The sequence below is a fragment of the Sporosarcina sp. AD_1 genome, from assembly GCF_057373025.1.
On the sequence record NZ_JBPVIR010000001.1, the window covers coordinates 1 to 461,373 of the forward strand.

Sequence of the window (461,373 nt, forward strand, 5' to 3'; positions counted from 1 at the left end):
AGCACATCCTTAACCAATGGATGTGCTTTTTGATTTATTTTGTGAAATCTATTTTCTTCTGCAATGAGTAGACAATCATTCCGCCAACAGTCATGGATAATAGCTCGCCGATCCCTACAGTTAGCCAAGTCGGCCAGAACGGTGCACCGTACATGACAGTTAATTGTCCAGCTACGGTGAACATAGAAAAAGCGAAAATAAGAGCAGTCACTGCAAATTTGATAACCATATTCTTGATTTTCTTCGTCGCTGCCCGGCTGATCAGCAAAACAAGAAACGTTGCAATACCGCCGATGGGCACATCAAGAATCCATGTTGGCGACATGAAGTTTGCCAAAATGACACCAAGAGTGACCGCAACGATATACCGTTTATGCAGTAGTGCTAGATAATTGAACATTTCCGAAAGACGGAGCTGAACGGCACCAAAGCTGATGACCGAGAGCAGAAGTGTGACAGCGACGTATAAAGCTGCGACAATCGCAGTTTTGGACACCTCACTGACAGTGGATTGAGGGGTTTCCTTGAAGGAAGTCGTATTCATCATGATTTCTCCTTTGTAAAATGGCAGTCTTGCCATTTTAGTCATAACTACGGCCAAAGGAAGTCAGATCTGATATCTGAACGAAGTGCCGCAGTGCAAGCCGAAAAAGCTTACTTGGGTAGTATAACAGAAATCAGGATTGATGAATACGGCTATTTCGCAATCCACCCGCCATCGATCGGTACGACAGCACCATGCATATAATCGGACGCCTTACTTGCCAAGAACAGAGTAAGATTCGCGACTTCCCATGGTTGTGCCCAGCGGCCGGCTGGCGTCTCCTCAGCCACCCACTTTGCCATCGCTCCGTCCCCTTCGAAATCTGCTGCATTCATCGGCGTTTGGATCGCACCAGGCGCAATCGCATTCGCACGGATGCCAGACCGACAATAATCATAATCCAATTGCTTTGTGTAACCAACAATCGCATGCTTGGAAGCCGTATAGGCAGCACCGCCTCCCCCAGCGACTAAACCGGCGATTGAAGCCATATTGATCACCGTGCCTGAAGACTGTTGCAGCATGAAAGGGAGTACACAATTCGTCACCAGGTATGTCCCTTTGACATTGGTATCCATGATACGATCCCACAGTTCCTCGTCTGTCTCAAGCGTCTTCGAAAAACCGTCCAGCACGCCCGCTGTATTCAATAACACATCAATGCCTTGAAAACGGGATACCGCCATGTCAACCGCTTCTTTGATTTCCTCTTTGTTTCGCACATCCCCTTTTTGATAATAAAAACGGGAAGGATACGCTTGTTGAATCATTTCCATGCCTGTCGTCTCTAGATCTATTCCAAAAACTTTCGCCCCATTTTCTAAAAAAGCAAGTGCCTGTGCCTGTCCAATTCCAGAACCAGCACCAGTAATAAATATCGTCTTTCCGACAAACTCCTCGAATTTCATGATGTGCCTCCTTTGTGTGGACATTTTTATAAAGCCTATTTATTTTATCAGCGGATTTCTAGATGCGGTATCAAAATTGATTATTGCTCGAATGTAGAGGCTTGCCGGTATTGAACCCTACAATAGAGGGGGTCAGTGCCAATCAACCGGATCGAGCACTCTCAAAGCCGGTGTAACATCCGATAATCCGGTAAGAACCTCATATTCATCCGCTCAACGCCAATTACTTACGTTGAACACCATTAACTCGCCCTGAACGCCATTAACTCAGGTTGAACGCCATTATCTCGCCTTGAACGCTAATAAGCAGGAACGAACGCCAGATCCATTGAAAAAACGCAGGAGGTTTACCTGCGTTTTTTCATACTATTAATATTGGATCGCTCTGCGATTAATGGCTCAAACCACTTTCCAGTCTTCCGCCAGCAGATCGCAGACTGTCGGAGTGAACATTGTGTAGCCTTCCCCTTCTACGTTGATGACAAAATAGGGGTTTAATTTGAATCCGTCGAGTTCTTTCTCGCCAACTAATTTTACGTAAAGCTCTGCGCCGCCCCAGCCTTCTCGGATTACTTTTTCTCCCGCTTTTAAGCGAGGCAAAATTTCTTCAAATGTCATGGTCATCATCCTTTATTTATAGTTCCACTCCAAAGTATATCGGTTTGACGAAACGTTGACAAATAGTGAGGAAGATTGATCAAAGGAAAGAGGACGGCATAAAAGAGGAGACATAACGGGTCAGATATAAAGACAGTCGCAGGAATAAGTTAGTCGGGAAATGGGTATCCGTTGACTATGGAAGTATTCGTTTGAGAGGAAGTGTGTTGGATGGATGAAAAGCTGCGAAGAGAGGTAACACCTGAAGAAGCGGTCGATTCGATTGAAAATGCAGTGGGAACTTATCCCGGTCAGCGGCGTGCGCATACGAAAGGAATTGCTTTCGATGCAATTTTTCAACCGAACGGGGCGGCTTCGCACCTGACAACCGCCAAGCATTTGCAAGAAGAAACGGTAGAGGCGGTTGTCCGCTTTTCCCATTTTTGGCCGACTCCGAATCCACATGAACTGCTCGTACCCATTAAAGGGATGGCGGTTCGTTTCCTTTTGCCGGGGAACGCCTTTACTAATTTATCGATGGCCAATGTCCCTGTTTTTCTTACCAAAACACCCGAAGCTTTCATACGGCTTGTACAGGTGATAGCTAAGGAGCCGTTATCCTTAACGGAAAAGCTGGAAGTTCTAATTAAAAAGCCAGAGTTTGCAACCATTCCAAAGCTGCTGAGGAGCTTAACGCCTCCAGCCAGTTTTGCGACAGAAACGTATCATGCCCTGCACTCCTTCTATTTGGTCTCACCTGAAGGAACAAAGCAAGCAGTGCGATTTTCGTGGGTACCATTAGAACCGTTCGATGCAAAACATTCTTATGGTTCACGAGCCGACCTGGAATCTGAATTGATCAAACGGATGGAAACAGCGACTCCAGTTCGTTTCCGCCTTTTTATTCAGTTAGCCCAACCGGAAGATCCCATAGACGATCCAAGTACTATGTGGCCGGCTGACAGGGAAACGATCGAAATTGGCATGCTCACATTGAACTCGGTGAGGGAGGACGGAGCGGAATCGCTCGTTTTTGATCCGACCGTCCTGACCGAGGGCATCGAATGTTCTGATGATCCTGTTTTGCATTTCCGTTCACCAGTCTATGACCTATCGGCTGCCAGACGTTTACGCCATATGTAGGAGTGCCCCATTATCTTTTCTTTCGTTTCGTCAAAGCAAGGGACAAAACAATTCCAGCCGTCACGATGGCAGCCACCGTCACTTTTTTCTTGTCGGTCGTTCCGATGAACGAAACCCGTTCAGGCAAAATTTCATAGACACCCAATGGCTTAATGGAGAAGGCACCGCCGCCCCCTTCTCCGCCTTGGCCGTCACCACCTCCGCCAAAGGCATATTTTACTTTTGCGACTGGAATCACTTTTTTAAATCCAAGTTCAATCGGTTCGCCATACACAAGCGTAACATCCTTACTTGCCGCAAACTTTTTAAATATCGTTTTCACTGGTGTTTCAATGTATTTAGTAGTCGTCTTTTCCCGCGTCATGAGAAACGCCCCCTTCCTCATGATTGTATTCGCTTCGCCGCTAGGTAATTCCTTTGGAGTTGGCCATTCTTGCAAAGAGCAAGCTGATTCGTTTAATGAATTCCTTGGATTTAGTCTAATTCATCCTAACAGCTAACCTCTCAATCGCTTCACTTTTGAAATCCATTTCATTTCAATCCAAACGGCAGTCAGGCAAATAACAGTGAACGCACACCATAAATTCAAGCGGGCATCCAGCTTCACAGTGAGTGTGCCTGCGCCAACTCCTAGAATAAACAGCATGATGCCGATTGATAAATTGCGGCATTCCTCTCTTGCTTTTTTATCTTTTTGGGATATGACTTTATAAAGGTTGTTCATAAAATTTTTCGTATTACCCGTCATGATGCCATTATTCACCGCGGTTGTCCTGATTGTCCGGAACAAGGTGAGGACATAGCCTGCAAGTAATCCGAGGAAGAGTACCATCCAAGCGTCGGTAAGAGCGGTCTGAAAAAATGCCAGCAGCAATAAAAGAACCGCTTCTGTCATTAGAAACACGCGATATTGCTGCAAACCGAGATAGGAATACTTCGAGGAAATCGCTTCGCCTCCGAAAACCCCCAGCGCGAAGCCCGCCAGCACAGATAAATGGCTCAAAGATTCCTGCCACTCTCCTGAGAACAGTTTCGCGCCAAGCATAATCATATTTCCAGTCTGTGCACTCGCAAACGTACCGTTCCGCACGTCAAATGTATAAGCATCGATAAACCCCATTAAAAATGTAGAGATGATGGTCAAGCTTATTTTAATTTGCTCAGGCTGTCCAGAATCCGTATTCATAATAAGAGACCCTCCCCTGCCAAATGGTCCTCTTCTTGCTCTACCCCGTATGTTGGAATCTATTCCCGCAACTACTTAAAACAGAAAAAAACGCCCATTTACATGGACGTTTTAATTATCAACCTTGATTATACGCGACGGCAATCCTAGCACCGACAACTGCATTGTTTTTAACAAGCGCAATATTAGCGACAAGACTTTTCCCTTCCGTCAATTCTTTCACTTTTGCCAAAAGGAATGGCGTCGTGTCTTTCCCCTTCACGCCATTTGACTCCGCTTCTTTAAGCGCTTGTGCGATAATGCCGTCAATTAGCTCAGGTTCAAGCTCATCCTGTGCAGGGATTGGATTGGCAATGACTGCGCCGCCTTGCAAGCCCAATTCCCATTTAACGCGTAATGTGTCAGCAACCGTTTGTTCGTCGTCTGCCCGGAAGTTGATTGGGAAGCCGCTTTTTCTTGTATAAAATGCAGGAAGCTCATCTGTTTGGTAGCCAATGACTGGAACCCCTTTTGTCTCAAGGTATTCAAGCGTCAAGCCAATATCGAGTATTGATTTGGCTCCGGCACAGACAACTGCGACATTCGTATGTGCCAGCTCTTCCAAGTCAGCGGAAATATCCATTGTCGTTTCTGCACCGCGATGGACGCCGCCAATGCCGCCTGTTACAAAAATGCGGATGCCGGCCAGGTCGGCACAAATCATCGTAGCAGCCACCGTTGTCGCACCTAGCTGCTTTGTTGCAAGGAGGTAGCCAAGGTCGCGGCGGGATGCTTTCGCTACGTTTTTACTGTTGCCGAACATCTCAAGCTCTTCATCGGAAAGTCCAATTTTAATCATGCCATCAATTAAAGCGATAGTTGCAGGAACGGCGCCATTATCTCGGATGATCTGCTCGACTTCCCGTGCTGTCTGAACGTTTTGCGGATACGGCATGCCGTGTGAAATGATCGTAGATTCCAGCGCTACAATCGGTTTTCCTGCTTCCATTGCTTGTTTGACTTCTTCTGAGTATGAGAGATATTGATTCATTTGTATTCCTCCATTTCAATTTCTAGTTGTGATACAGTCAATTCCGGCCTGACTGTTGACGGGGATTCCAATGTTTTTGCTGCATTTACCCGGCCTGCATGGACAGCTTTGTCATTTGGCCAGCCAGTCACGACACCATGCAGCAATCCGGAGATGAAAGCGTCGCCTGCCCCTGTCACATCCTCCACATGCACCCCCTGGATGGCTTCTGCATGCAGGATCTGTTTGTTCTTTCGATCTGCCGCCATCACACCGTCAGATCCACGCGTGACGACAACATGGTCGGCACCTCGATCCAACAAGGCGAGAACCGCTTTTTCCCAGTCTTCCATCGTGTTGATTTGAATGCCTGTGTACGATTCGGCTTCGTCTTCATTACAAATGAACCATGTCACCCCTTCGAGTGTATCCGGCATGTTCGCCATTTTAGGCGAGGAAACCGGTACGATGGCCAAAGGAATTTCATGCCGAACGGCTAGCTGCCGTACGAATTCGGCAGTTGCTTTAGAGCAGTTCAAATCCATGACGACGAGGGAAGCCTGTGCGATATGCCGTTCATTCAAACTTATATATTCCGGTGTGAGGCTTTCATACACATCCATCGTCGCCAACGCAATGACGAGCTCACCATGCGGATCCAGCACTGCGGAATAGGAACCGGTCGATTCCGCGGGTAGCTGGTGGACAGCAGACAAATCCATAAAAGGTTCTGAGTACGTTGTGATTAATTCCCAATCCGCATCTTGACCTGCTACCGTCATCAATTTGACAGCATGGCCCAACCTTCCTAAATTCTCCGCAATATTGCGCGCCACCCCGCCAATTGCGACAGTCGCGGTCGTTGGATTGGAGGTTCCCAGCTGCGCCTCATTCTTCAAATGAAATTTTCGGTCTACGTTCGCGCCGCCGATGCAAACAATTTTCTGCATTTCCGGAATGACATAGGCCCTGCCTGTAATGATGCCTTTTTTCATTAAACCAGAGATCAGATTGGCGACCGCAGGGCGGGACAATCCCATCTCATCTGCAATTTCCTGCTGAGACAAAAATGGATTTTTCCGGATCAACTCGAGGACGAGCTGCTCTTTTTCATTCAACTTTCCGGCCTCCTTGCTTTATCACATAATAAACTTTTGTTTACATTTTAAACTTTTGTTATGAACTATGCAACCCTTATCTTAGCTTTTACGCAAATTCCCTTTTGGATACATTCATTGAATGCACGACAAAAAGAGCCCTTCAAAAGGACTCCTGCTTTATTTCTTATCAAAAAAACGTTTCCCGAATTTTTCAACCCATCCGGGAGCCAGCCCATATAGCCTGCTAGTCCAACCCATATAACCCGGCAAATTAATTTCTCTGACCGGCTTAGTCATCACTTTCACAACCGCTTCGGCCACCTTTTCGGTCGACAATAAATGAGCACCGACCGAATCCCGATATGTTCCGGTTGCATCCGCATGATCCAGAAATGGCGTATCAATTGGCCCTGGATGGATGGCGGAAACCTTTACGCCATGAGGCGCAACCTCCATTCGAAGAGCGTTGACGTACCCAATGAGAGCATGTTTCGATGCAGCATACACCGAGGCTTTCGGCGTTGCCACCTTGCCCGCCTGGGAGCCGATAAAGATGATATGGCCATCTTTTCTTTCCAGCATGACGGGCAACAGACGTTTTGTGAGCTTCATCGGTGCCAGAACGTTCACTTCGAGCATCATTTCAATCTGGTTGTCGGTCAGTTCTTGCGCTAGCGCAAAGGTGCCAACACCCGCCGAATGGATGACAATGTCTGGAGTGCCGGCTTGGTCAATCAGTTTATCGAGATCTCCCGCATTCGCCATATCAGCAGAAACGACGATTGCTCCTTCTTTCTGCAATTCAAGAAGGGCCTCTTTGGAACGCCCCGTGGCGATCAATTGATATTGCTCCGGCATAGCGAGGAGCCTTGTCGCCACTTCTCTTCCCACTCCGCTTGTTGCTCCTGTCAGGAGGACGGTTTTACGCTTGCTCATAGAATAGGACGCCGCTTTCTTCCGTTTCCCGGATCTTCCCTTTAGACAGCAAATAATCGACTTGGCCGATTGTTTCGGACAACGTTAATCCAAGTTCCTTCTCATAGACGGCCGGGAAAAGTTCCTTCGTCAACTCAAAAATAGTCTTCCTTCCACCACTCATCATCCCATGCACTTTATGTGCCCGTTCTTTTTGCTTCGTGAGCCGTGATTCAATTAGCGGCTGGATGTCATGCACTTCATTTCCATGGCCGCTGTAGATGATGTCAACCGGCAACTCATGGATGCGCTGCAGCGAGGCATTATATTGCAAGAGTGACCTCGGACGCGTATCATTCGGGTTTGCTGGCGGCTCGATTAATGGGTTCGAGGACACCTTTTCCAGCACTACATCCCCGCCAATCATCATACGCTCCTTCTCATTCCAGAAGACGAGATGGCTTTGCGCATGGCCGAGTGCTTCCATAACCGTCCATCCAGGATGGCCGGGAAGTTCATCCCCTTCGCCAAGCGTGCGGTTCAAAGTCCGATCGCCCATTAATGCAAGCGGCCGCTTCATCTTTTCCACCCAAGGTAAATACTGTTCAGGCACCCCTTCCTCGAGGAGGCATTGTAAATAAAACCGATCATGATAGTCCAGGAATTCTTGATCTCTCTTCAGCCAGAGATCATTATACGGGTGGCCGATCACTTCCGCACGGTCAAATGCGTCCATCCATCCTGCATGATCAGGATGATGATGCGTCAAAATGACTTGCTCCACGTCTTCGAATGAGTATCCCGCTTCCTTCAGTCCCCTTTTCAGCGCTTCATAAGCTTCCGGCGTTTTCGGCCCTGCGTCAACGAGTGATAATGTATCCCCTTTTATTAGAAATGCGTTCACATCTCCGACAGCAAATGGTGTAGGCAGTACAATTTTATGTATCATCTTAGAAACTCCTTTTATTTGTCAGAATGAATGATTGTTCAGTCCATTGTACAATGTTTCCCTGATGCCGTCACTATTCGGAATCCTTCCCACCTTGAAACCATTCAATCGATCGTTCGTAGTATGATATAATGAGCGCAACAGAAGGATGGAAGGGGTAAGTCATATGGGTATTTTTAATTTTTTTAAGAGCCAATTCATTGAAGTGATTGAATGGACTGACCATAACACCAACACAATGGTCTATCGATTTCCCGTACAAAATAATGAAATCAAAATGGGAGCCAGCCTGATTGTGCGTGAATCGCAAGTGGCGATTTTTGTCAATGAAGGAGAAATCGCTGACGTCTTTCATCCAGGTCACCATGTTCTCTATACACAAAATATGCCTGTGTTGACGAAGTTGAAATCATGGAAAACAGGTTTCAATTCTCCTTTCAAGGCGGAGGTATATTTTATTAATACAAAGCAATTCATCGATCAGAAATGGGGCACGTCCAATCCTATTATGATGCGTGATCGTGATTTCGGCATGATTCGCCTTCGCGGCTACGGCATTTATTCGTACAGAGTAGCAGAGCCTGTCGTCTTTTTACGTGAATTGTTTGGAACAAATGGTTCTTATGACACGCAAAGCATCGAGAGCCATCTGAAAAAGATGATCCTATCCGGTCTAACGGATCTGTTTGCGGAATCGCAAATCCCTGCGCTGGATCTGGCCATGCATTACGACGAGCTGAGCGAAAACGGCCGGCAGAAAATGCAAGAGCGCTTCAGCCAATTCGGATTCGAAATTACGTCTCTCTATATTGAAAATCTGTCCTTGCCGAAAGAAGTCGAAGAGGCGATGGATAAGCGGACGACGATGGGTGTACTCGGCAATATGGCGCAGTACCAGCAATACCAGGCAGCAGAAGCGATCCGGGACATTGCACAAAATGAGGGAGGCGGCCTCGCAGGTGCAGGGGCCAGCCTCGGCGCTGGAGCGGCACTAGGCAATGTCATGGCTGGGGCCTTCTCAGCGCCAACTCAGCCTGCTCCGACGCCTGCTGTAGAAGAACAGAAAATGGCTTGTCCGCACTGTCAATCTCAAATCCGGGCGACCGCAAAATTCTGTCCGGAATGCGGCCAATCGGTGCAACCTCCAAAGGTGCCATGCATTAAATGCCATGCGGAAATCAATGCAAATTCGAAATTCTGCGGAGAATGCGGCGCCAAGCAGGTGACAGAAAACAATTGCCCTTCTTGCGGAGCAGCAAACACTCCTTCCGCCAAGTTTTGCGGCGAATGCGGCAAAGGTTTAAGCAATTAACAAGCGGGTGGTGATCGTATGACGGAAGGACAGATGGATGTCTTGGAATCAAAGAAGCAAGAGGAAACGGAAGTATTGACTTGCGACAGCTGCGGCGGTAATACCGTATTTGATCCGGCGACCGGCAGCATGAAGTGTCCTTTTTGTGGAACAGAAAATGTGATAGAAGCGACTCACCATAATGATGTGGAACTTGATTTCAATGAAGGGCTGGAGCAGGAGGATATTAGCTGGAATAAAGAAAAGCGAGTATTCCGCTGTGATAGCTGCGGCGCGGAGACCGTGCTGGACCGGGATGCCGATGCTGACTTCTGCTCGTTTTGCGGTTCCAGCCATATCGCGAAGAGTGAGAATCGACCGGGAATCAAACCTTCTCTCGTCGTTCCTTTCAAAGTGCCGCAGGAAGAAGCAGTTGCTAAATTTAAGACGTGGATCGGCAAACGATATTTTGCCCCATCCAAACTGAAGAATTCCTACGAGCTTGATCGATTGAGCGGGGCGTACATCCCCTACTGGACCTTCGACTCCCAAACCGATTCTGCCTACACCGTCCGGATTGGCACCTATTATTATGTGACCGAGACGAGAACCGTCTATGAGGACGGCAAGCCGAAACAAGTGACGGAGCAGGTAAGGAAGATCAGATGGCGAACCCAGCATGGCCGCTACGCTGAGTTTTTTGATGACGTACTCGTGAAAGCGTCCCGTAATGTCGCCTCCGGGCTGATCAACAAAGTGGAACCGTTCCAGTTGGCCCATCTTGTGGATTATAAAACGGAATACGTTTCCGGTTTCTTGGCTGAACGCTATTCAATACCTCTGAAAGTCGGCTGGCAAGACGCCAGATCCATCATCGACAGTCGGATCCGGAGCGGAATCTTAAGCAAGGAACGCGGAGATGAAGTTCAAATTGTGAGCGTCTCAACTAGCTATCGGCGCATTACCTATAAACACGTTTTGCTGCCACTATGGATTTCTTCTTTCCGGTTTAACCAAAAAGTGTACCGTTTTCTTGTCAATGGACAAACAGGAAAAGTGAGCGGTCAAGCACCGGTGAGCTTCTGGAAGGTGTCCTTTGCTGTAATTGCTGCACTGGCTGTACTTGCCGTAGTCTTGTACTTCTTTGATGCATTTTAACTTGTTGACTTTATTCTGAATATATGACATAATCGTTCCAATATTTAGAGCGTTGAGGAAGATCAGTAGGATGGGTGAAGGATTTCAGAGAGCAACGTCATCGGCTGCAAACGTTGCATCCCACTCCCTGTTCGAACCTGCTTCCGAGCTGCTATGGAAACATAGCCGTTCCTTCCGCGTTAAGGAAGGATGAGTTGTGCCGCAAGCGGCGGCAAATGAAGGTGGTACCGCGGAAACTGACGTTTTCGTCCTCTCTATGGAGGATGAAGGCGTTTTTTTATTTGACACGGAAAGGGTGTTGGAGAAATGAATTCGATCGTATTTGTGGGTGCCGGTTCCATGGCCGAAGCTATTGTGGCAGGCATTGTCGAACATGATGTTATGAAAGCGGATCAGGTGTATGTGATGAATAAATCGGACGACGAACGGCTGAAAGAGATGAATGAAAAATACGGCGTCGCGATCGTCTGCCCGGAAAGACGGGCGCTCAGGGAAACGGATATGATTGTGCTGGCAACAAAACCGAAAGACATTCAACAGGCCATGCAGGAAATAGAACCATTAATACATGACGGGACCGCTATTCTCTCCGTTATCGCTGGTGTATCTATAGAAACTATAGAAAACGGTTTAGGCAGCCGGCCGATTGCGCGCTCAATGCCTAACACGTCTGCGACAATCGGAAAGTCAGCGAGTGGTGTTGCCTTCAATCGATTCGTAGATGAATCGATTCGCGCACATATTTTGCACCTGCTTGGCTCCATTGGCATTGTTAAGGAAGTGGAAGAGGATGAACTGCATGCGGTGACTGCCCTATCCGGTAGCGGACCCGCCTATATTTATTATATGGTGGAAGCACTGGAAGAAGCGGCGGTGGCAAACGGCTTATCGAAGGAAGTGGCGCGGGAATTAATTGTCCAAACGGTTGAAGGGGCTGCCGCCATGCTGAAACAGACTGGCGGTGAGCCGGCAGCGCTTCGAAAGAATGTCACGAGCCCGGGTGGCACGACGGAAGCGGGTTTACGGACACTCGAGGAAAGGATGTTCAAGGAAGCGGTCGCAGCCTGCATCAGCCGGGCAGAGGCCAGATCGCGTGAGCTTGGCACCATGTTTTGACATTAGACATTTGGTATACTGAAAGCGAAACGATCCTGCTAGTCAGCAAGGCATTCAAGGAGGTTTTTTCATGGCTTTATTGTTTGAACCCTATACAATCAGGAATGTAACGTTTAAGAACCGGATTGTCATGGCGCCAATGTGTATGTATTCTTCGGATCAAGAAGACGGCAAAGTAATGGATTGGCACAAAATCCACTACGGCTCGCGTGCTGTCGGGCAAATCGGTCTACTCATCGTCGAAGCAACAGCTGTCCTGCCAGAAGGGCGCATCTCCCCACAGGACCTCGGTATTTGGAGTGATGACCATGTCGAAGGGTTAGCCGAATTAGTCGGACTGATGAAGCAGCACGGGTCGGCAACCGGCATCCAGCTGGCACACGCAGGCCGCAAAGCGACCGTAGACGGCACCATTTACGCACCAAGTGCAATAGCGTTCAGTGATCAATACAAAACACCTGCTGAAATGACAATAGAAGAAATTGAAAAGACGATAACCGCTTTCAAGGACGCGGCCATCCGGTCTAAAAATGCGGGATTCGATGTTATTGAAATCCATGCAGCGCACGGCTATCTTATCAATGAATTCCTCTCACCCCTCTCGAACCATCGGACAGATGAATACGGAGGATCGAGCGAGAAACGGTATCAGTTCCTGCGGGAAATAATTGATCAAATCCGTTCAGTTTGGGATGGCCCATTATTCGTCCGCATCTCGGCACATGATTATGCAGAAGGCGGCATGACACCGCTAGACTATATTGAAATGGCAAGATGGATGAAAACGCAGGAAGTCGACCTGATTGACGTCAGTTCAGGTGCAGTCGTACCTGCAAAAATCGAAGCATTCCCTGGGTATCAAGTGCCCTACGCAGAATTGCTGCGCAAGGAAGTGGATATTCCGACCGGTGCAGTCGGCTTGATCACATCAGCTGTCCAAGCGGAGGAAATCTTGAAAAACGGACGAGCGGACATGGTCCTTCTTGCACGCGAGCTACTTCGGGATCCGTATTGGCCTTACCGTGCAGCAAAAGAACTTGGCGTTGAAATTGAAGTTCCAAAGCAATATGATCGCGGCTGGGTATTTTAATTTATAGGAGTTGCTATAATCGGGTGGAGATAAGGAACGCTTTCTCCACCCGATTTTTTGATAGTCTTACTGATCAAAATTATGCTAGTACTATATTGTAGTACTTACTAGAAACGAAAACGCGAGAAAAAAACTGCCTCCCGGCGGGACAGCAGTTGATTTCTTACAATTCGGTTATGCGACCGTCTTGTAAGGCGTATTTAGAAAAGTCGTTGGCAATGAACAGGTTCGGGAAAACGGCCTGGCCTTGTTCAAGCAGAAGAGCCACGTCGCCAGGAAGGAAGCGTGCGCTAATATGGTTGGCGATCAAAGTGCTCGCTTCAGCCAATCTCGCAACAGTTGCAGCTTCCACGATTGTGGAATGTCCATATTCTGATGCCAGCTTGCCAGTTTCGCTGTCAAATGTCGCCTCATGGATGACAAGATCAGCTTGGCTGGCAAGTTGGATCGATGCCTCACAGAAGCTCGTGTCTCCCAGAATGGCGAGGATGAATCCCTTCTGCGGTTCGCCCGTAACTTCTTTACTGCGGACGATTGTACCGTCCTCTAAGGTTATGTCTTCACCTTGTTTCAATTTTTGCAGTAAAGGACCTTTGGGAACACCTGAAGCGACTGCCTTGTCAATGAGCAGCTTGCCAAGGAGCGGCTTTTGTTCAATCCGGAAGCCATAGCTCGGAATTACATGCTGTAACTGATTTGTCGTCACGATAAAGTGATCGTTTTCAAACAGAATGCCTTCTTTGATTTCATGGACACGCAATGTATAAGTCAAATGGGTCTTGGTCAACCGCATCGTAGCCAGGAGCCATTCGTTCAAACCTGGTGGCCCATAAATATCGAGAGGTTCATCGCCGCCTAAGAAGGATCGGGAGCCCAGGAAACCCGGCAGCCCAAAAATATGGTCACCGTGAAGATGGGTGATGAATATCTTGTTGATTTTTCTTGGTTTGATTGTCGTATGAAGCAATTGATGCTGCGTTGCTTCGCCGCAATCCACCATCCAATATCCCTCTTCCTCTGCAGCCAGATTAATGACCAGCGAAGAGGTATTCCGTTGTTTAGAGGGCATGCCCGCCCCTGTTCCTAAAAAGATGACTTCCACTGCTGTTCCCTACCTTTCACCCAATCCGCGCCTCACTTTATCAGGACCAAATTTTTGTTTCAGCTCTTGCAATAATTGTTCCATTCTCGCATCCTTCGCATGATATTCGAAAGTATCAAAAGAGAGCTGTTCATGCAATTCACTGCGTGGAATGACCTGGGCTACCGTGATGCCTAACAGGCGGATCGGATCCCCGTTCCAGTTTCGGCTAAAGAGAGCGGCTGCTTCCTTGTAAATAGCTTCCGCTGTATACAACGGGTTCAAAACCGTCCGGCTCCTCGATTGATTTCGCCAATCCGCTGTCCGGATTTGAATCGAAATGGAGGTACCGGCAAGCTGCTTTCTTTCCAATCGCTCTGCAACACGCTGCGCCAGCCGCTTAAACACTTCCAAACAAGCTTGCTCGTCTGTTTCGTCAATCGGCAGAGTCGTAGAACTCCCGACACTTTTCCGTTCATCTGCAGCATCGGGATCGACTGGACGTGAATCAATACCGTTCGCCCGATTCCTCAAGCGCATCCCATTTTTACCAAGCTCGGTTTTTATCAGTAATTCTTCTGCATTGGCAAGATCTCCAATTGTCGTTATGCCGATTGCTTTTAATCTAGCTTCTGTACTTTGCCCTACTCCATGCATTTGGATGACCGGAAGTGGCCATAGTTTGGCCGGAACTTCCCGTTTGCGCAAAACGGTAATCCCCATCGGTTTTTTCATGTCTGAAGCAGTTTTCGCCAGGAATTTATTCGGTGCAATTCCAATGGAACACGGTAAATCCAGCTCACGTAAAATGCGCTGTTGCATTTGTTCGGCTATTGAGACAGCGTGCGTCAAGCCGCCAATGTCCGTGATGTCCAAATATGCTTCATCGATGGACACCGGCTCAACCAGTTCCGTGTACGAGCGCAAAATTGCGAATACCGCCTGTGATGCTGTAGAGTATTTCTCCCGATCCGGTGGCACGATGACAAGATCTGGGCATAGACGTCTTGCCTCGCCAACCGTCATCGTTGTATAAATGCCGAGTGCCCTCGCTTCATAGGAACACGTGACGAGTATGCCGCGCCGTTCTTTTGGATTCCCGGCGACTGCCATCGGAATCCCCTTTAAAGACGGATCGTGCGCCTGTTCGACTGAAGCAAAGAAACTATTCATATCCAAATGCAAGATCACTTTTGCCTGCGAGTTTCCGGCGCTGTTCATCGAATCACCCCGCTGCAAGAAAATGAAACCGGGCAATGGACTGCCCGGTAATGATTATTGTTCCTGTATAGCTTGGGAGTGGACGTAATCCCCAATTTCATCCATCCCGGCCAATGTCTTGGAAAGAATGACCGGATCCACAATAGTTATCATCCGTTCATCCAAGTTGGCGACTGATGTGAAATATGGTGTTCGCGAATAGGCCATCAAGCCCGAAGTTGTCAGGCTGCTCTCCGGAATTTCCATGATTTCTTTTGCATCCAGAACGACTAGACCGACATACAAGTCTTCTGTTTGTACGACGACAATCCGTACCTCCTGCATATTAGCAGCTGATTTGCCGTATAAAATTTTTTCGAAATCGAGTATAGGCACGAGTTCACCGCGGATTTTCATCAATCCGAGCATATACTCCGGAAGATGAGGAATCGGATTAATCTTTTCCATTTTTTCGATGGAAACGACAGAGTCAACTGCGATGGCATACTCTTCATTTCCACATTGTACGATGACTGCTTTAAATTCCGCCATTCTTACTCCCCCTTCGCAGCCCCTGCTGCCACCTTCACAATTTCTACGAGCAATTCTGTCAGCTTGTTTAATTCTTCTACAGGCATCCGCTCGTTCTTCGTATGAATCTCTTCATATCCTACCGACAGGGTAACCGTTGGCACGCCAGCCCCGTTGAATACGTTGCCATCACTGCCGCCACCGCTCGTCAGTAACTCGGGCGTCCGTCCTACATTCTTAATTGCTTGGATTGCCGTTTGTACAACTTCTGCATCTTCTGTAAAACGGAATCCCGGATACATAAGCTTTACTTCTGTCGTTGCATTTCCGCCCATCGCAGCCGCTGTCTGTTCAAATGTTTCCACCATATGAGCCGTTTGTTGCTTCAGCTTCTCTTCATCGATAGAACGGGCTTCCGCCAAAATATGCACTTCATCACAGACGATATTCGTCGCCTGGCCACCCTCGAAACGGCCAATATTTGCTGTAGTTTCAGAATCGATGCGGCCCAATGTCATTTTTGCAATAGACTTTGCAGCGATATTGATGGCCGAGACGCCTTTTTCCGGTGCAACTCCAGCATGTGCTGTCTTGCCTTGAATCGTTGTCCACAATTTAGATTGAAATGGCGCAGCCGTCACGATGCCGCCAACTTTGCCATCACTATCAACCGCATATCCGTATTTCGCTTTTAACAAAGATGGATCCAGTTCCTTCGCTCCGACTAGACCGCTCTCCTCTCCAGCTGTAATGATGAACTGGATGTCTCCATGCTCGACCTTTTCTTCTTTCAACACTTTGGCCATCTCAAACAACGCGGCTAGACCCGCTTTGTCATCAGCGCCCAGGATAGTTGTTCCGTCGGAGTAAATGTATCCATCCTCCTTGAGAACAGGTTTGATTCCTTGCCCAGGCACGACTGTGTCCATATGGCATGTGAAATAAATTGGATCGGCGCCTTCAACGGTGCCTTGTAAATTGGCGATCAAGTTGCCTGCACCATGACCTGTGCGGGAAGCAGAATCGTCTTCCATTACTTCAAAGCCGAGCTGCTCCATTTTCGCTTTCAGTACTCGAGCAATGGTACCTTCGTGCTTCGTTTCGGAGTCGATTTGAACCAGCTCGAAAAATTCGTCAAGCAGTCTCTTTTCATTCATTGCTAACAGTCCTTTCTATCGTTACAATGGAATATTTCCATGTTTCTTGTTAGGTCTCGTTTCCTTTTTGTTGCGCATCATATCGAGCGCCTGCAATAGCTTAATACGTGTTTCGCGTGGATCGATGACATCATCGACCATTCCGTGCGAAGCCGCCACATAAGGATTGGCAAATTTCGTGCGGTATTCCTCGATTTTTTCTGCGCGGGTCGCTTCCGGATTGTCGCTGTTCGCGATATCACGGGCAAAAATAATGTTAGCGGCCCCTTCCGCCCCCATTACAGCGATTTCAGCATTCGGCCATGCGTACACGACATCGGCGCCAATTGCTTTGGAGTTCAATGCGACATAAGCACCCCCGAACGCTTTTCGCAAAATGACTGTAATCTTAGGTACGGTCGCTTCCGAATACGCATACAAGATTTTAGCGCCGTGCCGGATAATGCCTCCGTGCTCCTGTTTGATACCCGGGAAGAAACCGGTCACATCTTCAAACGTAATAATAGGAATGTTGAAAGAATCACATGTGCGAATAAATCGGGCAATCTTGTCAGATGAGTCGATATCCAGTCCGCCCGCCATCACTTTAGGCTGATTACAAACAAGTCCCACCGTTTCTCCTTTCATCCGGGCGAAGCCGACGACAGCATTTCGAGCGAATTCCGGCTGAACCTCCAAAAAGGTATTCGGATCAACAACGAGCTCAATGACTTTCCGCACGTCATAAGGGCGAATGGTTTCAAACGGAACGACATCTGCCAAATCCGCGCGGTAATCATCCCCTTCGCCAGTCTGCTGTAGGGGCGTTTTCTCCTCATTATTTTGAGGCAAGTAGGAGAGCAGCCGGCGGACGTCTTGTAACACGGCCTGTTCATCTGGCCCGCGGAAATGGGCGTTGCCGCTAATTGTATTATGTACTTTAGAACCGCCCAGATCTTCTGATGTAATTTTTTCTCCTGTAACCGTCTCAATTACTTTCGGTCCAGTAATAAACATCTGGCTCGTCTTGTCCGTCATGAAAACAAAGTCCGTAATGGCAGGTGAATAGACCGCTCCTCCCGCACAAGGCCCAAGAATGACCGAGATTTGCGGGATGACTCCTGAATAGATCGCGTTTCTGTAGAAGATTTCCCCATAGCCATCCAGAGATACAACACCTTCCTGGATCCGCGCGCCTCCTGAATCGTTCAAGCCGATGAAAGGCGCTCCATTCTTCGCTGCCAAGTCCATGACATTTGCAATTTTCATCGCATGCATTTCTCCAAGCGCTCCGCCAAACACCGTGAAGTCCTGGGAGAATAAATAAACTGGCCGTCCATCAATCTTACCGTAGCCTGTTACGACACCATCGCCAGGTCCAGCCTGCTTGTCCATGCCAAAATCGCGGGTCCGGTGCACGACAAAGGGATTCAATTCAACAAAGGTGCCTTCATCAAGCAGCAGATCGATCCGTTCGCGTGCGGTCAGCTTTCCTTTTTCATGCTGCTTGGCGATGCGATCGTCGCCTCCGCCTAATTCAATTTCACGTTTTTTATCATATAATTCATTGATTTTATCGTAGATATCCATATTACTTGTCCCCTTTGCCACTTTTATCACATAGTTCGTACAGAACACCTAAAGAAGATTTTGGATGCATGAAAGCGACTTCTGCACCGCCAGCACCCGGTTTCGGTTCCTCCGACAGCAATTGCACGCCTTTCTCCTTCAATTCGGCCATTCGGCTTCGAATATCGGATACGCCAAACGCCACGTGATGGATACCTTCTCCCCGCTTGGAAATAAATTTGGCGACCGCGCCATCTTCCCTGGTCGGTTCCAATAATTCTATCTTAATGTTGCCTGCATCGAGAAAGGCGACTTTCACCTGCTGGCTCGGCACTTCTTCTATCCCCAGTAATTCTAAACCTAATGTATGTATATAATAGTCCAGCGCCTCATCCATGCTTCTGACGGCAATTCCGATATGATCGACTTTTTTCATTGTCATTCCTCCCTCTTCCTATTGTAACGTTTCGTGAATAAATCCGCTACATGTTGAGTTCTCCTCCTTTTCTGTTAAAATGGAGGTATAGTACAGTGTAAGGAGACTTGCCCGATGAGTAATAAAAAGGTGCAAAAGATTGTCGTCTACCTAATGATCGCAGCCATGGTGGCTTCAAGTATCTTATTTGGCCTCAGCATGATTTTATAACGTTTAAAGAAAAAGAAGTCCAGCCCGCCACGAATGGCCAGGTTGGACTTCTTTTATTATACTTCCTCGCAGAATTCCTCAAATTTGCTTTGCAAATTCATGACAACAGACATCGGATCATGTCCTTCAATCTCATAACGGCCTACTTCCGCTACCAATTCACCGTCTTTTAACAATGCAAAAGAAGGCGAGGATGGAATGTGATCTTCTCCGAAATGCATACGGGCTTGTGCCGTTGCATCCTTGTCCTGACCAGCAAAAACTGTCACCAAATGATCTGGACGCTTATCATAATGGATAGCATGTGCGGCAGCCGGACGGGCAATGCCTCCTGCACATCCACAAACAGAGTTCACCATAACGAGTGTCGTGCCTGGACGTTTGAATGCGGCATCCACTTCTTCAACTGTCTTCAATTGCTCATACCCGCTAGTTTCCATTTCAGACCGTGCTTGGTTCACTATATCATCCATGTAGAAATTAAAATTCATTGTCATGCATCTTTTCCCCTTTCAGCTTATAGGCTTATCATAGCAGTTGCATTTCTTTCTTGCAAAAGGAGTGTTTGGATGTGGAGTTAGTGGTGGAAATCAAACATCCCAGTAAAATATTATAAAAAATTGAAACTTTATTTCAAATCCATCGTATAAACTAGTATACTTGCAAACTCGCAAGTAAATATTTTTTGGGGGTTAGTTACATGAGAAAGTTGGCAACATGGGCACTAGCGTTCGTTTTCATACTATCGTTCGCATTGCCTCAAAACACGGTATCTGCAGCAAGCAATGTAAAGCTTGTCGTTGATGGCGTTGAAGTGGATGGCTATGAACAAGCGTTCATGTCACATGGAGATGTTTTAATTCCAATTGAAAACCTGTTTACGGAAGCAGGCTACAAAGTGTCTAAGGACAAGTCCGGCAAGCTATCTGTAACGAATACTTATTTGACTGTTGATTTTAATGCTTCAGCAGGTTCAATTGAAGTGAACGGAAAGAAAGCGGATACAACATTTCCACTTACATTGAAAAACTATGGTAATTACGTTTCTGGAGAGTTTTTATCCACTTTGGAAGGTTTTGAAGTAGAAGTTTCCGAAGACGAACAAACTGTATCAGTTACAACGAACCGCGTAAAAGATCTTGATAAATTCCTTGAAAAGATGATGAATGCGGATCTGAAAAGCTATTCGGCTAAAATGAAGCTAGATCAGAAAATGGAGTCAACAGAAGAGCCGAAATCCATGAATATGATCATGGATATGGATATGGACGTTACACAGGAACCAGTTGCCATCCATATGAAACAGAAAATGACTGCGGATGTTGATGGAAAGAAAGAAGAAATTACTAGCGAAGCATACATGACAGAAGAAGAATTCTATCAGTATGACGGAAACAAATGGATTAATTATGGCAAAGACATGGGGCTAGGTCTTGAAGCGGGTGCTACTCTTGATCCAACCGCTCAATTGGAAATGGCTAAGATGTTCATGAAAGGTGTTCACGTTTTCGAATATGATGATGTTTATGTCATGGTTCAAACGTTGACAACGGAAGATTTAAAAGATTTGATGGACGAAGCTCTATCGTTGATCGGCACTTCTCTTGGCGGGCTGGAAATTCCAGTGGAAGCAGTTTCTGAAGAAGCGGCTGAAGTGACTGCTGAAGAGGCAAAAGTAGAAGCGACTGAAGAAGCAGTAACCGTGGAAGAGAATAAAGAAACGACAGAAGCAAAAGAAGATGCAAAAGCATCCGAGACGGCTGAAGAAGCAGTAACTGTGGAAGAGAATAAAGAAACAACAGAAGAAAACGAGCCGGCAACTGAAGAAACTGTTCTAGATGGCGATCTTTTTGGCGCATTAGGCATGGAAATCGAGGAAATGTACTTTGTTACAACAATTGACAAGAAGACATTATTCCCTCAAGACATGAAAGGCACTACAAAAATTTCTATGACAATCGATGATGTTACAGTGAAAATTGTTCAAACGTTGACAGGTACGATGAGCAACTTTAACGCTGTAAAAGCGATTGTAATTCCTGAAGAAGTGAAAAAGGAAGCGATTTCTTTCGAGGACTACATGAAAGAACTGGAAGCTGAATTAGAAAAGGAATTGCAAGCTGCTGAATAAGTAAGTAAAGCGGAGAAGGGTCAATCCCCTCTCCGCTTTTCCTTTGGCTGAAACAGTTCCTCAACAGCCCCTGCCACGGTCCATCTTCCTTCCAACAAACCATGTTCCAACTGGAGTACCTGCTCTTTTCTTCCCGCCTCAGCAAAGAACTGGTCCAGCAGATGATCTTGGATGGTGGCGTGGAACCAATCCTTTGTTTGTTCCTGCCGCCTGCGACTCCAAACACCGCTCTCTGTCATCTCTTCTTGGAAACGCAGGATGGTCGTCCACACGTCATCCAACCCTGTCTTTTTCAACGAAGACACTGGCATAGCTGTTGTTGTCCATCCGGGTGATGCGGGTTGAAGGAAATGAAGAATTTGACGGTATTCCCGTACTGTTTTCTTTGCCAGCCGCTCGTTTTCGCCGTCCGCTTTATGCACGATGATCCCGTCAGCCAGTTCCATAATCCCCTTTTTCATTCCTTGCAATTCATCCCCTGCGCCTGTCAGGACGAGCAAGAGGAAAAAATCGACCATGCCACGAACAACTGTCTCACTTTGGCCGACACCGACTGTTTCGACTAAAATGACATCGTAGCCGGCTGCCTCGCATAACAGCATCGTCTCCCTCGTCTTCTTATGGACGCCGCCCAGCGTACCGGACGAAGGCGATGGACGGATGAAGGCATTAGGATGCTTCGCTAGTAGCTCCATACGCGTTTTGTCACCAAGTATGCTGCCGCCAGTGATCGTGGAGCTCGGATCAATTGCAAGTACAGCGACTTTATGGCCAGCCTCTGCCAGTTTCAGTCCGAATGCTTCAATGAACGTGCTTTTACCTGCTCCTGGAACGCCGGTAATGCCGATTCGGATGCTGCGTCCTGTTTGTGGAAGCAATTCTTTCAGCAATTCCTGGCCGGCCTGCTTGTCTTCTGCATGCGTGCTTTCCAGCAGCGTTATAGCCTTTGCGAGATGCAGCCGGGAGCCGGATGTGAGTTGTTCCGCCAGCTCCCCCTTTTCCAGCAGCCGCTTCTTTTTGACAAACCGTTTTCTTGGACCGGATACCATGCCGTCATGGACCGACTTGATGCCGTCCATAATGTGCAACGCACCGTCTTTGTTGTCGTTCACTCCATCACTTCCTCGTAACCGAGCTGGCGATAAATATCCTCAATCACTTTCTGTGCCGCCACTGGAATAACTGTCCCCGGTCCAAAAATTGCCGAAGCCCCATTGGCCCGTAAAAATTCATAGTCCTGAGCCGGGATGACGCCACCCACAACAATAAGAATGTCTTCTCGTCCTACTTTTGCCAGTTCATTACTCAATGCAGGGACCAGTGTTTTATGGCCTGCTGCAAGGGAGCTGACCCCGATGACATGAACGTCATTCTCAGCCGCTTGGCGAGCCGTCTCTTCCGGAGTTTGGAACAGTGGTCCGATATCAACATCAAAGCCCAGATCGGCGAATGAGGAAGCGATAACTTTCGCGCCACGATCATGTCCGTCCTGCCCCATTTTGGCAATGAGGATGCGAGGACGGCGACCTTCATTCTCCAAAAATTCCTCAGTCATTTCCTTCACTTCTTCAATTTCTTCCTGATTGGAGAAGTTTGAGCTGTAGACACCACTGACGGATCTGATGATTGCTTTATGGCGTCCGGAAACTTTTTCGATCGCATCCGATATTTCGCCGATCGTTGCACGCACTCTCGCTGCTTCTACAGACAATGCAAGAAGATTTCCTTCTCCGCTTCGAGCAGCTTCTGTCAGGTTTTGCAAAGCAAGCGCCACTGCTTCGTCGTCACGCAACTTTTTCATCCGATTAATGCGATCAATCTGTTTTTGGCGTACAAGTGTATTGTCGATGTCCAGAATATCGATCGGTTCTTCTTTTTCAAGACGATATTTATTGACCCCAATAATTGTTTCAGCTTTTGAATCAATTTTAGCCTGACGCTTTGCTGCAGCCTCTTCGATTTTCATCTTCGGAAGCCCCGTTTCAATTGCCTTCGCCATGCCGCCTAAGTCTTCGATCTCTTCAATCAAGTCCCATGCTTTTTCCATTAATTCAGCAGTAAGCGATTCAACATAAAAGGAGCCGCCCCAAGGATCGATCGTTTTTGTCATAAAGGTCTCTTCTTGCAGGAATAATTGCGTATTCCGCGCAATCCGTGCCGAGAAATCTGTCGGCAATGCGATGGCTTCATCGAGCGCATTCGTATGCAAAGATTGCGTGTGCCCCATTGCAGCGGCATTCGCCTCGATTAATGTTCTAGTTACATTATTGAATGGGTCTTGTTCCGTTAAGCTCCAGCCGGATGTCTGGGAATGCGTTCGCAAGGCAAGCGACTTCGGGTTTTTCGGTTCGAAAGATTGCATCATTTGCGCCCAAATCCTTCTTGCCGCCCTCATCTTTGCAATCTCCATGAAATAATTCATGCCAATTGCCCAGAAAAACGACAACCGTGGAGCGAACGAATCGATATCGATGCCTGCCGCAAGTCCCGTGCGGACATATTCCAAGCCATCCGCAAGGGTATAGGCAAGCTCAATATCAGCAGTAGCGCCCGCTTCCTGCATATGATAGCCGGAGATTGAAATGGAGTTGAATTTCGGCATGTTCTTGGATGTATATTCAAAAATATCCGCAATGATCCGCATTGACATGTCTGGCGGGAAAATATACGTGTTCCGCACCATATACTCTTTCAATATGTCATTTTGGATGGTGCCCGCCAGCTGTTCAGGCTTCACGCCCTGTTCCTCGGCGGCCACGATATAAAAGGCCATAACTGGCAGAACAGCGCCATTCATCGTCATGGAAACAGACATCTGATCTAGCGGGATCCCATCAAACAGAATTTTCATATCCTCTACGGAATCAATCGCCACTCCGGCTTTTCCAACATCACCTGTTACACGGGGATGGTCGGAATCATAGCCACGGTGAGTCGCCAGGTCAAAGGCAACCGACAGACCTTTCTGGCCCATTGCCAAATTGCGTCGATAAAATGCGTTGCTTTCTTCAGCAGTTGAAAACCCGGCGTATTGGCGCACAGTCCAAGGCCTCGCAACATACATGGTTGGGTAAGGGCCGCGTGTATTCGGTGCAATTCCAGGCAAATCGTTCAGATGGGATGCGCCTGCCGTATCGTGTTCCGAATAAAACGGTTTGATTTCAATCCCTTCATTCGTCATGAACCGCTTATCAGTCGATCCGCTCGTCTCCTTGGCATCTTGCAGGATACGTTTCACATCGACCTTTTGATAATCAGGCTTCACCATTACCCATTCCACCTTTCCATCGTTCCATAATACTTTTCAATTTCTCGATGCGGTTCTGCTTGGCATGAACAAAACCATTTAGCCCTAACGACTTCCATTTTGATTCGATTTTGGCATCATATGCTCCGGCCACATCCACTAGGATGCCTGCTGGCCAGGTCGCAAGCAACGGTTCCATAATTTCTTCAGTTGAATCGGCAGGCGCACAGATAACCACATACTCGGGCTTGTTCTCATTCACCCATCCAAGCGCTTCCTGTACATCTGTGAATACAGGACTCCATTCACTTTCAATTCCTCCAGACGCCAGAAAACCGCTGACAAAATCAGTGCGGGGCTTAACTGTTTTCAGCGTCCCGAAATTCAAGAGTGCAGTTTTCGGCTGTTCCTCCATAAACTGCGCTCGGAGCATCTCATAAGGAATGGCTAACCTATTCCATTTTTTCATATACTGGCAATCCTCAAGGGGGTTCTTCTGAAGATCCGCATAGACATTTGTGCCGATCAGTGATTTAGTCGTCTGTTCCACTTCTTCCTGTCGTTTCTTCCAAAGCATTTTAAATTCGCCTGAAGACTGATATGCCTCTGCCCCACCCATTTCTTCAATTTCAAGGAATCGTTTCCATGCTTTCTCAACGAGTGTTTCAGTTAACGATTCAATGAAATAGGAACCGGCTGCCGGGTCGTTCACTTTATTGACATTCGTTTCCTCTTTTAATACGAGTTGTATGTTTTGCGCATAACGAAGTGAATTGGGTGTGGGACCAGTCAAGATATCATGCGGATATACAGTGATCACATCTGCGCCACCTAGAATGGCTGAAAAGGCTTCATTTCCTGCGCGCAATAAATTCACATTCGGATCGATTTTCGAAAACGAGCGTAAGGAAGTTTCCGCGATAACCGGAACAGCTACCGCCTGTTCTCCATGTGCATCTGCAAACGCTTGCCATAGTAGACGGAATGCACGAAGTTTTGCGATCTCCATAAAGAAATGAGTATCGATCGAGAACTTCACAAAAAACTCTTCACAGAATACAGAGTAAGCTTCCGCTGTCTCTGCATGCAAAGCAGCGATGGAAAGGGCAAGCGCCAATTCTGTAACTGCGTCTGCGCCTTCATGGTGTACAACCGTTAAATCGGCACCTTTCGTACGCAAGCCCGAATAACCGACGGGAAGCGTCCACTGCTCCGCCTGGACAACTCCCTTCACTTTCGATCGAATTTCATGGTTTACAAAATCGAACACCCGTAAGATCGGATCATCTTTTTGCAACGAAAAGAAAAAGACCGGAAAGTCCACAAGCAATTCAGCGAGCGCATTTAACTCTTCGTCATTCCATTGAACTGCTGGAAAGCCACAGTAGACAATCGCTTCATTTCCTCTTCGCAGAGAGCTTTTTAAACGTTCCACAAACTCTGCGCCGGTTTTGGCCAAAGTCGGCTGTGCCACAGTCCATCCCGGCTCCGGCTTCGTTGCGCGAATGGTTTGTGAAGCTTTAGCCGGGACAGCTTCTGTATAAAGTGGTTGCAAGTCAATTCCTTCCCACGTTTTTGTAATTAATTTTTCAAAAGGCTTGCCTTTCAAAGATTCGGTGGCAAGCTTTTTCCAAGCATCAAATTCGGGCGTATCGAAGGTTCCGTTTTTCATTGTATGTATGGACATAAGGGCGTTTCCCTCCTAATCGATATCTCTACCATCTATCTACTAGTGTACCTGACATCTCTTTCCTTTTAAAGCATAAACACATTGGAGCCAAGCTTACGTTTTTTATTAAACTCTTTAAAACTATTCATTCTACATGCAATTTCCTAAGCGCCCCGAAAATCACTTACCTGTAGAAAAATCCCCATGCTTGCATAGCGGCATGGGGATGAAAAAATTAATAAATGGAAGTGTTTTCTTTTGTTACGTTCTCCAATATTTCCTTCACTCGAGCGAGGAATCTTCCAGCTACAAGCCCATCCAGAACACGATGATCGAGGGATAGGCAAAGGTTTACCATATCACGAACCCCAATCATGCCGCCTTCCATAACGACAGGCCGTTTTACAATGGATTCCACCTGCAGGATGGCTGCCTGCGGATAATTGATGATTCCCATGGATTGGACAGAGCCAAACGATCCTGTATTGTTTACCGTAAACGTTCCGCCCTGCATCTCGTCGGATTTCAATTTGCCTGAACGCACTTTCGATGCCAGGTCATTGATTTCACGGCCAATTCCTTTGATCGTCAACTCGTCTGCATGTTTGATGACTGGAACGAACAATGCATCTTCGGTTGCGACAGCAATTGAAATATTAATATCCTTTTTCTGAACGATCTTATCGCCTGCCCACATTGCATTCATCATCGGGAATTCCTTCAGCGCTTGTGCGACTGCTTTGACAAAGAATGCAAAATACGTGAGGTTAAAGCCTTCCTTCTGTTTGAAGTCGGCTTTCAACGAATCCCGGTAGTTAACCAAGCTCGTTACATCCACCTCAATCATCGTCCAGGCATGCGGTGCTTCGTGTTTGGAACGCAGCATATTATTCGCGATGGCGCGGCGAACACCACTGACCGGTATTTCAATATCTCCTGCTGCAACAGGCACCGATTCTTGCGTACGCGCAGGAGCAGCTGACCTATCCTGTCTTGCCGGCTCGGCGACAACTTCGGCAGAGCTGGAGGAGGAAGAGCTTGAAGATTCAGCTGCTGCGGTAGGAATCTCACCGCTTTCGATCAGTTTCATCAAATCTTTCCGCGTAATGCGTCCTTCTTTTCCTGAACCTTCGACTAGCGAGAGGTCGATGTCATTCTCCTGTGCCAACCGAAGTACTGCAGGCGAATAGCGGCCCGCCGCCTTCCCTTTTTCACGCTTTATAGGGGCAGATGGTTTTTGTGAACCAGCTGCAGGCATCTCTTTCGAGGACTCTTCTTTTACAGTCTGCGGTTCAGCTGATTGGGAGGCCTCGCCGCCCGCCACTTCTATTGTACAGACGACGACACCCACTTCGACAGTCTCACCTTCTTGAACGATGATTTCCTTGATCGTCCCTTCAAAAGAAGATGGGATTTCAGCTGTCACTTTATCGGTATTTACTTCAGCGAGCGGGTCATACTTGTTCACTCGATCGCCCGGCTTCACAAGCCATTTCTCTATTGTACCCTCGGTGACACTCTCACCAAGTTTCGGCATTTCTATATTTTCAATAGCCATTTCTGTCAACCTCCTTCCGAATTAAAACTCTGCCAATTCTCTTGCAGCCTTTTCGACTTTATCCGGATTGACCATGAAGAACTTCTCCATTGTCGGCGCATATGGCATCGCTGGAATATCAGGGCCGGCAAGCCGTTTAATTGGTGCATCCAGTTCAAATAGGCAATGTTCGGCAATGATGGCCGATACTTCGCTCATGATGCTACCTTCCAAGTTATCCTCCGTGACAAGCAACACTTTGCCTGTTTTGGATGCCGCTTCAATGATCGCTTCTTTATCCAATGGATAGATCGTACGCAAATCGAGGATATGGGCAGAAATTCCGTCCTCTGCCAAACGTTCCGCCGCTTGGAGTGCGAAATGCACACATAGGCCGTATGTGATGATTGTAATATCATCACCTTCCCGTTTGACATCCGCTTTTCCGATTGGAAGGACGTATTCTTCTTCAGGCACTTCGCCTTTAATTAAACGGTAGGCACGCTTATGTTCAAAGAAAAGCACCGGATCATCGTCACGGATTGCCGCTTTCAGCAATCCTTTCGCATCGTAAGGTGTGGAAGGGATGACAATTTTCAATCCAGGTGTACTAGCAAACATGGACTCAACCGATTGTGAATGGTAGAGCGCACCATGAATCCCACCGCCGAACGGTGCCCGGATGACGATTGGGCAAGACCAGTCATTGTTTGAACGGTATCTGATTTTCGCCGCTTCTGAGACGATTTGGTTGACCGCAGGCATAATGAAATCGGCGAATTGCATTTCGGCGATCGGCCGCATGCCGTACATAGCCGCCCCGATGCCTACTCCAGCGATGGCAGATTCCGCAAGCGGAGTATCCAGCGCACGGTATTCACCAAACTGGTCGTACAGACCTGTCGTCGCTTTGAAAACGCCGCCTTTACGTCCGACGTCCTCACCAAGGACAAATACGTTTTCGTCGCGCTCCATCTCTTCTTTCATTGCTTGGGTGATTGCATCGATATAGGAAAGCACTGCCATCACTCGTCGCCCCCTTCCTCTTTGTAAACATGGCGTAACGCATATTCCGGCTCAGCATACGGGGCTTTTTCCGCATAGTCGGTTGCCTCGTTCACAATAGCTGAAATCCGCTCTTCCAGTTCTTTTTCAGATGCCTCATCTAAGATGCCAGCCTCTTTTAAGTACGCTGAGAATTTAGGAATCGGATCAAGCTTCCGCTCTTGCTCAAGTTCTTCTGCGTCGCGATATAAGCGATGATCATCATCCGAGGAGTGGGCAGTCAGGCGGTAGCAGACTGCTTCAATTAAACTTGGGCCTTCTCCAGAACGGGCACGGTCTGCTGCTTCTTTTACAACTTTAAAGACATCAAGCGGATCCGTTCCATCTACAGTGACCCCCGGCATACCATAACCGACTGCACGATCCGAAACGTTCTCACAGGCCAATTGCTTTTCAAGCGGTACAGAAATCGCATATTTGTTATTTTCAACCATAACGATGGTAGGCAATTTATGGACACCCGCAAAGTTCATACCTTCATGGAAGTCCCCTTGGTTGGAGGAACCTTCGCCTAGCGTGACGAACGTAACAAAATCCTCTTTTTTCATTTTTGCTGCGAGTGCTACTCCCACTGCATGCGGAAGCTGCGTTGTAACTGGAGAGGAACCGGTAAGAATCCGATTTTTCCGCTGGCCGAAATGACCGGGCATCTGGCGTCCGCCTGAGTTCGGGTCTTCAGCTTTTGCAAAAGCCGACAGCATAAGTTCACGAGGCGTCATGCCAAAATGAAGGACAACCCCCATATCACGGTAATACGGAGCAATCCAATCTTTCTCCTTATTCAGAGCAAATGCAGCACCAACTTGTGCGGCTTCCTGCCCTTGACACGAGATAACAAATGGAATTTTGCCTGCACGGTTCAAAAGCCACATTCTTTCATCAAGGCGACGGGCCATGACCATCGTTTCATACATTTGAAGCACGTCTTCATTCGTCAATCCAAGTTCTTCATGACGCGAATGAGCCATTTTCAATTCCCCCTTTTCCTAATGGGCTTCCGCTGCTTTCGGAACGCCCTTCCATTTACATATGAATTGCTTTGCCGTCTACAGCGAGTGCCGCTTCACCCATCACTTCCGATAAAGATGGATGCGGGTGGACTGTGGAAGCGACCTCCCATGGAGTTGCGTCTAATACCATAGCTAGCCCTGCTTCAGAGATTAAATCGGTAACATGAGATCCAATCATGTGAATGCCCAATATATCATTGGTCTTTTGATTCGCAATGATTTTCACAAATCCGTCTGCATTCCCGTTGACGAGCGCTTTTCCGATGGCTGCGAACGGGAATTTGCCGACTTTCACGTCATAGCCTTGTTCCTTTGCCTGTTTTTCCGTCAAACCGACACTCGATGCTTCCGGGCTGGAGTAAATGCAGCGAGCAATCTTAGTATAGTCAAGCGGTTCGACCGTCTGCCCTGCAATATGCTCAACAGCCGCAATACCTTCATGGGAAGCGACATGAGCCAGTTGAAGACCGCCGATGACGTCGCCAATTGCATAAATATGGCTTTCTTTCGTCTGGAAGGTAGGTTTCGTTTGAATAAACCCTTTCTCCAATTGAATCTCCGTATTCTCTAGTCCAATCCCTTCCACATTCGCCTGTCTGCCAACAGAAACAAGCATCCGCTCCGCAGTGAATTCTTTTGTTTCTCCATTCATTTCAGCTGAAATGGTAACGGAATCAGCGGTTTTCTTTAATGTGTCAGGTAGCACTTTTGCACCTACCGCAAATGTGACGCCTTTTTTGGATAGGATTTTTTTCATTTCTTTTGAGATGTCTTCGTCTTCTGTCGGGATGATGCGGTCTGCATATTCGATGACGGTGACATCGACTCCAAAATCATGAAGCATAGATGCCCACTCGATACCGATGACGCCTCCCCCAACGATCAGAATGGATTTTGGCAATGTTTCCATTGCGAGCGCACCGTCAGAAGACATGATTTGTTGTTCATCCAGTTCAAGACCCGGCAATGTACGCGGCCGGGATCCTGTCGCGATGATCAAGTTTTTCAGGATCAACATCTCGTTTTCCTCACCGCTGTTCATTTCCACAGAAATGGTTCCCGGCATTGGCGAGAAGATGGATGGGCCAAGCATTCTGCCTGTGCCTTCAAACACATCAATTTTCCCTTTTTTCATTAGCGACTTAACGCCGTTATGCAGCTGATTGACGATTTCATCCTTACGGGCCTGCACACGTGCAAAATTCAAAGAGGTTCCGCTCGTCTCCACTCCGAAATGGGAAGCTTCGTTTTTGGCCAACTGGTACACTTCGGCACTTTTCAGAAGTGCTTTACTCGGGATGCAGCCTTTATGCAGGCAGGTGCCTCCAAGTGCCCCTTTTTCCACTAGTGCTGTTTTCAGCCCCAATTGCGCTGAACGGATAGCTGCCACGTAGCCGCCCGTTCCTCCGCCAAGTATTACCACGTCATATTCCTGTGCCATTGAACATGGCCTCCTTCATCACTACCCTTCAAGAAGGGTAGGTTTTTGCTTGTTCTTCCTGCATCAGGACGCGTAATGCGCCTTCAGCGAGTGCTTGAAGTTCATCTTCACCTGGGAAAACCACTACATCGGATATCCAGTCGACGCGATCCGCGATGGATTGGACAAACGCTTTTCCATAAGCAAGCCCGCCCGTCAGGAGGATGGCATCCACTTTTCCGCTCAATACGGCGGCCGCACTGCCGATTTCTTTCGCGACCTGATAGGCCATTGCCTCATAGATCAGTTTTGCCCGCTCGTCTCCCGCTTCGATCCGTTTCTCGACCGCTACAGCATCATTCGTCCCAAGATAGCCGACGAGCCCTCCCTTGCCGACGAGATTTGCCATTAGCTCTTGCCGGTAATAAATGCCTGAGTAGCAAAGATCGATCAGATCGCCTGCTGGAACCGTTCCGGCACGTTCCGGGCTAAATGGGCCATCCCCGTGCAAGCCATTATTCACATCGACCACCTGGCCGTGTTCATGTACGCCGACCGTAATGCCGCCACCCATATGAGTGACGACCAGGCGGAGTTCATCATATTTCTTGCCAATTTGCTTTGCGTATCGGCGGGCGACCGCTTTTTGATTCAACGCATGGAAAATCGATTTCCGTTCAATGAGAGCGAAGCCTGAAATCCGGGCGAGGGGCTGAAGCTCATCGACGACTACCGGGTCCACTATGAAAGCTGGAACGTTCAGATCCGTCGCAATCTCGTTCGCCAAAATGCCCCCAAGATTCGATGCATGCTGTCCGGAAACCCCTTTGCGTAAATCTTTGAGCATGGAGTCATTCACGGAGTAGGTACCGCCTGCGATCGGTCGCAGCAAGCCCCCTCTTCCGCAAATGGCGGCAAAGCCCTCAAGATGGAATCCATGCTCTTCAAGAGAGGACACGATCGCCTTTTTCCTGAAATCAAATTGATCGATAATCGAAGGATATCGAGAAAGCTCCTCTGTGGAATGGCGTATTGTGCTTTCCATCACTTGTGCATCATTTTCAAATACGCCGATTTTCGTCGATGTGGATCCCGGATTGATGACCAGAATCTGAAAAATGTCTTTCGGCATTTTCAACCCTACCTTCGATATGAGAACTGTCTATTATTTTTTGCGGCTTAGTACGCTCTTTTCATTTTGCAAAAATTGACTGCGAGACTTAGCGACCCGTGCAATGCGTTCCTCCGCAAGACGGTCTGCTGCTACATATGTCGGAATGCTGTCACGCTTGGAGATAGCGAAAATCTGCTCGATTGTATCGTAAATTCCCGCAACGCGTTTTAACGCACGCTCTCTATTATAACCGGCCAATTCATCTGCGACATTAATGACGCCGCCTGAGTTAATGACGTAATCCGGTGCGTACACAATGCCCATTTCATGGATAATGTCTCCGTGTTCCGGGTTTTTCAATTGATTGTTCGCAGATCCTGCAATTACTTTCGCTTTCAATTGTGGAATCGTCTCATCGTTAATGACGGCACCGAGTGCACATGGGGCAAAAATATCTGCGTCTTGTGAATAAATTTCATTCGTATCAACCGCAGCTGCGCCGAACGCATCTACAGCACGTTGAACAGCCTCTTTGTTAATATCAGTGACAATTAACTTTGCGCCTTCCTCATGCAAATATTCGCAAAGTGCATACGCAACGTTTCCGACACCTTGGACCGCAACCGTTTTCCCTTCTAGGGAGTCGCTTCCAAATGCTTCTTTCGCAGCCGCTTTCATCCCTTTGTATACTCCGAAAGCTGTGACTGGAGATGGATTGCCTGAAGAACCGGCATCGGAAACGCCCGTAACATAGTCAGTTTCCAAGTGGATCAAATCCATATCCTCTTCTGTCGTTCCTACATCCTCTGCTGTGATGTAACGGCCATTCAAACCTTCGATATAACGTCCAAACGCACGAAACAATTCAGGGTTCTTATCTTTTTTCGGATCACCGATAATGACCGTTTTACCGCCACCGAGATCAAGGCCAGCAGCCGCATTTTTGTAAGTCATCCCGCGAGCGAGGCGAAGCGCATCCTCAATTGCTTCTTCTTCAGATGCATATGTCCACATGCGTGTGCCGCCAAGTGCCGGTCCGAGTGTCGTGTCGTGGATCGCAATGATTGCTTTTAGTCCAGATGCTTCGTCTTGGCAGATGACAAGTTGTTCATAATCGTATTTCTCCATATATTTGAATAGTTCCATGATAATTCCTCCAGTTATCTGTTTAATGTTGTGATACAAGTATTGCTAAAGCGAGTGAATACAATTTGCTTTCCATGCGATCCGATCGTGAAGTAAGCACGACAGGCGCCTTGGCTCCTTGGATGACCGCCCCTACTTTCGCATTTGCGAAGTACATGAGGGACTTATACAGAATATTTCCAGCTTCTATACTAGGAACTAGCAGAATATCCGCGTTGCCCGCCGTCTCTCCTTCAATCCCTTTATGCTCTGCAGCTTCACGTGATACAGCATTGTCAAGCGCAAGCGGGCCATCAATGATGCAGCCATTGATCTGCCCTCTGTGATTCATGGCGACAAGCGCAGCTGCATCCAAGGTTGGCTGCATGGCCGGATTCACTGTTTCAACCGCAGCAAGGGGAGCGACGATCGGCTTTCTGATGCCGCACGCGTGAGCGGCCTGAACAGCATTGCGGACTATTTGAGCCTTTTCCGAAAGATCTGGGGCGATATTCATCGCCGCATCCGTTACAAATAATAGCCGTTCATAACCAGGAACCTCAAAAGCGGCTACGTGGGACAGGATCGTCTCCTTACGCAAACCGTAATCTCGATTCAACACTTCCTTAAGAATGGTTGCGGTCGGCAAATTCCCTTTCATGAGAACATCCGCTTGGCCGCTGGACACCGATTGAACTGCCAGTTTTGCCGCCATTCGCTGATCTGAAGCGTCTTCAATTTCAATGAAGCCATTGTCCAAAAGACGTGGATCAACTTTAGCTAGGACCGATCGGATTTCCTCCTTGTCACCGAATAAGCGGAACGATGCAAGATTCCTCTCCAATGCCATTTTGACAGCCCCAAGTACATGGGTATCTGCAGCGCTGGCGACCGAAACGACCGGCCGGGTATCCGAAGCAGCCGCTTTATCAATAAGTGAATCGAGTGACGCCATTATTATCACTCCCTATCAAATCAATTTATATTTCTCCAACTTATAATAAAGGGAACGGAGCGATATGCCTAAACGGTTCGCAGTAAGCGATTTGTTGCCATCGTTCTCCTGCATCGCCTTTTCAAGCACAGCTCGTTCATAATCATCCATAATGGAGGCAAGAGTGCTTTTCTCGAGTGATACTTCCTCTTCAATTTTGGCATCATTTGAGAAGAGTGATTTCCGAATGTCCTCTTCCTTAATGGCTGCTGTGCCGGGCTGCATGTAAATCATCGCCCTGCTGAGCACATTCTCTAACTCTCGCACATTGCCCGGCCAATCATATTGAGCAAGCCGCTCCAGTGCTTCGGCTGTAATTAACTCTACATTCATGCCGAATTCCTGATTCAATTTGCCAAGCAGATGATTGGCCACTTCCGGAATATCGCCCTTTCTCGTTCTTAGAGGCGGAATGTGGATCGATAATCGGTTCAGATGATAATATAGCTCTTCGTTAAACTTGCCATCATGCATCGCTTTTTCTAGGTTTTTCGAACTGGCGGTGATGATACGGGCATGCAGTTCATATTGATCGGATAGATGCTGGTCCGTTCTGTTCACGATATAATCAAGCAGCCGTTTTTGAGTTTTTGACGGCAAATCAGATATTTCATCTAGAAACAGCGTGCCTTTACCAGTTTCCGCAAGCAGTCCAGCCCTTCCTCTTTCATGATCTTCACCGAACAATTCCTTTTCGATGATTGCCGGGTCGATGATGCTGCAATTCACCCGGATAAAATTATGGGTTTTGCGATCGCTGCCCGAATGGATAGCGTGTGCAAAAAGTTCCTTACCTGTCCCCGGTTCGCCTCGGAGCAGAACTGGGACCGAGGATTTAGCGGCGGCAACTTTAGCTTGTTCAATCGCAAGCTCAATATCCGGAGAACTTCCATTGATGTCTGAAAAGGTATATGTAGATTCAAGTTTCCTGATAATAGAGCGAGCCCAATCGAGCTCACGCATAAGACTTCTCATTTCTGTTATATCATGAATGACTCCCACACTGCCCATCACATGCTGGTCGACAATAATCGGAGCCACGTTGACAATGACATCCCGATTGGATTCTCCAATACGCATGTTGACACCGCGCACAGGCTTCTTCGTCTTCAGCACTTTCATATGGATGCTTTCGCCTTCATTAATATCGACAGTAGCGGGTTTTCCGACCACTTCGTCTTCGGATAGTCCGGTAATCCTTGTATACGCAGGATTTACCAAGATGCCGTTGCCTTTGTCATCTACGACTGAAATGGCATCATCGCTCGAATGGATTATTGCTTCCAACATGGTTTTCACTTGTTTCAGATCAGTTATTTCTTCAGCCAGCTTCAAGACTTCAGAAACATCTTTAAAAACAGCGAATGCGCCGATTTTTTCCCCATCTGAAGTGAAAAGAGGGAACCTGGAGCTCACTATTTTCAACCCATTCGGTAGTTGAAGTTCCTCATTTAATTCGACTTTCCCCGAATTGAAAACCCTTACAAGTTTACTTTCAGGAATAATATCCTCGATCGGGATGCCAATAATTCGTATACCCTGGACGCCCAACATTCTGCAAGCGCTTTCATTGATAAAATCAATTTTCCCTTTTGCATTAATGCCGATCATCCCTTCTTCAACGGAATCGAAGATGAGCTGCTGCTTATGGATCTCAGTTTGAACTTGTTGAATAAAATGATTTTTCTCGTTCAATAAATGAACAATTAAATTAGCCACTGAACCAGGCACAAGCATGGTTCCCGGTGGTTTGTGTTCCATTAGTTCCGCAAAAACGGCAGGGTCTCCTGTAACATCGAATACGATGTGCACGGGTTCCTTTAAAAACGGTTCCCATTGTTTCCCTGTTCGGACGCCAAGCTCCTTGGCAAGTTGCAAGCCGGGAGCATTTTCATTCTGGTCCACGATTGCGAAAACTTGCATGAAATCTAATTTGCTAATGAGATGCAATAATGCGGAGCCGCCATTCCCTGCTCCAATAATAAGAACCTTTTGCAAGGATATTCAATCTCCTTTAACAAGAATGCAATCTTTTGCAAATCCATTTTTATCATACACCATAACTCCTTTCTTGACAATAATTGATGACACGGTAAAATTAAAATCGATAAGGAGTTGTTAACAATGGCCCGTTTGGCGGCGTTTATCGTCCTTCTCATACCAGGTCTGATGGCAGCTTTTGGCATCAAGCTGATGAGGGATTCTTTGTTCGGAATCTTATTCAGTCCGTTCCCGTTTATCTGGCTGCAGTTTTTGATCGGCTTTCTCTTGTTTGCTGCCGGCCTCGGCTTCTTCGCCGGGTTTTTGCTCCGACGTGACCGAAGAAAAGGACGGGTTCAGGAAAAGTTTCAAGAAAAGCGTTGACTGGTTGAAAGGTATTACATAAGCTCTACTGTGAAATTTAAAAAAGCAGCCGGATATCAATCCGACTGCTTTTTTACGCGTTATTCCACTTTTGGCCGACAAAACGTTCCGGATAATCTGTAATCCAGCCGGCAATTCGTCCATCCTCTTGCAGGGATACTTCTTTGCCAGTCACTCCATACATTCTAAGAATTTTTCCTGAGTCAGTAAGCATTTCTTGAAAAGGATGTTTCCAAAGCCTTTTATGGAAATGAAAGCTATCCACTTCAAAGCCATTCAGAAGTTCAGGCGCAAGTTGACGCTTTTTCAGCAACAAAGCCGTTTCCATCTTCGGCTCCAACGCTTTGACCTGTTGGAGTATTCCGTAATCAAACGAGGAAAAATGTACTTGATCCAGCAAAGCAGCCATTTCCAAAATATCCCGGAGTGATTCGGGATTCTCTACAACAGTCTCCTTCAATTCAATGTTCAATACTAGTTGATGCAGTAAACAGAATGAAACTGTTTCCCTTAGTGTAGGGATTCGACTACCCATGAAGAGTCTCCAAAACCTTTTTCCGATCCGGATCTGCTGCAGTTCACTAGAAGTCACCGACGAAATAGACAGCCGCCTTCCGGCCACTCGCTGTAAACCTGGATCATGCAGAACGACCGGCATGCCATCGCTCGTGATCTGGACATCGATTTCCAGACCATCCGCACCCAGGTGAACAGCCTCCTTAAATGCCGTCATGGTATTTTCAAAACGATGGGCGGAAGCACCGCGATGAGCAAACACGAGGGGTCTAGACATTGAGCACATTGTCAAAGACTTCGAAGACACCCTTTGCCGTCTTTGCCAGCGTCGTCGATTTATGCCCAATCTGAATCACTACACCTGGATAGGCTTCTTTGGACACTTCAATCTTTGGTGGAATCGCATTTCTAATTTTCCGCATACCTAGTTGGATTTCTTTATCGAGCTCCAACATTTTTTCATGTCCCGTTTCGATTGACTGCTGCATCTTCTGCAGCGCTTCGGCTTGTTGACCTGCCAGTTGGCCAGCCGTCGCTTCGAACTTCCCAGTATGCTCCTCTAGCTTACGTGTGGTTGCCTGAACTTCCTTCAACTCTTGGGCCAAATGCTGAATTTCCTTATAAATCAAATCCTTATCCACCCCTTTGGCATGAAGATGAGTCGTACGCTCATGCTGATTACCAGCATATGCACACTCAATGGTATACATGGCTTCAATGTGGCCGCCGATAATTTTTCCCCGGTTCGTATCCACATGTACCCGCTCTGCTACCACTTCACACCCAAGCATGTATAGACCGACATGGACATTTGAAGCGAATATTTTGCAATTGTTTGCATGTTTCAGAAAGATATCTCCCTTCGCCTCAATGACAGACATACCTCCACCGAAAACACCGCCTTTTATGTAAAGATCACCTTCGGAAGAACAAATTTCTTTTGAATTTGTGACACCTTCCTTACCTTCGATTGAAATATCTCCCGTTGCATTGACTGAATATCCTGCCAAGACCGTGCCGAGAATACGGACCGCACCATCGAATGTAATAGATCCCGTTTCCGGTCCGACATCTCCATTTATCACAAGCTGGGCTCCTACGCTAATGACTCCATGATGAAATTCCAATGCACCGCTATGCGATGCACGTAACACGATTTTATTTCCTTCCTCCACTTCAAAGATGGATTTACTATCGTATTCCAAGCGGGCATCACTGCCCCTAGGAGCTGGAATCTCGTTGCCAAGGATATCCATTCCAGGCGTCCCTTCTTGCGGGAGTATTTTTTCACCAAGCCAGTCGCCTTGATTAATATGTGTAACAAAATTCATTTCATAATAGTCCGCGGATCCGTCCTCTCGAATAACCGGTTTCCGTTCCGGACGATCCATATACGTAATTTCTGCGTCGGCTCCTTGGACAGGCGCTTTGCCGATTGCAATGGAGATGGGCGCCCCTGGTATGAATGGTATGGAATCGAGTGATACCCTTCCAAATCTTATCCCGAGATCATTTATTTTCTCTTCTGCTAGACGGAGCAGTTCCTGTTCTCTGCTTTCAAATTCATCCATTGTCACATTCAAATAGAGCTGTGCCTTCATACGATCGGGCTGGACTTCTATCTCCATCAATGGAATATAAGTGCCGATTACATGTTCTTTTCCTACTTCTGTAAGCGCTTTCTTCAAGATAGGGAATGATTGGATCTTAATTCTTGGATGTTGTTGGATGATCCGATCGAAGGATTTTATCGGGAATCCCCCTTTTTTTAAACGTAAAAAGACATTCACTTCATCTACAACATACAAGTCGAAGTATTCGTTCTCTTGCAGCAACATTCCTCACCTCCAACGTTTATAATTCATTATAATCGATTTACCCGACTATTTGGATAGTTAAAAGGATACAAAGCAATAAAAGGAAATCCTATGCGTTTTTCTAACATTTATCTCAATATTTATTACAAAAAAATAAAACCAACGAAAGTGCACACTCGTCGGCTTAGAAAAAAATTATAAATATATTCATAATTGCTGTTAGCTGGCCATATGCTCGATACGAATCTTATCTGCAATCATGGCAATGAATTCACTGTTTGTAGGTTTGCTTTTTAAATGGTGTACTGTATATCCAAAGGTTTTAGAAATAACATCATAATTCCCACGGTTCCAGGCAACTTCAATTGCATGCCGGATTGCACGTTCCACTCTTGATGGAGTTGTTTTATACTTTTCAGCGATGTCTGGATACAGGACTTTTGTAACAGATCCAAGCAAATCCACGTCCATATATACCATTTGGATTGCTTCTCGAAGGAACGCGTAACCTTTAATATGGGCAGGGACGCCAATTTCCTTAATGATGGACGTAATCGTCGTATCAAGCATTTTTTGATTAATTGGCCCTTCTTCTGAACTTGTATTTTCCTGACTCGCTTGTTTTGCAGGTTTTTGCGTGCCTGCCACTTGAAATATTTGATTCACAAGCCGATCGAGTTCAAATGGTTTTAACATGAAATAGGAGGCTCCCAAACTGGCTGCATGTGACATGACGTCTTCCTGGCCAAATGCCGTCAGCATGATGACATGCATATCACTGTATTCTGCATCCGTTTTCAGCGTTTCAAGCACAGCGATGCCATCCAGATGCGGCATGATAATATCGAGTAATAATATATCCGGGACTTCCTCTTGTAACATTGATAAACAGACCTTGCCGTTGTGCGCAGTCCATATAATTTCAAATTCAGCCTGGTTTTCAAGAAATGTTTTCATAGTCCGAACCAGTTCCTTATTGTCATCCGCAATTGCAATTTTTACTTTCTCCATTCCAATCCCCCTAAATAATGTCCATATTGATTTTATCGTCCTGTGCTTAGGAAATTTTCGACAAAAGGTTGAAGAATCCTCTCGTGAACTTAAAAATGCATCTTATGTATTATGATTTCCCTAAAATTCGACCAACTTCAACGTTTTTCCGCCAACAAGAAAATGCTGTCATTATGTAAAGCGGCAGGAAGGAAAACGCATTTTCCTTCCTTTGCCTGTCGCCTTACAGCTTAAATGCAACGAACTGGATAGCTGAATTCGCCTAAAGCCGCGTTTACTTTTCACCATTCCTCATTGTGACAAGGAAAAGACCTGCTCCTTTTTTGGGTTCATCCACAAACATATGGGTAACGGCCCCGACAAATTTTCCATTTTGAATGACCGGGCTCCCGCTCATGCCCTGCAAAATGCCTCCTGTTTCAGCAAGCAATTTTGAATCAGTCAATATGAAATGGAACTGCTCTTCCTCGATTTTTGTGATCTTGATGGTGAATTTCCCTACTTCTGTCCCTTTGACGGTTGTATAGATCTCAGCTTCCCCTAGCTGTAGCTCAGACGGTTGCATAATTTCTAAAGGAGCGGCTAACACTTTCTTTGAGGCATCATTCCACGTACCAAATATGCCGTAAATTCCGTTTGTCTTGATTTTTCCTAAATAATCCCCATCTTTAACGATGGAAGATATTTTATAGCCAGGTACTCCTGGCACGCTCTTCTTTATTTGTTCGATTTCGGAAAGATAGATCGCTCCATCTTTAAAGGAAGGTGGTGATTTCAATGAGCTATCGACGATTTGATGGCCTAACGCCCCGTATGTCCCTTTTTGGGGGTCGACATACGTTAAGGTCCCTGTCCCTTCCGTACGGTCTTTCAAAAACGGGAAGAGGCGCTTTAGGGCATTTGAATCGGCATTCACTTCGCTCTCTTCGCCATGGCGGACAATGAGCAAGCGGATCTGTTCTTGTTTAACCTTCGGTAAGATGCTTTCAACATCTTGCACTGTTTTGATTTCTTTATCGCCTAGCTGACGGATGGAGTCGCCGGCTTTCAACCAAATTTCGTCATTGATCAGCACGTCACCCGTTATAAACACGCCGGACAAATCCATTTGGATGCCGATGGACTCTCCCATCGGAATGACTGAACCGCTATCCGCAGCAGCTTTATCATAATGGAATGGCAATAAAAATAACAGTGCGGCAAACGAAACAGTCAGCTTGAGTCGTCTATTCCATCCCATAGTTCACCTCCTCATTTAAGATACTTATGGTATGTCCGTTCGCCGGGATGTTATAAGAGGGTAATTCAAGCAAAACGACATGATTTACGCATGGCCATTGTAATTATCCATAATAGGATGAGGTAAAAGTACATACACTATCCACATGATTTATTCATCCTTACGATTAAATGCGGCAATGTCAACGATTTGCGGACAAAAGAAAAAACGCACATAAGAGTATGCACGTTTTCTTATCGGTTCCATCCAATTTAAGGACGGAATGCTTTTTTTCGATTGTCTGCCAAAGACAGCAATTCATCCGCATGCTGCAAGGTCAATTCAGTGATTTCCGCACCCGATAACATTCTGGACAACTCTTTTATCCGATCCATTCCTGTAATTTCAGAAATGGCGGTTATCGTACGGTCATCCTTCACTACTTTTTTAATGAGATAATGGTGGTCCGCCATTGCAGCGACTTGCGGTAAATGCGATATGCACAGTACCTGCGAATGTGTCGCGATCATAGCGATCTTTTCAGCAATAGCTTGCGCTACCCGTCCGCTTACACCTGTATCCACTTCATCAAAAATAATCGATATGATTCCTTGATGTTTGGAGAAGATCGTTTTCAGAGCCAGCATGATTCTGGACAATTCTCCACCTGATGCGACTTTAACGAGCGGTTTCATCGGTTCGCCGACGTTCGTTGAGATAAAGAATGCGACATCGTCAAAACCGTTCATATCAAAAGTGCCGGGCTGTTGGGTCACCCTCACTTCAAAAGTAGCTTTTTCCATATGGAGCTCTTTCAACTGTTGCAAAATTGCGGTTTCCAACTGTTTTGCCGCATCTTTCCTGATTAAGGAAAGTTCCATAGCTTCGACTTCTAGGTCTTGGACTAGCTGCTCGAGCTTTTCCTTTCCTTTTTCCAGCCGTTCATCCCGATTTATTAATTGATCCAGTTCATCTGCAATTTTGTCTCGATACAGCAAGATCTCTTCAACAGTACTGCCATATTTACGTTTCAGCGTAAGAAGCTGCGCCAGCCGGCTTTCCACAAAATCCAAACGGCCTGGATCAAACTCCATCTGGTCGATTAAATTCTTTAGATCATGAGCAGTATCCTGCAAAGTGTAGAAGCTGGTCGCTACCGATTCTGCATGTGCAGCCAGCGTCTTATCAACCGAGGCTGCATCTTCCAAATCGCTCATGGCAGAACCTACCCAGTCTAAGGCATGCGTGTCTCCGCTAATCGATTCATAAGCAGTATTCAACCGTTCAAAAAGACGGTGAAAGTGCTGTAATTTGTTCTGTTCAGCCTCTAACTCTTCTTCTTCTCCAATCACAAGACCAGCTGAATCAATTTCATTCAATTGGAAGGAATAGAGGTCAATCCGCTGGGCTACCTGCTGTTCGTTCTCTCTAGCTGCCTCCAGCTTCTTCTTCAGCTTCACATAAGCAGAATACAACTCCGAATAATTGACATATGCCTTTTTCAACGCGTCCCCCGCAAAATGGTCTAGCAAATGGATATGGCGCTTTTCCATCATCAATTCCTGATTGTCATGCTGGCCATGAATATCAATTAACTGGGCGCCGATTTCCCGGAGTATGCCGATTGTGACCAGCTTGCCGTTAACTCGGCAAGTTGATTTCCCATTGGCATTCAAATCGCGGCGTAAAATGAGCATGCCCTCGTCAGATTCGATACCAGCCTCCAGCAATTTATCAAAAACAGGATGATTCGGGTCATCCATTATGAACAATCCTTCGAGCTCGGCTTTCGGTGCCCCGTGGCGAATGAACTCTTGTGAGCCTCTTCCTCCAGCAAGTAATTGAACAGCATCTATAATGATCGATTTGCCAGCCCCGGTTTCACCTGTCAATACAGTGAGGCCTTCCTCAAATGTCACTTCAAGATGATCGATGATGGCAAAATTCCGGATCGATAATTCCCGTAACACCACTTGTCCCCCCTTTTGCAGCTGTCATACAAATTAATACTGACCGTAACAGTACCAAACGCTTTTGTGAAGCAGAGCATTTTGCAGCTTCTCCAAAAGCCGAACAACGATGGCCGCGTAAACAAACGGAGTTCTCGTCCTTGAAGCTAAAGCTGTTAAATACCCATTTTCCAAAAAAAGGAAAGTTTGTTTGTTCAGCCAAACAGGCAGTCCATCCAGTTGTGTTCAAATCATGGAAAGCAATCTTTCCTTCACTTCCTGCGTCACCGTTTCGTCCCTGCAAATGATCATGCACGTATCATCGCCGCATATGGTGCCTAGCATTTCATCCCAGGATAAATTGTCGACCAGCGATCCTACAGCATGTGCATTGCCCGGCAAGGTTTTCAAAACAATGAAATACCCTGCACTGTCGATGCTGACAAAAGCATCCGCCAACATCCGGCGGAGCTTATCTTCGGTATTGAATTTATGGACCTGCGGCAAACTGTATTTATAGCGACCATCCGGCAAAGGCACTTTAATAAGATGCAGCTCCTTAATGTCACGCGATACTGTCGCCTGTGTGACATCGACGCCTGCACTTTTCAGTTTATCGACCAGTTGGTCCTGCGTTTCCACTTCATTGTTCGTTATTATATCTCGAATGCGGATATGCCGTTGTCCTTTGTTCATACTCATCACTCCGATAACCATAGTAAGTACGGCTTTCTTTCATAAGACGAAAAACGCGCAAGTTTGCGCGTTACGTCAATTCATCATGTGCGGTTGCGATCAACGCCTTGAAATTTTCTTCTTCAAAACGGGTTGACGGGTGTTCTTCCGAACGTAAGTGAAAAAGGAATTCAATATTCCCTTCCCCGCCCGTTACCGGTGAATATGACATTCCGCAAAGAGAGAACCCTTCTTGCATCGCGAGATCAGCAACTTTTCTCAATACATCCAGATGGATCGTGCGATCTTTGACAATTCCTTTTTTCCCGACGTTTTCTTTTCCAGCCTCAAATTGAGGTTTGACAAGAGCAATGACATCGCCATTGGGTTCGAGAATTTGCTTGAGAGGAGGGAAAATCAAACCAAGGGAAATAAACGACACATCAATGGTTGCGAACTGGGGACGCCCCATCTGAAACTGATCCGGGGTCGCATGCCTGAAATTGGTCCGCTCCATAACCGTCACACGGGCATCCTGCCTGATTTTCCACGCCAGCTGATTCGTCCCGACATCGAGGGCATAGCAATGTGCAGCACCATTTTGCAGTGCACAATCCGTGAAACCTCCCGTTGATGAACCGATGTCCAATAGGATTTTGCCTTCGACCGATACGTCGAACTCCTCTAAAGCTTTCTCCAGTTTCAATCCGCCACGGCTGACATATTTCAGAGCAGATCCTTTCACGATCAAGGGAGCGTCAACCCGAATTTTTTCTCCCGGTTTATCCATCCGGGTCTCGCCTGAAAAGACGAGACCTGCCATGATGGACCGCTTTGCTTTCTCACGGGTTTCCGCTAACTCGCGTTCGACTAGCAGGATATCGACCCGTTCCTTCCGTGAGCCTGTCATACGATTTCCCTTTCCGTCTTCTGTTCAAGTATGAACTCTTCCATCATACGGGCCAGATTGTCGGATGTCATGCCGATTTCCTCAAGAAGTTTATCTACATTGCCATGTTCAATAAATTGATCTGGTATACCCATTCGTCTAATTGGTGCCGGATCCTTTAGCGTATCATGCGCATATTCGATGACAGCGCTTCCGAACCCGCCTGCCAATACAGCTTCCTCCAAGGTAATGATTGGTTTACCTGCCGCGAATAAATAATCCAGCATCGCCGTATCCAGCGGTTTGATAAACCGTGCATTTACCACTTGGACATTCATGCCTTTAGCAGCCAGTTGCTCCGCTGCATCCAGAGCCATCGGGATCGTTGTACCGAATGTCAGAATCGTTCCATCTGTACCGACACGCAAAACTTCCCATGTACCGATTGGAATGGTTTTAAGTTCTTCATCCATCTGAATGCCAATTCCATTACCGCGTGGATATCTCATAGCGATTGGACCCTGATCATATTCCAATGCAGTTTTAACCATATGCTGTCCTTCATTCTCATCTTTAGGCATCATGAGCACCAAATTTGGCATATGACGTAAAAACGCGATATCAAATACACCTTGATGCGTTTCGCCATCCGCGCCGACAAGGCCGGCCCGGTCGATGCCGATAAATACATTTAAGTTCTGTCTTGTAATATCATGCAGCATCTGATCATACGCCCGCTGCAGGAAAGTAGAATAGATCGCGAGGAATGGCTTCATTCCTTGTGTCGCAAGGCCAGCTGCCATCGTGGCGGCATGTTGTTCCGCAATACCTACATCAAAGAAGCGATCTGGAAATTCAGTTGCGAACCCTTCCAGTTTCGAACCGACCGGCATCGCTGGAGTAATGGCAACGACACGTTCATCTTTCCGGGCAATCTTTCTGACCGTTTCAGAAACGAGGCTGCTCCATGCAGGGCCGGCAGACACGGATTTAACAAAATCTCCCGTATCGATTTTGTACGGGCCTGTGCCATGCCACGCGCCGATTTTATCGTCCTCTGCTGGACGGTAGCCTTTCCCTTTCTTCGTAATTACATGAAGAAGGACAGGACCTTCCATCTTTTTCGCATATTGCAAATTCCGTTCCAAATCATTGAAATCATGTCCATCAACAGGGCCTAAATAAGTAAAGCCGAGTTCCTCGAAAAACACTCCGGAAACGAGAAGATATTTCAAGCTGTCTTTGACCCGTTCCGCAGCTGACGCAACTTTCCCACCAACGGCCGGGATTTTTTTCAAGATATATTCCAGCTCGTCCTTTACTGAATTATACTTGCCAGCTGTACGGAGCTTCCCTAATACTGCATGAAGGGCACCGACATTCGGTGCGATGGACATTTCATTATCGTTCAAAATGACAGTCATGTTCGTCTGTGTATGGCCGATATGGTTCAATGCCTCAAGTGCCATCCCGCCAGTCAATGCGCCGTCTCCGATAATAGGAATAACAAAATTCTTCCCTTTTTGGATATCCCGAGCGGCCGCCATACCCATCGCGGCAGAAAGGGACGTCGAACTATGCCCCGTTTCCCAGACATCATGCTCGCTCTCCAGCATCTTTGGAAAACCGCTGAGCCCTTTGTACTGACGCAGCGTATTAAAATCACCGGCTCTGCCGGTTAAAATTTTGTGGACATATGCCTGATGCCCTACGTCCCATATGAATTTATCTTCCGGGCTATCGAACATTTTATGAAGCGCGATTGTCAACTCGACAACGCCAAGATTCGGTCCGATATGACCACCGGTTACAGACAAATTCTCGATGAGGAATTTTCTGATCGAAGCAGCAAGCTCCGCCAATTGGTCCTTATCGAGATTTTTAACGAAAGATGGATTTTTAATCTGAGTGAGATCCATCATTATCACGCACCTTCATTAATTGATTGCCACGATTCCAACAGCGCTTTCTTCATTATACCAAGAAGGTTCCCCAATACAACATATTGGTCCGAAGGGATGAGATAAATTCAAACCTTTTCCGCTTCATGCATTACGATCGACAATATAATCAGCGAAAAGACCTAAAAGCGGCTGATCATCAGCGAGGAATGCAATTGATTCCAAAGCGGATTGATGATGTTTCCGCAAACGCTCTTGTGCTCCTTCGAGCCCCAGCAAGGCGGGATACGTCGATTTCTCCCTTTCAGCATCGCTGCCAGCAGTCTTTCCAAGCTGCTCGGTCGTAGAAGTGATATCTAAAATATCGTCTTTTATTTGAAATGCGAGACCGATATTTTTCGCATAATCCTTCAATTTCACAATTTGTTCTTCATTCGCTTTAGCTAAGATGGCACCGGCTTCTATACAAAATGATAGGAGCGCGCCAGTCTTGTGGAGATGAACCATTTCTAATTGTTCAAGCGATAAGGTACGGTGTTCACCTTCAATATCAAGCACTTGTCCACCCACCATACCGCTTGGTCCGGAGGCATCCGCTAGGAGGGTAATAATGCGCAACGCATCTTGCGGATCGGTCTCTTTCAACGTTGCTAATTGTTTAAAGGCCAATGTCTGCAGTGCGTCGCCTGCCAAAACGGCAACCGCTTCGCCGTAAACTTTATGGTTCGTCGGCTTCCCACGTCTGAAGTCATCATCGTCCATACTCGGCAAATCATCGTGGATCAGCGAATAGGTATGGATCATTTCCACAGCACAGGCTACGGCCACAGCATCTTTAGAAGACGCCTGCAGATCCTCCAATGTTGCGAGAACGAGCATTGGCCGGATCCGTTTGCCACCCGCTTGGATGGAATAAGCCATGGAATCTTTCAGTGAGGAAGGGATTCCCGCTTCCTCCAACATGCCTTCCATAGCCTGATCGATTATTGGCATCTTTTCATCTATGAACCGTTTTAGTCTCTCATTCATTGGCTTCGGCCCCTTTTTCCGGATTGAACGGTCTTTGCTGCCCTTCAGGATCAATTACCGAAATCAATTGTTTTTCCGCATCTTGCAATTTGCCATGGCAGTATTGCGAAAGCTCCATTCCTTTTTTATATAGAGATATCGCATCCTCCAAGGGCACATCACCAGTTTCCAATCGCTGGACGATCTCTTCCAATTTGAGCATTGCTTCCTCAAAACGAAGATTGTCGTTTTCCATTTAGTTCTCCCCCTCGTCATTCAATCGTACCGATTTTACATCTGCTTCTACCACGCCATCTTGGAGCCGGATTTGGACCGGATCGCCTGCTTGAAGCTGAGCCGCTTTTTTGACGACTTGCCCTTCCTGGTAAGTGACAGAGAAACCACGTTCCATGACCTGGAGTGGATTCAACGCTTTTAACATCCGTATGGACGATGCGAAACGCTCCTGTCGGGTTTGAAGAAAGCGATTTGCCGCCAGTTTCATTCTTTCCGTATGCCGGTCGATATTTCGCCGTTCCTCGCTGATCTTCTGAGCAGGTGAATAAAATGCGAGGATCCTGTCCAATCGCTGATGTTCCATCTTCCGTTTCATAGTGATTTCTCTTCCACTTCGATAGAGTCTGTCCTCTAAGACACTTAATTTCTCAGTGAACGGACGATAGAGCCTCTCCGGAAATTGCAATGGATAAGAAGTTTCACAGACAGACAGGCGCCTTCTTTCATGTTTGATCTGATTTGATAGCGATAGATAAAGGGACCGTTTTCTCTCTAAAATCCGTTCGAAGAGCTCTTCTTTGGAAGGGACAGCCATTTCTGCTGCCGCAGTAGGTGTCGGAGCTCGACGATCCGCAACAAAATCAGCGATGGTCGTATCCGTTTCATGCCCGACAGCGCTAATAATTGGAATTTTACAGGAGAATATGGATCTTGCCACAATTTCTTCATTAAAAGCCCATAAATCCTCAATGGAACCGCCGCCGCGGCCGACGATCAAGACATCAATGGAACCGAAAGATTCCGCTTGGGCAATCGCTTTTACAACAGAAGGGGCTGCTTGCGGTCCTTGAACAACTGCTGGGAACAGAACAATTTCGGCTAGTGGGTACCGACGGGCTATCGTTGAACAAATATCCCGGATAGCTGCACCGGACTGGGCAGTCACGACACCGACCTTTTTAGGCAAAGGAGGCAATGGCTGTTTCCAGCGAGGATCAAACAATCCTTCCTTCCCAAGACTTTCCTTCAACTGTTCAAATGCCAAATAGAGGGCGCCAATGCCATCCGGCTGCATCGTCTGGACATACAATTGGTATTGGCCACTCGCTTCATAGACATTGACGTCGCCTGTCAACAGGACGTTCATTCCTTCTTCAGGTTTGAATTTTAATTGGGATGCATTGGATCGGAACATTGCCGATTGAATCCGGCTCTTGTCATCTTTCAAAGTGAAATAGATATGACCGCTCGGATGAACTTTGACATTCGATAACTCGCCTTTGACGAAAACATTCCGCAAATGAGGATCGGCGTCAAATTTTCTTTTTATGTATTTGGTTAACGCGTTGACAGATAAGTATGGAAGACCGGTCATATCATTTTTCACCTCCAAAAAAGAATGGACAAGGGAATGGCTTCCGCATTTCGAGCGGAAAGCGTCCGCCTTCCGCTGGCTTTTGCTGCATTAGGCTTGGCTTGCGCAAGCCTTCTCAGCGCTTTGCAATGTATTTTTCAATAGCATTGTAATGGTCATAGGACCTACTCCGCCAGGGACGGGCGTAATAGCTGATGCCACATTTTTCACTTGTTCATAATCTACATCTCCGCAAAGCTTACCGTTCTCATCACGGTTCATCCCGACGTCAATGACGACCGCATCTTTTTTGACATGCTCAGCCGTAATGAATTTTGGAATCCCAATGGCGACCACTAGAATATCGGCTTGTTTGGTAAAGCTGGCTAAATCTTTTGTCCGGGAATGGCAATAGGTGACGGTTGCATTTTTTTGAAGCAGCAGCTGTCCCATTGGTTTGCCAACAATATTGCTTCGTCCAATGACTACGGCATGCTTCCCTTCGAGATCGACGCCGGAACGTTCCAATAAAGCCATGATGCCATGTGGGGTGCAGGGCAGGAATGTCTCTTGTCCAATCATCATCTTTCCGACATTTACCGGATGAAATCCATCCACATCCTTCGCCGGAGTAATCGAACCGATGATCAAATCTTCATCTATATGTTTCGGCAGCGGTAACTGCACAAGAATACCATGAATGGTTTCGTCCTGATTCAATTCTTCTACTTTTCCTAACAGCTCGTCCGTCGAGACTGTTTCGGGAAGTTCGATGAGGACTGACTTCATTCCGACTTCAATGCTCGACTTTTCCTTATTTTTCACATAGGTTTGCGAGGCAGGATTATCACCTACCAAAATGACCGCGAGTCCTGGCTGACACCCTTTATGCACCAGTTTGCCGACACTCTGCTTTACCTCTTCCCTAATCTCCTTGCCGATTACACGTCCATCAATCACTTTGCCAGTCATCACTGATTCCTCCAGACAATATTATTCTTGTTCTTCGAATTTCGAAAGAACACCGTTTACAAATCGTCCTGATTTTTCATCTCCGTACAGCTTACAAAGCTCGATTGCCTCGTTTAATACGACTTTATGCGGCACGTCTCCGCCAAACAGCAATTCAAAAGCTGCCAATCGCAATACAGTCCGCTCAATTTTCGGCAACCGGTCCAACGACCATTTTTCTAATTTGCCAATCAACTGTTCGTCAATTTCCGACAAATGCTCCACAGTGCCGCGCACCAACTTCTCATAAAATGGATCGATCGGCCGTTCTACTACATAAGCAATCGCTTCATCCGCGGTCAATTCGGTATTATCCAACTGAAAAAGCGTCTGTACCGCTTTTTCCCTGGCTTCTCTTCGTTTCATTCAGTTTTCTCCTCCACTACTGTATATCTCGGGCTTAATCATAGCATATCCTGCGAGTATTTATATAGCATAACAAGTTGAAAAGCATCATCCGAAGACGATGCTTTTCTCTGCCCGGATTTCCATAGGACTGTTCGAAGCGCAGTCATGGATGTGATGAGTGCATCCCATCGTCCGGCATGCACTATTTTGTGTCCGATGCCACGTCGAAGTCGATGCCAGTAATGTGGACATTCACTTCTTTCGTTTCGAGCGAAGTCATATGGTAAATGGCATGACGAACTTGTTTTTGAATGTTTGTCGCGACTTCCGGTATAGAATGGCCGTATTCGACGACACAATAGATATCAACTTTCAGTTCTTCGTCTGACCAATCTGTTTTAACCCCTTTGCCATGGATCACTTTGCCAAATTTTTCAGCAACGCCTGTGGCAAAGTTGCCTTTTGTCATTGCTACACCATCCACTTCATTTGTCGCAATGCCGACGATAACTTCCAGCACTTCAGGCGCAAGTTGCACACGGCCAAGCGCCGCATGACCGTCCGGATCTTTTCCGACAAATGATGGGTTTGTCTTTTCTGCCATACCAAATCTCCTCCTCGGATATCATGCTATGCCAAGGAGTGCCGAAGAAATCGGCATCTCCCTTATTTCATCACATCATATTTTTCAAGAAACTTCGTATCAAAATCTCCTGACTTAAAGACCTCGTGGTCCATTAAGTTCGAGTGGAACGGAATCGTCGTATTGACGCCTTCAATAATAAATTCTCCAAGCGCACGTTTCATGCGTGCAACCGCTTCTTCCCTCGTATCACCATGCACAATGAGTTTAGCGACCATGGAATCGTAAAACGGCGGGATGGAGTAGCCTGGGTACATCGCGCTGTCTACGCGTACGCCGAAGCCGCCAGGAGCCATATACATCGTCACTTTCCCCGGCGATGGCATGAAGTTTTTCTCTGGATTCTCCGCATTGATCCGGCATTCAATAGCCCATCCGTTAATCTTAATATCCTCTTGCTTGTATGCCAGCTTTTCACCTGCCGCCACGAGCAATTGTTGTTTAATGAGGTCAATGCCGGTGATCATTTCAGTGACCGGGTGCTCCACTTGGATCCTCGTGTTCATTTCCATGAAATAGAACTTCTTATTAATATGATCAAAAATGAATTCCACTGTTCCTGCACCGCGATAATTAACGGCTTCAGCCGCTTTCACTGCAGCTTCTCCCATCTCTTGGCGCAATTCAGGTGTTAGAGCCGGTGATGGAGCTTCTTCCAAAAGTTTCTGCATGCGACGCTGGATAGAGCAATCCCGTTCACCCAAGTGAATCGTATTGCCATGCTTGTCGGCAAGCACCTGCACTTCGACATGGCGGAACTCCTCAATGAACTTTTCCAAGTAGACACCTGGATTGCCAAACGCGGCGGCTGCCTCTTTTTGAGTGATCTTAATTCCTTTTACAAGTTCCTCTTCATTTCTTGCGACGCGGATCCCTTTACCGCCGCCGCCTGCTGTCGCTTTAATAATGACCGGAAATCCGATTTGTTTCGCGACTTCTAATCCTTCGACTTCATCAGCAACAATACCGTCCGATCCAGGTACAATCGGAACTCCCGCTTGGCGCATCGTTTCTCTTGCCACGTCTTTTGTACCCATTTTTGAGATTGCCGCAGCAGTAGGTCCGATGAATTCGATATTCACTTCTTCGCAGAGCTCCGCAAAGCTCGCATTCTCCGCGAGAAAGCCGTAGCCCGGGTGAATGCCGTCACATCCCGTTAATTTAGCAACGCTGATGATGTTGGAAAAGTTTAAGTAGCTGTCTTTGGATAGCTTTGGTCCGATGCAATACGCTTCGTCCGCAAGTTCAACGTGAAGGGCTTCCTGATCTGCTTCCGAATAGACCGCCACTGTTTTAATTCCCATTTCCCTGCATGCCCGAATAATCCGTACTGCGATTTCACCACGATTTGCAATTAGCACTTTTTTCATTTGAAACTCCTCCTCAATTCTCTTTGACGAGGAAGAGAGGTTGTCCATATTCGACGAGCTGCCCATCTTCCACAAGAACCTCCACGATTTCTCCGGAAACTTCTGCTTCAATTTCATTGAACAGTTTCATCGCTTCAACGATGCAAACGACAGTATCCGGTTTCACTTGATCGCCTTTTTGAGCATATGGAGGTGCGTCTGGCGAAGAGGCTTTGTAGAAGGTTCCTACCATTGGTGAAGTAATTTTGTGCAATGAAGCATCCTCTTGCACTTTCTCAACTGGTGCTGCAGCCGACTGTTGCTCTTTGCTTTCTGATTGAGGTGCAGCAACAGGCACTGCCGCCGGCTGCTCCACTACTGGCTGCTGAATTGGCGCTTGCTCAATTTGTTTAACTTGCGGCGCCACAGTTACTTGTTGAATGCCAGCCTTTTCAAGTTTAATTTTTGTTCCTTCAGATTCGAATGTAAATTTTTCAATGGATGATTGATCGATCAATTTAATTATTTCACGAATTTCTTGGATTTTTAACATGACCCGATTCTCCTGACTACAATATATTTAGAATCCCTTCCCCTTTATTTTAGACGTTTTTACGAAAGAATGAAATAGATAAAGGTTATTATGTCCGATAGAAACAAAAAAAGACCCTTATAATGGGCCTTTTAACGAAACATTGCCATTTATTCTTACCAAAGTTTGAGAATTAGGGCAATCTTCTCTCGTGTAAACAGCTGTTGTACTCAGCCTTTATATTTTATTAATCCTCAAATGCTCAGTTTCCAGTGAAGTCTACTTTTACCTGGCGAGTGTCATCCCAGTTCGCCCATATATACTTTGTGATTTCATCTGCCAATTCTTTCGAATGGCCTTCTTGGGCCAACACTGTCACAGCCACCTTGCCATTATCTTTACGGACGAACACTTCCGGATAGCCCAGCGCTTTGATTTGCATTTCCATTAATGCTTCTGCTGACGTTTGTTTCGTCAGATCCTCCAGCGCATTAAATGCTTCATTTTTCTCCTCGACCGTATAATCCGAAGAAAGTGTCTTTGCCTCTAATTGTTCCTTCAACTTGCTTCGCTCGTCCAGGACTTGCATCCGCATTTCTTCAAATAGGACAGACTCGGCAAAGACTGGCTTCGTTGCGTCTTTCGTATTGGTCAATGTGATGGCATCAGAATCTTTATCTCCAAAAATCGCGAGCCCGTCAAACTGCATCGGCGCTTCTCTGTTTAAATAATAGATGGAGATGACCGCTACCAGGCTGAGTAATGTTAAAAACCATACTGTTCGTTTATTCGCTTTCAAGTTGAGTCCCCCTTTTCTTCATTTCTTCGATGACAATTCGATGTTCAGGCAGCTGCAGTACCGACGAAAGGATTTGCTTCATTCTGCTTTTCATCCTCATATCATCTGCCCCCTCCGCCACAACTAATATCCCTTGCAGCGGATTGCCTGTCTTATTGGAACGGCCGGACAGTGAAAAATAGTCCGAAAGCGGGTCGGCAGGCTTTACGCCCTTTTCATAATGAGGATAGATGATCACTTCCCCAATCCCTTCAATACTCATCAACGCCTTTTCAAGTTCTGCATATTCCCGGCTCTCCTCCCCCTTTCCTTTCTCCCCCCCAAACGATCCTAGTGTCGTGTTGATGAATATGATGACAAGAACAACAATGGAACCTAGCAATAAAGGAAATGTTTTTCTTTTTGTTTTCTGCATTTCATCACCATTTCATTTCTTTGAGCCGGATATGGGTAGTCATCTATGTTTAACAGTATGCTTGGTCACCACAGGCTATGACCAAAAATTGTGGAGAACGAATGAATTATCCAAATGCCCATTGCAATTTTCATGATAGCCAGAAAATCGTCTTCCAGATCATCCGGGATCAATAAAGGCAGCACGACAGATAGAACCGACAACAGCAATATTCCACTCATAAACTGTACGATGGCAACCACTCATTTCACGCTTGTCATCAATTTGATAATGATAATCGAAAAGATTGCTGTATAGATGAAAGCAAAGGCAACCAAAAAGGAAATCGCACATAGCACAAAGAGCGTCTTCCCGATATCATCAAGCGTCCCAGTAATATCTTCATTGGCAAACGGTTCAATTAAAGCTGCTGTCCATCGATAAAGGAAGCCTGTCACCAACGTCTTAAGTGTCGGCAGAAGAGCGACCGTCCAGATGGTCATGATCAGCCAACCTCCGATGAAGACGCTGGCGCCCGAAGTATAGCGTCCCATCGCCCCGAGGCTGTCGGTCATAAGCGATCCAATGAGAGGGATATTTTGTTTAATTAATTCTTTGATCGGCTCACTGGTGACGCCGGATAGCGCCCATGACATCGTCCCGCCTGTCGTAATGAAAATCGCATAGGCTGCTACAATTGCCGAGACGGCTCCGAGCAGGCCTGTTCGCAGCAAGTCCGACATCTTGGTAAAAGGCATAGAGGGCTGAAGCCTGGATAGGATGTCAAACAAGAGTGCCGCCGCAAGTACCGGAATCAGAATCTTTTCCGAAAGTATGACGATGCCGTTCGCAAACAGCAGCATGGCAGGCTGGAAATTAAGCAAACCAAATGTTCCGCCGGATGCCACGATACTTGCTGTAAGAAGCGGATAAACAGATATGAATGTCATAGCTACTGTATGGGTAATCTCCCGGATGGCGATAAACTGATCAAATGCCGGCTGCAGTACAACAGCAATGACGACGATAAACAGAAGCAACCTCGTCCACTTGGAAAAGGCGGGAAATAGAAAATTAAGCAACAGGACGATAAAGGTAACGAGCAAGACGATAACAAATGAGGAAAGCACTGTGCTTACGATAGATAAAAAAAATGACAGCATAGGATTTTCTTCCGTTCATTTAGTAATGAGTGATGAGAGTGTTTCGATCATTGCTTTTAAATGAGGAATCCATAATGTCAAAATGACAATTTTCATTGCCAGCTGCGATAAGGAGGCGATCGATCCGTATCCTTCCTCTCTTATATGCATCGCTACCAATTCTGACAGAATAAATAGCAAGGCACTGCCGACAAGCAATTTGACATAAGGGCCCGGCATAATACCGAATAATCCAATGATGGTTTGACCAAAAGGCAACAGGAACATGCTGAAAATGTAGAGCAGAAGGATGAAAAAAATGGCGGCATACAAAATCGGTTTCAATCCCGGCGCAACATAAGCAATAATGATCAGAACAACATAAACGACGATCATCTGGAATAATGTGAACATTTACATCGCCAACGAAAGCCATTGGAAAAACTCAGCGATTTCTGCAAAAAAGATCCGCAGGAAACGGAGCATTTCAACCGCAATGTATATGTAAGCAAGAAAGAAAAGGAAAAACGAAAATTCCTTTTTTCCTGTTTGCTCAAAAAATACATGTAGAAAACCGATGACGAGACCAATGCCCGCAATCCTCAATAAATCGCTCAATTCCAAACGGTTTCCCCCTCCTGCTTTAACGTATGAGGCGTGAGGTGGAAATATGAGGCCCTCTTTCACGCAAAAGGTTCCTATTCGAATAAATAAAAAAAAACACTTCACACTCCCTGTGTCAGGAATGCAAAGTGTTTTGGTTCTAAATTATGCTCTTGAAACGTATTCGCCTTCTTCAGTATTGATGATCAATTTATCACCTGTGTTAACGAAGAATGGAACTTGAACGACGAGACCCGTTTCCATTTTTGCAGGTTTAGAACCGCCGCTCGCAGTGTCGCCTTTAATGCCTGGTTCTGTTTCAGCGACTTCCAATACAACCGTTGATGGAAGTTCAACACCAAGCACTTCATCTTTGTACGAGATGATGTGCACTTCCATGTTTTCTTTCAAATATTTCAATTCTTCTTCGATCTGGTTGGATGGCAGCTCGATTTGCTCGTACGATTCGTTGTCCATGAATACATGGTCATCCCCGTTTGCATATAGGTATTGCATACGGCGGTTGTCGATTTGTGCTTTCTCAACTTTTTCGCCCGCACGGAACGTTTTTTCGTTCACGTTTCCAGAGCGCAGATTACGCAATTTGGAACGTACGAACGCAGCCCCCTTACCTGGCTTAACGTGTTGGAAATCAATAACGCGCCAAATGTCGCCGTCCACTTCAATTGTCAAACCTGTTTTAAATTCGTTTACTGAAATCATGCTGTTTCCTCCATTTTGAACATTATAGGATAATTAATTCTTTCGGTGAATGCGTCAAGCGTTCATTTCCAGTTTCCGTCATGATGATATCATCCTCAATACGGACGCCTCCAATGCCTGGCAAGTAAATGCCTGGTTCAACCGTTACAGCCATATTTGGTACGAGCACCGTTTCCGAACGGAAGGACAACGCTGGCCCTTCATGCACTTCAAGGCCAATACCGTGTCCTGTGGAATGACCGAATGCATCGCCATAACCTTTTGACTTAATATAGTCGCGAGCCACGGCATCCGCTTCAATACCTGTCATACCCGGTTTGATCTGTTCCAAAGCCAACTGCTGGGCAACACGTGTCACCTCATAAATTTCCTTCAATTGCGCAGACGGTTCACCAACTGCCACCGTCCGTGTGATATCAGAAATATAGCCATTATACAATGCACCATAGTCAAGTGTCACTAAGTCACCCGACTCAATCACTTTATCCGAGGCGACGCCATGTGGCAAGGCCCCCCGGACACCAGAAGCGACGATCGTAGAGAATGAAGAAGATTCCGCTCCTTGTTTCCGCATGAACATTTCCAGTTCATTGGACACTTCCAGTTCCGTCACGCCCGGCTTAATGAATGTGCAAATATGAGCGAAAGCATCATCTGCAATTTTCGCCGCCTGCTTGAGGATTTCGATCTCCTCAGGCGTTTTCACCATCCGAAGTGTCTCGATCATACCAGAAACCGGACGTAGGTCTGCATTCACTTTCTCTTTATACAACTCATACATACCGAACGAAACATCGTCTTTCTCGAACCCGAGAGTTTGAATATTCATTGATTTCACTTGCTCCGCAACTTCTTCAATGATCGTTTTCTCATGTTTAACGATGCGGAAGCCTGATACTTGCTTGGCTGCCTGTTCCGTATAACGGAAATCGGTAATAAAAACGGCATCCTCTTTTGAAATGACTGCAACACCTGCAGTCCCGGTAAATCCAGTAATGTATCGACGGTTGTATGGATTCGTAACAAGTAATGCGTCCAACTCTTTTTCTTTCAGCAAATCTCTCAATTTCGCCAGTTTCATAGTTTGACCCCTTTTCCTCGGAGAAGGAACGCCTGGAGGGCAAGTTCGTAGCCATCTGTGCCAAAGCCCGATAGTTGGCCAATGCAAACAGGGGCGATGACGGACGTTTGTCGAAATGCTTCCCGGCTATGTATGTTTGAAATATGGACCTCAATGACCGGCACAGTAACCGATGCCACAGCGTCACGCAGCGCGATGCTGTAATGGGTAAATGCACCTGGATTAAAAATGATGCCATCGACGCTTTCATCCTCCGCATCGTGAATACGGTCAATCAACGCGCCCTCTGAATTCGACTGGAAAAACTGGACTTCCACTAGAGAATCGGCCGCAACATCCCGCAGCTTGCGTTCCACATCCTCCAGGGTTTCCGCCCCATAGATCCCCGGCTCTCTTTTCCCCAGCCGATTCAGATTCGGTCCATTCAGAACTAGTACTTTCACCGACGCACCATTCCCCTCATCTTTTTCTTTCCCATTTTATCATATCGTTCCATTGTCGCAACCTATTTCGTCGCTTCTTTCGGAAGTTTCTTCATAAAGACCGCAGTCCCTGTGATAAAACGGATGGCCACTGCCACAATCGCTAAAAAAGGATAGGATATTGATCGGAACCCTTCCATCAACGTCGATGGCACGAGAATGCTCCATTCAATGGCAAGTGCTAGGATAATGCTGACAATGAGCGAAGTAATGGTGGGCGGAATCGAACTTGTTAAGGAAATCAAGTAATAGAAGATGATTGTAACGATAAATAAAATAATAAATAACAACGTCCACTTCCAAAGGGCGCTTGATGAACCAAACAGTTCCCAGCGATCTGCCCACCCGACAGGCGACCATTCAATAAAATGAAAAAAGTGCAGTCCTCGCAATGCGACTAACATGCCTACTGATGCGACTAAAGATGTCCATACCATTGTTTTTGTTTTCATTAACCATCCCTCCTATTGGAAAGTGTCGGGACAATCAAGAAATTTTAAACCTATTCTGTGGAGTCCTTGGCGCATTTTTAGTACAATAGAGAAATAATTAAAGATGGGACAAGATCTAAAGCAGTGTACCCGTCAATTAAGAAGAAGGTGTGGGGAGTCCTATGAGCAAAAAGCAAGCACCTGCGTACGGTGGCCAAGCCTTGATAGAGGGTGTCATGTTCGGCAGCCGTGATCATACTGTAACAGCAATTCGCAGGAAAGATAGTTCCCTTGATTATTTTTATCTGCCGAAAAAACAGAAGCCACTCGCGCAAAAACTAAAAAAAATCCCATTTCTCCGTGGCATCGTTGCTTTGATTGAGTCAGCTGGAATTGGTTCACGACATTTAACTTTCGCCAGTGAACGGTATGATGTGATGCCTGGCGAGGAAGTTGAACAAGCACCGGAGGAAACATCCAAACTGACTATGATCCTCGGGGTCGCCGCAGTTGGAGTCCTTTCGTTTTTATTCGGTAAATTCGCATTCACACTCGTTCCGGTCTTTTTGGCGCAGTTATTCGAATCCATTGCTCCAGGCAAGACCGCGCAAATATTGTTGGAGAGTTTCTTTAAATTAATCCTGCTGCTCGGCTATGTCTCGTTAATTTCGATGACCCCTCTCATTAAACGTGTTTTCAAATACCACGGAGCGGAACACAAAGTCATCAATGCATACGAGAACGGACTGCCCTTAACGGTTGAAAACGTACAAGCCCAGTCGCGGCTTCATTACCGATGCGGCAGCAGCTTTTTGTTATTCACGGTCATCGTAGGAATGTTCATTTATTTCCTTGTGCCGGCCGATCCATTTTGGCTGCGGATCGTCAATCGAATTTTACTGATCCCTGTTGTCCTCGGCGTGTCGTTTGAAGTATTACAGTTCACCAACTCATTGCGGAATATTCCGGTCCTCAAATACTTAGGCTATCCGGGATTATGGCTGCAATTGCTGACAACGAAAGAACCGGAAGACGATCAAGTGGAAGTCGCCATCGCTTCTTTCAACAGGCTGCTCGACATTGAAGAACATGGCATCGAAAATGTGGAAGTGGTCCAGCCGGTTGCGGGGTCTTCTTCATCTTCTGCAATCCAAGCAAATTAATGGAAGCTGTAGGTTCACCTGAAAAGGGGACCTGCAGTTTTTTATTGGTGTTGAATAGAAGTAAACTTCCTAAGTCAGTAGATAGGTAGTGCTGGCTGCGAGTTTTGGTATTGTCCTGCTTATAGTTATTGTATTTTCTTTTGCATTTCTTCTCCAAGTGTTCGTTTATCCGTTGGTACCGCTCAATTACCTTCCATAACCTCTCGTATCCTCTGGCGAACTGCTCGTTTAATTTTTCAATCTCTCGTATCTCCTCGCCTACCGCTCGATTATCTCGCCTAACCTCTCGTATCCTCCGGTGAACCGCTCGTTTAATTTTTCATTCTCTCGTATCTCCTCGCCTACCGCTCGATTATCTCGCCTAACCTCTCGTATCCTCCAGTGAACCGCTCGTTTAATTTTTCATTCTCTCGTATCTTCTCGTCTACCGCTCGATTATCTCGCCTAACCTCTCGTATCCTCCGGTGAACCGCTCGTTTTATTTTTCATTCTCTCGTATCTTCTCGCCTACCGCTCGATTATCTCGCCTAACCTCTCGTATCCTCCGGTGAACCGCTCGTTTAATTTTTCATTCTCTCGTATCTCCTCGCCTACCGCTCGATTATCTCGCCTAACCTCTCGTATCCTCTGGCGAACCGCTCGTTTAATTTTTCATTCTCTCGTATCTCCTCGCCTACCGCTCGTTTCTTCCACGGGACATCTCGTTTGTCACCCGCAACCCCTCGTATTGCCAGGCACCACTCGACTCGTGAACGTAAAAAAATCAGGTGAAGAAAAACTGTTCGTTTTTCTCCACCTGATTTATGCTATTTTACAAACCGCATTTCAATTGCGCGTTACAATTTGTGCATGTATTGCAACCACCGATTTCTTCTACTGTCCCTTGTCGGCAAACCGGGCATGTGTTCCCGACTTCTGAACCGATTGTGACGTTAGTAGAACGCAAATCTTGGATTGTGTTAATGAGGACGACTTTTCGTTGCTCAACGATTTCCTCTTCCATCGGCGTTGTTTCCATTACGTTCTCTTCCGCTTTCAGCGTGAGCACCTGGGAATCCCGACTGCCGTCGACGTAAACCGTTCCACCCTTTGCTCCGCCTTTATAAAGACGCTCATAGACACTTTCAACTTGTTTCACGCTGTATCCTCTAGGTGCGTTCACCGTTTTAGAGATGGAGCTGTCGATCCAGCGCTGGATGATGCACTGAACATCAGCATGCGCTTCGGGTGAAAGGCTCATGGAAGAAACGAACCAATTCGGCAAGTGATCCGGATCTGCTTCCGGATTCCGTTTCAAATATTCTTCCACAATGTTCGCTTTCACTTCGATGAATTTGCCGAGACGTCCACTGCGATAGTACGTGAAGGAGAAATATGGCTCCAGCCCTGTCGATACGCCGACCATTGTGCCTGTGGAACCTGTTGGTGCCACTGTCAGCAAATGCGAATTCCGGATACCATGCTCCAGCACGGATTGACGGATGTCTTCCGGCATCTTCTTCATAAAGCCAGTAGAAATATAAGCTTCACGCAACGCTTTTGTTTCCTTCTCATCTTTGCCAATCAAGAATGGGAAGCTTCCCTTCTCTTTAGCCAATTCGATGGATTCACGATACGCAGTCGTCGCAATCGTTTCAAACACTTTATCGACAAGCTCATTACCTTCTGGAGAACCGTATTCCTTTTCACAATAAATTAACAGATCGGCAAGACCCATGACACCAAGGCCAACACGGCGCTCTCCAAGTGCCTGGACTTTATTTTCTTCCAAGAAGTAAGGGGTAGAGTCGATGACGTTGTCCTGCATGCGGACGCCGACACGGACAGTCTCTTTTAATTTTTCATAGTCTACCGTCTTTGTTTCTTTATCTGTCATTTCCGCTAAGTTGACCGCTGCCAAGTTACAGACAGAATATGGGGCAAGTGGCTGTTCCCCGCAAGGGTTCGTCGCGACAACTTGTTGACCATATGCTTTTGCGTTCGTTTCTTTGTTGGCATTGTCAATAAAGAAGATGCCAGGTTCTGCAGAATACGTCGCACAGATATTGATCAAATCCCAAAGGGCACGGGCTTTGATTGTCCGGTAGACACGCACTTCATGGCCTTGTCTTTCCCATTCCCGGACATCTCCGACCTTATGCCATTCCTCATTGTACACTTCCATCTCTTCAGGGGAATAATTTTCCACTGCCGGGAAGCGCAATTCAAAATCAGCATCTTCTTCGACAGCTTTCATAAAGTCGTCTGTCAATGTTACGGAGATATTGGCACCTGTTAAAAATTCTGGATTATGAACTGTATACGTACCGCCATCGCGGAGTTTCATTTCCGCATCACGCAAAATCGCTTCATTGAAGCCGCCCATGCCAGGGATTGTCCGGTAGTTCAAGATTCCTTGATACATCGCTTCTTCCTGTGCTGTCAGCGGTTTGAACTTCAACTTCTCGTTCGCAAGCTTTTTGATCAATTCCTCTTCCGTATTTTCCAGGAGATACCGAAGGATTCGTGGATTTTGCATCTTCGAGATAATAAACTCGCAAATATCCGGATGCCAATCAGCAAGCATGATCATTTGAGCACCGCGTCTTGAACCGCCCTGCTCCACCAAATGCGTCAATTTCGCAATATCGTCAAGCCAGGAGACGGAACCGGAAGATTTCCCGTTCACTCCCCGCGCAAGCGTATTGCGCGGTCGCAGCGTCGAACCATTCGTTCCTACTCCGCCGCCGCGGCTCATGATTTCCATTACTTGTTTACGGTGATCCGAGATTCCTTCTCTGGAATCCGGAACGAATGGCATGACATAGCAATTGAAAAAGGTAACTTCTGTATCAGAACCTGCACCATATAAAACACGGCCAGCAGGAACAAAATTCAAGTTAGACAATTGTTTGTAGAACATGTCGAAAGATGCCTTCCGTTGTTCTTCCGTTTGTTCGACGGATGCTAGTCCAGTTGCGTTTCGTTTGGCAATCTGCTCGTAAAACACTTCCAGTGGCTTCTCGATGACATCCAGTGGACGCGTCACAATGCCCTTTTCCTGTTCTTCCGGGTCATCGATTGAAGAACGGTACTCAGTTTCAATCCAAATATCCGCCTTGCCCGCTTTTTTATCCAAGCCCACGACAAAGCCTAAGCCCCGCGCTGGAAATTTCGGGTCTTCCTTCACTGTGAGGACAACAAAGTCACCCACTTTTAACGTTTTCTTTTCTGTATCCTTAAAAGAATATCTATCTATCATGACAAGCCGCGAAACACCGCTATGCTCGATTTTCATATCATCCGTGATCGGGTGGACTTGCGGGAATCTCGCAATATCCGCGTTCAACTGTGCCTTGTCCAATTTCGGCTCGTCGTGCTTTGAAACAATGACCATGCTTGCGTCCTCCTTCGAATTAATCCACTAAAACACAACATGTTGTATTATGTATATAACCTAATCTACTACATCTTGAAACTACGATCAACGAAGAAAAATATTCTCACAACTAGAAAGCCGATAACGTCGGTATTCGTCGAAAAAAAATGAAACGAAAGTCCGATTTTTACTTTCGATATGTCCAGGAATCCGCCAAATATTTCGTTCGTTCGATCTCCTTGACATACTCCAGTTGTTCAGCCGTTAGTTCCAGCGGTACAAGCGTCATATCAAGTGCCTTCTCAAAACCCGTTGCAAAGGCAGATATGCACTCAGCCACTGAGATCGGACGATTTGTCAGCCGGTCAATGGCGACCGCCTTTTCCGGCAATCCTTTTCGCATACGTTCCCGCGCCTCTTCCGACTCGAATTTAAATAACGAGACGAGCTTCTCTTCATCCAAGCTGAGCAAAATGGCGCCGTGCTGGAGAATTACACCTTTTTGACGGGTCTGCGCACTTCCTGCCACCTTCTTACCTTCCACAACGAGCTCGTACCAGCTTGGTGCATCAAAGCATACGGCACTTTTCGGTTTACGCAGCCGTTCATTCTGCTCCTCCGTAACCGGTACAGAAAATTCCGCTTGCAGACCAAGATTCCGGAATCCTTCCAACAGGCCGCCCGAGATGACCCGGTATGCTTCCGTTACCGTCTCAGGCATGTCCTCGTAATCCTCCCTTACGATGACACTGTAGGTCAGTTCATGTTCATGAAGGACGCCTCTTCCGCCTGTCGGCCGTCTGACGAAGCCAAGATTATGCCTCTTTACGGCTTCCATATCAATTTCCTTTTCCACTCGCTGGAAATATCCAATTGACAAGGTGGCAGGCTGCCATTCATAAAAACGCAGAACCGGTCCAATTTCCCCTCTGCTATGCCAATCTAGAAGCGCTTCATCGAGCGCCATGTTAAAAGATGGCGAACACTTTCCGGAATTAATGAAATGCCAAACCTCTTTTTCCATACCGATTCCCCTTCCAATCAACAATGTTGCCGACCTAGAAGCGGAAAATGCCCATGCTAATAAGCAGCGGCATCCCTTGTCCAGGTCGGCGAAATATTCTTTTATGCTTGCCGATTCATTACAACGAATTTCATTTTATCATTCTCATTGAACATGTGCTACTTAATCTTTATAATGGACTTATAGAAAGAAAGGGGAAAATCGAAGTGGATTTATATATCTTAGGGGCGGTCGTCCTTCTCCTCATCCTCTACATCGTCATCACGATGTTACGCCTGCGAAAAGCGGTCACAAACTTGACGCAAGAGGATTTTATCAACGGATACCGGAAAGCGCAGCTTATCGATGTGCGGGAACCAAAGGAGTTTGAAGCGGGCCATATTCTCGGAGCGAGAAATATCCCATACTCCCAGTTCCGGCAGCGTTATAAAGAAATCCGTGCGGATAAGCCCGTCTACTTGTACGATCAAAACGGCGGCAAAAGTGCAAGAGCCGCTCTTTTCTTGAAAAAGAAAGAGTATACACAGCTCTTCCACCTCCAAGGCGGATTCCGTACGTGGACAGGCAAAATCAGAAGCAAATGATGGCAAAGTTCTTCCTTCGGGAGGAACTTTTTCTATTGCAATAAATTCCCCCATGCCTGCATCCCTCCTGACAGCCTCCTTAGAATCCATGACACGTATCACATCCAGACGGGTTGCAGGCAGTGTTCGAGCTTCCTCGCGCCTCCTAGCGTGCATCCGGTCTTCCTTAGGGTGAGCAGCAGGCCGTTCTTTATTTCATTAGCGGCCGCCTCTTAGAAAAGCCTTCAGGAACTCTCAACACAAAAAACTGCACGCCTGAATGTTTGCTTGATACAAACATTCGGCGTGCAGCCAAAATTTAATACGGATTACGCGTTAACCAGTTCCTCTTCTTTTTTCTTAAAGCGAAGAACTGGATGACGTGCCGCTTTTGTTTCATCCAAACGGTTAACGACCGTTGTATGAGGCGCCTCTTGGACAATTTCCGGCGTTTCTTCTACTTCCTTGGCAATTTGGATCATTGCATCGATGAAGGAATCGAGCGTTTCTTTCGATTCAGTCTCGGTTGGTTCAATCATCATGCCTTCCTCCACATTAAGCGGGAAGTAGATCGTTGGCGGATGGAACCCGAAATCAAGCAGGCGTTTTGCCATATCGAGTGTACGTACACCGAGTTTCTTTTGTCGGCGGCCTGATAGAACAAATTCATGCTTGCAATGTTGCGGATATGGCAGATCAAAATACGGCTCCAATCTGCGCATCATATAGTTTGCATTCAATACTGCATACTCCGTAACTGCCTTCAATCCATCCGGCCCCATGGAGCGGATATACGTGTAGGCACGTAAATAAATGCCGAAGTTTCCGTAGAACGGTTTCACACGGCCGATTGATTGCGGACGGTCATACTCGAATGTATAGCTGTCCCCTTCTTTAACGAGAACCGGCTTCGGCAAGAACGGAGCCAAATCCGCTTTCACGCCGACTGGGCCAGAGCCCGGTCCACCACCGCCATGCGGGCCTGTGAACGTCTTATGCAAATTCAAATGAACAGCGTCAAAGCCCATATCGCCCGGGCGTGCTTTCGCCATAACGGCGTTTAAGTTAGCACCGTCATAGTATAGCTTCCCGCCGACACCATGAACGATTTCAGCCATTGTTAAAATATCCTCTTCAAAGAGTCCGAGTGTATTCGGATTCGTCAGCATGAGGGCAGCTGTGTCAGGTCCAACTTTGGATTTTAGATCGTCGATATCGACCAGGCCGTTGTCATTTGACTTAACTGTAATCGTATCGAATCCTGCAACCGTTGCGGAAGCAGGGTTTGTGCCATGGGCAGAATCCGGCACAAGCACTTTTGTCCGGTTGAAATCGCCGTTTGACTCGTGGAATGCCCGGATCATCATGAGCGCAGTCCATTCACCATGTGCACCAGCAGCCGGCTGAAGCGTCACTTCGTCCATACCTGTAATTTCAGAAAGGTGTTCCTGCAAGTCATACATGATTTCCATTGCACCTTGAACAGTAGCTTCATCCTGCAACGGATGGATATTCGCGAAACCAGATAGGCGGGCAACCGCTTCGTTAATTTTCGGATTGTACTTCATCGTACAAGATCCAAGCGGATAGAATCCTGTATCTACTCCGTGATTCCGATTGGAGAGCGCAGTATAGTGTCGCATAATATCAAGCTCGGATACTTCCGGCAGTTCTGCCTCTTCAGAGCGGATATAAGTTTCAGGCAACAAGTTTGTCAAATCGACTTCCGGTACATCCAATTCAGGGAGGCTATAGCCGATCCGTCCCTCTTTTGATATTTCAAAAATCAGCGGTTGATTTTCATTACGCATGAAGGGCCTCCATTTCCTGCACGAGCGCATCAATTTCTTCTTTTGTCCGTTGTTCTGTCACAGCGATCAATGTGTGATTCGCGAGTTCCGGATATGTGGAACTAAGGTCATATCCGCCAATCATTCCTTTATGGAATAATTGCTCGTTCACTTCAGCTACCGGCTTTTTCACATCCACTACGATTTCGTTAAAGTGGACGTTGCCAAATTTAACATCAAAGCCTGCTTTCTCGAATGCCTCTTTTGCATATCTTGTTTTGGCAATGTTTTGATATGCCATTTCCTTAACGCCCACTTTTCCAAGTGCCGTCATCGCAACAGATGCTGCAAGTGCATTCAGGGCTTGGTTTGAGCAAATATTAGATGTCGCTTTATCACGGCGGATATGCTGCTCACGAGCTTGAAGCGTAAGAACATAACCTCTTCTTCCATCTTCATCTGTCGTCTCGCCGACAAGACGTCCAGGTACTTTTCGCATAAGCTTTGTCGTCGTCGCAAAATATCCGCAGTGCGGTCCGCCGAATTGTTCTGGAATGCCAAACGGCTGGGCATCGCCAACTGTAATATCCGCACCAAGTTTGCCTGGAGGCGTCAAGACGCCAAGCGCCAGCGGGTTGGACGAAACAATGAATAGGCCGCCTTGATCATGTGCAATTTTTCCGATCTTCTCGATATCTTCTACTTGGCCGAAGAAGTTTGGATATTGGACTAGAACCGCTGCAGTATCACCATCGATTAACTGTTCTAACTTTTCCATGTCCGTGACGCCATCTTTGTGTGGAATCGTGACGACTTCAATGAATTGGCCAGCTGCATACGCTTGCACTACATCCCTTGATTCTGGATGGACTGTTTCGGAAACAAGCAGCTTTTTACGGCGTGTATGACCAGCCGCAAGCGTTCCTGCTTCTGCAAGCGCAGTTCCACCGTCATACATGGAGGAGTTGGCGAGATCCATGCCTGTCAATTCACAGATCATTGTCTGGAATTCAAAGATCGCCTGTAGTTCACCTTGGGAAATCTCCGGCTGATACGGCGTATAGGCAGTATAGAACTCAGAACGGGAAATAACATGGTCGACAATGATCGGCTTATAATGATCATAGACACCAGCACCTAGGAACGATGTATAGTGGCGGGAATCAGCATTTTTGCTCGCCAAATGAGACAATTCTTTCATCAGAGCCGTTTCCGATTTTGCAGGTTTAATATCTAATTCACCTTTGAATCGTACTTTTTCTGGAATATCTTCAAACAATTCATCAACAGTTGCGATGCCGATGGCCGCTAGCATTTCATCGCGATCCGTTTCCGTCATCGGAATATAACGATGCTTCATATCCACAAATCCCCTCTTCAATTAATTATCGTTTATAAAATGGTGTTGCAATGACAACCGCTTTCAGACGTTTCGAACGGATTTCGACTTCCACTTCATTTCCTGCTTCTGCCTGTGACGAATCAACAAGGGCAAACCCGATGTTCTTTTTCAATGTCGGTGACTGCGTGCCTGTCGTCACTTCGCCGATCTCCTCGTCTCCAACAAACACTTTGTAACCAGTGCGCGGAATCCCTTTGTCAATCATTTCAATGCCGACAAGTTTCCTCGGAACACCTTGTTCCTTCTGGGAAGCTAGCGCCTCTTTGCCGATGAAGTCGGATTCTTTATTGAGTTTTACGACAAACCCAAGTCCCGCTTCGAGTGGAGAAATATCTTTGGATAACTCTTGTCCATAGAGTGGAAGTCCGGATTCAAAACGCAATGTATCACGAGCTCCTAAACCTGCCGGGAGAACTCCTTCCTCTTTTCCTGCTTCGAGAATGGCCGACCATAACGCGACTACTGTGTCTGGCGAACCGTACAGTTCAAATCCGTCTTCCCCTGTATAACCGGTTCTAGAGACGAGCACCTCATGTCCCGCCACGTTTACGCCTTCCTTGAAGCGGAAAAATTTAATCTCTTCCAATGGCTGGTCAGTCAACTTCTGAAGAACCTCTTGTGCTTTTGGTCCTTGAAGAGCCAACAAACCATACTCATTTGATTTATCCTCTATTATGACATCCTCTGAGGCATGCTTTTTCATCCATTCCACATCTTTATCGATATTGGACGCATTGACGACTAAAAGATAATCATTTTCTCCTCTTTTATAGATTAGGAGATCATCCACTGTACCGCCATTTTCATAACACATAGCTGTATACTGGGCTTGCCCGTCCTTCAACTTGGAGACATCATTTGTTACAAGTTTCTGCAGAAATGCAAGCGCCCCTTCTCCTGAGACAAAAACTTCTCCCATATGGGATACATCAAACAGACCGGCTTGCGTTCGCACCGCTTCATGTTCGGCTTTGATTCCAGAGAATTGAACTGGCAGCTCCCAGCCTCCAAAATCAATCGTTTTGCCTCCGTATTCCGCGTAAGTATCGAAAAGGGCCGTGCGTTTCAACGATTCAACCATGCCAATTTCCCCCTAGTCTAATAGTAAAGTAGAGCTCCGAACAAATCGGTTCTCCCCGATGTTCGGTTGTGCAAGCAATCCGCAGCAAGACAATCGCGCTGACAATTGCCAGCCCGCTGCCCACGAAAAAAAGACAGAAGTCCCCTATAGAAAAGGAACCTCTGTCCGTGTACCTGAAAGTTTGACCTTGCGGCTTTCCTCGTTGGTGGCCGATCGAATCGGCACTCTCCAGAGATGCGTCATGAACGGGTCTTTTTACCTGAGAGATTCATAACTTCCGTTACTTGCTCCTTCGGCGACGCCTAATACGTGCTCTCCCCGCTCAGTCATCCGCGATATTCAATTGCTTGCACAAAATGTGTAAGATTCCGACGAATCAGTACCCTATTGCCTTATATCTTAACATTTCAAATCTGCATACGCAATCATTTTTAGCATCTCGTAATTTTCACGAACGTTAAATTAATCTTCTTCATAAACGTTCGTGTTTGAGGGTTTCCTGTCGATTCAAGCCCCAAGAAGAAAGCAGATAGCCTATCAATATATCCCGTTCATTCCTCGGGTTCCTTGAGCCTGCCAATCTGAAACGCTATGTAGTCGGCTATTTCATAGATGGAGCGGCCCGCTGTCTCCACTCTGAAATGAGCACTCTTTAAATAATGTGGCTTGCGTTTGAAATACAGGCTCTCCAGTTCTTGACGGGTTGAGCGCTGGACGATGGGGCGATTTTTATCCGTTGAGATACGGCGCCATATTTCATAGAATGGTGCATTTAGGAAGAAGACCAGGCCCGTGTCCCTCATAATCCGCCGATTCTCCTCCCTCATCGCAACGCCTCCGCCTGTTGCAATAATGCAATACTGATCCGGAAAGCGTCGCAAGAAGTCCGTCTCCATCTCTCGGAATCGCTCTTCACCATATGTCTCAAATATTTGCGGAATCGTCATCCCTGTATCGTTGACGATTTCCGCATCCATGTCGAAAAAAGGCATATCCACCATATTGCTTAATCGTTTGCCAATGGCACTTTTACCACTGCCCATGTATCCGACCAAGTAGACTTTCTTCATTTTCATCCACCCTATTTAATGTCTTGATCAATTCCTTTTCGTAGTATTGTTCAAGAGAATCGTAAGTTTTATATAAATTACTATGCCATGAAACGAGGGTAAAAAGAAAGAGGCTGACAAAAAATAATAAAATTAATGCAGCCGCGAACAGGGAGCCATTCTCATTCCGGATATAACCCAATCGCAAATCTCCTTTCCTTTATTTTTTTATCCAACGTAACGATCGTCAACCGGACCATTTCCCCTTCCTGGGTAAATTGGATGGAACGGCTGTTGGTGAATAGCGGGATATGTCCTTGGAAGTCAACTGTTCTACGGATGACCGTTCCGCTTCGGCTGATCGTTTGCACGCCTCTCTCGTTTACATACGTCAAAGCCCGGCCGTCCGCAGACAAACTGATTGATTCTACATGAGCGAGCGATGTTTGCAATTCCGCCGTAAAAAGCTCCCACTCCGTCGATGCAGCCGTCCCATATTGATGCTCAATCGTCTGCTTCCAATAAAAGAACAGGACGAGCAAATGCAAAAAAGTGAATGCTATGATCAATTGAAATAACGAATCCAATAAGGTATAGCCCGATTCCCGCCTTAGGAGCCGTAGCATGAGCTGATTTCCTCATCCTTACTCAAATAGCTGACACAAACGGATGTGCCATGGATGCTCCACTCAAAAGCCGTCTTTTCTACTTCCTCAACTCCCGACAATGTGCCATAGGCAGAATGGATGATTGCTCCCTGGAATGCCGTCCTGGCCGCAAGCATGGATTTCTTCTTCTCTCCTAATTCCACCGTCATGTTCGTCGCGAACGGCAGCAGTGTGCCGAAAATGATTGTTGTCAGAAGCAGGACAAGCAACGCTTCCGGCCAAGAATATCCTTTATCGTTCATATAATATGATCCTCCCATACTGTAATTGGAAGCGCAGCTCGACCGTACGCTTCGTCATATTCACTGTTATGGTTCCTGACTCCCGAATTTGCCCGTTCCCGTTGAATTCAAGACGCCGCATGGCCCCCGTACTGCTAATGCGCATGCCAGCGGGAAAATCCATCCGATCCATCTCCCCTTCGAGATTGGATGTGATAATGTATGTGGAACCATTATTTTTCAAAGTCAGTTCAGTTGGATAGCCGCTCGCCAAGGAATGCGCCTGCATCTTATAGACCGAGGCGATGAAAGCCTGCAGAGCCTCTTCCTCCGCCCGGCAAGACAACCACTTTTCACCAAAAGGAAGGGCGAGCACCGTCAGAATAACGACGATGCTCAGCACCAGCAGAAGTTCCAAAAAAGTAAAGCCCGCTTCCTTAGTCCGCATCTGCATCCCCTGCTTGACCGGGCAGAGGATCTGGCATTACTTCGCCTTCAGAGGAAATATTCAACTTCCTGCCGTCCGGGCATTGGAGGTCTCCGGTTACATACCCTTCTTCCTTCAAGGAGTCCAAGGTTGGGAACTCCTTCTTGTCCATTTTATAGGCCTGCACTTGTCCCTGTACCATTTTGACATACGCATCGCATCCTTTTTCATCGATGGAACGCGAGTGTTTCGTAACGTTCGGAATGGCAATTAATATCAAAACAGAGATGATCAACAGGACGATCATCATTTCTATCAACGTGAATCCCTTTTCATTTCGAACCATAATCTATTCCTCCTCACATCGTTTCGATCATTCCATACACTGGCAACAAAATCGCCAGGTAGGCGAGCAAAATGCAAATGGCTAGCAGCGTAAATAAGAGGGGTTGGATAACGGCCAGCCATTTTGAGATGTCCGATTCTAGCGTTTCGAATGCGTGGGCACTGTAGAGGATTAATTCCTCCGCAAGATGACCCGTGTCAGAACCATGCTTGGCGAAGGATGCCAGTTTACTTTCAAGCCCGTCTGTCAAAAGCACAGCCTGTTCGAACGGGATCCCTTGTATAAGATGCTGTTTTAACTTGCCGGCCATTTCCGCAATCAATCCGTCTAATCTCTGGTTTTCCAACATGGCCAACGCCTCCTGGATCGGCAGGCCGCTCCGCAGAAGCGACCCGATCTCTCCGGTTAATTCGGAAGTCTTCGTTTTCAGCAGAAATGAACCAATCACCGGGATCCTTACCAGTTTCCGTATTTTCTCCCCTGGTGTCAGTTGGGCATACCACTTTTTAACGATGAAAAGTCCAACAGCCACCACGGCAAAGGAAAGGAGCAACACATCTGGAATTTTGCCGACTATGACTGGCAAGAGTGTAGAGAGACTCGTTTCTGCTTGTCGCGTTTGAGCTAAGGCTTGAAAGTTTGGAAGGAAAAATTGTCTGAACAGAAGAAGGAGGAAAGCCATAAAGATGAAAAGAAAAACCGGATAAATTAAAATCCGTTTTAATCTTTTATCCCGTTTTTCCTTCAACTCCAGTCGTCTGGCCAGTTCTCTAAGAGAGATAATTAATGTTCCATCCACTTCCGACACCGCAACAGGCAAAAGCACAGTTCGTTTAAAGCCGATCGCTTCCAGCACCTGGGTCACGGTCAGTCCAGAACGAAATGCATTCTCTGCTACAGTCAATATCGGTTCATAATTTTGGACATAATGAGGAAGCAGAATGACGATACTGTCGTGGATTGTATATCCCTGATCCAATAATTCCGCCAAACGCCTTAAAAAGGCTGCTTGGTTCACGAGCGCCGTCTCTTTTGTACGAAATCTCCATTTCATTAGGACCGTTTCACGAATGGTTTGCCTGGTTCGTAATTCAGAAAAACATTTTCGCTTTCTGCGGGTCTCACCATCCTTCCTCCTTTCGCTACATATTCCTTGATTCGTTCCAACTGTTCAGCGTCCATGATGTCAAATCGGGCGGACAAAGAATGCTCCGCTGTTTCAATTAAACGCTGCGAGGAAATGCAAACGACCGTTTGTCTTAATTCTTCGAGTGAAACACCGAAATCCAACATTCGATAGAAGCAGCCGACGGCATCTTTGGCATGGACTGACGTTACGACTAAATGGCCGGTCAATGCCGCTTGAACAGCTGTTTTTGCTGTCTCAGCATCACGAATTTCACCAATCATGATGACATCAGGCGAATGACGGAGTATGGCGCGCAAACCAGCAGCATACGTCATACCCGCCTGTTCGTTTACTTGGATTTGCAACAAATGGGAATGATTGTTTTCGACCGGGTCCTCTAATGTGATGACATGGCGATGCAATACATTGACACAATGTGCCAGAAGGGAATAAATAGTTGTCGTTTTCCCGCTACCCGTGGGACCGGTCACCATAACGAGGCCTTGCTCATTTGAAACCGCATTTCGCAACTGGTCTGCCCATTTTCGTTCTAGACACAAACAGTCAATCGGAACGATGCGATCATGCTTCTGAAGGCGGATAACGACACTTTCTTTGAAATGGATGGATGGAATGGTTGATATTCGGAACGAGAAATTTTCATTGTTGAATTGTTTGTGGAATGAACCGCTTTGAGGTTTTCGCCGATTACTAATATCGAGCGAAGAGAGGTATTTGTAAAAAGAAATCATACGGGCCGCCAATTGGAGGGGGAGTGTGCCGGTCCGCTTTAGTTTCACACCAAGTTTGAATGCTACTTCATATTCATCATCATGGGGGATGAGATGAATATCTGTCACGTCTTGTCCAATGGCAGTTTCCAACAGCAGAAAGCACTTCTTTTCAATCATATTTTGCTGATTATCCATTCAACACCCCTCTTTCATTGACGAAAGATCGCTTTCCGTCTCACAACCAGTATACATGTCTTCCAAGGATTAGGGAATGGTATTCGGCAAACTCGAATTATCAAGGGCTCAAATCGTCCAAAACGAAGTTTTCAGAGGCTCTTTTGGCGCAAATCCCGATTTTCGCATGACATAGCAGAATACACCATTTTGTCACAATGCCATTCGATATAAGTTTACATTTGCAGAGCGTATCCTTTATAATGATGGTGAGATCATTGTATTGTTTTACGTTAAGGAGGGACGCACGTATGGATAACATGTTCAAACTATGTGGTTTCTGGACAGGGGTATTCGCAGTTATGTTCTTTGTAGGCGGCATGTTGCCTGCATCGCTCATCTTCGTCGCTAGTACGATTTTCTTCCTGTTGCTTGGATACTTGAATCTTACTGAGCGTATGTATATGTACATGTTCGGCGCTTACTTGATGATTTTCATGGTCGGATTCAGCTATTATGCTACTTTCATTCACGTACCAGGTGCCGGCCACGAATGAGCGCGTAAAAAAACAGCCAATTGGCTGTTTTTTTTATTTCTCACTCTACCTTACTCGAAACCATGCAGGAATGGATTGGCATCTTCCTCTTCACCCGGCGACGTATACGAGCCGTGTCCAGGAAACAGGAAACAATCCGGATCCAGTGTCAGGATTTTCGAATGAATGGAATCCAGGAGCGTTTTTGTATCGCCACCCGGGAGATCGGTGCGCCCTATGCTCCGCTGAAACAGTGTATCCCCGACAATGGCAAAGCGTTCCTCCGGGAATGAATAGAGCACACTGCCAGGCGAATGGCCAGGCACATGGCGGATTTCCATCGTAAACGATCCGACCCGTAGCTCTCCCTCTTCATTAAGCAAGTGATCCGCTGGTCGATTAACAATACGCGGAAGACCCGGATAGCGCGCAGAACCGTTTAGTGTTGGATCATTCATCCATGCCGCCTCTGCTTTATGAAGGTACACGGGAATGTTATAACGTTCTCTTATTTCATCCACTGCGCCAATATGGTCGAAATGGGCATGTGTCAGCAAAATCGCAATCGGTGTCAGCTTGGCGTCTTGAAGGATTTTTACAATTTTCTCTGCTTCTTCACCTGGATCGAACAGCAAGCATTCCTTTTTATCATTTTCAATAATATAGCAATTCGTCTGAATAGGACCTAACGGATACGTATGTACTTTCATGAATAAATTCCTCCTCTTAAAATCATATTACTCAAGTTAGGGACCGAGTTCAAACAATCGTCATGAATTAACCTCGACAAAAATCATAATAGCCAGTACAATAGAAAGGGAATATTGTGCTAATCGGCATTCATTTTTTCTTGTTTGAAAGGAGTGTCTACTACATGAACATTTTAATGGTTATTTTTGGTCTTGTTGCTATTTTGGCAGTGGTCGGTACAGTCCAAGGCTTCAAAGAACGCAATATTTTAAGCATTGTTTTCAATTTGGCCGCAGTTGTCATCTTCGGTGCCTTCACCGTTGCGACAATCGTTTACCAAGGTTATCCGCCGAAACTTCACTAATCATCCGAACGATCTGACGGGTACGAAAAAACATCCTTCTTCGCTGAAGGATGTTTTTTATTGTTCCAACCACTTATTCAATTCCTTCTTCTCAAGATCCAATACATCCTCTCCCTCATAGCCGGTCAGGCAGTAGGTCCCTGCAGGAGAACAGTGAAGAGGGCCGTCCGGTACATCTTCCATCAATACATCGACTTGACCCCCTCGCATATCCGCCAACTGGAAGGGAGCGGTCATTTCATCCAGCTTTCCACCTGCCGTCGGGACCTTCATTCGCACTTCGTTGGCAGACAGCCAATCCATCTCCGGCATGACAAGACCTGAAAAACTGGATACCGCAGGCATTTCGGCTTTCCCCATCAGCTTGCCCTCTCCATTTCTCATTTCCAGCAAGACCTTCTCCCCCTCATCCGGCTGCATCGTCAGGAGTGAATCAAAATATGTTTCAAATTGGACCACGCCCGAAATTCCCATAGCGGAAGTTTCTTCCGTTTTAACATGATAGGCATAAACTGCTCCATTTTCACTCAGAGTCAAGAGCTGTTCTGTCCCGAGCCACTTTGGGAATGGATCCTCCAGTGATAACGAAGTCATTTCTTCTTTGTGTCCATCATAATAAAACAGGTCAAATGACCAATCGTCATGAAAAGCAGTTAATAGAACAAGATTTTCATCGATATCGTTCCATTCAATCGACAATTCCTTTGAATCAATCATCAACTGATGAAGGACGGTTCCATCCAGCGAAATAATCTTGACGGCTGCCGAATCAGAATCATCGCTCGTATGTATGAGAAGGTACTTTTTGGAGGGATGGACAAGAACGTCATTGATAAACGAATCTTCACGGTCAATCAACTCACTCTTCCCTGTCAACCGGTTAAAACTTTTGATCGCATATGTATTCTCTTCTTGCTCTACATAGACAATTTCCGTATCCGACAGCCAGTCCACAACATACTGGAAATGCTCAGGCTGGACATGCAATGTCTGCAAGGTGTCTTCTGCCGTTTGATCCGTCTCGTTTGGCAGTTCCGTCTCTGGATACGTTTGCACACCAGGGGGTACTTCCTTACTCGTGCATCCCGTTAGGACGAGTCCAAGAATAATAAGCGGGATGATTTTTTTTATCAAGACTCTTTACCCTCCCTTCCTCGAATTGGTAAAAAAAATCTGCACGGCAGGAGTCCGTGCAGATCGTAGACAATACTTACTTATCGTTCAACCGCTTCTTCTCTTGGCCATCTTCTGTAAAGCGCAGCAAGTCTCCATTAATGATCAAATCGGAATACCCGAGTTCAGTCGTAGCCCGCTTGACATAAGGCTCACATATCGATTCATCCGTCGGTTCTCCAGTCTTGACATCATAGCAAACTTCATGCGTATAAATCGCATCGTCAGTTACAAAACGGCCATCACGGAAAATGACGAACGGTTCATGGTCTTTCGAGAAAACGTCTGCCCCCATTTGCATATCTTCTTTTGTATCAATGCCAAGCAGATGCAGAATGGTTGGCCGTAAATCCAATTGACCCGACAGCTCATCCATGACTTTTCCTTTGCCATAGCCAGGAATATGGATGAACATCGGCACTTTTTGCAATTCAGCGTTGTCAAATGGTGTAATCTCTTTGTCCAAGTACATACCCATCGCTTTATTATGGTTTTCTGAAATACCATAGTGGTCACCATACATGATAATGATCGAGTTATCATAAAGTCCGCTCTTCTTCAAATCATCGAAGAACGTCTTCACTGCTTCATCCATGTAACGAACCGATTGGAAGTACTTGTTTAATGTGTTCGAATTCGAATCGTATGCCGGGATCAGCATATCCTCTTCATCCAAATCAAATGGATGGTGATTCGTCAATGTAATCATTCTTGTCGCGAAAGGCTGCGGCATATCTTTCATAATTTCAACCGATTGATCGAAGAACGGGATATCTTTCATCCCCCAGTTAACCGCTTGACCTTCCCCGATCTGATAACTTTCGACGTCATAGAATTTTTGAATACCTAAGGCCTGGTACATAATATCACGGTTCCAGAAACTGCGGTTGTTCGCATGCATAACACTCGTGAAATAGCCATTTTGGCCAAGTCGTTCGGATAATGAATTAAACGTGTTACCGCTGTTCGTAAAGAAAACGGCTCCCCCATTCCGGCCATAAAGGGAGTTTTCCAAAATAAATTCGGAGTCTGATGTTTTTCCAAGACCTGTTTGGTGATAGAAGTTGTCAAAATAGAACGTATCCGGATCCTTCGTCAATTCATTGAGGAAAGGTGTTACGACATGCCCGTTCATTTCATTGTTAATGACAAAGTTCTGCAAGGATTCGAGCGAAACGATAATGACATTGCGCCCTTTTGCAACACCGAACATGTCAGGGTTCGGTTCGGCATAATTAGCATTAATATAGTTAGCTACTTCTGTCAGTTCACTGCCATCCGCTAAAGCGCGTTCCGCATGTGTTTTTGATTGAATAAACAAATCATACAGATGATAGTTATACGTACCAATATTTTTCACCAACAGCTCGCGATCAAAGCTTCTTGTCAACAGCTGCGGCCGTTGTGCTTCAGACAGGCCGAGGTTAACCATCAGCACGGTAGCGGCTACAACAAAATACAATTTCCTACCGATTTTGCGTCCAGAAGACAGAGATACTGTGTCCCGCACCTTCAAAAACTTAATAGCCAAGACGACAATGATCACATCACTAAAGAAAAAGATGTCCGTCCAATGAAGATTCGCTGTAACGGAGGAAGACAAATCACCGAAGTTGCTCGTTTGAAACAATAATGGCAATGTTATGAAATCACTAAAGAAACGATAAAATACAGCATTAGCGAACATGAGGATCGAGGTGATCAAGCTGACCGAAAAGATGTAGATGTTCCGGCGCTTCCTGCTCTTCATGAAAAGCGCAATTCCGTAAATGAATAGTAGGAAACTGAGCGGATTCATGAAAAGTATGAACTCTTGCATAACATTGTCAATCGACATATTAAAGCTTGTATGGTAACCAATATAGGTTGTAATCCACGTTGCAACGATAGCAATAAGGAGTACGGAATGTTTGGGCCAGGTTGCTTTTTTCATTCTTTCTCTTCCTTTCTAGCCTTGTGAAGTCTAATGTACTCATCCAACCATTTGTACTAGCACTGTCTATATAGACGGAATACATGTCAAAAAGTTTCACTTTTGAACAAGAAACTTCCAAATGTTTTACGGAAATATATCATTTGTCCCGTAATTCAGCCCGTAAAATCAGTATAGCTTTCAAGTAATCTTCCTTCATAATCAGCCCGTTATCATGCAGTTCTTTCAGTTCGGCCATCATCATTTCCAGGTCAGACTGCGAATCCCCTGTATAAATGAATGTGCCGAATCGTTTCAGAAATTGTAATACGTCATAATAGCTTTTCATATTCATTCACGACCTCACACAACTGATAATGCCTTCTTCGGTAATAATGGTATCGACAGGAATATCGTGAGGTTCCACTGGAATGCGCTTTCCTGTCTGGCATGCGAAAGCCAATGAAACAAGATCTCCTGTAAACTTTTGCAAATAGCGGTCATAGTAACCGCCGCCAAATCCGATTCGGTATCCCTGGTCGGAGAATACGACACCCGGCACAATTTGGAGATCTATATACGAACGATCGACTGCAATTGTCTGCTCGACGATCGGTTCCTTCAAATTCATGTAAACAGTCTCTAAACAATCAAACGATGTAATTTCCCTGAAGTCCATCTCTCTTGTAGATGGCAAGCATCTTGGCACAACAATTCGTTTCCCCAAGCGCCATCCCTCTTCTATGATCGGTCTCGTATCCACTTCCGGAAAACGAGAAAGTGTCACACCAATCGTATGGGCACGTGCAAAATACTCTGATTCAATGAACCTTTTGCAAATGGCAGAAGACTTGTTTTCGTGCACAGTCCGCTCCATCTCTTTTAAGAAGCTCATGATCTCTTTTCGAGCAACCGATTTACCCATTATCTTATTCCCCCATTTCGAAATAAAAAACCAAAACCCGTGAAGGTTTTGGCATGAGCATTATTTCGTTTCACGGTGCAAAGTTTGTTTCTTGTCACGTGAGCAATATTTTTTCATTTCAAGGCGTTCCGGATTGTTACGCTTGTTTTTCTTCGAAATATAATTACGCTCTCCACATTCAGTGCAAGCAAGTGTAATATTTACGCGCATTGTTGTCCCTCCCACTCATTGCAATATACATTTAATCTTTTATGAGCATGATTTATACGACTTTTCAATTGTAACATATTTGCTGTATTTGTCCAGAGGAAAGTTAGAAATTTCATTAGCCTTTTGGTTGTGGTACTATGGGGGAAAAGGTTTATTTTACCGGAGGAATACTAGTGGACAACCTAATATTGCTTTTGTTGATCGTCGGTATCATATGTGTATTGCTTTCCTTCTTTTTCGGACGCTCCTCCCAAAGAGATGCTGAGGAAATTGAAAACATCTCCATCAGCTTGCATCAGGAAACAAACCAGCTGAAAAAAAGGCTGAAAGCGGTGGAAGAGGAATTGATGATCGGTGGCGTCACACACGCCAATTCGGGCATTGGCCCCAAAACAAAATCCAGTACAAAACCCGTTCATGAAATCATTGTCAATCAAATTCTTTCACTCTACTCCCAAGGATATTCGATTGCAGACATTTCAAAACGCTCTTCCCTTTCTTCTGAAGAAGTTGCCGAAGTGCTGCGCATGAGAGGGGTTAGATAAATGCTTCGGGAAATTTTCAGGTCGGCAGGCATCGGCTGCCTCCTTGCAGGCGGGATCCTGTATTTTGCCGGACCCACTGTCACAGACAGCCCTCAAGCCAATGATGCGGGCAAAGTAAAAGCACTGGAACAGGAGTTGGAAGCTGTAAAGAAGGAGCTTGCTACCGCTCAGAGAACCTCGTCAGCAGACAAGCAGGCAAGCGGGCAAAAGGACACGGCTACTAAGGATGCAGCCACCTCTTCTTCAGATGGCCAAATGACAAAAACTATTCTTACCATTGAGCCTGGAGCTGTTTCCACTAAGATTTCATCACGCTTAGAACGGGCTGGCATTATCGAGAGTGCTGCGGAGTTTGATCGCTACTTGCAAGAAAAAGGGCTATCCGGCCGTATTCAGGTCGGCGAGTATGAGGTCGATTCCACAATGGATCTAAAGACGATCGCTTCCATCATCACGAAGGCAAAATAAGAAAAAAGCGTCGGACGTTTTTACCGTTCGACGCTTTCCTTATTTTCTTCCTTTTTTTCCTTCTGGCGGTCAATCTTTAAATCAGAAGTAACAGGGAGTTCCTCCTTCATCCTCTTCTTCTTAAGATCGAAATAGATATCCAAAGCTTCCCGGGCAATCTCATTGCTCGTATGAGGATATTTGCTTCGATTGGTCGAGATATTCGGAATGACAATCGAAAAAGCGACTTCCGGCGCTTCGACAGGCGCATAGCCGATATGGGTCAAGTTAACAGTCTTCGTGCCATATTTACTACGGTCTGAGCCATCATAGTAAGCAGACTGGGCTGTTCCCGTCTTACCTGCCACTGTGTAGTCCGCACCCGCAAACAAATTCGGTGCTGTTCCCCGAGGACTGTACGTATATAGCATCCCTTTTTTTACTTGTTCGATCTCTGCGTCTGTATTCGGAATTCTGTTGAGGACAGTTGCTCCGGACTCCTGGATTAACGAACCGAAAGTTTCACCATCCGGCGACGGCTCACGTACCTCTTTCAACACTTTTGGCGCAACCCGGTATCCGCCATTGGCTACTGTGGATACATATTGGGCTAATTGCAGAGGCGTATAGGTATCGAACTGGCCGATTGCAAAGTCAAGCAATTTACCCGAAATGGTTTCTGTGCCTGGATAACCTGCATATTCACCTGGCAAATCGATGCCGGTTTTTACACCAAGCCCGAACGAAGCATACGATTGGCGAAGCCGATCGAAGCCTTCGATGTTAATCGGGAGCCCTTTATGCGGACGGTAGACCGCATCCCCGAGTGCCATAGCAATTTTAAACATGTATACGTTGGAAGATTTTCCGAGCGCTTCGATGTCATTGATGGCAACTCTGCCATTTTGGTTGAACAAGGAGCGTTTTACCTGGGAGCCTATATAGATAGGTTCATCTATTTTGACTTCCCCGATTTTAAGCACGTTTTGGCTATATCCCGTCAGAACCGTCGCCAGCTTGACAGTAGAACCGACTTCGTAAGCAGATGTAAAGGTTCCAAATGCGTAATCCCGGACTTCCCATTTACCGGTTTCTTTATCTTGCACTAATTGCTTCCCAACAAGCGCAAGTACTTCCCCATTATTTGGATCCAACATGACGAGAAACGCACGATCCAACAAGCCGGATGTACTCATCTTTTTCAAATTCAATAGTTTGTCTGTGATGAGTTGTTCGAGTGCTTCCTGCAAGTCACTGTCCATGGATAGAACAAGATCTTTGCCGGGCTCTCCTTCTCGGACGGTCTTCGTTTCAACAACACGGCCCGTCCGGTCTTTCACGTTTTTGACAATCGTCTTTTGGCCTTTCAGCAACTCCTCGTAATATTGCTCTAAATAACTGATCCCAACCCGGTCATTCCGTGAATAATCCCTCGCCAGGAAATAATCGAGGCGGTTACGCGGAATTCCGCGAATCGGTGTAGTCGTCGACCCAATGATCGTGTTATCGGATAATTTCACACGTTCCCAATCTGTTGTCGTATTAACTCCGGGCAGTTCACTAAGCCTTTCCGAAACCGATGCAAATTCTCGCTCGGTCACGTTGCCGCTTTTAATGATTTGTGGTGAGTATGCGTAACCCGACATCATTTCTCGATAGATCGCCAGCACTTCCAGTTCATCTTTCGAGAAGGACTCCAATTCATCATCGGTAATTCGTTCACGCGTCAATTGGTTCACAATTTTTTGGATCTCTTTATCCGACATTTGTTCATTCTTTTTACGAATTTTAGCTACTTCTTTTGCTGGAACTTTCTCAGCCGCTTCTTCGGGATGGAGCAGAATCCAATAGTCCCGCTTATCCCCGATGGTGACCCGCTTCGTGTCTTGCTCAATCAGCTTGGCAAGTTTTTTGGCGATCTCGAGCATTTCAGCCGAAGTGGTGGACGTCGTCTTCGTATATGTAATGGCATTTTTCGGTTCATTATCAACGAGCACCTTGCCTGTCCTGTCGTAAATCCGGCCACGCGGCACACTCGTATTGACCGCAATATCCTCCGTCCGTTCGAGCAACCGTTTATAATCCTCGCCTTTGACAATTTGTAAATATCCGAGACGGAGAATGAGTAAAGAAAACAGAATGAAAATAGAAAAAAACAAGAAGTTCATTCTGAACGCGATATGCTTGCGCTGCCGTATTTTCGCCTGATCCGTTTTGCGCATCGGCTTTTTCACCAGTCTCCCCCCAATCGTTCTTTTCATTAAAACCTATTGCATTATATCATTCAAAATGAAAAAAGCATACATCTTGACGAACAAGATGTATGCCAGGTTGCTATAATCTATCACTTTTCGAAACGCTTCGCAACTTCATCCCAGTTGACAACGTTCCAGAACGCCGAGATATAGTCAGGACGTCTGTTTTGGTAGTTTAGGTAGTATGCATGCTCCCAAACGTCCAAGCCTAGTAGAGGCGTCTTGCCTTCCATCAATGGATTGTCTTGGTTTGGAGTCGAGACAACTTCAAGCTCGCCATTGTTAAGTACAAGCCATGCCCATCCTGAACCAAAGCGTGTAGTAGCTGCTTTTGCAAATTCTTCTTTGAACGCATCAAAGCTGCCGAATTTCTTATCGATCGCTTCTGCTAGCGCTCCAGTTGGTTGACCGCCGCCATTTGGCGAAAGGATTTGCCAGAAGAGAGTATGGTTTGCATGACCGCCGCCATTGTTGCGGACTGCAGTGCGAATAGCCTCAGGAATTGCATCCATATCGGAAATTAGCTCTTCAACTGATTTGGAAGCCAAATCGTCATGTCCTTCCAATGCATTATTCACATTCGTAACGTACGTATTATGGTGTTTTGTGTGGTGGATGTTCATCGTTTCTTTGTCGATGTGTGGTTCCAACGCATCGTATGCGTATGGCAGTTCTGGTAATTGGTAAGCCATTTGTCCATTCCTCCTCAATAGATTCAATAATTATCCTACGTATTTAACAGTATCAAAATTAAGAAATCCAATCAATTGAAATGAACTATTTGGCAACGAATAGAATAAATATGGCAATCATCACAAGCATGATACCACCTTTTGCTAGAACAGAAGTCAAGAAACCGACAAGTGAACCGATACCTGTCAAAAGCGATTGCTTTAATCCTGCGCGCGATACTATCAACTCCGCCAGAACAGCTCCGATAAATGGACCGAGCAAAATCCCTGCAACCGGAATGACAAACGGACCGGCAAGCAGTCCGATTGTACTTCCCCACATACCGGCTTTGGATCCTCCAAACCTCTTGACACCGACCAGATTGGCCAATGTGTCCGCAGAGAAAAGAAGGACCACAAAGAGGATTTGAATGAGCCAAAACAGCCAATTCATTTCTTCAAAGGAAACAATCCAGCCATACAGCAGAAATCCACCAACTATGAATATAACAGACGGAATGATCGGATAGATCAATCCGGCGAACGCCACTAGAAAAAAGATGATCGCGACAATCCAGCCGATCCATTCCATACAAATCGCTCCTTTTTTATGCCCGCTTGCCTAGTACAGCTTCCGCTATGTTTACCGCATGGTCGCCAATCCGCTCCAAATTGGATACGATATCGACAAAAACGATACCCGCCTGTGCGGAGCAATGACCGCCATTCAAACGGACGATATGGTTTTTGCGGAACTTTCTTTCCATCTTATCGATCAAATCCTCTTGCTCTGCCACTGCCCGAGCAAGCTCCGTGTCATTCAAGTCGAGTGACTTTACGGCTTTTCCTACTGTTTCAATTGTCAAAGTGAACATCTCTGTCAAATCCTCCAAAGCATCCTCTGTCAGTTTGACGCGATTCATTTCCCTGAAATCGATCAGTTCAATAATATTTTCGAAGTGGTCTCCGATCCGTTCAATATCCCGTACCGTATCCATCAGCATGACATGTCGTGCAGACTCAATAGGCGAAATATTAACCGCTGAAATCTCCACTAGATAGTCTGTGATCTTTCTGTCCAGATTGTTGATCGCATCTTCAATCTGATACGCGGTTTCGGCATGCTTTTTATTGCTTGTCTTCAAATATTCAAACGTCTCTCCCAGGCCCTGTACTGCAAAATCGCCCATGCGGATAATTTCTTCCTTCGCTTGTCCGATTGCGACAGCTGGAGATTGCGTAATGAAATTTGGATCCAAGTGTTTCGGTTTATATTCGATCGTAACATCTTTTCCTGGGATGAGCTTTGTGACGAAATAAGCCCAGGCGCCGATCAAAGGAAACTGGAGAACCGTATTGGCCACGTTAAACGAACCATGCGCAAATGCGATTTGCATTTTGCTTTCCAAATTCAATACGCCGCTGATCCACTCGACATACATTGTGAACGGATACAGTAAAATCATGAAAACAATCGTTCCGACGACATTGAAAAGGACATGAGTCGCCGCTGCGCGCCGTGCCGCAACAGAAGCACCAAGGGCTGCAAGAATGGCTGTAATGGTTGTCCCGATGTTATCACCGAATAAAATCGGCAACGCCCCTTTTAAGTCAACCAAATTCTCCGCATATAATCCTTGAAGAATACCGACAGTCGCACTTGAACTTTGGACGACAAGTGTAAAAACGGTTCCCGCTACGACGCCGAGCAATGGGTGATCACTCATGGATAACGTAATATCCGTAAATGCCTCCAATGATCGGAGCGGTTTCATACCATTACTCATCAGTTCCAAGCCTAAAAAGAGTCCACCAAAACCGAAGATGACTTCCCCTAAGCTTTTAACAGAACTTTTCTTAATGAAGAAAATGAGAAATGCACCGAAGGCCATAATTGGAAGCGCATATGCCCCAACATCCAGACCGATGATGAATGCCGTTACGGTCGTCCCGATGTTGGCACCCATGATGACACCGATCGCCTGTCTCAGCGTCATGAATCCTGCGCTGACAAGCCCAACCGTAATGACGGTTGTTCCCGAGCTTGATTGGATCAGAACAGTGACGATAATTCCGCTCAGTACGCCCATGAATGGATTGGTCGTAAATCGGTCCAAGATGGAACGAAGTCTGTCCCCTGCGGCTTTTTGAAGCCCATCCCCCATATATTTAATAGCAAAAAGGAATATCCCCAGTCCACCAACGAATTGGAAGATCATTTCTTGCCAATTTACCTCCATTAACACGTCAACCTCCATCATCCTGAATATGTATCGACTCCATTATGTTGATAGTATTAACGAATTGTAAATAGAACGAGCAAAATCTTTACATAGCCTTTACAATTCGTTCGACAAAAGACATCAATCTGTCGAATTTACTACCCATCATTTGACCCGCTTGCTTATGGTAGACTATCTATAGATAAAGGAGGAGCACAATTGAAATTCCATCAACTGTTTCTAGCCGCTTTAAAAGAACCAAAAAAACTTGCGGCTTTCAGACTATTGCCGATTGGCAAGGTCATTCAATATGTTTTTCTGTTCATTGGCATTTACACTGTTATATCATTTACTAGATTTATTTTTGGAGATGTAAGTCTTTTCGAGGCTTCACCTGAACTGATGGAGTATAGCCGAACGATCGGATGGCTTCTCTATCCGATTGCGTTTATTCTCCAATTCGTCATTACGACATTTTATATTTTCGTCAGAATAAGCCTTTTCGGTTTAGCCGGGCTGTTAATTGCCATGCTTATGCAGCGCAAAGCGGAATATCGCCATATTTGGCGGACCGCGGCAGTTTCAGTTACTGTTCCGCTTCTTGTCACGCTGGTGCTGGATTCATTTCCGGCATGGCAGCTTAACGAACTTTACCTGGCGTCAATCGTCCACTTGTTATATATTGCGCTTGCCGTGAAATACTATCCAAAAGTAAGGAAGTGAATATTCTCCGGCTGCCGCGCATATATTTCCCGCAGGGGGGATATATGATGAGAACTTTATTTGCGGCCATTATCCTATTTCTTATTTTTCACATTCTTAAAGAGGACCTGACGGACGGCACGATTCCGCTTGCTTCTTTCTTTGCAGATGAAATACCTTGTGAAGAGGACAAGCAGGCTGTCATCCAGGTCAAGACGATTGATGGGGATACAATTGAATCACTGTTCGCCTTATATCCGGATCCAAACCTTTCGTTTGTAGAGCGTTTATCCGTGTTCTATTCCCTCAATCCTTACTTGCAAAACCAGGAATTGATTGGCGGACTGTCAGTTAAGTTGCCGGTGTCGACGAATTCCGTCAATCTATGTGAATAAAGCAATCCCAAGTACTGTTCCTTTCTTTTTATCAGGTTGATTGATAAAATGAGTAGGTAGATACGAGTTTTTAAGGAGAGAACATAAATGAGTGAAATGATACACAGATCGAAAACACGTCCCGTCAAAGTCGGCAATCTGACAATCGGCGGAAGCAACGAGCTATTCATTCAAAGTATGGCGACAACAAAAACACATGATGTGGATGCAACAGTCGCGGAAATCCTGCGCCTCGAGGAAGCCGGATGTCAAGTTGTACGGGTCGCTTGTCCTGATGAACGGGCTGCTTATGCAATCGGAGAGATTAAGAAACGTATCAACATCCCGTTAGTAGTAGATATCCATTTTGACTATAAATTAGCTTTGATTGCGATTGAACAAGGGGCAGATAAAATCCGGATCAATCCAGGAAATATCGGCCGCCAGGAAAAAGTGGAGGCAGTCGTTAAGGCAGCCAAAGAAAAAGGGATTCCGATCCGAATTGGAGTCAATGCTGGTTCCTTGGAAAAACACATTTTGAAAAAGTACGGCTATCCAACAGCGGATGGCATGGTAGAAAGTGCTCTGCACCATATCAAGATTTTAGAAGACCTTGATTTCCATGATATTATCGTTTCCCTGAAAGCGTCAGATGTCAATTTGGCGGTGGAAGCGTATAAAAAAGCCGCTGCCGCTTTTGATTATCCATTGCATTTAGGCATCACGGAATCTGGAACTTTGTTCGCAGGTTCCATTAAGAGTGCTGCCGGTCTTGGAACATTGCTTTCAGCCGGTATCGGGAATACACTACGCGTATCACTTAGTGCTGATCCCGTACAAGAAGTAAAAGTGGCGCGGGAATTGCTGAAGGTGTTCGGCCTTTCATCCAACGCTGCAACTCTAATTTCCTGCCCGACATGCGGCCGTATTGAAATCGACTTGATTTCCATTGCCAATGAAGTGGAAGAATACATTTCAACTATTAAAGCCCCTATTAAAGTGGCAGTGCTTGGCTGTGCCGTTAACGGACCGGGTGAAGCTCGTGAGGCAGACATCGGCATTGCAGGCGCACGCGGAGAAGGACTCTTGTTCATGAAAGGGAAAACAGTCCGTAAAGTGCCGGAAGAGACAATGGTCGAAGAATTGAAAATTGAAATCGATAAAATCGCAGCAGAATACTTCGAAAAGAAACGCCAAGAGGAATTACAGCTTCAAGGCGGATCCGTTGAATGAGGCGATTCCGTCTAGGCATCGACATCGATGGAACGGTCACCTGCCCGACATCGCTGCTGCCTCATATTAATGAACGGTTTGGGTGCAATCTGGTGCTCGATCAAATTAAAGAGTACGACCTGACAAAAGCGTTCGATGTCGAGGAAGCCGAGTTCTACGCGTGGTATCGGCAGGCGGAGGAACATATTTACCGAACCTCCCCTGCCCAGCAATATGCGAAAGAAATCTTATCCGACTGGCAGGAGTCATTCGAACTGTTCTATATTTCCGCGCGCGGCGAAAATGTCATGGATTGTACAGTAGAATGGTTTCAGCGAGAAGAAATTCCGTATGACCATATCGAGCTAATTGGCAGCCATCATAAGATTGAGGCCGCCAAACAATTCGGCGTCCATTGCTTTTTTGAAGATAAGCATGATAACGCGGTCGCTCTTCATGAAGAGCTTAACATCCCTGTGTTTTTATTTGATACACCATATAACCGCTCTCCAATACCCGAAGGCGTCATTCGGGTCACCAACTGGAACGAAGCGGATCAATGGCTGAAACGCCTCTTTCCGATTGAACAAACAATATAAGAAAAAGGGCATGAATCCTCCAAAGTTAGGAGGGTTCATGCCCTTTTATTAATTATGAAATGCAAATCGGACATTTGCCGTAGATTTCAAATTTATGGCCTTCCACTTCATAACCTGACAGCTCGTCAGTTACGATTTCCATGGGACAATGGGAAATGCTTCTCGTTTTTCCGCATTCCGTGCAAATGAAATGGTGATGATGGTTCTTTGCATCACATTGCATTCTAAAATGCCGTTCTCCATTCAGTTCGGTCTCTTCCAAAATCTTAAGCTCGGAAAATGTCGCCAAATTACGGTAGATTGTATCATAACTGATTCCGGGATTGTCCTGAGCCATAAAATTACGAACTTCCATGGCCGACATGTATTTATCATGCGCTGCAAAATATTCAAGCAACGTCTCCCTGTTTTTTGTCCGTTTAAATTGATGTTCGGATAAGATTCTCCACGCTTCATCAAGTGTCATACCACATCCGCCTCCCCTTTTGTTCCGACCATTTTCCGCCACGTCTTTTTAAAGAATAAAACGAGCAATAAAATGATGACCGATGTTATTACGATTGTACCCCCAGGCGCGATATCCAAATAATATGCGGCAACCAAACCAATCAGGACAGACAATTCGCCTATGCCGATCGAATAGAGCATAGCCCCTCTAAAGCTCTTTGCCAATTGGATTGCTGCTGCAACCGGCAATGTCATCAAGGAGGATACAAGCAAGATCCCGACAATCCTCATGGACGCCCCAATGACAAGGGCTACGATGATCATAAAGACCGTTTGGATCAGTTTCCCCTGCACACCGGAAACTTTCGCATATTCCCGGTCGAACGACAAGGCAAACAATTCCTTGTAAAAGAAATAGACAAAGCCGATGACACAAAGCGCAATTATCGCGACAATCCCTAAGTCTTGCCGGCTTACTGCAGAGACTGAACCGAACAAATAGCCGACAAGATCCGTCCCAAACCCTTTCGCTAGGGAAATAAAGATTGCACCAAATCCGATACCTGCTGACAGAATGATCGGGATGGCCAGTTCCTCGAAATGACGATAAGCCCCCCGCAGACGCTCTATTAATAAGGAGCCGCCGACTGCTGCCGCCATTCCAAGATAAATAGGATTCAGCGCCGACAAGAACAACACCTGCTGGCTCAAATACAGGCTTCCCGCTATCCCGGCGAGGGCCACGTGGCTCAATGCATCCGCAATAAGCGCCAGGCGTCTGACGACAATAAACAAGCCGAGCAAAGGCGCGATGATACCAATGATAATGCCCGATAAAAATGCATTTTGAAGAAATTCATAATTAAAAATGGCCTCGATCATCTTTCCGCCTCCCGATCACTTTGATGGACTCTTCGGACCGGATGTCCATACCAGTTGGAGATGTCCATATCGTCCATCTTCTTATAATCAGACTGTACTCCATGGAAATGGATCGACCGATTCAAGCATGCAACATGCGAGGCCAGATCGGTGACAATATCAATTTCATGTGTCACCAGAAGGATAGCAATTCCATGTTCACGGTTGAGCGTTTGAAGCATAGAATAGAAAGACGCGATATTTTGCTGGTCGATCCCTACCGTCGGTTCATCCATAATGAGGAGATCTGGTTTTCCGACAAGCGCTCTGGCAATGAAGACCCGTTGCTGCTGGCCGCCGGAAAGCTCTCCAATTGGTCGGGAATGATATGGATCCATCTTGACAATTTTCAAAGCTTCCATTGCCTGTTGATCTTCCCTTTTTGTAAAACGTTTGAATAAGCCGGTCTTACGGGTCAAACCGCTTCGGACCACTTCCAAGACAGTGGCCGGAAAGCCCGAATTAAACGCGTTTGACTTTTGAGATACGTATCCGATCCGCTCACGCTGACGAAAGGATGACATATCTTCGCCAAACAGTTTGATCGAACCTCTGCTTGGTTTTATCAAACCTAAAATAAGCTTGATCAACGTCGACTTTCCCGAACCATTCGGTCCAATTAAAGCCCAAAACTCCCCTTCCTTGACTTCCAATGATATATGTTCAAGGACTTCCGTATGGTCGTATGTAAAACTGACATCCTTGCATTCAATAATTGTATTCTTCATAGACAAATCCCTCTCTATCAAAACAGGCGGTATCGCGTGAACCAGCCATAAAACTATCCACAAATGAATAGTAACCGTTACGATTTGTTGCCTATGTAGTATAGCGGAATTTTGGTCTTCTGACAACATATTGAGAAGGAATGGTGTAATTTGGAGTTACTTCAGTTTATCAATCAATTGAAAACGTGCAGCGTGGAAGAAGCGCAACAATTAGCCAGTACGCACGGCATTGCACTGAATGCAGAGGAAATCCAAGCGTTGCGTCCCTTATTGGATGAAATTTCGTTTCACTGGCTGTTTTCCGGCGTACCGGAAAGCTTCATCATGAAAGTAAAGAAAGCCGTCGGGGAGAAAAAAGGAGAAGAATTATTTAGAAGTTATTTGGATTTGATGTAACCGGCTTAGAGGAGTAGAGCAGAATCTTTTTGTGGATTCTCCTCTACTTCTTTCTAATGAATGATAACCGGTCATTTAGTTATGTTCGAGAGTTGCTTCAAACAGTTTGCAATTCACTTTGGAATGTTTTTGTACGGAGCATTTCAATCTCTTTTTCATATGGAGCCTTTTTATTTTTGGCATCTGTCCCTATGAATGGAGTTTCCAATATTTTTGGAACCGATTGAAACTCTGGATGATGGACGATATAGCATAATGGCTCAAACCCGATATGGCCGAAGCCAATGTTCTCGTGGCGATCCTTCATAGCTCCGCATTCGTTTTTACTATCATTGACATGGATAACCGAGATTCGGTCTTTGCCAATGATCCGGTCGAATTCATCCAGAACTCCATCGAAATCATGTACGATATCGTATCCCGCGTCGTGCACATGGCATGTATCGAAGCAGACAGACAAACGCTCATTGTTTGAGACGCCATCGATAATCCGCGCGAGCTCCTCAAAATTCCTGCCGCACTCGCTTCCTTTTCCAGCCATTGTTTCCAAGGCGATCCGCACAGTTGAATCATCGGACAATACTTCATTCAATCCCTCAATGATCTTAGCAATTCCAGCTTCAGCACCGGCCCCTACATGGGCACCTGGATGAAGAACAATCTGATCGACTCCAAGGGCCGCTGTCCGCTCAATTTCCATCTGCAGAAAATCCACTCCCAGACGAAAAGTTTCCGGCTTGGTCGTATTGCCGATATTGATTATATACGGTGCGTGGACGACGATATTTGACATTCCATTTTCTTGCATATGGAGCTGCCCTGCCTCAATATTCAATTCCTCTATCGGTTTTCTTCTCGTATTTTGCGGAGCACCTGTATATATCATAAACGTGCTCGCTCCATAACTTGCAGCTTCCTTGCTTGAACCGAGCAGCATCTCTTTGCCGCTCATCGATACGTGGGATCCTAACAGGATTGGTTGCTGTGTCATTTTTTACGTTTCAATCTCCTTTCCCTCTTTTTGAAGCTCTCCATCTCTCTGGCCATTTTCTTTTTATAGCCCGGCTTCACTTTATCCGGCTTTCTGACATAGGAAGCAGCTTTCCGATCAAGGTCGTCCGTTTCTTTGACACGTCTTTTTCTTGCATGGCGCTCCTTCACTTCTTGCCATTCGCCGTTCTTAATATCTTCATGGACAAATGGAATGCCCAACTTTTCAATTTGCACAATTTTATCATCTTCAGAAGGCTCGTATAACGTAATAGCGATTCCTTCCAATCCAGCACGCGCCGTCCGGCCTACCCGGTGAATGAAAAACTCCAGATCCTCCGGCAATTCATAGTTAATGACATGGCTGACACCGGGAATATCAATTCCTCTGGCCGCCAAATCGGTCGCAACAATATATTGGAATTCCAAATCGCGCACTTGCTTCATCATGCGGGTTCTTTCACGCGGCGTCAGATCGCCATGGATACGGCCAGCTTTAATGCCATGTCCTGCGAGGTAATCAGCTATCTCATCCGCATGCTGTTTTGTATTCGTAAATACAATAGCTAAATACGGATTGATACCGTTCAAAACTTGTAGCAGCTTTTTCTTTCGGTCCATCGAACGAACCGGAACGAGCGAATAATGCATGCCTTCTGTTAAAGGTTTCCGTTTGCCAATTTGAATATGAACCGGAGAATCCATATATTTCGCAAGGAAGGGCTTCAGCTTTTCAGGAATAGTAGCTGAAAATACGTACATTTCCAGATTAGCTGGCATCCGTGCTGCAAACTGATCGATATCTTCAATAAAGCCCATGTCAAATGCCAAATCGGCTTCATCAATGACGAGAATGGAAGCCGTATGGACTCCTAGTGCTCCGTTTTCCGCCATATCCCGAATCCGTCCTGGCGTTCCAACGACAACATGTGGGGCCGACTTCAATTTCCCGATTGTTCTCTGCTTGTCCGTTCCACCGATCAGCAAGGCACTTCGTATTTCCGTTCCTTCCGTCAGTTTGTTCAACTCAGTGAACAACTGCGTCGCGAGCTCTCGTGTAGGTGCCGTAATGACAGCTTGGAGCTGATCGGTATCTATGTCCATTCTCTCGACAATCGGAATGAGGAAGCTATGCGATTTTCCTGTTCCGGTATGTGCTTGGCCAATTGCCTTCGACCCTTTGAGAATGAGTGGTATCATCTCTTTTTGTATTGGTGTCGGTTCGATAAAACCGAGACGGGAAATGGCATCCCGTAAGAATGGTTTAAATTGATAATCTGTATATTTAGACATTGTATGCCTCCTAACATACTCTTATTGTAGCATGATTCCGTTCCGCCGTAAGTGAATTTCGCATACTATATAGCGTGAAGGTCAAAACCAATGAAAAGAAAGGGGTTCATAATGAGATATCAATCCTTCTATCCATTCATGCGGCAACAGCAGTCATCCCCAATTGCCATGAGACCATCCGGGTTTGGCCCACAATTCCAGCCCGGAAATCAGCCAATGCCTCGACAGCCTTTCCCAGGCCCAGGCATGGGGAATCAATTTGGCGCCGCTGGTCAAGGAGCACCTGGTCAAAACTCATCCAAAATGGAGATGTACATGCAGACTGCAAATCGTTTCATGAATACGGCTCAACAATACGCTCCGCTGATCCAGCAATTTGCTCCCATGATTCAAAATTTGCCGGCGATGTGGAAATTATATAAAGGGTTCCAATCGATTCCATCAGCCGGCACTGCAGCGCAAGGCGCAGCAAACGCAGCAGCTGCAGCTGCTCCAAGGGCGGCGGCCCGAGCTGCTGCCGGGGTTTCCACACCTCGCATTTTCCAGCCTCCAACGATATAAGTTTGAAACTCCGTTCAACTCCAACTATAATGGACATAGAGCCCATTAGAGGAGTGAGTTTCGATGAAAGTATTAAAGATTTCCCCGAGGGGCTATTGCTACGGGGTTGTCGATGCAATGGTAATTGCAAGAAATGCAGCGCTCGACAAAACATTACCAAGGCCCATTTATATCTTGGGCATGATTGTTCATAATAAACACGTTACTGATGCCTTCGAAGAGGATGGAATTATCACACTCGACGGCAAAGACCGCCTTGATATCCTGAACAAAGTGGAAACGGGCACCGTTATTTTCACAGCACACGGTGTCTCTCCCGAAGTTCGTGAACTGGCGCGCAGGAAAGGACTTGTCTCGATTGATGCCACTTGTCCGGATGTCTCTGTCACCCATCATTTGATAGAAGAAAAAGTAGCTGAAGGTTACGAGATCATTTATATCGGAAAAAAATATCATCCTGAACCTGAAGGCGCAATCGGAATTGCTCCTCATGCCGTTCATTTAATTGAAACGGTAGAAGATGTTGAGAAGATGATGATTGACAACAAGAAGCTGCTCGTGACAAATCAAACGACTATGAGTCAGTGGGACGTTGCCCATATTATGGAGGCTTTGAAGGAAAAGTATCCGCACATTGAAGTTCATAAAGAAATTTGCCTTGCTACCCAAGTAAGGCAGGAAGCTGTCGCTGAGCAAGCAGGCGAAGCGGACCTCCTAATAGTTGTCGGCGATCCAAAAAGCAATAACTCAAACCGCTTGACACAGGTGTCTGTGGAAATCGCCAACACACCGGCTTATCGTGTTTCTGATGTATCCGAAATTAAAATTGATTGGTTACAGGGTGTCGAAACGGTGGCCGTTACTGCCGGGGCTTCCACCCCGACCATTGTAGTCCGCGAAGTGATAGCGTTTCTGGAGCAGTTTAATCCAGAAGATCCTTTGACACACAATCCGGAACGCAAATTCCAACTGGAAAAGATACTTCCGAAAATCAAAAATCCGACTCCTGTGAATCGAATCGAGCCTTACGCAAAACTGTAATGCCGAACATTTGGAGAAGTGAAAGCTGCCATTCCTCATAGAGGAGGCAGCTTTTTTTGCATCCCCAAACTATCTTTTAAACGAATCGAAAAGGTTCCGTATCGATATCAGAAGGGATGAAAGAGACATCAAAATTTTTCTCCGCACATACCTTTTGCATATAGTCCGCCACCCCGGTAATCATTACTTTTTCTACGTGATGACCTGGATCGACAATTGCCAAATCTATATTTTCTGCATCTTGGGCAGTATGGAAATCCATATCTCCAGTTACGAAAACATCTGCGCCTCTCCGCTTCGCAGAATGGATATACTTGGGCCCGCTTCCGCCAAGAACTGCGACTTTCCGAATCGGCTTGTCCATATCCCCGACAATTCGGACGGACGGGACATCGAGCGTCCGCTTCACATGGTCAGCGAATTGACCGAGTGACATGCTTTCCTGCAGTTCGCCGACTCTTCCTAATCCCAATTCATTTGTCCGTTGATCGAGCACAAAAAAGTCATATGCCGGCTCTTCATAAGGATGGACGTCAAGCATCGCCTTCAACACTTTCGTACGAAGAGTTCCGGGCATCACTACCTCTATACGTTCTTCGGCCACTTCCTCCAGTTTCCCGATTTCCCCGATAAACGGATTCGCTCCTTCGGCAGGAATAAATCGTCCGGTTCCTGTCGTTGTGAAACTGCATCCGGCATAATCGCCAATCGCCCCTGCCCCAGCTTTGGCCAATGCATCCCGGAGACGACCTGCATGATCAACCGGACAAAAGACAGCCAGCTTGTACAAAGGGTCGTGAATCGTTGGCTCCATAACAATCGTATTTCTCAGTTCTAAGCGAGCCGCCAGCAAATCATTTACTCCACCAGGTGCGACGTCCAAATTAGTGTGCGCCGCATACACAGCAATGTCGTTCTTTATGCATTTTTCTATCAATCGTCCTTGCGGCGTATCCGTCCACAAAAACTTCATCGGCTTGAAAATAGGCGGATGGTGGGCGATGATTAAATTAGCCCCCTTCTCAATTGCCTCTGACACGACGGCTTCATTTACATCCAGCGTCACTAAGACTTTTTCGACTGGTCTATTCAACTGCCCGATATGCAGGCCGACAGGATCCCAATCTTCCGCATACCGTTTTGGCGCCCATTGTTCAAAAAGGGTGATGATCTCATGACCGTTCACTTTCTTCAATTCGACAACACCTTCCCTACCATTTCAATTTTCGATTGCAATTTGGCCTTCTTTGTGAAAGCTTCTTCAGAATGCCCCGCATTTTCGATAGCACGAAGAACCCGCTTCCACTCCTCCAGCTCCCTCGTCCACTTTTCAATAAATACAGGCGATTTTTCCGCCAGTAAAAAAGGACCGACAAGCAGTTCCAACTCAGAAAACGTCGCCCGTCCCCGTTCTAGGACAAGGATTTCATATATCTTTTCATCTTCTTTCAAAATGCGCTCATCCACGAGTGTCCAGCCGTTGTCCATACACCACGAACGAATTGCGATGGCATGAATATTTGGCTGTACAATGATGCGTTTGACGCCTTCCAGCCTTTCTTTTCCTTCCTCCAATATTCCGGCAATCAACGTACCGCCCATTCCGGCTATCGTAATTGTCTCAACTTTATCTTCATTTCGCAAAGCAGCCAAGCCATTCGCAAGCCGAACCGTAATGGCATTTGAAAGACCTTCCTTTGCAACATTCGCCACTGCTGATTCATACGGCCCTTTGGCCACTTCTCCTGCAACAGCACGCTCAATGGCACCCGTCTTAACAAGGTGGCACGGTAAATAGGCATGGTCGCTGCCAATGTCAGCTAATACGCTTCCTTTTTCAATAAATGAAGCCACTGTTGCTAATCGCTCCGATAATTTTAATGGATTCAAAAAACCTCCACCTTTCCTTTTCCATTGTATATGATGTCGTTTTCCGTTGCATCTCCTGCAATTAAAAAGAGCCACCGGATATGCTGCTGCACATCGGGTGACTCCTTTTCTCATTTAAGCGTTAAGATGTAGTCTGCCAACTGGTCAATTTGCTCATCGGAAATTTGACCACCGAAAGCAGGCATGCCGCCTTGACCGTTCTTAATGATTTCGTGAATCTTTTCCTTTGATTCGGATAGACCATGAAGGCTAGGTCCCGCTCCGCCAGTCAAGTCTCCACCGTGGCAAGCGATACATTTTTGTTGAGTGAATCCTTCTGGATCAAACTCCTCAGCATTAGACGCTGTTTCTTCCGTTTTTCCTTCTTCATCCGCCCCAGCGATTTCCTTCTTCTGATCGACCCCGTAAAGAGACATGAAGAAAATGAGTCCTAATCCAAGCGCGAATATCAGGATAAATGGTACTACAGGATTGTTTTTCAATGAATTACCCTCCTTCACCAGGATCTATTCTGTAAATTATACAGTGCACAACTATTATTGTACTGTATCCGGTGAAAAACTGAAAGAGTTATCCACGCAGAATTCGCTCTTTGTGACAATTTCGACAAACTTTCGACTGTTTTCTAACCCGTCAGGAAATGACACCGATTTGGCGTGCTATGACCATCCGCTGAATTTCTGAAGTACCTTCCCCAATTTCAAGAAGCTTAGCATCCCTCATGTAACGCTCCACCTCATACTCCTTCATATAACCATAGCCGCCATGAATCTGGATTGCTTCGTCTGCCACTTCCATTGCAATTTCCGAAGCATACAATTTGCACATGGCCGCTTCCTTCGTGAACGGCCTTCCTTGGTCCTTCAACCAGGCCGCTTTATAGACCATATTGCGGGCAAGTTCAATTTTAAGCGCCATATCGGCAAGCTTGAATTGGGTCACCTGGAATTCCGCCAGCGCTTTGCCAAATTGCTTCCGTTCTTTCGCATATTTCAAAGCTTTGTCATAGGCAGCTTGCGCAATTCCGACTGCCATCGCACCGATGCCAATCCTGCCACCATCCAATGTCACTAAAAATTGGCGGAATCCCTCGCCTCTCTTGCCTAGAAGATTCTCCTTCGGTACCCGAACGTTTTCCAGTACGAGTTCCGTCGTATTTGAGGCATGAAGCCCCATCTTTTCATAGTTATCAATTACTTTAAATCCTTCCGCGTCGGTCGGGACGATAATGGCGCTGATCTCTTTCTTTCCATTTTCCATTCCAGTAACCGCCGTCAGCGCCAAATGCTTAGCATGACTAGCGTTTGTAATATACACTTTGGATCCATTAATAATGAAATCGTCCCCATCTTCCACTGCAGCCGTTTGCGTTCCCCCCGCATCCGAGCCTGCATTGGGTTCGGTTAATCCGAATGCGCCGAATGACTCCCCAGTACAGATCGGCGTCAAGTATTTCTCTTTTTGTTCTTCCGTTCCGAATAAATGAAGCGGAGCCCCTCCAAGTGAAATATGGGCCGAGTATGTAATCCCCGTTGACGCACACGCCCGGCTTAATTCTTCTGTCACGATAGCAAAACTGATCGTATCCGCTCCCGCACCCCCATAGTCTTCTGGAAACGGCAATCCCATCATTCCCATTTCCCCCAGCTGCTTAAAAATCGATAATGGAAACGCCTTCGTCCGATCCCTTTCAATCGCACCAGGTGCGACCACTTCGTCTGCGAATTCCTTCATCGTCCGACGAATCATCAGTTGCTCATCAGTCAAATCAAAATTCATCTGTTCCATCCCCCTTGTTGTGAACGCTTACATTCATAGTATAACGAATAGAGTAACAACTTCACAACCAATCTGGTATTTTTTCATAGCTAATCGAACAGCGAAGGGTTCGATTTGCCGTATTTCTGCGTTCTGTGCAGAAATTAAGGCATCCCCCTGTTATATATCGATTAAAGCTTGCTTCAAACGCTTTGCTTTTTGTCGCAAAAGCCGTTCTTCGTGTCGGCTTTCGCTGCGCTTCGTCCAGGGTCTTCAGCTCGCACTGTTCCCGCAGGAGTTGCCAGCCTCCGCTCCAATCAACGGATGTTCTGCTAACAAGGAACTAATGTTAAGAAAAATTAAAATGAGTAATACCCTTTTACAGAGAGTACAAGTGACTTCATGTAGTTACTCATCCATAAAAAAATTGTATCTAATGCAGGGAGCGCAACAAAGACTCCTATGGGTTAGCTTGAACTGAAGACCCTGCTGGAAAAGCCGCCGCGTAGTATGTCTTTTCCTAGCCAAAGCGAATGCGTAGCGAGCTACGGACGTATAATTTATGCCAAGGCGCAGGAATTATAAATATCGAACCCTTCGCTGTTTGATTGCCTGAATCCAAGTCCTTGGAAAGCGAAGTTGCTCTTCTGGCCTGCTTGATTATTGATTTCTATTCATCTTGGAGTGACTTTGTCTACGCCCTGAATCGACATCATATGTCGAGGAGTTTAGTGAAAAATTCAACCTTGAAATCAATGTAATATAGGGGAAGAACAGAGGAAAATATTTAGTATGAATCAGTAGCAGAGGAGTGGAACAGCGCAGTAATGATGCAGGGACAGGATCTTTTACAAATAGATATCTTACAGGAGACATTTGAGGTATTATTAGCAAACTCTTATGTAAACAAGGCATGCCGGCATGAGGAGAATCGACTAACGTGAGAAATAATCGGCTTCCCATAGAACTACATGGAAAGGAAAAGGAAGCCGATAATAAGGAGCAGCCCGACCGAACCGGAAATCGTGAAATAAAGTAGTTTTAACAATCTGCCGGCAAATAGCCAAAGCATGCAGTTCAAAACTAGCAATCCCAGCAACAATAATGTTTCATCCTCAAAAAACAGGAGCCAAACTTTTAATGACAAGCCTAATAGCAAAAAGGCAGAAAGTATGTATAGGAGCGATGACAGCCCTGTATTGGCGCCTGCTTTTGAAATTGAAAGAATCAAAAAAATAGATGCCAGTATCGCTGCTGCGGAGATGGAGACAATAGGAAAATCTCTGAGAACAAACATTCCTCCGAAAGCTAGAACTGCTATAAAACACAGCCCCGCTAATCTAATCCATTTCGTGTTCTTTTCACGTTCCAGAATTCCTTTGGAGCTCTTTGTGTCTTCCTGTTCCTCGCCTTCTCCGCGCGCGTATAACGTGATGAGAAAATCACAATAATGTTCGGGCAGCAATTTGTTTTGCTTCCAATATTGAATTTCTGTTATGATAATACGCTTCCGCTGAGCGTTCATTTCCAAATCCCCCTTCAATTACACTTTCAAACAGGAGCTTGCTTTCTATCTCTCTACGATATAATAAAAGACAAAAATCGCCAGAAAGGCCAAATGCGGCAGTCGTTTCCTGAGCATTTGACCGACAGGAGGGATCATCCCCTCCTTTCCTTCTCATGGTGCCGGCTAAAGCTGCCACTGCAAGCATGTCGCCTATTCTAGCGATTTTCATAATTCCGGGTTATGGAGAACCTATACAGCCCATCCTGCCGCCAATGAACAATGTCCGGACAAGACGTCCGTCATTATTCGAGGAAGTCTTTCAAGCGTTTGCTTCTGGAAGGATGGCGAAGCTTGCGCAACGCTTTCGCCTCAATTTGACGAATCCGTTCACGCGTCACCCCAAAGACTTTACCAACCTCTTCTAAAGTGCGAGTCCGTCCGTCATCTAATCCAAAACGCAAACGAAGTACGTTTTCCTCTCTGTCAGTCAAAGTATCCAGGACATCTTCCAACTGTTCCTTTAACAGCTCATATGCAGCATGATCAGACGGAGATTGTGCTTCCGAATCTTCGATGAAGTCACCGAGGTGAGAATCATCCTCTTCCCCGATTGGCGTTTCAAGCGAAACGGGTTCTTGAGCGATTTTCAAGATTTCACGAACTTTGTCAGCAGACAAATCCATCTCTTCGCCGATTTCCTCCGGAGATGGCTCCCGTCCGAGATCTTGTAGCAGTTGACGCTGGACACGGATCAACTTGTTGATCGTTTCCACCATGTGAACTGGAATACGGATTGTACGCGCCTGATCGGCAATTGCACGAGTGATCGCCTGACGAATCCACCATGTCGCATACGTACTGAATTTAAAGCCTTTTGTATGGTCAAATTTCTCGACAGCTTTAATAAGACCCATATTTCCTTCTTGAATCAAATCTAGGAACAGCATGCCGCGTCCTACATACCGTTTTGCAATACTGACGACGAGCCGCAAGTTGGCTTCTGCCAGTTTCTTTTTTGCGTTCTCACCCTTTTCAACGATTTCGATGAGTTCTGCATCCGGCTGGTCCATTGAAGCAAGCTTTTCTTCCGCTTCCACACCTTCCTGAATGGCGACGGCCAGTTTGACCTCTTCGTTTCCAGTTAGTAGATCGACACGGCCGATTTCTTTTAAATACATGCGGACCGGGTCATTAATTTTAACGCCCGGCGGCACACTTAGATCGTTCAGATCGAATTGTTCGTCGTCCGCGACACCTTTTTCCACTTCTTCTTCCTCATCGTCTTTACGATCCATTTCGATGCCTTGCGCTTCGATTTGATCAAGAAATTCCTCGAATTGATCTGGCTCCATTTCAAAGACGGATAGTTTATCCGTCACTTCCTCCAACGTCAACTCACCATTCTTCTTACCTGTTTCCAATAAACTTGCTTTCACTTCATCCAACGTCATATCGTTTTCCATCTCTCCAGCTCGCTCTTTTTTTTCCATAATACCCGTTCCTCCTTAATACACCGGAATCTGGCCTACAATGCCGATAATGATTTCCGGAGCTGTATAATTTCCCTGGCCAGCTCCAGCGCCCGGGTATGATCATTCATTTTTTCCGCTTCTTTTGATTGGTGCAGCATTTCATCTATTTTTCGGATTACCCGTTGTTTTTCCAGATGTTGAATACAATCTGTGACTTCCTGATCTGCATGGTCGGGATCGCGTTCCATCATTGCTGCTTCCATCACAATTTTACGCATTTCCCTGTCTTCCAATGATTCAGCGAACCGATTAAAATCCGGAGTGCTATATTGTTCATAAAAACCGGCCAGCCTCACGAATACGGCATTGTATTCATCACGGATGAAAAGCTCGCTGCCTTCCGCTCGCAGCCGATCAAATATGACTCCGTCGTTCAGCAGGTGTGCTAGCAAAATCCGTTCTGCTCGATCAGCGCCTGACACTTTCTTGGACTTTGGCATCGGCATCTGCTGCATACCGCCGGTAGATTGCTCCTGTTTTTCTTCCTTCGCCATTTTACCGACTTTTTTCATTAGCTGCTCGTTCAATGCCTGCTCAGAAACACCAGTTTCAGTTGCCATTTGCCGGACGAGGAGATCTCTCTCGATCGGTGATACCTTGGCAGCCAGTTCGTCCAAAACTTCGTGGATATATTGCAAGACGTCATTTTCATGTGTCAGGTTCTTTCCACGTTTGGCATACGCTAAAATAAACGACATATACGTATGGGGATTTCCAAGGATCTTTTCACGGAACGCTTCGCCACCGTGTGTTGAAATATATTCATCAGGATCCATCTTCCCAGGAAGCAGTGCTATTTGGACGGAAAGCCCCTTCTGCGCAGCCAGGTTGGCAAACCGCTTGGCTGCCTCCCATCCTGCATTGTCTCCATCACAGCAAATCATTAGCTGGTTGGCAATGCGTTTCAGTTTCAGAAGATGCATTTCCGACAGAGACGTACCCATGACCGCGACACTGTTCATCACGCCGGCCCGTTCTGCAGCTATTGTATCCATGAAACCTTCAAATAGTATTACTTTACCCGTTTTCCGAACATTAAGACGAGCTCGATGAAAATTATATAGTAATTTGCTCTTTTCAAAGATAGGAGTTTCCGGACTGTTCAAGTATTTGGCCTCATCTTTTGAATTGGAGAGGATCCTGCCGGAAAAACCGACGACATTCCCATTATCGTCATGTAACGGGAACATAATACGTCCTCGAAACCTGTCAAAATAGCCTGTCCCATCATTTTTCATAATACATAGGCCGGCTTGCTCCATTTCCTTCATATCAAATTTCTTACGGATAAGGAGATTCGTCAAAGTCTCCCTGTCTTCCAGCGACCACCCGATTCCATACTGTTCGATATGCTCCCGTGAAAATCCTCTTTCCTGCAAATATTGTAATGCTTTTTCCCCCTCTACAGTATTAAGTAATATATGACTATAGAAGTTTGCTGCAAGTGCGAGGGCTTCCTTCATCGAATGATGCTCATTTTTTGAAGAGCTTGCAGCATGTACTGACTGGACATCTACTTCAATGCCTGCCCGGTCAGCCAGCTTGGATACTGCTTCGGTGAAAGAAGTGTTCTCAATGTCCATGACGAATGTGATAGCATTTCCGCTCGCTCCGCAGCCGAAACAATGAAACAGATTCTTGTCTTCGGAAACTGAGAATGAAGGAGTGCTTTCACCATGGAATGGACAAAGCCCAAACCAATTTCTCCCTCTCTTCGTCAGTTGGACGTACTCGCCGATCAAATCAACAATATCAGTCTTTGAGCGTACTTCCTCGATCGTTTCCTCTGGTATTTTAGTCATTTCCATCACCGTTTCCCTCTATCTACTTGATTTCGAGATAGATTTCAAAAATCCTGCTTATTCGACAAAAAAATATTATGTTTTCCATAGGTTTGGCGTAGACTCTAAAAAATCAATCCATCAAAAACGGTTAATTTGCCGCCATGTTAAAGGAGACCGGGGAAAACCGGCCTTCAGATGGATAACTATATCATTTTTGAAAGACAGCCGCAAAACAATATTGTACACAATCCACAAAAGAAGAACCAACCATTTTGCCTAGGCGGTCCTTCTTCTTAGTATTCATTCAATTTACTCGCCTTTATTCGCGCAATCATGCAAAATCACATTCGCGGTCTCTTCCACTGCACGATTTGTTACATCAATGACCTTACAGCCGATTTTGGCTACGACTTTATTGAAATGATCGATTTCTCGTTTAATCCGTTCGATTTGGGCATAATTTGCGTCATCTTTCAAACCAAGAGTAATCAGTCGCTCTTTCCGAATCGAATTCAATTTTTCGGGTGAAATGACGAGTCCGTAGCATTTAGATGGGTCAATCCGGTATAATTCTTCAGGCGGATCCACTTCAGGCACCAAAGGGACATTTGCCACTTTGAACGTCCTATGAGCCAAATATTGAGAAAGAGGCGTTTTGGATGTTCGCGATACGCCAACTAGAACGATATCCGCTTTCAAGATGCCCCGCGGATCTCTTCCATCGTCATATTTCACCGCAAATTCGATAGCCTCTATTTTTTTGAAATAGTCCTCATCCAATTGACGGACGAGCCCGGGTTCTTCAAATGGCCTTTCGCTAAGTTCCTCCTCGATCTTGTCGACTATCGGACCGAGCAAATCAATGCACTTTAAGCCATTTTCCCTGCACTCTTGTTTAAGCCGCTGCCTCATGCAGCTTTTCACCAATGTGTAAATGATAATGGCATTTTGTTTTTTGGCCAAATAGGCGATTTCGCGTAACTGTGATTCATCTTCCACGTGTGAAAACCGCTTCATCGAAACCGTTTCAAGATCATGCCTGAACTGGCTTGCTGCCGCCTTGGCGACAAGATCTGCCGTCTCGCCGACCGAATCGGAAACGATGAACAAAGTTAGTTTACTCATTGGATCACTCCTAGTTCCCCATCATTATAAATCATGGTCGTCGGCCAAGGACAAGAAGGCGGCGGTAATATTTGTCTTCGTGATCCTTCCCACTACTTCAAGGCCCAGCTCTCTCTCCACAATGACAGGCAATGAATCTATTTGTTGTTCAATCATCTTTTTCGCCGCATAGAGCAGCGTGTCCTGCTTTTTGCAGTATGTAATGTTCGGCATTCTTGTCATGATGACATGCACCGGAATCTTATCTAATTCTTTATTTCCTAAGCTTGTACGCAGCAAATCTTTCCGCGATAGAACACCTGTTAAATGGGAATCCCTATCAATTACGAAAAGCGTTCCGACATCCTCTAAGAACATTTGGCAGATGGCATCGTATACGGAAATGTTTTCGGCGACAACGACAGGCATGGATTGGAAATCGCCTACTTTCATGCCAATCATCCCATCGCCGACAGATTGGGCAGGCTTTTTACCAGAATAGAAATAACCGACTCTCGGCCTTGCGTCCAAGTATCCTGCCATCGTCAAAATGGCCAGGTCTGGACGGATGGTTGCCCGTGCCAAGTTCAGCCTTTCTGCAATCTGCTCCCCAGTGATCGGCCCATCCGATTGGACGATCTCGAGTATCTCGTTCTGGCGCTTATTCAGTTCCAATATGAATCACCGCCCTACGCGTTCATTTGTATATACCTGACTAGTATAGCATTTCCCCAACAGAATTCCTATCACTCCGAGTGAAAACGGAGTGCGTGAAAGAAAAACGATGAAACGATTGCCTGTCTGCACAAACCGTGCTACACTTGTACTCATAATCCATAGGTGAAGAAAGGTCAATAAGTAATGCCACACGAAGCGAACGGGGATGGTGAAAGCCCGTAATCGGCATGAAACGGCAGCCTGGAGCCAAGAACGTGATCGAAAGAGGGCTTTTTTGAGCCAATCGGGGTGGAACCGCGGGTCTACGCACTCGTCCCCGGACAATTACTGTCCGGGGATGGGTGCGTTTTTTGCGTTTTACCAAACATCCCAAAGGCATGAATACTTTTTTTGTTCACAGGCTCCTGCCAGCCAGCCTTCCCATTCATAATCGCTGAATGGATTGAAGCGGGACAGTTTAAGATGTACCGCAGGAGGTTGAAAGGCATAAATAAGAATTGGAGGGATTTGCAATGCTATCAATGGATCAAATTGTCAACTTAGCAAAACAGAGAGGATTCGTCTTCCCAGGGTCTGAAATTTATGGTGGTCTCGCGAATACATGGGATTACGGCCCGCTTGGGATTGAACTGAAAAACAATGTCAAGAAGGCATGGTGGCAAAAGTTTGTCCAAGAATCCAAATACAATGTTGGATTGGACGCGGCCATCCTGATGAATCCTAAAGTGTGGGAAGCGTCCGGCCATATCGGGAATTTCAATGACCCGATGATTGACTGCAAGAAATGTAAAACACGCCACCGTGCGGATAAGTTAATTGAAGACGCACTTGACGCAAAAGGCATTGAGATGGTTGTCGATGGCCTTCCATTTGAAAAGATGGAAGAGTTGATTGCTGAACATCATATCGTCTGTCCAACATGCGGTGAGATGGATTATACAGGCATCCGCCAATTCAACTTAATGTTCAAAACATCTCAAGGCGTGACGGATTCGTCTGCTAATGAAATCTTCCTCCGCCCGGAAACGGCGCAAGGGATTTTCGTCAATTTCAAAAACGTACAGCGGTCTATGCGAAAGAAAATGCCGTTCGGGATTGCCCAGATCGGTAAAAGTTTCCGTAATGAAATCACACCGGGCAACTTCACGTTCCGGACTCGTGAATTCGAACAAATGGAACTGGAATTCTTCTGCAAGCCTGGCGAAGATATGAACTGGTATGAATACTGGCGTGAATTCTGTAAGACATGGTTGCTTGACCTCGGGCTAAGCGACGAAAACGTCAGACTGCGCGAGCATAGCGAAGATGAACTCTCCCACTACTCCAAAGGCACAGTAGATATTGAATTCAAGTTCCCGTTCGGCTGGGGCGAGCTATGGGGTATCGCGAACCGTACAGACTTCGATTTGAAGCGCCATATGGAGCATTCAGGCGAGGATTTCCATTATCAGGATCCCGTCACAAACGAAAAATACGTGCCATATTGCATCGAACCTTCCGTGGGTGCGGATCGTGTGACACTTGCATTCCTTTGCAACGCGTACGATGAAGAACAGCTTGAGGGCGACGACGTGCGGACAGTGCTGCGCTTCCATCCGGCTCTGGCACCTGTCAAAGCGGCTGTTCTCCCACTATCAAAAAAGCTCGCGGAAAGTGCGGAAGAAGTTTACGCAGAACTCAGCAAACATTTTGCAGTTCAATACGATGACTCCCAATCCATCGGAAGACGGTACCGCCGCCAAGATGAAATCGGTACACCATTCTGCATCACATACGATTTTGATTCGGAAGAAGATCGCCAAGTAACAGTGCGTCATCGAGATTCCATGGAACAAGTGCGTATGCCGATCAGCGAAGTGAAAGATTATATCGAGGAACGCTTGAAGTTCTAATCAAATACAATCAGCCTATGCGGTTATCGGTATTCATTAGAATCCAATCGCGGCTATAAACTTTTAACAAAAACAACCGGAAACGGAAGGTTACTCACCCTCCGTCTCCGGTTGTTCTTTTTTTTCAGGCAGGACGCCCGGCATCCGCTCCAACTGGTCCAAAAAATTTCTCGACTTCAACCGGATGCCGACCTGCTCGTCATAGATCGTTCTCACAATCTTTTTCATAAACTGCTTTGTCGTCTTTTTCAGCTTCAGCGATCCAACCTGCTCAATCGGGACCGTGTAAAATGTGCGGATCAGACGCAGTTGCGTCGGAGAAAGCCGAACGATATACGGATCGATATGAAAACAGCGGTGGCAGAGAAACCCGATTTCCTGAAAGGAAAAAGCAAATTCCCCTTCCGTCGCCCCGCAATTGGCGCATTGATGTACGGTTGGATAGACACCTGCTACGGGCAGCATTTTCCACTCTACAAAAAGAGAAATCGCTTCCGGGTCATATTCCTCATTGATCGCATGCAGCGCTTCATACAGCAGGCCGTAGACATTACGCGTGGCCTCGCGGTCTTCTGTCAATTTATCGATAAGCTCCACGATATAGCTGGCGTATGCAGTCGCCTCCAGATCCTCTCGGATGAACCGCATCGAATCGATCGTTTCCCCTTGCTCCAGCGAACCCATCCCTTTTCCGGTCCTAATTAGAAAAGAGCCATGCGTGAAATTCTGGGTAATGGCGGACAAACGGCTGGCAGGCTTTTTCGCGCCGCGGGCCATGGCAGTCAATTTCCCCGCTTCCTTCGTAAAAATAGTCACGATTTTATTGGCCTCGCCATATGGAATGCTTTTCAGAATGATTCCTTCCCACTTGTTCAGCAAGGCCATCACTCCTTTATGGTTTAATACTCATCTTCCCGGAAACCGAATTCACGCAGTTGTCCCGGCTTATTCCGCCAATCCTTCTGAACTTTGACCCAAAGCTCCAAAAAGACTTTCGAGCCGAGCAGCATTTCAATGTCATGCCGCGCTTTCGTGCCAATTTCTTTAAGCAAAGCACCCTTTTTCCCGATGACGATCCCTTTTTGAGAATCCCGGTCGACGACAATGGTCGCCATTACATTGACCATGCCCTTGGCTTCGTCCCGTTCAATCTTTTCAATCGCAACCGCTACGGAATGAGGCACTTCCTCACGGGTCAGATGAAGCACTTTCTCGCGAATCAATTCAGAAATGATGAACCGCTCAGGGTGATCCGTCACTTGATCATCCGGATAATATTTCGGACCTTCTGGCAAATATTTTTCGAGTGTTTCCATAAGCCGTTCCACATTGTTTCCGTTTAAAGCGGATAAAGGCACAATCTCTGCAAATTCGTACTCCGATGTGTACGTTGTAATAATTGTTAACAGTTCATCGGGATGAACTAAATCAATCTTATTGATGACGAGAAAAACCGGTGTTTTTGTTGTGCGAAGCAGTTCAATGATAAACCGGTCTCCAGATCCAATCGGCTCATCCGCATTCACCATAAACATGATGATGTCCACTTCTTTCAGTGTGTTGCGAGCAGATTTCACCATGAAATCGCCTAGCTTGTGCTTCGGCTTATGGATTCCTGGCGTATCAATGAAAATCATTTGAGACGTATCCATCGTGACGACCCCTTGCACTTTGTTACGGGTAGTCTGTGGTTTATCGCTCATAATGGCAATCTTTTGCCCGACAACACGATTTAGAAAAGTGGATTTCCCGACATTTGGACGGCCGATGATTGAAATGAAACCGGACTTGAACGCTTTATCGGCTTGCGGCATATTCGAGATCCCCTTTCGAAAAAGCACCAGGCAATAGCTCGGCCACTGTTGTTTCAAGAACGTCACCGTTCATATTTGTCAAATAGACCGGCATATCAGGACCACAAAACTCCGCAATGACTTGGCGGCAAGCACCGCAAGGCGATACCGGGCCTTCTGTATCTCCGACCACAGCTAACGCTTTAAACGATTTGACTCCTTCTGAAACAGCCTTGAAAAATGCGGTCCGTTCCGCACAATTGGTCATGCTGTATGCGGAGTTCTCAATATTGCAGCCATGATATACAGTGCCATCTTCCGCCAGCAAAGCAGCCCCTACCGGGAATTTCGAATAAGGCACATACGCTTTGTCCCTCGCTCTTTTCGATTCTGCCATTAATTGTTCCTTGTCCATACTCCAACACCTCTGTCCTAATTATGAAAACCATTTCGGGATAAAAAGAATGCAACCTATAATGGCACTGGCCACAGCATAAACTAATACCGCGCCAGCCGCCAAGTCCTTCGCTTGTTTCGCCAGGGGATGGTACTCTTTCGTCACGAGATCGACGGTTCGCTCGATGGCAGTATTCATCAATTCAAGCGCCAGCATTCCGCCAATCAGCATAACGACAAGGATCCATTCTGTGTGTGATAATCCAGTAAAGAGACCGCAAATGACTACAGCCAAACCGGCCGCGACATGGAACTTCAGGTTGCGTTCTTTCCTAACACCTGTTATGACGCCTGTCCACGCATATTGGAACGACTTAACGATAGTTCCGAGCATGTCTGCTCACCGCTCTAAGCCGAAAGATGATAAAATCTCTTTTTGCCGGCCGAACATCACTTTTTCCTCTGCCTCATTCAGATGATCATACCCAAGCAGATGCAGGAATCCATGAAGCGCTAGAAATCCAATTTCACGTGTCTCGTCATGTCCGTACTCGGCCGCCTGCCTTTTGGCCGTTTCCACAGAGATGACAATATCACCTAATACAACTGGCATATCGTCTTGTGCGACAATCGCCACTTCTCCTTCGCCCATTTCCTCCAAAGCGAATGAAATCACATCTGTAGGCGTATCTTTGCCTCGGTATTCCGCATTCACCTCACGAATGCTCTCATCATCCATGAATGTGACAGATACCTCGGGATGACCTGACAGCTGTTCCATTTCCGCCGCATGATTCAATAAGTTTCGGATCAAGTCCTCAATATCTTGTCCAACGGTTCCCGTCTCATCTTCAAAATAAAATTCAAGCATATTTTCGCCTTCCTTTGTAATCATTCCGGATATTCGATCCGGCTATGAAAAATGCCATTCAACGTTTCACAAATAACCGTTTCCACTTTCTTCAGTTCCTTCACGGATAAGTCACATTCATCGAATTGGCCATCATTCAATTTGTCATTAATTATTGCTTTGACGAGTGCCGCTATCTTCTGCGGTGTAGGCTCTTTCATTGACCGAACGGCCGCTTCCACACTGTCAGCTATCGAAATGATAGCAATTTCTTTCGTCTGTGGTTTCGGTCCTGGATACCGGAATTCATCTTCCGAAGCCGTCTCGTCCATCTCTTTTGCTTTGACATAAAAATATTTCAAGAAGCTCGTCCCATGGTGCTGGCGTGCAATATCCACAATCTCCTGCGGCATTTTATTCTTCTCTAAAATCTTCGCCCCGTCAACTGCATGGGAAATAATGATATCACGACTTTTTTCAGGGGGCAATGAATCATGCGGATTTTGGCCGCCATGCTGATTTTCGATGAAAAAACCAGGTCGAACCGTTTTCCCAATATCGTGATAGTAACTCCCAACCCTGGCTAGCAGTCCATGAGCCCCTACTGACTCACAAGCAGCATCCGCAAGATTAGCGACCATGACACTGTGATGGTACGTTCCCGGCGTTTCGGTCAGTACCTTTTTAAGCAGCGGGTGGTTCGGATTGGAGAGTTCAATAAGCCGCATATCAGACAGCAGACCGAACGCAGTTTCAAAGAACGGCATTAACCCGATCGTCAATGCGCCGGAAAGAATTCCCGATGCCACCGCTGCAATGAAATAGAAAAGCCACTCGGATAGATTATAGGTTGACTGGGTCATCATTAGATAAAAGCCGATAAAGGCCATATTGGTTATAGAAACCCCTAGACTTGTCCGTAAAATGCTAGACCTTCTCCCGTCCTTGCCGAGGAAATAAAGGCTAATCAAGCCGCTCAGAAGTATGTAGAGCGCTATTTCCATCTGCATGATGGCAGCGAATCCTTCTTGGAGCATAATCCCTGCTGTAGCTGCTGTAATAACCGTGACCATTAAAGCAAGCCGCTCATTGGTCAGCAGCTTAACGAGCATTGGAGCAAGCGCTGTTGGAAACAGAAAGGCGATTTGCACATCAAACTCCTTGTCGATCATCCCGATTAACTTCATCAAGAGCACGAGAAAAAGATAAATGGAATAAATAATCAAAAGCGACTTCTTCTTTACATTGTTTTTCCCATTCCACGTATAAAAATGCAAATAGATGATCGAGGAAACAAAGATGACAAATAAAGCTAAGCCGATTAATGGCTTAGTCGAGGATTGATTGGTCAATAGCCCTGTCAATTCAAGCTGGCGATAAATTTCCTGATCGATGAATTGGCCTTCCCTGACAATCACTTGTCCTTGCAGAATCCGGGTCGGCTCGACTGCACTCATTTCCTGCTCCCGCCGTTTTTCCGTCAGTTCTTCATTCACTTTCTCAGTCTCTGTCACGAGAGAACGAGCTAATGTAATCATCGTTTGCAGTTCTCCGGGCGGAATGGCGTCTGATAACCTGATTTTTCTCTCCACTTCATATCTGATTGTGGCGAGATCAGTCGTGCGGATTGGTTTCTCCAATTCTCCGCCGATAATGCCAACGATCGCCTTCTGCATGCTGCGAAGTGTGCTGACGTCCTGCTTCAGCAAGCTGAGCAGCGCTTCATCGGTTAAACGCAGGCTCGGTTCCTCTTCCTCCAGCTTCTGCAATTTGCTTCGGATTTCTTTTAGCCTGTCCTTTTGGCTGATGATCGACTTGTCCTCATGATCGACCGATAAATTTTCGGCTTCCTTCACTTGGATGAGGAAATCAAACAATTGACCAGCGATTGCCTGCCTTGTTTTTGCCACTTCATCAGAAAATTGATAGACGGGCGTCACTTCCTTGGCAATCCGTTGTCTCTCCTGCTCCGTTTTTTCCGCGTCCTCCACTGTCTTCAATGATCGAAGGGTCTTTGGAGAAACCTGGAAGGCAGATAACTCGTACGTTTCCTGCTTCACTTCCCCAAACATGAAAGTGAAAAGAAGTAGCGCTGATAACGATACGACAAGGATAGAAAAATATTTAAATTTCAGAGAGTTGAACATCTTCCCGATTGACCGGAACACAGAATCCTCTCCTCCCTTCTCTCTATCTATCAATTGATTTGGTTAGATAAAAAGCAGTCATCGGGATGACTGCTCTCATAACGGAGATATACTTTCTCATTTACAGTGCAGCCGGCAAGCGGCCGGTACCTGACTAGAAGTTTGATAATAAAACCTGTTGTATAGGCAAGTGCAGGCCGCCAATCCAGACTGTGCTGATTTATTCGTTTTCGTATGCTTCGATAATCTTTGCGACAATCGGATGCCGGACAATGTCGCCTTGTTCTAAAAACTGAAAATGAATCTCAGGTACCTTTTTCAATATGGTCTCCGCAGCGATCAATCCCGATTCAGCGCCTCTTGGCAAGTCGATCTGCGTTTTGTCGCCTGTAATTACCATTTTAGACCCAAATCCAAGCCGAGTCAAAAACATTTTCATTTGAGCTTTTGTCGTATTTTGAGCTTCGTCTAAAATGACAAACGCGTCGTCTAACGTTCGGCCCCTCATATAGGCCAACGGTGCGACTTCGATCACACCGCGTTCAATGAACCGTTCCGTCTGCTCTGCACCTAATACATCGTGCAGGGCATCGTATAGAGGGCGGAGATAAGGATCTACCTTCTCCTTTAAATCACCTGGAAGGAACCCGAGGCTCTCGCCCGCCTCGACAGCAGGACGCGTTAATATGATCCTTTTTACAGATCCGTTCTTTAATGCCTGCACTGCAAGGACCACTGCCAGATAGGTTTTACCTGTGCCCGCTGGCCCAATACAAAAGACAAGGTCCCTCTTGCGGATCGCCTGTACATATTCACGCTGGCCAATCGTTTTGGCTCTAATCGCTTTCCCTTTTGCGCTGCGGGAAATTTCCTCATCATATAACTCTGCAAAATATTCAATCGTCCCGTTTTTCGCCATCTCGATGGCGGAAGAAACGTCACGTAAATTTATATTGATACCTTTCCGGATCACTTTCAAAAGCTGTTCAAGCAAATACTTGCCTTGAAGGATTTTTTCTTCATCACCTGAAAGGGAGATCGTATCTCCTCTCGTCATGATGGAAACATCCATATTTTCTTCAATCAGTTTCATATTCTGGTCAGAAATACCGAGCAGCATAATGACATCGTTCGGTTCTTCGACATGAAGTTGAATCAGTTGTTCGCTCAATTTTTCAGTCTCCTTGGGATATCGGTCTTTTTACAGCGATATTGTCGTTTACTAAAAACAATATAGTCCCACTAACTTTATCATCTTGGAATGATACATGTAAAATATTTTCATCTTTTATTGTCAGACTGGGAGATGATTCTGACAGTATTTTATGTTTCAACAATGGCAAAAGAATGGTTTCTTCCATTCCTTCTTCAAGTTCCAACTGATAGGCCATATCTTCGCGCTGCCTGTCGGTTTTCAAAACGGATTGAAAGGAGTACTTGTTGTCCTTAATCTTGACCGGCCAGCGCCATTTGAATTCCACTGTTTCCTCTCCGAGCATTTGAAGGTCAATCTGCCGCGGAATCGTAAATGTGTATTCCGACCAGTAGTCGGCAAAAACGAAGCCGTCTGCCCCGACTAGCGATCTTTTATCCCCCTGTTCCAGTATGCCTGTTGCCAGAATGTCACCCTTTTTCACCGTTTGATGGATATGGGCAGCTCTCTCACCGCGGCTTAATTGAAAATTAGTGATGACACCGCCTGTACGAGCAACGAGATCGGCAGGAGGACCTTCCTCCAATGCCCTCTCATCCGTTTTTGGGGATAGCATAGGGATTACAGTCAGCCGCGTTCCAGACCGGCTGAAACGGACCCAGGAGAGCTCAGGATCGTCCGCCATCAGCAGCTGCCTGATTTCCCCCTCATCCGGCAAGCGGGAGAGTGGCTTCATCGTGACGATCGACGATGCGAGCAGTTTCGATTCAATCCGTTCTGCCACTTCCGGCCGATCTGATTCAACATCAATGCGCCATAAAAACAAGGATGCGACCAGGGGAATGACACATGCGACGAGAAAGCGATACGAAGAAAACAATCGGCTCTCCACGGTCTCATTGCCGATCGGAATAAATTTCGCTTTCACCCCGAACCGGCGGCGGTTTTTACGTATGAAGCTTATCCCTTTCGGATCCGTAATGAAGTGAACGGCTGCCCCTTCATGGGAAATAGACATGATCTTAATTCCCGAAGCAGCCAGTTTCCCAAGGAATTTGGAATAGTCCGTTTTCCCCTTCAAAGTGACCGCATACCGTTTACGAATCATACGCGCCATCCTTGCCTTTCCCCGGCTGGATCAACATTTTTTCCAGTGTTTCAAATGTGATGACAGCCACTTCTTCGGCCAGTGTTTCAATAACAATTTCTTGTCCCGTCATGTCGATGACAAAGTTTTCGCTGCGTATCGTACATGCGGTTCCGCTTAATTTCACCAGATCATATGGTCCGGTAATGCGGATGGAAGAGTAATTATCGATCAGGACAGATGTATCCATCTTGAATAGTTTTCGCATACACAAAACCCCCTATCCTAATCGTATGTTCAGGATAGAGGGCTGATGATTACCGTTTTGCTTTGGGCGGGCCTAAAATTTCAGAAAATATGATTCCTTTTAAAAGATCCTGTTCGCTCTTTGGAATCATATGCTCCGGTTCCATCACAGTCAATTCCTGTGCTTTGCGGCCGCCATGTGCCGACAACCGGCCAGATCGCTCCTCGCGTTTCGGCGTTTCTTTCCGCGTGGAAAACGCTGCTGGCTGAGCCGGTTTGGCTGATGGTTTTGGTTGGACTGCTACAGGCTGTGAGGCTGGCCTTTTAGTCTCCATACGAGTCTGTGGAGATTCCACTGTCGTCTGTCGGCTGGGCGGCTCGTCCGGCGGATTTTGGAATTCCCGCTGTAGATCTTGATACATCTCCTGGGACATTTCCTTCAATTTCTTGAAAGGATCCGAACCTTGCTTCTGGGCCGTAAAAGGTTTCGCTTTATTCGGCTCCTGTCTTTCCGGCTTAGCATTCGCACTGTCCGGCTTCTTTCCCTTTAGCAGCATACTGATCAAAGCAAAAATGATTAAAGGAATTAGACCTTCCAACGTCTGCACATCCCCTTTCTGCGAGATGACATGTCATCTATTACTCTTTCGGCGCATTCGGGTTTTGCTGGTCTCCGCCAATTTTGCTAATGGAATCGCGCATGCCGGTATCCGCTTGGATGTTCTTATAGTTCATATAGTCCATAATTCCGATATTTCCCGTACGGAGTGCTTCGGCCATTGCAAGCGGAACTTCCGCTTCGGCGCCGACCACTTTCGCACGCATCTCTTGGACTTTCGCTTTCATTTCCTGTTCGTTCGCTACAGCCATCGCACGTCTTTCTTCCGCTTTCGCTTGCGCGATGTTCTTATCTGCCATCGCTTGTTCCGTTTGAAGCTCAGCGCCGATGTTCTTGCCGATATCAACGTCCGCGATATCAATCGAGAGAATTTCAAAAGCAGTACCAGAGTCTAAACCTTTCGCCAAAACGGTTTGGGAAATCAAATCCGGGTTCTCCAACACTTTCGCGTGATCGATTGATGAACCGATTGTCGAAACGATACCTTCACCAACACGGGCAACTACCGTATCTTCTCCGGCACCCCCGACGAGTCGGTCGATATTCGCACGCACCGTAATACGGGCTTTCGCTTTTACTTCAATACCGTTCATCGCAACACCTGCGATGAATGGTGTTTCAATTACTTTTGGGTTAACTGACATTTGAACCGCTTCCAAAACATCACGGCCCGCCAAATCGATCGCTGCTGCGCGCTCGAAAGTCAATTCAATGTTCGCCCGGTGTGCGGCAATTAACGCGTTCACGACACGGTCCACATTACCGCCCGCCAAGTAATGGCTTTCCAGTTGATTGATGCTAACATTCAAACCTGCTTTATGTGCCTTGATCAACGGATTGACGACACGGCTCGGAATGACTCGGCGCAGACGCATCCCGATTAATGTGAAAATACTTACCCGTACACCAGCCGCCATTGCGGAAATCCACAATGCGACAGGAACCATCGTAAAGAATATTGAGAGTACAATGATAGCTACTACTACAATAGCGATGGTTACAAACATACCTCCGCCAGCTAATAAACCTGCCATAATTAATTATCCCCCTTTTTTTGGTATTCCCTGACAACGATGCGGGAACCTTCCACCTTCACTATCATAACATCTTTCCCTTTCTCGATGTAGCTTCCTTCCGACACGACATCAATCCGCTCACCATCCAGGTTGACCGTACCTGATGGACGGAGCGGTGTAATTGCCACAGCAACCTTTCCGATCAGTTCGGTACGATTGACGTTGGAGACATAACCGCTCTCCGTATCGGTCGCATCCATCAAGACCATCTTATTGAGCAGATGGAGCTTCCTGCCAAAAAACTTCATAATGATCACCATCCCTATGACTGCAATAGCAATCGCGATCAACACGGAGATCGCCATATACATCGGATTGCCACCCGCCAAAATGATACTTACGACTACTGCGACCGCCCCGAGTACACCTGCGATGCCACCTGCCAGGAAGAACTCCGCTATGATGAGCCCCACCCCGATAATAAACAGTATGAGCGCTTCATAACCGGCGAGGCCTGCTACGAGATGGCCAAAGAAGAACAACCCAAGCGAAACGAGAGCCATCGTGCCCGGCACGCCAAATCCAGGTGAGTACAGTTCCAGCACAAGACCGAGTCCTGCGATCGACAAAAGGATTGGCACGACAACCGGATTGGTAATAATGCGGGCAACCGATTCGGCGAATGTGACATCCGTTGAAACGACCTCAGCATTTTCTAGGCCCAACTCACGCAAAAGCGCGTCAAATGAACTGACTGTCCCTTCACTATAGCCGACTTCCTTTGCTTGGGAAGCGGTCAAAGTAAGCAGCTTGCCTTTCGCCGCATTATACTCAGGAAGATCGAAATCGGGATCTGCCATTGCCTGGGCAAAATCAGAGTCCCGGTTGGACGATTCTGCAGCACTAATCATTTCAGCCACCCAAAAACTTTGTGTTTTCACGTCAGCCGCATTGCCAGCGGTGCCCTCAACAGCCTGGGCAGCACCGATTTTCCCTGTAGGCGACATATAGATTTTGTCCGCATGCAAGGCGATATACGCACCAGCCGAGATGGCCCTATCATTGATATACGCAATTACTTCCATTTCATTACGCTGGTCATCAATGAGTTTGCCAATTTGACCAGCCGCATCGATGAAGCCGCCAAGTGTATTGATTTCCAGAATAACCGTCCTGGCACCCGCTTCATCCGCTTCTTTGAACGAACGTTTCAGAAATGCGTGCAAGCCTTTCTCCACCTCATTCGTAATCGGCACTTTGTATACTTTCACGGCATTTGCATCCGATTGACCAAGCGGGATGGAAATGGCCGAAAGAAATAAAACGAGCAGAAGTAGAGCCCTGACACTTTTCCTCAACTCTCCTCACTCCTTTCACTACTTCCATTATACCTCTTCTACGTCACAACATGACCGGAAGTTTCATTTCAATAAAATAAATTATGAGAAAAGACACAAATAAACCGGAACATCCAAAAGGACATTCCGGTTTACGTATAGATTCAAAGTTTCAATAGTAAGTCAAGGTAGTATTAGTATTTACGCTTACGAGCAGCTTCGGATTTTTTCTTCCGCTTTACGCTTGGTTTCTCGTAATATTCACGCTTTCTTACCTCTTGTATAGTTCCACTTTTGGATACCGTACGTTTGAAGCGGCGAAGAGCATCTTCAAGCGATTCATTTTTACGAACGACAGTTTTCGTCATATCTCTTGTCCCTCCCTCCGAGCACACTTCGACACAAGGCAGTTGTCCTTGTACTAAAAAAGTATATCGCACAATTAGAATATGGTCAATAAAAAACTTTCCATTTCCTTCGGCAAAATTTAAAAGATTTTAAGTAAGAAAACGCCGAAAGCTTGAAGGCTTGTTCACATTACTTATTTTCATTATTAAAATGATCAGTTGAATGCGACAGAATTTATAAAATGTTGAGCCTGCTCAGTAATCGCTGTCAGATTTCAATCCGTTCATGATTTGCACGCCTGAGCTCGCACCGATCCGTGTAGCCCCTGCATCGATCATTTGCTTCATATCCTCGTAGCTGCGGACTCCTCCAGAAGCCTTCACACCCATTTCAGGTCCAACGACGCCGCGCATCAGCTTGATATCTTCAGCTGTTGCCCCGCCTGTCGAGAAGCCTGTCGATGTTTTAACAAAGTCTGCACCTGCTGCAACGGATAGCTCGCATGCTTTCCGTTTTTCATTGTCTGTCAGTAGAGAAGTCTCAATAATTACTTTAACGATCGCTTTCCCCTTCGCCGCTTCCACGACAGACTCGATATCTTGGCGAACCTGTCCGTCATCACCGCTTTTTAAAGCGCCGATATTGATAACCATGTCGATCTCCTGAGCGCCTTTTTGAATAGCATCTGTCGTTTCAAACGCTTTCACTTCGGAAGTGCTCGCTCCAAGCGGAAAGCCGATGACCGTACAGACTTTGACATCTGAGCCCTTCAATAATTCGGCTGCTGTTTCGACCCAAGTCGGATTGACACATACCGAAGCAAAGGAGTATTGCTTTGCTTCTTCACAAAGCGTAACAATTTGATCCTTCGTTGTGTCAGCCTTCAATAATGTGTGATCTATATAAGCAGCATAATTTGTCGTATTCAAATTGAATACCTCCCTTAAGTAATGCATAGCCCTTTCACTATAGCAAACAACGCATCCGCTTGCACGTGAAAAACTGTTTTACCCCTTAGTGTATATACAGTCAAGAATAACGTTAGATAAATTCGTATTAAAGAATGGAAACAAAATGTTCATATTACTAACTTAGTGATATGTGACAAGTTGATTTCCATTCCGAACGGACGCTTTCCGCGGGCACGGCTTCAGACGCTTCCTTCGCTCTGCTCCGTGCAGGGTCTTCAGCACGTGCTGTTCCCGCTGGAGTCGCCGTTCTCCACTCCAATCAACAGATATTCTACTTACAAGATATTTTATGGAATACCAAGGAGAGCTCCTTTATTTGCTCAAGCGTAAAGAAGTGTTTAAAGACAGAGAGTGTAATCGTAGACTCCTATGCGAATAACTTGAGTAGAAGACACCACAGGATAAGACGTTACGAAGAACGGCTTTCGCTACAAAAAGCAAAGCGTTTGAAGCAAATCAAACCCTTCTCTCTGTAATTTGCTCAAGACATGACCGTGGAAAGCCCTTCAATACACGTAAAAGGACTTCCAGTCGCATTTTGGGAAACTATTCGCATATGAATTAGTGTCCCTGTCTTTGTTGTTATATCAATGTTTGGACTGTTTCTCCAAAAGAATTCGCACTATATTTGGTAAATTAAACGTTTGTAAAACGGCTGAATGAGATGGTTACCGTAAAAACAACTTATTTTGGTATATGTGAATATTTCGAAAGGAAGAAGAGGTTTGCGTGTTAAAATAGATTATGAGTAGTAAAATTATACAACCAACGGAACAGGTTGAAGAACAAAAATAAGTAAGGGGAATTCCCACTATCGGTGGAGGGAGAGTGTGCATGCTTAAAATCTATATTTTTAGCGTAACATTATTGATTATTAATTCCATTTTAACAAAGTTCATAAGAAACAAATACAACATTATTGACCCGCAAAGGGTTAGATATGTGAGCAATACCCACCAGTGGGTAGAAATACCATTAATGGTGTTAGGGGTCATTTTCATTGTTCTTTTTTGGATTATTGAGCGTTCAGTATTGTTCTATTTAGCAATCGCTATTTTTGCCGTTGTATCTCTATTCCGTGCTTTTGAGGAATATAAACACGAACGAGAAGAAAAAGAATATTTTATTACTTTAATACATTTCGGAATCTGGAGCATATTCATGGGTGTTTTACTGCTTTATTATATCAGTACATTCGACTAACAGTGCTGATTGAAGAGTTTAATGGTAAGTATTTCTAACTGTTCGCGTTGATTCATCTGATTCTTCGTCATCATATCCATCACCTCATCATTATTATGGAGACTCTGTTGATTGGAGCGGAGGCTGGCGACTCCTGCGGGAACAGCGCGAGCTGAAGACCCTGGACGAAGCGCAGCGAAGGAAGCGGCTGAAGCCGTGCCCGCGGAAAGCGTCCAGCCGTAGCGGAAATCAACTTTTTCTATTATTACTTCCATTGTGAAAGAAAAAGACTGTAGGCAAACTCTGTGATTTCTCTAGTTTGTCTACAGTCTGTGCACAGTCACAAATGAACTGTGCGTTTTTATTTTGTTTTATATGTTGTAGGCAAACACCGGCCGTTCTTGGTGTTCGTCTACAGCATGACTGTTTATTCAACTATCAAACAAGAGCTTCTTCGGTGTCGATGACCCGGATGAATTGCCCTTCGTTGTATGGATAGCCTGCTTTCGCAATTTTCACTTTGACGATTTTCCCAACCATTGATTCATCTGCAGGGAAGACAACTTTTAAATAGTTATCCGTATACCCTTCGTATAAACCGCTGGCCGGGTCAAGTTTGTAGATTTCCTCTGGAATGACTTCCAATACTTCGCCTTCGAATTCCGAAGCATATTCCTTCGCCAATTGATCGTTCAGTTCTATGAGGCGGTGAACTCGCTCATTCTTTACCTCTTCATCAATTTGGTCTTCCATCCGTGCAGCTGGAGTGCCTGTCCGTTTGGAATAAGGGAATACATGCAGTTCAGAGAATCGATTTTCCCGGATAAAATTGTACGTCTCCATGAATTCTTCTTCGGTTTCGCCAGGGAAGCCGACAATAACGTCCGACGTGATTGCCAAATGCGGCAATGCCTCGCGCAGACGATCTAGCCGCTCCGCAAAGAACTCCATTGTATATTTCCGTCTCATCCGCTTCAATACCGTGTTGGAACCGGATTGGATCGGGATATGGAGGTGACGGACAATGATAGACGATTCTTTTAGGACTTGAATGACTTCATCCGTCAACTGGCTCGCTTCGATCGAGCTGATCCGGAGGCGTTTCAAGCCTTTTACTTGCGTTTCCAAATCACGCAGCAGCCGGGCCAGATTGTACTCCTTCAGATCCTCCCCATAACCGCCTGTGTGGATACCTGTCAAAACGATTTCCAAATATCCCGCATCCACCAATTGCTGTGCCTGGCGGATGACTTCTTCCGGATCTCTGGATCTCATGAGACCACGAGCCCAAGGAATAATACAGAATGTGCAGAAGTTATTGCAGCCTTCCTGTATTTTCAGTGAGGCGCGGGTCCGGTCTGTGAAAGCCGGTACATCGAGTTCTTCGTATACCCGGTTTTTCATGATATTGCGAACAGCATTGATCGGCTGGCGCTCAACACGGTATTCATCAATTAACCCCAAGAGCTTTGTGCGGTCTTGCGTACCGACTACAATGTCGACGCCAGGGATGGCCATAATTTCAGCCGGAGATGTTTGAGCATAGCAGCCTGTTACACAGATGACTGCATCCGGGTTCTTCCGGATCGCGCGCCGGATGACTTGCCGGCTCTTTTTATCCCCTGTATTTGTTACTGTACAAGTATTAATGACATATACATCAGCATTTTTTTCGAAATCGGTTCTTTCGTATCCAGCTTCTTTGAACAGTTGCCAGATTGCTTCCGTTTCGTAATGATTGACTTTGCAGCCTAATGTATGGAAAGCGACTGAAGACATCAGCTGCTCACCTCTTTCATTCAAATTCGTAAGACATGGCGGACAATACATATAACGGTGCTGTCTCCGTCCGCAAAATGCGCGGGCCGAGTGAAACGGATAGGAAACCCGCACTCTTTAGCAATTCCGCTTCTTTTCTTGATATTCCGCCTTCCGGACCAAAAACAACAAGTACCGATTGTTTATGATACACGTTTTTCAAGCGGTCTGCAATCCTATTGGGCTCATTGCTTTTGGCATCTTCCTCATCTGAAACAAGTAACACATCGTAGTGGGATGCCTCAGCAACCAAATTTTTAAAGGTGACGGGTTCTTTCACTTCCGGGATGACCGTCCGGTGGCATTGCTCTGCCGCTTCTTTTGCGATTTTCTGAAGCCGCTCCACTTTTTTGCCGCCTTTTTTCGCATCCCACTTGACGATGGACCGTTCGGCTTCGAATGGCAGAAGTGCTATCATCCCGAGCTCCGTTCCTTTTTGGACGATATAATCAAGCTTATCCCCCTTAGGCAAGCCACAAGCGATTGTGACGGCAACGGGCATTTCCCGATTCGGAAGAAGGCTGTCTGGATTGCGTCTTATCCGCACACTTTCAGGAGTTATCTCCAATATGCTCGAAACATAGGCTTCGTTTTCAGAAACAGCAATGATCGAATCTCCAGCAGACATACGCATGACGCGGCTAATATGTTTCGCGTCTTCCCCTTCAATCCATGACTCGTCGTTCTGGTCAAATGGAGTAGTTAAAAAATACCGCTGCACTCTGTCACTCGCCTTTCTTCCGGGCAATGATCGCAACCCAGTCTTCCATCAGGACGGTTTCCACGATCTCAAACCCCTTGTCGACGAGATCATCCCGTACCAGATCTCTCTTTTGGGCGATAATGCCGGAAACAATGAAAAGACCATCATTTGGCAATAAAGAATACGCATCTCCTGTAAATGTCAGGATGACCTCCGCCAGAATGTTGGCAACGATAATATCCGCAGGCTCTTTAACTGTATCCAGCAGATTGCCGTGAGCGACTTCCACAACATCGGACACATGATTCAATTCGATGTTTTCTTTGGCTGCCTGAACCGCCACTACATCCAAATCAAGGGCGTGAACATGCGATGCGCCTAGCATCGCAGCCCCGATGGCTAACACGCCGGAACCGGTTCCGACATCAACAACTTTGCAGCCTTTGGTTACATATTTCTCCAATGCTTGCAGGCAAAGGACTGTTGTCGGATGAGTCCCTGTACCGAATGCCATACCCGGGTCCAACTCTATGATCAGTTCATCCGTTTCAACAGGTTCATATTCTTCCCACGTCGGGACTATCGTGAATCGATTTGAGATTTTGACTGGATGATAATACTTTTTCCATGCAGTTGCCCAGTCCTCTTCATCCACTTCATTTGTTTGAATGGTGTTGTCGCCAATGTCGATGCCGAACTGCCTTAAATTCTCGATGGATTCCTTTATTTCTCCAACTGTTTCAATCAAGAAACTATTTACAGGCAAATAGGCTTTTACGATGACACCTTCAGCCGGAAAATCCTCTCGATTCAAGTCATAGATTTCGCCAAAACGGTTTTCGTGGACTCGATCTGGTTCATTTGAATCCTCGATAACCACACCGCTTGCCCCGGCTTCGTGCAGAATATTAGCAACCGCTTCAGTTGCCTCATGTGTCGTATGGATGGAAATCTCTGACCATTTCAACTTCGTTCAACCCTTTCAATCGCCTTTTATTGTCCGCTTGATTTTATCAAAAAGTGAGCTCGAATACTCGTCTGGGGAATTGCCGTCAATTGAAGCGAACTCACGCATCAATTCTTTTTGTTTTTCAGTCATCTTTTTAGGCGTGACAACTTTCACGATGACGTGCTGATCTCCCGTACCATGTCCGTGGACATTTTTGACACCTTTGCCACGCAGACGGAAATTAGTCCCCGTTTGTGTGCCAGCTGGAATTTTCAATTTCACGTTACCGTGAATGGTTGGCACTTCTATATCATCGCCTAATGCCACTTGAGGGAATGTTAGCGGAAGCTCCAAGTAAATGTCATCCTCTTCTCGGACAAATTTATCATGTGGCTTCACACGGAAAACAATATAGAGATCTCCAGCTGGCCCTCCGTTTACTCCTGCCTCGCCCTGTCCAGATACACGAAGCCGCTGTCCATCATCCACGCCAGCAGGAATGGTCACTTTGATTTTCTTCCGTTTTGTCACACGGCCTGAACCATGGCAAGTTTCACATTTCTCAGGAATGATCTTTCCTGTCCCTTGACAGTGTGTACATGTCCTCCGGTTCACCATTTGGCCGAGCGGCGTGTTTTGGGTGACAGAAATCTGCCCTGATCCTCCACAGTGCGTACACGTTTTTACTGAAGTACCTTTTTTCGCCCCTGTGCCGTGACATGTTTCACATTCTTCCTCACGCGGCAATTCGACTTCTGTCTCTTTCCCGAATACAGCTTCCATGAAATCGATTGTCATGGTGTATTGCAAATCATCGCCTTTGCGAGGTGCATTCGGGTCACGCCGTCTTGTGCTGCCGCCAAAGAATGTGCTGAAGATGTCCTCGAAGCCGAAGCCATCTGCTCCTCCACCGCCGAAGCCGCCAAAACCTTGGTTTGGATCCGCATGGCCGAATTGGTCATATTGCGCCCGTTTTGTATCATCGCTCAGCGTTTCGAAAGCTTCTGTCACTTCTTTGAACTTTTCTTCGGCTCCCGCCTCTTTATTTAAATCCGGATGGTATTGCTTTGAAAGTTTTCGATACGCTTTCCGGATCTCTTCTTTTGTTGCAGATTTAGAAACACCCAATACTTCATAATAATCTCTCTTACTCATCATTCCACTCTCCCACATATCTTTGTCATGCCGAATATACGAATTAATTATATGCTTCTTGAATAGTACATCGTCCGACGAATTCCCTATATTGTACCATGCAAAGATGTTATCCGTTACCCTAAAGCGAATGGTTTCCGTATGCTAACAAACGAAAAAGTCAAAGCCGGAAGCTCGGACTTTGACTTTCCCGTCATCTATCATCTCAATTTTTCTTGTCGTCATCCACTTCTTCGAAATCCGCATCGACGACACCGTCATCCTGCGGTTGGCCAGCTGCCTCTGCGCCGCCTTGCGCTTGTGCCGCTTGCTCATAAAGCTTGACGGATAACTGTTGGACCAATTCTTCCAACTGTTGTTTCTTCGTACGGATCTCATCGAGATTGCCGCTTTCAACTGCTTTTTTCAACTCGTCCTTCGCTTCTTCAGCTTTTTTCACTTCGTCCTCGGCTACTTTTCCTTCCAAGTCTTTCAGTGTTTTTTCTGCCATGAATACGAGTTGATCTGCTTCGTTCTTCAAGTCGACCTCTTCTTTGCGGCGTTTGTCTTCTTCCGCATTCGCTTCCGCGTCTTTCACCATCCGTTCGATTTCCTCATCGGATAGGCCAGAGCTGGATTGAATTGTAATATTTTGTTCTTTTTGCGTACCTAGGTCTTTTGCTTTTACCGTAACGATACCGTTTTTATCGATATCAAACGTCACTTCGATTTGCGGAATGCCGCGTGGTGCCGGTGGAATATCCGTCAATTGGAAACGGCCAAGTGTTTTATTGTCTGCAGCCATAGGACGCTCCCCTTGAAGCACGTGAATGTCAACAGCCGGCTGGTTGTCAGCAGCAGTAGAGAATACTTGTGATTTGCTTGTCGGGATTGTCGTATTGCGGTCGATCAATTTCGTGAACACGCCGCCCATTGTTTCGATTCCGAGTGACAATGGCGTTACATCCAAAAGGACGACATCCTTTACATCACCTCTGATGATAGAACCTTGGACTGCAGCTCCCATTGCAACCACTTCGTCTGGGTTAACGCCTTTGAATGGCTCTTTACCTGTTTCTTTCTTGATCGCTTCTTGTACCGCAGGGATACGAGTAGAACCGCCGACAAGGATAACACGGTCGATTTCAGATGGCGAAAGGCCGGCATCTTTCATCGCTTGACGAGTCGGAACCATGGAACGTTCTACTAGATGTGCAGTCAACTCATCGAATTTCGCACGTGACAAGGATAGTTCCAAGTGAAGCGGACCAGCTTCTCCCGCAGTAATGAAAGGCAATGAGATTTGCGTGTTTGTTACGCCAGAAAGATCTTTTTTCGCTTTTTCAGCTGCATCTTTCAAACGTTGCATTGCCATTTTGTCTTTGGAAAGATCGATTCCATTATCTTTACGGAACTCTTGTACAAGATAGTCAATGATGACGTCGTCGAAGTCATCTCCACCAAGCTTGTTATCTCCTGCTGTCGAACGAACTTGGAATACGCCGTCTCCAAGTTCAAGGATGGACACGTCGAATGTACCGCCACCAAGGTCATAAACGAGGATCGTTTCGTCTTCCTCTGTTTTATCAAGACCGTAAGCAAGCGCCGCAGCAGTCGGCTCGTTGATGATACGCTCTACTTCTAGCCCTGCGATGGTACCCGCGTCTTTTGTTGCTTGACGCTGTGCATCATTGAAGTAAGCCGGTACAGTGATGACTGCCTTCGTGACTTTTTCACCGAGATAATCCTCAGCATACCCTTTCAAATATTGAAGGATCATAGCTGATACTTCTTGTGGTGTGTAGTCCTTGCCTTCCGCATGCTCTTTATAGTCAGTTCCCATATGGCGCTTTACAGACATGATCGTATTCGGGTTGGTGATCGATTGGCGCTTTGCCACTTCCCCTACTTGGCGTTCTCCGTTTTTGAACGCAACAACCGATGGAGTCGTGCGATTGCCTTCGGGATTCGGAATGACTTTCGCTTCGCCACCTTCGTATACTGCTACTACAGAGTTTGTAGTTCCTAAGTCAATACCAATGATTTTGCTCATAATCAAATTCCTCCTAAAATAATCCGACATTGCGATAGTGTAATGAACTCTAAATTTCTTATGTTATTCGTTCACTTGGACCATAGAGGGCCGCAGAACGCGATCTTTCAACATATACCCTTTTTGGAGTTCCTGAAGCACGATTCCGGATGCTTTCTCCTCATCGTTTCCAGTCATGACAGCTTGATGGAAATTCGGGTCGAACTCTTGATCCGCAGCCTGTATTTCCTCTAGCCCCTCTGCTTTCAGAGCATCCAGCAGATTCCGATAGATCATGTCCATTCCCGTCATAAGAGACTGTGTCTCTTCCGATTTCACTTCGATATTAAGAGCTCTTTCAAAATTATCGAGAACAGGCAGAAGATTCGTCATCAAGCTTTGAGCCCGGTACTTTTGCAGAGACTCTTTGTCCAAGTTCGCCCGTCTTTTAAAGTTTTCAAAGTCAGCAAGCAAGCGAAGCTGCTTATTTTCTTCCTCTTCCAGCTTGGACGTCAGCTCTTCGATGATTGCTTCCTTTTCGTCTTTCTCTTCCACTGGCGCTTCGCTAACTTCAGGTGACTCTAAATCTTGGTCAGCTTGCGTTTCTTGAGCTATTTCGTTTTCAATTGAAGCGGCGGCCTGCTCATCAGCCAGAACCTCTTCCTTCTTTTCTTCGTTCATCATCCATTCCTCCTATCCGATCCGCCGCCAATCATCAGATTCGCAAGCGCTATAGACAAATCACCGCTCACTATATCGAGCAGCGTGATTACCCTGCTGTAATCCATCCGTTTAGGACCTACGATGGCAATTGCGCCTTCCACATTATCGCCAGCAGAATAGTTGGCCGTGATGACACTGCAATCGCCCATCGCATCATGATTGTTCTCAGATCCGATTCGGACATGGATCCCTTTAGTCTCGTCTTGGAAGAACGCGAGTGCAGGAGCTCCATTTTCCATCAGCTCAAAGAACATTTTCATCTTGTCGATGTCATGGAATTCAGGCTGCTTCAGCATGTTCATTTTGCCGCCGAAGAACAGGCGCTCCTCAGGCTTTATGGCCGTCGCTTTTTGGAAAGAAGCGAACAATTCGCCAGCTTTATTGATATGCTGCTCCAGTACGGATTTCGCCGCTGATGCGAGCTTCATCTGCAAATGCATGAGCGGAGTTCCTGTCAACCGTTCGTTCAATATATTGACCATCTTCTCGATGTCGGATGCGGTTAAACCCTCCGGCACATCGAAAACCCGGTTTTCCACATGGCCACTATCTGTGACGATGATCGCAACCGCTTTGGTTTCGTCCAACGGAACTATGGAAAACCGTTTCACGGAATGCGTCGTTACATCAGGCCCGAGTAAAATAGCCGTGTAATTGGTCAATTCAGATAGGATGACCGCAGAATTGCGGATCAATTCCTCTGTTTCCAACACACGATTTTGAAAGATAGAACGGAGTTGAATACTATCTTCCACATTCAATTTTTCCGGTTGCAACAGATGATCGACGTAAAACCGATACCCTTTTTCAGATGGCACTCGGCCGGACGAAGTATGGGTTTTTTCCAAATAGCCCAGTTCTTCCAAATCCGCCATGTCGTTACGGATGGTAGCCGGACTGAAAGGAGCTTCGGGTTTTTTTGATAACTGCCTTGATCCGACAGGTTGTGCGGATTCGATGAAATCGTTAACCGTCAGTTGCAAGATTAGCAATTGCCTGTTTGTCAACATGTTCATCACTCCTGTTAGCACTCTTTAAATGCGAGTGCTAATTCTACTCATAATTTAACAAATCTCTTCTAACGTGTCAACGAATTGGCATTCTTCATTTCAAAAAACGCTGAAACACTTCGTTTCCTCTGTAAATACCTAGCTGTGACAATTTATAAGTACTTTTTTCGCGGGTAAGTAAACCTTCCTCTATCAGCTTTCCAAGTTCCATTCCGTACACATCTTCCAAGCGCTTCCCGAATTTCTTTTGAAAAGCATCTTCCGAAACACCAGTCATCATCCGGAGTCCTAAAAACATCTCTTCTTCCATCGCTTCGCGAACAGTTACTTGATGGGATTCTAACAATGGCCGCTGTCCAGCATCCACTTTTTCCATATATTTTTTCAACGGTCCAATATTGGCATAACGGCTGCCTGCTAAAAAGCCATGTGCACCCGCCCCGACTCCCGCATATTCATCGTTTTGCCAATAAATCATATTATGGATGGATTCTTGGCCAGGCATTGCAAAATTGCTTATTTCATATTGCTTTCTTTCAGCCTGTTTCATGCGTTCCATTAGCATGCCAAACATTTCTGCTTCCAGGTCTTCCCCTGGCAATGGTAGTTTTCCCTTGTTCATCAAATTATAAAATACGGTTTTCGGTTCAATGATAAGCGAGTAACCAGAGTAATGGGGAAGGTCGATCGAGAGGGCGCGGTCCAATGTATGTTCCCACTGCTGAATCGTTTGTCCAGGCAGACCGTAGATCAAGTCAATGCTGATATTTTCAAAACCGACTTTTCTCGCCTTATCAATCACCTTCTCTGCATCATGCGATCCATGAGTCCGGCCTATTTTTCGAAGCAATTCATCGTCAAAGGATTGAACGCCGATGCTGAGACGCGTTACACCGCCTTCCTTTAACACTCTTAACTTTTCTTCTGTCAATTCATCTGGGTTTGCTTCTGTCGAAAATTCACTTAAGTTTTCCACGTCTATATACGTACGGATGATCTCCAATAAACGTTTCAATTGCCTCTCGGATAATGCGGTCGGAGTCCCTCCACCAAGGAAGACCGTTTCCGCCTGATCAAAAGAGGCACCTTCCCGTTTCAAAATCGACAGCTCGTTTCCAATCGATTCTATGTATTCATCAACCGGCTGGTTGTTAAAAAAGACTTTATTAAAATCACAGTAATGGCAAATCTGATGACAAAACGGAATATGAATATAGATTCCCCTCATCGAACTGCCTCCTTTCATGGCAAGCCTTTCGGCTGTTGCGCTCCTCATTTTATCATTTCTTTAGCCTGAAAGGATACTATCCCGCATTTGGGGACAGGTTGTCTTTCTCAGTGAATGGCCTTCATGCCTTCTAACAGGAATTTCGCATCTTCATTGAGATAATATTTGACGTCCGGCCTAAGCAAAAGATCCGTATTATTTTTAGCCGAAATGCGAAGACCCCTCAGATCAAATTTTGATGCATAGACATTAATCGCCTGAATGATGTTCATTTCTATCCGATTCAATGGCTTCACTTGATTTTCATTTTCTGCCAGCATATCAAGCAATGCTCTGGAGTTGCCCCGCAGTAAATGTTTATACTGTAGCAACAGCTCTAAGTTGTCCTCAATATACTTTCTTGCAGATATAAGATCCAGCTTCTCTGTCGCCTCGTTGATTACTCTTATTAATTCCCGAAAGCCCATTCGTCATACTCCTTAGTACAAAGTGTCTATTTTCATTTGAAATATTATAGACTTAAATACTATGCAAGAAAAGAGAAACGCACTTGGAAACGGGTTGGAAAGCCAAGCGGTTATACTGCTCCCGCTTAAAGATTCCAGAGCCATGTAATGAAAAACGAGGCCCCGAAGGACCTCGCTTACTCAGTTATTGGCTTAATCCTCATCCATTTTCAAGACGGCCATAAAGGCTTCTTGAGGAACTTCCACGGAGCCGACTTGTTTCATTCGTTTCTTACCTTCTTTTTGCTTCTCTAACAATTTTCGTTTACGTGAAATATCTCCGCCATAACATTTCGCCAAAACGTTTTTCCCGATTGATTTGATGGTCGATCGAGCAACTATCTTTTGGCCGACAGCGGCTTGCACCGGTACTTCGAACTGCTGGCGTGGAATCAGAGACTTCAGCTTCTCGACAATCGCTTTTCCTCGTTCATAGCTGAAATCACGATGCACAATAAAGCTAAGCGCATCGACTTGTTCTCCATTGAGAAGAATGTCCATCTTTACAAGCTTTGATTGCTTGTAGCCAATTAATTCATAGTCAAGGGAGGCGTATCCTTTTGTGCCTGATTTCAATTGATCGAAAAAGTCATAAACAATCTCAGCCAACGGCAGTTCATAAATGATATTGACACGGGACGCGTCCAGATAATCCATCGTGACGAAGTTTCCCCGCTTATTTTGGCAAAGCTCCATGACCGACCCGACGTAATCATTCGGCACCATGATGGAAGCTTTTACGTACGGTTCTTCCACATAATCAATCTTTTGCGCATTCGGCATCATAGAAGGATTGTCCACTTTCACTTCGGAACCGTCCGTCATGACGACATTGTAAATAACACTTGGTGCAGTGGTAATCAAATCAATTTTAAATTCCCGCTCAATCCGCTCCTGGATGATCTCCATATGGAGAAGTCCAAGGAAACCACAGCGGTAGCCGAAACCGAGCGCTTGGGATGTTTCCGCTTCGAATTCGAGGGCAGAATCATTCAGCTCCAATTTTTCAAGCGCTTCCCGTAAATCGACGTACCGGTTTGAATCAATTGGGTACAATCCACAGAATACCATCGGATTCATCTTTCGATAACCTGGCAGCGGCTCGCTCGCCGGTCTCTTGGCATTCGTTACTGTATCGCCTACTCGTGTATCGCCGACATTTTTAATCGATGCCGATAAGAAACCTACGTCACCAACAGTCAATTCATCGCGAAGCGAGATGTTTGGTGTAAAAACACCCGTCTCAATGACTTCAAATTCTTTGCCCGTTGCCATCATCCGGATTTTATCTCCGGGACGCACAGTTCCTTCGACAATACGAATATTGACGATGACTCCTTTGTACTGGTCATAATGGGAATCAAAGATCAACGCTTTGAGCGGCGCTTCTGGATCGCCGGATGGAGCTGGTACTTTCTCGACAATTTGTTCTAGAATGTCTTCGATTCCGATACCCGCTTTTGCTGAGGCGAGCACCGCTTCAGAAGCATCCAGTCCGATAACATCTTCAATTTCCTGTTTTACCCGATCCGGATCTGCTGCCGGCAAATCGATTTTATTTATAACCGGCAATATTTCAAGATCGTTATCAAGGGCTAAGTAAACGTTCGCCAGTGTCTGTGCTTCAATGCCTTGCGCAGCGTCGACGACGAGGATAGCCCCTTCACAAGCTGCAAGGCTTCGGGATACTTCATATGTAAAGTCCACATGTCCCGGAGTATCGATCAAATGGAAAGTATAATCTTCACCATTTTTTGCGGTATACGTCAATTGAACCGCATTCAGTTTAATAGTAATTCCGCGTTCCCGCTCTAAATCCATCGAGTCCAACGTCTGGGACTTCAATTCACGGGAGCTGAGCGTTTCCGTCTTCTCTAAGATCCGATCGGCCAACGTCGATTTCCCGTGATCTATATGAGCGATGATGGAAAAGTTTCTTATATTCTTTTGGCGTGCCAATCTCTCATCATGATTCATTGTGCAGTTCACTCCTATTTAAGCTATTTGCATTATAGCAAATAACTACGCAACATGTTATAAATTCTTATCAAATCACAATAGAAGTTGATTTATTATTCCATGCCAAGACGTTTGATTAGGAAATAACGCGGAATTAGGTCCTTTTTAACAGTGGTGATGATTACTACAACTACACAAAAAAGAGACGGAGAAAACACATTCCTCTCCGTCTTTCTTGCTATTCGGCCTGTGTCGAATCCATGACGTGCCCGATTGCTTCCGCAAGGACCGCAATGGTTCGATTTAATTCATCCTCTGTATTACCGATGCCTCCTAATTCAACCAATATGATAGATGGATCAAGATCTTGATTGTATTTCCCATCGACACCCGGGCCGCCCTTCGGAATAATATCTTTCGTAATCCCCGGCACCAGTTTATCCATTTCACGTTTGACCAATAAGACTTTCTCCATATTCTGCTTATACTGCGGATGATCGGTCCCAAGGACAAACGCCACTTTCGCGTATCGCTGCCCCTCATATTCTAATGTCGTCTTTTCCTGTCCGACCGAATCCCGATGAAGATCGATAACAAGATCGTATGGTTGTTGTTCTATCGCCTTTTTTACATGCGGCCTGATTTCAGCATACGACCTGCTATAAGGGATTCCTTTTTTACGCATTTCCTTGCTGTTATCAATATCAATCGTGTTTGCTTCAATCCCGTTAATGGCTAATTGGCTCTTCAGCTTTGCACCCAGCTTCATGACATTCTCCGTCTGATGAGATGTAGAAACGATCCCATCAGCCGCTTTCGTCATCGGTTCATATGCTTCATGGGAATGAGTAAAATACAATAATACATTCGCTGCTTTTGTTTCTTCTTTTTCCGGTTCGACTTCCTCCGTGACATTTGACGCGTACACGATGAACGCATTGTCTTTTATGATTTTTGTCGAAGTCACGGACGTCCCTTCAGGAAGAAATTGCATGACGATCGGGAAAAGGAAGAGAATGGCTATGGCGGCAATCCAGATTTGCATCGATTTTTTCAATTGGCATCCCCCCGTGCTCCATCTATATGCCCGGGGGAATCTATCAATGACTAGATTTCAATTTATCAATCCAATTGAAAAGCGCTCCAGATAAAGCATCGGCATAGAGGTAAACCCATGCATCTATTTCCTTTGGTGAAATGAAGGTATTCAATTCACGGTTCGATAATACTTCTTCGAATAAATGAATTCGATCTTCATGCGGCCAGGACGACCAATCACCGAATATCGGAATGAGCTTGGAACGGTCCGCGTCTTTGTTCACTTCGTATAACCAATTCGATACCGTTAATTTTGAGGATGGCCGAGATTCATCTTCAATTTTAGAAGCGATATAACTAAACATCGTATCGATTGCATCCGCAATTAATACAGGACCATCCACTACCGTCGGAATTCCGATGGCAACGACAGGGATGCCCAGCGTCTCTTTAGACACTTCCTTGCGGCTGTTCCCAACGCCTGAGCCCGGATGGATGCCGGTATCCGTCATTTGAATTGTTCTACAAAGCCTTGAACTATCCTTTGCGGCCAATGCATCGATAACGATCAGCAAATCTGGCTGAATCTTATCAATGACGGCTCCGACAAATTCAGCCGTCTCCAGGCCGGTTTGAATTGTGACGCCAGGAGCGTATACATACACTTCTGCCCCTTCATTAGAGAAGTATTTCGGCACAATTTCCTTCATCCGATCCATCGTAAGCGGTCCAACTGCATCGGGCGTTACTTCCCGATTGCCCAGACCGATAAACAGGATTTTCCCATTCGCAGGAAGACGGACCTCCTCTAGCATACCGTCCAATTGCTTCATGAGAAGCTGGGTCATTTCTTCTATCCCTTCACTATCGTCGTAACGCAAAGTGGGCATAGTAAGCGTAACGTAGGAACCTGCTTTTTTTCCGATCCGCTCTTCCGCTCCAGGCAAAATCTTCACTTTCGTGACAATGACCCTGCCTTGTCTCGTTTCATCAAACAGGACGTCCTTCGTCTCTTCCAGCGTCTCTTTTTCTTCCTTGGTCTGATGGCGCACCATCTCATCATCTTCTACAACTAAATCTGTCCGGTAAAAATCATACTTTCCCATTTTGTCATCACCTCTGATTCAGTTTGCACGACGTGTCAAGGAAATATTCTTTGCATATTTTTATTGCGTTATTGCAGGCTGTTTGCTAAAATGTTAATGTTGTAAAGAGAATCCGGATCACTTTGGAAACACTCTTGTCTTACCTGAAATTGGAGGTGAATGGAATGCCAAACATTAAAGGTGCTATCAAGCGCGTAAAACAAAGCGCTGCTGCGAATGAGCAAAACTCTCAAGTGAAAGCTGCAATGCGTACAGCTGTACGTAAAGCTGATACTGCGCTTATCAATAAAGAAGAGAACGCTCCTGAACTTTTGAAGGACGCGGTTAAAAAATTGGACTCTGCTGCACGCAAAGGTCTTATCCACAAGAACACTGCAGCTCGTCAAAAAGCTCGACTAACGAAAAAAGCGTTGTAATAACCAGTCCGGGGAAGTGCCGGGCAACCGAAAGACAAGCTGTTTACGTCGCAATCATTGCTTCGTAGACAGCTTGTTTTTTTCTATGATCTTTTAAGCAGGTTCCGTTCTACAATCGCATCGGTTCCATGAAAAACAATTCCAATATCCGTTCGCGCTTGCCGCTTGAAGATTTAAGCTTGTAGTCAATTTCAGCAAGCTTCGATAACAGCTCCAGCAGCCTGTCCATCGTCGGCATTTGCCGATTTTCCATCATCAGCTTCACTCGATATGGATGTACATTCAACGTCTTCGCGATTTGCTGTCCATGGTATCCTTTGCGCTGCAAGGAAGAAACATGAACCATTAATCTGATCTGTCCGGCCAAAAGGGAAGTGAGCATAATCGGTTCTTCTCCATTTCGCAACAGATCATGATAGATCGAAATAGCTTCTTTCACTTTTCCAGCCAGGTACGCATCTGTTAAACGAAAAACATCCATTTCAGGCGTCCTAGGCACCAGCTTTTCAATAATATCCTCTGTCACTTCCCCTTGGTTGCCCATAAACAAAGCGATTTTTAATAGTTCGTTTGACAGCATGAGCATATCATCACCGGCCCAGTCGACTAAGAGCTGGGATGTTTCTGCTGAAATTTGAACTCCAAAAGATCCTGCTTCCTGCTGAATCCACGTAGTCAAGTCGCGTCCTGTCAACCGAGCCGCTTCGATTACTTCCGCTTTCTGCAATATCGTTTTCGTCACGCGCAGCCGCCCATCCAGTTTCTCATACGGTGCCACAAACACGACGATCGCGGTAGGCGAAGGATTCGAAAGCCAACTTTGAAGATATTCCAGATTATGTACCACTTTTTCCTTTGATTTATCTGACGCTTTCAAAAAGGAAGCGTTGTTCGCGATAATTAATTTTCGATCTTCCAGGAAAGGGAGCGTATCCGCCTCTTCCAGAACAATTTCCACAGGGGTCTCATCCAAATCGTATCGGATAATGGACGATTCCTCGATATCAGGCATCGCTTTCACAATCCGTTTAATCGTCGAGTCAAATATATGCTGCTCCACTCCGGTTAACAAATAAACGGATGCCAGCTGCCCTGACTCGATTTTTTTCCATTGTGCATTTGCCATGATCCCACCTCCATCTGTACCCCATTATAACGCAAACCTGTCCCTCTATGAACAATTTGTGTCGTTTGTTCAAATCAAGTCATATAAAACGGATAGTTATGGATTTTTCCATTCTTATCATCTATACTAGAAAGGAATCAGGAGGTGTAGCAATGCATGATTTCGAAAAGGACGTTCAGTCCAAACGCAATGATTTAATTGACTCAGGAGTCGGATTCGTCGTAGCTTTCATAGGATTCTCCGCAATTTTCGTTATTGCTACAATCGTCGACTTCGTCGCACGCTAATACATGCGAAAAAAACGGACAACTGCGGCCAAAAGTGGCCACGGTTGTCCGTTTTGATTAGTGCATCGCTGAAATGACGTAGTCCCCTCCCCGGACTGTCACCGTGATGGAGCCCTTCTCCGCAGTAGACAGGACAGCTACCCCATATGAACGAAATATCTCCAACACTTCTGGATGCGGATGCCCGTATCGATTGTTCCTGCCGGCTGAAATGATCGCCGTTTCTGGAGATAGCAATGCGATAAACTCATCTGTGCTGGATGTCCGGCTCCCATGATGGCCCGCCTTCAGCAAAACCCGGCCAAAATCCCTCCCCTTGTATTTCCGGATAAAATGCTCCTCCCCTTCTACCTCCATATCTCCCGTAAAGAGAAAAGCGAGTTCTTCAGTCCTTAACAGAAGTACAAGAGAGCTATCATTGCCCTTGTAACGACCTTTTTCAGGACTCAGATACTCGAAACGCACCCTCCCCTTTGCCCATTCCGTCCCTTCCGAAGCGGAAACAATCGGAATACGTCTGTCCAACGCCATACCGATGATGGGTGCCATTGTCTGCTCCCATTCGCTGCCTGGAGGTATATGGATTTCCTTAACCTTCAGTTCCTCGATCAATTCGTCAGCTCCTTCAATATGGTCGCTGTCTGCATGAGTTAAAATCAATTTATCCACTTTCGTTATCCCCTGCCCTTTCAAAAAAGGAACTACAATATTCCTTCCGACCTCAAAAGATTTTTCAGGCGTTTTCCATGTTGGATCGCCAAAGGATACCGTTCCTCCTGTGTCAATAACATACACCGACCTTCTATAAGGAAGCTGAAGCACGATACTATCACCTTGTCCGACATCCAGATAGGTGATCTTACTGTCAGGATCCAGATAGGGCTTCCACTGGATCAACAGTACAGGGAAAATGATTAATCCAAAACTCCTCTTCCAGTGCCACTTCTTCTCCAAGGCAATGAAAAACACCAAGATACAAACGACAGCAAAGCATGCCAAAAGTGGGTCCGGTCTGCCGGGTGTCCATAGCTGAAAAGGCAACCCTGCTACATACAGTGTAATGGAGCCGATACCAAGTCTAAGTGGTGTATAAAAGGTAAACAAAAATGTTGCAACAGGAGGCACAGCCAAAGAAGTTACAAAGAGCAGCAAATTCATTGGCAGGATTACGACTGAATACAAGGGCACGTAAAAGAGATTAACAAGAAAGGAGGAGATAGAAATTTCATAGAAATGATACAGCAAGATAGGATACAAGGCGATCTGTGTAATGGAAGTGACTAAAAAGGAGGCCACCCATGCAGATTTCCCTTGTAAAAGTATTCCTGATGAATACACCAGCGAAATGGCCGCCGCGTAGCTTAATTGAAAACCAGGTTGAAAGATAACGTGGGGAGCCAGCAAAATGAACAAGGCTGCACTGGCAGCCAACGCATCGTCCATCCGGATCTTCAGTCTTCCGCTTGCCGCAAGCAGCAATAGAACCGTAACGGAAACAGCTCGCCAAACAGAAGGCGCTCCGCCCGCCAGCACAGCATAACAAGGCAGCAGCACAATCAAAAGGGTATCGACGGTTTCCACACGCACTGAGAGGCGAATCAGCAGATGGCGTATCAAGAAAGTCATTAACCCTACATGCAAACCGGATATAGCGAATAGATGGGTAATGCCCAAAGTGCGATAAGCAGCAGACAACTCGTCGTCCATACCGCTGCGATCCCCGATCAGAAGTGCTTCCGCTTCGGTTTGAAGTGGGGCAGGAAAAGCTGTCTGTATATGCAATTTGGCACGGTATCTCCATTCTGACAATTTTACCAGTGGACCTTTCGCCGTCTGGCTCTCCATGATCTGGTCCACTTCAAATATGTCGGCTGCTCCGTTCATTCTTAAATAACGCTGCATATCGAAAGAATAGGGATGGGACGCAGGAGGTGGTTCGGTATAACTCCCGCTGCCTGTAAAGATATATAGGGGAATATGAGCACGAAGAAAACGCACTTTTTCCTGCTCGTTCTGAAAAGCATAAGTTACATAAATACGATTGCCTGCAGTTGTTTTGGCAATGCCTTTCACTTTGCCACCGTCAATTTTGACGGAATCCGACCAAACAAAAGAGATCATATCGGATCGGTATTCAGTTTTCTTTGGAATGGAAATGGAAATGAAATAATAGGAAGAAATAGCTGCAAGAAAAGCGAGGAGCAAAGTGAGAATGCTGCGTTTCCCGAAGAGGAGTGCGGGTATCAGGCAGGCATTCAGCCAGAGCAGTTGAGATTGGCCGTATGCCGCAAATGCGGAAACGGCCACTGGTATTGCAAGATAAATAAGTCGAACGTCTAAAAGCTTCCGCCAAATAAGTCATCAGCCCTTTTCTTCAAAGGGACAAGTTCTTCATGGTCCAGGCCGCAAGAATCCATCTTTTGCAGCAATTCTTCGATCAACATCCTCTTCTCATCATAAGCGAAGTCGATGGAACGTTCATCGAAGGGAATATGCTTGATCGACACGCCTGACTGATTGAATAGCTGTATGGCATATTCATCATTTTTGTAATCCTTGGCATAATACACATGCTTAATGCCGGCTTGGATAATAGCTTTGGAACATTGCAAACAAGGGAAATGCGTCACATAAAGTGATGATCCGCCGACCGGACTGCCGTATTTGGCACATTGCAGAAGGGCGTTCATCTCCGCATGGATTGTCCTAACACAATGATTGCCTACGACATAACAGCCATGGTCGATGCAATGATCTCCTCCGGAAATAGAACCGTTATAGCCTCCTGCTATAATCCGGTTGTCCCGCACAATGGTTGCGCCAACTGCAAGTCGGGTGCAAGTGCTTCTAACAGCAAGCAAATGGCATTGAGCCATGAAGAATTGATCCCACGTAATACGCTCCATATGTATGCCTCCGATCATTTTTCAATACTTACTTTACTGAAATGAACGATTCCAATTTTTCAAATGTCTTCTGGCCAATGCCGGACACTTTCATTAAGGAATCCTTAGTCGGAAAAGATCCGTGCTCTTCCCGGTATTGAAGAATTGCCGCGGCTTTTGACGGGCCGATGCCTGGAATGGTCATCAATTCCTGTTCGGTAGCTGTATTGATGTTGACAGTTCCATCGTCTTCAGAACCAGCAGCTTCCAGCACAAGCGATTCGGCGGAAAAACCGTCTACCGTCTCACCTATTGCAGGAACGTAAATGACCAATTCGTCTTTCAGCTTCATCGCGTGGTTCAATAGCCTGGAATCTGCATCTTGCAAATATCCGCCAGCTGCTTCGATTGCATCAATCAGCCGGCTTTCATCCGTCAAGGAGTAGACGCCCGGGTATCTGACCGCTCCTTTAACATCCACCATAACAGGCGACGGCTGAACAGGATCGATCGTTTCCAATTCGTTCACTTCATCTATTTCTAGCGTTTCTATCAGTTGAGAGATTGGGAGTGTACCGTCGGCTAGCTGATCATCAGTAGCCTGTCCTCGGGGTAAGAACAATAGAACGGTAACAATTGCGACAGCAAGTAAGGGGGTTAAAAGTTTACGCCATTTGCCGGATACGATCGATAAAAACGGAATCTTCCCCTTTCATCTCGGCATCCATATGGAGTCATCTTAACTATATAGGATTCCTGTTTAAAACGGAAGTCCCTATTTCCTTACTTGAAAAAAGATGCGCTCACTCTCCTCATGCGGCGGCTCATCTTCCCAATCTGCAAAAATCCGTTCAATTGTAAAGCCAGCTTCATTCAACATCTCGACATAAGTGTATGTATCAAACGTCCTTTGATAATGAACTTCATCAAAACGGCGATACATGCCACTTTCGTTCCGGACGAAAAATGCCAGCTCCGAATAGACGGAATGCTCCTCGTCCCCTTCTTCGGTTTGCCATATGTATGCAATTCTGCCGTTATCAAAAACGAAGGGAGCCTCCATGAAAACGTCATCCGTCTTATATGTTGAATGGACATCGAATAGCAGGACGCCGCCTACTGCAAGCAAATCATAAATCTTGCGAAAAGTTTGGGCGACATCCTCTTTCTCCTTCACATAATTCAATGAATCTATTGCGATGACAGCCCCGTCAAATGTACCTGGTATATCCATTTTCTCCATGGGCTGCTCGATGAAAGAAATATCAAGATTCAGCGAGCTCGCCCGCTCAGACGCGACTGCGAGCATATCGGCCGAAAGATCGAGCCCTGTCACAGCGGCGCCTTTTTTCGCAAATTTGACCGTTAACAGTCCCGTGCCGCATCCGATATCAAGCAGCCGTTTACCTTGCAGAGGGCCCATTGCCTCCTCTACCAGGTCGACATATTGGTCATACGGGATATCATCCATCAATTCATCATAGACGGACGCAAAATGTGTGTAGCTGTCATTCATGCTGATCCGCCAGATCGAGCATCGGGGCATCTCCCCATAGTTTTTCCAAGTTATAATAACCTCTCTCATCACGGTGGAATACATGAACGACTACGTCACCTAAATCCACTAAGACCCAACGGCCGTTGTCCATACCTTCCACCCGTTTTACGTCATGGCCGTTCTCGGATGCTTTCTCCGAAACTTCACGGGCAATCGCTTGCACTTGCCGCTCGGAATTGGCATGCGTAATAATAAATTGGTCGGCGATCAAAGAAATTCCTTCCATGTTCAATACGACGATGTCTTCGCCTTTCTTGTCGTCTACTGCTTTATATGCTATTTCAAGTAATGTCGGCATAATGTTTGTCCTCTTTTCTTAACGATCTCTAATTTTACGGCGGATCATCCGCCCTTGTTGTTTAATCTTGTTTTTGGACGTGCTCGTTATAGCACTCAAGCGAATCAGGATAAATCGTCGACTGCTGCGCAATAAGATATTGCAGCGAATGAGAAATACTTGCTTTCATCGCATCATCCAAGGAAAGCTGCGCGATAAGGCGCAAATCCTCCACACCAGCAAAATCCCGGCCAGGCTCGATCAAATCGGCAATATAGATAAGTTTCTCGAGGTCTGACATCCCTCTGCGTCCAGTCGTATGATACATGATCGCATTCAAAATATCTTCATCCGTAATTCCGAATTCCTTTTTGGCAATGACAGTTCCTGCCGGAGCGTGCCAAAGCTCATGTGGATAGGAAAGGTAACGCCTGTCAATTCCGTTGTCTTCAATAATTGATCGCAGCTTGTCCCGCTCCACCGCTTTTGCAATATCATGGCAGAGGGCCGCAATCTCCACTTTTTCCTGGTCGATGGAGTAAAGGCTTGCGAGAGCTGTTGCAGTTTCTGCCACTCGGAATACATGCGCGGCACGTCTAGAGGGAAGTCTCTTTTCGACTTCTCGTTTCAATTCCTCAATCAACATACAAACCCTCCTGTCTGATATACGTTTCTACAGATTTCGGGAGAAGGAATTCAACTGTTCTACCCGTACGGAAACGATCCCTGATCACAGTAGAAGAGAGATCGATTTGGGGGATCTCCACCATCTGGACAGGAAATGTAGTTGTTCCTATAGTACCCGGTCTTCCAACACCGACAAACGTTACAATCTTTACTAATTCCTCAATGCGATGCCAGGATGGCAGCATATCGATCATATCGCCGCCAATAATGAAATAAAACTTGACATCCGGCTCTTGAGTGCGCAAGGCTTCGATCGTTTCATACGTATAGGAAACCCCGCCACGGTCCACTTCAAATGAAGAGGCAGTCAAACCAGCCGCACTATCAATCGCCAGTTCGACCATTCGCAGACGCTGCTCAGGTGAAGCATCAGAAGGATTAAGCTTGTGTGGAGGGATGGAAGTAGGCATCAGGCGCACTTCATCCAATTCCAAAGCATGCTTCACTTCGTTTGCAATGATAAGATGCCCAATATGGGGCGGATTGAACGTCCCTCCAAGAATTCCGATCCGTTTCATGCTATTTCTCCTTACGGAAGCTCGATCCGTTTCTTTTCTTTCGATTCCTTATAGAGGACTAAGATTTTACCGATGATCTGTACAACCTCGATGCCTGCCGCCTCAATTTTTTCCGCAACCTCGTTCTTATCTTCTTCACAATTTTGCAGAATGCTCACTTTTATTAGTTCTCTTGCTTCCAGTGCCTCTTCAATCTGTTTAATGATTGCATCCGTCAATCCACCTTTTCCAATTTGAAAAATCGGCTGTAAGTGGTGTGCCTCACTGCGAAGATAGCTTTTTTGTTTTCCAGTTAACATTATATTCCTCCGAGCTTTTTAGTAATAATATCAATCATTTGCTTCGTATCAGGCTGAACTCCTGTCCATGACTGAAACGAACGCGCCCCTTGATGAACGAACATGCCAACGCCATTCATTGTATGCCCGCCCGCTTCACGGGCCAGTTTCAAAAATTCCGTTTCCAACGGGTTATAAATAATATCACAGACAATGGTGCTTGCTCTGATTTCTGAAGGGTTAATCGGAGTGCCGCCTGCCGAGAAGTTCATTCCAACGGAAGTCGTTTGAATAACAAGACCGAATCGGGTCAGCTGCTTTTCTGCTTCTTCTATCGAAATGGGTTCAGCATGCAATTCTTCCGCCAGACGTTCCGCTTTATCAAGCGTGCGGTTCGCACAAGAAATCGGCCCATAGCCTTCGGATACAAGTGCATAACCGATGCCTCTTGCTGCACCGCCTGCCCCAATTAATAATACGTCTTTCCCTTTTCCAGAATCACCGAACTGTTCCTCTAAGGAACGGACAAAACCGATGCCGTCCGTGTTCATCCCAAACAGCGAACCATCTTCCATCACCCTTACCGTATTGACAGCATTCATTTGTCTCGCAAACGGATCGATCTCATCAAGATGCTCGATAATTGCGCTCTTATGGGGAACTGTTACATTCCAACCACTGCAGCCGAGTTCCCTCAAGCCTTCCACCGCTTGTCTCAAACGATCACTTGTCACATGAACCGGAATATAGGCTGCATCGATACCCTTGTCAGAGAACCATCGTCCATGCATCTCTGGAGACATGGACTGGGCAATCGGATCTCCAATAACCGCAAACCACTTTTTCATATGCATCCTCCTATATGAGCGAAGGCCGTAATTCAACATTTACACCACGTGGTGCATGTACCGCAATTTTCACGTCAGGATGTTGAACTGTAATCCAACCAAGGCCGGAAATGACTATGTCAGTCTTCGGTTTCTTAATGGAAAACTCATGCCGCACCAGAGGCGGCAGCGCATCGATGGATTCCTCGGTCGGAGGTGAAAGCAATCCGCCGAGATGGTCCGCAAATAACTGATCGGCATTTTCAAGTTTGGTCCGGTGAATCGGAAGACTGTTTGACACGTGAACCGTAAAGGAGGAACGGTCGCCACGGATAAAATCGAACCGTGCCAATCCGCCGATATACAGAGTCTGCTCAGCATTTAATTGAAAGACTTTTGGTTTTAGTTCCTTTTTCGGAGTGATCGCCTTTAAATCATTCGGCCCTAGATAATGCGCCATCTGGTGGTCATTAATAATGCCCGGTGTATCATATATCGCTTTACCGTCGTCCAGCGGAATCTCAACAAGATCCAAAGTAGTTCCAGGAAAATGGGAAGTCGTAATGACATCACCCATGCCGGTTGCATTTTTAATGATCCTGTTAATAAAAGTGGATTTTCCGACATTCGTACAGCCTACAACATATACATCCTTGCCACCCCGGATTTCTTCGATGGCAGCGAGCGCCTCTTCCATGCCTGTCCCTTTATATGCGGAAACAAGTAAAATCTCTGCAGGCTTCAGCCCGAGTTTTCTCGATTCCTCACGCATCCAGTTCTTCAGCTTGCCCTCTTTCACCGACTTTGGCAGGACATCTGATTTATTGCCGACCAATATGATATCCTTATTGCCGACAAACCGATGTAGACCCGGAATCCAACTGCCATTGAAATCAAAAATATCGACCACTTTCACTACGATGCCGTCCTTTTGGCCAATTCCGTTTAAAATGGCCAGAAAATCATCGCCCGATAGCGAAACTGGTTGCAGTTCATTGTAATTTCGCAATCTGAAGCATCGCTGACATAACACTGTCTCTTTTTCCAATGAAGCCGGCGGTGTATAGCCATCCGCTTTCGGATTTTCCGTCTGGATCGGCACACCGCATCCTATACATACTAGTTGTTCCAAGCTTATTCCTCCCAATCCAGCATTCCACGCCGCTTAAGGCCCTTCATAATCCGCCTCTCGACTTTCCGATTAAATCTTGTCACGAAGCCGTCCGATTTTGCGACTGGTATAACAAGAATCGTACGGACGCCAAAACGATTTCCTCCCAGTATATCCGTCAACAGCTGGTCTCCTATCATGACGACTTCTTCCTTTGGCAGACCCATTAGGCGAAGCGCCTTGCCGAACCCTTTGCCCAACGGTTTTTTCGCCTCAAAAATAAAAGGAATCCCGGCAGGCTGACAGAATGTACTGACACGAGGTTCATGATTATTTGATACAACAATCACTTTCAGTCCTGCATCCCGCATCATTTTCATCCATTCGATGACTTCAGGAGTCGCTTCGGGACGGTCCCATTCGACTAAGGTATTATCCAAGTCCGTCATGATTCCTTTAATGCCCTGTGCTATTAATGTGTCCGGTGTAATCTGATATATGTCTTTTACATATTCTCCCGGTAAAAATTGTTTGTACAAAAAATATCCACTCCATCTGACGATTTCAAAATGATTATAACATATCCATCCTTTTTGCATGCGTCTCATCTTCCCCTGCAGCAGGGTGAATTGTTCATGTCTACAGTGCTATCCGTCGTCCTGTTCGCATATGCTGTCATACAAAGACACAGGAGGTGGACCGATGAGCGGATTCGTCATGGCGCTTGTCCAACTGTGGCTTGAAATTCCGGCAGTAGTCGGATATATCCGTGGGCAGGCATTCCGTCGTCCGCTGTCTAAAGCGGAGGAGGCCGAGTGCTTACAACGTCTTGCAGAAGGAGACGAAAGCGCTCGGGATGAACTGATCGAGAGAAACATGCGCCTCGTTGCACACGTCGTAAAAAAATTCCATCCAAAACACGAACAACTGGACGATTACATTTCCATTGGAACCATTGGACTCATGAAGGCGGTCAACAGTTTCACACCGGACCGAAAAACAAAACTGGCTACGTACGCGGCCCGTTGCATTGAAAATGAAATACTGATGTTCTTGCGCACACAAAAGAAGGTTCAAAAGGATGTTTCCCTTTTTGATCCGATCGGCACAGACAAAGACGGCCAATCCTTACAAATTGCCGATCTGCTTCAAACGGATGATGAAGCCCCAATTGAAACAGTGGAACAACAGGAACAAAGGGATCGTCTTTATCGGCATCTCGGCAAGCTTGACAGCCGGGAACTTGAAATTATCCAGAGGCGATACGGACTGCTCGATGATCAACCGATGACCCAAAAAGAAATCGCCGAACAATTGAACATTTCGAGAAGCTACGTTTCAAGAATAGAGAAACGTGCGATCGTGAAACTATACCAGTTATTCAAACATGAATATAATGAATAAACTACACAATATCCCACACCATATCCTGCACTGTGAAACGAGAGGAAAAGGCGTTCCAACCGCGTGTTCAATCCGCGAAAGGAACGCCTTTTTCCTATTGCAAATCCAGACATCATATGTTTTCTCCGTCTTGCAGTGGGCAGCTGGATCATTCAATCAGTCTGTGCTGACTTCACGCATAATAACAACTGCAATGACCGCTGTTGCAACGAAAGCTCCAGTCATCAAGAAAAACATAAGAAAATCACTCCTCGCTTGTACAGGTTCTTCACTCCATCATACCATACCCGTCTTACAATTTCGATATCGCTTTCCGAACAATTTCCGACGAATGTTTGGCAGCCGTCGGTAAAAATTCATCAAACGAGATGGATGATTCTTTTCCTGCAATATCTGAGAGTGCACGAATCACAACAAACGGCATATTGAACTGATGGCAAACTTGCGCAACAGCCGCCGCTTCCATTTCTGCAGCAATCATATTCGGGAACGCTTCCCTCACTTGTTCCACCCGTGCAGGATCGCTCATGAACACGTCGCCTGAAGCAATAAGCCCGATGGCATACGTATGTCCGCCCACTTCCACGACCGCCTCTTTAGCGATCGCAGCTAGTTTTTCATCCGACATAAAAGCGGCCGGCATGCCAGGAACTTGACCAATCTCATAGCCGAAAGCGGTGGCATCGACATCATGGTGTCGGACTTCATCCGAGATGACAACGCTGCCCACGTCCAGCGTTTCCGAAAAACCGCCTGCCGAACCGGTATTAATGACGACGTCCGGCTGATGCAGCTGAATCAGCAATGTAGTCGCTATAGCCGCATTCACCTTACCTATGCCGCTTTTGACAAGCACGACGTCCTTCCCATCCAACTTACCTTCAATAAATTCACAATTCGCTACAGCGGCTGATGTTTTGGAAGTTATCGCTTCCCGCAGAATTTCCACTTCCTGCTCCATCGCTCCGATGATTGCTATTTTCATGCCATTCCCTCCACTCAGTAGTCAAAATCCAATGTGCTTAACTTATCCATTTTAACAGGTTGCCAGCCTTGTCCGTCAACCCATTCAAGATAAACTCTATACATTTGGGATTTATCTCGAGTAGAAACGATGCCGATCGACTTTTGTGGTCCGCCGCCGTTTTTGATTTTCCAAAAAATCATGGAATCCTCCGAAAGGCCAGTCGCATAAGCAAGTGCTTTCTTTTTCTCATTCCAGTCGACTGATTCTCCGTCATAGGATGACACATGTTCTCCGCTTTGTGCAGTACCGATTGGTGCCCATGATTCGTTGACAACCGTTTCTGTCACCACTTTTTCATCGGTCGGTGTCACGGACACCAGTTTCCCTTCTGCCTCTTCGTCCGTCACAGTCGTTTCCTGATCAGATTCAGTCTGTCCATCGGTATCTGAGGCGTCGTTGCCCGATTCCGTTTCGCCAGCCGTATCATTTTCATCCACACTGTTCTGCTCGGAACCGTCTTCCGGCTGCTCTTCTTCCATGCCAGGACCCTCAGACTCATCTCCAGCTGCTCCGCTCGTCTCAACGGTTTCTGGATCCTTTTCTTTCGTTTCATCCTTGCCCCCTATGATGATAGAGGCTCCTACTATGATAATGAGTACGACAACAAGGCCAATTAAGCCATTTAATATCAAATTGGATCGACTTTTATTCCGTTTGCGATTCACCCTCGAAAAATTGGGATCTTGATTTGGCATAAAATCCTCCCCTTTCCTTCTCAAAAGGATACTACTCTATTTGACTCTTTTTCAATCGAATAGGTTTCATTTAATTAAATTTCAATGATTGCAACAGCTCCGAAACACTTTCCAGAAAGCTTTCAGTAAGAAACGCGCTGCCCGGAGATGAAAGATGAAGACAATTGCCTGGTGCAAACAACCCTCTCCACTCGAACAAGGCCTAGGCCTTTCAATTAGAAAGAGCGATGGGACGTGTATCAAATGTCTCATCGCTCTTCCATTAAGCTTTAGCAAGCTGATTATTTAATTTCTACAATCGTGACGGACATTTCTCCGCCCGGCGTCATGATTTTGACTTCGTCGCCTTTCTTTTTGCCGATCAGGCCTTTTGCAATTGGCGAGTCGTTCGAGATAAGACCTTCAATAGGATTCGCTTCCGCAGAGCCGACAATGGTGTATGTTTCTTCATCGCCATCTGGCAATTCCTTGAATGTAACCGTTTTCCCAATCTGTACTTCGTCATTGTTCAATTCATCTTCTGTGATGATTACCGCATTGCGGATCATTGATTCCAAAGTCGAAATTTTACCTTCCACGAATGCTTGGTCTTCTTTAGCAGAATCGTATTCCGAGTTTTCAGATAGGTCGCCATAACTACGGGCAATCTTAATCCGCTCCACTACTTCTTTACGTTTTACAGTTTTCAAGTATTCTAATTCTTCTTCCAGCTTCTTTTTACCTGATACTGTCATTGGGTATTTTTTTTCAGAAACCATTTCACAACACTCCTCATAATCCTGTTCATAAAAACACTATGCCGCTCCTACGAGAGGTATGCGACATAGGATTCGTTTCTATTGAATTCTGAACCCATCATATTACAATTTGGTTCCAGATTCAAGAATTGTTTTTATTTTCGTCACCATTAGGTCAATGGCAACTTCGTTATGCCCGCCTTCCGGAATGATAAGATCCGCATACCGTTTGGTCGGTTCAATGAATTGATTGTGCATGGGCCGTATAACGGTCAAATACTGGTCGATGACGGAATCGATCGTTCTTCCCCGTTCCTGAATATCCCGCATCAGCCTCCGGATGATCCGCAAGTCGGCATCCGTGTCGACAAACAGCTTAATATCCATCAATTCCCGGAGCCTTGGATCTTCTAGCACTAGAATACCTTCCAGGATGATGACATCCTTTGGCGAAATTTCTATCGTTTCATTTGAACGGGTATGCAGCGCATAATCATACACCGGCTTAGATATGGATGTCCGCTCTAGCAGCATTCCGACATGTTCGATCAAAAGATCGGTATCGAATGCGAGAGGATGGTCGTAATTGGTCTTCAATCGCTCCTCGAATTCCAAATGCGACTGGTCCTTATAATAATAATCCTGTTCAATAACGACGACAGAATGTTCCTTGAATACGTTGTAAATGCGGTTTGTAACGCTCGTCTTGCCGGACCCTGAACCACCGGCGATTCCGATGACAAGGGGTTTTGTTCCGTTCATGCATGTTCCTCCTTAGTCAGGAATGTTTCTATTTTTTTATTGCGATCAATATGCCATCACCGACCGGCAGAAGCGTCGTTTCGTAGTCCGGATGGGACATAATCCATTTAGTGAATTCCTTCAAGTTTCGGATCATCGTCCGATTCCGTTTCGGCAGCTCCCCGTCCGGTGTCAATACAGCTCCATGCATGAACATATTGTCACAATAGATGATGCCGCCCGGCTTTACAAATGCCGCGTATTTTTCAAAGAACCTTTTATACTGACCCTTTGCCGCGTCAATGAAAAGCGCGTCATATTCCGTGTCCGGCAGTTTGTCTTCTTCCAGAAGGAGCGCATCCCCTTCAATAATGCGGATACGGTCCGAAACGGTGCTCCGTTGGATGAATTCAACTGCCATACTGTAACGATCAGCATCCCGTTCAATCGTCGTAATCGATGTGCCTCGCAAAGCCATTGCCATCCGGATAGCGGAATAGCCGATTGCACTTCCTATCTCTAGAATGGCATGTGGACGCTGTATGCGAAGCAGGCCGATAAATGTATCAATCCCGCTGCGATTCATGATCGGCACATTTTGCTCGCGGGCAAGGCTTTCCATTTCCGGAATTAACTGATCTTCCACATCGCTTAAATCTGCAATGTATTGATTATAGTCGCTCATGCTTTTCACTTCCATTCATACGACTTTCCCTTATTCTTCAGACAAATATTGAGCCCGTTTCTTTAAATGCTCGTCATATGTCTTGGAAAAATGGTTAGTTCCTTCTTTATCAGCAAGGAAATAAAGATAGTCTGTCTCTGCAGGTTCCACGACCGCTTCGATGGAGGATTTTCCTGCTCCAGCGATTGGCCCTGGCGGCAAGCCTTGGTTTTGGTACGTATTATATGGATCTTGCACTTCCAAGTCAGAATAGAGGACACGATCTTTATGCACGCCTAGCGAATACAGCACGGTTGGATCGGTCTGCAAAGGCATTTTGGCATCCAAACGATTATAAAAGACACTTGCAATCGTTTCCCGATCCGCCTTCGCAGTCGCTTCCTTCTCGAGCAAGGAAGCGAACGTCAACAGCCAATGGACGGATTTCTCATTAGAATCCAAATAGCCGTAATACGGCGTGATGGCTGCTGATGTGGCGTCCAGCATGCTCGTGACGATTGTTTCCAGTGAAGGCTTTTCCTCATAGAACGGATAGGTTGCGGGGAATAAGTAGCCTTCAAGCGGATGCTTGATTTGCTCGCCGCGAATTTCTTCCGTCAATAAGTTTGGATATTTGCCCATAAAGTACTCGATGGTCTTCTCGTCATCGATATACGCCATAAATTCTTTTTCGGAAATACCGGTCTTTTTCTCGACAATTTTACCGATTTGATCTAACGTCAATCCTTCCGGTACCGTCATCGTAAACACAGGTGTGCGGTACACTTTACCTGTTTTCAAGCTTTGAATCAACTCATCCAGCGTCATGGCTTTTGTCAAACCATATGTGCCTGCCTGGAATTGAGATTCATTCTTGAACTTCGCATAATACTTGAAGACTCGGGCATCTTTAATAATCCCCTTCTCTTCTAACTTTTTGGATATTGTATTTAATCCGGAGCCAATTGGAACTTCCACTTCAATTACCTTTTCCGAATCGGGATCGACGGGCTGTAGTGAATCCACTATGTACTTGTATACCGCCCGGCCTCCAATCAGTCCGACCAATAAAACGATCAAAGCGATGGCAAAGACGATACGCCTTACTATTTTCACTTCTTTTTTCTGCTCTCTCATCCGATCGAGCATGATGTCCTTTTTCGATTCCTTCTTTGATTCATTTTCCATCCAGAACGTCACCTCTTTCCTGTACGAATACTCGTTGCCAAGACGTTGAAGCCGACTCCGTTAAACGCATGAAAAACGGAATGGTCTGCACCATTCCGTCCCGTGCACATATAATTATTCTTCGTCTTCCTCCGCAAGAAACGTATTCAACATTTCTTCGATCATATCCCATTCTTCATCCGTTTCGATTGGCATCAATTCACCATCTTCATCATTTTCCGAAGGGATGAAAGCGGACGCATGGATTTCTATTTCTTCATCATCATCGATGTCCTCGTTCTCACCTAAAATATGATAGAGCACATACGATTTTCCGAAATCTTCCGAGTCGAATGTGAAAATAACTTCACATACGTGCTCTTCTCCGTGCTCATCTACGATTGTCATTGTTTCTTGTCCATGTTCCATTCCATCACCTCATCTATTTTTTGAATCAAGATACCCTTGAAGTATCATGACCGCCGCCATCTTGTCGATGACGTCTTTCCTTTTCTTCCTGCTGACGTCTGCATCGATCAACATCCGTTCCGCAGCCATTGTAGTTAATCTTTCATCCCACAGGACAACAGGCAAGCCAAATTCCTCTTTCAGCAATTCTGCATACTTTTCGGAAGCTTCCCCTCGCGGGCCTACTGAATTGTTCATATTTTTTGGATAGCCGACTACGAAAGCGTCGACATCGTATTCAGTGACAAGCTTTTTGATTCTTTCCACACCAAATTGGCCGGCGTTTTCATCGATTTTAACTGTCTCGATGCCTTGGGCTGTCCATCCAAGAGCATCACTGATGGCCACTCCGACCGTTTTGGATCCGACGTCCAAACCCATCGTCCTCAAATTGGGCGCCCTCCGTTTTCCCGGATATAAAATTTCACAAGTTCTTCGAGAATTTCATCGCGCTCCAACTTACGGATCAAATTCCTTGCTTCGTCATGGCGAGGAATGTAAGCCGGGTCGCCTGAAAGAAGGTAGCCGACAATTTGATTGATAGGATTGTACCCTTTGTCGTCCAGCGCCTTGTGCACACGGAGCATGACTTGTTTCACTTCCTGCTCCATCGATTCCTCAGGGAAGTTGAATTTCATCGTCTTGTCGTATGAATCCATAATCGACACCCCGCTTTCCATTCATCCGTTACTAAAAATCGGATAAGTTTCCTTTATCCATTATACATGACATGCCTTTTCCGAATCAATCGCGTCCTTCGGCGATTGACCTGGAAATGCATAATCGATCAGTTGACGGATTTGACATAATCATACACGGATTGAAGGGCTTCATCAAGTTTAGAAGCATCCTTCGCACCCGCCATCGCCATATCTGGACGTCCGCCGCCTTTTCCTCCGCATAATGAAGCTACATGATTGACGATTTTGCCGGCATGTAAGTTCCCAGATTTTAAATCGTCTGTTACACCTGCCGCCAGCATGACTTTGCCCTCCGAAGCGCCACCAAGAACGATGACACCTTTGACGACTTTTTGTTTCAGTTCGTCAATCATCTGGCGCAAACCGTTATTGTCTTTCACATCTACGCGTGCAGAAATGACCGTGACATCATCGATTTGTTCTGCGTTTGCCAGAATATCAGTCAACTGGCTGTTGCCAAGCTTCGCAGACAAAGATTCATTCTCGCGCTGAAGCTCTTTCAGATCGGCCAAAGTTGCGACGACTTTCGTAACGATGTCTTTCGGATTCGCTTTTAGCAAAGCAGACGCATTCGTCAGCAAAGCCTCTTCTGCTTTGAATGAAACATAAGCGTTTTTGCCCGTCAAAGCTTCAATTCTGCGCGTGCCTGCTCCGATGCCGCCTTCCGACTCAATTTTGAAGAGACCAATTTCAGCCGTTGTTGCCACGTGGCAGCCGCCGCAAAGTTCTAGTGAATAGTTTCCGACCGAAACGACGCGGACGATATCGCCATATTTTTCTCCGAAAAGAGCCATGGCACCCATCTGCTTCGCTTCATCGATCGACTTTTGAGAAATATCGACATTGATATCTTCCCAAATTTTTTCATTCACTTTCCGTTCAATCGTTTCCAGCTCCTCTTTCGTTATTTGCCCGAAATGAGAGAAATCAAACCGGAGACGGTCCGGACCGACATACGATCCTGCTTGGTTAACATGCTCACCCAGCACTTCTTTCAGCGCTTTGTGAAGCAAATGCGTTGCCGTATGGTTTTTAATTGTCAGCTTACGGTCTTCTTCGTTGACCGTTGCCTTGGCAGCTGCTCCTGCTTGCACTTCGCCTGAACGGACCGTTGCTGTGTGCAAATGTTGTCCATTCGGCGCTTTTTGTACGTCCATTACATCGACAATGAACGAATCATCGGAAAGATTTCCTTTGTCAGCGATTTGTCCGCCGCTTTCCGCATAAAACGGCGTGCGGTCGAGAATGAACTGGATCTCTTGTCCTTCGGAAGCATGTTCCACAAGGCGGCCCTCATGCAGCAGTGCAACGATGGTTGCATCACATTCAAGCTGGCCATATCCAATGAATTCGCTTTTCTCATGGATATTCCCAAGAACCTCTGACTGTACATGCATGCTGTCCACATCCTGGCGGGCAGCACGGGCACGGTTCCGTTGATTTTCCATTTCCTGATCAAATCCGGCACGGTCAACAGAGACTCCTGCTTCTTCTGCATACTCCTCTGTCAATTCAAACGGGAAGCCGTACGTGTCATACAGTTTAAACGCATCTACACCGGAAACGACCGGATGATCGGATGTTTTCGCCTTTTCAATAATGCCTGATAGGATCGAGAGTCCTTCGTTCAATGTTTCGTGGAAGCGCACTTCCTCGTTTTTAATAACCTTCATGATAAACTCTTGTTTTTCCTTCACTTGCGGGTAGAAGTCTTCCATGATTTCTCCTACAACCGGGACAAGTTCATACATGAACGGCTTTTGGATTCCTAGTTGTTTTGCATAGCGGACGGCACGGCGCAATAAACGGCGGAGGACATAACCACGTCCTTCATTGGAAGGAAGCGCTCCGTCACCAATTGCAAAAGCGACTGTTCGAATATGGTCCGCAATGACTTTAAACGCTGTATCTTTCACAGCATCGGAACCGTATGCTTCGCCAGACAACTTCTCAACGGAATGGATGATCGGCATGAACAGATCTGTATCGAAGTTGGTCGGAACATCTTGAATGACAGATGCCATCCGTTCCAAGCCCATGCCGGTATCGATATTTTTCTTTGGAAGCGGCGTGTACGTATGGTCCGGATTATGGTTGAATTCAGAAAAGACCAAATTCCAGATCTCTAAATATCTCTCGTTTTCTCCCCCTGGGTACAGTTCAGGATCAGAGAAATCATCGCCATAGGATGGTCCACGATCATAAAAGATCTCGGAGTTCGGGCCGCTCGGGCCTTCACCAATATCCCAGAAGTTTCCTTCCAGACGAATGATCCGTTCTTCCGGAATGCCGATTTTGTCTTTCCAGATCATATATGCCTCTTCATCTTCCGGGTGGACTGTAACGGAAAGCAAATCCGGATTAAATCCGATCCACTTGTCGTCCGTCAGGAATTCCCAAGCACGGATAATCGCTTCTTCCTTGAAGTAATCTCCGATGGAGAAGTTGCCAAGCATTTCGAAGAACGTGTGATGACGAGCCGTCTTTCCGACGTTCTCGATATCATTTGTTCGAATTGATTTTTGAGCGTTAACAATCCGTGGGTTGTCAGGAATAACCCGTCCATCGAAGTATTTCTTTAACGTAGCAACTCCGCTGTTAATCCAGAGCAAAGAAGGATCGTCAATTGGAACGAGGGGAGCGGATGGCTCTTCACTATGCCCATGCTCTTTAAAGTAATCCAAAAACATTTTACGAATTTGCGCAGCTGTCAATTTTTTCATCTTGCTAACCTCCATTCAATTTTTCCAAAGGGGTGCGCCGAAAAATAAAAAAACTCCGCCCCTCAAAGGGACGAAGTGAATTTTCGCGGTACCACCCTAATTTACCGAATAGAATATATCCGGTATCTCAGAAGCCTTAACGCGGCAAACGGCAATGATTAGTTGCACTCCAGAGTAGCGTTCCGACCTATTCGCCATGAGAACCTTTTCAGCCACGAGGTTCCTCTCTTTTCAAGCGATATAAGCGTACTGTCTCCTTCAACGCATTACGTATGATACTCGAATTATAGGGAATTATTGTTGGCCTGTCAATCCGTCGCCTCCATAAAGTTATAAGGCGTCATTCCTTGCATGCCAATCATCGGATCAATTGACAAGACATTGTCCTTCGTCAATTGCATATTGTCCTGACTCTCTGCCTCGACCTCTTCCGGACTATTTCCGCCAATCGGCTCTGTTGCAGGTTCTTTCTCCGCATGAGAAGGCAAGGACTCTTCAGTCCTGTCTACAGTTGCATCCGCTACAAGAGGTGCTTCCGTAATGTCCTCTCCTGTCGGCAGTTCACCGAGCTGAAGCCTCTGTTTCAGGGTCGTCTGGCGTGCCAGTTCATCCGTCCTGCTAATTCCTTCCCTGAATTCCGACGGTTCTCCGCAAAGTATCAAGAAATTTTTAGCACGGGTAATTCCGGTGTAAAGCAAGTTGCGCCGCAGCATTTTCCGGTAACTTCTGACGACTGGCATGATGACAGTCGGGAATTCGCTGCCCTGTGACTTATGGATAGAACAGCAATAAGCCAATGTAATTTGATTCAAATCATTTCGTTCGTATGTGACTTCGATACCGTCGTACGAGACGACGAGCATTTCTTTCTTGTCGACCGTTTCCTTTGCCTTCAAAATGGCAATGACCTCGCCCATATCTCCGTTGAATACATTGCTTTCCGGTTGATTGACAAGCTGAAGCACTTTGTCTCCGATCCTGTAGGTCACATCTCCAAAAACGACTTCCTTCCGATCGGGACCCGGCGGATTGACCATCTCTTGGATCATTTTATTCAAACCATCAATGCCCGCTGTGCCTTTATACATCGGCGCAAGCACCTGGATGTCTTTAATGGAATGGCCCTTTGCTAATGCATTCTTCAGCACTTGCTCCACGACATTCATAATCTGATCCCCATTCGAGCGGATAAACGAACGGTCTGATGTCTTTTTGATTAGATTGTCATTCCATTCAGAGCGCTTGATCATGTGGGCCATTTCAATAATCGTGGAACCCGCGCTTTGCCGGTAAATCTCTTTCAATTCAACGACCGGAATTTTTCCAGACTCCAGCATATCCTTCAGGACTTGTCCCGGTCCTACAGGCGGCAACTGATCCTGGTCACCTACAAACAAGATTTGGATTTCATCGTCCAGCGCTTTCAGCAACTGATGAGCAAGCCATGTATCGACCATCGACATCTCGTCGATGATCAACAGCCTGCCTTCGACTTCCCTGCCTTCCGCCTCATCTTTTTCCTGTCCAGTGAAGCCGAGAAGACGATGGATCGTCATCGCGGGAAGTCCAGTCGATTCGGACATCCGTTTTGCTGCCCGTCCTGTGGGGGCTGCCAATACAATCGGGAAAGGTTCCTGCTTTTTGGCATATTCCTTTGGATCCAGGGAAAGTCCGTGCAATTCCGCATATACTTCGACTAGTCCCCTAATGACTGTCGTTTTTCCGGTACCCGGCCCGCCAGTCAAAATCATGACAGACGAGTGAAGGGCCGTTTGAATTGCAGCTGCTTGCGTTTCGGCATACGTCACGCCGAGCCGTTCCTCCGCTTCTCCGATCGCTTTCCTAACTTCGGAAGCGGGAAACGCATCCGCTTTCTCGCTTTTCAACAACCGATCCAGTTTCGAGGCAATGCCAAGCTCAGAAAAGTAGAGGGAAGGGATGTACAGTTTCCGTTCCTCGGCGCACAGCTTGGATTCTTCCACCAGCTCAATAATTGACTGGGAAATGCGGTCATATGGAATCTCCTCGGGCTGACTTGCTTCCAGCATGCGCTTTACTTCAGGTAATACATCATCCGCAAGCAAATAAACATGGCCCGCTGATTGGACCGCTTGATTCATATAGTGCAAAATAGCCGCTTTCACACGGGACGGATGCTGCCCGGTCATGCCAAGCTGCCTGCCGAGCTCATCCGCCCGCTGAAAGCCGATTCCTTCTATTTCTTCAATAAGACGATACGGATTTTCAGTTAATCGCTCAATCGATTCCTCGCGATATGTTTGATAAATCCGCATGGCGAGCTGGGGGCCGAAACCCCACTCATTCAGCTGGACGATTGTCCTCTCGAGACCTAAGTTCTGCTGAAGCACGGAAGTTAGCGTTTCTTTCCGTTCATCCGATAGCTTCGGTATAGCGTCAAGCACAGAGGGATTTTCCACTATTTTTCGAATGGCGTCTTTTCCAAGCGTCTTAACAATCGTATCCGCAGTCTTTCTGCCAATGCCAGGAAAGAGATCCCCTGACAGATAATGAACAAGACCATCCTCCGTCTCAGGCATCTCCTTCGAAAAGGTCATGACATCGAACTGCTCGCCGTATGTATTGTGTTTGACAAGCCGTCCTGTGAAGCGGTATTCCTCATTTTCCGTCAGCTGTGGAAAGTTACCTTTGATTACAATTTCTTTGTCACCATACCCACAATTCGTCTTGCTGATTTTCAGCTTGGCTATCGTAAACAGATTGGTGGGATTATGGAAGATCGTAACGACCGGACGTCCGACCAAAAAAACTTCCTCTTTCCTCTCGTTGCCGAATAACTCTTCCATATCATTCACCGCCTTACCTGTAATCTATTACTTATCAGCATCGCCTTGCTTGATCATGTCATAAATATATTTCGATTGGACATGGTCTGGCTCGATCGTGAAGGCACGTTCCAAATGGTAAAGTGCATCTTCTTTCTGATCGGTCGACACCGCATAAACCATCCCTAAATTATAATGTGCATCTGGATGTTCCGGATCTTTCTCGACCAATTCACGCAGCACTTTTTCGGCTTCCTTAAATAATTCCAATTTAGCTAGAAGAATTCCGTACGAAAGCTGAATTTCCAAATCTTCTGGAGCGAGTTCAAGCGCACGCTGCATATAAGGCAGCGCCAACTTTTCATTGCCCCCCTGCTCCAGGCTTTTGCCGAGCATGAAATAGGCGTCCGCCTGCTCCATGCCGCTCCGCACTGCCTTTTCATACAATTTGGCCGCTTCTTCAAATCGCCCATTATTGTAATAAAGATTGGCGAGCCCATAATAGGCTGTGACCGCCTCCTCGTCCAGCGTCAATGCTTTTTGGAAAAAACGCTCCGCCCGTTCCACATCGCCGACAGCTGTGAAGACATTTCCTAAATTGATATAGCCAACTGGATTGTCAGGCTCCTGCTCAGCTGCCTTCACAAATGCTTCAATTGCTTTCTCATATTCACCTTGCTGTAAGGATTGAATTCCCATTTCGTTATATTCCATCGTGTTATCTGCCCCTCACCCGACATAATCCAGTTCTTTTCCATCTTTGATGACCGTGTCAATTGTCCCTCCGCCTAGACATTCCTCACCGTCATAAAAAACAACGGCTTGGCCCGGCGTAATTGCTCTGACCGGAACATCGAACACAACGTTTGCGCGGTCTCCTTCCAGGAGTTCAACCTTCACTTTCGTGTCCGGCTGACGATAACGGAATTTGGCTGTACATTCGAATGTTTGCGGCATTTTTCGAGCAGTTGTGAAGCTGGTGTTTACCGCAGTCAAGCTATCCGAATACAATGCATCGTTATGAAAGCCCTGGCCAACGAGAAGTACATTATTTTTCAAGTCTTTCCCTAGAACGAACCAAGGGTCGCCCGCTCCTCCGATGCCAAGTCCGTGGCGTTGGCCGATTGTATAATACATCAGACCATCATGCTTGCCGACGGTCTCCCCTTCCATCGTTTTCATAGCTCCAGGCTGTGCCGGCAAATACTGGCCGAGAAACTCTTTGAAATTGCGTTCCCCAATGAAACAGATTCCTGTGGAGTCTTTCTTCTTAGCAGTCGTCAAACCGGCCCGTTCTGCTATTTGGCGCACTTCGCTCTTATCCAGATTGCCGATCGGGAACATGACTTTACTCAATTGTTCCTGAGTCAGCTGATTGAGGAAATACGTCTGGTCCTTATTATTATCCTTGCCTCGCAGCATCGCAACGCCATCTTCCGTTTCCACGACTTGCGCATAGTGGCCAGTCGCAAGAAAATCCGCCCCCAGGCTCATCGCATGGTCAAGAAATGCTTTGAATTTAATTTCTTTATTGCACATGACATCTGGGTTCGGCGTTCGGCCTGCTTTGTACTCTTCAAGGAAATAAGTGAATACTTTATCCCAATACTGCTTTTCAAAATTTACCGCATAATAGGGAATGCCGATTTCATTGCAGACACTAATGACATCCTCATAATCTTCTGTCGCTGTACAAACCCCGAATTCATCTGTGTCATCCCAGTTTTTCATGAAGATACCGATGACGTCATATCCTTGTTCTTTCAGCAACAGCGCGGCTACTGATGAGTCGACGCCGCCAGACATGCCGACGACGACGCGTGTGTTTTCTACTGCTTTCGTAGTTCTCATATATTGTTTCATCCTTTATCTTTTCAATTCACGAGACGTTGTATAACCCGAGCCACCCTTTCAGCCGCGTCTGCGACCTTCTGTTCATCCAAACCATAGCCGAAACTGAAACGGACTGAATTCCGCAATTTCGAAGACTCTTTTCCGCAAATCGCAGTCAGTACATGGGATGGGTCCAAGGAGCCTGCTGTACAAGCTGAACCGCTTGAGACAGCAACACCTTCCATATCCAAATTGACGAGCAATGATTCGATATCCGTACCTGGGAAACTGATATTTACAATATGGGGCAATCTTTCAGCACTTCCAGCATTCACCTCATAAGCAATAGAATGCTTGTCCAGAACAGAGAGTAGTGTGGAGGCATACGCTTCATATGTCTGCCGGTTCGCCTCCATGCCAGCTTGTGCAATTTCTACAGCTTTTGCAAATCCAGCCATCGCCGTCACATTTTCCGTACCGGCCCTACGTTTTCGTTCCTGCTCTCCTCCATATAGAAGAGGCGTTGTATTCATGCCTTTTCGCTGATAAAGGAGACCGATCCCTTTTGGACCATTTAATTTATGTGCAGAGGCGGATAGCAAATCAACGCCTAATTCATTCACATCAATAGGTAGAATGCCAAATGCCTGCACCGCGTCTGTATGGAATACCGCCTGATGGTCTTTAAGAAGTGTTCCGATTTCCCGGATTGGCTGGATTGTGCCAATTTCATTGTTGCCGAGCATGATCGTTACGAGTATCGTCCGATCGGTCAGTGCTTGTTCCACTTGCCAGGCCTGGACACGGCCATCTTCATCCACTGGCAGATAGGTCACGTCATAGCCTTGTTTTTCAAGCATCTGGCACGTATGAAGAACGGCATGATGCTCGATATTCGTTGTAATAATATGGTTTCCTTTTTCTTTCATGGCGGTTGCAGTGCCAACGATTGCAATATTATCCGCCTCCGTGCCGCCGGATGTAAAGATGATCTCTACCGGGTCCGCATGAATGGCGCGTGCAATCGTTTTTCTGGCATCATCGACTACTTTTCGGGCTTTCCGACCATAGTGATGAATGCTAGATGGATTTCCGAAGACCGCGCTCATCGTATCCATATACGTCTTCGCCACCTCAGGATGGACAGGTGTTGTGGCGGCATGGTCAAGATAGATTGTATCCATTTGAAAAACTCCTTTTAAATGTAAAACATATACCCTTCAGGTTCTGGCGCTCTATCCGAGTCAATTAAATCTTCAATCGTTGTCGTATCGAGGACTCCCCGGATCGCCTCGCCGATGCGATGCCATAATTCCTGCTGCGGCACATCATCCTCATCCATGTCCTCAATGAGTTGAATTGGGCCCTCTAATACTCGGATGACATCCCCCGCAGTAATCTCATTTGGCGCTTTTGCCAATTTATAACCGCCATATGCTCCCCGGACGCTTTTCACTACCCCGCTATTCCGCAAAGGCGGAATCAACTGCTCCAAGTAGGCTTCAGATAGATTATGTTCTTCCGCTATTTTTCGTAAAGGCAGTGGGCCTTCCCCATAGTTTCTGCCGAGTTCAACGACAATCGTCAATCCATATCGGCCTTTTGTAGATATTCTCATGTATCCAACAGTCCTTTTTCTCGAATTGCTTCAAACATTATAGCATACAACAGGGCGCTCTTCCTCCATATGACTTCATTCGGAACCTCATGTTATAATAGAAGGAACAGATGTACGAGGAGTGATCGTTTTGCATAATGAACCGTTGGCGTATCGGATGCGCCCGCGAACGATAGATGAAATAGCCGGACAACAACATATTATCGGTGAGAAGACCTCGCTCTATCGGATGGTGAAAAACGGCCATGTCCCCTCGATGCTTTTATACGGTGAGCCGGGCATCGGAAAGACATCGCTAGCACATGCGATTGCCGGGACTAGCGAATTGCCGTTTATCGCCTTGAATGCGACCGTTTCAGGAAAAAAAGATGTAGAAGATGTCGTTGCGGAGGCCCGCATTACCGGCAAAGTTCTGTTATTTCTGGATGAAATTCATCGTTTCAATAAATTGCAGCAGGATACATTGCTTCCCCACGTAGAAAGCGGCTCAATTGTACTCATCGGGGCAACAACGGAAAATCCTTTTCATGATGTGAACCCTGCCATCCGTTCAAGATGCGGAGAAATCCTTCAATTGAAACGGCTGGAAGCCGCGGATCTAGAAAAATTATTGAATCGGGCCCTTCAAGATGAAGACCGGGGACTGGGCAAGTTGAATATCGCAATCGAAGAAAGCCAGGTGAAGCGGATTGCCGAAGGGGTCAACGGAGATGCCCGAAAAGCACTGACCGTCTTGGAATCTGTCGTGTCCGCGAGTGATGAAGAAGATGGACAAGTGGTGATCGAAGATTGGCTGATTGATAACTTGATTGGCAGAATTGGCTTAGTTGGAGATAAAAAAGGGTCTCACCATTATAACTTGTTATCGGCTCTCCAAAAATCCGTTCGGGGCAGCGATGTCAATGCCGCAGTCTATTATTTGGCCCATCTCCTTGAAACGGGAGATCTCGTCGCCGTTTCCCGAAGGCTGCTCGTTATGGCTTATGAGGATATCGGCCTGGCAGATCCGAATGTCGGACCGCATGTGCTCGCCGCCACGGAAGCGGCCGTCCGGCTCGGTATGCCGGAAGCGAGGATTCCTCTATCAAATGCCGTAATCGAGATGTGCCTTGCGTCCAAATCGAATTCTGCCTACCTGGCAATCGACGCAGCGACGAAAGCGTTGCACGAAGGACAGACCGGCGATATTCCGCCACATTTACGGGACGCACACTATGCGGGGGCTGCAGCACTCGGGCATGTCGGCTATCAATACCCGCATGACCACCCGATCGGTTCCTTTGGCGGATGGGTCAACCAGCAGTACTTGCCGGATTCAATCGCTCAAATGGAATTTTACAAACCCGTCATTGCCGGCGAAGAGAAAAAGATGGCAGGCATTTATGATAAGTTGAAAGAGTTCCGGAAGAAATGATGGTTTGGGTTGTGATTAAGCACTCTCTGTTCTAACGTAATCAGAGAGTGCTTTTTTGATGAGATTTCCACTATTTTATGGGAATCTTCAATTTTTGTTGAACGCACATGCACACGGCTGTTCAGATGTCCCGATTTCATTCGATAGTTGCGAAGCTACAGAAATAGCTGTGCCTGTCGATGAGTGCGTATCAGACCGGTAGGCGTGGATGTTCCTGTTTATGCGCGGGTAACGGACCAGTATGCGCGGCTGTTCTCGTTTATGCGCGGGTGGCTGACCAGTATGCGCGGCTGTTCTCGTTTATGCGCGGGTGGCTGACCAGTATGCGCGGCTATTTTCGTTTATGCGCGGAGGCCAGACCTGTATGCGCGGGGGTACTGGACAATCAAAAACGCGAACAGTCCGACAGTAGCTTGTCGACCTGTTCGCGCCAAATTTTTCTTAGGATTGTCTTCAATTCTTTAGCTTAATGCTCCTTTGAAATCAAAGTATATGCTGATCCATCTTCAAAACGAGTTCTGCGATTTCCGGTTTGCTTACTTGATCATTCGCTCCTACGCTAACTCCCTTATGCTTTAATTCATCGGTGATGAGGGAAGAGAAAATGATGACGGGCAGCATGGCCAATTGATGGTTCTCGCGAATTCTGCGTGTGAAATGGTGGCCATCCATTTGAGGCATCTCGATATCCGTAATGACCAGCTGAATGACATCGGCTACATTTTTTCCGCTGGCTGCGACACTTTCCAAATAAGCCAAGGCATCTTTGCCATTCTCAAAAAAATCGATATTGGTATAGCCTGCTTCCGTCAACGTATCATTCAATAACTTACGTAACAACGGCGAATCTTCCGCTACTAAAATCTGCTTATCGATCCGTTCCCGCTTGCCCAGCTTTTTCACTTCTTCGACTCGGATGCCGCTGTCCGGGTTGATTTCTAAAACGATTTTTTCGAAGTCTAGCAATAAAAGCATATCATCGTTCCGTTTGATGACGCCGATGACTTGAGCCGCATCACCTGAGTAGAGATCCGCAGGCTTCTCAATTTGGTTCCAGGACACCCTGTGGATTTGCGTCACTTCGTGGACATGGAAAACGACTTGTTGTTTATTGAAAGCCGCCACAATATATTTTCCTTCCTTCTTACCGATTGTTTCCGGCAATCCCATTACCCGTTCCATACTAATGACCGGCAGGACATCTCCCCGCAATTGAATGATTCCTTCAATAGCCGGATGGGAGTGAGGAATTGGGGTGATCGGTGTCGGCATGATGATTTCCTTCACCTTAATTACATTTATGCCGTACCGGTTATGGCCCATTTCAAATTCAACAATTTCCAACTCGTTCGTGCCGCTCTCTAGCAAAATCCCTTCATGTTGGCTCATTCTTTCTTCAACCCTCTCACCGTCTGATCAGTTGTCTGCCAGACTCGTACTCTATTTACTTCTTAGTATACATGGTTCCTATGTACCATGCCATAGGAAACGACTAAAATAAGCAAAATTATTCGTTTTTAACTCTTACATTAATCGTAAGTGGGAAGATATTTTCGAGTAGTAGTAATAAGGGCTTCTCATTCACTATTTCCTAAATAAAAAACGGATCCTCGCATGGGGATCCGCTTTCCTGACTAGCTATTCACCCGCTCGATCGGGATGTCCTTAATCATATCGTTAATGACCCAGCTGGCACATATGAGGCCTGCGGCAGACGGCACGAATGCATTGGAGCTTGGCGGCATTTTTGCTTTTCGGATTTCAGCGTCCGGTTTTCCGACTTTATCGACTACATCTTCTCGGACGACAATTGGACTTTCATCCGAAAACACAACAGGAACGCCTTTTTTAATCCCTTCTTTGCGTAAACGAAGACGGATCACCTTGGCAATTGGATCGGTATGGGTTTTCGAAATATCAGCGATTTTGAATCGGGTTGGATCCAATTTATTCGCTGCTCCCATACTAGAAATGATCTTTACGCCTCGAGCGATACATTCCTTGATTAAATGGATTTTGTAACTGATCGTATCGGAGGCATCAATGACGTAATCAGGAGCATGATTAAAAAATTCCTCATACGTTTCTTCGGTATAAAACATATGCAATGGAATGACTTCACACTCTTTGTTAATATCGGCGATGCGTTCTGTCATTACTTCCACTTTAGAACGGCCAATCGTTGAAAGTGTGGCGACCAACTGACGATTTACATTTGTAATATCAACTACGTCTTTATCTATGAGGATAATGCGCCCAACTCCGCTGCGCGCGCAAGCTTCTGCAGCGAATGATCCTACTCCCCCGACTCCCAGAATGGCGACAGTCTTTCCTTTGATGCGGTCTAGTCCCTCTTTGCCAATAGCCAGTTCATTTCTTGAAAATTGGTGTAACAAGTTGAATCCTTCCTTCCTCTGCAGGCCTAAAAGTAAAAACCCCCTCCGCGATTAGGCAAGAGGGGATCGATTATTCAATAGTGACGAATCCCGAATGTGCCGTCAAAGTGGAATCGTTTTGAACCCGCACTCAGCAGGTGGGTGCCCAATCCACACCATCTGACGTCCCTCTAAAGGGCGTGCCATCAAGCCTGGAATTTAGGCTCCCTACGATAATTATGTTCGGTCAAAACTGATGTTCAAATGACGAACACTTCAGGATTCGTATTACCTGTATACTATCACACTTCTTAAAATCATTCAACGATTTTGCTTTTTTCTGTTAATGCCAGATTACAAGTTTTACGCATTTTCTTTTTGTCTGATGCCAATACCCAATTCAACCAGTTGTGCTTCATCCACCGGGCTTGGCGCATCTGTGAGCAAGCAGCTAGCACTTGCCGTCTTAGGAAACGCAATCGTATCACGCAAGTTCGAGGAACCTGACAATAACATGACGATCCGGTCCAGCCCAAAAGCAATTCCTCCGTGAGGCGGTGTTCCGTAATCGAACGCATCCAATAGGAATCCGAATTGCTCTCTCGCTTGTTCTTGACTGAAGCCAAGAGCTTTGAACATCTTTTCCTGTACATCACGCTGGTAGATCCGCAACGAACCTCCACCGAGCTCATATCCATTCAGCACCAGGTCATAGGCTTGCGCTTTCACTGATGCAGGATTTGATTCCAAACCTTGTACGTCCGTAGGCATCGTGAACGGATGGTGGGCTGCATAATAACGGCCATCTTCTTCGTCATATTCAAATAGCGGCCATTCTGTAACCCATAGGAAATTGAATTTCGTTTCGTCAATCAATCCAAGATCCTTTCCTAATTTAGAACGGAGGGCTCCTAGGGCATCTGCGACGACATTTTTCTTATCAGCAACGAACAATAAGAGGTCACCGTCTTCTGCAGAAGCCGCTTGAATTAATCCGCTTGCCGCTTCTCCTTCGAAGAATTTGGCAATCGGTCCTTTCAATCCTTCCGCATCCACTTTCAGCCAAGCCAATCCTTTTGCACCGTAGCGGGCAGCGAATTCGCCAAGCGCATCGATGTCTTTCCGTGAAAATTGATCTGCTCTTCCTTTGACGTTAATCAACTTCACTTGGCCACCGCCTTCAACAGCTGACGCAAACACTTTGAAGGAAGAATCCTTGACCAGCTCCGATACGTCGGTCAATTCCATTTCAAAGCGTGTATCCGGCTTATCTGAACCATAACGGGCCATTGCCTCATCGTATGGCAGGCGCTTAAATGGCGTCTCGATGTCGATTCCTTTTACATCCTTCATTACTTTCTTCATCAGGCGTTCATTCAACTCGATAATGTCATCGATGGACATGAAACTCATTTCCATATCGATTTGCGTGAATTCCGGCTGACGGTCCGCACGAAGGTCTTCATCCCGGAAACAGCGGGCAATTTGGTAGTACCGGTCAAAACCGGAAACCATGAGCATTTGTTTGAATAATTGCGGTGATTGAGGCAGCGCATAAAACTCGCCGTCATGTACCCGGCTTGGCACGAGATAATCCCTTGCCCCTTCCGGTGTCGATTTGGTAAGAATCGGCGTTTCTACTTCAATAAACCCTTCTTCGTCCAGGAAGTTGCGGACCGTCTTAGAAATATCCGAACGCATTTTGAATACATTTGCCAGCTGTGGGCGCCGTAAATCCAGATAACGGTGTTTCAACCGGACCTCTTCATTGACATCCGTCTCATCTTCAATGATAAAAGGTGGTGTTTTTGCTTCATTGATAATGACGACCTTTTCGGCCTGTACTTCAATGGCTCCCGTTTTCAATTTAGGATTTTTCTGGTTCTCTTCGCGTTCCACCACAGAACCGACCAATTCGACAACGTATTCATTGCGGAGCGTCTCAGCGATAGCGAGTGCTTCCTTTGAAATATCCGGATTAAAGACGACTTGGACAAGACCTGTCCGATCCCGCATATCTACGAAAATCAAACCGCCTAAATCACGTCTCTTTTGCACCCATCCTTGTAGTGTCACTGTTTGCCCGATTGTCTGCTCATTCAATTCTCCACAATAATGTGTCCGTCGCATATCCATCAACCTTCCTTATTTCAACAGTTCTTTTATCTTCCCGGCAATTGCCGTTGCTGCAACTTGTTCTTGTGTTCCGTCACCCATATTCTTCAATTGAACGACGCCCTGTGTCACTTCGTCCTCGGCGATGATGCAAACCAGCTTTGCTTCATGGCGATCGGCCGATTTCATTTGCGCTTTCATTTTACGATCCATGAAGTCCATATCGGCCTTCACTCCTTCGCTCCGCAATTGCTGGAGCAGCTGGAAGCCTTTCCGATGAGCCTCTTCGCCAAGTGTGACCACATAGACATCCAAGGAAGGTTCATCTTCAAATGACTTTTCTTCTGCGTCCAATGCGAGCAAGAGACGTTCAATACTCATCGCAAACCCGATTCCCGGAGCATTTGGCCCGCCGATTTCCTCGGATAGTCCGTTGTAACGGCCGCCACCGCAAAGCGTTGTGATCGCACCGAATCCTTTTGAGGTGCTCATAATCTCAAACGCAGTGTGATTGTAGTAATCAAGTCCCCGGACGAGATTTGGATCGATTTCGTATTCAATTCCCGCATCTTCAAGGAATGATTGCACTTGGTTGAAATAGTGCTTAGATGGCTCATTCAAATAGTCCGGCAAGGATGGAGCGGATGCCATCAGCGGGTGATCCCGGTCTACTTTACAGTCGAGAATACGAAGTGGATTCTTCTCAAGCCGTGACTGGCAGTCTTTACAGAACTCGCCGATGTGCGGCCGGAAGTGTGCTACCAGCGCTTCGCGATGTGCCGTTCTGGACTCCGCATCACCAAGTGAATTCAATACAAGTTTTAAATCGGACAATCCTGCCCGCTTATACACTTCCATCGCGAGCGAGATGACTTCTGCATCGATTGCCGGATCGTCACTTCCGATCGCTTCGACGCCAAATTGAACAAATTGCCGGTATCGGCCAGCTTGCTGCCTCTCATAACGGAACATCGGTCCGCTGTAGTAGAGCTTTACAGGCTGATCGGGATATCCGAACATCTTGTTTTCGACGAATGATCGAACGACAGGTGCCGTACCTTCTGGACGGAGAGTCATGGAACGATCTCCTCGGTCTGTGAATGTATACATTTCTTTTTGCACGATATCGGTAGTATCCCCAACCGTTCTTAAAAACAATTCCGTTTGCTCGAATATCGGCGTCCGGATTTCTTTGTAACGGTACAGTTCGCAAATGTCACGCATGATAGCTTCAACGCGCTGCCATTTCCAGGATTGGGCAGGGAGTATATCCTGCGTTCCTCTTGGCACTTTAAAGTTCATATGACTTCCCCTTTCTTTTCAACATTTTTTCTTTTGTAAGCAATAAAAAAAGCCCTCATCCCTGTTAATGCAGGGACGAGAGCTTTTGAAGCTTCCGCGGTTCCACCCAAATTGACGCTATTAGCGCCCACTCGTGTCCGGATAACGGCCGGTTCCGTCCACGCCTACTAGATGTCACTCTTTCGACGCAGAACCTCGATGGTGTTGTTCGTTTTAACTGGTCTGTAGGGTGGATTTCAGCCACGTCCGCCCCTCTCTTGTCAGCCGCTAGAGAAAACTACTTGCCATGTCATCGGTCTAATGATTTTTTCGATTACTGACTATGTTAATCATTCAATAGCGGCGTGTCAACCCTTTTCCTCTACAATACTTCAAATTTGCAAAGGGAAAGGACAACGTGATTTGATGGAAAGAGAAATTCATATGGTTTTTTTGCTGAAAAAATTCTACAATATGAAGAAAGGATTGGAAAGGAGAATCATCAGTTGATCAGACGACGCATTGGAATCTTCGCTATCATTTTTTCCATTCTGCTTGGCACCACCTTGACAGGCGTCTATGCAAAAGGCAATTCTGCTGTCATTCAGGCTGACTCGATCAATGTCCGTTCTGGCCCGGGCCTCTCCTACCCGGTCATCGGATCTTTGAAAAAAGGAAAGGAAGTGGCCTATCTTTCCACTTCTGACGATTGGCTTGAAATAGATTGGAATGGACAAACCGGATGGATCGCTTCATGGCTGACCTCCCAAAATCATGCTGTTTCAGAAACACCAAAAACCATCGTTTCTAAAGTGGATTCACTGAATATCCGGACCTCCCCTTCCATCGGATCCTCCATCGTGGGCCGAATGAATGCCGGGGAAGAAGCGATCAAAACGGGGACTGATGGAGAATGGACAGCCATTACATTCCGCGGGATGGAAGGCTGGGTCCATCATGAATACATAACAGAAATTGATTCAGCACAAACACCAGAGCCATCTCCTGCAGTTGAAAAATCGGATGGCTTGAATGTTTTTACGGTCACTGTGGATGCGTTACATGTACGGAAGAAAGCCGACCAGTCTTCCAAAAAAGTAGGCATGGTCCATAAGGGAGAAACCTTCGCTGTTAAAGAAATCGATGGCAATTGGGTGAAGATTAATTTCTCCAAGAAAAAAGAGGGCTGGGTCTACTCCTTCCATGGCACCTTCTCCGGCGAAAGCCGTAAACAGGACACCGCCAAGACGAAACGTGACCAAGTTACAGCGCTGACAAACGGGACCAATATCCGGTCAGAAGCAACGACCTCCTCAGACGTTGTACTCCGGGCAAATGCAGGTGAGAAGTTCCAAGTGCTGCGTGATGAGGGCGATTGGTATAAGATCGAGCTCCCGGATGGCGGAGAAGCGTATATTGCCAAATGGGTCGTTTCGGACGATCGCGTCCCTGTCTTCAAGCTGGACGAGCCAAAGAAAAAGCAAGAGAGAGAACCTGGCACCTTAAAAGGCCTGACCATTGCGATTGACGCGGGGCATGGTGGAAATGACCGCGGAACAACCGGAGCTCGGGGAACGGACGAGAAAGTGTTAACCCTGCTAACCGCAGAATTATTGGAATCCAAATTGAAAGCCGCTGGCGCAGAGGTTATCATGACCCGTGACACGGATACGTATGTTTCCCTTCGTAAACGAGTCGCTGTCGGCCATCAGCATGCAGTAGATGCATTCGTAAGTTTGCATTACGATGCCAATCCGGATAGCTCCATTACTGGATTCACAACGTATTATACAAAGAAGACTCAAAAAGGTCTGGCCGAATCAATTAATAAAGGACTCGGCTCGACTGTCACACTTCGCAACCGAGGTGTGCAACCCGCCAATTATCTAGTTCTGCGGGAAAATATGCAGGACGCCATCTTAATCGAGCTTGGATTCTTATCCAATCCTTCGGAAGAACGAATCCTGACAACGGATGTTTTCCGTGAACAGGCGTCATATGGCATTTATCAAGGATTACTCGATTACTTTGATTCAAAATGATTATAAAAAAGGCAGGCACACCGAGTTTATATTCGGTGCCTGCCTTTTATTTTGATTCGATCATAAGGGTCACGGGACCGTCGTTCAATAAGTAGACGTCCATCATGGCGCCAAATACGCCTGTGGAAACTTCGAGTCCTTCCGCCTTCAGGCATTCATTGAAATACTCCCAAAGCGGCTTGGCCTGTTCCGGACGGGCCGCTTCAATAAAGCTCGGACGGCGGCCTTTACGCACATCTCCGTAAAGCGTGAACTGAGAAACAGAAAGAATGTCCCCGCCCACTTCATCAATGGAACGGTTCATCTTCCCTTCTTCGTCCTCCCATAGCCGTAGCCCTGCAATTTTCTTTGCAATGTACTCGGCATCTTCCTTGGTATCCTCATGCGTAATTCCGACAAGGAGGACATATCCTTTTTCAATCGATCCGGTTACTTCCCCATCTACCCGGACGGAAGCAGGGCCGGAACGCTGCAGCAATACTTTCATGAAAGACCCTCCTTTAATGAATAATACGCTGGACAGAATAAATATCACGGATTTGTTTAATCCGATCAACAATCCGTTGTAAGTGGGCAATATCTGTAATTTTAATGGTCATATTAATTCGCGCAATCTTATCACGGTCCGCTTTGCCGCTTACCGCGACCATCGGTGTCTTCGTATCGGCGACCACCATCATAACTTCATTCAATAAACCTTGACGATCGAATGCCGTCACTTCTATATCGACCTGGAACTCTTTCTTCGTGCTCGTCGGGCTGACGGCCCACTCCACATCAATCAGGCGATCTTCTTCCTCGGCTGTGTGCACATTCGGGCAATCGGCGCGATGGACCGAAACACCTCTCCCCTTCGTGATGAAACCGACAATTTCATCACCTGGGATCGGATTACAGCATTTTGAAAGACGTATCAGCAAGTTATCGATTCCTTTGACGATGACGCCCGACTCGGTTTCGATTGGCTGTGCCGTTTTCATATCAGATACGATTTTATCAATCGTATCCTGGCGTTCCCTTTGTCTCCGCAGTTTTTCCGCCAATCGGTTTACGACCTGCTGAGCTGTGATTCCGCCTGAACCGACCGCAGCATACATATCTTCCTCTGAAGTAAAGCTGAATTTTTCAATAGCACGCTGGATATTATCTGTCGTTAACACGTCTTTTTGTTCATATTCTTGCGTTTTGATCTCCCGCTCGACAAGTTCACGGCCTTTCGTGATATTCTCCTCGCGCAGCTGCTTTTTGAAAAATTGCCTAATTTTATTGCGTGCCTGCGACGTATTGGCAATTTTCAGCCAGTCCCGGCTCGGTCCGAATGACTGCTTGGACGTCAAAATTTCAACGATATCTCCAGTAAACAGCTCCGTATCAAGCGGCACCATCTTGCCATTCACTTTCGCTCCAATTGTCCGGTTTCCGACTTCAGAGTGGACCCGGTATGCAAAATCGATTGGCACGGAGCCCTTCGGTATTTCAATAACATCCCCATCAGGCGTGAACACGTACACCATATCCGAGAATAAATCGAACTTTAAAGACTCCATAAATTCTTCCGCATTGGAAGATTCGTTTTGGAACTCGAGAATTTCCCGGAACCACGTCAGTTTTTTATCGATATTTGTCGGCTTTTCGGTGACCGTTTTTCCTTCCTTGTATGCCCAGTGTGCAGCGACCCCGTATTCGGCAATTTTGTGCATCTCTTCTGTCCGGATTTGCACTTCAAGTGGATCTCCTTGCGGGCCGACGACAGTCGTATGGATCGATTGGTACAAATTCTGTTTCGGCATGGCGATATAATCCTTGAAACGCCCTGGCATCGGCTTCCATAGCGTATGGATAATGCCAAGCACTGCATAGCAATCTTTAATACTTTTAACCATGATCCGTACGGCTAACAGGTCATAGATCTCGTTAAATTCTTTCTTTTGCAGCACCATCTTGCGATAAATGGAATATAAATGCTTCGGCCTGCCGGAAATATCGGCTTCGATTCCCATTTCGCCGATTTCCTTATGAATCAGTTCCATGACATTTTTTAAGTAATTTTCACGTTCTACGCGCTTTCGTTTCATCAAATTGACAATCCGATAATACTGCTGCGGATTCAAGTACCGAAGTGCAGTGTCTTCTAGTTCCCACTTGATGGTGGAAATTCCGAGCCGATGTGCAAGCGGGGCGAAAATATCCAGCGTTTCCGCAGCCACCCGCCGCTGCTTCTCTTCAGGTACATGCTTCAATGTCCGCATGTTATGAAGACGGTCAGCAAGCTTGATGAGGATGACCCGGATATCTCTCGCCATCGCGATGAACATCTTGCGGTGATTCTCTGCCTGTTTCTCTTCGTTGGACTTGAATTTCAGTTTTTCCAATTTGGTAACGCCATCTACAAGGAGCGCCACTTCTTCTCCGAAATCACGGATGATGTCTTCACGGCTCACATTCGTGTCTTCGACGACATCGTGAAGAAAGCCGGCAGCGACCGTGGAGGGATCCATCTGTAATTGTGCCAGGATGCCAGCAACTTGGATCGGATGGAGGATATACGGCTCCCCGGAGCTTCTATATTGTCCTTCATGTGCGGATTTCGCAGCTTCATAAGCCTTCTTGACGAACGCAACATGTTGTTCATTCATATAAGAACCGATCAATTCAAAAATTTCTTCAGCTGACATGTCACGATTTTTCGCCATCATGTAACTCCTTTCGTGCTTTTCCGCTAAAAAATAATCGTATTACTATTGTATGTATAAACCGCGCTGAATGTAAAGAGCGGAATCTTCATTTCTGTTTCTGGCTTGCATTTAATAAATGACGAGGCATTATGTAAAGACGGGGCTAGCCTCATTTTAAGTATAATAAAGATCCTCCGCCCGCAAGCGAAGGATCTATTTGTCAATATGTGATAAGCGACTGGATTTCGTAGCCTTTCAGCTTTTCCCGGCCGTTCAAATACGTTAGTTCGATAATGAAAGCGCATCCAGCAACGACGCCTCCTAGTTTCTCAACAAGTTCAACTGTCGCACCGACTGTTCCGCCTGTCGCTAGAAGATCGTCGACGATCAGTACACGCTGTCCCGGTTTGATCGCATCCTTATGGATCGTCAATGAGTCTTTGCCATACTCCAGATCGTACTCCACTGCTATCGTTTCACGCGGCAGCTTGCCAGGCTTGCGGACAGGGGCAAATCCGACTTCCAGTGCGTAGGCAACCGGACAGCCGATAATGAAACCGCGCGCTTCAGGGCCCACAATGATATCCGTTCCTACCTGTTTAGCAAATTCGACTATTTGATCAGTGGCGTATTTATAAGCCTCACCGTTATCCATAATTGTTGTAATATCCTTAAAGCTGATGCCTTCCTTCGGATAATCCGGCACGATTGTCACATAACTTTTCAAATCCATTACTTTTCCTCCCAATAGACGTAATCAGTCTAAGCATCCGTTGTTCAAAAAGGAGGAGAAAAGGTAGTTCCACGTTTCCGAAATCGAGGATAAGCTCCCGCTTAATCGTAAACTGTCTATATCAAATACCTAACTTTTCACTATACTTTTTGAACATGCTGCAAAGAATCAAACCATTGTTTCAATTCCATATACGGAGCGTATAACAACATGCGTTCCATCTCAATTTGACGCTCTCTTTCCTTATAAGCGGGCGCTTCATTGAGATTCCGTTTGCTCGACGGCTCGCATACGAAAACGACACCATCCTCTATCTTAACAAATCCTAGTTCAAAAAACACCTTTGTCATGAAATAAATCGTCTCGATTTTCCATCCTTTATGTTTAGATAGCTGGGGAGCTTGTTCTTTTAAATGAAAGCTGCCTCTTTTTTTCAGGAAGCTGTAATACCATCCGAAATGTGATCGGTCTGGTATCCCTTCAAAGTACTTCGATTCCGTGACGTGGAAATGGGCGTAAATTCGTTTTGGATTCAGTTCATTCAGTAACGTCTCCACCGGTTCTGTCCCTTCCGGTAAATCGAGCAGGACCAAGTTGTCCATGTCCTGTATGTCATCTCGGCCGAAACAATAAATCGTTTCTTCCGGCATATACGGCTGGTATGAATGTGCGGTAGACTCATGGAAAGCGATGAAAGCAGTCGCCTTCTTCGGTACAGCCGGCAGCCAGCGGGATACTTCCCGCATTCCGCGGAGATCAAAGACTTGCCGCTCATCACAACGCACATCCCCTAGCAACAGTTGGGGCTTTTTCCTGCCGTTCCATTCGTTCACCTGGAGATCGCCTGTCAGTGATAGCTTTACAGCCGGGCTCATGTCGTCCGCCAATGCGCCAAGCCCAAAACCAATGGCATCCAGCTTGAGGCCGCTCTCTTCCACTTCCATTTTCAAATGATCCTTTGAGGCACCAATTTTCCGGATGCTCGTCGCCGAAACGTCTTCCAATAAAAAAACAGGCTTCTCAAACGACATGCCGAATGGCCGGAGCGTTTCCATCGAATCAATGATATCTACTTCGATTTCATCCAGTTTAATTGGCACGTCAATATGCAGTTTTGGCATAAGCAGCTCGTCCGACAGCATCCGTTTGCCTTGTTCATTTAATCTCTCGCGAAGAGTCTCCACGTCCTCTGCAGGCAACGTCATGCCGGCAGCCATTTGGTGGCCTCCAAAATGAGGCAGCAAATCGGCACATTTGGATAACTCTTTATATAAGTCAAACCCTTCAATACTTCGGGCTGATCCTTTCGCCATGCCTGTCTCATGATCGACCGACAGGATAATGGAAGGGCGATAATATTTTTCTGTCATCCGAGATGCCACAATACCGACGACGCCAGGATTCCAACCTTCTCCGTCCAGTACGATGACATAAGGCAGCATATCGCCATACAACGTTTCCATCATCTCTTCTGCCTGTTCGGTAATCAACGAAACGAGCGCTTGCCTTTCCTTGTTTAACGCGTCCAACTCTTCAGCCAGCGCAATCGCTTCCATCATATCATCAGACTTCAGCAGTTGGACTGCCGTCGCCGCACTGCCGAGCCGTCCCGGTGCATTCAACCGCGGGCCTATCCCAAAACCAATTGTTTCTTCGGTAATGGCCGCCTGTTCAGTTGAAGAGACTTTCGATAGCGCCTGGATGGCAGGACGTCCGGTATGGCGCATTCGCCGGATGCCTTCTTTAACAATGTACCGGTTTTCATCACGCAACGGCACCAAATCAGCTACCGTTCCAATCGCCGCAATCTCCAGCAGATCAGCGGGGATCTCTCCTAACAAGGCGGTCGCCACTTTAAAAGCAACTCCCACTCCTGCCAGCTCCCCAAATGGATAGTTTCCTTCCGGGTGCCGTGGATGAATGATGGCATCCGCCTCTGGGAGCTGTTCACCGATTTCGTGGTGATCCGTCACGATAATATCCATGCCTAACGATTTGGCGAAAGCGATCTGTTCAATGCCGGAAATCCCATTATCCACTGTGATAATAAGGTTTGCACCCGCTTCGGAAAGTTCCTGAAACAGTTCTTTGTTCGGCCCGTAGCCATGTTTGAAACGATCAGGTATAGCAAAGGCTACATCTCCGCCAAGTCTTTCGATTGCTGTTGTCATTACCGTGACACTTGTCACGCCATCCGCGTCATAATCCCCGTACACGACGATTTTTTCTTGATTGGCAATCGCTGTCTGAATACGTTCCACTGCTTTATCCATATCATAAAGGAGAAATGGATCATGTAAACTATCTTGATTCATATGTAAAAATGATTGGACTTCCTTCGCTTCTGTCAATCCACGGGAGGCGAGAATTTTCGCATGGATGGACGGAATGCCAAGCTCGTCTATCAGTGCATTCACAATCTTGTCATCAGGACGGCGAACTTTCCAGTTTTTCATCGACTCAATCAAAACTCTCACTTCCTTCTGATCCTATTATATCGAAAGGTTGGAGGCACATAAAGGAATACTATATCTTGACAATAAAATGCCTCAAAAAAAAGATGATGGGAATGACTCGCATCCCATCATCACTGCTATCAAATCGTTTCATTATCATTTACCGTCGATACTTCCTTTTGCAGGGCAGCGATTTCATTTTGCTGCATGGCGATTTGAATTTCTTTGGCATTCGTCTCTTTTAATTGTTCATTTAGTTTGCGTTGAAGGGAGACAGACTTGATCATGGCGATCATGCTGCTGATGGCGGCTCCCAACAAAGCAGAAAACAAGATTACAAGTATAAGTGGCAAATGTCCTGTGCCGACGACATAGTTCACTTCAACGGCATTGACATTCACAACAGCGAAAACTGCGATAATAATTGCAAAAACGATACCAAAAATTAATCCCCATTGTGTCTTCATCTAAACGTCCCCCTCGGCATAGAAAAACAGGATATACCTTTTCGTATACCCTGTTCTTCCGAAACATAACGTATTACACAACCGGCTCGTCTGAACCCCATTGTTTTTTGTCTTTTTTCACTTGCAATTTTCCAGCTTTTTTCATTTCCTTCACCTTCAGATCGTACCAGATCTGTGCTGAAATATAGATGGAGGAATACGTCCCTGCAAACAGACCGATCAAAAGAGCGATCGAGAATGGACGGATTGACTCGGCACCTAAGAAGATCAAGGCTACGACAACGATGACGACTGTCAGTACCGTATTAACCGAACGTCCAAGTGTCTGACGCAACGATTTATTTACAATATCCGCTAAATGGTCTGCATTGTCGATATGGCCGACACGGTTCAAGTTCTCACGGATTCGGTCAAACGTAACAATCGTATCGTTAATCGAATAACCGACGATAGTGAGAACTGCTGCGATGAAGGTGATGTCCACTTCCAAACGCGACAAGCTGAAGACGGCGACCATGAAGAATGCATCATGCAGCAAGCCGACGATGGCTGAAACACCCATGCGCCATTCGAATCGAAGCGCCACATAGACGACAATCCCAAGAGCTGCATACAACAATGCTTTCAAAGCATTTCTCACAAGTTCCTTCCCTACTGTGTCTGAGACGGTCGAAACATTCGGTTCATGACCGTATTTCGCCTTGAGATCAGCTTTAATTTTATTAACTTCTTCTTGCTTAAATTCCTGTTTAAACCGGGCAACCCCGATTTCTTTCTTGTCACCGGAAATGACGATATCATCTGTTGAATGGCCAATGCCCTCAAGTGACTTGGACACTTCTTCCGTCGTCAGTGATTTATCCGATAAGATTTCTACACGGGTACCACTCGAGAAATCGATTCCCAAATTCAATTTGAAAATGCCAAGCGCCACGATACCGGCTACAATTAGAACGATGGAGATGGTGTAAAAACGTTTTCGAGCATGAACGAAATCGAAGCGATCGAATTTCGTTGTCAAGTCAAGCGTGTCCACTTCTTCCTCAGGCGCATGCACACGTTTCTTCGAAATGCCAAACAAACCAGTTTTGCCGTCGAGCATTCCGCTGTTTACGAGTAGGCCTAACAAGAGACGGGAGCCCCAAACCGCAGTAAGGAAGCTGACTGCAATGCTGATAATCAACATTGTTGCAAACCCTTTAACCGAGCTTGTCCCGAATATGAAGAGAACAACTGCTGCAAGCAATGTGGTGATATTGGCATCCAAGATGGCTGTGAACGATGACTTTGAACCAGCATGGAATGCCGTTTTCACTGATTTGCCTACGCGCAGTTCCTCACGGATCCGTTCATACGTCAGGATGTTCGCATCCACTGCCATACCGACACCGAGCATGAGGGCCGCGATGCCTGGTAGTGTGAGAACACCGTTAATTAACGTGAAGACAAGCAAAATCAGATAGATATATACTGACAATGTCGCGACAGCTACAAAGCCTGGCAGACGGTAATAGAACAGCATGAAGATGAAGATTAACGCAATACCGACAATACCGGCAAAAATCGTCTTATCCAATGCCTGCTCCCCGAACTGGGCTCCGACAGAAGTCGAATATTTCTCTTCTAAATGAACTGGCAATGCGCCTGCATTCAAAATACCTGCTAAATTTTTCGTTTCATCGGTTGTGAAGCTACCGGAGATTTCAACGTTTGAAGAATTGATTGTCTGTTTAACGTAAGGAGCTGAAATGAATTTCGGCTTTTCCTTTTTCGCTTCTTCGCGGAAAGAATCCTTTCCTTCTTCAAAATCAAGCCAGATAACCATTACATTATCAGGAGCCATTTGAGCTACTCGAGATGTGATTTCACCGAACTTGTCCGGATCCTTCATTTCCAATGTAACGACTGGATTGCCTGTCTCTCCAAAATTGGCTTTTGCCTTTCCTTGCTTCAAATCCGTTCCATCGAGCAACAAATTATCGTTTGCATCACGGAAAGTAAGATTCGCTTGCGTAGAAAGTAATTTCCGAGCCGATTCCTGGTCTTCGACACCAGCCAATTGGACACGGATCCGATTACCGGATTCAATCTGAATGCTCGGCTCGCTGACACCGAGTACGTCAACACGGTTGCGCAACGCTCGTTGTGTATCATTGACGACTTCTTCGGTTATTTTCTGGCCTTTCTTGAGCGGTTCAACTTGATAAAGCACTTCAAATCCGCCCTGCAGATCAAGACCTAAGTTAACATCTTTTAAAATCGAGTTGGTCGTAGAACCGATTAACGAACCGAGTAATACGAGCAACAATAAGAACGATACAATACGTCCTCTTTTCTTCATAATGAATTTCCCCCTCTGTACACAGTTAAATGATCATCAGCTGCATACAGTTAATGAATATGGTCATACTCCAACTTGCCTACTACATACTTAACAGACGTTGACAGGATCCTTCAATCCACGCCCCCTTCCAAAATAAAATCAAATGGCTGTTCGGATGGATCAGTCAACTATCCGCATATCCTATTAAAATTACAGAAGATGTATAATTAAAAATGCAACACACCAATTATGAGACAGCAAAGCCCCATTGTCAAATGGTTGGACGGATTTACCCCATCAATTTCCCTTGTTTTTCGGAGCTAATAACAGCTGCAATTCATCGCTGTTTAAATCAGAAAACCAATTGGATTCCCTCTGTTCCTCAATCTGCGTATAGGTCATAAATTCCGCTGGCGTCAGTTTCAGAATATCGTTGATCACTTCATGAATCCGCATCGATCCTACGTCCTTTTTCCTCCATCTCTTGCGGATGCAATAGGTCCAAATATCTTCTTCCTTCACCGTATCATATCCATATAGATGGAATTCATTGCGCTTGCTTTCAATTGCAGGCAGTGCATGTTCGAAAATATCTTTGTGTTCCATTATCGTCATCCCCCATTCATTTTCGGGCTAGTCGTAAACGGTCATTTCTCCGCATAGGTTTAGTGTATACGAAACGATCGGAATTGAGAAGGAGATGTTTGGTAAATGTCTACATTCATTCGCGGCACAGCCATTCTAATGGTCGCAGTCTTTACAACGAAGCTGCTTGGATTCGTATATCGCATCCAATTTATGCGGGTGGCGGGAGAGGAAGCAGTAGGAATTTATATGACCGCTTATCCCGCTTTCATCTTTTTTCTATCACTCGTCCAATTGGGCGTACCGATTGCTATAGCCAAAGTAATAGCGGAACTGAAGGCGAAAGGTGAAACAGCCAAATTGCCAGCTGTCATGAAAACCGCCACTTTCATCACCATATTGACGGCTGTAGTGTTCATACCGGCTTCCATCTTGTTCGTACCTTATTTATCCGAAACACTTTTAGGCAATAGCGCCACGTCATCGGCCCTCTATGTCGGCATTGCCATCATTCCCATCGCCGCGATCGGCGGGCTCATCCGTGGGTATTTTCAAGGGATTGTCCGCATCGAAGAAACCGCTTGGTCGCAAATCATTGAACAGATTTGCCGAATTGCACTGATCACCTGGATGCTGCCGACATTCCTCATCGAAGGAAACAGCCCGATGAACGCAGCCTACGCCATGGGCATTACCTTGCTTGCAGAAGGCTTGTCCGTGCTTTACTTATTTTATAAATACCATAAGCACAAAAGAAAAGAACCAATTGCCAATAAGGAAGTTCACCGGTATCCGATGGAGCCTCTTCTTTCGATCGCGCTCCCTTCTTCAGGCAGCCGATTATTTGGTACGTTCACCTGGTTTTTGGAGCCGATCATTTTCTTGCGTGCCCTTTCCATGGCGGGCGTTGGTGCCGTAGCGGCTACCTCGCTGTACGGGGTCATCTCCGGCGTTCTCATCCCGTTGCTCTTGTTTCCGTCATTCATCCCTTATGCGCTCTCTGTTGTCCTTGTACCGGCTGTCAGCGGTGCCGCAGCTACAAGCAATAAGAGCAAGCTGAAAGAACGGGTTCATCTCGCCCTCCGCCTTTCTGCTTTGACGGGAGCTTTCGCGGCCGCCGTTTTTTATGTACACGGACATGCGATGGCAGTCAAGCTGTTTCGCGTTTCCGACGGGGCGCAGTATATGTCTCTGCTGGCACCCATTTTCTTTTTCTACTATATCCAAAGTCCGTTATACTCCATTTTGCAGGCGACGGGCGACGCAAAAGCCGGCATGATGAATTCCGTTTATGGCGGCATTGCCAAACTCGGAGTCATGTTCGTCCTCGCTTCCCAACCCGGCCTGCAAGAAACCGGGGCTGTACTAGCCATCGGATTTGGTGTATTAGTGACATCGTTTCTTCATGTGGCGACATTGCGTAAAAACAAGGCAGCAGCGGCAGGTTTTACGATGTTTGCCCTTCCCTATGTCTCCTTTATCGCAACCGCTGTGCTCAGGCCGATTTTCATTCCGGTGGGCAAGTACGGGCTGATAGCAGAATGTCTTATTACAACCGCCTTCTTACTGGTCGTTCTGCTTATATTAGGGCAAGTGAAAAAGAACGACTTCCTCATGCTAAAAAGGCTGGTCAAAAATCACTGAAACTCTTCTTTCAGCTGAAAGTGGAGTTTTCCTTTTTCGTATGAGCAATAAAAGATATGCCTGTAGTCCTCAACACCTTGTGATTTCAGCTCCTTCAGCATCCAGTCTTCCGTTTTTCCCATTTGAGTGAGGTGGCGCTGTTGAATGACACCATCCGAAATGAGGGCGAGGACTGGCTCTGTTTGATCTGTTGTAAAGACGGATAGATTGCCCGAGGGTTCCAGAAAGGCATGGGTGACATCTTGAATCGAACCGACTTGCTGTTCTCGAAGCTGTTGGAATAAATCATCCAAATTATAGCGTTGCTTGCGCATTTCACTTTCAAGTATCTTTCCATCCTCAATGATCATCGTTGGGTCGCCGTCCACTAAATCCCTGAATTTTTTACTTTTCAAAGAAATGAAAGATGTAATCAGCTGGATGAGGAGCAAGATAATTATGGGGACGATGGACTCGATTAATGGCTGGTCGGGTGATTCCAATGCGAAGGCAGCCACTTCGGCCATGATGACAAAAACGACGATGTCGATGACGCTTAATTCACCAACCTCCCGTTTCCCCATCAATCGCATGATGATTAATATCAGAATGTATAAAAATACAGTCCGAAATCCGGTTTGGAACAAGTTGCTCATGGGCCTCCTCCTTTCCAAGAAAGGATACCCTTCACACGCTTGCACCTATACAACAAAAGTCCAGAATCAAAAAGAGATGCTCACCTAAGCGGTTAAACCGCAAGGCAGCATCTCTGTTTTTTTAGGATTGGCTCGACTCGATCACTCGTCCAACTGCTTGTTTATCAAATTGAAGAGTTGTCCCATCTTGCACTTTCAAAAATACAGATGATTCATCAACCGCGTCGATTGTTCCATGAAGACCGCCGATCGTGATGACCTTATCTCCACGTTTTAATGATTCTTGCATAGAACGCGTCTGCTTCTGTCTCTTTTGTGCAGGACGGATGAGCAAAAACCACATAATTGCGAACATGACTACGAGCATAATAATGCTACTATACTGACCACCCAAAAAATATCCCCCCTCTACTCAATATTTATTATACAAGATTCAAAAGTTTTTTGCATTTGGTTTGTTAAATCCGTATTGTTCAAAAAACTCTTCACGGAAGTCGCCTAAGCGGTCGTTCCGTATCGCCTCACGCACTTTCTCCATTAAATTCAGGAGGAAGTAGAGGTTATGATAGGACGTCAAACGAAGGCCAAAGGTTTCATTTGCGCGAATCAGATGGCGAATGTACGCCCGGCTATAATTTTTGCAAGCATAGCAATCGCAGTTCGGATCAAGCGGACCGAAATCACGTTCATACTTTGCATTTTTGACGACAAGACGTCCTTCACTTGTCATCAAAGTGCCGTTGCGGGCAATCCGTGTAGGCAGCACGCAGTCAAACATGTCCACGCCGCGGATCGCCCCGTCAATTAATGAATCGGGAGACCCGACACCCATTAAATATCTCGGTTTGTCAACTGGCAACAGAGGTGTTGTGAACTCCAGCACGCGGTTCATGATGTCTTTCGGTTCCCCGACAGACAAACCTCCGATCGCATACCCCGGAAAATCAAGGGAGACGAGATCCTTCGCACTCTGCTTGCGGAGCTCTTCAAATTCCCCGCCCTGCACAATGCCGAACAGTCCTTGATCCTCAGGGCGCGCATGGGCCTGAAGACACCGTTCTGCCCATCTGGACGTCCGCTCCACGCTGGACTTCATATATTCGTAGGTTGCAGGATACGGTGGACACTCATCAAATGCCATCATAATATCCGATCCGAGCGCGTTTTGGATTTCCATCGCGCCTTCTGGACTCAGGAACAGCTTGCTGCCATTCAGGTGATGCCTGAAATGCACGCCTTCTTCCTCTATCTTACGGAAATCACTTAAAGAAAATACTTGAAATCCTCCAGAATCAGTTAAAATAGGCCGGTCCCAGTTCATGAATTTATGGAGACCGCCCGCCTCCCGGATGACCTCGTGGCCCGGACGAAGCCAAAGGTGGTACGTGTTGCTCAGAATGATGCCCGCTCCGATCTGCTTCAATTCTTCGGGCGACATGGTCTTGACAGTGGCCAATGTGCCGACCGGCATGAAGGCCGGCGTTTCAAATGAACCATGTGGCGTATGGACGATACCAAGCCGCGCGCCTGTTTGTTTACAAGTTTTAATATGTTCGTACGTAATGGCTGCCATGAAATTAATCCTTTCTTTTTGGCGTTCTGATGAACATCGCATCCCCGAAACTGAAGAATCGGTATCGTTGTTCAACCGCCTCATTATAAGCTGCTAAAATATGCTCCCGAGAAGAAAGAGCGGAAACGAGCATGATCAATGTTGATTTCGGCAAGTGAAAGTTTGTCAACAATCCATCCAAAATACTGAATTTATATCCAGGATAGATGAAAATGGAGGTCCAGCCGCTGGAAGCCACAATTTTCCCGTTATTGGCGCTTGCGATCGTTTCCAATGTACGCGCGGATGTCGTTCCGATGGCAAACACACGGCCTCCATTTTCTTTTGCAGAGTTGATAGCGTCCGCGGCTTCCTCCGTGACATTGTAGTATTCGGAATGCATCGTATGATCCTCAATCGTATCCGAGCTGACCGGACGGAATGTCCCAAGCCCGACATGCAGGGTGATAAAGGCAATCCCGACACCTTTTTCTTTGATCCGCTGTAATATCTCTTCAGTGAAATGAAGGCCGGCTGTCGGTGCCGCAGCAGAACCTCTCTCCTTCGCAAATACCGTCTGATAACGGGATTGGTCTTCAAGAGTTTCTGTAATATATGGAGGCAAGGGCATTTGGCCGAGGGCATCCAAAATCTCATAAAAGATCCCTTCGTAGACGAACTTGAAAATCCGCCCTCCCTGTTCCAACACTTCCACACATTCCGCTTTCAATCTTCCATCACCAAAGGATACGACCGTTCCCGGTTTGACTCGCTTGGCAGGTTTGACAAGCGTTTCCCACTGATCCTCTCCTGTTTCCTTCAATAACAAGAGCTCAATGGAAGCGCCTGTATCCTCTTTCGTGCCGATCAAGCGGGCCGGCAACACCTTTGTATTGTTAAGGACGATTAGATCGCCCTCCTCGAGTTCATCTACAATATCCCGAAAGATCTTATGTTCCACTTCACCGGTCTCGCGATCGAACAGCATCAGCCGGCTTGCCGTTCGATCGGCAAGCGGCGTTTGAGCGATCAATTCTTCCGGAAGTTCAAAATCAAAATCATTTACATCCATTCGTCCAGTTACTCCCTTATGATAAATTAAGTGCTATCCAGGTCTTTATTCATTCTCCCCGTAAGCATAACCGAAATGCTCATAGGCTAAGCGTGTAGCGATTCTTCCACGGGGTGTCCGCTGCAAAAAGCCGATCTGCAAAAGATAAGGCTCATAGACATCCTCAATTGTTATGGATTCCTCGCCGATGCTCGCCGAAATTGTATCCAATCCGACCGGGCCTCCACGGAACCGCTCAATCATGCTTTTGAGCAGTTTATGGTCGATATGGTCGAGACCATGTGAATCGACCTGCAGCATTTCCAGCGCTTCTTTGACGATAATTTCATCAATCGTGCCATTTCCACGCACTTGCGCATAATCCCGTACACGCCGCAAAAGCCGGTTGGCGATTCGGGGGGTGCCACGGGAACGCCTCGCAATTTCTTCTGCGGCGCTTTCCATGATTTCCACGTCAAACAGACCCGCGCTGCGCTGGATGATTTCTTGCAGAGGTTTCACTTCATAATATTCCAGCCGCAGCGGCACGCCAAAGCGATCTCGCAGCGGAGCCGATAAGGAGCCGGCTCTCGTCGTTGCGCCGATCAATGTGAACGGAGGCAGATCGAGCCGGATTGACTTGGCAGCCGGCCCTTTGCCGACAACGATATCAAGGCAAAAATCCTCCATTGCCGGATAAAGGACTTCTTCAATAGCCCGATTCAACCGATGGATCTCATCAATGAAAAGGACATCGCCCGGTTCCAGGGATGACACGACTGCCGCCAGATCACCAGGACGTTCGATGGCAGGACCACTCGTCATCCTGACATTCACACCCATTTCATTCGCAATAACGGCTGCAAGGGTCGTCTTGCCAAGTCCCGGCGGCCCATAAAGCAGAACATGATCCAAACTCTCATTACGCCCTTTGGCTGCCTCGATGAATATGCTCAGATTTTCTTTCACCTGAGCCTGTCCAATATATTGTGACAATGTCTGCGGCCTGAGCGACTGCTCAAATCCTTCATCAAAATGGGAATGTTCACTGGATACAACCCGCTCCATCCAAGCCCCCTCCTTTCAACTCTATTTCTGTTTCAATAAAAGCTGCAAAGCCAGTTTCATATAACCTTCCGTGTCGCGCTCCTCTTTTTGAAGATGCGGTTTCACTTTCGACAGTTCTCTAGCGGAATACCCAAGTGCTTCGAGCGCCAGCAGCGCCTCTTCCAAATCATCGTTTTCAGCCATCGATAACAGGGATGGCTCGTCCCCGGGCATATCAATCTCGAGAAATAGATCATGCAATTTCCCTTTCAAATCCAGAATCATCTGGCGTGCCGTCTTCTTGCCTACCCCTGGGAATTTGGTTAGGAAACTCTCGTCCTCCCGTTCGATCGCCCCGACGACTTGCGAAGGAATGCCGCTCGCCAAAATAGCCAATGCGCCTTTCGGGCCAATGCCGGACACAGTTATCAATTTTTTGAACAGCTCCCGCTGCTCCAACGTCTTGAAACCTAACAGCCATTGCATATCTTCCCTGACATGCATATAGGTGAAAACTTGCTGCATCTCTTCCGTCTGATGGAACACATAAGGGTTCGGTGTCATAATCTGATAACCGATTCCGCCTTGTTCCAGCGTTATGTATTCCGGCGTCACACGCGTAACCTTGCCTTTTATATAATCGTACAAAGAACTCTCCCCCTACATCAATATTACGATTATAGCATACGAACGGGTTTTCTACCTATCCAAGAGCAATAGATTGCATGTAAGAGAAATGAAAGTATTATCTGTCATCCGTGTTTTTTATTTGGCGTGATTACGTCCACGTATCTGCGCATAAACCTGTAACCACCCGTGCCTATGCAGATTGCGTCTATGCATTAATTTTCATTAACCGAGCATACCGTCTATTCTTCTAAACAAGACAGTTACTCATTTGTGCATGACATACGATACCCGAGTATAACCACCACGCATCCAAGCATAACTAACACGCACTCGAGCATAACCAACACGCAACCGCGCATTGACCCACCACACCCGAGCATAACTAACACGCACTCGCGCATTAAACCACTACACCCGAGCATAACCAATACGCACCCGCGCATAAAGCATCCCCACGCACCCTTTAGCATCTTAACTAATCAAGTAAAATAACAAAAAAAGCCGCTACAAGAGCGGCCATCCAGTTATCTTTTCCCTATCGTTTTCATCTAAATCGAACCATCGAATCCTGTTCCAATCAAAAGGAATCATATCACCGAAAAGGTAGTGTAGATCATGGACTCCCCAAATTACTTCATTCTTTTTTCCACGTCATACCATAGCTTCGGCCAAGCGAATAAAGCGGCTTCCGTAAACGGGATCAGTTGCCTTGCCAGCTTTTGCTGATTGTGTTCAGGCAGCGTCAAGAGATGAAGCCATTCCCTGAGTATTTCATTAGGATACAATAGCATCGCTTTTGCACTTCGGTTCATCTTGTCAAGCGCCTGTTGTTCCTCAAATAGAAAATCGACATTGTAGGAGACATGCGGTAAAACCCGATGGCTCCATAACGCCAGCTCGGTATCCGGATGTGAGGTGCAAGCCAGATCGAAATCAATTAAACGAATAACCCCATTTTCATCCCTAAGAATATTATGGTGCACTACGTCTCCATGCAGTAAGGTGTGTTGCCCGATTGCTTCTTTGGCGTGTTGCTTGACAATCGGCAGCGCTTCCTTTGCATAAAAAATGATTTCCTGTACTCGGCGGACACCAATCAGTTGTTGAAAAAAAGCTCGATGATCGAGGAACCGATTAAGCCGGTCGGTCCATTTCATCATTAACGGATAGGTATGCAAATAGGGAGACGCTTTCCAATTATTATGCCGGTCTGTCTGGTGGAGTTCCCGCAATGCAGTTAAAGAATCTGTTCGATCCGACCGGCGTTTGTAGCTGACCGGCCTCGCATTTTCCAGCCATGGCTGTTTTAGCAACAACTGATCCTCCGTCGGCAGTAAAGGCACGATATGAGGAAAATTTAATTTCTCCAATTCTTCATGGACATATTTCACTTTGACTGCAGTGGACATGGAACGATATTGCTTCAACGAATATTTCGTTCCGCCTTCTTCCACTTTCCACACATTATCTTTGATCTGCTTGACATTGGACTCCAGCGTCATACGCCGGTCAGTAAGCTCCGTACGAGTTGTAACCGTAATGTGGTCCAGCTATCGGCATCGGATGACACGGTCCATAACATGGTGCCGGCATGCCCCAGCAAGGATGCTGGTACATTGGTGAAACATGCATAGGCTGTTGTCCGCAGCCACAGTCACAGCCTTGACTGCAACCGAATTGGTAAGGCTGCGGGTGCATTGGATAGATGTGATATGGTTGGTTTTGAGCAGGCGAAATCATTTGAGGCACATATCCCTGTTCAGGCGGACAGTGGACGGATTCCTCCCATTGCTGCTGCATCATCGGTGATTCCTTCTCTTCTTTTTCAAACATCGGGGACTCCACCATTTTCCATCCACCCGACATCGGATATTGCGGCGGGAACGCACCTGGTGCCTGCCCCGGACAGATTGGAGACTCTTCCTTGCATTCTTCATTCATCTCAGGCATGTATGGCATTTGCATTTGCGGCATTTGCATTTGTGGCATCTGCATTTGAGGTTGCTGCATCGGATACATATGTGGATGGCAATCGACATCAAAACAAGGCATGCATCCACATGGTATTGTAAAGATCGGTTGAATGTATTGCGGCATCGGATATGGCATTGGCATTGGCATTGGATACGGCATCGCCACCGGCGGCATCTGTGGTGTTTGGACTGTTGGTGATTCCTCTTCCGGAGTCGGCATGGACGGCGGCATTGGCGGCATTGGTGGCATCTGTGGTGTTGGCGGTATCGGTGTCATGGTCGGCGGCTTTGAAACAGGCGGCTTCACGCTAGGCGGCCTTTCAGAGCTAGGTGGCTTAGTCGGGCTAGGCGGTTTCGTTGCACTCGGCGGCTTCATCATTGGCGGCTTCGGTACTTCTGGTGATTCCTCTGCAGTCGGCAGCGGAATAGGAGGCGCCGGAGTCGTCGGTTTAGATGGCTGGACCGGTTTTTGCTGAGGCTTTACCGCTTCCCCTTTTGTTTTAGGTAATGTCGTTCCAGGTTTTGCTTGGTGTTCATGTTTCGCAGGCAAAAAGATCTTCATTCCAGGCACAATATAATCCGGGTTCGCCAAATGGGCGTTCACCCGTTTCAACTCTTCAAAGGGAATCCCATACTGCCTTGCGATTTTCCATAATGTATCCCCTTTTACCACTACATGGACTTCCACTAAAAAAATCCCCCTTCCATCAATCCATCGTATGAACGAACGCCCGTATTTGTGACCTTTAATTTCGTTAAGGCATCCTTACTCCCATGTATACTGCCGGAGAACTGCCAATATACATAAAAAGCCACGTTCAAAATTTTGAACGTGGCGTTTATTATGCATATGTGAAGTATGTGCCGAATGACCGAACCGAGCAATGCAGAGCGGCTAGTTCCTCCATTGCGCCTTTCATCATTGGATGTTCTTCCGATTCCATGACATCAATGATAAAAAAGTAATTCCCCAGTCCTGTCTTTAATGGCCGGGATTCAATTTTACTTAAATTCAATTTACGCCAGGCGAAAACTGATAGAATTTGATGCAGCACCCCTGACCGATCATCTTCCGGCAACTTCACCATCAGCGTCGTCTTTGGCTGTCCGGAGTGGCCGTCCAGTTCAAGCTGGCCTTTACGCAATGACAGGACAACGAACCGGGTATGATTAAAATGAAAATCATGAATGCTTTCCTCAGCAATATGCAAATCATATTTTTCGGCAGCCAATCGGTTCCCGATGGCGGCAATCCTTTGTTCGGGATGCTCTGCTACATATTTCGCGGCAGCCGCTGTAGAGGTTGTTTGGATAAGCGGAACACGCCGGTAATGGTATTGCAAGTATTTATGGCACTGTGCGAGAGCGTGTGGGTGAGAGTGGACAGATTCCACTGTTCCGCTGCCATTCTTATGTAATTTATTCACCATTAAATGTTGTTCGATCGGAGTCGATATTTCCGCATTGATAAACAGTTCGCTCCCATGGAATAAATAATCAATCGTTAACGGTACCGAACCCTCAAGTGCATTTTCGAGCGGGACGATTGCGTAGGCGACATGCCCTGCTGAAACAGCTTCTATGCAGTCTGGAATCGTCGGATGCGGCACGAGGCCTGCCTCTTCGAATAATTGTGTCGCCGCCACATGCGTGAACGATGCCTCGGGCCCTAAATAAGCGACTGATGGAGTAAATATGTTCTTAGCCATGATAAACCTCCTAGCCAATTCAAAGTGCGCCTGAACTGATTAAATGAACGGAATCGATAAAATTTGGCGCTTTCATGCGCTGCATGAATTCATCCAGCTTTATTGGCATTTCCGTTACATCCAGCGATAACGTAATATTTGCACGGCCCTGTACCGGAATCGTCTGGTGGATCGTCAGAACATTGCACCTTGCATCTGAAATGATTTGAAGAATGGTCGCAAGAGACCCCTGACGATCTTCCAGTTGAATGAAGATCGTTAGGATGCGCTCTCTGGCGATGGATTCGAATGGGAATACCGTATCCCGATATTTATAATAAGCACTCCGGGACAGGCCGACCCGTTTTGTCGCTTCTTGGATCGTCCGTTCTTCCCCGCTCGCAAGCAATCGTTTTGCCTCGAGCATCTTTTGCATCGATTCCGTTAAAACGTCTTCCCGCACAAGATAAAATTGTCCTTTTCCAAGCGGATTCATAGCACGCCTCCCCCAAACGGACCGTAATTACAGGTCTTCTCTCTTATTCGATGAATTCAAATTCAAAATCAAGGATTCGGACAATATCGCCATCCTGTGCACCACGCTCACGAAGCGCATCGTCGACTCCCATGCCGCGCATTTGTCTTGCAAACTTCCGGACAGATTGATCGAAATTGAAATCCGTCATCTTGAACAGGCGTTCAAGCGTATAACCCGACAGCACATATGCGCCGTCATCATCCCGAGTGATTTTGAAGTCAGGCGTTTCGCTCTCATGCTTGTACATGACCGAATGCTCCTCTTCATCATGCTCTTCGTACATCGGGAATTCCGGTGTCGTCTCGAGCAAGTCAGCTACCGCAAACAACAAATCATCCAGCCCTTGGCGGGTGATCGCTGAGATCGGGAATATCCGGATGGAGTCATCGTTCAGCTTTTCTTTGAACAGCTGTAAGTTCTCTTCCGAATCCGGCATGTCCATCTTATTCGCCACGATGACCTGCGGTCGCTCCATCAACCGCAAATTGTATTGCTCCAGCTCCGCATTAATTGTTGTGTAATCTTCATACGGATCTCGTCCTTCCAGTCCGGACATATCAATCACATGAATGATGACGCGCGTCCGTTCGATATGGCGAAGGAACTGATGTCCTAACCCGACACCTTCATGCGCCCCTTCAATTAAACCAGGCAAATCCGCAAGCACAAAGGTCCGGTTGTCCACCGTTTCAACCATACCCAGATTCGGGACGAGCGTTGTAAAATGATAATCGGCAATTTTCGGCTTTGCTGCAGAGACAACCGACAGCAACGTCGATTTGCCGACACTAGGAAATCCGACCAGGCCTGCGTCTGCCAAAACTTTCAGTTCCAGCACGATTTCCCTTTCCACGCCCGGCTCTCCTTTTTCCGACAGTTCAGGCGCCGAATTCTGTGGTGTCGCAAACCGGGAATTTCCACGTCCTCCGCGTCCGCCTTTTGCAATAACAGCCGTTTGTCCGTGCTCAACGAGATCGGCGATGACTTCGTCTGTCTCGGCATTCTTGACGACTGTGCCAGGAGGAACCTTGACAACCATATCTTCTCCTCCGCGGCCATGCTTGTTCTTACTGCCGCCATGCTCTCCACGCGGCGCTTTGAAATGGCGCTGATAACGGAAATCCATCAACGTCCGCAATCCTTCGTCGACGATGAAAACAACATCGCCTCCTTTGCCTCCGTCACCGCCGGCAGGGCCGCCGTATGCGACGTACTTTTCACGACGGAACGCAACCATCCCGTCTCCGCCATCCCCGCCTTTGACATATACTTTTACATGATCGACAAACATAGTTCTTCCTCCTATCGTCCACTGATCGTGAACGTCCATTGGCCATCATCGGCCGTTTCCGTAATCTCAATATTTAAATTGCCTGTAATAGCCGGACATACAACAGGCACTGTTTCTTCCAGTTCCATTTGGATGCTCCACTCCGAATCAGTTGCTGATACGTGAATGATCAACTCATGGTCATCCAAAGGATTCAAAACGGCCGCGATTGATTGAACTACTGTTTCCAAATAGTCTGCCACCGCACGATCGTCCACTGCCCGATCAGCAGCTGCTACAATATCACACTCAATCCGTTTCGAGAATTCAGTATGGACCCAATCAAACGTATTCAGCCATTTCTCTACCGAAGGCATGCGCAGCCGTTCCAGCATAGCCATGGAGCGTTGCCGTTCCGTCGCTCCTAAAATCGCCTTCCGCGCTTCTTCCTTATTATCCAAATCGATATATAATAGTATTAGCTGAAGCTCATTCAAAAAATCATGTCTGGCAAATTTCAGCGCTTCCGTCACTGTTATTTGTTTGGTATCCATTTTTTCACCGCCAACTGTGTCATACTTTAAAGTATAACATTTCATCAGTTGGAAATACATGAAGGAAACGCTGATGAATCCAAAAAAGGACTGCATATTAACTATGCAGTCCTGTTTGTTGATATCCATTAAGCTTCTTTAGGATAAACGCTCACTTTCTTCTTGTCGCGGCCAAAACGTTCAAAACGAACAACGCCGTCAACTTTTGCGAAAAGTGTATCGTCACCGCCGCGGCCAACGTTTTCACCTGGGTGAATTTTTGTTCCGCGCTGGCGATAAAGGATTGAGCCGCCTGTTACGAATTGTCCGTCAGCGCGCTTTGCGCCAAGACGTTTCGATTCAGAGTCACGACCGTTCTTTGTAGAACCTACCCCTTTTTTCGATGCAAAAAACTGGAGATCCAAACGTAGCATGTGATCCACCTCCTGTCATTTGAAAGTAATCTGTATATGGTTCCCATAATCTTGTTCAATCGTCTGCAATGAAACAATCATCGCCCTGACAATCAGTTGGATTTCAGTATCCTTTTCCGTAACCGGAAAGTCTACTTTCATATATCCGCCATCCGATCCCTGCTTAATTTCAGGCGTGATTCCAGTCAATGCGATAATAGCGTTGACGGATCCGAACGAAACGGCTGAAGCCCCTGCACAAACAAGGTCTTTTCCATGTTCAGCATAGTCGGCGTGGCCTTTCATTTCAAAAGAGCTGATGCGGCCCGATGGCTGTTCAGTGATAATGACTTTGATCATGCCGGCTTACAGATTGATGCCTTCGATGACAACTTTCGTGTATGGCTGACGATGACCTTGCTTCTTGTGGTAGTTCTTTTTCGGCTTGTATTTGAAGACAGTGATCTTCTTACCGCGGCCATGCTTAACGATTTTACCAGTAACCGTTGCACCTTCCACGAATGGAGCGCCAACTTTCACGTCTTCTCCACCAACGAATAGAACTTTGTCGAATGTTACAGTTTCCTCAGCTTCGCCGACTACTTTTTCGATGTAGACTTCTTGGCCTTGTTCGACTTTGATTTGTTTTCCACCAGTTTCAATGATTGCGTACATACTTGCACCTCCTCTATAGACTCAGACTCGCCCTCCAAGGTGATCCAAACGGATGCTTGTACCTTATCAGCGCGGTTGTAGCACGGGTGCTACAAACAATAACATTAAAATATTACCACGCCACGCTTACCGCGTCAACTGTTTTTCAATTAACCGTTCATAAGCATACTCGTATTTGCGATATCGGTAAGATGATATATTCTGAAACAATAGAAAAGCAGCTAAGCACATATAGAGGAGCGTATCTGGAAAACCATTTAGCAAAACTAGCAAGCTGGCCGCCAATAAAAGAATAGAACCCATTAAAAAAAGAGACTTCGATTGTTGTCTCTTTTCTTTCCGCTCCAGCAGCGTACTCAGCGCCTGTCCTCCATCCAAAGGAAGTATAGGGAGCAAGTTTAGCATAAGGATGGCCAGCTGAATTTTCTTTAACTCGGCAGAACCCGGTACATTATTAAAACTTACGATCATCAGCAGCAGAGCCGTTGCAATGGGACCTCCCAGCGCTACACCAATCCTCGCCTTTTTGGAATAAAGATAGCGTTTCGGTATGGAAAGCTCGCCGCCATAAGGAAGAATGGTACAGGAACGGACACGCATTCCCGCCCATTTTGCGGCAAGAACATGTCCAGCCTCGTGAACTAAAAGAGACAGAAAAATGAGGGCATAAAGAGATAAACCGCCTGTCAGAGCCAAAAAGGCAAAAAACGGCAACAGGATGGGGTGGAGCTTAATTCGCATCGGCCGGTTCCGAGAAATACGTGGCCAGCATGTCGGCATCCAAATTTATTCCTTCCCGCTTCACTTGCAAATACATCGTCTCTTCATTCATCAGAGCGAGTGTTTCTCCTTTCTTTACAGTCGTATAGGGCAACTTCGAGATACTTCCAACAAATCCATACGTCACCTCGTCACCATCATCATAAAGAACCGTCACTGTTTTACCCGATTGTCTGGTAGACCCCGTAAAAACGACCAGGCCATCCCCTCGGGCAAGAACAGGCATTGGCTGAGAATACGAGACGATAACTCCTTTGTCATACGGCTGCATTGATTCATACGAGGCAAAAGGGACATCTACGTCCTGTTTTCCCGTCACTGCAATTGTTTCCGTTTTATCGTCTCCCAGTATCGAAGCGACCCATTTCTTCATCACAATAAAATCTTTTCCTGTCGTTACATATTGTGTAACGGGTTTCTTCACCAGCCCAACCTCTTCTAATTTCGCGACGCCGATAACTCCGATCGTCAGAACAATTGCTGCCATCCATTTTGTTTTCCATTTCATCCGCCGCACCGCCTTTTTCCCAGTATATGACGAGGACAGGCAGAATATTATGGGCGAATGCCAAGAGAATTGAAAGAAAGTTCAGTCGTTCATTTCATTTACAGTGGCGCCAGCCAAATAAAAACACACCTGTTGGCATTTTTTCATACCAAGAGGTGTGCAGGCGTCATTTTGCAAATAATGATTTCAATTTCCTAAAAAAGCCGGGTTTCCCTGTATCCAACGACATGAGCGGAACCGATTCACCCAATATGCGTCTCGCAATATTGCGGTAACCGATCGCTGCCGGATTGGAAGGATCCATTACGACAGGCTCTCCTTTGTTGGAAGAAGAGATGACGTTTTCATCGTCCAACACGATCCCAAGCAAATCAATCGATAGGTGGGTCGTAATTTCGTTGACATCGAGAGCATCGCCCCGATTGACGAGCTGGCTCTTGATCCGGTTGATAATGAGCTTTGGCGGATCGATCGGCTCCGCTTCCAACAGGCCGATAATCCGGTCTGCATCCCGAACAGCTGAGATTTCAGGTGTCGTGACAACAATGGCACGATCCGCGCCAGCCACCGCATTTTTATAGCCCTGTTCAATACCGGCCGGGCAATCGATTAAAACGTAATCATAGTCACGCTTTAATTCTGTGACCAGCTCTTTCATCTCTTCAGGGGATATGGCATTTTTATCAGTCGTTTGGGCGGCCGGCAATAAAAAGAGGCCATCCTCGAAACGCTTGTCTTTAACTAATGCTTGGTGTACTTTACAACGGCCTTTGATCACATCGACGAGATCATATATGATACGATTTTCAAGGCCTAGGATGACATCCAGATTCCGTAGACCGATATCTGTATCAACAAGGCATACCTTTTTGCCTTGCAGGGCCAATGCAGTTCCAAGGTTCGCAGAAGTCGTCGTCTTTCCGACTCCGCCTTTACCAGATGTTATTACTATTGCTTCCCCCACATCAGCTTCCTCCTTTGAAAGTTGACAGATTTGGCCGGAGAATCCGAAGTTCCTGCAAACGATCAATGGCGATGAAGCCATTTGAATGAATGTAGGCGCATTCCATTTCCGGTTGTTCCGATAAAATTGTCAATTCGTCAGTCATCGTTTCCATCTTATCAGCAATGATTAAATGCGTAGCCTCAAGCCATGATGCAGCGATTACACAATCTTCGTTGCCTCCTGCACCGGCATGAGCCATCCCTTTCAGGCGGCCGAGCACATAAATGCTTCCTGCAGCGACCACCTTGCCATTCGGATTGACATCTCCGATGACAACGAGATCACCTTCCGCTTCAATCACTTGCCCAGAGCGGACGATACCGATATACGTTTCGGACTGGCGTTCAACGATTTTCTGATTGCACTCGTCCATTGAGATAACATCACTTTGAATTTTAGAGACTCGCAGATGAGGCGACTCATGCACAATCGCCATGATCTCCCGCAGCTCTTCCTCATTGCAGAATCGGTGTCCCGTGTGGACCTTAACCTCTGCTACGCCTTCCAGGCTGTTTTCGCTCACTTTTCTGCGGAGTTCCGCAATCATATCCGAATACGAGCATTTATCATCAAGTCGGAGGACAAGGCCGTCTTTTGTCCCTTTTATCGTTACAAATTGCTGTTTCGTCGTCATTTGCGTCCCCCACAATTTCTTGAGTTATGATCCGGCCTGATTTTGCATTCCTCTTCCGGTCATCACTTTTTTGAACAACCAGCCGAACATTCCAATAAAGATGGCATTGGCAATCATCGTCGGTACCAGGCGTCTTACGATGAATTCATCCAGATGGATGGAAGTCAAAGCAATCAGACTGGCAAAGAAGTAAGAAAGCAATTCAAGTAACACGATGAGTATCACCGATAAGAACATCACGGTAACAATATGACGATGTACTTGGCGTATTAGCAACGCACCGAGATAACAGACCAGCGGATATAAAAAAGTATATACTCCAATAATATCAATGTGATACATATCATACAAGAGTCCAAGTATTAAACCTAACAGGATGGCCCGCTTCTGATTGTAATAGACAGCGAGAAAAATGAGGTAGACGATGACGAAACGGGGTACAAGTATATATTCCATGCCCCCTATGTCGATCGGGGAAAACAAACTAAAAACAGGCTCCAGGAAAAAGAGACAGACCGCAAGCAGAGGGATGATGAACCGGCTCATGATTCATCCTCCCCCTGGTCTTCCGTCGGACTCTCCGTATCTGTACCCTTTTTATATACTTCCATCTTCCGTTTGGCAATGACAACATGATCGAGCATGGAGAAATCCGCAGCCGGGCGGATATAAGCCAATTTCGTCAAGCCGTAATCATCTGTCGACACTTCTGTCACTTCCCCGATATAAAGCCCTTTCGGGAAAATACCGCCTAACCCTGAAGATTCTACTTTCATGCCCACTTTAACATCAAAACTCGAATCAATCCGTTTCATGATTAATTCTCTGCGGTCCGGGTCATACCCTTCAATCAAACCAAAAACGGATGTTTCACCCGGGATGACTGCAGCCACACGGAAATTACGGTTTTCTGTCGAAAGAAGTTCGACAGTGGCATTCGTTTTCGTCACATTGACTACTTTTCCGACCAGCCCTTTCGCTGTTATTACCGCCATGTCCAATTCCACTCCGCTTGTCGAACCACGGTCGACAATGACTTTCTCCTCCCATTGATCGGGATTTCGCGAGATGACCGTCGCCTGGATCGGATCAAATGCCCGCAAGTCTTCTGTCTTACCAATCAATTCTCTCAAGCGTTTGTTTTCTGCTTTGACATCAGCCAGCTCCACTTGGTTCGAAGCGTACTCTTGCAGTCTCGCTTTCAGTTGCTTGTTTTCCTCATATGTATTCAATATCCCGTCAATCTTTTCGATTGTGCCCGTAATATAGTGCGCCGGCTTCGAAAATAAGGATTGTCCGAAGCCGACGACATCTTTCACTATCTGTTCAGGGATCGTAGCATTTCTGCGATCCTTCAGGGAGAATGAAATCAATGCCACAAGCACGATGACGCCAACGAGCAATAATATCAATCGTTTATTTGAAAAAAATCGCGGCATTGGCCCAAATCCTCCCTACTTATTTCGCTTGCATCTTTTTAATGACGTCGAAGTTATCGAGCGCCTTGCCCGTACCGATCGCAACGCAATCAAGCGGATCTTCCGCAATGAAAACAGGCATATTCGTCTCGTCCGAAATCACCTTGTCCAAGTTTTGCAGCAACGCACCGCCGCCAGTCAAAACAATTCCGCGTTCCATGACGTCCGCAGACAATTCAGGTGGAGTTGCTTCCAATGTCTTTTTGACGCCTTCAATAATTTGAGTAATGGATTCACGAAGCGCTTCTACAATCTCGTCCGATGTGACTTCGAGTGTTTTCGGCAAACCTGTCAATAAATCGCGGCCTCTGATTTCCATCTTATCCGCTTTATTCGTCACACGTGCCGATCCAATTTCGATTTTGATCGCTTCCGCAGTCCGTTCACCAATTGTCAAATTGTACGTTTTGCGTATGTAACTGATGATGGCTCCATCCATGGAGTCACCGCCAACACGGATCGATTCACTCGTTACGATGCCGCCTAATGAAATAACAGCTACCTCTGTCGTACCGCCACCTATATCGACGACCATACTTCCTGTAGGTTCCCAAACTGGCAAATTTGCTCCGATTGCTGCTGCAAATGGCTCTTCAATCGTAAATGCATCTTTTGCACCAGCTTGTCTTGCCGCGTCAATAACAGCACGCTGTTCGACAGATGTGATGCCATAAGGAACACAAACCATGACATTTGGCTTTTTCCATGCGCTTCCTGCCGCTTTTGTTGCTTCTTTCATGTAATGCTCGATCATCGCTGTCGTAATTTCAAAATCTGCGATAACCCCGTCTTTCATTGGACGCGTTGCCACAATGGACCCCGGTGTACGCCCGATCATGTTTTTCGCCGCGCTTCCGACTGCTACGATTTCATTTGTCACTGTATTTTTCGCTACTACGGAAGGCTCCCGAAGTACAATACCTTTACCTTTAATGAAAACTAATGTATTAGCTGTGCCAAGGTCAATCCCGACATCTCTTGAACCTAATCCAAACAAATCTGTTCTTCCTTTCTTCTCGACCGTTAAAAATGGTCTTCTTAAAATCATACAACACATTATAACGGATAGAAGAACAAATTCACAGTGTCACATATACCCTTTCTCTTTTAGGCTGATAAAACGATGGTCCCCAATGATGACATGATCCAGTAAATCAATGCCTACAATAGACCCTGCTTCGACTAATCGTTTTGTCACTTCGATGTCCTCCGGAGAAGGCGCCGGGTGGCCTGATGGGTGATTATGCGCGACAATGATCGAGGCGGCTGACCGCTTGACCGCTTCCCTGAAAATCTCCCGTGGATGCACAATCGAGGAGTTTAGGCTACCAATAAATACCGTCTGTTTATGAAGCACTTCATTTTTTACATTTAAGAATAACACGACAAAATGTTCCTGCTGCAACGAAGACATGTCCGTCATCAAATAGGCTGCAGCGTCCTCCGGCGAACGGATCGTATATCGTCCTTCCGTATGTTTCTGGTACAGCCTTTTACCTATTTCCACAGCAGCTAAAATCTGCACGGCCTTAGCCTGCCCAACTCCTTTGACAGACATCATTTCCTCAATGGTGGCTTCTCTAAGATCTTGTATTTTATCAAAAGACGTTAAAATTCGATTGGCAAGCATCAGCACCGATTCCTCTTTCGTCCCAGTTCGCAGCAAGATAGCAATCAGCTCCTGGTTCGACAAACTGCTCGCCCCTTGCCGGATCAGCCTTTCACGAGGTCTATCCGATACATGGACATCACGAATCATCATTTGCCCCCTCAGCTTCGTCAATTCAGGCGTCGCCTCCTTGCAGGGAAAGGATGTTCATCTCTCGCATGCGGCTGGCCAATTTAGCGATCGGCAAGCCGACAACATTATAATAATCCCCCTCGATTTTATCGACCAACAGAGCGCCGGCCGTCTGGATACCATACGCCCCTGCCTTGTCCATCGGATCTCCTGATTCAACATACCAGTCAATCAAATCATCATCCAAGTCCTTGAAAAACACCTTAGTTTCCTCGCATAAAAGGCTACTTTGGCCTCCCTGCAAAATGGCTACCCCGGTATAGACCGAATGGGCTTTGCCAGAGAACTCCCACATAAACCGTTTTGCTTCTTGTGCATCAATAGGCTTATGATAGATCGCATCTTCAAAAACGACGATTGTATCAGCACCGATGACTACAGCTTCTTGCACCTTCTCTGCAACTGCTTCCGCTTTAGTCAGTGCCAGCGTCTTGACGAAGCCCTCGAAATCCCTCCCTTGCAACTCCAGGTCTTCCTCGACATCACTTGGCATCACTTCAAACGGAATGCCCGCCATCTCCAGTAATTCCTTTCGTCTTGGGGAAGAGGAAGCCAAGACAATTCGTTGTTCGCTATGAAATTTCATTCATGAAAACCTCCTTTTCCCTATCATACTCGAGAAAAGGTTCATTGAAAATTGTCCAGAAAGCGCGATATCTTCATTTTCCGGCCCTAATTGGCTTCAAAATGAAATTTTCGCACACCCGTCTTTGATAGAATAATGAGATAATAAATACAGCCGAATGACTTGCAGATCGCTTGTAAATGCAGTAACGGCGGTAATTTGCTTTGCAAACTCAGCTCCGATTCCCCCACTTGGATCACTGCTTGAGGAAGCAGCCAAATCTTTAATTTTGGCTACATCCGTTTCGGCCAAAATGTCCTTCAATTTACCTGCACCTGATGCAGAACAAGCTCCTGCCTCTACTGTAAAAGGTTTTCGATACGTCTCTTGTGCAGCATCTGCATCTATCTCCTGTTCGGTTAACCCGATCGCACTCCAAACGAAATATTGATCTTGCGCTTTAACAACCGACGCTTCGGAGAGATCGGGCCGTCCCGCAATGAAGGCAGAAGCGGATTGGTCTGTCGAAAAGACTCCATGTTGCTTGGCGTACAACTGTAGCGACGCACCTGGTGCAGGATTATCTGCTGGCGCTTCGACAGCAGGTGGGCCTGAAGCAGGCACCTCCTTACTGACAGCGGCTGTTTTGTCCTTCATTTTATCCCCTGTCCCGACCAAAATGAATCCGACAATGGCAACCGCTGCGACGCCGATCACGACGCCATGAAGCACTGCCATCAGAACTGTTATCTTTGAATACTTCCTTCTGAAGTTCATGCCTGTCCACCCCGTTTTTAGTAACTGTACCAAAGGGAACGTGAAAAAGAACAAGACGTATGTCGCCTTGCTCTTAAAAACTTATCGACTTATTGAAATAAATTGCCGTACCAATCGACAAAAGCGGCTCCCCAAAAATAGGAAACAAGAGCCGCAAACGCAATGGACGGACCAAATGGCACAGGCGTTTTGCGCCCTTTCCCTGTTCTTTTCAAGTGGATGATACCAGCAATGGATCCCACCAAGGAAGCGAGAAAGAGCGTAAGCAAGGTATCGACGGTCCCGATGGCGAACCCGATGGCAAGAAATAATTTAATATCTCCACCGCCCATGCCGCCTTTCGACAAGACAGCGATGAGCAATAATACCGCAAAACCAATTGCGCCCCCGAGCACGCTGTCCCACCACGGATCAAGCGGGATGAAAAAACGCAGAACCAAAAAAAACATAGCGGCCGGCAGGACCACTTTATCCGGGATAATCATATACGCAAAATCCGAAACGGTGATGATGACAAGCATGGAGGAGAGCAAAATTGCCACAATTAGCTCAGCGCTCCAGCCAAAATGATAGAAGGAGTATGCAAATAGAAGCCCTGTCACCAGCTCCATCACCGGGTAGACCGCGCTGATCCGGTTCCCGCAAGTACGGCATTTGCCGCCCAACACGACATAAGAAAAAACCGGTATCAAGTCCAGCGCTTTCAACTGCCTGCCGCATGAACCGCAATGGGAGGGCGGCGAGACAATCGACTCTTTCTTCGGCACGCGCAAACCGACGACGTTGAAGAAAGAACCAAAGACCAGGCCATATACGAAAAACAGCACAACGTATACTGCTGTCACTGATCGCTCTCCTCCTCATCCTGTACGCTCGAATTGAACGGAGTCGGATCGTCCTTGGCAGCAGGCTTCGGTGCGTCGACTTTTGGCGCTTCATCCAAGAGAGCTGTCAGATCAGGACGATAAAATGCTCTGAAAGAAACGGCCAACTCCAGTGTCCGTGGCTCTTTCGAAGTAGTCTGCAGCTCCTCAGGAGCAGTAAATTCCATTGAATCCATTACAAAAATTCGATCCATCTCCTCAATTTCTTCAATAAAACGGTCGACTTGGGCGTAGTTGCCCGCTTGTAATTTCACTTCAACCAAAAGTGATTGGATGGAAGCCGTATCTTCAGATGGCGGATCCAGCACAAGCGGTTCACGGTTGAAGTTGACTTCCTCAACAACCGTCCCGGATTTCACTTCCGCTTCGCCAATTTGAAGCAGCACCTTGTCATCCAGGGGAAGAACAGGCACTTTCGCCTGCAGCGGCCTCGAACTTGCATAGCCAGCCGTCTCTACTTTCGCCTGTTGCTTTTCCAGAGCAATCAAGACATTCCGTTCATTGGAAACAGTGTTTGCTGCAAGTGCATTCGCTTCCTTCGCTGGCACATAAAGGCGGAAATAAGAGAACAGGGACAACGCCAACAGGAAAACGGCGGATAGGATAACTAAAGCCATTTCCTTTTGCCGTTTAGACAAATTACTCATCCGCATTCTCCCCTTCCTGCTCTGCCTCCTGCACAGACTCCATTTCTGCCATTCGGCTATCTTCGAATTCAATCAAATAAGTCGCTTGATAACGCGGAATTTCGGAAGACATCTTAGGAGATCCGTCTGCTGACTCTAACTGTTCAGCGGTAACCGATTCGATCGAAGCATCCACGATCGCCTCACTCGAAAGTAGGCGCGTGAGATAGTAAGACGCAGCTTGTTTATCATCAAACTGGACAGTCACCTCTGCAAAATGTGGCTGTGTAAACGTGAACGTCACAAAAAAGCCCCGTTCCGGCAACAACGCAACCATGTCACGGAGAAGCGGCAACGTCTCATACCGATGCCCTTCCAAAAAGCGAACCGACCGTTCTAAATCAGCAACAGCCGTTTTCGTCCCGCCTGCCTGTTCCGACGCTTCACCGCCTTGAAGAGCTGCCTGGTCCTGCTGAATGGCAATGATCTGCTGATCCAATTTTTCAGTATCAGCAGCAAGCCTCCCCGACAGGACAAAGAAAACGACCCAAATAAGGAGGGAAACACCAAGCAGGCTGATCGCAAGGATCAAAAGTCTGGAGCGTTCCTTCTCTTTTTCAGGCAATAGATTAATATCGATCAGCATCACGTCACCTCTTTCAGCGCAAGGCCGACAGTCCGGTTAAAAGAAGGATCAAGCGCTTGGCCATCAGGCAAACGAAGCGGTTCCCCGGCTAACAGATGCGCCTTGACGGAAAAACGGTCCTGTGCAAGAGCAAGAAGCTCGTCCATCCCCTCAAAATCGCCATTCACAAGGAGATGCGTAATAGATGCAGCGCCGTTCAACATGTTGTATCGATAGAAGTTCATCAGTTTTTCAAGCTCCATGACAACAGACATCGGCGTGACAGTCGAAGAGGCCGCAGCGGCTATACCAGAAACCGTCAAATCAGCCGCCTGGTCCAAATCGACCGGCCGCATGAACAGCGGATAATGATCATGGAAAATCGAAACAGTCAACCGCCCGGCATGCAAATCGGCAAGCATGACATGCTCCGTCCCATCATACGCAAACAACCGATGCGCCAGCCGGTACAAAGCGAGCGGACTAATATCACAAGCGACCGGATCCAGCTTCACCGCTTTCAGAACGTCTTCATACCCGTTCAAAATACTTTCCTTGGACGCAATCAAAATCGCCTCATGCCCTTGCACAGCAGGCGTATACGGGACGACGTCAAACACCGGATCATCAAAAGGCAAATAAATCGTCGAACCGATTTCAATGAAGAAATGGCCCTTCAATTCATCCAGCTCCACATCATCCGGATAAGAAACTTTCCGGATCAACACATATGTATCAGGGGCCAAAAAACGGACATCCCGTTTCGCGATGCCCCAATCTTTCAAAACCCCTTCCAGAAGAACGGTCAATGTCTCCGCATCAACAATCTTCCCATCGACAATCGTATTCGGCGGCAGCACAATTTCCTCAGCCGCTTCCACAACAAGCGGATCGAGGGACTTCAAACGGACATACCGTACCGCATCGTCCTCAATCGTAAGCGAAGCCGTCCGCGAACGGCGCGAAAAAATGGACATCCCGTCAACTCCTGGTGAAATTTGATTGCAAATAGTTTTATAGTATGAGTATAGCAAATGGGTGTAGGGCGTGGAAGGGACAACTTAGTATTTAGGAAAGTCATTTTGAAGATTAATGATTTAAAAAGAGCCATGTAATACATTTGCATTCTATTCATATTTATAATTATGAGAAATCCCCAAAAACAAAAAGAAGGAGGTGAAGCCCCCTTCATTAAGATCCTGGAGTTGTTGATGCTGTACCATTGACAGTTTTTTCATTTCCACTATCGTTTATATTTTTTACAGTAGCTTTCGTAAAAGTAATTGTCTTATCGGACTTCCCTTTTACATACTCGGCAGTTGCCGTAATACTTATATCACTACCTTTTTCAGCATTAAATACCTCTCCTGATGTTGGTAAGGTACCTAAATCTTTCATATAGCCTTGTTTTTGTAATTCATCTAATGTAATACTAGATTTAGTATCGTTTTCAGCAAAATACAACTGAGCAGCAGAAATTGCATTTAAAGCATCCGCCTTAGCAGCTTTAATTCTAGAATTTTCAATAATACTACCAATCGACGGCACCGCAATCGCCGCAATAATCCCCAAAATAACAATAACGGCTAATAGTTCGACAAGCGTTAAACCCTTTTCGTTCTTCAGTCTTTTCTGCAAAAACTTTTTCATGTAAATTCCTCCTCTAGTTCCAACCTTTTGTATAAGACAAGCATACCAAACTCCCAGACAGAATGGAACTATAATCCTATATTTCTTTCTAACTGTTTATCTTTTCGTCATAAATTATCAATCTGTGTAAATATGCTGAACATCGGGAGTAGTATTGAAAGGACTATAGTCCCAACTAAACCTGCTAGTAAGACAATCATGAGTGGTTCAATCAATGCTTTCAGTCGATCGGTTGCCGCATCAACTTCTTTTTCGTAGAAATCTGCCACTTTTGCCAGCATCGTGTCGAGAGAACCGGTTTGTTCTCCAATTGCAATCATATGGGGAATTAATGGTGGGAATGCCCAGTGTCCGAGCATCGGCTCCGTGAGCGAGCCGCCCCGTTGCAATGATTCCCTTGATTCCGAAACAACACGGGAAACGACTTCATTTTCGACGATCCGTTCCGTCATCGAGAGTGATTGCAAAATGGGAACAGAACTCGAAAACAAAGAGCTGAGCGTCCGTGTCAATGTTGCGAGCGCGGATTTTTTGACGATATCGCCAAAGATCGGCATTCGCAGCAGCATCGTATCGAGCATGAATTTCCCATTCCGGTTCGATCTCATCATCAAAATAGTCACAACAATGGCCGCCACGAATAAAAAGAATACGTACCAATAATCGACCATGAAATCGCTCGCCTGTAAAACGAATTTCGTCAGCCATGGCAATTCTCCGCCTACACTGTCAAACAGGTCGACGAACATAGGCACCACAAATGTCAGTAAGAAAATTACAACGCCTATTGCCACAATGCCAACAACAATGGGATACGAAAGCGCTGATAACACCTTTTGCTTCAAACGATGTGCTTTCTCATAATGATCAGCGAGACGGTCGAGAGAATCGTCAACGGTTCCGGACATTTCTCCCGCTTCAATCATATTGATGACGAGTGGTTCAAATGCCTTTGGATGCTTGGCAAGCGCTGCGGATAATGAACCGCCCCCTCTCAGGTCATCCCCTATCGCAATCAATATCTTTTGAAACTGTTTTCCTTCCACTTGGAGGGATAAAATGCGGATGGATTCTACAATTGTAACCCCGGCCCTCAATAATGTGGAGAACTGGCGCAGAAACATGATGAACTGCGTCCGTTTGACAGGCCTGCCAAGATGAATCTCTTTCGTCAGCGCCGTCTCCGCAATTTCTTGCAGGTTTTTCACCCGTATCCCTTGGTTTTTAAGCTTTAATGCAGCTTCCCGCTTGTTTCCCGCCGTAATAACCCCAGTCCGGATCGATCGAGCGTCACGACCTTCATATTTAAAACGCGCCATTACGATTCATCACCTTCGAGATACGGCATCGCCATGTCATACGCAATGATCCCCTGATCGAGCAATTGTCTGACCGAAGAAGACATCATATGCATGCCCATGGCCCGGTTCGTTTGAATAACGTTTGGGATTTGATGGACTTTTTCGGATCGAATCAGGTTTGCGATTGCGGGATTGTTGATCATCAGTTCCGTCGCTGCCCTTCTTCCTGATTTATCAACTGTCGGAAATAAACGCTGCGATAGAACTGCCGTCAATACGCCGGCTAGCTGGACGCGGATCTGCGCCTGCTGGCCATGTGGAAACACATCAATGATCCGATCGATTGTGGAAGCAGCACTCCAAGTATGAAGTGTCGCCAGCACAAGATGCCCTGTTTCCGCTGCGGTAATTGCCGTTGATATCGTCTCTAAATCCCGCATCTCACCGACTAGAATGACGTCTGGATCCTGCCGGAGCGATGCTCGCAGCCCGGCAGCAAATGAATCGGTGTCAAAGCCTACCTCACGCTGATCAATAATTGATGCACTATGCGCGTGCACATACTCAATTGGATCTTCCAGTGTAATAATATGCTTACGCATCGTTTCATTAATGTAACGAAGCATTGAGGCTAGAGTCGTTGACTTCCCAGAACCGGTCGGCCCCGTGACAAGGATAAGTCCTTGAGGCGTGCCGGCGAGTGATTTGAGCACGCCAGGAAGTTGAAGTTCCTCAATTGTCGGGATTTTCGTCGGTATGGTCCGGAAGGCGATTGACACCGCCCCTCTTTGCTGAAACGCATTGACACGAAATCGAGAAACTCCTGAAACCTCGTACGAGTAATCAATCTGCCCGCTCGTTTTGAACGTTTCAAACAATTTACTGGGTATCGTCGTCTTGGCGACAAGTTCTGTAAAATCGCTATCCAATTCGTCTGTTCCATACCTTTTTAAATCGCCATGGATTCTAAATACAGGCGGCATCCCAATAGTCAAATGAATATCAGATGCTTTCAATTCAAAGGCTTTTGTCAATAGTTCATCAATTCTGTCTTTCATATTTGATACCCCTATTCAATCAAAGCTACACGCAAAACTTCTTCTGTCGTCGTGATGCCTTGCTGTACTTTATCCAGTCCATCGTCAATCAAGAAGATCGTGCCGCTCTGAATGGCGATTTCACGAAGCTTGGAAGGTGTTCCGCCGTTATTGATCACCTCGCGCATTTCATCCGTCAAGACAAGCACTTCATGAATGGCAATGCGACCGCGATATCCCGTCATGTTGCATGACGCACAACCAGGTCCCCGTACAATCGTTTCAATGGACTTGCCTCGTTTTGCAAAAATTTCCTTTTCCCGATTGGATGCGGGCATCGGCGCTCCGCAATCACGGCAAACGCGACGGATGAGCCGTTGCGCAACAATCGCGTTGACAGATGACGTGACAAGGAAAGGTTCGACACCCATATCGAGCAGCCTTGTGACCGATGCAATCGAGTCATTTGTATGAATCGTGCTAAGTACAAGATGCCCCGTGAGCGATGCCCGAATGGCAATTTCAACTGTCTCTCGGTCCCGGATTTCACCGACCATGACAATATCCGGATCTTGCCGGAGGATTGACCGGAGCCCAGCCGCAAAAGTCAGTCCTACCTGCGGATTCACCTGAATTTGGTTGATTCCTTCAAGCTGATACTCTACCGGATCTTCTACCGTAATCAGATTTACTTCCTCTTGGTTCAACCGGTTAAGTGCAGCATATAAAGTGGATGATTTCCCCGAGCCCGTCGGACCAGAAATCAACACAATGCCATTCGGCCGCTCAATTTGGTGTAAAAAACGTTCTAAATTCGTTTCACTGAATCCCAGTTTTGATAGATCATTTAAGGAGCTGCTTAAATCCAGAATACGCATAACAATCTTTTCCCCAAATACTGTAGGAAGCGTCGATACACGTAAATCAATCGGCCTAAAATCGATATTCACTTTAATTCGACCGTCTTGCGGAACCCGTTGCTCAGTAATATCAAGCCGGGACATGATTTTAATCCGCGCTGTCAGCATCGATTGCATATGCTTCGGCAAATAGCGCTCCGTATGAAGCAACCCATCAATACGAAAGCGGATCGCCACTTGATGTTCCTGCGGATCGATATGAATATCACTTGCTTTTTGGGTGATGGCAGATGAAAGCAATTGATTTACAAGCCGCACAATCGGCGAGTCCAGGTCGGTCAGTTCATCCTGCTGCTCACGCGTATCTTCGGGCTGGTCAATTAAAAAGTCTTCTAGTAAATCATCCTCGTAATACTTGGTGATTGTCCGCAAGATATCGTCTTTTGATGCAATTGCCGGTTCAATATGAAAACCTGTTGAAAGGCGCAAGTCATCAATGGATAAATAGTCCATTGGATCAGCCATTGCCACAAACAGCTTGTCTCCTTCAGCCTTTAGAGGAACGATTAAATTCCGTTTAGAAAACTCTTTCGGAACGATATTGAAGAGCTTTGGATCGAACGGATATCTGAACAAGTTGATGTGCGGGATCCCCAATTGAAACTCCAAAACTTCTATTAATTGTTGCTCGGTAATATAACCCCGTTGCAATAGTGAATCTCCAAGCTTCTGGTCGCGGGGTTTCTCTGCTAACGCCGTCTGAAGCTGTTCTTCCGTAATCAGGCCGGATTCCACAAGCAAATCCCCGAGCCGTTTTCGAGTTGTCGCCATACTTTATCTCCTCTCGATCACTTGTTGACCGGCATACCGCCCTTGTCATAAATGATGCCTTCCTGACTATCCGACTGTTGTCCATCCGATCCGGCGGAAGGAGTTACGGTGCTTGTTTGCCCTGAAGTCACTTCTTCCTGACTGCCACCGGTTTGTGTAGAAGGTGATTCAGAAGTCATTTCATTGCCACCTGGAACTGTTACTGTGTCAGAATCAGTTGTATCCACTGAGCTCCCAGTCTCTTTTTCATCTACTAGGGGGTGCAGTTCGACTCTAGGAAGAGGGGCGTAAAAATCTTTGGACACCGGTTCCATCTCCATTAAAACACCTTCTTGCTTCAACGCTCGCTGAACAATTGCTTCCAGTCCATCTTTACCTGGTTCCTTCTCAATAACCTGACCTGTTTGGATAAAAGCACTGAATTGCTTGATGATCCGCGGCTTGTAGGTATCAACCCGCTCTACGTAAGGTTCATACTCGTACACTAACGGCAACCCCTCAATGGAAAGCCGCAACTCATTTGCGTTCACTTCCGTACGCAAGATATAATCTGCTTTATTAGGATTCCGAAATGAAAATCCGATACCCAACCGGCGATTCACTGCGGCTTCAAATCCAGCTTCAATTGTAGGAGGAAGCGACGAGCTAATGGCCCGTTCCTCAATCGCAAAATTCGTTTGCAAAACCGCTTGATACAAGGTTGAAGAAAGAATCGTCAGCTCAGAGTCAGATAACGGGGCCACCGCCGCTTCCCCAAGTTCTTCCATCAAATCAAAAACTTGATGCCTTTTAATCTCCGCCCCGTCAAGATTCCGTATGGCTTCAACTAGAATGGGAGAAAGATGGTCCATCGAATGACTAGCCGACGCTACAATCGTCTGCTTCCGGTCAGCCTTTGTCATATAATCCGTTATGTACACAACATGCGGAAAAGTGGCACTCTGCATTTCTTCCATAATTCCCTGTGAAATCATTTCAATCGATTCCTTCGAAAACGAAATAGATTCGAATTGTTGCTCCAACACAGTCTCTAAACCATCTGCTGAAACAATCGAGTACAAGGGGTTTTCCTCACCAGGCTGCGCTTCCACTACAGATTTCTCTACATTAAAAGCTACTATTTCCTTCGGCACTTGAACTGTCTCATCTAAATACACGATCGACAGCTCCATCTCATCGTGAAGTGCGGTTACATCGGTTGCCAACTTGGCTTTCGCTTCACTGGCTGTTAAGCCGGAGATGTCGTATGGGCCGATGAAGGTGTGTGGTGGGAATGTTTTTGTAAATCGTAAATCGGAAGCAAAGACGGATGTTGAAATTAAAACAATAACCAAAGACACTACAACCGATAATATTATCGCTCTCTTTTTCAATTAGTTTCACCTTTTTCAATATCAAATAATAAGTCTCTGTAGTTAGTAATCAACCTGGATTAACGGAGGATCCCATTGCCCAACTTCATTTACACCATCCGTGCTATTCCCAGCTTTCACACCGCATTTTTGTTCCCATTCTAAATCAGAAATCTTTTCCTCACCTCTGTTTTTATTGATCTTACCTTTTACATATACATGACTGGATGATGGAATATTTACTCCATTTTGGACATTATAATCTCCACCAACGCAAACTAATGAATTCTCGCCTAGCCATAGATTAGTAGCAGAGAATTTATCTAAAGTGATAATTTTAAGGTTTTTATTGTCCTGTATATTACCAGAAGAAAAATCATCTTTACTAAATATTGTAATCCCTATATTCCCATAGATGTTATTAGAAGCAGTAAATTTACCGTTTGTCCAAATACTAATATCAGTATTTGATTGAATTACTTCTTTAGAATGAAAATCATCTTGACTAAAGATTTCAATACCATTATTTCCATACACTCTTTGTAATGTAATCTTTTTATTTGACTGCATGAATACATTCTTATTATCTTGTACAATGTCTGCTTTAATGTCATCTCTTGCTTTTATTACAAGGGATCCTGTTGTTTCATGAATCGAAGCAGAAGTAAATTTTTTATTCGATTCAATTATTACATTATTATTTCCTTTAAGTTGCCCAGAACTGAAATCATCCTTTGATAATATTGTTAGACCATTTTGAGTGCCATCGATCGAGCCGGACGTAAATTTCCCATGCGTATAAATTTGTACTCCTTCTTTATTATCTTTAAAATTGCCTATTGTAATATCATTTCCGGCAGTTAGTATGACCTTACCTTTGTTCTCTCCAACGTTTCCTACGACTACTAATTTGTTATTCGTGAGAATATCTATCTGCTTCTGATTACCATATAAATTACTGGATAAATTGATATCATCCATTCCGTGAATTGTTATATTACCTTTATTTCCTTGAACGTTAGAGGTATTAATTTTTTTATTACTACTAATAACAATAATATTGTTTTCATATAAATTATTTGTAGTAATATCATCCTCTGAGTTTATTTCAACTATACCTCCATTACTTTGAATAATACCCACGGATACTTTTCCAACCTTCTCTACCTTAAAACCATTCTTATTATTTTGTAATATGCCATTTGAAGAATCAAATTCACTTGTTATTTTTATGGGTGCAACATTATTTGAGGGAATATCTCTTATACTTAAAGCAGGCATTATAAAATCATTTTTCTCATTATTTGAATCTCCATCTTCTAGATCTATAAGCGGAGGTATTAGAAAATTCAAGGTTACTTCCAAGGCAGAATTTTTACCGTTTTGATATTTCCCTTCCACAAAGCCAGAGCCTTCAATGTAATTCTCCGCTTCATTCCAATCAAAAACAAATTCACTTTTCATAAAATCAACGTTTTTCGGCATTTCATCTTTTGTTCTTTCTAACACTTTGATAATATCTTCAGCAATATTATTTCTATATGTCTGAGCAAGTATAACAATATCCGCATTAGGTTCCTCTAAAGCAATCTTGAATTCTTCAATATTTTGCTTCCATATTTTCTCTCTCTCTTGAATAAACGTATTAGTATACAATGTAGAATAAAAGTCTACGCCCATTTCTGCAGCAACAACTGAAAGCTGATTATCATCCACAAGGTGTTCTTGCTTAGCATTACTTATAGAACCTCTCACAAAAACAGCAGTAACCGTCATAATCAAAACGACCAAAAAGAGGACAATGAGTAACGTATATCCACTTTGATTTTTAAGAAGTTTCATCTCACATGCCTCCTATCGCTTAGTCCTTTCATCAATACGGGAAATAGTAGTTTGCACTTTTATAGATGGTCCATTATTGTTATCACTATCTACTCTCACTGTTAAAAGGTAGGAAGGAGAGTATTGTGCTTCAGCTTCGTTCTTACTTTGTTTTGTATATATTTTTTCAGGTTGTCCTGACAACACATAGTTAAAGCCAGGGTTCGAATAAACCGAAATGATCTTCCCATTCCAGCAATCCTGGACTTCCCACGAACCACTGCTTTCTTGTTTTTTTATTTGATAACAGTCATATTTCCTATGTATGCGCTGAATATCTGTAATTATATAATTCGCATCTTGCTGCATTTGCAGTTTTTTCGTTTCTGTCACATTATATTTGATGCTGATCGAGACAGTAGTCCAGATGAGCAAGATAACAAGGGAAGATAAAAGGAGTGTTGCCAGCACTTCTACTAAAGTCATTCCATCCTGTTTTTTCAACACACCTTTCACCCCCTACCTATCTCCGATCATTCCCGCACATAACCGAACGTTTCGCTGACTGGCTTGTTTTCGTGCCCCAGCCTAAAAAATTTGATATGCACTTGGTATAAGGCGACTTGATCAGTCGCCTCTCCTTCTTTTTTCAAATCAGGATTCATTGTATATTCAAGTATCACTTTATAATCTTCTTCACTATCATCAGGTATAACACATATATCTGTCATTCCTTCGCATTCAGCCGGAATTCCCCTATCTTTTATTTCATCCAACTTACTCCGAGCCAAATTCATCGTCTCCAGCTTGCTTCCCGTCTTCTCATTAAAATTCGTCATCTGCGGAAATACCGTCATGAAGCCGACGAAGACGATTCCTAAAATAACAAGGGAGGCCAATATCTCCACTAGCGTCAAACCTCGTTCATTGTTGTGTACTCGTAAACGCTTCATGGAATTGCCCTCCCTTTGTTATCTCTTCCACTATTATTGTTGTTTAATCCTACAGATTACAGTTTCTTTACATTCCTATCAATCTTGTTACTTACAGCATACAAAACTTATCAAAACTTATCAACTTTTCTCGAATGCTAGTAAAAAAGATATAAAAAAAAGACCGGTTCCCCGGTCCTGGTTATACGACGGTATTGAACTGATTTTCTTCGTAGACGCCGACGCGGTTCCGGCCGGCCTGCTTTCCGCCGATGTAAAGTGCACGGTCGGCCTTGCGCAATAGGTCTTTTGCGTCGTTCGCATCAATTGGGATGGAGGCGACACCTGCGCTGATTGTCATTTGTACTTGGATTGCTTGCCTATCTGCCGTGAGATCCGGAATGATTCGGAAATCGGTTGCCATTACTTCGATCCGAATCGATTCTGCGATTTTGTAGGCCTGCTGTTTATCGACATCCGGCAGCAGCATGACAAATTCCTCTCCTCCGTAACGGGTGAGAGTCGCACCTTCCGCTACATGGCTTTTGAGCAGTTCCGCAAACGCGCAAAGCAGATCATTTCCACTTTGATGGCCAAAGGAATCATTAATTGATTTGAAATGGTCAATATCCAAAATGATAACGGACAACTGGCTAATATCTTTTGTATGAAACCGGATCATTTCCTCATCCATTTTCCGTTCCAAGTATCTGAAATTATGAAGTCCGGTTAAGCCGCATCGTTCACTCTTTTCCACTGTTTTCTCAAAATACATAGCTTTGTCGATAGATGCTATTAAGTATCCGGCCAGCACACCTATCATTTTAGTATGCAGCTCCGTGAATATGTAGCGGCTGCTTGCGGTGAGAATTAAAAAGCCTTCTGTCTTCGATCCTCGAAGTATCGGGGTGGTCATAACGGATTGAATGACCGGTGCAAAATGAAACTGTTCCAATTTGCTCATCATTTTTCGATTCGAATAAACACAGGTCGCCTCCGTGTCCAGTCCGTTCCCTGCAATGAGCCATTCTGGACAAGTGAACAGCTCCGCTTTCTCCACAATTTGACCATCCTCCACTACCCGCAGCATGACCAGCTTATCTTCTCTTAAATCAATAATATACGCATTCTCATAGGGGATAACTGTTTTGAGCTTACTAATAAATGTGTCCATCACATCTGCCACCCGCAGATTTTTAGCCAGTTGATGGCCGATCGCTGTGGCAGAGGTTAGTACGTCATGCAACCCTTCCGATTGCACATAGCGCCTTGTGATCAGCAATACCAGAATAAATGGAATGCCGATCAGCAAAAATGATTTATTATCCAAGAGTTCTGTCAGGAAACATAATGTAATGGCGAAAGGAAGAAGCAGTATCGTAATGACATAGTCTTTCATTGCAGAATCCCAAAAATCGATCGCCTTATATTTCACAAATTTAAAATAAGCCAGTAGCAGCAAGTTATTCATGACGGAATACGTTGACGCATACAAGAATCCGAACAACGCCAGCCTGCCGACAGATGGCTCGCCCACCGTTCCGCCTACTGCGTAATATACTGCCGCACTTGTAATTGAAACGATGGCAAAAATGACCGAGTTACCTGCGAATCTCATTATTTTAGATGTTGAGGAACGGTCCGAAAATAAGAGAAGAAAGACACCAAACTGGATAAAAAGAAATTCAACTGCTAAACCATAGTGGAAAAACACATAAAATAATACCCACCGGTCCAGACTCAATGAAACACTGTTCAAACGAACTGGCAGCATCATAATGAGTGCATACACAACTAAATTAAACCCAATATCGAACCAATTTAACTTTTCAAGCGGGAAGTAATGGATGCTGACATACAATACAGACGGGAAAAGCAACAACCACAACGTTAATATGACTCTCTTTTGCATCGCAGAATATTGCATTCCCATCCTCCTTTCGTCATCTCACATATTGTGCCACTCGGTCCCGGCCCGCCTGCTTCGCGCCAATGTACAGAGCACGGTCCGCATTCCGCAACAGAGTCATCGCTTCGTCCGCGTCATCCGGAGCTGCAGATACGCCAATACTTGAAGTAATGAATACATCAACTTGCCGTTTATCTTCACTTAAATCAGGAATGATCGCAAATGGCGTAGCTTTGATTTGCTGCCGTAATGCTTCTGCAAAAATATAAGCCTCATCCTTCTGTTTATTTGGAAGCAAGACTAAAAATTCTTCGCCCCCGTACCTGCCGACCGTCGCGCCTTCCGGTTTAACCTGATCTAACAGCTGCGCAAAACTCGCAAGAATATCATTTCCACTTTGATGCCCATACGTGTCATTGACTTGTTTAAAATGGTCGATGTCCACCATGACGAGGGAGAGTGAACTAAGATCCCCTCTGTCAAGCTTTTTCATGTCGCCGGACAACTTATCTTCCAGATATTTATAGTTATAGAGCTTCGTCAATGCGCATTTCTCACTCTTCGCCAGAGCTTCTTGCATATATCTCGCTTTGTCGAGCGACACGATAAAGTAAGAGCCTAGCAAATCTAAAATCTTCAGCTGATATTCCTTAAATGCCTTTCTTCTTCTTGAGCCGAGCAGAAGAATGAATTCCACTTCATCATGGTGGGAAATCGGTACACATAAAATACTTTCCAAATCGAGCGGTGCGAAGTGCAGTGCGATATCTTCCCACTCGGATCTTCGCCGGTATATAACAGGCTCTGTTTTGGAGAGGACACTTCCAGCGATTCCTTGGCCAATTTGGAACGATTCAAATCCATTGTCTATGAAGCGATCGTCTTCCAAAACCCTCACTTGCTCCAACCATTGTCCATGACTTTTGAACAAGTACACATGATCCGACTGAAACAGGACACTTACTTTTTGGATGAATTGATCCCGGACTTGCTGGACATTTGATATGCCGGCCAATTCGTTTCCGATCTCACCCGCCCTTTTCAAGTCACTGTTCACACGCTCCGATTTACTATATTGACGGATGATCGTCACTGTCGCCAGATACGGAATGCCAATCAGAGCAAACGCACTTTCCCCAATGACCTCAAGTAAAAAGTACAGCGTTAAGGAAATTGGAAGCAGAAGAACGACGCTTCCATATTCAAAGGCAATATCACGTAACGTAAAAACTGATGAACTCCTGCTATACTTGAAATAGATTTTAAGTATCGATAAATTAGCAACTGTATAAAACAGCCGGTAGACAGCGAGGCTGACGAGGGCGATTCCAAAATGCCTCGTACCGATATCACCGCCGATAAAAAAGAATCCGAAAGCCGCAACAGCCGAAGTGATCATGACCATCGATGAATTAATGAAATACCTCTTTATGAACGGCAATGAACTTTTTTGCACGGTCAATGTAGCGAAAAGCGCCAGCTGGCTAATGAACATTTCAACGAACAGTCCATACTCCAGAAATACGGCCATCGTCACCCACATCGTCAATGAAATAGGTTTACCATTGAATTTCACAATGAAAGAAGAAGTCAATAATGCCATGACCGTGTAAAGAATGAGCCGGAGCCAATCGAATGACTGCGGAGAAAAATTTGCCCATGCCAAATAGAGTCCAGAAGGAACAATGAGCAGCCAACAAAAGAAATAAATAAGTATATGATCTCTCTTCTGGGACATTTCTCATTTCCTCCTTACCTAGTTGCACGAGCCCTTAATTTATTTTACATGATTCCCAATTCATTACACAAAATGAACTTCCATCCTCATTTTAACTTATAGTAGTCCAAAAGACTAGTGATAAGATACAGTGAGCCTGCAACTATTTTCTTCCTAGTATTTCCTCTTGTTAGTATTATAGAATCAGTTTCCAATTTTGTCACCCTTTTTGTACTATACCGACAACTTTCCATCAGCTGTTCTGCCGAAGCGGCTTGTGGATGCGGAAAGGAGATAAACGTAAAAGACTCCGCCACGGGAATCAGTTCATCCAGGGTCTTTTGAATATCTTTGGTTTGCAGCATTCCAACTACAAAATCAACTTTTTCTCCAGGGAACTCTGTCCGGATCGTATCAGCCAGCGCTTTAGCTGCAGCCGGATTATGCGCACCATCCAGAAATACCCCCTCGCTAATTTCCTGAAACCTGAACGGAAGCTGTGCTTTGGCAATGGCGGCTGCGACGGATGACTGCTCCAGTTTAATTCCCGCCTGCAACAGCGCTTCCAACGCAATCGCCGCGTTCCTTGCCTGGTGTGGACCTTTCATCCTCCTCGTTTGCCATTCGAATGAAGCAGAGCCCACGAAACGTTCCGTTTCCCCTGTCTCCACTGTAAAGTCCACTCCGAAGCAACTCCAAGGGCTATCCAGTTCCCCTGCTCTCTGTCTGATCACAATTTCTGCATCAACCGGCAAACTTCCCGTTACGACAGGCACCCGCTCCTTCATAATGCCCGCTTTATGGCCCGCAATTTCGGTAAGTGTCGTTCCGAGGAACCCTTCATGGTCCAGCGCGATCGGCGTAATGACAGAAACGAGCGGCGTCACTACGTTTGTGCTGTCCAGCTCCCCTCCCATCCCGCATTCCAGCAAGACATAATCGGGTGCATTTTGTTGAAACACCAAGAATGCGGCAACTGTCAGCAGCTCAAAATCTGTGACTAAGTCGCTTAGACCCTTTTCCTTCATGCAACGAAATGCTTCGTCCAGCTCCGTTCTGCTTACCGGCAGACCGTCTAATCTGATTTGGTCATGCAGATCGACAAGCGCCGGAGAAGAGAATACTCCAGTCCGAAAGCCGTGCTCTTGTAATACGGCTTCCATGAAGGCGACTGTGGAACCTTTCCCATTTGTCCCAGCCACATGAATGATTTTCAACCCTTTTTCCGGATTTCCGACACGCCTCAACGCCTCTTTCACATGATCTAGCCCCGGTTTTATCTCTCTATCACTACGAATGTCCCATCGCTCTTTATATTCATCCAATTTTGGAATCAATTGAATCCCTCCGTGTGTTAAAATCAGCATAGGGTAAGTATATCATGGCCGGAGGGGTCCTTTATGAGAAGTTGTTGGGTAATTTACAATGGCAGTTTAACTAGCGATAAATTCCTAGATCAGGCAGTACTCGTCGCGGAAGCGGCAGAACGGGCAGGCATTCGAGCAACAATGAAAAAGAACTACGAAGTGATGATTGATCTCTCAGCGCTACCCAAGGATCGACCAGATTTTGTTGTTTTCCTCGATAAAGACATTCTGCTCGCGTCTTATTTGAAGCAGAACGGTATCCCCGTCTTCAATGATCCGGATGTCATCGAAACGTGTGACAACAAGGCAAAACAATATATTAAACTGGCAAAGGCAGGCATCCCGATGCCTAAAACGATCATTGCACCAAAAGTGTATCCGAATTTCACCATACAGAACTCCGGATACTATGAAAATGTGCTCGAACAATTCGGCCTTCCGCTCATTATGAAAGAGGGACATGGATCGTTCGGGATGAAAGTATATTTAATAGAATCAGAAGAAGATTTTTATGCGAAAGTCGATGAATTGAGAGGGATTGATTATGTATTCCAACAGTTCATTGCCTCGAGCCGTGGGCGTGACATAAGGGTCAATATTGTCGGCGGTGAAATCGTGGCGGCCATGTATCGTTCGTCTGAAACCGATTTCCGAGCGAATATTACAAATGGCGGCGTGGCAAGCGTTATCGAACTAACGGACGTGCAAAAGAAGATTGCAATGCAAGCTGCCGAGGCAGTTGGTGCAGAGTTCGCTGGAGTAGACTTATTATTTGGCGACGACGAAAGCCCTTTAGTCTGCGAAGTGAACGCTGCAGCACATATCCGCAATATTTATAATGTCACGGGAATCAATGTTGCAGATAAGATGATCGAATACATTGTAGGGAAGCTGTCATGAAAGGCTGTCTTTATTATTCATCCCCCGAGGCAGAACGAAATAAGGGATTTATTGATGACTTAATTCATTCAGCCAATCAATTGCATATGGAATTGACTCTCCTTGTTGATGAAGAACATCCTGACGAGGAGACCGATTTTATTATGTTTCGCGATCGAAATTCCGAGCTTTCTGCGAAATGGGAAGCAGAAGGGTTTCGGCTGTTCAACCGGTCGGAAGTGAACCGGATTGCCAATGATAAACTCAAAACCTTTGAGCTTGCGTCATTGCTTGGGATTTCTGCAGTCCCTACGAAAAAAACGGGCTCGGCCGATGAGCTTTCGTCCTTCCCCATCGTCTTGAAAACACGTGATGGTCATGGGGGCCATGAGGTATCTCTTTGTCAGTCAAAAGAAGAGGCGGAGGTCTTTTTCAATATATTTGCCGGTCGGCACATCATTGCCCAGCCCTTTGTCGAATCGAACAGCACGGATATCCGGGTGTTCATGCTCGGGAATGAAGTGCTAGGTGCCGTAAAACGTATGGGACAGGATTCGTTCAAATCAAACTATACATTAGGCGGCTCCGTGGAACGATACGCTCTTTCCGCATCACAGGAAAAGGAAGTGCAAACTATCGCGAAGGCTTTAAAAAGCGATTATATTGGCATCGACTTTCTTCTGTTACCGGATGGCCACTGGCTGCTCAACGAAGTGGAAGATCCGGTCGGAGCCAGATCGTTATATGTGACACAAGACCTCTCCCCTGCTGCGGAGTTGATGAAATATGTGAAAAGAAAATTGGAAGGTGAGGTGATCGGTTGAACCCTGTAGTGACCATCTTTCTGATGATCTTAATTGTTACCCCTCTCGCCGTCTATGCCAGCTTTAAAGCAATCCAGGCACTGCGGCATTCGAAATCGGGATGGAAGACAATGATTCTTGGTTTGCATCTAACTATGGTCGGTGGGATTTTCCTATTGGATGGGAAATTCTCTTTGTATGGAACTCCTTATATTCTCGTAGTCCTCGGTTTTTTAATATCCATGTATGGGTTTTCGAGAAGGGATAAGGAGACATAAAAGTTTAACAGGCTCGGTCATTAAATTACACGCACAGTTACGCCTGTGCGTTTTTTATTTTCCATATGTTCTTCTTGAATGTTGTATGCTAATCAACTTGCCAGCGTCTTCTATTCACAAATTGAAGTACTACAAAATTCACCCACGAAATAATCGGGATAGCAATTATCAAAACAAGTGAATCCGTATTATCTACGCCGAAAATACGCGCCTCTTCATTCATACTGTACAGAATGAACATGGATGAAAGTAAGATGATCATATTTACAAACACAGCTGTTACCATACTCCATCTTTTATGGTTCGTCTTTTTCAGGATAACAACTGACCCTATTGTTGAGAGCACTAGAGAAAAGAATATTATTACATAAACCAGATGAATCCCCCCTGTTTTATTCATTCATCTTCTTGTCATCTACTGACATACCTAAACCATTGAACCCTTAAAGGTGTATTTCCATAGTATACCAAGCATCATGTATTTTTATCAAAGCAAGTTGGAAGCTACCTATAAGCCAACAAAAAGAACACTTTTAATACAACAAAAAAAGCTGGCGGTCTCTTCTAAATAGAAGGCCGCCAGCTAGTATTACATTTCTTTCAACTCTTCAATCCGGCGCTCGACTGCCGCCTTCTTCTCTAAGTAATCTTTTTCTTTCTCGCGTTCTTCCGCAACTACCGCTTCCGGTGCTTTGGAAATGAATCGCTCATTGGACAGCTTGCCTTGAACGCGTTTCACTTCGCTGTCCCACTTCGCCAATTCCTTCGTGAGACGTGCAATTTCTTCTTCGACATTGATCAAGCCTTCTAGCGGCAAGAACAGTTCTGCTCCTGTAATGACAGCGGACATCGATTTGCCTGGTGCTGAAATGCCAATGCCGATTTCAAGTGTTTCCGGGTTGCAGAAACGTTCGATGTAATTCCGGTTCGCTTCCAGCACGTCTACAATCGCCTGATCTTTAGCTGCGATGTACAAGGAAACTTTCTTGCTCATCGGCGTGTTTACTTCCGCACGGATATTACGCACCGCATGGATCAGATCGACGAGCAGTTTCATTGCGGACGCTTTGTCTGTATCCGTTAGTGACGTATCAACAACCGGCCAAGCAGCTGTCGTGATTGATTCGCCTTCATGCGGTAGGTTTTGCCAGATCTCTTCCGTAATGAACGGCATAAGTGGATGCAATAGACGCATCGTGTTATCGAGCACATAAGCGAGCACTGAACGTGTCATCTTCTTCGCTGCTTCATCTTCACTGTATAACGGCAATTTCGCCATCTCGATGTACCAGTCGCAGAAATCGTCCCAGATGAAATTGTAAAGGGCACGGCCGACTTCACCGAACTCATACTTGTCAGCGAGTTTCGTTACTTGCTCTATCGTTTCGTTCAAACGTGTCAAAATCCAAGCATCTGCTACGGATTTCTCACCAGACAAATCGATTTCCTCATATGTCATGCCATCCATGTTCATCAAAGCAAAACGGGAGGCATTCCAGATTTTATTCGCAAAGTTCCAGATCGCTTCTACTTTCTCTGTCGAGAAACGAAGGTCTTGGCCTGGTGATGAACCCGTTGCCAGGAAGTAGCGCAATGCATCTGCTCCGTACTGATCGATGACATCCATCGGGTCCACGCCGTTGCCGAGCGACTTGGACATCTTCCGTCCATCTTCTGCACGCACAAGGCCATGAATGAGCACGTCTTTGAATGGACGTTGCCCCGTAAATTCGATCCCCTGGAAAATCATGCGGGATACCCAGAAATAGATGATATCGTAGCCCGTGACGAGCGTATCAGTTGGATAGTAGCGCTTGAATTCTTCGTTTTCGGCATCCGGCCAGCCCATTGTCGAGAACGGCCATAGCGCGGAAGAGAACCAAGTGTCCAGAACGTCATTGTCCTGGTTCCAGTTTTCGATATCCGCAGGTTCTTCATGTCCTACATACACTTCGCCTGTTTCTTTATGATACCAAGCCGGAATCCGGTGGCCCCACCAAAGCTGACGAGAGATACACCAGTCATGCAGGTTTTCCATCCAATTCAAATACGTTTTTTCGAAACGTTCCGGTACAAAATTGACTTTGCCTTCGCCATGCTGAAGATCGATCGCTTCTTTCGCGAGAGGCCCCATTTTAACGAACCATTGTGTGGATAAATATGGTTCCACGACAGCGCCGCTCCGCTCTGAATGGCCGACTGCATGTAAATGTTCTTCAATTTTAAAGAGGACACCCATATCCTGCAAATCCTTAACGATCTGTTTGCGGCATTCGAAACGATCCATGCCTTCGTATTTGCCAGCCAGTTGATTCATCGAGCCGTCTTCGTTCATGACGAGTACGCGAGGCAAGTTGTGGCGGTTCCCGATTTCAAAGTCGTTCGGGTCATGGGCAGGCGTAATTTTTACCGCACCGCTTCCGAATTCCATGTCGACATAATCATCAGCAACAATCGGAATTTCACGGCCGACGATTGGCAATTTGACCGTTTTTCCGATCAAATGCTTGTAACGCTCATCTTCTGGATGAACCGCAACCGCCGTATCCCCAAGCATTGTTTCAGGACGAGTCGTCGCTATTTCGATGCTTCCGGTTCCGTCCGCTAGTGGGTAGCGCATATGATAGAATGCACCCTGCACATCCTTATGGATTACTTCAATATCAGAGATGGCTGTTTTGGTTGCCGGATCCCAGTTGATAATATATTCGCCGCGATAGATAAGTCCTTTTTCATACAATTTGACAAAGACTTCACGAACTGCGCGAGATAGACCTTCATCAAGCGTAAACCGTTCACGGGAATAATCGAGTGCTAGACCAAGCTTTGACCATTGCGCACGGATGTGGCTGGCATATTCCTCTTTCCATTTCCATGTTTCTTCAAGGAATTTTTCCCTACCTAAGTCATATCTTGTTTTGCCATCAGCACGAAGTTTTTCTTCTACTTTCGCTTGTGTCGCAATCCCTGCATGGTCCATGCCTGGCAGCCATAGTGCGTCGTAGCCCTGCATCCGTTTCATACGAATCAGAATATCTTGCAACGTCGTGTCCCATGCGTGGCCCAAATGCAATTTACCTGTTACGTTCGGCGGTGGGATAACGATCGTATATGGTTCTTTCCCACTTTCCGGCTGCGCTTCAAAATACTTGCCTTTAAGCCACCACTCGTATCGGCCCGATTCAATCGACTGCGGATCGTACTTCGTTGGCATTGTATTATTTTCAGTTGTCATACCAATTCCTCCTTCAATTCAACCATTACTCTACAGGATGCATATGAGCGGAAAAGATGCGGGAGGTTTTCCGGAAAATAAAAAAACCCCTATCGCCAAAAAGGACGAAGGAGTTATATTCGCGGTACCACCTTTATTCATGCAAACTAACGTCTGCACCTCAACATCTTGTAACGGCTTCTAACCGGCTTCCGCTACTTCAATGTTCACGGAAACTGCTCCCGGGTGACATTCGACAAAACCATTCATAAGCTCTTTCACCAGGCGAGCCCTCTCTAAAATGAACCGTCATGTGTACTATCCCGTTCCACGCATCAATATGCAGTTGACACTATTGTACCGGAATGGAATAGGAAACGTCAACCACTTTACGAAAGGAAGATTGTGATGAGAAGAGGGTATAATCCTTATTTATTGCCACCATGGCTGCGGAAAACACGTTTTTATTGCAAGGGTATTATTATACCGATTTGCTGCTTTCAATTGATCCGATTATTAATTATCCCGACAACCGGTGACTTTCTCTTGCTCTGTCTGTTATGCGGAATCGCATTTCTGTTATACAAAAACATCATTTGAACGGAAGGTCGTTGTGGTCCATTCATCTTGAAGACTCGCGATGTATGATAGCATGTCGTCTCCCCCTGTGAACGAACTGCTGTCATACGTTGCGACGTGCGCTTCGAGAGCAGTCTGTTCTTCCTGGCGCGGGGCTTTTGCCGTAACTGCCACTGCCACCTTCTCTTCCGGCTCGGCAGCCATTGCCTCGACCGTGTCTTCAGCCACCGGTTTAGTTTCTGCTAACGGCGTCGTTGCCTCATCAACTGTATCTTCCTTCTTTACAGCCGCCGCTGCAGCCGTCTCACTCGGCTTTTCATTCTGCTTTGTCGCGTCCGCCTCAACTTTTCCTTCGCTCACTTCAGCTTGACTGATTTGTTTGGATACGGCTTGCTCTTCGGTTTTTGCCTCCGCGTGAACAACAGCTTCTTCCTTTTGTGCAGCCGCTTTTTCCTTCTGCTCATCAGCAACAACCGGCTCCTTCTTTGCGACCTCATTTACCGCTGCTTCAGGTTCCTTTTCCTTACCCTCCGCCATTTTATTACTGTCTTCTCCGTATACACAATCCACATCCCAAGTGATTTGAAGAACCCCTTCTTCATCGACGGTTGTCTTCACATCCTTCGCATGGACGTGCATCGGGTGGCCAACTTCAGGCGGTAGATCGATGTTCAACGGCACCGCATATTCAAAGTACCCTTGCTTGCCTTCCAGTTCGACATCGTCAATAAATACCGCCGCTTCAGGAAGTCCTTCCCCACGCTCCCCTTCTAGAAAATTGATTTTCGCAGCGATATGGTAGATGCCCGTCAACCTCACAGCGTCATCCGTTCTCTTTTCAGTAAAACCGGCCTTCACTTTCACCGACTGGGCATCTTGAGGAACGCCGATATGTCCCGGGAAATAAAACGATTCTTCCATCTTCCATTGTAAATTCCTCAACGAATTCCCTCCCTTGCTTCTTCTCATTTGCCATCATATGCATGGAAGCCTTGGAGTAGACTGCTTAGGCAGGAATTCAATAAAAAAACACTATGATTCGTAAATAACGGAATCATAGTGCAAAAATTTCATTGTCATTTTGATAACTTCTCAAACACTGTATGGAAAGCCTTCACTGTCTGCTCAATATGCTTTTCCGTATGTGCTGTGGATAGGAACATACCTTCGAATTGGGATGGTGGCAAGAAGATCCCTTCTTCGGCCATCAAACGGAAATACTCTGCAAAGAGATTTAAATCCGACGTTTTTGCTTTGTCATAATTGATGACATCTTCGTTTGTGAAGAAGTATCCGATCATCGACCCTGCACGGTTGACTGTGTGCGGGATATTGTATTTCGTAGCCGCTTCACGGAAACCTGCTTCCAATTGATCGCCCAGCTTCATGAAATGTTCATACGACGCAGGCGTCAACTTTTTCAATGTCTCAATACCAGCTGTCATGGCAAGTGGATTTCCGGATAATGTTCCGGCTTGGTATACAGTTCCTGCTGGCGCGATGTGCTCCATGATCTCCCGTTTACCGCCATATGCGCCGACTGGAAGCCCGCCACCGATTACTTTTCCAAGACAAGTCAAATCTGGCGTGATGCCAAAATAGCCTTGCGCACAGTTGTAACCGACGCGGAAGCCTGTCATGACTTCATCGAAAATCAACAGCGTGCCATTTTTCTCGGTCAATTCACGCAAACCTTCCAAGAAGCCAGGCTGTGGAGGAACGACCCCCATATTACCGGCTACAGGTTCCACGATGACACCAGCCAGATCATCCCCGAATTGCTCAAAGACCGCTTTTACACTTTCCAAGTCGTTGTAGGCAACGGTAATTGTATTTTTTGCGATACCTTCCGGAACACCTGGGCTATCCGGCAAGCCAAGTGTCGCGACACCTGAACCCGCTTTAATGAGCAAGGAATCCCCATGGCCATGGTAGCAGCCTTCAAATTTCAGGATTTTGTTGCGTCCTGTGTATCCGCGCGCCAATCGCAACGCACTCATTGTTGCTTCCGTACCGGATGAAACCATGCGGACCATTTCAATGGACGGCACTCGGTCGATCACAATTTTCGCCAGTTCATTCTCAAGCAATGTCGGAGCACCGAAGCTCGTCCCGGTTTCCGCGACTCGTTTGATTCCTTCGACTACATCTGGATCAGTATGTCCTAAGATAAGCGGGCCCCATGAAAGGACATAGTCGATATATTCGTTGCCATCGATATCCTTAATGATGGCACCTTTCCCGCTTTCCATGAAAATCGGGTCCATATTGACTGACTTGAATGCACGTACCGGCGAGTTTACCCCGCCTGGCAATAAGTTGACCGCTTCGGCAAATGCCTCTCTGGATTTCTCATATTGTCTGCTCACTCAATTCTCCTCCAACCAGCGCGCTGCGTCTTTGGCATGGTATGTCATGATGATATCCGCTCCAGCACGCTTCATACTTGTCAATGTTTCAAGAACGATTTGCTTTTCGTCAATCCAGCCGTTTTGTGCCGCTGCTTTCACCATTGCGTACTCGCCACTCACATTGTAAGCAACAACCGGCAAGAGGACATTATTTTTCACATCGCGAATAATATCCATATAGGACAGCGCCGGCTTCACAATAAGGAAATCTGCGCCTTCCATCACGTCCGACTCCGCTTCACGCAAAGCTTCCATCCGGTTCGCATAATCCATTTGATACGTCTTGCGGTCACCGAATTGAGGTGCGGATTCCGCTGCATCCCGGAACGGACCGTAATAAGCGGAAGCATATTTCACTGCATACGACATGATCGGTATATCTTCGAAGCCAGCTTCGTCCAACCCTTTTCGGATCGCCGCAACAAACCCGTCCATCATGTTTGATGGTGCAATAATATCAGCACCAGCCTTCGCTTGGCTTACCGCTGTCTTCGCAAGAAGATCCAATGAAGGATCGTTCAGCACTTTCTCTCCTTCAATGACACCGCAATGCCCATGGTCGGTATATTCGCATAAGCAAGTATCCGCAACGACAATCAATTCAGGATGACGTTCTTTTACAAAGCGAGTCGCTTTCTGGACAATTCCATGATCATGATACGCACCGGATCCGACTGCATCTTTTTCAGCCGGGATACCGAATAGGATGATCGATGGGATACCGAGTGAGACGACTTCATCCACTTCCGCAGCCAGCTGATCCAATGAAAACTGGTAAACGCCAGGCATAGAGGAAATCGCCTTTTTAATGCCTTCGCCTTCCGCTACGAAAATTGGATAAATGAAGTCTTCTTTTTTCAAGCTTGTTTCTCGCACCATTGAACGGAGTCCCGCCGAATTACGCAGCCGGCGGTTTCTTCTGAATTGCAAGTTGGTCATCTTTGCTCATCCTTTCGTCTCGCCAAAGCGTTGACGAGTTCCATTAATGTATAAATTTCGGGAGTGGCATGAACAGGTGCTCCTTCATCCAGAAGTGCCTGCTCCGTCACATGTCCAATCGCACCAATCGTAAAACCTTCCCAGCCGACAGCTGTCGCTACATTTTCTGCAAACACATGAACAGCAGAAGGACTGGCGAATAAAACGGAGACAGATGTACCCGTTCGAATCAACCTGATAATGGTCTCAACCGATTCGATAGCACTCTCTGTGCGATAGACCGTCCATTCCTCTACTGCAAAAGGCAGCTCCTCGCGTATCAAGGAACCTGCCAAAGACCCCCGAAGAAACAGAACTTTCATTTGCCTGTCTCCCGAGGGGCGAAATTGCTGGACAAACGTGTCCGCACTAAAAACAGTTGGAATGAAACCGACTGTAAAACCTAACCGTTCCAGTGCAGCCGCGGTCTGGGTCCCGACTGCAGCAATATTGAGGGTAAACTGGTCAGCCGATAAATGAAAACGTTCCATTTTTGCATGGAACGACCGGACAGCGGATTGACTTGTAAAAATGAGCCAATCGAATTGATTGCACTCCCGCATCCGGCTTTCATCTGTTGCCTCTACAATTTCCTCCACCCGAATGAGCGGCGCCGCTATCGGCTGTCCTCCATACTGCTCCACCACATCAAAAACTTCGGGTGATTTCTTTGTTCCGGTAAAGATGACGGTTTCTCCAGCAAGCGGTTTACCGTCAGTCATTCATTTCCGCCTTCACTTTCTCAATGACAGCAGCGGCCCCTTCTTCTTTCAGTTTGGCAGCTACCGCTTTTCCTACTTCTATAGCACTCTCGCCGCTGAACGTCTCTTTGAAGATCTCCTTCGCGTCTGGAGAAGCGATAAATCCAGTCAACTTCACTTCATTGCCATCTAGTTTTGCAAAACCGGCAATCGGCACTTGGCAGGAACCATCCATTTCACTAAGGAATGTACGCTCAGCCTCTACTTCTTTCCACGTTTTATCATCCGTCAGTTTCGATAGCTCTGCAAGAAGCTCTTCATCATCACTTCGGCATTCGATCGCAAGTGCTCCTTGCCCGACTGCTGGGATGCAATCCTCAAGTGCCATGTACTCCGTCACAACTTCATCGTTCCAGCCCATTCGCTTCAAGCCTGCTGCGGCCAATAGGATCGCATCATATTCGCCGTCTTGCATTTTTTTCAGGCGCGTATCAATATTTCCTCGAATCCACTTGATTTCGATATCTGGACGCATTAAAAGCAACTGGGAGCTTCGTCGTAAACTTGACGTTCCGACAACCGCTCCAGCCGGCAGGTCCATGAATTTGACATGGCCTTTTGAGATATACGCGTCACGTGCATCTTCACGAGGAGGGATGCAGCCGATCGTGAGTCCCTCTGGCAGAACCGCCGGCATATCCTTCATACTATGTACCGCAAAATCAATTTCCTTGTTATACAAGGCTTGCTCGATCTCTTTAACGAACAGTCCTTTTCCGCCAACTTTAGAAAGCATGACGTCGAGGATCTGATCGCCTTTCGTAACAATTTCCTTCACTTCAAATTCAAAGGGCGCCCCCGCTGCTTTCATCTGTTCAATAAACCAGTTTGTCTGCGTCAATGCGAGCTTGCTTCTTCTGGAACCTACGATGATTTTTCTCAATGAAACACATTCCTTTCCATAGAAAGCCCAATCCGTCTTCTTGACTGAAGCTAAATCCAAAAATGAAATTGTGATAGTTTACTGCCTAAGAAAAAATTGATGATGACGAAAAGAAAAGCGAAGACGTTCGCCCAAGCAAAATCGTTCGCTGTCAGTTTTCCACTCTTTTGCAAAAATAATACCAAACTATAAAGCAAAATGAGAAAGAATGAGCCGATGATCTTGATATCCAAGAATGTCCAATGATCGAGCGCCACGGTTGCCCATTGCATGCCTAAAATTAAACTGATCAGCAACAAAGGAATCCCCGTAAAAATGGCCGCTTTCATCCCAATCGCCGATTGATGCAAAGATGGAAACCTGGCAAATTGCTTTGTCCATTTCTTCTTTTTCAAAACCTTATAAACTAGCAAATATAAAATGGCGAATACGAGGGATATGGCAAACGCTGCATATGAAAGAATCGCGAATGTCACATGGATAAAAAGCAATTCAGAAATGAGCGATTCACCAATCGGAGACTGCTCAATCTGAAATGGCGCAAACGTATAAATCGTCATAAAGATAAACCCGATGACATTCAGGAAAAACACCGCAAATCCAACTTTATAAACGATATGCAGAATGATGGATAGCGTAATGAGCAACCACGAGAAAAAATAGATCCCTTCAAACAGGGAAAGGATCGGGAACCGTTTCGTTTCAATCATATGGAAAATCAAATAACCGGTTTGCAATACGTATACAAGCGAGAGTATCCAAAACGCACTGCGGTGAGCGACCGTATCTTTATTCAAATAATCAATGAAATAAAATACGAGGCTCACCGCGTACAGGATGACTACCACTTCATGGAACCTGGCCATGGTCATTTCAGCCATGATGCAATCTCTGCCTTTCAAACGGTGAAAGAGCGGACGGAATCGGAAGCCCCTTTTTAAGCCAAAGGGTGCATCCGACTCTTCCGATCAATATGACAATTCCGGAGCGCTGCCGATTTTCACCGGTTGAACGCTGTCTTTCGATTCCGTAGTTCCGGCTGGGATTGCAGATTCCTTCTCGGCAATGCCGAAAATTTGTTGGAATAGCGCCAGCTTTTCCATCGCATCCGGATCGGTCGCCAACTCTTTCGCCTGTAGGATCGGTTCTTTTAATAATTGATTGACAATGGATTTTGTATGTTTGTTCAGGAGTTTCTTCTCCCGGTCAGTCAAATTCGGCATTTTATTTTCGATGCTTGTCATCGCATCCGCTTGAATTTGGAGCGCTTTATTCCGCAATGTAGAAATGATTGGCACCACGCCAAGTGTCGCCACCCATTCTTTAAACATGACGATTTCCTGCTCAATCATGATGCCGATTTCATCAGCAGCACGCTTACGCTCGGCAAGGTTCGCTTCCACGATGCCCTGCATATCATCAATGTCATATAAGAAGACGCTTGGAAGTTCGCCAATGCGAGGATCCAAGTCACGCGGCACTGCGATGTCGACCATAAACAAAGGCTTCCCTTTACGAAGCTTCTCCACCATTTGCATAAGTTCCAAGTCGATGACAAAATCCGTAGCACCTGTCGAGCTGATCAAAATATCAGCTTCGAGTAAAGTGCATTGCAGCTCCTGCATCGATTTGGCGCTTCCACCGAATTGTGCAGCAAGGTTTTCTGCCTTGGACAACGTCCGGTTGACGACAGTCACTTGGCCTACACCATTACCATACAAGTTTTTAATGGCGAGCTCACCCATTTTGCCTGCGCCGAGGATGACGATATGTTTATCGTTCAACGTACCGAAAATCTTTTTGCCCAGTTCTACGGCAGCATAAGAAACGGAAACCGCATTTTCACCAATTGCCGTTTCCGAATGTGCCCGCTTCGCAAGCGTAATCGCCTGCTTGAACAATTCATTGAAGATCGTACCGGTCGTGCCGATTTCCTGTGCCAATAAAAAGCTGGAGCGGACTTGGCCTAAAATTTGTGTCTCTCCGAGAACCATCGAATCGATGCCTGCCGCCACACGCATCAAATGTTCATACGCTCCGTCATTTTCGAAAATGAGCAAGTGTGGTGACAACTCATCCATGGAGAGACCGAACCAATCCGCAAGGAACCGTTTAACGTAGTAACGCCCTGTGTGCAGCTGATCCGCTACAGCGTAAATTTCCGTCCGGTTGCAAGTCGAAATGATAATATTCTCCAATATGCTTTTTTCTTGCTGCAATTGTCGCATCGCCTCAGGCAGCTCTGCTTCAACGAAAGAAACCTTCTCCCGTATTTCAACAGGCGCCGTACGGTGATTGACACCAACTACGATTGTATGCATTGGGTCCTTCACACCTCTCACGTTCTTATTCAACGGTACTTATTATAACATATTTAAGTTGGAATGGCGGTTTGAATTGTGAACAACCTATGAAATCAAACGGTTCATAAGCTGTTTTTATAATGATTATTATATAATAAACAAGTCCGGAACAGTTTTCCCGTCCGGACTTTTCCATGGTTGGAAAAATAACTTACTACATCCTGCTTTCGATTTCCCTCCAGGCTTCTTCCATACCAATTCCTTTTTCGGAGGAGAAGACGATGAGCGGGTCTTCCGGGCGAAGGTTTAATGCATCTTTGATGACTTTTTTATGCTTCATCCATTTGCCCTTTGGAATTTTATCGGCTTTCGTCGCGATGATGATAGCCGGCAGGTTATAATGCACGATAAAATCATACATCAGCCGGTCATCTTCTGAAGGTGCATGGCGTAAATCAACAATCTGGATGACGGCACGCAATTGTTCGCGCCCTGTCAAATATCGTTCGATCATTTTCCCCCATGCTTCCCGTTCAGTTTTGGAAACCTTCGCATAGCCATACCCTGGTACGTCGACAAAAAATAGTTGTTCCTCGATTTTATAAAAGTTCAACGTTTGGGTCTTGCCCGGTTTGGAAGATGTTCGGGCTAAGCTTTTTCTTCCAATCATTTTATTAATAAATGACGATTTGCCGACATTTGAACGGCCAGCTAATGCAAATTCCGGATAACCATTATCCGGATATTGTTCTGGTTTAACAGCACTCATTATCATTTCCACGTTATTGACTTTCATTGCAATTTTGCCTCCAATGCGATTTCGAGTACTTCTTCCGCATCCGAAACGAGCTTGAACGTCAATTCTTTTCGCACACTTTCAGGAATATCTTCTATATCGCGTTCATTATCCATCGGTAAAATGATGGTTGTCAATCCAGCGCGATGGGCACCTAATGTCTTCTCTTTCACTCCGCCAATCGGCAACACACGGCCACGCAGTGTGATTTCACCCGTCATCCCGACTTCCCGCCGGACAGGACGCTTCGTCAAGGCAGAAACTAAAGCGGTAGCAATAGCAATACCCGCTGAAGGTCCATCCTTCGGCACAGCACCTTCCGGAACGTGGATATGGATATCTTTCGTTTCATGGAATGCCTCGACAATGTTGAATTCCTCGGCTTTTGACCGAACATAGGACATCGCGGTCTGAGCTGATTCCTTCATGACATCGCCCAATTTACCTGTCAGTAGTAACCTACCTTTTCCAGGTGACAATGAAACCTCGATTTGCAGCGTATCTCCCCCGACTGTCGTATAGGCAAGACCTGTCGCAACACCGACTTGATTGACTTCCTCTGCTTTACCGTGCTTAAATTTTTTCTTTCCTAACAATAATTCGACCGTCTTCGGATTAACGGTAATACTTTTCCGTTCCCCTGTGACGATCATTTTAGCCGCCTTCCGGCAAACCCGGGCAATCTCCCTCTCCAAATTCCGGACGCCGGCTTCCCTTGTATAATGACGGACGATGTCCAAAATTGCTTCATCAGAAAAACGCACCTGAGATTTAGTCAGGCCATGTTCTTTCAGCTGCTTTGGAATCAAATGATTTTTGGCAATCGACCGTTTCTCAAGCTCCGTATAGCCAGCTATTGAGATAATCTCCATGCGGTCGCGCAATGGTCCCGGAATTGAGCTCAGATCATTGGATGTAGCGATGAATAAGACATTTGATAGGTCATACGGCTCTTCAATGTAATGATCACTGAATGTGCTGTTCTGTTCAGGGTCCAGCACTTCCAGCATGGCAGACGAAGGATCACCGCGGAAATCATTCGACATTTTATCGATTTCATCCAAAAGGAAAACTGGATTGATCGTTCCCGCTTTTTTCATCCCTTGAATGATGCGGCCCGGCATTGCCCCGACATACGTACGGCGATGTCCCCTGATTTCAGATTCATCGCGAACTCCGCCAAGTGAAATGCGGACGAACTTCCTGCCGAGTGATTCTGCGATCGAACGGGCCAAGGAAGTCTTCCCGACACCAGGAGGTCCATCAAGACAAAGGATCGGTCCGCGAAGCGAGTTCGTCATTTGGCGGACAGCCAAATATTCCAAAATACGTTCCTTCACTTTTTCCAAGCCTTCATGATCTCGGTTCAAAATTTCCTCTGACCGGTTAATGTCAAGCTGGTCTTTTGATGCGTTTGACCAAGGCAATGTCACAAGCCATTCGATATAGTTTCGAATTACACCGCTTTCCGCAGCTGCGGAAGGGAGCTTTTCATAGCGATCGAGTTCACGCAATGCTGCTTCTTTTGCACCTTCCGGCATGGCAGCTCCGTCAATTCGCTCCTTCAGTTCTGCGATTTCAAGCCCTTTTCCATCCTTATCGCCCAATTCCGTTTGAATGGCCTTCATCTGCTCACGCAAATAAAATTCCTTTTGCGTTCGTTCCATCGCTTCCCTGACCCGCTCGTTGATCTTTTTCTCCAAGTTCATAACTTCCTGCTCATTATGCAGCTTGCTGATCATCCACTCAAGCCGTTCTTTCACGTCCAGCATTTCAAGAACTTCCTGCTTCGCAGTAATATTAATCGGCATATGGGAAGCGAGCGTATCAGCCAAACGCCCTGGTTCTTCGATCTGTTCAAACGTAGCCAATGTTTCTTTTGATACACGTTTGGATATTTTGGCAAATTTCTTAAAATAGGAAAGAAGCGTCCGCATCAGCGCTTCACTCTCCGCATCTTTCACTTGTACGTCAGGAATACTTTCCACGTCCACTACAGGATACAGATCCGCTTCCCGATAGTTCGACCACGCTGCCCGTTCCATTCCTTCAATCAACACACGATGCGTACCATTCGGCAATTGGGTCAATGATTTTACAGTGGCCAATGTGCCAATTTGATAAATATCTTCTGCCTCTGGATTTTCTATTGTAATATCGCGCTGCGTCACAAGGAAAATGAGATTATCTTGGGCAATGGCATGTTCGATCGCAAAAACGGAGCGCTCTCTCCCGACGTCAATATGTAAAATCATCGACGGGTATACCAGCATCCCGCGAAGTGGCAATAAAGGTATGTTCGTTTTCAATGGCATACGGAAGTCACCTCCATAAGTTATGTATGTCCAACTTCAATCAATCCTATAAGGTGGAAAAAGCCGACAACCGACGAGCGAGTGAATCGCATCTTCGGAGTCAGCTATTTCCTCCATGCATCAAGCTGTCTTCTCTTGATCCAAATCCAGTTGGGATCCGTCCGCACGGTATAAGAGTGGGTTGGATTTACCAAGAACCGCGTCTTTTGTAATAACGCACTCCGTCACTTCCTCAAGGGACGGCAGCTCATACATGATATCCAACATGATATTTTCTATGATGGAACGCAATCCACGAGCACCCGTTTTACGCTCAATCGCTTCTTTTGCAATCTCAATTAATGCGTCGTCTTCAAAACGGAGCTGCACTCCATCCATTTCGACCATTTTTTGATACTGCTTCACGATAGCGTTCTTCGGAACAGTTAAAATTTGATACAATGTATCTTCATTCAACGGCTCAAGTGTCGCGATGACCGGAAGACGTCCGATGAATTCCGGAATGAGTCCAAATTTCTGAAGGTCTTCAGGAATTAATTGAGAAAGCACAGTGCCTTCTTTCTTCTCTTCCTTCTCCTCATTGGAACCGAATCCGATTACTTTACGTCCCGTCCGGCGTTTAATAATTTCTTCAATTCCATCAAACGCACCACCTACTATAAATAAAATGTTGGTTGTGTCGATTTGAAGGAATTCCTGGTGAGGATGTTTCCGGCCGCCTTGTGGAGGAACGCTGGCAACTGTACCTTCCAGAATTTTAAGCAATGCTTGCTGCACGCCTTCTCCTGAAACATCGCGGGTGATCGACGCGTTTTCCGCTTTTCTCGCAACTTTGTCGATCTCATCGATATAAATGATCCCTTTTTCTGCACGCTCGATATCAAAATCGGCTGCTTGGATCAGTTTTAGAAGGATGTTCTCGACATCTTCCCCAACATATCCCGCTTCCGTCAATGAAGTCGCGTCCGCAATGGCGAAAGGCACATTCAAAATACGAGCCAACGTTTGGGCAAGCAACGTCTTCCCGCTACCCGTTGGTCCAATCAAGACAATATTCGATTTGGAAATTTCCACATCGTCGATCTTGCTGTTGGAGTTTACGCGTTTATAGTGGTTATAAACGGCAACAGCCAATGATTTTTTGGCACGATCCTGGCCAATGATATATTCATCAAGGATGCTTTGGATCTCGCGTGGCTTCGGAACATCTTTCAGCTCGAAGTCTTCGTCCAGACCCACTTCTTCTTCCACGATTTCCGCACATAATTCCACACATTCATCACAAATATAAACACCCTGGCCAGCTACAAGCTTACGTACCTGGTCCTGTGTTTTCCCACAAAATGAACAGCTTAAATTATCTTTTTCATCATTAAATTTGAACATCATGCTCACCCCTATCAAGTGACAATCTTACAAGATTCCCCCGTATTTATCAACTAATTAGAATTACGCGCCGGAACCGTTTGATCCTATGAAAAACAAGGTACGGACTTCCGTACCTTGTTATATTCAGCTAAACATTCGGTTATTATTCAGTAATTTTAGCGTTGTCGACAAGAAGCTCAACCGTTTTATTGAAACGTAGGTCGTTTTCAAGAACGTCCGTGCCGCCTAGTGTCTTTTTAATTTGATCGATTTCCATGCCGAATTGCTCGGACATTTTTTGAAGCTCAGCGTTGATTTCTTCTTCTGTCACTTCAACGTTTTCTGCTTTCGCGATCGCTTCAAGTGTCAAAGAAACGCGTACGCGGCTTAATGCGTCGTCCTTCATTTGAGAACGTAGAGCAGCTTCGTCTTGACCAGAGAACTGATAGTATAGGTCAAGGTTCATGCCTTGCATTTGCAGGCGGCGGCCAAAGTCTTCCATCATGCGGTCGATTTCGGACTCGATCATCACTTCAGGAATATCGACTTCCGTGTTATTTGCTGCCGCTTCAACTAGCTCATCACGAAGAGCTGTTTCAGCTGCGCCTTTTTTCTCTTCAGCAGTCTTTTCTTTCAATTTCGTACGCAATTCATCAAGAGAAGATACTTCTTCGTCGATTTCTTTTGCAAGCTCATCGTCCAAAGCAGGGATTTCTTTTGTTTTGATTTCGTTTACTTTCACTTTGAATACTGCAGGTTGGCCAGCCAATTCAGCTGCATGGTATTCTTCAGGGAATGTCAATTCAACGTCTTTTTCTTCGCCGACTTTCATGCCGACCATTTGCTCTTCAAAGCCAGGGATGAAAGATCCAGAACCGATTTCAAGATCATACCCTTCCGCTTTTCCGCCTTCAAACGGCTCTCCACCAGTGAAACCTTCGAAGTCGAGGTTGACTGTGTCACCGTTTTCGATAACGCCTTCTTCTTTCACTACCATTTCAGCGAAAGCTTGCTGGCGGTCTTTCAATTGAGCTTCGATTTCTTCATCTGTTACTTCAGTATCTTGGCGTTTCACTTCAAGGCCTTTGTAGTCGCCAAGTTTCACTTCTGGTTTCAATTGAACGTGAGCTTTGTAGACAAGCGTCTCGCCTTTGCCGATTTTCTCAACTTCGATTTCCGGTTGTGCAATCGGTTCTACATCCGCTTCATCAAGTGCGTTTGAATAAGTTTCAGGTAGAACGAAATCAAGAGCATCATTATATAGAGACTCTACTCCATACATTTTTTCAAACATTTTACGTGGCATTTTCCCTTTACGGAAACCTGGTGCTTGAACTTTTGTTACGACTTTGGCAAATGCTTTATCAAGAGCCGCATCAAATTGTTCTGCAGAAACTTCAACGGTTAACGTACCTTTATTTCCTTCTTGCTTTTCCCATTTAACTGACATTACAACTACCTCCGAATCATTATGAACAATATATTCCATCACGTATATACGTCATTTACAACCATTACAGTATATCATAGTCTTCCTATCTTTCAACAGATTTAATATCAAGTGCTTTCCTCACATTCATCGATCAAATTCAGTATCGATGTATTGAATGAAATCGATTAGTTCATCCTCGGGCAGCTGTTGTCCTGACATCAGGCTTTCTATGTATAATCCATACGCTTCCATCACTTCGTCAGCCGTATAGTTCCCCCAACTGAATGGATAGGTGACAATCCCATATTTCCGCATAATGGACTTAACCATTTCAAGTTTGGACGGATCTTTCTCAAATGTCCTCTCCGCAAGCTGCATAACTTCTCCGGTCAATTGATCTTCATTTGGTAAAGGAAGCTGATTCGGGCGAACCGTCATTTCCATACCGAACTTCCGAATTTCCACCGCATCGTTATACCCTGCTTGTTTTAATAAAATCAAAGCAAATGTCTTCACAATCGGTGATAGTTCATCGGAACCAATAATCTTGATCAACACGGGAAGCATAGCATCCAGCTCACCATTTTCAAGCGAGGCAAGCATCGCCTGTTGCATATCCGTACCGATTTTAATAAACTCTTCGAATGAGAAACGCACATTAGAAGCATATCCTTCATCTTGGCTGTACCGATCAGAAAGACGCTCATTCAGTTCTCGCAAATAATTGAATTTCTTCAGCATCCGTTCCGGGATAATCTGTTCTTCAAAGAGCGTATCGATCGTCTCCCTCACTTCATCATAATGTTGCAACTGGATGCTGATAGCCAAATATAATTCCATTGCCGCAATATAATCCGCTGTTCCACTATAGAGGAGGCGGGAAGCATACTCCTTGGCACGAGAGAAGTCTTTCGTCTCATAGAGTGCGATTGCATATGGGCCAAGAAACTCCGAACTATCGGGATTATAATTAATTGCCTGGTCAAAAGCTTCCACCGCTTTTTCAAATTGTTCCTGATCAACTGCCAGTCTCCCGGCTTCCACGAGCTTTTCGTAAGCACCTGGAAAAACAATAACGTTGTCCTTCTTCAGAAGCCTTCCATACTTTCGACGCAATCGCTCACCTTCTTTCTCTTCATTCACTATACCATATAGTATTTTCCAATTAAAATTGTATTATAACCAAAAAGATAACATCATTTTTTTCGGAATATTAAATTTCCCTTAATTTCCAATACAAGAAAAGACTTTTTCATGTTACACTTATGTCACAAATTAAGACATACTGCCCACCCGGGAGTGGAGAAGGTTGGTATCTAAATGACCCATTTAAGACTCGTTGTCAACAATGAAAAAAGCAGTGTAAAATCCGTCTACAAACCAATTTACTTTCCAAAAGATCGACCCCTCCTTATGAGAGCGGAACTGCTGGAACGACTTTCCGAGTACATAGAGCCGCAATTTATGGATCTGTATATCAACGCGGCGATGGAATGCTTTGCGGATGTGTTAGAGATGGAAGAGAAATATAATACATCCAACCGTTAATTACCTTCTATTACATATCTTTTGGGGACGAACGCCATTTTTTTATTCTGATATTTTCTACAACCTTGCCTATGCGCAAGGTTGTTTTTTCATTTAAAATGCCGCCAACCTGAACATTCCAGGCTGGCGGCATTTTCATTCGATTGACAAGGGGTAGTGCATGTACCAAAAGGATTTGTATAAGAATCTGCTTTCTTCTACTCTCTCCCTTTGTCTTTTTCTTTATCCTTCCCTCTGTCTTTCTCTTTCTCTTTTTCTCGTTTCTTCTTTTCTTTTTCTTGTTTCTTCTCTTTCTTCTCTTTCTTCTCTCTCTGCTTCTCTTTCTTTTTCTGTTCCTTCTCCTTTTTCTTCTCCCACTTCTTATTCTCTCGCTCTTGCTTCTGCTTTTTCTCCTTCAACTTGCCTTTCTGTTTCTCCAGCTCTTTTTTATTTTTCCCGATTAACGGCAAATCAAATTTCTTTGTATGCAATTCACTGGTTGACCTGGACAGGACTTGTCCGAAAATAGCCGGCACTGTGAAACTGCTCGTCGATGTTAAATAGTGTTCGGAATCGGTTTGATCATAGCCTAGCCAAACAGCACCTACGATGTCAGGTGTATAGCCAACGAACCAATGATCCTTAGAGCCATCCACACCTGCAAATGGCAGCTGGGTGGTCCCCGTCTTTCCTGCTACGTCGACACCTGTAATTTGCGCCTTCTTGCCCGTCCCATTTTCCACGGCACCTTGCAGCATATAGGTCATTTGCTGGGCAACTGCCGCATCTGTAACGTCTGTTTTCTTCTCTTGCCACTTCCCAAGGACTTTTCCTTCCGAATCTTTGACTTCTACAATTGCATGGGCCTCCATCATGACCCCATCATTCGCAAACGTGGAGAAAGCCTGTGCCATGCGCAGAGGCGACGTCCCTTTGTGCAAGCCACCTAAAGCGAGGCCGAGATTGTGATCATCTTTTTCCAGAGGAATGCCGAATCTCTCTACGCTGTTTACACCTTTTTCAATCCCGATTTGGTGCAAGAGCCAGACGGGAGGGATATTATACGAATGAACGACGGCATCATACATCGTCACCCGCCCTCTATACTGCTTATCAAAGTTTTTCGGAGAATAACCGTTGATGTTGATTGGTTCGTCAACGAGCAAATCCGATAGTTGATAGCCCTGCTCCAGCGCGGCGGTGTAAACCGCAAGTGGTTTCAAAGACGAGCCCGGCTGTCTAATGAGCTGGGTTGCATAGTTAAAGCGGCCATACGTATATTCCCCTCTGCCCCCAATTAATGCAAGAATCCCACCCGTTTTAGGATCCAAGAAAACGGATGCACTTTGCATGAGCTGATCCGGCTTGCTTTCAGGAAAATAACGATCATCCTGATAAACTTCTTCTAGTGCTTCTTGGATAACAGGATTTAATGTAGTAGTGATATGTAGTCCGCCAGATAATACTTCATTTTTCGTCAGATGATACTTGTTGACTGCCTCATCAACAATACGGTCTATATAATAAGGATACTTCCCTGTGTAATCCAACGTGTCTGAATCAGCTAACACAATCTTTTGACCAATCGCTTCTTCATATTCAGCTTGGCTAATGTACTCTTCGCCTTTCATTAACGATAGAACAAGATTACGCCGTTCCACGGATTTCTCCATATTTTTGTGAGGAGACAATTGAGATGGCGCTTTAATAATTCCCGCTAACGTAGCGCATTCGCTTAACGTTAATTCACTTACATCTTTTCCAAAATACACTTGCGCAGCACGTTGAACACCCCATGCTCCCTCTCCAAAGTAAATTTGGTTCAGATAGCGCTCCATAATTTCATCTTTTGAATAGGTTCTCTCAATCTTTTTAGTAAGAATCATTTCTTTGAATTTACGAGAATACGTCCGCTCGTTAGTTAAAAATGCATTTTTCGTAAGCTGTTGCGTAATCGTACTTCCGCCCGCCACGACCTTCCCTTTTAACAGGTTTTGAGTAAAGGCTCTCGCAATCCCGACATAGTTAATACCGCTATGTTTGTAAAATCTTTGATCCTCAACAGAAATGACGGCTTCCACGAGCTCTTTTGGAATTTGGTCCAGAGAAACTCCTTCAATAGTAGAATTCGATAATTTACTAACGATTTCACCGTTCTGATCATAAATAAAAGTAGCCCGCGGTTCGGGTTCGTCAAGTTTACTTACATCACTACTAGAAATTAATACATTCAAAATAACCAGTCCACAAACGACCAGGACGAGCATTCCGAAAAGTGCGATGCGCAATGGCCTTTTCAGCCTAGACCATTTCTTCCCTGCTTGTAATTGTTTCTGTTGTTCTTTATGTTCCATTCTTTTCAAATGAATTCCACCTTCTTCATTGCCAATTGAACTTTCAAAGTTTAACATGGCGGAATGAATAAACCCAACTGAAAGACAACAGGGTAATTTTAACAACGCCAGCCGTTAACAGAGTAGCTTTTTCTCACACAAAAAAAGCACCTCCCTGTTCTATTGCCGGAGGCGCTAAGAAATATGCATGGTTTGCTTGCTAACTTGCGATTTTTTGATTATTACTATTTCCAGAGCATCGACTATTCTTGATAATCGAGTATCTCGACATAATAAGCCATCGTTTTAGGTGGATTTGATTCTCTAACATAATCGCAATACACACGTACTTTTTGGTTCAGCTTCAGCTGTCTAAAATTTATCGCATTCTTGTACTCCTTATTTTTTAGGACTTTTAATTGATTCGCACCATGTCCTTGCAAAGGGCCCAAAACGATTTTCTTAAAACCACTGGGTTCTTCTGACAGCCCGACGGAATGAAGATGCTTAGAAACTACATAACCCTCGATTACCATATAGTCTTCTGGAAGTTCCGCCAAATCAAAAGTTATGCGTTTCTGAAGAGAAATGGTGTTCAAGACCACAAAGGCTGCTAGTACTAATGAACAAGCGAATAACCATCTTTTATAAGGAAAGGGCTTAGTCAAATTCATTAATACCTCCTCTGCACAAAAGGCTTTACTATAATTATAAGACAATTGATTAGTAGGATGTCAGATTTTTCATACCCATAATGCCTGTCTGAAACATAATGTAGCATATGGTGTGTACACATAGACCCCCTTTCCAACTTTGAATAAGTTATGAGAAAGGAGGTGAGAAAATTTGAGTGAAAATAAAACAAAAAATAAGGAACTAGAAGAATTCTATCAAGCGGTAGATGATTTAAATGAAGCAGCAAGCGATTTCTTCCGGATCCCCGTATTTTTTAGCCATCAAAACCTATTTACACTTGGACCAGCCCAACCTCCATTATCACAGGAGCAACGGTTTATTATTCGTATGTTCAACGAAATCAAAGAGGTCCTTCTTTTCCCAAGAACACTCCCCAATACAGACCAATATCCTGACACGACTGTTGAAAATGTGCGTCGAATCGTGAACTCTAGTTATGGAACAATTGCCGCCCTATTAAAACCAACACGGCGGACGGCTCAATTAGAGACATATTCTCCATTCATGCAAATCGAACCTTCTATGTCTTATCAACGTGGACTACCCTTGCTTCTCGTAAAACAAAGTACTATTAAAGCCGGAGGCATTTGGGGTGATGCAGGGCCACTTGCACCTTACACGCCACTCATCTGGTTTTCAGAAACAACAACTGTAGAAGAATTCTTTGAAAGTGTTGCGTGGAAAGAAGCATTACAAAACTGGGCGGGACAAGTTAGAAGCGGCTATTTCATTCAGACCAATCCTAAATTTAAATATACTTGTGATGAATAATTAATACTAATGAATGTATTGAAGAAATTTCTATAAACATTACTGAAGGCCACTTGTCGCCAAGTGGTCTTTATATTTTTTTCCATCTTAGAAGCCGTGGATTTCCGTTTCAGGCAGACGCATTCAGCAGGCGCGGCTTCCATCTCCTCGTAGCTTCGTTCCAGCGGGACTTTCTGCTCGCGCTATTCCCACTGGCGTCGCTGCCTTCCACTCCAATCCACTTCAATTTCTACGAATTTATTATCCTGTGCCTTTACAGGTGGAAAAGAAGCGCATCCTGTTCGTATCGAAACAGAAAGTGCATCTTTTCAAGTTTAAAGACTTTTTATCTAAAAACCGCCTGATGACAAGGCATGCAGATACCATCTGTTTTGGCTGCTGTGCTCGGCAAAATAGTTGCGTTGCATTCTTCCATCTTGCATGGTATTCATTCCGCCATTTTAATGAACCTCCGTTTTATGTACCAATATACAGTTTATTTTCCGAGAAGATTGCCGAGTACCCAAGTTGGTACAGATTAAAATATGCTGCAAATGGATCTCCACTCATTTTATAACGGTGCCATTGAAGATAATATGAAATCCAGTAATCACAAGCAATCGAATAATACGCCTCGTCCAAAATCTCAATCGGTTCATCGTACTCCTTCTGTTCGCTGATGATATCAGAAATCGTCTCATATAATTCAGAGTCGTAATGCTCACGAATTTCATCTATTTCCTCAGAAGATATAATTCTAACCTCGTCAATTTCGAGCAGATTATCTGGTAAATCCTCTCCACCTGATTCCACGGAATACTCCATCAATAAATTCTGTAAGCCTTGAATAAACTGCCTTCCATAATTCAACAATACTTCATCAGATACATATTTAGCCTTACCAGTAAAATATCCCGGTACTATAGGTCCACTAAAATCCTTTGGATCTAGCATTTCATAAATCTGTATTATCTTCTGCAAATATGCGTGCCCATCGTCAAGAGGCTCAAAAGTTGCCTCGACGCCTGCTCCATCCGGCATATACATTTGAAAATACCCATAAAATTGAACTTCCTCAATATCTGTTTCACCAGCATCCTCTTCATTCATCAATTGAAGCAAATACCTTGCATAAGACTGTTTATCCATATGTATATCTCCTCTTTGACTTATCGAATGCAGCTTAGCAACATAACATGGAACTTATTCATTCTCAACGTGAGAAAAACACTTATTAATATTGTTTCTATCAAATATTTTTCAATTAATGAATCAGCACAGTTACCTAAATCCATCTTCGGGTTCACCAACCGCAAATCCTAATACTTTCGTAGCTTCCAATTTAAATGTTTCGATCCAAGAATTCCATGCATCGTCACTCATCTGCGCATAAAATGCTAATCCACTTGGTTCTAGTGATGCTGTTATAAAAACCTTATCATCTTCCTGTCCGAACCAATAAGGAATTCCATTTTTATATCCGATCCAGCCTGGCATGCTCATATATACAGTCGTTACTTGATTCCATACTTCTTCAGGTAGGTAATACCATATATTTAAATTACAATTTTGAGCGTTTATACTACCCATTTATGCACCACCTTCTATTTAGTTCAATATCTTCTTCAAGAATATTAATAAAAATCGCAGTAGACGATCCAATCCTGTTTTTCTTGATTGTAGAAGAAATAAAAACTGCCACTATCAACAATGTTGAAGCGAGCTTTTTCATCTGAACTTATTTGAAAGACAAATGAGTAATCATCCCCAAAACTGATTCCGCCTTGGGTAAAAGATGGATACCCTCCAACTTTATGAGTGGAGTATATTTTTTCTACGACGTCATCATAGTATTCAATTTCCTCGTTTAATTCGAGCTTCAATATTGCATTTTCTATTTCTGGAGCAATGCTATCGGAATCCTCCCAAGATGGTGTGTCATTATTAATTAGTATAGGAGCCAGTGGGAAGCTCTTTATATTATTAGATTGTTTATCGACCTTATGTAATTCATCCAATACTTGATAACAATTTATCTTAAAATATTGAGCTAGATTATCCATCTGTAAATTGTTGAATACATCGAAATCCATATAAATGGTTATTAAATGATAACCCGTTAACTCCTTTGGAACGTAGGGTAAATTGTGTAGAAACAGAGTACAAATAGGGTCGAAACTAGATGGTATGTTTTCACCTACGTTCCCCCATAATACTTTGCCAATCCAACTTTCCCCTAATTCCTCTGTTGGCCGGAATCCCCCGGTATGAAAGATAGTGGCTTGTTTAAATAATGCTTCTTTTATTTGTTGGACATTCAAGTTATTCAACTCCTCATGTGTTGGTCTCCATAAAAACTGGGGCATCAAGTCTTCACTAGAGATAGATACAGTTGGATTAATGGTAAGTAGAAATTTCTCCAGTAATCCAACCTTTAATAAATTCTTCCAATGAAGAAGCAACCCACATTCTGCTGTCATCTTCGTGATTCCACACATATATATCCTCTTCTTGAATACTTCCATTTACTAATTTATAACCAAATAAGTCACCACAGCCGCTATCCGAAAAAAATAACAAGTCGTCAAACGGCTTATACAAATCTTCATTATCACCTAAATCTCTAAAAAACAAATTATCCCTTACTATTTGTGCAGTTGACCATATTAATGGACAACCAAAACAGTCAAAAACTCCATTCGTTTCACTCAATAATGTGATTAACTTTTGAGGCACTTTCACATTTAGTTCCCCTGAAATGCGAATTATTTCAGCATTAGTTGCTGGAGGCTTGAAGAAGTATTCTTTTGACACCGAACTTATATAGCCCTTCCACATCAAGTTAACACCTTCCTTCTTCACCAATTTATAATGCATTACAACTAAAGGCTAAAGATATCACCTATCACTCTGCGTTATTTTTCATCAGGATGTCTACGAACAACTAAAAGCCTTCAAACTATAGCTGTATAGTTGTAGGCTTTTACTTATTAAAGATTCATTTATCATACAGTAGCTACATCACGAGCGATTCCAATAAGATACCATTCTCCATCTCTTTCTTGGTAGATGAACCGCAGGGATTGGAACAAATGCTCATTTTCACCTGGTGAATAGTATTCTACGTACTTGGCATTAGGGTAATATTCATGAATGGTATTAAGAACACCTGCATAATTCTCTGCTGGTTCATTAAATGTAACAATACTATAATCTACATCATCCCTTCCCCATCTCCGTAAGAGGAATTGATGAACAAATTCAACTAAGGACATTTCAAATTTCGTTTCTGCTTCATCTAATCCCCATGAATACTTTGTATCGCTTATTTCACTTATCTCCTTCTTTGATAAGTTAACATACTTCCCCCCATATCCATCGGGATAACCAAAATCCGCATAAAAAGCAAAGGTAATTCCATGTTCCGGATCAACCTTTTCAGCTATCTTTTTATAGTTAGACTCCTTTAACAGCGAAAATATTTCTTCCGACAATGCTAATAATTCTTTTTCAGTATCTTTTTCAGAGCTAACTTTTTCTACAGTTGAAGCAACCAATTGCTTTTCGTCTCCATTACAGCCATACAGCATCAGTAAACAAAACAGTATAAAAAAAAGAACTCTACTATTTTTCATAAATCCTCCTGTTAACCTTTTGATTCGAACTTCATATTAATCATTTGTTTACCTCAGTATTTATCTAATTTATACTAATTAAATATGGAGGATAATGATGGATACTTTAAATAAGCTGAAAATCCTTGGGCGGAAACTAAAAAGTAATTTATTTGTTCTTTATCTATCTTACAAGGATCTTCGAACTCCTTTGTTCCCCAAGATATTCGCAATTTGTGTAGTAGCCTATGCTTTCAGTCCAATTGATTTAATTCCTGATTTTATACCTATTTTAGGGTATCTTGATGATCTTATTATTGTCCCTCTGGGAATCTCATTAGCTCTTAAATAAATTCCTGCAAAATTTTAGACGAAAATAGAGTTAGAGCTGAAGAAATTAAAAAAGACGGCAAACCAAAAAATTGGTTTGTTGGTGCTCTTTTTATCATTATCTGGATCTTAATTGCTTTTTGGGTTGTAAAACTATTATATAGCTGGTTATATCAGAGCAATTACATAAAGAGTTAAGTTTAAACCAACTTGCCACCTTAGTTTCAATTAGAACAGTGAGCCATCTACAAGCCCAATGTTCTTAAATAAAGCACCCGTACAAACCTTGATCAACGCCCCGTTTGTTGAAGGAAGAAATAATATAACCTAATAACTCCCCCATTTATTCACTTCTTTTAAGAGGGATTTTCATTCTCAATTTTTCGATGTTTTCATTTTTATTGCGAATGTATGGTTCAAGAATCAAATAATCAGGAATAACGTCAATCGATTCATATTGAACACTTGTATCCAATGTTATCTTCCCATCAATTACTTCACAGACTTTATCCCCCCCACCTTCAGCACTTATTTCTTTTAACTCATTTCCTTTATCATCGAATAAACAAAAACGTATGATTTGATTTAATTTTTCAGCTTTGACAGGTTCCGTTAAGTCAAAGTTTATTTCTGTTGTCGCAGGAGTAAAAGTAACTCTTTTCATTGTAATTTTGTAGTCTTTCGAATTGGTTTGTTTAGTACAAGAAAGGATTTATCACCCTCTGTTTTAGAAACGGGGATGTTGAAATTCCAACTCCCTTTTTTATCATTAAACTCCTTTAAAACAATAGCCAAATTAAATGAGTCTTTTTTCAATTCATTAGGAATAATTAGCTTAAAGACCCCTGCATAATCAGTGTCATTAATATACTCCCCTTGGCTACTCGCTCCACCATAAAAATCTTCTCCGTCAAGTTTAAAAGACGCATTTCCAAAAGGATTTTCATTATCATAATTCGTTACGATAAACCCTAATGAAAGCCTACTACCATCGTAAATAAGCTCTGTAATCATTAAGGAGGAATCACCATCGTAACTGTTTCATTCGTTTCTTGGGAATACCCATGTACTTGATAAATTACATTTGTCCATCAGATTTTTTAAAGAGTATAAAACCTGTATCGCCTTTGATAAAGGTGACAGGGTCAATCACATTTTTGTAGGCGATCATTTTCTCAGGGAGCAAGATGTTGATGACTATTTCTTCAGCAATAGAAAATGATGATTGAAAGTCCTTATTTATTTCTGCTTGGTGTTGCAATTGATTGAATTAATAATGCACTATGCTTCAAAAATCCCACTGTATTCAATAACCATAGTTAAGTTCGATGCTGTTTGTTGAACTGATGCTAATGCTCACCTGCCTTTAGTGATTCATCGGATTATAGTAATAACTAGTTCATAACTTACCTTGTAAAAGCATACAAGAATAGCAAGAAAATAAAATAGCGTTTGACAGAGGTGATGATATAAAAAATTGGATACTAATAGTATTATTTTTAATTCCCGCCTTAGTATTTAGCGTTTTATTTTTTGTAGATTCTCCTTACTCTCAAACCAAAACAGAACTATCAATATTAGAAGCAATTAAACTTGCTTACCCTTCTGCATTGGAATGGGAGGAAAATGCACAATTATTACAAGCAATAAATATTGACCTAGACGATAAGACAGAGAAATCAATTGGAAGCAACGGGAAGAGAAAATACTGGAACGTTTGGTTCGCAGTACCGGATACTAACAAGTTTTTCGTGGTAACCATTTATAAAGGAAAAATTGAAAGAGTTGAAGATCTAACAGTGGAAGGTACTACACCTTATCCGCAAAAAGAGTTTGTTTTATTAGAAGATATAAAATATGACTCGCCCTATTTACTCGAAAAAGCACTGAAATTGGGAGTTATTAATCCTGGTAAAGACTGGGCCAAAGGATACAATTTCATGCTTAGAAAAGACCCCGAAACCGGTATTACCCTGATGTTAGTAATAGGTTGGAATAAAGAACTCGATCAAATGGTTGCTGTTTATTTTAATGCAAAAAGTGGAGAACGTCTTGTTACCTCTAATTACAAGAGCGGATAGTTATGGTGATGAAATTTTTTTGTTTTTGTTTAGAGCGTTTTGTTTCCAATTAGTACTGAAAGGTAAAACATACTCGCATTTAATTACTATAGTTTCTAGCTTTAGATTATTAATCAGCAAGTTCGATCTAATAAGTCTGTCCAACAATTACTTTCCATTTTGATTTTTGTTTTATTATGGGGAACTTTACCTGTTTCTCACCATTTATATCCTCATATGAAATAGTACCTTCAAATTCAGTTGGACTAATAGCGATAATTTCAATGATTTCTGTTTTTGAGATGTCTGGTTCTATATCTAAGTATTCTTTTAATTGAACCTTTTTGTCAGAAAATCTTATGTCATCCGATAGTTCGACTAAAGTAGTCACATCATAATCTTCCAAGGCATTTAAATAATTTTTTAAATGTTGCTCTACTTCCATTTCAGGAGTAAGAGCTGCTATCTTTGAGCATCCTACTAACAATAAAAGAAGTAGGAGTCCAGCTAATTTTTTTATCATTTTCCCACTTCGTTTTTCAAAAATTCTTTTATATTTACTATGATACCATATATTTGGATTAGCAAGCAGACCTCAATTTTATTTGAGATCTGCTTGCTTTCTGCTATTTAATTCTTACGACATTGAGGATGCTGTAAAACTTCCATTCTCATTCAGAAGTTAATATCTCTCTACGGCATGGACATTGCTCCCCAATACGATAGATAGTACAATTAATTATTTTCCAACTCTATTGTCTACAATCAGAATACGTCCTATCTTGCCTATACTTATTCACTCAAAAGCAGGAGGTCATGATAAGAAGATAATAATTTCATGACGTCTCTCGCTTAGGGCTATGGTTGCTTCTTCGCAAGCAAAGAAAGGGAATACTCCATATAAAATTACTCCCTATCGAATGGATCGAACTCAAACTTATCCCCTTCTCGGACCTCGAAATTAGCTGGGAAACATACTCATTTGGGATTATAAAATACACTTCAATTTCAAAAGAGTAGATATAGGATAGTAGATATTTCACCTGTAAGTTTAATTACTTGTCAGCCCACTAAAATACCCGTTTTCGTACATTCCCTCTTTCCACAGTATATTTCCATTCTTATCAAATGCCTCAATCTTAAATGGGTCAAGTTCACCAGGATCTGGGTTCTCCAATGCATCAAAGGTTATATACCAACATCTCAAGCCGTCATCAGTTTCAATGATCGTTGCTTCTTTCTCTATTGTTTTTTGTTTAACAAGAACAGATGCAATTTGTTCATTTGTAATAATTCCGCCAAACAGTGCAATAGGTATTGTTGGGTTATTAATCATTACCCGATTAAAACCGTCTTTTGGATTTATCTCGCCGTTACCAGTACGAACCCAATATTTACTATTTTTCTTTTTATATCCAACACGAAACCCTGATTCATCTTGATAAAGCACAATTTGATTACCGTCCTTTTGCTCTTTATATAAGATCTTAGATGACTCTGGAAGTGGGACACTTTTTAAAAATTCCTTGTCAATATTATTATTAGTACAGGCTGTAATTAGAAGTAACATTATTAAAAATACAAGCATTTTCTTCATTAACAATCCCCCTCCTAAATAAACGATTTTTTTGATTATACTCCTTAACTATTGTTCTCCTCCTCTTCTATTTCATTGTCCATACTTGTCGAACGCTGCGCTTTGCATTGCCTAGCTTCTTCTGCATAATGAAGTGTGTTATGTACCTCTTTTATAATCAAATTGAGTAGACTAAATTACAAAACAATCCTAAAGTCTATAACGGCTTTCTGCATAATAAAAACATTTTTGAACGAAATGAAGAAACAGTGCGTCTAATTATGGAAGGAGGCAAAAATGATGGAATCTGAAATTGTGCAGCGTGCTATTCGCGGCGATCATCAAGCGATACTTTCACTTATTGAAATGGATGAAGAGATTTTATATCGCATGGCTTTTACATATATGAAAAATGAACAAGACACTTTAGACGTAATGCAGGAGCTTATTTACAAGGCACTAAAAAAAATGCATACCGTGAAACAGCAAGAATATGCCAGAACATGGCTCGTCCGAGTGTTAATCAATTGTTGTAAAGATCATTTAAGAAAACGACAACCAACCGTTCCAATTAAGGAACATCACTTATCTGGATGGGTCATCTATTCTGATTTGGAGCGACTACTGGAACAATTATCTTTGTCGGAGCAGCAACTCGTCTATATGAAATATTTTCAGCAACTAAAAAACAAAGAAATTGCTGAGCTGAATCAAATTCCGGAAGGTACTGTAAAGTCTAAGCTACACCATATATTAAAGAAGCTTAGAAATTGCGCTGGAGAAAAGGAGGACTGGCTATGAGTAAACTACCATCGATTGACGTTCCACAGGAGAAACTTCAACAAATTCGAATGGATACTTTACGTAAAGTTCAGCGAGAAAAAAGAACAAAGAAGCGCATTGTACCAGTTGCCATAGTTGCTTTGTTTTGCTTAACTATTCTATTTTCAATTCGTGTTTCTCCTACTTTTGCTAGTTATGTTGGAAAAATACCTGGCTTTCAAGCACTTGTATCAGCAGTTAGAAGCGACGCTGGGATAAAAGACATTGTGGACAATCAATACTTTGAAGAGATCAATGTAACAGAGTCTAAAAATGGCCTATCGTTAACATTGCAAGGCGTGATTGCAGATCATTCGGGCTTTGTACTTTTCTACGACGCAGTTGCTTTATTTGATATGTCGAAACTCTACTTGAATGATGTTCAATTGTTCCAAGGAGACAATGAAATACCAGGGCCAAATAGTTTTACCCGCCATGCAGATAATCAAAAAAACATTTCTTCTTTAATAGAATACAACTTTGTAGAGCCTATCGTTTATACTTCCAAGGATTTTAAGGCCGTTTTTCATTTTGAGGATGTAGATAAGGGAAATATCGAAATAACGATACCGTTTACACTACAAAACGAAATAGCTACGGAAAAAGTTATTGATGTGAATCGTACGATAGATATCGAAGGTCAGAAATTTATGATTACACAAATTCGCCGTTCTCCATTAAAAACGGCCATAGATATTGAAATAGAAGAAGCGAATACAATGCAAATATTAGCTCTCGATGATATTACAGTTATGACGGATAGTGGAGAGCGAAGAGGTAGCTTTATAAACGGCGGAGCAACACAAGGAGATATTCGCAACGGCAAGATTACGCTCAATGTGCAAAGTAATTATTTTCATAATTCAGACTCCCTCACGATTAATATTGGTTCTGTTCAGGCAGTTCCAAAGGGAGAGGATTTTATAGAAGTTGATTTTGGCACAAAAGAAGTACTCACGAAACCTGATTATTTCGATTGGGACATTTCTGTAACATCGCATGATGTATCAGTTGCTGTAAAAAAAGGAGATAATGGAGGTAACCTATTATGGCTACATTATGCTGTAAAAGAAGATGGTACGACGTTGGAATATACAGGTAGCACGTTTTCACGAGATGAGAAGTACGTAATTGAAACGGCTCAATTTCAAGATTATGATGGCAAAGCAAAAATATATTTCAACTATTATTTCAATCCTATTGGAGAAAACATCGAACTCAATATTCCTTTGGAATGAGAAGCATAATTTAGTACGAACTGTATTCGACTCTTATAATTAAGAACGATAGAATGGAGTCACCAACAACAGAATCCCATTGCCCGCCCCCATGAACATTCATTCCTTTGGTATAATTGAAATTAATATCATTCAAGAAGGCAGCCAATTCCATCGTGACGAATGATCTCATTTTCTATCGTTTCTAAACGTATTCTCCAAAAATAAATAATGACCACAAACGCTGTCATATCAACGTTTGTGGTCATTATTTTTGTTTCCTTATCGTGTTCAGTTTTCACTGAAATACGTCCCAGGCAGGATTCGAACCTGCGACCGCACGCTTAGAAGGCGTGTGCTCTATCCAGCTGAGCTACTGAGACATGCTCTTGGTACTCCAACGTTTCCCAAGGACAAATTTTATTATAAGCAGGTTGTGCAATAAAGTCAACGGTATTCTTAAAAATTCTTTATTCGCAATGTATCGACCAATTCGTTGTGTGGATTGACAAATGAAATAGTTGTGTCTTGCTCCCATTCTATGATGGCGTAGGTCGGTTCTTTACCGCCTCTAGGCAGCAATGGACTGCCGGGATTGAGGAATAGAATGCCGTCTTTCATTTCTGCTCCATAGAGATGGGTATGGCCGAAGAGGACAATATCCGCCTGCTGTTCGACTGCTTCGTAGTAAAGGGGCAGCAGGGATCGATGGCAGTCGTGCTGATGGCCGTGGACGACGAGAATCTGTTTATTCCCGACACGCTGAACGACTTGATCAGGAAATTGACGTTCCCGGTCGCAATTGCCTCTCACGGTGCTGATTGTCTCCCATACTTCTGCGTCGTGCGTCAGTTCGCTGTCACCGCAGTGAAAGATGGCGTCGGCAGGCATAGCGGAAACGGCTTGCACCGTTTCCAAATCGCCATGCGTATCACTTAGTACGATGATTCTCATGCCTGTCCTTCTAACCATTCCGGCAAAAATGTTTTCAGCTTGGCTAACGCGGCACCGCGATGTGAGATCGCGCCTTTTTCTTCAGGTGCCATCTGTGCCATTGTGCGCTCTTTCTCTGGGTAATAAAAGACGGGGTCATACCCAAAACCGTTGGCGCCTCTTCTTTCATCCAAAATGAGCCCTTCGCAGCTGCCGGAGAATGTTCTCGTTTCGATTCCCGGTCCCGCCACTGCCAGCACACAACGAAAACGCGCTGTCCGATTCGCTTCAGAAACGTTTTCTAACTCACTTAACAGTTTATCGATATTGGCCTCGTCTTTTTTAGCGGGACCCGCGTAACGAGCCGAGTAGACGCCAGGAGCGCCGTCCAATGCATCGACTTCCAAGCCGCTGTCGTCTGCAATGACAGGTATTTGCAATAAGCGGGATACTGTTTCTGCTTTTAAGATTGCGTTTTCTTCAAATGTCGTGCCTGTCTCTTCTACGTCAATGTCTTGTTCCAGATCATTCAGCGTCAGAACCTTCACACCGAATGGCCCTAACAGTGCTTCAAAATCTTTCGCTTTGCCGGCATTGTTTGTTGCAATCAGAACTTGTTTCATTCCATTTCCACTTCTTTCTTTCCTATCAAGTGACCTGCTTCACCTAACACTTGTTTCTGCTGTTCAAACAGCCCCCGGATTCCCTGTTCAGCCAAATCCAACAGGCCGTTCATTTCGTCACGGGAAAACGTCGATTCCTCTCCAGTGCCTTGAATTTCAACAAACTGCCCACTGCCTGTCATGACGACATTCATGTCGACCGCCGCCGAGGAATCTTCTATATAATCAAGATCCACAATCAATGTGCCTTCTTCTGTTTTACCTACACTTGTTGCCGCCAAGAAATCGATAATCGGGAAAGCCTTGAGTTCTTTCTCTTTCGCTAGCTTTGATACTGCTAAGACCATTGCGACGAACGCACCTGTAATCGAAGCCGTACGGGTTCCCCCATCTGCTTGGATGACGTCACAGTCAATCCAGACCGTCCTTTCGCCAAGTGCTTCCAAATTGGTGACAGCGCGCATGGCTCTGCCGATCAACCGCTGGATCTCCATCGTTCTCCCGCCGACCTTGCCACGGGCTGACTCTCGCTGCGTCCTTTGCCCTGTAGCGCGCGGAAGCATGGAATACTCAGCAGTTACCCATCCTTTGCCGCTCCCTCTTAAAAAGGGCGGTACGCGCTCCTCGATCGATGCAGTGCAAATTACTTTTGTATTGCCAACCGTTATGAGGACAGAGCCTTCCGGGTGCAATAAATAATCGGTTTCAATGGAAACCGGGCGGATCATTTCTTCTGTTCTTCCGTCATGTCTCATGCCGGTCACCTCCACGTAATCAGTACAGCCATCATCTTACCATAGTCCGTTTCCTCAAATCAAAAAACCGGATATCCTTTTTCAGGATACCCGGGCGGTCATAATTTTATCTGCTTTACAATCGGTTCCTTAATCTCCAGCCAGTCTGATACGATGGAGCGGAATTCATGTACCTCTCCTGTCGTATAAAAAACAGGCGTGGCCAGGGAGGCAACATCGCTTGTGAGCCCGTTTGTCATCAAAGCTCTTTCCACGTCGTGCACGGTCTCGATGGCAGAGGAAACAATCGTTACATCGCTTCGCAGCTGCGCTTTAATATGGTCATGCAAGAGTGGGTAATGGGTGCATCCCAGTATCGCTGTATCGAACGCTACCTCTTGGAGCGGCTTCAGCGTCTGATGAATGATCCCGCTGACTTCATTCGTCTTATATCTGCCGCTTTCGACAATTGGTACGAATTCCGGACAAGCTAATTGAAAAACAGAAGCACGGGACGATAACAGATGAATTGCTTCTGTATACGCCCCGCTATTTACTGTTCCCACCGTTCCAAGAACGACAATCTCACCGGTCGCTGATGCTTGCAATGCAGCACGGGCGCCCGGTTCGATTACGCCGATAATCGGAAACGGAAATGTATCTTTTAAAATATCCAAAGCGACTGCAGTCGCCGTATTGCAGGCAACCACAAGCATCTTAATATCCATCTTCGAGAGCGCTGACGCCATTTCGACAGTAAACTGGATGACTTCTTCAGCTGATCGCGGACCGTATGGACAACGTGCATCATCGCCTATATATACGATCGGTTCATTAGGCAGCCGGTTTAGTAACTCCTTGACAACTGTCAAGCCACCGACACCTGAATCGATCACTCCGATTGGTGCTTCCACACGAACCCCTCAATCCTTCTGCATTTCTTGGTGTAATTTTGTCAACATACGAGAGAATTCCTGCAACTCTTCATCATTAAAATCAGTTAACACGGAATGTAAATAGTCTCTGCGCTTTTCGATCACTTCTTCGATGATGCGTTCGCCTTCACTCAGTAAATGAATCCTGACGACACGACGATCCTGTTCGTCACGAACTCTCTTAACCAGATTATTGTTCTCCATGCGATCTACTAAATCAGTAGTGGTACTGAACGCCAAATACATTTTTGTCGATAAATCGCCAATTGTCATATCACCATGTTCAAAAAGCCATTGCAAGGCGATGAATTGAGGAGGTGTAATCGTATAATTGCTAAGTATTTTGCGACCTTGTTGTTTAATGATCCCTGCAATATACCGCAGTTCTTTCTCCATGCGTGCGATATTGTCATTGCTGTCGGGATGTGACTGTTGTTGTTCCAACACGTTAACCAGCTCCCACAAAACAAATACTGTGTACTTATTGTCACCTTTTTTCTTTCATAACGCAACAGTTTTACAGAATAACGACATAGACAATATTTTCATAGTACCCTTTTGGTTAGACAATGCTGGCAGCTATTTCGTGACAACCACCAATCCTTCGTGCTTAATTCAGTTTCAACTCCCCTAATCGCAACAATTCGACAATCGCTTGAGCTCTGCCTGAAACCCCGAGTTTTTGAATCGTATTCGAGATGTGGTTCCTTACAGTCTTTTCGCTTATGCCGAGCCGTCCTGCGATCTCTTTTGTCGTATGATCATCTACCAAAAGATCAAATATCTCTCTCTCCCTTGCTGTCAGCAAAGAACGGTTGTTCATTTCTCCTGTCAAGACGCGCCCCTCCTATCCAACGTTCACTTTACAATATGTCAGGAGGGATTATGCTGTGCCGGCTAGATGGCGACTTTCTTTTGGAACTGCGACTTTTGTGCGTCGGTCCAAGGAACAGCTCTGCCTGTTTCCCGGTTTACTTGAACAATCGAACCCCGTCCCGTAAACACAACATCCCCTTTTTCATTTTTCGACATATAATGAAGGTCGACGGAGCTGTTTCCAATGGACGCCGCTTTCACATAGATGGTAAGGGTTTCATCGAAAAACACTTGTTTTCTATAGTCACATTGAAGATCGGCAACGACAGGAATGGTCGTCCCCTGTGGATCCAGCCAATCTTCCATCTGGCCGATTGTTTTTAAAAATTCGATGCGGGCATATTCAAAATAGGCAAATGTCACCGTGTTATTCAAATGTCCGTACATATCCGTTTCCGAAAAACGCACCGTCACAGGAACCGAAAACTCAAACCCCGCTTCCCATGTTGCATAGTCCCCGATATAGCTTGGTATCATGATCATCTCTCCCTTTATCAAAATGAATGAACATTCATTCTTTTATTATAGCAAATTCGGAAGAAAATTTGAAGTTAACCAGTAAAAGGGTGCCGAAACCAAAAAAGAACCTCCCAGGGGTCGTTACCCGCCGGGAGGCTCTTGCGCAAATCTTAGTCTACCATATGGTCGCTTCCAAAGAAGTTCTTGAACATTTGTACGGTAGTTGCACGGTTCATCGCTGCGATGGACGTTGTCAAAGGAATTCCTTTCGGACAAGCGACGACACAGTTTTGCGAGTTACCGCATTCACCGATACCGCCATCGGCCATAAGTGTTTCCAGACGCTCGTCACGGTTCATCGCACCAGTTGGGTGAGAGTTGAACAAGCGAACCTGGGAAATCAAAGCTGGACCGATGAAGTTCGTTTTATCATTGACGTTCGGGCACGCTTCAAGGCATACACCGCAAGTCATACATTTAGAAAGCTCATACGCCCATTGACGCTTGCGTTCCGGCATACGCGGACCGTCGCCAAGATCATATGTGCCGTCAATCGGAATCCACGCCTTAACCCGCTTAAGGGAATCAAACATGAACTCACGATCGACAATCAAGTCACGGACAACCGGGAATGTGCGCATTGGCTCCAAGCGAATCGGCTGCGTCAATTGGTCGATTAATGCTGTACAAGATTGACGCGGACGGCCATTGATGACCATCGAACAAGCACCACAAACTTCTTCCAGACAGTTCATGTCCCAGTTTACAGGCGTCGTTTTCTTGCCTTCTGCATTCACCGGATTTCTCCGGATTTCCATCAAAGCCGAAATGACGTTCATATTCGGCCGATAGTCTATTTCAAAGCTTTCCCAATAAGGTTTGGAATCAGGAGTATCTTGGCGTTGAATTTCAAAACGGACCGTTTTTTTAGCAGTTGCCTCTTGTACGGCAGTAGTTTGCTCACTCACTTCCGTCAATCTCCTTTCTTCGCGGAATAATCGCGTTTACGCGGTGGAATCAATGATACATCGACTTCCTCGTAAGAGATAATCGGTGCAGACTTGCCATCGAATTCCGCAATCGTCGTCTTCAAGAAGTTTTCATCGTCACGGTTCGGGAACTCAGGTTTATAGTGGGCCCCACGGCTTTCGTTACGATTCAATGCTCCTAGCGTAATGACGCGAGCCAAGTATAGCATATTCTTCAATTGACGAGTAAATGTCGCGCCTTGGTTAGACCATTTTTGCGTATCTGTAATATTGATGTTTTCATACCGCTCCAAAAGCTCTTGAAGCTTGTAATCCGTTTCTTGAAGGTTTTTATTGTAACGAACAACCGTAACGTTATCTGTCATGACTTCACCAAGTTCACGGTGAAGAACGTACGCATTTTCCGTACCATCCATCTTCAAGGTTGCATCCCACTTCTGCTGCTCGTCTTTGATAGCTGTATCGAAAATGGAGGAAGGAAGCTCTTCAGCCGTCCGTTTTACGCCTCTCATATACTTGACAGCTTCCGGACCTGCAACCATACCGCCATAGATGGCAGAAAGAAGCGAGTTAGCGCCGAGACGGTTCGCACCGTGTTGTGAATAATCACATTCACCCGCCGCAAATAGGCCAGGAATGCTTGTGTGCTGTTCGTAGTCGACCCATAGTCCACCCATTGAATAGTGAACGGCAGGGAAGATTTTCATTGGAACTTTACGAGGGTCTTCCCCTGTAAATTTCTCATAGATTTCGATGATGCCGCCAAGCTTAATATCCAACTCATGCGGATCTTTATGGGAAAGGTCAAGGTATACCATGTTTTCCCCGTTCACACCCAATTTTTGATTCACGCAGACATCAAAAATTTCACGTGTTGCGATATCACGTGGTACAAGGTTTCCGTAATCCGGATATTTTTCTTCAAGGAAGTACCAAGGTTTACCGTCTTTATACGTCCAGATCCGTCCGCCTTCACCACGAGCCGATTCACTCATGAGGCGAAGCTTATCGTCTCCAGGAATTGCAGTTGGGTGGATTTGGATGAATTCACCGTTCGCATATTTAGCACCTTGCTGATAGACGATGGATGCCGCAGAACCTGTATTGATGACAGAGTTCGTTGATTTTCCGAAGATGATCCCCGGTCCGCCAGTGGCCATAATAACGGCGTCACCTTTGAACGCTTTGATCTCCATCGTTTTCATATTTTGTGCTTTGATACCGCGGCAAACCCCTTCGTCATCCATTATGATTCCGAGGAATTCCCAGTGCTCATACTTTTGAACCAAGCCTGCCACTTCAAAGCGGCGTACTTGCTCGTCAAGCGCATAAAGAAGCTGCTGTCCTGTCGTAGCGCCAGCGAAAGCCGTACGGTGATGCAATGTACCACCAAAACGGCGGAAATCCAATAATCCTTCCGGAGTACGGTTGAAAGTTACTCCCATCCGGTCCATCAAACGGATAATTCCCGGTGCCGCTTCAGTCATTGCTTGTACTGGCGGCTGGTTAGCCAAGAAGTCTCCTCCATATACAGTGTCGTCAAAGTGGATGGCTGGTGAATCGCCTTCCCCTTTCGTGTTCACTGCCCCGTTAATGCCGCCTTGTGCACAAACGGAGTGGGAGCGTTTAACCGGAACGAGCGAGAATAAGTCGACTGAGACTCCATCTTCTGCTGCTTTGATGGTAGCCATCAAGCCCGCGAGACCGCCTCCGACGACAATCAATCTGCCTTTAGCCATTATTGTTTCACTCCTCAAATTTTACATAGTCACGTAGTTCTTATATGCCAGCTCTGCCGGATCAAACGAATGCAAGCAACGCTTGTACGCCGATAACGGAAAGAACCAAGAATGCAATGATCGTAATATAAGATACGATGGTTTGGGAACGTGGAGATTGTGCAATTCCCCATGTAACGCAGAATGACCAAAGGCCATTTGCCAAGTGGAAAGTTGCAGAAACCACACCAAGAATGTAGAACACTAGCATGAACGGGCTTGACAGGATGTTAGCCATCATATCAAAGTTCACTTCTGCTCCAAGAGCTTTTTGGATTCGTGTTTCATAAATATGCCATGCAATGAAAATGACGAGGAATACACCCGTCACACGTTGAAGAAGGAACATCCAGTTACGGAACGTCCCATAGCGCTGTACATTGTTTTTCGCAGTGAAAGCTATGTAGACACCGTAGAACGCGTGGAACATTAATGGAATATAAATGACAAACCATTCCAAGAAAAGAACGAAAGGCAAGTTCCCCATAAAATTGGACGCGTTATTGAATGCTTCTTCACCGCGAGTTGCAAAGTGGTTGACTACCAAGTGCTGGGTAACGAATAACCCAACCGGAATGATTCCGAGCAATGAATGCAGTCGGCGCAAGTAAAAATCTGATTCTCTCGACAAGTCTTTTACCCTCCCTTATTTATGAGCCAGCAAATCAATTGCAGAACTGATCGTCCCATGAGCCTTTGACGGCATGGCTCTTCATGGTACAATATATAACATGTACATTGTACTCCTCACTTTTGAGCAGGTCAAGGCGATCTGGACTTTTATATACCCCTTACTTACTGGAATCACACAACCAGATTTTTCTTCCGAAAGGATTGCATGACAAGTGGAAAAACCTACATATGAATCACCGACACGTCTCGGATACGAAATATTGCGCGATCATGTATTACCGACGATCTTAGGAAAGCACGAAGATGACATCTTATATTGGTCGGGCAAGGATGTCGCCCGGAAGTTCCCGATCTTTGAAACGGATGAGCTACCCTCCTTTTTCACAGAAGCAGGATGGGGTCAGCTTACATTGGAAAAAGAAGACAAGGATGAGATGCAGTTCGTATTAGGTCCGATCGAACGGTTCGTCATCGAAAATCGGTCTTATCAATTGGAAGCAGGTTTTATTGCAGAACAGCTTCAAAAACTAAATGGCTTTCTTACTGAGTGCTATGGACAGAAAGAAATCCAGCAGGACCGTGTCCGTTTTATTGCCAAGTGGGATGTCAAAACAATAGTAGAAACTTGATTATCGCATTCCCCAGACTCGATCTTGTGGATAAAGCCGACCATCGCTTTGTCTGCAAGGCGACAGTCTGGCATTCTTTCCCTTCCCCGCGCATACTCTACAGGCAAGTTTGTGCTTCTTTTATACAGAACTTCCTACTTATCTTTCCTTTCTTCTTGGAAATGCTCCATCACCTGTTTCGCAACAGAAACCGGAAGACCCGCCTCTTTCAGTTCATCTACACTGGCTGCTTTTATCTTCTTCATAGAACCGAAATGCTTCAACAACTGTTTTTTTCGCTTGTCGCCGACGCCAGGAATCGAATCAAGAGAAGAAGCTAACGATCCCGCGTCCCGCCGCTGCCGATGAAACGTAATTGCAAACCGATGCACTTCGTCCTGTATCCGCTGAAGCAAATAAAAAGCTTCGCTCGTCTTCTTTAATGGTACAATCTCGATCGGATTGCCATAAAGCAACTCCGCCGTCTGGTGCTTGTCATCTTTCGCCAACCCTGCAATCGGGATTGATAATCCGAGTTCGTCCTCAATGATTTCCCGCGCAATTTCCATCTGGCCTTTTCCTCCATCAATGATGATCAAGTCAGGCAAAGGCAGATTCTCTTTCAACACACGGATATAGCGCCTTCGGACCACTTCCCGCATCGCTCCATAATCATCATGCGCAGCAGCTGTTTTGGTCTTATATTTGCGATAATCCTTACGGTTCGGCTTGCCGTCAACAAAAGACACCATGGCCGAAACAGCATCGACACCGCCTGTATGCGAGTTATCGAATGCTTCAATTCGGAACGGAGTTGCGATGTTCATGGCCTCGCCCAGTTCGTCACAGGCCCCGATTGTGCGCTGTTCCTGCCGTTCAATCAATTGGAATTTTTCCTGCAATGATATTTTCGCATTTTTCGCGGCGAGCTTCACAAGATCTTTCTTCTTCCCGCGCTGCGGAATATAGCTGTTCGTTTGGAGCAGCTGCTTCACAATTTCCAAATCGACTCCGTCCGGCAATAAAATCTCCTTCGGAAGTAAATGGCCCGTCTTTCCGTAAAATTGACCTATATACGTGAGGAATTCATCTTCAGGATCCTGGTAAAGTGGAAAAATGGAGACATCCCGTTCAATCAGTTTCCCTTGCCGTACGAAAAAGACTTGGACGCACATCCACCCTTTTTCTACCGCATAACCGAAAATATCCCGATCCGTGAAATCATTCATTGTCATTGTCTGCTTCTCCATGACAGCCTCGATGTTGGCAATCTGATCGCGGTATTCCTTCGCCCGCTCAAACTCCAGGTTTTCTGCCGCTACCTGCATTTTTTCGGTCAGTTCCTTTTTCACTGTCTTATAGCCGCCATTCAAAAAACGGGTAATGTTGTCGGTCATCTCTTTATACGTCTCGACAGCAACTTCATTGACACATGGGGCCAGACATTGGCCTAAGTGGTAATAAAGGCAAACCCGGTCCGGCAATGTATGGCATTTCCGGTATGGATAAAGCCGGTCGAGCAGCTTTTTTGTTTCATGGGCAGCCGTTGCATTCGGATACGGGCCAAAATATTTTCCTTTATCCTTTTTCAGCAGCCGGGTGACAATGAGTTTAGGATGCCGTTCGGATGTTAGCTTTAAATACGGATAAGTCTTGTCATCCTTCAGCATGATATTGTATTTCGGATCATATTGTTTGATCAAATTCAATTCGAGGATAAGGGCTTCGATATTGGATGATGTGACAATATACTCGAAATCCTCGATTTCACCGACAAGCCGTTGGGTCTTCGCATCGTGGCTGCCTGTAAAGTAGCTTCGCACCCTGTTTTTCAGGATTTTGGCTTTCCCTACATAAATAATCGTCCCCTGCCTATCTTTCATTAAATAGCAGCCTGGCAGATCGGGCAGGAGAGCGAGTTTTTGTTCAATTAAATCATTCATCTATATCACCTATCAAAAAACCGGGTTCCTGTATAGGTTCCCGGTTCTCGTAGTCAATTACGCGTGTTTTTCGATCATTTCAGCTAGTTGTTCTTTCGGTTGGAAACCGACAGCTTTATCTACGATTTCGCCATCTTTGAAAAGAACAAGTGTAGGAATGGACATGATGCCGAACTCACCAGCAGTCGCTTGGTTTTCGTCAACGTCCACTTTTACGATTTTAGCTTTGCCATCCAAATCGCCATCAAGTTCTTCAAGAACTGGAGCGATCATTTTGCAAGGCCCACACCAAGTAGCCCAGAAATCGACCAATACGAGTCCTTCTTTAGTTTGATCTTTAAAGTCTGAATCTGTAGCATGTACGATAGCCATTTTGTAATTCCTCCTTTTGAAAAATACAACTCTTCATGAATTATAGCATGCCCCTAGAAAGGGGGCTAAATTTATGCTTGACCATAAAAGTAGGCTCCCGCAGCGATGGGGAGCCGGCCTTCATTAATTCGTTTTAACCTTCTTTATTTCTTCAATCATCATCGGAATGACTTCAAATAGATCGCCTACAATTCCGTAGTCTGCCACTTTGAAAATGTTGGCTTCCGGATCTTTATTAATTGCCACGATCACTTTGGAATTGGACATGCCCGCCATATGCTGGATGGCACCGGAAATGCCTGCCGCGATATATAAATCAGGCGTGACGACTTTTCCTGTCTGGCCAATTTGCAAGGAATAGTCACAGTAATCTGCGTCACACGCCCCGCGGGATGCACCTACAGCGCCTCCAAGCAAGTTCGCTAATTCCTCAAGCGGCTTGAAACCATCTGCGCTTTTCACGCCACGGCCACCTGCAACGACGACTTTCGCTTCAGATAAGTCAACACCTTCCGTGGACTTGCGAACCACATCTTTAATAATAGTACGTAGATTCGTAATGTCGACAGAAACAGAAGTGGCCTCACCAGTGCGGCCTGCGTCTTTCTCTAATGGCGCAATATTATTCGGGCGAATTGTGAAGAACAGAAGATCTTCTTTGTTTTTCACTTTTTCAAATGCTTTGCCGGAATAGATCGGGCGAACGAATAGTGCGTCATCCCCTTCTCCTTCAATAGCCGTCACATCTGAAATCAAACCAGTTCCCAGTTTACTTGCGATTTTAGGGGAAAGATCCTTCCCGTTCGCTGTATGGCCAAAGATAACCGCCTCTGGTTTTTCTTGCTCATATACAGCCATAAATGCTTGGCCGTACCCATCGGATGTGTAATGCTTCAAATGAGGATGTTCTACCGTTACAACACGGTCTGCGCCGTATTGGATCATTTCTTCCGCTAACGATTGTACAGAATCTCCAACGAGCAGCCCGACGACTTCTCCGCCGCCCGAAACTGTTTTTGCCGCTGCGATCGCCTCGAACGATACATTACGCAAAGCTCCTTCGCGTGCTTCGCCCAGTACCAATACTTTTTTAGACATAATGAGTCCCTCCTATTACAATATAAAAATCGATTTATAGCACTTTCGCTTCTTTGTTCAATAGGTCTACTAGTTCCTTCACCTGGTCTGCCAAATCCCCTTCAAGTACACGACCGGCTTCTTTTGCAGGCGGCAGGAAGATCTCGACAGTTTCTGTTTTAGCTTCCACATCGTCTTCATCAATATCCAAATCATCCAATTCCAGTTCCTCAAGCGGTTTTTTCTTCGCTTTCATGATTCCTGGCAATGAAGGATAACGTGGCTCGTTCAACCCTTGTTGCGCTGTCACTAGAAGTGGAAGTGACGTTTCGATCGTTTCGGAATCACCTTCCACGTCGCGGACGATTTTCGCGGATGTGCCGTCGATTTCCAAATTCGTAATCGTTGTTACATAATTAATGCCCAACAACTCTGCAACACGCGGTCCGACCTGGCCAGAGCCTCCGTCAATCGCTACGTTCCCAGCCAAGATCAAATCTGCATCTTTGTCTTTTAAATATTCCGCAACGATTTTTGCGACTGTATATTCATCCATCTCGTCCAAATCGTCTTCGGTATTAATAAGGACTGCTTTGTCTGCACCCATGGCGAGTGCCGTGCGGAGTTGCTTTTCAGCCTCTTCATCACCAATTGTGATGACAGTTACTTCACCGCCGTGCTCGTCACGGAGCTGAATCGCTTCTTCGATTGCATACTCATCATAAGGATTGATGATGAATTCAGCACCGTCGTCAACGATCTTTCCGTTTGCTACCGCGATTTTCTCTTCCGTATCAAAAGTACGTTTCACTAACGCATAAATGTTCATGCTAGTAACCTCCTCTATTAATTCCCTTTAAATTCAGGTTCTCTTTTTTCAATAAACGCTTGTATTCCCTCTTTGGCATCTTCCGAAACAAAGACTTCTCCGAATGAATCCGCTTCTGCCTTTACCCCTTCATGGTAGGATTCGGATTTCGTATATTGAAGCATCCGAAGGGCGGCTCTCATGGCAACCGGGCTCTTCTTCGCTATTTTCTTCGCTAGTTCCATCGTCTTATCATACAGCTCATCTTCTGCATAGGCATGATTCGCCAATCCAAGCCGAACTGCTTCTTCCCCGCTAATCGGTTCACTCGTCAACAGCATTTCAGCTGCCTTCGCCATACCGACATAGCGCGGCAGTCGCTGCGTTCCTGCGAATCCGGGAATTAACCCGAGCTGCAATTCAGGAAGACCAAGCTTCGCCTTTTCTGTAACAAGGCGGATGTGACAGCTCATCGCCAGCTCAAGCCCGCCACCTAGAGCAGCCCCATGAATGGACGCGATGACCGGTTTCGGATACGTTTCAATACGCTCGAACACTTCTTGCCCCTGTGCGGATAAAACCGTGAATTCCTGGCCTGATTCTACCGTTGTGAATTCCTTAATATCTGCACCGGCCGAGAAAAATCTGCCCTCTCCGCGCAATACAACTACCCGAACGGACTGATCATCTTTGATCTGTTCCAGTGCTTCGCCTATTTCTTTAATGACCGTACTCGCCAAAGCATTCGCCGGCGGCCGATCAATTGTCAGAACGGCAACCCCGTCTTCCCTCGAAACCCCAATATACTCCATTCAACACCAATCCCTTCCTACTACAATGTGAAAATTGCATGATCAAACAGATTCATTCGTTGATGATTACGCTTTCATTCCATTCAAGAGCAAACGATGCACTTCGGGAGCAAGTTTCATCAAATCGTATTTTTGATCGTTCATTACCCAGGATGTAATGGTTTCGTCAATTGTGCCGAAAACCATCTGGCGGCCGAGCCGTGTGTCCAGCCGTTCATCAAACTCGCCGTTTTCGATCCCTTCCTTCAAAATGGAATCGAGCAGGCCTAAGTATTCCTTGAGCACTTCATTAATACGGAAACGCAAGTCTTTATTCGACTGTCGTAATTCCAACTGTGTCACAATGGCAAGGTGGCGATCGTCATGAAGAACTTTGAAATGATTTTCAATCATCTTGAACAGTTTTTCTGTTGCTGAGATTTCTTTTTTCAATATTTCTTCAAGCTTATGTACGAAAATCCCCATTTTTTCACGGAATACCGAGATTAAGATATCCTCTTTATTTTTGAAATAAAGATAGATCGTCCCATCGGCGACACCAGCCTCTTTGGCGATTTTCGATACTTGTGCCTGGTGATACCCGTTTTCGGCTATGACGACGACTGCTGCATCTACGATTTGTTTGTATTTTGGTTTATCCCGCTTCATTATCATCACCACCATCATAAAAAGAAAATATGAATGATGATTCATTCATATTTTCATATTAATCGTTTATTCAATTGTCGTCAAGCGTTATACTGATGCTTCCATCTTCATTTCTGATTTTTTCTTTTCTTCATCCACTAAAGCGCGTCGTAAAATCTTGCCGACTGCCGTTTTCGGCAATTCCTTCCGAAACTCGTACTGCCTCGGAACCTTATAAGACGCCAATTGTTGTCTGCAAAATGCGTCCAATTGTTCCTCTGTTGCTTCTTTGCCTTCCTTCAGAACAATATAGGCTTTCACTGTTTCACCACGGTACGGATCAGGCACACCTGCGACTACACACTCCTGAACTGCTTCGTGCTCGTATAGCACTTCCTCGATTTCTCTCGGATAAATATTGAAACCACTGGCGATGATCATATCTTTTTTGCGATCCACCACGTAAAAATAACCTTTAGCATCCATGTAGCCGAGATCGCCCGTCAACAACCAGCCATCACGAAATGTCGCTGCCGTTTCCTCCGGTCGATTCCAATAGCCTTTCATCACTTGCGGGCCTTTTACTGCAATTTCTCCGACTTCACCAACAGGGAGCGGTTCCGAACTATCCGGTCCAAGAATGCAAACATCCGTATCCGGCCAAGGTACGCCGATGGAGCCTTTTATTCGTTCGCCGTCCCACACAAAATTTGCGATGGCGACCGGTGAGGTTTCTGTCAATCCATATCCTTCGACGAGCTTTCCGCCTGTCAACCGTTCAAATTTGTCCTGCACTTCTACCGGCAAAGCGGCGGATCCGCTGATGCAAGCTTTAATGGAAGATAAATCGAAGCTGGCCAGTTTCGGATGGTTCAACAAGCCGATATAAATCGTCGGCGCTCCAGGAAACAAAGTGGGCTTCTGCTTATCGATCGTTTTCAACGCAGTATCAAAATCGAATTTTGGCAGCAGTACCATCTTATTCCCCAGCATAACAGAAAGAATTAAGACTGTCGTCATACCATACACATGGAAGAATGGCAAGATTCCCATGACCGTTTCTTTTCCATCCTCACATTGATAGAGCCATTCACGGCACATCTGTGTATTTGATATTAAATTGGCATGCGTCAGCATAACTCCTTTCGGCGGTCCTGTCGTTCCCCCGGTATATTGGAGCAGCGCAATGTCGGTATCATAATTGAATTCGTACGTGATCGAGTCCGCACTGCCGACTTTCATGATTTCAGTGAAGAGATGGTTCATCCCCCTATGTTCCACTTTCACTGTCAAGCCATGCTCCTTCTTCTGGATGAAAGGATATATCACATTTTTCGGGAAGGGCAAGTAGTCTTTGATGCCGGTAATGATCACGTGCTCAAGTTCTGTTTCTTTGAGTACCTTAGAAATCCGCGGGAACAGAAGATCTAAGGATATAATCGCTTTCGCTCCCGAATCGGCCATTTGATAGGCGATTTCCCGTTCCGTATAGAGCGGATTGGTCTGCACGACAATTCCACCCGTGTACAAAATGCCGTAATAGGCAATCGCACTTTGTGGACAATTGGGCAGCATAATAGCCACTCGATCCCCTTTTTCAATTCCAATTGACCGTAAATAGTTGGCGAATTTAAGCGCCGATTCATGAAATTCTCGATACGTGATATTTCTCCCCATGAAATGCATAGCCGTTTTGTCCGGAAACCTTTGAGCCGAATTCGTCAAAAACTGTTGGATCGGAACTTGATCATACTCAATCGTCTTCGAAATGCCAGCCGGATACAAATCCAGCCAAGGCCGTGCTGTCATCATGAATCCCCCCTTATCAATACTTAGAAAATTCCTTATTTAATCAATTATATCTATAAATGAATCCGCTTTCAAATAGAATATTAGATTTTCTGCTAAATAATACCTTGTTCTAAAGTCTTATTCGATAAGATTTCATGCTTGGCATTCAGTGGCGAGGAAAAAAATGCTGCTTTTCAACATACGATGAAGTGTGAAAGACTTTGTATGGCAAGCGATTAGAGCGAGAAAGTGTGAATTGCTCGTTTACGATCAAAACAACTGCTTGATGGTCAAAGGCATTCAGCGCGACCTGAAGCAGGAGAAGACATAGGAATTACCGCGCTTAGATTAACGGTTGAACCACTCGTTTATTCATTTGAACCACTCGTATAATCAAAAGACCGCTCGTATATTTTCCTGAACCACTCCTATATTCTCTGGACCGCTCGTATCCTCTCCTGAACCACTCGTATATTCCCAGGACCGCTCGTATCCTCTCCCGAACCGCTCGTAAAATTCCAAGCGAAGAATAACCTCAATGATCAAATCAATTGCTTGATGGTCAAAAGATTCAGCGCGACCTGAAGCAGGAGAAGACATAGGAATTCCCGCGCTTAGATTAACGGTTGAACCACTCGTATAATTAAAAGACCGCTCGTATATTTTCCTGAACCACTCCTATATTCTCTGGACCGCTCGTATCCTCTCCCGAACCACTCGTATATTCCCGAGACCGCTCGTATCCTCTCCCGAACCGCTCGTAAAATTCCAAGCGAAGAATAACTTCAATGATCAAATCAATTGCTTGATGGTCAAAGGCATTCAGCGCGACCTGAAGCAGGCGAAGACATGGAATTTCCCACGCTTAGATTAATCGGTTGAATCGCTAGTATTTATTCGAACCGCACGCAAGTTTTTACCCGCTTCGTTCTATCGAAAAAATCCCCTCGAACGTCACATACTCCCTGTCACGCACAACCACAAAAAAATGCAGGCAAACTCAAGTCATGCATGAGTTTGCCTGCTGGTTAAGCTCTATCTGTGATAGATCAAGGTGTATGTTTCATCATCCAGTAAACGCCGATTAGGATAAATAGGACGCAGACGACGAGTAATATTTTTGATAGTTTTTCCACATTCAACGACTCCTATGAAATACTCGCACCGATGACGAACGAGAGACCTACGGAAATGGTTAATGAAATAAATCCGACGGACCGGTTGTCCTCTTCGATTTCCTTATCAATATTGAATTTAGGCGTAAGGAACTCGAAAAGGAAGTACGCAAAAATCAGCAAGACGAATCCGTACAAACCCCAGCCGATCATTTGCGGCAGTGTATTGTGCTGCTCTATGGAATAGCGGAATATGTTGGCGACACCAAATATTTTCCCGCCGGTTGCCATGGCGACAGCCATATTGCCCTTTCTGATTTCTTCCCAGTTCCTGTATTTCGTTACTAGCTCGAATAACGCCATGGAAACGATGAGGCAAAGCACTACTACGCTGAAGTAGCCTGCTGTTTCAACTAAAGGATGACTCCAAAATCCTGTTTTCGACATCAATATGGCTCCTTTATTGTTTCAATCATCCCATCCTATACGGACAAGAGAGAGAAAGGTTTCAAAAATGCAGCGAAATAGTACTTATTTCAACTGAACGACCGTCACCCCGTGACCTCCCTCACCTGCTTCGCCAAATCGATAGCTCTTTACGCGTGGGTGATTTTTCAGGTAGGTTTGGATTCCTTGACGCAATGCGCCGGTTCCTTTCCCGTGGATGATCGATACTTGATGGTAATTTGACAGCAATGCGTCATCCAAATACTTTTCAGTCCGATGGATGGCATCTTCATAGCGCTCCCCGCGCAAGTCCAGTTCGAGTTTCACGTAGGAATCTCTTCCTTTTACGGAAGCGGATACGACCGGTTCCTTCTCTTTCTCCGGTTTGCTGTACTCCAGGACGGATTGGTCCAGACGCATTTTTAGTATGCCGATTTGCACAACCCATTCCTTGTCGGATACTTTTTCAACAAGCGTTCCTTTTTGCCCATACGTGACTACTTTCACTTCGTCGCCAGGCTGCAATGGACGCGGTGCCGCTTTCGCTTTCACTTTCTTCTTTTCCTCAGCAGGCATGGCGCCTTCCAGCCGTTTACGCGCTTCGATCAGTTCATGTTCCTTAACGCTTGCTCCGGCATTCAAACGGAGAGCACGCAATTCTGAGATGACTGATTCGGATTCTGACCGAGCCTCTTCTACGATCTTTTTCGCTTTTTCTTTCGCTTGTTCAACTAGCCGGTCTTTCAGTTGATCGTATTCGGCAAGCTTGCTTTCGAGTTCCCGCTTCAACTGTTCCGTTTCCAACAATAGCTCATGCGTCCGCTCGGCATCTTTCTCCGACTGAACCCTGCTGGATTCGAGAGAAGCGATCATCGAGTCCACTTCGCCGCGATCTGTGCCCGTAAATCCTTTGGCACGCTTGATGATATGTTCACCAAGACCGAGCCGTTTTGATATTTCAAACGCATTGCTTCGTCCCGGTACGCCGATAAGCAATCGGTAGGTCGGGCTTAGCGTATCGATGTCGAATTCCACACTTGCGTTCGCGACGCCCGGCCGATTGTAGCCGTATGCTTTAAGTTCCGGATAATGTGTTGTTGCCATGACTCTCGCGCCGGTCCCATGGACTTCATCCAGTATGGAAATGGCGAGGGCCGCTCCCTCTTGCGGATCGGTCCCTGATCCTAACTCATCAAAGATCAGCAATGATTGCGAATCAAATTTTTTCAGGATATCAACGATGTTCACCATATGAGAAGAGAAGGTACTTAAGCTCTGTTCAATGGACTGCTCGTCTCCGATATCAGCGTAGACCGAATTAAACACTGCGATTTCAGAACCGTCCAATACAGGAATCGGCAAGCCAGCTTGTGCCATCAAGGTGCAGAGCCCGACCGTTTTCAGTGTCACGGTCTTTCCGCCTGTATTCGGTCCAGTAATGACGATTGTCGTAATATCCTTCCCAAATTCAATTGTGTTGGCCACTGCTTCATCCGCGGGAATCAATGGATGGCGTGCTTTGGCGAGTCGAATATAGCCTTCCTGGTTAACAGCAGGCTTCGTGCATTTATTAGCCGTTCCGTACTTCGCTTTAGCCAAAATGACGTCTATTTCTGCCAGCACATCGACGAGAACGAACAGCTCATGGGCAATTTCTTGCACTTTTGCAGACAAGGCTATTAAGATTTTTTCAATCTCATCCTGTTCCTTTGATTTCAACGTACGAATTTCATTGTTCGCCTGTACGACGGCATCCGGTTCGATGAATAGCGTCTGGCCAGAAGAGGACATGTCATGGACGACTCCTCCAAAATGGGATCGGTATTCCGATTTTACCGGAATGACATACCGATCGTTTCGTATCGTGACGATCGAATCGGAAAGCATTTTGGCGGCATTGCGCCCCCTTGTGTAGCTCTCCAGTTTTTCACGCACCCGGCCTTCTTGGATGCGCAGGCTTTGCCGGATGGACCGCAGTGTACTGGACGCACTATCGAGAACATGCCCGTTGTCATCAATGGCATGATTAATTTCATGCTCAAGACCCGTAAGGATTGGCAATGATTCCTTCTTTGCCATGAAGTGCGGGATTAAAATATCCTCATCTTCATCAACCGATTCAATAAACTGGCGCAGGATCCGACTGGCCCGTATCGTATTGGCGATTTCCATTAGTTCATAGGCACTGAGCATACCGCCGATTTGTGCGCGTTTTGCATGGGGTTTCACATCACTGATCCCGCCCATCGGCACATTGCCACGCACACGTAATATAGCCAGCCCCTCATCTGTCTCTTCAAGTAACTGGACAACCCGGTCATAATCGCTGACCGGCACAAGCTTCTCTATATGTGTCCGACCCGCCGTGGACGTGCAATGCCCTGCCACGAGCGCTCTGACTTTATCAAATTCAAGTGTTTTCAAGACACGTTTCTCCAATGTCTTTACACTTCCTTTCACTTCCGTATGATGTCACGGATGAATTGTTCAAGCGGCCATGTATTGACGACCGTCTCTTTTTTCAACCATGCTTTCTGTGCGTATCGAACGCCTATGTCCATGTATCGTAACTGATCTGTCGCATGGGCATCCGTATTGATCGCTATTTTCACTCCTACCTCCTGGGCCATTGCCAAATAATCAACAGCCAGATCAAAACGATGCGGATTGGCATTGAGCTCCAAGATTTTACCATATTGCTTGGCCCATTCAATCAGTTGAGGCACATCCACATCATAGCCTTCTCGTTGCCCGATAATTCTTCCGGTCGGGTGGGCAATCATATCGACATGAGGATTGGAAATGGCGGAATGCAGCCTCTCCATAATCTGCTCCCTGCTTTGATTGAAGTTGGAATGGATCGAGGCGATGACGAAATCAAGCTCCTCCAGCAGATCATCTTCAAAATCCAGACGCCCGTCAGGCAAAATATCCATTTCTGTCCCAGTGAAAATTTCAATGTCCTCGTATTCCTCATTCAGTTCACGGATTTCGGCTATTTGTGCCCTCAGCCGTTCCGGCGTCAAACCGTTCGCCACTTTTAAGTATTGCGTATGGTCAGTAATGACGATATGTGAATAGCCTTTCTTGCGGCATGCTTCGACCATTTCACGGATCGAATAGCCTCCATCCGACCAGGTCGTATGCATATGGAAATCCCCTCGGATGTCTGCAAGTGAAATGAGGCCGTCCAATTCGCTAGCCTTATCGATTTCCTTGCCGTCCTTTCGGAGCGATGGCGGAATGAACGGCAAACCGAAATGAGCAAAGAAATCCTTTTCGGAATCGAACGTGAGTACACTCCCGTCCTCTAGCTCAACGCCGTATTCACTAATTTTCATTCCACTGGATTTGGCGATTTGCCTCATTCGCACATTATGATCTTTCGAACCGGTGAAATGATGGATCGCAGTGGCGAACTGCTCGTCTGTCACAAAGCGGAAATCCGCATCGACGAGATCTGTTATGTCTAGCGTTACCGATAACTTTGCATCACCGGCAGCAATCACCTCTTCGACCGGCAGCGCTGCGAGGATAGCTTCTCTTACTCTGGAAGGCTTGTCCGTCACGATAATAAAATCAACATCACTGCTCTCCTCTTCCACGCGGCGGAAACTGCCCGCTACCGAGAAGCGTTTAATGTCTTCAATTCGGCGCAATTCCTCCTCGATGGAGAAGACAATCTGCTCAATTTGCCAAACGGGGAGTTTGCCTTTCCGCGTTCCCAATTGCTCAATTTCATGCAAAATCTTTTCTTCCGTCTTTTTGCCAAAGCCGGGCAATTTACTTACTTCATTCGTTTCACAGGCCGCACGCAACGATTCCACGGAATCAATTCCGAGTGCCTCTCTTAATTTCGCAATCCGTTTTCCACCGAGTCCGGGGATGCGCAATAAAGGAATCAATCCTTTTGGCACTTCTTCCTCCAATTCCTTCAGCAGATCAGATTCTCCTTTTTCCAGCAAATCAACGATGACAGCACCTGTCCCTTTGCCAATCCCTTTCAAAGTTAAAATATCATCCATTTCGGATAAACTTCGCGGGTCCAATTCCACCACATTGGCCGCTTTGCGGAATGCACCCACCTTAAAAGGATTTTCCCCAAGCAATTCCATATATAAAGCAATCTTTTCAAACGTCCGGATGATTGTCTTTTTATTCAACAAAATCAGCCTCCTCCATATGTCCCTTCAAAAAAAGCTTCCCTCACGTTGGGGGAAGCCGTCAACTTTTATAAATATACCACCATTTTTTCACAGTCTCTGAAATGATCGGAGTATGTTCAAACATCGCATTGGCTAAAATAGAGTTATCAATGATTCCCTGCACGAAGTCTATCGGAATCATAGCAAATACATAGAGCACGAAAAATATCAAAATGTAAAACTCTACAAACCCTAGGGCTGCTCCCCCAAAACGTGCAAGAAAGCCTAGCACAGGCAAGAACTTCAGGAAATCGAACATCGATGCAATCAGCTGCAACACGAATTTCACAGCAAGGAAAATGAGGACAAAGGCAAGCAGCCGGTAAAAAGTTTCATCTAAATCGATCTGCTCGACAGCCCAGCTCAGCTTCAAATTTGCGGTAACGCCTGGATATGGAACCCATAAGACAAATTTTTCAGCCAGCGGTTTGTAGTATATGTAAGCGACAATTAGCGCAATAATGAAGCCTGTCATATGAATGGCTTGCACGACCAAGCCACGTCTGAATCCGGTGATCAATCCTCCGAGCAGGAGGAACACAATAATTAAATCAAGCATAAACGTCCGTCAACCCTTCAACTTATTCAATTCTTCTTCCAACCGTTCGATCTTCTCTTTCAACAGCAAATAATCATGCACGCTGTTTACTGCAGTTAGAACCGCAATTTTGGCGCTATCCAAATAAGGGTTCCGGGCACTGATTTCACGCATTTTATCGTCGACCATGGAGGCAACGAGACGGACATGGCTGCTAGATTCATCGCCGACTATCGTATACGTCTGCCCAAAAATATCGACCGAAACGCGCGTCTTCTGCTCGTCTTCCAATAATCCGACCTCCCGATTCCGATTCAACAGGCGCTGCGGCCATTGATGATCAAATAATATGAAACAGTCCACCAAACCGAACAGAGGAAATGGACAAGTACGGTACAGCACTCTGTACCCCATCATAACATGAAACCATTTTGGTTGTGAATAAAGGATGTGCCCATCCATACGTTCTTCTCTAGCAATAGTTATTCCACCTTGTAGTATTGTACAATATGTCAGTAGATGGGGAAAGGAAGTTGCAAATGAGCCAACAAGTGATCGTTTTAGGAAAAGAAGAAATGAACCGTTTGATGAAGCATTATGAAAACAATAAAATACATCGAAACGCACCGGGGGTAGTTTTCGCCGCAAAGCTAAACGATACTGCCATTACTGTTTATAAGTCTGGAAAAGTGCTCTTTCAAGGGGCCGGCTCAACCCGTGAAGCGGCGGGATGGTCTGGAGCCGGTTTACCCGTTAAAGCTGCAAGTGTAAAACCGAAAACGCAAGGAGATACGATGCCTTCCAATCTGGCCAATCTTTCCATAGTCGGCTCAGATGAAACTGGAACCGGTGATTTCTTCGGCCCTATTACGGTTTGTGCGTGCTTTGTCAGGAAAGAGCAAATTGAACTCGTGAAGGAACTAGGCGTAAAGGATTCCAAGCAATTGACGGACGATTGGATGAGGCAGATTGCACCGGATCTGAAAGCAACGCTCCTCCATTCCGTCTTGACCTTGAAAAATGACAAGTATAACGAAGTACAGGAAAAAGGATGGTCGCAAGGCAAAATCAAAGCTATGCTTCATAATCAGGCACTGAAACATGTCCTTCGGAAAATGGGAGACGAAAAACCGGAATACATCCTAATTGACCAATTCGCAGAGCGCGGCATCTATTACAACCATCTGAAGGCGGCTCCTGAAATCGTCCAGGAGAATGTACTATTCTCGACGAAAGCAGAAGGGCTCCACGTAGCCGTCGCCGCTGCCTCCATCATCGCCCGTGTTGCCTTTTTAGAAGAAATGGACCGGCTCAGCACTCTGACCGGCGTTCAATTGCCCAAAGGCGCGGGCCCGAAAGTCGATGAAGCCGCTGCCAAAATCCTGTTGTCAAAAGGCGAAAGTACACTGAAATCATTATCCAAGTGGCATTTTGCCAATCGTGAAAAGGCCATGAAAATCGCTGCTCGTAAAAAGAAGTAACAATTCCCAGTCCATTACGTACGAATGGATGAGGTGAATACGAATGAGAGCCATAGTGATGATCCTGTTATCAGCACTGCTGCTGACTGCGTGCCAAAGCAAAAATACAGAAGAAGCTCCACCACAGTTGCAAGACAATCCACAAGAAGACGAAGTGCGAGAAGGAGATTTCATTTTCCGCCTTGTTTCAGAAAAGACGAAGTACGATGAATATGAAAAACCGGTGATTTATGCAGAATTGACTTATGTAGGCGAGAAAGAAGAAATTCAGATCTCCCATGCTGCCTCACCGTTCTCCTTTCCGATTCATGAGAAGACCCGGGGTTATACAATTGATTATGCAATGAATTCTCCTTTGCTTATCACCGACTTGAATCGTGGAGAACCGTATCGTGAATATTACGGTTTTGCCGGAGGATATAGCGACAAAGACGCTGAGGATTATGCGGCATTTGTCCAGTCCATCAGCGACCATGGAGGTTTCCCAAGAGGAAAGTATTCGATGGAGGGCCTAGCCGCATTCTCCATCGTCGATGACTCTGAAAAAGCGGAGAAAAAAATGAAGATGAAATTGCAAATCGGCTTTGATGTGGAATAACCAAAAAACGGCCGCCCAGGAATCCTTTCCACGGGCGGCCATTCTTTTATCCGCGGAGTTGAGCGTCCGCTTCTGTAGTTAATGCAGTTAGTACTTTATCATGCGCTTTCACGACTTCCTCGTCTGTCAACGTCCGTTCTGGATCGAAGTATGTTAAAGAGAACGCAATCGATTTTTTGCCTTCCTCGACATTTGTACCTTCATAAAGATCGAACAATTTGACGCCTTTCAGAAGCTTGCCGCCAGCATCTCTGATAATATGCTCCAATTTTCCGGCAGTCGTCTCTTTTGAAACGACGAGTGCGATGTCTCTCGTCATAGAAGGGAAACGCGGAACCGGCTTATAGACAAGCTCAGCTGTTTCCGCCTTCAATACGTCGGCCAGGTTCATTTCCATCACATATGTTTCTTTCAAGTCCCGCTTTTTCATTTCTGCAGGGTGCAATTGGCCAATCAATCCGACACGTTTTCCATCGAGAAGGATATCCGCGGTACGACCTGGATGCATGCCGGCAATTGCCGCCTTTTCAAACGTGAGACGATCGGAGAAACCTAGACGGTTCATTAAGCCTTCGACAATTCCTTTTAAGACGAAGAAATCAACGTTCTTCGACTCGCCTTGCCATGCATGATCCACCCATTGACCTGTCAAGGCAACAGCCAAATGTTCAACCTCTTTTGGCAATCCGTCTTCTTCCATTCCTAGGAATACCGATCCTGTTTCGTATAGTGCGACGGAGTCCATTCGACGAGCCACATTGTACGTCAGCGCCTCCAGCAAATGAGGAATTAGGCTTTGGCGCAATGTGCTCCGCTCTTCACTCATCGGCATTAATAAATTAGTTGTTTCAGCCGTTTCAAGTGCGAATGCCTGTGATTGCTCTTTGGATGTCAATGAATACGTAATCGCCTGGAAGAGACCTGCTCCTTCTAGGAAATTGCGCACGACACGCCGTTTTGCCTGGTAGGACGTTAAACCTCCTGGCACTGACTCTGTCACCGGCAGCGTCTTTGGAATTTCATCATAGCCGTGCATGCGCGCGATTTCCTCGATGATGTCTTCTTTAATCTTCAAATCTTGTCTGCGAGTCGGTGCATCAATGACCAGCTGGCCATTGACAGCTTCCGTCGGGATTTGGAGACGTTTCAAAATGGTTATCATTTCATCCATTGATATTTTCATGCCTAAACGGCTGTTAATGTAATCAGGTGAGACGACAATGCGTTCAGGCGTCTTCTCGAGTTCGTCAAAGATGACTGAACCCGCCAACACTTCTCCGCCAGCCAATTCTGCGATCAACTGGGCAGCACGTTCAGCAGCTTCCTGAACACGGTTCGGATCGACTCCTTTTTCAAAACGCGCACTCGCATCACTTCTCAAGCCAACTTCCTTGGACGTTTGTCGGACGGAAGCAGGTGCGAAGTAAGCCGATTCAATAACGACCGTTGTCGTGCCATCATGCACTTCGGAATTCGCACCGCCCATGACGCCAGCGAGCGCAACCGGTTCTTTTCCATTTGTGATGACTAGATTATGAGATCGCAATGTCCGTTCGGCATCATCAAGTGTGACAATCTTCTCGCCTTCTGCTGCATGTCGAACGACAATTTCTCCTGTTCCAAGACGATCATAATCGAAAGCGTGCAATGGTTGGCCGTACTCCATCAAGACGAAGTTCGTAATATCGACGACGTTATTATACGGGCGCACGCCAGCTGCCATCAAATAGTTTTGAAGCCATAATGGCGATTCCGCAACAGTTACGTTTTTGACCACTTTTGCTACATACATTGGATTGTCCTGTGTCGCTTCCACACGAAGCTTTAAGAAATCCTCTGCCTTTTCCGATGCTTGATCGTAATTGATTTCCGGCAACGCAATTCCTTGAGAAAGAATGGCACCCACTTCGTAAGCGACGCCAAGCATGCTGAGAGCGTCTGAACGGTTTGGCGTTAAATCGAATTCAAGAACCGTATCATCTAAACCTAAAAGCGGTAAAGCGTCTTCTCCGGGTAAAGCTTCTTTAGGCAATACATAGATTCCTTCAGCATACGCCTTCGGAACAAGCTTTCCTTCAATTCCGAGCTCTTGAAGGGAGCAGATCATGCCGTTTGATTCTTCACCGCGCAGTTTCGCTTTTTTGATTTTGACTCCGCCTGGAAGAACAGCACCTGGACGAGCGACAATCACTTTCTGGCCTTGTGCCACATTCGGTGCGCCGCAAATGATTTGAGTCGTTTCTTCTCCAACATCCACTTGGCAAATGTTCAATTTATCAGCTTCCGGGTGTTTGACACACTCCTTTACATGACCGACAACAACATTTGTCATTCCTTGACTGCGATCGATAATGGAGTCCACTTCAATACCTGCGCGCGTGATCCGTTCTGCGAGATCAGCAGGGGCAATTCCATTGATATTTACATATTTACTGAGCCATTTTGTAGATACTAACATTTTAGTTCTCCTCCTTACGCTTCCGTCCGGTTGAATTGCGAGATGAATCGGATATCATTTGTATAGAAATGACGAATATCTTCCACGCCATATTTCAACATGGCAATCCGCTCAGGTCCCATGCCAAATGCAAATCCTGTCACCACGGACGGATCGTAGCCCGCCATTTTCAATACATTCGGATGCACCATGCCGGCTCCGAGAATTTCAATCCAGCCCGTCTTTTTACAAACATTGCAACCCGCTCCACCGCATTTGAAGCATGAAATATCCATTTCGACCGAAGGCTCGGTGAACGGGAAGAAACTTGGACGAAGACGGATTTCACGGTCTGCTCCAAACATCTTCTTAGCGAACAAATCCAACGTACCTTTCAGGTCACTCATGCGAATATTTTCACCGACAACGAGTCCCTCGATTTGTGTAAACTGATGGGAGTGGGTCGCGTCATCGTTATCACGGCGGTACACTTTTCCGGGACAGATAATTTTAATCGCTTCCCCTTTTTTGGCTTCCATCGTTCTTGCTTGAACGGGAGAAGTATGGGTACGAAGTAAAATGTCTTCTGAAATATAGAACGAATCCTGCATGTCACGGGCCGGATGCCCTTTTGGCAAATTAAGCGCTTCAAAGTTATAGTAATCCTTTTCCACTTCCGGTCCTTCCGCGATTTCATAACCCATGCTAATAAAGAAGTCTTCAATCTCCTCCACGACACGAGTCAACGGATGATGATTGCCTGCAGGCGCAGGACGTCCTGGCAGTGTCACATCGATTGATTCATTCTCTAACTGAGCTTGGATCGCCGCTTCCTCAAGTACAGCCATGCGGGACTCCAATGCCTCGGTAACTGTTTCACGGACGACATTCACAAGCGCCCCCATTTTTGGACGTTCTTCAGCAGAAAGTTTTCCCATTCCTTTCAATAGCTCGGTGATAGGACCCTTCTTACCGAGATAGGCAACGCGGACGTCGTTTAATTCCTTAACCCCCTGCGCATCCTGAATCTTTTTCAATGCTTCTTCTTTCAATTGCTGCAATTGCTGTTCCATCGTCATTCTCCTTTCAAAATAAAAAATCCCCGCCCCCAAAAAAGGGACGAGGACGAGATCGCGGTACCACCCTGATTATTATGCAAACTTGCATAATCACTTCATTGGAATAACGGTCCTACACCGGCACGCCTTTACAAAATACTGGTCCTGGCGGCAGCTAACGGGGTGAACTTCAATCACTGCGCATCGATCTGTACTTCCAGTCAAGGTACAGACTTCCTGACGACCGCATGTCATCTACTCTTCCCGCTCATCGCTTTTTCACATAATAGAAAGTGGCGATTGAATGAATTCATACATTCCCATCGCATTTGTTGTCAGCCTGTCGCCTCTGAGCGAGCCGCCTTAACTTTAGTTTTTAGTATACATGAATCAAATATTTTCGGCAACACTAGGAACATCACGTGATACCGTCAAAATCTGCGACATTCCCCTTACCTGTTTCCGGAAACAGCATATGCATATAAGAGAATGCCGGTCGCGACCGCAACATTCAAGGATTCCGCTTGGCCAAGAATCGGGATCTTGACCACTTCATCCGATTGCTTCAATAAATTTGCCGAAACACCGCTTCCTTCATTGCCGACTAACAAGGCAAACGAAGGTGGGGCTTGAATCGCTTGATAATCTTTTGCCTCATGAAGGCCCGTCCCTAAAATGACAGCGCCATTATCTTTTGCGCGCTTGATCCAATCCTCGAGGTTCCCTTTTACAACAGGGAGATGAAAATTAGATCCTTGTGCAGATCGAATTGTCTTTGGGTTGTAGAGATCAGCAGAACCGTGGCCGAGAATGACAGCATCCATTCCAGCTGCATCTGCAGTTCTTATCATTGTGCCCACATTTCCTGGATCTTGCACTGCATCAATGAACAGGAATTTTTTCCAACCGCTAAATAATTCCTCATTGTATTCAGGTTGCCGGCAATGGGCGAAAACGCCTTGGGAATTCTCCGTCTCGGCAAGCTCCTTTGCGATTGCGCTCGGAATTTCAATTTGCTGCACAGCAGCCTCTTTGAAATGTGAAGGAAGTTCCACATCCTCCCGAACAATTAGATGGAGGACAGTACCTTGCGTTTTTAACGCTTCCTCGACGAGATGGAATCCTTCGACGAGAAATTCTCCAGATTTATCACGATCTTTTTTATTTTTTATTAGTTTGAGCCAATGCTTCACTAGTGCATTCTGGCGAGATTCGATTCGTTTCATGTACATAGACATCCTTTTTTCTTTTTAGTGTAGCAAAAAGATGCATAGTTGGCGATGGATTGAACACATTAATAACAGGAGGTTGAATAAAAATGAACTTTCAAATTCGTGAAGCCATTACGGCAAACATGAAAAACAACTCAGCAAACGATATTAAAGGCATTGTGGACGATGCCATTCAACGTGGCGAAGAACAGATGCTTCCAGGTCTCGGCGTGTTTTTTGAAAAGCTTTGGAACCGCGCTGACGAGCAGGAGAAAGAAAAGATTTCCGGAGAGATCGCTCAAGCGTTTTCCGGGCAATAAAATGAAAAGAGCCGTCGGAACTTTTCCTGAAGGCTCTTTTTTTATATTCTCCTATTCATCATGGATTCCTAACTTTCGATCAGCTAAAATAAATGGTAACCATTTACAGAAAGGATAGAAACCAATGAACTTGCTGAAAGAAGTTATCCTATCCATGTTGAAAATATTTGTTTTCTTAGCTGCCGGATTAGCGGGCACTCTCTATATTCTTAAACCGATTTATGAGATGAAAGGTATCGCTTTTACCGGTGATGTGTGGGTCATCTGGTTTGGCCTGGCATACATCCTTTTTGCAGCAGTTACCTTGATAGATGTTTGGTTTCACAAGACAAAACGAAATAAGCTCCACTCTTTTTGGTTTTGGATCTCCTTTATCGCAGCTTGGTTCATTATTCTAATTCCGTTTCAGAACGGTGAAATTCCATTTTGACTATATATGTTACTTAATTATTTTTCCTATTCACGTAGTTGATTGGAGTGCAGAGCGGCGACACCAGTGAACGTCGTTACGAAGAACGGCGTTTGCGAGTAAAAGCGTAGCGTTACGAGCACTGAGCAAGATTACGCTTGAATGGCTTAGCTGAAGCCGTGCCCGCAAAGCATCCGCTCGTAACGGAAATCAACGGTTAGAGACAGTATTTTTTTCAACTTGTATAGCTGTTTTATCACGCTAATAATGTAGCCAAAACCGCTTTCTGTGCATGCAGCCGATTACCCGCTTGTTGGAATACATATGAATTCGGCCCATCAATGACAGAGGCTGAAACTTCTTCCTCCCGGTGCGCAGGCAGGCAATGAAGGAACATGTAATCGGATTTGGCGTGCGCAACGAGCTGATCGTTAATCTGGAATCCCGCAAAGTCATGCAGCCGTTTCTCCGTCTCCCCCTCTTGACCCATGGAAGTCCAGACATCTGTATAAATAGCATCTGCATCTTGAACCGCCATTACCGGATCTTGCATCACAAGGACGCTCCCGCCATTATCCTCCGCCAGCTTTTTCGCTTTTTGTAATAAAAATTCGTTATATTCATACCCGGCGGGAGTGGCAACAGAGACGTTCATTCCCATATGAGCCGCCGCTATTACTAGGGAATGAGCTACATTATTCCCGTCTCCCACGTACGCCAATTTTAAGCCCTTTAAGGAGCCTTTCCCTTCTTTGATTGTCAATAGGTCAGCCAGAGCTTGGCAAGGATGAAATAGATCTGTCAAACCGTTGATGACAGGAACGGATGTATGCTGCGCCAGTTCTTTCACCATCTCATGAGAGTTCGCCCGGATCATAACCCCATCCAAATATTCCGAAAGCACATGCCCGGTATCATAGATGGATTCCCCACGGCCGATTTGCAAATCTCTCGCGTTCATGAACATGGCATGCCCGCCAAGCTGAATCATTCCCACCTCGAAAGAAATACGCGTTCGAGTCGAATGCTTTTCAAAAATCATGCCCAGCGTCTTCCCCGCAAGCACCGGAGGCATAATCCCCTTTTGCATTTTCGATTTCATATCATGCGCTTTTTGCAATAAGTATGCAACCTCTTCACTGCTGTAATCTAACAGGCTCAACAGGTCGCGCCCCTGCAAGTTCCCCTCTATATCAACGAAATTCTCCTTATATTTCACCATGCCATTCTCTCCCTTCCAGTTTGTATACTCTAGTATATATATGCATAAATATTAAGTCAAATGAATTTTTATTAATCAGTTGGTGGGTATCTACCTTTTTTGAAAAATAAAAAAAGAAATCCCGCTCCAACTGAGCTAGATTTCTTTTTCACTTAATTTAGTTTAGTTAAATGTAATCTCGTTCACCGTATCACGATCCAATTTTTTGATAACTTCAACAATGAGCTTGACTGCATTTTCATAGTCATCACGATGGAGCATCGCTGCATGAGAGTGAATATATCTTGTTGCGACACAAATGGCAATGGACGGAACGCCATTGTTGCTCACGTGGATGGAGCCTGCATCGGTGCCTCCGCCTGCCAATGCTTCAAATTGATAAGGGATGCCGTGCTCTTCCGCTGTATCGACGAAAAGGTCACGAAGTCCTTTATGGGACACCATTGATGCGTCAAAAAGGAAAATTTGAGGACCGTCGCCCATTTTGCCCATTGCTTCTTTGGATGTTACACCCGGCGTATCGCCTGCCACGCCGACATCAACCGCAATTCCGATATCCGGCTTGACTTTTGCAGCAGCCGTTTTCGCGCCTCGCAAACCAATTTCCTCTTGCACAGCGCCAACGCTGAAGAGAACATTCGGATGATCTTCTTTCTTCAATGCTTTCATTACATCAATCGCAATCGCACAACCAATGCGGTTGTCCCATGCTTTTGCCAGCAAGTACTTGTCGTTATTCATGACAGTGAATTCAAAATAAGGTACGACCATGTCGCCAGGCAATACGCCCCACTCAAGCGCTTCTTCCTTGGAGCTCGCTCCGATATCGATGAACATATCTTTAATATCAACCGGTTTCTTCCGAGCTTCTGCTGATAGGATGTGAGGCGGCTTGGAGCCAATGACGCCTGTTACTGTGTCGCCCTTCCTTGTCACTACCGTCACCCGCTGCGCAAGCATCACCTGGGACCACCATCCGCCTACTGTTTGGAAGGATAGAAATCCTTTTTCATCGATTTTCGTCACCATGAAACCGACTTCATCCAGATGGCCGGCAAGCATGATGCGCGGGCCATCCGCAGCACCTGTCTTTTTAGCAATCAATGAACCAAGGCCGTCCTGTTCAATTTCATCTGCAAACGGCTCGATATACTTTTTCATCACTTCACGGGGTTCTCTTTCGTTCCCCGGAATGCCTTTCGCATCCGTGAGGTCTTTTAACATGGTTAATGTTTCATCCATTTTCGGCAATTATTTCGCCCTCCTAAACAATTCGTATATGAGTAGTATAAGACATGTTGAGACCGTTTTCAAAACTTTTCAGCAAAAAACCAATACTCATTCTTTCTTTATGTACTGTGCCCTATTTTCACCTTTTATTCCATAAACGAACCCCCAATTGTCATCGTCGTACAATTGGGGGCTGCTCAAACAGATCTGTATCTGCAAATCGACAGACATAGTTCTTCCAAAACGCGGAAAAGTGAGGATCCTCTGTATGAAAGCCAAAGCCTAGGAACCAGCCTACTCAATGAATGTCATCTTGAACGTACATCAAGATCTATGCTGCGTCTCCTAATGGCCAAATGAAGATCCTCTACTAATGGATAGATGAAGGAGAAAACAATGGTCGCATCCAGTTTGCGCACTAGATGATCTTGAGGAACCAACTGTTCTATTGTCAGCATTTCCAACTGTTCGCATTCATTGATTTGGTTCTTATTTATCATTTCCATCACCTCATTCATTAAATAGAAAATACCGTTGATTGGAGCGGCGACTCCAGCGGGAACAGCGCGAGCTGAAGACCCTGGACTGAGCGCAGCGAGGGAAGCGGCTGAAGCCGTGCCCGCGGAACGCGTCCGCTCGCAGCGCAAATCAACATTTTTAACTCTATCTCTATTTTATAAAAATAGACTGATGGCAACACCAAAATTCAAGAAGTTTGTCTACAGACTGAAGTAAACTGCTCGTTTACTGGTGATTTTATAAAAGCTCTTTTCTTAGTTCTGCCGGGCTCTTTGGGGATAATAAACCAGGTGCAACATCGTATACGGTTTTCGCACCGCTATCACCCGCCTGGTTCATTTTGTATGCAGCCCGGGCATAAGCCACAAGCACGCTCGATGTAAATTCAGGGTTGCTGTCAAGCGTCAAAGAAAACTCCATCACTTGATTGCTCGCTTCGCCGGTTTTCCCGCTTCGGATGACGAATCCTCCATGCGGCATGGCAGCATGATCCTTTGCAAGCTCCGCTTCGCTAATGAAATGAACCGTCGTATCATAATCTGCGAAGTAGTCGGGCATTGTGACGATCTCCCGCTCCACACTCTCTGCATCTGCACCCTCCTGAAGGACGACAAAACATTCACGGGTATGTTTTTCACGGGTGGACAACTCTGGTTGCACGCCGCTTCGAACGCGGTCCACTGCTTCTTCAACCGGAATCGTATACTGTACGGCTCCTTTAACTCCTTCGATTCTTCGTACAGCATCCGAATGCCCTTGACTGAGGCCTTTCCCCCAAAATGTGTATGTTGCTCCTTCCGGCAAAACAGCTTCTCCAAACAAACGATTAATTGAAAATAATCCTGGATCCCAGCCGACGGAAATGATAGCTGTCTTGCCATTCGGTTTAGCCGAAGCATCGACCCTTTCGAAATACTCAGGTATTTTCGCGTGCGTATCAAAGCTGTCGACCGTATTAAAGGAAGCAGATAAAGCCGGCCCTTGTTCTGGCAAATCATTTTTGGAGCCCCCACACAATATCAAAACGTCAATTTCATCCTTAAACTCTTCAATTGTAGCCAATGGACGAACGGGAATAGCAGAATCCAATAACGAAACACTGTCAGGCTCTCTTCGCGTAAATACTGAAACAAGTTCCATGTCGCTGTTCTGCCTAATTGCAGATTCCACGCCTCTTCCTAAGTTACCGTATCCAACAATCCCGATTTTTATTTTGTCTTCCATAACTGGCACCATCCCTTATCCGAATTTTTATTCTACCATTCTACCGTTATCACATTACTTTTACCATTCATTTTTTTCGTTCACAAACTATCCTTTTCCACTCCTCCCCCAAAAATGGTACAGTAGAAAGGACTACGAAGTTTTGAAATGAGGCCCGTTCTATGCGTTTCTTTGTGTACCTAATTGTGTTCTTTTCTTTTTTTGATTTGTTTTCCCAATTGCCGATTATGAGTCCGTTCGCCCTATCGCTGGGAGCTTCCTCATTTTTGACCGGGCTGGCCGTCGGAATTTATTCATTCTCCAACACGATTGGCAATGTCATCTCAGGGTTCATGACCGATCGGAAGGGGCCTTTCCTCGTCTTGTTGACCGGCTTATTCGCTTCAAGCGTTTCCCTATATCTTTATATGTTCGTGGTTGGCCCATATTCATTGCTCGGCATTCGCTTTCTCCATGGTTTTATGGAAGGATTGATTGTACCTGCAGCTTTTACTTTCCTTGCAAATCGTGCAAAAGAATCGAAGAGAGGCCGTAGCGTCGCCATATCCGGAGCATTTGTCGGCATGGCGGCAATAATAGGACCGGCGTACAGCGGCATCGTTGCTTCCAAAACATCCGCTGCGTCTATCATGGTAATCAACGGGGTCATCATGCTGATTCTCGCGATTCTCGCCATTTTCTTCCTGCGCAACTTTTCCTTTGAACGAAAAGGAAAATTCACTGCCGGGCAGCATTTCAAAGTACGCGAGTTGTTCCGCCATCCAGGTATGCAACGAGCGTTTGCAGGCGCCTTTTTCCTCATGTTCTCGCAAGGGGTCCTGGCGCTGATTCTGCCTTTGAAAGTCGAAGCACTCGGATTTGATACGAAAATGACAGGAATGCTTCTCAGCACCTTTGGGGTCGTTGCCATTTTGATCTTTTTATTGCCAATCAACCGTGTCTTTGATCGGGTGCGCCCTATGGTGACGTTGGCTTTTGGCATCTCCATCATGGGAGTGAGCATGCTGTTTTTGAGCCAAATGGATGATTTAGTTTATTTATTTGTGGCACTTGCCATTTACGGAATAGGATTTGCTTTTCTATTTCCGTCTATCAACTCGTTGCTCATCGACTCTTCATCTCCTGAATATCGAGGAAAAGCTTACGGCTATTTCTATGCATTCTTCTCCATCGGGGTTGTGGCTGGCTCCAGTGTAATCGGCTATTTGAATCTTACGTATAACGGAGGATTTATGGTAACGGGGTTCGTTCTAATTGGCATCGCCCTCTATACCATTCTCGGCATGAGAAAAAAGAAAAGCTATGCATAATAAAAACCAGGCAGACCATCCATGCGGATCGTTTGCCTGGTTTTCTTTAATTAGGAACTGCTTCGGATTGAAATGTAATAATTTCCTTAATAAATGCTTCGCCGTACCGCTCCATTTTGGCTGCCCCCACCCCATTCACTTCGAGGAACTCCTCTTCAGATGTCGGCATTTTTGCAGCCATATCACGCAAGGACTTGTCCGAAAAGACGACAAATGGAGGTACGCCCGCTTCTTGCGCCAGTTGCATCCGCAAGGCACGCAATTGGTTGAAGAGCGGATCTTCTTTCGTAATCTGTTTCGACGTTACGGTACCTTTCCGATAGACCTTTATTTTGCCGGTCAAAACATCTTTCCCAAGTTCCGTCACATAAATGATTGGAAATTGGCCGTTCTCCACGCCAAGATAGTTTTCCGAGATAATGAACTCGATAAAATCAGAGACATCTTTTGAATTCCGGTCTTTCATCAAGCCGTAAGTGGATAGCGTATGGAAATTGAACTCCAGCACTTTTTTATTGCGAGAGCCAGTCAGCACTTGTGCAATTAACGTCTTGCCAAAGCGCTGCCCCATGCGGATTACACAGGAAAGCACTTTTTGAACATCTACCGTCACGTCAAAACTTTCTCTTGTATCCGTGCAATTCGCACACCGTTTGCAGTCTGTTGCTTCCGTTTCTCCGAAATAAGAAATGATGAATTTCTGAAGGCACGATTCAGTATGGCAATAGTCCACCATCGATTGCAATTTCTCCAGTTCTGCGGGAATGCGGTTCATGTCCTGCGATTGATCAATCAGGAATCGCTGCGTCAGCACATCCTGGGAAGAAAAGAGCAGCGTACATTCACTGTCCAAGCCGTCACGGCCGGCACGGCCTGCCTCCTGATAATAGCTTTCCATGTTTTTCGGCATTTGATAGTGGATGACGTATCGGATATTTGACTTATCGATCCCCATTCCAAATGCATTCGTTGCTACCATAACTGTGGCTTCGTCCATCAGGAACCTGTCCTGCTCCTTTTGCCGTTCGATATCCGATAAGCCGGCATGATATTTCGCTACCTGACATCCCATCTTCGTTAATGTAGCGTGCAATTGGTCGACAGCTTTTCTAGTCGCGGCGTAAATAATGCCTGCTTCCCCGCTGTTCTTTCGGACATGGTCTTTCACATACGCCTCCCGGTCTTGGCCTTTAATGACGGAGAACGTCAAATTGCTCCGCTCAAAACCGGTCATCACCGTATTGCTATCGCCAATCCCTAGCTGTTTGCAAATATCCTCCCGAACAGCCGGAGTAGCGGTTGCTGTCAAAGCCAAAATGACAGGCTTCCTGTCGAATAACGGAATGATTCGGTTAATCATCCGATAACTCGGGCGGAAATCATGGCCCCACTGGGAAATACAATGCGCTTCATCGATTGCAATCATGGAAATATCCATTTTACCGATTTGCTCTATAAATGAAGGTGAATCAAATCGCTCAGGTGCAATATAAAGTAATTTGTATTTGCCTTCCAATGCGTTTTCCATCGTCCCGAAATATTCTTCTGATGATAACGTGCTATTAATAAAGGCAGCTGGGATGCCTAGCTGATGCAACGCATCCACTTGGTCCTTCATCAACGAAATGAGTGGTGAAATAACGAGGACCGTCCCTTCCATCACGAGGGCAGGCACTTGATAACAGATGGATTTCCCGCCCCCTGTCGGCATAACGCAAAGGGTATCTTCGCCATCAAGGACTTGTCGGATCACCTGCTCTTGTCCTGTCCGGAATGACGAGTAGCCGAAATAAGTTGTTAAAATGGATAACGCACGTTCGATCAGAACCACCTCCAATTGGATTACATGAAAAGAGAATCCGCTCAATTTCTATTTTAAGAAATTACACTTCCTACTCGACAACAACCGCCGAGAATCTCTAGCTCCCTTTGTCTTTCTGTTATTCTCAGCATACCAGAAGTTTGAAGCTAATAAAATAAAACAGCCGGTTATTTCCACAGCAACTTGAGGCAGTAAAATATCCTATCTGCTCAGTTGCCAAACGGCAGAACGAGACGGTTGATAACGATGCCGCTGTGAGAATCATCTTTTTCAGCGACACATACAATTTAACGCCAGAGACTGCATAGAATAAGAATAAACGAAAAACCGCCCTCTTTTAAGAGAGCGGCGTTAAGCAGATGAAATGACCCTGATTGTCAGGAAATCTCCCTTTGGTTCATCATCTGAGAAAATACATATGTATGGCGGAGACGAGAGGATTTGAACCCCCGCGACGCGTGAACGCCCTAGCTGATTTCGAGTCAGCCCCCTTCAGCCTCTTGGGTACGTCTCCATTTATGACATCCATCATTGTACTAAAAAGAAGGGACATTGTAAAGAATGATTCATCCAAAAATGAAACCTGCTAACTTCCATTACTCCACCTTGCTTCCCGCCATAGACCAAATATACATTGAATTGTTTTATGTTGAATTTCGACGTTGAAGAGTGGCATCCTGCAATCAAATCAAGCTCCCCAAATTCCCTTCCCTAAGTCTGATGCATCCACTCAACAGACCTTTAACTTCTAATTAATTTCCAGCAATTTCGTAGTACCAAGCACCTCAATAATCTCGCTCCAACGATTTTTCACTTTTGACGCAGATTCCCCATCATCTGTTCTGCTGGCACGAAATTTGTCATCAAACCCATTCAGGAAGTTCGCCCTTCCATGGCCACACTCTTGTCGAAGCTGTTTCCATCTTCCAGTAGTTTCCCATCTAATCAATACAAGACAATATTAACACGTATCCCTTGCATCATATGGGTATCTACAGCTCCGTGATACAAAAAAGGCCGGAAATACGCTTATCGCGTACAACCGACCCGCTGGATATTGAATCTGAAAGCATTAGACTTTTGCAATTCGGATATTACTTACCATTAAAGCACCAAGCACGAACATCAAGATGACAAAAAACTGTGGTCCCACATACGGGCTTAAAAAATAGCTTAGAGTCAATAAGACACCTGCCGCTGTAATCGGCACGCCATAAAAAGCTCCATCAAATTCTTTCACATTATAACGCGCAAGACGAACCGCACCTGTTATAATAAAAAAGATTGTTGCTGCAATGCCAACCCATAACATCATCGATAAATCAGTATGATAAATTAAAAGGGCCGGTGCCACGCCAAATGAAACCAAGTCGCTTAACGAATCCAACTCCTTGCCAAACTCTGACTCGGCCTGGAAGTGCCTAGCGACCATTCCGTCAAAACGGTCAAATATTGCCGCCAGGAAGATGAACACGAGGCTCATGTGACTCAAGTCCTTTGTAATGAGGATAATGGCGACAATTCCAAGCCCAAGGTTGGACAACGTAATGGCATTGGCCAATTGTGATTTCACTTTTGTATAATCTAAGTATCTGGATAAGAACATGTTTTTCCCCCCTATCAATTTCTAATATGAATATATAGCAACGGAGACGATTGAAATGAAAAGAACCTTATTTAAATATTTCGTAGAACTTACAGGACATCCAGTATCGTCCGCCCTTTTAAAATCCATATCCCAGTCCCCGCTAAGCAGGCCATTGATTAAACCTTTCGCCAAAGCTTATGGGATTAACGAATCAGAAGCCGAGTATGCCATCGAAACATACGGCAGCCTTCAAGCCTATTTCACACGCAACTTAAAACAAGGTGTTCGAAATACCGAACCAGCTCCCAATATTCTTGTTTCCCCGGTAGATGGCGTCCTAAGTGCAGCGGGAAAGTTGGAGAAGGAGCAGACTTTTATTATTAAGGGCTATTCCTACAGTATAAAGCAAATTCTGGGGGATGAAAAGATAGCAAAACGATATGAAAACGGTTACTATTGTATTTTTTATCTATCACCCAGTCATTACCATCACTTTCACTATCCAATCGATGGCAACTTAATTTCAAGATATGCACTGGGCACCGTTTCCTATCCTGTAAATGACCTGGGTCTGCGTTTGGGCGATCGGCCATTTGCAACTAATTACAGATTGATCTCTGAATTGGAAACTACATTCGGCCAAGTGGCCATTGTAAAAGTAGGCGCGCTGAATGTCAATAGCATCCACATCCAAAATAATACAAAAAACTGCATAAAAGGTGAGGAATTCGGCTATTTCTCCTTCGGTTCTACCGTTATTTTATTCATTGAGCAACACGAATCGTTCCAGCTATTGCAAAAACCAGCTACAAATATTATGATGGGCGAGTCGATCGGCATTTGGACATAATCTACTATCATTCAAATTGGAGAAGGTTGTATGCTGCAATTTCAAGATTTCTTTATACAATATGGCTATTATGCGATTTTTATCTTTCTTGCTCTTGGAATTTTCGGATTGCCACTTCCCGATGAGGTGGTAGTGGCATTTGTCGGACACCTTTCGTCCCTCGGCACATTCAATTATCCGGTTGCCATGGCGGTGACGATGCTAGGCGTAATGTCGGGCACCCTGGTAACATTCACATTCGGCAGAAAGATCGGAAAACCGCTATTAGATAAATACGGAAAATGGATTTCTTTGTCACCTAAACGGCTTCAGCTTGTGAATAGATGGTTTGACCGTTACGGCTCTTGGGCTGTCACGATCGGCTATTTCGTTCCCGGCATGCGCCATGTTATTTGTTACATGTCTGGATCAAGCGGAATGGACTTTAGAAGATATATTCTCTTCGCATCCATCGGTACTGCCATTTCCTCTATTCTTTGCCTGACGATCGGGTATCTAATCAAACTTCCATTTTAAAAAACTCAGCAATGAAAAAGAGGCACTTTCTGTAGATTAGCAGAATGGGCCTCTTTTTTATTCATAACTACTTCCATTCACCCCGGCATAATGTTATTGGGATAACCACTCAGTTTTTCTTAGAGTCTGGACAGCCTCTCTCGGCAAAAGCGGTTTACTGATATAGTAGCCTTGAATTCTCTCGGCGCCCAACATCTCCAGTGATCGAAGCTGTTCGAGTTTCTCGACTCCTTCTGCAATCGTTCCTAAACCGAGTTCCTCTGCAATTCCAATAACTCCTCGCAAAACTGCTTTGGATAACCCATTATCAGTTTCCAGCTCCCGCACAAACGCCCGGTCAATTTTGACAAATTGAAATGGCAGCAACCTCAAGATGGACAATGAAGAATAGCCTGTTCCAAAGTCGTCAAGCGCAGTTTGGATTCCCATAGCATTCAAAGTGGAAATCACTTCTTTTGCCGTCTCGATATTTTCTACTACGACTGATTCGGTTAATTCAAACACTAGACGCGTCGGGTCTACACCTGTATCCATCAGCGTCGTCATCACATCTCGCAAAAACGTAGGATGCAATAATTGCTTGACTGAAATATTTACGGTAACGGTAAAATCATGGAAACCATCCTCATCCCACCGGATTACTTGCATAGCTACTTCATGAATGAGCCATTTTCCAATCGGAATAATCAAATCGGACTCTTCCATATAAGGAATGAATTCCATTGGCCCTACTTCACCGAGTTCGGGCGATGACCAGCGCATCAAGGATTCGAAACTGACGATATTATTTAGTGCAATGCAATAGATCGGTTGGTAGACGATGTATAACTCATTGCGTTCTAGCGCCTTTTCCAATAGCAGCTCCACTCTCCTCCGATGGGCACAAACCGCCGAAAGCTCATCCGTCATATAAATGTATTGGCTGCCCCCAGCCTTTTGCGCTTCTTGATTTGCATGCGCGGCATCCTGAATGATTTCTCCAGCTTGGTCACCCGATGCCGACTGTCGAATACCAACACTTACAGATATCCAAACAGGAGCTTCAACCCCTACATCGATCGGTTCATTGAACAACGCAACTACATGGGCAGCGAAGGATTCATCCCCGTACCCGCCGCCATATCGGATAATGGCAAATAGATCCTCCCCAATACGATAAACTTGTTCTTTTCCAGAGAAGGCTGCCAGTTTCCTGCAGACATAATAGACAATCCGCTCACCAATATGATAGCCATGTCGTTCATTTAAATCGACAAACCGGTCGATTGAAACGAGGAATAAAGAAAATGGCTTATCTTTTTCAGCCGTCAGTGCTGACTCAAGGTCCTCCTCTAATCGAAGCCGGTTTCCGAGCCCTGTAAGCAAATCACGCTTCATCCGATTTCTTTCTTCACGTTCGATGTGGTTGACATAAATCACAATGACAATGACAACAAGCACCGAAATGAAGAGAACTAGACCATTTTGCCAAAGTGCTTCGTCCAACTGCTTGCGATCGGGGTTCATTTCTGAATCCACTACGACAATCCAATCATTCCATGTCATTTCATAGGACAAGAAATGCGCCGTTCTCAGATTGATATCTATAGATCCGGAAGGTTTGGCATGGATTGTCGATAAGAACTCACTGAAATCGGGTACAAGATCGCTTAACCGTTCTTCATCTGTAGAGGAAAAGAAAACTTCATCGTTTTTCAATAAGAAAACCCCTCCGGGCAGATGGGATTCCTTTGCTATTTCTCCGAAGATATTTGACATATTTACAACACCTGACAGCACGCCAAGTGGTTTTCCATCTTTATAGATGGGAACCGAAATAGCAATGACTTTCTGGGTAGGATCCTGCCGCAGACGGAAAACATCACTAAACGCAATTTCTCCATTCAAGGCTTTTCGGAAAGACTTTTCTTGTTGTACTCTAAATTCTGACCCATCTGATGCAAGAATGACTCCTTTTTCATCAATGATGCCCAGTCCGGCAAAAAAAGGCATCTTTTCATTTTGCCGATGCAGGTAAAGCAATAATTCTTGTCGATCTCCCATGACAGTTGGAAGATAATCTGCAATTAACTCCAGTTCTACAATCCGTTCGTAAGAAAATCGGTTCGTTTCAGCTACGAAATTAGAAAGGAGCTCCTTCGTTTCTCTTTGAACGGAATCTTGAACATATTTCTTTGTCGAGATGAAATTCGCACTGATTAACGCAACTATACTGACGAAAACAACAGTCAAACAACTATAGATGACCAGCTGCCTTTTTGTCATACCCACACTTCCATCCTAGCCTTGCCGGCTCTCATTCTATCAAAAGTATACTGAAAATAAGTTTACTAGTCATCCGCCATTCAGAACTTTTTTACTTCTTATGACCTAAAATAATATCATTCCAACTAGAACTTCACTCCCAGTCTTGATCCTTCAGAGCGCATTCGACATTTTTAGCATTTTAATAGGATCATCCGACATTTTCATGTAAGCCCCTGTCGAATATTAATAATGATATCTTCTTGATAAGAATTATTTGTCGATAATTATTATAAACAAAATGATAGCTTTCCGTTTTACACTTTGCTATAGTTATCATTGAACATTGATAAATCAATAACTAAGGGGGATTTCACTCATGTCCAATAATGATAATCGTTCTCAAAATAGGTTAACAACTGCTGCTGGAGCTCCAGTTGTTGATAATCAAAACTCCATGACAGCCGGTCCAAGAGGTCCTGTCCTTCTTCAAGATGTCTGGCTAATTGAGAAACTGGCTCACTTTGACCGAGAAGTTATTCCAGAGAGACGGATGCATGCAAAAGGATCAGGTGCGTATGGCACATTTACCGTAACAAACGATATTACCCAATATACGAGAGCTAAACTCTTTTCTGAAGTCGGCAAACAAACTCCGATGTTTGCACGTTTCTCCACAGTAGCCGGAGAACGGGGTGCAGCAGACGCCGAGCGGGATATCCGTGGCTTCGCTTTGAAATTCTACACAGAGGAAGGAAACTGGGATCTTGTCGGAAACAATACACCCGTCTTCTTCTTCCGGGATCCTCTTCAGTTCCCAGATTTGAACCATGCGGTAAAAAGGGATCCACGCACAAACATGCGGAGTGCGACAAATAACTGGGATTTCTGGACGTCCCTACCGGAAGCATTGCATCAGATTACTATCATTATGAGTGAACGAGGCATTCCGAAAACGTACCGGCATATGCACGGTTTCGGAAGCCATACGTACAGCATGATCAATGCCAACAACGAACGGGTTTGGGTAAAATTCCATTTCCGCTCCCAGCAGGGCATCGAAAACTTGACCGATGCGGAAGCGACAGAGTTGATCGGCCATGATCGCGAATCCCATCAGCGCGACTTGTTAAACAGCATTGACAACGGAGACTTCCCAAAATGGAAAATGTATATTCAAGTCATGACGGAAGATCAAGCTTTGCAGATGGATTACAATCCATTTGACTTGACGAAAGTCTGGTTCAAAAAGGACTTCCCACTCATCGAAGTTGGAGAATTTGAATTGAACCGCAATCCGGATAACTATTTTGCTGAAGTGGAACAAGCTGCTTTCACGCCGGCAGCGATCGTACCTGGCATCGGCTTCTCACCTGACAAAATGTTGCAAGCCCGTCTTTTCTCGTACGGAGATGCGCAACGGTACCGTCTTGGAGTCAACCATCACCAAATTCCGGTCAACGCACCGAAATGTCCGTTCCATAGCTTCCACCGCGATGGAGCTATGCGCGTAGACGGCAATCATGGCAGCCGGACTTCCTATGAACCAAACAGCTTCGGCGAATGGAAGGAGCAGCCAGACTTCAAAGAGCCGCCACTCAAGCTTTACGGAGATGCAGCCCACTGGGATTTCCGCGAGGATGACAGCGACTACTTCACGCAGCCAGGTAAGTTGTTCAATTTGATGAATGATGACCAAAAAGAAATTCTCTTTGGCAATACTGCACGCAATATGGGGGATGCTCCAAAGGAAATCAAGATCCGGCATATCCGCCATTGCTACCAGGCAGATCCTGCATATGGAGAAGGAGTAGCGAAAGCACTTGGCATTTCAATGAATGAGGTACTCGAAGAACAAGTTATCGGCTAATAAAAAACAGGAGGAGAAAATATTACGTTTTCTCCTCCTGTTTTACATTCTTTTATTTATCACAAAGTCAGCCCCCATCAACCGAAAAAATACAAAGACTCCTCGATCATGCTCTGGAAAGGAATCTTGTTATTTCTTATATTATTCTCAAGTTCGTTCAGCTTCCATTTCTGCCAATCCTCCAGGCCCTCCATGTCCCACGTGTTCTTGAAGAGCGAATAAAGAAAGACTTCTCTCATTTGCATGGAGATCAAAACCTGCTCCATCACTGTTCTAGACAACGTTTTCTTTGAGGTATATCCGGATAGGAATGATTGAAGGAAGACACTCGGGAAATCATCCCAATCAGGGTGAAACGATGTACCCGTCCATAGGGCATGATAGATGGAAACCGCTATGTCCTGTGCATAGAAATGATTCCCGCAATCGTCGAAATCAAAGAAGATCAGTTTCCCTTCTCGTATATGAAAATTCCCTTGATGGAGATCATGATGGATAAAACCATACACCTCTGCGTTCTGTTCCCATCCACTCATTTGCCGCACCAGCCGTTGAAATGCATGACGGAGCCATTCTTCCTCCAGCTTCATTAGCTGCAGCTTTTCGAAACCTGATCTGCGTCCCTGTATATCCAGCTTGTCTACGCAGTGCATGGCGGCCAATTGCTGACCCCATTCATGGAAAAGCGATTCATTCCATACATTTGTATCGAGCACATCGACCTGCAGCCCTTCGGTATGTTCAAATAAACAAAGCCAATAGGATTCTCCGTTGTACGTGAATGGAAAAACGGAACGATCGCCGATGGTTTTAAACGATTTTGCGACAGCGATGCCACAGGATCTGAGATGATCCAGCCACTGCATTTCAGCTTCTAATTCCTGCTCCGTTCTATCTTGTTGCCGGCATAACCGGACAGCTGCTCTTTGCTCATTGACTTGCACGATAAACACTTCATTGAAAAAACCCTCTGCTGCTTTAGTTATGTCAGTCACCTTCGCATTAAGATGATCTTCTATCCACTTCTTTACCTGCTCTTCTTTACTCATATACTGATCCAATAGCGCCGCAATACAGTACCATCCCTTTCTTTAAAATCAACATCTCTTACTCCGCCAAGGCGAATAATAGTCCGCTCCGACGGAATATTCCCTTCTTCGCATACTACAAGCGCCCTTTCAATTCCAAGCTGTCTTAACTCAGCAAGCGCCAGCGAGAGGAAGACCCGACCATAGCCATTTCCTCTTTCACTCGGCCTGATTCCTAAGCTGATATGTCCCTCCGTGTTAACTAAGCGCTCGTTCAGCCCGTGTCGCAAAACCGCAGCACCAATCATGCGCTCATTCTGCAGCAGCCAAAATGTAGAATACGGCACCCAACCATCGGGAAGCCCGATTCCTTTTTCAGCATCTGCACATCTCTGGACAAACTCTTGAACATCACCAAGCACTTTGCGAATGAAGGACGGCGTGTATTCTTCATTCGGAGATTTCCATTCTTCACGGAATGACTGATAACTAGCTTGATATGCAGCTGCTGGTTTCACTAACTGAAATGTCATTGCTTTACACTCCTAGTCCGACTCATTGTTATGATAACTGGCCTGCTTTTACTCGTTTCACCAACTGTCTCCACTCAATATAAGCATTTACATCCAGTTACGCAATGTCTTTTTTCTTCTATTGCGAAAATAAAGCCGTTCAGATTTTTTTATTCGCGCATGACAATCGCTTGAATAAAAAACACCAAGAATCCATATGCTATATGTCTAAGGAACGGTTACTAGCAACATCGAACAATTTGTCGGGAGTGAAACCATGGAAACGGCAAGAACATTACCCCATTCAAGAAGCAGATTATGGAACGCGTCTTTCCTGCTATTATGCTTAAGCATGATAGATGCCATTTTTACAGATCTCGGCTTGCGCCAAGGGCTGATCGAAGAGTTCAACCCTATCATGAGATCGATATACGAGATGAATATCCCTATTTTTTATTTGATCAAATTCTGCCTTCCGTTGGCACTCTTATTTTTGGTAACTAAAATAACACATCTGTTATATTTACGTTTTTTGTTGTTGTCAGCTTTACTCTTGTACATTACGGTGGTTGTCTACCATATTTGCTGGATTGTCATGGCGGCACTCCCGCTTTCATAAAGATTCGAGATCTGCCACCCACCTAATGGACTGGTCGGATCTCTTTTTATTTCTCTTACATAAAAAAACCGTTTCCACGGGGATCACTCACAAGTAATCCACACGGAAACGGTACATTTAGTCATTTATTTTGTTTTTGGATCTGCCACATTAAACATATTTGCAACAATCAAACCGGTAATCAGCGCGATGGCACTCATTACAAATGGAGTCCCGCTCTCAGGAATACCCGGGTAGATGACGAAAATGGAGCCGAGAATCAACCCGATAATGATGGCAAACATGCTGTGCGTATAATGATGCAGCAAATATGCAATCGCCTTGCTGCTCACAATGAATCCAACAATAACACCAGCACCGATCACGAGGATCAATGGGAAATTCATAGTGGAAAGAGCATTAATTGCTGTCGGGTAGACACCGAGCAGCAATAAGATGAACGAACCGCTGATCCCAGGCAGCAACATCGCCATGCTCCCTGCCCAGCCTGCAAAGAACAGGCCCAGTGTATTCGTAGCAGTCAACGAAGTGATGATAGCGGCGTCAGCCGGTTTGATGAAGGCTGTCGATGCCAAAGCTGCCGCGACAAGAAGCAACAGAAGATAATGCCCAAATTTAAAATTCGTCCGCACATTCGCCTGTTTGGAAATGAAAGGAACAATGCCAATGATTAAACCAAGAAAGAAAAACTGAGTGGGCTGATTATAATGCTTCAATAAATAATCGATGACCCGGCTGAATAACACTAATGTTAAGCCGATCCCTATGCCAAGAGGCAAAAGAAAACCGATGTGTTTCTTCCAGTCCCGGCTAAAAAAACCACTAATTGAAGATAATAAACGATCATAAATTCCAAGGATGAACGCAATCGTCCCTCCACTGACACCAGGTATCAAGTCGCTGATTCCCATTAAAAATCCGCGATAAATATTTTTCCATTCCATTGTTGTAAAGTCCTCCAAAATTCAAATTCACTCTTAGTAGTATACCATCTACAACCAAAAATAAGGACAAGAATGTAGTCGTGAATCAATTTGACAAAAATAAGAATGTTGTCAATACATACATGATGGTCTTTGAGGAACGATGTGCGGGGTTCAAACGCCAGATTTTTTAGCCATATTTCTCTGAGTTAATAACTTTATTCTGGCCCACTTAAAGTCTAGTTGACTTTACAATATGTATGGTTTACCATACATATAATATAATTTGCAAGGAGTTTGTTCCAATGATAAAAAACCGTGTTAAAGAACTCCGTGCACGATTTGATTTAACACAAGGAGAACTGGCTGAGAAGGTCGGAGTAACGAGACAAACCATTGTCGCTCTGGAAAAGGGCAGCTATACGCCTTCCTTGTTACTCGCCATGAACCTTGGTGAAGTATTCAGTTTGCCAATAGAAGAAATATTCAGTAAGGAGGATGATTAAGTTGGGGATGTATGTAGTCGTGTTTCTCCGGATTATGTTGTTCATCTCAACATCTGTAATGGTTTATGATTTTCTCGTAATCCAACAAAGTTTCATTAAAATGGAGAGAGGATTTACTACTGGATTTAGTGTGTATATTTCACCTTGGCCCGGATATTTTTTTATTGGCAGTGTTCTTTTCTTCTTGATCGCTAATATCATCCAATACATTGTTGTTCGGAGAAATAAAAATTCAGACATCAAAGCATTCATGAGTTTTGAATACAATGTTTCCGATGAAAGGGCTGTGGCCAATACACGGAAGGCAGTCAGCATAGCGTTTGCACTACTGCTTGTCTATTCTTTTCTAATGATTGGTTCTTATCTTTATATTCCCAACTATTTTGTGGATCATATTTGGTATCCCTTATTCACGACTGCATCCATACCAATTTTCGGTCTCATCGTCTATTTAATATCCTATAAGATTTTGGAATACAAATAAAATGGATAGGGTAACTTTTCATCCTAAAGCCCGCTTGGAATATACCTAGCACCTCGGTCGATTTGCCGTCTGCTTAATTATTCGATATACAACATTGGCGCGAGGTAAGCTAACGTACCTGGCGCCAGTTCATTCATTTCCCTTGTTCCTTTTTCAATTTCTCAATCCGTTCTATATAGTCATCAATTTTTTTATCAATCCGGTCCGACTCATCCTCAATTAATGTATCTTTTTCTTCCTCAAGTGCATTGATAATCTGATTGTATTGCTCTCGGTGCCTCTCTGCAATTTTCAACAACTCATCATTTGTTGCTTGATCAATTAATCCTTCCCCTTCGAGAAGTTTAGCAGCACCCGCCAAACGATAGCTTTCTACACGGATCAAGTCTCTAGCAGTGGTTGCCAGTCTCCGTACTTTGTCATGTGCCATCGTTTTGGGCCATGCATCCGCCTTAAAATACATTAAACTGACTAAATCCAAATCAGACGGCAGCCACATTTTTGAGATTCCATCGGTCATTTCCTCTAAGGAATCAGCTGCCAAATATGTGCCATTCCCTGCCTCTGCCACTTGCTTTAATTGGCTTTCAGCCGCTTGATCCACTTGAAAACCAATGACATTCACATGCCGTTCTTTTGAAAGCTCGGCAAAAGACTTTGCTTCCTCGACTGGATTCCCATCGCATGTCTCAGCTCCATCGCTGACAATATATAATGTCAGATCCTCTTCCGTCTTTTCATGGTCAAGCCGAGCCTGTTTAATGGCACCTGCCAACGGGGTCCAGCCACTTGCTTTCACTGAATCAACGGCTTGTTCAAATTCTTTTTCTTTATATTTACTCAATGGATATACTTCATCAATCGTCCCGCAAGACAACGATTTATCCGATTTGTTTTGAGTGCCTGCGTGGCCGTACACATATAACGATACGTCACTTTCACTACCGATTGTGGCGGCAAATCCTTTGACTGCACTTTTGGCAGTATCCATCTTCAGCTTGCCGTCAGCCTGAAGCAGCATACTGGAGCTGGCGTCCAACAGAATAATTGCCTTTGACGGGATAGCAGCCGGTTTCCCTTCAGCTGTTATTTCGTAAGGTTCCGGCAAAACCGGCTCCTTAAAGGCTGGTGAAAAATGAACTAATGGCTCAACAACCTCCTGATATCGAGCGCCTCCGAGCAAATGAAGGAACACAGCATACAATTCTTCTGGATCCTTAGTTGACTCAAGAATTGGTCTCATTTCATCCAAAAAGTCCTCTCGAATGTCAGCGTGAACCTCTTGGCCAACCCACATAGATGTTTCCTGATCAATAGAAAACTCTTTCGTCAGTTGACCAGGCGGAAACTGCGCCAGTTCTTCGGCAGTGGATGCGGCCTGGCCCAGTTGGATTGACATTGTATGTGTTTTTTCCTCTTCCTCCTTCTGACTTACCGTATTTACTTTCTCTTCTGCCTGCTTTTGTCCCTTTGTATCGCTTGCAGGTTGCGCCTCTTCGGTTTTACCTCCATCGGAACATCCTGCTGCTACTATACAGGACGCAAATAGTATAGCGGTTCTGATGATCGCTCTCATGTCTGTTCCCTCCTAATGGAAATCTATTTCCTATACGCAAGGTAAACTGAATAGTTTCTTTTTCAGCCGTAAATGAATCAATATGATATAGATTTTTCCAGTTCATAAGGTTATTAAATGAATTTAGTCCTACTCATAGGGAAGGGACAAACAATCCTGTTGATCTTAGCTTCGAAACACAAAAAACTGCAATCAAATTCGAGATGACTCGAACTTAACTGCAGTTATTTGAGTTATTTACTTGGCGTACTAATTTAGCTACAAATCAATTAACCGTTGCCGCTGTTTCCTCACGACGTTTTTCAATAGCTTCAAGCCGTTGATTAAACTCGTCAACCGTCATATTGTGTTCTACAAAATAACGGTTACGCGGATGCGTACGGCATTCATCAGAACAGCTTCTCATATACAAATGCTCGTTTTCTTCCGAGCAGAGGATTTTCGCATTACATTCTGGGTTCGCACAATTGACATACCGTTCGCAAGGCGTACCGTCAAAATGATCGCGACCTACAATAACGTGTTCAACTTGATTGACCGGTACAGCAATCCTTTCGTCAAACACATAGCATTGTCCATCCCATAACTGACCCTTAACAACTGGGTCTTTTCCGTATGTCACAATGCCGCCGTGCAAGTGAGCTACATCTTCAAAACCTTCACGCTTCAACCATCCAGTGAATTTCTCACAACGAATTCCACCTGTACAATAAGCAAGGATTTTCTTACCTTCGAACATTTCCTTGTTTTCCTTAATCCAATCTGGAAGTTCGCGGAATGTCTCGATATCCGGACGGACGGCTCCTCTGAAATGGCCGAGATCATACTCGTAGTCATTGCGGGCATCCAAAACAACTGTATTTTCTTCTTGCATTTGCTTGTAAAATTCTTCTGGACTTAAATATTCTCCAGTCAATTCCGTTGGATCAATATCCTGATCCAAACTTAAATTGACGATTTCAGTTCGGTAACGAACGTGCATTTTTTTGAAAGCATGTCCATCCGTTTCGTCAATTTTGAACCAGAGATCCTTAAACCGTTCATCGCTATGCATTTTCGCCATGTAGGCATCGGTTTGCTCAATCGTACCTGAACATGTTCCATTAATGCCTTCCTTACCGATCAGGATCCGGCCTTTCAAGCCAAGTTCCTTACAAAATGCCAAGTGCTCGGCAGTAAATGTTTCTGGGTCTTCAATTTCTACATATTTGTAGAATAATAATACCCGATATCCGCCTTTTTCCATTTCGTCAACCACCTTCTGTTTTTTCTCTTTGCAATAGGGATAACAGCAAGTTCGGTTTAACAATATTCGATTGTAAACACATAACAGCTAACCCGCATTTGCAAGATCCGGGCCTTGGACATTATATCACAAAAAACTCTCATATAAAAGGGAATGACGGGGATTTCCTGTTATAAAAACAATCACTTTTATGCAGTGATATTTGCTTGTTATAGGGAGTAAACTACTTCCAATACTTAGGTTACGAACAAGCTGTTGTTTTCCGTTCCAGCTCTCGCTTTCCGCGGGCATGGCTTGAGTCAATCGAACAGCAAAGGGTTCGATTTGCCGTATTTCTGGGGTTTTTCAAGCATCCCTATACTCCAAAAGCTTTGCTCCCTGCGGGGTCTCAAGGCTCATGCTATTTCCGCAGGAGTCGAGCGCCTCCACTCCAAGCAACAGGTGCGTAGAGAGGAAGAAAGGTGTATGCACCAACTAGCCCTAACTATATTTGTATTTTCACAAGGCCAGTTGAGCTAACGTAAGGATATCCAGCTACGAAGCTTTGACATATACGTAATGATACCGGTTGTTGTGTTGGGTAAGTTGAAATGTGACTTTCAAAAACTTATTCACACTTGCAAACTCCCCCACCCTCCGAACTATAAAATGATAGAGTAAATTATTTATCTTACATTTCGCTAAAACAAAACTACTAGAAGAAGTTCAATTTCTCTACTCTCTTTTTTTATAAAAACACTACTTAACCCATTGTGTCAGATTTTGTATGTTGTATACTAGAGAAAGATAAAGTTTCGACAAAAGATCGTTTTATTCGAAACTATTTTCCAACTATCCCCGTCTAAGTCTTTACAAAGGAAAAAGGAGTTTAGCAGAATGAGAAAACCTAGGCGGAAAATCTGGATTGATTTTGCGTTTTCAATCACCATTATTTCATTGACCATTGCCGCGATCTTTATTATCTCCAGGCCGAGTAACAGCAAAGAGCAACCGAAAAACCAAACAAACGGAACGGCTTCCGTGTCCATCGAATCCATCGAATCCAGTTATCCAGGAATTAAAATTGTCACCGAAATGTCTAATGATAAAAAAATGCCCTACGCCATTCAATATCCACAAAGTGCACATAACGAGTTCAATGAACAAGTACTTTCCTACATAAATGACGAACGAGCAACCTTTCTAAAACGAATGGAGCAATTGAAGAAAACGAAGAAGGATCCTACTGGTGAACTCAATATATCATTTGAGACCATGCACCACAAATCAGGTCATTATTCCTTTGTGATGGTATCTGGAAGCAATTTCAGCGATGGGAAAACATCCATGGCCATTCATTCTTTCCACTTGCATCCTTCGACAGGCGCAATGCATACGATTGCCGATGTCATGAACCGCAATCCGGAACATTTGAATGTCCTGTCTACGAAAGTGAAGAAGGAGTTACAAGCTGATCCATCTTTACAAGGAAAATTGGCAGATGACTATGAAAAGTGGCTTGCCCCTTTGTGGAGCAACTTCAGGGAGTATGCACTGACAGATGAAGCGGTCATCTTCTATCTCAATCCGCAAATTGTGACGGATCGTACGATTGGCCAGCCTATTGTATCCGTTCCACTTTCCTCTATTAACTCGATTGTGTTAAAAGCTTATCAATCGGAAGAGGCCGATCCTTTACAGCTGGAAGGACAAATTGGGAAAAAGCCCGAAAAGCCGTCCCATCCAGAAAGCTCAAAAGAGGATGAAACAACCGGCGAAGGAGAAGCAACTCATCCCGATCAACCTCTTGCCAAGAGAGTTGCATTGACGTTCGACGATGGTCCAGAGCCAAAAGTGACTCCTCAAATTCTTGAAATACTGAATCGCCATGATGCCAAAGCAACTTTCTTCATGTTAGGAAGCCGGGTAGAATATTATCCTGACGTCGCCGCTGCGGTTCAACAGGCAGGACATGAGTTAGGAAATCACACGTGGAACCATCCGAATCTTGTTAAACTTCCCAGTGCCCGGGTAATAGAAGAAATTCAAAAAACGTCAGCTAAGATTGAAGAGGTAACAGGACAAAAGGCGACCGCGTTCCGACCACCTTACGGGGCAGTGAACCAACGAATTCGCGGTCTTTCCGATATCCCGATTGTCTTGTGGGATGTCGACACGTTGGATTGGCAGCATCATGATCCAACCAAAATACTAGAAAAAGTGAAGCAGCAGACGAAAGACGGCAGCATTATTTTAATGCATGATATTCATCAGTCGACTGCAGACGGGCTCGATGCTGTCCTAACGTATTTGGAAAGCGAAGGCTATTCATTTGTCACCGTCTCTGAATTACATGAATGACATTTGAGACCAACTAAAAAAGCGACGGATCCCTTGCGATCCGTCACTTTTTTGTTTTTTAAAAACAACTTGCCTACTAAGAAAGCTATTCATAGGAGAACAGTTTTGTTATAATTCTTTTAGAACAGAATGGAGGAAGGATCATTGCAAATTCAAATCGAACCCGCTTCTGATATACCTATTTACACCCAGCTGGCCAATCAATTGATTGCTTTGATTGCGAAAAAAGAATTAAAACCAGACGATACATTGCCATCTGTCCGGTCCTTGGCAGCAGATTTGGGAGTCAATATGCATACAGTGAACAAGGCGTATCATGAGCTTCAGCAAAAAGGGATTATTTCTGTCATTCCAAAGTCCGGTGCTGTCATCAATCCAATACCGGAAAAGAGTACAGAATCGAGCAGAGATCGCATGCGCGAAACACTTCACCCTTTGATCGCTGAATCGATCGTCTATGGCATGACGCGAGATGAAATCCTCTCGCTTGCATCGTCTCTCATTTCGGAACTCACGGAGGAATAACTATATGGAAATGACTATTTTTCTTACCATCATTGCATTTCTGACACTTATGCAATCCGCCATGCCGTATTTTCTAAAACAGACCGTTGCATTTGGTGTTACGATTCCCGAAAGCCATACGGATGATGCAAGGCTGTCAACTTTTAAACGAACCTATTCGGCATTGGTGCTAATTACCGGCGTTCTGGCATGTGTATTATTTGTCTGGCTATCTTCAATTATGAGTGAACAAAACTTTATTCTGGCAGGACTTGCCCTTCAGTTCATTGTGCTAGGAAGCAGTATGATTCTCTATTTTTTCTTCCATTTAAAAGTAATGGCTTTAAAAAAGAAAGAGGCTTGGGGAAACCAGTTAAAACAAGTGACCGTGACCGATCTTTCCTTGCGCTCACAGGATGAAATGCTTCCTACTTTCCTATTTGCTTTGCCAATGGTAATCACACTCGGATTGCTTGCGTACACTGCAGTTCATTATCCAGACTTGCCTGATCAAATTCCGACTCATTGGGGACCGAACGGAAAGCCGGATGCCTTCAGTGATAAATCACCTTTTACAGCCATTGCGATGCTGCTGATTCTACTCATCATGCAAGCGATGTTCGGCTTGATTCATTGGTCGACAAAAAGTGCAGGAATTCGGCTTCGAGCTGCTAAAAAACAAGCATCCAAAATCCAGCAACTTACCTTTCGGAAGTATTCAAGCTGGCTCTTATTTTTCGTTTCTATCCTTGTTACCGTTTTACTAGGTTACTTGCAAATGTCGAACATCCATGAGCAACTTGGCAATTCAGCGATCCTTTTTATATTGCCAATTGGTTTTGTTATTCTTATACTGGCTGCTACAGCATTTTACGCTTTTAAGATCGGGCAAGGCGGAGCGCGTATTGATATCGATGTAGTGGAAGAAAGTAAAGAAGGATTAACCGATATGGATGAGGATGCACATTGGAAAGCGGGCATTTTTTACGTGAACCGAAATGATCCATCCCTCTTCGTTGAAAAGCGGTTTGGTGTCGGTTGGACGATCAACTTTGGACAGCCCTTATCTTATTTCATTATTTTTGTACCTCTAGTGCTCATTATAGCTATATCCTTATTGCTCTAACATGAATTAGGCGGAGAACGTTAACTCGTTCTCCGCCTAATTGGGCTTTCAGAAAAAGAAACGCCCCCTCTGTCAATACAGAGAGAGCGGTTTTTGACTTCACTCGGTTCAGTTAAATACACTTGTGCTATGAAGCGGCTGAAGTCTTGCTTTCGGATCGATGTAGGCTTTGGCATGGTTTACTGCCACGGGTGCTTCTCCTAAACCGACTGCAATCAGTTTCACTTTGCCATCGTAGCTTGTAATATCCCCTGCCGCGTATATTCCTTCAATATTTGTTTCCATTTTCGAATTCACCAAGACGGAGTTGCGGTCCATTTCAAGGCCCCACTCCTTAATCGGGCCGAGGGAAGAAATGTTTCCATAATTGACGATTAGATGATCAATTGCAACGCTTTCCTCTGTGCCATCCTTCTGTGCAAGAACTACTTCGCTGACCATTCCGTTTTCACCGGAGATTGATTTCACAGCACGTGATGTCAGGACATTGACTTTTGATTCCATCAATTGGTTGACACTTGTTTCGTGAGCTGTAAACCGTTCCCGTCTGTGTACTAAGGAAACATCGGACGCAATATCCTCTAGCATGAGAGCCCAGTCAACGGCTGAATCTCCTCCACCGCAGACAAGTACGTTTTTGTCTTTAAACATGGAAAGGTCTTTAATCCCATAATGCAGTGTAGTTCCCTCAAACTCCACCTCTTCCGCTAAACCGATTTTCCGTGGTTGGAAAGCTCCAATGCCGGCAGTCAGCAAAATCGTACGTGTCAAATGAACCCCTTTGTCAGTTTCCAGAATGAAATGATCGCCATCTCGTTTCACAGATACTGCTGTCTCGCCAAGATGGATTTCAGGGTTCGAATAATGAGCTTGAGTCACAAGGTTCGCCACAAGATCCTTCGCAAGGATTTTTGGAAAACCGCCAACATCATAAATATACTTATCCGGATACAATTCAATTAGCTGTCCGCCTAATTGAGGCAGGCTATCTATAATTTTTACCGACATTTCCCGCATGCCCGCGTAGAAAGAAGCGAAAAGACCTGTTGGGCCTCCTCCAATGATTGTAATGTCGACAATTTCATTATTCATCTATGAACACTCCATTTTCCTTAGACTTTGATCAGATCGGAAAGCAGATTCCCTTCCCTCTGATTTCTTACTTATCTACTCTACACATTATCTACTATTTTTCAATAAAAAACACCCAATTTGTTTCATTGATTTCGTTGTCAATCCAATAGCCGGGTTACATGGATAGTAAAATTAAATTTGGAAGCGCTTAACTTTTTTTAATTTTAATTATAGTATTATTTCCTCAAATCCGTATAATAGGATATATGTACCGATTCATAAAAATTCAGTTGCGACTTTGGGGGGGTTCACACATGAGACTATCGGTATCCAAAAGAATATGGTTCGGCTTTTCCATATTGCTTTTTCTAATGCTCCTGATCGGGGCTGCATCTTTCATTTCTACGAAAAAGATGAACGATGAATTTGCATTCCTATTGGACGACCGCATGCACAAAATCAGCCTGGCTGATGAGCTGGTCAATGCACAGAAAGAAAGATATATCGCCATCAGCAGTTATGTGTTGTTTAAAACACAGGAATTTGTCCAACAGCGGGATGAGTCTACAGCTATTGCGGATGAGTTGATTGCGGAGATGAACAAATCCTTTACATCATCTGAGAATAAAGCTCTGGTGGACGAACTTACAGCTCTGAATGAAGAGTTCGGCCAGATGGTGGATGATATCAGCTATATGCTGATGAGAGGCAACGAGACACAGAACCGAGTGCTGTTAAAGCAGGCGAGCGTCTTAAATATGGAAATGATGGATAAGGCAACTGAACTAAAGGCCAAACAGCTGGAAGAGATGGCCGCGTCCAGAAAAAGTCTAGAGAATATGACCATGGTCATTCATGGCATTACAATCGGATTGATACTGGCAGGGCTCGTACTTTCCATCATTGTCACGAACATGATCAACAGGAAAATTGGATTGCCTGTAAAGAAGATGACATCTGCTCTAGAACAAATTGCCGATGGGGACCTGACAATCGAACGGGTCACAATAAAAAATAAAGACGAAATTGGTGATATGGCCTCGGCCTTTAATCGGATGGTGGCCGACGTAAAACAGCTGCTTGAGCAGATTCGTTTCTCCTCCCACCAATTGGCCGCGCAAGCCGAACAGTTGTCAGCGAGCTCGGAGGAAAGCCTCGCTTCATCGGAAATGGTTGCTTCTGCTTCAGAAAAGAATATGCGTGAAAGTGAACAGCAAACAAGTTTGATCAATGATCAGACCGAATCAGTCAGCACCTTATCGCATGATGTCACCGCCATTGCACAAAGCAATGAAAGCATGCTGGAGTCTATGCAATCCGTTATTTCCTATGTATCAGAAGGGTCTCATACGGTTCGGGAAGTATCTGGTAAAATGATCCAGATCCAAACGACCATTCAGGAAGCTGCCGAGATTATTCAACTGATGGCCAAGCAATCAGCTGAAATTCAGCAGGTAACTTCTCTCATAACGGCTATTTCGGATCAGACAAATTTATTGGCATTGAATGCCGCGATCGAAGCCGCCCGTGCAGGTGAGCATGGTAAAGGGTTTGCGGTCGTTGCAGAAGAAGTCCGCAAGCTCGCGGAACAATCCAAGACGTCTGCTACCGAGATTGAGACGATGATCGAATCGATCCAATCGGCTACAAAGAAAGCAGTTGTTGCTATTAATCTTGGCAGCAGTACAGTCGAAAGCGGCAAAACAGAAACGGATAATTCACTTCAATTATTCAACCATATTGAAGAAGCTGTCGAAGAGGTGCACGGCAATGTGAATCGCGTCGCCCTTGCTATCGACCAAATCCGGAACATGACAGAATCGATCAACCACTCGTCTCATCAGATCCAGAAGATAGCCGAATCCACGGCATTCATCGCACAGGAAACGAGCGCAGCCACAGAAGAGCAGTTGGCTGTGAACGAAGAGATTTCGACGAGTTCCCAAACACTTGCTTCACTCGCCGAAAGCCTGCAAAAAGAGGTCAACCGCTTTACTTTCTAATGGGAATAGCGTGGTGCTAAATAAACGAAAAAATCGGAGCCGCTTTTGCGCTCCGATTTTTTATTCTGCAAGATGTGCCTTGCAAAATTGCTCTATTTCCGTGTATTCCTCATCCTCTAATTCGAAGTCGAGGACATTCCCTGTTGCCCTTTCAAAAAAGTTGTAGGAAATGATTCTCTCTTCTTCACCATCCACCAAAAAGATGATCCGCAGGCCCGTCCCTTTTTCATCGTAAAGTTCATCATCGGGATCCAACTGGAGGTATAGATGAAATTCATAGCGGGTTCCACTTAATATGCCGGTAGGATCGACCAATTCCTCCCGCGTATACTCCATTATGTCCATTTGTATCATCCTCACCAAAATAAATAGTATTCGATACCATCGTACACTAAAAAATGCTTCTCGTCGTTCATTTTAAACTGTTTTTATTCACAGACAACATTTTTGTTTTGCAATTTTCCAGAGATTAAGGAACAATGAAAGAGTGAGCACTTTTCACAATTTTATCGTTAGGGGAAATGTATATGTTGAAATTTGAAGACTATCAATATACGAGACCGAATATGGCGGAAATTAAAGAACAATTCCATGATTTATTGGAACAGTTCCGCGCTGCGGACTCGTACGACAAACAAAATGAAGTAATTGAAAAAATTAACGCGATCGGCAGCGATTTCTCTACACAGGCCAATCTGGTTTATATTCGTGCGTCCATCGATACGAATGATGAATACTACCAAAAGGAACGGGACTATTTCGATGAAATCAATCCTGAATTCCAGGAACTTGGAACCGCTTTCTACAAAGAGCTCGTTGCAACCCCTTTCCGAAAAGAACTTGAAGAGAAATGGGGCCCACAGCTTTTCGCATTGGCGGATAATGCCATCAAGTCATTTTCATCCGAAGTTCTTCCTCTCTTGCAGCAAGAAAACAAGCTGACGTCGGAGTACGCGAAGCTGGTAGCCTCTGCTCAGATCGAGTTTGACGGCAAAACATTGACTCTAGCTCAACTCGCTCCATATGCGGAGTCAACGGACCGCTCTGTCAGAAAGTCTGCTATGGAAGCCTCCTATGCATTCTACGAGAGCAATGGAGAACAATTTGACCGCATCTATGATGATTTAGTAAAAATCCGTCATGAAATCGCAACAAAATTAGGCTTTAAGAACTTTGTGGAACTTGGCTATGCCCGGATGAACCGGATCGGCTATGATGCAGATATGGTGAAAAACTTCCGTGACCAAGTGCGGGATTTCATCGTTCCTTTAGCAAATAAACTATACGATCGACAAGCGGAACGGATCGGCGTCGATGAGTTGAAATTTTACGATCAATCATTGAATTTCTTAACAGGCAACGCGAAGCCGAAAGGATCTTCCGAATGGATCATTGAAAACGGCAAGAAGATGTATCAAGAGCTCTCCCCGGAAACGGATGAATTCTTTACATTCATGACAGACAAGAACTTGCTAGACTTGGAAGCGAAAAAAGGCAAAGAATCCGGCGGCTACTGCACATTCATAGACAACTATGATTCGCCGTTCATCTTCTCCAACTTCAACGGTACATCTGGAGATATCGATGTACTGACACATGAGGCAGGACATGCATTCCAAGTCTATTCCAGCCGCAATATCGGTATTCCTGAATACGTTTGGCCGACACATGAAGGGGCTGAAATCCATTCCATGAGCATGGAATTTTTCACTTGGCCATGGATGGAACTGTTTTTTGAAGAGGAAACAGAAAAGTACAAGTTTGCCCACCTAAGCAGCGGTCTGCTCTTCTTGCCATATGGCGTTGCCGTGGACGAATTCCAGCACATCGTCTATGAACATCCTGAAATGACGCCTGCCGAGCGCAAAGCCGCTTGGAAAGAGCTCGAAAAAACGTATTTGCCAAAACGTGATTACGACGGCAATCCTTACTTGGAAGCTGGCGGCGTGTGGCAACGTCAATCCCATATTTACGAAGTGCCATTCTACTATATTGATTACACACTGGCACAAATCTGTGCATTCCAATTCTGGAAACGCTCACTGGAAAACCGTGAGGAAGCTTGGAATGATTACATTCACCTTTGCCGACTCGGCGGCTCAAAGAAATTCACGGAACTCGTGCGTGAAGCCAATCTCATCTCTCCATTTGAAGACGGCTGCGTACAGTCTGTCGTTGGCGCCATCGAGTCATGGCTCAACAGCGTAGACGATAAATCACTATAAGATAAGTCAAAGGACTGTCCAGAGTATCAGTGGCAAACTGATAGCCTGTGACAGTCCTTTTTTCTGTAAACGATTTGCTCGTGAGTCCAATGCCGGCAGCTTTCCAGGGTTGATCGATCATTACGGTATTCCTATTACAGCTACATCAACCTATCAACAAGATGGGGTCTTCCAATATCAAGCTTCTCTTAGTATGCTAACTCCCCTCATCTATACAAGATAGATTTAGAAACTTGGGACAAAAATAGACGGAGAAAGTCATTTCCCTTTTCTCCGCCTACTTATGTGGTTAGCTAGTACACAGTGGCTCATGTATGCTGTACCGATTTTTACCGTTCTCTTTCGATTGGTAGAGGGCGCCGTCTGCTTTTGCATAGAGCGAATCAAACGTATCATCTTTCTCTGAAAATGCTATTCCGATGCTGACGGAAAGCTGAACCTCTTTAGTTAACTGCATTCCGATTACATTGCTTTCTATCTTAAATAGAAGTTGTTCCGCTGCCCGGCAAACCGCTTGCCCCTCTGCCTTTTTGAATAAGACCAGAAATTCGTCTCCACCTACTCTGGCGGCAACCGCCTTCGGTTCTACCACTTCAGCTATCATAGCGGCAGCTTGTTTCAAAATGCGATCCCCTTCTCCATGTCCGAGCCGGTCATTCACCTGCTTGAAGTTGTCTAAATCAATCATAAGCAGTGCAAGCGGAGTGCCGCCGGCCAAGCTTCTTTGCACCTCATCTTCGAAGGCCGCACGGTTTTTCAGTCCTGTCATACTGTCATGGAACGCTAAGTGAATCGGGGCGGCAACAAGCCGGCCAATAATGAATGATAAACCTACTGCTGCCGTGATAATTACTAAAAGCTGTTTAATGAACTGGTTTTTATATGTATGCAATAATCCGGTCAACTCAGAATCGTTATACACAATTTCTACTACACGATTTGTTGAATAACCACGTCTTTCTTCCGCTACATACGGAATATACCGATACGTTTTTTGCCGTCCATCTGCAACAAGGGAAAGTTCTCTCACTTCTCCGCTCCGATTGACTTCATTGAAAACGGAAAAAAACGGCTCCTCAATTTTCTTCTGCATGTAACCATCGGTTTTCTGTCCAAGTATAAAGCCTCCGGAGTTATAGACATGTATGCTATCGATAATATCATATGTATCTTCCAGTTCCTTGCTCGTCTCCAGGAAATTAAACTTCTTAAAAATCTCTTCATCCTCTAATGAGGCTGCCAATTCTATTAAGTAAAGATGATCAGGAGTTGGCATATAACTGAATTTCTTTATTTCCCCTGTCTTCGATTGGATATCCATCCCGTCATGTGAGAAGTTTGACCCTTCCCTCCTGCTATCCAGCAGTTTGGAAAACTTCGGACAGCAATCGCTAAAGTTCAAACCAATATCTTGTTTAAAACTGCTATATAAAACTGTATTATTATCATTCAATATAAAAACTTCCATACCATACTTCTTCTTCAGCTCATTAAAATCCCATTGGGCAAAATCGGATTCTTCCTCGTATTTTTGAACTAACTCATTGGAGTATTCCTTCATTTTTTCCGACATTTCCTTGTCGAACAAATCGTATACGGTATCGATGGTCGAAAGATTGCTTATAATTTTGTCCTCTGCCATGGAAATCTTGGCAGCTTGGCTTGCAATGACACTTTCTTTCAGTTTCATATAATCAAACATTGCAATGACAAAGGAAAGAACTAGCGAGAATACAATTAAGATTACAGTTAGTTTTAATCTAAAATTCCTAGCCAAAGACGCATTCCCCTTTTGCGGTCCGTATATTTTATAAACATTATAGACTATTTATACATCCCTAACTATGCTAAACTACCTAAATAATTTGATTTGATGAGAGGAATTCACAAATTCGCCTTAATTCCAAAAAAAAGAGACGACTCCCTATGCTACAGGAGGCCGTCTCAATTTACATTACATTAACCCAACAGCATTGCCATTCTCATCGATACCCATTTGGAGGGCTGCTGGCTGTTTAGGCAAGCCAGGCATTGTCATAATATCTCCAGTCAAGCAGACGAGGAAACCAGCACCAAGTTTAGGGATAATTTCACGGATTGTAATTTTGAAATCTGTTGGTCTGCCCAACTTCTTCGGATCATCCGTAAATGAATATTGTGTCTTCGCCATACAGATCGGCAGGATATCCCATCCATTTTGCTCGATAGCCTTCAAATCCTTCATCGCTTTATCGGTGAGGATAATTCCCTCACCACCATATACTTTCTGAACAATCGATGTAATTTTGTCAATGACCGGCTGTTCAACATCATATAATGGCGCAAATTGTTTCGGTTCATCCAAAAGTGCAAGCACTTCATTCGCAAGATCAAGACCACCTTGTCCGCCTTGTCCCCACACATCCGTCAACGCTGCCCGCACCCCTTTTGACTTGCACCATGAAAGGACGAAGTCCAGCTCAGCATTAGAATCTGTAATAAAACGGTTTAGTGCAACGACCGGCTGAACGCCAAACGCTTGGACCGTTTCAATATGCTTCTCCAAGTTCACAATTCCTTGCTGCAGGGCAGGTACGTTCTCTGCACCTAAGTCTTGCTTCGCTACTCCGCCATGCATTTTCAATGCACGGATTGTTGTAACCAAGACAACCGCGTCAGGCGCAAATCCACCCTTGCGTGCTTTAATATCCATGAATTTCTCAGCACCGAGGTCAGAACCAAAGCCCGCCTCCGTAACGACGATATCAGCAAGCTGTCTTGCGGTATTGGTCGCCATCAAAGAGTTGCAGCCATGCGCGATATTAGCAAAAGGACCGCCATGGATCAAAGCCGGGGTTCCCTCGATCGTTTGAACGAGATTTGGCTTGAACGCTTCCTTCAACAGTAACGTCAATGCTCCTTCGACGCCCAAATCGCGGACAGTCACGGCCTCTTTATTGTACGTGTAGCCGATCACCATTTGAGAAAGCTTCTCCTTCAAATCATTCAGGCTCGTCGCAAGGCAGAATACCGCCATGATTTCAGAAGCGACAGTAATATCGAATCCATCCTCCCGTGGCACACCTTGGCCAGGGCCCCCTAATCCGATTGTGACATGACGGAGTGCACGGTCATTCATATCCAATGCACGCTTCCACGTAATACGCCTTGGATCGATTCCAAGGGCATTCCCTTGATGAATATGGTTATCGATGAGCGCACTTAATGCGTTATTAGCAGTCGTGATCGCATGGATGTCTCCGTTGAAGTGAAGATTGATTTCTTCCATCGGCAACACTTGGGCATATCCGCCACCAGCTGCGCCGCCCTTAACACCCATAACAGGGCCGAGTGACGGTTCACGGAGCGCAATCATCGATTTCTTGCCCAATTTCGCTAGCGCATCCGCTAAACCTACAGTTACTGTAGACTTTCCTTCCCCTGCAGGTGTCGGGCTCGTGGCGGAGACTAGAACGACTTTCCCAGCCGCTTGTTTCGTCTGCAGCTTGCTGACATCAATCTTTGCTTTGTATCTGCCGTACGGTTCGACCGCTTCCTCTGGAATGCCTGCCTTCTCAGCAATCTTGCCAATCGGCTGCATGACCGCCTGCGAAGCAATTGCCAAGTCTGTTAACGGTTTTGTTTTATCTACCATCCCTATCCCATCCTTTCATGATGAAACCCAATCCATTTCTCATTTATATTATATGCTTACTACTATTTTACCAAATTGTTCATTGTGCTTCAGCCTTTCAAACGCTTCTTCGGCTTCTTCCAAACGAAACGCGCCGTCGATAACCGGCCTGATATCGTGGCGATCCATAAAGCGTAAGGCTGCTCTCAGTTCTTCCCTGCTCCCCATTGTGGTGCCAAACAGCTGGTATTGCCCATAGAAAAATGATCGCAAATCAAAGTCGACTGTATCCTCAGTCGTAGCACCGAACACCACAATCCTTCCGCCCTTTTTCAACACCTGAAGGGAGCGGTTGAATGTAGCCCGGCCCACACTTTCCACGACCAAATCGATGGTTTCCCCCTGTAGCTCTGCTAACCAATCACTGTTCGTATCCAGCGCCATATCTGCACCGATTTTCCTAGCACTTTCACGTTTCGCTTCACTTCTGGATGTGACAATGACCTTGGCCCCTGCACTTTTTGCAAGTTGGATCATGAATGTCGCGACGCCGCTTCCCGCACCGGGAATAAACACGGTTTGTCCCGCTTTCAAATCACCTTGTGTGAACAGGGCCCGATAGCCAGTCAGAACCGATAAGGCAATGACAGCTGATTCCTCCCACGACAAACGTTCCGGCTTTTTTTCGAGCTGCTCGGCAGAGATTACAATTTTCTCTGCAAAAGTTCCATGATCCGGCATACCCAAGATATCGAACTTTTCAGGAGGCGCGGCACTTTTCTGGAACCAGCGCAACGAGGGATTGATGATCACTTCGTCACCGATTGCCCAGTCTGTGACATCGGCTCCAATACTTTCGATCACTCCAGCGCCATCCGAACCGAGCACTAGTGGCTTGCTTTCATTCCCTCTTCTACCAGGGATCATTAAATCTCTTCGGTTTAAGCCAGCAGCCTTCAATGCGACAACCACCTCACCCGTACCCGGGCTGGGATCTTCCAGTTCCCCAAGTCGCATCTGTCCAACGGCATGCATAAATGCTTTCACTTTTCCCACCCTCTCCCCGACTATATGTACTCTGACGTCTCTATCATACAACATAATGAAACCATTTTCATATTGTCCTTGTCGCAGATTTCAATTTATTTGTGGAAATAAAAAAACTGTCTCCATCCACTTGTAAGGTGGCTTGTGACAGTCTTTATTGCTCAATAATGAAGTTCACGTCAGCTTCAAAAGATAATCTTTTCAAACTAGCTTTCTAAGCAATTACCTTCCTGAAAATCTCTCTTCTAACATAGTAAGTGATTACTCCACTTGGTGGTGCAATTCGACGAGAACAATTTCCGGCTGGTTAAAAAAACGAATCGGGATGATGCTGTTGCCAATTCCACGGCTAATGACCATCTGACTCTGTTTTTTCGAATGAAGCCCCTCCGTATAGCCGGGAAACCAGCCTTGGCCTGGCGCTACAAGCCCTCCAATCCCCGGAATACGGATTTGTCCGCCATGTGCATGCCCGCTCAATACAAGATCTATCTTCTGCTCATAATAGGTCTCAAATTGCTCAGGACGGTGTGAAAGCAATATTTTATACATAGAGTCAGGTACGCCTTGAAAAGCCTGTAAAATGAACTCCTTGACTGTCTCATCATCTGCTTTTCTGCTCGATAATGGATCATCAATGCCGCCAACCGCAACCCGCTGGCCATCCCGTTCAATTAATACGGCTGTATTTGACAGAGTATGCACTCCTCGGCTTTCAAGACGACTCAATATTTGAGCTGTTTCATTGCTTGAGATTTCATGATTGCCCGTTACGTAATAAAACGGCGCGACAGATTCTAACTCCTCGACCAGCTCCATGCTGCGATCGAGGTCAAAGCGATTGCTGTCAATGAAGTCACCTGTAATGAATATTGCGTCCGGGGATAGCCTCTTCACTTTTTTTACAAGGCCGGCATGTCTCTCTCCAAATTTCGCATCATGTAGATCAGATAGCTGCACGATCCTGAAGGAATCGAATTCACTAGGGATTTTGGGAGATTGAATGTCATATCTAGTGACTCCGATTGTCATATTATCCCTATACAATATGAATATAAATAAAAAAATTAGAAAAATCCATATCAACCTGGTTCCTTTTCGAATCCACGCCTTCTTGCTTTTCATTGCCAGCGTTTTTTCATCTTAGCGAGTTCCAATAACTCCAATACATCCTTTTTAGGAAGTTCCACGAGAATGGAAAGGAGTTCACGTTCCGCTAATCTTCTCCCTCTCCCACTTCGGTATTTTTCCTTATTTACTGCATCAATTTCCGTGTATAGGTCTGGAAGCCTATCACCATGTTCTACTTCCCGATCGATTGTCAAATGCTCGCGTAGCCTTTCATAAAGCATATCCATACTTGTCGTATTGCCTGTAAATGCGCGTGATGTACGCGGATCTCCTAAGATCAATTCATCAGTGGAAATGTTAAAGCGATCCGATATTTTAGCAATCCATGCGGCAGATGGGGCATTTTTCCCCTTCTCCCAATCCTTTATCCGGCTGGCAGATGTGCCAATAGCCGCTCCAAATGCCATCATTGATAAGCCGCGCTGCTCGCGTAAGGCTTTTAATCTAATTCCAAAGTCTTCTTTACTCCACTCGTTCACAGTTACGCCTCCTCCTATTTGCTTATCTATATCTTATTTTTACTTTGAGGTCGCTGTCAATCTATATTTATATTTCTATTAAGTATTTTAATACCCTTTCTTTTGTCGTGCATAATTTTCCTCATTTTTTTCCACATATGCTTGCCAAACATCTTTATTCGTAAAGTTTAGTTTTTTCGAAATTGCACCGTAAAGAATCCATAACATTTTATAGCGTTCAATCGTCGGTTCTGAAATAAAATGATTAATTTCAGCGTTTGTAGCAATAAATAAATCTGTTAACTCTCCTTCCACCTCACCATCCGGCCATTCTTGCACGAGCGTATCAAATCCCTTTTCAATACCTAAGGAGAGCAGGAAATGGATCGAGTCCACATATTCTTCTATGATTATATGATGGGGAGAGGCCTCTTTATGGCTCCAAAATTTAAAACATCTCGTTTCGTTCGCCAGTTCAGAGAGCTCGACAAGCAATGCCAAGCCTTTTTTCGTAAATAAATCTGCATGGCCTTCATGGTTAGATTGGATAAATGAGTCCAAATCACGCTGCATTGTAAATAAAGTCGTCAGTTCCATTAAAAAAACCTCCAAAAAAAATTATTATCTTGAAACCAAACCATATACTCATCCGTACATAGTAGATGACTATCTATATCTGTGAGGGGTTGCTTTCATGGGACTATTACTAATCCGCGTTTTCATCATAGCATTCGTCATTTATTTATTTTACCGCGGCATCCGTTATTTGACGGATCCAAAGCGGAAATTGGATGAGGCGCATGAACAAGAGCAATATTATTTCTTTGATGACCTGAAAAATGTTAGGAAAAACTTTTTCATCACATACAAAGGCGCATTGTTCGAAGGAGAAAAGTATTTGGGCACAACTGAAGATGCTTTTGATGTTGTCTCCATTTTTGTCTGGGTGAAAGACGAAACAAAGTTACAAGGGTTTACTAAAGACGATTTTCATTTCCTCGCTTCTGAAATCGCATCAAACTATCCGAACGCTGAAATCAACTGGAAAAATCCAATTGAAAAATTAATGAAGAGCAATGCTCAACAGTAAAAGGGCATGAATAGGGAGAGCCCATGAATAGTGGCTCTCCCCTTTTTGTTACGGCAAACAACAGCGAAAGGCGTTCATGTCCAAATGTTCCGTCCTCCTGTTACATCAATCCCGAATAAATATAGCAGAACGGTAATATCGAGCAGGGCAAGAAGGAGAAAACCGATGCGGAACGAAGTATGCCTCGTTTTATGGCGAAACAGCTGCATGCCTAAATAGGAACCAATTCCTCCACCTGCAATAGCGAACAGCCATAATGTCTTCTCTGGAATTCTTCTTTTTTTCCGTTTTGCCTGCCTTTTGTCATACCCCATTAAGATGCATGACCATATAGAACAGAATAGGATCCATCCGATGAGCAATTCATTCATTGTTTCATCTCCCTTATCCTTAATAGTACACCGTCACATGTGCCAATGGAATGCTATTGTTTGGAAAATATTTGAACCTTTTTCAAATGATTTTCCGTGATGTTGAATTCTCATTGGATTTATGGGAAGTCCTTTAGACTCACCCGCTCCCAAAATTACCCTACTTGTTTACAAGTTGATTGTTTCGGCAAGGGGCATGACAGGAGTCAGGCAGCATGAAAAAACGCCTTGCCTCGGTACGAATCCGATTAGCAAGGCGTCCTGTATCATTTCTTATTTCGCAATTGATTTTTTTGCAGTATCTGCAAGTTGTGCAAATGCTTGTGCATCTGTCACAGCAAGATCTGCAAGCATCTTACGGTTTACTTCGATGCCAGCCACTTTTAGACCGTGCATAAGAGTGCTGTAAGAAAGGCCATTCATACGTGCAGCCGCATTGATACGTGTGATCCATAGTTTACGGAAATCACGTTTTTTCTGACGGCGGTCACGGTATGCATAGTTGAATGATTTCATGACCTGTTGGTTTGCTACTTTGTAAAGTCTATGTTTAGAGCCAAAGTAACCTTTAGCTAGTTTCAAAACTCGATTACGGCGCTTGCGCGACACTGTTCCACCTTTTACGCGTGGCATAGTAATTACCTCCTGCTATTCCTAAAGAATGTTGTAGTTTCGTTTTCAAAAAGGCGGGTTGCTGGGCTTCCATCCAACCGGATCCTTCATGTTAAAGCCATGAATTACTTCATGTATGTGATCATTTCACGGATACGCTTGTAGTCTCCAGATGAAACAAGGGAAGCTTTGCGTAGGTGACGCTTTGCTTTCGTTGACTTGTTTGCGAAAAGGTGACTTGTATAAGCACGACCGCGTTTCACTTTACCGGATGCAGTTTTCTTGAAACGTTTTGCTGAACCGCGGTGAGTTTTCATTTTTGGCATGATCTGTTCCTCCTAAATCTTTCGTGTTACTTCTTTTCAGCAGTCGGGGCAAGTATTAGGAACATGCTCCGGCCTTCCATCTTCGGTTTAACTTCAACCGTTGAAACTTCCTTGCATGCTTCTGCGAATCGGTCGAGTACTCGTTGACCGATCTCTTTATGAGTAATGGCACGTCCACGGAAACGGATAGAAGCTTTTACTTTGTCCCCGTTCTCCAGGAATTTGATCCCATTGCGCAGTTTGGTTTGAAAATCATGTTCATCAATCGTAGGGCTAAGGCGCACTTCTTTGATGTTGATGATTTTCTGGTTTTTCCGTACTTCACGCTCTTTTTTCTGCTGTTCAAACTTGAACTTCCCATAGTCCATTACACGAGCTACTGGGGGTTTTGCTTGCGGAGCGACAAGGACGAGGTCTAAATTCGCACGAGCTGCGATGTCAAGCGCCTCATTACGTGATTTGATTCCAAGCTGATCTCCATTATGGTCAATCAGTCGAAGCTCGCGGGCACGGATGCCCTCGTTTACGTACATGTCTTTGCTAATAGTAATCCACCTCCGGATATTGTCTCGCGAATACACAATTTGGGTATACCGCCTATCGTTCCGGCGGAGTCCCACAGGTCATTCTAACATTGAAAAGCAAAGGGCGCCAGAATTCTAGGCATAAAAAAAGTAGACATATCGTAATGATTGTCTACCCGCATATGCGTACGCACAACTAAATGCACGGCACGTCATTCATGTGTCTTACCTGTCAACAGCGGTAAAGCGTCAATCAGGTGAGAAGCGGGCAGCCTCTTCTTATACCACAAACTGTATTCATTAACCTTTATAACTTTACCATGCCGTGCATCTGTTGTCAACTATTGATTTCTTCTAATTCATCGAGGCGAACTCCAAGGAATCGGACAAAGTCATCCGTCCCCATATGAGAATTTTGCATTTCCACAAGCCATTGGTCTTGCACTTCCTCATTTGCTGAACAAAAATACTCCCAAGCCTTCTCGGAAAAACCGGCAAAATAATATACACGCATTAAGCCGATATGTCCTTCTTCCACTTCAGGATCCAGCTCTACCGTCTTGTCATAGCTCGCTTTCGCAAAATCGTACTTGCCAAGATGAAGCAGGCAGTCTCCTTTCCAAGCCCATCCATATGGATAGTCTGGGTACATCTCTGTGATTTTGGTGAAGTGTTTGAGAGATTCCTCAAAGTCAGCTTGTTTGCCGATACGTAATCCATAATCGAAAGAATAGAACCCTGCCAGCCTGGATACATCAAAATCATCATACTCATATAAGCTTAAAATCTTTTTTGCCTCCGGCCTATTGTCAACTCTCCATAGATATTTTGCCAATTCTACATAGTGAGCTCCATTTTCCGGCTCCAATTTAGCAGCAAATTTTAATAAGGAAGTCACATAAACGGTGATAGGAGATATTTTAGTAGCCGCCCTCAGCTGTTTCAGAAATGAAGACTTTCCGTCTTTTATCTCAAGCCAAGGCTCTGCCAAGGCCATTACTTCTTTGCCCAGCTGGTGGCTAATCCAAGCCTTCTCCTCGTCGGAAACATTCAATCGTTCAATTGGGAGGGAACCAAAATTATTTTGCTTGCTGAAATACATTGTCTCCGCCCAGAATGGATACAGTGACTCGTCTTTCGGATATTCTTCGACGAGCTTCGTTAAAATGACATTAGCCTTTTTATACTCCTTTTCTTTCAAAAGAAGTTTTGCCAACCGAAATTGAATAGCAGGGCTTTCTTGCTCAGAAAGGAATTGGATTGCTTCCCGGTTTGGCAAAATGGCGCTTTTTGAAATATACCACCAATCCTCATCCACATGCTCTCTGATTTCATCGAGCCGTGCGGCTACTATTCGTTTTTCTTTTTCGTCAAGCCATCCTGCCAATCGATCTACTTTACAGACAGCCGGGTACATGTCGAGCAATTCAAATCCATATCGCTTAGCAACTTGATAAACCTCTGTTTCATCGTAAATATCGAACAGTTCCTCGCGTGCAGCATGGAAATTGCTTTCAATCTCAATACACGCGTTAAAGTGCCGTATGGCTTTCTCCAGCTCCCCCATTCCTTTGTAGATTAACCCTAACCGGTAATGAGGAAACGTATTTTGCGAATTCATTTCAAGCGCCTCACCTAGTAGTTCCAGCGCCGCTTCAGTTTCTCCTGTTTGTTCTCTCAAAAATGCTTCATAACAATACAGATCAGGGTCCTGTTCGCGATTTCGCAGCTCCGCCAGCACATTCGCACCACGCTGTTCTGCAGGGGTATCCTCGACATAATCGACATATCTCCTGACAAAAGCCATCACTTGCTCTTCCGTATTTAAAAGCCCTTCTTCCATTATTTCCAGAGCTGTCTCATGTTCCGTTACCGTCTCAGCCGTTTCGAACAGCATCGCTCCTGCCCGGAATGTATAATAAGCGGAGCCGATGCGTTCTGCTTGAGAGGTAACAGACTGCATGGCCTCTTCCCATCTACCTGCTTTCGCCATTGCCTCCCCTTCATATATGAATGCAAGCGAATCGCCTTCCGGATCTCGCTCGGCGGCTTCTTTGTATGCTTGTTCAGCACACTGAAAGTCCTCCATTCCCGCTCTTGCGTGACCCGAATATAACCATAGATACGTCGCCTCTTCACTTGGCACACTAGAGATCCCGCGTTCACAAATGGCAGCCGCCGACTCAAAGCTTTCCTGTTCCAAATACATTTCAGCAATCCGCAGGTAAGGATAAGGAACGGCGGGATTGAGCTCCATCGATCGCTCCAGCCATTGAATGGCCTCTTGCTCATTTTTCCCGATTTGACAGCGTCCGGCTTCATATGCGTAATAGGCATTATCCGGGTCTTGCTTCGCCAAAGATAAAAATTGTTCCAAAGCATCGGCTGGTTGCCCATTTGCCAATAAAGCAGACGCATAGGTCGAGGCAATAAATTCATCTTCCTCATTCTGATACATAGCTGTTTCTGCATAGTCCACTGCATCTTCCGTTCTGCCAATTTCCTCTGCGCATCTTGCCAAATACGCAAATGCAATGGGCTGGTACGGATCCATCTCAAGCGACCGCTCTAAATGGAAGAGAGCATCCGGGTAGGCATCCCTTTTATAGGCGTCAACACCGAGCAAATAATGAGAGAATGCAGAAGGCCGTTTCAACTCTCTCATAATGGCCATAAAGGAGTCCCGGTCTCCGTATCGCATATAGGAATTGGCAATAAGTAGCGCGACTTTCTGCTCCTCCACGCCAAGCCTCTCCTCCACATGCTTTCTCCACTGATCGACATAAGGAAGGAATTTGTCATCATGGCCGAGGGATAAGCCCAGCACCGAAGCATAGACCTCTTCTTCGTTTCGCAGTAGAAAGGCCAAAAACTTGTCTGTCATCTCTTCGCTCGCTTCGTCCAGATCATCCACCCGTGAAAAAGCTTCCTGAAAGAATTCATGTTCTTTCTTCGACAGCTCCGGCAAAGTGTGCGCCTGCTCGCGCGGAATGAAGACGATTGCCAAACCATCCTTCATGCGATTGAACTTTTGAAACACATCATACGGCACGTAGAAGGGCTCCAAACGGTTTGGATCCTGAATCGACAAGATCTGCAGCCGGTCATCGTATCCTCTGACCAACTGGACATGTGAACTATTTTCAACCATGAGATCCAGCATGACCGGTAAGTCGAGATCAATCAATTGTTTGAGTGCTTCAACCGTGCTTTTGAAAAACACTGCATGGAAACCTAATGATTCCATATAGGCAGCGGTCTTGCTGATTCTGGAACCAGTCCTGTCAAATATATGGCTTGCCACTTCATCCTGCGTTATGTCATGGCCAGCTGCCCTTAAAATCATTTCGATCGAAGCTGGCACGCAATAATTCACTTTCTGTTTGATCGGAATTAACTGTACTTCATTTCTCTTCCCTGTTTCATCAAGTGATTCTGGGTTGAATACGGTATTTTCCAGCACATCGGAATGCAAAGCGATCCATTTTCGGAAATCATCCCAGCGGTCCAGACGGTACAGCGTATCGGTTTGTATGTAAATGAGATAATTGCGCTGGCGAATGTACGGATGAGCTTCCAACATTTCAGGAATTAAGATGCTCACTTTCTCGTAGTCTCCATCTGTATAGAGATGATCTATGTAGGCGATTTGCAGCGTCACATCATCCTGAAAAAGCTCCATCCCTTTCCGTAAAATAGCAGACGCCTCTTCACGAGCTCCCCGTTTCGCCAGCAAATCGGCATACGCCGCATAGGTAATCGCACCGCGTTCTGTCAATGGCAGGGCAGCACGCAATATCTGTTCCGCTTCTTCCAAACGGTCCATTTCAATATAATAAGGAGCCAATTGATCCGCATGGATAGTGCCGCCATTCCTTTCAATTTCCTGAATCGCGCGTGCCGCTTCAGGAATGCGATTCATCATCGTTAATGCATGTAAGCGAACTTTCAATAAATAGTTTTTATCTTTTTCTGTGTAAGATGTATTTTGTAATTGCTCCTGAATCAAATGATCAACTCGGAACGGACGATCCATCTCAAGGAGCGTATGGCATTTCCACGCAAATGTTCGTGCCGTTGTAAAACGGCGGTGCGCATAATACGCTAAGAAATTTCCGTATTGCGACAGCGCCCCATTATCCAGCAATCGGATGAGCCGGTAGCTTTCCTCTTCGGAATCAATCAAATGTAAGTAATCAAGAACTTCTCTCCTTGAACATTGAAGGAGAATTCGCAGCACGTCATTTGCCTGGCCGATTGTTTTAATATCGGAAGGTTTGACAATCGTCTCTATCATGAAAATCCCTCCATTTTATGCAGACAACTGTATTGTACTTTGAACACTTCACAAGAATCAAAGTTTCAAATAAATTATTCGAAAAATAATAAAAACATCCCATTTCTCGATAAGGAGAAATGGGATGCAATACCTAGTTCGTTATTCTTTATTCGCAACAACCGACTGCAACAGTTCAAGGAATTGTGCAAACGGCATGCTTTCGGATTTTTGTTCACCATATTTCCGTACATTCACTTCACCGGACTCGACTTCTTTGTCGCCCAGCACGAGCATGAACGGAACTTTTTGCACTTGGGCTTCCCGGATTTTGTAGCCGATTTTTTCATCTCGGCTGTCAAGGTCCACCCGGAAACCGGCAGCCACTAACTTTTCACGTACTTCATTTGCATATTCAAAATGAACTTCCGGTGATACCGGAATCACTTCCACTTGGACAGGAGCAAGCCATGTCGGGAAGGCGCCTTTGTATTCTTCGATCAAGAATGCGACAAAACGCTCCATTGTTGAAACGACACCACGATGGATAACAACAGGACGATGCGGCTTTCCATCCTCTCCTACGTACGTTAAATCAAAACGTTCAGGAAGAAGGAAGTCTAGTTGGACAGTCGATAATGTCTCTTCCATTCCGATAGCCGTCTTCACCTGAACATCAAGCTTCGGACCATAGAATGCTGCTTCGCCATCTGCCTCCACGTATTCAAGTCCCAGCTCATCCATCGCTTCTTTCAACATGCTTTGTGCCTTTTCCCACATCGCATCATCGTCAAAATACTTTTCTGTATCTTGCGGATCGCGGTAAGAGAGACGGAAAGAATAATCCTTGATATTAAAGTCTTTATACACTTCGATGATCAATTGGACGACACGCTGGAATTCTTCTTTAATTTGATCCGGACGGACAAAGATATGAGCATCATTCAGCGTCATGCCTCGAACCCGCTGCAATCCGGAAAGTGCTCCAGACATTTCGTAACGGTGCATTGTGCCAAGCTCAGCAATGCGGAGCGGCAAGTTACGATAGGAGTGGATGCCATTTTTGTAAATCATCATATGATGCGGACAGTTCATCGGACGGAGCACCAAATCCTCATTATCCATGCTCATGACCGGGAACATGCCGTCCTGGTAATGATCCCAGTGCCCAGATGTCTTATAAAGCTCGACACTTCCTAGAACCGGTGTATATACGTGGTTATAGCCGAGTTTCTCTTCTTTATCGACAATATACCGTTCAATTACACGACGGATCGTTGCGCCTTTTGGAAGCCATAGCGGCAACCCTTGGCCGACTTTTTGGGAGTTTGTGAATAATTGAAGCTCCTTGCCGATCTTCCGGTGATCCCGCTCTTTCGCCTCTTCCAGCATACGCAAATGCTCTTGCAGTTCCTCTTTCTTGAAGAAAGCCGTACCATAAATCCGTTGCAACATTTTATTATCGGAATTACCGCGCCAGTAGGCACCCGCAATGCTCAACAGCTTGAATTCCTTCAACTTTCCAGTAGACGGAACGTGAATGCCGCGGCAAAGGTCAAAGAACTCGCCTTGTTCATAAATCGATACTTGCTCGCCTTCCGGAATCGCTTCGAGAAGCTCCAGCTTATATGGATCATCAATCTCTTTGAAACGTTTTTCCGCTTCCTCGCGTGAAACATCGTGACGGACAACTGGCAAGTTTTCTCCAATGATCCGCTTCATTTCCTTCTCAAGTTCAGGCAAGTCCTCTGCCGTAATCGGAGTTGGCGAGTCGATATCATAGTAAAAACCGTTATCAATGACCGGACCGATACCGAGTTTGGCATCCGGGAACTTGCGCTTCACCGCTTGTGCCAGCAAATGCGCTGTACTATGGCGTAGAATTTCTAACGCTTCCGGTGATTGAGGTGTAATGATCGCGATATCGCCATCTTGCTCGATCGGCGTTTTCAGATCGATCAGTTGATCTCCTACTTTACCTGCCAATGCACTTTTGCGGAGTCCCGGGCTGATGGATCCAGCAACGTCTTCTGTAGTTGTGCCTTTTGGAAACGATTTAACCGCTCCATCAGGGAATTTCAATTCGATTTGTTCCGACATGGTCAGTCTCTCCTTTTTAGTTAGTTGGAATAGAACGGATGGTGCACGTATTGGTTTTTAGTTAGTGGAATAAACAAAAAACTAAAAAAACCAATAAAAAAAGCCCCATCCCTATAAAGGGACGAAGCGTATGTTCGTGGTTCCACCCTTCTTCCTTCCCTCCGGCACAGAAAGGCCGGAAAGACGAAGCTTTCCAATCGGCTAACGGGCCGGTACCGTCGACGGATACTCATTTCCCCGTCGCTGCTCCGAGGTGGTCCATCGATTTTCTGTCCTGCGGGGCTTCCAGCCGATGACCCCGTTCTCTGTAGGATGACGAATCGATAGTTGTCCTCATCTTCACATTTTATCATTTAATACAAATTAGTATAAATGTGCTCTGCCTAAAAATCAAGCCATTGTGATAGGAATTCACAAAATGCATCAAGATCTTCTTCTGTTTTTTCCACGAAGTGCGATTGGCGAGCTAATGATCCGAATCCGTTCCATCAGACGGGCTGCTTTCACTTCTTCTTTTTCCCCGCGCTGGGTATATGTCAGATGGTGCTCAAGCTCATCGAGTGTGAAGTTTGAAGTGAAAAACGTCGGAAGCTCTTGCGCCATTCTGTATTGCAAAATCGTTCCTAGCACTTCATCCCTCGCCCATGCGGACATCGATTCGGCCCCAAAATCGTCCAGCATGAGAACCGGCGCTTTTTTGACGAAGTCGATTTTCTCATTCAATGTCTGATCTTGGATGGATTGTTTCATTTCCCTTAAAAATTCGGGTATATAGACGACAACCGTCCGTATTTGACGATTGGCCAATTCATTGGCCAGCGCGCCGAGGATAAACGATTTTCCCGTACCGAACGGACCATGTATATAGAGACCCTTCTCCGGAAGCTTTCCTGTTTCCTCGTATTCATTGATAAAACGTGCTGCCGCTTCAACTACTTGCAGCCTGCTGTTATCATGCGTCAAATCCACATCATGCAGCCTGGCCTCCATGACATCTTTCGGCATATGCATGCTCTCAATCATTTTGGAAACTTTCCTGCGCTCGTCATCGATTTGTTTATTCGGACAAATGACGTAATCTAGATCAATGTAATTCGCGGTCAGGATCAATTTCGGCTCATAGCCTTTCATTACATTAATGCAGCCTTCCAGATTCGGGCAGCTTTCGCATTTATGGGAGGAAGTAACGAATTCGTACAGCTTGCCGATGCTTTTATCCACAACAGACTTGTCAATGTATTGTGAGTTCTCTTCCAGAAATTGTTGAACCTCTTCATTTTCAAGCACTTCATTTCGAAGTTGGTCATACCTGGCAGTCAATGCAGGTGCATTGATGACCCGCTTCATCGCATTGCCGATACGTTCCATTATTATTTCACCCCACTTTTCATCGCTTCTAATTTAGCAAGCAGTTCTCGGCGCTTTTCTTCAATCGCCGGATCTTCTGAACTTGGTTGTTCCTTTTGCGTCTCCCGCTCTTTATTTTCCTTGAACCATTCAGGCACTTTCTCTTCGCGGACCGGGTTTCGCCTGTTTGTATTCTTTTGTCCATCTTTCAGCCAATTGCGGTATTGATCAGACTCAGCTCGCGCAAGCTCCATCGCTTCCTTCGCGGTTTTCACTTTCTTGTTGCGCCAAGTCGAGGCAATCCGTTCCACAAAATTATTCGTAATTTTACCGTCATTGCGGATGATGACATAGTTTAGCAGGACATTGACGACGCCAATCGGAAAACCATACGTATTGATCAGTTTTTCAGCCAGCTGGACGTCAACTGAAAGAGGCTCGCTTCCTGTATACCCTCTCAAAACTTCAACGGGTGATGTCGTTTCCATGTCATGGATAAATTTTTCTTCCTGCGTCATGTTTTTAACAGGTTTCTCTTCTTCCACAGTTGCCTGTTGGAACACTTTCTCCAACACCGGCACTTGTGTGGACCGGTTCATTTTATAAAAATCGACTGCCGCTTTCCGCAATCTTTCTTCTGGTATTTTCAGATTGTCGTCTAATGCCATCATGATCACTTTTTGCATATCAAGCGGTGTAAATGAGTAGAGGAACGCCAGCTTTTCGATCAATTCCCTCGATACGGTGGAAAGTGAAGAACTGGGCACCATCTGCTCAGATAGTCCGGCACGTAACATACCAAAATCAAAACCTGAATCAGCAAAAGGGATACCGGTCGACTTTGAGCGGCTTTGGAGTCCGGACTCATCCGATAAATCATCAGGTACGCCGTAACGGATCGGCTTGTACACATCCAAAAACGTCCGGGATACTTCTTCATACGAATCTTCTACAGGCAAATCGGAGGCAAAGCGGGTAAGCAAGCCCCGGTATGCCTGCTCGCCGATTTTGCTGAACAGGAAGGTGGAAAGAAGCGGATCTGCAAAAAAGGATTTTGCATCCAACGGCGTCAGCAGTTCATAGATGAATGCACGATCGTCTGTCAGCTGTTTGCAATAGGTCCGAAGCAGACCGATCCCTTCCAGGGACAGACGGGATTCGAAAACTTTCCCTAGCGGCATCGTCAGCACATTCATAAGATGATAGTGGTTGTACTCGCTCTCTTTATCCCGCTCGGCATCTGCCCAAAGCGTTAAGAACAGGCTCATGGCCTCCGGGCCGATCAGCGGTTGATAAAACAACGTCAGAAGCTGGCGGTCATAGTCCGAGAACGGATGCGACAGTTTTATTTTATACGTATCGACAGGCTGAAGTTCTTTATAGAGCATCCGAAATCGTTGCCTCCTTCTTACATTATCGTTATTCCAATCCTATTGACGGTCCTTCTTGTTTTGCAAGTTTTTCAGTTCTTCTATAAAGACGGTAATATCTTTATATTGGCGATAGACCGAAGCAAATCGGACATAGGCCACTTCATCGACATCCGCCAGTTTTTCCATGACCATTTCTCCGACATCTTTCGAGTTGATCTCGACGATGCCGGCGCTTCTCAACTCTTTTTCGATGAGATAGACGATATTTTTCAAAGAGGTCAACTCAACCGGCCGTTTTTCACAAGCACGGATCAAGCCTCTCAGTAGTTTTTCTCCATTGAACTCTTCCCGGGTGCCATCCTTTTTCACAACGACTAGAGGCATCTCTTCCACCTTCTCAAACGTCGTAAATCGGTAAGCGCAATTCTCGCATTCCCGGCGTCGCCTGATGGAGCGGTTTTCCTCTGCCGGCCTGGAATCGATAACCCGGGTACCGTTAAAGTGGCAAGCTGGACATATCATAATTGTTCCTCCGCATTTCCGTTTAGTACCCTACATTATAACAGAACCGGAAGGGAAAATATATTTGTCATTGCGAAGTTTCGACTAAATTCGCCACTCACATTTTCTGGAATCCATTCTACTAGCTTTATTTACAAGATAAAAAACCTAGCAGCGAACCTTCCATCTGCTAGGTTAATTTTCATTCAGAGTCTATCAATGTCGGCTATTTCCTAATACAATACATGCCTAACGGGAGCTCATGCATTCACTTTTTCTTTCAATGCATTTGCTACTTTCTTCGTCAATTCAACGACACGCGCAGAATAGCCCCATTCATTATCGTACCATGCTAACACTTTCACTTTGCGATCGCCCATGACGATTGTTGTTAATCCGTCAATCGTTGCTGAAACCGTTGTCGTATTGAAATCAACAGATACTAATGGTTCCATCGTGAAAGCAAGGATGCCGGCCATTTCCCCTTCAGCTGCCTTTTTGAATGCGCCATTTACATCTTCCACTGTAACATCTTGTTTCAAGTCGACAACAAGATCGACTAGGGAAACATTCGGCGTTGGAACACGAAGTGCCATTCCGTGAATTTTCCCTTTCAATTCAGGCAAAACAAGCGCTAGCGCTTTCGCTGCACCAGTTGAAGTCGGGATGATCGACTGTGCGCAGGCACGTGCACGGCGTAAATCCTTATGCGGGTTGTCCAAGTTTTTCTGGTCATTTGTGTAGGCATGCACAGTTGTCATCAATCCGTTTTCAATGCCGAACGTATCGTTGAGCACTTTTACGACTGGAGCGAGACAGTTTGTCGTACAGCTTGCATTAGAAATGATATCATGCTTTTCTATATCCAATTTCTCTTCGTTCACACCAAGAACGATGGTAATATCTTCGTTTTTCCCCGGTGCTGTGAGTATGACTTTTTTGGCGCCCGCATCCAAGTGCAGAGCGGCCTTTTCACGTGAATTAAATACGCCTGTCGCTTCCACGACAACATCCACGCCAAGCTCTTTCCATGGCAATTTTGAAGGATCCCGTTCTGCGATCAACTTGACTCTTTTGCCATTTACAACGAGTGCATCTTCTTCGGCTACGACCTCTCCGTCGAAGGCGCCATGATTTGTGTCATACTTAACTAAATGGGCTAGCGTTTCAGCCGGATATGAAGCATTAACCGCTACAACATTGACTTCATCATCCATCATCATTTGACGGAAAACCATCCTGCCGATCCGTCCAAACCCATTAATAGCTATCGAAGTAGTCATGAAATAAATCCTCCCGCATGTATGTTATACTTTTTAACTTATATCCGTTCATTAGTATAACACATATTATGCAGGAGTATAGACTTTGTGAAAAGAATAACAATGTTCCACTTTTCAGAATAGAGGTTCTGCTTTCCACTCCGTTAAAACGGCGTCAAGCTGGCGTTTCGTCTCTTCCAGCGTCCCATTATTATCGATCACTGCGTCTGCTCCCCGTTTCTTCACTTCCATCGGCAATTGGGAGGAAATCCGGGATTCCGCTTCGGCTTCGGACAAGCCGTTCCTCGCCATCAGTCGAGATTTCTGCAAATCCTTTGAAACCGAAACGACAAGAATCGAATCGACAAAAGGCTGTAATCGGCTTTCAAATAACAGGGGGATGTCCATAATGACAGTCGAAGCCCCTTTGGCGATCCATTCCTCTTTCTGCCGTAACATTTCTTTGCGGACAGCCGGATGAATGATGCCATTCAACTGCTGGCGCTTTTCAATATCGTTGAAGATGAGATCGCCCAGTTTAGCACGGTTTAATTGGCCATCCTCCAAGATGACTTCTTTCCCAAATACTTCTTCAATTTCACTGAGCACAGGACTCCCCGGCTCTACTACAAGCCTTGAGATTTCATCCGCATCAACAATTGGATACCCTTTTTCCCTCAGCATGGCCGCCACCGTACTCTTTCCGCTGGCGATGCTTCCAGTCAATCCAATAATCATTTTGTCACCCTCTAATGTTGGCATGATGGGCAATAGACGGAAGTCCTGCCCCCGATTTTCAAACTCTTTGTTCCTGTACCGCACTCAGGGCAAAATTTCTTGCCATACATTTTGAGCCGCTCCTGCATCGTCCCGGCTTCGCCGTTAATGTTCCGATAATCTGAAATGGAACTGCCGCCTGCCCGAATGCTTTCTTGCAGCACATTGACAATGGCCTGGAACAATTGGATTTTGCGCTCTTTGCTAATCCTGCCGGCACTCCGGTTCGGATGGATCCGCATCGTATATAACGCTTCTGTCGCATAAATATTTCCGCAACCCGAAATGACATGGCCATCCATGATGACTTCTTTGATCGGTTTCCGTGCGTACTTCGGCGTCTCGCACATGGCAAGAAAATGTGGTAATGCTTCCTCGCTGAATGGTTCTGGTGCCATCTCCAATAAAGGCGGGTAATCCGATTCCGTTTTCAATAAACGCAATTCGCCGAAACGGCGGATATCCGAGTAGACAAGAAGTCCGCCGTCCGCCATATGAAATGTCACATGAACATGTTTCCTGAACCGGTCTTCCGCAATATCGTCAAAGGAATTGACAACAAACCAAGCACCCGTCATTCCAAGATGGTTCACAAGCAAAAAGGGTTCTCCATTTCGTTCTACATGAAAATAGATATACTTGCTTCTTCGGGTTAAAGCGAGGATTTTCATCCCCGCCATCTCCGCAATAAAATCTTCAATTGTGATGCCTTTTACAATAGCTTCTTTCCCAATCTGTTTGGAGGACAACACCGTTTCCGAAATCTTGACGGAATCAATGATCCTCCCTGTGGATACCGGCGCCAGCGACCGGACAACCCCCTCCACTTCCGGTAATTCCGGCATAGTAATCCCTCACTTCGTTTCGTACCAGGATGACCCGTACGCCCACTCGACTTTCAATGGCACATCGAGTTGCAGCGCGGATTCCATCACTTCCGGTACGATTACTTTCAATGTTTCCAGTTCTTCCTCAGGCGCTTCGAAAATCAGTTCATCGTGTACTTGCAGGAGCATCCGCGTTTGCAGCCCTTCTGCCGCAAGCCGCTGATCCATATCAATCATCGCTTTTTTGATAATGTCGGCAGCTGTCCCTTGGATCGGTGTATTCATAGCCGTCCGTTCGGCAAAACTGCGCAAGTTGAAATTGGAACTTGTGATGTCCGGCAAATACCTTCTTCGATTCAGAAGGGTCGTGACATATCCTTTCATCTTCGCATCCGCTACGATATCTTCCATATATTGCTTGACGCCAGGGAAGGTGGATAAATACGTATCAATGAACTCAGCAGCTTCCTTCCTCGTAATATTCAAGCTTTGCGACAGTCCATAATCACTGATTCCATAGACGATACCGAAGTTGACCGCTTTAGCGGATCTCCGCATATCCGATGTGACCCCGTCCTTGTCCACTTTAAACACATTCATCGCTGTTTTCGTATGAATGTCCTCGCCTTCCTTGAATGCTTCCATCAGTTTCTCATCTTGCGACATATGAGCGAGCACGCGAAGCTCAATCTGGGAATAATCTGCTGCAAACATGACCCATCCAGGCTCAGATGGAACAAAAGCAGCCCGGATTTTTCTCCCTTCCTCCAGACGGATCGGGATGTTTTGCAAGTTCGGATTAATGGAACTGAGCCGCCCTGTCTGCGTCAATGCCTGTTGGAAACGGGTATGAATTTTGCCGTCTTCATGGATTTCCTTTGTTAACCCTTCAATATAAGTGGAATTCAATTTCCCTAGTTGGCGATAGAGCAAAATAAATTCGATGATCTCATGTTCACTCGCTAATTTTTCCAAAACATCTGCTGCTGTGGAATACCCCGTTTTCGTTTTTTTGATTGGCGTCAGCCCCATCTTCTCAAACAGGATGACCCCCAGTTGTTTAGGAGAATTGATATTGAACTTCTCCCCGGCTATTTCATAGATCGTATTCTCTAATTCCTTGAGCCTCCTGGACAGCTCGGTACCGATATCACGCAAAGTAGCCAAATCAGTCTTGACGCCTGTTGACTCCATTTTGCCTAGAATGATGGCCAGCGGCATTTCAAGTTTATAATACAGGTCGAATTGTTCATTTGACTGGAGTCTTTCTTCGAGCGTCGGCTTAAGTGCCCAGATGGCTTCTGCTTTTCTGCCGGCATGCTCCGCAAGCCGCTGTACATCCGGAACAGCTTTTTTAGCGCCTTTTCCGTATACTTGCTCGTCCGGCTCCACGTCGTGGTATCCAAGCTCCTCCGCTACTGATGCAACATCTGTGTACGTTGCAGAGGGATTGGAAATATAAGCGGCAAGCAGAAGATCGAATTCCAGTCCGTGGATTGGTATTCCTCTAGATGCCAGAGAGGCATAGGCCGCTTTCGAGTCCGATGCATACTTTTTCACTTGCTCATTCCGGAGCCACGCTTTAAAATCCTCGGATCCAATCGCTGTCTCGTACGGAATATACATGGTCTGATTGCCATCGGACAGGGCAAAACCCTCAATAACCGCAGACAAATAGTTTTCATCCATCATTTCGACGTGAAGAGCCATTTCATCTTTTAAATCCTCATCCGTAATTTCATTTTTCAGAAGGACATGGATCTCATTTTTAGGCTGTACAGAAGCGCCAGGCTCCAATTTTTCAAGCAATGTCTTAAACTTCAATTCCTGGTAGATCGTCTTCACTTTATCGTTATCAGGTCCGGCATATGAAAGATCGCCTAGCGAAATTTCTATGGGAGCATCCACTTCAATCGTCGCCAATTTTTTACTCATGATAGCCTGGTCTTCATTTTCAGTCAGGTTCTCTTTCAGCTTCTTCCCAGAAACCTCATCCAGTGATTCGTACAGTTTCTCGACTGTGCCATATTCCTTCAAAAGCTTAAGCGCTGTTTTTTCTCCGACACCCGGCACCCCCGGGATATTATCGGATGCATCACCCATAAGACCTTTCATATCAATGATTTGTTCGGGTGAGATGCCGTATTTCTCCATCACATGCGCCGGCGTGTATCGTTCCATCTCTGCGATCCCTTTTTTCGTTATGCAGACCGTTGTATGCTCACTTGCCAACTGGGTCAAATCCTTATCGCCTGAGATAACGACAACTTCGTATCCATCTTCATTCCCTTGCTTGCTCAGCGTGCCGATAATATCATCTGCCTCAAAGGAATCAAGTTCATACTGCGGGATTTGATACGCTTCCAGCAGCTTGCGAAGGTAGGGGAACTGCTCCGAAAGCTCAGGTGGCGTCTTTTGCCGTCCGCCTTTGTATTCACTGAATGTCGCATGACGAAACGTTGTTTTCCCCGCATCCCACGCAACGAGCATATGCGTCGGTTTCTCCTCCGACAAAATATTTTGCAGCATCATCGTAAAGCCGTACACCGCATTCGTATGGATGCCGGTATCATTTGTCAACAGCGGCAATGCAAAAAAGGCGCGATACGCCAAACTATTTCCATCCAACAAGACAATCTTCTGATTCGTCAAATTGATTCCACTCCCTCGTTCATTCCAATAAAAAAAAGTCATTTTCATTTAGTTTACCATTCGGTAAGAGTAAATGAAAATGACGTCAACTATCACTCGATATAACCTGTTAATATCTTCGCGTACGGTGAATTTGCCGGCAAAATGATCATAGTATCTTCGCCGATCGTCTTAGTGTATGACTGCAAAGTTCGGTATAAATTATAAAACTCTGGGTCTTTTGAGAATGCATTGTTATATATTTTTGCAGCCTCGGCTTCTCCTTCTGCATGGATGATAGCCGCTTCTTTCTTGGCGGTAGCGAGCATTTCCTGCACTTCCCGGTCTGTTTCTGCTTCAATTCGTTGTTTCTCTGCATCCCCTTCGGATAAATACGATTGGGCAGTCGATTGACGCTCGGAAATCATCCGCGTATAAATAGAGTGCTCGTTTTCTTCCGGCAAATCGATCCGTTTCATCCGAACGTCGATGACTTCGATGCCGAAGTTCCCTTCCTCTAAAAAGGCATTCACTTTTTCAGTTACCCGGTCATTCAAGCTGCCGCGGGACGAATCTTCATCGTTGACGATATCCGTATATTGAAGCTGGCCCATTTCATTTCGGACAACTGAATAGATGAATTCTTCCATCCGTGCTTCCGCATTGATGATATTTCTAGCATTAGCAATCATCTTCGATGGGTCCGTGATTTTCCAAATCGCATAATTATCAATGATGATACGTTTTTTATCTTTCGTACTGATTTCTGCTTCCGAGACATTATACGTCATCTGGTTTTTCGGTAAGGTCGAAACTGTTTGTATGAAAGGGATTTTCATATTCAGTCCCGGCTCATCGACAATTCGGGTAATCTCTCCAAATTGACGGACAACCCGATATTCGTCTTCCCTTACGATAAATACATTCGCAAGTAAAATAACGAGGATAGCAAAAATTGCTGTTAAGTAGATAGCCAATTTCACATATTTTTTCATGTTTACTGGCTGTTTTGGGGTGATTACTTTCGCATTCGTGGTCTTCTGATTCTGCTGTTTAGCCCGCTGTTTTTCCAGGAACTTTTCTTCTATGCTTTTGAAAGGATTGTTTTCATTCGACATCAGTTGCCTCCTCCTTCCGTTTTCTGTTCAGCCGGCGGTGGTGTTTGGGTCTCCATCTGCTGCAGAGGTAAATATTTTAGCGTTTCGCCCTCATCATTCATAATATAGATCTTCGCTTTCGGAAGAACGGATTCAAGCGTTTCAATGACAAGTCGCTGGCGGGTAATGGCTTTATTATCTTTATACTCCCCATACAAATCATTGAATAGGGCGACATCCCCTAGCGCCTGTTCCACCCGGGACTTTTTCTGTCCGAGGGCACGTGATTTGATCGCATCCTTCTCACCTTGTGCTTCATTTTTTCGCTGGTTCTCATATTTTCTAGCTTCGTTGATTTTCGTGTTTTTCGTTTCACGCGCATCTGTAACGGCTGTGAAAGCGGCTCGGACATCTGCGTTAGGCAGCTCTACATCTTGCAATTTAACCCCTTGCACCGCTATCCCAATATCATATGTGGACATCAGAGATGTTAATAGTTCGCGTGTTTTCGCTTCAATGTCAGCTTTACCGTCCGTCAAAGCCGCGTCGATCGTTGAACTGCCGATGATCGAACGGATGGAAGCGGAAGTGGCATCATGCAGGATTTCCTGCGGGTTTTGGGAACTGAATAAGTACTTCTGCGGATCTGTTATTTTCCATTGGACAATGAGATCAGCCAGGACGATATACTCATCCCCTGTAATCATTTTGGTTTCCTTATCGTATGATACGAGTTCTCCACTCTGATCTTGCTTGTAGCCGAACTGAAGACTGAATGTCTCTTTCGATAATTTTTCAACTTGCTGGATCGGCCACGGCAACTTGAAATGAAGTCCTGATTCTGTCACCGGCGTATCGGCTTTTCCGAACGTAATGACAACGGCCTGTTCCGATTCATCAACGGTATACCACGTTGAAAATGCCACTAACAACAGAACAACAGCTGCCAATATCATGCCGACAAGAACTCGTATGCGGCGTGTGCTCATAATATTGCCCCCTCTTCTATGTATCTAGTCTTTTATACGGCTAAGTTACCAAGAGGTTTCAATAATTTGTTTACATTCAAGACATCATGGACTAACATAGCGGTTTTCATCAAGGAACATTTGGTGAGAAAATAAAGAAACGCTAGAAAGGCCGCGACGTTAGCCGCGACTGTTTCTAGCAATACCGTAATTCTACTCTCCATTTCCAGCTTCTTCGAAAAGTGCCGAATTGAAGACAAGGAAAACCTTCTTTCATTATCTCAACAGAGGAAGATGAATTGTAAAGGTAGTTCCGATGCCCACTGCACTTTGAACAGTGACGTGTCCGTGGTGGGCTTCGATTAAATGTTTGACGATGGCAAGGCCTAACCCGGTGCCGCCAGATTCCCTGCTTCGCGCCCTGTCGACCCGGTAAAACCGTTCGAATAAGCGTGGAAGTTCGGACGGTGAGATTCCTATTCCCTCGTCTCTCACTTGTATGGTCACTTCATTTTCCAATTTTTTTGCCGCAACTGTTATTGTCGTTTCTTCTTTCGAGTAATTAATAGCATTTGTAAGAAGGTTCACCATTACTTGAATGAATCGATCCCGATCCGCCAGCACTCGAATACCAGGTTCGACTTGCAGCTGAACCGCCATCCGCTTCCTCTCCATCGATCCTGAGACAATTTTAATGGCGTCTTCGAGAACGGATGCCAAAACGATCGGCTGCAATGAAATCTGGAAACCTTCCTGCTCAATGCCGGAGAGCTCCAATAAATCATCGACCAGCAACTTTAATCGGTCGCTTTCTTTCAAGATAATGCCCAGGAATTCGCTTGCCACTTCAGGAGATTCAAGCGCCCCATCCAACAAGGTCTCAGCAAATCCTTTAATTGAGGTAATCGGAGTCCTCAATTCATGGGACACATTTGCGACAAAGTCCTTTCGAACTTCTTCCAGCCGTATTAACTCAGTTATGTTATGCATGACAATGATAATCCCTAACCAATTCCCATGTCGTCCGATTACGGGCGCTCCATACACGCTTAAGTGGTAGATGGCATGCCCATTGTCGATTCTTACTTGTTTTTCGTGAGCTTGCTCGGTCATGAAAACATCTTCGATTAGCTCCTTGATGTCAGAAGGGAGTTCAATTTCTTTGAACGTTTTTCCGATCAGCTCTTCAGATGTGAATCCGAATGTTTTTTCAAAGACGCCATTCAGCAGATTGACCGAGCCCTCTCTACCAAACATGAGTAATCCGCTGCCCATACTTTCAATTAATGTTTTCAGCCGTTCCTTTTCCATCGACCGTAAAATGGAAACCTCCTGTAAGTTTCTCGCAATTTGATTAATGGCAATACCGAGAACATCATTGGTTTCCTGTTCAGCAATTGGCGTCCTTGCCAAATAATCACCGCCTGCAATTCGCATGGCAGTGGCGGATGCTTGATCGATTGATTTACTGTATTGCCGGAAAACACGGTAGGAAACGAAAAAATACATAAGTCCGGCAACCGTAAGGACGATCACGAGGAAAAGCCTATACTTGTCTTCATGGACATCATGAAGATCTTTCGGAAAGAATTGAAAAAACTGGCCGAGGACGAGTCCTAAACCAGTAAGCAAGATGAAAAGCATGACCGCATTTGCAATGACGAGCCGGGTATGTAAGCTTTTCATTTTTCTTTCGGCTCCTCGAATTTGTATCCGATGCCTCTCACTGTCTTAATGAATACCGGCTTCCTTGTATTCTCTTCTATCTTCTCACGAAGATGGGAGACGTGCACATCGACAATTCTCGTGTCTCCTGCAAAATCATAATTCCAAACGGCACTCAGCAATTGGTCACGAGTCAGGACACGATTTTTATTTTTAATAAAATAAACAAGAAGCTCAAATTCCTTTGGTGTAAATTCTAGTGGCTCCTCATGAAGATAAGCCTCATACTGCTCTGGGTGAACTTTGATTGGCCCGGACGTCAGCGTTGATTCAGGTCGGCCGGAATCCGGACGATCGCCCGTACGTCTTAACACTGCTTTCACCCTGGCGATCACTTCACGGGGGCTAAACGGTTTTGTCATATAATCATCTGCGCCAATTTCCAGTCCTAACACCTTATCCGGCTCTTCCCCTTTGGCTGTCAGCATGATGATCGGGACATTGACATCCTGCTGCCGGAGCAGCTTGCACACTTCAATTCCATCCATTTTCGGAAGCATTAAATCCAGTAAAATCAAATCCGGCTGAACCGTTTTAACCATTTCGATCGCTTCTACCCCATCGACCGCCACATACGTATCGAAATTGGACTGTTTTAAATTGTATTCCAGCAAAGTTCGGATCGGTTGCTCGTCATCTACGATCAACACTTTCTTTTCTACCATTCTCATCTCCTCCATCTATCTCTTAGAAGTTCTCCATTGCTTGTGATGTTAAATTGTCTTCCAGTCTTGGAGGTATGACGACGATTGTTCCTGTAATGACCGCATCTCCCTCTTCGTCTACGGCTTCTATTTTTAACGTAACCGCATTTTGATCGAGCTCGACTCGTATGACCTCAAAAAGGAATTCAATTGTCTCATAATGATAGACTTGTTTAGGGAAGGACAGATGCTGTTCAATAACATGAGAGCCAGGGCCAGGCAAGTATTTTGAGATCGCTGACGTAATAATGCCTGTCAGCATAATTGTTGGCACAATCGGTCGATCAAAAGATGTTCTCGAGGCATAGTCATGCTGAACGTATAATGGATTAGCATCATTCGTCAATCCCAAATATAAAAGTAAATCCTTATCCTCGATCTTCTCAGTCAACTTCAGTTTTTCCCCTGATGTAATTTCATCAACCTTCCGTCCGATCCTACGTTTTTTCCCTAATAACAACTTGGTTCCCCCTTACTTCAAGATACAATCGATTTCAAAAATTACGGTGTAAGCTCATCCGATACTTTGAGTGTATCAATAAAAATGAGAGAAGTAAAAAAAATCGAGCAGCTTGCCTGCCCGATTTTACAATAGCTTAACAATCAAGTTTACAACGTTAAACATATGGAAGCATTTAGTCTGCCAGGACTTCCATGACTGCTCGGACCGAATCGGCGGACTTTGCTAAAGCGGCTGTTTCCTCATCCGTCAATTCAAGTTCGATGATCTTTTCAATTCCCCCTGCGCCTAGAACTGTCGGAACACCGAGATAAATACCGTCCATTCCGTATTCCCCTTCCAGGTACGCAATAGAAGGGAGGACGCGTTTTTGATCCTTTAATATCGCCTCAGCCATTTCTACGAGTGATGCGGCCGGTGCATAATAAGCAGATCCGTTGCCAAGAAGATTGACGATTTCTGCTCCGCCTTTCCGGGTCCGATCCACAATTTCCTGCAATCGATCACCCGGGATCAATTTTTCCAAAGGAACGCCGCCTACTGCTGAGTAGCGGACAAGAGGCACCATGTCATCACCATGGCCGCCCAGTACAAAGCCCGTCACATCTTTTACTGAGAGATTCAACTCCTGCGCTACAAATGTCCGGAAGCGCGCTGTATCCAATACACCGGATTGTCCGATGACACGTTCCTTCGGTAATCCAGATTCTTTATATACAGTGTACGTCATGGCATCCACTGGATTTGTCAAAATAATGATCGTCGTTTCTGGAGAATGCGTAACAACTTCGCTCGTCACAGCTTTCATGACCTTCTGGTTCGTTTGGACAAGATCATCCCGGCTCATGCCCGGTTTACGGGCGATTCCTGCCGTAATGATGACAAGATCTGAGTTTTTCGTATCAGCATAGTCGGATGTTCCTGTAATGTTTGCATCAAACCCTAGTACTGGACCTGCTTCCAACATATCTAACGCTTTCCCTTTTGTCGGATCTTCCATTTGAGGGATGTCCATGAGGACTACATCACACAGCTCCTTTTGGGCAAGAAGAAATGCGGTGGTCGCTCCGGTGAATCCAGATCCGATGACTGAGACTTTTTTTCGTTTCATTGTCATGGCAAACTCTCCTTTTCTGATCAAAATAAAAAAAGCAAGAGGGGAAAGATTTCCCACTCTTACTTCAGTCTAGCTAATTATAGGTTTTTAATCAATTCATCCGCAAATTCAGATGTTTTCACTTCTGTCGCACCATCCATGAGACGGGCAAAGTCATATGTTACCACTTTAGAAGCGATTGTCTTTTCGATTGATTCTGTGATCATCTTAGCTGCTTCATTCCAGCCCATATGCTCAAGCATCATAACACCTGAAAGAAGTACAGAAGATGGATTTACTTTATCAAGACCTGCGTACTTCGGAGCTGTACCATGTGTTGCTTCGAAAATTGCATGTCCTGTTACATAGTTGATGTTCGCTCCTGGAGCGATACCGATACCGCCAACTTGTGCAGCAAGTGCATCAGAAATATAGTCACCGTTCAAGTTCATTGTTGCTACAACGTCGAATTCCTTCGGTCGTGTCAAGATTTGTTGGAGGAAGATATCAGCGATGGAATCTTTCACAATGATCTTACCAGCTGCTTCTGCATCAGATTGCGCCTTGTTAGCCGCGTCTGTTCCTTCAGCTTCTTTGATTTGATCATATTGGTTCCAAGTGAATACTTTGTCGCCGAATTCTTGTTCAGCCACTTCATAGCCCCAGTTTTTGAACGCGCCTTCAGTGAATTTCATGATGTTTCCTTTGTGTACAAGCGTTACAGACTTGCGGCCTTCTTTGATTGCATAGTTAATCGCAGCGCGCACAAGACGTTTTGTACCTTCTTCAGATACAGGCTTGATGCCGATACCAGAAGTTTCAGGGAAACGGATTTTATTGACGCCCATTTCGTCTTGCAAGAAGGCGATCATTTTTTTCACTTCGTCCGATCCTTCTTTGTACTCAATACCTGCATAAATATCCTCTGTGTTCTCACGGAAGATAACCATGTCTGTATCTTCTGGACGCTTAACAGGGGAAGGAACGCCTTCAAAATAACGGACTGGGCGCAAGCAAGTGTATAGATCCAACTCTTGACGAAGTGCAACGTTCAATGAACGGAATCCGCCTCCGATTGGTGTAGTAAGAGGTCCTTTAATCGCGATCAAATACTCATCGATGATGTCAAGTGTCTCTTGTGGCAGCCATTCTCCCGTTTCGTTGAATGCTTTTTCACCAGCAAGAACTTCTTTCCATTCAATTTTCTTTTGGCCATTGTATGCCTTCTCAACAGCAGCTTCCAAAACGCGGGATGCTGCATGCCAGATATCCGGGCCTGTACCGTCACCGATGATGAATGGGATCGTTGCGTGATCCGGAACGTTTAATACACCGTTTTCCATTGAAATTTTAGCCATTGCAGTTTCCTCCTAATAGTCAAAAGTAGAGGGCCGGTATCAGTTCATACCGCCCCACTCATTTTTTGTGTTGAGAGCCTTGAAAACTCTCTTACCGCTCGTTCATTGGCACGTATTTTTGCTTGTCTGGACCGTTATACTCGGCACGCGGACGGATCAATCTATTGTTTGCATATTGCTCCAAAATATGTGCCGTCCAGCCGGAAGTACGGGAGACCGCAAAAATCGGCGTGAACAAATCATGGTCGATACCAAGTGAATGATATACCGAAGCGGAATAGAAATCAACGTTAGGCGGCAAATTTTTCTCGCCTGTCACGATTGATTCAATTTTCTCCGACATATTGTACCACTTTTCCTCGCCGCGAAGAGAAGTCAATTTTTTAGACATTTCACGAAGATGCTTGGCACGCGGGTCGCCTTTGCGGTATACGCGGTGGCCAAAGCCCATGATTTTTTCTTTGTTGTCCAATTTCTCACGAATGTATGGTTCAACATTTTCCTCAGAACCGATTTCCATAAGCATTTTCATCACTTGCTCATTCGCTCCGCCATGAAGAGGTCCTTTCAATGCGCCAATTGCCGCAGTGATTCCGGAATACATATCGGATAATGTTGCCACACAAACACGCGCTGTGAACGTAGAAGCGTTCAATTCATGGTCAGCGTGAAGTACGAGCGCTTTATTGAAAGCTTCGATCGCAATATCTTCAGGCTCTTCGCCATTCAGCATGTAGAGGAAATTGGCTGCGTAACCTAGTTCGCTCTTTGGTGCGACCGGCTCAAGTCCTTTGCGCACGCGTGAAAAGGCTGTAACAACCGTAGCGATTTTCGCTTGAAGTTTAATCGCTTTTTCATAGTTCGCTTCATCGGACATATCTTCCGCTTTGTCATCGTATAATCCGAGGAGGGAGATGGCTGTGCGCAATGCTGCCATTGGATGCACTTTGTCGATCGGATATGTTTTAAAATGGTCAAGCACTTCCTGAGGAATTGACATGTTGTCTGCAAGCTGCTGCTTCAATTCAGCCAGCTCGTCCTCTTTTGGAAGACGTTGGTGCCATAGTAGGTATACAACTTCTTCGAAACTTGCATTTGTTGCAAGATCGTCAATGTCGTAACCGACATATGTAAGAGTGTCATCAATGATGGAACTGATGGCGGATTGCGTCGCTACGATTCCTTCCAACCCTTTTGATGCTGTCATATTACTCGCTCCTTCTCTCAGTGTAGCCTTTATCTTCTAAAATTCGCTAGAAAACGGCTCTTCTGATAATAGTTTCTGTCTAAAACGCTTACATGAACCATTATAATCAAACTTGACAGATTTGTGAATGGAAACGCTTGTTTTGTTTTAATTCTCCATTGAAAAGGATGGTCTAAAGCAATGAAAAACCGTCTAAAGCAGCAAAATATGGACTATGCCAGGATATTGTTGCAATGGCTACCTGCTCTTGTTGCCTGTCTCCTCGTCTTTATCGTGCCGCCGATTGCCATTGCTGTCATACTGGCCTATTTCACAGCACCCTTTCTGCATGCAATCCGCGCTATTTTCAAACTGCCTTTATCGTTATCCACATTGATCGTCATGCTCGTTTTCCTTTTCCTGTTCAGTACCTTTACACTGATGACGCTACATGGCCTGATGGATACTGTACCAACAATCGAACGGCATATTCTTCCTTTTACAGGAAATGCCGATCTGTCCGGCAAAGTGTTTTCCTTCATGGAGGAAAAAGTCGTGCAATACGGCCAATCACTTTTGGAGCATGCCGTCTCTTTTCTCACTAAGCTGTTCCAGCAGATATTCAACCTTTTCCTGTTCCTTGTCGCGTATTTTTTCGCACTACGCGAATCTGGAAAGAACCGGTTTTGGTTTCTGCTCTATTTTCCGGTTTCCATGAGATCCGCAGCCAAACGGGTATTCATGAAGTCTGGGGAGTTAATTGGGACATTCCTGTTTGTCGAAGCTCGTTTATTCCTGGCAACGTACATCACGCTATCGATCGGATTCAGCCTGCTTCGGTTTGAAGCCCCTTTGGGTAGTGCATTTCTCGTGTCATTGATCGACAGTCTGCCCTTTCTTGGAATTGGCCTATTCTTGCTCCCGATGGCAGCCTTCTTTATCTATACGGACCAATTGACTGTGGGAATTTCTTTGTTGTTGCTTTATGTATTCATCTTAGTGACAAGACAAATGCTGGAGTCGTATTTCTATGCTTCCTCTTTCCGTTTGAAACCGATCCATGCATTTATCGTCACGGCATGTTCCGTTTATCTATTCGGGCTTCCCGGCATCCTGCTGACGCCATTCCTGTTATTCGCAGCGTTGAAAGTGAAGGAGCATCCTCTTTTCAACGGATGACGATGCTCCCGTTCTGCATTTTCTTGTGCAGCCACTTTACTATGAACGGCCTGATGAGTTTTCTCGGTCCGGGGAATAAAAGCAGCAATCCGCACAAATCAGTGATAAACCCGGGCATGATCAACAGAATGCCTCCTATAAAGATGCAAATGCTGTCAATGAGCGCATTACCGGGTGTTTCCATTGTACGCATCCTCGCTTGGAGATCACGCCACGCTTTCAGGCCTTGCCGTTTTGCTAAGTACGCTCCCCCGACTGCTGTCAGGAACACTAATGCTATTGTCGGGAATACGCCGAGTGTTTTTCCAGAATAAATCAATACAGCGATTTCCGTAGAAGGTATTAGGATAAACGCTAACACTAGCCATCTCATTGGATTCCAGCCTCCTATCATGTGGATTTGAAAGTTGATGCCATAAAACCGGCCGCTGGACATGAATTAGGGTTAGCCCATTTCCTCATACTTTCAGGCAAGCTTAACCTCCAACACAAATTGGCCGACCCCTCACTCAACAATCATTCTCCGTATAGCAAAAGGCTGCTTTCCGTTCATCCAAAAGCAGCCTTTCACCATTTGTTTATAAAATAAATGAAATGTTACAGTACTCGTGCGTGGCCATTATAAACGACACCGGATTCTGCATCCATTGTAATATCATTGCCATGAATAATTACTTCAGTCGCTTTTTCTACACCGACGATAACAGGAATGCCGAGGCTGAGTCCAACAACCGCTGCATGGCTTGTCAGTCCGCCTTCCTCTGTTATTAGTCCCGCACATTTTTCGATCGCCTGCATCATATCCTTATCGGATGAATTTGTGACCAAAATAGCGCCTTCTGTGTCATATGCAAGAGCTTCTTGTGCATTATGCGCGACAACCGCACGGCCAAATGCGACGGATTTTCCAATCCCTTGGCCGCGAGCCAGCATATCTCCGATCACATGGATTTTCATCAAGTTGGTTGTACCCGCTTCTCCAACCGGAACGCCTGCCGTGATGATCACCACATCGCCATGAGTGACATATTGATGTTTCACGCTCTCTTCCACCGTATCTTGCAAGACTTCGTCAATTGACTTCACTTTCTTGCTAATAATTGGATAAATACCCCAAACGAGAGATAGTTTCTTCGCGCAGACTGCCGATGAACTGACAGCGATAATTGGGCAGCCCGGACGGTATTTAGCGATCATTTTTGCGGTATGTCCGCTTTCCGTCGGCGCCAGTACCGCTTTTACCTTCAGATTGATGGCCGTATAAGCGGCAGCTTGTCCGATCGCCTCTGTCATATTGCCATGCTTTTCACGTCTCCGCGTGGACACGACGGAGCGATAATCGATTGCATCTTCTGTTGTGATGGCAATGCGGTCCATGGTGCGTACCGATTCTACAGGGTACAGGCCGGCAGCCGTTTCACCTGAAAGCATGATCGCATCAGAGCCATCGAGGATCGCATTCGCTACGTCACTCGCTTCCGCACGTGTTGGACGTGGATTGCGCTGCATCGAATCAAGCATCTGAGTAGCCGTGATGACTGGCTTTCCTGCCTGGTTACATTTCTCAATCATCTTTTTCTGTACGAGAGGTACTTCTTCTGCAGGAATTTCAACGCCTAAATCTCCACGTGCCACCATCAGACCATCAGAAACCGTTAAAATTTCATCCAGGTTGTCTACGCCTTCCTGGTTTTCGATTTTCGGAATGATGTGAATGTCCGTCCCATTGTTTTTCTCAAGCAATTCACGGATTTCCATCACATCGGAAGCACGGCGCACGAAGGAGGCAGCGATGAAATCAACACCTTCTGAGATACCGAAAAGTATGTCTTCTTTATCTTTTTCCGTAATACCAGGCAATTGAACGGAAACGCCAGGAACGTTGACCCCTTTTTTGTTTTTAAGAGTCCCGGAATTAATGACGACCGTGTGAATCAAGCCTTGTTCCTTGTCTTTTCCTGTTACCTCCAATTGGATTAAACCATCATCCAATAGGATGGTAGAGCCTGTATCTACATCTTCGATCAATTTTTCATAAGTGACGGAAAACATATCCTCATTTCCGACCACTTCTTTCATAGAAATATCAATTGACTTGCCTGTAATCAATTCCACTTGCCCGTTCTCCATCGTATGCGTCCGGATTTCAGGGCCTTTCGTATCCAATAGGATCCCGACGATTTTCCCTTTCTTGTCCGCTGCTTCTCGAATAGAACGGATCCGTGCGCGATGTTCTTCATGAGAGCCGTGTGAAAAATTCAAACGGGCTACATTCATGCCCGCATCGATTAAACTTTCAAGAGTTTCAGGTGCCTCACTTGCCGGCCCGATCGTACATACTATTTTCGTTTTTCTCATCATTACTACGCCCTTTCGCTTTTAGTCCGTCGTTACGGGCAACATGCCATTAGATGGATAACTGTTTGGAAAGTTTGTATAGCTCCATATCCAATGCATGATCTTCTTCCGCAAATACTTCATTCAAATCATAGTCTACCACCATCTGATTTTGCATTCCAATCGCAACTCCGCCGCGACCGTCTTTCAACAACTCAACCGCCCGAGCTCCAAATTGGCTCGCGATAACTCGGTCTCTTGCTGTCGGAGAACCGCCTCGCTGAATATGGCCAAGAACGGAAACCCGCGTCTCAATATTAGCTTCCTTTTTCAACAGGTCTGCCAGCTCATTCCCGGACATAACACCTTCCGCCACGATGATGATACTATGCTTCTTACCGCGACCCGTACCGCTTTGCAGCCGGTCTACGATATCGGCCAAGTCATATTGTTCTTCAGGAATCAAGATTGTTTCCGCACCGCCGGCAAGACCCGCCCAGAGAGCCAGATCACCAGCGTCCCTGCCCATCACTTCAATAATAAAAGTCCTCTCGTGAGATGACGCGGTATCCCGGATCTTATCGATTGCATCAATGACAGTATTTAAAGCGGAATCAAATCCGATTGTAAAATCCGTCCCGTTTATATCATTGTCAATCGTAGCAGGAACGCATACACAAGGGAGACCGAGCCGCATTAATTCTCTCGCTCCACGGAACGAACCGTCCCCGCCTATGACGACGAGTCCTTCAATTCCATGTTCTTTCACATGCCTCATCGCTTTCAAGCGGCCCTCTTCGGTCATAAATTCAGGCGAACGGGCTGAACGCAGCATCGTACCGCCACGTTGTATGATATCACCAACTGACCCGAGCTGCAGCAGTTCAATTTTTCCTTCTATCAATCCTTGGTACCCATTAAAGACGCCGGCGACCTCCATTTCCTCGAAAATCGCCTTCCGAACAACCGCACGGACGGCCGCATTCATGCCAGGTGCATCTCCACCGCTCGTCAAAACGGCTATTTTTCTCATTGGACACACTCCCTTTTATGTATCATAAATAAAAACGAAAAGATGCGGAAAGGTTCCGCATCCACGCTTATTCAGTAAATACCCCGATGTTTCTATATTTCTCATAGCGATCCTGTATTAAACTGTCCGCATCCATTCCTTTGAAGACAGACAATGATTTCTCAATGGCTTCCTTAATAAAAACAGATTGGGCTTTTGGATCCCTGTGAGCTCCGCCCATCACTTCAGGAACGATGCCATCGATAATGCCCATTTCTTTCAGATGCGGCGCTGTAATCTTCATCGCCTCCGCCATTTGCTTGGCCAATGAGGAATCACGCCAGAGAATGGATGCAGCACCTTCCGGAGAAATAACCGAGCACCATGAATTCTCCAGCATCAATAAATGGTTTGCGACACCAATTGCCAAGGCACCGCCGCTTGCTCCTTCCCCGATGACAATGGAGATGACAGGCACTTTCAATCCGGCCATTTCAATCAGGTTGCGTGCAATTGCTTCACTTTGGCCTCGTTCTTCCGCGGCTTTACCGGGATATGCCCCTTTTGTATCAATTAAACAAATGATCGGTCTGTTAAATTTCTCCGCCTGTTTCATCAAGCGTAAAGCCTTGCGGTAACCTTCTGGATGCGGCATGCCGAAATTCCGTTTGACGTTCTCTTTTGTATCCCGTCCACGCTGCTCCCCGATGACGGTTACCGGCATATCTCCAAAAAATGCAATGCCGCCAACGATGGCTGCGTCATCACCAAATACACGGTCACCATGAAGTTCAATGAAGTCATCGAAGATTTCTTTTATATAATCGAGAGAAGTCGGGCGCTGTGGATGCCTTGCCACTTGCACACGGTCCCACGGCTCCATGTTTTCATAGATATCCTTCTCCAAATTTTTCAGCCGGATTTTCAGCTTTTCAATTTCATCAGATAAATCAACCTCGGAAGAATTAGTGAACTCCTCGAGCTCTTTGATCTTTTCCTGCAGTTTAATAATAGGCTCTTCAAATGCCAACGTCTTACTCATGAGAATACACCTCTTTCGAATGAAGTCGCAAGATTTTGGAAAGTGTCTCTTTCATGCTTCCACGGTGAACCACCGCATCCAGCTGCCCATGAGTCAATTGGAATTCCGCCGTTTGGAAATCACTAGGCAGTTTTTCCCTGACCGTCTGCTCAATGACCCGTCTTCCTGCAAAACCAATTAACGCTTTCGGTTCCGCCAGATTTATATCCCCGACCGAAGCAAAGCTTGCAGAGACCCCACCAGTTGTCGGATACGTCATAACTGAAATGAATAACAGATTCCGGTCGGCATGGCGCTTTAACGCAACGCTTGTTTTTGCCATTTGCATCAATGAAAGAATACCTTCCTGCATACGTGCTCCGCCGCTTGCCGAGAAAATAATAACAGGCAATCCGAGTTCTGTCGCTTTTTCCACAACGCGAGTAATCTTCTCTCCAACAACCGAACCCATCGAGCCCATTCGGAAATGAGCATCCATGATCGCAACCGCCACTTCGTTACCGTTCATTTTACCAATGCCGGTTAATACAGCATCATTCAATCCTGTTTTTTCAGCATCCGATTTTACTTTCTCTGTATAAGAAGGGAATTTCAATGGATTTTCTGTCTTGAGGTGATCATCCATGGAAACAAATGTCCCTTCATCAAATAAGCATTCGACACGCTCCCAAGCCGTCATGTTAAAGTGATGATCACATTTCGGACAGACCTTTGCAGTTTTCATCAAATCTTTAGTCAAAATGATTTCTTTACATTCCGGACACTTGGTCATGAGCCCTTCCGGCACATCATTTTTAGCATCCTTCGATGGGATTGTAATAGATTGCTTCTTCTTGTTCTTCGTAAATAGATCGCGTATCATCATTCCATTCTCTCCCCTTCAATTCGTTCAATCCATTGTCGATAGGCTGGCAGCGCACAGTCCTCATCACCTTCCATCAGATGCATGAGAAAGGGTCCAACCAGTTGGCTTTCTTCCTTCGATATCACAACATCCAATGGGATTTTGCTGTATTGTTTTAATAAAAACCAGATTTTTAACGATAGTCGATTCTCCGTTGCCACAATCATTTCACGAATCAGATCTTCCCGGCGAACGCCGCCGTCAGTTTGCAGCTTCACGAGGAATCCTTCCCATACGGGCAACTGGCGCAAAGCCGGCTCTTCGCAGATGACGGCCACAGCCGCCTCCTCGTGAATCATTCTGGTACGGTTCACATCCAATTGAGAATTCGGCTGCTGCATGATGAATGTTGAAAGAACTTCGACTAGCTGATGTTTTTTAAAATCAGCGAGAAAAGTCCCTTCCCCTCTCCGGGTTTCAATTAAACCAAGCAATTCAAGGCTGCGCAGTGCTTCTCGGACAGACGATCTTCCTACTTGGAGAGTCTCCGCCAGAACCCGCTCGGACGGTAGTTTCCCTCCGGCCTTGATGCCTTCTTTTTTAATTAATAAACGTAGCTCGCCTACTATCTCAAGGAACATTTTCGTTTGTTTAGGATTTTGCATTCGAAAACCCCTTCGGTTTATCAATGATGATAAAGTGGTCTGACCACTACTATTCACTAGGATACAGAAATTAGGCTTATTCGTAAAGGGATAAAGGAAAAAATGAGAGAAGAGCAATTCAAATAAACGATAGCAGCAGCAATAAAAGAGGCAGATGAAATATAAAGACTGACACCATAAAGTGAAAAACTCACATGTTTAGTATGACTACGATGTTTGGTTTTCAAATTTGAAGTACTCGTGTAGAGACGCTATCCTTTCTGCTTACTCCACCTTTCATAACTTCTTCATTGTTTCACTCACTATTTCTTAAGATTTTATTTTTATAATGTTACCTTGTTATACGCAGCTTTTATAGTGCAAGAACAGATTGTAAAACGTCAAAACTAGCGTATAAAAAATCATAAGAAAGAGGTAAATAATAATGGAGCCAATAATAAATGAGAACCGCATCAATGTTATTGACTTAGTTCGAGGGTTTGCATTAATGGGGCTTCCCTTCATGAATGTGCTTGCTTTTTGGAGCTCGAACATTAACTTATCAGGATACCAGAATGATATTTGGGTTCAACGCTTTTTATATCTATTTGTTGAAGGGCGTTTTTACGCTATATTTTCTTTTTTGTTTGGATTAGGGCTTTGGATTTTCTTATCAAGGGCTAAACAGAAAAACGATAATCCCTACATCCTTTTTATTCGACGAATGTTTATCTTAGGTTTAGCAGGAGCATTCCATGAGCTATTAAACCCTGGTGAGGCTTTATTGATCTATGCAATTTTAGGAGTGCCTATTATTTTTTTAGATAAGGTTCCAAAACAGATTAACTTAATAGTCGGTATGGCAGGCGTTATAATAGGAAGTTTTGTTGGAGTAAAATTGCTGCTGCCCTTACCTTTAATGATACTTGGGCTAGCATTCGGACAGTATCGGGTATTTGAATTGTATTTAAAAAGGAAAAAAACATGGTTGATAGTGACTGGCGTTTCGTTTATTCTAACCAGTTTTCTAGTCTCTTATTTATGGCAGCAAGCACCTGCCGACGGGCTAGTCAACTATATGGAAGGAGTGAAATTGACGGAAGCACAAGTGTTATCCAATCAGGCTTTTTATGACTTTGCAGACTTGTCTTTGTCTTTTGCCCCAATTTTCTCTGTATTTTATGTTAGCTGTCTTGTTTTGCTTGAACCTTTATTAAAGAAATTTTTATCGCCATTGAATGCATATGGAAGAATGGCGTTGAGCAATTATATTGGGCAATCTATTATATTGGTTATTATTGCATCGTTTATGCAAGGGGAGACCATTGTATCATACACAATTGCAGCAATTATATGCTCCCTCGTTGTGCTCGCGCAGATCCTTTCCTCTTTCCTTTGGCTACGCTTTTTCAAGTATGGTCCAATTGAATGGCTTTGGAGATGCGGGACGTACTGGAAATGGCTTCCGATACGAAAGTAATCCGTTTTTATGAAGCTAAATAAATTGTAAAATAAATGTTGCCTACTTAGCAGGATAACGCGATTATTTTGTAATACTTAATTGTTAAACGACGTTTTCGATATATTTTCTACATTGTGAAGTTGTTAGATGAATTAACACTATTTTTAACCCCGTTCCAGTGTGAACGGGGTTAATTTGTTTACGCTTTTCTAGTTGAATAACTTTACGTTCATAACAGATGCCTATTATAACTCTTTGCATACACTAGTATTCCTAATAAAAAACACTATAATTTTTTTACGGATTGAACGAGGATTTGCGGCTGGCCGTGACGGTGTTCGACTGTGCCTTCTAGCTGCAGCATGGACAATTCCTCGAAAAACTTGCTGTAGGCAGCATAAGGCTTGGGAAAGCACGTACAGGATATTTCTCCAGTTTCATCCTGCAGTTTTAAGAAAGCCATAGCTTCCCCTTTTTTCGTCCTGATCCTTTTTACTTCAATCAGCAGACCGGCAATGAGTACACGGCCTTTCTCTGTTACTTCGACGACAGAGCTGATATCGGCTACACGGCTTCCGATCGTTTTTTTAATTTCCACAGCTGGATGTTCGGACAGATAGAATCCGAGGACTTCCCTTTCACTTTCCAGCTGCATCATCATCGGCATCGTTCCGGCTGGTGTATATTTGGGATTCGCAATTGAGAAGATGACATCATGCAATAGATCATCTCCTTCAGGGCTGACGAAAACTGCGTGATTTTTCGCAGCTTCCATCGATGCCAGCAGCACCGCCCTGTTTTGTCCAAACTCATCTAACGCACCCGCTTGTATTAATGGCCGGATGGACTTCTCCTGAAACGAGGAACCGCCGATCGAAGCAGCCATATCAAACAGGGACTTCCATTTCCCTGCCGTGCTCCTCGCTTTGCGCAGAGCATCGTAAAAGGTCGGCGTCACCCCTTTGATGGCTCCAAGCCCAATTCGGACCGAACGATTTTCCACCGTGTGCATATATTTACTTTTCGAGACGGAAGGAGGAAGTATCGATATGCCATGATTCTTCATTTCCCTTATTAGCTCCATTGTCTTGTCCTGGTTCCCTGTTGCCATTGAAAGAAGAGCGGCATAGAAATAGGCCGTTTGATTCGCCTTCAAATAGGCGAGCTGATACGAAATCAAGGAATATGCGACAGCATGGCTCTTCGGAAAGCCGTAATCTGCAAACTTTACAATCAAATCATATATTTGAGCGGCCGCCTGTTCCGGCACTTGATTGGAAGCGGCGCTTTTCACAAAGTGCATTCGCTCCTGCTGCAGTATCTCTCTCTTTTTCTTGCTGATCGCCCTTCGAAGCAAATCAGCTTCAGCCATGGAGAACCCCGCAACCCGGACGGCAATTTGCATGATCTGTTCCTGATAGACAATAATTCCGTATGTTTCCTGCAAAACTGGTTCTAGTAGAGGATGGATATAGTTTACTTGTTCCATTCCTTTTTTACGCCTGCTATAAGAAGGGATGTTTTCCATCGGTCCGGGACGATATAAGGCGTTGATGGCATACAGATCCTCAAATCGAGTGGGAGCAATGAGCCTGAGTGCATCCCGCATGCCGCCTGATTCAAATTGAAAGACTCCTGTCATATCGCCTTTACGAAACAGCTCAAACGTCTTTTCATCTGTCAACGGAATAGCGCCAAAATCGATTTTCTTGCCCGTGTCATATTCAATCATCGAACGGATTCGATCCATCAAAGTTAAATTCCGCAACCCGAGGAAATCCATTTTCAGCAGTCCTTGTTCTTCTACGTCCCCCATCGCCCACTGGGTTAAATAAATGCCTTCCCCTCCGCTTTGAACGGGTACAGTCTCGACGAGCGGAGTCGGTGACAGGACGACTCCGGCAGCATGGGTCGAAGCGTTGCGCGGAAGTCCCTCAAGTGAAATGGCGGCAGCGAGCCACTTCTCGCGTGTACTATCGATGGCAAGCCATTTCTGCAAAGCGGTAGATTTCGAAACGATATCGGGTAATCTTCTCCCTTGCCCGTCTTGGATCTCTCTCGATAGAAATGCCATTTCTTCATTGGAAAAATCAAAAACCCGCGCCACATTCCGAGCTACGGACTTGGCAGAAAGCGTTCCAAACGTAATGATTTGTGCCACATGATGCTTCCCATATTTCCGGGCAACATAATCAATAACTTCTGATCGGCGATGATCCGAGAAATCGATGTCGATGTCCGGCATAGTCACACGGCCCGGATTTAAAAAGCGTTCAAAAATGAGTCCGTATTTTATTGGATCCACATCAGTAATACCTAAGGAAAATGCCACCAGTGAGCCCGCGGAAGATCCACGCCCGGGTCCAGTCAATATGCCTACCTCTTTTGCAAAGCGCATGAAATCCTCGACAATGAGAAAATAATCCGCAAATCCCATGTCAGCAATAACTTCCACTTCATAGCTCAGACGGTCAACATATTCTTGAGCGGGATTCCCTACACGTTCTCTCAGACCAGCCGTACACCTCTTCACCAGCAAGGTTTTAGCCGTTTCCCCTTCCGGTACAGGAAAAACAGGCATCATCGGACGGCTTGGTGGCAGCTCGGCATTGCAGGACAGCAAAAGTTCAGCTGTCGCATCAAGCCATTCCAGCCGGTCTGCAAACCAATTCTTCCATTCTTCCTCTCCCGGCATATAGGCGGATTCATGCATAAACTTCGGTCTCATTGGATCATTCAATTTATAACCGGAGCGGATGGCTTCTGCTACTTCGAAGGAAAACCGATCCTCCTTCTGGATGAAGCGGACTTCATGGCAAGCACAAATCGGAAGGCCCATCTCCTTTGCCAGCTCCACGCGTTCCTCTTCAGCCGGATGCCGGATGCCAGCAGGCCTGCTAACGCCGACAAATACACTTGACGGGGAGCACGCCTCCCGGACCGCCTGCAAATTACTCTGGAACTTCTCTCCGTCCCATGATCGATCTGTCGCAGGACATACAACAATACACCCGTTGCTATAAGCATGCAGCCATTTTAAAGGCAATGACTCTTCATCCCTCGTGGAAACGGCACTGCTGATTTTCAATAAATTTCTGTACCCCGCATCATCTTTGGCATAAATATAAAGCAGAACTTTGTCCCCTTCGGATAATTCAAGTTGAATCGACAATCCCAGAACAGGATGGAGTCCACTCTCTTTTATCGCCTTATAAAAGGAGCGGATTCCATACAATTTGGAATTCACAATCCCTACTGAGACGGCACCTCTTTCCTTAAGGTGCGGGACAAGATCCGGCAGTTTTATGATGCCCCGCAATAAATCGGAGCCTGTGATGAGTTGAGGATAGACGAGCGCCATGTAAGATCCCCTCCCCCTCCTTTAGTTACTTGCACATAATGCCTTAAGCTTTTCTATTACTTTGTCAGCTTCCTTCCAAGAGTATACAGAAGCCCCAGATGCAAGCGGATGGCCCCCTCCTCCATATTCGGCGGCCAGTGTATTGATGATTGGCCCCTTCGAACGCAAACGGACACGGATTTGATCATCTTCTTCCACAAAGATGACCCACGCGCAAATTCCTTTCACATTTCCCAGAGAGCCGACGAGCTGGGACGATTCCGAAACGGACACATCAAATCTCTTTAAAATTTCTTTTGTAATTTTTAGATAGGCCATGCCATTTTCGTCGATCGTGAAATTCTGATACATATAGCCTTGTAAATGTAAAATTGAACGTTTCACTTCATACATGTCTGCAAATAATTTTGTCCGGTCAAAGTCAAAAGTGATCAATTGGCTAGCCACTTCAAATGTCCGATTGGTTGCACTCGGGAAAATAAATCTACCTGTATCTCCCACAATACCCGCAAACAGCAAACGGGCCGCATCATCAGGCATATGCCAATTGAAGGCTTCCGCTCCCTCCTGATACAGTTCATAGATCATTTCAGAAGTGGAACTTGCCGCAGTATCCACCCATCGCAAATCTCCATATGGATCCACATCTGGATGATGGTCGATTTTCAACAGAAAGGCGCCATTCTTGTAATAGTCTGCATCGATCCGTTCCGTATTGCCTGTATCCGTAATAATAACAAGAGCCCCTTCGTAATCACTCTCATTCACTTCGTCTTGTACAGCCAAATAGGTGAGCAGTTCATCGTGCGTACCGGAGGCAAACACTTTCTTCTCCGGGTAGTTGGCCTCTATCAGCTTTTTCAAGCCTACTTGCGAGCCGTATGCATCCGGGTCTGGCCGAACATGGCGGTGTATGATGATCGTATCGTAAATTTCAATTGTGTCTATGATTTGTCGTTTCAAATCGGGTTCCTCCCAAATCGATAATTTCTGTTCGCATTCCCATTTGAAAGCCGCTACAATAGAATAAGGTCTTTACTGGAGGGCTTTTGATATGAAAACATTAAATTTCTTTCTCGTCTTCTTCATCGTGGCATCCGGGGTTTTCTATTTTTATTTTAAAACCCGGCAATTCCGTACTAGCCATGTATTTCCCATACGAAAGAAAATGTTTGCCAGCAAAGCCGGTTCATTCCTCGGCAGTTTGCTTTTCTTTTTCGGGGTGAATCAAATGTTGCTGTTCCAAGGTACAATTACGTATGTCGTAGCCGCGATATTCATCCTTTTCGGCCTGTACGTCTTCATTTTCAACATGAAGGCAACAAAACATTACAAGCGTTTCATTGAAGAAGAGACGAGATTAAACGAGAACTGATGCCATCCTTGGCATCAGTTTTTTCATCGTTCAAACAACTGGTACATAATCATGGCCTTAGCAATCAATTCACCATCAGACACCAAATCAAAATCGACTTTTACAAACCGTCTGCTCATATGTAAAATCCTCGGTTTTACAATGACCGTGCTGCCAAGCTGGACATGTTTGATAAAGTAGACCGTCATATTCTCTGGCAAGCTTTCGCCGCGTTTTTTCATTTTGATAGCCCGGTTTCCGACTTCCGTCAGCAAAGTCGTCAAAGCACCGTATGATAGGGAGCCAAACTGATTTGTCATTTGGGGTGCAACGACAAACTCAATGGATTGCGGATCATCAGCAACCGTTTTCATCTGATTTTTGACGATATCATCTATTTTTTCCCCTTGCTGAGGCTGCCGCTGCGTCATTTGGAATGCTTTTAATACGTCTTGCCGGCTGATAATGCCTTCTAGCAAACCAGAGTCACTGACAACTGGCATGAGCTCAATCCCTTCCCAGATCATGCTATGCCCTGCCGACGCAACACTCGTTTTCCCTGTCACGGTTATTGGATGGGTCGTCATCACCTTTTCAATCAACTCATCTTCCGATTTCCCGACAGCATCTCGGGAAGTGACAATCCCGACCACTTTTCCGTTGCTCTCAATGACAGGATACCCGGAATGTGTTGTCGACCTATTCACATCATTGAAAAGTCCGACCGTATCTTTAGGAGAGAATGTGATTGTTTCAGAACCTGGTGTTAAAATATCCTCAACGAGCAGGATCTCTTTTTCGATCAGCTGGTCATAAATGGCTCTGTTCAGCATCGTCGCCACCGTGAAGCTGTCATAACTGGAAGAGATGATAGGCAGATTCAATTCGTCCGCCAGTTTTTTTGCATCGTCCGCAGCATCGAATCCCCCGGTTACAAGGACTGCAGCTCCCGCCCTCAACGCAAGTTCATGTGCCCTTTGCCTGTTCCCGACAATCAACAAGCTGCCAGCATCGATATACCGTCTCATATCCTCCAGCTGCATTGCGCCGATGACAAACTTCGTCAACGTCTTATGCAAACCGCCTCTGCCGCCCAGCACGACGCCGTCAACGATATTAACCACTTCTGCGAACGTCAGTCTTTCAATGTTCTCCTTCTTTTTCTTCTCGATCCGGATCGTGCCGACACGTTCGATCGTATTGACCAATTTTTGGTTTTCTGCTTCTTTGATTGCCCGGTAAGCTGTCCCTTCGCTGACCGACAACGCTTTTGCCACTTGCCTTACAGATATTTTTTCTCCGACAGCAAGCCCTTCAATATATCGAAGTATCAATTCGTGTTTTGTCGACATCTTTTCACCTTTTTCTCTAAGTGCATATAGCCATTTTATCACATCCGGATAGGAATAGCGCATAGGACAACATCTCGTTCACCTTCAATCTGGCAGCCTGGCACAATTAAAATGGCACGGCCCAAAAACTGGACCGTGCCGAACTTCTTATAGTTGAATGGCGTCTCCTGCTTCCATCACTTTCACATCATGGGACTCAACCAGATTTTTAAAGTCCAGCGGATCCTGTTGAATAGGCGGGAACGTATTAAAATGGATCGGCACCGTCAATTTTGGATTTAATAATTTGACAGCTTCCGCGGCATCAGAAGGACCCATTGTGAAGTTATCGCCGATCGGCAGGAATGCGACATCAATATCATTCATCTTTCCGATTAACTCCATATCTCCGAACAGAGAGGTGTCTCCTGCGTGGTAAATGGTCTTGCCTTCCGCGGAAAACAAAATTCCAGTTGGCATTCCGGTATAAATGATCTCGTTGTTCTCCGTCGTATAAGAAGAGCTATGGAATGCTTTCGTAAATTTCACGGTGCCAAAATCAAATTCCTTAGCTCCCCCAATATTCATGCCGTGCGTATTAAGACCTTGCCATCCTAAGTAGACAGCCAATTCATTCGGCGCGACAACTAAAGCTCCACATCTCTTTGCAATTTCCATCGTATCGCCTACATGATCATTATGTCCGTGTGTTAACAAAATGACATCCGGACTTTCCTTTTCGGGATCCAAATCCGTGAGCCCGTTACCGGTCAAAAATGGATCGATCAAAATCGTCTTCCCGTTTGTCTCAATTTTGACGACTGAATGACCATGATATGAAATTTTCATGTCGCAATCCCTCCAGGTTTTGAATTTTAATTTGTCTTGCTGTATTTCCCACCCTTTTCTTTGTTCTTTATATAACATGAAAACCCTCTTTTTTGTTAAGATATACTTGATAAGGAGGAATTACCGTGCAAAAAGTAAAAGAAATCCAGCAGTATTTACAACAAAACCAGATGGACGCAGCATTTATTACAACTCCGGATAATGTATTCTATCTTTCCGGATTCCATAGTAATCCGCATGAGCGGCTATTAGGTGTAATGGTGTTCCGAGAGGCGGAGCCTTTTATTATCTGCCCATTGATGGAAGTGCCTGATGTGAAGGCAGCCGGCTGGTCCTTTGAAGCAGTCGGCCATGCAGATACGGACGATGCATGGGAGTTGGTCGCAAACGCGGCGAAGGCCCGTGGCTCTGAACTTTCTACCATCGCGATTGAAAAAGCGCACCTCACAGTGGAGCGGATGGAGCGGATGGAGGAAATCTTCCATGGCGCCAATCTCGTACGCATCGATGAGCAGCTGAACAACATGCGCAACATCAAAGATGAATCAGAGCTGGACAAACTGCGCAAAGCGGCAGAACTTGCCGATTATGCAGTGGAAGTCGGCTGCCGAGAAATTGCAGAAGGCAAATCGGAGCTTGAAATTCTAATGGCCATCGAATTTGAAATGAAGAAAAAAGGTGCCGAGAAAATGGCATTCGATACGATGGTGCTTTCCGGTCCAAAAACAGCATCACCGCACGGCAATCCTGGAGAACGGAAAATTCAAAAAGGCGATTTCATTCTGTTCGACCTTGGCGTCGTGTATAAGGGATATTGTTCAGATATTACGCGCACCGTCGCATTTGGTGAACCCGATGAAGAAAAACGCAAAATCTACGAAACGGTCAAAAACGCCGAACAGGCTGCAATTGACCTCGTCCGCCCTGGCGTTAAAGCACGCGATCTAGACAAAGCGGCTCGCGACGTCATTACAGAGGCGGGATACGGAGAATACTTCACGCACCGTCTCGGCCATGGACTCGGTATTTCCGTGCATGAGTTCCCTTCCATCACAGGAACGAATGAACTGGAATTGCAAGAAGGCATGGTTTTCACAATCGAGCCGGGCATTTACAACCCTGAAATTACGGGTGTACGGATCGAGGATGATGTCGTCGTAACGGCTGACGGCGTTGAAGTATTGACCAAATTCCCGAAAGAACTAAGAATTATTCAACCATAATCATCATTGAACTGGAGGAGAAAATCAGTCGTTTTCTCCTCTTGTTTTTTTGTTGTAATGTTAGAAGACGCTCTGTGCACATAGTATTCTTCAAATAGAGCTTGGGTAGTTGATTTAACCACATAACAACAATAATAATGGGATGGTCGATAACTTCTGGGAAATGACCGATAAACATCGGCGAATGAACGATGATTACAGACATTATCGGAAGTCTCCCTCGTTTATTAAATTTCATAAAAAAGACTGCCACAGAAAATCAGTGATCACTGATTTTCCGGACAGCCCTTTAAATTATTTATTCAAAAGCGTTTCAGCCGCAACATACTCCAAGCCTTGTGCATCCGCAACTGCTTTATATGTGACATGGCCTTCTAACGTGTTAATGCCTTTTTGAAGTGCAGGATTGTCTAAGCAAGCTTGCTTATACCCTTTATTCGCAATTTGAAGTGCATATGGAACCGTTACATTAGTAAGCGCCATTGTAGACGTACGTGGAACAGCTCCTGGCATGTTCGCTACTGCGTAGTGAACGACACCGTGTTTTTCATAAGTTGGATTATCATGTGTTGTAACACGATCAGATGTTTCAAAAATGCCGCCTTGGTCAATCGCAATATCAACAAGGACAGAGCCCGGTTTCATGGATTTAACCATTTCTTCGGAGACAAGTTTAGGCGCTTTTGCACCTGGGATCAGTACACAACCGATAACTAGATCGGAATCTTTTACTGATTCTGCAATATTGAATGGGTTGGAAACAAGTGTTTGAATGTCGTTTCCGAACATTTCATCCAATTGGCGAAGACGTTCAACAGACAAGTCGAGCACAGTAACTTGAGCACCCATACCGACTGCGATTTTCGCTGCATTCGTACCTGCTTGTCCACCGCCGATAACTGTTACTTTTCCTCGGGAAACCCCTGGTACGCCGGAAAGAAGGATCCCTTTCCCACCTTGAATTTTTTCGAGGTATTGCGCTCCGATTTGTGTCGCCATACGTCCAGCAACTTCACTCATCGGTGCCAGAAGTGGCAATGAATTATTTGGAAGCTGAACTGTTTCGTAAGCGATTCCAACAACTTTGTTGTCAAGCAGCGCTTTTGTCAATTCCAACTCAGGCGCCAAATGCAAGTATGTGAAGAGGATAAGCCCTTCACGGAAGTACCCATATTCGGAAGCCAATGGCTCTTTTACTTTCATAACCATGTCCGCAGCCCATGCTTCTTCTGCTGACGAGACAATTTTCGCACCAGCTTCGATGTAATCCTCATCAGTGAAGCTGGAACCAAGACCCGCTCCTGTTTCAATTAATACTTCATGTCCAGCGGAACTTAGGTTAAATGCGCCAGCCGGTGTCATAGCGACCCGGTTTTCGTTGTTTTTAACCTCTTTTGGAACACCAATTCGCATCACAATTCCTCCTAGTTAGAAAAAATATCGGCGGTCAAACCGTAAGGATACAATTGACCAATTCGTATTCAATCTTATCAGATACGAATAAGTTTTGCTTCTTTTTTATCATAACCGGAATATTCATATAAATAGATTATGAGATCCATGAATCTGCTAATTTTACTAGTCAATTCGCATGGCCGGGACGAGAAGTTTTTGAGTGCTCCTAAAACGGGGTAAAGATAATAGAGGAAAATAGAAATGTTACGATTTTTGTCGAATTTCGACGCGGATTTCAAAAAAATCGTGAAGGGTTTTACGAGACTTCCAGCGAAGAGTAACATTGTAAAGAAAATAGAAAAAGGATGGAGTGAGCAGTATGGTAATGCAATACAAACAAATTATCGTAGCAGTGGACGGATCGAAGGAATCGGAATGGGCGTTTAAGAAAGCAATGGCCATTACAGAACGCAACTCGGCAACACTAAATTTGGTGAACATCATCGATACTCGATCCTACGCGGCAGTCGAAGCGTATGACCGGTCTATCGCTGAACGGGCTCAAACATTTGCGGAAGAGTTATTGAACGGCTACAAAGCGGAAGCAGAAAAAGCAGGTCTGCAAAACGTTAATATTTATGTAGAATACGGTTCTCCAAAAACAATGATCACACGCGACCTGTCATTTAAGTTGAACGCAGATCTTATTATTTGTGGCGCTACAGGGTTGAACAAGGTCGAAAGATTCCTGATCGGAAGCGTATCGGAAAATATCGTCCGTTCAGCAAAATGCGATGTACTTGTTGTCCGTACTCCAGAAGAAGAACTATAAGTAATATGAAAATCTAAAAAGGAGCCGTACGGCTCCTTTATTAATGGACGGATAAACCAGCTGTCTCCATCGTTTCCCGCGCAATCATGATTTCTTCGTTGGTCGGGATGACAAGAACTTTAACCGGGGAATACGGAAAATTAATATGTACCTCTTTTCCCGTTATTTCATTCAAATCCGGATCAAAATAAACTCCCATGAATTCCAAGCCTTGCAGGACTTTCTCCCGGACAATTGGACTGTTTTCACCAATCCCCGCCGTAAAGATGATGGCATCTACGCCCCCCATCCTGGCAGCGTACGAACCGATATACTTATGAATCCGGTCCGTAAAGACATCTAATGCGAGCTGGGCACGATGATCCCCTTCAGCTGCCTTCATGCCAATATCACGGAGATCACTCGAAAATCCGGAGAGTGCCAGCATGCCGGATTGATGGTTCAACACGCTGATCACTTGTTCAGCAGATTTGCCCGTTTGTTCCATAATATACGGGATCAAGGCAGGATCGATGTTGCCTGACCGTGTTCCCATCGTAACGCCAGCCAATGGCGTGAATCCCATCGAGGTGTCCAATGATTTTCCGCCTTTTACTGCGGCTATGCTTGCTCCATTACCTAGATGGCAAGAAATGAATCTTGTGTCCGCCAAAGGCCGATTCAAAAGCTTTGCCGCCCGTTCCGTTACATATTGATGGCTTGTCCCGTGAAAACCATATTTACGGATTCCGTAGTTTTTATAGTATTCGTAAGGCAGCGGATACAAATAGGAACTTTCGGGCATTGTCTGGTGAAATGCCGTGTCAAAGACAGCGACTGCCGGAACAGCAGGCAACGCCTTTTTGAATTCCACAATGCCGACGATGTTTGCCGGGTTATGTAACGGGGCGAACTTCGAAAGCTTATCAATTTCGCGAATCACTTGTTCATCAATGACGACTGATTCAGCGAATTGCTCCCCTCCGTGCACGACACGATGGCCGATTCCGTCAATTTCGTCATACGAAGCAATGATCCCCTTGCTAATAATGGACTCTAATAGCATTCGAACAGCTTCCGCATGAGATTTGATCTCTATCGTTTCATATATATCGACCTGTTCAGACTGCATGACAAAAATGGATTGAGGCAACCCGATCCTTTCAAACCGGCCTTTTACAACGACCTGTTCTTCAGGCATTTGCAATAGTTGAAATTTCAATGAAGAGCTTCCCGCATTAACAGCCATCAACAACATCTACAAAACCCCTTCTCGTTACATTTCCTCGATCCAGTTGTCTATCTTACGGAAAAATTGGGACATTAATCCTTTATCCATCATATCAGGCACTTTTGCCAGCAGAACATCAGGCGCACTTTTTGCAGCCATTTCTTCTAATGGTTTTTGAAGGATCAAAATGAATTTTGCGTGCGCTACATTTTTGAACAGAGAATCCGGCAGTTGAATGATTGCCCGAATGAGTGCATGCCGCTTCAAGTACTTTTGCAGCAACTCTGCCTGGTCGGATTCAAAAAGATTGACCGTTGTAATAAAGAGACCGAAACCGCCCGGCTTCAAATGATTCAACGACTGTTCAATAAAGAGATGATGAGAGTAAGCATGTCCTTCTGCCGGCATCATTTCAAAATTTAGTGCATTATCATCGTCCGGATAATAACCGACCGGCAAATCACTGATCACAAGATCAACCGGATCAACAAGCAACGGCCGCAAGCCATCCTGCACATAGAAGCGGACCGGCTGTTCCAATAGTTCAGCCGAGACAGCTGCCAGACGGACAAGCAAGTCATCGATTTCTACGGCTGAAGCGTTAGCAGTTTCCTCTATGGCATTCATGACAGTATAAAGAAGATTGCCAGTACCTGCTGCAGGATCCAGCAAGGTAACATCCTTTTTCGACTGGACAAGTTGGCTTGCCATATAACCGACTAAGATACCGATTGCATCCGGCGTCATTTGATGATGTGGCTGGGCATTCTCCTTCATCCCTTTTAAAATCGCGAGTTGCAGCCCTCTCCTGATTTCCTCCTTTGTCACATCGTTTGTGACATTCGGGGTTTCAGTTCCTGAGAGCCAGGACTCGCAGGCAGAAATAATCCCGTCCAAATAATCGCCTTGCTCTTTGCTTGCTTTTTCATCAATGAATGTAAAAATGGTTTCAGTATTTGTCATATTCAATCCCTCTATTTGAAAACCCACCCGTTTCCGAGTGGGTCTCTATTATTCCGATAATTTTTTTACCGCTTCCAGCGCTTTATCATAATCTGGATGGTTCGTCACTTCGCTCACGTACTCCACATATTGGACCGTATCCTCTTTGTCGATGACGAAGATGGAACGAGCAAGAAGGCGAAGTTCATTTATAGCCACTCCATACGCTTCCCCGAATGAAAGATCACGATGGTCGGATAGGAGTTTAAGATTCTCGATTCCTGCATCCGCCTTCCATCTTGCCTGTGCAAACGGAAGATCGACTGAGATCGTCATCACTTCGATGTCATCTCCGAAGGAATTCGCTTCGTCATTGAATTTTTTCGTCTGCTCTGAACAAACGCCTGTATCAATAGATGGAACAACACTGATCAATCGAATCTTCCCCTTGGAGCTGGCAAGCGTGACAGGTTGCAGATCATTTGATAAAACTGTAAAATCAGGAGCTTTATCCCCTACTGTCACTTCTTTACCGAGCAGCGTTACAGGATTGTTTTTAAATGTAACTTTCATCATCAAGACGCCTCCTTCTCAATTTCCTTCATTCTACTAAACATGCGGAGCGTCTTGCAACTGTTCCCCCTCGTCCACTTGCCGTTTCACCATAACTGTCTTCTTTTCAAAAGAGTGCTCATGGATGACAGCTGTATCTGCAAACAAGTCATGCAACGCTTCCTTCTTCGGCATGAATATAGCTAGCAAATACGGGATGAGCAAGGTTTTGGAGATGAAACGCCCGATGACTTCCCGGAATAGAATGGTGCTCCATGTCAATGGCTCCTCATTCTTTTGAATAACCCGTATACCTAAAATCATCTTTCCGGCTGTCTGACCCAGCAATTTAGTCATGAGCGAAAAATATGTTAAAAACAGAAGCAGAAGAACAATTTTATATGGGCTGAAGAGGAGAAAATCCGGGTTCGTTATTTCAAATCCCGCCACCCTGAAAATCGGTTTGACTACGATGCCGCTTATGGATGAGACGATGATCAAATCGATGATATACGCCCAGAACCTCATCCAGAAACCTGCGTATTTAGGCAGAAACTGTTCCGTTCTGACCATTTCATAACGCGGCGCCTTGTGTTGATCCATACCTGCGGCTGAGGATGGAATCAGTTCATTGTTATGCTCCGTCATCCTGATCCCTCCTTATTTCTCACCATATAAATACATCATCCGAGGTGCATCATAATCGGATAATAATTTGCCGATCAGTTCCGTTTCTACATTGCGACCAAACAAGCCATCCAACTTCACACCAAACAGCGAACCAAAACTGTCTGATGAAGCGTACTCAAATACGGATGCATCTTCCAGCCCGAAATCTTCTTTCATCGCAGCAATGGCATCGCCAGGTTTTCCTGCTTCATCCGCAAGACCCGCCTCAATCGCTTGACGGCCATTCATAATTCTTCCGTCTGCCACTTTCTTCACATCCTGGACTGACATATGACGGCCCTCCGCTACGATATCAACGAATCGCTCATAGGAATCGTTGATCATTTCTTGAAGCATATTGCGTTCTTCTTCAGTCATTTCCCTGGAGCCGCTCATGATATCCTTATACGGCCCTGTTTTAATCGTGTTGAAATCAATTCCGTATTTCTCTGCCAGCTTCGCATAATTGACACTTTCCATAATGACACCGATCGAACCTGTTATGGTCTCGGGATGGACGAAAATTTTCTCAGCAGGCGCCGAGACGTAATATCCTCCCGAAGCTGCCATGCCGCCCATTGCAACATAGAATGGAATTTCCCTGTCCGTCTGGATCGAACGGATCGCATCGTAGATATCGGAGGATTCCATGACGCCTCCACCAGGGGAATTGACAACAAGGACGACTCCTTTTACCGTTGGATCTTCATAGATCGAATCGAGCTGGCTCATGAAAAACTGATGATCGTAACCGGCAGCGCCAAAAAGAGAGCTCGGCACATCCTGAATAACGCCATCGAGCGACAAGACAGCAATTCGTTCGTTTCCTCTTCCTTGTTCAATCACATTCTCCGTAAGCATCGCGGGATCGTTAATACTGTCCCAAAACGAAGTGAAATCCCTCGTAAATATGTACGATAACGAATTAACGCCAATTGATACCACAAGTAATGCGGCCGCCGCAATTATCGCAATCCATCTTTTGCTGTTCATAATAGCAACCCCTTTCCTTTCATTCATTAATCTTATACGATAGTAACGATAAAACGTTTCATTCTTACCTCAATTGCCGTCAAATTATTTGAGAGGAGGCTGCTGTATGGCCGACCGAAGGAATATTTATATCTTTTCAAAACAGGATGCAGAATCACTTGCCAAGAAGGAAATTGTGAAAGACGCCCTCCATCATGAAGGATTTTTTGTAACCGACCAAGCAAGCGATGCTAACATCATCATCTCACTTGGTACAGATGGCACCTTTTTGCAAGCTGTCCGGAAAACCGGATTCAGGCAAGACTGCCTCTATGCAGGCATTTTGACGGCGGGCAGGCACGCCATGTATTGCGATTTCCATTACAATCAACTGCTCGAAGTGATTCAATCTATCCGAAGATCCGAAATCGAAGTAAGGCGGTATCCGTTGCTCCAAGTGGCGATTGACGGCCATGAACCATTCTATTGCCTAAACGAGTTCAGTATCCGTTCAAATATCATTCGGACCTTCATTTTGGACATTCTGATTGACGAGCAATGTTTCGAAACATTTCTAGGAGATGGCCTGATCATCTCAACTCCGACCGGGAGTGCAGCCTACAATAAGTCAGTCCGCGGGGCCGTCATCGATCCTTTACTGCCATGTTTCCAAGTAACGGAATTGGCTTCGGTTAATAACAATAGCTATCGGACATTAGGTTCTCCCTTCATACTCAGCGGCCATCGAAAGCTACGTCTCCATGTTCATCAGGATGGGAATAACTTCCCGTCTGTCGCGGTGGATAACGAAGCTCTTGGCATTCGCAGAGTTGAAAATGTCGAAATAGAGCTGAGTACTAAAATTGTTAAAACAGTGAAATTGAAAAACAATTCGTTCTGGGAGAAGGTTCAGCGGATTTATCTATGAAAAAACAGGCCTGCCTGGTTGCACCGGCGGCCTGTTTTTTTCATACATGGCTTCTTCTCATTTTTACGGTCTCATATACTTTGGATGTTGTAAATAAGATAAGGGCCGCCCAAATGAAAGAGAAAGATAATAACTCTTGCTGTCCAAACGTCTCATGATACATAAGAACACCGATAATCAGCATCAAGGTCGGTGCAATGTATTGAATAAAACCGGACATATAAAGAGGAATCCGCTGAACCCCTTTTGCATAGAGAACAAGAGGAAGTGCCGTTGCCACCCCTGTCAAAATGAGCAAAATATCTGTCTGTGTGTTGACATGGAGGAAACGGGCTTCACCTGTAATAAACAACCAGATATAATACCCTACTGCAAACGGAAAGATGAACATCGTTTCGATTGCCAGCCCACGCAATGCATCTAATTGAATGTTCTTCTTAATGAATCCATAGACTGCAAATGACAAGGCGAGTCCGACGGCAATCCAAGGGAATTTCCCATAAAAAAAGACCATTGTAATGACCCCAATTGCAGCAAGTACAAATGCCGCTTTTTGTGCTGAGGACATCTTCTCTTTTAAAAATAGTACACCTAACAAAACAGATACAAGGGGATTCATATAATACCCCAGACTCGTTTGAACGATAAAATGATGATTGACGGCCCATATGTAAATAAACCAATTTGACGTTACCAAAACAGAAGCTGCAAATAAGCTCCAGAAACTTCGCTGATCCTTCCATAATTTACGGAAGTCATGGACGAGTTGTCTACCTCCGCGGATAAGCAAAACCACAAGGACGGTTGATATGAATGCCCATACGATGCGGCCTGTTAAAATTTCATCACTGCTGACATGCTCGAGGTATTTCCAATAAATCGGCATGAAACCCCATATGACGAATGAAGCGACCACCCAGATGACACCATTGCGGTCTGTTTGCATGGACAGATGACCTCCTTTATTATTTCATGTTACGAAAGAATAATGTCATTATAGACCTAAGTTTTTTATACGTAAAGAACAGAAAAAACCGTTTGCCTATTTTTCGTAGCAAACGGTTCAATTTATATGTCACTGTTGTTCCTTTTTACGCAACTCCACGCGCATGATTTTACCGGAAGCCGTCTTTGGAAGTTCATCCATAAATTCGATCTTTCTTGGATATTTATAAGGAGCGGTCAATCTCTTGACATGTTCCTGCAAGTCTTCCACAAGTCCTTCTTCGCTTTTCCTGGCAGGATCTCTTAGAACAATAAACGCTTTTACAACGCTGCCTCTGACTTCATCGGGACTTGCCACTACCGCACATTCCCTGACAGCTTCATGCTTCGTGAGCGCATCTTCCACTTCGAACGGGCCAATCGTATATCCGGAGCTGATAATGATATCATCTCCACGGCCTTCAAACCAGAAATAGCCATCCTCGTCTAGTTTTGCCCGATCCCCTGTAATATAATAATCGCCACGGAACTGCATTTTAGTCCGCTCCGGATCATTCAAATATTCCTTGAACAAAGCGGGAGTGGATATATGGACTGCGATGTCTCCGACCTGGCCCGGCTCCACAGGCTTCCCTTCTCCATCTACGATATCCACTTTATTTCCAGGAGTCGGTTTGCCCATTGATCCAGGTCTCGCTTCCATGCCGACCATCGTACCTACAAGCAATGTATTTTCCGTTTGGCCGTAACCATCACGGACAGCCAAGGAGAATACTTTGTCAAAGATATCAATCACTTCACGATTCAAAGGCTCTCCCGCTGATACTGCGTTGCGGATGGATGATAGATCGTATTGCTCCAATTGATCAGCCTTTGCCATAAAGCGGTATTCCGTCGGTGTGCAGCATAACACATTTACTTGATATTTCCCGATCAGGTTTAAATAAGTGACTACATCAAATTTCCCATCGTATACGAGTCCTGTAGCTCCACTTCCCAAAACAGATAGGAACGGGGACCAGATCCACTTTTGCCATCCCGGAGCTGCGGTCGCCCATACGACATCCCCTTCTTTAATGCCAAGCCACTTTTCTCCTGCCGTCCTCAAATGTGCATATCCCCAGGCATGTGTATGAACAACACCCTTCGGCTTGCCCGTTGTGCCTGACGTATAAGATAGAAAGGCCATATCCGAGCCCTTCGTTTTGGGTGGCGAAAAATCGGAAGATGTTTGTTCCATTAATTCAGTTAATGAGAGCTGACCTTCTTTTGCCTTTCCGATAACAAATAACTTGACGTCACCCATATTTTTTACCTCTGCAAATTGATCCGTAAAAGCCTCGTAAGCGACGATGGCTTTCGCGCCACTATGTGCTAAGCGATATTCGATGTCAGACGCTCTCAGCATTTCCGAGCTTGGAATGACTGCAATCCCCGCCATCAGTGCTCCAATGTATGTAATATAGGCTTCAATTCTTCTCGGCACCATCACCAGTACGATATCGCCTTTTTGAAGGCCATTTTCAGTGAAAACGGCAGCAGCCTTTTTGGCTTCAACCATTAAATGATCATATGTAATCCGATCTTCTGCACCATGTGCATTGACATATATCAATGCTTCTTTGCCACTGCCATCTGCATACCGTTCAAATTCGGAAACGATATTGTATTGTTCGGGTGCAAGTAATTCTTCACGCTTCATAGAACAGTCCCCCCTTTTTCTTTCCATTAATTATACGGATTTTTTTAATTGATATCAATTTTCGGACTCCATATTTTATTGAAGAACACATGAACAAACAAAATACGGCTATGCTAAGGAGGATAGAAAAAGCCGCCCCGTTTACACGGGACGACTTTCTTTAAAGCATGTTATTGTTGTGTGTAGTTGTTCATTTGCGATTGAGCTTGACGTACTAATCGCTTCGTGATTTCTCCGCCGACGGAACCGTTGGCACGCGATGTAGCATCTGCTCCAAGTTGCACTCCGAATTCTTGTGCGATCTCATACTTCATTTGATCAAGAGCTTGTTGTGCACCAGGAACTAGAAGTTGGTTTGAGTTGCTGTTGTTGTTTGACATTGTCTCTCACCTCCTTGTGACTATAGAATGGACTGTATCCAAAAAATCATGCAGGAGGATTTATGGTAATTTTTTCTTTTATAATAAATCGTCAAAATCAGTTGGCTGCTTTGCCCCCTGATCGATAACAGTCCGCTTGGCAATTGCCTCATTAATCAGCGGAGTAAAATCAAAATAGCTCTCATAATGTGTTACCTTCTCGAGACGAGGTTTCGTCTTCGGATTAGACGGTGTAAAAATAGTACAGCAATCTTCGAATGGCCGGATTGAAATATCATATGTGCCAATACGCTGTGCGATTTCAATGATCTCCAGTTTATCGGATGCAATTAACGGACGCAGCACAGGTGTGGACGTTACAGCATTGATGGCCGTCATGCTGTCAAGCGTCTGGCTGGCAACCTGTCCGAGGCTTTCTCCGGTGACAATACCCATCGCACCGATTTCGCCTCTCACTTTATCCGCAATTTCCAACATGATTCTTCTTGTTGTCGTCATGGACAAGTTGTTTGGCACTTGTTTGACAATCGCTTGCTGCAGTTCCGTGAAAGGGATAACATGAAGGCGTATATCTGCCCCGAACGTACCTAGCCGATCAGCCAGATCCATTACTTTTTTCTGCGCCATCTCACTTGTAAATGGCGGGCTCGCAAAGTGGATCGCATCTAGCGACACGCCTCTTTTCATCATTAAGTAGCCTGCTACCGGGCTATCAATTCCACCAGACAACATGAGCAGAGAATGGCCATTCGAGCCCACAGGCATGCCGCCTGCGCCTTTATATGTCGCAGCTGTCAAAAAGGCTCCATCACTTCTAATATCGACAAGCAGTTGGATATCCGGCTTTTTCATCTTAACAACGAGTTCAGGGAAATGGCGCAATACATGGCCGCCTATTTCTTGTTGAAGTTCCCCCGTCACGAGCGGAAATGATTTGTCAGAACGCTTGATTTCCACTTTGAAAGTCTTGTCTGCCGTTTCAACTGACGCGATGACGTCGAGCGCCTTTGCTTTGATTGCTTCCAGCTCTGCCTGACATTTGGCAACCGGGCTGAACGATTGGATGCCAAATATAGAAGGAAGACGTTCAATCGCTTCCTTCATATCCTCATGATCACTCGCCTGCAGAAACATACGGTCGCGTTCTGCGCGCAGCTTCACTGTCGGAAGATCCCGCATCGCTAATTGAATATTCTTTTTCAATCTCCGTACGAATGTATTTCGATTTCTACCTTTAAGTGATAATTCTCCATAACGGATTAACAGCTCATTCCATTCCATCTATTTCAATTCCCTTCCAAGCAGTTTCATAAATGCAGAAAAAACAGTCTCGAATTTTTTTATTTCCTCATCGGTATTATCTTTTCCAAAACTGATCCGAACAACTCCGAATTTGTACTCCTGTTTCAAATGAATTGCCTCAATCACATGACCGGCATTCAAACTCTTTGAAGAACAGGCACTCGACGTTGAAAGATAAATCCCGTTTTCCTGAAAATAATTGACAGCCACTTCGCCTTTAATTTTCGAAAAAGCGAGAGATACTATATGGGGTGCGCCGCATTGTGGTGCGATCACTTGAACACCTTCATATTGGTTTACAAATTGAATCAATCGGTTTCGCCATTTGCGGTACGTTTCATTTTCCTGTTCCACGGCGCTTAGCCGCATCGCTTTCGCAGCAGCCACCGCATTTGGAACTGAAACGGTTCCACTGCGGACACCTTTCTCCTGGCCGCCGCCGAAATTAATCGGCGATGGTGTCATGCCTTTTTTCATCAAGAGCACTCCAGAGTTCTTTAATCCATTGATTTTATGTGCTGAAACGGTAATAGCATCCGGCCCAATATTATGAAGCTTGACAGGCAGCTTGCCGAAACTTTGCACACAATCCGAATGAAATATCGCTCGGGAGTTTTGATGAACGATTTCTACAGCCTGTTCAATCGGCTGAATGGTTCCAATTTCGTTATTCACATGCATGATACTAACAACGGTCGTTTCCTTCCGTACTAGCTGCGCTAATTGTTCAAGTGATATTCGGCCTTGCTCATCCACAGGCAAATAATCCACTTCAAAGCCGTTTCGCTCCAAAAATTGACAAGCATTCAGGACGGATGGATGTTCAATGGCCGTTGTAATGATGTGAGAGCCTCTCGAACGAAGCGCATAGGCAAAACCAATGACAGCTAAATTATTGGCTTCTGTACCGCCAGAGGTGAAAATAACCTCTGCATCTTGACTGCCTACTAAAGAGCGGATTTGTTCTCTGGATCGCTCCAGTAAGGCTTCCGCCTCTCTTCCTTTCCCATGGATGGAAGCGGGATTGGCAAAAAAGCGCCTGTTCGCCTCGACAAAAGAGGTTAGCACTTCTTCGTCGGGTCTAGTTGTTGCACTATTATCAAAATAGGCCATTTCTTTCACATCCTTTATTTTTTATTGGAGACGCCTGAATTTTTGGAATCCCTCATTATAAGCGTGACAAAGCCACCTGCATATGATATGCCGGTGGCTATGTTAACAGTGTTAGACATGCTCCTTCAACATTTCCTCAATACGCTTCATAGCACCCGGTTCCATTTCTTCGACCGCAGTCGCAGCCTCTTCAAGCGCTTTTGCATATCGGAATTGACGGAATGACTCTTCCGCATCCATTAATCTTGCATGCACTAGCGGATTTGAAGCTCTGAATCGGTTGCCATATTGAATGATCAATTCGATCAGCATTACATTTTCCAGCATTTGATCGACTTTTTCGTTTACATCATGGACGGCTTTTTCAGCATTTTTCAAATACGATTCTGCCAATGCCATGTTTAACGGCACTTCCTGTAAACTTTGTGAGACAAGGAAAATCTGTTCTTCCGCTTCCTCCAGCCTCGCATCCATTTCATCTGGAATTCCAGGTATATTGGCTTTATGCAGTTTGCGGTCCGCCGCCTGCAATTCACGCGTCAGGTCAGCCAGCTTGGTCCGTACATTATTTTCATCAATCCGGAGATTTTTAATCCGGTTCGCGAAATTTTCCTGCTCTTCCGCAATCTGCTCCATTTCATCAGCAATGCTTTTCAGCTCTTGCTGCAAAGTGGTATAAGCAGATCCTTGCTCCTCAAACATGAAAGCGAGCGTAGAGAAACGCTTTTGCAATGCTTCCAAGCGTTTTACAGCAGTTTGAGGTATTTTAGCTTCATCATCTTCTAAACGATAACTTTGTTGAACATAGACTGCTTCATTGGAAATGTCCCTTGTCATGCGAGTCATGGATTCAAGCTCTGCAGACACTTTTTCATAGTGGCTGTCGACATATTGTTTCCCAATGACCTCATTTTCAAGCGCATCATAAAATGAATCGATCTGATCATTCATCTCCTGAACTTGCTGTTTTACGGCATCAATGTCCAGCAGCTTCACTTTAGCCATTATCTCATCAAGTTTCGTTTCAATTGCGGAAAGTTGCTTAGGAAGTTCAAGATGCTGCAGATTGTAGGATTGCTCTTCCATTTCGCGTGTGCCATTACGCAGCTCTCTGATGGCGGATGGAATCTTATTTTGCACTTCAACGAGCAAACTCGGTATGTCATGAATCAATTCGGATAAGCGTTCGCCCTTAGCAGAAAGATTGATCACAATTTCTCGTGCCAATAAATAATTTCCGTTATCTGTCAATTGGTCGTACTCTTCAAATTTAGGATTGAAGGATTCAAGTTCTTGTTCCAACGCTTCAATCGCAACGCCGAAGGAATGCTGATGGGCAAGCAATGTCTTGCGGGCCGTCCGGTATTGTTCCTTCAGCTTTTCAATTTCAATGCGATTTTTTTCTTCGCTGCCAATCAATTCATTTAATTCATCCAATATTTCGTTCTTCCGTTTATCACAATAACGGATCTTCTCTTGGATAGCTTTTTCGGTCTGGGTCGCTTTTTTAAATTTAAACCGATCGACCATATCTTCGGCGTCAAAAAGCATCGAGTCGATATTTGGCATGTGGACGTCAATGACTTCTGTCCACTCATTCCGCCACCGCTCGAATTTCTCTTCTGTTTCGCCTGTCATATTCAATTGTTTAACTTTCATCATTTCTTCAAAAATCGGTTTGTTCTGTATTTGCATTTTTTCATTTTCCAACCGCTTAATTTCACCTATATGTTTACGCCTGAATAAAAAGGCGATGGTTATGAGTACTATAAGAAGTAAAATTGGAATGATGAAATATTTCATCATTGTGATCCCCCTATTCCGCATCACTGAAATGAGACATTCTAATTTGATATTATCTTATATAGTAACATGTTTAAAGAGTTTTCGCGTTATAAATGAATGATTTATAGGGAAAAATACATTTTTATCTGGAGAAAGCATGAAATTTGTAGAAAAAAAGACTTTCGACGTATACTGAGTGAAGCGAACATCGTATTGAAGGAGGACGTTTTATATGTTTACGACAGTGACTTATTCATCAGATCCGAAGGAAAAATACTCGCAATTGACAAAGCAGCTGGATGCTCTTTTATCTGGCGAAAGAAACCGGTATGCCAACTTAAGCAATGCTTCCGCGCTATTAAATGTCTTTTTTGACCGTATCAATTGGGTTGGATTTTATTTAATGGAAGATGGGGAGCTTGTGCTTGGCCCTTTTCAAGGCTTGCCGGCGTGCATCCGGATTCCCCTGGGCAAAGGGGTTTGCGGGACAGCAGCAGAGCGCAAAGAAACGATAGTCGTAGAAGACGTTAATGCGTTCCCAGGCCATATTGCTTGTGATGCAGCATCACAATCCGAAATTGTCGTTCCCATCGTTAAAGACGGCGAACTGATCGGTGTTCTTGATATCGATAGCCCCAAACTGGACCGCTTCACGGAAGATGACCGTCAAGGCCTAGAAGCATTCGTAGAAGTTCTGGCCACCCATTTATAATCTATAGAGTTATTAGTAATATGAAATGGCGGCCATTCGATTGATTGAATGGCCGCCTTTTAGCTTAAACAAGAGCAAATATATTGTATTATATATCAACTTGGCTGCTATCTCATCATACTTCTAGTAAAGTTGATTTCCGTTGCGCTGGACGCTTTCCGCGGGCACGGCTTCAGCCAATCGAACTGCGAAGGGTTCGATTTGCCGTATTTCTGGGGTTTAACAGAAATTAAGGCAGCCCTATGCTCCGAACGCTCTGCTTTTTGTCGCAAAAGCCGTTCTTCGTGACGGCCTTCGCTTCGCTTCGTCCAGGGTCTTCCGCTCGTGCTGTTCCCGCAGGAGTCGCCAGCTGCACTACAATCAACAGAGTTACCTTTAAAATGAGTAAGTAGATTTTCGTTGCGGTCGAAAAACATATATAAAGAGAGAACAGACATAATTGCTACACATTAACCATTAATGACAATGTAAAAAACGGATATTTCTAGTCCGGAATTTTAAATATTAAATTTACATAAAAAGTTTACTATGCAAAAAACCTATAAATAACCCGCCTGACTGCATCCCTACCAAATTGTCTTGAATATCACCACCACAAATTGCCATAAGAAATTAGCCACATCTTAACAGAGTTATTAACCTAAATCCTAGATAGTCGTGGGGAATGACCTCATTCCCTTGATTTCTTTTATAATTTAAGGCGACCATTTAGTAAATGAATAGTCGCCTCAGAGCGTAGACAAAAGCATATTAATTTGTTGTCTCGTATAAAAATAATAAACAACTGTTACTCACATAAGATTCCTAGTAAAGTTGATTTCCGCTTCTGGCGGTCGCTTTCCGGGGGGCGGGCGGTGAGCCTCCTCGTCCGCTGCGCTTCCTGTGGGGTCTCACCTGTCCCGCTCATCCCCCAGGAGTCGCCGCCTTCCGCTCCAATCAACGGATGTTCTGCTAACAAGTTATGTTAGTAATAATAAAATTGATGAACCTTGTATATAGGAAGTTAAAAGAACTTTCATATTTACTTAAACATAAAGAAATTATATCAAAGGCAGGGAGCGCAACGTAGACTCCTATGGGAATAGCTTGAGCTGAAGACCCCGCAGGAACGAAGTGACGAGTAGGCTGAAGCCAAGCCCATGGAAAGCGAAGTTGCGCTCCCTGGCGGTTGGTTTATGCATTTCTATTCATCTCGAAGTGACTTTGTCTACAGTCTGAGGCGACCATTTAGTAAATGAATGGCCGCCTTATTATCTATCGTTTTATAAAGCCTTCACATTATCGCGTTCCAATACAGCAAATGCCTGCTCCAAATCAGCAATCAGATCGTCGGCATGCTCCAATCCGACAGAGAGGCGGAGCAGTGAATCGGTAATGCCCATTTGCAGACGTTCTTTTTCGGGAACACTGGAATGGGTCATCGTTGCCGGATGCTGAATTAGAGTTTCTGCATCTCCTAAACTAACTGCAATTTTGATCAGGGACAAACTGTCCATGAATCGCTGTGCCCCTGCTTTCCCTCCCTCTACCGTGAAGGAGATTAAACCGCCGCCAGCGCTCATTTGACGTTTGGCAATATCATATTGTGGGTTATCATTATCGAACGGATAATAGATGGTTTCCACACAAGTTTTTCCTTTTAAATACTTGATTAATTTTTCAGCATTGGATGTGTGCCGTTCCATCCGGACAGGCAGCGTCTTTAATCCACGGATCAGTAACCAGGCATCAAATGGAGACATGATCGCCCCGTAATCTTTTTGAACCGACATGCGGATCCGTTCCATTTCTTCCTTGTCATTACCAACAAGAAGACCTGCTATTACATCACCATGTCCATTGATATATTTCGTAGCGCTGTGCAATACAAAGTCCGCTCCAATTTCCAAAGGGTTTTGCAAATAAGGCGACGTGAATGTATTGTCAACGACGACACGGAGTCCATGACGCTTCGCAACTGCTACTACCGCATGCAGATCCACCAGTTCCATAGTCGGATTGATCGGTGTTTCTACATAAATGCATACTGTTTCAGGTTTTACAGCTTTCTCTATTTCTTCTTCCGTCGTCATCCTAATGAGATCATGCGTAATACCATACTTCTCTTCCATTATTGATAGCAATCCAAACGTACATCCATAAATGCCTCTTGAGCACAGGATGTGATCACCAGCCTTAGTTAAATGAACAAGAATGGAACTGACCGCTGCCATGCCCGAGCCGAAAGCAAGGCTGCCTTCACCTTTCTCCAGCACTGTCATTCTCTCTTCCAGCACACGTACCGTCGGATTGCCGAGTCTGGAATAGATGTTGCCGGACTCCTCACCTGAAAAACGCTTTTCCCCAGTCAGCGCAGTGTCAAATGAATAAGTCGATGTTTGATAAAGAGGCACCGCCAAACTTCCGTGATGCTCCGAGTCATCATACCCCTCGTGAATGACGCTTGTGTCCTTATGAAGTTTCATAGTTTGCTCCACCTTTCGTTTAAATGAAATCGCTTACATTCCCCTTTCTCTATTATACTACTTCGTTGCGAAAAAGAAAAAGCCTTGTCTTCCAAACTTTAGAAGACAAGACTTATATTATAAAGAAATACCATTACGGCAAATATTCGTATCTCACATCAATCCAGGCATTTTGCAGGCTTTTTAATCCCAAATCCGTCGCCACACGAGGCGTCAAATCGATTCCGGCTGGATTCAGAACCTTCCGCCCGCTCTGATCCTTTCCGCCATTATGGCCGTTCGTGTATGCCGCATAGGCTTGCGGAATTCCTAATGGCAAATCGGTGAATTTCCTGCGAGGATTCGTCCCGTTTTTAGCATCCCAGTAATTATCGTCTGTGTTCCAAGGTCCTACTTCATCGACCTTAACACTGCGGACAGACCTGCCAGTTGCCGGATTGTATACGTTTACGACATACGGCGGCTTTCCGTAGATCGTTCGTAAATTCGATGGAATGTTTGATATCCATCCTAAATTTGCAAACTTGACGTACTTATCCGGCAACGCCACTTCATACGCACCGCTCGTATTCGGATTGTATTGTGTCGCAAATACTCCAGATACTCTATCTATATCCGCATTGACATCCGTTCTGGCAGCAAGCCATTGATTCCGATAATCAATCTCTTCCTTCCACCATTCCGATATCCAGGCTTCTAGCAATGTGTATCTCTCACCGAAAAAGTCCTGTAACGCGAGATTCCGCTGCGCGAAGACATCTTCGGCAATTCTATTAAAGGTCGCAGCATCTTGCTGATCCTGCGGTGAAAGTTGATTAAGGCTTTCCATGACCATGGATCTTTCTTTCAGTCCCCACTCTTTAAGAAAGTCCAATTCCTTATCAGATAGGCTCAAGTCTTCCTGCAACTTTTCTACGTCCTTCTCTAGCTTCTCATCCATCGTCCACAGCAGGTAATTAAGCACTTCCTTATCACCGTACAGCGGGTTATCAGATTTAAAATCGGCGCTGCCATCCGCTTGCACCTCGTTCACCCAAAACCCGCTTAGCAACATGGACAGAACAACTAATAAAGTCAGACATAACTTTTTATACAATAACAAGCTCCTTTTTCGTCATTTCGTAACGATTCGGTACCTCTTCACGTATAAAATCCCTGCCTCCCCATCATTAGGATGGGCAAGCTCCAGTTCTATTGATTTGCCATTCGTCAATGGAAAGACCGCTAGCTGTGTGTGGTCGCTACGTTCCTCAATTACAGATTCCCCAGACTCATCCACCTCGATGCCCTGCAGCGAGCTGATAAACTCCCTGGACACTTGAACCGGATCATTCAGACCCGCTCGATGGCCTGCGTCATACTCACTTTGCAAGCTGGACAATTGTGATTCTGTGATGTCATTTTCAATCCATGATCCGTCACCGTTTTTTGTACTGCCGCATGCCGCCAACATCAACAAAAAAAAAGCGCTGTAACCTTCCGAATCAACCTATGACTCCTCCTCTTTCAATGTCCTGTGCCAAGCTACATCATTACCTTTTGCTCCTCTCATTGCAGAACTAAGATTAATTCTAATGCAGCTATAAATATTATCAATAGTTAGAAATCTTTGTTTTTCTTTCTACGACCATTCCATTAACAGGCAAGAAGAAATTATTCAATGATGGCATCTTCCTGCCTATTTAAACTACAGCTTGAGGATGAGACTAAAAACCTCATACTTTTGTTAAAAAGCCTCCATGCACAACAAGCTGATTCTTCCCTGTGTTTTTCGCCTTATAAAGTGCCTGGTCCGTATCTTGGAATAACTCTTTGAAGGACGTTTTCTGATGGAGGGACCAATTGTTCATGCCGACAGAAATCGTAACTTGCGGATCTGTCGATTTTGGGACGAGTTCAACCAATTCACTGGCGAAATCAATTCCCTTCTGCTTGGAGATAGACGGAAGAAAGATAGCTATCTCTTCACCGCCCCATCTGCATGCAATTCCCCTTCCCTTCACAGCTTCGAGGATCACATCTGAAATTTGTTTCAGCACCTTGTCTCCGACAGCATGCCCATACGTATCATTCACCATTTTGAAGTCGTCCACATCAATGAGAATAAATACTCCCGATTCATTATTCTCCATGGCCTTTTTCATGTAGTTGTCCAAATAGCTTCTTGTAAACAACTTAGTCAAATTGTCTTTGTCGACTAGCTCTTGCAATTTATCACGAAGCTGAGAGTTGGAAATGGCTAAAGAGGAGTGTCCGATCAAGGACCTCATTAATTTAAAGCTATCAAAAGAAAAGAAGTATTCATCTTTATGCAGCAGCAAAACAAACCCTGTCATTTCCTTTTGGTGGGTGATCGGGATCGAAACGAGCGATTTGAAAGGAAAACGTGCCGGTTCCTTTACAGCCAGATGAATATTCGCTTCGAATATGGACTCAGCTCCGCCTTGCAAGCGGGTCGAGGCAAACTCTAAATAATCGGTTCCTCCCAGTTCAAAAAAGAAATTGGAACTGACAGAGGAAACTTTGTATTCTCCACTCTCTTCATAAAACACAAAAGCGATCTCCATCGGCTGAAATGCTTTGATTAACTGCTGTTTGAGAAATCGGAGCATATCGATCATCTCAAGATTACTGTTTAGATTTCGAGATACTTCATTCACTAGCTGCAAATCTTCTACGAGCCGGTGGGATTGGTCATATAATGAAGCGTTTTCCAATCCATTGCCAGCCGCATTCGATATCATGCGCACAAAGCTTCGTTGCATCGCCGAGAAGTCCGTACCTTCCGGAGCAATGATTTGCAGGACACCATAGATGCCTTGCCGCCCTTTGATGGGAACATTCAAAATGCTTCTGGCCAAGTCTGACGCATGCTCGATCGTCAATTCTCCTGATAAGAACGCATCCACCGCGGAAGCTCGCTCATTTAAATAATCAAACAATCGATAAGAGAAGGATTTCCCCTTCTGCTCATGAGATAGCAGCAAGTCCACTTGGAACGAAGGGAACGTTTGGGTGACAGCTTTCACCACACCATCCAATATTACCGCACTGTCCATTGTGGCATTGAACAGCTCCGTCACTTCGAATAGCTTTCTATAATTCTTCTCCTTCTCACGAAGAGAATGCTGGCTTACCACTTGGTCGATAAAAACACTGACTGCCTTTTTCAACTCATGCAATAATGGAGTCGAGGCAAAGGAGTGCCATAAGTCTGTCGACCGAAATAGCATCGCGCCAAGCGGATCTAAATCATTATTCCTAAAAATGAGATAATCGTCCGCAAACCCATATCCCCGTTCAGTAATCTGAACAATGAATTCCTTATCGTTAAAAAGTTCCCGACTGTCGATGTAGTTGGATAACAGCGCCTCTGTCGACTCTTTCCCGTGCTTGCAGACCGGCAAGAACCGGTTGCTTTCATACAAGAGGAAATCAGCTTGGTCAATACCGAAATGGGACGAGAAGAGACATTGCAGTGCTTCGAATGTCTGCTCCAATGGAAGCCCTTCCATTGTATTTGCGCTCAAATCAAAAAGTCCGCATTTCATTTCATATAAAATCGTTTGATGATTCATACCGATGTCACCCCTGCTACAATCGTAAACGTACCATTATTTCCTTTCTTCCATAGTAATGCATTACACCTATAATTGCCATTAATAAATTGCGACAATCTTCGTGCTGCCATGATAATTTCCTTGACTGGCGGAAGACGAAACGGTATGATGGAACTTGTGTAAAATAGTTGCAGCAGTAGTGTGTTCCGGATTGTCCAGTCTATTCCTTTTAAGAAGGTGCATCGAGTAACCTTATGGCTGCTGAGGCGAGGATGCAAGATAATAGAATGGCGTGCGGCATGAACACTTCTGGTTCTTATTTTACAACAAAATAAAACCAATTAGAGGAGGAGTCTCTCATGGCTCGTTATACAGGTCCATCTTGGAAACTGTCCCGTCGTCTTGGCATTTCGCTAAGCGGTACTGGGAAAGAAATTGAAAAACGCCCTTATGCACCAGGACAACACGGTCCTAACCAACGTAAGAAACTTTCCGAATACGGATTGCAATTACAAGAAAAACAAAAACTTCGTTTCATGTACGGCGTAAACGAACGCCAATTCAAAACGATCTTCAACAAAGCTGGTAAAATGCAAGGTAAACACGGTGAAAACTTCATGATCCTTCTTGAAACTCGCCTTGACAACCTAGTATACCGCTTGGGTCTTGCACGCACTCGCCGTGCAGCACGCCAACTTGTCAACCACGGACACATCCTAGTTGACGGCAAACGCGTTGACATCCCATCTTACAGCGTAAAACCAGGCCAAGAGATCTCTCTTCGCGAGAAATCTCAAAACCTTACAGCTGTAAACGAAGCGCTTGAAGTGAACAGCTATGTTCCTGACTACGTTTCTTTCGATGCTGATAAAAAAGTTGGACAATTCGTCCGCATGCCTGAACGCAGCGAACTTGCTGCTGAAATCAACGAAGCACTTATCGTTGAATTCTACAGCCGTTAATAACTAGCATTACTAAAAACCCTCGAAATCCGCTTAATAGCGTGGTTTTCGAGGGTTTTTTATTATTCTTATTGAACTAATACACGCGTTAGTTCAGCAAGGCTTCATTATTTTTTCAAGTACAATAGGACCCGTATTCTTGGTCGTAGTATTGACTGTTCGTACCTTGATACGAGTAGGTCGCATTACAGGTGAAACTTCATCCAACTTCCCAGCCCAAGTAGTTTCTCCGTTATTTGTAAAAGGAGACAATGAGAAAATCCAACTTATTTCCTTCGGAACATATGCTAATACTTCATAGCCGTCATAATCCCCAAAACTAGATGGATTAGGTAAATGAAGTGCGTGAACACTGAGACTTGTTCGTTCATCATTAAATTTTCTCTCAATATTATAAATTAGTGCTACTCCTCTGGAATTTTCAGTTGCGTTTTTTGTTGGATCAAGTATTACTGAACAAGGTGGCAACTCTTTAGTTTTATCCTCAGAGTATGCTTGTGAAGGAAGAATTACTAAAACGAAGATAAGGCTAAGAAGCATTTTTTTCATTTCTGATACTCCTTAAATTTTGTTTAGCATTATTCTTCCCTAAAACTCCATATTTATTGTTCTTCAATTGTTCCTTGTTGAGCCAACCCGCTCCGTTAGTTCAATATGATAAAAGAGAAATCAATGCAGCTCAACCATTTCCAAGTTTACCTATTAGCACAAGAACCGATTATGACTGAATTTTGTGTATCTACTATAATGTTCATCTATGGGAATAGTAATAATGTATCCCCAAAACATAACAACTATAAAAACAGAGATGAAAAGATAAATTATCATTTTTTTGGCCAGCATCAGGTGAGCTGTAGATCCCTTATGGACTTACTTTCCTTCTGTCAAATGAAATGGGGCCATGCATCTCTTCTTTTACTACTGCCACCCTACCGTGGAATAAACATATACGAGAACTGCTTGAATATGCCATCCGATATCATATCCGCCATCATTAATGCTTCCGCTTCAATCTGGTCGAATACTTGCACTTCCAGCTCAAAATTCTTTTGAATCATACAGACTGCTTCCAGCTTCGTCAATGCCAGATGAGAATATAGCATCTTACGAAATGCCTCTTTGTCGATGTATGGATTGATTTGATTTAGGAATTCAGCGATTTCGTCTGCGTTCCGGTACCATTCCTTTTCTTTCTGTGCTGCCTTTTCCGTTTCCCCATTGACAGCGGCGGTTACTAAATCCGCGGCGATCATCAAGTGTTCTGAGATGAGATTACTATATATGTTTCCTATTTGTTCTCCATAATACGGTTTCAGGGAGTCGCCCATGTCGGTTGCATTGCGCAATAGGCGTGCGAGTACGTATTTCAAATCAGGCACTTTGAAAACTATTGCTGTGATCGCCATCCGTGTCCATGTGACATGTTGCTGCCAGAGAAGCCGGTTTTTATTCCATAATTCAACCTGCGCCTTGCTATAACAATTCACGGGCTGCATTGTGTTTATCGGCATTCGATTCCCATAATACTGATTCACTGTACCACTCCAACTTTCATACTTAGGTCAGTACATATATATTCAACCGGGATATCTTCGGTGCATCCCCCGCTTCTTACAGTCCATCAGTGACAATGCTAAAACTACCGCCTAATAAAAATTGAACTATTTAGAGGAACGAAAGAGTGATGTGTCGAATAATAAAAGAATCCTATGAAAGGCGGTACCTTTCCCATGACAGTACAAGCTTCACCTATTGCATGCAAAATCAATAATGTGTTTATCCATGTCAGCGATTTAAAGAGATCGGTCCAGTGGTATGCTAATCTTCTTGGTCTATCTATTGATGAAGCAACCATTGAATCACCGGTTCATAATATTCCCGTTACTGGCGAAACTGGTCTGACATTAGATGACCATACATTCGATCCTGGTTTTACGCTGGCTCCTTCTTCCCATGTACTATTTAATTTATTCGTTGAGGATATTGATGAAGCCTATCAATTCATCCAAGCCAATCAAATTATTGTCACTCGAGAAATCGAGCGGATCGGTGATTTTGCGTATTTTAATTTCCAAGACCCAGACGGCAATGTCTTAATGATTTGTAACTGTTGAGTTGAAAAGAAAATGGCACCAACATGAAAAGAAGGCAGCCCATCGTTTTCGATGTCGGGCTGCCTTCTGTCTTTCTTCATACACTCCATTACTCGGTCAACTGCTGCAATACTTCTCCAAACGGCTGATTGGCTCCAACGTCCTTGAAGTTCCGAAATGGGTTTCCGATTTGTTTCAGCCGCTCCAATACAGTTGGGATGGTGAACATTTCCGGTCGCAATTGACTGGATACTTCCTGCCATTCGAGAGGTGTTGCGACAGTTGCCAGTTCGCCGCCTCGCGTAGAATATGGGGCGACAATTGTTTTGCCTTCATGATGCTGGACATAATCGATGTACAGCCGGTTTCCCCTGTTTTTTTTCAGTCTTTCCGTTGTGAACCATTGCGGTTCCTGCCCGCATAAAAAATCGGCTACAAATTGGGTAAATATGCGCGTCTCGTCATACGTGAATGTATCAAACGGAAGAGGGATATATACTTGCAGCCCTTTCCCGCCCGATGTTTTAACGAAGGATTCCAATTTGAATTGATCACAAATTACCTTCAGTCGCAATGCCGCCTCAACAGCTAATGAAAACTCCTGAACGGAAGGAGGATCCAAATCAAAGACAATTTCTGTCGGGCAGGCCGTATCAATCGTTTGAAAAGGGATATGATATTCAAGCGCCAACTGGTTTCCGAGCCAGAGCAAAGTCTGGATGTCATTACAAAGGAGATAATCGATGCCTTCCTCTCTCTTTGTCACAACAAAATCCGGCTTATAATCAGGAGCGTTTTTCTGATAAAAACGTTCGCCGACAACCCCATGCGGATAGCGGATGACTGTAAGCAGCCTGTTGTGCAGGAACGGTCCCATATAAGGAAAAACTGCTTGAAGATAATACAAAAAATCATCTTTTTCAACTCCCATCTTCGGCCAAACCGGTTTGTCCGGATGCGTAATTGGCACAGTATCGGCTATCGGATTTACCTCCCGGAGCATTTGCTTCCAAGTACACTGTTCTGCCCTCCAGTCAAAGCTGAAACTGTGAAACCTCGGTTCGCGCAAATGTTTCCCGTCAAAATCAATACAATTGACCTGTACACAAATCGATGGATCTACCCGCCATGTTTCCGCCTCGGTTTTCGTCCCATTCGAAGTGAACAAACTCGCAAGTGCCTGAAATTCATCGTCAGCTAAACCATGCCGGAATGTCACGATATCGAGGAGCTCATCCTCTTTGTACACGCTGCCCGTGAAGAAGCCGTTGCCTGCTTCATATTTGGTGACAATGACATGAACCGTTTTCCAATTTTTCACCTTCACCCAATGTGGTGTTCGCTTTTCATTGGACCAGACACTAGTTATTTTCTTGGCTACAAGCCCTTCGCCATTATGTATTTGAATGGTTTCCCACATCGTTGAGGCGTCTGTAGAATGCTCGATGAGCTGCAAGGATTCACTTTTGGCGTAATCAACTGAGACCGGTAACTCTAATTTCTCAAAGACGGCGAGCAGCTTCTTTTTCCTCTTATCTAGTGGTTCTCCTGCAATATCTTTCCCCTTCCATTGCAGCAAATCAAACACGACATAATGACACGGAAAACGCATGGACTGATTGCGTATGGCATCCGACTTTCGCATCCTCCCTCTCGTCTGGACAACAGCAAATTCGCTTTTATAATTATTTTGCAGATGAACCAATTCTCCATCGAGTTGTATCGGTAATAAAGTCTTTATCTTATCTTGCACTTCATAGCAAAAACGAATGACTTCAGGGAACATCTCATTCAGCCTGTTTCCATTCCGGCTCGTCAGTATGATGGCCGTTTCTGACCATTCCAATAGGCACCGAAAGCCATCGTATTTCGTTTCATATATCCAATCTTTACCTTCCGGGATAGTATCCGCGTCTGTCAGCAGCATTGGTTTCATGCATTTCACCTCACTGTTTACGTTATTGTTTGGCATAACTCATTTCATATACATAGGAATCCAAACGCTTTCCATACTAATGAAAAAGCGGGTGACACTATGCATACCATTTGGAAAGGAAGCATTAGCTTCGGTCTTGTCAATATTCCAATCAAACTCCATGCCGCCACGGAAAACAACGATGTGAAATTACGCCAGCTTCATAAAGAATGCCATTCACCGATCAGTTATCAAAAAGTATGCCCAGTTTGTGCAAAGGAAGTCCAAAACGAGGAAATTGTGAAAGCGTATGAATATACGAAGAACAAGTTTGTCGTGCTCGACGACGAGGAACTGGAGAAGCTGAAAAAGGAGAATGAAGACAAAGCCGTAGAGATTATCGACTTCGTCAAATTGGAGGAAATTGATCCGATTTATTTCGAGCGGAGCTATTTCATGGCCCCCGATGCGAGTGGCGGCAAAGCGTACGCCTTATTGCGCAAAGCCCTTCAGGATTCAGGAAAAATCGGGGTCGCAAAAATTATTATCCGTTCAAAAGAACAGCTCGCTGTAGTCCGTGTCTACAAGGATGCGCTATTAATGGAAACGATCCATTTTCCAGATGAAGTGCGGAATGTGCAGGAGGTACCGAATATTCCAAGCGCAGATTCCGTCGTTCAAAAAGAATTGGATACCGCTCTCTTATTAGTTGATCAATTAACGACTGCTTTTGATCCAACGAAATATACGGATGAATACCGGACAGCCTTGATGGATTTGATTGAGGAGAAAAAATCCGGAAACCGCACAGTGGCAGCCAGCGAGAAGCAGCCAGCCGCACCTTCCAACGTGACCGATCTGATGGCCGCGCTCCAAGCTTCTCTCGATCAGACGAAAAAGAAAAAGCCGGCCCCGAGGAAAAAAGCGGCTGCAAAGAAAAATGCGTAGTATAAAGAAAAGCTGTCCGTCATAGACGAACAGCTTTTTCCTATTAAAGGAATTTCACCATTTTATAATTCTTCTTGCCTCGGCGCACAATCGTGAATGCGTCGTCCAACCGGTCTGTAGACGTTACCGTGTACTCTAAATCAGTCACCTTTTCCCCGTTAAAGGAAATCGCACCATTCGTCACATCTTCCCTCGCTTGGCGTTTGGACGGTGATACGCCGGCTTCCACAATGAAATCGACAATATTTTTGTCGACCTTCTCCATTTCCACCGTCGGCACATCTTTAAATGCGTCCTTCATTTCTGCAACGGTGAGCGACTTCAAATCACCGCTGAATAGCGCTTTGGAAATCCGGATTGCTTGCTCGAGCGCTTCCTGGCCATGGATCAGGCGAGTCATCTCCTCAGCTAACGCATTTTGCGCTTTCCGCAAATGGGCCTCTTCCTGAACAGAAACTTCCAATGCTTCGATCTCTTCTTTGTTCATGAACGTGAAGATCTTCAAGTACTTGATGACATCTGCATCCGCTGTATTGATCCAGAATTGGTAGAACTCATATGGCGAAGTTTTCTTCGGATCCAGCCAGACCGCTCCGCCAGCTGTCTTACCGAATTTCGTACCATCCGATTTAGTAATAAGCGGAATGGTAATGCCGAATGCTTTTGCATTGTCGTCATGTGTCTTCCGAATGAATTCAAGACCTGTCGTAATATTGCCCCATTGATCTGACCCGCCGACTTGCAGACGGCAATTATAATGGTCATATAGGTGGTTGAAGTCTGCTCCTTGGATGAGCATATAAGAAAACTCGGTGTACGAAATGCCGGTTTCCAAACGAGATGCGACATTTTCCTTGGCCAGCATATAATTAACGCTCAACAGCTTCCCATAATCACGCAAGAAGTCGATTGCGCTCATTTCACCGAACCAATCTTTATTATCAACGAGGATCGCGCCATCGTTTGTATTGGCAAAATCAAAAATCTGTTCAAGCTGCTTCCGAATGCCCGCTACGTTTTGTGCGATTTGTTCATCTGAAAGCAATTGACGCTCATCCGCACGGAATGACGGGTCACCGATCATTCCTGTTGCCCCTCCTACAAGGACAATCGGGCGATGCCCATGGAGCTGAAAACGGCGTAATGTCAAAAATGGCACGATGTGGCCGATGTGCAAGCTATCCGCAGTTGGATCTGTACCGCAATAAAGAGAAATTTTCTCTTCATTTAATACTTTCTCCAAACCTTCCTCGTCGGTTTGCTGATACAGCAGCCCTCTCCATTTCAAATCTTCCAGTAGTTCATTCTTCAATTGGACCCCTCCTAAAAGTAAAAAAGCCCTGCACAATTCAAAAGAATTATGCAGGGACGTTCATCACAATGTTGTGTAACGCGGTACCACCCAGCTTGAGAAACGAATGCTTCTCCGCTTTTTCGCTTTAACGCCGCGCCCGCGATTGCATTCCAAAGCTGTAATTCACAAACGCCCTACCGGACAGCTTCCACCAACCGCTGCCTCTCTATACGGATCAAACGCTGCTACTCCGACTTTTTCATCACGCAATAAAAAGATATATCCCTTATTGTAGTACAAAATAGTTACTTGTCAAACATAATCTTCGGTCCTCCGAAAAATGTGCTATAATAGGAAAGATTTTAGGGGGGAGAACGACTTGAGCGAAAGACGAAAAAATCGGATCGATCTGATAGAAGAAAAGTTTGAAGATATGAAGAAAAAGAGATGGGCCAAAGGCGTACGCATCACGACAGGCGTAGTGTGGAACTTATTTCTTCTTTTCTTGATTTTCGGTTTGACGCTGAGTGTCTTTGCCGCTTCTGTCGGTGCAGGCTATTTCGCATCTTTGGTTGCAAAAGAACCGCTCCGGACGAAGCAGGAAATGCGCAGTGAGATCTTTAATTATGAAGAAACCTCCGAGATTTTCTTTGCCGATAACAAGTATTTGGGCAAAGTGAGCTCGGATATCGAAAGACGGGAGACGAAGCTGAAAGATGTTTCGCCTTACTTAATTGATGCCGTCTTTGCTACAGAAGACGAATACTTCATGACACATAACGGTATTGTGCCGAAAGCGATTTTCCGTGGATTGTTGCAGGATGTCACAAATTCCGACAGCCAAACAGGCGGATCCACATTGACACAGCAATTGATTAAAAACCAAATCTTGACGAACGAAGTGTCCTACGAACGGAAAGCGAAAGAGATCCTTCTTGCGATGCGACTCGAACACTTCATGAACAAAGATGAAATTCTGGAAGCTTATCTGAACATCATTCCTTATGGAAGAAATGTGCACGGTGACAATATCGCCGGCGTAGAAACCGCCGCGGAAGGTATTTTCGGATTAAACGCGAAGGATTTGAATTTGGCACAGGCTGCCTATATTGCCGGGATCCCTCAAGCGCCATTCGCTTATACACCATTTAAAAGCGGGAAATATGGTGGCGGCGTGAAATCGGATGAAGCGTTGAAACCGGGTATTGACCGGATGAAAACAGTACTGTTCCGGATGAAGGAAACCGGTTATATTACGAAGCAGGAATATGAAAAGGCAATCGCTTATGACATTACAAAGGATTTACGTACTGATAAAGATCGCCCTACTAGCAGGTATCCGTACCTCACCCAGGAAATTCAGAAACGGACGACCGATATTCTAGTGGAAGTTCTCGCCAAACGGGATGATATCGAATTGGAACGGCTGGAACAGAATCATAAGCTTAAAGAGAAATATCTAATTCTTGCAGAACGTGAAATGAAAACAGGCGGTTATCGCATTTATTCCACAATCGATCAAACATTGTATGACAAGATGAATGAGGTTGCGAAAAACTTTGAGCATTACGGATTCACCTACACAAGAGAAGAAAAGGATTCGGAAACAGGCGAAACGGTGTTAGTCGACGACCCTGTCCAAGTCGGATCCATCTTAATCGAAAACAAAACGGGACGCATTTTGTCCTTTATTGGCGGATTGGATGATAAGCCTAGTTACAACTATGCGACTCAAGCCCATCGCCAAAACGGCTCTTCCATCAAACCGCTTCTCGTCTATGCGCCAGCTATTGAATATGGAGTTATTGGAGCAGGCAGTCCAGTTGTCGACTTAAAAATCGATACTCCAAACTGGAAAGTTAGCAACTACTTTGCGGAACAAGAAGACGGCATCTTGCCTGCCCGCGAGGCGCTCGCCCGTTCTTTGAACTTGCCGACTGCCCGTCTTTACGAAGAAATTCGTGACCGCCGGCCAATGGAATTCTTGGAGAAAATGAATTTCAAGAAACTTACAGAGGCGGATTACGTGAATCAGTCTGCTTCCCTAGGAGCGCTTACTGTTGGTGCGAGCGTTGAAGAAAACACAAATGCATTTGCAACTTTTGCAAATGGCGGTCAATTTATTCAATCGTATATGATTGAGAAAATAGAAGATGCACAGGGAAATGTCATTTTCGAGCATAAGAGTGAACCGGTAGAAGTATTTAGTCCGGAGACGGCGTATATTATTACCGATATGTTGAGAGATGTCGTCAAACCGGGGGGCACAGGCCAACAAGTTCCAAAAAACATGAATTTCTCTCTTGATCTAGCTGCCAAAACAGGGACGACGCAAGGATATGGCGACGCTTGGCTCGTCGGCTATAATCCAAATGTATCGCTTGGCATTTGGCTCGGCTATAAGGACCAGACGCGAAAACTATATTCTCGCGGCTCATCTCAACTGCATCCGACAACAAGAACGAGCATGCTATTTGGCAGGCTGTTGAATACCGCGAACGCCGCTCGTCCAGACATCGTGGGAGCGGGCTCGAAGTTCAAACAGCCGGCTGGCGTTGTAACACGCAGTTTCTGCGGCATCTCAGGTTTAGCACCATCTAACGCTTGTTCTGCGGCTGGCCTTGTACGTTCGGACTTGTTCAACTCGAAGGTTATGGTGCCGACGAAGCCGGATGACAGCATTATTAGCGCGTCCTATGTATCGGTGAAAGGTGTAAAATATTTGGCACTCCCTTCTACGCCTAGTGAGTTTATTGTATCGGGTGGCACCGGAGTGAACGAAGAATTTATCAAACGGATGCTTGGACCTTTCGGCGGAGATGGTTCAAAATTATTCTCCGGCAAATCCATTTTCGCCTCCAATGTCGTTTCAGGCTCAGTCTTTAACGCAGACGGAGCGAACCCGGCTGGAGTCCAGGCAAGTGCCAATGGTTCAACTATTACATGGACTGAATCGGCATCCAATGATGTCATCGGCTATTATGTCTATCGGGATAATGAAAGGGTAGCGACAATCCGTGATTCGTCATCTAATTCATATTCTGCTGGTCCTGGTTCCTATTATGTCCGTGCAGTTGATATTACTGGATTGTTATCTCCAGGCTCGAACATTGTAACCATCGGAAGTCCGGAACCTCCGGCCGATACAGGTGAAGATGAGGGCGAGGGAGATCACGAAAATCCGACGCCTACACCACCATCCGATAATGGAAATCCTGGCTCTGGACAAAACAACGGAAATTCAGGAGATCCGAATGATAATAAAGGCAACAACGGCAACAATAATGGTAATGGTAACAACAATGGCAACGGTTCTGGCAATGGAAACGGCCATGGGAATAACGGGAAAAATCCTCCTCCAAAAGATGAGGATGATGACAGATAAAAAAAACTGGATCGCTATTGAGCGATCCAGTTTTTTCTATTAGTCTTCCATTGTCGATAAATCACCTGTCGGCAAATTCAGTTCCCACGCCTTCAGAACACGTCGCATAATTTTTCCGCTTCGGGTCTTCGGCAGTTTATCCTTGAACTCAATTTCACGCGGAGCTGCATGCGCAGCCAATTCACGTTTAACAAATTGCCGGATATCCTCTTTTAATTCATCCGACGGCTCATATCCTGCTTGCAGTGCGACAAACGCCTTGATGATTTCCCCACGTACCGGATCGGGCTTGCCGATTACACCTGCTTCAATGATAGCAGGGTGCTCAAGAAGTTTGCTTTCTACTTCAAACGGACCAACCCTTTCTCCACTCGTCATGATCACGTCATCCACACGGCCCTGGAAGAAGAAGTAGCCATCCTCATCCATATAAGCAGAATCGCCGGATACATACCATTCATCATTTAAGAAATAGGATGCATATTTCTCGGGATTATTCCAGATTTGACGCATCATGGCCGGCCAGCCTTTGCGGATCGCCAAGTTCCCCATTCGATTCGGCGGGAGGACGTTGCCTTGGTCATCTACAATTGCTGCTTCAATGCCAGGCACCGGTTTTCCCATACTGCCTGGTTTGATCGGAATCGCTGGGAAATTGCAGATAGTCTGCGCGCCTGTCTCGGTCATCCACCATGTATCATGTATTCTTAGGTTGAACACTTCCATGCCCCAGCGGATGACTTCCGGATTCAATGGCTCCCCGACAGATAAAATATGGCGTAATGAGGAGAGATCGTACTTTTCAATCGGTCCAGCGCCAGCTCCCATCAGCATTCGGAAAGCAGTCGGTGCACTGTACCAAACTGATACGCTATAATCCTGAATCGCTTCATACCAGATATCCGGCGAGAAGCGTCCGCCGACGATCAAAGATGTCGCACCCGCCAGCATCGGACCGAAAATACCATAGGCCGTCCCTGTCACCCAGCCAGGGTCCGCCGTACACCAGAAGACATCCTCTTCTTTCAAGTCGAGAACCCACTTGGCTGTTTGCAGCTGCTGCACCATCGCTGCCTCAACGTGCAGGACCCCTTTCGGTTTGCCTGTCGAGCCGGATGTATAGTGCAGCAAGGTAGGAGACTCTTTCTCCATCCACTCCACTTGGAAATAGGGAGATGCTGCCTTCAGATGCTTATTAAAATCAATAAAGCGTTCATTTTCTTCGATTCCCTCTCCAACTAAAAAAATGTGCTTCAAATGTGGTAGACGATCCACGGGCACTCGTTCTACCAGCTCAGGCGTCGTGATGATCACCTTCGCCTCACTGTCTGCCAACCGGTCGTATACTGCACCTTCCATGAATGCTTCAAATAGCGGCCCGACGATTGCTCCGTTCTTCAAAGCTCCTAAAATAGCAAAATATAATTCTGGAGAGCGAGGCATGAATACAAAAATACGGTCCTCCCTGTCCAATGATGAAAAGTCCCGAAGCACATTGGCTGCCTTGTTGGACATCTTTTTCATCTCATGAAACGTATACGCTTCTTTCCGATTCGAATCTTTGTAATAGAGCGCAACTTTGTTTTTACGAAAAGAATCTGCATGGCGGTCCACCGCTTCATGTGCGATGTTAACCAGTCCTGTTTCGTGCCAGCTGAACTGCTTTTCAGCTTCCTCCCATGAAAACTCTTTAACTGTCGTTTCGTAATCCCCCAAATTATATTCTCCTTGAACGACAGGTAAAATTTTGGTTACCATATGCATATCACCCTTTCTAGAAACTATAACATTCTTTATTCTACAATATTCTCATTATATTGGCTAATAAATTAATATTTTTCGTATTGTTATTTAATTTGTAATAATAATGGGCGGCACAGGAAGTTTTTTATTGTATACTGAAAAGAGAGGTAATTTATTCAGGGACGGTGAATTTGTTGGAACATATAAAAACGTACAATGCGATGGAAATCAAACACCGGAACGGCAATGTCATCATTGAAGGGCCGATCCCCTCTTCCAAATTGGCAACCCTTGATTTTCATGAGCATTTAGTGGCTTTCAGGCCGCCTGAACAGCAGCATAAAGCACTCATTGAAATCGCCGATCTTCCGGAAGGCCGCATCATCATCGCACGAGAAATGAATGAGATCGTCGGGTATGTCACGTATCTTTATCCGGATCCGCTTGAAAGATGGTCCCAAGGCAAGATGGAAAATTTAATTGAACTTGGCGCGATCGAAGTGATTCCTAAATTTCGTGGCGGCGGCATCGGAAAAGCACTGCTGGAAGTGTCGATGATGGACGACGCCATGGAAGATTATATTACAATTACGACTGAATATTACTGGCATTGGGATTTGAAAGGCACGAAGCTGAATGTCTGGGAATACCGGAAAGTGATGGAGAAAATGATGAATGCCGGTGGTTTGGAATATTACGCAACCGACGATCCAGAGATCAGTTCCCATCCTGCAAATTGCCTGATGGCCCGTATTGGGAAACGGGTCGATCCAGATTCGATCCGGCAGTTCGACAGCCTGCGGTTCATGAACCGATTTATGTACTGAAAGCGAGGTTTTACCTATGCTAGTTGAAGAGATAATGAAAAAAGAAGTCGTCACACTGACAACTGAGCACACTGTCCGAGATGCCTTGCAGATCATGCGGGACCATAAAATCCGCCATTTGCCTATTTTGGACGAGGAACAACTGGTCGGTGTCGTCTCCGATCGGGATTTAAAGGAGGCAGCCCCTACACTGCTTGCTGAGATTGAACAGCATCCACTCGATCTGCCGTTGACGAATATTATGACTTCTAATCCGATCACGGGTCACCCGATGGATTTTGTAGAGGAGTCCGCAGTGCTGTTCTATGAAAATCAAATCGGATGTCTGCCCATCGTATCGGGCGGAAAATTGGTAGGAATCATTACTGAGACTGATCTTTTATACAATTATATTGAATTGACCGGCGCACACCAGCCGGGTTCACAAATTGAAGTACGGGTTCCGAACGTACCAGGCATCCTATTCGAAGTTTCCAAGGTGTTTCATGAACAAAATACGAATGTATTGAGTGTCCTCGTCTACCCGGACAAGGAAAACGAAGATCATAAAATATTGGTCATCCGCATCAAAACGATGAATCCCTTGCAAACCATACAAGGTTTAAAAGAAAGCGGTTTCGAAGTCTTATGGCCAAATTTCCCAGGCGCACAGCAATGAAGAAGGATGCACTTTTCGTTTTCTCAGAAGACCAACTTGGATACTCATTTTCGGATACCCATCCGTTCAATCAAAAAAGAATCGTCATGACACTTGATTTATTGCGCAAAATCAACGCGATTAATGATGACGATATTATCGCGCCGAGGATGGCGTCAGATAACGAGCTGCTTCTTGCCCATGATGAAAAGTTCATTGACATCGTCAAGAGAGCGGGACGGGGAGAGGTCGGCGAAGAAGTGGCTGATTTGTATGGCATCGGAACGGAGGACACCCCTATTTTCCAAGGCATGCACGAAGCAAGTGCAACGCTTGTCGGCGGGACACTGACCGCTGTGGATCAGGTAATGGAAGGTCACTCACGGTATGCTGTGAATTTGGGCGGTGGCCTGCATCATGGCTTCCAGGGGAAGGCTTCCGGATTCTGTGTTTACAATGACAGCTCGGTAGCCATCAAATATTTGCAGCAAAAATACAATGCCCGTGTCCTCTATGTCGATACGGACGCGCATCATGGAGATGGTGTGCAATGGACTTTTTACGATGATCCCTCGGTCTGCACGCTTTCCATCCATGAAACCGGCCGATATTTATTCCCGGGAACAGGCAATGTGACAGAGCGCGGAAACGGGGACGGCTATGGAACGAGCTTCAATTTTCCGATTGATGCGTTTACAGAGGACGAATCATTTTTGGATATTTACCGGACTTCCCTGCGAGAAGTAGCCGAATTCTTTAAACCGGATGTTCTGCTCACCCAAAACGGGGCGGACGCCCATTTCTTTGATCCGCTGACGCACTTATACGGAACAATGGAAATCTACAAGCAAATTCCACGTCTTGCGAGGGAAATAGCGGAGGAATATTGTGACGGCCGGTGGATTGCGGTCGGAGGAGGGGGCTATGATATTTGGCGAGTTGTGCCGAGAGCCTGGTCCCAAATATGGCTTGCAATGAAACAAATACCTTCGCCAAGCGGCGCTTTGCCTGAGGACTGGCTTGATGAATGGCAGCCACAATCGCCTGTCCCGTTAATTGGAACATGGGATGATCCGAATCCATTATATGAGCCCATCCCAAGAAAAGGTGAAATTACGGAGAAAAATGCACAGATGGCCAACCGTGCATTACATATCATTCGAAATGAAAAATAAGGAGCGCAATGATTGCCTGCTCCATTTGTCCCAAGGAAACAAAAAGAACAGGGCAACACCACAGGTTTTCAATCAAAAAGGACATCCTGTCGAATGATCGAGAGGATGTCCTTTTTTGTTATTTCGTTGATTCCCGTTCTTCCATCCGGTATGGCAAAATGACATCCGGATCGTCCACTTCTTCTCCGTTCATTAACTTCGTCAATAAACGCATGGACACCGCACCAAGATCGTATAACGGAACGACTATCGTCGTTAGTTGCGGACGGACGGCTCTTGAAAGTAAAGTATGTTCGAAGCAGATGAGTTCGAAGTCTTCCGGTACAGACAGCCCTTCATCCCGAATGCCGTTCAATATGCCGACCGCTATTTCATCATTGCCGGCAAAAATGGCTGTCGGCTTTTCAGACAAATCCCGTACAAGCTTCCATTTATCATACGCATCATCGTATGTATTGTCCGTTTCAATAATATACTCTTCCGAAACTGGCAATCCCGCTTCACGCAAAGCCCGCTCATATCCGACTCGCTTGCAGAGCCGATTGATATCTCGGGAGAATGGACCCGATACGTGGACTATCCTCGTATGCCCGTTATCAATCAGCTTTTTGGTCGCATCATAAGCAGCCTGTTCGTGGTCAATATTAACCGTAGGCATATCCGTATCCGATTCCAGCGTGCCTGCTAATACAATCGGAATATGAGCTGTGACCATCTCTTTTCTCATCTCATCCGAAATGGAATCACTCATAAAAATAAGTCCATCCACTTGTTTTCCGAGATGGTCTTCAAAAAGCTCCATTTCCCTCGTCGCCCGTTTGTCGGAATTCGAAAGAATAATATTATATTCATACATCGTGGCAATGTCTGCGATCCCTCTCGAAAGCTCCGCATAGTAGCTTTTCGAAATATCGGGCACGATGACTCCGATTGTTGTTGTTCTCTTACTTGCCAGCCCTCTCGCTACCGCATTTGGCCGATAGCCCAGCCGCTCGATGCAATCCAACACCTTTTTACGGGTTGCCGGCTTCACATTAGGATTGCCATTGACGACCCTCGAAACCGTAGCCATCGAGACATTCGCTTCTCGTGCCACATCATATATTGTCACCGCCATTGACCTTTCCCCTTCCTGCAAATATGTCCTATCTTCATTATAAACAAAACGCCGGATCCGTAAAAGGTCCGACGCCAAATATGTGACGAAACGCAGCCCGGCTTGGTGGGAAAGCTCCCAATCCCTCACCGGACTACCGCAACATTATACTGTTTGATACGTATTCATGAATTTCTGGATTTCTTTGTAGAATTCATCGAATTGCTGGATGTCCATCTGTTGTGCAGCATCAGACAACGCCACAGCCGGATCTGGATGGACTTCTGCCATCACTCCATCAGCGCCAACCGCAATCGCAGCTTTAGCCGTTGGAAGCAATAAATCTTTTCTTCCAGTTGAGTGAGTGACATCCACGAACACAGGCAAATGCGTTTCTTGCTTTAAGATCGGCACTGCTGAAATGTCCAGCGTATTGCGAGTCGCCCGCTCATATGTACGGATTCCGCGTTCGCAAAGCATAATGTTGCTATTCCCTTTTGAAATGATATATTCAGCTGCATTGATGAATTCATCGATAGTAGCGGCAAGACCGCGTTTCAATAGAACCGGTTTATTGAGCATGCCGACTTCTTTCAAGAGTTCGAAGTTCTGCATGTTACGTGCGCCAATTTGAATGACATCAATATAATCAACTGCTTCTTCCAAGTGGGATGGTGTAATGATTTCGGTGACGATGGATAGTCCAGTCTCCTCCGAAACCCGTTTCAATATTTTAAGGCCTTCCAAGCCAAGGCCTTGGAAATCGTATGGAGATGTACGAGGTTTGTATGCTCCGCCTCGCATCATCGTCAAGCCTTTCGCTTTGATCGAGTCTGCAACAGCCTTCACTTGCTCATAAGACTCCACTGCACACGGACCAAAAACGAAAGTTGGCGTTCCATTGCCGACCTTCTCGCCATTTACATCGACAACTGTATCTTCCGGCTTGCGCTTCCTTGAAACGAGCAATGCATTGCGCTGCTCATCCTCTTGGATTTCAAGTGCCGATAAGAAGATGCCTTTGAAAATCTGCTCCAAGACACCGTTTGGAAGCGGGCCTTTATTTGTTTCTTTCAAGAAATTGAGCATTTCCCTCTCGCGGATCGGATCATATCTATTCACACCTTGCTTTTCTTTTACTTTACCGATCTCCTGCACGACAGCGGTTCTCTCGTTGATTAAATCCAAAATCTTGATGTTCAATTCATCCACACGTCCGCGCAACTCATCTAATTCATTTTGCCTCATCATTATGACTCCTCCCCGCACATAGCAGCACTTCCCGAAGGGGTGATTCTATGTTACATTTTTATATAATAGACCTAGTATAATGAAAAGCGATTGGAAAGTCACGCGATTTCTGCGAATTGTCTAAAATTCGCAGTTTTCGTCTAAAGAAAGGATGAATGACCGTGGCCACCACCCTATTTGCCTTGGACATCGGAACTCGCTCTGTCGTCGGCCTGATTTTACAAGAAGAGGATGGCATCTACCATGTTGCCGACCTCATCTCCGTGGAACATAAAGAACGGTCCATGATTGATGGACAAATACATAATATTTTAAGCGTCGCTAAAGTAATTTCAGAAATCAAAACTGAGCTTGAAATGCGTCACGGTCCTTTGAAACGCGTCAGTGTTGCTGCAGCAGGACGCGCCTTGAAGACAGCTGAAGGTTCAATGGAAATCAATACGTCCGACCAGGCACTGATGTCGATGGAAGACGTCAACCGTCTGGAACTCGGAGCCGTCCAGCAAGCTCAGCAAAAACTGTTATTATCGGACTCTGTTCCAATGGATGATTACTATTATTGTGTTGGTTATTCCGTACTTCGATATAAGCTGGACGGAGAGGAAATCGGCAGCTTGATCGATCAGGCGGGCCAAACTGCAGGTGTCGAAGTCATTGCTACATTTTTGCCTCGCGTTGTCGTCGAATCCCTTCTTTCTGCCTTGAAAAGGGCTGATCTAGAAATGGAAGCACTGACATTAGAACCGATCGCGGCAATTAATGTACTGATTCCTCCTTCCATGAGACGATTGAATGTAGCGCTTGTCGATATTGGTGCTGGTACATCGGACATCGCGATAACGAATGAAAATACCGTGACAGCCTATGGCATGGTGCCAATCGCAGGGGATGAAATTACCGAAGCGCTCAGCAATCATTATTTGTTGGACTTCCCTGTCGCCGAGCTGACGAAAAGAGAACTCGCCGCAGAGGACGTTACCATTACCGATATTCTCGGATTTGAACAGCAAGTGCCTTCGTCAGAAGTCATTTCGATTTTACAGCCGGCTACAGAACGGCTCGCCCAAAGCATCTCAGAAGAAATTAAACGGCTGAATAACGGCAAATCTCCACAAGCCGTCATGGTAGTAGGCGGCGGCAGCTTGACGCCTCGTCTGACCGATGAGCTGAGCCGTTGCCTGGACTTGCCGTTGAACAGGATCGGCATTAGAGGGATTGATGCCCTAACAGGTGTTACGTATGCTGAGGAGATCGAATCCTCCCCTGCACTGGTGACACCGATCGGGATTGCCATCGCGGCACGGAGAGCGCCTATCCACTACATGTCTGTAACCGTGAACGACAAGACAATCCGCTTATTCGAACTGAAAGAGATGTCTGTCGGCGACGCCCTTCTTGCTGCGAAAATCAAACCAGGCGAATTATACGGCAAACCCGGCCTTGGGATGTCCATCACAGTGAACGGCCAAACGGTTTTCATTCCCGGAGAACATGGAACGCCTTCCACGTTGCTAGTGAACGGCAAATCTGCCAGTACAAAGGATCTTTTATCAAACGGAGATCAAATTCAATTGACGCGAGGAGAAAATGGAAGAGATGCTTCTGCCACGGTCCGGGATTTGGTCGGGGATATCCCAACGAAAAGAGTTACGTTCAATGGCAAGGAAAAAACCGTTGCACCGGTAATCTTGCTAAATGGGAACGAGATACGTTTAGACACTGCACTCCAGGACCACGATGAAATCACAGTGATTCAAAAGGAGTCCATCAAAGATTTGGCTGCTGTGTGGAATAATTCAATTTTGGCTGGCCAGGAGCCGCTTCAATTGTTCGTCAATCAAAAAAGCATGCAAACGAAATTTTCGATGAAAACAACTTATCTCGTAGGCGGAAGATCTGTCTCCGAGGCGTACGTCGTTTCCGATGGAGATGACATTAAAACGGAACACCCAAAGATGCCGACGATCGGTCAGCTTGCACAAGAAGCGGGTTTGGTTCTCCATGACAAAGCTACCGTTGAATTCAATGGAATACAGGTGGACATACAGAAAAAACGCTATAGTATCCGAGTGAATGGCGAAGCAGTCGATGAATCCGCAGCCTTATCCTCCGGGGACAGGATTGACTTGGATACAGCGGATAATGCCCCGATTGTATTCAGCGATGTGTTCGCATTTGTTGAATACGAACTGCCAACGAACGGACCGATTCATTACCAATTGATACGGAATGGAGAGACAATCGGTTTCCATGACCCGATCTTCAGTGGTGATAAACTGGAAATACGTTTTTCGGACAAGCTGAACGTGTAATTGAAATCAAAAAAAGCCGGTCAACCAAAATGGTTTGGTTGACCGGTCTTTTTTTATTACTTATCCTTTTCGACGGAGATGTGGTTTTGGTTTGTCACCTTATCTTCTCCGAAATTTTCGCTATTATCATAGACGACATCGCTATTTCCTGTTGTGTTGCTTTCTGCGGCTTCCTTGTTCTCTTCTACCTTGTTTTCCACATAATCCATTGCTTCTTCCCCTTCGGAAGACGCTGTGCCATCATCCATTGGAATGGTAGTCTTGTTTGCCATCGACTTCACTTTGCCGACCAATTGTCCGGATTGCTCTTGGATCGTTTTCGTCAAACCATCCGTTTTATCCTTCGCAACTGCAGTCAGTTCTGTCGCTTTGTCTTTCGCTACCGAAGTGAGTTCAATGCTCTTGTTTTTTAGCTGTGACGCCTGTTCCGAGAAATCCTCGCGCATTTCTTGCCCAGTTTTAGGGGCTAGGAATAATGCTGCTGCAGCACCGATGACGCCGCCGACTAAGGCACCGAGAAGAAAACTGCCGGCACTCGAACTTTCTTCTTCATTGTAAAAATCGTCCGTATTCGTGTAATGTGAATAGTTCACCGGCAAATTGGACGGTTCTCCGAAAGTGTTCTTGTATTGTTTATCGCCATAATACTGATGTTGGAATGCAGAATCACCATAGTTCGGTTTTGAGTTGTTGTAATCCGTCAATTTAATTCCTCCTCTAATATTTTTTGTTTCATCGGAAGCGGTCTGATGGGCTTGGCAGCTTCTTATGTCCTGTATCTGCCTTATACACTGTCCAACCCTTTGAAGTATTGGCTTTCATGTCCTTCACCTTGTCATAAATCCCTAGGACGACATGGCTCCACTGAACGACTTGCGCGACTTTATCGCTATTGCGTTCTGCTTCGACGGTAATGGATTCTGTTACCCTCCGCACGGAGCTGTTCAACCCGCTGACGGACTCGCCAACACCTTTTACAGCATCTACCACGGAATTCAATTTCAACGACTTCTCCTGAATGTCTTCCGCGAGGGCATTCGTCTTATGCAAAAGCTCCGTCGTTTCAGTCGTCACACCTTCCAGCTGAGTCGTCAGCCCGTCCAATGTCTCCGAAACACTTCGCAAAGTGGTTTTCAATGATCCCAGCGTCATTGCAAGGCTCACACATAATATTAAAAACGCCACAGCAGCAATAATCGCTGCCAGGTACAACAAAATCACCAAAACGCTTCCTCCTTCTACATACATAAGTAATTTCTACCCTTATCTGAAATAAAGTAAACGCCAAGCCTACATACCCTTTTCGACATTCTTCCTAAATTCCCTTTAAAAAAGTAGATTATAATTTATTATTTCCAATAAACCCGGATTAGACAAGAAAAATGTCTTGTGATGAAAAGTATTCGAAATATCAAACAACAAATACCTGCCCAGAGCCCTTCTTTCCGCCCACTGTTTGGCCCAATTGCCGCATCGTTTGCTCTGGTTGGTGCCGAAATCAACTTCTCGTATTTGCACCTCTTCGTGGCTATTGCTGGACAATAACTGGTCAAATTTCCAAACACATTCATCGCAAAAGAAAAAGGGCTGGAATCGAGTCGATTTCCAGCCCTTTTTTCTATTACGGGAAACTTAATCCAGTAAGGTTCAAGCTGTTTCTCCTTGCTCAATCAAACGCTTAAATGCATTCATATACTCTTGGATATCGTCTCCTGCTCCCATGAACAAATAAACTGCATTCCCATGTTCTTCAAGCTCGGCAATTTGTTCGAGCTTAAGATGCTTGGCTCCCGGTACCCGTTTGACCAAGTCATCAATCGTTAATGTCCCGCTCTTTTCCCTCGCGGATCCAAAGATGTCACATAAGTAGACAGAATCAGCATGAGAAAGGCTAGTAGCAAAGGAATCAAGCAAAGCGGCCGTCCTTGTAAAAGTATGCGGCTGGAAAATCGCGACGATTTCACGGTCCGGATACTTTTGTTTCGCCGATTGCAAGGTTGCCTCAATTTCAGTCGGGTGGTGGGCATAATCGTCCACAATCGTTTTATCATCATATTCCGTGATAGTAAAACGTCTCTTTACACCGCCAAAAGTAGATAACCGATCTTTGATAATATCGACTGGCACGCCTTCATAATGGGACAGCGCGATAACACCTAACGCATTCAATATCGCATGGTCGCCAGCTGAAGGAATGGAGAACGAATTGAAATATTCATTTCTGACGTATACATCAAACGATGATCCATCCGAAGTCTTCACAACATTTTTTACAAAGAAGTCATTGGCTTCATCAAAACCATAAAATACGACTGGCACATTTGCTTTGATCTGCTGCAGATGATGGTCATCACCGCATGCCACAATCGCTTTTTTCACTTGCATCGCCATCTGATTAAAAGCATCCATCACATCGTCGAGATCTTTGAAATAATCCGGATGATCAAAATCAATATTGGTCATAATCGCATAGTCCGGTTTATAAGCCAAGAAGTGTCTCCGGTATTCACAAGCTTCTAAAACAAAGAACCTGCTGTCCTTTACACCTTTGCCTGTTCCATCTCCAATTAGATAAGAAGTCGGCGTAAAGCCCGATAACACATACGAAAGCAAACCTGTTGTCGACGTTTTACCATGCGAACCAGTAATCGCAATCGATGTGAATTGATCCATATAATGTCCGAGGAAATCATGGTACCGTATAACTTCAAGTCCAAGTTCTTTCGCCCGCACCAATTCCGGATGTGTATCCGGAAATGCATTGCCGGCAATGACCGTCAATCCTGGCACAATATTATCCGCATCAAACGGCAAGATCTTTATTTTTCTTTCCACTAAAGGCTCTTCTGTGAAGATATATTTCTCCACATCAGATCCTTGAACTTCATTCATAGAATCATGGAGGATTTGGGCTAAAGAACTCATCCCTGATCCTTTAATTCCTGTAAAATGAAACACTGTCATATTGCAACCTCCCGGGATCATCACTGCTCCCACATTCATCTTCTTGAAAATCATTAGATTTCCCTTTGCTTCTCATTCCCCATTATACCACGAATGAATCCGCATTTATTTACTAGCTAAGTGATTAGTTTTGTTCAAACCGATTTACATACTGTTCGAATTCCTGCTGAGTCAAATAGACATCCCGTGGTTTGCTTCCTTTTTGTTCAGAAATAAACGAGAGTTTCTCCATTTTATCCATCAGCTTTGCAGCACGATTGTAACCAATGCCGAAGTTGCGCTGCAGCAGGGATGTTGAGGCGCTTCCATGTTCAATTATGAACTTGCAAGCCTCTTCAAAAAGGGGATCGGTTTCCTCCTCTTCGATGGAATTGGCCAATAAATCCTCCTGGCCAAACAAATAATTCGGTTTTGCTTCATTTTGAACGTGTTCTATTATACGTTCAATTTCTTCATCCGTGACAAATGTCCCTTGCAATCGAACAGAAGAGGATTGGCCGTTGCCTAGATACAGCATATCCCCTTTTCCAAGCAGACGTTCCGCGCCTGGCGTATCGATGATGGTTCTGGAGTCCACTTGGGAAGATACCGAAAATGCGATACGTGTCGGCACATTCGCTTTGATCGTGCCTGTAATGACATCGACGGATGGACGCTGCGTGGCAATGATCAAATGAATGCCGCATGCCCTTGCCTTCTGCGTGATGCGGCTGATGGAAACTTCCACATCCGCCGGCGCCATCATCATGAGGTCTGCCAACTCGTCAATGACGATGAGCAAATAAGGCATCTTCAAGGAGAACTGGCGGCTGCCAGTGACCATTTCATTGTAGCGCTCGATATTTCTCGCACCCGCATGGGCAAAGAGTTCATAACGCCTTTCCATTTCATCGACAGCCCATTTCAGCGCAGCCGTTGCCGCTTTGACGTCTGTAATGACCGGACTGAGCAAATGCGGCACACCATTATACGGAGCCAATTCGACCATCTTCGGATCGATTAAGAGCAGTTTCACGTCTGTCGGGGAGGCCTTATACATCAAACTCGTCAAGATGGAGTTGATGCAGACCGATTTTCCTGAGCCCGTCGCGCCGGCGATCATTCCGTGCGGCATTTTACGCAAATCCAGTGTGACCGGTTCTCCCGTCAAACTTAATCCAAGCACCGCCTCAAGTGGAGACGTCGATTGCCGGAACCGTTCTGTCTGAATGACTTCAGAAATCCGGACAGCGCGTGTCCGCCGATTCGGGATTTCAATGCCGATGGAACTTGTGCCCGGGATTGGCGCTTGAATTCGGATATCTTCCGCTGCCAAAGCGAGTTTCAGATCATCCGTTAAATTCCGGATTTTACTCACTTTCGTTCCGTGGCCGACTGTCAATTCAAAGCGTGTAACAGTCGGTCCTTGCACAGCTTCCATCACATTAGCCTGGATGGAGAAATACGATAGGGCTTCCTCCAGTTTAACCGATTGGGATTCGAGCCATTCAACATCTTCAATATGCTCCTCAGGTTGAATTAAAAGGTCCAATGACGGAAAAGCATAATAGGGCTCCTCTTCTTCCTCTATCGGCTCAATGGTTTCTTCATCTATTTCATTCTTCGCGGTTGCAGGCTGTGCAACTTGCTCTACCAGCTCTACAGCCTTGTCAATTTTCATTTTGTCCGATTTCAGCATGAGCACATTGAATGGGACTACCTTCTCCCGCTCAGCCGGCTTTTCAATGGCGTTTTCCTCAGCGGGATCGAGTATTGGCTCCACATCCGTTTGGCCGGATGCAACAGGACCTTCATTTACTTCGCTGATAGCCTCATTATTTTCCGCCACATTCTCTGTATCTTCTTCGGCAGGGTACTGTTCCAACTCATCACTCGAGTTATTGATAGCAGTCTGAATTACCGTCTCATTATTCGAGTTACTGCTGGCAGTGAAATCTTCCGTCTCATCAATCGCTTCACTGACGGCAGGATGATCTTCCAGCTCATCATTCGAGCCACCGATAGCAACCTGTTCTTCCGTCACGTTTTTCGATTCTCCGATGCCGACCATACCTTCATGTTCAGCATTCGCACTGGCAACAGGATATTCATCCGTTAGACCATTCAACTCACTGCTGTCAGAATGATTTTCAATCAAATCTACTATTTCTCCAGAAACTTTATGCTCTGGCGCTTTATCATTTATATGATTGATAACAACATGCTCTTCCCTCTCAACGTCGGCTTCATCAGTAATGACATGGTCCTCTGTCTCTTCATCCAGCTCAGTAGAGAAGTCATTTACTTTCGCCTCTGTCTCATAGATCGGAGCTTCCACTTCCATTGCTTCTGCGTACTCCGCCTCTTCTTCAACAGAATGAACAAAAGGTTCTTCATTCAGCTGTGACCGTTCTTCCTGGAAGACATCTGCTTTTATTGCTTTCATATCTTCCTGGTTGTGCATCTGTTCTTTTGCCTGCACATCAGCAAAAGATGAAGGACTCTCAACATCCCCATAAGAGATCGAATCTTCCATCTCCTGCATTGGCAGGTTAGTTTCATCATTCGGCAAAGCATTGGGGTCAGCCCAATCATTATGTACGCCCGTCTTCTCGGCATGACTTCGTGGAATTGGCAGTTGCTCCTCTGCTAAGACGGTTCTTTTTGGTGTACGGAATCCGTAGACGGGAGATGGAACCTGGGTAGGCGTAAATGGTCGGTTCCGTACCGGTTTCACTTTCTCCTTTTTCTCTTGCTTCGATTCCGAAGCTGCTTCAATAGTTGCCCCCGTCATTCGGAGAGCACTTTTATCCAAACGCTGCTCGGTTTCTGTCCGATGGATGGTCACACGTTCATTTTTGCCTGGCCAACGCTCATTTTGATAAAGCGGTACAGGTTCAAAACCGTCGTCCTCCAGTATTTCCTGAGGAGGGACAGATGGTTTCAGGCGATCCACAGGTTCCTCATCATCCCAGCCGTAAATTTCGGCGTCAGTAATGATCGGAAATCGGAAGGACGGCGGGTGTTTCCGCTCGCTATCGCTCTCCCTCTCCTGCTGTTTTCCATTTGTCACTTGTTCATGTTCGTATTCATACTCGTATTCAAATTCGTTTTCCGTGTCAGTTTCATAATCCTTATCCGATTTTACAATTCGATTCAATACTCTTTTAAACCAAGTCAACATTATCACTCTTTCCATGTCGATCATTCTATTTTAACAGGTTCAACACGGCGAAATCAAACCAATCCCTAAAATGATAAAAACGTACTGTCTATAACAGTACGTTTCATATGAGATAGATGATATAAAGGAGAGGCCATGCGACTTGCCTTCATAAGCAGGATTGTCTACATGTAACCCTCTCAGTTGCGGGGGCCGTCCGTCATAATCGGCATTTCCCCTAGCTAATTCACATATTTGTGAAAGGCTCTCCTGGGATCGCCGTTTCAGACAGTACGAGGATACCTTTTACTTCTGGTGCATTCGGCAAGCCTAATTCCTTAGCGGAACAAATCATCCCCGAGGAAGGCACGCCACGCAATTCAGCATCTCGAATCACCATGCCAGATGGCATAACTGCGCCCACTTTTGCAACCACGACCTTCTGGCCAGCTTCCACATTCGGTGCTCCACATACGATTTGCAATGTGTCGTCACCCACATTCACAGTACATACGCTCAGCTTATCAGCGTTCGGATGCTTGTCCTTCGTTACAACATGGCCAACGACAAATTTCGGTGAAAAATCCACTGTAAACTCAACTGCCACATCGTTCTTTTTTAATGCTTCCCTAATTTCAGCAACCAATTTCTCAGTCACTTCAATTTGTCCATTGCCTGCAACATCCACATATTCAGTTGCATTGAATAAATTCAAGCCGGCCAGTTCCCCCGTCTCTTCATCCTTCAATAGAGTGACATCATTCAACGATTTTACTTCCAGGTTTTTTGGCTTCGTTGCAAGGAATTGTACGAGTAGTACATTGCCTACGCCTTCGGGATTATAAAATGCATTCATTTCTTTTTTCCGTCCTTTCTAGCTATCCGGTTTTTTGCCATGATGAAGATCGGCTCCAGCTTCCCTTGCTCATAAATGAATGACAATGAAGTAATCGGCACTTTTCCGACAGTGAAAAATTGCATCGTCATCTGTGCGAGAACATCATAGCCGGTATCATTGCGCAAGTCTCCAATAATCAGTACATCTTGGTGAGGGACGGATACTGTCATGTGGCCTTCCACTTTAGCTTCCATTTCCTTCAGAAATGCACTGTTCAATATTCGACTGGCATCATAGCCGTCATTGTTGTTAATGAAGTAGAACAGGTTACCTGCCACTTCATCCTTCTTGTAATCTGTTTTCAAGGAGCGCAGTTTAAATAATGCCGCTTCTGCAATTTCCTGTTCCGTCAATCCGATCGACTCCATCATACTGGCGTCAATAAGCCGATAAGTCGTCCCTAAATCAATTGCATAATAGATCCGTGTTTCCGCTGTATGATCTTTTGTGATAAATTTATGCCCCGCAGAAGATTCCTTCGGAAAAGAAGTCGAACGAATGACAGGATAAATCGGAAGATCCTTATTGAAGCCCTCATTCATTTCCTTCTCCATCGCGTTAAAGGTTTCCCGGATCGTATAAACGATTTCATCCAGAGCCAGTTCTTTTTTATCCTCATACTTTGCTAAAATCTCTGGCAAAGAAATATCCATGCCTTTTCCTAAACCGCTGTGTTCCAAACGGACTTTATCGGTCTTCCGGTCGAAACGCCATTGAAAACTTTCGGAAGGGAGCCGCTCTTTCAACACCTCTACCAGCTCTTCAGATTTCAATCCGTTCCACGTCCTTTCAATCGCTGACCATGTATGGTTGTCAATCCGGCTGCTTTACAGATCGGACAATTTCCATCATGCTCGCCATGTAGTTTTCTATATTTTTCTCTTTTGTAATGGTAGTCATCTTCACACCGCCGACACTTGTGACAAGTTCCACCTTGCCGTCACCCGATTTTAACACCGATGCAAATCCAAAATACCCTTTATCCGAAAATGTTTCTTCTTTAATGACTTCGATCTTTTCCTGCGATTTCAATAAATCATGGAATAGATGGCTATCCTTTTCTTCATTTGGATTAATGAATAGAATAAATGTCTCATCCTTATTCGAAAAGATAATATTTTGCGGATCAGATGCATCTTCAATTGTGAAACCAACTGGCTTGTACAGTGCAACACCTTCGATTTCCTCAGTTGCATTCTTCCCATCCTGTTCAAAAATATCACGCGCTGCCGCAATCCCATCTTCCGCCTTTTGGTCAATGGATTTGCCGCACCCGCCAAGCACAAAAATAGCGCTCACGAGCAGGAACAAGAACTTCCACGAGCGGAACATTCAATTTCCCCCAATCAATTTACATATAGTTATCATCAGTCCAATGCGTCACGTCAGTAGTTAGTTATTTATAGAAGAGCATATCCATTTTAAAGTGGATTCCCATGTTATGCAAGCAAGCGGAATCATTTTTGTTTCGCATAATTCAACTGGCCGATCAGCAAGAGCATGACATGTTCAAACAATGCATCCCGATCGACCGCATGCGATGTAAACATCCCCATGGCCCCTCCGCTATGTTGTATGCCTCGTGCATTGAAATAAGTATCGACTGCTTCGCTCAATTCTTTGCCTTTATGTAGTTCTTCTGCAATTTCATTCGGAAGAGGGATCTGTGCTCCGCCTGCAGTAAAGACTGTTTGATCCGGCAGCACAAGCGCTCCCCAGTTGCATACATACAATTGCCCATCCAGCATGCGGACCCCACCTTCCAGTCCGATGCCGATTGCACCATCGACCGTCGCTGCAGCATTCTTCGCACGATTGATCGCTCCTAGTCTTGTTTCCTCATCTCCAAACGGCTGGTCTTTTACACCGGATGGCACCTTCGCTTCGTGAAGTTGGAACTCTGGTTGATGAAGTTCCAGCACCTTGCGAACCGCACTTACTTTTGCCTGATTTTTTGATCCGATAACGAAATCCATTCGATCAACTCCATTCGTGGCAAGACCGTCCTTCATCAGCTGAAAGGACGGTCCCGTTTTTAACTTGCTACTATCACTGCAAACAATCAGACATTCGCTTTGATCGTTTCCACCGTTGTCTTATCACAAGCTTTCACTAGTTTGACGAGCAATTCTTTCGCAGCAGCATAATCATCCGTATGAATGATCGATGCTGATGTATGGATATAACGAGAACAGATACCAATAACCGCACTTGGAACGCCTTCATTGGAAACATGGACCTGCCCGGCATCCGTGCCTCCTTGGGAGATGAAGTATTGGTATGGGATATTATTTGACTCCGCTGTGTCCAAAATGAACTCGCGCATGCCGCGATGAGTAACCATAGTACGGTCAAAAATACGAAGCAGCGTACCTTTTCCTAGCTGGCCAAATTCGTTTTTATTGCCAGAAGCATCATTTGCAGGACTTGCATCGAGCGCGAAAAACAGATCAGGATTAATCATCCGCGCCGCCGCTTGAGCTCCACGCAAACCGACTTCTTCCATTACGTTCGCACCGGAGTATAGCGTATTTGGCAATTCTTCCCCATGCACTTCTTTTAGAAGTTCAATGGATAGACCGCAACCATACCGATTATCCCATGCTTTGGCCAAAATCTTCTTATCATTGGCCATCGGAGTGAATGGACACACGGGAACGATTTGCTGGCCCGGGCGGATTCCAATGCGCTTTGCATCTTCCTTATCATCCGCACCGATGTCAATCAGCATATTTTTAATATCCATCGGTTTATTTCTAACCTCATCGCTTAATAGATGCGGAGGAATGGAACCGATGACACCGATGATCGGCCCTTCATCTGTAATGATCTGCACCCGCTGTGCAAGCAGCACTTGATTCCACCAGCCGCCTAATGGCTGAAAACGGAGCATACCGTTATCCGTAATAGCAGTGACCATGAAACCGACCTCATCCATATGGCCGGCTACCATTATACGAGGACCGTCTTCCGGCCCTTTGCGCAAACCGAAAATGCCCCCTAAATTATCTTGCACGATTTCATCTGAATATTTTTCTAATTCACTTCTCATATAGCTGCGAACCATATGTTCGTTGCCAGGCGCCCCTGGTAGCTCAGTCAGCGTCTTGAACATTGTAAGTGTCTCTTTTTGCATGAAACGTGTCCTCCCCAATCAAGTATGTATTCCTCATTTCATTGTAGACCATCTTGCATGAACTTTCCAACAGAATAATTAGGAACCCGAATTAATTTCCGGACAGCATTTCAGCCATTCAAATGCATAAAAACGAAGGGGATTTTCGTTCCCCTTCGCTCATGTGAAAGCTTATTCCCGGAAGCCTGTATTGGCACGGACACTAACTTCTGCATATTTCCGATAATCGGCTTTTTCTTTGGAAAGGATGGTTCCGAGATAACCGCCTAAAAATCCTAACGGCACTGAAATAATGGCCGGATTCGTGAGCGGGAACAAGGCAGTACCGACAAAAATGGCTTGTCCCGGTTCCGGTGCGAAAACGTTCGGACTGAGCACAACGAGAATGAGAGCCGAGAAAAGGCCTGCCGCCATCCCAGTAATGGCTCCGGTCGTATTGAATTTTTTCCAGTAGATCGTATATAAGATGACTGGCAAATTCGCACTGGCAGCGATACAGAAAGCCAGGGAGACGAGGAATGCTACGTTCATCGACTGTGCGAACAGGGCAAGTAAAATGGAGAAGACGGAAACACTTAATGATGCGTAGCGTGCAGCCAGCATTTGCTCCCGATCGCTCGCCTTTCCTTTTTTAATGATCTGGCCGTAAATATCATGTGCAAACGCGGATGCCCCTGTCAATACGAGCCCGGCAACAACAGCCAAGATCGTAGCAAAAGCAACTGCAGATACAAAGGACATTAAAATATCTCCACCAAGCACACCGGCTAGCAGCGGTGCAGCCATATTTCCTGCAGCATTCGCTTTCGTAATGGCATCGTAGCCGACAAATGCGGCTGCGCCAAAGCCGAGGAACACAGTCAAAACATAGAAAATCCCGACAATCCATGTCGCAATAACAACTGAGCTTCTCGCTGTCTTCGCATCTTTTACGGTAAAGAAACGCATAAGAATATGCGGCAAGCCTGCTGTTCCTAATACAAGCGCCAGCATTAGCGACAATGTATCCAACGGAACTTTATACTTCAATCCCGGCTTCAAATAGTCTGCACCATGCACAGTAGCCGTTTTGACTTCAGCAAACATTTTAACGAGGTTGAAATCAAATTTAGCAAATACGAGAACTGCGATAATAACAGTCCCAAGCATTAGCAGAACAGCTTTGACAATCTGCACCCAGCTCGTTGCCGTCATGCCGCCGAACAACACGTACACTGTCATCATCACGCCGACAATGAGGACAGCGATCCAATATTTAATGCCAAAAAGCAATTGAATGAGCGCACCGGCCCCCACCAGCTGCGCAATCATATAGAAGATGACGATCGTGATCGTGCTGAATGCAGCCATTCCACGAACTTTTTTGGCATCAAAACGTGCGTTAATCATATCTGCCAACGTATATTTACCCAAATTTCGAAGCGGTTCTGCAACGAGGAACATGACAACCAAGTACGCGATCAGGAAACCGATACTATAAAAGAATCCATCAAAACCAAAAAGTGCAATCGCGCCTGCAATCCCCAGAAACGAGGCTGCCGATAAATAGTCCCCTGCAATAGCCAGTCCATTCTGCCACCCTGTCAGTCCTCCCCCCGCCGTGTAAAAGTCGCCGGTAGTCTGAGTCCGCTTCGCAGCATAATACGTAATGAACAAAGTAGCGATGACAATCGCCAGAAATAAAATTACAACCGTTGCATTCATTAAGCCGAGCCCCCATCCCGTTCAATCATTTTAATAATTTCATCTGAATCTTTATCAAATGAATTCGATTTTTTTACGTACATGACACACAAAACCCACGTGACGACGAATTGAGCGGTGGCAAACACCCAAGCCCAAGTGATGTCGCCATACACAGGCGTATTCAATACGGTTGAATACGATGTCATGATTGGCAGCATGAAGTAAAATGCGAGGAAAAAAATAGTCATCGGGACGATGAAACGTTTTTTCCGACGCAGCATTGCTTTGTACTCCGGGCTTGATACTATTTTTTCGTAATCAATTGCTCCCTGGTCCCCTAAAGGTCCGGCGCCCCCCTTTTTTTGCTTGGCTTTCCCTTTGTATGCGCTTTCAACCTTCATTGGACATACCCCCTTTAATCATAAGTTTTTTGATTATGGAGAAAATACTACACTACCAAGCGAAATATTCAAATACTTATTTATCAAATAATGAGAAATGATAGTTAAGTCCCCCTTTTCTAAATAGTTTACCTTACAAGTGTCGTTTTCCTTTTTGAAACCGTTCTTTCAGTAAGCCGTCTTCTAGTTCGAATTAATTCACGGGTTATACGGAATCTGCTATAATCAACAGAATTATGGTACACTTGGAAAGAAACTGATGGAGGGGGTTACGTACCAATGAAATTAAAAGATTTCCTTGCGGGAGTGTTAACTGGGGTAGCAGCCGGACTCATCGTCAATCAAGCAATTGGAAGAATAGAAATGAATACACCTGCCGAGGATGTGCTGCGTTCCGTCAAAGAGGCATTTAAAAAAGAGGGACCTATTGATGGTTCCTGGATTGTTATGAAACCTGAACCGTTCCATAATGGCGTCATTACGATGGACGTATACCGCGGCGGCATTTCACGCATTCAAAACGGCTCCCTGGAGCAATTTGAGTTTGCGGCAGATTCAAAAACTGGAACCGTCGTTGAATTGATTAAAAAATAATAAAAAAAGTCGCAGAGGCGGAAAGTATCCGCTCCTGCGACTTTTCTTATGCATGGCAATCAATGGTTTCAATCAGTTCTTTTCCTGATTCATCCCACTTCACCAACCGGTACACCGCATCGTGGTAAAAAATAAAACGGTAGCCATTCGGCAATGCTTCTTTCATTAATCGTTCCTTAGCAAAAATGGATGTCATCGGGTAGTCGTCATACGCCAGCACCCATAGCGGATTGCTATGAGCGTGCGTCGGCATAATATCTCCCATGTGAAGGATTGTTTCGCCTTCTTGCTCAAGCTTTACAACGCTATGGCCGTCACTATGGCCGCCCGTATGAATCATCGAGATGCCGGGCATGATTGTGATTTCGTCAGTGAACGTCTTCACCTGCTGCTGGATTGGCTCCCAGTTTTCCTTCCAATACGTATTTCTCGATCGGATATTCGGATTGCGCATTTCATCCCATTCGACTTGTGACACGATGATTTGGGCGTTCGGAAACATGGAAACGAGCTCGCCGTCCTGCAATCCTGTCAATCCTGCGGCATGGTCGTTGTGCAGATGTGTCATTAGAACGAGATCGATATCGGCAGGTGTCAATCCTAACTCAGCTAAGCTTTCTTTGACTTTGGATTCAGCCCGGACACCAAGATTCCGTTTCATTTTTTCGTTCAGTTTTCCGTTCCCCATCCCAGAATCGATCAACATATTTTTGCCTTCATATTGAACGAGGATCGGATCCGTCCGCAGTTCAATCAAATTATCCTCATCACAGGCGTAACGCTTTGCCCACAATGCTTTCGGAACGACACCAAACATCGTCCCGCCATCCAAAAAGTTGACGCCCCCGTCTAACCATGTCAATTTCATATTGTGAAACGTATATGTATCCACAATTCCATCCCCCTTTACTTATTCGTGCATTATTCGCAGAACTGTGCTTCCAAGCGGTAGATCGGCATACCTTTTGCCGAAAACTTCTCTTCGTACTCCGTCATAATATTATCTTCCGGCATATCCGCATGAAGGTCCAACGAAACAAATTGAAGCTTCATTCCATAAGCGGACATGGATGTGAGCGAATACTCGAACAGCTTCCGGTTGTCTGTCTTGAAATGAATTTCGCCATTCTTTCGCAGAACTGTTTCATACCGCTGTAAAAACGACTCATGCGTCAAACGTCTTTTCGCATGTCTTGTTTTAGGCCAAGGATCAGAAAAATTCAAGTATACCCTGTCCACTTGTCCGTCTTGAAACAGCTCTGTCAAATTAGCCCCATTCGCGCGCAATAAGCGCAAATTCTTCGGCTTGTCTATTTCAATTACCTTTTCCAGCGCCGAAACGATGACATTGTCAAAAAGTTCGATTCCAATATAGTTGATTTCAGGATTGGCAAGTGCCATACCAATAATAAATTGACCTTTCCCCGTACCCACTTCAATATGGATCGGATGATCGTTGCCGAATTCCTGCTGCCAATCCACTTTCGGCCGTTCTTCGTCCAGAATTAACACATCTGGATGCTGGGCCATAAAATCCTTTGCCCATGGTTTGTTGCGTAACCGCATATCTCTACACTCATTTCTATAATCTTTATTCTTCCTCGTCCTGTTCCTCTGGCTGTTCAAATGATTCCAAAAGCCGGCTCATCGCAGTCGTCTGGCCGATATCCAAGATGGCTTGCGCGGCTTTAAATTGATTGAATTTCATCGGTGTCGTCGATTGCGCCAAACCATTGAACCAATTTGGGAACGAACGCCGGTCAATAGCCCGGATATCATAAGGCGATCCGGGATAATCAATATAGCCATTTCGGGAAACGATATACTTGCGTACCGGGAACTCAATTCCTTCCCGTGCGAATAGCCCCGTGATGATCTTTTCCATCCGGTTCAAGCCAATTGTCGGATTTAACAATTTTGCTTCCTGGTCCCCAAACTTTTTTAACCAAAATCGATCACTCTCCCCAATGAAAACCGCTGCATCTTCCTTTTCAACGACTGTCAGGCACATGCATTCGATGGGGGTAAGTAAAATGATGTCCAGCTCAACTGGTGCTTTCTTCACTTTAACTATCGGATAATAAAACAATAAATAACTATCCGGTAGTTGTAATGTCAATTCCCGCAGAAATGTGTCACGGAAAAAACGAGCGTCCACTCTGGATTTATCCAATAAGGTGGAACTGGCCCATTTGATTTGAAAATGAAACAGCTGGTCCAAGTAGAGCTTGCGCATATGGGCTATGTCATCGGGACGGTGCACAAGGTTCGGCTGAAAACCGAATTCCTCCTCGGCATCAGCTTCCTGCTCCTCGATCTGCTCATCCTCCGGCTCCTGCTTCCGGTTGAATAACCGGAGAATCGGGTTAAACCATTTCCGATCCTCCGGAATATCTCCGGCTTCTTCATCTTCTGTTTCTAACACAGATAGATCCGTTCCATTTTCCCATTGAAACCTCATCCGTTCCCACTGTGATTTTTTCAGCCTGATAAATTGTGTCGGATATCGTGACAAATCATTTTCATAACGGGAAATATAATCGAGCAACTTCACTAGCTGCGCCATGGCATTTCACTCCGTTCAGTTTGCTTTGACCGGTACTGGGATTTGGCGGGAAAATGCCTCCTGCAACTGTTTCGTCACAGTACCCGGCTGCCCATTTCCGATCGGATGGCCGTCAATAGAAACGATCGGGGTAATTTCCGCAGTTGTGGAAGTAAGGAAAAACTCATCCATACTCAATGCTTCGATTGGCGTAAACTCTTTCTCCACAAACGGAATCGCCAGTTCTTCGCAAAGCTTGATCACAACCCGGCGAGTAATCCCGTTCAAGATGAGATTTGTGGCAGGGTGTGTATAGACAGTGCCATTTTTAATGCCGAATACATTGGAAGATGAACCTTCCATCACGATGCCATCCCGTACAAATAACGCTTCTGCACAACCTGCTTCAAAAGCTTCTTGTTTAGCCAATACATTGCCTAATAAGTTCAAGCTTTTAATATCACAGCGAAGCCATCTGACATCGTCGACGATTTTCACTCGGACGCCTTCTTCCATATTCTTCAAAGGCCGCGGATTATTGATGGCATAAGCAGTCACGACAGGAGTGACCGGAATTTCGGGAAACTGATGAGTTCTTGGGGAAACCCCTCTTGTTGCTTGGATATAAATGTGGCCCGTTTCAATTTGATTCGCCTTGACTAATTCGCTGGCGACACCGATCAGCTCCTCTTTCGAGTAAGGCAACACCATCTTCACTTTTTCCGCACTTTCGAGAAGCCGGTTAAAATGTTCCTCTGCAGTATAAAGTTCTCCATTGTACACCTTTACAACCTCATATACCCCATCTCCAAAATAATAGCCCCGATCATCGATGGAGATCTTACAACCCTCTTGGTCCATGAATTGGCCATCCATAAAATAGATCATCATTGTTCCCCTTTCTTCTCTCCAGCCAGTCGGCTGATGGCATCTGCATAAATCGCTGTTGCCTTCATCAAGTCTTCTATATATACATATTCATCGGCTTGGTGTGCGACATCCTCCCTGCCCGGGAAAAGCATGCCGAAAGCAACGCCTTTTTCCAGCACTCTCGCATACGTTCCGCCTCCAATCGCCAATAGTTCCGCCTCATCGCCAGTATGGTCTGTATAGACAGCTTGAAGCGTTTTGATGAACGGATCTGCTGCATCCACATGATGTGGTTTGGAATTGGATGAAACAGCCAGCTGAAATGCCGTCTGCTCAAGTCTTTCTTTACACGTCTCGATTTTATCATCAAACGGATACGTAACGGAATAGCGCATACTAACTTTTATGATGCCTCCGGCGGATTCAGTGAATTCTACAATACCTGCATTCAACGTCGTATCGCCGGACACCTCATCGTTAAATGCTAAACCAAGGAAATTCCCTCTCGTCTCTGTCCCAAATGCATCGAGCATGAACTGAGTGAAATCTTTAGATGAGCCTTCCTCGAAGACACGATTCAGGAAGGAAGCAAGCAGCACGGCAGCATTGATGCCTTGATCCGGCTCCATGGCATGTGCGGACTTCCCTTCTACCGTAATAATCGTTTGTCCGTTTTGTTCTGAAATGGAACCTTTCGCTGAGTTGATGTTCAAGTAGCTTTCAAACTTCTCACCTATGTCTGCAGCATTTAGCGACGTTACCGCCTCCGCATGATCTGGAACCATATTCGTCCGATTTCCTGATCGGAAGTTGAGCAGCTGGCCGTCCGGTTTGAATGAATGTTGATTGAAATGAAGTGACGCGATTCCTTTTTCCGCATGGATGATTGGAAAATCAGCATCCGGCGCAAAGCCAAGCGTTGGCATTTCTTCTGTTTCGAAATAACGGTCCATACACCGGAAGTCGCTTTCTTCGTCAGCGCCGACAATGAGCCGGACTCGTTTTGTCAAAGGAACGCCTGCTTCCTTCACCATTTTCATGGCATGCCAAGCTGCGATTGTCGGGCCTTTATCATCAATCGCACCACGGCCAAACAACTTCCCATCCTTCACAGTCCCTTCAAAAGGACCATACGTCCAATTGCTGCCCGCAGGAACAACATCGACATGGCAAAGAATGCCGAGTAATTCATCGCCTTCTCCCATCTCAATATGACCTGCCATATGATCGATGTCCTTCACCGTAAAACCCGCTCGGCGACCTTCCTCCAGCATCCATTCCAAAGCCTCGGCTGGACCCGGTCCAAAGGGAGCTTCATTAGAAGCAGAGCTTTCATCGAGTACGGAAGGGATGGAAACCAATTGCTGCAAATCTCCGATGATCTGCTCCTGCCGTCGTAACGCCTCTTCTTTCCAATCCATCAATTCAAGCACCTCTTTTCGTTAATACTTTCTATTTTCACACGTTGGGCAAATAAAATAAAGAACAATACGTCGTTCCCATGTATTTCATTTTCAACAGATTCTGATGGATTTTTCGCCCCTCTACATCCAAATCTGTCTCGTGATATTGTCTCTCCCTCAATAGGTTGTACCAAAAGACAAAGTTAACAATAAATTCATGCATTTTTAATAGTAATGCGCTATAATTATATTGTCAGAACAATTCACTGACATTCCTAGATGTGAAAGGAGTGCAATATCAGGAGCAATTTCACGAGCAAAGGTAACATTCAGACGTCTCATGCCCATCGATTTTGGAAAATGAAGATGAAGGAGTGGTCTCCAAGTTGAATCCTGCTACTGATCGTATGCTTACCCGAATCAAAGACGTTTACTTATACATCCTTGACAGAGGTACAGTCACAACAGAAAACGTGGTCGAGGAATTCGGAATAACAAACCGCACCGCTCAAAGGGATTTAAATGTTCTTGAGTACAACGAGCTCATTATAAGCCCGGCACGCGGAAAATGGACGACAACTAAGAAAAAAGTGAAATTGCCTTCCTAATATTGCTTTCCTTAACGGAAAGGAGGCTGTCCGGCAGTCGATATGACATGCCGAACAGCCTCCTTTTTTGCGGATTCACGGTGCTAGGATCGATGACAATTCCTCATCGGTCAATTCGCGATATTCTCCTAACTCCAATTCATCATCCAGCTCCAAGGCTCCCATCGACAAGCGCTTCAAATAGATGACACGCTTTCCGACCGCCTCAAACATCCTCTTCACTTGATGGAACTTCCCTTCCGTGATCGTCAGCTCAATTTCAGAAATTGAATTGGAATTAAGTATCCGCAAAATGCCTGGCTTCGTTTCAAAACCATCTTCCAGCGTCAGACCTTGTGCAAAAAGCAAAATATCCTCTTCCGTAACAACGCCCTCAATGCGGGCATAATACGTCTTCGGCACTTCCTTTTTCGGCGACAGTAGATTGTGTGTCAGCTTCCCATCATTCGTCAATAACAGAAGTCCTTCCGTATCCTTATCAAGCCTTCCTACAGGAAACGGATCAAAATGGCGGTCTTCCGGATCCAGCAGATCAACAACCGTCCGATCCCGGAAATCCTCTGTAGCTGATACGACACCTGGCGGCTTATTCATCATAAGGTAGATGAATTCCTTATAAACCACCTGCTCTCCTAGAATTGAAACGACATCCTTATGCGGATCAACATGAGAGGCTGCATCTTTTACAGGCACTTCATTCACTTTAACAGCGCCTTTTTTCAATAGCTGCTTCACTTCTTTTCGAGATCCATAGCCCATATTGGCAAGCAATTTATCAAGTCTCATACCGTCACCTTCCAAAACCGAATTTCTTCGTAAATCGTGTCAGCCGTTCTCCGAACAACTTTTGTGCCAATCCTGTTTTTAATGACAGGAATCCATAAATAGCAGCACCGACAGCCGCACATATGCCGATATAAAGCAAGGCTTGGATTTTGCCTCCTACAGGACTGATTGCCAGTAAGCCTTTTAATGTTAAGTAGACAGCGATCAGCATGATCAAATTAAAAATGCTGATTAAGATCAATCGTCGGTAAACCATTTTCGAGCGGTAATTCAATTCCTTGGCGATGACAACGATATTAATTCCGACAGCGATGATATATCCAATCGCCGTAGCCGCAATGGCGCCATCCGTTTGAAACATTTTAATGAGCGGGATGTTCAGCATTAATTTGAATAGCAATCCAAGCAAAGACGTAAAGACAATCCATTTATGCTTATCGATTCCTTGTAAAATAGCGGCTGTCACTGTGTAGAGGCCAAACAGAATCGCCACAGGCGCATAGCTGAAAAGAACCTCGGCTCCAACAGCATCTTTTTCATAAAGGAATTGATACGTTTCGTTAGATAGTACCATTAAGCCGATGACCATCGGAACAGTGAGGAATAGCATGATTTGGAACGTTTGATCCAACGAGCGATTGATCCCTTTTTGATCACTTTTTGTGTAAAAGTTTGTAATGACCGGAATGAGCGCCATGGAAAATCCGGTTGCTACCATGACTGGAATCATGACAATCTTATGTGTCAAAAAGTTAAGCATGGATAAGTATTCATCCGATACTTTAGCGAGACCGATCGATCCCATTGCTTCATTAAACGTGATCATATCAACAAACTGGTATAACGGGTTAATGACTCCCACCAACACGAAAGGTATCGTATAGCCGATCACTTCTTTGTACATATCGACAAAAGTGATCTGGCTTGCTGGTGGACTTGCATCATACAATTGCTGAATTTCCGGCTTGTATTTCTTCCAGTAGCGATACAAGACGACAAGTCCTGCGAGCGCACCGATAAATGCAGCGAAAACGGCAAAATTAACAGCAGTCCGCGGGGAGAGTTTGAGGACATCTACAACGACATAAGCGCCGATCAGAACGACTCCGATTCGGATAATCTGTTCAACGAGCTGCGACACGGATGTCGGTTCGAATTTCTGAAAACCTTGGAAATAACCTCGGACAATACTCATGATTGGGACCGCAAGCAACGCGTAGCTGACCCAGCGGATAACAGTTGCGATTTCCTCAATGCTGAAGCTTTGGTCTTCTGATTTATGTACCAGTCCAGCAATCGGCTCAGCAAGGAAGTAGAGTATTAAAAACGAAAGAAAACCGGTGACTGACATGACAAGCATACCGGATTTCATTAATTTCTTTCCCGTAGCATAATCACCTAGCGCATTATATTTGGAGACATATTTGGAGATAGCGAGAGGTGCTCCAGAGATTGCGATGGAAAGCGCCAGATTATAAGGTATGTATGCGTATTGGTACAATCCGACATTTTCTTTCCCGATGATGCTATAAAACGGAATAACATACAAAAGACCAAGGGCTTTCGACAAAAACAGCCCAATGGTTAATATGGCCGTGCCTTTTACTAAATTTGATGACATAAATGATCCATCCATTCTTTAGAGCTATGTTATAGTTTACCCCCGACCGTCAATTTTCACAATGGGTATCAATGTTATTGTGTATAATAAAGAAAAACAGAAAGTGTGGGGTACCTACTATGTATGACGTTATTATAGTCGGCGGGGGTCCTTCCGGCTTGATGGCTTCGATTGCGGCAGCTGAAAACGGAAAAAAGGTCCTCCTGCTCGATAAAGGAAAAAAGCTTGGACACAAGTTATCCATTTCAGGGGGCGGGCGCTGCAATGTGACGAATCGCCTTCCCATCGAAGAAATCATTAAGCATATACCCGGAAATGGTCGTTTTCTATACGGTCCTTTTTCGGTTTTCAATAATGAGGACATTATCCGGTTTTTTGAAGGCCTCGGCGTGCCTCTAAAGGAAGAAGACCACGGCAGGATGTTCCCTGTCTCGAACAAAGCGAAAGATGTCGTCAACGCCCTTCTATCCGAAATGGAAAGGTTACATGTTGACGTAAAGCTCGAGACACGAGTGAAAAAACTGTTGATGGATGATACAAAAGTGATTGGCGTCCGGCTCGAATCTGGCGAAGAAATTCGCTCCCGGGCTATCGTAGTCGCTGTAGGCGGGAAAGCAGTTCCGCAAACCGGATCAACTGGCGACGGGTACCCATGGGCAGAAAAGGCCGGACATACCGTGACAGAACTCTATCCGACCGAAGTTCCATTACTATCGAATGAGCCATTTATCAACTCGGCAGAACTGCAAGGGCTCGCATTGAGAGATGTAGCCGTATCTGTTTTGAATGCAAAAGGGAAAGCTCTCGTCACCCACCAAATGGACATGTTATTTACCCATTTCGGATTAAGTGGACCGGCCATTCTCCGATGCAGCCAGTATGTCGTAAAGGAAAGAAAAAAGAACGGCAATCAGCCCGTCGATATCCGAATCGACTCGTTTCCTGACAAAAATGAAGAGAACGTCTTCCAGCTATTATTTACCCATATCAAGGAAGATCCAAAGAAGGCTGTAAAAAATGTCTGGAAAGGCCTCGTGCCAGAACGCTGGCTATTATTTCTACTCGACCGCACTGGCATCGACCCTAGCGAAATCGGCGCCACGCTCGCAATGGAAAAACTGAGAAGGCTGGCCACTTCCTTAAAAGCATTCACGATGACAGTGAATGGCACCCAGCCTATCGAGAAAGCGTTCGTTACAGGCGGCGGCGTTTCGGTAAAAGAAATCGAGCCGAAAACGATGGCCTCCCGCAAAAAAGAAGGACTTTACTTCTGCGGCGAAATCCTCGATATTCACGGCTACACAGGCGGCTATAATATCACATCTGCCCTCGTCACCGGCCGTATAGCAGGCATGAGTGCCGGACAATACGCTTCGGAGGAATAAAGAAATTGAAAGTGGAGGCTATCCTGTAAGGGCAGCCTTCATTATTAATGGTCAACGGCTGAATGGCTTTAGCTCGTAATTCGAGGCTAAAGCCATTTTTCTCGTTAAGAGAGAAAATGTTTGCTGTTGTCTTTAGTTAATATTGATTGGTGTGAATTCGTTGATCGTTATAGATCGAATTGCTGAGTATATTGGCATTCATTTCGGGTTATTGGCGTTCAACTCGAGTTATTGGCGTTCAGCCCGAGTTATTGGCGTTCACCCGGAGTTATTGGCGTTCAGCCTGAGTTATTGGCGTTCACCCGGAGTTATTGGCGTTCAGCCTGAGTTATTGGCGTTCAGCCCGAGTTATTGGCGTTCAGCTCGAGTTATTGGCGTTCACCCGGAGTTATTGGCGTTCAGCCTGAGTTATTGGCGTTCAGCCTGAGTTATTGGCGTTCAACTCGAGTTATTGGCGTTCACCCTGAGTTATTGGCGTTCAGCCCGAGTTATTGGCGTTCACCCTGAGTTATTGGCGTTCACCCTGAGTTATTGTCTCAGAGTTATTGGCGTTCACCCGGAGTTATTGGCGTTCGGCCCGAGTTATTGGCGTTCACCCGGAGTTATTGGCGTTCAACTCGAGTTATTGGCGTTCAGCTTGATATTCTGGCGTTCAGCCCATTTATCTAGCGTTCGGCTTGATATTCTGGCGTTCAGTCCATTTATCTGGCGTTCGGCTTGATATTCTGGCGTTCAGTCCATTTATCTGGCGTTCGGCTTGATATTCTGGCGTTCAGTCCATTTATCTGGCGTTCGGCTTGATATTCTGGCGTTCAGCCCGAGTTATTGGGTGTTCCCCCAGAGTTATTGGCGTTCATTTTGATTTTCTGGCGTCCAACTCATATATTCAGCGCTCTTTACCAATGGTACCGGTCACTTCGCCATGTAATATCGATCACCGCAGTTTCGCCTACTATCTAGCTTCCTTACCCATGTATCCAAAACAAAAAACAGATGGAGAAAAACAATTGTTTTTCTCCATCTGTTATAAATGTCACTCTGCAGCGACGATATTGACAAGTCGGCCTGGAATGGCAATTACTTTTTTCAGTTCTTTGCCATCGATCCATTGCTTTATTTGCTCGTTTTCGAGAGCTGCTTTTTCCAAGTCTTCTTTGGAGATGTCTTTTGAAACTTCCAATTTCGCTCTCACTTTGCCGTTGATTTGGACAGCGATCTCGATTGTGTCATCTTGCAGCTTGGATTCGTCATAGGACGGCCATGCTGAGTACGTAATGGATTCGGAGTGGCCCAATTTTTCCCACAGTTCCTCTGCAAGATGCGGGGTAATTGGCGAAATCATTGTAACGAAGCCTTCAACGTATTCTTTTGGTATCGTGTCCGTTTTGTATGCTTCGTTAATGAATACCATCATTTGCGAGATGGCTGTATTGTTGTGCATCGCTTCGAAGTCTTCGGTTACTTTTTTCACCGTTTGATGGTATACCTTCTCAAGCGGTCCGCCTGTTTCTTCTTTGATTTTCTCGCTAAGTGTTCCGTTCTCATTGACGAATAGACGCCAAATTCGATCCAAGAAACGGCGTGCTCCGTCAAGTCCGTTTGTCGACCAAGCTTTCGATGCATCAAGCGGTCCCATGAACATTTCATAGAGACGCAATGAATCTGCACCGTGCGAGTGGACGATATCATCCGGGTTGACGACGTTCCCTTTGGATTTAGACATTTTTTCATTGCCTTCTCCTAGGATCATGCCTTGGTTGAACAATTTCTGGAATGGCTCTTTCGTTTTGACGACGCCTACATCGTATAATACTTTGTGCCAGAAACGCGCATATAGCAAGTGCAAGACTGCATGCTCTGCTCCGCCGACATAAATGTCAACTGGAAGCCAGCGCTCAGCCAATTCCGGATCAATGATCATGTCATCATTGTCTGGATCGATATAACGAAGGTAATACCAGCAGCTGCCTGCCCATTGCGGCATTGTATTCGTCTCGCGGCGTCCTTTCATTCCCGTTACCGGATCAACGACATTGACCCATTCTTCAATGTTCGCAAGCGGGGATTCACCCGTTCCGCTCGGTTTGATGTTTGTTGTTTTTGGAAGAGTCAAAGGCAGTTCCGACTCATCGATTGTCGTCATGGAGCCATCTTCCCAATGAATGACTGGGATCGGTTCTCCCCAATAACGCTGTCTGGAAAACAGCCAGTCGCGAAGGCGGTACGTAATTTTCTTTTCGCCTTTGCCATTTTCAACGAACCAGGCAATTGCCTTCTCGATTGCTTCCTCTTTGCCAAGCCCGTTCAGGAATTCGGAATTGATGTGCTCTCCGTCACCTGTAAACGGTTCATTCGAAACATCGCCACCAGCTACTACTTCGACAATTGGAAGATCAAATGTCTTAGCAAACTCGTAGTCGCGTTCATCATGCGCAGGCACCGCCATAATGGCACCTGTGCCATAGGAAGCCAATACGTAATCCGCGATCCAGATTGGCATTTTCTCCCCGCTTGCCGGGTTGATTGCATACGCGCCCGTAAATACGCCTGTCTTTTCTTTCGCCAGATCTGTACGTTCCAAGTCGCTCTTCACTTTTACTTTGTCCAAGTACTCGTTGACCGCCTGGCGCTGCTCATCTGTCGTAATTTGCTCCACCAATTTATGCTCTGGAGCCAAGACCGCATACGTTGCGCCGAAAATAGTATCCGGACGCGTCGTGAATGCTTCGAATGACAAGTCTGTGCCCTCAATTTCAAACGTCAATTGCGCGCCTTCCGAACGGCCAATCCAGTTTCTCTGCATATCCTTCAAGCTGTCTGGCCAATCAAGCTCATCCAAATCTTCGAGCAAGCGGTCCGCGTATTCTGTAATGCGAAGCACCCATTGTCTCATTGGACGGCGTTCAACCGGATGGCCGCCACGCTCTGATTTCCCGTCGATGACTTCTTCGTTCGCAAGTACTGTGCCAAGTGCAGGACACCAGTTGACTGGAACTTCATCGATATAGGCTAAGCCCTTATTAAACAATTGAATGAAGATCCATTGCGTCCATTTATAGTACTTCGGATCCGTTGTGTTGATCTCACGGTCCCAGTCATATGAAAATCCTAGATCGTTCATTTGGCGTTTAAACGTCGCAATATTTTTCGCCGTGAATTCCGCTGGGTCATTGCCTGTATCGATCGCGTATTGTTCAGCCGGCAATCCGAATGCATCCCAGCCCATCGGATGAAGGACATTGTAGCCTTGCTTCCGTTTAAATTGGCTTAGGATATCGGTTGCGATGTAGCCGAGCGGATGCCCGACATGAAGACCTGCACCTGACGGATACGGGAACATATCAAGTGCGTAGAACTTTGGTTTTGAAGGATCGTCAATCGTCTTGAATGTCTTTTGATCCTTCCAGTATTGTTGCCATTTCTTTTCAATTTGCAAATGGTTGTAGCTCATGAAATCATTCCTTCCTGCTCTCCAAATAAAGTCTTTGCGGGTGTAGGGAAAATAAAAAATACTCCCGTCCCTTATAAAAAGGGACGAGAGTATTTTCTCCCGCGGTGCCACCCAAATTAGCAGATTGCTCTGCCCAGCTTGATCCGTAACGAGGAAAACGGCACCGGTTAGTTTACGTTCACCGATACGGGCTCGAAGGCGAGTTCATCCTTTCGTCGTACAGGCTTGCACCAACCGCCTGCTCTCTAAAACGACCTTCCGGATTACTACTCCTTGTCATAGCCGACACTATTTAGAGTTAGTTTATTGTAGTGTACCCTACTATGTTACAAAATACAACAACTGATTTCCGCATGTTGGCAGTAAAGCGATAAGTTGATTTACCGCAATCCATCCGCCACGAGCAAATCCGCTTCCGTCGATTCGATCACTTCATCGACTGTGAACCCTTCAAATACTTCTTGTAACACAAGCCCTTTTGGTGTGACTTCAATTAAGGCTCGTTCTGTAATAATTTTATGGACAACGCCTTTTCCTGTAAGAGGCAGCGTACATTCCTTTTTTATTTTCGCAGATCCGTCTTTCGCCACATGATCCATGATGACAATGATCTTTTTAGCGCCATGGACAAGATCCATTGCTCCGCCCATTCCCTTGATCATTTTACCCGGTATCATCCAATTGGCGAGATCCCCTGTTTCTGAAACTTCCATACCACCGAGGATCGCTACATCCACATGTCCCCCGCGGATCATCGCAAACGATTCGGCGCTATCGAAAAATGCGGATCCGGGTATGGTCGTTACCGTTTCCTTCCCTGCATTAATCAAATCCGGATCCACTTCATCCTCAGTCGGATAAGGCCCGATGCCTAGCAGTCCATTTTCAGACTGCAGCACGACGGTTTTATCCGGCGAAATATAATTTGCTACTAACGTCGGCATGCCAATGCCTAAATTGACGTAATCCCCGTCGTTAATTTCTTTCTCAGCCCGTCTTGCGATACGCTCCCTGAAATTGACTTTTGTCATAACCGCCAGTCCCCCTTTTTCATCGAGTCGTCAAACGCTCTATCCGTTTTTCCTGCTTTGCCTGGAACAGCCCCTGCACATAGATGCTCGGTGTATGAATTGCTGCAGGATCCAGCTCCCCAGCTTCTACGATCTCTTCCACTTCTGCAATTGTGAATTTACCGGCAGCCGCCATCATCGGATTAAAGTTCTGGGCTGTCTTGTTGTAAATTAAATTTCCGAACTTGTCGGCTTTTGCAGCTCTTACCAATGAAAAGTCCGCCACGAGCGCTTCTTCCAGCACATACTCCTTGCCGTCGAAAAGACGCACTTCCTTTCCTTCGGCAACAACAGTGCCAACGCCCGCCGGAGTGTAAAATGCCGGAATTCCGGCACCGCCAGCCCGTATCTTTTCTGCTAATGTCCCTTGCGGCGTCAATTCCACTTCAATTTCACCGGAGAGGACCTGGCGTTCAAATTCTTTATTTTCTCCCACGTAGGAGCCGATCATTTTTCGGATCTGCCTTTCCTTCAGGAGCAGTCCAAGTCCCCAGTCGTCCACTCCGCAGTTATTCGAAATGATGGTCAGATCCTTTACTCCCTTTTGTACAAGCGCTAAAATGAGCTGCTCCGGGATTCCGACCAGACCGAAACCGCCAACCATCAATGTGGAGCCATCCTCAATACGCGAAACCGCTTCCATAGCAGACGTGTAAATTGGTTTCATTCAACATCCCCCTTTGTTTGAAAACGATAATTTACAGTACCTATCATAATCTATTAAAACAAACTATTTTATCTGTTGCAATTTATGTGGAAATGAAAGCATAAAGAAAAACCGGCAACCTTTACGGTTGTTCCGGTTTTATCGGTTGCCCTTTAAGTGGTTTATCATAAAGGAGAGTCGTCACAATAGATATGCTCATGAACGCAGTTAAGATAAGCAACATTGCTTTCATTCCATACAATCCAACGAGTACCCCTCCGGCAAACGGTCCGATCATCCGTCCGATCGTAGCTGTCGAGTTGACGATTCCTTGGTAAAAGCCGTCCTTCCCTTTTGGCGCCAGCTGGCTCGCAAGCGTAGGGATTGCCGGCCAGACGATCATTTCCCCAAACGTAAGGATGACCATCGACGCGATGAACATTTGGAAGGAGCCTGCAAAGCTGACCATGATGAACGAACCGATGAAAATCAGCGTTCCGATGATCATCTGCGTTTTCAGCTGATGCTCCAGCCGCTTGATCAAAGGCCGGATAATCGGTTGGCCTAAAACAATCAATAGACCATTGACTGTCCAAATTAAACTATATTCCCGAAGCGTGACACCGAGAGAGAGTGCATGGGTGGAAATCGTAGTCGACCACTGGGAATAAACAAGCCATGTCAGCAAATAACCCGTCGTCAAGATGAGCAGCGCGTAAAACGGCGCTTTCTTCTTGATCGGTGATGTTTCCCTAAATACATCAGTATGGCGGTCCGGTGCGATTCTAATGTTCTTATAACCGAAATAAGCAATAAACAGGAAGAGAACGTAGAAAATCAAATTTGCACCGAAAATATAGTCGATATGGAAAGACGCAACGAGACCGGCTAACGCTGGGCCAATTGCAACCCCGACGTTTTGCGCAAGATAGATAGAGTTAAACGCTTTCCTCCCGCCTTCTGGCCAAACCGTACCAACCATTGCATACATACTCGGGAAAATAATCCCGCCGCTAAAACCAAGTACGGTCAATAGAATGACGTATGGATACCAGTCGTGCCGGAAAACGAGCGCGACAAGTGCAAGGACTGAAATCAAGATCCCGCCCATGATCGATTTATAGCCGCCGATTCGGTCGAATAAATAACCGCCGAGCAAGTTGCCGATCACCCCGGCTCCGGAATTGGCCATGAGCACCAAGCCGGCGACAGCCAGCGACTTCCCTAAGTATTCATGCATATATATCGTATTTAACGGCCACAAAAAGGAGTTACCGATTACGTTGACGAACATGCCGATGACGAGCAGCCAAACTTTTTTAGGCATCTTTCTGCCTCCGTTCTGCCAAAAATATAATTTGAGTTTATGCTTTTTTTAGTAACCAAACAAGCACATCAGTATATGTTCCATAATTCAGATCATAAGGGATGGTCTACTCACGCGTTGTCTCCTATAGTTCGGGTTTACCCGATTCACCGAATTCAAGTCCCCCATTCATGGTATAATTTATCCGTAAGGAGATGAACTGACGTGGATTTGCAATCATTGCCGTTCCCCTCAGAAGGGAAATGCTATCATACATGGTCCAAACATTTAAAGGACAAATTCGGATTCAAAGTATTTAAGATTTCATTGGATGCGGGCTTTGATTGCCCAAATCGGGATGGCACGGTCGCTTTCGGCGGCTGTACATTTTGCAGTGTTGCCGGATCTGGCGATTTTGCAGGCGACCGAGCTGAACCGATCAATGTCCAGTTTGCAAAAATCCGGGACAAAATGCATCAAAAATGGAAGAACGGGAAGTACATGGCGTATTTTCAGGCGTATACGAATACACACGCCCCGCTTCCTGTCTTGAAGGAAAAATTCGAAGCCGCTCTCGCGCAAGACGATGTGGTCGCACTTTCTATCGCAACCCGCCCCGATTGTTTGCCTGACGATGTAGTTGATTATTTAGCGGAGTTGAATAAAAGAACATATTTATGGGTGGAATTAGGTCTCCAAACAGTCCATGAGAAAACTGCCAGGCTCGTAAACCGGGCACATGATTATGAGACATACGTGAAAGGTGTAGAAAAACTGAGAAAGCACGGAATCCAAGTATGCTCTCATATTATTAACGGGCTCCCAATGGAAGACTACGATATGATGATGGAAACAGCAAGAGAGGTTGCTAAGCTTGACGTGCAAGGTATTAAAATTCATTTGCTTCATTTGCTAAAAGGGACGCCAATGGTTAAGCAATATGAAAAAGGCTTGCTGACATTCCTTGAAAAAGACGACTACATCCGGCTTGTTGTCGACCAGCTTGAAATCCTTCCGCCCGAAATGATCATCCACCGAATTACGGGCGACGGACCGATCGATTTGATGATCGGCCCAATGTGGAGCGCAACGAAATGGGACGTGCTCAATGGGATAGATAAAGAGCTCGAGCGGCGGAACAGCTGGCAAGGAAAATTTTATTCAAAGGTGGTAGAGACGCTGTGAGCAGTTCGATTTTATTGCATCGTGTTCTTCCGTTTTCAAAGCGGTTGATCGAAAAAACCGTGGCGCCAGGCGAAACAGTCGTCGATGCAACAGCGGGGAATGGCAATGACACGCTCTTTCTAGCCGAACTCGTCGGCAAAGACGGGCATGTGTATGCATTCGATATCCAGCAAGCCGCACTGGATGCAACTAAGAACCGGCTAGGAGAATTACATGACCGGGTCACATTGCTGCTGGACAGCCATGCCAATGTCGACCAGCATGTCAATCAACCGATTGGCGGCGCAATGTTCAACTTAGGTTATTTGCCCTATAGTGAGGATTTGTCCATCATTACGAAAGCCGAGTCTACGATTGAAGCGGTCCGCAAACTGCTAGGGTTGTTGAAAATAGGCGGGATCATTACCATTTCGGTATATGATGGGCATACAGGCGGCAAGGAGGAGCGGGATGCCCTACTCGCCTTTGTAAAAAAAATACACCAGGCCGATGTCCATGTCATTCGGTATGAGCTGTTGAACCAACGAAAAAATCCTCCATTTTTGATTGCACTGGAAAAAGTGAAAGACTTTCAAACCGTCCGTCTCATTGAAGAGGCATGAAAAAAGCGCCATCTGAGAAATTACTCAGTTTGGCGCTTTCCATTTACAATTGCCGCAAATCCAAAATTGGCCCGCCCGCTTCCTTGAAATCGGTTTCCAGAAAAGCGCTCAACTTCTGGGCCGTCTCTTCCGCACTGCTCAATTTTCCTTCTTCTTTGTAGTTGATAAACCGATCCAGCAACGGGAAGTCAGCCGCCTCGCTTGAGCGAATCGTCTCCTGCATACCCGTATCAATAATTCCTGGGGCGATGGAAGCGATTTGTACGGGGTTTTCGGTAGACTGTTGCTCCAGCTCCACGACACGTGAGAAGTGGTCAAGCCCCGCTTTGGTCGTGCAATAAACGCCCCATCCTTCGTACGGATTTCTTCCGGCTCCTGATGAGATGTTGACAATCTTTTTCGTCCCTTTGAATTCAGCCAGCCGGGAAATGAACGTATTGGCAAGAATCATCGGCGCTGTCAAATTAACGGTAATTGCCTTACTGATCATATCTACCTCGATTCCTCCGGCCAATCCGATTGGATCGACAATGCCTGCGTTGTTCACAAGTGTGAACGACGTTGCGGTTTCAAAGTGTTGCTCAATGACCTCGTTCAATATATCAGGCAATAGAGCGGTTTCTCCCAAATCGACTTCTATAAAATTATCTTCAAAGCCTGGATTTGTTCTGGCCAGTCCAATTACTTGTTTCCCTTGCCGCTTTAACTGGGCGGCTAGCTCCCATCCGATTCCTTTTGAAGCTCCGGTAATAATGACGATGTCCATATTACGACTCCCCCTCCTTATAGGATTGCAGCCAATCCTCCTGCTCTCCTTCTTTCAGTTTTTCTTGGACTTGCTTCTTAAATTCTTTCGGGTCCTTTAAAAGCTCCCACTTGGAGCCGAACCAATTTTCAACGCGATTCCTCGTCGTTACAAATGAAGTATCTAAAAACCTCATCTCAAGTTTATCTAAGTTGTGAATGAGCAAAAAAGCGGCCGTGGAATTATATAGGAACGCCTCTTCTGCTCTGCCTTCAAGTTCCCCTGCATTCACATTGTAGTTCATTACAAGCGAAAATTGATCAGGATCCATCTCGTATGTTCCTTTGTAATCATTCAAGGGCAGCGCTTGAAATAAATTCCCTACATTCGAGGCGTTCCCCATGTAAGGATTGTCATATTTCAGCACTTGAGAAAAATCATGCTGAAGCGGATCCTGCTGCAGCTTCTCTTCACCAATTTTCGATTTCGCAGGTATTTCCACATAAGCGATCCAAATGTATAGCGGAATCGCAAGCAGCACAATCAATCCAATCAGCATTCTCCTTCTGTCCATCTAACACTTCTCCCCCATTTGTTTTCTTCAGTCTATCATTCTGGACTTAAAAAAGCATTCTACTTTGACAGTATCTAATCACGAAGGAAACAGCTTACTGCGCGCCGCTGCGGCGAACGAAAAGGAACATTGTCCCGCTTACATCAGCCAAGAGAAAAAAACTGCCCTAGAAAGTCAGTTCCGCTGACATTCTGGACAGTTCCATTCTTATTCAAGTATTTTGATTTTGACTTTCTTTCTTCCCCAATCATATGCCTCACTCTTGGAAGAAAAGAATACATCGATTTTATTCCCTTTAATCGCACTTCCTGTGTCTCCGGCAATCGCATATCCGTACCCTTCCACATGCACTTTTGTGCCGAGCGGGATTACATTCGGATCGACTGCTATCACTTTGACATCGGGATTTTTCTTCAAATTAATGCCGGTGGAAGTGATTCCGCTGCAGCCATTGCAATTCGCTGTGTATGCACTGGCAGAGACGGTAAATTCTTTGACGACATTGTCTGTATTAGATCGTGATGGTGTCTTCTTGGAAGATGCTACGTCCTTTTTGGTAGTTTGGTTGGCGGCAACCTTCTTCGGATTCACTACATGTAATGTTTGCTTAGGGTGAATGGTATTGGATTTTAACCCGTTCCACGATTTTAACTCACTGACTGAGATGTGGTGGGTTTTCGCGATATTATAAAGCGAATCTCCTTGTTTGACCGTATACTTTGAAGAAGCTGCAAAACTTTCAGACGTTCCGCCAATCAAAAGTGTTACTGCAAAAATAAGCGTCACAATTCGTTTTATCAAGTTTTCTACTCCTTGCGTTTTAGTCTACAATTAGATTAACAGGCTCATATTACAGCTACGTTACAAAATGGCGCAATTATTATTACATTTCTAATCTGAATATTACAAACGAAAGGACGCTTGTCATGTTGATCAGAAAAGCAGAACTGAGAGATACAGAAGAAATCGCCTCCTTGCTAATTAAAGCACAATGGTTCACTTATAAAGAACTCTATAGTGAACCATATATACAGCAGCTCATTGACAAATATTACAATATACATCGAATTCGCGAAGAAATTTTAGAAGTCAGCGATTCTTGGCATGGTTACTATGTCGCTGTTGAGAAGGGAATTATTGCAGGCATCATTGGTGGCGGTCTGGTTTCTGAACAGGTGGGAGAAATTTATGTCTTCTACATGGATCCTGACATGAGGGGCTGCGGTATTGGCACCCGACTTTTGGATTTTTATTCAAAACTGCAGAAACACCGGTATCATGTAGTTGAACAACGGGTATCTGTAGCAAAAGGAAACCTGTTCAGCATTCCTTTTTACGAAGCGAGGGGATTTATTTTCAAAGAAGAGCACATCTCCTATGGTGCAGACGAAGAAGATCAGGATCTCTCCCTTCTATACAGCAGAATAATTTAGCACAGCAATATATTGTATACCTTTCCGAGTTGCACAATTTACGGTATACTTATAACAAATAGATGAGGATGGTGATTCAGTTGCCGATACCTTCAAATTACGAAAAGACTTCACGCATGACAGCAAAAGAAGCAGCCTTCACCCAACTGCAACAATGGATCATCGATGGGACATTGCAGCCTGGCGAGAAATTAAATGACGTGGAATTGGCTCAAGCCTTAGGCGTCAGCAGAACGCCGATCAGAGAGTCTTTGCAATTATTGGAAGTACAAGGGTTCGTCAAACTATTTCCGGGAAAGGCTACGCAAGTGACAGAGGTTGAGCAGGAGGACATCGTCGATCTGCTTCCGCCACTAGCCGCATTGCAGGCACTTGCAGCAGAACTCGCTGTGCCAAATGTGACTCCCGATGTAATAGAAGAATTGAAAAAGGTGAATGATGATTTCGCGGCGGCAGTCCGGGAAGAGGATTATTTCAATGGACTGAAGATTGACGAGACGTTTCACCAAATTATTGTGGATACAGCTGAAAACCCTTACATCACGACCATGGCGGCTTCGTTGCAAGCGCATGTAAGGAGGCTGTTCTTCCACAATTCTATTATCCTCACAGAGCAATCCATTGAGGAACATGAACAAATCATCAAGCTGCTGCTCGAAAAAGATGCAAATAAAGCGTCTGAAGTCATGAAGGAAAATTGGGTCAGAGCAATTGACGAATTTAAGTCGTTGCGAAAATAATATAGACCAAAAAAACGGCAATGGAGAAGTAAATATCCCCCATTGCCGTTTTTCTTTTTGACCGACTACGGTGTCTCTGTTTATCGCTCGAGCAAAATTGGAGCTTGTTGTCGGTAATAAAGAATCTTCCGTGCATATTGGATGGCTGCAGCAAGCGTTGCGAGCAAACCGACCACGACGGAAAGCGTGTAATCGAGCGATAGGCCTTCCGGAGCATACAGCCAATACGTGCAAACAACAGCTGTCATGAAGAGGGCCGGAATGCCTGCAATGAAATGCGCTTTCCCTTCCCGCATGAGGAATGAAGCAGCCGTCCACAACATAACAGTGGCGACGATTTGATTGGTCCCTCCAACATATCTCCATAAGAACGAATAGTCAATGGTAGAAAGATAAAACACAGGGGCACCCAGACCGACTGTAATAACAGCAACGACCCATTTCTTCTCTGGATTAAACCATTTGGACAATGATTCTGTTGCAATCATCCGTGCCGATCGAAGTGCCGTATCGCCAGTCGTAATCGGCAAGATGATAACACCGAGAATAGCGAGGATGCCGCCGAATGTTCCGAGCAAGGAAGTGGAGATTTCATTGACAACACCTGCCGGGCCTCCCGCAGCCAATGCCCCCTGCAATCCGCCCGTTCCACCGAAAAATGTCATGCCGGCAGCTGCCCAAATTAGCGCGATAACTCCCTCAGCAATCATGGCACCGTAGAAAATCTTGCGCCCTTCTGTTTCCTTCTTCATCGTCCTGGAAACGATTGGGCTTTGCGTACAGTGGAAACCGGAGATCGCCCCACATGAAATCGTCACCATGAGCAATGGCCATATTGGCAGCTCACCCGGATGCAAATTAGCAAACGTCAGATTCGGTATCTGTTTGGAACCTAATACGAGAGCAGCTGCAATGGCAACTGCCATAATGATTAAAATGGCTCCGAAAATCGGATAGATCCGTCCGATGATTTGATTGATCGGCAAGATGGCCGCTAATAAGAAATAACCAAAAATAAGAACGAGACAGAGCCCAAAAGAAAGTGGACTAATAGATGATATAAGCTGCGCCGGGCCCGCTGTAAATGCTGCCGCCACTAATAGCATCAATACAATGGAAACGATATTAACCGATTTCCGGACAAATTCCCCCATATATTTTCCGACCAACGTAGGAAATTGTGCTCCACCATGCTTTAAAGAAAGCATGCCAGAAAAGTAATCATGGACCGCCCCTGCGAAAATGCAGCCGAACACAATCCATAAAAATGCAACAGGACCGTACAAGGCACCGGCGACCGCACCGAAGATTGGGCCAAGACCAGCAATATTCAATAATTGAATAAGCCAGCCTTTCCACCAGCTCATCGGCACAAAATCGAGCCCGTCCTGTTTTGTATACGCTGGCGTTTGCCGGCTATCATTCACGACAAACACTTTTTCAATGACCTTTGAATAGACTGCATATCCTGCAAACAGCAGAAGAAGAGAACATATAAATGTTACCAAACAAAACTCCTCCTTCTTTTAATATACAGACTATTATATATAATCTAAACTATAAAACAAGCATTATTTCGGAAATAGGGTATATTGTTTCAGTCCGTAATTTGATAACGGAATGCATGAGCAATCACGCAAGGGTATTCATCAAACGCTGGCAATCGGTCACTAGGGGTCACTATTAGCTCTGCACTTTTTTACTTGGAGTAGTAAATAGGATGTTAGAAATTTTGAAATTCATTTCATGAGGTTGCCGTATTTATGCGCGGGTGCGGGGACTGTATGCGCGGGTACCGAAGCCTTATGCGCGGCTTTCACCTGCTTATGCGCGGGTACCGGAGCTTTATGCGCGGGTAGCAACTGCTTATGCGCGGGTACCGGGGCCGTATACGAGGGAAGCAACTGTTTATGCACTGGTACCGAGACACCCGAGAAGTTTTGATTGATAACGAAAAAAAAGACTGTCACAGACAATCAGTTTTCCCTGACTTTCTGGACAGCCCATATCTTTATTGTATTAATATGTTCTTCTGAATACCTTTACTAGCAATCCAGAAATCAGGATGACGATGACTACTGGCAATACCCATCCTAGGCCGTGGGAGTACAGTGGCAAGGCTTTATCTAAAAATGTAATCATTTCTTCGAGCCAAGCCGGCTTTGTTACCTCAAGGGATCCATAGAAACTTGATATGCCATCCACCAGACTAATTAAGAACGCAACAGCGGTTGCACTGACATAGACAATCCTTGAATGATCGAACAGCGGCGACAGGAATGTCAGCAGCATCAGAACAACTGCCAGTGGATATAAAAACAATAATACAGGGATGGAATAGGTAATAATGTTATCCAACCCGAAATTGGAGACGATGAAACAGAACAGCGAGAAGATGGTCACATACGCTTTATAGCTAATGCGCGGGAAGACGGAATTGAAGTATTCGCCGCATGCCGTTACAAGGCCGATGCTCGTTGTCAGGCAAGCCAAGATGATAATGACCGCCAGCAGAACTGTTCCAAATGTTCCAAAATAGTAGGAGGACGCTTTACTCAAAACCGGTCCACCTGTTTCAAACAATCCAAACGTTCCTGTAGAGGAAGCTCCCAAGTATGCGATTCCAATATAGATAATTGCTAAAAACCCTGCAGCGACTACACCTGTTTTGGCAGTCGCTTTCATGATTTGGACATTGTCCGTCACGCCGAGCGCCCGGATAGAATTAATGACAATGATCCCAAACACAAGAGAAGATAGCACATCCATCGTATTATACCCTTCCAGGAATCCTTTGAAGAATGGGATGGTCTGATAATCGCCATGCGCCGGTTCCATTGGTCCGATTGGGTTAATAAAAGCTACCACCAATAACACTAACAATAAAATAATGATAGCAGGTGACATGATCTTTCCGATGCGATCTACAATTTTACTTGGATTGAGCGAAAGCCAGAATGTCACCCCGAAAAAGACGAGTGTAAAAATGAATAATGCCAGTGTTCCGTAGCCAGACGGAATATACGAAGAGATGCCAATATCATAGGCCACTGCACCCGTCCGCGGAGCCGCGAAGAACGGGCCTATCGTTAAATAAAGGACAGATGTAAAGACGATCCCGTAAATTGGATGCACTCTGCTCGCTAGCATTTGCAGATTTTTACTGCCTGAAAAGCCCATCGCCACGATGCCTAAAAACGGCAAACCTACTCCGGTAATGAGAAAGCCCAGAATAGCCGGCCACAAGGATTCTCCGGCATTTTGTCCCAATGAAGCCGGGAAAATAAGATTACCTGCTCCGAAGAACAGGGCGAACAACATGACGCCGATTAACAGAAATGATGAGAATGATATTTTTTGCTGCAATGAGGTATTCCCTCCTAAATGTAAGTGTAAGCAACCGTTATGCAATATATCAATGTCACTCATCATACCGTCCGAACAGCTAAAAAGCAATCATATTTATATTTTAAAATAATATTTTCATTTCATACTATTCATTATTTTTAAATGAATAGAAACGTTATTACATCAAAACAATAAAAGATCAGTACGGCAGAAAATAAATCTATGAATCATTTAATAAAAAACGCTGTTTTACTATATCCTTCCTTCGATTTCGTCACTTCTAGTATAGCAGGGAATGCCGCTTTCAGTTCATCCACGTGGGAGATGACCCCAATCATTCTTCCTGAACGCTGGAGATCAATTAAGGCATCAATGGCCTTTTGAAGTGATTCCGAGTCTAGCGTGCCAAAGCCTTCATCGATAAACATCGTTTCAATCGATACAGAACCTTGGAAGCTTTGAATGACATCGGACATGCCAAGTGCGAGACAGAGCGAGGCATTAAATTTCTCGCCTCCCGAGAGTGTTTTGACATCTCTGTTTTGGCCTGTGTACGCATCGTAAATATCAAGGCCAAGCCCGCTTTGCTTGCCGCGGGCTTCCTGCCTGTCACTGCGGTTCAATTCATATTGTCCATTTGACATTTCACGCAGGCGGCTGTTGGCTGATGCTACAATCCGCTCTAAATAATCAATTTGGATGAATCGCTCAAATGACAGTTTTAATCTATTTTGTCCGCGCAGCAAATCATAGAGTTCACTGACTTTGCCGATCTTTTTCTCTAATCCGACGAGGTTGCCTGAAGACCTCAACAGCTGGTCCTTGCTTTCGCTCAGCGCCTTTTCACTGGCGACGGACGCATGATAATTGCCCAACGCCATTTCATATTCCTTTTTCAATTCCTCCGTCATCGCTGCGATTGCCGTTATATCGCTCTTCGCCTTTCCTTCAACTTGTTGTCTTAACGAAAGGATCAATTCTTTCGTGGCATGTGCTTTCTGCTTGAATTCTTGAATCGCATTCCGAAGATCTTTTCGTTCCTGTGCTGTCAAGGCCCCTTCTTTATAATCCTCCATCGAATGGAATCCAGCTAATTGGAGTGCTGCCTTGAATTGCTTCTCAGCATTCTCTTTTCGGAGAAGCCGTTGCTCTAATGCTTGCACGGAAAATTGTTCGGCGGCAGCCGCTTTGGTCAAACGTTCCTTGCTCTCCTCATATCTCTTTTGCACCCCTGAAAATAGTTCGTCGAGTTCCCTCTTGGCTTTCTCCAGCGTAGCTATCTGTTTTTCCAGAAAAGCTGCATCTCGATATTCCTGAGGCACCGATTCAACCAGCTGTTCATACCGGGCTTGCGATTTCCCCAGTATCGCCTGTTCATCGACCAATTTTCTCTCGGCCGTCTCCTTCTCAATTTGAAGACGGTCCTGTTCACCGGCCCCTTCTTTCCATTGCTTTTTCAATGTTGTGAGCGCAGTTCTCTTTTGGCGCATTTGAATCAATCGTTCTTCCAGCCCTTTTTGTACAGCAAGAAGCTCATCGTAGGAAACTTCGATTTTTTGCGCATCCAGCTGGCGCTTTTTCTCTTCCGTCTGCAAACCAACCGCTTCAGAGGCAGCGAGTTGATTGCGATACATCGTTTCGTGCTTCGATAACTTTAACCTTTCTGCTTCCACTACATCCTTGGATAGTGACAGATCTTCTTGGCTGTCCATTTTCGTCGGATGATGGGTGCTTCCACATACAGGACATGGTTTCCCATCTTGTAGAGTGTGCGCTAGAAGGGAAGCCTGATTATCGAGCCATCTCTGTTCAAGCAAAAGGAATTCACGCTGCAATTGATTGAAATGAAGCGCCTGTTCCTCTGCTGCTTGTTTTGCTGCCTCATGCTTCTGGCATAGCTTTTCGTAGTCTGCCATCAACGCAATCTTCGTTTTCAGCTCATTCACTTCATCTACAACTTGCTCGTAATTTTCCACTTCGCGCTCTGTTTTTTCCACTTCATTCGCTAACCGACTCACTTCATTTCGCTTTTCAATCAAACGGCCGTTAATGCTCGACATATTGGAATGAAGAATTTCCACTCTCTTTTTCATGCTATCGAGCTCCGCTTGTTTTTCCTTCAATGTGACGACGACCGGCACATACTGCCGCACTGAAGTCAGCTCCGTTTGAAGACGTTCCCTTTCGCCCTGCCGCTCTTCGATTTTCACTTTTTCCAACTCAGCAGATGCAAAGGACTCCCTCGCCTGCACTGCTTCCTTTTTGGTGCGTTCAACCGCTTCCTTTTGAGCAAGCCATTCTTTTCGCAGTTCTGCATACTGAAGCTCAATGCCTTCGATGGAAGCTGCTTGTTCCGCGCGTTCCAGAGTCCGCTCCTTTTGTTCTAGAATCGGTTGTTTCTCCGCTATCTGCCTAGCCAAGTTTTCTTTCCGTTCCAAGTCATCGAACAGCTGATTAATCATTTTGGCAGCATGGTAACTCGTTTGCACTTCGGCATGCTTTGCATAAGCATCTTCGTAATTTTTTTGGTTTTCCTTAATTTTATTTCCATAATACACGAGCTCGTCATCCAAGCCTTCCACAATTTGATAAATGTTCGGCTGTTCATTTTCCAGCGAACGGAATAATGCGGATTCCCGATGCGGAACTGCCGACGGAATTCTGCGGATCAACCCGTCAAATGATTGGCGTTCCCGTTCCCATTCCACTTTTAAGTCATCCCTTTGCACCTTCAGCCGATCGACAAGCTGACGATACGGCTCCGTTTTGAAAATCTTTCGGAGTATGGCTTCTTTATTATCTGTATCTGAAGTAAGAAACTTCCGAAATTCCCCTTGCGGCAGCATAATGATCTGACTGAATTGGGCATACGTAAAACCAATGAGACTTTCAATCTTTTGGTTGATTTCTGAAACGATTTGCCTGTCGACAGCCGGTATCTCTGCAATGTTCGTTACTTCCACTAACTCACATCTGCCAGGTGTTTCCGACTTGTTTCCTGCTTTCGTATACGGAATTTGGCGGAGAACACGAAACCGGCGACCGCGCACTTCAAAAACGAGCTCTACCCCCGTTTGGACCGAATCGTCAGCGAAATCACTGCGCATGGCCCGGCTGTCTGTCCTGTCTTCGCCGCTCGCCAGTCCATACAAGGCATAGCATATCCCGTCAAAAATCGTCGTCTTTCCCGCACCGGTCGCTCCTGAAATGACAAATAGACGATGGCTGTCCAACTCAGTAAAATCGATAACTTCCGTCGCTTTATATGGACCGAATGCGGTCATGCTCAATTTAATCGGCCTCATCTTACGCTTCCTCCTTAATCATCACATCATGCAGCAGGTTAGCCAGGATGGAGAGCGTTTCCTCATCTGCCTCCGCCTCTTTCATCTCAGCATAGAACACACGGAAAAGATCCAGATCACTCGGCTTCGTATGCATTTCCGCAGATTTGTTTTCAATAGTAGCTGCCATTTTCGGCAGTGCTCTCTCTATATGCATGGCATTCGGATAGACAGAGCGGACCTTTTCCATCGGATATAAGACAGGTGTTTCATCCTGAAGCTGAATGAAGACGAAATCCTCGCTCGGTTCGTGCCGCAATATTTCATCCATCGTTCCTTTGACTGTCCGCAAATCCTTCTCGGGAATCAATTCCCGTTTTTCCACGGTCACTTGGCCCTCTCCGTCCAGGTCGACGATGTAAAACCCTTTCACATGATGCTCTTCTGAAATTGAATATTTCATAGGCGAGCCGGCATATCTGATCTTTTCCTGCCCGACGAAATGAGCTTGGTGTAAATGGCCAAGCGCCGTGTAGTGAAATGGCTTAAACAGTTCTGCAGAAACATATTCAGCCCCGCCTATGGAGAGGGGCCTCTCCGAATCACTTGTATTCTCCGCTTCTTCACCACCTGGTGTGACAAATGCATGTCCAATCAATACATGGCGCACATCTGGCGCAAGGTGGATCTCTTCAATAATCCGCTTCATGGCACTATTGAAGTCCCGTATCGTATCGTCTTCATAAAAATGTCTGCACACAGAAGGATCTACGAAAGGCACGGGATGAAAATGCACCTCTCCATCTGCATCTTCCAATACGAACGGTGTCGTCTGCTTCGCCAGACGCCCGATAATGTAGAGACCGTTTTTTCGCAACAGATCACTTCCGAAATGAAGGCGGCTTGGACTGTCATGGTTGCCTGCTATGGCAATCACTGGTGTATGCAGCTCCATCACAATTTCCTGCAACACTTCATCTAATAGATTCACTGCTTCTGTCGGCGGTACGGCCCGGTCATATAAATCGCCCGCAATAATGACGGCATCAGGCTTTTCTTCTTTTATCGCATCTATGAATTGTCGTAATACAAAACGCTGTCCGTCTGTCATATAGACACCTTGTACAAGTTTGCCAAGATGCCAATCAGCTGTATGGAAAAACTTCATTCTGCCTCTCCCCCGATTCTAGTTCTCCTTTTATTTTACAGTACTTTCTTGTGATAGCGATAGCAATCCAAAGCGAGAGGAATTGAAAAATTTATGGAACAATATAAAACTATCCAAGAAAAAAGACTTTACTCTGAATCTAAGATATACTATACTGACATAAGTTGCTCAAGGGAAACTTTGATGCCATTGTTCATACATCACCTCTAAAAGCATATATTCGACCGTATATCGAACTACTTTTTTTAACCTAAAAGTTGCACAAGGGAAAGTTGGATTGATTGGAGTGAAAAGCATGAAAGACCAAATACGCGTCCATGACGTATCTGTATCGTATTTTGGAAACCCAGTGTTGGTGGATGTGTCCTTCACATTCACATCAGGGAATCTCATCGGCATATTGGGCCCAAATGGCGCCGGCAAATCGACATTGATGAAAGCGATGCTCGGTTTAATACCAAATGATAAAGGTTCAGTCGAAATCAACGGGAAACCGATTAAAGAAGTCCGTAAGCAAATTGCTTATGTTCCGCAAAGATCCAATATCGACTGGAATTTTCCGATTACTGTGAGGGATACCGTACTTTTAGGGACGTATCCTAAGCTCGGTCTTTTCCACAGACCCAAAAAAGAGCATAAGGAATGGGCGATGCAATGCCTGGAGCAAGTAGGCATGGTGGATTTTGCGAATCAGCAGATCGGGGAACTTTCTGGAGGACAGCAGCAGCGGGTTTTCCTAGCAAGGGCACTTGTGCAAAAAGCAGACATTTTCTTCCTCGATGAACCGTTTGTCGGCATAGACGTATCAAGTGAAGAAGTAATTATTGGCATATTAAAACGGCTTCGCGATGAGGGGAAACTCGTGTTTGTCGTTCATCACGACTTGACGAAAGTGAAACATTACTTTGACGAGCTTGTCTTGATCAATAAAAACTTGATCGCTGCCGGACCGGTACAAGAAGTTTTCACGACGGAAAATATGACGAGAGCCTATCAGCGTCCGTTTTCAATGGTTGAAGGATCGGAGGTGCCTTTATGATCGATTTCATACATGATTTGCAAACGTATGCGTTTTTACAAAAAGCCTTTACGACATCAATTATGGTCGGCGTCATCTGCGGCGTCATCGGGAGCTTCATCGTCCTGCGGGGCATGGCGTTGATGGGCGATGCGATTTCACATGCGATCTTGCCGGGGGTGGCCATTTCCTATATGCTCGGCATCAATTATTTCTACGGCGCCGTCCTGACAGGCGTTTTGACAGCGTTTGGAATCGGTGCCATCACGCAAAACAGCCGGATAAAAAGTGATTCATCGATTGGACTAGTCTTTTCTGCTTTTTTTGCTCTTGGCATCATCTTAATCAACCGGGCAAAAAGCGCTACCGATCTGACGCAAATCCTTTTCGGCAATGTACTTGCCGTCCGCAACTCGGATATGTGGCTCACATTGGCAATCGGAGGTCTGGTCTTGCTGGTCGTCATCATTTTCTACAAGGAATTGCTCGTTTCCAGTTTTGACGAGACGATGGCGGCGGCATATGGATTACCGACACGTCTCATCCATTACGCAATCATGTTCCTGCTGACTTTAGTAACTGTCGCGTCCTTGCAGACAGTCGGTGTCATTTTGGTCGTATCGCTGCTCATCACACCAGCATCCACGGCTTATCTATTGACGAACCGCCTCTCTATCATGGTCATCCTGTCAGCTATTTTCGGTGCCATGTCTGCCGTAATCGGCCTGTATTTCAGTTTTCTTTACAACATGCCTTCGGGACCTGTCATTGCGCTCGTAACAACAGCCCTGTTCGTCCTGGCTTTCCTTTTTTCACCGAAGCAGGGGTTACTAGTCCGAAAACTGAAGTCCGCGAACAGAAAAAAATATGCATAATACTTTCGATATAAGGAAGGAGATTACAAATGAAACGATTGATACAATGGATCAGTTTAACTTTAGTTGCCGCAATTTTACTTTCTGCATGTGGAAGTGACAAGGAAAAAGCGAAGGATCCTGATGCACCTTTAAAAGTTGTTACATCCTTTACTATCATTGCAGATATGGCACGTGAAATCGGCGGCGATCTCGTAGAAGTCCATAACTTAGTGCCAACTGGCACCGATCCGCATGAATATGAACCATTGCCTAATGATATCAAGGCAGCTACAGATGCAGACGTGTTATTTTACAATGGTCTTAACCTGGAGGGCGGCAAAAAGGGTTGGTTTTTCAAAATGGTCGACACGGTACAACAAAAGGAAGAAAATGTTATCAGCCTCACAGAGCGTGTAGAACCCATGTATCTGACGAATGAAGATGGAAGAGAGGAAGAAATTAATCCGCATGCCTTCATCGATCCGGCAGTCGGCATTAAAATGGCAGAAGATCTCCGAGATGCGCTCGTTAAAAAACACCCTGCAAAAAGCGAAGAAATCCAAAAACGCGGGGATGAATACGTGGCACGCTTGAAAGAAATCGATAAGGAATATGAAGAACGGATTCAGGACATTCCGGAAGAAAAAAGAACCCTCGTTACAAGCGAGCGCGCATTCCAATATATGACTTCTCATTACGGCTTGAAGGAAGCGTATATTTGGGAGATCGACACCGAGGAAAACGGTTCCCCTGCCCAAATCAAATCACTGGTGAATTTTATTCATGAACATCAAGTCCCTGTACTTTTCATTGAATCCAATGTGGATCCGCGGCCGATGGAAACCGTCGCTGGCGAAACAGGTGTGCGCATTGCGGAAAAACGAATCTATTCCGATGAAATCGGCCAGCCTGGCGATGAAGTCGACACATACGTAAAATATTTGAACTATAATATCAACCTCATTCATGATGAACTGAGCAAATAACAACAATACCCGCATACCGCCTCATGGGCGCGTATGCGGGTATTCTTTGTTTTCAAAAAAATACTTTTTCCGTATTGTACTTTGCACGGAGAGTATTGATAATATACGTTTCATAAATCTCGCGTTCCATCGGATCTTCTACAAGGATGACGGAGATTTTATTGACTTCACTCCGATGATCTTTGATTGGAGAAACGTTATCCTCCAAGTGTTTTTTCACTCGTTGACGCAGTTTTCGTGCCTTTCCTGCGAAAAGCAATTCGTCCTCCCGGTTATAAAAAAGAACGATTCCCCCTTTATCACGAGGAATTTCATGCAAATCAATAAAACCGCAAATCGGTTTGATTGTTGCTTCGCCAGAGACCTGTTTCCGTTGCACGATGGTTATATCCGGTTTCGGTATTGTTATGGAAATCATTTGTCCACTTCCTATCCTTTTCTAAACATCTATCTTACCATATCATGCCCCATCCGGACGTTTTTTCACCTTATTGTTCTAAGAAACTCCTCATGGCCCGGCTAAACTCCGCCGTTTCTTCGAATGGTTCTAAATTCGATAGCATACCAATAATGACAGGCTTTCTGATTGCTTCCTTCATCAGCTCTTCCTCAATCACCTCGAGACTGATTGTCATATCGGCATTTGCACTGTCGCGTTTTAATGCATTCAACCAGCTGGCGAGATCTGCCTGTGTGACAGCTGCGGAGGAACAACCTGTTTGAAAACCGAAAATCGACTCCTTGTCCAAAAATGGCTCCTTGAGACCGGCCACGACGGAATCAATCCGGTCCACCAGATAATCGGCAAGTCTTTTATAATCAAGTTCCACTTTCGTCATAATGATAATTTCAATATATCCTTTCGTCATGCCGTTGACGATGACAAAGAGATCGGGAAGATGAGCGCTTATGGTCTGACCATAACGTTCCACAAATAAAGCTTCCTGCAATTCAAAGGCTTTCTGACGCAGCCGGCTGAGCAGCCTCATCATTTCTTCATTACCAAGATTCGTCTGTTCTCTCACTTGCATTAATATAAAATCTTTATATTTCTGAATCTCTTCAAATTGGATCACTAAGTATTCACTGAGTCGCTCACGTGAACCGATGTCTTCATGGAAAACAGTACTGATCCGGTCTACCAACTTGGATGTAAAATATTCAAAAATAGCGAACAACAGACTTTCTTTTGATTTGAACGAAAGATAGAAGGAGCCTTTGGATATACCACAAGCATCCGTAATTTCTTGCACCGAAGTCGTATCAAAGCCTTTCTTGGCAAAGAGCTCGGATGCCTTTTCAATTATCAATGTTCGTTTATCCATTTAAAGTCCTCCCTATGAATCCTGTAATCTCTCCATTTTCATTGACGTCTGACTGACCGGTCAGTTATCATAATAAAGTATTAGCGTCAACTCGTCAAAACTAGAAATGGAGGATCCTATGAATTCAATTATCAATTTTGTCATGCGAAACAAATTGGCCGTTTGGCTGCTTACTATCATTATAACCGTTGCGGGAATTTATTCGGGAATGAAAATGAAGTTAGAGACGATTCCCGACATAACGGTTCCAGTTGTCAGCGTAACAACCATCTATCCTGGCGCGACACCTGAACAAGTGATGAATGAAATTTCGGAGCCTCTTGAAAAAACGGTGAAAAATTTAAAAGGCGCGAAATCCGTAAGCTCCACTTCATACCAAAACGCCTCTTCCATGCAAATCGAGTATAGTTTCGGAACGGATATGAAGGCCGCCGAAGAAGAGGTCAAAGAAGCGGTCGCCAACTATCAGCTGCCTGATTCTGCCCAAGAACCGTCTGTTGGCAGAATCAGCATCAACGCTTTTCCGGTTGTCGCTTTAAGTGTGTCGGATAAGAACAAATCGCTTGAGGACATGACTGCTTTAGTCGAAGATTCCCTTGTACCGGACTTGGAAGGCATTGATGGAGTTTCCAGCGTGGCTGTATCCGGCCAACAAATCGAAGAAGTCGTGTTGACCTTTGACCAGGAAAAGCTGGCGGAAAATAATCTGGATGAAGAAACTGTAAAACAACTGATTAAAGGATCAGATTTGAAAATGCCGCTCGGTCTTTTCAACTTTAATGGTGAAGAGCAATCCGTCGTCGTCGATGGAAAGCTGACAACCATATCCGAATTGGAGAATCTCTTGATTCCTGCAATTCCGAAAGCAGCGGGTGCTGTGCAGTCCCCTGCTGGACAAAACGGCGCTCAAGGAATGCCTCCTGAAGCTGCGGCTGGCATCCCGACAGTCAAGCTGGGAGACATCGCGACAATCAAGCACGTCGGCAAAGCGGAATCGATTTCCCGCATGAACGGGAAAGAAGCCATTGCAATCCAAGTTGTTAAATCACAGGATGCCAATACAGTGACTGTCGTCAATGCAGTGAAAAAGATGACGGCTTCATTCCAAGATGAACACGACGGCCTCTCCATCTCTGTCTCATTGGATCAGGGTGAACCGATCGAACAATCCGTAGAAACAATGCTGAGTAAAGCATTATTCGGAGCGCTTTTCGCAGTCATTATTATCATGCTGTTCTTGCGCAATTTCCGATCTACTATCATTTCAATTATCTCGATCCCAATGTCTTTGCTTATCGCAGTATTATTATTGAAGGAACTCGATATTACGTTAAATATGATGACACTTGGCGCTATGACAGTTGCCATCGGCCGAGTCATTGATGACTCGATCGTAGTCGTAGAAAATATCTATCGGCGGATGCATCTCTCGACAGAAAAACTGCGGGGCCGGGATTTGATTCGGGAAGCTACAAAAGAAATGTTCAAACCGATTGCATCCTCCACACTTGTCACCGTGGCGGTGTTCCTGCCGCTCGGCCTGGTCGGTGGCATGGTAGGAGAATTGTTCCTGCCGTTTGCACTCACGATTGTCTTTTCTTTATTAGCGTCACTTCTCGTTGCAATCACCATTGTGCCAATGCTGGCCCATACATTGTTCAACAAGCAATTAAACGGCAATGCAGGAGTTCATAAAGAACAGCATGGGAAAATGGCGAATGGCTACCGTAAAGTACTGAACTGGACATTGGATCATAAATTGATCACTGTTATCCTATCTTTGGCTCTTCTTGGAGGCAGTCTCTTTTTAGTCCCGCATGTCGGGGTCAGTATGCTGCCGGATGAAGAACAGAAAATGATGTACATTACGTACACGCCTGAACCAGGTGAACCATTGGACACTGTCAACGACAATACCGTACAAGCGGAAAATTACCTGTTAGCATTGAAGAACGTGGAAAGCGTCCAAGTTTCCGTTGGCGGTGAAAATCCGATGGCACCCGGCGCTTCAAATGGTGCGCTTATGTTCGTGAATTTTAATTCCGATACACCGAACTTCGATAAAGTAAAAGAGAAAACGATGATAGAGCTGAATAAGCTGTCTGTGAAAGGTGAATGGAAATCACAGGACTTCGGAGTAAGCGGCTCCAGCAATCAATTGAGCTACTATGTATACGGAGATCGACTTGATGAAATTGAACCTGTTGTCAATGACATCGAATCGATTCTTTCCTCAACTAAAGACTTGAAAAATACGAAAACAAGCATGTCTCGCACCTATAAGGAATACACATTGGTCGCTGATCAGGAGAAACTGACACAATATGGTTTGACTACTGCTCAGGTCGGTATGATATTATATCCGAACAAACAACAGCAAGTTATTACGAAATTGGAAGACGGCAGAAAGTCGATCAATGTTCTCGTCGACGATGCCAAGAAAGAACATAAAACAATCCAAGAACTGCTCGATGAAAAAATTCAGACGCCATTTGGAATAGAAATCCCTATATCGGAAGTCGTTGAATTAAAAGAAGGTACCACTTCGGATACCGTTTCCCGCCGAGACGGCAAATTATTCGCAAGCGTGTCGGCAGAAATCGTTACAAAGGATGTATCCAAAGTATCCAAAAGTGTAAGCGAAAAAGTCGATCAGCTACAAATGCCTTCTACTGTCAAAATCAAGACAGCCGGCGTCACAGAGGATATTACAGAAGCCTTCACGCAACTTGGGCTGGCTATGCTAGCTGCGATTGCTATCGTGTACCTCATCCTTGTGATTACATTCGGAGGCGGATTAGCACCATTCGCAATCCTCTTCTCATTGCCGTTCACAGTGATCGGCGCATTGGTTGGATTGTTGATTGGCGGAGAAACAATCAGCGTCTCGGCAATGATTGGGATGCTCATGCTGATTGGTATCGTTGTAACGAATGCCATTGTGTTAATTGACCGAGTCATTAACAAAGAAAAAGAAGGGCTGCCTACCCGGGAGGCACTTCTTGAAGCAGGAGCGACAAGACTACGTCCAATATTGATGACCGCCTTAGCTACAATCGGCGCATTAATCCCACTTGCTATTGGAGCTGAAGGAAGCGGCTTGATTTCCAAAGGTCTGGGCATCACAGTTATTGGCGGATTGACGAGCTCCACACTGCTTACACTCATTTTTGTGCCAGTCGTCTTTGAGTTCGTTGGCAAGTTCCGAAGAAAAAAGGTTAGAAACTGAATCCATTGAATGTACCGCCTGCCGTCAACGACGACAGGCGGTTTTTGTCATGATGAATCCCGAGCCTCTTAGCCAGTGTCATTCATTCCGACCCTTTTCATATACTGTATGACTCGGTTAGAGTGAGAAGGGAGCTGAGCCTCGGAGTGGACCAACCTGTAACGGTCATATCAAGAAAGATGGATTTGGATTCAGATAAAATCACGATTGCGTATCCAGTCATTATCCAAATGTTAGACGCCATCATTCAACGGAAGATTAATTTCGCCATTATTTCTGTCTATAACGATTTACTCATCGAACAAAATTTTTATAATGAAGATTTAGTCGAACTGATTGGATATTTTGAAGTGAAGACAAATGAACGGGGCATCCTGAGCCTCAATTTAATTGTCTATTCGTACACGGGAGGCGCACATGGAATAACCATTGTGAAATCATTAACTTTTTCTACAAAAACAGGAGAGCATTATAAATTGCAGGATTTATTCAAAAGCGGCAGCAATTATGTAGAGGTCATCTCCGAAATCATCCGTCAACGGATTGATGACTGGGATATCACTTTACTTGATCCGCCTTTCAAGAAGATTCGGCCGAATCAGGATTACTATCTTGCAGACGCGTCGATCGTCATCTACTTTCAGCTCTATGAAATTTCGCCTTATGCACAGGGATTCCCATACTTCCCGATTCCACTCAAAGATTTGGAGAAAGTCATAGCGCCAGATGGACCGTTATCCAAATTGATAACTTTTACGTAAATATAGCTGTCATCCGACTCGTAAAACACCGAGTGGATTGACAGCTTTCACATTATTGTTTCCTATTTCGTTTGCGAGAATAGATGATGAATAAAAGAAGGACAAAAAGGAAACAAGAAATGGCCACTTTCCATCCGACATCATTTGTATAGTTATGATCAGATTTCATTTCATTAGATTGCTCAATAACCTTCCCGCTACCTAATTCCGCCAGCTCCTCGGATGCATCTGCAAGGCTAGCCGTCCTATGGCAGATGCTTGTCGCCAACGTATTCTCCCCGTACATTTCATTGACTGTCGCAAAGACAAGATAGGATTCCCCCTCCTCGAAAGGAAAGCCGCAATCACCGTCATCCAGACCTGTTCTAATTTCGATCTTGCTCGTTTCTTCGCCTTTCCATAGTTCATTCACTTGAAACGTAACCGTTTTTCCTCGATTCCAGCTCTTCTTACTCTCCGTTATCCCAACTACCTTCCCACCAAACACCGCTTTGGCTTCCTCCAAAGCTTGATCCACAGGCGGAGGCATGACGCAGGAGCAAGCAGATACCTCTTCTGGTTTACTCCATACAAGGAAAAACAGAAGTAACAATAACATCCCAATCCTTTTCATATCTACCACTTCCCCATTTGTCCAAGTAGACGGCCGGGAACTAATAATGTTACGGGAAAATTTACAGATCCTCTCTCAGCTCTTGATCAGCCTGAGCCAGCACGACTCCAATATCTGTGTCGTGAATGACCAAGTCTGCGTAATGATCGAATAAAGTTGGCTCCCTATTCACAATGACCAGTTGGGCTCCTTGTTCTTTTGCCAGTAACGGGAACTGGTTGGCAGGCGTAACAGTCAAGGAGGAGCCAAGAACAATAAACAGTTCACACTTCTCCGCTTCGTGTAGAGCTTTGGCAAAAGTATTTTCCGGCAACATTTCGCCGAACAATACAACGGATGGCCGCAGTGTGCCTCCGCACGGGCAATAATATTGCTCTTCTGAATACCGATCATTCCCATAAACCTTGCCGCATGTTTGACAATGCACCTTTTGAAGAGTTCCGTGCAATTCCATGCTATTTACAGTTCCCGCATCTGTATGAAATCCATCCACATTTTGCGTAATGACTCCTTGGATCAGCCCTTTTCTTTCCCAATCCGCTAAGATGAAATGACCTGCATGTGGTTTGCAATCTTGGACGCCCAATACACGATGCCGATAAAAGCTGAAAAACTGCTCCACATTTTTATTTAGCGCCTCTGTACTGGCTACCCTGCTAGGATCCTCTTGTTCCCACAGGCCAGTATTTGAACTACGAAAATCAGGCAGCCCACTTTCTGTAGACATACCGGCGCCGGTAAAAACAACTGTATGTTTTGAATTACGGATTAAACTTGCAAGCATTTTTATTCATCCTCCTCTTATATTTTAACAATAAATGGAATATATTAAACTATTCTATTTCCCAGGAAATTATTAAATCCAATTTAGTTCAAAATAATTTACACACACATTTATTCACTTTCATCTACCTACCACTAGTAAACTTTGTTTCAAAACTTATCAAATCTGTGAATTTCCAAATTATGATCTTGCATTATACTTGAATACCTTTTACAATCAATTGAATAAAAATACATCAATCTGAATAATGAGGAGTATGTGACATGCAGAAACAGACATCCGAGTACAGTCATCCAAACGCAGCTCAATCTAAAAAGAAACCTCTCCATATTAATGCATTCGTCTTATTATTCTTTGTCGTTCTCCTATCGGCCGCTTTGACATACATCATGCCGGCTGGTGAATACGATCGGGTGGAAAAGGACGGGCGGACTCTTGTCGTGCCGGATTCATTCCACTGGGCCGAATCATCTCCCGTAAATTTCTTCCATGCTTTTACAAGCTTTCATGAAGGGATGGTCAATGCAGCAGGCATTATTTTCTTCGTCCTCATCATCGGCGGGTCTTTCGGTATTCTAAAAGCAACCGGTGCGTTGGACGCCTTGATTGTAAGCTTAACTAGAAAACTTGGCAAACGCGAACTATTACTTATTCCCGTCTTGATGCTCTTTTTTGGAGCCGGCGGTACCTTAATGGGTATGGCGGAAGAAACGATTGTCTATATCGCGATCGTCACGCCTCTTGCCATTGCACTCGGATTTGACGCAATTGTCGGTTTCGCTATTGTATCAGTCGGTGCCAATATTGGCTTCATGAGCGCGGTTTTAAATCCCTTCAATATAGGTGTCGCTCAAAGTATAGCCGATCTGCCGACATTCTCCGGTATTGGTCTTCGTATCGTGTTATTCTTCACATTATACAGTGCTGGCGTCCTTTATGTATTTCGTTATGCCAAGAAAGTGAAGACCAACCCAGAACTGAAATTTATCGGCCACCTCCAAAATGATACACACAAAAACACTGGGCAGATGATGGAACTGACGACCCGTCATAAATGGATTCTTTCGTTGTTCTTATTCAACTTTATCATCCTTATTTTTGGTGTCATTCAACTAGGCTGGTATATTACAGAAATCGCTGCCCTCTTTTTGCTATTTGGCGTTGTAGTTGGCTTAATTGGCAAACTGGGTGCGAATAAGATGGCGGACAGCTTTATTGACGGAGCAAAAGAACTCATTGGCGGTGCTTTGATTATTGGTTTTGCACAAGCGATTCTTGTTGTCATACAAGATGGAAAGCTAATTGATACGATATTATTTTATGCATCTTCTGTGCTGGGTGAGCTGTCCCCTATTTTGAACGCCATCGGAATGTTTGTGGTCCAGCTGTTCCTCAACTTTCTCGTGCCTTCCGGAAGCGGCCAGGCGGCTCTTACTATGCCGATATTAGCACCGCTTTCCGATTTAGTAGGTGTGACAAGACAAACGGCTGTCCTTGCTTTCCAGCTGGGCGATGGCATTTCCAATGCGCTCTTTCCGACCTCCGGAGTCCTGCTCGCAGGTCTTGCTGTTGCAGGAATTCCTTTTACCCGCTGGATCAAATGGGTATTGCCCCTTATTTGCATCCAAGTCGTGATTGCAATTCTCTTTCTTATTGCAGCACAACTGATTCACTATGGGCCATTTTAATCAGTTATACTAAATATTGATGAAATACACTGGATGAGAACAATCTATCTGTCCAAGTAACAGAGTCAACCAGACTAGATGAGGAGCTTTTCTATGAACAAATTATTACTGGATCAAGCGCTGATCGACTGGACGATTGAACAGCGCAGACACTTCCATATGCATCCTGAGCTGTCCGGACAAGAAGTCGAAACAGCGGCTTATGTCAAAGCAAGGTTAACAGAATTCGGAATTCCATTAGTAGACGGCTATTCTGAACCGAATGTCATTGCATTTTTCAAAGGAACGGAAGGAAATAAAACAATTGCCCTGCGAGCGGATATGGATGCCCTTCCACTTGAGGAGGAAGGAGATAAACCGTATATCTCCAAAGTCCCCGGTGTCATGCACGGTTGCGGGCATGACGGGCATACGGCCACGCTGTTGGCAGTCGCCAAATGGATGAGCGAGAATGCCCAGCATGTTCGCCATAATATCCTATTCATTTTTCAAAGTTCCGAAGAGGCATCGCCAAGCGGAGCGAAACAGCTTGTCGAGGAAGGCATTTTAGACGGTGTCGATGTTATTTACGGTATTCATTATATGTCCAACATGCGTCTCGGGAAGATCGGTTTTGCCACTGGCCCCGCTATGGCTTCCTGTGATGATTTTGACATCGTCATAGAAGGCAAAGGCGGCCACGGGGGCAGCCCGCACGAAACGGTGGATCCAATCTATATCGCGACACATGTAATACAGGCATTCCAATCAATCGTCAGCCGTAATCTAAATCCCTTGCATGCCGGCGTCATTTCCATTGGCGGATTGCAAGCAGGCAATTCCTATAACGTCATACCGGATAAGGTTTTATTGAAAGGAACCATCCGCGCCTTGACGTTCGAAGGCGCCACGCTCATGCACCACAAAACTGAGCAACTAACGAAATCCATCTGCGAAAGCTTCGGCGCCGTTGGACATTATCAATTCATCGAGGGGACTCCCCCTCTGTATAACCACCCCGAAGCATGTGAAGTGGCGAAGGATATAATCGAGAAAACATTTGGTGAGGATACCTTTGTGGATTACGAGCCTGTGCTTGGCGCAGAAGACTATGCCTATTACTTAAAAAACAAAGTCGGTGCTTTCATTAATGTCGGCATGCAAAGTGAAAAAAGCCAATACCCGCACCATCACCCGAAGTTCGATATCGACGAATTAGCCATCCCGGTAGGCATCGAATTGATGATCCAACTGGCACTTCATGGATAAGCAGATTTTTTGTAACGCCTTCGGTTGATGTGAAGAAAACATTACCTAACAAATCCATTGAGGACACAATTCGTATATGAATTGCTGTCCTCTTTTTTATTGATATAGCGGGGTAAATGTTTTAAAACAAACCGGGCCATATTCTTGCATAAAAATTCGGAACTTTTTGTATTTCGAAACGTATTACTTATTGAAAAGATTTTTTTATGGAGGTGTTTTTTTGAGAAGAATTCCTATATTAATAATTTCACTGTCTTTAATTATCTCCCTAATGGGATGTAGTTCTACTGTACAAGGTAGCATGAAAGATTACAAAAACAGTGATGTGGCAGCAATTGTTGGAGACAAAGAAATTACAATAGGTGACTTACGATTTCTGTATTCAGATGATGATGTCTTAAAGAACATTGAAGGAATTGTAAAGTTCGAATTAATGCTCCAGGAAGCTAAAAAAATGAATCTTGACGTTTCTGAAGACAAAGCTGTTCGGAAAGAAATTATGCTATCTCTTCCTCTTGAAGATGGAGAGGGGGATGTAAGAATGCAAGATTTTATCAAATCCCAAGCAGATAAGCTCGGAATGGAAAAAGAAGAATATTACAAGAAGTATGCTGAAATCAGAAGCGAACAAGATTCGTATGTAAATGCCTACATAAATGAAATGGTTGGTATGGACGGATATAATGAAGATAACTTAAAGGAATTTGATAAAAAGGCAAATGACTTTTTGAATGATTTAGTAAAAAAACATGAAAAGGAAATAAAAATACTAATTAAGTAAGTTTTAATCCCTTATAAAGCTAAAGGGTGTGTTTGTTAAGTAAGACATATCGGAATTAAAACTTTAAAACACGGCATTAAAAACGCACATTTCTGTGCGTTTTTTAATGTAGAATATGCTGTTAATTATAGAACAAATTGAGTGCTCAATTAAAACGCCATGACTCCTCCATGATTTGAACCGCTCGAATATCGTCTCTAACCTCTCGTATGTTTTCACGAAAGCTCGTATATCACTCCAACCACTCGTATATTCCGTCAACCGCTCGTATTTCTCCGTGACCGCTCGATTATGCAAGTAAACCTCTCGTATCTGGTTGCGAACCACTCGATTCATTTATTGTCATGATGGGTTCTCTCCGGTAACGTCGATTATGTAAGAAGTCTGCACGTATCATCCTTCAAAGTGCTCGATTATTTGAAAGAGTGCGCGCATCCTTTGCAGGAGTGCTCAATTAAAACGCCATGACTCCTCCATGATTTGAACCGCTCGAATATCGTCTCTAACCTCTCGTATGTTTTCACGAAAGCTCGTATATCACTCCAACCACTCGTATATTCCGTCAACCGCTCGTATTTCTCCGTGACCGCTCGATTATGCAAGTAAACCTCTCGTATCTGGTTGCGAACCACTCGATTCATTTATTGTCATGATGGCACCTTTTTTAGCGTGCTTGATAACCGAGTGACCGCTCTTCTCCATGCCGCCTAGTTATTTCAATACAAGCATCTTTCTTACGATTCACGCATCTCTCAGGTAGAATGAAAGGGATAAACAAGGAGTTGACGCATGTGAGACGGACATTTGTGATAAGTGATATTCATGGAGAGATTACAGCTTTTAATCAATTATTGAGCGAGATCCATTATGAGCCTGGCACTGACCAGCTGATCCTCCTCGGTGATTATGTAGATCGGGGAGAGGATTCGAAGGCGGTGCTGGACAAAGTGATGGAGCTTCGCAAGCTTGGCGCTATTGTCCTCAAGGGAAACCATGAAGATATGATGATTAAAGCATTAACGAGTGAAGAAGAAAGGCCATGGCGTCATTGGGTGGATCGGAATGGAGGAAGTGAAACATTACGGAGCTACGGCTTTCGCGAAGAGGAGTATACCGTTTCTCCAGATCTACCGTTTGAGCGGCCTCAACTTTCTTCAGAAGCACTGGAGAAGCATCTTGAGTTCATCTGCTCTTTAGACATCTATAAAGAACAAGACGATTTCATCTTCGTACATGCAGGCGTACATCCTGAAACGCCTATCCATGAGACGGAGGAACGGGACTTTCTCTGGATTCGCGATCCTTTTCATAATGGTTATTGTGGTGAAAAAAAGGTAGTGTTCGGCCACACACCGACCCACTATTTATATCAAGATGACGCGAACCATTCCATCTTTTTTGGGGATAATAATATTATTGGAATCGATGGCGGGGCTGTATATGGCGGCCAGTTGAATTGTCTGGAACTGCCCGATCTCACTCCGTATTCCGTAAAATTAAAATCTGAAAACCCTTCAGTATAAAGATTGACTTACATATGAAAAACCGGTGCCTATTAAAGCACCGGCTTTTCCATTATTCCACTTTTGCTTCTCTCTTAGATTTCTTTTTCGCTTTCTTCTTCACTGCTTTTTCAATATGTTCGAACCTCCGAATGTCTGTCGGCCGAACGGTGATCGGTTCCTTTTTCAGCAATTTCATCATTGAGAAAACGAGCATCAGCAAGAAAAGTGTGAATGGCAAGGCCGAAACGAGCGACGCGGTCTGCAACGCCTCCAAGCCGCCAGCATACAACAGCACTGCTGCTATGGCTGACATCAAAAAGCCCCATACGACTTTGACAATCAATGGGGGAAACAGATTTCCCTTGGTTGTCATACTCGCTAAAATGTAAGTCGCGGAATCCGCGGATGTAACGAGAAATGTGAAAATCAAGATAATCGCCAGCACAGAAAGCACGTTTGTGAATGGCATATGCTTAAATGTTTCAAATACAGCTGATGTGACCTCGGCATCTACAGCTTCCGCAATATGCGTGCCGTTGTTCAAATCATTATAGAGTGCAGTCCCCCCTAACGTTGCAATCCACATACATGCAAACACTGGTGGGATGACCATGACGCCAGCAATGAATTCGCGGATCGTCCGGCCTTTGGATACGCGTGCAACAAACGCGCCGACAAATGGAGACCAGGCGATTGTCCAAGCCCAGTAGAAGATGGTCCACTCTTGCACCCATGTCCCTCCCTGATAGGGTTGGAGACGCAAACTATAACGAATGAAATTATTAATATAATCCCCGATCGCCAATGTGAAGCTCTCCAGGATAAACACTTTCGGTCCGACAATGAAGAAGAACGCAAGCAGGACAAGCGCCATTCCTAGATTAAAGTTTCCTAAATAGGCAATCCCTTTACTCAAACCTGTAGATGCCGAGAGCATATAAGCTACAAATACAACAAAAATAATGAGCAATTGAATGATAAATGTATTATTGACCGGAAAGACATATTCCAATCCGCCGCCCATTTGCAGCACACCCATCCCGACAGATGTCGCAATGCCCATAACAGTCGCGATTACCGCGAAGGAATCAATCCCCGTCTTTACAATTTTATTTGATCCAACGAGCGGCTCCATTGCAGTCGATATTAAACCATCTTTCTTTTTGCGGAACTGCAGAAATCCAATGACGAGCCCAACGATGCCAAAAATGGCCCATTGAGAGATCCCCCAATGAAAAAACGAATATCCCATGGCCACACGAGCTGAATCCACTGTCTTCGACTCCACGCCAGTTAATGGAGAGGTAAAATAATGGCTCATCGGTTCGGCGACACCCCAGAAAACGAGGCCCACCCCAAATCCTGCCGAGAACAGCATGCCGATCCAAGTGAAGAAAGGATATTCCGGCCGTTCTTCATCACCACCAAGACGAATCGCTCCATATTTGCTTATTGCCAGTCCCGCCAAAAATAGAATGACAATAAACACAGCCAACAAATAAAACCAGCCAAACTTTGCTGTTGTGAAACCGTACAGCACATTGGCCACATTACCAAATTGCTCGGGCATGATTGCCCCCAAGACGACCAGCACCAAAATGACGACTGCCGAAATGGAAAACACCGGGTTCTTCAAAAATCTTCTGTCCAAAACTAAATCGACTCCTATAGATTGATTGTCTTTCCTATACCCTCAATCCACGCCGACTAACGTAAAAATTCAATAAAAATACCATTCATCCGAAAATGAATGGCAGATTCCTTATTTAGAGGAGGCTGAAACTGCGGCACCGACTTTTTGATCCTTCGGCAAACCGAGCCCCACCAGGCCGATAAAAGGAAGAAACGATGCAAGAATCATTGTTTGATAAACACCGATCGTATCCATCAGCATGCCAATTCCAACCGCGCCGAGAGCTCCCATGCCAAATGACAAACCGACTGTCAAACCCGCCATCGTCCCGATCTTGCTCGGCACGAGTTCTTGCGCGTAGATGACAGTGACTGAGAAACTCAGCATAATGAAGAAACCGATTCCGATGAGAAGCAAGGAAACAGCCCAAAGTGGAGCATAGGGCAATAATAGACAGAGCGGAAGCGGAGCAAGCAAAGACAGAACAATTACATTCTTTCGGCCAATGCGGTCTGCCATCGGCCC

The 461,373-nt window shown here is 45.3% G+C and carries 441 protein-coding genes, 2 tRNA genes, 1 other RNA gene, 2 pseudogenes, 1 riboswitch and 9 other annotated features (1 of these 456 only partly in view); of the genes and pseudogenes, 89 read left to right on the forward strand and 357 right to left on the reverse strand.

Annotated elements, in window-relative coordinates:
* Window positions 1-34: 34 nt before the first annotated feature.
* The 3 genes from ACSW3C_RS00005 to ACSW3C_RS00015 form a co-directional block, all read right to left on the reverse strand.
* Window positions 35-544 (reverse strand): QueT transporter family protein, encoded by a 510-nt coding sequence (locus ACSW3C_RS00005; RefSeq protein ID WP_486560216.1) that lies wholly within the window; start codon window positions 542-544, stop codon window positions 35-37.
* A gap of 152 nt (window positions 545-696) precedes the next feature.
* Window positions 697-1,452, reverse strand: coding sequence for a 3-oxoacyl-ACP reductase (locus tag ACSW3C_RS00010; protein ID WP_486560217.1), 756 nt, complete (start codon window positions 1,450-1,452; stop codon window positions 697-699).
* A gap of 399 nt (window positions 1,453-1,851) precedes the next feature.
* On the reverse strand, window positions 1,852-2,070 hold the full coding sequence (locus ACSW3C_RS00015) for a DUF2829 domain-containing protein (RefSeq protein WP_486560218.1): 219 nt from the start codon (window positions 2,068-2,070) through the stop codon (window positions 1,852-1,854).
* A 210-nt stretch (window positions 2,071-2,280) separates the two neighbouring features.
* Between ACSW3C_RS00015 and ACSW3C_RS00020 the strand changes: the two genes are divergently transcribed.
* The gene (locus tag ACSW3C_RS00020; RefSeq protein WP_486560219.1) at window positions 2,281-3,192 is read left to right on the forward strand and encodes a catalase; all 912 of its coding nucleotides are present in this window, start codon (window positions 2,281-2,283) and stop codon (window positions 3,190-3,192) included.
* 10 nt (window positions 3,193-3,202) lie between these two features.
* On the opposite strand, the gene ACSW3C_RS00025 is transcribed toward ACSW3C_RS00020, so the two are convergent.
* The 6 genes from ACSW3C_RS00025 to ACSW3C_RS00050 all read right to left on the reverse strand — a co-directional run bounded on the left by ACSW3C_RS00025 (window position 3,203) and on the right by ACSW3C_RS00050 (window position 8,351).
* Window positions 3,203-3,556: a hypothetical protein gene (locus tag ACSW3C_RS00025; RefSeq protein WP_486560220.1), complete on the reverse strand. Its 354-nt coding sequence runs from the start codon at window positions 3,554-3,556 to the stop codon at window positions 3,203-3,205.
* Between the two features lie 132 nt (window positions 3,557-3,688).
* Window positions 3,689-4,378 carry a YoaK family protein gene (locus tag ACSW3C_RS00030; protein ID WP_486560221.1) on the reverse strand — a complete coding sequence of 230 codons (690 nt, stop codon included), beginning with the start codon at window positions 4,376-4,378 and terminating at the stop codon, window positions 3,689-3,691.
* A gap of 118 nt (window positions 4,379-4,496) precedes the next feature.
* The gene (locus ACSW3C_RS00035) at window positions 4,497-5,408 is read right to left on the reverse strand and encodes a pseudouridine-5'-phosphate glycosidase (RefSeq protein ID WP_486560222.1); all 912 of its coding nucleotides are present in this window, start codon (window positions 5,406-5,408) and stop codon (window positions 4,497-4,499) included.
* Window positions 5,405-6,505: a carbohydrate kinase gene (locus ACSW3C_RS00040; protein WP_486560223.1), complete on the reverse strand. Its 1,101-nt coding sequence runs from the start codon at window positions 6,503-6,505 to the stop codon at window positions 5,405-5,407. Before ACSW3C_RS00040 ends, ACSW3C_RS00035 begins: the two co-directional genes overlap by 4 nt.
* A 159-nt stretch (window positions 6,506-6,664) precedes the next feature.
* Complete coding sequence (locus tag ACSW3C_RS00045) at window positions 6,665-7,423, reverse strand: SDR family NAD(P)-dependent oxidoreductase (RefSeq protein ID WP_486560224.1); 759 nt, start codon at window positions 7,421-7,423, stop codon at window positions 6,665-6,667.
* Window positions 7,410-8,351, reverse strand: a complete 942-nt coding sequence (locus ACSW3C_RS00050) for an MBL fold metallo-hydrolase (RefSeq protein WP_486560225.1) — start codon at window positions 8,349-8,351, stop codon at window positions 7,410-7,412. Before ACSW3C_RS00050 ends, ACSW3C_RS00045 begins: the two co-directional genes overlap by 14 nt.
* 166 nt (window positions 8,352-8,517) lie before the next feature.
* Here ACSW3C_RS00050 and ACSW3C_RS00055 point away from each other — a divergent pair, with 166 nt between their 5' ends.
* The 4 genes from ACSW3C_RS00055 (at window position 8,518) to namA (ending at window position 13,006) form a co-directional block, all read left to right on the forward strand.
* Window positions 8,518-9,663: an SPFH domain-containing protein gene (locus ACSW3C_RS00055; RefSeq protein ID WP_486560226.1), complete on the forward strand. Its 1,146-nt coding sequence runs from the start codon at window positions 8,518-8,520 to the stop codon at window positions 9,661-9,663.
* Between the two features lie 18 nt (window positions 9,664-9,681).
* Complete coding sequence (locus tag ACSW3C_RS00060) at window positions 9,682-10,800, forward strand: TFIIB-type zinc ribbon-containing protein (RefSeq protein ID WP_486560227.1); 1,119 nt, start codon at window positions 9,682-9,684, stop codon at window positions 10,798-10,800.
* 43 nt (window positions 10,801-10,843) lie between these two features.
* Window positions 10,844-11,056: a binding site (T-box leader), on the forward strand.
* Window positions 11,057-11,106: 50 nt separating this feature from the next.
* Entirely contained in the window at window positions 11,107-11,916 is an 810-nt protein-coding gene (gene proC, locus ACSW3C_RS00065) for a pyrroline-5-carboxylate reductase (protein WP_486560228.1), read from the forward strand.
* Window positions 11,917-11,986: 70 nt separating this feature from the next.
* The gene (gene namA, locus ACSW3C_RS00070) at window positions 11,987-13,006 is read left to right on the forward strand and encodes an NADPH dehydrogenase NamA (RefSeq protein WP_486560229.1); all 1,020 of its coding nucleotides are present in this window, start codon (window positions 11,987-11,989) and stop codon (window positions 13,004-13,006) included.
* 163 nt (window positions 13,007-13,169) lie between these two features.
* Here namA and rnz read toward each other — a convergent pair whose 3' ends face one another.
* From rnz to mce, 6 genes are read right to left on the reverse strand one after another with little or no spacing between them, the layout of a single operon-like run.
* Window positions 13,170-14,108 carry a ribonuclease Z gene (gene rnz, locus ACSW3C_RS00075; RefSeq protein ID WP_486560230.1) on the reverse strand — a complete coding sequence of 313 codons (939 nt, stop codon included), beginning with the start codon at window positions 14,106-14,108 and terminating at the stop codon, window positions 13,170-13,172.
* A gap of 9 nt (window positions 14,109-14,117) precedes the next feature.
* Complete coding sequence (locus ACSW3C_RS00080) at window positions 14,118-15,308, reverse strand: DNA polymerase IV (protein ID WP_486560231.1); 1,191 nt, start codon at window positions 15,306-15,308, stop codon at window positions 14,118-14,120.
* A gap of 54 nt (window positions 15,309-15,362) precedes the next feature.
* The gene (locus ACSW3C_RS00085) at window positions 15,363-15,839 is read right to left on the reverse strand and encodes a chemotaxis protein CheW (protein ID WP_486560232.1); all 477 of its coding nucleotides are present in this window, start codon (window positions 15,837-15,839) and stop codon (window positions 15,363-15,365) included.
* A gap of 2 nt (window positions 15,840-15,841) precedes the next feature.
* Window positions 15,842-16,975, reverse strand: coding sequence for a M20/M25/M40 family metallo-hydrolase (locus ACSW3C_RS00090; RefSeq protein ID WP_486560233.1), 1,134 nt, complete (start codon window positions 16,973-16,975; stop codon window positions 15,842-15,844).
* Between the two features lie 21 nt (window positions 16,976-16,996).
* Window positions 16,997-18,544, reverse strand: coding sequence for an acyl-CoA carboxylase subunit beta (locus tag ACSW3C_RS00095; RefSeq protein WP_486560234.1), 1,548 nt, complete (start codon window positions 18,542-18,544; stop codon window positions 16,997-16,999).
* 1 nt (window position 18,545) lies between these two features.
* Entirely contained in the window at window positions 18,546-18,959 is a 414-nt protein-coding gene (mce, locus tag ACSW3C_RS00100; RefSeq protein WP_486560235.1) for a methylmalonyl-CoA epimerase, read from the reverse strand.
* A gap of 114 nt (window positions 18,960-19,073) precedes the next feature.
* On the opposite strand from mce, the gene prli42 reads away from it, so the two are divergent.
* On the forward strand, window positions 19,074-19,169 hold the full coding sequence (prli42, locus tag ACSW3C_RS00105; protein ID WP_207961158.1) for a stressosome-associated protein Prli42: 96 nt from the start codon (window positions 19,074-19,076) through the stop codon (window positions 19,167-19,169).
* 56 nt (window positions 19,170-19,225) lie between these two features.
* Here prli42 and ACSW3C_RS00110 read toward each other — a convergent pair whose 3' ends face one another.
* Complete coding sequence (locus ACSW3C_RS00110; protein ID WP_486560236.1) at window positions 19,226-19,666, reverse strand: BrxA/BrxB family bacilliredoxin; 441 nt, start codon at window positions 19,664-19,666, stop codon at window positions 19,226-19,228.
* Between the two features lie 203 nt (window positions 19,667-19,869).
* Between ACSW3C_RS00110 and ACSW3C_RS00115 the strand changes: the two genes are divergently transcribed.
* On the forward strand, window positions 19,870-21,300 hold the full coding sequence (locus ACSW3C_RS00115; protein ID WP_486560237.1) for a DUF6612 family protein: 1,431 nt from the start codon (window positions 19,870-19,872) through the stop codon (window positions 21,298-21,300).
* A 20-nt stretch (window positions 21,301-21,320) separates the two neighbouring features.
* Here the strand turns inward: ACSW3C_RS00115 and meaB are convergent, their stop codons facing one another.
* From meaB to ACSW3C_RS00170, 11 genes are all read right to left on the reverse strand, one after another.
* Window positions 21,321-22,412, reverse strand: coding sequence for a methylmalonyl Co-A mutase-associated GTPase MeaB (meaB, locus tag ACSW3C_RS00120; RefSeq protein WP_486560238.1), 1,092 nt, complete (start codon window positions 22,410-22,412; stop codon window positions 21,321-21,323).
* Window positions 22,409-24,568, reverse strand: a complete 2,160-nt coding sequence (gene scpA, locus ACSW3C_RS00125) for a methylmalonyl-CoA mutase (RefSeq protein WP_486560239.1) — start codon at window positions 24,566-24,568, stop codon at window positions 22,409-22,411. The genes meaB and scpA overlap by 4 nt, the downstream gene beginning before the upstream one ends.
* Window positions 24,555-26,234: a methylmalonyl-CoA mutase family protein gene (locus ACSW3C_RS00130; protein WP_486560240.1), complete on the reverse strand. Its 1,680-nt coding sequence runs from the start codon at window positions 26,232-26,234 to the stop codon at window positions 24,555-24,557. The genes scpA and ACSW3C_RS00130 overlap by 14 nt, the downstream gene beginning before the upstream one ends.
* 217 nt (window positions 26,235-26,451) lie before the next feature.
* Window positions 26,452-27,774, reverse strand: coding sequence for a dihydrolipoamide acetyltransferase family protein (locus ACSW3C_RS00135; RefSeq protein WP_486560241.1), 1,323 nt, complete (start codon window positions 27,772-27,774; stop codon window positions 26,452-26,454).
* Window positions 27,775-27,795: 21 nt separating this feature from the next.
* Window positions 27,796-28,779 carry an alpha-ketoacid dehydrogenase subunit beta gene (locus ACSW3C_RS00140; RefSeq protein ID WP_238081863.1) on the reverse strand — a complete coding sequence of 328 codons (984 nt, stop codon included), beginning with the start codon at window positions 28,777-28,779 and terminating at the stop codon, window positions 27,796-27,798.
* On the reverse strand, window positions 28,779-29,786 hold the full coding sequence (locus tag ACSW3C_RS00145; protein WP_238081866.1) for a thiamine pyrophosphate-dependent dehydrogenase E1 component subunit alpha: 1,008 nt from the start codon (window positions 29,784-29,786) through the stop codon (window positions 28,779-28,781). The genes ACSW3C_RS00140 and ACSW3C_RS00145 overlap by 1 nt, the downstream gene beginning before the upstream one ends.
* Before the next feature lie 55 nt (window positions 29,787-29,841).
* Complete coding sequence (gene lpdA, locus ACSW3C_RS00150) at window positions 29,842-31,269, reverse strand: dihydrolipoyl dehydrogenase (RefSeq protein WP_486560242.1); 1,428 nt, start codon at window positions 31,267-31,269, stop codon at window positions 29,842-29,844.
* 28 nt (window positions 31,270-31,297) lie between these two features.
* Window positions 31,298-32,380 (reverse strand): butyrate kinase, encoded by a 1,083-nt coding sequence (buk, locus tag ACSW3C_RS00155; RefSeq protein ID WP_486560243.1) that lies wholly within the window; start codon window positions 32,378-32,380, stop codon window positions 31,298-31,300.
* Between the two features lie 33 nt (window positions 32,381-32,413).
* Window positions 32,414-33,508: a branched-chain amino acid dehydrogenase gene (bcd, locus tag ACSW3C_RS00160; RefSeq protein ID WP_486560244.1), complete on the reverse strand. Its 1,095-nt coding sequence runs from the start codon at window positions 33,506-33,508 to the stop codon at window positions 32,414-32,416.
* A 22-nt stretch (window positions 33,509-33,530) separates the two neighbouring features.
* Window positions 33,531-34,442, reverse strand: a complete 912-nt coding sequence (yqiS, locus tag ACSW3C_RS00165) for a phosphate butyryltransferase (protein WP_486560245.1) — start codon at window positions 34,440-34,442, stop codon at window positions 33,531-33,533.
* 15 nt (window positions 34,443-34,457) lie between these two features.
* A complete protein-coding gene (locus ACSW3C_RS00170) occupies window positions 34,458-36,479 on the reverse strand; it encodes a sigma-54 interaction domain-containing protein (RefSeq protein ID WP_486560246.1) in 2,022 nt (673 codons plus the stop codon).
* A 126-nt stretch (window positions 36,480-36,605) separates the two neighbouring features.
* Between ACSW3C_RS00170 and ACSW3C_RS00175 the strand changes: the two genes are divergently transcribed.
* Window positions 36,606-36,845 carry a DUF2627 domain-containing protein gene (locus tag ACSW3C_RS00175; protein ID WP_238081879.1) on the forward strand — a complete coding sequence of 80 codons (240 nt, stop codon included), beginning with the start codon at window positions 36,606-36,608 and terminating at the stop codon, window positions 36,843-36,845.
* A 73-nt stretch (window positions 36,846-36,918) separates the two neighbouring features.
* On the opposite strand, the gene ACSW3C_RS00180 is transcribed toward ACSW3C_RS00175, so the two are convergent.
* The 25 genes from ACSW3C_RS00180 to ACSW3C_RS00300 form a co-directional block, all read right to left on the reverse strand.
* Window positions 36,919-37,647 carry a glycerophosphodiester phosphodiesterase gene (locus ACSW3C_RS00180; protein WP_486560247.1) on the reverse strand — a complete coding sequence of 243 codons (729 nt, stop codon included), beginning with the start codon at window positions 37,645-37,647 and terminating at the stop codon, window positions 36,919-36,921.
* Window positions 37,631-39,199 (reverse strand): flagellar assembly protein A, encoded by a 1,569-nt coding sequence (locus ACSW3C_RS00185; protein ID WP_486560248.1) that lies wholly within the window; start codon window positions 39,197-39,199, stop codon window positions 37,631-37,633. Before ACSW3C_RS00185 ends, ACSW3C_RS00180 begins: the two co-directional genes overlap by 17 nt.
* A 198-nt stretch (window positions 39,200-39,397) precedes the next feature.
* Complete coding sequence (gene spo0A, locus ACSW3C_RS00190) at window positions 39,398-40,189, reverse strand: sporulation transcription factor Spo0A (RefSeq protein WP_238081885.1); 792 nt, start codon at window positions 40,187-40,189, stop codon at window positions 39,398-39,400.
* A 274-nt stretch (window positions 40,190-40,463) separates the two neighbouring features.
* Window positions 40,464-41,429: a SpoIVB peptidase S55 domain-containing protein gene (locus ACSW3C_RS00195; protein ID WP_486560249.1), complete on the reverse strand. Its 966-nt coding sequence runs from the start codon at window positions 41,427-41,429 to the stop codon at window positions 40,464-40,466.
* Between the two features lie 251 nt (window positions 41,430-41,680).
* Window positions 41,681-43,378, reverse strand: a complete 1,698-nt coding sequence (gene recN / locus ACSW3C_RS00200) for a DNA repair protein RecN (protein WP_486560250.1) — start codon at window positions 43,376-43,378, stop codon at window positions 41,681-41,683.
* 225 nt (window positions 43,379-43,603) lie between these two features.
* The gene (ahrC, locus tag ACSW3C_RS00205) at window positions 43,604-44,053 is read right to left on the reverse strand and encodes a transcriptional regulator AhrC/ArgR (protein ID WP_486560251.1); all 450 of its coding nucleotides are present in this window, start codon (window positions 44,051-44,053) and stop codon (window positions 43,604-43,606) included.
* A 70-nt stretch (window positions 44,054-44,123) separates the two neighbouring features.
* On the reverse strand, window positions 44,124-44,942 hold the full coding sequence (locus tag ACSW3C_RS00210) for a TlyA family RNA methyltransferase (protein ID WP_486560252.1): 819 nt from the start codon (window positions 44,940-44,942) through the stop codon (window positions 44,124-44,126).
* Complete coding sequence (gene dxs, locus ACSW3C_RS00215) at window positions 44,939-46,840, reverse strand: 1-deoxy-D-xylulose-5-phosphate synthase (protein ID WP_486560852.1); 1,902 nt, start codon at window positions 46,838-46,840, stop codon at window positions 44,939-44,941. Before dxs ends, ACSW3C_RS00210 begins: the two co-directional genes overlap by 4 nt.
* 126 nt (window positions 46,841-46,966) lie before the next feature.
* On the reverse strand, window positions 46,967-47,851 hold the full coding sequence (locus ACSW3C_RS00220; RefSeq protein ID WP_486560253.1) for a polyprenyl synthetase family protein: 885 nt from the start codon (window positions 47,849-47,851) through the stop codon (window positions 46,967-46,969).
* The gene (gene xseB, locus ACSW3C_RS00225) at window positions 47,844-48,086 is read right to left on the reverse strand and encodes an exodeoxyribonuclease VII small subunit (RefSeq protein ID WP_486560254.1); all 243 of its coding nucleotides are present in this window, start codon (window positions 48,084-48,086) and stop codon (window positions 47,844-47,846) included. Before xseB ends, ACSW3C_RS00220 begins: the two co-directional genes overlap by 8 nt.
* Window positions 48,087-49,442 (reverse strand): exodeoxyribonuclease VII large subunit, encoded by a 1,356-nt coding sequence (xseA, locus tag ACSW3C_RS00230; protein ID WP_486560255.1) that lies wholly within the window; start codon window positions 49,440-49,442, stop codon window positions 48,087-48,089.
* A 90-nt stretch (window positions 49,443-49,532) separates the two neighbouring features.
* Window positions 49,533-50,393 (reverse strand): bifunctional methylenetetrahydrofolate dehydrogenase/methenyltetrahydrofolate cyclohydrolase FolD, encoded by an 861-nt coding sequence (gene folD / locus ACSW3C_RS00235; RefSeq protein ID WP_486560256.1) that lies wholly within the window; start codon window positions 50,391-50,393, stop codon window positions 49,533-49,535.
* A gap of 21 nt (window positions 50,394-50,414) precedes the next feature.
* On the reverse strand, window positions 50,415-50,798 hold the full coding sequence (gene nusB, locus ACSW3C_RS00240; RefSeq protein ID WP_238081908.1) for a transcription antitermination factor NusB: 384 nt from the start codon (window positions 50,796-50,798) through the stop codon (window positions 50,415-50,417).
* A 184-nt stretch (window positions 50,799-50,982) separates the two neighbouring features.
* Window positions 50,983-51,384 carry an Asp23/Gls24 family envelope stress response protein gene (locus tag ACSW3C_RS00245; protein WP_486560257.1) on the reverse strand — a complete coding sequence of 134 codons (402 nt, stop codon included), beginning with the start codon at window positions 51,382-51,384 and terminating at the stop codon, window positions 50,983-50,985.
* Between the two features lie 62 nt (window positions 51,385-51,446).
* A complete protein-coding gene (gene accC, locus ACSW3C_RS00250) occupies window positions 51,447-52,793 on the reverse strand; it encodes an acetyl-CoA carboxylase biotin carboxylase subunit (protein WP_486560258.1) in 1,347 nt (448 codons plus the stop codon).
* A 13-nt stretch (window positions 52,794-52,806) separates the two neighbouring features.
* Complete coding sequence (gene accB, locus ACSW3C_RS00255; protein WP_486560259.1) at window positions 52,807-53,325, reverse strand: acetyl-CoA carboxylase biotin carboxyl carrier protein; 519 nt, start codon at window positions 53,323-53,325, stop codon at window positions 52,807-52,809.
* A gap of 241 nt (window positions 53,326-53,566) precedes the next feature.
* A complete protein-coding gene (locus tag ACSW3C_RS00260) occupies window positions 53,567-54,103 on the reverse strand; it encodes a SpoIIIAH-like family protein (RefSeq protein ID WP_238081915.1) in 537 nt (178 codons plus the stop codon).
* Window positions 54,090-54,518, reverse strand: coding sequence for a hypothetical protein (locus ACSW3C_RS00265; protein WP_248508691.1), 429 nt, complete (start codon window positions 54,516-54,518; stop codon window positions 54,090-54,092). Before ACSW3C_RS00265 ends, ACSW3C_RS00260 begins: the two co-directional genes overlap by 14 nt.
* Before the next feature lie 242 nt (window positions 54,519-54,760).
* Window positions 54,761-55,660 carry a stage III sporulation protein AE gene (locus tag ACSW3C_RS00270; protein WP_486560260.1) on the reverse strand — a complete coding sequence of 300 codons (900 nt, stop codon included), beginning with the start codon at window positions 55,658-55,660 and terminating at the stop codon, window positions 54,761-54,763.
* 15 nt (window positions 55,661-55,675) lie between these two features.
* Entirely contained in the window at window positions 55,676-56,053 is a 378-nt protein-coding gene (locus ACSW3C_RS00275) for a SpoIIIAC/SpoIIIAD family protein (protein ID WP_486560261.1), read from the reverse strand.
* Window positions 56,054-56,263 (reverse strand): SpoIIIAC/SpoIIIAD family protein, encoded by a 210-nt coding sequence (locus ACSW3C_RS00280; RefSeq protein WP_184210116.1) that lies wholly within the window; start codon window positions 56,261-56,263, stop codon window positions 56,054-56,056.
* 144 nt (window positions 56,264-56,407) lie between these two features.
* A complete protein-coding gene (gene efp, locus ACSW3C_RS00285) occupies window positions 56,408-56,965 on the reverse strand; it encodes an elongation factor P (RefSeq protein ID WP_238081923.1) in 558 nt (185 codons plus the stop codon).
* Between the two features lie 22 nt (window positions 56,966-56,987).
* Window positions 56,988-58,046, reverse strand: a complete 1,059-nt coding sequence (locus ACSW3C_RS00290) for a M24 family metallopeptidase (RefSeq protein ID WP_486560262.1) — start codon at window positions 58,044-58,046, stop codon at window positions 56,988-56,990.
* On the reverse strand, window positions 58,043-58,489 hold the full coding sequence (gene aroQ, locus ACSW3C_RS00295) for a type II 3-dehydroquinate dehydratase (RefSeq protein WP_486560263.1): 447 nt from the start codon (window positions 58,487-58,489) through the stop codon (window positions 58,043-58,045). Before aroQ ends, ACSW3C_RS00290 begins: the two co-directional genes overlap by 4 nt.
* Window positions 58,490-58,551: 62 nt before the next feature.
* Window positions 58,552-58,980 carry a hypothetical protein gene (locus ACSW3C_RS00300; protein ID WP_486560264.1) on the reverse strand — a complete coding sequence of 143 codons (429 nt, stop codon included), beginning with the start codon at window positions 58,978-58,980 and terminating at the stop codon, window positions 58,552-58,554.
* A gap of 161 nt (window positions 58,981-59,141) precedes the next feature.
* Between ACSW3C_RS00300 and ACSW3C_RS00305 the strand changes: the two genes are divergently transcribed.
* Window positions 59,142-60,122, forward strand: coding sequence for a DUF1385 domain-containing protein (locus tag ACSW3C_RS00305; protein ID WP_486560265.1), 981 nt, complete (start codon window positions 59,142-59,144; stop codon window positions 60,120-60,122).
* Between the two features lie 811 nt (window positions 60,123-60,933).
* Here the strand turns inward: ACSW3C_RS00305 and ACSW3C_RS00310 are convergent.
* Together ACSW3C_RS00310 and ACSW3C_RS00315 are read right to left on the reverse strand one after the other, a co-directional pair.
* Window positions 60,934-63,498, reverse strand: a complete 2,565-nt coding sequence (locus ACSW3C_RS00310) for a vitamin B12-dependent ribonucleotide reductase (RefSeq protein ID WP_486560266.1) — start codon at window positions 63,496-63,498, stop codon at window positions 60,934-60,936.
* 169 nt (window positions 63,499-63,667) lie between these two features.
* On the reverse strand, window positions 63,668-64,504 hold the full coding sequence (locus ACSW3C_RS00315) for a lipoate--protein ligase family protein (protein WP_486560267.1): 837 nt from the start codon (window positions 64,502-64,504) through the stop codon (window positions 63,668-63,670).
* A 266-nt stretch (window positions 64,505-64,770) separates the two neighbouring features.
* On the opposite strand from ACSW3C_RS00315, the gene ACSW3C_RS00320 reads away from it, so the two are divergent.
* The gene (locus ACSW3C_RS00320) at window positions 64,771-65,088 is read left to right on the forward strand and encodes a rhodanese-like domain-containing protein (RefSeq protein ID WP_269136019.1); all 318 of its coding nucleotides are present in this window, start codon (window positions 64,771-64,773) and stop codon (window positions 65,086-65,088) included.
* Window positions 65,089-65,396: 308 nt separating this feature from the next.
* Here ACSW3C_RS00320 and gcvPB read toward each other — a convergent pair whose 3' ends face one another.
* From gcvPB to comGA, 10 genes are all read right to left on the reverse strand, one after another.
* Window positions 65,397-66,878: an aminomethyl-transferring glycine dehydrogenase subunit GcvPB gene (gene gcvPB / locus ACSW3C_RS00325; RefSeq protein WP_238081939.1), complete on the reverse strand. Its 1,482-nt coding sequence runs from the start codon at window positions 66,876-66,878 to the stop codon at window positions 65,397-65,399.
* Entirely contained in the window at window positions 66,871-68,217 is a 1,347-nt protein-coding gene (gcvPA, locus tag ACSW3C_RS00330) for an aminomethyl-transferring glycine dehydrogenase subunit GcvPA (protein WP_486560268.1), read from the reverse strand. The genes gcvPB and gcvPA overlap by 8 nt, the downstream gene beginning before the upstream one ends.
* 25 nt (window positions 68,218-68,242) lie before the next feature.
* Window positions 68,243-69,340, reverse strand: a complete 1,098-nt coding sequence (gene gcvT, locus ACSW3C_RS00335; RefSeq protein ID WP_486560269.1) for a glycine cleavage system aminomethyltransferase GcvT — start codon at window positions 69,338-69,340, stop codon at window positions 68,243-68,245.
* A 237-nt stretch (window positions 69,341-69,577) separates the two neighbouring features.
* Window positions 69,578-69,670, reverse strand: a riboswitch (glycine riboswitch).
* 221 nt (window positions 69,671-69,891) lie between these two features.
* Window positions 69,892-70,410 carry a shikimate kinase gene (locus tag ACSW3C_RS00340; RefSeq protein WP_486560270.1) on the reverse strand — a complete coding sequence of 173 codons (519 nt, stop codon included), beginning with the start codon at window positions 70,408-70,410 and terminating at the stop codon, window positions 69,892-69,894.
* Window positions 70,411-70,571: 161 nt separating this feature from the next.
* Window positions 70,572-71,015, reverse strand: a complete 444-nt coding sequence (locus tag ACSW3C_RS00345; protein ID WP_486560271.1) for a competence type IV pilus minor pilin ComGF — start codon at window positions 71,013-71,015, stop codon at window positions 70,572-70,574.
* Window positions 71,000-71,299 carry a hypothetical protein gene (locus tag ACSW3C_RS00350; RefSeq protein WP_486560272.1) on the reverse strand — a complete coding sequence of 100 codons (300 nt, stop codon included), beginning with the start codon at window positions 71,297-71,299 and terminating at the stop codon, window positions 71,000-71,002. Before ACSW3C_RS00350 ends, ACSW3C_RS00345 begins: the two co-directional genes overlap by 16 nt.
* Window positions 71,289-71,726, reverse strand: a complete 438-nt coding sequence (locus ACSW3C_RS00355; RefSeq protein WP_486560273.1) for a prepilin-type N-terminal cleavage/methylation domain-containing protein — start codon at window positions 71,724-71,726, stop codon at window positions 71,289-71,291. Before ACSW3C_RS00355 ends, ACSW3C_RS00350 begins: the two co-directional genes overlap by 11 nt.
* Window positions 71,716-72,051, reverse strand: coding sequence for a competence type IV pilus major pilin ComGC (gene comGC, locus ACSW3C_RS00360; RefSeq protein ID WP_486560274.1), 336 nt, complete (start codon window positions 72,049-72,051; stop codon window positions 71,716-71,718). The genes ACSW3C_RS00355 and comGC overlap by 11 nt, the downstream gene beginning before the upstream one ends.
* Before the next feature lie 13 nt (window positions 72,052-72,064).
* The gene (gene comGB, locus ACSW3C_RS00365) at window positions 72,065-73,105 is read right to left on the reverse strand and encodes a competence type IV pilus assembly protein ComGB (RefSeq protein ID WP_486560275.1); all 1,041 of its coding nucleotides are present in this window, start codon (window positions 73,103-73,105) and stop codon (window positions 72,065-72,067) included.
* On the reverse strand, window positions 73,105-74,109 hold the full coding sequence (comGA, locus tag ACSW3C_RS00370) for a competence type IV pilus ATPase ComGA (RefSeq protein ID WP_486560276.1): 1,005 nt from the start codon (window positions 74,107-74,109) through the stop codon (window positions 73,105-73,107). Before comGA ends, comGB begins: the two co-directional genes overlap by 1 nt.
* A gap of 290 nt (window positions 74,110-74,399) precedes the next feature.
* On the opposite strand from comGA, the gene ACSW3C_RS00375 reads away from it, so the two are divergent.
* Window positions 74,400-74,645, forward strand: a complete 246-nt coding sequence (locus ACSW3C_RS00375) for a DUF2626 domain-containing protein (protein WP_238081958.1) — start codon at window positions 74,400-74,402, stop codon at window positions 74,643-74,645.
* A gap of 50 nt (window positions 74,646-74,695) precedes the next feature.
* Here ACSW3C_RS00375 and ACSW3C_RS00380 read toward each other — a convergent pair whose 3' ends face one another.
* Window positions 74,696-75,334: an MBL fold metallo-hydrolase gene (locus tag ACSW3C_RS00380; protein ID WP_486560277.1), complete on the reverse strand. Its 639-nt coding sequence runs from the start codon at window positions 75,332-75,334 to the stop codon at window positions 74,696-74,698.
* A 164-nt stretch (window positions 75,335-75,498) separates the two neighbouring features.
* On the opposite strand from ACSW3C_RS00380, the gene ACSW3C_RS00385 reads away from it, so the two are divergent.
* Entirely contained in the window at window positions 75,499-75,678 is a 180-nt protein-coding gene (locus tag ACSW3C_RS00385; RefSeq protein ID WP_184210157.1) for a DUF2759 domain-containing protein, read from the forward strand.
* Between the two features lie 57 nt (window positions 75,679-75,735).
* Here ACSW3C_RS00385 and ACSW3C_RS00390 read toward each other — a convergent pair whose 3' ends face one another.
* From ACSW3C_RS00390 to rpmG, 5 genes are all read right to left on the reverse strand, one after another.
* Complete coding sequence (locus ACSW3C_RS00390) at window positions 75,736-76,812, reverse strand: YqgU-like beta propeller domain-containing protein (protein WP_486560278.1); 1,077 nt, start codon at window positions 76,810-76,812, stop codon at window positions 75,736-75,738.
* 76 nt (window positions 76,813-76,888) lie between these two features.
* Window positions 76,889-78,784, reverse strand: coding sequence for an LTA synthase family protein (locus ACSW3C_RS00395; RefSeq protein WP_486560279.1), 1,896 nt, complete (start codon window positions 78,782-78,784; stop codon window positions 76,889-76,891).
* A 139-nt stretch (window positions 78,785-78,923) separates the two neighbouring features.
* Window positions 78,924-79,118, reverse strand: a complete 195-nt coding sequence (locus ACSW3C_RS00400; protein ID WP_418895884.1) for a YqgQ family protein — start codon at window positions 79,116-79,118, stop codon at window positions 78,924-78,926.
* Window positions 79,119-79,688, reverse strand: a complete 570-nt coding sequence (locus ACSW3C_RS00405) for a 5-formyltetrahydrofolate cyclo-ligase (protein ID WP_486560280.1) — start codon at window positions 79,686-79,688, stop codon at window positions 79,119-79,121.
* A gap of 60 nt (window positions 79,689-79,748) precedes the next feature.
* On the reverse strand, window positions 79,749-79,898 hold the full coding sequence (gene rpmG, locus ACSW3C_RS00410) for a 50S ribosomal protein L33 (protein ID WP_041075181.1): 150 nt from the start codon (window positions 79,896-79,898) through the stop codon (window positions 79,749-79,751).
* A 173-nt stretch (window positions 79,899-80,071) separates the two neighbouring features.
* Between rpmG and ACSW3C_RS00415 the strand changes: the two genes are divergently transcribed.
* Entirely contained in the window at window positions 80,072-80,443 is a 372-nt protein-coding gene (locus ACSW3C_RS00415; RefSeq protein ID WP_486560281.1) for a hypothetical protein, read from the forward strand.
* A complete protein-coding gene (locus ACSW3C_RS00420) occupies window positions 80,444-80,911 on the forward strand; it encodes a hypothetical protein (protein ID WP_486560282.1) in 468 nt (155 codons plus the stop codon).
* A gap of 20 nt (window positions 80,912-80,931) precedes the next feature.
* Here ACSW3C_RS00420 and ACSW3C_RS00425 read toward each other — a convergent pair whose 3' ends face one another.
* The 4 genes from ACSW3C_RS00425 to ACSW3C_RS00440 all read right to left on the reverse strand — a co-directional run bounded on the left by ACSW3C_RS00425 (window position 80,932) and on the right by ACSW3C_RS00440 (window position 86,056).
* Entirely contained in the window at window positions 80,932-83,112 is a 2,181-nt protein-coding gene (locus tag ACSW3C_RS00425) for a peptidoglycan D,D-transpeptidase FtsI family protein (protein WP_486560853.1), read from the reverse strand.
* A 122-nt stretch (window positions 83,113-83,234) separates the two neighbouring features.
* Entirely contained in the window at window positions 83,235-83,837 is a 603-nt protein-coding gene (sodA, locus tag ACSW3C_RS00430) for a superoxide dismutase SodA (protein WP_486560283.1), read from the reverse strand.
* 85 nt (window positions 83,838-83,922) lie between these two features.
* Window positions 83,923-84,408: a DUF456 domain-containing protein gene (locus ACSW3C_RS00435; protein ID WP_486560284.1), complete on the reverse strand. Its 486-nt coding sequence runs from the start codon at window positions 84,406-84,408 to the stop codon at window positions 83,923-83,925.
* 16 nt (window positions 84,409-84,424) lie between these two features.
* Window positions 84,425-86,056 (reverse strand): Na/Pi cotransporter family protein, encoded by a 1,632-nt coding sequence (locus ACSW3C_RS00440; RefSeq protein ID WP_486560285.1) that lies wholly within the window; start codon window positions 86,054-86,056, stop codon window positions 84,425-84,427.
* A gap of 201 nt (window positions 86,057-86,257) precedes the next feature.
* On the opposite strand from ACSW3C_RS00440, the gene ACSW3C_RS00445 reads away from it, so the two are divergent.
* From ACSW3C_RS00445 to ACSW3C_RS00460, 4 genes are all read left to right on the forward strand, one after another.
* On the forward strand, window positions 86,258-86,761 hold the full coding sequence (locus ACSW3C_RS00445) for a DUF1189 family protein (RefSeq protein ID WP_486560286.1): 504 nt from the start codon (window positions 86,258-86,260) through the stop codon (window positions 86,759-86,761).
* 47 nt (window positions 86,762-86,808) lie between these two features.
* Window positions 86,809-87,135 carry a hypothetical protein gene (locus ACSW3C_RS00450; protein WP_238081984.1) on the forward strand — a complete coding sequence of 109 codons (327 nt, stop codon included), beginning with the start codon at window positions 86,809-86,811 and terminating at the stop codon, window positions 87,133-87,135.
* Between the two features lie 96 nt (window positions 87,136-87,231).
* On the forward strand, window positions 87,232-88,347 hold the full coding sequence (gene ispG / locus ACSW3C_RS00455) for a flavodoxin-dependent (E)-4-hydroxy-3-methylbut-2-enyl-diphosphate synthase (protein ID WP_238082774.1): 1,116 nt from the start codon (window positions 87,232-87,234) through the stop codon (window positions 88,345-88,347).
* Window positions 88,344-88,925: a 5' nucleotidase, NT5C type gene (locus ACSW3C_RS00460; RefSeq protein WP_486560287.1), complete on the forward strand. Its 582-nt coding sequence runs from the start codon at window positions 88,344-88,346 to the stop codon at window positions 88,923-88,925. Before ispG ends, ACSW3C_RS00460 begins: the two co-directional genes overlap by 4 nt.
* A gap of 52 nt (window positions 88,926-88,977) precedes the next feature.
* On the opposite strand, the gene ACSW3C_RS00465 is transcribed toward ACSW3C_RS00460, so the two are convergent.
* The 3 genes from ACSW3C_RS00465 to ACSW3C_RS00475 are packed head-to-tail and all read right to left on the reverse strand — an operon-like array spanning window position 88,978 to window position 91,021.
* Entirely contained in the window at window positions 88,978-89,391 is a 414-nt protein-coding gene (locus ACSW3C_RS00465; protein ID WP_238081987.1) for a Fur family transcriptional regulator, read from the reverse strand.
* Window positions 89,388-90,254 carry a metal ABC transporter permease gene (locus ACSW3C_RS00470; RefSeq protein ID WP_486560288.1) on the reverse strand — a complete coding sequence of 289 codons (867 nt, stop codon included), beginning with the start codon at window positions 90,252-90,254 and terminating at the stop codon, window positions 89,388-89,390. Before ACSW3C_RS00470 ends, ACSW3C_RS00465 begins: the two co-directional genes overlap by 4 nt.
* On the reverse strand, window positions 90,251-91,021 hold the full coding sequence (locus ACSW3C_RS00475; RefSeq protein ID WP_486560289.1) for a metal ABC transporter ATP-binding protein: 771 nt from the start codon (window positions 91,019-91,021) through the stop codon (window positions 90,251-90,253). Before ACSW3C_RS00475 ends, ACSW3C_RS00470 begins: the two co-directional genes overlap by 4 nt.
* Before the next feature lie 150 nt (window positions 91,022-91,171).
* On the opposite strand from ACSW3C_RS00475, the gene ACSW3C_RS00480 reads away from it, so the two are divergent.
* Window positions 91,172-91,417, forward strand: a complete 246-nt coding sequence (locus ACSW3C_RS00480; RefSeq protein WP_486560290.1) for a hypothetical protein — start codon at window positions 91,172-91,174, stop codon at window positions 91,415-91,417.
* A 97-nt stretch (window positions 91,418-91,514) separates the two neighbouring features.
* Here ACSW3C_RS00480 and ACSW3C_RS00485 read toward each other — a convergent pair whose 3' ends face one another.
* Window positions 91,515-92,393, reverse strand: a complete 879-nt coding sequence (locus tag ACSW3C_RS00485; RefSeq protein ID WP_486560854.1) for a deoxyribonuclease IV — start codon at window positions 92,391-92,393, stop codon at window positions 91,515-91,517.
* A gap of 11 nt (window positions 92,394-92,404) precedes the next feature.
* A complete protein-coding gene (locus ACSW3C_RS00490) occupies window positions 92,405-93,700 on the reverse strand; it encodes a DEAD/DEAH box helicase (protein WP_486560291.1) in 1,296 nt (431 codons plus the stop codon).
* Between the two features lie 111 nt (window positions 93,701-93,811).
* On the opposite strand from ACSW3C_RS00490, the gene ACSW3C_RS00495 reads away from it, so the two are divergent.
* Together ACSW3C_RS00495 and ACSW3C_RS00500 are read left to right on the forward strand one after the other, a co-directional pair.
* On the forward strand, window positions 93,812-94,261 hold the full coding sequence (locus tag ACSW3C_RS00495; RefSeq protein WP_238081994.1) for a YqfQ family protein: 450 nt from the start codon (window positions 93,812-93,814) through the stop codon (window positions 94,259-94,261).
* Between the two features lie 63 nt (window positions 94,262-94,324).
* A complete protein-coding gene (locus ACSW3C_RS00500; protein WP_486560292.1) occupies window positions 94,325-95,302 on the forward strand; it encodes a 4-hydroxy-3-methylbut-2-enyl diphosphate reductase in 978 nt (325 codons plus the stop codon).
* 76 nt (window positions 95,303-95,378) lie between these two features.
* On the opposite strand, the gene ACSW3C_RS00505 is transcribed toward ACSW3C_RS00500, so the two are convergent.
* The 9 genes from ACSW3C_RS00505 to ccpN all read right to left on the reverse strand — a co-directional run bounded on the left by ACSW3C_RS00505 (window position 95,379) and on the right by ccpN (window position 105,552).
* Window positions 95,379-96,497 (reverse strand): Nif3-like dinuclear metal center hexameric protein, encoded by a 1,119-nt coding sequence (locus ACSW3C_RS00505; protein WP_486560293.1) that lies wholly within the window; start codon window positions 96,495-96,497, stop codon window positions 95,379-95,381.
* Complete coding sequence (locus ACSW3C_RS00510) at window positions 96,494-97,192, reverse strand: tRNA (adenine(22)-N(1))-methyltransferase (RefSeq protein WP_486560294.1); 699 nt, start codon at window positions 97,190-97,192, stop codon at window positions 96,494-96,496. Before ACSW3C_RS00510 ends, ACSW3C_RS00505 begins: the two co-directional genes overlap by 4 nt.
* Window positions 97,193-97,302: 110 nt before the next feature.
* A complete protein-coding gene (gene cccA / locus ACSW3C_RS00515; protein WP_238082011.1) occupies window positions 97,303-97,674 on the reverse strand; it encodes a cytochrome c550 in 372 nt (123 codons plus the stop codon).
* A gap of 151 nt (window positions 97,675-97,825) precedes the next feature.
* Window positions 97,826-98,971 carry an acyl-CoA dehydrogenase family protein gene (locus tag ACSW3C_RS00520; protein ID WP_486560295.1) on the reverse strand — a complete coding sequence of 382 codons (1,146 nt, stop codon included), beginning with the start codon at window positions 98,969-98,971 and terminating at the stop codon, window positions 97,826-97,828.
* Window positions 98,972-99,917: 946 nt separating this feature from the next.
* A complete protein-coding gene (locus ACSW3C_RS00525; protein ID WP_486560296.1) occupies window positions 99,918-100,475 on the reverse strand; it encodes a hypothetical protein in 558 nt (185 codons plus the stop codon).
* Window positions 100,476-100,759: 284 nt separating this feature from the next.
* Window positions 100,760-101,947, reverse strand: coding sequence for an RNA polymerase sigma factor RpoD (rpoD, locus tag ACSW3C_RS00530; RefSeq protein WP_486560297.1), 1,188 nt, complete (start codon window positions 101,945-101,947; stop codon window positions 100,760-100,762).
* Between the two features lie 35 nt (window positions 101,948-101,982).
* Window positions 101,983-103,791, reverse strand: coding sequence for a DNA primase (dnaG, locus tag ACSW3C_RS00535; RefSeq protein ID WP_486560856.1), 1,809 nt, complete (start codon window positions 103,789-103,791; stop codon window positions 101,983-101,985).
* A gap of 291 nt (window positions 103,792-104,082) precedes the next feature.
* The gene (locus ACSW3C_RS00540; protein WP_486560298.1) at window positions 104,083-104,898 is read right to left on the reverse strand and encodes a pyruvate, water dikinase regulatory protein; all 816 of its coding nucleotides are present in this window, start codon (window positions 104,896-104,898) and stop codon (window positions 104,083-104,085) included.
* 24 nt (window positions 104,899-104,922) lie between these two features.
* Window positions 104,923-105,552, reverse strand: coding sequence for a transcriptional regulator CcpN (gene ccpN / locus ACSW3C_RS00545; RefSeq protein ID WP_486560299.1), 630 nt, complete (start codon window positions 105,550-105,552; stop codon window positions 104,923-104,925).
* 515 nt (window positions 105,553-106,067) lie between these two features.
* Between ccpN and ACSW3C_RS00550 the strand changes: the two genes are divergently transcribed.
* Window positions 106,068-107,447, forward strand: a complete 1,380-nt coding sequence (locus ACSW3C_RS00550) for a glycine--tRNA ligase (protein ID WP_486560300.1) — start codon at window positions 106,068-106,070, stop codon at window positions 107,445-107,447.
* Window positions 107,448-107,537: 90 nt separating this feature from the next.
* Here the strand turns inward: ACSW3C_RS00550 and recO are convergent, their stop codons facing one another.
* The 14 genes from recO to deoC form a co-directional block, all read right to left on the reverse strand.
* Window positions 107,538-108,326 (reverse strand): DNA repair protein RecO, encoded by a 789-nt coding sequence (recO, locus tag ACSW3C_RS00555; RefSeq protein ID WP_486560301.1) that lies wholly within the window; start codon window positions 108,324-108,326, stop codon window positions 107,538-107,540.
* A 20-nt stretch (window positions 108,327-108,346) separates the two neighbouring features.
* Complete coding sequence (era, locus tag ACSW3C_RS00560) at window positions 108,347-109,261, reverse strand: GTPase Era (RefSeq protein ID WP_238082026.1); 915 nt, start codon at window positions 109,259-109,261, stop codon at window positions 108,347-108,349.
* Window positions 109,245-109,655, reverse strand: coding sequence for a cytidine deaminase (locus tag ACSW3C_RS00565; RefSeq protein ID WP_238082028.1), 411 nt, complete (start codon window positions 109,653-109,655; stop codon window positions 109,245-109,247). Before ACSW3C_RS00565 ends, era begins: the two co-directional genes overlap by 17 nt.
* Before the next feature lie 21 nt (window positions 109,656-109,676).
* On the reverse strand, window positions 109,677-110,030 hold the full coding sequence (locus tag ACSW3C_RS00570) for a diacylglycerol kinase family protein (RefSeq protein WP_486560302.1): 354 nt from the start codon (window positions 110,028-110,030) through the stop codon (window positions 109,677-109,679).
* A 6-nt stretch (window positions 110,031-110,036) separates the two neighbouring features.
* On the reverse strand, window positions 110,037-110,507 hold the full coding sequence (ybeY, locus tag ACSW3C_RS00575; protein WP_486560303.1) for an rRNA maturation RNase YbeY: 471 nt from the start codon (window positions 110,505-110,507) through the stop codon (window positions 110,037-110,039).
* A 20-nt stretch (window positions 110,508-110,527) separates the two neighbouring features.
* Window positions 110,528-112,654 carry an HD family phosphohydrolase gene (locus ACSW3C_RS00580; protein ID WP_486560304.1) on the reverse strand — a complete coding sequence of 709 codons (2,127 nt, stop codon included), beginning with the start codon at window positions 112,652-112,654 and terminating at the stop codon, window positions 110,528-110,530.
* 199 nt (window positions 112,655-112,853) lie between these two features.
* Window positions 112,854-113,804 (reverse strand): PhoH family protein, encoded by a 951-nt coding sequence (locus ACSW3C_RS00585; protein ID WP_486560305.1) that lies wholly within the window; start codon window positions 113,802-113,804, stop codon window positions 112,854-112,856.
* A gap of 4 nt (window positions 113,805-113,808) precedes the next feature.
* Window positions 113,809-114,894: a sporulation protein YqfD gene (locus tag ACSW3C_RS00590; protein ID WP_486560306.1), complete on the reverse strand. Its 1,086-nt coding sequence runs from the start codon at window positions 114,892-114,894 to the stop codon at window positions 113,809-113,811.
* On the reverse strand, window positions 114,884-115,141 hold the full coding sequence (locus ACSW3C_RS00595; protein ID WP_486560307.1) for a hypothetical protein: 258 nt from the start codon (window positions 115,139-115,141) through the stop codon (window positions 114,884-114,886). The genes ACSW3C_RS00590 and ACSW3C_RS00595 overlap by 11 nt, the downstream gene beginning before the upstream one ends.
* Window positions 115,142-115,190: 49 nt before the next feature.
* Window positions 115,191-115,718, reverse strand: coding sequence for a hypothetical protein (locus ACSW3C_RS00600; RefSeq protein WP_486560308.1), 528 nt, complete (start codon window positions 115,716-115,718; stop codon window positions 115,191-115,193).
* A 40-nt stretch (window positions 115,719-115,758) separates the two neighbouring features.
* On the reverse strand, window positions 115,759-116,772 hold the full coding sequence (gene floA / locus ACSW3C_RS00605) for a flotillin-like protein FloA (protein ID WP_486560309.1): 1,014 nt from the start codon (window positions 116,770-116,772) through the stop codon (window positions 115,759-115,761).
* A 2-nt stretch (window positions 116,773-116,774) separates the two neighbouring features.
* Window positions 116,775-118,112, reverse strand: coding sequence for an NfeD family protein (locus ACSW3C_RS00610; protein WP_486560310.1), 1,338 nt, complete (start codon window positions 118,110-118,112; stop codon window positions 116,775-116,777).
* Between the two features lie 173 nt (window positions 118,113-118,285).
* The gene (gene rpsU, locus ACSW3C_RS00615; RefSeq protein ID WP_076757758.1) at window positions 118,286-118,459 is read right to left on the reverse strand and encodes a 30S ribosomal protein S21; all 174 of its coding nucleotides are present in this window, start codon (window positions 118,457-118,459) and stop codon (window positions 118,286-118,288) included.
* A gap of 234 nt (window positions 118,460-118,693) precedes the next feature.
* A complete protein-coding gene (gene deoC, locus ACSW3C_RS00620; protein ID WP_486560311.1) occupies window positions 118,694-119,368 on the reverse strand; it encodes a deoxyribose-phosphate aldolase in 675 nt (224 codons plus the stop codon).
* Between the two features lie 876 nt (window positions 119,369-120,244).
* Between deoC and ACSW3C_RS00625 the strand changes: the two genes are divergently transcribed.
* Entirely contained in the window at window positions 120,245-120,613 is a 369-nt protein-coding gene (locus ACSW3C_RS00625) for a DUF4181 domain-containing protein (protein ID WP_486560312.1), read from the forward strand.
* A 417-nt stretch (window positions 120,614-121,030) separates the two neighbouring features.
* Here the strand turns inward: ACSW3C_RS00625 and mtaB are convergent, their stop codons facing one another.
* The 12 genes from mtaB to gpr form a co-directional block, all read right to left on the reverse strand.
* Entirely contained in the window at window positions 121,031-122,371 is a 1,341-nt protein-coding gene (gene mtaB / locus ACSW3C_RS00630) for a tRNA (N(6)-L-threonylcarbamoyladenosine(37)-C(2))-methylthiotransferase MtaB (protein ID WP_486560313.1), read from the reverse strand.
* Window positions 122,372-122,387: 16 nt separating this feature from the next.
* Window positions 122,388-123,131, reverse strand: coding sequence for a 16S rRNA (uracil(1498)-N(3))-methyltransferase (locus tag ACSW3C_RS00635; RefSeq protein ID WP_486560314.1), 744 nt, complete (start codon window positions 123,129-123,131; stop codon window positions 122,388-122,390).
* Between the two features lie 4 nt (window positions 123,132-123,135).
* Entirely contained in the window at window positions 123,136-124,080 is a 945-nt protein-coding gene (gene prmA, locus ACSW3C_RS00640) for a 50S ribosomal protein L11 methyltransferase (RefSeq protein ID WP_486560315.1), read from the reverse strand.
* Window positions 124,081-124,095: 15 nt separating this feature from the next.
* Entirely contained in the window at window positions 124,096-125,217 is a 1,122-nt protein-coding gene (gene dnaJ / locus ACSW3C_RS00645) for a molecular chaperone DnaJ (RefSeq protein ID WP_486560316.1), read from the reverse strand.
* 205 nt (window positions 125,218-125,422) lie between these two features.
* Window positions 125,423-127,249, reverse strand: a complete 1,827-nt coding sequence (gene dnaK, locus ACSW3C_RS00650) for a molecular chaperone DnaK (RefSeq protein ID WP_486560317.1) — start codon at window positions 127,247-127,249, stop codon at window positions 125,423-125,425.
* A 63-nt stretch (window positions 127,250-127,312) separates the two neighbouring features.
* Window positions 127,313-127,909, reverse strand: coding sequence for a nucleotide exchange factor GrpE (gene grpE, locus ACSW3C_RS00655; protein WP_486560318.1), 597 nt, complete (start codon window positions 127,907-127,909; stop codon window positions 127,313-127,315).
* Window positions 127,909-128,961 carry a heat-inducible transcriptional repressor HrcA gene (gene hrcA, locus ACSW3C_RS00660; protein WP_486560319.1) on the reverse strand — a complete coding sequence of 351 codons (1,053 nt, stop codon included), beginning with the start codon at window positions 128,959-128,961 and terminating at the stop codon, window positions 127,909-127,911. Before hrcA ends, grpE begins: the two co-directional genes overlap by 1 nt.
* 94 nt (window positions 128,962-129,055) lie before the next feature.
* Window positions 129,056-130,189, reverse strand: a complete 1,134-nt coding sequence (hemW, locus tag ACSW3C_RS00665; protein ID WP_486560320.1) for a radical SAM family heme chaperone HemW — start codon at window positions 130,187-130,189, stop codon at window positions 129,056-129,058.
* Window positions 130,190-130,296: 107 nt separating this feature from the next.
* Entirely contained in the window at window positions 130,297-130,656 is a 360-nt protein-coding gene (locus ACSW3C_RS00670) for a hypothetical protein (protein ID WP_486560321.1), read from the reverse strand.
* Between the two features lie 192 nt (window positions 130,657-130,848).
* Entirely contained in the window at window positions 130,849-132,672 is a 1,824-nt protein-coding gene (gene lepA, locus ACSW3C_RS00675; protein ID WP_238082168.1) for a translation elongation factor 4, read from the reverse strand.
* Window positions 132,673-132,892: 220 nt separating this feature from the next.
* Window positions 132,893-133,711 (reverse strand): stage II sporulation protein P, encoded by an 819-nt coding sequence (gene spoIIP / locus ACSW3C_RS00680; protein WP_486560322.1) that lies wholly within the window; start codon window positions 133,709-133,711, stop codon window positions 132,893-132,895.
* 43 nt (window positions 133,712-133,754) lie between these two features.
* Window positions 133,755-134,798 (reverse strand): GPR endopeptidase, encoded by a 1,044-nt coding sequence (gene gpr / locus ACSW3C_RS00685; RefSeq protein ID WP_486560323.1) that lies wholly within the window; start codon window positions 134,796-134,798, stop codon window positions 133,755-133,757.
* Between the two features lie 164 nt (window positions 134,799-134,962).
* Here gpr and rpsT point away from each other — a divergent pair, with 164 nt between their 5' ends.
* The gene (gene rpsT, locus ACSW3C_RS00690; protein ID WP_184210284.1) at window positions 134,963-135,214 is read left to right on the forward strand and encodes a 30S ribosomal protein S20; all 252 of its coding nucleotides are present in this window, start codon (window positions 134,963-134,965) and stop codon (window positions 135,212-135,214) included.
* A 109-nt stretch (window positions 135,215-135,323) separates the two neighbouring features.
* Here rpsT and holA read toward each other — a convergent pair whose 3' ends face one another.
* Entirely contained in the window at window positions 135,324-136,340 is a 1,017-nt protein-coding gene (gene holA / locus ACSW3C_RS00695) for a DNA polymerase III subunit delta (protein WP_486560324.1), read from the reverse strand.
* A 152-nt stretch (window positions 136,341-136,492) separates the two neighbouring features.
* Between holA and ACSW3C_RS00700 the strand changes: the two genes are divergently transcribed.
* The gene (locus tag ACSW3C_RS00700; RefSeq protein WP_238082176.1) at window positions 136,493-136,627 is read left to right on the forward strand and encodes a YqzM family protein; all 135 of its coding nucleotides are present in this window, start codon (window positions 136,493-136,495) and stop codon (window positions 136,625-136,627) included.
* A gap of 57 nt (window positions 136,628-136,684) precedes the next feature.
* Here ACSW3C_RS00700 and ACSW3C_RS00705 read toward each other — a convergent pair whose 3' ends face one another.
* From ACSW3C_RS00705 to ACSW3C_RS00755, 11 genes are all read right to left on the reverse strand, one after another.
* The gene (locus ACSW3C_RS00705; protein ID WP_486560326.1) at window positions 136,685-138,934 is read right to left on the reverse strand and encodes a DNA internalization-related competence protein ComEC/Rec2; all 2,250 of its coding nucleotides are present in this window, start codon (window positions 138,932-138,934) and stop codon (window positions 136,685-136,687) included.
* Window positions 138,935-138,963: 29 nt separating this feature from the next.
* Window positions 138,964-139,533 (reverse strand): ComE operon protein 2, encoded by a 570-nt coding sequence (locus tag ACSW3C_RS00710; protein ID WP_486560327.1) that lies wholly within the window; start codon window positions 139,531-139,533, stop codon window positions 138,964-138,966.
* 28 nt (window positions 139,534-139,561) lie between these two features.
* On the reverse strand, window positions 139,562-140,041 hold the full coding sequence (locus ACSW3C_RS00715) for a helix-hairpin-helix domain-containing protein (RefSeq protein ID WP_486560328.1): 480 nt from the start codon (window positions 140,039-140,041) through the stop codon (window positions 139,562-139,564).
* A gap of 246 nt (window positions 140,042-140,287) precedes the next feature.
* Window positions 140,288-141,028, reverse strand: a complete 741-nt coding sequence (locus ACSW3C_RS00720) for a class I SAM-dependent DNA methyltransferase (RefSeq protein WP_486560330.1) — start codon at window positions 141,026-141,028, stop codon at window positions 140,288-140,290.
* Window positions 141,021-141,368 carry a ribosome silencing factor gene (gene rsfS / locus ACSW3C_RS00725; protein WP_486560331.1) on the reverse strand — a complete coding sequence of 116 codons (348 nt, stop codon included), beginning with the start codon at window positions 141,366-141,368 and terminating at the stop codon, window positions 141,021-141,023. The genes ACSW3C_RS00720 and rsfS overlap by 8 nt, the downstream gene beginning before the upstream one ends.
* A gap of 61 nt (window positions 141,369-141,429) precedes the next feature.
* The gene (gene yqeK, locus ACSW3C_RS00730) at window positions 141,430-141,993 is read right to left on the reverse strand and encodes a bis(5'-nucleosyl)-tetraphosphatase (symmetrical) YqeK (protein ID WP_486560332.1); all 564 of its coding nucleotides are present in this window, start codon (window positions 141,991-141,993) and stop codon (window positions 141,430-141,432) included.
* Entirely contained in the window at window positions 141,983-142,552 is a 570-nt protein-coding gene (locus ACSW3C_RS00735; RefSeq protein WP_486560334.1) for a nicotinate-nucleotide adenylyltransferase, read from the reverse strand. Before ACSW3C_RS00735 ends, yqeK begins: the two co-directional genes overlap by 11 nt.
* Before the next feature lie 11 nt (window positions 142,553-142,563).
* On the reverse strand, window positions 142,564-142,851 hold the full coding sequence (gene yhbY / locus ACSW3C_RS00740; protein WP_238082193.1) for a ribosome assembly RNA-binding protein YhbY: 288 nt from the start codon (window positions 142,849-142,851) through the stop codon (window positions 142,564-142,566).
* On the reverse strand, window positions 142,851-143,678 hold the full coding sequence (gene aroE / locus ACSW3C_RS00745; protein ID WP_486560335.1) for a shikimate dehydrogenase: 828 nt from the start codon (window positions 143,676-143,678) through the stop codon (window positions 142,851-142,853). Before aroE ends, yhbY begins: the two co-directional genes overlap by 1 nt.
* 10 nt (window positions 143,679-143,688) lie before the next feature.
* The gene (yqeH, locus tag ACSW3C_RS00750) at window positions 143,689-144,795 is read right to left on the reverse strand and encodes a ribosome biogenesis GTPase YqeH (protein ID WP_486560857.1); all 1,107 of its coding nucleotides are present in this window, start codon (window positions 144,793-144,795) and stop codon (window positions 143,689-143,691) included.
* On the reverse strand, window positions 144,792-145,367 hold the full coding sequence (locus ACSW3C_RS00755; protein WP_486560336.1) for a YqeG family HAD IIIA-type phosphatase: 576 nt from the start codon (window positions 145,365-145,367) through the stop codon (window positions 144,792-144,794). The genes yqeH and ACSW3C_RS00755 overlap by 4 nt, the downstream gene beginning before the upstream one ends.
* Window positions 145,368-145,470: 103 nt before the next feature.
* Between ACSW3C_RS00755 and sigK the strand changes: the two genes are divergently transcribed.
* Complete coding sequence (gene sigK, locus ACSW3C_RS00760; RefSeq protein WP_238082197.1) at window positions 145,471-146,172, forward strand: RNA polymerase sporulation sigma factor SigK; 702 nt, start codon at window positions 145,471-145,473, stop codon at window positions 146,170-146,172.
* Between the two features lie 292 nt (window positions 146,173-146,464).
* On the opposite strand, the gene mtnN is transcribed toward sigK, so the two are convergent.
* The 15 genes from mtnN to cymR form a co-directional block, all read right to left on the reverse strand.
* Complete coding sequence (gene mtnN / locus ACSW3C_RS00765) at window positions 146,465-147,157, reverse strand: 5'-methylthioadenosine/S-adenosylhomocysteine nucleosidase (RefSeq protein ID WP_486560337.1); 693 nt, start codon at window positions 147,155-147,157, stop codon at window positions 146,465-146,467.
* 14 nt (window positions 147,158-147,171) lie between these two features.
* A complete protein-coding gene (locus ACSW3C_RS00770) occupies window positions 147,172-147,894 on the reverse strand; it encodes a YrrS family protein (RefSeq protein WP_486560338.1) in 723 nt (240 codons plus the stop codon).
* 281 nt (window positions 147,895-148,175) lie between these two features.
* Complete coding sequence (gene greA / locus ACSW3C_RS00775) at window positions 148,176-148,652, reverse strand: transcription elongation factor GreA (protein ID WP_238082203.1); 477 nt, start codon at window positions 148,650-148,652, stop codon at window positions 148,176-148,178.
* Between the two features lie 102 nt (window positions 148,653-148,754).
* Window positions 148,755-149,393: a uridine kinase gene (gene udk, locus ACSW3C_RS00780; protein ID WP_486560340.1), complete on the reverse strand. Its 639-nt coding sequence runs from the start codon at window positions 149,391-149,393 to the stop codon at window positions 148,755-148,757.
* Between the two features lie 28 nt (window positions 149,394-149,421).
* On the reverse strand, window positions 149,422-150,057 hold the full coding sequence (locus ACSW3C_RS00785; RefSeq protein ID WP_486560341.1) for an O-methyltransferase: 636 nt from the start codon (window positions 150,055-150,057) through the stop codon (window positions 149,422-149,424).
* A 30-nt stretch (window positions 150,058-150,087) separates the two neighbouring features.
* A complete protein-coding gene (mltG, locus tag ACSW3C_RS00790) occupies window positions 150,088-151,224 on the reverse strand; it encodes an endolytic transglycosylase MltG (RefSeq protein WP_486560342.1) in 1,137 nt (378 codons plus the stop codon).
* A 114-nt stretch (window positions 151,225-151,338) separates the two neighbouring features.
* On the reverse strand, window positions 151,339-151,632 hold the full coding sequence (locus ACSW3C_RS00795; RefSeq protein ID WP_238082211.1) for a DUF1292 domain-containing protein: 294 nt from the start codon (window positions 151,630-151,632) through the stop codon (window positions 151,339-151,341).
* Window positions 151,633-151,641: 9 nt separating this feature from the next.
* Window positions 151,642-152,061, reverse strand: a complete 420-nt coding sequence (gene ruvX / locus ACSW3C_RS00800) for a Holliday junction resolvase RuvX (RefSeq protein WP_238082213.1) — start codon at window positions 152,059-152,061, stop codon at window positions 151,642-151,644.
* Complete coding sequence (locus tag ACSW3C_RS00805; protein WP_184210327.1) at window positions 152,058-152,330, reverse strand: IreB family regulatory phosphoprotein; 273 nt, start codon at window positions 152,328-152,330, stop codon at window positions 152,058-152,060. Before ACSW3C_RS00805 ends, ruvX begins: the two co-directional genes overlap by 4 nt.
* Window positions 152,331-152,458: 128 nt before the next feature.
* Entirely contained in the window at window positions 152,459-155,095 is a 2,637-nt protein-coding gene (gene alaS / locus ACSW3C_RS00810) for an alanine--tRNA ligase (RefSeq protein WP_486560343.1), read from the reverse strand.
* Between the two features lie 63 nt (window positions 155,096-155,158).
* Window positions 155,159-155,366, reverse strand: a binding site (T-box leader).
* A 37-nt stretch (window positions 155,367-155,403) separates the two neighbouring features.
* Window positions 155,404-157,920, reverse strand: a complete 2,517-nt coding sequence (recD2, locus tag ACSW3C_RS00815) for an SF1B family DNA helicase RecD2 (protein ID WP_486560344.1) — start codon at window positions 157,918-157,920, stop codon at window positions 155,404-155,406.
* A 27-nt stretch (window positions 157,921-157,947) separates the two neighbouring features.
* Window positions 157,948-158,613 carry a tetratricopeptide repeat protein gene (locus ACSW3C_RS00820; RefSeq protein ID WP_486560345.1) on the reverse strand — a complete coding sequence of 222 codons (666 nt, stop codon included), beginning with the start codon at window positions 158,611-158,613 and terminating at the stop codon, window positions 157,948-157,950.
* Between the two features lie 15 nt (window positions 158,614-158,628).
* Window positions 158,629-159,750 carry a tRNA 2-thiouridine(34) synthase MnmA gene (gene mnmA, locus ACSW3C_RS00825; protein ID WP_486560346.1) on the reverse strand — a complete coding sequence of 374 codons (1,122 nt, stop codon included), beginning with the start codon at window positions 159,748-159,750 and terminating at the stop codon, window positions 158,629-158,631.
* Between the two features lie 23 nt (window positions 159,751-159,773).
* A complete protein-coding gene (locus ACSW3C_RS00830; RefSeq protein WP_486560348.1) occupies window positions 159,774-160,916 on the reverse strand; it encodes a cysteine desulfurase family protein in 1,143 nt (380 codons plus the stop codon).
* Window positions 160,917-160,930: 14 nt separating this feature from the next.
* Window positions 160,931-161,350: a cysteine metabolism transcriptional regulator CymR gene (gene cymR, locus ACSW3C_RS00835; RefSeq protein ID WP_238082795.1), complete on the reverse strand. Its 420-nt coding sequence runs from the start codon at window positions 161,348-161,350 to the stop codon at window positions 160,931-160,933.
* 130 nt (window positions 161,351-161,480) lie between these two features.
* On the opposite strand from cymR, the gene ACSW3C_RS00840 reads away from it, so the two are divergent.
* A complete protein-coding gene (locus ACSW3C_RS00840; protein WP_486560349.1) occupies window positions 161,481-162,764 on the forward strand; it encodes a replication-associated recombination protein A in 1,284 nt (427 codons plus the stop codon).
* 483 nt (window positions 162,765-163,247) lie between these two features.
* Here the strand turns inward: ACSW3C_RS00840 and ACSW3C_RS00845 are convergent, their stop codons facing one another.
* The 5 genes from ACSW3C_RS00845 to hisS all read right to left on the reverse strand — a co-directional run bounded on the left by ACSW3C_RS00845 (window position 163,248) and on the right by hisS (window position 168,556).
* Complete coding sequence (locus ACSW3C_RS00845) at window positions 163,248-164,153, reverse strand: chemotaxis protein (protein WP_486560351.1); 906 nt, start codon at window positions 164,151-164,153, stop codon at window positions 163,248-163,250.
* A 245-nt stretch (window positions 164,154-164,398) separates the two neighbouring features.
* Window positions 164,399-165,160 carry a tRNA threonylcarbamoyladenosine dehydratase gene (locus ACSW3C_RS00850; protein ID WP_486560352.1) on the reverse strand — a complete coding sequence of 254 codons (762 nt, stop codon included), beginning with the start codon at window positions 165,158-165,160 and terminating at the stop codon, window positions 164,399-164,401.
* Window positions 165,161-165,243: 83 nt separating this feature from the next.
* A non-coding RNA gene (ssrS, locus tag ACSW3C_RS00855) (6S RNA) lies at window positions 165,244-165,425 on the reverse strand.
* A 77-nt stretch (window positions 165,426-165,502) separates the two neighbouring features.
* A complete protein-coding gene (gene aspS, locus ACSW3C_RS00860; RefSeq protein ID WP_486560354.1) occupies window positions 165,503-167,269 on the reverse strand; it encodes an aspartate--tRNA ligase in 1,767 nt (588 codons plus the stop codon).
* Between the two features lie 15 nt (window positions 167,270-167,284).
* Window positions 167,285-168,556, reverse strand: a complete 1,272-nt coding sequence (gene hisS / locus ACSW3C_RS00865) for a histidine--tRNA ligase (RefSeq protein ID WP_486560356.1) — start codon at window positions 168,554-168,556, stop codon at window positions 167,285-167,287.
* A gap of 68 nt (window positions 168,557-168,624) precedes the next feature.
* Window positions 168,625-168,858: a binding site (T-box leader), on the reverse strand.
* A 183-nt stretch (window positions 168,859-169,041) separates the two neighbouring features.
* Here hisS and ACSW3C_RS00870 point away from each other — a divergent pair.
* Window positions 169,042-170,577 carry an N-acetylmuramoyl-L-alanine amidase family protein gene (locus tag ACSW3C_RS00870; RefSeq protein ID WP_486560358.1) on the forward strand — a complete coding sequence of 512 codons (1,536 nt, stop codon included), beginning with the start codon at window positions 169,042-169,044 and terminating at the stop codon, window positions 170,575-170,577.
* Window positions 170,578-170,623: 46 nt separating this feature from the next.
* Here the strand turns inward: ACSW3C_RS00870 and dtd are convergent, their stop codons facing one another.
* The 7 genes from dtd to ACSW3C_RS00905 all read right to left on the reverse strand — a co-directional run bounded on the left by dtd (window position 170,624) and on the right by ACSW3C_RS00905 (window position 179,837).
* Window positions 170,624-171,064, reverse strand: a complete 441-nt coding sequence (gene dtd, locus ACSW3C_RS00875) for a D-aminoacyl-tRNA deacylase (protein ID WP_486560359.1) — start codon at window positions 171,062-171,064, stop codon at window positions 170,624-170,626.
* A 13-nt stretch (window positions 171,065-171,077) separates the two neighbouring features.
* Window positions 171,078-173,270 carry a RelA/SpoT family protein gene (locus ACSW3C_RS00880; protein WP_486560361.1) on the reverse strand — a complete coding sequence of 731 codons (2,193 nt, stop codon included), beginning with the start codon at window positions 173,268-173,270 and terminating at the stop codon, window positions 171,078-171,080.
* A gap of 202 nt (window positions 173,271-173,472) precedes the next feature.
* A complete protein-coding gene (locus ACSW3C_RS00885) occupies window positions 173,473-173,985 on the reverse strand; it encodes an adenine phosphoribosyltransferase (RefSeq protein ID WP_238082241.1) in 513 nt (170 codons plus the stop codon).
* 140 nt (window positions 173,986-174,125) lie between these two features.
* Entirely contained in the window at window positions 174,126-176,453 is a 2,328-nt protein-coding gene (gene recJ / locus ACSW3C_RS00890; protein WP_486560362.1) for a single-stranded-DNA-specific exonuclease RecJ, read from the reverse strand.
* A gap of 128 nt (window positions 176,454-176,581) precedes the next feature.
* The gene (locus tag ACSW3C_RS00895; protein WP_486560363.1) at window positions 176,582-176,908 is read right to left on the reverse strand and encodes a lipopolysaccharide assembly protein LapA domain-containing protein; all 327 of its coding nucleotides are present in this window, start codon (window positions 176,906-176,908) and stop codon (window positions 176,582-176,584) included.
* Window positions 176,909-176,981: 73 nt separating this feature from the next.
* Window positions 176,982-179,249 carry a protein translocase subunit SecDF gene (gene secDF, locus ACSW3C_RS00900; RefSeq protein WP_486560364.1) on the reverse strand — a complete coding sequence of 756 codons (2,268 nt, stop codon included), beginning with the start codon at window positions 179,247-179,249 and terminating at the stop codon, window positions 176,982-176,984.
* Window positions 179,250-179,528: 279 nt separating this feature from the next.
* Entirely contained in the window at window positions 179,529-179,837 is a 309-nt protein-coding gene (locus ACSW3C_RS00905) for a post-transcriptional regulator (RefSeq protein WP_238082249.1), read from the reverse strand.
* A gap of 105 nt (window positions 179,838-179,942) precedes the next feature.
* On the opposite strand from ACSW3C_RS00905, the gene ACSW3C_RS00910 reads away from it, so the two are divergent.
* Complete coding sequence (locus ACSW3C_RS00910; protein ID WP_486560366.1) at window positions 179,943-181,460, forward strand: putative polysaccharide biosynthesis protein; 1,518 nt, start codon at window positions 179,943-179,945, stop codon at window positions 181,458-181,460.
* Here ACSW3C_RS00910 and ACSW3C_RS00915 read toward each other — a convergent pair.
* The 40 genes from ACSW3C_RS00915 to ACSW3C_RS01110 form a co-directional block, all read right to left on the reverse strand.
* Complete coding sequence (locus tag ACSW3C_RS00915; RefSeq protein WP_486560367.1) at window positions 181,454-182,095, reverse strand: DUF421 domain-containing protein; 642 nt, start codon at window positions 182,093-182,095, stop codon at window positions 181,454-181,456. The two genes, ACSW3C_RS00910 and ACSW3C_RS00915, sit on opposite strands and share 7 nt — an antisense overlap.
* A gap of 121 nt (window positions 182,096-182,216) precedes the next feature.
* Window positions 182,217-182,462, reverse strand: coding sequence for a preprotein translocase subunit YajC (gene yajC / locus ACSW3C_RS00920; protein ID WP_486560858.1), 246 nt, complete (start codon window positions 182,460-182,462; stop codon window positions 182,217-182,219).
* A gap of 66 nt (window positions 182,463-182,528) precedes the next feature.
* A complete protein-coding gene (gene tgt, locus ACSW3C_RS00925) occupies window positions 182,529-183,668 on the reverse strand; it encodes a tRNA guanosine(34) transglycosylase Tgt (RefSeq protein ID WP_486560368.1) in 1,140 nt (379 codons plus the stop codon).
* 4 nt (window positions 183,669-183,672) lie between these two features.
* Entirely contained in the window at window positions 183,673-184,719 is a 1,047-nt protein-coding gene (gene queA, locus ACSW3C_RS00930; RefSeq protein ID WP_486560370.1) for a tRNA preQ1(34) S-adenosylmethionine ribosyltransferase-isomerase QueA, read from the reverse strand.
* A gap of 45 nt (window positions 184,720-184,764) precedes the next feature.
* A complete protein-coding gene (gene ruvB / locus ACSW3C_RS00935; RefSeq protein ID WP_238082259.1) occupies window positions 184,765-185,766 on the reverse strand; it encodes a Holliday junction branch migration DNA helicase RuvB in 1,002 nt (333 codons plus the stop codon).
* A gap of 21 nt (window positions 185,767-185,787) precedes the next feature.
* Window positions 185,788-186,393 carry a Holliday junction branch migration protein RuvA gene (gene ruvA / locus ACSW3C_RS00940; RefSeq protein ID WP_486560371.1) on the reverse strand — a complete coding sequence of 202 codons (606 nt, stop codon included), beginning with the start codon at window positions 186,391-186,393 and terminating at the stop codon, window positions 185,788-185,790.
* 611 nt (window positions 186,394-187,004) lie between these two features.
* The gene (locus tag ACSW3C_RS00945; protein ID WP_486560373.1) at window positions 187,005-187,877 is read right to left on the reverse strand and encodes a phosphotransferase; all 873 of its coding nucleotides are present in this window, start codon (window positions 187,875-187,877) and stop codon (window positions 187,005-187,007) included.
* A gap of 7 nt (window positions 187,878-187,884) precedes the next feature.
* Entirely contained in the window at window positions 187,885-189,036 is a 1,152-nt protein-coding gene (locus ACSW3C_RS00950) for a LysM peptidoglycan-binding domain-containing protein (protein WP_486560374.1), read from the reverse strand.
* A 154-nt stretch (window positions 189,037-189,190) separates the two neighbouring features.
* A complete protein-coding gene (gene pheA / locus ACSW3C_RS00955) occupies window positions 189,191-190,057 on the reverse strand; it encodes a prephenate dehydratase (protein ID WP_486560376.1) in 867 nt (288 codons plus the stop codon).
* A 19-nt stretch (window positions 190,058-190,076) separates the two neighbouring features.
* Window positions 190,077-190,532 carry an ACT domain-containing protein gene (locus tag ACSW3C_RS00960; protein ID WP_486560378.1) on the reverse strand — a complete coding sequence of 152 codons (456 nt, stop codon included), beginning with the start codon at window positions 190,530-190,532 and terminating at the stop codon, window positions 190,077-190,079.
* Between the two features lie 43 nt (window positions 190,533-190,575).
* Window positions 190,576-191,865, reverse strand: a complete 1,290-nt coding sequence (obgE, locus tag ACSW3C_RS00965) for a GTPase ObgE (RefSeq protein WP_486560379.1) — start codon at window positions 191,863-191,865, stop codon at window positions 190,576-190,578.
* An 11-nt stretch (window positions 191,866-191,876) separates the two neighbouring features.
* A complete protein-coding gene (locus ACSW3C_RS00970) occupies window positions 191,877-192,398 on the reverse strand; it encodes a Spo0B domain-containing protein (RefSeq protein ID WP_486560380.1) in 522 nt (173 codons plus the stop codon).
* Window positions 192,399-192,526: 128 nt separating this feature from the next.
* Window positions 192,527-192,811, reverse strand: coding sequence for a 50S ribosomal protein L27 (gene rpmA, locus ACSW3C_RS00975; protein ID WP_238082273.1), 285 nt, complete (start codon window positions 192,809-192,811; stop codon window positions 192,527-192,529).
* Window positions 192,812-192,826: 15 nt separating this feature from the next.
* Window positions 192,827-193,150 carry a ribosomal-processing cysteine protease Prp gene (locus ACSW3C_RS00980; protein WP_486560381.1) on the reverse strand — a complete coding sequence of 108 codons (324 nt, stop codon included), beginning with the start codon at window positions 193,148-193,150 and terminating at the stop codon, window positions 192,827-192,829.
* Between the two features lie 6 nt (window positions 193,151-193,156).
* A complete protein-coding gene (gene rplU / locus ACSW3C_RS00985) occupies window positions 193,157-193,465 on the reverse strand; it encodes a 50S ribosomal protein L21 (protein WP_184210394.1) in 309 nt (102 codons plus the stop codon).
* A gap of 13 nt (window positions 193,466-193,478) precedes the next feature.
* Window positions 193,479-193,552 (reverse strand) — a sequence feature (ribosomal protein L21 leader region).
* A 39-nt stretch (window positions 193,553-193,591) separates the two neighbouring features.
* Window positions 193,592-194,245, reverse strand: a complete 654-nt coding sequence (locus ACSW3C_RS00990; RefSeq protein WP_486560382.1) for a metalloprotease — start codon at window positions 194,243-194,245, stop codon at window positions 193,592-193,594.
* Window positions 194,196-194,753, reverse strand: coding sequence for a peptidoglycan DD-metalloendopeptidase family protein (locus tag ACSW3C_RS00995; protein ID WP_486560384.1), 558 nt, complete (start codon window positions 194,751-194,753; stop codon window positions 194,196-194,198). The genes ACSW3C_RS00990 and ACSW3C_RS00995 overlap by 50 nt, the downstream gene beginning before the upstream one ends.
* 166 nt (window positions 194,754-194,919) lie before the next feature.
* Window positions 194,920-195,717: a septum site-determining protein MinD gene (minD, locus tag ACSW3C_RS01000; protein WP_486560385.1), complete on the reverse strand. Its 798-nt coding sequence runs from the start codon at window positions 195,715-195,717 to the stop codon at window positions 194,920-194,922.
* Between the two features lies 1 nt (window position 195,718).
* The gene (gene minC / locus ACSW3C_RS01005) at window positions 195,719-196,393 is read right to left on the reverse strand and encodes a septum site-determining protein MinC (RefSeq protein ID WP_238082284.1); all 675 of its coding nucleotides are present in this window, start codon (window positions 196,391-196,393) and stop codon (window positions 195,719-195,721) included.
* Window positions 196,394-196,417: 24 nt separating this feature from the next.
* Window positions 196,418-196,939: a rod shape-determining protein MreD gene (mreD, locus tag ACSW3C_RS01010; RefSeq protein WP_238082287.1), complete on the reverse strand. Its 522-nt coding sequence runs from the start codon at window positions 196,937-196,939 to the stop codon at window positions 196,418-196,420.
* Window positions 196,936-197,832 carry a rod shape-determining protein MreC gene (mreC, locus tag ACSW3C_RS01015; protein ID WP_486560386.1) on the reverse strand — a complete coding sequence of 299 codons (897 nt, stop codon included), beginning with the start codon at window positions 197,830-197,832 and terminating at the stop codon, window positions 196,936-196,938. The genes mreD and mreC overlap by 4 nt, the downstream gene beginning before the upstream one ends.
* 19 nt (window positions 197,833-197,851) lie before the next feature.
* On the reverse strand, window positions 197,852-198,868 hold the full coding sequence (locus tag ACSW3C_RS01020) for a rod shape-determining protein (RefSeq protein WP_272493178.1): 1,017 nt from the start codon (window positions 198,866-198,868) through the stop codon (window positions 197,852-197,854).
* Window positions 198,869-198,958: 90 nt separating this feature from the next.
* Window positions 198,959-199,633 carry a RadC family protein gene (gene radC / locus ACSW3C_RS01025; RefSeq protein ID WP_486560860.1) on the reverse strand — a complete coding sequence of 225 codons (675 nt, stop codon included), beginning with the start codon at window positions 199,631-199,633 and terminating at the stop codon, window positions 198,959-198,961.
* 22 nt (window positions 199,634-199,655) lie between these two features.
* Window positions 199,656-200,258, reverse strand: a complete 603-nt coding sequence (locus ACSW3C_RS01030) for a Maf family protein (protein ID WP_486560388.1) — start codon at window positions 200,256-200,258, stop codon at window positions 199,656-199,658.
* Between the two features lie 96 nt (window positions 200,259-200,354).
* Window positions 200,355-201,014 carry a hypothetical protein gene (locus ACSW3C_RS01035; RefSeq protein WP_486560390.1) on the reverse strand — a complete coding sequence of 220 codons (660 nt, stop codon included), beginning with the start codon at window positions 201,012-201,014 and terminating at the stop codon, window positions 200,355-200,357.
* A gap of 89 nt (window positions 201,015-201,103) precedes the next feature.
* On the reverse strand, window positions 201,104-201,859 hold the full coding sequence (locus tag ACSW3C_RS01040) for a prepilin peptidase (protein ID WP_486560392.1): 756 nt from the start codon (window positions 201,857-201,859) through the stop codon (window positions 201,104-201,106).
* Window positions 201,856-202,545: a pilus assembly protein PilO gene (locus ACSW3C_RS01045; protein ID WP_486560393.1), complete on the reverse strand. Its 690-nt coding sequence runs from the start codon at window positions 202,543-202,545 to the stop codon at window positions 201,856-201,858. The genes ACSW3C_RS01040 and ACSW3C_RS01045 overlap by 4 nt, the downstream gene beginning before the upstream one ends.
* Entirely contained in the window at window positions 202,538-203,170 is a 633-nt protein-coding gene (locus ACSW3C_RS01050; RefSeq protein ID WP_486560395.1) for a hypothetical protein, read from the reverse strand. The genes ACSW3C_RS01045 and ACSW3C_RS01050 overlap by 8 nt, the downstream gene beginning before the upstream one ends.
* Complete coding sequence (gene pilM / locus ACSW3C_RS01055) at window positions 203,170-204,126, reverse strand: type IV pilus biogenesis protein PilM (protein ID WP_486560396.1); 957 nt, start codon at window positions 204,124-204,126, stop codon at window positions 203,170-203,172. Before pilM ends, ACSW3C_RS01050 begins: the two co-directional genes overlap by 1 nt.
* A 214-nt stretch (window positions 204,127-204,340) precedes the next feature.
* Complete coding sequence (locus ACSW3C_RS01060; protein ID WP_486560398.1) at window positions 204,341-204,799, reverse strand: type IV pilin protein; 459 nt, start codon at window positions 204,797-204,799, stop codon at window positions 204,341-204,343.
* Window positions 204,800-204,906: 107 nt separating this feature from the next.
* The gene (locus tag ACSW3C_RS01065) at window positions 204,907-206,118 is read right to left on the reverse strand and encodes a type II secretion system F family protein (RefSeq protein WP_486560399.1); all 1,212 of its coding nucleotides are present in this window, start codon (window positions 206,116-206,118) and stop codon (window positions 204,907-204,909) included.
* Entirely contained in the window at window positions 206,118-207,158 is a 1,041-nt protein-coding gene (locus ACSW3C_RS01070) for a type IV pilus twitching motility protein PilT (protein ID WP_486560401.1), read from the reverse strand. The genes ACSW3C_RS01065 and ACSW3C_RS01070 overlap by 1 nt, the downstream gene beginning before the upstream one ends.
* A gap of 11 nt (window positions 207,159-207,169) precedes the next feature.
* On the reverse strand, window positions 207,170-208,828 hold the full coding sequence (locus tag ACSW3C_RS01075) for a GspE/PulE family protein (protein WP_486560402.1): 1,659 nt from the start codon (window positions 208,826-208,828) through the stop codon (window positions 207,170-207,172).
* 17 nt (window positions 208,829-208,845) lie between these two features.
* Entirely contained in the window at window positions 208,846-210,201 is a 1,356-nt protein-coding gene (locus ACSW3C_RS01080) for a VanW family protein (protein WP_486560404.1), read from the reverse strand.
* A gap of 42 nt (window positions 210,202-210,243) precedes the next feature.
* Window positions 210,244-212,022, reverse strand: coding sequence for a hypothetical protein (locus ACSW3C_RS01085; RefSeq protein ID WP_486560405.1), 1,779 nt, complete (start codon window positions 212,020-212,022; stop codon window positions 210,244-210,246).
* A 12-nt stretch (window positions 212,023-212,034) separates the two neighbouring features.
* Window positions 212,035-212,508, reverse strand: a complete 474-nt coding sequence (locus tag ACSW3C_RS01090; RefSeq protein WP_486560406.1) for a prepilin-type N-terminal cleavage/methylation domain-containing protein — start codon at window positions 212,506-212,508, stop codon at window positions 212,035-212,037.
* A 26-nt stretch (window positions 212,509-212,534) separates the two neighbouring features.
* Window positions 212,535-212,954, reverse strand: coding sequence for a type IV pilus modification PilV family protein (locus tag ACSW3C_RS01095; protein WP_486560408.1), 420 nt, complete (start codon window positions 212,952-212,954; stop codon window positions 212,535-212,537).
* 181 nt (window positions 212,955-213,135) lie between these two features.
* Entirely contained in the window at window positions 213,136-214,860 is a 1,725-nt protein-coding gene (locus ACSW3C_RS01100; RefSeq protein ID WP_486560410.1) for a sensor domain-containing diguanylate cyclase, read from the reverse strand.
* Window positions 214,861-214,876: 16 nt separating this feature from the next.
* Entirely contained in the window at window positions 214,877-216,580 is a 1,704-nt protein-coding gene (locus ACSW3C_RS01105; RefSeq protein ID WP_486560411.1) for a GGDEF domain-containing protein, read from the reverse strand.
* 86 nt (window positions 216,581-216,666) lie between these two features.
* Complete coding sequence (locus ACSW3C_RS01110; RefSeq protein WP_486560412.1) at window positions 216,667-217,896, reverse strand: bifunctional folylpolyglutamate synthase/dihydrofolate synthase; 1,230 nt, start codon at window positions 217,894-217,896, stop codon at window positions 216,667-216,669.
* Between the two features lie 63 nt (window positions 217,897-217,959).
* On the opposite strand from ACSW3C_RS01110, the gene ACSW3C_RS01115 reads away from it, so the two are divergent.
* Genes ACSW3C_RS01115 through ACSW3C_RS01125 form a run of 3 tightly spaced genes read left to right on the forward strand, consistent with a single transcriptional unit; the run spans window position 217,960 to window position 219,886 of the window.
* A complete protein-coding gene (locus tag ACSW3C_RS01115; RefSeq protein WP_486560413.1) occupies window positions 217,960-218,826 on the forward strand; it encodes an ATP-grasp domain-containing protein in 867 nt (288 codons plus the stop codon).
* Window positions 218,823-219,629, forward strand: a complete 807-nt coding sequence (locus ACSW3C_RS01120; RefSeq protein WP_486560414.1) for an ATP-grasp domain-containing protein — start codon at window positions 218,823-218,825, stop codon at window positions 219,627-219,629. Before ACSW3C_RS01115 ends, ACSW3C_RS01120 begins: the two co-directional genes overlap by 4 nt.
* Window positions 219,626-219,886: a hypothetical protein gene (locus ACSW3C_RS01125; RefSeq protein ID WP_486560416.1), complete on the forward strand. Its 261-nt coding sequence runs from the start codon at window positions 219,626-219,628 to the stop codon at window positions 219,884-219,886. The genes ACSW3C_RS01120 and ACSW3C_RS01125 overlap by 4 nt, the downstream gene beginning before the upstream one ends.
* A gap of 589 nt (window positions 219,887-220,475) precedes the next feature.
* Here ACSW3C_RS01125 and ACSW3C_RS01130 read toward each other — a convergent pair.
* The 13 genes from ACSW3C_RS01130 to ACSW3C_RS01190 form a co-directional block, all read right to left on the reverse strand.
* Window positions 220,476-223,121: a valine--tRNA ligase gene (locus ACSW3C_RS01130; protein ID WP_486560418.1), complete on the reverse strand. Its 2,646-nt coding sequence runs from the start codon at window positions 223,119-223,121 to the stop codon at window positions 220,476-220,478.
* A gap of 97 nt (window positions 223,122-223,218) precedes the next feature.
* Window positions 223,219-223,440: a binding site (T-box leader), on the reverse strand.
* 239 nt (window positions 223,441-223,679) lie between these two features.
* Window positions 223,680-224,621, reverse strand: coding sequence for a hypothetical protein (locus ACSW3C_RS01135; protein WP_486560419.1), 942 nt, complete (start codon window positions 224,619-224,621; stop codon window positions 223,680-223,682).
* Between the two features lie 134 nt (window positions 224,622-224,755).
* The gene (gene hemL / locus ACSW3C_RS01140) at window positions 224,756-226,048 is read right to left on the reverse strand and encodes a glutamate-1-semialdehyde 2,1-aminomutase (protein ID WP_486560421.1); all 1,293 of its coding nucleotides are present in this window, start codon (window positions 226,046-226,048) and stop codon (window positions 224,756-224,758) included.
* Window positions 226,049-227,029 carry a porphobilinogen synthase gene (gene hemB / locus ACSW3C_RS01145; protein ID WP_486560423.1) on the reverse strand — a complete coding sequence of 327 codons (981 nt, stop codon included), beginning with the start codon at window positions 227,027-227,029 and terminating at the stop codon, window positions 226,049-226,051.
* Window positions 227,026-227,790, reverse strand: coding sequence for a uroporphyrinogen-III synthase (locus ACSW3C_RS01150; protein ID WP_486560425.1), 765 nt, complete (start codon window positions 227,788-227,790; stop codon window positions 227,026-227,028). Before ACSW3C_RS01150 ends, hemB begins: the two co-directional genes overlap by 4 nt.
* Complete coding sequence (gene hemC / locus ACSW3C_RS01155; RefSeq protein WP_486560426.1) at window positions 227,783-228,712, reverse strand: hydroxymethylbilane synthase; 930 nt, start codon at window positions 228,710-228,712, stop codon at window positions 227,783-227,785. The genes ACSW3C_RS01150 and hemC overlap by 8 nt, the downstream gene beginning before the upstream one ends.
* Window positions 228,713-228,762: 50 nt before the next feature.
* Window positions 228,763-229,593 carry a cytochrome c biogenesis protein CcsA gene (ccsA, locus tag ACSW3C_RS01160; protein WP_486560428.1) on the reverse strand — a complete coding sequence of 277 codons (831 nt, stop codon included), beginning with the start codon at window positions 229,591-229,593 and terminating at the stop codon, window positions 228,763-228,765.
* 87 nt (window positions 229,594-229,680) lie between these two features.
* Window positions 229,681-231,033 carry a glutamyl-tRNA reductase gene (gene hemA / locus ACSW3C_RS01165; protein ID WP_486560429.1) on the reverse strand — a complete coding sequence of 451 codons (1,353 nt, stop codon included), beginning with the start codon at window positions 231,031-231,033 and terminating at the stop codon, window positions 229,681-229,683.
* Window positions 231,034-231,229: 196 nt separating this feature from the next.
* A complete protein-coding gene (yihA, locus tag ACSW3C_RS01170) occupies window positions 231,230-231,811 on the reverse strand; it encodes a ribosome biogenesis GTP-binding protein YihA/YsxC (RefSeq protein WP_486560431.1) in 582 nt (193 codons plus the stop codon).
* Window positions 231,808-234,126, reverse strand: a complete 2,319-nt coding sequence (lon, locus tag ACSW3C_RS01175; protein WP_486560432.1) for an endopeptidase La — start codon at window positions 234,124-234,126, stop codon at window positions 231,808-231,810. The genes yihA and lon overlap by 4 nt, the downstream gene beginning before the upstream one ends.
* Window positions 234,127-234,246: 120 nt before the next feature.
* On the reverse strand, window positions 234,247-235,512 hold the full coding sequence (gene clpX, locus ACSW3C_RS01180) for an ATP-dependent protease ATP-binding subunit ClpX (RefSeq protein ID WP_238082352.1): 1,266 nt from the start codon (window positions 235,510-235,512) through the stop codon (window positions 234,247-234,249).
* Window positions 235,513-235,657: 145 nt separating this feature from the next.
* Complete coding sequence (gene tig, locus ACSW3C_RS01185; protein WP_486560433.1) at window positions 235,658-236,944, reverse strand: trigger factor; 1,287 nt, start codon at window positions 236,942-236,944, stop codon at window positions 235,658-235,660.
* A 126-nt stretch (window positions 236,945-237,070) separates the two neighbouring features.
* Window positions 237,071-238,042 (reverse strand): tetratricopeptide repeat protein, encoded by a 972-nt coding sequence (locus ACSW3C_RS01190; protein ID WP_486560434.1) that lies wholly within the window; start codon window positions 238,040-238,042, stop codon window positions 237,071-237,073.
* A 204-nt stretch (window positions 238,043-238,246) separates the two neighbouring features.
* Between ACSW3C_RS01190 and ACSW3C_RS01195 the strand changes: the two genes are divergently transcribed.
* Window positions 238,247-238,474 carry a hypothetical protein gene (locus ACSW3C_RS01195; protein ID WP_486560435.1) on the forward strand — a complete coding sequence of 76 codons (228 nt, stop codon included), beginning with the start codon at window positions 238,247-238,249 and terminating at the stop codon, window positions 238,472-238,474.
* Between the two features lie 197 nt (window positions 238,475-238,671).
* Here ACSW3C_RS01195 and ACSW3C_RS01200 read toward each other — a convergent pair whose 3' ends face one another.
* Together ACSW3C_RS01200 and ACSW3C_RS01205 are read right to left on the reverse strand one after the other, a co-directional pair.
* Window positions 238,672-240,807 (reverse strand): transglycosylase domain-containing protein, encoded by a 2,136-nt coding sequence (locus tag ACSW3C_RS01200; protein ID WP_486560861.1) that lies wholly within the window; start codon window positions 240,805-240,807, stop codon window positions 238,672-238,674.
* A 242-nt stretch (window positions 240,808-241,049) separates the two neighbouring features.
* A complete protein-coding gene (locus tag ACSW3C_RS01205) occupies window positions 241,050-241,460 on the reverse strand; it encodes a DUF3221 domain-containing protein (protein WP_486560436.1) in 411 nt (136 codons plus the stop codon).
* Window positions 241,461-241,632: 172 nt separating this feature from the next.
* Between ACSW3C_RS01205 and ACSW3C_RS01210 the strand changes: the two genes are divergently transcribed.
* On the forward strand, window positions 241,633-242,253 hold the full coding sequence (locus ACSW3C_RS01210; protein WP_486560438.1) for a hypothetical protein: 621 nt from the start codon (window positions 241,633-241,635) through the stop codon (window positions 242,251-242,253).
* A gap of 456 nt (window positions 242,254-242,709) precedes the next feature.
* Here ACSW3C_RS01210 and ACSW3C_RS01215 read toward each other — a convergent pair whose 3' ends face one another.
* From ACSW3C_RS01215 to ACSW3C_RS01235, 5 genes are all read right to left on the reverse strand, one after another.
* Window positions 242,710-243,381, reverse strand: coding sequence for a hypothetical protein (locus ACSW3C_RS01215; protein ID WP_486560439.1), 672 nt, complete (start codon window positions 243,379-243,381; stop codon window positions 242,710-242,712).
* A gap of 132 nt (window positions 243,382-243,513) precedes the next feature.
* Window positions 243,514-243,822, reverse strand: coding sequence for a hypothetical protein (locus ACSW3C_RS01220; protein WP_486560440.1), 309 nt, complete (start codon window positions 243,820-243,822; stop codon window positions 243,514-243,516).
* Window positions 243,823-243,866: 44 nt separating this feature from the next.
* The gene (locus ACSW3C_RS01225; protein ID WP_486560441.1) at window positions 243,867-244,553 is read right to left on the reverse strand and encodes a DUF1963 domain-containing protein; all 687 of its coding nucleotides are present in this window, start codon (window positions 244,551-244,553) and stop codon (window positions 243,867-243,869) included.
* A 76-nt stretch (window positions 244,554-244,629) separates the two neighbouring features.
* Window positions 244,630-245,070, reverse strand: a complete 441-nt coding sequence (locus tag ACSW3C_RS01230; RefSeq protein ID WP_486560863.1) for an SMI1/KNR4 family protein — start codon at window positions 245,068-245,070, stop codon at window positions 244,630-244,632.
* A 167-nt stretch (window positions 245,071-245,237) separates the two neighbouring features.
* Window positions 245,238-245,867, reverse strand: coding sequence for a hypothetical protein (locus ACSW3C_RS01235; protein ID WP_486560442.1), 630 nt, complete (start codon window positions 245,865-245,867; stop codon window positions 245,238-245,240).
* Between the two features lie 97 nt (window positions 245,868-245,964).
* Between ACSW3C_RS01235 and ACSW3C_RS01240 the strand changes: the two are divergent.
* Window positions 245,965-246,374 (forward strand): annotated as a pseudogene (locus ACSW3C_RS01240) (YkvA family protein).
* 145 nt (window positions 246,375-246,519) lie between these two features.
* On the opposite strand, the gene ACSW3C_RS01245 reads toward ACSW3C_RS01240, so the two are convergent.
* Both ACSW3C_RS01245 and ACSW3C_RS01250 read right to left on the reverse strand, forming a co-directional pair.
* Entirely contained in the window at window positions 246,520-246,840 is a 321-nt protein-coding gene (locus tag ACSW3C_RS01245; protein WP_486560443.1) for a DUF5643 domain-containing protein, read from the reverse strand.
* Window positions 246,837-247,190 carry a hypothetical protein gene (locus tag ACSW3C_RS01250; protein WP_486560444.1) on the reverse strand — a complete coding sequence of 118 codons (354 nt, stop codon included), beginning with the start codon at window positions 247,188-247,190 and terminating at the stop codon, window positions 246,837-246,839. The genes ACSW3C_RS01245 and ACSW3C_RS01250 overlap by 4 nt, the downstream gene beginning before the upstream one ends.
* 596 nt (window positions 247,191-247,786) lie before the next feature.
* On the opposite strand from ACSW3C_RS01250, the gene ACSW3C_RS01255 reads away from it, so the two are divergent.
* Entirely contained in the window at window positions 247,787-248,257 is a 471-nt protein-coding gene (locus ACSW3C_RS01255) for a hypothetical protein (RefSeq protein WP_486560445.1), read from the forward strand.
* Window positions 248,258-248,384: 127 nt separating this feature from the next.
* Here ACSW3C_RS01255 and ACSW3C_RS01260 read toward each other — a convergent pair whose 3' ends face one another.
* Both ACSW3C_RS01260 and ACSW3C_RS01265 read right to left on the reverse strand, forming a co-directional pair.
* Window positions 248,385-248,759, reverse strand: a complete 375-nt coding sequence (locus ACSW3C_RS01260) for a hypothetical protein (protein WP_486560446.1) — start codon at window positions 248,757-248,759, stop codon at window positions 248,385-248,387.
* A gap of 528 nt (window positions 248,760-249,287) precedes the next feature.
* Window positions 249,288-249,833: a hypothetical protein gene (locus tag ACSW3C_RS01265; protein WP_486560448.1), complete on the reverse strand. Its 546-nt coding sequence runs from the start codon at window positions 249,831-249,833 to the stop codon at window positions 249,288-249,290.
* A 279-nt stretch (window positions 249,834-250,112) separates the two neighbouring features.
* Here ACSW3C_RS01265 and ACSW3C_RS01270 point away from each other — a divergent pair, with 279 nt between their 5' ends.
* Entirely contained in the window at window positions 250,113-250,613 is a 501-nt protein-coding gene (locus ACSW3C_RS01270; RefSeq protein WP_486560449.1) for a sigma-70 family RNA polymerase sigma factor, read from the forward strand.
* A complete protein-coding gene (locus ACSW3C_RS01275; protein WP_486560450.1) occupies window positions 250,610-251,872 on the forward strand; it encodes a DUF4179 domain-containing protein in 1,263 nt (420 codons plus the stop codon). Before ACSW3C_RS01270 ends, ACSW3C_RS01275 begins: the two co-directional genes overlap by 4 nt.
* A gap of 288 nt (window positions 251,873-252,160) precedes the next feature.
* Here ACSW3C_RS01275 and ACSW3C_RS01280 read toward each other — a convergent pair.
* From ACSW3C_RS01280 to ACSW3C_RS01330, 11 genes are all read right to left on the reverse strand, one after another.
* Window positions 252,161-252,234 (reverse strand) — tRNA-Arg (locus tag ACSW3C_RS01280).
* 76 nt (window positions 252,235-252,310) lie between these two features.
* Window positions 252,311-252,805 carry a metallophosphoesterase gene (locus tag ACSW3C_RS01285; protein ID WP_486560451.1) on the reverse strand — a complete coding sequence of 165 codons (495 nt, stop codon included), beginning with the start codon at window positions 252,803-252,805 and terminating at the stop codon, window positions 252,311-252,313.
* Window positions 252,802-253,407: an XTP/dITP diphosphatase gene (locus ACSW3C_RS01290; RefSeq protein ID WP_486560452.1), complete on the reverse strand. Its 606-nt coding sequence runs from the start codon at window positions 253,405-253,407 to the stop codon at window positions 252,802-252,804. The genes ACSW3C_RS01285 and ACSW3C_RS01290 overlap by 4 nt, the downstream gene beginning before the upstream one ends.
* The gene (rph, locus tag ACSW3C_RS01295; protein WP_486560453.1) at window positions 253,404-254,162 is read right to left on the reverse strand and encodes a ribonuclease PH; all 759 of its coding nucleotides are present in this window, start codon (window positions 254,160-254,162) and stop codon (window positions 253,404-253,406) included. The genes ACSW3C_RS01290 and rph overlap by 4 nt, the downstream gene beginning before the upstream one ends.
* Window positions 254,163-254,260: 98 nt before the next feature.
* Window positions 254,261-255,055 carry a glutamate racemase gene (racE, locus tag ACSW3C_RS01300; RefSeq protein WP_486560455.1) on the reverse strand — a complete coding sequence of 265 codons (795 nt, stop codon included), beginning with the start codon at window positions 255,053-255,055 and terminating at the stop codon, window positions 254,261-254,263.
* Window positions 255,056-255,064: 9 nt separating this feature from the next.
* The gene (locus ACSW3C_RS01305) at window positions 255,065-255,472 is read right to left on the reverse strand and encodes a MarR family winged helix-turn-helix transcriptional regulator (protein ID WP_486560865.1); all 408 of its coding nucleotides are present in this window, start codon (window positions 255,470-255,472) and stop codon (window positions 255,065-255,067) included.
* Between the two features lie 214 nt (window positions 255,473-255,686).
* Window positions 255,687-255,899, reverse strand: coding sequence for a helix-turn-helix domain-containing protein (locus ACSW3C_RS01310; protein ID WP_184207831.1), 213 nt, complete (start codon window positions 255,897-255,899; stop codon window positions 255,687-255,689).
* Between the two features lie 74 nt (window positions 255,900-255,973).
* Window positions 255,974-256,429, reverse strand: a complete 456-nt coding sequence (locus tag ACSW3C_RS01315; protein ID WP_486560456.1) for an acyl-CoA thioesterase — start codon at window positions 256,427-256,429, stop codon at window positions 255,974-255,976.
* Between the two features lie 152 nt (window positions 256,430-256,581).
* Window positions 256,582-257,388, reverse strand: a complete 807-nt coding sequence (gene sdhB / locus ACSW3C_RS01320; RefSeq protein ID WP_486560457.1) for a succinate dehydrogenase iron-sulfur subunit — start codon at window positions 257,386-257,388, stop codon at window positions 256,582-256,584.
* Window positions 257,385-259,139 (reverse strand): succinate dehydrogenase flavoprotein subunit, encoded by a 1,755-nt coding sequence (sdhA, locus tag ACSW3C_RS01325; protein ID WP_486560458.1) that lies wholly within the window; start codon window positions 259,137-259,139, stop codon window positions 257,385-257,387. Before sdhA ends, sdhB begins: the two co-directional genes overlap by 4 nt.
* A 61-nt stretch (window positions 259,140-259,200) precedes the next feature.
* Window positions 259,201-259,809: a succinate dehydrogenase cytochrome b558 subunit gene (locus ACSW3C_RS01330; RefSeq protein WP_486560459.1), complete on the reverse strand. Its 609-nt coding sequence runs from the start codon at window positions 259,807-259,809 to the stop codon at window positions 259,201-259,203.
* A gap of 214 nt (window positions 259,810-260,023) precedes the next feature.
* Here ACSW3C_RS01330 and ACSW3C_RS01335 point away from each other — a divergent pair, with 214 nt between their 5' ends.
* Complete coding sequence (locus ACSW3C_RS01335; RefSeq protein ID WP_486560461.1) at window positions 260,024-260,440, forward strand: YslB family protein; 417 nt, start codon at window positions 260,024-260,026, stop codon at window positions 260,438-260,440.
* 134 nt (window positions 260,441-260,574) lie between these two features.
* Here ACSW3C_RS01335 and uvrC read toward each other — a convergent pair whose 3' ends face one another.
* The 14 genes from uvrC to zapA all read right to left on the reverse strand — a co-directional run bounded on the left by uvrC (window position 260,575) and on the right by zapA (window position 274,445).
* Window positions 260,575-262,362, reverse strand: coding sequence for an excinuclease ABC subunit UvrC (gene uvrC, locus ACSW3C_RS01340; RefSeq protein ID WP_486560463.1), 1,788 nt, complete (start codon window positions 262,360-262,362; stop codon window positions 260,575-260,577).
* A gap of 57 nt (window positions 262,363-262,419) precedes the next feature.
* A complete protein-coding gene (trxA, locus tag ACSW3C_RS01345; RefSeq protein WP_238082435.1) occupies window positions 262,420-262,734 on the reverse strand; it encodes a thioredoxin in 315 nt (104 codons plus the stop codon).
* Between the two features lie 123 nt (window positions 262,735-262,857).
* A complete protein-coding gene (locus ACSW3C_RS01350; protein WP_486560464.1) occupies window positions 262,858-263,832 on the reverse strand; it encodes an electron transfer flavoprotein subunit alpha/FixB family protein in 975 nt (324 codons plus the stop codon).
* A 34-nt stretch (window positions 263,833-263,866) separates the two neighbouring features.
* Window positions 263,867-264,640 carry an electron transfer flavoprotein subunit beta/FixA family protein gene (locus tag ACSW3C_RS01355; protein WP_486560465.1) on the reverse strand — a complete coding sequence of 258 codons (774 nt, stop codon included), beginning with the start codon at window positions 264,638-264,640 and terminating at the stop codon, window positions 263,867-263,869.
* Between the two features lie 17 nt (window positions 264,641-264,657).
* Window positions 264,658-265,431: an enoyl-CoA hydratase gene (locus ACSW3C_RS01360; RefSeq protein ID WP_486560467.1), complete on the reverse strand. Its 774-nt coding sequence runs from the start codon at window positions 265,429-265,431 to the stop codon at window positions 264,658-264,660.
* A 66-nt stretch (window positions 265,432-265,497) separates the two neighbouring features.
* Window positions 265,498-266,079: a fatty acid metabolism transcriptional regulator FadR gene (gene fadR / locus ACSW3C_RS01365; RefSeq protein ID WP_238082443.1), complete on the reverse strand. Its 582-nt coding sequence runs from the start codon at window positions 266,077-266,079 to the stop codon at window positions 265,498-265,500.
* Window positions 266,080-266,166: 87 nt separating this feature from the next.
* Window positions 266,167-267,867, reverse strand: a complete 1,701-nt coding sequence (locus ACSW3C_RS01370) for a long-chain-fatty-acid--CoA ligase (protein WP_486560468.1) — start codon at window positions 267,865-267,867, stop codon at window positions 266,167-266,169.
* Window positions 267,868-268,242: 375 nt separating this feature from the next.
* On the reverse strand, window positions 268,243-268,449 hold the full coding sequence (locus ACSW3C_RS01375; protein WP_486560470.1) for a hypothetical protein: 207 nt from the start codon (window positions 268,447-268,449) through the stop codon (window positions 268,243-268,245).
* A gap of 43 nt (window positions 268,450-268,492) precedes the next feature.
* Window positions 268,493-268,645, reverse strand: a complete 153-nt coding sequence (locus tag ACSW3C_RS01380; protein ID WP_486560472.1) for a hypothetical protein — start codon at window positions 268,643-268,645, stop codon at window positions 268,493-268,495.
* Window positions 268,646-268,997: 352 nt separating this feature from the next.
* The gene (locus ACSW3C_RS01385; protein ID WP_238082449.1) at window positions 268,998-269,411 is read right to left on the reverse strand and encodes a DUF350 domain-containing protein; all 414 of its coding nucleotides are present in this window, start codon (window positions 269,409-269,411) and stop codon (window positions 268,998-269,000) included.
* A gap of 84 nt (window positions 269,412-269,495) precedes the next feature.
* Window positions 269,496-271,850, reverse strand: coding sequence for an endonuclease MutS2 (locus tag ACSW3C_RS01390; RefSeq protein ID WP_486560473.1), 2,355 nt, complete (start codon window positions 271,848-271,850; stop codon window positions 269,496-269,498).
* Between the two features lie 17 nt (window positions 271,851-271,867).
* Entirely contained in the window at window positions 271,868-273,574 is a 1,707-nt protein-coding gene (gene polX, locus ACSW3C_RS01395; RefSeq protein WP_486560474.1) for a DNA polymerase/3'-5' exonuclease PolX, read from the reverse strand.
* 61 nt (window positions 273,575-273,635) lie between these two features.
* Window positions 273,636-274,175: a CvpA family protein gene (locus tag ACSW3C_RS01400; RefSeq protein ID WP_486560475.1), complete on the reverse strand. Its 540-nt coding sequence runs from the start codon at window positions 274,173-274,175 to the stop codon at window positions 273,636-273,638.
* A gap of 9 nt (window positions 274,176-274,184) precedes the next feature.
* The gene (gene zapA, locus ACSW3C_RS01405) at window positions 274,185-274,445 is read right to left on the reverse strand and encodes a cell division protein ZapA (protein ID WP_248509233.1); all 261 of its coding nucleotides are present in this window, start codon (window positions 274,443-274,445) and stop codon (window positions 274,185-274,187) included.
* Between the two features lie 248 nt (window positions 274,446-274,693).
* On the opposite strand from zapA, the gene rnhC reads away from it, so the two are divergent.
* The gene (gene rnhC, locus ACSW3C_RS01410) at window positions 274,694-275,635 is read left to right on the forward strand and encodes a ribonuclease HIII (protein WP_486560476.1); all 942 of its coding nucleotides are present in this window, start codon (window positions 274,694-274,696) and stop codon (window positions 275,633-275,635) included.
* Between the two features lie 43 nt (window positions 275,636-275,678).
* Window positions 275,679-276,233: a hypothetical protein gene (locus ACSW3C_RS01415; RefSeq protein ID WP_486560478.1), complete on the forward strand. Its 555-nt coding sequence runs from the start codon at window positions 275,679-275,681 to the stop codon at window positions 276,231-276,233.
* Window positions 276,234-276,279: 46 nt separating this feature from the next.
* Here ACSW3C_RS01415 and pheT read toward each other — a convergent pair whose 3' ends face one another.
* The 3 genes from pheT to ACSW3C_RS01430 form a co-directional block, all read right to left on the reverse strand.
* Window positions 276,280-278,691 carry a phenylalanine--tRNA ligase subunit beta gene (gene pheT, locus ACSW3C_RS01420; RefSeq protein ID WP_486560480.1) on the reverse strand — a complete coding sequence of 804 codons (2,412 nt, stop codon included), beginning with the start codon at window positions 278,689-278,691 and terminating at the stop codon, window positions 276,280-276,282.
* Window positions 278,692-278,705: 14 nt separating this feature from the next.
* On the reverse strand, window positions 278,706-279,743 hold the full coding sequence (gene pheS, locus ACSW3C_RS01425; RefSeq protein ID WP_486560481.1) for a phenylalanine--tRNA ligase subunit alpha: 1,038 nt from the start codon (window positions 279,741-279,743) through the stop codon (window positions 278,706-278,708).
* Window positions 279,744-279,782: 39 nt separating this feature from the next.
* Window positions 279,783-280,009, reverse strand: a binding site (T-box leader).
* Window positions 280,010-280,180: 171 nt separating this feature from the next.
* The gene (locus ACSW3C_RS01430; protein ID WP_486560483.1) at window positions 280,181-280,954 is read right to left on the reverse strand and encodes a TrmH family RNA methyltransferase; all 774 of its coding nucleotides are present in this window, start codon (window positions 280,952-280,954) and stop codon (window positions 280,181-280,183) included.
* 92 nt (window positions 280,955-281,046) lie between these two features.
* On the opposite strand from ACSW3C_RS01430, the gene sspI reads away from it, so the two are divergent.
* Window positions 281,047-281,259: a small acid-soluble spore protein SspI gene (sspI, locus tag ACSW3C_RS01435; RefSeq protein ID WP_238082466.1), complete on the forward strand. Its 213-nt coding sequence runs from the start codon at window positions 281,047-281,049 to the stop codon at window positions 281,257-281,259.
* A 124-nt stretch (window positions 281,260-281,383) separates the two neighbouring features.
* Complete coding sequence (locus ACSW3C_RS01440) at window positions 281,384-281,689, forward strand: hypothetical protein (protein WP_486560484.1); 306 nt, start codon at window positions 281,384-281,386, stop codon at window positions 281,687-281,689.
* A 235-nt stretch (window positions 281,690-281,924) separates the two neighbouring features.
* On the opposite strand, the gene argF is transcribed toward ACSW3C_RS01440, so the two are convergent.
* The 4 genes and pseudogenes from argF to ACSW3C_RS01460 form a co-directional block, all read right to left on the reverse strand.
* Window positions 281,925-282,890, reverse strand: coding sequence for an ornithine carbamoyltransferase (gene argF, locus ACSW3C_RS01445; protein ID WP_486560485.1), 966 nt, complete (start codon window positions 282,888-282,890; stop codon window positions 281,925-281,927).
* 162 nt (window positions 282,891-283,052) lie between these two features.
* Window positions 283,053-284,141 (reverse strand): M42 family metallopeptidase, encoded by a 1,089-nt coding sequence (locus ACSW3C_RS01450; RefSeq protein ID WP_486560486.1) that lies wholly within the window; start codon window positions 284,139-284,141, stop codon window positions 283,053-283,055.
* Between the two features lie 172 nt (window positions 284,142-284,313).
* A pseudogene (locus ACSW3C_RS01455) lies at window positions 284,314-284,620 on the reverse strand (IS5/IS1182 family transposase); the annotation flags it as partial.
* A 256-nt stretch (window positions 284,621-284,876) separates the two neighbouring features.
* A complete protein-coding gene (locus ACSW3C_RS01460; protein ID WP_486560488.1) occupies window positions 284,877-285,863 on the reverse strand; it encodes a diaminopimelate dehydrogenase in 987 nt (328 codons plus the stop codon).
* 161 nt (window positions 285,864-286,024) lie between these two features.
* On the opposite strand from ACSW3C_RS01460, the gene ACSW3C_RS01465 reads away from it, so the two are divergent.
* Window positions 286,025-287,173, forward strand: a complete 1,149-nt coding sequence (locus ACSW3C_RS01465; protein ID WP_486560489.1) for an MFS transporter — start codon at window positions 286,025-286,027, stop codon at window positions 287,171-287,173.
* 46 nt (window positions 287,174-287,219) lie between these two features.
* Here ACSW3C_RS01465 and recQ read toward each other — a convergent pair whose 3' ends face one another.
* From recQ to pssA, 3 genes are all read right to left on the reverse strand, one after another.
* Entirely contained in the window at window positions 287,220-288,998 is a 1,779-nt protein-coding gene (gene recQ / locus ACSW3C_RS01470; RefSeq protein ID WP_486560866.1) for a DNA helicase RecQ, read from the reverse strand.
* A 420-nt stretch (window positions 288,999-289,418) separates the two neighbouring features.
* Window positions 289,419-289,509, reverse strand: a tRNA-Ser gene (locus ACSW3C_RS01475).
* Between the two features lie 558 nt (window positions 289,510-290,067).
* Window positions 290,068-290,601: a CDP-diacylglycerol--serine O-phosphatidyltransferase gene (gene pssA / locus ACSW3C_RS01480; RefSeq protein WP_486560490.1), complete on the reverse strand. Its 534-nt coding sequence runs from the start codon at window positions 290,599-290,601 to the stop codon at window positions 290,068-290,070.
* Window positions 290,602-290,656: 55 nt separating this feature from the next.
* Here pssA and ACSW3C_RS01485 point away from each other — a divergent pair, with 55 nt between their 5' ends.
* Window positions 290,657-291,433 carry a phosphatidylserine decarboxylase gene (locus tag ACSW3C_RS01485; RefSeq protein ID WP_486560491.1) on the forward strand — a complete coding sequence of 259 codons (777 nt, stop codon included), beginning with the start codon at window positions 290,657-290,659 and terminating at the stop codon, window positions 291,431-291,433.
* A gap of 30 nt (window positions 291,434-291,463) precedes the next feature.
* Window positions 291,464-291,949 (forward strand): DedA family protein, encoded by a 486-nt coding sequence (locus tag ACSW3C_RS01490; protein WP_248509259.1) that lies wholly within the window; start codon window positions 291,464-291,466, stop codon window positions 291,947-291,949.
* A gap of 93 nt (window positions 291,950-292,042) precedes the next feature.
* Here ACSW3C_RS01490 and ACSW3C_RS01495 read toward each other — a convergent pair whose 3' ends face one another.
* On the reverse strand, window positions 292,043-294,214 hold the full coding sequence (locus ACSW3C_RS01495) for a bifunctional diguanylate cyclase/phosphodiesterase (RefSeq protein WP_486560492.1): 2,172 nt from the start codon (window positions 294,212-294,214) through the stop codon (window positions 292,043-292,045).
* Window positions 294,215-294,572: 358 nt separating this feature from the next.
* On the opposite strand from ACSW3C_RS01495, the gene ACSW3C_RS01500 reads away from it, so the two are divergent.
* The gene (locus tag ACSW3C_RS01500) at window positions 294,573-296,063 is read left to right on the forward strand and encodes a catalase (protein ID WP_486560493.1); all 1,491 of its coding nucleotides are present in this window, start codon (window positions 294,573-294,575) and stop codon (window positions 296,061-296,063) included.
* Between the two features lie 77 nt (window positions 296,064-296,140).
* On the opposite strand, the gene ACSW3C_RS01505 is transcribed toward ACSW3C_RS01500, so the two are convergent.
* Window positions 296,141-297,112 (reverse strand): phosphotransferase enzyme family protein, encoded by a 972-nt coding sequence (locus tag ACSW3C_RS01505; RefSeq protein ID WP_486560494.1) that lies wholly within the window; start codon window positions 297,110-297,112, stop codon window positions 296,141-296,143.
* Window positions 297,109-297,624 carry a GNAT family N-acetyltransferase gene (locus ACSW3C_RS01510; RefSeq protein WP_486560495.1) on the reverse strand — a complete coding sequence of 172 codons (516 nt, stop codon included), beginning with the start codon at window positions 297,622-297,624 and terminating at the stop codon, window positions 297,109-297,111. The genes ACSW3C_RS01505 and ACSW3C_RS01510 overlap by 4 nt, the downstream gene beginning before the upstream one ends.
* A 256-nt stretch (window positions 297,625-297,880) precedes the next feature.
* Here ACSW3C_RS01510 and ACSW3C_RS01515 point away from each other — a divergent pair, with 256 nt between their 5' ends.
* A complete protein-coding gene (locus ACSW3C_RS01515) occupies window positions 297,881-298,222 on the forward strand; it encodes a DUF5658 family protein (RefSeq protein ID WP_486560496.1) in 342 nt (113 codons plus the stop codon).
* A 125-nt stretch (window positions 298,223-298,347) separates the two neighbouring features.
* Here ACSW3C_RS01515 and ACSW3C_RS01520 read toward each other — a convergent pair whose 3' ends face one another.
* Window positions 298,348-299,166, reverse strand: a complete 819-nt coding sequence (locus ACSW3C_RS01520; RefSeq protein WP_486560497.1) for a DUF368 domain-containing protein — start codon at window positions 299,164-299,166, stop codon at window positions 298,348-298,350.
* A 284-nt stretch (window positions 299,167-299,450) separates the two neighbouring features.
* Between ACSW3C_RS01520 and ACSW3C_RS01525 the strand changes: the two genes are divergently transcribed.
* Together ACSW3C_RS01525 and ACSW3C_RS01530 are read left to right on the forward strand one after the other, a co-directional pair.
* Window positions 299,451-299,651, forward strand: coding sequence for a helix-turn-helix transcriptional regulator (locus tag ACSW3C_RS01525; protein ID WP_486560499.1), 201 nt, complete (start codon window positions 299,451-299,453; stop codon window positions 299,649-299,651).
* Between the two features lies 1 nt (window position 299,652).
* Entirely contained in the window at window positions 299,653-300,135 is a 483-nt protein-coding gene (locus ACSW3C_RS01530) for a hypothetical protein (RefSeq protein ID WP_486560501.1), read from the forward strand.
* A 133-nt stretch (window positions 300,136-300,268) separates the two neighbouring features.
* Here ACSW3C_RS01530 and ACSW3C_RS01535 read toward each other — a convergent pair whose 3' ends face one another.
* The gene (locus ACSW3C_RS01535; RefSeq protein ID WP_486560503.1) at window positions 300,269-301,711 is read right to left on the reverse strand and encodes a VWA domain-containing protein; all 1,443 of its coding nucleotides are present in this window, start codon (window positions 301,709-301,711) and stop codon (window positions 300,269-300,271) included.
* 265 nt (window positions 301,712-301,976) lie between these two features.
* Window positions 301,977-302,957, reverse strand: coding sequence for an oxygen-dependent tRNA uridine(34) hydroxylase TrhO (trhO, locus tag ACSW3C_RS01540; protein WP_486560504.1), 981 nt, complete (start codon window positions 302,955-302,957; stop codon window positions 301,977-301,979).
* A gap of 876 nt (window positions 302,958-303,833) precedes the next feature.
* Between trhO and ACSW3C_RS01545 the strand changes: the two genes are divergently transcribed.
* The 3 genes from ACSW3C_RS01545 to ACSW3C_RS01555 all read left to right on the forward strand — a co-directional run bounded on the left by ACSW3C_RS01545 (window position 303,834) and on the right by ACSW3C_RS01555 (window position 306,927).
* Window positions 303,834-305,297, forward strand: coding sequence for a polysaccharide deacetylase family protein (locus tag ACSW3C_RS01545; protein ID WP_486560505.1), 1,464 nt, complete (start codon window positions 303,834-303,836; stop codon window positions 305,295-305,297).
* A 144-nt stretch (window positions 305,298-305,441) separates the two neighbouring features.
* Window positions 305,442-305,822: a GntR family transcriptional regulator gene (locus ACSW3C_RS01550; RefSeq protein WP_486560506.1), complete on the forward strand. Its 381-nt coding sequence runs from the start codon at window positions 305,442-305,444 to the stop codon at window positions 305,820-305,822.
* A 4-nt stretch (window positions 305,823-305,826) separates the two neighbouring features.
* Window positions 305,827-306,927: a DUF1648 domain-containing protein gene (locus ACSW3C_RS01555; RefSeq protein ID WP_486560507.1), complete on the forward strand. Its 1,101-nt coding sequence runs from the start codon at window positions 305,827-305,829 to the stop codon at window positions 306,925-306,927.
* Between the two features lie 108 nt (window positions 306,928-307,035).
* On the opposite strand, the gene ACSW3C_RS01560 is transcribed toward ACSW3C_RS01555, so the two are convergent.
* Window positions 307,036-308,019 carry an NAD(P)/FAD-dependent oxidoreductase gene (locus ACSW3C_RS01560; RefSeq protein ID WP_486560509.1) on the reverse strand — a complete coding sequence of 328 codons (984 nt, stop codon included), beginning with the start codon at window positions 308,017-308,019 and terminating at the stop codon, window positions 307,036-307,038.
* A gap of 296 nt (window positions 308,020-308,315) precedes the next feature.
* On the opposite strand from ACSW3C_RS01560, the gene ACSW3C_RS01565 reads away from it, so the two are divergent.
* Window positions 308,316-310,004: a methyl-accepting chemotaxis protein gene (locus ACSW3C_RS01565; protein ID WP_486560510.1), complete on the forward strand. Its 1,689-nt coding sequence runs from the start codon at window positions 308,316-308,318 to the stop codon at window positions 310,002-310,004.
* Window positions 310,005-310,064: 60 nt separating this feature from the next.
* Here the strand turns inward: ACSW3C_RS01565 and ACSW3C_RS01570 are convergent, their stop codons facing one another.
* On the reverse strand, window positions 310,065-310,349 hold the full coding sequence (locus ACSW3C_RS01570; protein WP_486560511.1) for a DUF6509 family protein: 285 nt from the start codon (window positions 310,347-310,349) through the stop codon (window positions 310,065-310,067).
* Window positions 310,350-310,531: 182 nt separating this feature from the next.
* On the opposite strand from ACSW3C_RS01570, the gene ACSW3C_RS01575 reads away from it, so the two are divergent.
* Window positions 310,532-312,229: a M3 family oligoendopeptidase gene (locus ACSW3C_RS01575; RefSeq protein ID WP_486560512.1), complete on the forward strand. Its 1,698-nt coding sequence runs from the start codon at window positions 310,532-310,534 to the stop codon at window positions 312,227-312,229.
* Window positions 312,230-312,518: 289 nt separating this feature from the next.
* Here ACSW3C_RS01575 and ACSW3C_RS01580 read toward each other — a convergent pair whose 3' ends face one another.
* The 6 genes from ACSW3C_RS01580 to ACSW3C_RS01605 form a co-directional block, all read right to left on the reverse strand.
* The gene (locus ACSW3C_RS01580) at window positions 312,519-314,006 is read right to left on the reverse strand and encodes a GGDEF domain-containing protein (protein WP_486560513.1); all 1,488 of its coding nucleotides are present in this window, start codon (window positions 314,004-314,006) and stop codon (window positions 312,519-312,521) included.
* Window positions 314,007-314,183: 177 nt separating this feature from the next.
* Window positions 314,184-315,863, reverse strand: coding sequence for a formate--tetrahydrofolate ligase (locus ACSW3C_RS01585; RefSeq protein WP_486560514.1), 1,680 nt, complete (start codon window positions 315,861-315,863; stop codon window positions 314,184-314,186).
* Between the two features lie 48 nt (window positions 315,864-315,911).
* Window positions 315,912-316,889 carry a zinc-binding dehydrogenase gene (locus ACSW3C_RS01590; RefSeq protein ID WP_486560515.1) on the reverse strand — a complete coding sequence of 326 codons (978 nt, stop codon included), beginning with the start codon at window positions 316,887-316,889 and terminating at the stop codon, window positions 315,912-315,914.
* A gap of 261 nt (window positions 316,890-317,150) precedes the next feature.
* Window positions 317,151-317,921: a metallophosphoesterase gene (locus ACSW3C_RS01595; RefSeq protein ID WP_486560516.1), complete on the reverse strand. Its 771-nt coding sequence runs from the start codon at window positions 317,919-317,921 to the stop codon at window positions 317,151-317,153.
* Between the two features lie 89 nt (window positions 317,922-318,010).
* Window positions 318,011-318,499: a helix-turn-helix domain-containing protein gene (locus ACSW3C_RS01600; RefSeq protein ID WP_486560517.1), complete on the reverse strand. Its 489-nt coding sequence runs from the start codon at window positions 318,497-318,499 to the stop codon at window positions 318,011-318,013.
* 87 nt (window positions 318,500-318,586) lie between these two features.
* Entirely contained in the window at window positions 318,587-319,075 is a 489-nt protein-coding gene (locus tag ACSW3C_RS01605) for a dUTP diphosphatase (RefSeq protein WP_486560518.1), read from the reverse strand.
* 97 nt (window positions 319,076-319,172) lie between these two features.
* Between ACSW3C_RS01605 and ACSW3C_RS01610 the strand changes: the two genes are divergently transcribed.
* Window positions 319,173-319,568: a sigma-w pathway protein ysdB gene (locus tag ACSW3C_RS01610; RefSeq protein ID WP_486560520.1), complete on the forward strand. Its 396-nt coding sequence runs from the start codon at window positions 319,173-319,175 to the stop codon at window positions 319,566-319,568.
* Between the two features lie 74 nt (window positions 319,569-319,642).
* On the opposite strand, the gene ACSW3C_RS01615 is transcribed toward ACSW3C_RS01610, so the two are convergent.
* The 21 genes from ACSW3C_RS01615 to citZ form a co-directional block, all read right to left on the reverse strand.
* Complete coding sequence (locus ACSW3C_RS01615) at window positions 319,643-319,939, reverse strand: DUF1294 domain-containing protein (RefSeq protein ID WP_486560521.1); 297 nt, start codon at window positions 319,937-319,939, stop codon at window positions 319,643-319,645.
* 273 nt (window positions 319,940-320,212) lie between these two features.
* Window positions 320,213-320,572, reverse strand: coding sequence for a 50S ribosomal protein L20 (gene rplT, locus ACSW3C_RS01620; RefSeq protein WP_238082525.1), 360 nt, complete (start codon window positions 320,570-320,572; stop codon window positions 320,213-320,215).
* A gap of 104 nt (window positions 320,573-320,676) precedes the next feature.
* Window positions 320,677-320,877, reverse strand: a complete 201-nt coding sequence (rpmI, locus tag ACSW3C_RS01625) for a 50S ribosomal protein L35 (RefSeq protein ID WP_147055102.1) — start codon at window positions 320,875-320,877, stop codon at window positions 320,677-320,679.
* Window positions 320,878-320,903: 26 nt separating this feature from the next.
* On the reverse strand, window positions 320,904-321,410 hold the full coding sequence (gene infC, locus ACSW3C_RS01630; RefSeq protein ID WP_238082810.1) for a translation initiation factor IF-3: 507 nt from the start codon (window positions 321,408-321,410) through the stop codon (window positions 320,904-320,906).
* 328 nt (window positions 321,411-321,738) lie between these two features.
* Window positions 321,739-325,698 carry a tetratricopeptide repeat protein gene (locus ACSW3C_RS01635; RefSeq protein WP_486560522.1) on the reverse strand — a complete coding sequence of 1,320 codons (3,960 nt, stop codon included), beginning with the start codon at window positions 325,696-325,698 and terminating at the stop codon, window positions 321,739-321,741.
* A 141-nt stretch (window positions 325,699-325,839) separates the two neighbouring features.
* Entirely contained in the window at window positions 325,840-327,777 is a 1,938-nt protein-coding gene (gene thrS, locus ACSW3C_RS01640; protein ID WP_486560523.1) for a threonine--tRNA ligase, read from the reverse strand.
* Between the two features lie 114 nt (window positions 327,778-327,891).
* Window positions 327,892-328,126, reverse strand: a binding site (T-box leader).
* 74 nt (window positions 328,127-328,200) lie between these two features.
* Complete coding sequence (gene dnaI, locus ACSW3C_RS01645) at window positions 328,201-329,145, reverse strand: primosomal protein DnaI (protein ID WP_486560524.1); 945 nt, start codon at window positions 329,143-329,145, stop codon at window positions 328,201-328,203.
* 2 nt (window positions 329,146-329,147) lie between these two features.
* Window positions 329,148-330,512: a replication initiation and membrane attachment family protein gene (locus ACSW3C_RS01650; RefSeq protein WP_486560526.1), complete on the reverse strand. Its 1,365-nt coding sequence runs from the start codon at window positions 330,510-330,512 to the stop codon at window positions 329,148-329,150.
* Between the two features lie 42 nt (window positions 330,513-330,554).
* The gene (nrdR, locus tag ACSW3C_RS01655; protein ID WP_238082535.1) at window positions 330,555-331,019 is read right to left on the reverse strand and encodes a transcriptional regulator NrdR; all 465 of its coding nucleotides are present in this window, start codon (window positions 331,017-331,019) and stop codon (window positions 330,555-330,557) included.
* Window positions 331,020-331,258: 239 nt separating this feature from the next.
* Window positions 331,259-332,281 (reverse strand): glyceraldehyde-3-phosphate dehydrogenase, encoded by a 1,023-nt coding sequence (locus ACSW3C_RS01660; protein ID WP_486560528.1) that lies wholly within the window; start codon window positions 332,279-332,281, stop codon window positions 331,259-331,261.
* Between the two features lie 114 nt (window positions 332,282-332,395).
* Window positions 332,396-332,998, reverse strand: a complete 603-nt coding sequence (coaE, locus tag ACSW3C_RS01665) for a dephospho-CoA kinase (RefSeq protein WP_486560529.1) — start codon at window positions 332,996-332,998, stop codon at window positions 332,396-332,398.
* Between the two features lie 11 nt (window positions 332,999-333,009).
* Window positions 333,010-333,882 carry a bifunctional DNA-formamidopyrimidine glycosylase/DNA-(apurinic or apyrimidinic site) lyase gene (gene mutM / locus ACSW3C_RS01670; protein ID WP_486560530.1) on the reverse strand — a complete coding sequence of 291 codons (873 nt, stop codon included), beginning with the start codon at window positions 333,880-333,882 and terminating at the stop codon, window positions 333,010-333,012.
* A 9-nt stretch (window positions 333,883-333,891) separates the two neighbouring features.
* On the reverse strand, window positions 333,892-336,516 hold the full coding sequence (polA, locus tag ACSW3C_RS01675) for a DNA polymerase I (protein ID WP_486560531.1): 2,625 nt from the start codon (window positions 336,514-336,516) through the stop codon (window positions 333,892-333,894).
* Window positions 336,517-336,608: 92 nt separating this feature from the next.
* Window positions 336,609-337,613 (reverse strand): protease modulator HflC, encoded by a 1,005-nt coding sequence (gene hflC / locus ACSW3C_RS01680; RefSeq protein ID WP_486560532.1) that lies wholly within the window; start codon window positions 337,611-337,613, stop codon window positions 336,609-336,611.
* Window positions 337,613-338,581: an FtsH protease activity modulator HflK gene (gene hflK, locus ACSW3C_RS01685; RefSeq protein WP_486560533.1), complete on the reverse strand. Its 969-nt coding sequence runs from the start codon at window positions 338,579-338,581 to the stop codon at window positions 337,613-337,615. Before hflK ends, hflC begins: the two co-directional genes overlap by 1 nt.
* A 255-nt stretch (window positions 338,582-338,836) precedes the next feature.
* Window positions 338,837-340,246: a two-component system histidine kinase PnpS gene (gene pnpS, locus ACSW3C_RS01690; protein ID WP_486560534.1), complete on the reverse strand. Its 1,410-nt coding sequence runs from the start codon at window positions 340,244-340,246 to the stop codon at window positions 338,837-338,839.
* Complete coding sequence (locus ACSW3C_RS01695; protein ID WP_486560535.1) at window positions 340,243-340,956, reverse strand: response regulator transcription factor; 714 nt, start codon at window positions 340,954-340,956, stop codon at window positions 340,243-340,245. Before ACSW3C_RS01695 ends, pnpS begins: the two co-directional genes overlap by 4 nt.
* A 16-nt stretch (window positions 340,957-340,972) precedes the next feature.
* Window positions 340,973-341,449: a MaoC/PaaZ C-terminal domain-containing protein gene (locus tag ACSW3C_RS01700; RefSeq protein WP_486560537.1), complete on the reverse strand. Its 477-nt coding sequence runs from the start codon at window positions 341,447-341,449 to the stop codon at window positions 340,973-340,975.
* A gap of 175 nt (window positions 341,450-341,624) precedes the next feature.
* Complete coding sequence (gene mdh, locus ACSW3C_RS01705; RefSeq protein ID WP_486560538.1) at window positions 341,625-342,566, reverse strand: malate dehydrogenase; 942 nt, start codon at window positions 342,564-342,566, stop codon at window positions 341,625-341,627.
* A 77-nt stretch (window positions 342,567-342,643) separates the two neighbouring features.
* Window positions 342,644-343,903 carry an NADP-dependent isocitrate dehydrogenase gene (icd, locus tag ACSW3C_RS01710; protein WP_486560539.1) on the reverse strand — a complete coding sequence of 420 codons (1,260 nt, stop codon included), beginning with the start codon at window positions 343,901-343,903 and terminating at the stop codon, window positions 342,644-342,646.
* Window positions 343,904-343,994: 91 nt separating this feature from the next.
* Window positions 343,995-345,110 (reverse strand): citrate synthase, encoded by a 1,116-nt coding sequence (gene citZ / locus ACSW3C_RS01715; protein ID WP_238082565.1) that lies wholly within the window; start codon window positions 345,108-345,110, stop codon window positions 343,995-343,997.
* Between the two features lie 180 nt (window positions 345,111-345,290).
* Here citZ and ACSW3C_RS01720 point away from each other — a divergent pair, with 180 nt between their 5' ends.
* The gene (locus ACSW3C_RS01720) at window positions 345,291-346,268 is read left to right on the forward strand and encodes an AI-2E family transporter (protein WP_238082568.1); all 978 of its coding nucleotides are present in this window, start codon (window positions 345,291-345,293) and stop codon (window positions 346,266-346,268) included.
* Here ACSW3C_RS01720 and ACSW3C_RS01725 read toward each other — a convergent pair.
* The 6 genes from ACSW3C_RS01725 to ACSW3C_RS01750 all read right to left on the reverse strand — a co-directional run bounded on the left by ACSW3C_RS01725 (window position 346,258) and on the right by ACSW3C_RS01750 (window position 352,168).
* Window positions 346,258-346,641, reverse strand: coding sequence for an FxsA family protein (locus tag ACSW3C_RS01725; protein WP_238082570.1), 384 nt, complete (start codon window positions 346,639-346,641; stop codon window positions 346,258-346,260). The genes ACSW3C_RS01720 and ACSW3C_RS01725 overlap by 11 nt on opposite strands.
* A 224-nt stretch (window positions 346,642-346,865) precedes the next feature.
* Window positions 346,866-348,626 (reverse strand): pyruvate kinase, encoded by a 1,761-nt coding sequence (gene pyk / locus ACSW3C_RS01730; protein ID WP_486560540.1) that lies wholly within the window; start codon window positions 348,624-348,626, stop codon window positions 346,866-346,868.
* 49 nt (window positions 348,627-348,675) lie between these two features.
* On the reverse strand, window positions 348,676-349,638 hold the full coding sequence (gene pfkA, locus ACSW3C_RS01735) for a 6-phosphofructokinase (protein WP_486560541.1): 963 nt from the start codon (window positions 349,636-349,638) through the stop codon (window positions 348,676-348,678).
* Window positions 349,639-349,705: 67 nt separating this feature from the next.
* The gene (locus ACSW3C_RS01740) at window positions 349,706-350,659 is read right to left on the reverse strand and encodes an acetyl-CoA carboxylase carboxyltransferase subunit alpha (RefSeq protein ID WP_486560542.1); all 954 of its coding nucleotides are present in this window, start codon (window positions 350,657-350,659) and stop codon (window positions 349,706-349,708) included.
* Window positions 350,652-351,524, reverse strand: a complete 873-nt coding sequence (gene accD, locus ACSW3C_RS01745) for an acetyl-CoA carboxylase, carboxyltransferase subunit beta (protein ID WP_486560544.1) — start codon at window positions 351,522-351,524, stop codon at window positions 350,652-350,654. The genes ACSW3C_RS01740 and accD overlap by 8 nt, the downstream gene beginning before the upstream one ends.
* The gene (locus ACSW3C_RS01750) at window positions 351,521-352,168 is read right to left on the reverse strand and encodes a FadR/GntR family transcriptional regulator (RefSeq protein WP_486560545.1); all 648 of its coding nucleotides are present in this window, start codon (window positions 352,166-352,168) and stop codon (window positions 351,521-351,523) included. The genes accD and ACSW3C_RS01750 overlap by 4 nt, the downstream gene beginning before the upstream one ends.
* A 424-nt stretch (window positions 352,169-352,592) precedes the next feature.
* On the opposite strand from ACSW3C_RS01750, the gene ACSW3C_RS01755 reads away from it, so the two are divergent.
* Window positions 352,593-353,627: a DUF418 domain-containing protein gene (locus tag ACSW3C_RS01755; protein ID WP_486560546.1), complete on the forward strand. Its 1,035-nt coding sequence runs from the start codon at window positions 352,593-352,595 to the stop codon at window positions 353,625-353,627.
* A 268-nt stretch (window positions 353,628-353,895) separates the two neighbouring features.
* Here the strand turns inward: ACSW3C_RS01755 and ACSW3C_RS01760 are convergent, their stop codons facing one another.
* Both ACSW3C_RS01760 and ACSW3C_RS01765 read right to left on the reverse strand, forming a co-directional pair.
* Window positions 353,896-356,970, reverse strand: coding sequence for a DNA polymerase III subunit alpha (locus ACSW3C_RS01760; RefSeq protein ID WP_486560547.1), 3,075 nt, complete (start codon window positions 356,968-356,970; stop codon window positions 353,896-353,898).
* 21 nt (window positions 356,971-356,991) lie between these two features.
* On the reverse strand, window positions 356,992-357,933 hold the full coding sequence (locus ACSW3C_RS01765; RefSeq protein WP_486560549.1) for a DHH family phosphoesterase: 942 nt from the start codon (window positions 357,931-357,933) through the stop codon (window positions 356,992-356,994).
* A 91-nt stretch (window positions 357,934-358,024) separates the two neighbouring features.
* On the opposite strand from ACSW3C_RS01765, the gene ACSW3C_RS01770 reads away from it, so the two are divergent.
* On the forward strand, window positions 358,025-358,345 hold the full coding sequence (locus ACSW3C_RS01770) for a YtpI family protein (protein ID WP_486560550.1): 321 nt from the start codon (window positions 358,025-358,027) through the stop codon (window positions 358,343-358,345).
* Window positions 358,346-358,368: 23 nt separating this feature from the next.
* Here ACSW3C_RS01770 and ACSW3C_RS01775 read toward each other — a convergent pair whose 3' ends face one another.
* Window positions 358,369-359,676, reverse strand: a complete 1,308-nt coding sequence (locus tag ACSW3C_RS01775) for a DRTGG domain-containing protein (RefSeq protein ID WP_486560868.1) — start codon at window positions 359,674-359,676, stop codon at window positions 358,369-358,371.
* 147 nt (window positions 359,677-359,823) lie between these two features.
* On the reverse strand, window positions 359,824-360,504 hold the full coding sequence (locus ACSW3C_RS01780; protein WP_486560552.1) for a metal-dependent hydrolase: 681 nt from the start codon (window positions 360,502-360,504) through the stop codon (window positions 359,824-359,826).
* A 125-nt stretch (window positions 360,505-360,629) separates the two neighbouring features.
* On the opposite strand from ACSW3C_RS01780, the gene ACSW3C_RS01785 reads away from it, so the two are divergent.
* Window positions 360,630-361,727 carry a M24 family metallopeptidase gene (locus ACSW3C_RS01785; RefSeq protein WP_486560553.1) on the forward strand — a complete coding sequence of 366 codons (1,098 nt, stop codon included), beginning with the start codon at window positions 360,630-360,632 and terminating at the stop codon, window positions 361,725-361,727.
* Between the two features lie 294 nt (window positions 361,728-362,021).
* Here ACSW3C_RS01785 and ald read toward each other — a convergent pair whose 3' ends face one another.
* Window positions 362,022-363,140 (reverse strand): alanine dehydrogenase, encoded by a 1,119-nt coding sequence (gene ald / locus ACSW3C_RS01790; protein WP_486560554.1) that lies wholly within the window; start codon window positions 363,138-363,140, stop codon window positions 362,022-362,024.
* 361 nt (window positions 363,141-363,501) lie between these two features.
* Between ald and ACSW3C_RS01795 the strand changes: the two genes are divergently transcribed.
* Entirely contained in the window at window positions 363,502-363,954 is a 453-nt protein-coding gene (locus ACSW3C_RS01795; protein WP_486560555.1) for a universal stress protein, read from the forward strand.
* A gap of 40 nt (window positions 363,955-363,994) precedes the next feature.
* Here ACSW3C_RS01795 and ACSW3C_RS01800 read toward each other — a convergent pair whose 3' ends face one another.
* From ACSW3C_RS01800 to sppA, 5 genes are read right to left on the reverse strand one after another with little or no spacing between them, the layout of a single operon-like run.
* Complete coding sequence (locus tag ACSW3C_RS01800) at window positions 363,995-365,191, reverse strand: acetate kinase (protein ID WP_486560556.1); 1,197 nt, start codon at window positions 365,189-365,191, stop codon at window positions 363,995-363,997.
* Between the two features lie 18 nt (window positions 365,192-365,209).
* The gene (locus tag ACSW3C_RS01805; RefSeq protein WP_486560558.1) at window positions 365,210-366,127 is read right to left on the reverse strand and encodes a class I SAM-dependent methyltransferase; all 918 of its coding nucleotides are present in this window, start codon (window positions 366,125-366,127) and stop codon (window positions 365,210-365,212) included.
* Window positions 366,128-366,175: 48 nt separating this feature from the next.
* Window positions 366,176-366,682 (reverse strand): thiol peroxidase, encoded by a 507-nt coding sequence (gene tpx / locus ACSW3C_RS01810; RefSeq protein ID WP_486560559.1) that lies wholly within the window; start codon window positions 366,680-366,682, stop codon window positions 366,176-366,178.
* A gap of 33 nt (window positions 366,683-366,715) precedes the next feature.
* Entirely contained in the window at window positions 366,716-367,306 is a 591-nt protein-coding gene (locus ACSW3C_RS01815; RefSeq protein ID WP_486560560.1) for an RDD family protein, read from the reverse strand.
* A 12-nt stretch (window positions 367,307-367,318) separates the two neighbouring features.
* Window positions 367,319-368,320 carry a signal peptide peptidase SppA gene (gene sppA, locus ACSW3C_RS01820; RefSeq protein ID WP_486560561.1) on the reverse strand — a complete coding sequence of 334 codons (1,002 nt, stop codon included), beginning with the start codon at window positions 368,318-368,320 and terminating at the stop codon, window positions 367,319-367,321.
* Window positions 368,321-368,426: 106 nt separating this feature from the next.
* On the opposite strand from sppA, the gene ACSW3C_RS01825 reads away from it, so the two are divergent.
* The gene (locus tag ACSW3C_RS01825; protein WP_486560562.1) at window positions 368,427-369,227 is read left to right on the forward strand and encodes an NAD kinase; all 801 of its coding nucleotides are present in this window, start codon (window positions 368,427-368,429) and stop codon (window positions 369,225-369,227) included.
* Window positions 369,228-369,267: 40 nt separating this feature from the next.
* On the opposite strand, the gene rarD is transcribed toward ACSW3C_RS01825, so the two are convergent.
* From rarD to ezrA, 6 genes are all read right to left on the reverse strand, one after another.
* A complete protein-coding gene (rarD, locus tag ACSW3C_RS01830; protein ID WP_486560563.1) occupies window positions 369,268-370,173 on the reverse strand; it encodes an EamA family transporter RarD in 906 nt (301 codons plus the stop codon).
* Between the two features lie 129 nt (window positions 370,174-370,302).
* Complete coding sequence (gene mbcS, locus ACSW3C_RS01835; protein ID WP_486560565.1) at window positions 370,303-371,874, reverse strand: acyl-CoA synthetase MbcS; 1,572 nt, start codon at window positions 371,872-371,874, stop codon at window positions 370,303-370,305.
* 170 nt (window positions 371,875-372,044) lie between these two features.
* Window positions 372,045-372,254 carry an alpha/beta-type small acid-soluble spore protein gene (locus ACSW3C_RS01840; RefSeq protein ID WP_486560566.1) on the reverse strand — a complete coding sequence of 70 codons (210 nt, stop codon included), beginning with the start codon at window positions 372,252-372,254 and terminating at the stop codon, window positions 372,045-372,047.
* Between the two features lie 78 nt (window positions 372,255-372,332).
* The gene (thiI, locus tag ACSW3C_RS01845; protein WP_486560567.1) at window positions 372,333-373,535 is read right to left on the reverse strand and encodes a tRNA uracil 4-sulfurtransferase ThiI; all 1,203 of its coding nucleotides are present in this window, start codon (window positions 373,533-373,535) and stop codon (window positions 372,333-372,335) included.
* Window positions 373,536-374,669, reverse strand: a complete 1,134-nt coding sequence (locus ACSW3C_RS01850) for a cysteine desulfurase family protein (RefSeq protein WP_486560568.1) — start codon at window positions 374,667-374,669, stop codon at window positions 373,536-373,538.
* 111 nt (window positions 374,670-374,780) lie between these two features.
* Complete coding sequence (ezrA, locus tag ACSW3C_RS01855; protein ID WP_486560869.1) at window positions 374,781-376,472, reverse strand: septation ring formation regulator EzrA; 1,692 nt, start codon at window positions 376,470-376,472, stop codon at window positions 374,781-374,783.
* 214 nt (window positions 376,473-376,686) lie between these two features.
* On the opposite strand from ezrA, the gene ACSW3C_RS01860 reads away from it, so the two are divergent.
* A complete protein-coding gene (locus ACSW3C_RS01860) occupies window positions 376,687-377,166 on the forward strand; it encodes a GAF domain-containing protein (RefSeq protein WP_486560569.1) in 480 nt (159 codons plus the stop codon).
* Window positions 377,167-377,953: 787 nt separating this feature from the next.
* Here ACSW3C_RS01860 and ACSW3C_RS01865 read toward each other — a convergent pair.
* The 5 genes from ACSW3C_RS01865 to ACSW3C_RS01885 all read right to left on the reverse strand — a co-directional run bounded on the left by ACSW3C_RS01865 (window position 377,954) and on the right by ACSW3C_RS01885 (window position 383,209).
* Window positions 377,954-378,106, reverse strand: coding sequence for a hypothetical protein (locus ACSW3C_RS01865; RefSeq protein ID WP_486560570.1), 153 nt, complete (start codon window positions 378,104-378,106; stop codon window positions 377,954-377,956).
* A 322-nt stretch (window positions 378,107-378,428) separates the two neighbouring features.
* Entirely contained in the window at window positions 378,429-379,631 is a 1,203-nt protein-coding gene (gene megL, locus ACSW3C_RS01870) for a methionine gamma-lyase (RefSeq protein ID WP_486560571.1), read from the reverse strand.
* 133 nt (window positions 379,632-379,764) lie between these two features.
* Window positions 379,765-380,727, reverse strand: coding sequence for a hypothetical protein (locus ACSW3C_RS01875; RefSeq protein WP_486560572.1), 963 nt, complete (start codon window positions 380,725-380,727; stop codon window positions 379,765-379,767).
* A gap of 18 nt (window positions 380,728-380,745) precedes the next feature.
* Complete coding sequence (locus ACSW3C_RS01880) at window positions 380,746-381,090, reverse strand: hypothetical protein (RefSeq protein ID WP_486560573.1); 345 nt, start codon at window positions 381,088-381,090, stop codon at window positions 380,746-380,748.
* Window positions 381,091-381,346: 256 nt separating this feature from the next.
* A complete protein-coding gene (locus ACSW3C_RS01885; RefSeq protein ID WP_486560574.1) occupies window positions 381,347-383,209 on the reverse strand; it encodes a GGDEF domain-containing protein in 1,863 nt (620 codons plus the stop codon).
* A gap of 341 nt (window positions 383,210-383,550) precedes the next feature.
* Here ACSW3C_RS01885 and rpsD point away from each other — a divergent pair, with 341 nt between their 5' ends.
* Entirely contained in the window at window positions 383,551-384,153 is a 603-nt protein-coding gene (gene rpsD / locus ACSW3C_RS01890; RefSeq protein WP_238082640.1) for a 30S ribosomal protein S4, read from the forward strand.
* 93 nt (window positions 384,154-384,246) lie between these two features.
* Here the strand turns inward: rpsD and ACSW3C_RS01895 are convergent, their stop codons facing one another.
* Both ACSW3C_RS01895 and ACSW3C_RS01900 read right to left on the reverse strand, forming a co-directional pair.
* Complete coding sequence (locus tag ACSW3C_RS01895; protein WP_486560575.1) at window positions 384,247-384,702, reverse strand: YoqH family protein; 456 nt, start codon at window positions 384,700-384,702, stop codon at window positions 384,247-384,249.
* A 380-nt stretch (window positions 384,703-385,082) separates the two neighbouring features.
* The gene (locus ACSW3C_RS01900) at window positions 385,083-385,664 is read right to left on the reverse strand and encodes a hypothetical protein (protein ID WP_486560870.1); all 582 of its coding nucleotides are present in this window, start codon (window positions 385,662-385,664) and stop codon (window positions 385,083-385,085) included.
* A 219-nt stretch (window positions 385,665-385,883) separates the two neighbouring features.
* On the opposite strand from ACSW3C_RS01900, the gene ACSW3C_RS01905 reads away from it, so the two are divergent.
* Window positions 385,884-386,267 (forward strand): VOC family protein, encoded by a 384-nt coding sequence (locus tag ACSW3C_RS01905; RefSeq protein WP_486560576.1) that lies wholly within the window; start codon window positions 385,884-385,886, stop codon window positions 386,265-386,267.
* Between the two features lie 88 nt (window positions 386,268-386,355).
* Here ACSW3C_RS01905 and ACSW3C_RS01910 read toward each other — a convergent pair whose 3' ends face one another.
* Window positions 386,356-388,182 (reverse strand): DNA ligase D, encoded by a 1,827-nt coding sequence (locus ACSW3C_RS01910; RefSeq protein ID WP_486560577.1) that lies wholly within the window; start codon window positions 388,180-388,182, stop codon window positions 386,356-386,358.
* 99 nt (window positions 388,183-388,281) lie between these two features.
* Here ACSW3C_RS01910 and ku point away from each other — a divergent pair, with 99 nt between their 5' ends.
* A complete protein-coding gene (ku, locus tag ACSW3C_RS01915) occupies window positions 388,282-389,109 on the forward strand; it encodes a non-homologous end joining protein Ku (RefSeq protein WP_486560578.1) in 828 nt (275 codons plus the stop codon).
* A 43-nt stretch (window positions 389,110-389,152) separates the two neighbouring features.
* On the opposite strand, the gene tyrS is transcribed toward ku, so the two are convergent.
* Window positions 389,153-390,421 (reverse strand): tyrosine--tRNA ligase, encoded by a 1,269-nt coding sequence (tyrS, locus tag ACSW3C_RS01920; RefSeq protein ID WP_486560579.1) that lies wholly within the window; start codon window positions 390,419-390,421, stop codon window positions 389,153-389,155.
* A 49-nt stretch (window positions 390,422-390,470) separates the two neighbouring features.
* Window positions 390,471-390,675: a binding site (T-box leader), on the reverse strand.
* A gap of 107 nt (window positions 390,676-390,782) precedes the next feature.
* Here tyrS and ACSW3C_RS01925 point away from each other — a divergent pair.
* The gene (locus tag ACSW3C_RS01925; protein ID WP_486560580.1) at window positions 390,783-393,788 is read left to right on the forward strand and encodes a transglycosylase domain-containing protein; all 3,006 of its coding nucleotides are present in this window, start codon (window positions 390,783-390,785) and stop codon (window positions 393,786-393,788) included.
* Window positions 393,789-393,827: 39 nt separating this feature from the next.
* Here ACSW3C_RS01925 and acsA read toward each other — a convergent pair whose 3' ends face one another.
* Window positions 393,828-395,546, reverse strand: a complete 1,719-nt coding sequence (acsA, locus tag ACSW3C_RS01930) for an acetate--CoA ligase (RefSeq protein ID WP_486560581.1) — start codon at window positions 395,544-395,546, stop codon at window positions 393,828-393,830.
* A 179-nt stretch (window positions 395,547-395,725) separates the two neighbouring features.
* Between acsA and ACSW3C_RS01935 the strand changes: the two genes are divergently transcribed.
* The 3 genes from ACSW3C_RS01935 to ACSW3C_RS01945 are packed head-to-tail and all read left to right on the forward strand — an operon-like array spanning window position 395,726 to window position 398,170.
* Entirely contained in the window at window positions 395,726-396,358 is a 633-nt protein-coding gene (locus ACSW3C_RS01935; protein WP_486560582.1) for a GNAT family N-acetyltransferase, read from the forward strand.
* A 16-nt stretch (window positions 396,359-396,374) separates the two neighbouring features.
* On the forward strand, window positions 396,375-397,016 hold the full coding sequence (locus ACSW3C_RS01940; protein WP_486560583.1) for an acetoin utilization AcuB family protein: 642 nt from the start codon (window positions 396,375-396,377) through the stop codon (window positions 397,014-397,016).
* Window positions 397,013-398,170 carry an acetoin utilization protein AcuC gene (locus ACSW3C_RS01945; RefSeq protein ID WP_486560585.1) on the forward strand — a complete coding sequence of 386 codons (1,158 nt, stop codon included), beginning with the start codon at window positions 397,013-397,015 and terminating at the stop codon, window positions 398,168-398,170. The genes ACSW3C_RS01940 and ACSW3C_RS01945 overlap by 4 nt, the downstream gene beginning before the upstream one ends.
* Before the next feature lie 118 nt (window positions 398,171-398,288).
* On the opposite strand, the gene ccpA is transcribed toward ACSW3C_RS01945, so the two are convergent.
* Both ccpA and ACSW3C_RS01955 read right to left on the reverse strand, forming a co-directional pair.
* On the reverse strand, window positions 398,289-399,287 hold the full coding sequence (ccpA, locus tag ACSW3C_RS01950) for a catabolite control protein A (RefSeq protein ID WP_486560586.1): 999 nt from the start codon (window positions 399,285-399,287) through the stop codon (window positions 398,289-398,291).
* A gap of 144 nt (window positions 399,288-399,431) precedes the next feature.
* Window positions 399,432-400,514: a bifunctional 3-deoxy-7-phosphoheptulonate synthase/chorismate mutase gene (locus ACSW3C_RS01955; RefSeq protein WP_486560871.1), complete on the reverse strand. Its 1,083-nt coding sequence runs from the start codon at window positions 400,512-400,514 to the stop codon at window positions 399,432-399,434.
* Window positions 400,515-400,672: 158 nt separating this feature from the next.
* Between ACSW3C_RS01955 and ACSW3C_RS01960 the strand changes: the two genes are divergently transcribed.
* Window positions 400,673-402,829 (forward strand): cell division protein FtsA, encoded by a 2,157-nt coding sequence (locus tag ACSW3C_RS01960; protein ID WP_486560587.1) that lies wholly within the window; start codon window positions 400,673-400,675, stop codon window positions 402,827-402,829.
* A 56-nt stretch (window positions 402,830-402,885) separates the two neighbouring features.
* Here the strand turns inward: ACSW3C_RS01960 and ACSW3C_RS01965 are convergent, their stop codons facing one another.
* From ACSW3C_RS01965 to ACSW3C_RS02015, 11 genes are all read right to left on the reverse strand, one after another.
* On the reverse strand, window positions 402,886-403,533 hold the full coding sequence (locus ACSW3C_RS01965; RefSeq protein ID WP_486560588.1) for a YtxH domain-containing protein: 648 nt from the start codon (window positions 403,531-403,533) through the stop codon (window positions 402,886-402,888).
* A gap of 28 nt (window positions 403,534-403,561) precedes the next feature.
* A complete protein-coding gene (locus ACSW3C_RS01970; RefSeq protein WP_486560589.1) occupies window positions 403,562-404,053 on the reverse strand; it encodes a DUF948 domain-containing protein in 492 nt (163 codons plus the stop codon).
* 423 nt (window positions 404,054-404,476) lie between these two features.
* Window positions 404,477-405,793, reverse strand: coding sequence for a UDP-N-acetylmuramate--L-alanine ligase (murC, locus tag ACSW3C_RS01975; protein ID WP_486560590.1), 1,317 nt, complete (start codon window positions 405,791-405,793; stop codon window positions 404,477-404,479).
* A gap of 124 nt (window positions 405,794-405,917) precedes the next feature.
* Window positions 405,918-408,953 carry a DNA translocase FtsK gene (locus ACSW3C_RS01980; protein WP_486560591.1) on the reverse strand — a complete coding sequence of 1,012 codons (3,036 nt, stop codon included), beginning with the start codon at window positions 408,951-408,953 and terminating at the stop codon, window positions 405,918-405,920.
* 229 nt (window positions 408,954-409,182) lie between these two features.
* On the reverse strand, window positions 409,183-409,791 hold the full coding sequence (gene ytpR, locus ACSW3C_RS01985; RefSeq protein WP_486560592.1) for a YtpR family tRNA-binding protein: 609 nt from the start codon (window positions 409,789-409,791) through the stop codon (window positions 409,183-409,185).
* Window positions 409,788-410,606 carry a DUF1444 domain-containing protein gene (locus ACSW3C_RS01990; protein ID WP_486560593.1) on the reverse strand — a complete coding sequence of 273 codons (819 nt, stop codon included), beginning with the start codon at window positions 410,604-410,606 and terminating at the stop codon, window positions 409,788-409,790. The genes ytpR and ACSW3C_RS01990 overlap by 4 nt, the downstream gene beginning before the upstream one ends.
* A 40-nt stretch (window positions 410,607-410,646) precedes the next feature.
* Window positions 410,647-411,165, reverse strand: coding sequence for a hypothetical protein (locus ACSW3C_RS01995; RefSeq protein WP_248509465.1), 519 nt, complete (start codon window positions 411,163-411,165; stop codon window positions 410,647-410,649).
* Between the two features lie 125 nt (window positions 411,166-411,290).
* Window positions 411,291-411,809: a DUF84 family protein gene (locus ACSW3C_RS02000; protein ID WP_486560594.1), complete on the reverse strand. Its 519-nt coding sequence runs from the start codon at window positions 411,807-411,809 to the stop codon at window positions 411,291-411,293.
* A gap of 86 nt (window positions 411,810-411,895) precedes the next feature.
* Complete coding sequence (locus ACSW3C_RS02005; protein ID WP_238082689.1) at window positions 411,896-412,969, reverse strand: M42 family metallopeptidase; 1,074 nt, start codon at window positions 412,967-412,969, stop codon at window positions 411,896-411,898.
* A 171-nt stretch (window positions 412,970-413,140) separates the two neighbouring features.
* Window positions 413,141-414,673, reverse strand: coding sequence for a solute symporter family protein (locus ACSW3C_RS02010; RefSeq protein ID WP_486560596.1), 1,533 nt, complete (start codon window positions 414,671-414,673; stop codon window positions 413,141-413,143).
* A complete protein-coding gene (locus ACSW3C_RS02015; protein WP_486560597.1) occupies window positions 414,673-415,056 on the reverse strand; it encodes a DUF485 domain-containing protein in 384 nt (127 codons plus the stop codon). The genes ACSW3C_RS02010 and ACSW3C_RS02015 overlap by 1 nt, the downstream gene beginning before the upstream one ends.
* Before the next feature lie 279 nt (window positions 415,057-415,335).
* Here ACSW3C_RS02015 and ACSW3C_RS02020 point away from each other — a divergent pair, with 279 nt between their 5' ends.
* Window positions 415,336-415,650 carry a hypothetical protein gene (locus ACSW3C_RS02020; protein WP_238082694.1) on the forward strand — a complete coding sequence of 105 codons (315 nt, stop codon included), beginning with the start codon at window positions 415,336-415,338 and terminating at the stop codon, window positions 415,648-415,650.
* Between the two features lie 46 nt (window positions 415,651-415,696).
* On the opposite strand, the gene ACSW3C_RS02025 is transcribed toward ACSW3C_RS02020, so the two are convergent.
* Genes ACSW3C_RS02025 through pepV form a run of 5 tightly spaced genes read right to left on the reverse strand, consistent with a single transcriptional unit; the run spans window position 415,697 to window position 420,486 of the window.
* The gene (locus ACSW3C_RS02025; protein WP_486560599.1) at window positions 415,697-416,542 is read right to left on the reverse strand and encodes a YtnP family quorum-quenching lactonase; all 846 of its coding nucleotides are present in this window, start codon (window positions 416,540-416,542) and stop codon (window positions 415,697-415,699) included.
* 29 nt (window positions 416,543-416,571) lie between these two features.
* Complete coding sequence (gene trmB, locus ACSW3C_RS02030; RefSeq protein WP_486560600.1) at window positions 416,572-417,216, reverse strand: tRNA (guanosine(46)-N7)-methyltransferase TrmB; 645 nt, start codon at window positions 417,214-417,216, stop codon at window positions 416,572-416,574.
* 25 nt (window positions 417,217-417,241) lie between these two features.
* A complete protein-coding gene (locus ACSW3C_RS02035) occupies window positions 417,242-418,216 on the reverse strand; it encodes a nuclease-related domain-containing protein (protein WP_486560601.1) in 975 nt (324 codons plus the stop codon).
* 15 nt (window positions 418,217-418,231) lie between these two features.
* Window positions 418,232-419,086, reverse strand: coding sequence for a D-amino-acid transaminase (dat, locus tag ACSW3C_RS02040; RefSeq protein ID WP_486560602.1), 855 nt, complete (start codon window positions 419,084-419,086; stop codon window positions 418,232-418,234).
* Window positions 419,083-420,486, reverse strand: a complete 1,404-nt coding sequence (gene pepV / locus ACSW3C_RS02045; RefSeq protein ID WP_486560873.1) for a dipeptidase PepV — start codon at window positions 420,484-420,486, stop codon at window positions 419,083-419,085. The genes dat and pepV overlap by 4 nt, the downstream gene beginning before the upstream one ends.
* A gap of 368 nt (window positions 420,487-420,854) precedes the next feature.
* On the opposite strand from pepV, the gene ACSW3C_RS02050 reads away from it, so the two are divergent.
* On the forward strand, window positions 420,855-421,076 hold the full coding sequence (locus ACSW3C_RS02050) for a DeoR family transcriptional regulator (RefSeq protein WP_238082704.1): 222 nt from the start codon (window positions 420,855-420,857) through the stop codon (window positions 421,074-421,076).
* A 75-nt stretch (window positions 421,077-421,151) separates the two neighbouring features.
* Here the strand turns inward: ACSW3C_RS02050 and ACSW3C_RS02055 are convergent, their stop codons facing one another.
* Both ACSW3C_RS02055 and ACSW3C_RS02060 read right to left on the reverse strand, forming a co-directional pair.
* A complete protein-coding gene (locus ACSW3C_RS02055) occupies window positions 421,152-421,862 on the reverse strand; it encodes a pseudouridine synthase (RefSeq protein WP_486560603.1) in 711 nt (236 codons plus the stop codon).
* 4 nt (window positions 421,863-421,866) lie between these two features.
* Window positions 421,867-423,483 carry a putative polysaccharide biosynthesis protein gene (locus ACSW3C_RS02060; protein ID WP_486560605.1) on the reverse strand — a complete coding sequence of 539 codons (1,617 nt, stop codon included), beginning with the start codon at window positions 423,481-423,483 and terminating at the stop codon, window positions 421,867-421,869.
* Between the two features lie 119 nt (window positions 423,484-423,602).
* Here ACSW3C_RS02060 and ACSW3C_RS02065 point away from each other — a divergent pair, with 119 nt between their 5' ends.
* The 3 genes from ACSW3C_RS02065 (at window position 423,603) to ACSW3C_RS02075 (ending at window position 425,589) form a co-directional block, all read left to right on the forward strand.
* Window positions 423,603-424,868, forward strand: coding sequence for a BaiN/RdsA family NAD(P)/FAD-dependent oxidoreductase (locus ACSW3C_RS02065; RefSeq protein ID WP_486560606.1), 1,266 nt, complete (start codon window positions 423,603-423,605; stop codon window positions 424,866-424,868).
* Window positions 424,869-425,028: 160 nt separating this feature from the next.
* Window positions 425,029-425,295 carry a hypothetical protein gene (locus tag ACSW3C_RS02070; RefSeq protein WP_486560608.1) on the forward strand — a complete coding sequence of 89 codons (267 nt, stop codon included), beginning with the start codon at window positions 425,029-425,031 and terminating at the stop codon, window positions 425,293-425,295.
* A 24-nt stretch (window positions 425,296-425,319) separates the two neighbouring features.
* The gene (locus ACSW3C_RS02075) at window positions 425,320-425,589 is read left to right on the forward strand and encodes a hypothetical protein (protein ID WP_486560609.1); all 270 of its coding nucleotides are present in this window, start codon (window positions 425,320-425,322) and stop codon (window positions 425,587-425,589) included.
* Between the two features lie 312 nt (window positions 425,590-425,901).
* Here ACSW3C_RS02075 and leuS read toward each other — a convergent pair whose 3' ends face one another.
* The 4 genes from leuS to ACSW3C_RS02095 all read right to left on the reverse strand — a co-directional run bounded on the left by leuS (window position 425,902) and on the right by ACSW3C_RS02095 (window position 431,362).
* Window positions 425,902-428,319, reverse strand: a complete 2,418-nt coding sequence (gene leuS / locus ACSW3C_RS02080; RefSeq protein WP_486560610.1) for a leucine--tRNA ligase — start codon at window positions 428,317-428,319, stop codon at window positions 425,902-425,904.
* Window positions 428,320-428,395: 76 nt separating this feature from the next.
* Window positions 428,396-428,608: a binding site (T-box leader), on the reverse strand.
* A 91-nt stretch (window positions 428,609-428,699) separates the two neighbouring features.
* Window positions 428,700-429,350, reverse strand: a complete 651-nt coding sequence (locus tag ACSW3C_RS02085; protein WP_486560611.1) for a CoA transferase subunit B — start codon at window positions 429,348-429,350, stop codon at window positions 428,700-428,702.
* A 19-nt stretch (window positions 429,351-429,369) separates the two neighbouring features.
* The gene (locus tag ACSW3C_RS02090) at window positions 429,370-430,056 is read right to left on the reverse strand and encodes a CoA transferase subunit A (protein WP_486560612.1); all 687 of its coding nucleotides are present in this window, start codon (window positions 430,054-430,056) and stop codon (window positions 429,370-429,372) included.
* A gap of 121 nt (window positions 430,057-430,177) precedes the next feature.
* Window positions 430,178-431,362, reverse strand: coding sequence for an MDR family MFS transporter (locus ACSW3C_RS02095; RefSeq protein WP_486560613.1), 1,185 nt, complete (start codon window positions 431,360-431,362; stop codon window positions 430,178-430,180).
* A 204-nt stretch (window positions 431,363-431,566) separates the two neighbouring features.
* Here ACSW3C_RS02095 and mnmL point away from each other — a divergent pair, with 204 nt between their 5' ends.
* Both mnmL and mnmM read left to right on the forward strand, forming a co-directional pair.
* Window positions 431,567-432,526 (forward strand): tRNA modification radical SAM protein MnmL/YtqA, encoded by a 960-nt coding sequence (gene mnmL / locus ACSW3C_RS02100; RefSeq protein ID WP_486560614.1) that lies wholly within the window; start codon window positions 431,567-431,569, stop codon window positions 432,524-432,526.
* Entirely contained in the window at window positions 432,523-433,128 is a 606-nt protein-coding gene (mnmM, locus tag ACSW3C_RS02105; RefSeq protein ID WP_486560616.1) for a tRNA 5-(aminomethyl)-2-thiouridylate-methyltransferase MnmM, read from the forward strand. The genes mnmL and mnmM overlap by 4 nt, the downstream gene beginning before the upstream one ends.
* A gap of 43 nt (window positions 433,129-433,171) precedes the next feature.
* On the opposite strand, the gene ACSW3C_RS02110 is transcribed toward mnmM, so the two are convergent.
* From ACSW3C_RS02110 to ACSW3C_RS02120, 3 genes are all read right to left on the reverse strand, one after another.
* A complete protein-coding gene (locus tag ACSW3C_RS02110; RefSeq protein ID WP_486560618.1) occupies window positions 433,172-433,894 on the reverse strand; it encodes an SDR family NAD(P)-dependent oxidoreductase in 723 nt (240 codons plus the stop codon).
* Between the two features lies 1 nt (window position 433,895).
* Complete coding sequence (locus ACSW3C_RS02115; RefSeq protein ID WP_486560619.1) at window positions 433,896-434,447, reverse strand: DUF4825 domain-containing protein; 552 nt, start codon at window positions 434,445-434,447, stop codon at window positions 433,896-433,898.
* A 207-nt stretch (window positions 434,448-434,654) separates the two neighbouring features.
* On the reverse strand, window positions 434,655-435,248 hold the full coding sequence (locus ACSW3C_RS02120; RefSeq protein ID WP_486560620.1) for a 3D domain-containing protein: 594 nt from the start codon (window positions 435,246-435,248) through the stop codon (window positions 434,655-434,657).
* Window positions 435,249-435,373: 125 nt separating this feature from the next.
* Here ACSW3C_RS02120 and ACSW3C_RS02125 point away from each other — a divergent pair, with 125 nt between their 5' ends.
* Together ACSW3C_RS02125 and ACSW3C_RS02130 are read left to right on the forward strand one after the other, a co-directional pair.
* The gene (locus ACSW3C_RS02125) at window positions 435,374-435,880 is read left to right on the forward strand and encodes a GNAT family N-acetyltransferase (RefSeq protein ID WP_486560622.1); all 507 of its coding nucleotides are present in this window, start codon (window positions 435,374-435,376) and stop codon (window positions 435,878-435,880) included.
* 80 nt (window positions 435,881-435,960) lie between these two features.
* Entirely contained in the window at window positions 435,961-436,620 is a 660-nt protein-coding gene (locus ACSW3C_RS02130; RefSeq protein WP_486560623.1) for a GntR family transcriptional regulator, read from the forward strand.
* 80 nt (window positions 436,621-436,700) lie between these two features.
* On the opposite strand, the gene ACSW3C_RS02135 is transcribed toward ACSW3C_RS02130, so the two are convergent.
* The 4 genes from ACSW3C_RS02135 to ACSW3C_RS02150 form a co-directional block, all read right to left on the reverse strand.
* Entirely contained in the window at window positions 436,701-438,128 is a 1,428-nt protein-coding gene (locus ACSW3C_RS02135) for a carbon starvation CstA family protein (protein ID WP_486560624.1), read from the reverse strand.
* A gap of 511 nt (window positions 438,129-438,639) precedes the next feature.
* Window positions 438,640-439,986, reverse strand: a complete 1,347-nt coding sequence (brnQ, locus tag ACSW3C_RS02140) for a branched-chain amino acid transport system II carrier protein (protein WP_486560625.1) — start codon at window positions 439,984-439,986, stop codon at window positions 438,640-438,642.
* Window positions 439,987-440,195: 209 nt separating this feature from the next.
* Complete coding sequence (locus ACSW3C_RS02145; protein ID WP_486560626.1) at window positions 440,196-443,273, reverse strand: AAA family ATPase; 3,078 nt, start codon at window positions 443,271-443,273, stop codon at window positions 440,196-440,198.
* Window position 443,274: 1 nt separating this feature from the next.
* Entirely contained in the window at window positions 443,275-444,420 is a 1,146-nt protein-coding gene (locus ACSW3C_RS02150; RefSeq protein ID WP_486560627.1) for an exonuclease SbcCD subunit D, read from the reverse strand.
* 295 nt (window positions 444,421-444,715) lie between these two features.
* On the opposite strand from ACSW3C_RS02150, the gene ACSW3C_RS02155 reads away from it, so the two are divergent.
* From ACSW3C_RS02155 to ACSW3C_RS02165, 3 genes are read left to right on the forward strand one after another with little or no spacing between them, the layout of a single operon-like run.
* Complete coding sequence (locus ACSW3C_RS02155) at window positions 444,716-445,459, forward strand: metal ABC transporter ATP-binding protein (protein WP_486560628.1); 744 nt, start codon at window positions 444,716-444,718, stop codon at window positions 445,457-445,459.
* On the forward strand, window positions 445,459-446,313 hold the full coding sequence (locus ACSW3C_RS02160) for a metal ABC transporter permease (protein WP_486560875.1): 855 nt from the start codon (window positions 445,459-445,461) through the stop codon (window positions 446,311-446,313). The genes ACSW3C_RS02155 and ACSW3C_RS02160 overlap by 1 nt, the downstream gene beginning before the upstream one ends.
* A 29-nt stretch (window positions 446,314-446,342) precedes the next feature.
* Window positions 446,343-447,281, forward strand: coding sequence for a metal ABC transporter solute-binding protein, Zn/Mn family (locus ACSW3C_RS02165; protein WP_486560630.1), 939 nt, complete (start codon window positions 446,343-446,345; stop codon window positions 447,279-447,281).
* Between the two features lie 52 nt (window positions 447,282-447,333).
* On the opposite strand, the gene ACSW3C_RS02170 is transcribed toward ACSW3C_RS02165, so the two are convergent.
* Together ACSW3C_RS02170 and ACSW3C_RS02175 are read right to left on the reverse strand one after the other, a co-directional pair.
* On the reverse strand, window positions 447,334-447,699 hold the full coding sequence (locus tag ACSW3C_RS02170; protein WP_486560631.1) for a nucleotide excision repair endonuclease: 366 nt from the start codon (window positions 447,697-447,699) through the stop codon (window positions 447,334-447,336).
* Between the two features lie 70 nt (window positions 447,700-447,769).
* Window positions 447,770-448,606 (reverse strand): TetR/AcrR family transcriptional regulator, encoded by an 837-nt coding sequence (locus ACSW3C_RS02175; protein WP_486560633.1) that lies wholly within the window; start codon window positions 448,604-448,606, stop codon window positions 447,770-447,772.
* A 118-nt stretch (window positions 448,607-448,724) separates the two neighbouring features.
* On the opposite strand from ACSW3C_RS02175, the gene ACSW3C_RS02180 reads away from it, so the two are divergent.
* Both ACSW3C_RS02180 and ACSW3C_RS02185 read left to right on the forward strand, forming a co-directional pair.
* Window positions 448,725-451,835, forward strand: a complete 3,111-nt coding sequence (locus ACSW3C_RS02180; protein WP_486560635.1) for an efflux RND transporter permease subunit — start codon at window positions 448,725-448,727, stop codon at window positions 451,833-451,835.
* A gap of 146 nt (window positions 451,836-451,981) precedes the next feature.
* A complete protein-coding gene (locus tag ACSW3C_RS02185; protein WP_486560636.1) occupies window positions 451,982-452,596 on the forward strand; it encodes a DUF3298 and DUF4163 domain-containing protein in 615 nt (204 codons plus the stop codon).
* A 52-nt stretch (window positions 452,597-452,648) separates the two neighbouring features.
* Here the strand turns inward: ACSW3C_RS02185 and ACSW3C_RS02190 are convergent, their stop codons facing one another.
* Together ACSW3C_RS02190 and ACSW3C_RS02195 are read right to left on the reverse strand one after the other, a co-directional pair.
* Window positions 452,649-453,209: a hypothetical protein gene (locus ACSW3C_RS02190; protein ID WP_486560637.1), complete on the reverse strand. Its 561-nt coding sequence runs from the start codon at window positions 453,207-453,209 to the stop codon at window positions 452,649-452,651.
* Between the two features lie 61 nt (window positions 453,210-453,270).
* Complete coding sequence (locus tag ACSW3C_RS02195) at window positions 453,271-453,993, reverse strand: NAD-dependent deacylase (RefSeq protein ID WP_486560638.1); 723 nt, start codon at window positions 453,991-453,993, stop codon at window positions 453,271-453,273.
* A 263-nt stretch (window positions 453,994-454,256) separates the two neighbouring features.
* On the opposite strand from ACSW3C_RS02195, the gene ACSW3C_RS02200 reads away from it, so the two are divergent.
* The 3 genes from ACSW3C_RS02200 (at window position 454,257) to ACSW3C_RS02210 (ending at window position 457,710) form a co-directional block, all read left to right on the forward strand.
* Window positions 454,257-455,681: a YfcC family protein gene (locus ACSW3C_RS02200; RefSeq protein WP_486560639.1), complete on the forward strand. Its 1,425-nt coding sequence runs from the start codon at window positions 454,257-454,259 to the stop codon at window positions 455,679-455,681.
* A 93-nt stretch (window positions 455,682-455,774) separates the two neighbouring features.
* Complete coding sequence (locus ACSW3C_RS02205) at window positions 455,775-456,929, forward strand: M20 metallopeptidase family protein (RefSeq protein ID WP_486560640.1); 1,155 nt, start codon at window positions 455,775-455,777, stop codon at window positions 456,927-456,929.
* A gap of 220 nt (window positions 456,930-457,149) precedes the next feature.
* Complete coding sequence (locus tag ACSW3C_RS02210) at window positions 457,150-457,710, forward strand: SurA N-terminal domain-containing protein (RefSeq protein WP_486560641.1); 561 nt, start codon at window positions 457,150-457,152, stop codon at window positions 457,708-457,710.
* 413 nt (window positions 457,711-458,123) lie between these two features.
* On the opposite strand, the gene ACSW3C_RS02215 is transcribed toward ACSW3C_RS02210, so the two are convergent.
* On the reverse strand, window positions 458,124-458,351 hold the full coding sequence (locus ACSW3C_RS02215; RefSeq protein ID WP_486560643.1) for a hypothetical protein: 228 nt from the start codon (window positions 458,349-458,351) through the stop codon (window positions 458,124-458,126).
* A gap of 150 nt (window positions 458,352-458,501) precedes the next feature.
* Here ACSW3C_RS02215 and ACSW3C_RS02220 point away from each other — a divergent pair, with 150 nt between their 5' ends.
* Window positions 458,502-459,233, forward strand: a complete 732-nt coding sequence (locus ACSW3C_RS02220) for a metallophosphoesterase family protein (RefSeq protein ID WP_486560644.1) — start codon at window positions 458,502-458,504, stop codon at window positions 459,231-459,233.
* A 52-nt stretch (window positions 459,234-459,285) separates the two neighbouring features.
* Here the strand turns inward: ACSW3C_RS02220 and ACSW3C_RS02225 are convergent, their stop codons facing one another.
* Together ACSW3C_RS02225 and ACSW3C_RS02230 are read right to left on the reverse strand one after the other, a co-directional pair.
* On the reverse strand, window positions 459,286-460,866 hold the full coding sequence (locus tag ACSW3C_RS02225) for a BCCT family transporter (RefSeq protein ID WP_486560645.1): 1,581 nt from the start codon (window positions 460,864-460,866) through the stop codon (window positions 459,286-459,288).
* Between the two features lie 111 nt (window positions 460,867-460,977).
* A protein-coding gene (locus tag ACSW3C_RS02230; RefSeq protein WP_486560646.1) for an MFS transporter crosses the window boundary here: on the reverse strand, window positions 460,978-461,373 show its end. The gene runs 828 nt beyond the window's last position; 396 of the gene's 1,224 nt are visible here — the last part of the coding sequence; its start codon lies beyond the right edge, outside the window; the stop codon is at window positions 460,978-460,980.

Excerpts from the sequence above, each read along its gene's own strand:
- ACSW3C_RS00005 (WP_486560216.1), bottom strand. The coding sequence starts at position 544 with ATGAATACGACTTCCTTCAAGGAAACCCCTCAATCCACTGTCAGTGAG.
- ACSW3C_RS00010 (WP_486560217.1), bottom strand. The coding sequence starts at position 1,452 with ATGAAATTCGAGGAGTTTGTCGGAAAGACGATATTTATTACTGGTGCT.
- ACSW3C_RS00015 (WP_486560218.1), bottom strand. The coding sequence starts at position 2,070 with ATGACATTTGAAGAAATTTTGCCTCGCTTAAAAGCGGGAGAAAAAGTA.
- ACSW3C_RS00020 (WP_486560219.1), top strand. The coding sequence starts at position 2,281 with ATGGATGAAAAGCTGCGAAGAGAGGTAACACCTGAAGAAGCGGTCGAT.
- ACSW3C_RS00025 (WP_486560220.1), bottom strand. The coding sequence starts at position 3,556 with ATGACGCGGGAAAAGACGACTACTAAATACATTGAAACACCAGTGAAA.
- ACSW3C_RS00030 (WP_486560221.1), bottom strand. The coding sequence starts at position 4,378 with ATGAATACGGATTCTGGACAGCCTGAGCAAATTAAAATAAGCTTGACC.
- ACSW3C_RS00035 (WP_486560222.1), bottom strand. The coding sequence starts at position 5,408 with ATGAATCAATATCTCTCATACTCAGAAGAAGTCAAACAAGCAATGGAA.
- ACSW3C_RS00045 (WP_486560224.1), bottom strand. The coding sequence starts at position 7,423 with ATGAGCAAGCGTAAAACCGTCCTCCTGACAGGAGCAACAAGCGGAGTG.
- ACSW3C_RS00050 (WP_486560225.1), bottom strand. The coding sequence starts at position 8,351 with ATGATACATAAAATTGTACTGCCTACACCATTTGCTGTCGGAGATGTG.
- ACSW3C_RS00055 (WP_486560226.1), top strand. The coding sequence starts at position 8,518 with ATGGGTATTTTTAATTTTTTTAAGAGCCAATTCATTGAAGTGATTGAA.
- ACSW3C_RS00060 (WP_486560227.1), top strand. The coding sequence starts at position 9,682 with ATGACGGAAGGACAGATGGATGTCTTGGAATCAAAGAAGCAAGAGGAA.
- proC (WP_486560228.1), top strand. The coding sequence starts at position 11,107 with ATGAATTCGATCGTATTTGTGGGTGCCGGTTCCATGGCCGAAGCTATT.
- namA (WP_486560229.1), top strand. The coding sequence starts at position 11,987 with ATGGCTTTATTGTTTGAACCCTATACAATCAGGAATGTAACGTTTAAG.
- ACSW3C_RS00080 (WP_486560231.1), bottom strand. The coding sequence starts at position 15,308 with ATGAACAGCGCCGGAAACTCGCAGGCAAAAGTGATCTTGCATTTGGAT.
- ACSW3C_RS00085 (WP_486560232.1), bottom strand. The coding sequence starts at position 15,839 with ATGGCGGAATTTAAAGCAGTCATCGTACAATGTGGAAATGAAGAGTAT.
- ACSW3C_RS00090 (WP_486560233.1), bottom strand. The coding sequence starts at position 16,975 with ATGAATGAAAAGAGACTGCTTGACGAATTTTTCGAGCTGGTTCAAATC.
- ACSW3C_RS00095 (WP_486560234.1), bottom strand. The coding sequence starts at position 18,544 with ATGGATATCTACGATAAAATCAATGAATTATATGATAAAAAACGTGAA.
- mce (WP_486560235.1), bottom strand. The coding sequence starts at position 18,959 with ATGAAAAAAGTCGATCATATCGGAATTGCCGTCAGAAGCATGGATGAG.
- prli42 (WP_207961158.1), top strand. The coding sequence starts at position 19,074 with ATGAGTAATAAAAAGGTGCAAAAGATTGTCGTCTACCTAATGATCGCA.
- ACSW3C_RS00110 (WP_486560236.1), bottom strand. The coding sequence starts at position 19,666 with ATGACAATGAATTTTAATTTCTACATGGATGATATAGTGAACCAAGCA.
- ACSW3C_RS00115 (WP_486560237.1), top strand. The coding sequence starts at position 19,870 with ATGAGAAAGTTGGCAACATGGGCACTAGCGTTCGTTTTCATACTATCG.
- scpA (WP_486560239.1), bottom strand. The coding sequence starts at position 24,568 with ATGGTGAAGCCTGATTATCAAAAGGTCGATGTGAAACGTATCCTGCAA.
- ACSW3C_RS00130 (WP_486560240.1), bottom strand. The coding sequence starts at position 26,234 with ATGTCCATACATACAATGAAAAACGGAACCTTCGATACGCCCGAATTT.
- ACSW3C_RS00135 (WP_486560241.1), bottom strand. The coding sequence starts at position 27,774 with ATGGCTATTGAAAATATAGAAATGCCGAAACTTGGTGAGAGTGTCACC.
- ACSW3C_RS00140 (WP_238081863.1), bottom strand. The coding sequence starts at position 28,779 with ATGGCAGTGCTTTCCTATATCGATGCAATCACCCAAGCAATGAAAGAA.
- ACSW3C_RS00145 (WP_238081866.1), bottom strand. The coding sequence starts at position 29,786 with ATGGCTCATTCGCGTCATGAAGAACTTGGATTGACGAATGAAGACGTG.
- lpdA (WP_486560242.1), bottom strand. The coding sequence starts at position 31,269 with ATGGCACAGGAATATGACGTGGTAATACTTGGCGGAGGAACGGGCGGC.
- buk (WP_486560243.1), bottom strand. The coding sequence starts at position 32,380 with ATGCCGAAAGACATTTTTCAGATTCTGGTCATCAATCCGGGATCCACA.
- bcd (WP_486560244.1), bottom strand. The coding sequence starts at position 33,508 with ATGGAACTATTCAAATATATGGAGAAATACGATTATGAACAACTTGTC.
- yqiS (WP_486560245.1), bottom strand. The coding sequence starts at position 34,442 with ATGGCGTCACTCGATTCACTTATTGATAAAGCGGCTGCTTCGGATACC.
- ACSW3C_RS00175 (WP_238081879.1), top strand. The coding sequence starts at position 36,606 with ATGGCCCGTTTGGCGGCGTTTATCGTCCTTCTCATACCAGGTCTGATG.
- ACSW3C_RS00180 (WP_486560247.1), bottom strand. The coding sequence starts at position 37,647 with ATGTGCTCAATGTCTAGACCCCTCGTGTTTGCTCATCGCGGTGCTTCC.
- ACSW3C_RS00185 (WP_486560248.1), bottom strand. The coding sequence starts at position 39,199 with ATGTTGCTGCAAGAGAACGAATACTTCGACTTGTATGTTGTAGATGAA.
- spo0A (WP_238081885.1), bottom strand. The coding sequence starts at position 40,189 with ATGGAGAAAGTAAAAATTGCAATTGCGGATGACAATAAGGAACTGGTT.
- ACSW3C_RS00195 (WP_486560249.1), bottom strand. The coding sequence starts at position 41,429 with ATGGGATGGAATAGACGACTCAAGCTGACTGTTTCGTTTGCCGCACTG.
- ahrC (WP_486560251.1), bottom strand. The coding sequence starts at position 44,053 with ATGAACAAAGGACAACGGCATATCCGCATTCGAGATATAATAACGAAC.
- ACSW3C_RS00210 (WP_486560252.1), bottom strand. The coding sequence starts at position 44,942 with ATGACAGGCTCACGGAAGGAACGGGTCGATATCCTGCTAGTCGAACGC.
- dxs (WP_486560852.1), bottom strand. The coding sequence starts at position 46,840 with ATGGATCTCACTCAGATTAAAAATCCATCTTTCGTTAAAAATCTCGAT.
- ACSW3C_RS00220 (WP_486560253.1), bottom strand. The coding sequence starts at position 47,851 with ATGAATGAGAGACTAAAACGGTTCATAGATGAAAAGATGCCAATAATC.
- xseB (WP_486560254.1), bottom strand. The coding sequence starts at position 48,086 with ATGGAAAACGACAATCTTCGTTTTGAGGAAGCAATGCTCAAATTGGAA.
- xseA (WP_486560255.1), bottom strand. The coding sequence starts at position 49,442 with ATGACCGGTCTTCCATACTTATCTGTCAACGCGTTAACCAAATACATA.
- folD (WP_486560256.1), bottom strand. The coding sequence starts at position 50,393 with ATGACTGGCAAAGTGATTGATGGACGTGTAATCGGCAAGGAGATTAGG.
- nusB (WP_238081908.1), bottom strand. The coding sequence starts at position 50,798 with ATGAAACGAAGAGAAGCCAGGGAAAAAGCGGTACAGACGCTTTTTCAG.
- ACSW3C_RS00245 (WP_486560257.1), bottom strand. The coding sequence starts at position 51,384 with ATGGCAGAAAAGACAAACCCATCATTTGTCGGAAAAGATCCGGACGGT.
- accC (WP_486560258.1), bottom strand. The coding sequence starts at position 52,793 with ATGAAAAAAGTGCTAATTGCAAATCGTGGTGAAATCGCAGTACGGATT.
- accB (WP_486560259.1), bottom strand. The coding sequence starts at position 53,325 with ATGTTAAAAATCCAAGAAATTCGTGAAATAATTAAATTGATCGATCAA.
- ACSW3C_RS00265 (WP_248508691.1), bottom strand. The coding sequence starts at position 54,518 with ATGCAGAAAACAAAAAGAAAAACATTTCCTTTATTGCTAGGTTCCATT.
- ACSW3C_RS00270 (WP_486560260.1), bottom strand. The coding sequence starts at position 55,660 with ATGCTGTCATTTTTTTTATCTATCGTAAGCACAGTGCTTTCCTCATTT.
- ACSW3C_RS00275 (WP_486560261.1), bottom strand. The coding sequence starts at position 56,053 with ATGTTCACATTATTCCAGATGATCGTCGTTTATGTTGTTCTGATCATT.
- efp (WP_238081923.1), bottom strand. The coding sequence starts at position 56,965 with ATGATTTCAGTAAACGAATTTAAAACAGGTTTGACAATTGAAGTGGAC.
- ACSW3C_RS00290 (WP_486560262.1), bottom strand. The coding sequence starts at position 58,046 with ATGAAACTGGCGAAATTGAGAGATTTGCTGAAAGAAAAAGAGTTGGAC.
- ACSW3C_RS00300 (WP_486560264.1), bottom strand. The coding sequence starts at position 58,980 with ATGAAAACAAAAACAATGGTATGGACATCTTTAGTCGCATCAGTAGGC.
- ACSW3C_RS00305 (WP_486560265.1), top strand. The coding sequence starts at position 59,142 with ATGAGCAAAAAGCAAGCACCTGCGTACGGTGGCCAAGCCTTGATAGAG.
- ACSW3C_RS00310 (WP_486560266.1), bottom strand. The coding sequence starts at position 63,498 with ATGGTCATTGTTTCAAAGCACGACGAGCCGAAATTGGACAAGGCACAG.
- ACSW3C_RS00315 (WP_486560267.1), bottom strand. The coding sequence starts at position 64,504 with ATGGAAAAAGAGGTTTGGCATTTCATTAATTCCGGAAAGTGTTCGCCA.
- ACSW3C_RS00320 (WP_269136019.1), top strand. The coding sequence starts at position 64,771 with ATGTTACGCCTGCGAAAAGCGGTCACAAACTTGACGCAAGAGGATTTT.
- gcvPB (WP_238081939.1), bottom strand. The coding sequence starts at position 66,878 with ATGCGTAATGAAAATCAACCGCTGATTTTTGAAATATCAAAAGAGGGA.
- gcvPA (WP_486560268.1), bottom strand. The coding sequence starts at position 68,217 with ATGAAGCATCGTTATATTCCGATGACGGAAACGGATCGCGATGAAATG.
- gcvT (WP_486560269.1), bottom strand. The coding sequence starts at position 69,340 with ATGGTTGAATCGTTGAAACGCACGGCCCTTTTCGATACTTACGCGGAA.
- ACSW3C_RS00340 (WP_486560270.1), bottom strand. The coding sequence starts at position 70,410 with ATGAAGAAAGTCTACTTGGTCGGATACATGGGCAGTGGTAAAAGTGCC.
- ACSW3C_RS00345 (WP_486560271.1), bottom strand. The coding sequence starts at position 71,015 with ATGCTACGGCTCCTAAGGCGGGAATCGGGCTATACCTTATTGGATTCG.
- ACSW3C_RS00350 (WP_486560272.1), bottom strand. The coding sequence starts at position 71,299 with ATGAACGATAAAGGATATTCTTGGCCGGAAGCGTTGCTTGTCCTGCTT.
- ACSW3C_RS00355 (WP_486560273.1), bottom strand. The coding sequence starts at position 71,726 with ATGCGGACTAAGGAAGCGGGCTTTACTTTTTTGGAACTTCTGCTGGTG.
- comGC (WP_486560274.1), bottom strand. The coding sequence starts at position 72,051 with ATGGTTCGAAATGAAAAGGGATTCACGTTGATAGAAATGATGATCGTC.
- comGB (WP_486560275.1), bottom strand. The coding sequence starts at position 73,105 with ATGAAATGGAGATTTCGTACAAAAGAGACGGCGCTCGTGAACCAAGCA.
- comGA (WP_486560276.1), bottom strand. The coding sequence starts at position 74,109 with ATGGATAATCAGCAAAATATGATTGAAAAGAAGTGCTTTCTGCTGTTG.
- ACSW3C_RS00375 (WP_238081958.1), top strand. The coding sequence starts at position 74,400 with ATGGATAACATGTTCAAACTATGTGGTTTCTGGACAGGGGTATTCGCA.
- ACSW3C_RS00380 (WP_486560277.1), bottom strand. The coding sequence starts at position 75,334 with ATGAAAGTACATACGTATCCGTTAGGTCCTATTCAGACGAATTGCTAT.
- ACSW3C_RS00385 (WP_184210157.1), top strand. The coding sequence starts at position 75,499 with ATGAACATTTTAATGGTTATTTTTGGTCTTGTTGCTATTTTGGCAGTG.
- ACSW3C_RS00395 (WP_486560279.1), bottom strand. The coding sequence starts at position 78,784 with ATGAAAAAAGCAACCTGGCCCAAACATTCCGTACTCCTTATTGCTATC.
- ACSW3C_RS00400 (WP_418895884.1), bottom strand. The coding sequence starts at position 79,118 with ATGAATATGAAAAGCTATTATGACGTATTACAATTTCTGAAACGATTC.
- ACSW3C_RS00405 (WP_486560280.1), bottom strand. The coding sequence starts at position 79,688 with ATGGGTAAATCGGTTGCTCGAAAAGAGATCATGAGCTTCTTAAAAGAG.
- rpmG (WP_041075181.1), bottom strand. The coding sequence starts at position 79,898 with ATGCGCGTAAATATTACACTTGCTTGCACTGAATGTGGAGAGCGTAAT.
- ACSW3C_RS00420 (WP_486560282.1), top strand. The coding sequence starts at position 80,444 with ATGCTTCGGGAAATTTTCAGGTCGGCAGGCATCGGCTGCCTCCTTGCA.
- ACSW3C_RS00425 (WP_486560853.1), bottom strand. The coding sequence starts at position 83,112 with ATGCGCAAAACGGATCAGGCGAAAATACGGCAGCGCAAGCATATCGCG.
- sodA (WP_486560283.1), bottom strand. The coding sequence starts at position 83,837 with ATGGCTTACCAATTACCAGAACTGCCATACGCATACGATGCGTTGGAA.
- ACSW3C_RS00435 (WP_486560284.1), bottom strand. The coding sequence starts at position 84,408 with ATGGAATGGATCGGCTGGATTGTCGCGATCATCTTTTTTCTAGTGGCG.
- ACSW3C_RS00440 (WP_486560285.1), bottom strand. The coding sequence starts at position 86,056 with ATGGAGGTAAATTGGCAAGAAATGATCTTCCAATTCGTTGGTGGACTG.
- ACSW3C_RS00450 (WP_238081984.1), top strand. The coding sequence starts at position 86,809 with ATGAGAACTTTATTTGCGGCCATTATCCTATTTCTTATTTTTCACATT.
- ispG (WP_238082774.1), top strand. The coding sequence starts at position 87,232 with ATGATACACAGATCGAAAACACGTCCCGTCAAAGTCGGCAATCTGACA.
- ACSW3C_RS00460 (WP_486560287.1), top strand. The coding sequence starts at position 88,344 with ATGAGGCGATTCCGTCTAGGCATCGACATCGATGGAACGGTCACCTGC.
- ACSW3C_RS00465 (WP_238081987.1), bottom strand. The coding sequence starts at position 89,391 with ATGACACTTGATGAAGCGTGGAGAATCTTATCCGAACATCAATTTAAA.
- ACSW3C_RS00470 (WP_486560288.1), bottom strand. The coding sequence starts at position 90,254 with ATGATCGAGGCCATTTTTAATTATGAATTTCTTCAAAATGCATTTTTA.
- ACSW3C_RS00475 (WP_486560289.1), bottom strand. The coding sequence starts at position 91,021 with ATGAAGAATACAATTATTGAATGCAAGGATGTCAGTTTTACATACGAC.
- ACSW3C_RS00490 (WP_486560291.1), bottom strand. The coding sequence starts at position 93,700 with ATGTCTAAATATACAGATTATCAATTTAAACCATTCTTACGGGATGCC.
- ACSW3C_RS00495 (WP_238081994.1), top strand. The coding sequence starts at position 93,812 with ATGAGATATCAATCCTTCTATCCATTCATGCGGCAACAGCAGTCATCC.
- ACSW3C_RS00500 (WP_486560292.1), top strand. The coding sequence starts at position 94,325 with ATGAAAGTATTAAAGATTTCCCCGAGGGGCTATTGCTACGGGGTTGTC.
- ACSW3C_RS00520 (WP_486560295.1), bottom strand. The coding sequence starts at position 98,971 with ATGAATTTTGATTTGACTGATGAGCAACTGATGATTCGTCGGACGATG.
- ACSW3C_RS00525 (WP_486560296.1), bottom strand. The coding sequence starts at position 100,475 with ATGAACGCTCAGCGGAAGCGTATTATCATAACAGAAATTCAATATTGG.
- rpoD (WP_486560297.1), bottom strand. The coding sequence starts at position 101,947 with ATGGAAAAAAAAGAGCGAGCTGGAGAGATGGAAAACGATATGACGTTG.
- dnaG (WP_486560856.1), bottom strand. The coding sequence starts at position 103,791 with ATGACTAAAATACCAGAGGAAACGATCGAGGAAGTACGCTCAAAGACT.
- ACSW3C_RS00540 (WP_486560298.1), bottom strand. The coding sequence starts at position 104,898 with ATGAGTAAACTAACTTTGTTCATCGTTTCCGATTCGGTCGGCGAGACG.
- ACSW3C_RS00550 (WP_486560300.1), top strand. The coding sequence starts at position 106,068 with ATGCTATCAATGGATCAAATTGTCAACTTAGCAAAACAGAGAGGATTC.
- era (WP_238082026.1), bottom strand. The coding sequence starts at position 109,261 with ATGCCGCAAGCCGATAAAGCGTTCAAGTCCGGTTTCATTTCAATCATC.
- ACSW3C_RS00565 (WP_238082028.1), bottom strand. The coding sequence starts at position 109,655 with ATGGACAAGGAACAATTAATGGCAGAATCGAAAAGAGCGAGGGACAAA.
- ACSW3C_RS00570 (WP_486560302.1), bottom strand. The coding sequence starts at position 110,030 with ATGCTCGGAACTATCGTTAAGTCGTTCCAATATGCGTGGACAGGCGTC.
- ybeY (WP_486560303.1), bottom strand. The coding sequence starts at position 110,507 with ATGCTTGAATTTTATTTTGAAGATGAGACGGGAACCGTTGGACAAGAT.
- ACSW3C_RS00590 (WP_486560306.1), bottom strand. The coding sequence starts at position 114,894 with ATGATTCGTAAACGGTATGCGGTCACTTTGAAGGGGAAAACGGACTAT.
- ACSW3C_RS00595 (WP_486560307.1), bottom strand. The coding sequence starts at position 115,141 with ATGCGAAAACTATTCAAGATGGATACATCTGTCCTGATCGATAATTAC.
- floA (WP_486560309.1), bottom strand. The coding sequence starts at position 116,772 with ATGGCAGGTTTATTAGCTGGCGGAGGTATGTTTGTAACCATCGCTATT.
- rpsU (WP_076757758.1), bottom strand. The coding sequence starts at position 118,459 with ATGACGAAAACTGTCGTTCGTAAAAATGAATCGCTTGAAGATGCTCTT.
- ACSW3C_RS00625 (WP_486560312.1), top strand. The coding sequence starts at position 120,245 with ATGCTTAAAATCTATATTTTTAGCGTAACATTATTGATTATTAATTCC.
- mtaB (WP_486560313.1), bottom strand. The coding sequence starts at position 122,371 with ATGTCTTCAGTCGCTTTCCATACATTAGGCTGCAAAGTCAATCATTAC.
- dnaJ (WP_486560316.1), bottom strand. The coding sequence starts at position 125,217 with ATGAGTAAGAGAGATTATTATGAAGTATTGGGTGTTTCTAAATCTGCA.
- dnaK (WP_486560317.1), bottom strand. The coding sequence starts at position 127,249 with ATGAGCAAAATCATTGGTATTGACTTAGGAACTACAAACTCTGTAGTA.
- grpE (WP_486560318.1), bottom strand. The coding sequence starts at position 127,909 with ATGAACGAAGAAAAGAAGGAAGAGGTTCTGGCTGATGAGCAGGCCGCC.
- hrcA (WP_486560319.1), bottom strand. The coding sequence starts at position 128,961 with ATGTTGACAAACAGGCAATTGCTAATCTTGCAACTGACGGTTAACGAT.
- hemW (WP_486560320.1), bottom strand. The coding sequence starts at position 130,189 with ATGAGGGGAATCTATATTCATATTCCGTTTTGTCATCAGATTTGCCAT.
- ACSW3C_RS00670 (WP_486560321.1), bottom strand. The coding sequence starts at position 130,656 with ATGGGCTTTCGGGAATTAATAAGAGTAATCAACGAGGCGACAGAGAAG.
- lepA (WP_238082168.1), bottom strand. The coding sequence starts at position 132,672 with ATGAATCATGATGAGAGATTGGCACGCCAAAAGAATATAAGAAACTTT.
- gpr (WP_486560323.1), bottom strand. The coding sequence starts at position 134,798 with ATGGGAAAGTATGATTTTTACCGGACAGATTTAGTTGTAGAAGATGAT.
- rpsT (WP_184210284.1), top strand. The coding sequence starts at position 134,963 with ATGCCAAACATTAAAGGTGCTATCAAGCGCGTAAAACAAAGCGCTGCT.
- holA (WP_486560324.1), bottom strand. The coding sequence starts at position 136,340 with ATGGCAAATGCACAATGGAAAAAAATCGAGTCAGGGCAGCTGGCATCC.
- ACSW3C_RS00700 (WP_238082176.1), top strand. The coding sequence starts at position 136,493 with ATGCATGATTTCGAAAAGGACGTTCAGTCCAAACGCAATGATTTAATT.
- ACSW3C_RS00710 (WP_486560327.1), bottom strand. The coding sequence starts at position 139,533 with ATGGAGCGTATTACGTGGGATCAATTCTTCATGGCTCAATGCCATTTG.
- ACSW3C_RS00720 (WP_486560330.1), bottom strand. The coding sequence starts at position 141,028 with ATGAATGACAGCTACACACATTTTGCGTCCGTCTATGATGAATTGATG.
- rsfS (WP_486560331.1), bottom strand. The coding sequence starts at position 141,368 with ATGCCGACATTACTTGAAATAGCATATAAAGCAGTAGACGACAAGAAA.
- yqeK (WP_486560332.1), bottom strand. The coding sequence starts at position 141,993 with ATGTTGATTGAGGAATTGAAACGAGAAGTCGAAAAGAGACTTCCCTCT.
- ACSW3C_RS00735 (WP_486560334.1), bottom strand. The coding sequence starts at position 142,552 with ATGAAACGGATCGGAATTCTTGGAGGGACGTTCAATCCGCCCCATATT.
- yhbY (WP_238082193.1), bottom strand. The coding sequence starts at position 142,851 with ATGTTAACTGGAAAACAAAAAAGCTATCTTCGCAGTGAGGCACACCAC.
- aroE (WP_486560335.1), bottom strand. The coding sequence starts at position 143,678 with ATGAAAAAGTGGTTTGCGGTTATTGGAGATCCGATTGCCCAGTCCATG.
- ACSW3C_RS00755 (WP_486560336.1), bottom strand. The coding sequence starts at position 145,367 with ATGCAAAAAGGATGGATATGTTATAATCATTTTGAAATCGTCAGATGG.
- sigK (WP_238082197.1), top strand. The coding sequence starts at position 145,471 with ATGAGCGGATTCGTCATGGCGCTTGTCCAACTGTGGCTTGAAATTCCG.
- mtnN (WP_486560337.1), bottom strand. The coding sequence starts at position 147,157 with ATGAAAATAGCAATCATCGGAGCGATGGAGCAGGAAGTGGAAATTCTG.
- ACSW3C_RS00770 (WP_486560338.1), bottom strand. The coding sequence starts at position 147,894 with ATGCCAAATCAAGATCCCAATTTTTCGAGGGTGAATCGCAAACGGAAT.
- greA (WP_238082203.1), bottom strand. The coding sequence starts at position 148,652 with ATGGTTTCTGAAAAAAAATACCCAATGACAGTATCAGGTAAAAAGAAG.
- udk (WP_486560340.1), bottom strand. The coding sequence starts at position 149,393 with ATGAACGGAACAAAACCCCTTGTCATCGGAATCGCCGGTGGTTCAGGG.
- ACSW3C_RS00785 (WP_486560341.1), bottom strand. The coding sequence starts at position 150,057 with ATGAGCGACTATAATCAATACATTGCAGATTTAAGCGATGTGGAAGAT.
- mltG (WP_486560342.1), bottom strand. The coding sequence starts at position 151,224 with ATGGAAAATGAATCAAAGAAGGAATCGAAAAAGGACATCATGCTCGAT.
- ACSW3C_RS00795 (WP_238082211.1), bottom strand. The coding sequence starts at position 151,632 with ATGGAACATGGACAAGAAACAATGACAATCGTAGATGAGCACGGAGAA.
- ACSW3C_RS00805 (WP_184210327.1), bottom strand. The coding sequence starts at position 152,330 with ATGGATTCATACGACAAGACGATGAAATTCAACTTCCCTGAGGAATCG.
- alaS (WP_486560343.1), bottom strand. The coding sequence starts at position 155,095 with ATGAAAAAATTGACAGCTGCGCAAATTCGTAAAATGTTTTTGGATTAC.
- recD2 (WP_486560344.1), bottom strand. The coding sequence starts at position 157,920 with ATGGAAGAGTTATTCGGCAACGAGAGGAAAGAGGAAGTTTTTTTGGTC.
- ACSW3C_RS00820 (WP_486560345.1), bottom strand. The coding sequence starts at position 158,613 with ATGGAATATAACGAAATGGGAATTCAATCCTTACAGCAAGGTGAATAT.
- mnmA (WP_486560346.1), bottom strand. The coding sequence starts at position 159,750 with ATGAGAACTACGAAAGCAGTAGAAAACACACGCGTCGTCGTCGGCATG.
- ACSW3C_RS00830 (WP_486560348.1), bottom strand. The coding sequence starts at position 160,916 with ATGGATACAATCTATCTTGACCATGCCGCCACAACACCTGTCCATCCT.
- cymR (WP_238082795.1), bottom strand. The coding sequence starts at position 161,350 with ATGAGAATATCTACAAAAGGCCGATATGGATTGACGATTGTCGTTGAA.
- ACSW3C_RS00845 (WP_486560351.1), bottom strand. The coding sequence starts at position 164,153 with ATGAGCCAACATGAAGGGATTTTGCTAGAGAGCGGCACGAACGAGTTG.
- aspS (WP_486560354.1), bottom strand. The coding sequence starts at position 167,269 with ATGCGACGGACACATTATTGTGGAGAATTGAATGAGCAGACAATCGGG.
- hisS (WP_486560356.1), bottom strand. The coding sequence starts at position 168,556 with ATGAACTTTAAAGTGCCAAGAGGAACGCAGGATATACTCCCTGCCCAA.
- dtd (WP_486560359.1), bottom strand. The coding sequence starts at position 171,064 with ATGAAAGTATTGCTGCAGCGTTCCGGCCCTGCTTCCGTCCGGGTAGAT.
- ACSW3C_RS00880 (WP_486560361.1), bottom strand. The coding sequence starts at position 173,270 with ATGGCGAAAAATCGTGACATGTCAGCTGAAGAAATTTTTGAATTGATC.
- ACSW3C_RS00885 (WP_238082241.1), bottom strand. The coding sequence starts at position 173,985 with ATGGATTTGAAAAGTTATGTGACAATCGTGCCGGATTATCCGAAGGAA.
- ACSW3C_RS00895 (WP_486560363.1), bottom strand. The coding sequence starts at position 176,908 with ATGAAGACACAATGGGGATTAATTTTTGGTATCGTTTTTGCAATTATT.
- secDF (WP_486560364.1), bottom strand. The coding sequence starts at position 179,249 with ATGAAGAAAAGAGGACGTATTGTATCGTTCTTATTGTTGCTCGTATTA.
- ACSW3C_RS00905 (WP_238082249.1), bottom strand. The coding sequence starts at position 179,837 with ATGGAACACAAAGATATTTTCGAACATGCACTGCCTGCAATTGAAAGC.
- ACSW3C_RS00910 (WP_486560366.1), top strand. The coding sequence starts at position 179,943 with ATGTCTACATTCATTCGCGGCACAGCCATTCTAATGGTCGCAGTCTTT.
- ACSW3C_RS00915 (WP_486560367.1), bottom strand. The coding sequence starts at position 182,095 with ATGAGCAACTTGTTCCAAACCGGATTTCGGACTGTATTTTTATACATT.
- yajC (WP_486560858.1), bottom strand. The coding sequence starts at position 182,462 with ATGCTCGTAGTCATGTTCGCAATTATGTGGTTTTTGCTCATCCGTCCT.
- tgt (WP_486560368.1), bottom strand. The coding sequence starts at position 183,668 with ATGGCAGCCATTACGTACGAACATATTAAAACTTGTAAACAAACAGGC.
- queA (WP_486560370.1), bottom strand. The coding sequence starts at position 184,719 with ATGGATGTAAATGATTTTGATTTTGAACTTCCGGAAGAATTGATCGCT.
- ruvB (WP_238082259.1), bottom strand. The coding sequence starts at position 185,766 with ATGGAGCGGGTTGTATCCAGTGAACATTCCCATTTTGATGAAGGATTT.
- ACSW3C_RS00945 (WP_486560373.1), bottom strand. The coding sequence starts at position 187,877 with ATGACGCTGGAGTCCAATGTCAAGCAGATCAAAGATAATGTGTGGAAA.
- pheA (WP_486560376.1), bottom strand. The coding sequence starts at position 190,057 with ATGGCTAAGAACATATTTACTCCATCAGTCGCTTATTTAGGGCCCGAG.
- ACSW3C_RS00960 (WP_486560378.1), bottom strand. The coding sequence starts at position 190,532 with ATGAATCCGCTTGGAAAAGGACAATTTTATCTTGTGCGGGAAGACGTT.
- obgE (WP_486560379.1), bottom strand. The coding sequence starts at position 191,865 with ATGTTTGTCGATCATGTAAAAGTATATGTCAAAGGCGGGGATGGCGGA.
- ACSW3C_RS00970 (WP_486560380.1), bottom strand. The coding sequence starts at position 192,398 with ATGGATACCAAACAAATAACAGTGACGGAAGCGCTGAAATTTGCCAGA.
- rpmA (WP_238082273.1), bottom strand. The coding sequence starts at position 192,811 with ATGCTACGTTTGGATCTCCAGTTTTTTGCATCGAAAAAAGGGGTAGGT.
- ACSW3C_RS00980 (WP_486560381.1), bottom strand. The coding sequence starts at position 193,150 with ATGATCAAAGTCATTATCACTGAACAGCCATCGGGCCGCATCAGCTCT.
- rplU (WP_184210394.1), bottom strand. The coding sequence starts at position 193,465 with ATGTACGCAATCATTGAAACTGGTGGAAAACAAATCAAAGTCGAACAA.
- ACSW3C_RS00990 (WP_486560382.1), bottom strand. The coding sequence starts at position 194,245 with ATGCCGACATGCTGGCCACGTATTTCTCGGAACCGGCCGATGCGAATT.
- ACSW3C_RS00995 (WP_486560384.1), bottom strand. The coding sequence starts at position 194,753 with ATGAAATGGAAAACAAAATGGATGGCAGCAATTGTTCTGACGATCGGA.
- minC (WP_238082284.1), bottom strand. The coding sequence starts at position 196,393 with ATGACGACGAAACAGCAATTTGTAACGATAAAAGGGACAAAAGACGGC.
- mreD (WP_238082287.1), bottom strand. The coding sequence starts at position 196,939 with ATGAGCCGGTTCATCATCCCTCTGCTTGCGGTCTGTCTCTTTTTCCTG.
- mreC (WP_486560386.1), bottom strand. The coding sequence starts at position 197,832 with ATGCCGCGATTTTTTTCAAATAAACGATTGATATTATTGCTCGTTGGC.
- radC (WP_486560860.1), bottom strand. The coding sequence starts at position 199,633 with ATGATGATTCGTGATGTCCATGTATCGGATAGACCTCGTGAAAGGCTG.
- ACSW3C_RS01030 (WP_486560388.1), bottom strand. The coding sequence starts at position 200,258 with ATGAAATTTCATAGCGAACAACGAATTGTCTTGGCTTCCTCTTCCCCA.
- ACSW3C_RS01035 (WP_486560390.1), bottom strand. The coding sequence starts at position 201,014 with ATGAACTTCAGAAGGAAGTATTCAAAGATAACAGTTCTGATGGCAGTG.
- ACSW3C_RS01045 (WP_486560393.1), bottom strand. The coding sequence starts at position 202,545 with ATGAGTAATTTGTCTAAACGGCAAAAGGAAATGGCTTTAGTTATCCTA.
- ACSW3C_RS01050 (WP_486560395.1), bottom strand. The coding sequence starts at position 203,170 with ATGCTGATCGATATTAATCTATTGCCTGAAAAAGAGAAGGAACGCTCC.
- pilM (WP_486560396.1), bottom strand. The coding sequence starts at position 204,126 with ATGTCCATTTTTTCGCGCCGTTCGCGGACGGCTTCGCTTACGATTGAG.
- ACSW3C_RS01060 (WP_486560398.1), bottom strand. The coding sequence starts at position 204,799 with ATGAAAAAGTTTTTGCAGAAAAGACTGAAGAACGAAAAGGGTTTAACG.
- ACSW3C_RS01065 (WP_486560399.1), bottom strand. The coding sequence starts at position 206,118 with ATGGCGCGTTTTAAATATGAAGGTCGTGACGCTCGATCGATCCGGACT.
- ACSW3C_RS01070 (WP_486560401.1), bottom strand. The coding sequence starts at position 207,158 with ATGAAAGACAGAATTGATGAACTATTGACAAAAGCCTTTGAATTGAAA.
- ACSW3C_RS01075 (WP_486560402.1), bottom strand. The coding sequence starts at position 208,828 with ATGGCGACAACTCGAAAACGGCTCGGGGATTTGCTTGTGGAATCCGGC.
- ACSW3C_RS01085 (WP_486560405.1), bottom strand. The coding sequence starts at position 212,022 with ATGAAACTTCTTAAAAATCAAAGTGGATATACGTTACTCATTGTCCTC.
- ACSW3C_RS01095 (WP_486560408.1), bottom strand. The coding sequence starts at position 212,954 with ATGAAGCGTTTACGAGTACACAACAATGAACGAGGTTTGACGCTAGTG.
- ACSW3C_RS01100 (WP_486560410.1), bottom strand. The coding sequence starts at position 214,860 with ATGCAATATTCTGCGATGCAAAAGAGAGTCATATTAACGTTGTGGTTG.
- ACSW3C_RS01105 (WP_486560411.1), bottom strand. The coding sequence starts at position 216,580 with ATGTCCCAGAAGAGAGATCATATACTTATTTATTTCTTTTGTTGGCTG.
- ACSW3C_RS01115 (WP_486560413.1), top strand. The coding sequence starts at position 217,960 with ATGAGAAGTTGTTGGGTAATTTACAATGGCAGTTTAACTAGCGATAAA.
- ACSW3C_RS01120 (WP_486560414.1), top strand. The coding sequence starts at position 218,823 with ATGAAAGGCTGTCTTTATTATTCATCCCCCGAGGCAGAACGAAATAAG.
- ACSW3C_RS01130 (WP_486560418.1), bottom strand. The coding sequence starts at position 223,121 with ATGACAACTGAAAATAATACAATGCCAACGAAGTACGATCCGCAGTCG.
- hemB (WP_486560423.1), bottom strand. The coding sequence starts at position 227,029 with ATGACCAACTTGCAATTCAGAAGAAACCGCCGGCTGCGTAATTCGGCG.
- ACSW3C_RS01150 (WP_486560425.1), bottom strand. The coding sequence starts at position 227,790 with ATGACTGACGGTAAACCGCTTGCTGGAGAAACCGTCATCTTTACCGGA.
- ccsA (WP_486560428.1), bottom strand. The coding sequence starts at position 229,593 with ATGGCTGAAATGACCATGGCCAGGTTCCATGAAGTGGTAGTCATCCTG.
- hemA (WP_486560429.1), bottom strand. The coding sequence starts at position 231,033 with ATGCATACAATCGTAGTTGGTGTCAATCACCGTACGGCGCCTGTTGAA.
- yihA (WP_486560431.1), bottom strand. The coding sequence starts at position 231,811 with ATGAAAGTCAATAACGTGGAAATGATAATGAGTGCTGTTAAACCAGAA.
- lon (WP_486560432.1), bottom strand. The coding sequence starts at position 234,126 with ATGCCATTGAAAACGAACATACCTTTATTGCCACTTCGCGGGATGCTG.
- clpX (WP_238082352.1), bottom strand. The coding sequence starts at position 235,512 with ATGTTCAAATTTAATGATGAAAAAGATAATTTAAGCTGTTCATTTTGT.
- tig (WP_486560433.1), bottom strand. The coding sequence starts at position 236,944 with ATGTCAGTTAAATGGGAAAAGCAAGAAGGAAATAAAGGTACGTTAACC.
- ACSW3C_RS01195 (WP_486560435.1), top strand. The coding sequence starts at position 238,247 with ATGACCCATTTAAGACTCGTTGTCAACAATGAAAAAAGCAGTGTAAAA.
- ACSW3C_RS01200 (WP_486560861.1), bottom strand. The coding sequence starts at position 240,807 with ATGGAACATAAAGAACAACAGAAACAATTACAAGCAGGGAAGAAATGG.
- ACSW3C_RS01205 (WP_486560436.1), bottom strand. The coding sequence starts at position 241,460 with ATGAATTTGACTAAGCCCTTTCCTTATAAAAGATGGTTATTCGCTTGT.
- ACSW3C_RS01215 (WP_486560439.1), bottom strand. The coding sequence starts at position 243,381 with ATGGATAAACAGTCTTATGCAAGGTATTTGCTTCAATTGATGAATGAA.
- ACSW3C_RS01220 (WP_486560440.1), bottom strand. The coding sequence starts at position 243,822 with ATGGGTAGTATAAACGCTCAAAATTGTAATTTAAATATATGGTATTAC.
- ACSW3C_RS01230 (WP_486560863.1), bottom strand. The coding sequence starts at position 245,070 with ATGTGGAAGGGCTATATAAGTTCGGTGTCAAAAGAATACTTCTTCAAG.
- ACSW3C_RS01235 (WP_486560442.1), bottom strand. The coding sequence starts at position 245,867 with ATGAAAAATAGTAGAGTTCTTTTTTTTATACTGTTTTGTTTACTGATG.
- ACSW3C_RS01245 (WP_486560443.1), bottom strand. The coding sequence starts at position 246,840 with ATGAAAAGAGTTACTTTTACTCCTGCGACAACAGAAATAAACTTTGAC.
- ACSW3C_RS01250 (WP_486560444.1), bottom strand. The coding sequence starts at position 247,190 with ATGATTACAGAGCTTATTTACGATGGTAGTAGGCTTTCATTAGGGTTT.
- ACSW3C_RS01260 (WP_486560446.1), bottom strand. The coding sequence starts at position 248,759 with ATGATAAAAAAATTAGCTGGACTCCTACTTCTTTTATTGTTAGTAGGA.
- ACSW3C_RS01265 (WP_486560448.1), bottom strand. The coding sequence starts at position 249,833 with ATGAAGAAAATGCTTGTATTTTTAATAATGTTACTTCTAATTACAGCC.
- ACSW3C_RS01270 (WP_486560449.1), top strand. The coding sequence starts at position 250,113 with ATGGAATCTGAAATTGTGCAGCGTGCTATTCGCGGCGATCATCAAGCG.
- ACSW3C_RS01275 (WP_486560450.1), top strand. The coding sequence starts at position 250,610 with ATGAGTAAACTACCATCGATTGACGTTCCACAGGAGAAACTTCAACAA.
- ACSW3C_RS01285 (WP_486560451.1), bottom strand. The coding sequence starts at position 252,805 with ATGAGAATCATCGTACTAAGTGATACGCATGGCGATTTGGAAACGGTG.
- ACSW3C_RS01290 (WP_486560452.1), bottom strand. The coding sequence starts at position 253,407 with ATGAAACAAGTTCTGATTGCAACAAACAATGCCGGCAAAGCGAAAGAT.
- rph (WP_486560453.1), bottom strand. The coding sequence starts at position 254,162 with ATGAGACATGACGGAAGAACAGAAGAAATGATCCGCCCGGTTTCCATT.
- ACSW3C_RS01305 (WP_486560865.1), bottom strand. The coding sequence starts at position 255,472 with ATGGAGAAAGAACTGCGGTATATTGCAGGGATCATTAAACAACAAGGT.
- ACSW3C_RS01310 (WP_184207831.1), bottom strand. The coding sequence starts at position 255,899 with ATGAACAACCGTTCTTTGCTGACAGCAAGGGAGAGAGAGATATTTGAT.
- ACSW3C_RS01315 (WP_486560456.1), bottom strand. The coding sequence starts at position 256,429 with ATGATACCAAGCTATATCGGGGACTATGCAACATGGGAAGCGGGGTTT.
- sdhA (WP_486560458.1), bottom strand. The coding sequence starts at position 259,139 with ATGGCTAAAGGCAGATTGATTGTCGTCGGAGGCGGTCTCGCGGGCTTG.
- uvrC (WP_486560463.1), bottom strand. The coding sequence starts at position 262,362 with ATGAATGATTTAATTGAACAAAAACTCGCTCTCCTGCCCGATCTGCCA.
- trxA (WP_238082435.1), bottom strand. The coding sequence starts at position 262,734 with ATGGCTATCGTACATGCTACAGATTCAGACTTTAAAGATCAAACTAAA.
- ACSW3C_RS01350 (WP_486560464.1), bottom strand. The coding sequence starts at position 263,832 with ATGTCTAAAAAAGTATTGGTACTGGGCGAAGCACGCGAAGGAGCTTTG.
- ACSW3C_RS01355 (WP_486560465.1), bottom strand. The coding sequence starts at position 264,640 with ATGAACATTTATGCGTTAGTGAAACGTACTTTTGATACGGAAGAGAAA.
- ACSW3C_RS01360 (WP_486560467.1), bottom strand. The coding sequence starts at position 265,431 with ATGGAGTATATTGGGGTTTCGAGGGAAGACGGGGTTGCCGTTCTGACA.
- fadR (WP_238082443.1), bottom strand. The coding sequence starts at position 266,079 with ATGAAGCGGGATAAACCAAAATACAAACAAATCGTAGATGCAGCAGTC.
- ACSW3C_RS01370 (WP_486560468.1), bottom strand. The coding sequence starts at position 267,867 with ATGACAGCACGGCCTTGGCTGGATTTGTATCCGGCTGGCATTTCGAAG.
- ACSW3C_RS01375 (WP_486560470.1), bottom strand. The coding sequence starts at position 268,449 with ATGTCTTCTCCTGCTTCAGGTCGCGCTGAATCTTTTGACCATCAAGCA.
- ACSW3C_RS01385 (WP_238082449.1), bottom strand. The coding sequence starts at position 269,411 with ATGTCGAAAACAGGATTTTGGAGTCATCCTTTAGTTGAAACAGCAGGC.
- ACSW3C_RS01400 (WP_486560475.1), bottom strand. The coding sequence starts at position 274,175 with ATGCTTGATTTAATTATTGTGTTCCTCCTGCTCGGAGGATTGATCACC.
- rnhC (WP_486560476.1), top strand. The coding sequence starts at position 274,694 with ATGAGCCAACAAGTGATCGTTTTAGGAAAAGAAGAAATGAACCGTTTG.
- ACSW3C_RS01415 (WP_486560478.1), top strand. The coding sequence starts at position 275,679 with ATGAGAGCCATAGTGATGATCCTGTTATCAGCACTGCTGCTGACTGCG.
- pheT (WP_486560480.1), bottom strand. The coding sequence starts at position 278,691 with ATGTTAGTATCTACAAAATGGCTCAGTAAATATGTAAATATCAATGGA.
- pheS (WP_486560481.1), bottom strand. The coding sequence starts at position 279,743 with ATGGAACAGCAATTGCAGCAATTGAAAGAAGAAGCATTGAAAAAGATT.
- ACSW3C_RS01430 (WP_486560483.1), bottom strand. The coding sequence starts at position 280,954 with ATGAAACGAATCGAATCTCGCCAGAATGCACTAGTGAAGCATTGGCTC.
- sspI (WP_238082466.1), top strand. The coding sequence starts at position 281,047 with ATGAACTTTCAAATTCGTGAAGCCATTACGGCAAACATGAAAAACAAC.
- ACSW3C_RS01440 (WP_486560484.1), top strand. The coding sequence starts at position 281,384 with ATGAACTTGCTGAAAGAAGTTATCCTATCCATGTTGAAAATATTTGTT.
- argF (WP_486560485.1), bottom strand. The coding sequence starts at position 282,890 with ATGGTGAAATATAAGGAGAATTTCGTTGATATAGAGGGGAACTTGCAG.
- ACSW3C_RS01460 (WP_486560488.1), bottom strand. The coding sequence starts at position 285,863 with ATGGAAGACAAAATAAAAATCGGGATTGTTGGATACGGTAACTTAGGA.
- ACSW3C_RS01465 (WP_486560489.1), top strand. The coding sequence starts at position 286,025 with ATGCGTTTCTTTGTGTACCTAATTGTGTTCTTTTCTTTTTTTGATTTG.
- pssA (WP_486560490.1), bottom strand. The coding sequence starts at position 290,601 with ATGTTCTTATCCAGATACTTAGATTATACAAAAGTGAAATCACAATTG.
- ACSW3C_RS01485 (WP_486560491.1), top strand. The coding sequence starts at position 290,657 with ATGAAAAGAACCTTATTTAAATATTTCGTAGAACTTACAGGACATCCA.
- ACSW3C_RS01490 (WP_248509259.1), top strand. The coding sequence starts at position 291,464 with ATGCTGCAATTTCAAGATTTCTTTATACAATATGGCTATTATGCGATT.
- ACSW3C_RS01495 (WP_486560492.1), bottom strand. The coding sequence starts at position 294,214 with ATGACAAAAAGGCAGCTGGTCATCTATAGTTGTTTGACTGTTGTTTTC.
- ACSW3C_RS01500 (WP_486560493.1), top strand. The coding sequence starts at position 294,573 with ATGTCCAATAATGATAATCGTTCTCAAAATAGGTTAACAACTGCTGCT.
- ACSW3C_RS01505 (WP_486560494.1), bottom strand. The coding sequence starts at position 297,112 with ATGAGTAAAGAAGAGCAGGTAAAGAAGTGGATAGAAGATCATCTTAAT.
- ACSW3C_RS01510 (WP_486560495.1), bottom strand. The coding sequence starts at position 297,624 with ATGACATTTCAGTTAGTGAAACCAGCAGCTGCATATCAAGCTAGTTAT.
- ACSW3C_RS01515 (WP_486560496.1), top strand. The coding sequence starts at position 297,881 with ATGGAAACGGCAAGAACATTACCCCATTCAAGAAGCAGATTATGGAAC.
- ACSW3C_RS01520 (WP_486560497.1), bottom strand. The coding sequence starts at position 299,166 with ATGGAATGGAAAAATATTTATCGCGGATTTTTAATGGGAATCAGCGAC.
- ACSW3C_RS01525 (WP_486560499.1), top strand. The coding sequence starts at position 299,451 with ATGATAAAAAACCGTGTTAAAGAACTCCGTGCACGATTTGATTTAACA.
- ACSW3C_RS01535 (WP_486560503.1), bottom strand. The coding sequence starts at position 301,711 with ATGAGAGCGATCATCAGAACCGCTATACTATTTGCGTCCTGTATAGTA.
- trhO (WP_486560504.1), bottom strand. The coding sequence starts at position 302,957 with ATGGAAAAAGGCGGATATCGGGTATTATTATTCTACAAATATGTAGAA.
- ACSW3C_RS01545 (WP_486560505.1), top strand. The coding sequence starts at position 303,834 with ATGAGAAAACCTAGGCGGAAAATCTGGATTGATTTTGCGTTTTCAATC.
- ACSW3C_RS01555 (WP_486560507.1), top strand. The coding sequence starts at position 305,827 with ATGGAAATGACTATTTTTCTTACCATCATTGCATTTCTGACACTTATG.
- ACSW3C_RS01560 (WP_486560509.1), bottom strand. The coding sequence starts at position 308,019 with ATGAATAATGAAATTGTCGACATTACAATCATTGGAGGAGGCCCAACA.
- ACSW3C_RS01565 (WP_486560510.1), top strand. The coding sequence starts at position 308,316 with ATGAGACTATCGGTATCCAAAAGAATATGGTTCGGCTTTTCCATATTG.
- ACSW3C_RS01570 (WP_486560511.1), bottom strand. The coding sequence starts at position 310,349 with ATGGACATAATGGAGTATACGCGGGAGGAATTGGTCGATCCTACCGGC.
- ACSW3C_RS01575 (WP_486560512.1), top strand. The coding sequence starts at position 310,532 with ATGTTGAAATTTGAAGACTATCAATATACGAGACCGAATATGGCGGAA.
- ACSW3C_RS01585 (WP_486560514.1), bottom strand. The coding sequence starts at position 315,863 with ATGGTAGATAAAACAAAACCGTTAACAGACTTGGCAATTGCTTCGCAG.
- ACSW3C_RS01595 (WP_486560516.1), bottom strand. The coding sequence starts at position 317,921 with ATGACAATCGGAGTCACTAGATATGACATTCAATCTCCCAAAATCCCT.
- ACSW3C_RS01605 (WP_486560518.1), bottom strand. The coding sequence starts at position 319,075 with ATGGAACTGACGACTTTATTTACAATGCAGCGTGATTTGGACTCATTT.
- ACSW3C_RS01610 (WP_486560520.1), top strand. The coding sequence starts at position 319,173 with ATGGGACTATTACTAATCCGCGTTTTCATCATAGCATTCGTCATTTAT.
- ACSW3C_RS01615 (WP_486560521.1), bottom strand. The coding sequence starts at position 319,939 with ATGAATGAATTGCTCATCGGATGGATCCTATTCTGTTCTATATGGTCA.
- rplT (WP_238082525.1), bottom strand. The coding sequence starts at position 320,572 with ATGCCACGCGTAAAAGGTGGAACAGTGTCGCGCAAGCGCCGTAATCGA.
- rpmI (WP_147055102.1), bottom strand. The coding sequence starts at position 320,877 with ATGCCAAAAATGAAAACTCACCGCGGTTCAGCAAAACGTTTCAAGAAA.
- infC (WP_238082810.1), bottom strand. The coding sequence starts at position 321,410 with ATGTACGTAAACGAGGGCATCCGTGCCCGCGAGCTTCGACTGATTGAC.
- ACSW3C_RS01635 (WP_486560522.1), bottom strand. The coding sequence starts at position 325,698 with ATGATAGAGACGATTGTCAAACCTTCCGATATTAAAACAATCGGCCAG.
- thrS (WP_486560523.1), bottom strand. The coding sequence starts at position 327,777 with ATGTCGGAACAAATCGAATTGAAATTCCCTGATGGAGCGGTTAAATCG.
- dnaI (WP_486560524.1), bottom strand. The coding sequence starts at position 329,145 with ATGGAACGTATCGGCAATGCGATGAAGCGGGTCATCAATGCACCTGCA.
- ACSW3C_RS01650 (WP_486560526.1), bottom strand. The coding sequence starts at position 330,512 with ATGCTCTATAAAGAACTTCAGCCTGTCGATACGTATAAAATAAAACTG.
- nrdR (WP_238082535.1), bottom strand. The coding sequence starts at position 331,019 with ATGATATGTCCAGCTTGCCACTTTAACGGTACCCGGGTTATCGATTCC.
- ACSW3C_RS01660 (WP_486560528.1), bottom strand. The coding sequence starts at position 332,281 with ATGACTACTTCGATAGCTATTAATGGGTTTGGACGGATCGGCAGGATG.
- coaE (WP_486560529.1), bottom strand. The coding sequence starts at position 332,998 with ATGATTATTGGATTGACTGGAAGCATCGCCAGCGGAAAGAGTACGGTG.
- mutM (WP_486560530.1), bottom strand. The coding sequence starts at position 333,882 with ATGCCGGAATTACCGGAAGTGGAGGGGGTTGTCCGGTCGCTGGCGCCG.
- hflC (WP_486560532.1), bottom strand. The coding sequence starts at position 337,613 with ATGTCGAATGAAAACAATCCTTTCAAAAGCATAGAAGAAAAGTTCCTG.
- hflK (WP_486560533.1), bottom strand. The coding sequence starts at position 338,581 with ATGAGCACACGCCGCATACGAGTTCTTGTCGGCATGATATTGGCAGCT.
- pnpS (WP_486560534.1), bottom strand. The coding sequence starts at position 340,246 with ATGAAAAGCTTACATACCCGGCTCGTCATTGCAAATGCGGTCATGCTT.
- ACSW3C_RS01695 (WP_486560535.1), bottom strand. The coding sequence starts at position 340,956 with ATGAGAATGGTAGAAAAGAAAGTGTTGATCGTAGATGACGAGCAACCG.
- mdh (WP_486560538.1), bottom strand. The coding sequence starts at position 342,566 with ATGACAATGAAACGAAAAAAAGTCTCAGTCATCGGATCTGGATTCACC.
- icd (WP_486560539.1), bottom strand. The coding sequence starts at position 343,903 with ATGGCTAAAATTTCAATGGAAAACGGTGTATTAAACGTTCCGGATCAC.
- citZ (WP_238082565.1), bottom strand. The coding sequence starts at position 345,110 with ATGACAGCATCAAAAGGGTTGGAAGGAATCGTAGCGACGCAATCCGCC.
- ACSW3C_RS01720 (WP_238082568.1), top strand. The coding sequence starts at position 345,291 with ATGAAAAACCGTCTAAAGCAGCAAAATATGGACTATGCCAGGATATTG.
- ACSW3C_RS01725 (WP_238082570.1), bottom strand. The coding sequence starts at position 346,641 with ATGAGATGGCTAGTGTTAGCGTTTATCCTAATACCTTCTACGGAAATC.
- pyk (WP_486560540.1), bottom strand. The coding sequence starts at position 348,626 with ATGAGAAAAACGAAAATAGTATGTACGATCGGGCCGGCAAGTGAGGCA.
- pfkA (WP_486560541.1), bottom strand. The coding sequence starts at position 349,638 with ATGAGAAAAATAGCCGTTTTGACGAGCGGTGGAGATGCACCTGGCATG.
- ACSW3C_RS01740 (WP_486560542.1), bottom strand. The coding sequence starts at position 350,659 with ATGAGTAAGACGTTGGCATTTGAAGAGCCTATTATTAAACTGCAGGAA.
- accD (WP_486560544.1), bottom strand. The coding sequence starts at position 351,524 with ATGATGATACGCGATCTATTTACGAAGAACAAGAAGAAGCAATCTATT.
- ACSW3C_RS01750 (WP_486560545.1), bottom strand. The coding sequence starts at position 352,168 with ATGCAAAATCCTAAACAAACGAAAATGTTCCTTGAGATAGTAGGCGAG.
- ACSW3C_RS01755 (WP_486560546.1), top strand. The coding sequence starts at position 352,593 with ATGGAGCCAATAATAAATGAGAACCGCATCAATGTTATTGACTTAGTT.
- ACSW3C_RS01760 (WP_486560547.1), bottom strand. The coding sequence starts at position 356,970 with ATGGCGCTCGTCTATCCTCAACTCATCACAGGCTCCGATTTATTGCGG.
- ACSW3C_RS01770 (WP_486560550.1), top strand. The coding sequence starts at position 358,025 with ATGAAAACATTAAATTTCTTTCTCGTCTTCTTCATCGTGGCATCCGGG.
- ACSW3C_RS01775 (WP_486560868.1), bottom strand. The coding sequence starts at position 359,676 with ATGTCGACAAAACACGAATTGATACTTCGATATATTGAAGGGCTTGCT.
- ACSW3C_RS01780 (WP_486560552.1), bottom strand. The coding sequence starts at position 360,504 with ATGAAAATTTCATATCATGGTCATTCAGTCGTCAAAATTGAGACAAAC.
- ald (WP_486560554.1), bottom strand. The coding sequence starts at position 363,140 with ATGCGAATTGGTGTTCCAAAAGAGGTTAAAAACAACGAAAACCGGGTC.
- ACSW3C_RS01795 (WP_486560555.1), top strand. The coding sequence starts at position 363,502 with ATGGTAATGCAATACAAACAAATTATCGTAGCAGTGGACGGATCGAAG.
- ACSW3C_RS01800 (WP_486560556.1), bottom strand. The coding sequence starts at position 365,191 with ATGTTGTTGATGGCTGTTAATGCGGGAAGCTCTTCATTGAAATTTCAA.
- ACSW3C_RS01805 (WP_486560558.1), bottom strand. The coding sequence starts at position 366,127 with ATGACAAATACTGAAACCATTTTTACATTCATTGATGAAAAAGCAAGC.
- tpx (WP_486560559.1), bottom strand. The coding sequence starts at position 366,682 with ATGATGAAAGTTACATTTAAAAACAATCCTGTAACGCTGCTCGGTAAA.
- ACSW3C_RS01815 (WP_486560560.1), bottom strand. The coding sequence starts at position 367,306 with ATGACGGAGCATAACAATGAACTGATTCCATCCTCAGCCGCAGGTATG.
- sppA (WP_486560561.1), bottom strand. The coding sequence starts at position 368,320 with ATGAACAGCAAAAGATGGATTGCGATAATTGCGGCGGCCGCATTACTT.
- ACSW3C_RS01825 (WP_486560562.1), top strand. The coding sequence starts at position 368,427 with ATGGCCGACCGAAGGAATATTTATATCTTTTCAAAACAGGATGCAGAA.
- rarD (WP_486560563.1), bottom strand. The coding sequence starts at position 370,173 with ATGCAAACAGACCGCAATGGTGTCATCTGGGTGGTCGCTTCATTCGTC.
- mbcS (WP_486560565.1), bottom strand. The coding sequence starts at position 371,874 with ATGAAGCGTGAAGAATTACTTGCACCCGAACAATACAATATCGTTTCC.
- ACSW3C_RS01840 (WP_486560566.1), bottom strand. The coding sequence starts at position 372,254 with ATGTCAAACAACAACAGCAACTCAAACCAACTTCTAGTTCCTGGTGCA.
- thiI (WP_486560567.1), bottom strand. The coding sequence starts at position 373,535 with ATGGAATGGAATGAGCTGTTAATCCGTTATGGAGAATTATCACTTAAA.
- ACSW3C_RS01850 (WP_486560568.1), bottom strand. The coding sequence starts at position 374,669 with ATGGCCTATTTTGATAATAGTGCAACAACTAGACCCGACGAAGAAGTG.
- ezrA (WP_486560869.1), bottom strand. The coding sequence starts at position 376,472 with ATGAAATATTTCATCATTCCAATTTTACTTCTTATAGTACTCATAACC.
- ACSW3C_RS01860 (WP_486560569.1), top strand. The coding sequence starts at position 376,687 with ATGTTTACGACAGTGACTTATTCATCAGATCCGAAGGAAAAATACTCG.
- megL (WP_486560571.1), bottom strand. The coding sequence starts at position 379,631 with ATGAAACTTCATAAGGACACAAGCGTCATTCACGAGGGGTATGATGAC.
- ACSW3C_RS01885 (WP_486560574.1), bottom strand. The coding sequence starts at position 383,209 with ATGAATCATCAAACGATTTTATATGAAATGAAATGCGGACTTTTTGAT.
- rpsD (WP_238082640.1), top strand. The coding sequence starts at position 383,551 with ATGGCTCGTTATACAGGTCCATCTTGGAAACTGTCCCGTCGTCTTGGC.
- ACSW3C_RS01895 (WP_486560575.1), bottom strand. The coding sequence starts at position 384,702 with ATGAAAAAAATGCTTCTTAGCCTTATCTTCGTTTTAGTAATTCTTCCT.
- ACSW3C_RS01900 (WP_486560870.1), bottom strand. The coding sequence starts at position 385,664 with ATGCCGATAAACACAATGCAGCCCGTGAATTGTTATAGCAAGGCGCAG.
- ACSW3C_RS01905 (WP_486560576.1), top strand. The coding sequence starts at position 385,884 with ATGACAGTACAAGCTTCACCTATTGCATGCAAAATCAATAATGTGTTT.
- ACSW3C_RS01910 (WP_486560577.1), bottom strand. The coding sequence starts at position 388,182 with ATGAAACCAATGCTGCTGACAGACGCGGATACTATCCCGGAAGGTAAA.
- ku (WP_486560578.1), top strand. The coding sequence starts at position 388,282 with ATGCATACCATTTGGAAAGGAAGCATTAGCTTCGGTCTTGTCAATATT.
- acsA (WP_486560581.1), bottom strand. The coding sequence starts at position 395,546 with ATGGTAACCAAAATTTTACCTGTCGTTCAAGGAGAATATAATTTGGGG.
- ACSW3C_RS01940 (WP_486560583.1), top strand. The coding sequence starts at position 396,375 with ATGCTAGTTGAAGAGATAATGAAAAAAGAAGTCGTCACACTGACAACT.
- ACSW3C_RS01945 (WP_486560585.1), top strand. The coding sequence starts at position 397,013 with ATGAAGAAGGATGCACTTTTCGTTTTCTCAGAAGACCAACTTGGATAC.
- ccpA (WP_486560586.1), bottom strand. The coding sequence starts at position 399,287 with ATGGCGGTGACAATATATGATGTGGCACGAGAAGCGAATGTCTCGATG.
- ACSW3C_RS01955 (WP_486560871.1), bottom strand. The coding sequence starts at position 400,514 with ATGAGGCAAAATGAATTAGATGAGTTGCGCGGACGTGTGGATGAATTG.
- ACSW3C_RS01960 (WP_486560587.1), top strand. The coding sequence starts at position 400,673 with ATGACCGTGGCCACCACCCTATTTGCCTTGGACATCGGAACTCGCTCT.
- murC (WP_486560590.1), bottom strand. The coding sequence starts at position 405,793 with ATGACAGTGTTTCATTTTACAGGAATTAAAGGATCAGGGATGAGTTCT.
- ytpR (WP_486560592.1), bottom strand. The coding sequence starts at position 409,791 with ATGAATGCATTTTATAATCCCGAAGGCGTAGGCAATGTACTACTCGTA.
- ACSW3C_RS01995 (WP_248509465.1), bottom strand. The coding sequence starts at position 411,165 with ATGTTCCGCTCGTGGAAGTTCTTGTTCCTGCTCGTGAGCGCTATTTTT.
- ACSW3C_RS02000 (WP_486560594.1), bottom strand. The coding sequence starts at position 411,809 with ATGGATTTCGTTATCGGATCAAAAAATCAGGCAAAAGTAAGTGCGGTT.
- ACSW3C_RS02005 (WP_238082689.1), bottom strand. The coding sequence starts at position 412,969 with ATGCAAAAAGAGACACTTACAATGTTCAAGACGCTGACTGAGCTACCA.
- ACSW3C_RS02010 (WP_486560596.1), bottom strand. The coding sequence starts at position 414,673 with ATGAATGCAACGGTTGTAATTTTATTTCTGGCGATTGTCATCGCTACT.
- ACSW3C_RS02015 (WP_486560597.1), bottom strand. The coding sequence starts at position 415,056 with ATGAAGGTTGAAAGCGCATACAAAGGGAAAGCCAAGCAAAAAAAGGGG.
- ACSW3C_RS02020 (WP_238082694.1), top strand. The coding sequence starts at position 415,336 with ATGAAATTAAAAGATTTCCTTGCGGGAGTGTTAACTGGGGTAGCAGCC.
- trmB (WP_486560600.1), bottom strand. The coding sequence starts at position 417,216 with ATGCGGTTACGCAACAAACCATGGGCAAAGGATTTTATGGCCCAGCAT.
- ACSW3C_RS02035 (WP_486560601.1), bottom strand. The coding sequence starts at position 418,216 with ATGGCGCAGCTAGTGAAGTTGCTCGATTATATTTCCCGTTATGAAAAT.
- dat (WP_486560602.1), bottom strand. The coding sequence starts at position 419,086 with ATGATGATCTATTTTATGGATGGCCAATTCATGGACCAAGAGGGTTGT.
- pepV (WP_486560873.1), bottom strand. The coding sequence starts at position 420,486 with ATGGATTGGAAAGAAGAGGCGTTACGACGGCAGGAGCAGATCATCGGA.
- ACSW3C_RS02055 (WP_486560603.1), bottom strand. The coding sequence starts at position 421,862 with ATGAGACTTGATAAATTGCTTGCCAATATGGGCTATGGATCTCGAAAA.
- ACSW3C_RS02060 (WP_486560605.1), bottom strand. The coding sequence starts at position 423,483 with ATGTCATCAAATTTAGTAAAAGGCACGGCCATATTAACCATTGGGCTG.
- ACSW3C_RS02065 (WP_486560606.1), top strand. The coding sequence starts at position 423,603 with ATGTATGACGTTATTATAGTCGGCGGGGGTCCTTCCGGCTTGATGGCT.
- leuS (WP_486560610.1), bottom strand. The coding sequence starts at position 428,319 with ATGAGCTACAACCATTTGCAAATTGAAAAGAAATGGCAACAATACTGG.
- ACSW3C_RS02085 (WP_486560611.1), bottom strand. The coding sequence starts at position 429,350 with ATGACAAAAGTCAATTTCAGGGAGCGTATCGCAAGACGGGCTGAGAAA.
- ACSW3C_RS02090 (WP_486560612.1), bottom strand. The coding sequence starts at position 430,056 with ATGAAACCAATTTACACGTCTGCTATGGAAGCGGTTTCGCGTATTGAG.
- ACSW3C_RS02095 (WP_486560613.1), bottom strand. The coding sequence starts at position 431,362 with ATGCCTAAAAAAGTTTGGCTGCTCGTCATCGGCATGTTCGTCAACGTA.
- ACSW3C_RS02110 (WP_486560618.1), bottom strand. The coding sequence starts at position 433,894 with ATGGACATCGTCATTATTACCGGAGCTTCAAAAGGAATCGGATGGGAG.
- ACSW3C_RS02115 (WP_486560619.1), bottom strand. The coding sequence starts at position 434,447 with ATGGACAGAAGGAGAATGCTGATTGGATTGATTGTGCTGCTTGCGATT.
- ACSW3C_RS02125 (WP_486560622.1), top strand. The coding sequence starts at position 435,374 with ATGTTGATCAGAAAAGCAGAACTGAGAGATACAGAAGAAATCGCCTCC.
- ACSW3C_RS02145 (WP_486560626.1), bottom strand. The coding sequence starts at position 443,273 with ATGAGGCCGATTAAATTGAGCATGACCGCATTCGGTCCATATAAAGCG.
- ACSW3C_RS02150 (WP_486560627.1), bottom strand. The coding sequence starts at position 444,420 with ATGAAGTTTTTCCATACAGCTGATTGGCATCTTGGCAAACTTGTACAA.
- ACSW3C_RS02155 (WP_486560628.1), top strand. The coding sequence starts at position 444,716 with ATGAAAGACCAAATACGCGTCCATGACGTATCTGTATCGTATTTTGGA.
- ACSW3C_RS02165 (WP_486560630.1), top strand. The coding sequence starts at position 446,343 with ATGAAACGATTGATACAATGGATCAGTTTAACTTTAGTTGCCGCAATT.
- ACSW3C_RS02170 (WP_486560631.1), bottom strand. The coding sequence starts at position 447,699 with ATGATTTCCATAACAATACCGAAACCGGATATAACCATCGTGCAACGG.
- ACSW3C_RS02175 (WP_486560633.1), bottom strand. The coding sequence starts at position 448,606 with ATGGATAAACGAACATTGATAATTGAAAAGGCATCCGAGCTCTTTGCC.
- ACSW3C_RS02180 (WP_486560635.1), top strand. The coding sequence starts at position 448,725 with ATGAATTCAATTATCAATTTTGTCATGCGAAACAAATTGGCCGTTTGG.
- ACSW3C_RS02190 (WP_486560637.1), bottom strand. The coding sequence starts at position 453,209 with ATGAAAAGGATTGGGATGTTATTGTTACTTCTGTTTTTCCTTGTATGG.
- ACSW3C_RS02195 (WP_486560638.1), bottom strand. The coding sequence starts at position 453,993 with ATGCTTGCAAGTTTAATCCGTAATTCAAAACATACAGTTGTTTTTACC.
- ACSW3C_RS02200 (WP_486560639.1), top strand. The coding sequence starts at position 454,257 with ATGCAGAAACAGACATCCGAGTACAGTCATCCAAACGCAGCTCAATCT.
- ACSW3C_RS02205 (WP_486560640.1), top strand. The coding sequence starts at position 455,775 with ATGAACAAATTATTACTGGATCAAGCGCTGATCGACTGGACGATTGAA.
- ACSW3C_RS02215 (WP_486560643.1), bottom strand. The coding sequence starts at position 458,351 with ATGAATCGAGTGGTTCGCAACCAGATACGAGAGGTTTACTTGCATAAT.